We start from the raw sequence: 461,373 nt of genomic DNA, 5'->3' as shown, positions 1-461,373 counted from the left end.
GCGTTCAGGCGCGGGGCGACCTGCTGGCGCTCGGCGGGGTCCATCTTGCCCAGGCCACGCATGACCTCGCTCAGACGGCTCTTCTTCCCCAGGGTGGCGACACGTGCCGCCTCCAGATCGCCAAGATTTGCGGCGTCCGTGATCTGGCCGATCAGGTCGGCCTCAAGCTTCTCGATATCCATTGTTCAACGCTGCTCGCTGTGGGTCCGGCGGGAACAGGCCCGAACCGCATTCAGGTACGGGCCTGTTCCACCAGATCAGTCGAGGCGTCAGCCGCCGGTCGCTTACTCGGCGGCGTACTTTGCCTCGCGGGCGGCCCGGGCCTGATCGACCAGAACCTTGAAGGCGGCGGGATCGCGCACGGCGATGTCGGCCATTACCTTGCGGTCAACTTCGATGCCTGCATGCTTCAGGCCGTCGATAAAGACGCCATAGGTCATGCCATGCTCGCGCACGCCGGCGTTGATGCGCTGGATCCAGAGGGCGCGGAAATTCCGCTTCTTCACCCGCCGGTCGCGATAGGCGTACTGCAGTGACTTCTCGACCCGTTCGCGGGCCATGCGGATGGTGTTGTTGCTGCGGCCGCGGAAACCCTTGGCCTGCTTCATGACTTCCTTGTGGCGCGCCCTGCTGACGACGCCACGCTTTACACGTGCCATTTCTCTGCGTCTCCTTCAGGTCAGCCGTAAGGCATGTATTGCTTGACGATCTTCGCATCGCAGTCGGCCATGATGGTCGTGCCGCGCTGGTTGCGGATCTGCTTCTGGGTTCGTTTGATCATGCCGTGGCGCTTGCCCGCCTGCTGCATGCGCACCTTGCCGGTGGCAGTAAGGCGGAACCGCTTCTTGGCGCCGCTCTTTGTCTTCATCTTGGGCATTTGCTTCCTCTCTCGATGGATGATGCGGGACGGAGCCCCCATCTGCTGAACGGTCAACGCGGCATGCCCTGCCGGAAGACCGGTGAAGCGCGGCTTATAGCGGCTGCCCGCGCCGGTTTCAAGCCTTGCCGCCGCTTCGCCCAAGCCCCCGCACGAATGCGCTGTCGGCAGGCTGCGGATCGTGCTACATTACGTTGCGTAAACCACATGAAGCGGAGGCTATGAAAATGACGCCACCGAACCAGGCAGTGACCTGCTGAACATCCGGTGTCAGGCCCTGACGGGCCAGCAGACACCATTGGTCGAAACTGAGCGTCGCGGGCCGCATCCCCAAGGGGCGGTGCGACGCGAACAGGCCGGAGAAATCACCGGCCAGCCGTACATACGGTAACATCGCTGCCCAGGGTCCGATCCGCAGGGCGCACCCTCCGTCCGGTCATCATCTTTCCCGCCGGTCGCAGTGGCGCGACACCTGGAAGGCCCGCCATTCAGGCTATACAGACGGGCAGCAGCGCAAGACAGACCTCCGTGCCTGGACAGGGCTCCGCCGTTATCCCCAAACCGGCGGGGCCCTGTTATTGTGGCGCCCGTTTCAGCCATGAGCCGGTTTCCCAATGACCAGAATACCCATGCAGATCAGTCGGTTCCGCGCCGATGATGTCACGGCGGTTGCGGCGCTCTACGGGCGCGCGGTGCGTATCGGCGCGCGCCAGGCCTATCCACGCAAGGCCCTGCTTGCCTGGGCCAGACCACGCCTGTCGATGCGGTTCTTCCGCAATCGCATGCTGCCCACCTGGACCTTCGTCGCGACCGTGCCCGGCGGCGGGGCGACGCGACAGCGATTCCCGGGTGCGGGGCAGGGCGGCAGCCTCGGGCACGGCGGGGAGGTCGTGCTGGGCTTCGCGGAGATCATGCAGGACGGCCACGTCCGCATGCTGTTCACCGACCCTGCGGCCACCCGCAGCGGCATCGCCAGCCGCCTGCTGGTCCACGCCCTGGACCACGCCCGCAGCCACGGAATCACCAGTTTCACCACCGATGCCAGCCGCCTCTCCCGCCCCGTCTTCGCCCGCGCCGGTTTCCGCCCCATGGGCCACCGCCTCCGCGCCGTCGCCGGAGCAAGGCTGCTGACCACGCGGATGGTGCTGCGACCGGGGAGGCATGCCGTCTGACGCCTGATTCTGTCGCCTCAGAGAGGCTTCTGCCGAAAGTCTCTCATCATGCTGACCGTGTTTCCGGATACGGAGAGAACCTTCCAGCCCAGATAGGCGTACAGGCTGATGTTGTCCTTCATGGGTTATGGGTATTGAGGTGCATTTCCGTGTAGCCGTTGTTGCGCACCTCGGTGATCGTGTTCGTGGATCGTGCATGCGCAGATTCAATGCATTCCAAGATTGAACCGGTCTCGGAGACGACCTCTGGGCGGATAGTGGCAATCATTCCTGGCATTCCCAAGGGCAGGTTACGGGGAACAGCAACATGAAAGCGGTTGTGGGATGTTGGTGGTGTCTGTCTGGTGGTCGACGTGATGACGCTCTTCGGCGAAGGTGGGCCAGCAGGTTTCGGCCAGCCACAAACTACCTGCTTCCATAATTTTCCATAATATTGATTATACGATATTTACGACGGTCGGCGGAGAGGCGCGAAAACCTCCTGAAACATTCCCCTGTCTGGTCCGCAATACGCCCATGCGCATCTCGCGCCTGTTCCCTCTAATGCACTTGTGTTAAACCGACGCCTGACACATGCAGGACATTGAACCGGAACCGGCACAGAACCGGTCCGCAGGCGGGAGATCACAATCATGGCCGACACAGCAGCGCAGCCATTCAAAATCGAACCCACACCCGGCGGTGTCGGTGCCTTCGTGCAGGGTATCGATCTGGCCAATGATCTGAGCAGCAACACGGTCGGCGCGCTGCGCCAGGCCCTGGGCGATCATTGTGTGCTGTTCTTCCGCGATCAGAAGCTGACACCGGACCAGCATATCGAGGCAGCGGAGAAGTTCGGCGAGATCAACGTCAACCGCTTCTTCTCCCGTGTTCCGACACACGACAAGATTGCCCTGGTCGTCAAGGAACCGGACCAGACGGCCAATATCGGCGGTGCCTGGCACACGGACCATTCCTACGATCAGATCCCCGCCATGGGTTCCATGCTGCTGGCGCGGCAAACGCCGACGCGCGGCGGTGACACGCTGTTCGCCAACATGTACGCGGCCTACGACAGTCTCTCCGACGGTCTGAAGCAGACCCTGAACGGCCTGCGTGCGGTCCATTCCAGCCGACACCGCTTCGGCCCGAACGCCCAGGGGCGTGAAGGCTACAAGGGTCGTCTGGGCAATGCCGAGCTGGCGCAGCAGGATGCCGTGCATCCGGTGGTCATCAGTCACCCGATCAGCGGCCGCAAGGCGCTCTACGTCAACGACGCCTTTACGCTGCAGTTCGAGGGCTGGACGAAGGAAGAGAGCGAGCCGTTGCTGAAGATGCTCTACGCCCATGCGTCCCGGCCCGAGCATACCTACAGGTTCCAGTGGGCACCGGGATCGATCGCATTCTGGGACAACCGGGCAAGCTGGCACTATGCCGTCAACGACTATCACGGCGCCCGGCGGGAGATGCACCGCATCACGCTGGAGGGTGAGGCGCTCGACGCCTGACCGCAGGCCGCCTGCGCCCTTCCTACCAGACCTCGCCAGAGCTTGACCCGGGTGCCGGCAGTGCCGCACGCACGTGGGAGACTGGGCTCGCGGATCAAGTCCGCGAGCATCGTGGGAGGTGGAGAGGGTGAACTGTCCCTGCCCCCCAAGCCACGCTGTACCCGGGCTTGATCCGGGTACCCAGAGTGCCGCGCAGACGTCGGAGCATGGGCTCACGGATCAAGTCCGCGAGCGTCGTCTTTCCGGAAGGGCGAGCAACAACAGACGGTTCCCACGGGAATGTCGCGCACGCCCATTCCACCCCCGTACCCTTGCGCTGCCCCCTGCCCCTGTTCATAGTTTCCCCAACGAAAAAACAGGGAGGGGAAGCCAATGCGCTATCCGGATATTCGCGGTCTCGTGACCGCAGCGGCCCTCGGGGTCGCGGCACTGGCCGGTGCCAGCGCGGCACAGGCCCAGACGACACTCGTCGCGGCAAGCTGCTTTCCGCAGAATTCGTTCTTTTCCAAGCGCTTCGAAAGCGTTGTGAAACAGATAAACGAGCAGGGTGGCCAGACCGTCAAGATCAACTATCTGGGGGGCGCGCCCGCCATTGGCAGCCCCTTCACCATGGTGCAGAAGCAGGCACAGGGCGTCTATGACCTGGTGAACTGCACCGGTGCCTATTACCAGAACGTGGTGCCGGAGGCGGATGCCTGGAAACTGCTGGAACGGACGCCGGACGAGATCCGCGCCAATGGCGGCTGGGCGCTGATGGAGGAGATCCACGGCAACAAGAACCTGAAGCCGCTGGGGCGCATCCACTACGGCACCCCGTTTCACCTCTACCTCGGCAAGGGCAAATCCATCGACAAGCCGGACCTGACCGGCCTGCACCTGCGCGTCGCGCCGATCTACACCAACTTCTTCAAGGCGCTGGGCGCCACCACGCAGAATTCGGACCTGGCACAGATCTACCCGCTGATGGAGAACGGCACGGTCGGCGGCTTTGGCTGGCCGATCACCGGCATGCGTCCGGGCTGGGAAGAAGTCACCGCATCGCGCGTCGATCCCGGTTTCTATGATGCCGACATCAATGTGCTGGTGAACCTGAAGAGCTGGAACGGCCTGAGCGACAAGGCGCGGAAGTTGATCACCACGGTCGTCATGCAGATGGAGAAGAAGGCGGTCGGCGTCGACAAGACCGCCGTCGAGAAGTCCATGGCGAAACAGGCTGAGCAGTACACCATCATCACCTTTACCGGCGATGACCGGGCGAAGTGGCTGGGTACGGCACGTGACGCAGGCTGGGCCGGGCTGGAGGAGACCAGCCCCGCCAATGCGGCGAAGCTGCGTGCGCTGTTCGCGAAGGAATAGTCCACTGGTCGGGGACGCGGGGGATCGTGCCGTGTGGCGCGGTCCCCTGTTTCGTTTCGGAAACCGGATGACATGACCGCCCTCGCCGCCATCGACCGCGCCTTCGGGGTCGCCTACGGGCTGGTCGGCCTGCTGGTCGGGCTGACTGTCGGCGGTTTCGCGCTGTCCATTTCCGTGGACCTGGCGCTGCGCCTGTTCGGCTGGGGCAACCTGTCGGGCCTCAACGAGATCATCGAGTATCTGCTGTTTGCCGGCGTGTTCCTGGGTGCCCCCTGGGTCCTGCGTCAGGGGTCGCACGTGCGCGTCGATCTGCTGGTCGGCAACCTGCCCGCCCCCCTCGCCCGTGGGCTGGAGCGTCTGCTGGATCTCGTCGGATGTGCCGTCTGTCTGGTACTGGTCCACTACGGCTGGGTCAGTCTGGACAGCGCCTGGATGTTCCAGTCGATGCAGCACAAGTATTTCGCCATGCCCGAATGGGTGCTGCTGTCGGTCTTCGTCGCCTGTTTCACCCTGCTGGCCATCGAGTTCCTGTTCCGTCTGCTGCGCGGCGGCGCGGCCCCCGATGCGGAAACCGACCAAGCGAAGGGGTTGTGATGCTGGCTGCGATGGCCCGATACCGCGGTGACCAATCGCCACCGCCGGGATTCCCCCCCACCTCGATCCTCCCCCTCCAGGGGGAAGGAAGGAGCACCGCCGCATCACGGCATTTCCCCTCTTCCCCCCTTGCGGGGGAAGTGGCCGCGAAGCGGTCGATGGGGGGTGCAGCCGAAGGCTACCCCGCCTCGACCACGGCGGACCACCAGTCATGATCATGGAGTGGTACTGGGCGCTGGCCATGATGCTGGGCATCGTCATCGGGCTGATGTTTCTCGGCCTGCCGGTGGTATTTGCCTTCTTCGCCGCCAATATCGTCGGCGTCTATGTCTTCATGCGCGGCGAGATCGGCCTGTCGGTGATGCCGATCGAGTATGTCTTCGCCATCTCCCGCTTCTCCCTCGTCCCGGTGGCGCTGTTCATCCTGATGGGCGAGATCCTGTTCCAGACCGGGGTGGCATTCCGGGCGATCAAGGCCATCGACCGCATGATCGCGCGGATGCCGGGACGGCTGACCGTCGTCTCCATCGCGGGGGGCACCGTCTTCTCCTCCCTCTCCGGCTCGACCATCGCCAATACGGCCATCCTGGGCAGTGTCATGCTGCCCGACATGCTGAAACGCGGCTATCAGCCGAAGCTCGCCATGGGTCCGATCATGGCGGTTGGCGGCATCGCCATGCTGATTCCGCCCTCCGCGCTGGCCGTGCTGCTGGCCAGCCTGGCGGAGCGCTCCATCAAGGATCTGCTGATCGCCGGTATCCTGCCCGGCATCCTGATGGCGATCCTGTTCGTGGTCTATGTCATGGCACGCTGCCGCATGAATCCGTCCCTCGCCCCGGTCGATGACGAGCCGGAGACCGCGCACGGCTGGGAACGCTGGGGCCCGTTCGTGCGCGATGTGCTGCCGCTGTTCACCATCTTCGCGGTGGTGGTGGGCAGCATCTTCTTCCGTGTCGCGGCCCCGGAGGAAGCGGCGGCGCTGGGCTGTGTCGCCGCCCTGGTGGTCTGCGCCTGCTATGGCGAACTGACCTTCGCGCGGCTGAGGAAGGCGCTGACCGAGACGGCCAGGATCAACGTCATGATCCTGTTCATCATCGCCGGTTCCCTCACCTTCTCCCAGGTGCTGCAGATCTCCGGTGCGACCAGCGGCCTGCTGCAGCTTGTGGGCGGTCTGAACCTGACACCGATCACCGCCATGGCGCTGATGATGCTGATCCTGCTGTTCCTCGGCGCCTTCATGGATCAGGTCTCCATGGCGCTGCTGACCCTGCCCTTCTTCCTGCCCATCGCCGACAGCCTGGGCATGAACCCGATCTGGGTCATGGTGATGATGCTGATCGCCATGGAAATCAGCCTGCTGACGCCGCCGTTCGGGCTGCTGCTCTACATCATGAAAGGCGTGGCCCCGCAGGAGATCCGCCTGACCCAGATCTATGCCGCCGCCCTGCCCTTCATCGGACTGGAACTGCTGGTGCTGGTCTTCCTGATGCTGTTCCCGGAGATCGCCGTCTGGCTGCCGGGACAGTTCAGGTAGCCGGCGCGCAAGAAACCTGTTCCGGTCGACAGTTCTGGTCTCTCGACATACGCCGGTTCCCGACAGCTATCGAGGGTCGTGTCTGTTGTCTCGCCATTGGTTATGCGCATAAGATATGCGCAACAGACGAGGAAAATCATGGCGAAAATTCGTACAAACCTGTCTCTGGAAAGCGAACTGGTTGCAGAGGCCAAGGCGCTCAAGGTGAACATGTCACTCGCTGCCGAGTCCGGGGTCCAGGATGCAGTTTGCAAGGCCAGGGAAGAGGCATGGCGGCGTGACAATGCCGCTGCTATCGGTTCGTACAACGAATGGGTGGAGGAAAACGGTATTCCATTGAGTGAATTCCGCCAGTTCTGATGCCACGCTACGATGTCTTTCCCGGGCCGAATGATGACAGCCTTCTGCTTGATGTTCAGGCTGATCTTCTGGACGAAATGAGCACCAGGGTGGTGGTGCCGCTGATGGAAAGATCCGCGGCACCGCAGGCCGCGGACCGGCTGAACCCGGAATTCACCATCAACGGCAAGCAATACGTGATGGTCACCCAGTTGCTGGCAACCGTACCGGCATCATTGCTGCGCCAGCCGGTTTCCAGCCTTTCGCCCGAGTTCGCGAAGATTTCGGGCGCACTGGATTTCCTGTTTCAGGGTTACTGACGAGGCTTCACGCAGACCCGAATCCCCCGCCCCCCGGGCTTTCGATGATGATGGCGTCGCCGGGGTTCAGGTCTGCGATCGACCAGCCGGGGCGCTGTTCGGTGTCGCCGTTGGCGCGGACGACGAAGTTCCTGCCCACGGCCCCGTCTTCACCGCCGTTCAGGCCGAACGGTGCGACCTTGCGATGGCTGGAGAGGAAGGAGGCCGTCATTGCCTCCCGGAACTGGATCCGGCGCACGGTGCCGTCGCCGCCATGGTGTGCGCCCTTGCCGCCTGATCCGGTGCGGACGTGGAAATGCTCCAGGATCACGGGATAGCGGAATTCCAGCACTTCCGGGTCGGTCAGGCGGGTATTGGTCATATGGGTATGGACCGCACTGGTGCCGTCAAAGTCCGGCCCGGCCCCTGCCCCGCCACAGATGGTTTCGTAGTACTGATGGCGTTCATTGCCGAAGGTGAAGTTGTTCATGGTGCCCTGCGCGGCCGCCATGACCCCCAGCGCACCGAACAGGCAGTCGGTAATGCACTGGCTGGTCTCCACGTTCCCGGCCACGACGGCGGCCGGATAGACCGGACGCAGCATGGATTTCTCCGGGATGATGACCTTCAGCGGTTTCAGACAGCCGCCGTTCAGCGGGATCTCCGAATCCACCAGACAGCGGAAGACATAGAGCACCGCCGCATAGGCCACCGCCGTCGGCGCGTTGTAGTTGGTGGGGTGGGTCTCGGAGGTGCCGGTGAAGTCGATCACGGCGGAGCGGTCATCATGGTCGATACTGACCTTCACCTGAATGACGGAACCATCGTCCATCGGATAGCTGAATTCCCCGTCGTGCAGCACGTCGATAACGCGGCGCACGGATTCCTCCGCATTGTCCTGCACATGGCCCATGTAAGCCCGCACCACGTCGAGGCCGAAATCCTCCACCATGCGCCGCAGTTCCCGCGCGCCCTTCTCGCAGGCGGCAATCTGGGCGGCCAGGTCGGCCATGTTCTGGTGCGGATTGCGCGCCGGATACTTGCCGGAGCTCAGCAGATCGATGGTTTCCTGTTCAAGCAGTTTGCCACCATCGACGAGCAACACATTGTCCAGCAACACACCTTCCTCCTCCACATTGGTGGAGTCGGGGGGCATGGAGCCGGGCGTCTTGCCGCCAATGTCGGCGTGATGGCCGCGCGATGCGGTATAGAACAGCACCTCTGCCCCCGCATCGTCATAGACCGGGGCAATGACGGTGACGTCAGGCAGATGCGTGCCGCCGTTGTAGGGCGCGTTCAGCATGTAGACGTCGCCGGGCTTCATCGTCGCCGCGTTCTCCCTGACAACGGTCTTGATGGATTCCGACATGGAGCCGAGATGCACCGGCATGTGCGGCGCATTGGCGATCAGTTCCCCCGCTGCATCAAAGACAGCGCAGGAGAAGTCCAGCCGCTCCTTGATGTTCACCGAATAGGCCGTGCGCTCCAGCACCACGCCCATCTGCTCGGCGATGTTCATGAACAGGTTGTTGAAGATCTCCATCATCACCGGATCGGCTTCGGTGCCGATGGCGCGGGCGTTGCTGCGCGCCTCCACCCGGCGCACGATCAGATGCCGTTTCGCCGTCAGTTCAGCCTGCCAGCCCGGTTCTATGACGGTGGTCGAGGTCGGTTCGCGAATGATCGCCGGACCACTGATCGTGGCGCCCGGCTGCATCGTCTCACGGTCGAAGACACCGGTCCTGTGCTCCTCGCCCGCCATCCATGACGAGACCTCGGCGATGCGGTCCGGTTCGTTGGCGACACCGTCGCTCTCCGGATCGTCGATGACATCACCGGGGGCCATGGCCTCCACCGTTGCCGCTTCGACGATGATTGTCTTCTCGGGGCTGGTGAAGCCGAACTGCTGGCGATGCGCGGTCTCGAAGGCCTGCTTCGTCTCTTCCAGGCTGCCGAAGGCGATGGCCAGCGCGGTATCGGAGCCGTCGTAGCGCACCAGCGCGCCGCGCCGGGTCTCGATCACTTCCGCGGCAATGTCCTGCGCCAGAAGTTCCTTCTCCGCTTCCGTGGCCAGCGCATCATGGACGCGACCGACCTCCGCCACACCGGCGTCGTCCAGCGGCAGTTCAACCGCGCGTTCGCGCAGCGCCCGCGTGTCGGCCAGGCCCATGCCATAGGCGGACAGCACACCGGCATGCGGGTGCAGCAGCACCGTCTCGACGCCCAGCTTGTCGGCCACCAGGCAGGCATGCTGCCCCCCTGCCCCGCCAAAGCAGTTCAGGACGTACTTGGACACGTCGTAGCCACGCTGGATGGAGATCTTCTTGATCGCATTGGCCATGTTCTCGACCGCGATCTCCAGAAAGCCTGCCGCGACCTGCTCCGGGGTCCGGCTGTCGCCGGTCTCCGCCGAGATGCGGGCCGTCAGTTCCTCGAACTTCTGCCGCACGGCCTCGGCGTCCAGCGGTTCATCGCCATTCGGGCCGAAGACATGCGGAAAATGATCCGGCTGCAGCTTGCCCAGCATGACGTTGCAGTCCGTGACCGCCAGTGGTCCGCCCTTGCGATAGCAGGCCGGTCCCGGATTGGCCCCGGCGGAGTCCGGCCCCACCTGATAGCGCCCGTCCTCGAAATGCAGGATCGAGCCACCACCGGCGGCAACCGTGTGGATCAGCATCATCGGCGCGCGCATGCGGACCCCGGCCACATTGGTCTCGAAGGCCCGTTCGAACGTGCCGTCATAGTGGGACACGTCAGTGGAGGTGCCGCCCATGTCGAAGCCGATGACCTTGCCGAAGCCCGCCATCTCTGCGGTGCGGACCATGCCGACGACGCCGCCTGCCGGGCCGGACAGGATCGCATCCTTGCCCTGGAACAGGTTGGCGTCGGTCAGCCCGCCGTTCGACTGCATGAACATCAGCCGCACATCGCCCAGCTCGCTCGCCACCTGATCGACATAGCGGCGCAGGATCGGCGACAGATAGGCATCGACCACGGTGGTGTCGCCCCGGCTGACGATCTTCATCAGCGGGCTGGTCTCGTGGCTGGTGGAAACCTGGGTGAAGCCGATTTCCCGGGCCAGATCGGCCACGGCCTTCTCGTGGGCCGGATAGCGGTAGCCGTGCATGAACACGATGGCCGCAGCCCGGATTCCATCGTCGAACACGGCCTGCAGTTCCTGCCGCGCAGTGTCCAGGTCCAGTGCCTCCAGTTCCTCACCGGCCGCATCGACCCGGCCTGGCACCTCGATCACGCTGTCGTAAAGCATCTCCGGCAGTTCGATATTCAGCGCGAACAGGTTCGGGCGGTTCTGGTAACCGATGCGCAGCACATCGCGGAAGCCGCGATTGGTCACGAACAGGCAACGGTCGCCCTTCCGCTCAAGCAGGGCATTGGTGGCGACGGTGGTCCCCATCTTCACCGCCTCGATCTGGTCGGAGGGGATGGGATCATCCGGGCCGAGACCCAGCAGGTCGCGAATGCCCTGAACGGCGGCATCACGGTACCGCTCCGGGTTCTCCGACAGGACCTTGTGCGTCACCACCGACCCGTCAGGACGACGCCCGACGATATCGGTGAAGGTCCCGCCACGATCGACCCAGAACTGCCACATGGAATTCATCTCCTTCATCATCTCGCCTGCCGTGATTCCCGCGCACATGGTCCCGGACCTTAATAGAACAGTCCGGGCAACCAGAGTGCGATCTCGGGAAAGATCAGCAGCATTGCGATCATTGCAAACATGGTCAGAACAAAGGGAGCCGCACCGATCATGACGTCGGACAGCGGTCCCTTGTCGCGAACGCCCTGCACGACATAAAGGTTGATGCCGATGGGGGGTGTTATCAGTGCCGTTTCCAGCAGCACCATCAGCAGGATGCCGAACCAGACCGGATCAAACCCCAGCGCCACGACGATCGGCGTGATCAGCGGCGCGGTGGTCAGCAGCATCGACAGGGTTTCCATGAAACAGCCGATGACGACCAGAACGGCGATCAGCATCAGCATGGTCTGCATGGGGGTCAGGCCCAGACCGGTGACGAAGTCCGCCAGTGCCTGGGTCAGGCCGATGATCGACAGCACGAAGTTCAGGAACACGGCGGCAAAGATGATCAGCATGATCATCGATGTCGTCCGCATCGTGCCCTCCAGCGCGCTGCGCAGCATCGACAGGGTCAGTGTCCGGTTGGACGCGGCCAGGATCAGTGCGGCAACGACACCCAGCGACGCGGCTTCGGTCGGCGTCGCCAGACCGGCGTAGATGGACCCGACAACCACGATGAAGATCCCGATGGGCGGCAGCAGCGCCGGCAGCGCGGCAATGCGCTCTGCCCAGGTCACGCTGATCGGCTCCCCGCCCCATGAACGGCGATAGAGGCACAGCACGATCACCGTCACCATGAACAGCGCCGCCAGCAGGAAGCCCGGTAGGAAGCCCGCGAGGTAGAGCTCCGGCACCGATGTGTCGGTCAGCAGCCCATAAAGGATCAGGTTGATCGATGGCGGGATCAGGATGCCCAGCGTACCGCCTGCGGCGATGGTGCCGAGGAACAGCCGCTCGTTGTAGCCGCGCCGCTCGATCTGCGGGATCGCGACCGTGCCGATGGTGGCGGCTGTGGCAACGGAGGAACCGGAGGTGGCGGCGAACAGCGCGCAGGAGCCCGTGTTCGCGTGCATCAGGCCGCCCGGCAACCAGCCGAGCCACTTCACGATGCCTTCGTACATGCGTTCCGCGATGCCGGAGCGCAGCAGGATCTCGCCCAGCAGCACGAACATCGGGATGGCCACAAGGATGAAATCCGTGCCGGTCTGCCAGACCATGTCGCCAAGCGCACGATGCAGCGGCATCGGGCTTTCCATGTACTGCAGGGTGAGACCCGGCCAGCCAAGGGCGGCAGCCACCGGCACCGCGAGCGCGATGAGGGCGAGCAGGATGACCAGTGTCTTGGTGAGCATCAGGCTGTCTCGTCTTCGATCTGTTCGTCCAGGGTCTTCACCCCGATCAGACGATCAGCACCGGCGCCGTCGCGCCGCAGCAGGGCGACGATGGCCCCGACGAACAGCAGTACCCCGCACAGGACGAAGAAGATCCAGCCGGCCAGCCAAGGTATCTGGGGAATGGCCAGCGGCGTGCGCATTGGCGTGATGGAGCGCGACCCGTGGGCCAGTGTGTCCGCGACCATGCCCCAGCCCATCCAGGCGATGATGCCCGCGAAGCCGGTCAGCAGGGCCAGGCCAATGAAGTTCAGACCTGTGCGCGCCGGTCCGGGGAGCAGCAGGAAAATGGCATCGACCCGGATATGGGCGCGTTCGAAAAGCGCGAAGGCAAGGCCCAGGCTGGTGGCCACGCCGAAGGCATAGCCGGAAATCTCGTCGGCACCGCCGATACTGACGCCCGCGAACTTGCGGACGAAGATCTCGACCGTGACCAGCAGGGCGGAGAGCAGGATCATCCCGCCGCCGATCCAGACCAGCAGGCGCGAAAAGCGGTGAGTGGCATCTATCAGGCGCAGCATCTGAGGTACCCCGCTGGAGGTGTGGCAGAGAACTCCGGCCATCCCCGGGGAGGAGACAAGGGGATTGCCGGAGTCACGGCAACGAAGGCTGGATCAGTTGGCCTTCGCCGTCAGTCCGAGCAGGCTGCCCACGGTGGCGTTCCAGTTCGATGCACACTCGGCACCGCAACGTTCCGCCCACCGGGCCAGCACCACCTCGTTGGCGACCTTGTCGCGCAGCGCCAGGTCCGCAGCCGACGGTTCCACCAGCACCATCGCGCCGGGTTCGCCGATGTCGCACTTGCCGCCGGTGATGCAGCTGATCGCCACCTCGTCCTCGGTCGCGGTCTCGGCCCACATCTCATCGGTCAGCTTGCCGATCTCGTCGGTCAGCAGTTTCTGCTGCTCGGCCGACAGGGCGTTCCACTTCTTCATGTTCATGGCACCGAAGGCCAGGCCCCAGCCGACACGCAGCGTGTAGGCATGCGTTGCCACTTGGTGCCACTTCGCCTTGTAGGCGGACATGGTGCCGGTGATGCCGCAATCGACGACGCCCTTCTCCAGCGCCGGAATGACCTCGGCGAAGGGCACGGTGACGGAGGTGCCACCCACGCCCTCGACGAAATCACCCAGGGTCGTGGCATAGACCCGGATCTTCTTGCCCTTCAGGTCCTCGATGCCGTTGACCTCGCCATTGCACCACAGCGTCTGGCTGGGGAACGGATAGAGGGTCAGCAGCTTCGCGTTGTAGTACTTGGCAAAGGCTTCCTCCAGGGTCGGGAAATAGGCTTCCGCCACCTTGCGCTGGGTCGCGATGTCCTGGGTCACGGAAGAGAGATCGGCACCTTCGAAGATGGCATTCTCCGCCGCCACATAGCCCGGCAGGCCAAAGGCGAAGTCGAACACGCCGTTCTTCACCAGACGCATGATCTCGAAACCCTTCAGGCCCAGTTCGGTCTGCGGCTTGATCTCGCCAATGATCGAACCACCGGACACGGCGGCGATCCGTTCGTTCCAGAACGGCCCTTCGTGCTTCTGGTAGTTGGTCAGGCTGCCCCAGGTACCAACAGCCTTCACCACGACCGGCCCATCGGCCAGTGCAGCGGTTGCCGTCACCGCGAGGGCGGCGGCGAGAGTTGCGATTCTTTTCATTATCTTGTTCTCCCTGTTTGAGACTTCAGTTGAGGATCGCGTTCGTCTGGTCGTCGATATCGGTGATCAGCATCCGGCCTGGCGTATGGGTGATGCAGATCTCCGGTCGTGCGTTGGTCAGTGCGTTCTGGGGGGTCACACCACAGGCCCAGAACACGGGCACCCCTTCCGGCCCACAGGGTGGGTCGCCCCAGTCCGGCACCTGCAGGTCGGCGATACCGATCTCCGCCGGGTCGCCCTGATGAATGGGGGCACCATGTGCCCATGGAAAGGCCGCAGTCACCTCGATGGCGCGGGCAACCTGGTCCGCCGCGATATAGCGCATGGACACCACCATGCCGCCGCCAAACGGGCCGACCGCCTCGGTCGCGATATTGGTCCGGTACATCGGCACGGTCCGGTCGGCATCGATGTGGTGCATGGGGATACCCGCCGCCATCAGCGCATGCTCGAATGTGAAGGAGCAGCCCAGGGCGAACCCGACGAGATCGTCGCGCCAGAATGCGGAGACGTCGCTGACCGTCTCGGTCAGCCGGCCGTCGCGATAGATGTTGTAGGCTGGCACATCGGTGCGCAGGTCAATGTCACCCAGTGCCGGCAGATTGGGGCTGCCCGGTTCCGTCACACCGACCAGCGGACAGGGACGGGCATTGCGCTCGCAGAACGTCCGGAAGTCACCGGCCATGGCACGCGGCAGGATGGCGAGGTTGGTCTGCAGCTTGCCCGCTGCGAGACCGGCAGTGTGTCCAGTGTATCTGCCGCTGCGTATCGCGGCACGCACCCCCTGGACACCAGCGCCCTTCAGCCCCTCGAACGTTTCCGCCACCGCCATGTCCCCTGTTCCCTTCCGTTACGCAGCACAACGGTAAGGTGCAGGGCTCCATTCGATCAAATTTCAATTTTGGATCAAATTTGATCAGGAATTCTGATCATAGCGCTCCGCGATACGCCGCGCTATCTCGGCAGCCTGTCCGCCCACGGCGCTTTCCGGCGCGCCGAGGTAGGATGCGGTGAAAGCCAGCGGTTCCGGGCTCCAGCCGGGATCGAAACGCTCGATCTCGCCGCTCTTCAGCGCCTGATCGGCGAGCGCCAGGGGCAAGGCACCGACGCCCAGGCCCGATGCAACCAGCCTGAAACAGGCCGAGAGCGAGGAGGACGGGAAGAGCACCACCCCGGGGCCATAGCGTTCCAGCATGACCTCCTTCAGGACGCGGAAGGGCCGGGTATCGCGGGCAAAGGTGATGACCGGCGACGACAGGAATATCTCCTCCGCACTCATGCCTCCGATCCGGCCGGGTGCACAGAACCAGGCGATGGGATAGTCCGGCAGATGCACGTTCTCCACACGGTAGTTGGAGACCGGACCCATCAGGATCGCGAAATCGATGGCACTGGCCAGCAGCCGGTCGCGCAGGTTCTGCGAGATGTCGACGTCGATCTCCACCGACAGCCGGGGAAAGGCCGCTCGCAGCTCGGCAATGAACTCCGGCAGCCATGACTGCACGATGGTCTCCGACACGCCGATGCGGAACAGCTGGTCGATACTGTCGGGGCGCGCCACATCGCGCTGGATCAGGTCGTTCAGCTTCAGGAACTGCTCGGCATAGCCGACCAGGGCGATGCCGTCCTTGGTCAGCGCCATCCCGGCCTTGCGGTCGAACAGGGTGACACCCAGTGCCTCCTCCAGCCCCTTGAGCCTGGCGGTGACGGCCGGTTGCGTCAGATGCAGCGTCTCCGCGGCGCGGCGCACGCCGCCGGCCTGTGCGACGGCCAGAAAGGTCCGTATCTGATCGAACGTGAAGCGCATGAATGACGATCCCTGATCCAGCCTGTCGCCAGGTGCAGTTGTCAGGTGTCAGGCGGCGATTGCGCTTTCCGCCTCGACGATCCAGCCGCCACCCAGCACCCGGTCATCATCGTAGAAGACACAGGCCTGACCTGGCGAGACCCCGAACTCCGGCGCAGCGAACTGCATCGTCGCCATGCCGTTGCCGGCCGGGATCAACCGGCCTGGCACGGCGTCGGCAGTATTGCGGATGCGGGCCATGACCGCCCTGCCCTCGACCGGCAGCGGTTCGTCCCCCAGCCAGTTGAGTTCATTCACCGTCAGGCTGGCGCAGGCCAGCGCCTCCCGCGGGCCGACGACGACCTCCGCCCGTGACGGGTCCAGCCGGACAACGAAGCGCGGTTCCGTATGGCCGCCCGCCTCTCCGCCCAGCCCCAGGCCCTTCCGCTGACCGATGGTGTAGCCGATGATCCCGTCATGCTGTCCCAGTACCGCACCGGACAGGTCGACGATGTTGCCGGGCACACGGGCGTCGGGGCGCAGTTTCTCGATCACCCGGCGATAGTCGCCGTTCGGCACGAAGCAGATGTCCTGGCTGTCCGGCTTCGCGGCCACGGGCAGGTCGAACCGCTCTGCCAGCGCCCGCACTTCGGACTTCGGCAGGTCACCGAGGGGGAAGCGCAGGAATTCAAGCTGCTCAGCCGTGGTGGCGAACAGGAAATAGCTCTGGTCCCGGCTGTCATCGACCGCTGCCCGCAGTTCGGCTCCGCCCTCACCGGTCACGCGGCGGACATAGTGGCCCGTGGCGAGGGCGTCCGCGCCCAGATCCCGCGCGGTCTGCAGCAGATCGCGGAACTTGACGGTCTGGTTGCAGCGGATGCAGGGCACCGGGGTCTCGCCACGCAGATAGCTGTCGGCGAAATCGTCGATCACCGCGTCCCGGAAACGGCTCTCGTAGTCCAGCACATAGTGCGGGATGCCGATCCGTTCCGCCACGCGCTGCGCGTCGAGGATGTCCTGCCCGGCGCAGCAGGCCCCCTTGCGCTCCACGGCGGCACCATGGTCGTAGAGCTGCAGGGTGATCCCGACGGTGTCGTAACCGGCCGCCTTCACCATTGCCGCAGTCACCGAGGAGTCGACGCCCCCGGACATGGCAACCACCACACGGGTTTCCGAACGGGGCCTAGCGATGTTCAGATCCAGCTCCATGGCGCTGCATATAGGCGGTTTCGGCGGTTCGTGAAACCACCGCGGCCATTGTTCCCGGCGAAACCGTCGCGCTTGACTGACCATGCCCCCTCGGGCAAGTCAGCATGACATGCTCACAGCGCCGGAGATCAGGCCATGGCCGCCGTTATGACACCCGATGAACTGACGGACCTGCTGGCGCGGGAGTTCCCGCAATCCAGCCATCTGGGCATGGTGATCGAGCAGGCCGGGGACATGACGGCGCGCCTGCGCATGCCGGTGAATGAAACGCATCTGCGACCCGGCGGCACTGTTTCTGGCCCGACGCTGTTCTGGATGGCGGATGTTGGTCTCTACATTGCGGTCATGGCCATGGTGGGGCCGAAGACCCAGTCGGTCACCACATCGATCACCATGAATTTCCTGCGCCTGCCAACCCCGGCGGACATCATTGCGGAAGTGCGATTGCTGAAACTGGGTCGCCGTCTCGCTGTGGGTGAAGTTTCATTGTTCTCGGACGGCATGGCGGACCCGGTGGCGCATGTGACCGGTACCTATGCGCTGCCACCCGAGTCCTGAAGCACAGAGATGACCCGCCCCCTCGCCCTGACGGGCCTCGGCCTCTCGGCCTTCCTGATCCCCTGGCTGGCGTTCGTGGCCGACCGCGGCATCGCCTGGCTCGCCGGTGGTGCGGCTGTCCTGTCCCTGCCATGGCTGCTCAAGCATCGTGGTGCGGTGGCCAATGCCTTCTCCCACAGGGCCGTCTGGCTGGGGCTTGGCGGACTGGTGGCCATCATGGTGCTCGGCCTGCTGAGCCCGCTCTGGTCGGCACTGCCTGAACAGTCGGACCGGATGCAGGAACTTGCGATCCGAAGCGCCATGGCCGTCGTGCCCGGCATCCCCCTTGTTCTGCTGGCCGCGGCACTGCCCGGTGCGCGCAGGCTGATCGTCAGGGCACTCGTCGCGGGCATCGCCGTCGGTGTCGCCATTGCCCTGTTCGACCTGCTCAGCGATCACCTGCTGCTGCGGATCAGGACCGTCTTCTCGCGCAATCTCGAAACACCGGACGGGCTGCTCGCAACGGCCTGGGCACTGACACCGGACCTGTTCATGGCGCGGTTCAACGATTTCTGGGTCGTGATGACCCTGTCGGTTGCCACGCTGGTCGCGATCACGCGCCCCGGCTGGAAGTTCCCCCTCGCCCTGTTGCTGGTCCTGATCCTGTCCTTCATGACCATCAGCGAGACCTCTCAGCTGATCGGTGTGATCGGCATACTTGTCTATGTGTTCTGCCATCTGACGCGGCAGGCCGGTGTGCTGGTGATGTTCTGCGTGACGGCAGGTTTCATGCTGCTGTCGCCGCTGGCCTTCCCGGCGATCAACGCGGCGCTGCTGGCCAGCCTGGATGGATCCAGTCTGCTTGAGTACAAGTTGCTTGAACGGTTCGAGATCTGGACTGCGGTGGTCGATACGGTGCGCAATCACCCGATTCTGGGTCACGGCCTGGAGTTCGAGCGGCTGAACGCGACCTACTCGGGGCCGGGTGACTACTACAAGATGGATCATCTCTGGCATCCGCACTCGATCTTCGCGCAGATCTGGCAGGATATCGGGCTTCTTGGCGCACTGGCCGCGGTGATGATGATCGCCGCGCTGCACCTGGCGGCCCTGCATCTGCCCAACCGACAGCGCGCGACCGTGACCGCACTGATCGCCATGGGTCTTGGTGCCTTTGGCGCCGCACACTCGATCTGGCTGGGATGGTGGATCTGCATGTTCATTCTGATCGCGACGCTGGTCATTGCCGGTACACGCCATGGCCATCAGGAGGCACGAGCCTGATGATCACGGATATCGGAAAGCTGCTGGTGCGGCCGGAAACACCGGTACGGGAGGCCCTGCAGAGACTGGACGCAGGTGGGCTCGGGTGCCTGCTGATGGCCGATGCGGCAGATCACCTGATCCGGGTCATCACTGACGGAGACATCCGGCGGGCAATCATGGTCAGCGATGACCTGAACCAGACACTCTCGGGACTGGCGCCCGTGACACCCAAGACCGTGCCGGAGGGCACTTCCAGCGCGTCGGCGCGCCAGTTCATGAACTCGGGCGGCCTGATCCACCTGCCGGTCGTTGACGACCAGGGTCGCCCTGTCGGCCTGTTCCATCTTTCGCACATGCAGGCACCGATCCTGCTCTCCGCCCCGCACATGGGGGCGGAGGAACGCGAGCTGGTGGTGGAGGCCTTCGACACCAACTGGATCGCACCTGTCGGCCCGCATGTGGACTCCTTCGAGCGTGAACTGGCCGAACTGGTCGGGGTCGGCGGCGCGGTGGCGCTGAGTTCAGGAACCGCAGCGATCCATCTGGCGCTGCGGCTGCTCGACGTCGGACCGGGAGACACGGTGTTCTGTTCCAGCCTGACCTTCGTCGCGAGCTGCAACCCGATCCTGTATCAGGGTGCAAGACCGGTCTTCATCGACAGCGAGCCGGAAAGCTGGAACATGAGCCCCGACGCGCTGGAGCGGGCCTTGCAGGATGCCGAACGGCAGGGCCGACCGCCGAAGGCCGTCATCTGCGTCAACATCTACGGACAAAGCGCCGATTATGACGCGATTGGCCGGATCTGCGCGGCACACGACGTGGCCCTGATCGAGGATGCGGCCGAGAGCCTCGGCGCGACCTGTCGGGGCAAGCCCAGCGGCACCTTCGCCCGCTTTGGCATCTATTCCTTCAACGGCAACAAGATCATCACGACCTCAGGCGGTGGCGCGCTGGTCAGCAACGATCTGGAGGCCCTGGACCGCGCACGCTGGCTCGCGACCCAGGGACGCGACCCGGCAGCGCATTATCAGCACAGCGAGATGGCCTACAACTACCGCCTCTCCAACGTGCTGGCGGGCATCGGGCGCGGGCAGCTCCGATTGCTGCCGGAGCGGGTGGAGCAGCGCCGCGCCATCTTCGAACGCTATCGCAACGGACTGCATGACGTACCCGGCGTCGACTGGATGCCGGAACCGAACTGGAGCCGCAGCAACCGCTGGCTGTCCGTCTGTACCTTCGAACCCGACTCCATCGGCATGCATCCCTACACCATCATGCGACGGCTGCAGCAGCACGAGATCGAGACCCGACCGGTGTGGAAACCGATGCACATGCAGCCGCTGTTTCAGGACGCGCCCTATTATGCCCACGACGAACACCAGTCGGTCAGTGACCGGCTGTTCCTGACCGGACTCTGTCTGCCGTCCGGGACCGGCATGTCGGAGGCGGATCAGGACCGGGTCATTGCCACCCTGCGCCAGGTGCTCGAAGCATGATGCATCTGATGCTGATCCCGGAATCGCCCGAGATGGCGAAGGCGGCACTTTCCGCAGGTGTCGACCGGCTGTTCCTGGATCTGGAGCGCGCGGGCAAGCAGGCACGCCAGGGCACCGGCACCTGGATCAGCACGCAGTCGACGGACGACATCGCGCGCTACCGTGATGCCTTTCCGGGTGCCCATATCCTTGTCCGGACCGACCCCTGGCCGGATCTGGCCCCGGAGCAGCTTGAGACGGTTCTGGCGGCCGGCGTACAGCAGGTCATGCTGCCGATGATCCGCAGCGCCTCGGATGCCGCCGCCATGTGTCGGGCGATAGCCGGGCGCCTGCCCCTGGTGCCGCTGATCGAGACCGTGGCCTCGGCGGAGGCGCTGAAACAGATCGCGGCACTCGATGGCGTCGAGGCCATCTATATCGGCCTGAACGACCTGCACCTCGACAGGGGCGACAGCTTCATGTTTCAGCCGCTTGCCGATGGCACGGTCGAACGGCTGGCCATGGTGACGAAAGCGGTCGGGAAACCTTTCGGCTTCGGTGGCATGGCACGGCTTGGCCATGGTGATCTGGATGCCGAGATGATCCTGGCGGAGCATATCCGGCTCGGTTCCACATCCGTCATGCTGTCACGCAAGTTCAAGGAACGTGCGACGGGGCCATTCGACTGGCAGGGCGAGATCGGACGTATCAGACGAGCTGTCGAACGCCTGGCCCGGCGCAGCGCGGACGAGGCCGAGAATGACCGGCTGCGTCTAGTGGCGGCGGTGGAGCGGATCGTTCGTCGCAAGGCGACGGACAGGGGGCAGGCCTGATGTGCGGTATCTACGGCTATTTCGACCGATCCGGCGCTGCGCTGCCTGACGCCGACCTGCTTCAGATGGACCGCCTGCTGACCCATCGGGGACCTGATGACAGCGGTCATGTCCGTTTCAGCCATGGCGCAATCGGCAACCGGCGTCTGTCGATCATCGACATCGAGGGCGGCCATCAGCCGATGACGGCAGCGGAGGGCAAGGTCTCCGTCGTGCAGAACGGAGAGATCTTCAACTTCGTCGAGCTGGCGGAGATGCTGCGACGGGATGGCATCGCCCTGCGGACCCATTCCGATACCGAAGTCCTGCTGGCACTCTACCTGCGGGACGGCGTCGACTTCGTGCGGCATCTGAACGGCATGTTCGCCATCGCGGTCCACGACGGGCGCGGGGATCGCCCTGTGCTGCACCTCTATCGCGACCGCATGGGGGTGAAGCCGCTCTACGTGCACGACAACGGCACGCGCCTCACCTTCGCCTCCGAGATCAAGCCGATCTTCGCGACCGGTGTCCGGCCTGTCGCGAGCCGGGAGGCACTGCATCACTTTCTGGTCCTGAATTATGTTCCCCCGCCCCTGACTGCGTTCGAAGGCATTCGGCACATCCCGCCGGGCGGGCGCCTGTCGATCAGTCCGACGGGCACGGTGGAGGACCGCTGGTGGCGGCTGTCGGACATCGAACCGAAACCGATGAAGCTGGCCGATGCCTCTGCCGAACTGCTGGCCCTGCTGGATGATTCGGTCAGGATCAGGCTGCGGGCGGACGTGCCCTTTGGTGCCTTCCTGTCGGGCGGCATCGATTCCAGCACGGTCACGGGGCTGATGGCGATGCACATGTCCCGCCCGGTCGATACCTTCTCCATCGGGTTCGAGGATCAGCGCTTTGACGAGACGCGGCATGCGCACGCTGTCTCCCGTCGCTTCGGCACCAATCACCGCCACGAGATCGTCTCCCCGCGCATGCTGGGGCGCTGGCCGGATGTGCTGCACCATCTGGAGCAACCGCACGGCGACGTCTCCTTCATGCCGACCTTGCGGGTGGCCGAACTGGCGGCCGCAGAGACCAAGATGGTCCTGACCGGTGACGGCAGTGACGAACTGTTCGCGGGCTACGACAAGTATCTGAACTTCTTCGGTCCCGATGCCACATTCGGCGACGACGCCAGCTTTGCACGGACCTATACCGACAGCGCACTGACACTTTTCCCGGAAGCCACGCTGGATGCGGATCTGTATGCCCGCGGCGCGGCGAAGGCCGTTGCCGGTCTGTCGACGCACGATCTGATTGCCGGTCATCTGGCGGATGTCCCGCAATTCGATCACCTGACGCGCGCGCTCTATCTCGATGCCCTGCTGCTGCTGCCCGGCAACAATCTGGTCAAGCCGGACCGGATGGGCATGGCCGTTTCACTGGAGGCGCGGACGCCGTTCCTGGACTATCGGATCGTTGAACTCGCCTTCCGCATGCAGGCAGAGCTGAAACTGAGCCAGGGCCGCACCAAGCACATCCTGAAACACACGGTGCGTCCGCTGCTTGGCAGCGCATTGACCGACCGATCGAAACAGATGTTCACCGTGCCGGTAGGCGAGTGGCTGAAACAGGATCTGGCGGGTCATGCCCGCGAAATGCTGTTGTCGGACCAGTTCAACGATCGCGGACTGTTCCAGCCCGATACAGTCCGCCTACTGCTGGAAAGCCATATCCAGGGTAGCCGCAACAATACCCGTGAAGTCCGCGCGCTCATGGCCCTGGAACACTGGCACCGCCTGTTCATTGACGCGGACGTCTGACAGTCGCGCAGGATCACCCGAGAAGCCTGTCCATCAGCCAGCCGAACGGGCAGGCCAGGCGCAGCGCGTGGCTAGAGCACATCGGGGACACTCCCGGCGGTCAGCCTTCCGGTGATCGTGTTTCCGTGCCAGGTGCCTGCCCCGACCGTCGGGCGTTCCGGCTTCATGAAAAGCGTCGGCACCAGTGCCGCACCGGCAAAATGATCCGCCAGCCGCTCCAGATTGTCCGTCGCGATACGTCGACCGGTTCCGTCGACCAGCAAGGAGAGGACGCTTGCGGAAAGGGCGCGCATTCCTGAGCCCACGGCGCCAAAGGCGCGAAGCAGGATGACTTCATCCGTACTGATCGCCGTGGACCGTCGCAGCTGGATGTCGATATTGCGTCGGGCACATGTAGCAATCGACATCATGAAGCCATCAAAGGCGGTCAGGGCTTCCGGAATGCGATGCGCCAGCAGGCCGGCCTCGATCTCGTGATCGACCTCGATGCTCTGGTTCAGGCCCTGTACCCAGGTCCTGATCATCCAGAGAAACAGGCGATCCGCCTCCCCGAGGTCCGGAATGGCCAGGCGCGTGTGTGGTGGCTGTATGGCCACGATGGTACCCATGGCGGTCCCCTGTCAGTGCGGTCAATATGCAAATAATAATCGTTCGCAATACAGACTGCAACAGGTTCCCGTCGCCGGCCGTCAGCCCGCCACTTCCTGGAACGTGATGGTAATGCTCGTCCCCTGACCCGGCGCACTCACGATGTTCATCCGGGCGTCGTGAAGCCGTACCAGAACAGAGACGATGGACAGGCCCAGGCCCCACCCCGGGCGGGACCGCGTGTCGCTCGATTCGATCTGTTCGAACGGCCGCAGGATCCGCTCCTGCTGCGACAGCGGGATTCCGACGCCGGTATCCTCTATCCGCACGAAGCCCAATCCGGCCGAAGTCCGACCGACGTGGATGTCGATCTGGCCACCCGGATCAGTGAACTTGATGGAGTTCGACGCCAGATTCAGCAGGATCTGCCGCATGGCACGCGTGTCCGCGCGGACGATGACCGGCTCCTCTGCCAGATGCACCTGGATCACCAGCCCAGCCTCCAGCACCTGTGGCACCAGCATGCGAACGGTCTCGTCGGACAGTTTGCCAAGGTCGATCGGTTGAAACCGAAGTTCCTGCGTACCGGCTTCGATCTTCGTGAAATACAGGACTTCGTCGATCAGTGACAGCAGATGCCTGCCACTGGCCCCGATATCCTTGACGTACTCAGTGTACCGGTCGTTGCCGAGGGGGCCGAATATCTGGTGGCTCATCATCTCGGAGAACCCGATCACGGCATTCAGTGGGGTACGAAGTTCATGGCTCATGTTGGCGAGAAACTCGGACTTCGCGCGGCTCGCGTCCTCGGCCTGCTGGCGCGCCGCGAGCAACTGGGCCTCCGCGATGTCGCGACGTCGCAACTCAAGATAATTGAGGCGCTCCGCGCGATTCACCTGCCGGGCCGTGAACAGCCCCAGCATCAGTGCCACACCGCCCCAGACAATCATGCGCAGGACTTCAGGATCGGCCCCGCCCTGCTGGACCAGCAGACTGCCGAAGAAGACGAAGTTGAAACCGAAGATTGCCGGAACCATGATCCGCAGTGACAACGGATAGAAGATCAATCCGAAGACGCTGACCAGTACCTGCTGCAGGAGGATACCCTTCTGATCCTCGCTGTAGACGATGGAATTCATCACCACCTGAACGAGAATCGCGCTGCCGAGCAGGAAGACCGCTGCAATCACCTGTCGGAACCTGACATCCCGGAACGTCACGAACAGGACCAGGGCAGCCATCAGGACCACGACAGACCTGGTCATGGTGATCATGAGCAGTTCGGTTGACCATCCCAGCTTCAGGTAGTCAACGACCTCAAGCGGCCCCACCGCGCACAGCACGGTCAACGCGATGAAGCGCAGCTTCCGCTGCCCCATCGTGCGGCGGGTCTGCAGAAATCGGCTTTCACTGTCACGGTCACGGAACTCGCAATAGAGAGGAGTCAGCGCTGCCCGATCAGACAGGTAGAATGTGCTATCTGGCGTCGAGATTGTCTTTCACCATCCGAAACGAAAGTCTGAAGACTATCGCTATTTCCTTTCCTTTCCCTTGACCGCCGGTGCAAGGCCTGTCGGATCGATCAGCATCCCATGAACCTGCATGTTGTGGCTGTGTGCAACATGATGCAGCGCGAATGCCGTCTGCATGGCATTCTGGCGCCCTGAACAGTCCTGCGCAGCATTGACCGCCTCCTTTGCCAGTTTCAGCGCGAACAGGGGCTTGGCAGCGATCCGTTCAGCCATATCCAGTGCGAAACCGTCCAGCTCCGGGCCTGGAACAACGTGGTTCACCATCCCCAGCGCCCGCGCATCCTCAGCCGAAAGCCAGTCCGCAGTGAACAGCATCTCCTTCGCCTTGCGTGCGCCTACCTCCCAGGGATGACCGAAGTACTCGACCCCGCCGACGCCCATGCCGACCGTATTGTCCAGAAACATGGAGCCTTCAGCGGCGATGATGATGTCGCAGGGCCAGATCAGCATCAATCCCCCGGCAATGACCTTTCCCTGCACGACGGCAATTGTCGGCTTGGGGATATTGCGCCAGCGCTCCGAGAAACCGATGTAGATCTCCCTCTCCCGCGCCATCTGCGCCTCTGCGCCGGCACAGTGCCAGCCGCACCAGGTACCGACCGTCGTATGGTCGTCCATGTTGTCGTAGCTGTTCGCTTCCCGCAGGTCATGGCCGGAGGAGAAATGCGGGCCGTTTCCGGCAAGCATGATCACCTTCACCTCATCATCGCGTGCCGCCTTGTCGAACGCCGCGTTCAGGTCGTAGAGCAACTGCGTGTTCTGGGCATTCCTGGCATCAGGTCTGTTGAGGACAATACGCGCCACATGCTCAGTGGGGCGTTCGTACAGGACGGTTTCGAATTCGGACATGATCGTGGCCCCTCCCCGGGCATTTCTTGCGTTTCACCGAGATAGTATGCCCGCGGAATTGGAGGAGCCATCCCGAACTCGCCTCCGCCGGAATTCCTCAAGTGTCATGCCTGTCATGCGCTTCACCGCACGGCGCAGCGATGCCGCGTCGGAGTAGCCGACGCTGACGGCAATCTCGTCGTTCGAACGTGCCGAGGTACAGGCCAGGCGCACCGCCCGGCTGACACGAATGGATTGCAGGAAATGGTTCGGCGTCATCCCCGCTACCCGTCCCATCCGACGGGCAAATGTGCGCATTCCCAATCCAGAGGCAGCGGCGATCTCGGCTGCACCGAGGGGCCGGCTCATGTTCTGTCGCACAAACAGTTCAGCCTTTCGCAACGCCGGGTCGGCCGCCACCAGCGTCGCGGTCGAGGTATAGGGCATCTGGCTGCTTCGCGCGTCGACGACCAGGTATCGGCGACAGGCATCCGCGATACCTGCTCCCGCCAGACTCTCGACCAGGTGCATCATCAGGTCGACATGCGCCAGTGCGGCGCCTGCAGTAACGATCCTGCCGTCCTGGATCACGAGATCACCTGCCCGAAGCCGGGACTTCGGGAACCGGGCCTGAAGCAGCGGGGCAAGCCACCAGGTTGTCGTTACCTGCCGGCCATCGATCAGCCCGGCCTGCCCGAAAGCGAATACGCCCGTGCAGGATGTCGCGAGAATTGTCTGTGGCCCGCGCAAACAGTTCAGCGCCCGGACGATGGCCACGATCTCGGGGCCTTCAAGGGAATCCTCGACCTCCCTTGCGGTGTCCAGTCCCAATCCGGGCAGCACGACCACGTCCGCGATGTCACCGCCTGTCCTGACATGTTCCACCTTGGTCTGGACCACATCAAACGGCGATGTGATGCCCAGCCCCCTGGCCACCTTGTTTGCCGTCGCCAGCACGTCGCGCGAGAGGGCGAGACTTGTTTCCATGCACATGGGCGGCTCAAGCAATGCCACCCGGATGGGTGCATCAATGGAGTTTGTCATTTTCAGCCTCTTAAATGTCATTTCTGACACTAGGACACTGTCGGTCGACACACCAGACTGCGGCGCATCAGAAACGGAGGCCGACATGACCCTTGAAGGTGGATGCTATTGCGGCGCGCTGCGCTATCAGGCGGTGGGGGAGCCGGTGCTGCGTGCACAGTGTCACTGCCGCGAGTGCCAGTACTTCTCGGGGGGTGGGCCCAACTACTTCATGCTGATGCCCATTGAAGGTTTCCGCTACGTTCTCGGCGCACCGCAGACGTTTCAGCGCGATGACATCCATGCCGCCGTCACGCGGGATTTCTGTGGCACCTGTGGCACCCACATCACCACACGACGCCCTGACATGCGCAGCCTGCTGGTCCTGAAGGCAGGCACGCTGGACGATCCGTCCCTCTATGATCAGCCGCGGCTGGCGATCTTCTGCATTGACCGCCAGCCGTTTCACCAGCTTCCTGACGCCTTGCCGCTGTTCGAGCGCATGCCACCGCCGCGACAATAGACGAATGACCGACCGTCCAATGGCGGTCGTCTTTCAGCCCTGACCGAGGCTCCGCGTCAGGACATAGATGAAACTGGGGCCCGGAATCAGCAGGACGAGCATTGACGCTATGACAAAGGTGATGAGGGTTGGGCTCTCCGGCACCCTCAGTACCCCTCCTGAACAAGGATGATCACGGTCCCGCCGGTTGCCGCGGGCGGGACAAAGACCGATCCGTCTGCCTGATCAGAGAATGCAACGCCATTCGCGGTCAGCACATCCCGCGTCGCGGCACTATCGGAAACGGCGAGCCGCATGGCCAGCATCCGGTCGATGGCAGGAACATCATTTGCCGACAGGCCCGGCAGCATGGCCTGTACCGCGTCATGCCGTGCGATCTCGACGCAATGTGGTCCGACCTGCATCGTGATCCCGGTTGCCGTTTCGTGGATCGCATCAGCGCCCAGCAGCCGCGCCCACGCTGCACCAAGCGCGGCCGGATCAGCCGCAACCGCGACCAGCCCCAGGATGCGGGTGACACCGTTCGCATGGATCAGCCATTCGGGTCGCCGCGTGATTTCCGGGGTGTCGTGGTAGCAGATGAAACCGTTCAGCAGGCGCGTTTCGCCGCCGTCGAACCGGATCAGGCGAAACCGGGGTTCAACCTCGCCCTCCGGCAGTTCGAGCGGGCGGCGCAGGTCGATCGGACCATTCACGTTGAATCCGGCAGCACTCAGGGTCGTGAAGGCGACATCCACATCCTCGACGGCGAAGGCACAGCGGTCCAGCCCCTCCCCCTGTGCCGCCATGCGATCCCGCAGCCCCCGGTCCGGCAGGTCGGGGTCGATGATGCCCATCAGTTCGATGTAGTCATCGGCGAACATGATGCAGTAGTTGCCGGTCGCCATGTCGCGGTGCCGCCCCCGTGGGGTCAGGGTGAAGCCGAGCCTGCGAAAGGCGTCGGCGCAGCCTTCCAGGTCATCGACGGCATGGACCAGGTGGTCGATGCCGCGCAGCACGCCTGAAACGTTCTTCTGCGCACTCATGGACCTATTCGCCCTCGAAGGCACAAAGGGCCATGACACTCAGGCCCATGTCCTGCAGGCGTTTCATGCCGCCAAGGTCGGGCAGATCAACGATGAAGCAGCAGCCGACCACTGTCCCCCCTGCCCGGCGGATCAGCTTCACCGCAGCCTCCGCCGTGCCACCTGTGGCCAGCAGGTCATCGACGACCAGCACGTTCTGCCCTTCACTGATCGCATCATCGTGGATCTCGACCCGGTCGGTGCCGTACTCCAGGTCATAGTCCTCCCCGATCGTCCTGCCGGGCAGCTTGTTCTGCTTCCGGATCGGAATGAAGCCGACCGAAAGCTGGTGCGCGACAGCCCCGCCGATGACGAAGCCGCGGGCTTCGATACCCGCCACCTTGTCGATCCGGACCCCGGCATAGGGCTGGACCAGCAGGTCGATGGCAGTGCGGAAACCACGGGCATCGTTCCAGAGCGTCGTCACGTCGCGGAACATGATCCCGGGCTTCGGATAGTCGGGAATGGTGCGGATACGGTCGCGGATCTCGTTGGTCATGCGCTGTTGCCCCCCGGTCAGGAAAGAACGCGGCCGGCAACCGCATCAAGCCGGCTCACCATGGCATCGTCGCGGGCATCCGGCGGTGTGATCAGGGCGACTTCCAGCGCCCGGTCGCAGCCCGCAGTGCAGGCGGGACGGTGACCGGCAAGCTTCGGCGCGACGGCGGAAATCAGGTTCTGCGCCTTGTCCGCATTCCCGTGCAGGATCGTCAGCACCGCCTCCACATCCACATGGGCGTCACCTTCCCGCCAGCAGTCGTAGTCCGTCACCATGGCGACGGTCGCGTAGCAGAGCTCGGCCTCGCGCGCCAGTTTCGCCTCCGGCATGTTCGTCATGCCGATGACCGAACAACCCCAGTCCCGATAGAGGAAACTCTCGGCGCGGGTGGAGAACTGCGGCCCCTCCATCGCCAGATAGGTCCCGCCCCGCGCATGCTCGATGCCGCACTCGGTCGCCGCCTGTTCGAGCGCGTCGCCAAGGCGGGAGCAGACCGGGTCGGCCATGGAGACATGCGCCACGAGACCGCTGCCGAAGAACGACTTCTCCCGCGCGAAGGTCCGGTCGATGAACTGGTCAACGATGACGAAACTGCCTGGTGCCAGTTCCTCCCGGAAGGAGCCGCAGGCGGAGACGGAGATCACATCGGTGCAGCCCGCGCGTTTCAGCGCGTCGATGTTGGCGCGATAGTTGATTTCGGTCGGACTGATCCGGTGGCCGCGTCCGTGACGCGGCAGAAAGACCATCTGGACGCCGTGCAGGCGACCGAACAGCAGTTCATCCGACGGTGTGCCGAACGGGCTTTCCACACGTCGCCACTCGGTATCCTCCAGGCCGTCCATGCCGTAGACACCGCTGCCTCCAAGGACGCCAATGACAGTCTCACTCTCGGTCATGCATTCACTCCCAGTTCTTGTCTTTGTGTCTGCTGTTGCGGATGGCCATCATTGCCGCGGCGGTAACGGAGCCGGGATCGAATCTGTATCCGTCATCAGCTTCCGGCGCACCCGCTTTGGTACGCCAACAAGCTGCTCGAACGCCAGTGACAGGATGCCGACCGCGATGGTGTAGAGCAGGATGCGGGGCAGGATCGCGAGCACCAGGTCGAGGAACTGCACATCGGTGTTGCTGGCGCCGGACAGCACGGTCTGTGGTGAATCGAACAGGAACGCCAGAATGAAGGCCGGAAGACTGGCCAGCAGATAGGCCAGGACAAGCCGCACACCCTGTCCCCGTGTCGCGGCTGCGGATTGCGAGAAGCTGAACGGCATCCCGATCGCGGCCGCGGGCAGCACCAGAAAGAAGCGCGCGACCAGAAAACCCACGATCAGCGCCACCGCGATCCAGTGAACGCCCGCCTGACCGTAACGTGCGATGACGTCACCGACATCCAGCCCTTCCCGCGCGGCCCAGAGCAACGGGCCACCGAGCAAGGGGCCGTAGATCTGCTCCACCACCAGGCCGATCACGTAGCCGAGGCCATAGAGAAGTGCCGCGCCCTTGAGATAGGCCCATTCCGCGCCGCCGACCCTGTAGTTGACGCGTGCCTCCGGATTGTCGGACCCGAGCAGGATCATCCGGTGCCAGGCGGTGATGACGGGAACCACAACGACCAGGGCCACCAGCGTATAGCCCAGGGTGGCAATATCGACACCGATGACCGGAACCAGCTCGACCGCACCGAATGCGGCAAGCGCGGTCGCGGCAAAGGGACGCCACATCAGCGCCAGGAAGACATCGAGGTTGATCAGGAACAGCCGCCAGGACCGGAGGATCAGGTCCCAGGGGGAGATCAGCGTGACCTCGGAATCCGCGTCTGCAACTGACGAGAACAGCGCGTCCTGGTCCCGGTCCGCATGCAGCGCCTGGTGCATCTCGTGTTTCACAGCCGGCGCGTCAGACAACAGGACCTCCTGCGGTGTCCCGGCGTCGTCCGCCGCGACACCGGGCGTCGATTCGTCGTTCCTGGACCCTTGAGGCGTCATGCGATGACCATGCCACGTGATGCCGTTTCCAGATACAGAAAAGGGGTGACGGTCGGACCGTCACCCCTTTGCCGTTCGTTGATGGCCTCCGGCACAGCGTGCCAGATGCGATCAGTGCAGGCGCGCCCAGATCCGGCGCTTCGCCGCATAGAGCAGGCCGCTCATGATCAGCAGGAAGATGATCACCTTGAAGCCCATGGCCTTGCGCTCTTCCATCTTGGGCTCGGCGGCCCAGGTCATGAACGCGGAGACATCCTTTGCCATCTGATCGACAGTGGCAGGCGTACCGTCCACATACTCGATCAGATCGTCGGCCAGAGGCGCAGGCATCGCCAGGCACCCGCCCGCGAAGTACGGGTTGTTGTAGGTGCCGTTCGGGCACTCGTGCCCGTGGCTGTCCTCGCCGTAGCCGCTCAGCAGCGAATAGAGATAGTCCTCACCACCGACACGGGCCTTGGCCAGCAGCGACAGGTCTGGCGGATAGGCACCGCCATTGGACGCCTTGGCCGCGTTCTGGTTGGGGAACGGTGAAGGGACCTTGTCGGAAAGCCGACCCGGGCGCGTGAACATGTCACCGGCCGCGTCGGGACCATCCTCGATCTCCTTCTCCGCCGCGATGGCCTTTGCCTGCTCCTCGCTGAAGCCGATCTCCATCAGGTTGCGATAGGCGATGTACTTCAGGCCGTGGCAGGCCGCACAGACCTCCGTATAGACCTGGAAGCCACGCTGGACCTGGGCACGGTCATAGGTGCCGAAGGGGCCGGAGTGGTGCCAGTCGACCGACTTCAGTTCCTTGGCGTCACCGGCGGCAAGCGCGCCGCCGGTCATCAGGCCGATGCCGAGCACGGCACCTGCGAGAACCTTGATGCTGCGATTGATCATCATGCGTTCTCCCCGGCTGAAGTGCTTGCCTTGCCTGCCAGCACGGCCTCCGAGATGGAGGTCGGCAATGGTTTGGGTCGTTCGAACCAGCCAAGTACCGGCATCAGGAAGATGAAGTGGAAGAAGTAGTAGAACGTGGCGATCTGGGAAACGACCAGCATCGGACCCTCTGCCGGCTGGCTGCCGGCATAACCCAGCACGATGCAATCCAGCGCGAAGATCCAGAAGAACCACTTGTACTGCGGGCGGAACGCTGCCGACCGGACCCGGCTGCGATCCAGCCAGGGCAGGATGAACAGCACGCCGATGGCCGCGAACATGGCCAGCACACCCAGCAGCTTGTCCGGCACCGACCGCAGGATCGCGTAGAACGGCAGGAAGTACCATTCGGGCACGATGTGCGCGGGCGTCACCAGCGGATCCGCCGGGATGTAGTTGTCCGGATGCCCCAGATAGTTCGGGAACCAGAAGACGAAGACCGCGAACAGCACGCCGAAGGCTGCGAAGCCGAAGAAGTCCTTCACCGTGAAGTAGGGGTGGAAGGAGATATAGTCGGCCGGGCCCTTGATCTCGATACCCAGCGGGTTGGTCGACCCCTTCTGGTGCAGGGCGACCAGGTGCAGGAACACCAGGCCGAAGATCACGAACGGCAGCAGGTAATGCAGGCTGAAGAACCGGTTCAGGGTCGGATTGTCGACCGCGAAGCCACCCCAGAGCCAGGTCACGATGGGATCACCCACCACCGGCAGGGCGCTGAACAGGTTGGTGATGACCGTGGCACCCCAGAAGCTCATCTGACCCCAGGGCAGCACGTAGCCCATGAAGCCCGTGGCCATCATGACCAGCAGGATGACCACACCGATCATCCAGATCATTTCCCGCGGGGCCTTGTACGATCCGTAGTAGAGACCGCGGAACATGTGCAGGTAGACGGCGATGAAGAACATCGAGGCGCCGTTGGCATGCATGTAGCGCAGCAGCCAGCCGTAGTTGACGTCACGCATGATGTGCTCGACCGAGTCGAACGCCATCGACGTGTGCGCCGTGTAGTGCATGGCCAGCACGATGCCGGTGACGATCTGCAGGGTCAGCATGACGCCCAGGATCGACCCGAACTGATAGGCAAAATTCAGGTTACGCGGATATGGATGCTGCACGAAGGTGTGATGCATCACGGAGACCAGCGGCAGACGGTCGTCGAACCACTTGATCAGCTTGTTGTCGGTCTGAAATGACATGTCTGTTCCCTCAACCGATCTTGATCTGGGTGTCGGTCAGGAATTCGTACTCCGGCACCTCCAGGTTGGCGGGCGCCGGACCCTTGCGGATACGTCCGGACGTGTCGTAGTGCGAACCATGGCACGGGCAGAACCAGCCATCGTATTCACCGGCGTAGCCCAGCGGCACACAACCGAGGTGGGTGCAGATACCCAGCACAACCAGCCATTCGGCCTTGCCGGCCTTGTGGCGTTCCTCGTCGGTCTGCGGATCCGGCAGATCGTCCACGTCCACTGCCAGGGCGGCATCGATCTCGGCCTCGGTGCGGCGACGCACGAAGACCGGCTTGCCGCGCCAGCTGATCGTCACGCTCTGGCCAGGCTCGATCCCCGAGATATCGACCTCGGTCGATGACAGGGCCAGCACATCCGCGGACGGATTCATCTGGTCAACGAACGGCCAGACCAGTCCGACGGCACCGACGCCGACAAACGCGCCAGCCGTGATCACCAGGAAGTCACGGCGTTCTCCGCCGTCTCCCCCATGGGAAGCTGCACTCATGGGCTCAAACCCTCTTGTTCATTCAACTGCACACCGGACTCGCACACAGCGATCCCCACCCGATGCCGGAAGTACCGTAACAATCAGGAATGGCGGGCCAAGTCCAGAAGACGGACTCTGTTGCGACAGTGAGCCGCATCGCTGTCGGAGCCCCCGAAACGCAGGGATAAGCCCCTGACCGCAGAAGGATAAACCCATGCGACTGGCCATGTTTCAGCCCGACATTCCGCAGAATCTCGGTGCCGCCATCCGGCTTTGCGTCTGTCTGGGCATCGGCCTCGATGTGATTCGCCCCGCCGCCTTCCCGCTGGATGACCGCGATCTGCGCCGCACGGCAATGGATTACGCCGATGCAGCCGACATCACGCTGCATGCAGGCTGGCAGGCTTTTCGGGCGGCGCGGGCTGACAGCAGACTGATTCTGATGACCACCCGGGCGGCGTCCGACCTGCACGATTTCACGTTTCAGCCCGATGACGTGCTGCTGATGGGGCGGGAAAGCGCCGGTGTCCCCGATGCGGTGCACGACAGTGCCGACGCCCGGATCCGCATCCCGATGGCGACGGGCGCGCGGTCCCTCAATGTGGTGACGGCGGCGGCCATGGCACTGGGTGAGGCCATTCGGCAGATTCGCTGACCGGATCACATCTGACGATTGACCTCGATCAAGGTGCTGGGGTTCATAGCGCGCCAGAAGACGGCTTCGGCAGGTGCCACCTACAGAACGCACAAGGGGGACGGACGGCATGAGTGACAGCACAGAGATCGACCAGCAGCGCAAGGAAACCGCCAGCGCCTGGTTCCGGGAACTGCGGGACCAGATCTGCGCCACCTTCGAGGCCATCGAGGATGAACTGACCGGCCAGATGTCGGACCTGCCGCCGGGCCGGTTCGAGCGCACGGCCTGGGACCGTCCGGGTGGCGGCGGCGGCGTCATGTCGGTGATGCGTGGCCGGGTGTTCGAGAAGGTGGGCGTGAACATCTCCACCGTTGACGGCACCTTCTCCGACGATTTCGTCGGCCAGATCCAGGGTGCGAAGGAATCGGGCGGGCGATTCTGGGCCTCCGGGGTTTCGCTGGTGGCACACATGCGTTCCCCGCGCGTGCCGGCCGTGCACATGAACACCCGCCACATCCGCACCTCGGTCGGCTGGTTCGGCGGCGGCGCCGATCTGACGCCCATGGTGCCGAACGATGTCGACACGGACGCCTTCCATGCCGGAATGAAGGCTGCGTGTGATGCGCATGACCCGGACTACTATCCGAAGTTCAAGAAGTGGTGCGACGAGTACTTCTTCCTGAAGCACCGCAATGAACCGCGCGGTGTCGGCGGCATCTTCTACGATCACCACGACAGCGGCGACTGGGATGCCGACTTCGCCTTCACCCGCGATGTGGGAAAGGCTTTCATCGACACCTATGCCCCGATCGTTCGCGCCCACATGAACGAACCCTGGACGGCGGAGGAGCGTGAACACCAGTTGGTGCGCCGGGGACGTTACGCGGAGTTCAACCTGATCTATGATCGTGGCACGACATTCGGACTGAAGACCGGCGGCAACACCGAAGCCATCCTGATGAGCCTGCCGCCGGAGGTGAAATGGCCCTGATCTCGGGGTGATGCGACACAGGGGAGCAACAGGCGATGCGCAAGGTTCTTGGACGGGTTCTGACGGCGGCGACGATTCTGGTTCCCCTGGTGGTCGCCTCCCCCACCTTGGCCAAGGACCTCAGCATCAAGGCGTTCCAGGGTCTCTGGAAAGGCAGCGCCGTCTCGGAGAACGAGGTCAGTTCCCACTTCCGGGTGACCGCGCGTGACCTGGATGTGGAGATCCGGCCCTTTGCCGTCGGCGGCTTCTCCCTGCGCTGGTCGACCGTGCTGCGCCAGGCCGGCGACCCGAACGCCCCGAAGGAAGAGCTGAAGCAGGCGGTGGTCCAGTTCATCCCCGATCCCACCCGCCCCAATGTCTGGCGGGAGGACAAGACGGTCGATCCGATGAGCGGCGAGGCCCTGCACTGGGCCCGCATCGCCGACCAGACCCTGACCGTCTACAGCCTGGGTGTCCGGGAAGACGGCAAGGCCGACCTGCAGGTCTACGACCGCACCCTCTCCGCCCTCGGCATGAAGCTGAGGTTCACCCGCCTGGTCGACGGCGAACCGGTCCGCTCGGCGTCAGGCCAGTTGGTGAAGCACGCGAACTGACGGCCACAACAGCCTGATATATTTATCTATTCGTCGCCCATCCGCAGTGCGGCGAGGAAGGCTTCCTGCGGGATGTCGACCTTGCCGTAGGTGCGCATCCGCTTCTTGCCTTCCTTCTGCTTCTCCAGCAGCTTCTTCTTGCGGGTGACGTCGCCGCCGTAGCACTTGGCGGTCACGTCCTTGCGCATGGCGGAGATGGTCTCGCGGGCGATGACGGAGCCGCCGATGGCTGCCTGGATCGGAATCTTGAACATCTGGCGCGGGATCAGGTCCTTCAGCCGTTCCACCAGTTGCCGCCCGCGTTCGTAGGCGCGCTTGCGGTGGACCACCATGGCCAGGGCATCGACCGGTTCGGCGTTGACCATGATCGACATCTTCACCAGGTCGCCTTCGCGATATTCGATGATCTCGTAGTCGAAGCTGGCATAACCGCGGCTGACGGACTTCAGCCGGTCGTAGAAGTCGAACACGACCTCCGACAGCGGCAGTTCATATTCCACCATGGCGCGGTTGCCGACATAGGTCAGGTTGGACTGGATGCCGCGCTTTTCCTCGCACAGCTTCAGGATCGACCCGAGATATTCGTCGGGGCACATGACCGTGGCCTTGATCCACGGCTCCTCGATCCTGTCGATCTTCACCGGATCCGGCATGTCGGCCGGGTTGTGCAGTTCCTGCAGCGTGTTGTTCGTCATGTACAGCTTGTAGACCACGCTCGGTGCCGTGGTGATCAGGTCCAGGTTGAATTCCCGTTCCAGCCGTTCCTGCACGATCTCCATGTGCAGCAGTCCCAGGAAACCACAGCGGAAGCCGAACCCGAGTGCTGCGGAGCTCTCCGGCTCGAAATGGAAGCTGGAATCGTTCAGCCGCAGCTTGGCCAGGCTGTCACGCAGGTCCTGATAGTCATTGGCGTCGATCGGGAACAGGCCACAGAACACCACGGGGATGGAGGGCTTGAACCCGGCCAGCGGCTCGGCGGCGGGCTTGCCTTCATCCGTCACCGTGTCACCGACATCGGTCTCCGCCACCGTCTTGATGGAAGCGGTGAAGAAGCCGATCTCCCCCGGCCCCAGTTCCGGCACGGTCGCCATCTTCGGCGTGAAGATGCCCACCCGGTCGATCTGGTGCGTGGCACCGCTCGACATCAGGCGGATCTTCGATCCCTTCTTCATGGCGCCGTCGATGATGCGGACCAGCACGACCACGCCCAGATAGGCGTCGTACCAGCTGTCCACCAGCAGCGCCTTCAGCGGCGCATCACGGTCGCCCTTCGGTGCGGGCAGCCGGGTCACCAGCGCCTCCAGCACGTCCGGGACCCCGAGGCCGGTCTTGGCGGAGATCATGACTGCGTCGGAGGCGTCGATGCCGATCACATCCTCGATCTGCTCCTTCACCCGGTCAGGATCGGCAGCAGGCAGGTCGACCTTGTTCAGCACCGGTACGATGTCGAGATCGTTTTCGATGGCCAGATAGACGTTGGCCAGCGTCTGCGCCTCGACCCCCTGGCTGGCGTCCACCACCAGCAGCGCGCCCTCGCAGGCTGCCAGGCTTCGGCTGACTTCATAGGAGAAGTCGACGTGGCCGGGGGTGTCGATCAGGTTCAGGATGTAGGTCTCGCCGTCCTGCGCCTTGTAGGCCAGGCGAACGGTCTGGGCCTTGATCGTGATGCCGCGTTCCCGCTCCAGATCCATGGAGTCGAGCACCTGCGCCTGCATCTCGCGATTTTCCAGGCCACCAGTCGCCTCGATCAACCGGTCGGCAAGTGTGGACTTGCCGTGGTCGATGTGAGCGACGATCGAGAAATTTCGGATGTTCTTGAGGTCCATGGCGGCGGAGTATTAGGTCTGCCTGCCCATGCTTGCAAGCACGCTGTGAGGCTGAGGCGTGCAGGCTCACCGGCTCAGTCGGAAATGGCCACGTCCAACTGCTCCAGCAGGCGGCGCGCATCCTCCGCCACCGCCGCCGTTTCGTCCTGCGCTATGACGCTCAGCAGGTCCTCCCGCGCGCCACGAATGTCCCCGGCACCTGCGCGGGATCGGGCACGTTCCACCAGAGCTTGCGGCTGGTCGGGCTGCAGCGCCAGCGCGTTGACGATGTCGCTCTCCGCCGCCGCAACCTGCCCCGTCTGGCGGTTGATCATGGCGCGCAGGGCATAGGCTTCCGCCGAAAGGTCGTCGATGGAGAGCACAATGTCCGTTTCCTGCTGGGCTTCATCGAAGCGTTTCAGACCGGCCAGCACATGGGCGCGGTCCAGATGCAGCGCCGCGCTGTTGCCCTGCCATTCCAGTGCCCGGTCCAGCGCCGTCAGCGCCCGCGCATCCTCCCGCGCCAGCACCCACAGCGCCGCTGCCTGGGACATGATGGTGGCCGCCATATCCGGCCGCGCACCGCCGAAGACCTCCGCCAGGTCCTGCATCCGTGTGGCGGCAAGGCGGCTATTGCCGTTCGCCGCCAGCGCCAGTGCCACGCAATGTTCCGCCGCCCTGCCCCCGCCGAGGTCGCGCCATTGCAGGGCCGCCGTCATGCCGGTCTCCGGATCGCGGTCCACGGCCTCCGTACATGCCTGATAGCTCTTCACGGTCGGGATCAGCGCCTGGGCGGCCGCCGTGCCCGCCGACATGGCCCAGCCTGCCAGCAGCAGCGCCAGTGCTTGACGCATGGGGGCGTGCCGGTTCAAGTGCCGCCTCCTGCCAGTATGGACTGACCTGTCATGATCGCCTCGCAACGTCATCTGTTCGAAATTCCGGACGATATCGCCTACCTCAACTGTGCCTACATGTCGCCCCTGATGAAGCCCGTCGTGGCGGCAAGCAGCACCGGTTTGCAGCGCAAGGCACGTCCCTGGACCGTGACACCGCAGGATTTCTTCACCGAGAGCGAGCAGGCACGGGGTCTGTTCGGGCGGCTGATCGGCGCGTCTGCCGACGATGTCGCCATCGTCCCCGCCGCCAGCTACGGCATTGCCACAGCCGCCGCGAACCTGCCGGTGGCTGCGGGACAGGAGATTCTGGTGCTGCGGGACCAGTTTCCCTCCAACGTCTACAGCTGGCGTGATCTGGCCGCGGATTCGGGGGCGGAGCTTCGCACGCTGCAGCGCGAACAGGACGGTGACTGGACCCGTGTCATCCTGGACGCCATCAGCTACCGTACCGCCATTGCTGCCCTGCCCCACAACCACTGGACCGACGGCAGCCTGATCGATCTGGTGGCGGTGGGTCAGAAGCTCCGGTCCGTCGGAGCCGCGCTTGTGCTCGACCTGACGCAGTCGCTCGGCGCCATGCCGTTCTCGGTCGCGGACGTGCAGCCCGATTTCATGGTCAGCGCCTGCTACAAGTGGCTGCTTGGTCCCTATTCGGTCGGCTTCATGTATGTCGCGCCGAAATGGCAGCAGGGCCGTGCGCTGGAACAGGGCTGGATCACCCGTGCCGGGTCGGAGAATTTCGCGCGGCTGCTGGACTATACCGATGCCCTGCAGCCCGGCGCGCGCCGCTTCGACATGGGGGAGCGGTCGAACTTCGCCCTGCTGCCCGGTGCGATCAGTGCCATGGAGCACCTGCTCGACTGGACACCGGAGGCCATCTCCGAGACTCTCGGCGCCCGCACCGGCGACATTGCGGCCAGGGCGGAGAAGCTTGGCCTGCTGGCACCGCCGGAGGGCACGCGGGCACCGCACTTCCTGGGTCTGCGGTTCCCCGACGGCGCACCGGAGACCCTAGTGCAGGACATGGCGGCGCAACAGGTCTACATCAGTCAGCGTGGGGACTCGATGCGCGTGACGCCTCACCTCTACAATACCGACGCGGATACGGATCGCCTGATCCAGGCCCTGTCATCGATCATCTGAAGCCTGCGGGAGGAACAGTCATGAGAATAGCAATTGCAGGTGCCGCCGGACGCATGGGCCGGATGCTGCTGACGGAGGTGCATGAGACCGACGGCGCGAAAATCGCGGGCGGACTTGAGCGGTCCGGTACGGACGGGATCGGCCAGGACCTGGGCAAGCTGATCGGCATCGAACCGGTGGGCGTGGCACTCAGCGATGATCCGGATACCGTCTTCGGAAATGCAGACGTGGTGATCGACTTCACCGTACCGGCAGCAACTGTCGCAAACCTCGGTCATGCCCGACGGCACGGAACGGCCATGGTCATCGGCACCACCGGCATGACGGCGGAGGATGACGCGAAGGTTGACGAGGCCGCGCGCGAGATAGCGGTCATGCAGGCCGGCAACATGTCGCTGGGGGTCAACCTGCTGGTGCAGGTGACCGCGCAGGTCGCCGCAGCGCTGGGCATCGACTGGGATGTGGAGGTGACGGAGATGCATCACCGCTGGAAGGTGGATGCCCCGTCAGGCACGGCATACATGCTCGGCAAGGCGGTGGCGGAAGGTCGGGGACAGGACCATGAAGCGGTCGCGGTCGGCGGTCGCCACGGCATCACTGGGGAGCGCCAGAAGGGCCAGATCGGCTATTCCGCGCTGCGTGGCGGCAATGTGGTGGGGGAGCATTCGGTTGTCTTCGCCAGTGACAACGAACGGGTGGTGCTGAACCACATCGCCAACGACCGGCGCATCTTTGCTGCCGGTGCCGTCCGCGCGGCACTGTGGTGCGCGGGGCGCAAGCCCGGCCGCTACGACATGATCGACGTTCTGGGCCTACGCGGCGCCTGATCCTCCGGATGCCGATCCATCAGAGCCGGCCTGGTCGGAGGCCGCCGCAGCGATCTGGCGCTTCTGCTCCTCGGTGAGCTGGGGCACGGTCTCGTCATCGGAGCCGCCATTGACCCGCACACGTACTTCGCGCCGGGCGAACTGGACGCCGTTCTCGTCGAACAGCTTCTGCACACGGTCGTAGATGAACTTGCGGATGGTGAACTGGGTACCCGGCTTGGCCATGAACTTGCCGCGCACCACGATGCCCACGTCGTCAACTTCCAGCACGCCCTGGCTCTTGAATGTCTGGATCAGATCACCTTCAAATTCAGGGATCTGACTCAGTTCCTTGCCGATCTGCTTGAAGATGTTCTTGACCTTCTTCAGGTCGGTCTCGAAGGGCACCGTGAACTTCAGCTTCATGATCACCCAGTCGCGCGAATAGTTGGTGATCTTCGGCACCGCACCGAACGGGATGGTGTGGATGCTGCCGCGATGATGGCGTAACTGCAGGGACCGGATGGAGATCTTCTCCACGGTTCCAACCGTGCTCTCGATCTCCACATATTCACCGGTCCGGAAGGCGTCATCGATCAGGAAGAAGATGCCCGAGACGATATCCGCCACCAGCTTCTGCGCACCGAAGCCGATGGCCAGACCGACGATACCGGCACCAGCGAGCAGTGGCGTGATGTCGAGGCCCAGGTTCCCGAGCGCCAGCAGCAGCGTGATGGTCACGATTGCCGCCTGCGAGGTCCAGCGCAGCAGGGGAAGCACGGTCGACAGTCGGGAGCCGCCCGCGCCGCCGCCCTCTGCGCCGACCTCCTCGGAGTTCAGGTCGATGCCGAGCGCGGTCTGCTCGTTGGCCAGCTTCCGGTTGATCCAGAGTGTCACCACCTCGTAGACCACGAAACCGACACCCAGCACGACGAGCACCTGGACAATCGATGCCGCCGCCCGTGCACCGAAACCGGCACTCGCCAGATTGCGGAAGTCAATCTGCCAGATCTGCGCGATCAGGATGATGACGATGGCGAAGGTGATGGCCCGGCCGATGCGGACATAGCTGCGCCGCGTTGCGGCAAAGGCCTCCTCCGCCACCACGCCCTCTCCCTTCATCGGTGGCGTCAGGTGCCGCACCAGGCCACGGACCATCGTGTCGAGGGTCGGGCACATGATCAGGATGAAGAGGGTCACATAGGCCTGTCCGTCAGCGACCAGTTCGAACATGCCCTGCCCGGTCAGGATCTCCACCAGCAGCCAGGTCAGGGCGCAGAGCGCGATCACCATGTAGGGGAAGTTGTCGGCCACACGGCGCTCGATCGGCCCCAGTTCCTCGTCACCGCCGCGCATCATCATGCGCAGACCGCGGCGCGCACGCCAGCTTGCCCAGGCAACATAGGACAGCACCCAGAGATTGAGCCAGAAACCGATCCGCGTCTCGCCCACCGGCACCCCGTGGACACGGTTGAACTCGATGATCAGGTACTGGAAGCCGACAATCAGGGCAAAGATGATCTGTCGGCGATGAAGGAAGCGCGCCGTCTCGTCATCCGTGTTCACCAACCGCAGTTCCGGGCGACGTGGTGCGATCAGGAAGCTCACGACCGCAGACATGCCCATTGGCAGCACGATCAGGCTGGTGACGAACAGCCGCGCGATCTCCCGGTCCACGTCGGTCATCAGGATGCCCAGCACGGTGCGCGAGACCAGCGCGAAGACCAGCAGCCCGGCCATGTCCATCAGCAGGCGCAGCCCCAGGATGCGTACGATCTCCTTCAGCCCCTCCCGTCCCGTGGCGGCCTGAATGCGGTCGCGCCAGCGTCCGGCGATGCGATTGGCCAGCCAGGCGGCGGCGAGACCGGCGCCGACCCCAAAGGCAAGCAGCGCGAAGAACCGGAAGACCCCGCCGGCACCGCGTTCCTCCGCAAAGCGTGCGAAGGCACGGGACTGGCTGCGGCCCAGCGTCGGCAAGCGTTCCACCGCGTCGGTCACCGACTCCGCGACATCGCTGGCCGCGCGTCCGAGAAAGTCGATCAGGCTGCCCGATTCAGCATTGCCGCTGCCGGATGCCGCCACCGCATCGAGCCGTTGCAGCAACAGGGCACGGACCTGCTCGTCAGACAGGCGCGATACCATCTCCCGCACCTGTTCGGGTGTCGGATTCTCCGGCAGGGCCGCAGTCTCCGCAGGCTGGGTCCCGCCGGACACGCCGGGGATCTGGGCCTGGACGGAAAGAGCGCCGGACAGCAACAGCGCGGACAGGCCGATCAGCATCAGCAACTTGCGCAAGGCAATTCCCCCATCATTCACCTGCGCCCCCCGACACGGCAAACGGATGATGGCGCAGTGTCTGGTTAACGGGAAGCCCCTTCCTGCCCGCCATGCAAGCTGCCCGCTTTACCTTCGCGCGACTTGTGGTGAACAATGCCCGACGGGACCACTTACTGGGGAGGAAGCTGGCCATGGATCAGGATTGCATCCGTTCGGGCGACAGGCGGCTCGACCGCGAAACGCTGGAAGCAAACGTCGCGAAGGCGGCAGGGGGCTTCAAGGCACTGGGCGTGGGGGAGGATGATGCCGTCTGCCTGATGCTGCGCAATGACTTCGCCTTCTTCGAGGCGTCGATGGGGGCCACCAATGCCGGCGCCTATGCGGTGCCGATCAACTGGCATGGCACGGCGGAGGAAGCCGGCTACATCCTGGATGACTGCGATGCCCGCGCGCTGGTGGTTCATGCCGATCTGTTGCCGGCGATCGAGGGTGGCATCCCCGACGACTGCATCGTGCTGGTGGCGGAGACCCCGCCGGAGGTGATGCAGGCCTATCGTATCTCCCCGGATGAATGTGCCGTTCCCGCCGGCCGGACCAACTGGAACGACTGGCTGCAGCAGCAGGAACCGATGGTTGGGGAGCCTGCGACGACGCGCACCAACATGATCTATACCTCCGGCACCACCGGAAATCCGAAGGGCGTGCGCCGCGAGCCCGCGACGCCGGAGGTGCAGGACAAGATCTACGGCCTGTTCACCCAGGTCTTCGGCATCAGCCCCGACCCGTCGATCCGCACCGTGATCACCGGCCCGATGTATCATTCCGCGCCCAACGCCTACGGGCTGTTCGCCGCCCGCTGCTGCGGCCTTGTGATCCTGCAGCCGCGATTCGATGCGGAGGAACTGCTGGCGCTGATCGAGAAGGAACGGCTGACCCACATCCACATGGTGCCGACCATGTTCGTGCGCCTGCTGAACCTGCCGGAGGAGGTACGCAACCGCTACGACCTGTCATCGCTGAAGTTCGTGGTGCACGCGGCGGCCCCCTGCCCCCCGGACGTGAAGCGGCGGATGATCGAATGGTGGGGACCGGTCATCAACGAATACTACGGCGGAACGGAGACCGGCGCGGTCTTCTTCCACACTTCCGAAGAGGCGCTGCGCAAGCCCGGCACGGTCGGTCGGCCCCTGCCCCATGCCGATGTCCGCATCGTCGATGACAACATGCAGACCCTGGGTCCGGGCGAGATCGGGGAGGTCTACATGAAGCTGATCGGCTGGCCCGACTTCACCTACAACAAGAACCCGGAGAAGCGGAAGGAAGCCGGTCTGGAGCATCTGGTGACCTGCGGCGACGTCGGTTTCATGGACGAGGAAGGCTTCCTGTTCCTCTGTGACCGGAAGAAGGACATGGTCATCTCCGGTGGCGTGAACATCTACCCGGCGGAGATCGAGGCCGTGCTGATCGGCATGCCCGGCGTGCGCGACTGCGCCGTGTTCGGCATTCCCGACGATGAATATGGCGAGTCGCTGGCCGCGCATATCCAGCTCTCGGATACTTCGGTAACGGAGGCGGACGTGCGCAGCTACATCGCCGACCACCTCGCCCGCTTCAAGGTGCCGAAGAAGATCGTCTTCGCGAAGGACCTGCCGCGGGAGGATTCCGGCAAGATCTTCAAGCGCAAGCTCCGCGCGCCCTACTGGGAGGCTGCGGGCCGACAGATCTGATCACCCTACGGAGGGGCGGCAAGCCGTCTGGGCAATCCGGTTCCAGGCAGTGCCGGGAACTGGGCGCGCGGATCAAGTCCGCGAGCGCCGTGGGGAGGTGAACGAAGCTGACCTCAACACTCACGCCGTACCCGGGCTCGACCCGGGTACCCAGGGTGCCGCACGAACGCTGAAAGGTGGGACCGGCGGATCAGGTCCCCATCAACCCGTCGCGGCTCAGCCTTCCAGTTCGCGGATGTAGTAGAGCAGGTCCAGTTCGGGGGCCTTGCCGGTCAGATGCGTGAGGATGCCGTGGGCCTGACCGCGATGATGGGTGTGATGGTTGAAGAAGTGCGCCAGGGTCTCTGACAGGGGCTGGGTGAACCTGTGCCCGGCGATGTTCCGGTAACTGAAGCTGGCCGCGAAATCCGCCTCGCTGCGGGAGGTGATGAAGCCGCTGATACGGTCATCCTCGGCCGCTCTCAGCCTACGCAGTTCGTCAAGGTCATGGGTGATGACCCGGTTCAGTTGACTCTCTTCCGGCCCGTCGCCCAGAAACCGGTGCAGCCACACCCGGTCCGCCACGATCAAGTGATTCAGCGTGCCCGACAGCGAACCGAAGAACGCCCCGACATCGCGGGTCCGGTCTGCCGCCGGGACAGCCGCTGCCGCGTCATAGAGTTTCCCGTTCGCCCAGATGTTGTAGGCGGCAAAACGCGTGAAGTAGGGTTTGAACATGGGCTGGTACTCCCTGCTGACCACATTTCGAACCTAGCGCCCGGTCGCCTGTTGGCAACGCAGTCATGGACATTGCGGAGCCTGAACGCCATTCTCCCGCCGCCGGTGCGGATCGGCGGCTGAAAATTCACTGCACGACAGGAACGGCGGATGCTGCGACGGCTGTATGACTGGACACTGGGGCTGGCCGCCCACCGCCGCGCCACGCCAGCGCTCGGCTTCATCAGTTTCATCGAGAGCAGCGTCTTTCCGATTCCACCGGACGTGATGCTGATTCCGATGATCCTGGCCGACCGCCAGCGTGCCTTTCGCCTGGCCCTGATCGCGACCATCTGCTCGGTACTGGGCGGTGTCGCGGGGTACGCCATCGGCGTCTTCCTGTTCGATCAGATCGCAGAACCGCTGATCCGGTTCTATGGCTATGACCATGCTTTCGCGGACTTCAGCGAGGGCTACAAGGAACAAGGCGGCTGGGTGGTCTTCTTCTTTGGCGTCACGCCATTCCCCTACAAGGTCATCACGATCGCAAGCGGCGTGACACGCCTCGATCTGGTGACCTTCCTGGTTGCCAGCGTCGCCGCACGGGGATTGCGTTTCTTCGTCGTCGCCACCCTGCTCTGGTACTTCGGTGAACCGATCCGTGCCTTCATCGAGAAGTACCTCGGTCCCCTGTTCATCCTGTTCGTGGTCTGTCTGATCGGTGGTTTCGTGGCGGTCCGCTTCCTGCTCTGAGTCCGACGGTCCCCTGCCTACCAGGTCTCCCCGAACGGCCTGACCTCGACCGCGAACGACCAGGCCGAGCGATCCTGATGCGCGACGTGAAACACTTCCTCCGCGATGGCCGACGGCTTGGCGAAGAAGTCGTCCGGCTTGTCGGGAAAGATCATCGGCCGGGTCCATGGCGTGTCGATCGCCGCATCGATGGTGACATAGGCGACATGAACCCCCTTCGGTCCGAAGTCACGCGCCATGGCCTCCGCCAGGATTCTCTGGGACGCCTTGGTCGGTGCGAAATGGGAAAAATGCGGCTTGCCGCGCCAGGCGGCCGTATTGCCGGTGACGACAATCGACCCCTCCCCGGCCGCGATCATGTCCGGCACGGTTTCCTGGGCCAGCACCAGCAGGGCCGTCGTGTTGACGCGGAACATCTTCTCCATCTTCAGGGCGTCGCCTTCCAGCACGAAGCGCGATCCGCCCATTGCCGCATTGTGGATGGCGGCGCGTGGTGCCCCCATCTCCCCCTTCACGCGCGCCAGAACCTCCCGCAGGGCATCCAGATCGCTGACATCACACGGGTAGGCCCGTGATCCGGCAATCTCCGCCTCCAGTTCGGCCAGCCGGTCAGCCGACCGGGCCAGCAGCGCCACGCGATAGCCACCCTGCGCGAAGCGGCGCGCGATGGACGCCCCCGTTCCCGCGCCTGCGCCGGTCAGGACACATACCGGATCCGTCATCGTTCATTCCTCCCCTTACGTTCTGCACCCCGCCAGTATAGACCCCCTTCATGCGTCAGGGGCGCAGTCAGTTGCAGACAGGGTGCACAATGTACGATTGCATCATCATCGGAGCCGGTGCCGCAGGCCTGATGGCGGCGCTGACCGCGGGACAGCGGGGCCGGCGCGTGCTGCTGCTGGATCATGCCGAGAAGGTGGGGAAGAAGATCCTGATCTCCGGCGGCGGGCGCTGCAACTTCACGAATCTCGGCTGCGCACCGGAGAATTTCCTCTCCGCCAACCCGCATTTCGCCAAGTCCGCCCTGGCCCGATACACGCCCCACGACTTCCTGGAGATGGTCGAGCGCCATGGCATCGCCTGGCACGAGAAGACGCTGGGGCAGCTATTCTGCGACGGCTCCGCCAGACAGATCGTGCAGATGCTGCTGGATGAATGCGCGGCGGGCAGCGTCGATATCCGACTGAACTGCACGATCCGGGACGTCAGCCGCGCCGACCATTTCCGGGTCACCACCTCGCTTGGCGATTTCAGCAGTCCGGGCCTGATCCTGGCCACCGGCGGTCTCTCGATCCCGAAGATGGGGGCCACCGGCTTCGCACATGATCTGGCCAGTCGCTTCGGACTGAAATTGCGGGACGTCCGGCCCGGACTGGTGCCGCTGACCTTCCAGGGTGAAACCGGCGCCTGGATGCGCGGTCTGAGCGGCGTGGCCCTGCCCTGCACGGCCACGGCAGGTCAGGCGCAGTTCGCCGAGGCCATGCTGTTCACGCATCGGGGTCTTTCCGGCCCGGCAATCCTGCAGATATCGTCGTACTGGCGGGAAGGCACGGAGATCACCCTCGACATTGCGCCCGGCATGAATGCGGAGCACCTGCTGCTGGACGCCAAGAGAGGGCGCCCGAAGGCGCAGGCCGCAACGGTGCTGGCGGAGCTGCTGCCCGCACGGCTGGCCACCGAACTCGCCGCGCAGCACCTGCCTCCACGCCCGATGGCGGAGATGCCGGATACCGCGCTGAAACACCTGGGCCGACTGCTGAACGGCTGGCGCTTCAGACCGGACGGCTCCGAAGGCTATGCCAAGGCCGAGGTCACGGCGGGCGGCATCGACACGGATGGCCTTTCATCACGCACAATGGAAGCCAAGGCGGTTCCCGGCCTTCATGTCATCGGTGAGGCTGTCGATGTAACCGGCTGGCTTGGCGGATATAATTTCCAGTGGGCCTGGGCCAGCGGGCGGGCGGCGGGTGAGGCTGTCTAGAACGCCTCCTCCAGCGTCGGCCCGGCACCGCGTACCCGCGTCTGGCGCATCAGGCGGCGGTGGCGGTCGGCATCGTAGCCGAGGCCTCGATGCAGCAGGCAGCGGTTGTCCCAGATCACGACTTCACCAGCCTGCCAGCAGTGGGTCAGAATGTTCGCTTCCGCCGTCGCATCCTCGATCAGCCCGTCGATCAGGTCCCGGCTGTCCTTCTCGCTCCAGCTCTCGATCTCCCTGGCGTGGGAACCCATGAACAGGTTCTTCCGTCCGTTTGACGGATTGCGGCGCACGAAGCGCTGCCGGACCGGCGGCAGGGACTTCGCCAGTGCCGGTGACACCGCATCGAGCGACACCTTGGAGCGGGAGAAGACGTAGTCGTGCACCACGACCAGCGGATCGACTTCCGCCCTGCGGGCACCGTCCAGTCTGTCGTAGGCCGCGCGGGCGCTGACGAACTGGGTCTCGCCACCTTCCGACGGCACCTCATAGGCCGAGGTGATGGAGATGAAGGCGGGCACGGGTTTGAAGCTGGCATCCGTGTGCCACATGTTGTTGCCGGTCAGGAAGATCGTCTTCCTGTGGTCATTGCCGAGTGCCGTACCGTCTTCCTGCACGTTGCCGATGGTGCCGAAATAGTCGATCCGCCCTTCCTCCCCCTTCGGCAGGTGGTTGGGTTCCGGTTCACCGATCTCCCGGGTGAAGGCCAGATGGCGGTCGTCGCCCGGCGCCTGATCGGGGAAACAGAGAAACGACCATCGGTCGATGGCATCCAGAAGCGCGCCACGCCGGGCCTCATCAAGCGGCACCGAGAGATCGAAACCGGTGATACGGGCACCGAAATCGGCATGAAGTGGCTGAATTTCCACAGTTATCCCTCCCCAGAAACAAGTGCCTGACGGTCGATCTTGCCCGTTCCCGTCTTCGGCATCTCGGCCACGAACTCCACGATGCGGGGATACTTGAACGGCAGCAAGGCTTCACGCACGTGCTGTTGCAGCAGCCTGACCTCCGCTTCGTCCCCCGCGTGTCCGTCGCGCAGGCAGACGACGGCCCGCAGCGCCATCCGCCGGTCGGGAAGCTGATGCGCCAGCACGGCGCACTCATGGACGTGCGGGTGCTCGTTCAGGCAGCGCTCCACCTCCAGCGGCCAGACCCACTGGCCCGAGACCTTGATCAGGTCATCGGCACGCCCCTGAAACTGATAGTAGCCATCCTGCTCCAGGAAGCGGTCTCCGGTATTGATCCAGTCTCCGCGCATGGTCTCGGCGGTCCTGTCGGGACGATTCCAGTAGCACGGGGCGGAGGACGAACCACGCACCCACATGATCCCCTCCTCCCCGTCCGGTGACGGGTTTCCGTCACGGTCGCGCAGTTCCACCTCGTAGCCTGGCACGCGGCGGCCGGCGGCACCGATACGCTGGTCGGCCTGGGTGTTGGAGAGATAGATATGCAGCACCTCCGTGGACCCCAGCCCCTCGATGGGGCAGAGGCCGGTCAGGTCCCGCCAGGCGTTGAAGATATCCTCCGACAGGGTTTCCGCCGCCGACATGGAGAGCCTCAGCGATGACAGGTCCCGTTCAGCCACGCCCGGTGTCCGGCAGATCGCGGTATAGAGCGTCGGCAGGCCGTAGAGCACCGTTGGCCGGAAGGTTTCGATGCAGTCGAGCACCGCAGCGGGATCGGGCCGCCCCGGCATCAGAACAGTGGTCGCCCCGACAGAGAAGGGAAAGGTGAAGGCATTGCCGAAGCCGTAGGCGAAGAAGATCTTCGGCACCGAGAAGCACAGGTCATCGGGCCGCAGTTGCAGCACCTTCTCCGCGAAGGACTGCTGCGTATAGGCCATGTCGTGATGCAGATGGACGATGCCCTTGGGCCGCCCCGTGGAGCCGGAGGAATACATCCAGAATGCCATGTCGTCAGGACCGGTATCCGCGACCGGCAGTTCGTCTGACTGACCAGCAATGAACGCGCTGGCGTGCTGGCTGTTCGCGGGCAGATCGCCGCTGCCATTGGCGATGACCACGCGCTCCAGCTTCGTGCCCGCCATGGTCCCGGCATTGAAACGGTCGGTGAACTCGGCCTCCGCCACTGCAATCCGGGCGTCGGTATCGGCGAGGAAGAACTGCAGCAGGTCCGGCGTGGTCAGCGTGTTGAGCAGGACCGGCACGAAGCCGGCCCGGACCGCGCCGAAGAATGCCGCCGGATAGGTGGGCGTGTCGTCGAGAAAGAACGCGATGCGCTCGCCACGCTCCAGCCCGAAACCCTTGAAGGCATTGCCCCAGCGCCCCGCCTCCGCACACAGTTCGGCGTATGTCAGGGTACCGGCGGGGCCGGTGACGGCCACCCGGTCGGCATTGGTCGGCAGGTTATCGAACAGGATGGCGCTGCAGTTGGGGTGAGCCGACTTGTCGAAGCCGATCTCCGCAGCCCCCGGAGTTTCACCAACCGGATCGATGATCTGCGTGTTCATGCGCCCTTTCCCCCTGCGGCCTCGTACCGGGTCATGAACTCCGGCGACAGCTTTCGCAGGCGATCCATGTCCACCCGGCCGGAACGGGTGACGTAGTCGAAGGCAAAGTCGAGCGGCGCCAGCGTCATCTTCTCCGGGAACCGGTCGTACCAGGCGGCGGAGGTATTGGCGGCATCGACGATCTTCTTCGCGATGGGCTGACGCGCGGCCTGAAACGCATTCAGGGCAGCCTCCAGGTCACTGTCGGCCTGCAACGCCCGGACCAGCGCAATCGCGTCCTCCATGGCCAGCCGGGTGCCGGAGCCGATGGAGAAATGTGCCGTGTGGGCCGCGTCCCCCAGGATGACCCGGCTTCCGCTGACCCAGTTGCGGCACCACAGGCGCGGAAACTGCCGCCAGAGGGAGCGGTTGCAGATCAGTTTCGCGCCCTGCAGCGGCTCCCGGAAGATCTCCTCGCAGGCCGCCGCGGTTTCCGTCTCGCTCATCCGGTCAAAGCCATGCGCGTGAAATGTCGCCGGATCGCATTCGACGATGAAGGTGCTCATTGCCGGCTGATAGCGGTAATGATGGGCATTCAGCGTGCCCCTGTCGGTGCGGACAAAGCTCTGCGTCAGCGTATCGAAGGGCTGTGTGGTGCCGAACCAGGCGAAGCGGTTCGCGAAGTGCTCCAGCGTCGGGCCGAACCCGTTCTCATCCGATGACCGGACCAGCGAATTCAGCCCGTCCGCACCGATGATCAGGTCGGCATCCAGATCGTCCACAGAGTTGATAACCGTGTCATAGTGCAGCTCGACCCCCTCATCACGCGCCCGTCCCTGCAGGATCTGCAGCAGTTCCAGCCGCCCGATCGCCGCGAAGCCGATCCCGTCCAGGGTGACACGATCCCCGGCATGGGAAAGGGTCATGTTGCGCCACCGCTCCATCCGCGGCGTGATCAGGTCATGTGTTTCAGGATCGTCGGCGCGCAGGAAATCGAGCGCCTGATCGGAGAAGACGACACCGAAGCCGAAGGTCGCGTCCGCCGGATTCTGCTCCGTCACCCGGACGGAGATGCCGGGCCATGCCCGCTTCAGCAGGATGGCCGCATAAAGCCCGGCAGGACCACCCCCCAGAATCTCGACGTGTTTCAACCCTGTCACCTGATCCGCTCCCCCCATCAAGCATCGCCCCGGAGACTGGCACGATCCAATCGGCACGCCCAGACCGGTCAGAGATGAATCTGATCTGGCCGGAATGCGCCTTCAGTTGCAGGCTCAGACACGTTCCTCGAAGCGGTCATTCGCGGGCGGCGGGGCCTTGGAAAGGCCGGAGATCTCTGCCCGCAGATCGGGTGTCATATCCACATCGACACTCTGAAGTGCCGGACGCAGTTGTTCGACATTGCGGGCACCGATGATCGGACTTGTGACCCCTGGATGACCGGCGACCCAGGCGACGGCAAGGCTGACGGGGTGAATCCCTGCATTGTTCGCAAAATCGGTGAACGCGGCAGCGGTCTCGTAGGTCCCTTCGGCACTGTAGCGCTTGGCATACATCTCGTTGGCGACCAGACGGCCCTGCTCGGGCTTCTGCTTCACACCATACTTGCCACTCAAGGCACCACCGCCGACCGGGCTGTAGGGAATGACGCCGAGATTCTCCGACAGGGCCATGGGCAGGATCTCGCTTTCGGCCTGGCGCTTGACCAGCGAGTACATCGGCTGCAGCACGTCGAAACGCGCCCAGCCGCGCCGTTCCGAAATTCCGAGCGCCTTGGCGACCTGCCAGGCTGCATAGTTGCTGGCACCGATGTAGAGAACCTTGCCGGACTGCACGACGTTCTCGAGGCCGCGGAGAACTTCCTCGACGGGGAGGCTTTCGTCGAAATGGTGCATGAACAGCACGTCGATACGGTCGGTATCGAGACGCCTCAGGCTCTCTTCCACCTGACGCACGACATGGCGGCGGCTGCTGCCGCGGGCATTCACGTCCTTCCCCACGACCCCGGTGCATTTGGACGTGATGATCACCTCATCACGTTCGCCGGCGATCAAGCGCCCCAGAATCTCTTCCGAACGTCCGCTGGAATAGACGTTGGCACTGTCGAAGAAGTTGATCCCCGCGTCGCGGCAGGCCGCATACATGCGGCCGGACTCCGCTTCATCCGCATCGCCCCCAAAGGACATGGTGCCGTAGCAAAGCTCCGAAACCCTGACGCCCGTGGCGCCCAGCAGTTTGTATTTCATCGAATTCCCCACCCCTGATCCTGCCTGTTTGCCAGCAACCGTTTGTCGGCCGGTCCCTGTTGTGTCGACAGTGTTGCACAGGGATGGGCTCGCGCTCAAAAATGATGCAGAAAATCCGCAAAGGTGATCCATCGCGGCGTCAAGACGGCATCGGTCGACATGCCTGTCAGAGGCGGTCGTTTCAGGCTTCGATGACCATGCCGTCATAGGCCGGCTCGACCCCGTCAGGCAGTTCAGCCTTCAGGGTGCGGTAGTCGAGATCGACATGCATGTTGGTCAGGATGGCCCGCTCCGGTCCGACCCTCTCGATCCACTCCAGCGCCCGCTCCAGATGGGCGTGGGTCGGATGCGGACGATAGCGGAGCGCATCGACGATCATCACCCGGCTGCCCGCCATCGCCTCGAACGCCGCATCGTCCAGATGGACGACATCATTGGCATATGAGACATCGCCGAACCGGAAGCCCAGCGACGGCATCGTGCCATGGTCCTGCCAGAAGGGCAGGATCGGCAGGTTTCCGATCTGCAGCGGGCCGTCGATAAGATGGTCGTTGACTATAGCCGGATAGGCCGCCGAGGCCTCGTCGGGGAAGCAGTAGCCGAACTTGCGTTTCAGCCGGACAAGCGTCTCCGCATCGCCCCAGACCTCGATCCGGCGGCGGTTGTGGATCGCCAGCACCCGCAGGTCGTCCAGCCCGTGGGTCTGGTCGGCGTGATCATGGGTCCAGATCACCCCCTCCAGATCCGTCACTCCGGCATCCAGCAACTGCTCCCGCAGGTCCGGCGAGGTATCGACGAGCACCCGCGTGCCCTCATGCTCCACCAGGATCGAGCAGCGGCGACGACGGTTCTTCGGTTCGTGTGGATCGCACACGCCCCATTCGCCGCCAATACGCGGCACGCCACCGGAACTGCCACAGCCAAGGATCGTGACACGCATGTTCAGAATTCCGCCCGGGTGAACAGGCTGCGGAAGTTCCGCGTCGTCTGCGCGGCCACCTCTTCCGCGCTCACGCCCTTGATTTCCGCCACCTTCGCCGCCGTGTAGGCGGTCATGGCGGGTTCGTTGCGCTTGCCGCGCTTCGGTACCGGCGTCAGGTAGGGACTGTCGGTTTCGACCAGCAGACGCTCGAGCGGCACGGCCTCCACCGTGCGGCGCAGGTCCTCCGCCGACTTGAAGGTCACGATGCCGGATATGGAGATGTAGAAACCCAGTTCCAGCGACCGGTCGGCAAGCTGGCGCGTGCCACTGAAACAATGGATCACGCCGGTGAAGGCGCCCTTGTCCATCTCGTCGCGCAGGATGTCGATGGTGTCGGCCTCTGCATCCCGGGTGTGGACGATCAGGGGCAGACCGGTTTCACGCGCCGCACAGATGTGCGCCCGGAACAGGCGCCGCTGAACATCGCGCGGGCTGTGGTCATAGTAATAGTCGAGACCGGTTTCACCGATGCCGATGACCTTCGGGTGGCGGGCCAGATCGACAAGCTGTGCGGTGGTCGTGTCCGGCTCGCTCTCCGCCTCGTGCGGGTGGACGCCGACGCTGCAGAACAGATCATCGGCCTGCTCCGCGATACCCCGGACGATGTCGAACTCCCGCAGCTTGGTGGAGATCGTGACCATGGGCGAGACGCCGGCGTTGCGGGCACGGGTCAGCACATCGTCCAGGTCGCCGTCGCGCGCCAGATAGTCCAGGTGGCAATGTGAATCGACCAGCATGCCCCTCACCCCTTCGCGGCGGCGTCTTCGACCACGATGCGCGGGAAGACCGGAACCGGCTTGTCGATGGCGGTGCCACCGGTCAGCGCGTAGGCCGCAGACAGATGCACGAAGGCGCGTGCGTCCGCAGGCACCTTGAGCTGATCCAGCAGGTTTGCCCCCGCATCCGGCATGATGGGCTGAATCAGGATCGCGACCCGACGCACGGTTTCCGCCAGCACGTAGAGCACGGTCTTCATGCGGTCGGGATCGGTCTTCTTCAGCGTCCAGGGAGCCTGGGCATCGACGTAGCGGTTGGCCGCGCCACATACTTCCCAGATCGCCGCCAGTGCCTTGTGCAGCGCCTGCACGTCGATCTCCGCCCGCACCCGGGCCAGAGTCCCGCCAGCCAGGTCCAGCAGGGCATTGTCGTCATCGGTGAACGGTCCCGGCTGCGGCAGCGCGCCCTCACAGTTCTTGAAGACCATGGACAGCACCCGCTGCGCCAGATTGCCGAGATCGTTCGCCAGGTCACCATTGGTGCGGTGGATCATGGCCTCGCGGGAGAAGTCGCCGTCATTGCCGAAGGGCACTTCCCGCAGCAGGAAATAGCGTGTCTGGTCCAGGCCGTAGGTCTCCACCAGTTCCTCGGGCGCGATGGCATTGCCGAGTGACTTCGACATCTTCTCGCCCTCGATGGTCCACCAGCCATGGGCAAACACCCGCTTCGGCGGCTGCAGACCGGCAGACAGCAGGAATGCAGGCCAGTAGACCGTGTGGAAGCGCAGGATGTCCTTGCCCACCATGTGAACGTCCGCAGGCCAGAACTTCGCGAACAGCTCGTTATCGGTATCCGGATAGCCGACAGCCGTCATGTAGTTGGTCAGCGCGTCCAGCCAGACGTACATGATGTGCGCATCATCGCCCGGCACCGGCACACCCCAGCTGAAGCTGGTGCGGGAGATCGAGAGATCGCGCAGCCCGCCCTTCACGAAGCTGACGACCTCGTTGCGGCGCGCCGTCGGCATGATGAAATCCGGGTTCTCGTCATAGAACGCCAGCAGACGCTCGCCCCATGCGGACAGGCGGAAGAAATAGCTCGGCTCCTCCACCCACTCGACTTCCGCGCCGGAGGGGGCGATGCGGGTGCCGTCCGGCTGCTTCGTCAGTTCATCCTCGCCGTAGAAGGCCTCATCGCGCACCGCGTACCAGCCGGAGTAGCTGCCGAGGTAGATGTCCCCCGACTCCTGCAGCCGCCGCCACAGTTCCTGCACGGAACGGACGTGGCGTTCCTCCGTCGTGCGGATGAAGTCATCGTTGGAAACGTTGAGGATCGGCATCATGTCGCGGAAGTTCTGCGCCACCCGGTCGCAGAAATCCTGCGGATCGGTATTGGCGGCTGCGGCCGACTTCTCGACCTTCTGCCCATGCTCGTCCGTGCCGGTCAGGAAATACGTGTCGAAGCCATCCAGCCGCTTGAAGCGCGCGACCACATCGCAGGCAAGCGTAGTGTAGGCATGTCCGATGTGCGGGCGGTCGTTCACATAGTAGATCGGGGTGGTGATATAGAACGGACGGCCCTGGCCCTCGCTCTGCTCTGCCCCGCTGCCCTGCGCTGCAGCGTCGATGGTCATCCGTCTCTCCCGATCGGCGTCGGCTGACGCCCTGTGTGCGCATATTCCGGTCCTGCAACCGCCTGGGCGCTATCTCTCGCCCGTACTGACCCGGGCCGCTTCCTCGAAATCCGAGAGGATCGACAGGGTCACAGCCTTGCGGTTCAGATTGACGGCCCCGGTACGCTCCCTGAGCCGCGCGAGTTTGTCCCATACCTCGAACCATTGATCAAGACTGCCCCGGGTCAGGCGCTGCATCAGTTCCCGCTCCGTCTGGCTGGCCGCCAGATCCTGAAACGGTGCCTGAACCAGACGTTTCAGGAACCCGTCCAGCAGGTCCATCAGCAGTCCGAAGGCAATCTCCCCCTGCCCGGCCTTTGCAACCATGTCGCCCAGCTTCTGCGCCGCTGCGCGGTCCATGCGGGGCGCGGAGACCAGGGCGGCGAGAAGCTGGCGATAGAGCGCCTCTCCACCCGCCGCCTCCAGCCGCAGGGCCAGACCGGGCGAGCCATTGGCGAGTTGCAGCAGCAGCGATGCCGCGGCTTCCCCGATCTCCGGATTCGCATCCGCCATGACCGCCAGCCCCTGCGCCTGCGTCAGATCCCCCAGCGACAGGCGACGGCATCGCGACCGGATGGTCGGCAACAGGCTGCCCGGTGCATGGCAGACCAGGATGAAGATCGTGTCCGCAGGCGGTTCCTCGAGCGGTTTCAGCAAGGCATTGGCCGCATTGCGGTTCATGTCATCCGCCGCATCGATCAGGACAACCCGGCGCGATTTCAGATTGGCCCGCTGCCCCAGAAAGGAGGTCAGGCGGCGCACGTCATCGACGCGGATCTCCGTGTAGTAGCGCTTCCTCTCGTGGTTCCAGGCGCGACGCAGGATCGTGAGGTTCGGATGCGAAGCGCTGGCCACCTGCACGAACAGGGGATCATCCCTGTCCGCATGCAGTGTCGGTGCCGATGCGCCGAACAGGCCGCCACCCGACTCCCCGGACAGCAGGCTGCGGGCAAAATGGTAGGCCAGCGTGGCCTTGCCCGTCCCGGCCATACCGGTGAGCAGCCAGGCGTGATGCAGTCCGTTCCCGGCCGCTGCCTCCGCCAGGGTATCCCAGGCCTCCGCATGGCCGTGAACGCGTGTGGTCAGCGCGGGGTGCAGTGACTCCGAAATCTCGTCCGGTGCGGGGCGCGTCGCCTCTTCGCTCATGGCTGTCCAAGCCTCGAAAGCACCAGGTCGAGAATCCGGGCGGCAATGTCCTGCTGCCGATCGCTCGCGGAGATCACATGACACCGTTCCGGTTCGCGTTCGGCAATGTCGAGGAAACCCTGACGCAGCTTCTCGTGAAACTGCCGCTGGGCGGTCTCGAAGCGATCCGTTGCCGTGGCGCGGGCGGCGGCACGGCCCAGCCCGGTTTCGATCGGGGCATCCAGAATGAGCGTCAGATCAGGCATCCGCCCCTGCATGACCATGCGGTGCAGGTCCATGATCAGGTCCGGTCGCGTCGCGTCATCCAGCCCGCCAGCCGCGCCCTGATAGGCGCGGGTTGAATCGATGAAACGGTCGCAGATGACGATCTCCCCCCGGTCGACCGCAGGCAGTATGACCGCGCGCATGTGGCTGTGCCGGGCGGCGTTCAGCAGCAGGACCTGCTCGACCGCATCGAGGTCCTGGGCGGGATCGAGCAGCAGGTTCCGCAGGGTCTCCGCGGTTGGTGTGCCGCCGGGTTCGCGCGTCGTGACGACGGTATGGCCGCGAGCCCGAAGGCAATCCGCCAGCAGCGCGGTCTGGGTGGACTTGCCGACACCCTCCCCGCCCTCGAACGTGATGAACAGCCCGCGCGCGGCAGATCCCGCTCCGGCGCGATCAGCCACCCGAACCCCAGATGACATGCGCCAGGGCCGCGCCGATGCGGCCCAGCGGTCCCAGCGGCGCCACATCATCTGCCGCCAGCAGCGGGGCAGAGGCAATGCGGGCACCATCAGCCGTCACCACGAGGCGACCGACCTGCTGCCCCTTCGATACCGGGGCCGGTACCGGACCGTCATAGACGGCCTCCACCTTCATGCGGGCACGATCCGCCCTGGCCATGCTGACCAGCAGATCGTCCCCCAGCATAAGGGGTACCTTCGTCGACTGCCCCAGCCATACCTCAGCCTCCGAAACCGTCTCTCCGGCACTTCCAAGCCGGTATGTCGCGAAGGTCCGGAACGCCCAGCTCAGCAGACGCTCCGCCTCGTCACCGCGTTGCCTGGAACTGTCCAGCCCCGCGATCACCATGACCAGGCGCTGATCGCCACGAATGGCAGAGGCCGTCAGCCCGTACCCGGCGTTCTCGGTATGACCGGTCTTCAGGCCGTCCGCGCCAATGTTCCGGTACAGCAGCGGGTTGCGGTTCCGTTGCGTGATATCACTGTAAGTGAATGATTTTTCGGAAAATATCGGATAGAAGTCCGGGAAGTTCCGGATCATGAACATGGCGAGCTTGGCCAGATCGCGCACACTCATCCGATGTTCCGGGTCGGGCCAGCCTGTGGCATTGCGCAGCTCGGTATTCTCCAGCCCCAGTTCCTTCGCGCGGCGGGTCATCTGTTCGGCAAAGGCATCCTCGCTGCCGGCAAGCGCCTCGGCGACGACGATGCTCGCGTCATTGCCCGACTGCACGATGATGCCACGCAGCAGATCCTCCACCCGGACCTGCTTGCCCACCTCCACGAACATCTTGGAGCCGCCCTTCTTCCATGCCTTCTCGCTCACCGGGAAGGTGTCATCCAGGCTGAGCGCACCGCTCTTGATGCGTTCCAGCAGCATGTAGATGGTCATCAGCTTGCTCATCGACGCCGTTGGAATGGGCCGATCCGCATCCTTCTCGAACAGCGTCTGGCCGGATTCGAAGTCGATGACCACGGCATGCCGGGCCCGGGTCTCGAAATCAGCCGCCCGTGACGGCGCGCCGAAGGCGAGTACGGAAAGCAGCAGGATGGACAACAGTCTCAAGGGCATGAGCAAGTGACCTCAGCGCGGTTCGAATGGGAATGAACGATGACGGCGTCAGTCTAGTCGACGATGATCCGCGCGTCATCCGCCCCGGCATTCAGTGCGAGATCCAGAAGCTGGTCTGCCCGTTCAACCGTATCGATCGGACCCAGGCGGACGCGAAAGAAATCCCGCTGATCAACCAGCACATGATCGATGAAGGCCGGCCCGACCGCAGAGAGCCGGGACCTGAGACGGTCGGCGTTCTGGAACTGGGTGAATGATCCGGCCTGCACGAAGAGGGTTGTCGGGGTTGTCGGCACCACCCGAACGTCGTCGATACTGCCCTCCGCCGGTGTCTCGACTGTCAGCGGCTTGCTGGTCACGGGTTTCCGCACCACAGGCTTCGACTGGTTCAGCGCGGCATTGCCGTCTGCGCCGGCCGGCGGCGGCAGGGAGGCGACCTTGACCGACTTCCTGGGGGCCGCCGCCACTGCCTTCTTCTCATTGTTGGGGGTCTTGACCGGGCGCAGGACAAAGCGGTCGTCGTCCGACCCCACGACCTCCACCCGGACACGGGCGATGCCCTGACGCTCGAACCCCAGCAACTGGGCGCCCCGATGGGACATGTCGATGATGCGGTTGTTCACGAAGGGACCGCGATCATTGACCCGCACCGTCAGCACCCGCCCGTTCTCCAGATTGGTGACCCGGACCGTGCTGGGCAGGGGCAGGGTCTTGTGCGCCGCCGTCACGATCCGCTTGTCATAGATCTCACCGCTCGCCGTGGCGCGACCGTGAAACGGGTCGCCGTACCAGGACGCAATGCCGGTCTCGTCGTAGTCGGGCATCTCCGCCGGGTAGTACCAGACACCCTTGATCTGATAGGGACGCAGACTGGCACGTCGTACCTTGGCCGAATCGATCTGCCGCTTGGTAGTGCCGGAAATATCCGATTGCGCAAGCTGTTTCGCACCGTGGATGGCCAGGGTCGTCTCGGCACAGCCCCCGAGAGCGAAAAGTAGGACCGGAACGACGGCGGCAGCGAGCCACCGGATTATCGCTGCCTGGTGGCTTCCCATGATTGTCGCTCCAAAGCTCGCCAGCGTGATTCGCCCAGTCTATCTGCGGCCTATGGCGTCGGCAAGCTGCGAGACGGCGAGCCCGTACAGGTGCGCACAATTGTACCGCAGGATCGACTGATAGTTCCGGTAGACCAGAAAGGCCTTACCGTCCGCACCATCAGGTTCCACCAGCGACGCAGGCAGGTTCCGGGTCGGCAGGTCGGATCCGTCCGCGCGCCGCACGCCAAGCGCCTGCCAGTCAGCCAGACCCATGGCGCCGGACATACTGTCGATGGCCCGGCAGCCAGAGCCCGTGCGTGGCGCGGGTATGGCCGCGCGGAAGGCGGCTCCGGCGGGCAGGGTCACTTCCCTGCCCCAGGTCTGGTCATCGTGCCAGCCATGCTTCGACAGGTAGTTGGCAATGGAGGCGAACACATCGGCCTCGTTGGACCAGATGTCGCGATGGCCATCCCCGTCATGATCACGGGCATAGGCCATGTAGCTGGACGGCATGAACTGCGGCTGCCCCATGGCACCGGCCCATGAACCCAGCATCTCCGAATGGGGGATCAGCCCCTGGTCGATCATCTGGAGGGCCTGGAACAGTTCCCGCCTGAAATAGCTGGACCGCCGCCGGTCATAGGCCAGGGTCGCGACCGCAGGTATGACCGGCATCGTGGGTTTCACCGCGCCGTAGCGGGTCTCCATGCCCCAGATGGCTAGGATGAAGCGCGGCTGCACGCCATATTCCGCCGCGATCTGATCAAGCAGTGCCCGGTGCTTCTCCAGCTTGCCGCGCCCGACGCGGATGTTGGTCGGCGTCAGCAGCCGGTCGTGATAGATCTGGTAGGTCAGCTTGAATTCGGACTGGTTGCGGTCGCGCTGCACCACGCGGCGCACCGGCTCGATACCCGTCAGGGCCACCCGGATCGTCTCCTCGGCGATCCCCTTCTCCCGCGCCTCCTGCCGGACACCATCCAGCCAGGCATCAAAGGGGGGTGGCGCTTCGTCCGCCTTCGCAACGGCCTGAGGCAGAGTCCACATCATGGCAAGACCAAGAAGAACCGCAGACCAACGCATCACTCACCCCTGAACCAGTATGGTGCCATCATCCGGGTCTGCCGATGATTCGGGAAGTCACGCACCGGTGACCGCTGGCGCGCGGCCGCAAACGCTCATCCTGCGAGCAGGCGATCTCCATCGCGCCGCATGTTCTCGGCTGCCTTCGGTCCGTCCAGCATCTCGACCATGCGCACCAGGCCGTAGAAGCCTGCACGGGCGCGCGCCTGCATCTCCGGGTCGGCGGGTGTGTCTGCCAGCCGTCGCATCATTTCGGCTCGCCGACCATCGATGTCCCGACGCAGCCTGTCCCGACGCTGTCTCAGGGGATTGTCGACGCCCAGCGTGTCGATCCGGTCACCCAGCCGGATGACATTGTCGATCTCGCTCTCCAGTTCACGGTAGGTCTCGGCATGTTCCAGCCCGGCGCTCAGTTCGGTTGGCAGCAGTTGCCGGATCTGTTCCTGACGATCCTGCTGCAGGGTTTCCACACTGATCAGTCTTTCGATGCTGCCCAGCGTGTCGGCAATGTCACGTGCGGCCCTGTCCGTCTTCGGGGTTGCTGTCCCGGACGCCTTGATCTGGCCAAGCCTGTCGAGCAAGCGCTCCGCGCGCCGCACGCTTTCCCCGGTTCCTGCCTCACCGACCAAGAGTGCAGCGGCACTTGCGCCGATGCTGCTTTCGATCTCCCCGCGAATGACGCGGATCAGGTTCTGCCGTGTCGCACCAGGCAGGTTCCGGTCTTCCCTTGCCAGCATCTGGATGACACTGGCGGGATTCTCGAGGCGGCGGGTCAGCATGGCCATCAGATAGCGGGCGTGTCCTGTCCGGTCATGCGGCAACCCCCGCAACAGCTTCACCAGCAGTTTCCGCCCGCTGTCGTCCAGCGTATCGACGCGGCCTTCCGGGATTCCCCGTGACAGGCTCACCATCGCCTCGCCGATCTCCAGACACCCGGTGATCAGCCCGAACCGTCGCCGCAGGTCTTCCGGCGAACGCGCGGGTCCACACCGCACTTCGGCCAGCGCGGCCGCGGCCGCCTTCCATACCTCCCGCCCGAGCAGGATCTGTCCGGCACGGTCCTCGGGACGCTGATTCAGATGCAGCAGCCGCTGCTCGAACCGCCGAAGCAGCTCCGGTGCCAGCTTCCGCCGTACAAGCCGCGCGATCGCCGTGCAGGAGCGCCGCATGATCAGCCCGGTGTCGCCCGTCGCCTCGTTGACCAGAAACTCCTCGAACGGCTGACAGAGCAGCCGCGAGAGCGTCAGTGCCCGCACCGGACGCATCCGCACCAGCCTGCGCCTCAGAATCTGCATCTCCGGCTGCACGTTCGCCTTGTTGCCCAGCTTCTCGTAGAGCCGGTAGAGCTCGAGGAACTGTCTCGGTTGCAGGGTGAACAGCCGCTGTTCCAGTTCCTCGGCCGAAACGAGTCCGGTCATCGGTGCTCCTCCCCCTGCCCGGCCGTCTGGCTCTCCGGTCTCGCGCGCATGTCCTCGTCCAGTTCACCACTCAGCCAGTCCTCGAAAACCCGGACGCGGCTGCGGTATTCCCTGAAGAGTTCGACGGAGCGCCGTCCCGCATCGGCATCGACCTCACGGGCCGGAACAATGGGTATGATCCGCCCGATCTCCTTCACGGCGACATCTATCGCCATCCTTTCGGCGACCGCGTCGTCCCAGATACGCAGCACGTAGTCCCAGCCATCCAGCAGCCAGGCGATGCGCAGGAGGTAACCGCGCAGGTTCTTCTGGCTGGAGTCCCAACGGGCCATCAGGCGGATCGGATCGGCCAGAATGCGATCGACCTCGGCAATCGCACGCCCGGCAATCCCGGCGGAATGGTCAGCCGACATGGCGGCAAAGCGTCCGATATGCGCCAGATCGGAGACAGTGGTCCGCCCCCAGTTGTCGATGGCGTGGGAGAATTCCTGCATCCGCGTGTGCAGATGCCGCAGCCTTCCGGGCTCTGGCAATGACCGAAGGCCCAGAGTGCCAAGCAGTTCAGCCAGGTCCTCGATATGCTGGTCAATCGCGACGGCATCGATGCCTGCCCGGGATGCGGCACCACCCAGCATGGTGCGGACCTGCGACCGCCCCTCCGTCGATGCCATCGTGGCAATCAGTTCCTGCCCGATCTCACCGCCCCCGCGGCGCACGGTGTCGAGCAGCAGCATGATCCGGGTGGAGACCTGGACTTCGGCGGCCCGGGCCAGTTCCTCCCGCGCCTGCTCCGCCAGTCCCTGGCCACCGATGCCTGTGGTTGCCAGTTCCAGCCAGCAACGCCGAATGCCTGTTGGCGTGACGACCTTCTCGGTCGCGACGATCTCGGTCAGCGTGCGGTCATGGACAGAAAGTGTCGTGATTTCCGGCAGGCTGGTGAAGGCAGTGACATAGACACCCTTGCTGCCCGAAAACCCGGGCAGGACGACCTCCAGCCTTTCCCGGTCATCAAGCCGCACCCTGCACTGCGCCAGCGCACGGGTCGTGAAGGGGATGACCGTCCCGCGCTCCAGGAAGGTGCTGGGTTCATAGTGACTGCGCCGAGCATGCGCGGCCTTCTGGGCGGCCGTCACCGGCGCAAGCGTACCCGTCCCGTCCTGAACCGCAGCCGCCGATGCCTTCAATTCTGTCGCCACGTCCGTCCTCGCCCGTACTCAACCCGCACAGAATGCGCAGTCGGACGAAGGCTAGGTCGCAATGGCAAAAATTGGCTTAACCGTCAGACCTGGCGGCCAAGCCTTGCACGTATGGCTGCTATCTGCTGGTCCGCATCGATCCGGGTAAGAGCCGTGATCTCCAGTCCCCGATCCTCCAGCACATCCGCGCCGCCCGCCCTCCGCATGCGGTCACGGATCACCGCATCACGGCGGTGCAGCAGTGCCTCGATCTGGGGGCGAAACAGCACCATCAACGCAATGAGCCAGCGATTGACCGGCCACTCGGGCCAGATCAGATCCATCTCGAACCGGTCCAGCATCGCGATCACGTCATGGGCGCTGTAGAGGGTCTCACCCGTGACCCAGCGGTTGGTGCTGAACAGGTGCGTCGGCACACCGAAGGCGTTCATCGACACGGCCACCAGATGCGCCAGCGCGTCATTGCCCGCAGGCCAGGGTTCGTCACGCTCCAGCGGCAGGGGGCGCACGTCCGGCTGCATGCCCCTGGCCCGCAGGAAGGTGTGGAAGTGTCCGTGCTCCCCCGTCGCGCCCCGATGGGCATGGTAATAGTACTGGCTGTGCGTCTCCGGGTCGTAGACGTCGCCCTTCGGATAGTGGTCCCATTCGTAGAACGTCTCGGACTGCTTCAGCAGCAGGCCGACGATATTGTCTTCCGTCTTTGCGATCACGCGGTAGATGTCCAGCAGCTCGTCGGCGGCGGCCAGCATCCGTTCGAGCCGGTGACGATCGCAACCGTCCAGCAGGCGCGCCGGGTCGAGCCTCAGATCGACTTCCGCATCCGCAATCTCCCCCACCCAGTGATCACTGAGCGCAGGACCGGCCCCGGTGAACCTGTCTGCCGCGCTGGCCTGCTTCATCCGCTTCACTCCCGGCCCGTGTTGCTGTTCGATCGACTGTCCGCCCCGCATCATTCCGCATGCGCATGCCGCAGGGGCTCACCTTGTCAGGTAATCTGTCCGTGACGCAGTGTCGAACGGACTCCGGTCAGCATTGTTCAAATTCGCGGGATCAGGGCAAAGCCGCCGGAGCGACACGATGCCCAGAGGGGCGGCTCAGATATCGCCCGGCGGTTCCCCGCGGCAACGGGCACGGGATACGGCATCGGTCCCGGATAATATCCGGCTCAATTGCCTAGTGATTGGGCATGTTGCGCATTTATCAGGCAACAAATCTGCGCAAGATTTTGGCATGATCCGCTAACAATTTGCTTTTATTGAATTTTTCCGCACGATGCGGATGGCATGAGCCATGCTATTCTCTTCTGGCGTAACCGTGTGGTTGCGTGAGGAAACGTACTGCTCACAGGATGCCGAGAAAACATTGATGAAAAAGATCGAGGCAATCATCAAACCCTTCAAGCTGGACGAGGTGAAGGAAGCCCTTCACGAGGTCGGCCTGCAGGGTATCACGGTGACGGAAGCAAAGGGCTTCGGTCGTCAGAAGGGTCACACCGAACTGTATCGCGGCGCCGAGTATGTCGTCGATTTTCTGCCGAAGGTGAAGGTGGAAGTCGTGGTCGAGGACAGCATGGTCGAGCGCGCGCTGGAGGCGATCCAGCAGGCTGCCCACACGGGCCGCATCGGTGATGGCAAGATTTTCGTGTCGGCGGTGGAGGAAGTCATCCGCATCCGCACGGGCGAGAAAGGGGTCGACGCGGTCTGACGCGTCCGAGCCGCAGGTTTGGGGTCCATTGACGGGCCGCAACATATCGACAGGTTGGTTATCCACTTCAGAGGGTGAAAAATGTCTGACGTCAAAAGCGTTATGGAACAGATCAAATCGGGCGAGATCGCCTATGTGGACGTGCGGTTCACCGATCCGCGCGGCAAGTGGCAGCATCTGTCCATGGATGCACAGGACTTCTCCGAGGATTTCTTCGAGGAAGGCATCATGTTCGACGGTTCGTCGATCGCGGGCTGGAAGGCCATCAACGAGTCCGACATGGCGCTGATGCCCGACGCCTCCACCGCGGTGATGGATCCGTTCACGGCTCAGCCGACGCTGATCCTGTTCTGCGACATTCACGAGCCCTCGACGGGCGAAGGCTACGGCCGCGACCCGCGCACCACCGCCAAGCGTGCCGAGGCCTATCTGGCCTACACCGGCATCGGTGACACGGCGTTCTTCGGTCCCGAGGCCGAGTTCTTCATGTTCGACGACGTGCGCATCACCACCGGTTCGCACAACACGTCCTACATCCTGGACGACGTCGAGGCGCCGCACAATTCCGGCGCCGCGCTGGAAGGCGGCAACATGGCCCACCGTCCCCCGGTCAAGGGCGGCTACTTCCCGGTGATGCCGGTCGACTCCGGTCAGGACATCCGTGGCGAAATGCTGACCGTGATGCGCGAGATGGGCCTCGAGACCGAGAAGCACCATCACGAGGTTGCGCCGAGCCAGCACGAGCTGGGCACCCGGTTCAACACCATGGTGAAGACCGCTGACGGCATGCAGATCTACAAGTATGTCATCCATCAGGTCGCCCATCAGTGGGGCAAGACGGCGACGTTCATGCCGAAGCCGGTCTCGGGCGACAATGGCTCGGGGATGCACACGCACATGTCGATCTGGAAGGACGGCAAGCCGACCTTCGCCGGTTCCGGCTATGCAGACCTGTCCGAGACGGCGCTGTACTACATCGGTGGCATCATCAAGCATGCGAAGGCGCTGAATGCCTTCACCAATGCGTCTACCAACTCCTACAAGCGCCTGATCCCGGGCTTCGAGGCTCCTGTGCTGCTGGCCTATTCGGCCCGTAACCGCTCCGCCTCCTGCCGTATCCCGTTCGGTTCCGGTCCGAAGTCGAAGCGCGTCGAGGTCCGTTTCCCCGATCCGACCGCCAATCCGTACCTGGCCTTCGCGGCCATGCTGATGGCTGGCCTGGACGGCATCGAGAACAAGATCCATCCGGGCGATCCGATGGACAAGAACCTCTATGACCTGCCGCCCGAGGAACTGGCCGAGGTGCCGACGGTTGCCGGCTCCCTGCGCGAAGCCCTGCAGGCCCTGGACGCCGACCGCGAGTTCCTGAAGAAGGGCGACGTGTTCACCGACGACCAGATCGACGGCTACATGGAACTGAAGTGGGAAGAGGTCTACCGCTTCGAGCATGCACCGCATCCGGTCGAGTTCGCGATGTACTACTCGGTCTGATCCCGCTTTCAGACAACGGGTACGAATGGGAAGGGGTCGCAGCCAGTCGCTGCGGCCCCTTCTTCGTTGAGGGATCGCGGCCCGGTTCGGATTGGTGTGCGGTCAGGGCTGACGGATGCTCACGATGAGCGACCGAGCCACTGCGGAATCTTGCGCAGGGGCTTGGCGAACAGGGCACGGTCCACAAGCCCGCTGCCCAGGCGCTGGCGGCGGACCTGCAGGCTCTGCATATTGCCACGCAGGAAGGCACGGATGCCGCTGCTGCTGTAGCCGCCGTTGGCCATGTCGACCAGCACATAGGGAACATGCCCTGCCCTGAAATCGTTCAGTTCCATGGCGCGCAGCATCCAGTCGTAGTCGGAGGCACTGGGCCAGGTCAGGTCAAATTCCCCAACCGTTTCCGCGACCGCCCGCCGGACATAGAACCCCGGATGGGCAGGCATCCAGCCAAGACGAAAGCCGCCGGGACGATAGGGCGTGTTGCGCCAGGCACGTACCAGACGCCGTGACTCATGGTCCGCCACGATATCGATGTCACCATAGGCGACGTCGTGACTGGCCAGGGTCTCGGCGATGGCCGTCAGCGCGCCGGGATCGCGATACCTGTCGTCGGAGTTCAGGAACCCCACCGCGTCCCCGCTGAAGCGCTGCAGCCCCTTGTTCATGGCATCATAGATGCCCCTGTCAGGCTCGCTGCTGATCCGGATCGACGGATCGCCGAAGCTCTGCACGATCTTCAGCGTGTCATCGCGGGAGGCCCCGTCGACAATCAGCAGTTCCTTGTCGGCCCACTGCTGCTTCAGGAACGACTCCACCGTCCAGCCGATGGTCGCGGCCGAATTGAAGCAGACCGTCACGACAGAGATCTTCATGCTCGGGCTTTCCGGTCGGCACAGGCATCGCCGGATGACTCACTCCGGCACCATCCAGGGTCCATCAGCGTTCCCGCACGTTCTCGATATTGGCACGGAACCAATTATAGTATCCGGCAAGACCTTCCGACAGACCGATACGCGGCCGCCAGCCAAGTCCCGTCAGTTTCGCGACATCCAGTTGCTTGCGATACATGCCGTCAGGCCGGGTCGCATCGAACACCAGCTCGCCGGCATGTCCGACGGTCTGCTGGATCATCCGGGCGAAGTCGGCGATGGAGATGTCCTCGCCGCAGCCAACATTGACATGATCGTGGTCCGAATAGGTGCGCAGCAGATGGATGCAGGCGTCAGCCATGTCATCGACATGCAGGAACTCCCGCCGGGGACGACCGGTGCCCCAGACCGTCACGGTCTCCACGCCATCACGCCTGGCCTCATGGAAGCGGCGCAGCAGTGCAGCGGCCACATGGCTGTTGTCGGGATGGAAGTTGTCACCCGGGCCGTAGAGATTGGTCGGCATGGCGGAGATGAAGTCGGCGCCATATTGCCTGCGGTAGGCCTGACAGAGACGAATGCCTGCGATCTTGGCGATGGCATAGGGCTCGTTGGTCGGCTCCAGCGGCCCGGTCAGCAGCGCATCCTCCCGGATCGGCTGTGGCGCCTCCCGCGGGTAGATGCAGGAGGAGCCGAGGAACAGCAACTTGGCCACGCCGGTCTCGAATCCGCCGCTGATCAGGCTCGACTGCAGTTCCAGGTTCTCGCTGATGAAATCCGCCGGATAGGTATTGTTGGCATGGATGCCCCCCACCCTTGCTGCTGCGACGACAATCACATCCGGCTTGTTCGCTGCAAGCCAGGTCTTCACTGCCGTGCGGTCCCGCAGGTCCAGACTGGACCGGTCGACTGTCAGGATCTCGCAGTCCTCGCGGGTCAGACGTCGCACGATGGCCTTGCCGACCATGCCCTTGTGACCCGCAACGAAGACCCGTCGCCCCCGCATCTCGAAAGCAGCGGTCATTTCAGTTCTCACGGGCCTTGTGCATGGCGCTGTTGAACTCGTGCTCACGCTTCACGGCAATCAGATCCGCCCGCACCATCTGCGCGACCAGGTCACTGAAACCGGTCTTGTGCGACCAGCCCAGCCGTTCGCGTGCCTTGGTCGGGTCCCCCAGCAGCAGCTCGACCTCGGTCGGGCGGAAATAGCGCGGGTCGACTTCGATCAGCACCTCACCGGTCGCGGCGTCCCTGCCCTGCTCTTCCACACCGCTGCCGGACCAGACGATGCTGCGGTCGACCTCCGCGAACGCGGCCTCGACGAATTCGCGCACGGAATGGGTTTCACCGGTCGCCAGCACATAGTCGTCCGGCTGGTCCTGCTGCAGCATCAGCCACATGCCCTCGACGAAGTCCTTCGCATGGCCCCAGTCGCGCTTGGCATCCAGATTGCCGAGATACAGCTTGTCCTGAAGACCAAGCTGGATCGCTGCGACAGAGCGGGTGATCTTTCGCGTCACGAAGGTCTCACCGCGCAGCGGGCTCTCGTGATTGAACAGGATACCGTTGGAAGCATGCATGCCATAGGCCTCCCGGTAGTTCACGGTGATCCAGTAGGCATAGAGCTTGGCGGCGGCATAGGGGCTGCGTGGCCAGAAGGGTGTGGTTTCACGCTGCGGCGTCTCCTGCACCTTGCCATAGAGTTCGGACGTGGAGGCCTGATAGAAACGGACGGTCTTCTCCAGCCCCAGGATCCGGATCGCCTCAAGCAACCGCAACGTCCCGATCGCGTCGGAATTGGCTGTATATTCAGGGGTTTCGAAACTGACCTGCACATGGCTCTGTGCCGCAAGATTGTAGATCTCGTCAGGCTGGACCTGCTGCACGATCCGCAGCAGGTTGGTGGAATCCGTCAGGTCGCCATAGTGCAGGTGCAACTGCACGTCATCGGCGTGCGGGTCCTGGTACAGGTGTTCCAGCCGCCCCGTATTGAATGACGACGAGCGGCGCTTGATGCCATGGACGACATAGCCCTTCGACAACAGCAATTCAGTCAGATAGGCACCATCCTGGCCAGTCACGCCAGTGACCAGGGCCGTTCTTGCTGATCCCTCAGGTTTCATCGCGCCAGTTACCCTTCTCGTCACGCCACAGAATCCACGCTCATCCCGCGAAGGATCCGCGCTGACGTGGTCCCACGCAACGCACCGAAATTCCCGACTCGATACGCGTGGGCTATTCCCTATCTTCTACCCATGATCTTTTCAATCGGCACAGGAGCGCAGGCATGAGCAGAATCTACGAGAAGAGCGAAGCGGCCATTCAGAGCCTGACACCGGAACAATATGCCGTGACCCAGCAGGACCACACGGAGCCGCCGTTCCGCAACCGGTTCTGGGACCACAAGGAAGCAGGGATCTATGTGGATGTGGTCAGTGGAGAGCCGCTGTTTGCCGCATCCCAGAAGTTCGATTCAGCTTGCGGCTGGCCGAGTTTCTTCAGTCCGCTGGAACCGGACAACATCGTGGAGAAACGTGACGTCAGTCACGGCATGGTTCGCATCGAAGTGCGGTCCCGTCACGGTGACTCGCATCTTGGGCATGTCTTCCCCGACGGGCCGCCGCCTACCGGCATCCGCTATTGCATCAATTCCGCCTCGATGCGTTTCATTCCGCGCGCGGACATGGAAGCGGAAGGATACGGAGAATACCTCGAGCTCGCAGCCATCGATGCGCAGGAGGATTGACCCCGAACGGTCGGCCACACGCGCAATGCGTGGAATGAATTTCGGCATTTGCTAGCAATTGAGCAATTTCGAACAGAATGTGATGGTCTTGGCATCGCGCTTGCTTCATCGGGTGCAGACAGGATGTCGTGGGGCGTTCCTTTCCCAATTTGCCAAATGAAACGCATTCGGCATCGGCGGAATTATGGGTTGCTGCACGTAAAACGGGCTGGAGTTCGGTCGATGCAGGCCATGCGTGTTCTGATCGTTGATGACAGTGACGCCAACAGGAAAGTCGCGCGCGTCTTCCTGGAGCGTGAAGGACACGTTGTGGTTGAAGCCAACGGCGGTGCTGCAGGACTGCGCAAACTGGCCGAGAATGACATCGACATCATCCTGATGGACATCGCGATGCCGGAGATCGACGGGCTGGAAGCCACGCGGCAGATCAGGCGTTTGGGCGGCCGCATTGGACGGATACCCATCGTCGCCTGGACAGCACACGATGTACCAGGCATGCGCCTGCAGTGCACCGCTGCCGGCATGGACGGCTATCTGACCAAGCCGATCCAGCGCACGCCGCTGGTCGAGAACCTGACGGCCATCCTGCAGCGGTCACGCAGCGAGAGGGATCAGGCCGCCGTCGGCTCCTGACCCCTTCTGCCTTCCGCCTACTTGAAGCCCACCGCAAATCCGTCGTCGACACTCACGACCGAACCGTTGACGAACCGCCCACTGGGTCCGGCCAGCACCAGCAGCATCCCGTCAAGGTCCGACGGCTCGCCGACGCGCGGGCGCGGGAAACGGCTCAGGAAAGCCTTGCCCGCCTCCGTCTCCCAGTAATCGGCATTCATCTCCGTCTCGATGTAGCCTGGGCAGAGTGAGTTCGTGTTGATGTCGTACTTGCCCCATTCCAGCGCCATGGCCTTCGTCATCTGGTCCATGGCGATCTTGGACATGCAGTAGATGGAAAGCTGTCCGATCACCCGGTGCGCCAGTGTGGACGAGATATTGACGATCCGGCCGCCCGCCTTTCGTGCCATCAGCCGCTTTGCGACGGACTGCGCGACGAAGAACGCACCTTTCAGGTTCGTGTCCAGAACCTGATCATATTCACCCTCGGAGATCCGGTGCAGCGCATTGGGCACCGTCACGCCGGAGTTGTTGATCAGGATATCGACAGGTCCGAGCGCCTGCTCCACCTGGTCGATGGCAGGGTCGATGGAGGCAATATCCGTTACATCCAGGGAGACCGCAAAGGCGCTGCCGCCGGCTGCCTGGATCTCTGCCACCAGATCCTCCAGCCGTTCGCGCCGACGCGCGGCAATGCCGACCCTGGCCCCCTGCGCCGCGAGCAACCGCGCGAAGTGCGCGCCAAGTCCGGAGCTCGCACCGGTCACGAAAGCCACCTGGCCAGTCAGTTCCTTGTCCATCGTCAAAATCTCTCCTCCGGACCACCATCATTTGAGTGGCCCTGCGCTCGGTGGTGACCTACTCTTGGTCCCATGCTGATTGATATTGTTTCAGATACCATCTGTCCGTGGTGCTTCATAGGCAAGCGCAAGCTGGAAGCTGCCATGCAGAACAGATCCGACGTCCAGCCGGAGATCGGCTGGCGGCCGTTCCAGCTCAACCCGGAGATGCCGCGGGCCGGAATGTCGCGTGACGCCTATCTGTCAGCGAAGTTCGGCGGGGCCGACAGGGCGGCACGCATCTACGAGACCATCCGGGCGGCGGGGGCAGAACTGGGCATCCCGTTCCGTTTCGACCTGATCAAGCGCACACCCTCGACCCTGGATTCGCACCGCCTGATCCGCTGGGCAACCCAGGAAGGCTTGCAGGATCGTATCGTCGAGGCCCTGTTCATCGCCTATTTCACCCAGGGTGCGGACATCGGTGATGCCGATGTGCTGACCCGTATCGCGGTGGAGAACGGCATGGACCCCAAGGTGACCGGGGATCGTCTGCGCAACGACACCGATCTGGATCTGGTGCGTCAGGAAGATGCGATGGCCCGATCCATGGGCATCAACGGTGTTCCCTGCTTCATCATCGACCGCAAGTATGCGGTGTCCGGCGCGCAGGATGTGCCGGTCTTCCACAAGGTCTTCGATCTGGCACTCAATGAAACCGTGCCCGCACCGGAAATGACCGACGCGGACTGAGGTCGCCTCTTCGTCGGTCAGGCTGCTGCTTTCTCCGCTATGCGGGCGAGGCCGCGCACCAGTTGCCGGACACCCTTGACCCGAACCGGAACCTCTTCCCAGTCGCGCAGGAAGACCATGGTGTGGTCCGGGCGCAGCTTCGCCGTGCCTGACTGCCCCGAGATGAAACGGACCAGCCCGGCAGGATCGGGGAAGGAATTGTCGCGGAAATGCACGGTCGCGCCCTTCGGTCCCGCATCCAGCTTGTCGATGTGCGCCGTACGGCACAGGCCCTTGATCGCCACCACGTCGAACAGGTTGTCCACTTCACCGGGAAGTGGCCCGAACCGGTCGATCATCTCCGCCGCGATCTCCTCGATGCCAGTCTCGTCCGGCACATGGGCCAGGCGGCGGTATAGGTCGAGCCGCGCGGAAAGATCGTGGACGTAATATTCCGGAATCAGTACCGGTGCGCCGAGATTGATCGACGGTGACCAGTTCCGGTCATCGGCATCGGTGGCCCCCCGGGCCTCCGCCACCGCTTCCTCCAGCATGGCCTGGTAGAGTTCGACACCGACTTCCTTGATCTGGCCCGACTGCTCCTCACCCAGCAGGTTGCCGGCACCGCGAATGTCCAGGTCATGGCTGGCCAGGGTGAACCCTGCACCCAGCTGATCGAGGGTCTGCAGGACACGCAGCCGCTTGTCGGCGCTGTCCGTCAGGCGTTTCGATGCCGGTACGGTCAGATAGGCATAGGCACGGACCTTGGAGCGGCCGATGCGTCCGCGCAACTGGTAGAGCTGCGCCAGACCGAACATGTCGGAGCGATAGACGATCATCGTGTTGGCGGACGGAACATCCAGACCGGATTCCACGATGTTGGTGGAGATCAGCACGTCGAATGCGCCTTCGTAATAGGCGTGCATGACGTCTTCCAGTTCACGTGCGGGCATCTGGCCGTGCGCGACCGCGAACTTCACCTCCGGCACATGGTTCTTCAGGAAGTCGGAGACTTCCTTCAGGTCACTGACGCGCGGCACCACGAAGAAGCTCTGGCCACCGCGATAGTGTTCCCGCAGCAGTGCCTCCCGCGCCACGATCTCGTCGAACGGCAGCACGAAGGTGCGGACGGCCAGGCGGTCCACCGGCGGTGTGGCGATGATGGAAAGATCACGGATGCCGGTCAGCGCGAGCTGCAGCGTGCGCGGTATCGGTGTCGCGGTCAGCGTCAGCACATGCACGTCGGCCTTCAGTTCCTTCAGCCGCTCCTTGTGCTTCACGCCGAAATGCTGCTCCTCGTCGACGATCAGCAGGCCCAGTCGCTTGAAGTCGATGCTCTTGCTCAGCAGGGCATGGGTGCCGACGACAATGTCCGTGGTGCCGGACTTCAGCCCGTCCTTCACCGCCGTGGCGGCCTTGCCGGTCACCAGGCGGGACAGTTGCTCCACCCGCACCGGGAAACCCCGGAACCGTGCCGTGAAGGTCTCGTAATGCTGCCGGGCCAGCAGCGTCGTCGGCGCGACGATCGCGACCTGCATCCCGTCCATGGCGGCGACAAAGGCGCTGCGCAGTGCAATCTCTGTCTTGCCGAAGCCCACGTCACCGCAGACGAGCCGGTCCATGGGGCGGCCCGAGGCCAGGTCGCCCAGTACATCATTGATCGTCTTCGCCTGGTCATCCGTCTCCTGATAGGGAAAACGGTCACAGAATTCGTTAAACGCGCCTGCAGGGGCCTCCATCACCTGTCCGGTCGCCAGTTCGCGACCGGCGGCGATGCGGATCAGGGCTTCGGCCATGTCCTTCAGGCGCTGCTTCAGCTTTGCCTTGCGGGCCTGCCAGTTCTTGCCGCCCAGGCGATCAAGCACGGTCTCGCCCTCGGAGGACCCGAAACGCGAGAGCAGCTCGATGTTCTCCACCGGCAGGTAGAGCTTGTCGCCCCCCTGGTAGACCAGCAGCAGGCAATCATGCGGCGCGCCCATGACGTCGAGCGCCTGCAGCCCCTCGTAGCGGCCGATGCCGTGATCGACATGCACGACCAGGTCGCCAAGCTGCAGTTCGGTCGCCGTGGCGATGAAATTGTCGGAGCGCCTGGCGGAACGCTTGCGCGACCGCACCAGACGGTCCCCCAGCACGTCCTGTTCGGAGATCAGGATCAGGTCCCTGCTCTCGAACCCGGTCTCCAGCGGCAGGACCGTCAGCCCCACGGTGCCGGCGGGCAGCTTCTCGGCCTCCGTCATGTCCGCGACGTCGCTCAACGCCGCGATTCCGCCGTCGCGCAACATGCCCGACAGGCGCTGACGCGCGCCGTCCGAATAGCTCGCCATCACCGCGCGATGCCCGTCGGCGATCACCTGTTTCAGGTGCGCGATCAGAGCCTCGTAGACATTGGTGCCCGGGGTCGCCCGCTCCGGCGCGAAGTCACGCCCCCGCCGACCGCCCAGATCGAAGGCCTCACCGGGGTTCTCGCTGACGGTGAAGGGCGTCAGCGCCGCAACGGGGTGCCCGCCGAGCGCCTCGGCCCATTCATTGCGGGAGAGGTAAAGCATGTCCGGTGCCAGCGGACGATAGATCGCCCCGGCAACACCGGATGCGCCCGCGTTTGCCTTCAGCGCCTCCTGCCGTGTCTCGTAGTAGTCGTCGATTGCCTGGAACCGCGAATCCGTCGCGTCATCGGCCAGATGGTCCAGCACGATGGGGGCATCCCCCACGTAGTCGAAGACGGTCTCCAGCTTCCGGTGAAAGATCGGCAACCAGTGTTCCATCCCCGGATGGGCTCTCGACTCCGACACCGCCTCGTAGAGCGAGTCACTTTCGGCCCTGATCCCGAACAGCTCCCGGTAGCGGGCACGAAACAGGTTCACTGTCGGCGGCTCCAGGACCAGTTCACCAACCGGTGTCAGTTCGAAACGCCCGATCTTTTCCAGGGTGCGCTGGGTCATCGAATCGAACAGGCGGATGCTTTCCAGCTCCTGCCCGAACAGGTCCAGGCGGACGGGATAGGAATCATTGGGGGGGAAGATGTCGATCAGGCCACCGCGGATGGCGTACTCCCCCGGCTCCATCACCGTGCCCGTGCGCGAATACCCCTGCCCGACCAGAAAGGTCGTCAGCGCGGCCTCGTCGATCCTGTCGCCGATCGCCGCCACGAAGCGTCCGTCCATCACCGTGGCCCTGGCCGGAACACGCTGGGTCACCGCATTGACGGTGGTCAGCAGCACACGGCCGGCCAGCCCGCCCTCCGCCAGCAGACCCAGCGTCCGCATCCGCGCTGCCACAACCTGCCGGTTGGGGGAGGAACGGTCATACGGCAGGCAGTCCCAGGCCGGGAGGGTCAGAACCTGAAGACCGGGCGCAAAGAACTCCAGCATCTCCGCCGTCGCGGCCATGCGCTGGTCATCGCGCGCGATGTGGACCACGCCCTGACGCGCACCGGTGGCGAGGGTGACAAGCAGGCGTGCTTCCAGCCCCTCTGGCGCATTCTGGACGGTGATCCTGCCAGGCGCCGACAGGATGTCGATCAGTGGCTTCAACTGGCTGACTGGTAGAACTTGAACTGCATCAGCATCCGGGTGACGTCATTGTCATACTCCGGCGGGACAGGCTTCCGCCCCATCACCCAGGCCAGGATCTCCGGATCGCCGGCCTCCAGCATCTGCTCGTAGAGGTCCATTTGCCGCTCACCGAAAGTCGGCAGGTTCCGCTCCGCGAACCGGGTCAGCAGGATGTCGGTTTCCTTCGTCCCGGTGTACTGCGAGCGATAGAGCAGCTTCTTGCGCCGCACGGCCAGTCTGTCTTCCTGTTCGGACATGGTGACGGCTCCTTCGGTACCGGGCGCGAGAATGGCCGGTGCAGATTTCATGGGTTGATGAACCGATATAGTACGAAACCCGATGCCGGGAAAGCCGTGCGGCTTGCGTCAGAGGGTCCATGTCAGGATGATCCGCCGATGCGCCCCGAAGTCCTCTTTCCCCTGTTTGCGCCGGTCAACACCCTGAAGGGCGTGGGACCGCGTGTGGCGGCATTGCTGGAGAAGCTGGAGGTCACGCGCATCCTCGACCTGCTCTGGCTGCTGCCGCACAGCCACATCGACCGCAGCCTGCGCCCGAATGTGGAGGACGCGTTGCCCGGCGAGACGGTAACCCTGACCCTCAACATCCTGGAGCATCAGCCGGGACGCACCGACAGGCAGCCCTACAGGATCTTCGCCGGTGACGAGACCGGCGTGATCGGCCTGACCTTCTTCCGCCCGCGCCGCGACTGGCTGGAACGGCAGTTCCCGCCCGGTGAGCGCCGGATCGTCAGCGGCAAGCTGGAACGCTATGGCGACCAGTTCCAGATGGTGCATCCGGAACATGTGGCCGACCCCGACAAGGGGGAGGATGTGCCGTTGCGCGAGCCGGTCTATCCCCTCACCGCCGGACTGGCGCCGAAGTCCCTGCGCAATGCCGTGGTTCAGGCAGTGGAGCGGGCACCGGAGATCAGCGAATGGCAGGACGCGGCATTCCGGGCGAAGAACCGCTTTCCCGACTGGCAATCGGCACTGCGGACGGTTCATTCCGACGGCGCCGCTGCACCGGTGGGGGCCGATACGGACGGTGATCCGGACCTTCTCGCCCGGCGCAGGCTCGCCTATGACGAACTGCTGGCGAACCAGCTTGCACTGGCGCTGGTGCGCCAGCGGATGCGCCGGCAGGGCGGGCGCGGCCTGGCCGTGCACCCCGACGGCCGCATGACGCAGTTGCGCGCGGCCCTCCCCTGGCCGCTCACCGGCGCGCAGGACCGTGTCATCGCGGAGATCATTAAGGACCTGCAGGCCCCGACCCGCATGCTGCGCCTGCTGCAGGGCGACGTGGGCAGTGGCAAGACCGCCGTCGCCCTGCTGGTCGCCACGGCAGTGGTGGAGGCGGGATCACAGGTCGCGCTGATGGTTCCCACCGAAGTGCTCGCGCGCCAGCATGCCCGGACCCTGACGGAGATGGGCGCGGCGATCGGCCTGCGGGTGGAGGCACTGACCGGGCGGGACAAGGGCAAGGCGCGGACGGCGATCCTGCAGCGTCTGGATGCGGGAGAGATCGACCTGGTGGTTGGCACCCATGCCCTGTTTCAGGATGCGATCAGGTTCCGCGACCTTGGCCTCGCGATCATCGACGAACAGCACCGCTTCGGTGTCCATCAGCGGATGCTGCTCTCCGCCAAGGCACGCAGGACCAGTGATGTGCTGGTCATGACCGCGACACCGATTCCCCGCACCCTGGCGATGACGGCCTATGGCGACATGGATGTCTCCCGCCTGGATGAGCGTCCGCCGGGCCGGAAGCCTGTGGATACCCGTGTCCTGCCGACCGACCGCGCAGGCGCAGTCGTGGAGCGTCTGCGCGGGCTGATGGGTCGGGGGGAGCGGGCCTACTGGATCTGCCCGCTGGTGGATGACGAGAGCGAAAGCGAGGCCGCGGCGGCGGAAGCCCGCTTCAGGGAACTGCAGCAACAGTTCGGCGACCGGGTCGGACTGGTGCACGGTCGACTGAAACCGGAGGAAAAGGACGCCGCACTGGTGGCCTTTGCGGACGGGAAGACAAGCCTGCTTGTCGCGACGACGGTCGTCGAGGTCGGTGTCGACGTGCCGGAAGCGACGGTGATCGTGATCGAGGATGCGGAGCGCTTCGGCCTGGCCCAGTTGCACCAGTTGCGCGGCAGGGTCGGTCGTGGTGACAGGCCGGGCCACTGCCTGCTGCTCTACCGCCCGCCGCTGGGTGAAACCGCCAGAAAGCGGCTGGAGGTGCTGCGGGACACGGATGACGGATTCCTGATCGCGGAGGAGGATTTCCGTCTGCGCGGTGGCGGTGACCTGCTGGGCACGCGACAGAGCGGTCTGCCGCCGATGAAGCTGGCGCGGGTGGAACGGGATCAGGATCTTCTGGCCGCCGCCCATGATGATGCGCGGCTGATCGTCAACAATGATCCCGAACTCCAGGGCAAGCGCGGTCCCGACCTGCGGACGCTGCTGTACCTCTTCGAACGCGATGCCGCGATCCGCTACCTCAAGTCAGGCTGAACGCCGCACATCCGGATCGCCGTCAACCGACGCCGGATCATTGGTCGGCAACGGCCGGGCCTTCAGGTCCGGCGGCACCACGACACCGACCGAAACGACATACTTCATGGCCTGTTCGACCGTCATGTCCAGCACCCGCACATCCTCCCGCGGAATGAACAGGATGAATCCGGAAGACGGGTTCGGCGTGGTCGGCACATAGACGCTGACCAGATCAAGCTCCGTCCGCCGCAGCACCTCGCCCTTGGTATCCCCGGCAACGAAACCGATGGTGTAGAGACCGCGGCGCGGGTATTCGACCAGCGCCGCGTGCTGGAACGCCTTGCTGGAATCGGTCAGGACGGTCTCGAAGAGCTGCTTCAGGACATTGTAGATGCCACGCACGATCGGCATCCGGTCCACCAGCCGCTCACCCAGCTTCACCACCGAGCGACCAAGCAGGTTCGCGGTCAGGAATCCGATGACCGTCAGGCCCACCAGAGCCACGACCAGACCAAGGCCCGGAATCTCGAACGGCAGGTCGAATGGCAGTTTCAGCCGTTCGGCAATATGTGGCGGCAGATCGGGAACAAGTGGCAGGAACTGCTCATCGAACCATTCGATGATCGACCAGGTGACATAGATCGTGATCGAAATCGGCGCGGCGACGATGACACCGGTCAGGAAATACGTACGCATCCGCGCCATGAACGGCGATCGGACGGATTTCGGGGTCGGGTTCATCTGGCAGTGTACTCCATGGCCCTGACATAGCACGCCGTCAGCGGCGATCCGAACGTTAAAGAATGTCACCTGCCCTGCAGATTTCAAGGGATTGCTGCACCGCAATCTCGCAATGCGACATGTGCGTTGGGTCACTGGTGCTGTCGAAACACCAATGCGTGACCGGTGTCTGGTCCCCCTGTGCATTGGCGAAAGCGGTCGAACAGTCGTATCCTGCCTCTGCCCGGCAAGATCCTTTGTTCCAGCTACGGGAGCCACCTGTCATGCTAGTTCTGCCCGAACGCAAACGAGCCGGCACTGTCGGTCGTGCCGCCTTTGGTGGCATCGCGACCGCAAATCCGCCTCACGTCCTGAAGCAGTCCGAGGTCGCGCGACGCGCGGGCGAACTCTTCGGCGACAATCTGCCGGTCTTCGAGAGGCTGAAGCCCGTCTACGAGAACGCGGAGATCGAGACGCGCTATTCCAGCGTGCCCATCGAGTGGTACCAGGAAGTCCACGGGTTCGGTTCCCGCAATCGCCAGTATATCGAGACCTCTGTCGACCTGCTGGCGGATGTGGCGTTGCGCGCCGTGGACCAGGCCGGACTCGGACTGGACGAGATCGACGGGATCATCACCGTCTCGACCTCCGGCATCGCGACGCCGAGCCTGGATGCACTGGTCATGGAGCGGCTGAAGCTGCGGCGTGATCTGGAACGCCTGCCGATCTTCGGGCTTGGCTGCGCCGGCGGTGTGGTCGGTCTGGCCCGCGCGGCGCAGATGGCGCGCAGCCGTCCGGGCGCCAACTACCTCTATCTCGTTGTCGAACTCTGCGGCCTGACCTTCCGCAGCCGTGACTTCTCGAAGAGCAACGTGGTCGCGACAGCGCTGTTTGGCGACGGTGCCGCGGGCGCGGTCGTCGGCTCCGACATCGATGGTGCCGAGATTCTGGCCAGTCAGGAGCACACCTGGGAGGATTCCCTCGACATCATGGGCTGGGACGTCACCGACGATGGATTGTCGGTCATCTTCTCGCGGGACATCCCGACCCATGTCCGCAGCAAGATGAACCAGGCACTGCACGGGTTCCTGGAACGTGAGTCACTTGCCCTGACCGATATCGACCACTTCCTGTGCCATCCTGGCGGCGCCAAGGTGCTGGATGCGCTTGAGGACATATTCGGCCTGGACAACGGCGGCCTGAAGCACTCCCGCGAGACCCTGCGCAACTTCGGCAACATGTCCGCCGCAACGGTCATGTTCGTCATTGCGGCTGCCCAGCGCGACAGGCTGAAGGGACGTGCCCTGCTCTCCACACTCGGTCCGGGGTTCACCGCCGGCTTCATGACTGTCGATCTCTGATGAACCTGTTTCATCTGGTTCTTGCCTTCCTGGTGGTGCAGCGGCTGGCGGAGCTTGCGCTGGCGCGGCGCAACACGGCCCGCCTGCTGGCGGCTGGTGCGCAGGAGCATGGCAGCCGCCACTATCCGCTTTTCGTTGTCCTGCACGGCGGGTGGCTTGTGGCGCTGGCCGTGTTCACACCCGCCGACGCGACGATCAATGCGCCACTGTTCATCGTTTTCGTCGCACTGCAACTCGGTCGGGTCTGGGTCATCGCAAGCCTGGGCCGCTACTGGACAACCCGGATCATCACGGTTCCCGACGCGCCACTGGTGAAGCGCGGGCCGTTCCGGTTCGTCCGGCATCCCAACTATATGGTCGTGATCGGAGAGATCGCGGTCGTTCCGCTGATGATCGGTCTTTGGGAAGTCGCCGTCGTCTTCAGTATCCTGAACCTGGCCTTGCTCACCTGGCGCATACGTGCCGAAGAAGAGGCACTGTCACCACGGCGTTCTGGCTAAGACTCCAAGTATCGTGTTAAATTTATTTTCATGAACAAACGTTCAGATGCCGCATGTTGCAGCCGGAACGTTTGAATGGATGAAAGGCGCTGGAGCAATGTCGCCGCGTCGGGGGAAATGAACGCCAATACGCCACCACGGCGGCCTGATGGCAACGGCCAGCAGGCCTTCACGCCTGAGCGTCGCATGGCGGATTTTCTCGAGATCGCCAAGGACTGGTTCTGGGAAACCGACGCGGCGCACAGGTTCATTTTCATTTCCAAGCGTTTTCAGGACCTGACAGGTATCGATGTCGACCTGTTCCTCGGCAATACCCGCGCCGAGATGGCCAGCGATCCGAACGCACCGGAGTTCCTGGCCCATCTGGCCGATCTGGCCGCACACCGTACCTTCAGTGACTATGTCTATGGGGGAGAGACGCCCCGTGAATTTCGCTGGTTCCAGATCAGTGGTCGGCCCGTATTCGGGGACGACGGCTCCTTTCTGGGATATCGGGGTACCGGCAGCGACATCACGCAAGGGGTCGTCGATCGCGGGCGGGCGCGCGACGCGGAAGGTCTTCTGGAAGGCGCGCTTGAATCCATCAATGAGGGATTCGTGCTCTACGGCAGTGACGACTGCATCCGCATGTACAACAAGGTGTTCCAGCAGGCCTTCGACCCGAATGAGGAAAAGCTGCGAATCGGCATTTCCTTCAAGGACTGGATCGGCTGGCTGATCGAAAGCGGCGAGATCGATACTTCGGCATCCGGCGCGACCTACAACATGGAAGAGCGTCACAAGGGGCACCGCAGGGGCCGATACGAAGGCGAAGTGGCGTTCAGGGACGGACGCTGGTACCGGATCTCCGAGAACGAGATCAGCGGCGCGGGCATTGTGGGTGTCTACACCGACATTTCCGCGCGCAAGCATCGCGAACTTGAACGGCAGCGTCAGTCGAAGATGCTCACCTCCGTCTTCGAGAAACTGCACAACGGTGTCTGTGTCGGCGACGCCGACTTCGTCGTGTCGAACGTCAATCAGCGCTTTGTCGAATTGATGGGCCTGCCATCCGAATTCTTCGCGGTGCGCCGGACCATTGCCGACATCCTCGACCATTTTCGCTCAGACCCCGCCTATGGTCAGGTGCTCCCGGAAATGGAACGTCGCTATCAGATGTCGCGAAGCGGCGTGGCTTTCCGCTACCAGCGGACACGACCCGACGGCATTCACCTGGAAATCAGCAGCGATCCCCTGCCCGACGGCGGTCTGCTGTTCTCGGTCAACGACATGACCCCATGGCAGCGCATGAACGAGACGCTGCGGGAACGGGAGGAACGTTACCGCCACCTTGTCGAACGCAGCCCCGACGCGATCCTGGTGCATCACAGGGGTCAGATCCGCTACGCCAATGCCTCGGCCGTCAGCATGTTCCGCGCCCGCAGCCGGGAACACCTGCTTTTCCAGGAAGTCAGTCAGCTGGTTGCGCCACGCGACCTTCCGAAACTAAAGGAGCGTTCCAGGCAGATGCTCGCCGAAGGCGTTGGCTCCGCGCGCGGCGGAATGATCTTCAAGTGCCGACGGCTCGACGGGGAATCGTTCGAGATGGAGATCGAAAGCTCCATCGTACCCTTCGAGGGCCAGCCCATGGCCCAGGTCGTGATCCGGGACGTGACCGAACGTCGGCAGGCAGAACGGGCCCTGCACATGGCCAAGGAACAGGCTGAGATGGCGAACCGGGCAAAGTCCGAGTTTCTGGCCAACATGAGCCATGAACTGCGTACCCCGCTGAATGCCATTATCGGATTCTCGGAGATCATGCGTGACGAGATGTACGGGAACATCGGGAACAAGCAGTACGCCGAGTACATCAGCGACATCCACCACAGCGGCACGCATCTGCTGTCGGTGATCAATGACATCCTGGACCTGTCGAAGGCGGAATCGGGACATCTGGAACTGCGCGAGCAGGAAGTCGACCTGCCCCTTCTGCTCGATTCGGCATTGCGGATCGCACGCACCCGAGACGGCAGCGATGGCCTGACGATCGTCAATCTGGCCGCCGAGCGCGATGTGCCCGAAGTCATGGCTGACAGTCGCCTGATCAAGCAGATCTTCATCAACCTTCTGTCCAACGCCATCAAGTTCACGCAGCCAGGCGGGCAGATCACGATCGACATCAGGCTTGTACCCGATGGCCTGGAACTCACTGTCGCCGACACCGGCATCGGGGTCGCCAGCGATCAGCAGGAACGGGTGTTCGAGCCATTCGTGCAGGGTGAAACCGGGCTCTCGCGCCGGTTCGAGGGAACAGGACTCGGTCTGTCACTCTCGCGTTCCCTGGCTCAGTTGCACGGCGGCACGTTGCGTCTGGAGAGCGTGCCGGGCGTCGGCACGACTGCGGTTCTCTGGTTGCCTGCCGCGCGCATCTGCAAGCTCTAATTGCCCGTAATGAAAGCTGAAAAGCACACTTGGCTATTTGGAATACCCACTGGTATAGTCCTGTTCCAAGAATAAGAAAAAGCTATTTACACGGGGAGGCCTTGAGTGGCGATGCCAGCAGCATCGACAGCCGGGGAGGTGACGCTCAGCGTCAACGGCGTGTCGAAATACTTTGGTGGTGTGCGGGCGGTGGACAATGTTTCCGTCGACATACCCAAGGGCAGTATCTTTTCCATCATCGGACCCAATGGTGCGGGGAAGACATCTCTGGTCAACATGATCAGTGGTTTCTACACCCCCGATACCGGATCGATTGTCTTCCAGGGCGAAGACATCACGGCGCTCCGGCCCAACGAAAGGGCCGAACGCGGGATCGCGCGCACATTCCAGAACATCGCACTGTTCGCCGGCATGAATGTGCTGGAGAACCTGATGCTGGGCCGACACATTCACATGAAGTCCAACCTGCTGAAGGCCTGTCTTTACTGGGGACCGAACCAGCGGGAGGAGATCCGTCACCGTGCCCGGTGCGAGGAGATCATCGATTTCCTGAAACTGAACGACCTGCGCAAGCAATCGACCGGCGCCCTCGCCTACGGTTACCAGAAGCGCGTTGAACTCGGTCGCGCGCTCGCGCTGGAACCGGACCTGCTGCTGCTGGACGAGCCGATGGCCGGCATGAATTCCGAGGAAAAGGAAGACATGGCCCGCTATGTCCTCGACGTGAACGAGGAACTGGGCACGACCATCATCCTCATCGAACATGACATGGGGGTCGTGATGGATATCTCGACCCGTATCGCCGTGCTCGACCAGGGCACGAAGATCGCGGAAGGCACGCCGACAGAGATTCAGGCCGATCCTGCCGTAATCCAGGCCTATCTCGGCACATCACACTAGGGGGTTTTGGAATGACCAATGCAGATACCCTCGGCGCGCTGCTGCTTGAGAATGAGCGTACCCGACCGACGAAGCCCGCGATCCGCGAGAAGGATCTTGGCATCTGGCGCACCTATACCTGGGCCGACTATGCCGGGAACGTCCGTGATTTCGCCATGGGCCTGGCAAAGCTCGGCTTTGGCCCCGGCGACAAGCTCTGTGTCGCCGGCAACAATCGCCCACGCCTCTACTGGGCCGAGATGGCTGCCATCTGCCTCGGCGGCACGGCGGTTCCCGTCTATCAGGACGCCATCGCGACCGAACTGAAGTTCGTGCTCAACAATGCCGAAGTGAAGGTGATCGTGGCCGAGGATCAGGAGCAGGTGGACAAGATCCTGTCCCTGCGCGACGGCCTGACCGGGCTCGAATATCTGGTCTATGACGACTCGCGCGGCATGTCGGAACTGGCCGATGATCCGACCGTCATGAGCTTCGAGGCCGTACAGGCCGAAGGTGTCGAGTACGGGCGGGCCAATCCGGCGGCATTCGAGACGGCGGTTGCCGCGGTGAAGCCGACCGACATCGCGTTCATGGTCTACACCTCCGGCACCACCGGCAATCCCAAGGGTGTCATGCTCTCGCACGCCAACATGGTGGAGACGGCGCGGACCTTCCTGGCCAACGAGGATGTGCGGGAGAGCGACGACATGTTCTCCTACCTGCCCCTCGCCTGGGTCGGTGAAGCCATGTACAGCACCACGGTCAGCCTGATGTCCGGCTGTGCCTGCAACTGCCCCGAAGGCCCGGAGACGTTCCGCCGGGACGGCCGTGAACTCGGCGCGACCGGGTTCGTGGCGGCGCCCCGCAGCCTGGAGATGGTCCTGTCCGAGATCCAGGTGAAGGCCAATGATGCCTCCGGCCTGAAGCGCTGGGTCTTCAATACCTTCCGCGATGTCGCCGTTGATATCGAGAACAGGAAGGCCGAGGGCCTGCCGATCTCCCTTGGCATGAAGCTGAAGCGCGCCATCGGCGAGATCCTGGTCTACGGCCCGATCCGCGACCAGTATGCCTTCCGCAGGGCCCGCTGGGTCTATGTCGGCGGTGCACCGCTGGGACCGGACTCGTTCCGTTTCTTCCGCGCCATGGGCATCAACCTGAAGCAGGTCTATGGCTCGACCGAGGTTTCCGGCCTGGTGACCCTGCAGTCGGACAAGCAGGCATCCCCGGACCATGTCGGCACACCCTGCGCCGGCATCGACGTGAAGATCGCCGACAATGGCGAGGTTCTGATCAAGAGTGCCGGTGTCTTCCAGGGCTACTACAAGAACGAGGAAGCCAGCCGGGAAGCCATCACGGAGGACGGCTGGTTCCGCACCGGTGACGCGGGCATTCTGGAAAGCTCCGGAGAGCTGACGATCATCGACCGCGCGAAGGACGTGGGCAAGCTGGTCGATGGCTCGCCCTTCGCACCACAGTTCGTCGAGAACAAGCTGAAGTTCAGCCCCTACATCTCGGAGGCCGTCTCCTTCGGACACGAGAAGCCATATGTCTGCGCCATGATCGCGATCGACATGAACACGGTGGGCAACTGGGCCGAGAAGCTGGGTCTTGCCTACACCAACTACATGGATCTGACGCACAAGCAGGAAGTCCGCGACCTGATCACGGAGGAGATCAAGCGGATCAATCCTTCGTTGCCGGAAGTAAGCCGAATCAAGCGCTTCCTGCTGCTTGCGAAGGATCTGGATGCAGACGATGCGGAGGTGACACGGACACGCAAGCTGCGCCGCGGCTTCATTGCCGAGAAGTACGCGCCGGTCATCGACGCCTTCTACAACGGGGGCAAGGAGGTCGAGCTGGCCACCGAAGTGACGTTCGAGGACGGGCGCAAGTCGATGCTGGATACGCGCCTGACCATTCTGGAAGCGGCCTGAGGGGGAATTCGAGATGGATATGTTCGCCGTCTGGTACTTCGTGGAAACGACGATCAACGGGGCCCTGATCGGGCTGATGTACGCCCTGATCGCACTGGGTTTCGTGCTGATCTACAAGTCTACTGACGCCATCAACTTCGCCCAGGGCCAGTTTGTCATGATCTCCGGCGTCATGGTCGCGGCACTCTCCGCCGACTACGGGGTTCCCATCGTCCTGGGTGCGATCATCGCGCTTGTCTTCATGATCCTGTTCAACGTGATGCTGGAGCGGATCGTGCTCCGCCCGATGATCGGGCGGCCCGTGGTCGCGATCATCATGGCGACCATCGGTCTCGCGGCATTTCTGGAGGGGCTGTTCCCGATGATCTTCGGGGCCACGACCCGCGCGCTGGACCTCGGCATTCCCAATGATCCAATCATCGTCGGCCAGATCTACCTGACCCCGATCAACGTGGTCGGCGGTGCCGTGGCACTGACCTTCTTCGGGGCGTTCTCGATCTTCTTCATGAAGTCACGCAAGGGCGTTGCACTGCGCGCGGTGGCCGACAACCACCAGGTCTCCATGGCCATGGGGATCAATGTCGAGCGCTACTTCGTGCTGGCCTGGTCCATGGCCGGCGTCGTTGCCGTGCTCGGCGGTCTGCTCTGGGGCAGCGCCATCGGCGTCGACAATACCCTCGCCGTGGTTGGCCTGAAGGTGTTCCCGGTGGTTATCCTGGGCGGCCTCGAGAGCATCATCGGCGCTATCGTCGGCGGCATCATCGTCGGCATCATCGAAGCCTGGGGCGGCACTTATATCGACCCGGCAATGACCCAGCCCTGGTTCCGCGAGTTCTTCCCCTTCGAGGGTGGCGGAACCAAGGACTTCCTTCCCTATCTGCTGATGATCGTGGTGCTGTTCTTCAAGCCCTACGGCCTGTTCGGCAAAGTCCATATCGAAAGGGTCTGAAGCCGTGTTTCATCGCGAAAGTGGATACTACAAGACGACCTACGCCAGCGACTCGGCGCTTTACCCGCTGCCGATCGCCAGGTTCACAGTGGCTGGCTTCGCCATCCTCTTCTTCGTCGTGGCCCCGCTGCTGGTCAGCAGCTACTACCTGACGATCCTGAACCTGGTCGGCATTGCCATCGTCGGCGCGCTGGGCCTGAACATCCTGGTCGGCCTGACCGGTCAGATCTCCATCGGCCATGCCGCCTTCATGTCGGTCGGGGCCTATACGGCGGCGAACCTGGCAACCCGGTTCGACCTGCCGTTCTGGATTACCCTGCCCGCCGGCGGTCTGATGGCCGCTGCAATCGGCATCATCGTCGGCTTCCCATCGGTGCGCATCAAGGGGCTGTATCTCGCCATTTCCACCCTGGCGGCGCAGTTCATCATCGACTGGATCATCGTGCATACGCCCGCCATCTCGGGCGGTTTCCAGGCATCCATCCAGGTCCCCCGGCCGAGTGTCTTCGGCATCGTCCTGGATACGCAGCGGGAACTCTACATGTTCATTCTGGTCACGGCGGTCCTTGCCATCGTCATCGCACTGAACATTGCACGTAGTCGCATCGGCCGGGCCTTCATCGCCATCCGTGACCAGGACATCGCTGCCGAGATTCTCGGCATCGACGTTCGCCGCTACAAGCTGATGGCCTTTGCCATATCTTCATTCTATGCCGGTGTCGCAGGGGTGCTCTATACCTACTACTCGGGGGTGGCGAACAACGAGTTCTTCCCCCTTGTCGTCTCGATCGATTACCTCGCCATGGTCATCATCGGCGGCATGGGGTCGGTCCTGGGCGCCATCTTCGGGGCCACCTTCGTGACCCTGCTTCCGATCGCCATCGATCTGTTCATGACCGCAGTCGGTCCTTACCTGATCGAGGACGCCGGTGCCCTTTCGGGCATCAAGTCCCACATGCGGCTGGTCGTGTTCGGCGGACTGATCATGTTCTTCCTGGTTGTTGAACCAGAGGGCCTGAACCGGCTGTGGCTGAACATCCGGAGTTATTTCCGTGTCTGGCCGTTTTCGTACTAGACTGTCGCCAAGCCCCCGCAAGAACGACGGGGCATGATCCCAAGGGAGGAACCAAGAATGAAACGCATACTGGCATCCATAGCCGTGGCAGGTGGCCTTGCCGCCATGACCGCGGCCCACGCCGGGGAGATCGTCATCGGCCAGATGACGGACCGCACCGGCCCCACAGCCAATGTCGGCAACCCCGTCGGTGACGGCGCGCAGGATTACATCGACCTGATCAATTCCCAGGGTGGAATCAACGGTCATACGATCCGCCTCGTCGAAGTCGACAATCAGTACAAGGTACCGCCGGCGGTTGAAGGCTATCAGCGCTTCAAGTCGGAAGGCGCTGTTCTGGTCGGCCTGTTCGGCACCCCGATCACACAGGCGCTGACCGCTGACCTGCAGAAGGACAAGATCCCGGCGACGACCCCCGGCTTCGGCACCGCTCTGGCGGCTGATGGCAACGCCTTCCCCTACCTGTTCCCGGCAGCAGCCAGTTACTGGTCGCAGGCAGGCGCCGCGGTAGAATATGCCAAGCAGCAGATGGGTGGCCTGAAGGGCAAGAAGATCGCCTACCTGTTCTATGACAATCCAGCAGGTCGTGAAGGCCTTCCGGTGCTGCGCAAGCTCTCCGAACTGGAAGGCTACACCCTGAACGAATTCCCGGTCCCCGCGCCGGGTATCGAGATGGACAACCAGGCCCGTGACATCGCCCGCCGTTTCCGGGCAGACTTCGTCATCAGCCACCTGTTCGGTCGCGCGCCTTCCGTGCAGATCAACGCGCTGAAGCGTGCAGGCTTCCCGCTCGAGAAGGTCGTGTCCTTCGTCTGGGGCGCCTCTGAAGCCGACGTTGCCGCCGCCGGCGGTTTCGAAGCTGCAGAGGGCTATGCCGGTCTGCAGTTCGCCGGTGTCGGTGACGACTTCCAGGTGCGCCGCGACATCAAGGCGATGCTCAAGGCCCAGGGCAAGGAAGCCCGCGAGAGCATGTCATCGACCGTGTTCTACAACCGTGGTCTGCTGATCAGCGCCCTGCATGTCGAAGCGCTCCGCAACGCCGTTGCGGCAAATGGCGGCAAGGCCGACGTGACCGGTACGCAGGTCCGTGATGGCTTCCACGCCATCAAGGACTTCTCGCTGGGCGGTCTGCTTCCGCCGCTGAACCTTGGTGGCGGTGACCATGAAGGTGGTGGCTGGGTCCGCGTCTTCAAGGTGACGAAGACCGGGTTCGAGCCTGCTACCGAATGGTTCAAGGGCTATCGCGATGTCGTCTTCGAACTCATCAAGGAAGAATCGGCCAAGATGAAGAACTGATCCTGGCCTGATCTATTGCCGGGCTGTCCTTGCGGCAGCCCGGCGCTTGATACCTTTTCCAAAGAGGCGAAAATGCTCGCGATCAATAATATTGAAGTGATCTACAACAATGTCGTTCTGGTGCTGAAAGGCATCTCGATCGACGTCAAGCCGCAGTCGATCACGACGATCCTGGGGGCAAACGGCGCGGGCAAGACCACAACGCTGAAGTCCATTTCCGGGCTTCTGAAGCCGGAACGCGGCCAGGTCACGCGCGGTTCCATCGAATTCAACGGCGAACGCATCGACAAGCTGGCGCCGCACGAGACCGTGAAGAAGGGCGTTGTCCAGGTTTTCGAAGGCCGCCGCGTCTTCACTCATCTGAGCATCGAGGACAATCTGCTCGCCGGGGCGCATATCGTCTCCGACATGAAGACCGTCCGCGACATGATCGATCAGGTCTACACCTTCTTCCCGCGCCTGAAGGAACGCCGTACCGGTCAGGCCGGGTACCTGTCGGGTGGTGAGCAACAGATGCTGGCCATCGGACGTGCCCTGATGTCCAACCCGAAGATGATCATGCTGGATGAGCCGTCTCTCGGCCTCGCCCCGATGATCATCGAGGAGATCTTCGGCATCATCCAGCGGATGCGCAAGGAAGCCGGTGTCACCATTCTGCTGGTGGAACAGAACGCCAATCTGGCGCTGTCCATCGCCGACCACGGCTATGTCATGGAAAACGGCTCCATCGTGATGGAGGGTCCGGCCAAGGAACTGCTGGCCAACTCCGACATCCAGGAGTTCTACCTCGGCATCGGCGAAGGCGGCGACAGGAAGTCGTTCCGCGATGTGAAGCACTATCGTCGCCGCAAGCGCTGGCTCGGCTGATCCCGGCCTTCAGGCGGGAAACTGCAGTTCCACCGTCACGGCCTCAGGCCCGCGCACGAAGACCTGCCGGATCGGCAGTCCCGGCACGTCATTCTCCCGGTATCGCAATCCCGCTGCCTTGATGGCCGAGATCTGTGTCGCGTGGTCGCCGCCGCGAAAGGCGAAATGGTCGACCGGTCCCGGAACATTCTCCCCGCCGTCGTCCGTCACGCCGACCAGATGCACGATGGCCTCCCCCGGTTCCGAACCGTAGAGCCAGTAGCCCGGAAAATCGAAGTCCGGCCGCGCGCCCACCTGCAGTCCGACGACCGTCTCGAAGAACCGGCGCATGCCCTCCAGGTCTCGGCAGCGCACGTTGACGTGGTCCAGCCGCATCAGAGCACCTCGGTCTCGACTTCCCTGCCCATCTCCGCCACGACCAGCTTCCCGTCCTGACGCTCAATGCGTGTTATCGAGCAATTGTCGGGGCGGAAGATCGTGACGCGGTCATCGTCCGTCAGCAGACCGACAATTGTGTTGATGGCGACGAAATGGCTGCTGATCACCGTATCAGTCTCGATCTCCTCGATCGCCTTCAGCAGGTCCGCGCGCCAGCCGGCCAGATGCAATGCATCCGTATCGGACCAGCGACCCGCCATGATACCGGTCAGCCACTGCCGACGGGCGCCAAGATCCTCGGTCGGGGACGGCACTTCCGTCACGCGCGGCTCGATCCGTGCCGGGGATCCCCACACGGCCTCCAGCGCGGAAATGGTTTCCCGCGTCCGGCGCATCGGGCTGGTCACCATCGGCAGGGGGCCGAGCGGTCCCAGCGTGTCAGCCATGGCAAGCGCCTGGCGGATGCCGGCCTTGTCCAGCGGCGGATCATGATCCTCGTCGAATGCCGCCGCAGCCTTGCCATGTCGCACCAGATAGATCTTCGTCATCGTTCCCTGCCCCTCCCACGGGCGCCGGTCATTAACCCGTCATTCAGTCGCCTGCAGGCGCAGGCTCGGTGGCCGAAGGCTTGCCGTCCGTGACCGCCGCCTTCTCGGAGTCATGATGATCCGACTCCATCCGGCGCAGGCGGCGCTCGATATGACCCGCGGGCTTCGTGAAACGCGCCAGCAGCATGTAGAACACCGGTACCACGAACAGCGACAGGATCGTGGAGAACCCAATACCGCCGATGATCACGATCCCCAGAACCTCCCGCGTTTCGGCCCCTGCCCCGGTCGCCATGGCCAGAGGCAAGGCACCGAGTGCGGTGGAGATCGTCGTCATCAGGATGGGCCGCAGGCGAATGATCGCGGCCTCCAGCACGGCATCCGTCACGGACTTGCCCTCGTCACGCAACTGGTTGGCGAACTCGACGATCAGGATCGCGTTCTTCGCCGTCAGTCCGATCAGCATGACAATGCCGATCTGGCTGTAGACGTTGATCGAAAGCCCGGCGATGATCAGCGCGCCGAGGGCACCCGTCACCGCCAGTGGCACGGCGGTCAGGATCACGAACGGATGCACGAAACTCTCGAACTGCGCGGCCAGGGCCAGGAAGACGATCACCAGCGCCATGGCGAAGGTGAAGTAGAGCGCGCCGGTCGATGACCGGAACTCCTGACTCTCGCCGGCGAAGGTGATGCGGGCGTCGCCAGGCAGGGTCCGGCGTGCCGCATCTTCCAGGTACGTCAGCGCATCGCCCAGCGTGTACCCTTCGGCCAGCGCCGCCGTGATGGTGATCGACCGCAGCCGGTCGGTGCGTTTCAGGCTTCCCGCCGTCGCCCCTTCCGACATGGTGACGAGGTTGGAGAGCGGAATCAGTTCACCCGTCGTGGCGGACTTCACATACATGTTGCGCAGGTCTTCCGGCGTGGCGCGGTCGCTCTGCTGCGCACGCAGGATCACCGGGTACTGCTTGCCGCCACGTTCCAGATTGGTGACCCGGCGCTCGCCCAGCATGGTCTCCAGCGTCCGCCCGATCTCGTCCACCTGCACGCCAAGGGCGGCGGCACGGTCCCGGTTGATGGCAACGCTGAGTTCCGGGACGGTCTGGTCGAAGTCCTTGTCCGGATTGCGCAGCCCGGGGTTCTTTCGCGCTTCCGCCAGCAGCAGCTCCGCCCAGGCATCAAGTTCCTCGTAGCTAGGACCACCGATCACGACCTGCACCGGCGTCTGGGAGAACCGCTGGCCCAGCGGTGGACGGCCAAACGCGAATGCCTTGATCCCTGGGATGCTGAGCATCTTCGGGAACACCTGGCCAATCACCTGCCCCTGCGTGATCGTCCGCTCCGACCAGTCCTTCAGCCGCACGATCCCGAAGGCGGAATTCACGTCGCCGGGACGGCCGCCGAAACCGGGGGCGAGAATGATCAGCGTACGGTCGGCCTGCCCGCTGTCGACGTAGGGCTGCAGCGCGTCCTCGACCTCCTGCGTATAGCGGTCGGTATACTCCAGACTGCTGCCCTCCGGCGCAGAGACGGAAACGAAGATGATTCCACGGTCCTCCCGCGGGGCAAGCTCGTTGGGCAGCGCCAGCAGCAGCAGATAGGCAAGCGCGGAAACGGCGACAGCCAGTGCAACGATCACCAGCGGAACCGACAGCGCACGACGCAGCACCCAGCCGTACCCGCTGGACATGCTCTTGAAGACACCTTCGGTGGCGCGTCCCAATGGCCCTGCGTTGCTGCTGGGCCGCAGCAGTTTCGAACAGAGCATCGGTGTCAGCGTCAGGGCGACAAAGCTGGAGAAGATGACAGCCGTTGCCACGGCAATGCCGAATTCGCGGAACAATCGGCCGACGTTGCCTTCAAGGAAGGAGATCGGCACGAAGACGGCGACCAGAACGACGGTCGTGGCGATGACCGCGAAGGCAATCTGGCGCGCGCCCCGCGTCGCGGCGAGCAATGGCGGCTCGCCATTCTCGATCCGTCTGTGAATGTTCTCCAGCACGACAATCGCGTCATCCACCACCAGTCCGATGGCCAGAACCAGTGCCAGCATGGTCAGGACGTTGATCGAATAGTCGAGGGAACCGAGGACAATGAAGGCGGAGAGGATCGAGACCGGAATGGCGAGCGCCGGTATCAGCGTCGCCCATATGGATCGCAGGAACACGAAGATGACCAGCACCACCAGCGCCATGGCGATCCCCAGCGCGCGATAGACCTCCCGTATCGACTCCTCGACGAAGACGGCCTGGTCGAAGGACACGACCAGTTCCATGCCGACCGGCAGTCCCGGCGTCACGTTCCTGAGTTCCTCGCGGACTCCCTCCGCGACGGCCAGCGTGTTCGATTTCGATTGCCGGATGATCCCGATGCCGATGGCAGTCCGGCCATTGGCGCGGAACTTGGTCCGTTCATCCTCCGGCCCCAGTTCGACGTCGGCGATCTCGCTCAGGCGGATGAAATAGTCGTTCCGGTCGGCCACGACGATATTGCGGAACTCCTCGACGCTGCGCAGTGCCGTACGTGATTTCACCGCAAACTCGCGCTCGACGGACTCGATGCGCCCCGATGGCAGTTCGATGTTCTGCTGTCTCAGCGCGTTCTCGACATCACTCACCGTCAGCCCACGCGCGGCCAGTTCACCCTTTCGCAGCCAGATGCGCATGGCGTAGCGCTTGCCGCCGCCAGTGCGCACGCGGGCAACACCGTCCACGACGCTGAACCGGTCCATGATCTGGCGTTCGGCATAGTCCGTCAGTTCCAGCGCGTTGAGCCGGTCACTGGTCAGCACCAGCCACATCATGGCGCGGGCGTCGGCTTCGGTCTTGGCGACACGCGGCGGATCAGCCTCGTCCGGCAGGCGGTTGATGGCGCGGCTGACGCGGTCACGCACGTCATTTGCCGCCGCATCGATGTCACGGCTGAGATTGAATTCCACCGAGATGGATGAGGAGCCTTCCTGGCTGGTGGAGCTGATCTTCTGCACACCGCCGATGCCGGCGACCTCATCCTCCAGAACCTGGGTGATCTGGGATTCGATGATCTCCGGCGATGCGCCACGCCAGACGGTGTTGATGGAGACAATCGGCGGATCGATGTCGGGATATTCGCGGATCGTCATGCCCTGATAGGCAAAGATGCCGAAGATCATCAGCACCAGGCTGAGCACCGTCGCGAAGACCGGTCGCTTGATTGCAACGTCCGAGAGGACCATGCCGAACTCCCTGCCTGCTCAGATCACATCAGGCTGATGGTTTCTGAACCGCATCACCAATGTTGCTGCGGATGTTCACCTCCGCGCCGGGACGCACCTTCTGGATGCCGCCCACGATGACAATTTCTCCCGCCGCCAGTCCGGAGGTCACTTCGGCCTGTCCCGGTCTCCGGCGGCCGATCGTGATGGCGCGCCGTTCCGCCTTCCCGTCAACGATCGCGAAGACGAACATGCCGTCATCCACGGCAACGATCGCTTCCTCCGGCACCATCAGTGCGCCGTCCTTGGCGCCATAGGCCAGATCGACCGTCAGGAACATGCCGGGACGCAGCAGTCCCTCCTTGTTCGCCAGCTCGGCGCGTACCGTCACCGCGCGGGTCGCCGGATTGATCCGGGTATTGACAGTGGCGACCACGCCTTCCAGCACCACATCCGGATAGGCGGCGGTGCGGGCGGTGACCAGCAGTCCCGGATGTACGGAGGCCAGTGCGGTCTCCGGCACGTCGAAATCCAGCTTGACGACGGAGATGTCATCCAGGGTCACGATCTCGTCCCCGGGCGTGACCAGCGCGCCCTGACTGACCTTCCGCAGGCCAAGCCGACCCGAGAACGGTGCCTTCAGTTCGTAGTTGCGCAGGCGTGCCTCGATCTGCGCGACAGCGGCATCGGCCTCCGCCAGATCCTGGGCCAGTTCCTCCGTCCGACCTGCCGTCACGGCGCGGGCGTCCCGCAGCTTCACGCCGCGTTCGTAGTTCTGGCGGGCCCTGGTCTGGCGCGCGATGGCTTCATCCCGCTCCGCCAGTATCTCCACGGCATCAAGCCGCAACAGGACCGCGCCCTGGCGGACCGTGTCACCTTCGCGAAAACGGATATCGGCCACGCGCCCGGCGACCTTGCTGGTGATCGTCACCGCCTCGTTGGCGCGGGTGGTGCCGATGGCCTGTATGGTATCTACCAGACGCTCCGACGTGACCGGGGCCACATCAACCAGGACCGCCCCGCCGCCAAATCGCTGACCGCCGCCCGACTCCGCGAAGTACGGGCCGATGATCGGCAGGTCCGCACGCGCCTGCCAGACCAGATAGCCAACGAGCGCAAGCACCGCGATGACAACAAGCTGAATTCCAAGACGCAAGCCGGATACTCCCGTGAATGCCCAGGGACCTTTCAGGCGACCCAGCATTTGACCTTGAGACCGCCCGGCCCCCGCGCGAAGTTAACGTGTCGTGTACCAGTGGCAAATGCTATTTGCAGTACCCCCGGTCACGATCAGGTGCCGGGAAGTAAGCCCGGCAGGCGACGGGAGGCCCGATTGACGACCCTGTTCATGACACATACCGAATGCCTGTTCCACGACACCGGTACCGGACACCCGGAACGGCCTGACCGGCTGCGTGCCGTGTTTCATGCCATCGACGAGACCACCTATCCGGACCTCTTGCGGCAGGAGGCACCTCTGGCCACCGATGCGCAACTGGCGCTGGCCCATTCGGATGCCTACGTGCAGAAGCTCAATGCCGCGATACCGGAGAGCGGGCGGCGCAACCTGGACCCGGATACCGTTGTCTCACCGGGATCGGCCGAGGCCTCCCGGCGGGCAGCAGGAGCCGTGATTGCTGCCATCGATGCGGTCTTTGCCGGGGATGCCGACAATGCCTTCTGCGCGATCCGCCCCCCTGGCCACCACGCGGAGCCGGATCGCCCCATGGGGTTCTGCCTGTTCAACAATGCCGCAATCGGCGCGCTGCATGCGCGGCAGGCACATGGGATACGGCGGGTGGCCGTTCTGGACTTCGACGTGCATCACGGCAATGGCACCCAGGCCCGGTTCCGCGATGATCCCGAGTTGATGTACCTGTCCTCCCACCAGTGGCCGCTCTATCCGGGCACAGGTGCAGCGCACGAGACCGGCATTGCCGACAATCTGGTCAACTTGTGCCTGGAGCCGACGGCGGGATCCGCGGATTTCCGGCGTGCCTGGTCGGAGACCGGGCTGCCGCGCCTGCGGGCCTTCGCGCCGGAACTGGTGATCATCTCCGCCGGGTTCGACGGGCACGAGCGCGATCCGCTGGCCAGCCTGAACCTGACCGACGCCGACTATGGCTGGATCACCGGTGAAATCATGACCATCGCCACGGAATGTTGCGACGGTCGCCTTGTCTCGGTGCTGGAGGGAGGGTACGACCTTGATGCCCTGCAATCGGCGACACGCGTCCATGTCTCAACGCTGCAGGGTGAAACAGCACCGCCGACGGAGGGATCATGACAGACGACACGGCCATGCCTGAGGACATTGCGGCCCTGAGTTTCGAGGCTGCGCTGGCGGAACTTGAAACCATCGTCCAGAAGCTCGAGTCGGGTTCCGTCGATCTGGAGAAATCCATCGACATGTATGCCCGTGGCAGCCTGCTGAAGGCCCATTGCGAAACCAAACTTAAGGCGGCCGAGGCACGGGTGGAGAAGCTGGTGATCAGCCCCGATGGCCGACCGGGTGATGCGGTTCCGTTCGAGACGGATTGACGGCTGATGTCCGAAACACAACTGGCGACCGCCCTGGCAGGTGCGGCACAGGCGGTGGAGGCCGAGATCGACCGGCTGCTGCCCCTGCCCGCCACGCTGGAGGCCCGGGTCCACGCGGCAATGCGCTATGCGCTGTTCGCCGGCGGCAAGCGCCTCCGTCCCTTTCTGGTGATGACCAGCGCCGACCTGCTGGGTGTCCCGAAGGAGAACGCGGTACGCGCCGCCGCGGCGGTCGAGATGGTTCACACCTATTCGCTGATCCATGACGACCTGCCCGCCATGGACGACGATGACCTGCGGCGGGGCAAGCCGACCTGTCACCGGGAATTCGACGAGGCGACGGCGATACTGGCCGGAGACGCGCTGCAGCCGCTCGCCTTCAAGATACTGGCCGGGCCGGAAACCGACCCGGATGCCGAGATCCGCATGGAACTGGTCCGCACGCTGGCCGATGCCATCGGTGCGGACGGCATGGTCGGCGGTCAGATGATCGACCTGCAGGCCGAGACCGAGACCTATGACCTGGCGCAGATCACCCGCCTGCAGGACCTCAAGACCGGTGCGCTGATCTCCTGGTCCGTCGAGGCCGGTGCCATCCTGGGACGCGCGACGAAGACGGAGCGCAGTGCGCTGGCGACCTATGGCCTGGAGATCGGTCTTGCCTTCCAGATCGCGGACGATCTGCTGGATATCGAGGGCGATGTGGCACAGATGGGCAAGGCCGTTGCCAAGGATGCCGATGCCGGCAAGGCCACTTTCATTGGCCTGCTGGGGGTCGAGGGCGCGCGGAATCGCGCAGCCGAACTGGTTGATTCAGCGGTTGCGCGCCTTGATTTGTTTGGCCAAAACGCCTTTCTATTAAAAGACATCGCGCGTTTCATGATCGAACGCCGATCCTGAAGGCCGACCGTCGCGACACTGCCGCCGCGATGGAACGCGCCACAGGGAACAATAATGGGAGGCCATGCTTGGCCGACACATCCAAGACGCCACTGCTCGACACGATCAACTCCCCCGCTGATCTGCGCACGCTGGAGCCATCGAAACTGCGCCAGCTTGCCGATGAACTGCGGACGGAAACCATTGATGCTGTCTCTGTGACCGGCGGCCATCTGGGTGCCGGTCTGGGTGTCGTCGAACTGACCGCCGCCCTGCACTACGTCTTCAACACGCCGGACGACAAGCTGATCTTCGACGTCGGGCACCAGTGCTACCCGCACAAGATCCTGACCGAACGGCGTGACCGGATCCGCACCCTGCGCGCGGCTGGCGGGCTCTCCGGCTTCACCAAGCGGGCGGAGAGTGCCTACGACCCCTTCGGTGCGGCCCATTCATCGACCTCCATCTCCGCCGGGCTCGGTTTCGATGTTGCGCATCAGATGCTGGGCCAGCCGCACCGCGTCATCTCCGTGATCGGTGACGGTTCCATGTCTGCTGGCATGGCCTATGAGGCGATGAACAACGCCGGTGGCATGAAGAGCCGCATGGTGGTCATCCTGAACGACAACGACATGTCGATCGCCCCGCCCGTTGGTGCGATGAGCGCCTATCTCTCCCGCCTGATCTCCGGCAAGCCCTATCTCAGCCTGCGTCAGGTCGGCAAGCAGCTGGCGCAGAGGTTCCCGCGCTCCTTCGAGAAGATGGCGGAGCGGGCGGAGGAATTCGCGCGCGGCATGCTGACCGGCGGCACGATGTTCGAGGAGATGGGCTTCTATTACGTCGGTCCCGTGGACGGTCACAACATGGACCATCTGCTGCCGGTGCTGGAGAATGTGCGCGACGCGAAGCACGGTCCGATCCTGGTGCATGTGGTCACCGAAAAGGGCAAGGGCTACCTGCCTGCGGAGCAGTCGGCGGACAAGTATCACGGCGTTGCGAAGTTCGACGTGGTCACCGGCACCCAGATGAAGGGCAAGTCGAACGCCCCTGCCTATACCAAGGTCTTCGCCAATGCCCTGGTGCAGGAGGCCGAGAAGGATGACCGGATCGTCGCCGTCACCGCCGCCATGCCCTCCGGCACCGGTCTCGACATCTTCGGCAAGGCCTTCCCTGAGCGCACCTTCGACGTCGGCATCGCGGAGCAGCATGCCGTGACATTCTGCGCCGGGATGGCCGCAGGGGGCCTGAAACCCTTCGCCGCGATCTATTCGACCTTCCTGCAGCGCGGCTACGACCAGGTTGTCCATGACGTGGCGATCCAGAGCCTGCCGGTGCGTTTCGCCATCGACCGGGCCGGTCTGGTGGGCGCGGACGGCCCGACCCATGCCGGATCGTTCGATATCACCTACCTCGCCACCCTGCCCGGCTTCGTCGTCATGGCGGCTGGGGACGAGGCCGAGCTGGTTCACATGGTCGCGACTGCGGCGCAGATCGACGACCGCCCCTCTGCCTTCCGCTTTCCACGTGGCGAGGGCGTTGGCGTGGACATGCCGCAGGCGGGCGTGCCGCTGGAGATCGGCAAGGGTCGTATCCTGCGCGAAGGCACCTCGGTCGCGATCCTGTCCTTCGGCGCGCGACTGGCGGAAGTGTTGCAGGCCGCCGATGATCTGGCCGCCATGGGCCTGAGCGCTACCGTCGCCGACGCCCGCTTCGCCAAGCCGCTGGATGAGGATCTGATTGCCCGGCTGGCGCGGGAGCATCCGCTGCTGGTCACCATCGAGGAAGGTGCCGTCGGCGGTTTCGGCAGTCATGTGCTGCAGTTCCTGGCCACCAATGACCTGCTGGACGGGCTGAAGGTCCGTCCGATGGTGCTGCCGGACTGCTTCATCGATCAGGACAAGCCGGAGAAGATGTACGACGTGGCCGGCCTGAACGCGCCGCAGATCGTCACCACGGTGGTCTCCGCCCTGGGCATCGATGCCCATGCCACGGCCCCTGCCCGCGCCTGAGCGCCGAACGTACCGATCCACTCCGCCCCCCTTTCCTTCCGAAAGGGTATGGCGCATATTGGGTATGGATGTTCACGTTGTGGTCCCATGACCTGACCACGGAATTCTTGGCGCAGGATTGATATGGCAACGTCACTGGGCGAGCTCGACAGCACCTTCAAGCATGCCCTGATGGAGGCGGAGGCCCCGATCTGGTTGCCGGAGCGTGCTGACCGTCCGCTGAAGACCGAAGGCGGCAAGGCGCTCAAGATCGTTTCCGACTACGAACCGGCGGGCGACCAACCGCAGGCCATCGCGGAACTGGTATCGGGCGTCCGGGCCGGGGACCGCGATCAGGTGCTGCTGGGCGTCACCGGCTCCGGCAAGACCTTCACCGTCGCCCACCTGATTCAGGAGGTGCAGCGCCCCGCCGTCATCATGGCGCCGAACAAGACCCTGGCAGCGCAGCTCTATGGCGAGATGAAGTCCTTCTTTCCCGACAATGCGGTGGAATACTTCGTTTCCTACTACGACTACTACCAGCCCGAAGCCTATGTTCCCCGGACCGACACCTATATCGAGAAGGACGCGTCCATCAACGAACAGATCGACCGGATGCGCCATTCCGCCACCCGGTCCCTGCTGGAACGCGACGACGTCATCGTCGTGGCCTCGGTCAGTTCGATCTACGGTATCGGCTCCGTCGAGACCTATTCCGACATGACCATGAACATCACCAGGGGGGATCGCGTCGATCAGCGCGCCCTGCTGGGGCGGCTGGTGGAACTGCAGTACAAGCGCAATGACGCCGCCTTCCAGCGTGGCGCCTTTCGCGTGCGCGGTGACACGGTGGAGGTCTTCCCCAGCCATCAGGAAGACCGTGCCTGGCGCTTCTCCCTGTTCGGCGACGAACTGGAGGAGATCGTCGAGTTCGACCCCCTGACCGGGGAGAAGGCGCAGAGCCTGGACAGCGTGAAACTCTACGCCAACAGCCACTACGTGACCCCGCGCCCGACGCTGCAGCAGGCGGTGAAGGAGATCAAGGTGGAGCTGGCCGTTCGGCTGGAGCAGCTCAACGCGGAGGGCAAGCTGCTGGAGGCCCAGCGGCTGGAACAGCGCACCCTGTTCGATATCGAGATGATGATGGCCACCGGGTCCTGCCCCGGCATCGAGAACTATTCCCGCTATCTGACCGGACGTCCGCCCGGTGCGCCGCCCCCCAGCCTGTTCGAATACATTCCTGAAGAAGCCCTGCTGTTCATCGACGAGAGTCATGTGACCGTGCCGCAGGTAGGCGGCATGTTCCGGGGCGACTTCCGCCGCAAGTGGACGCTGGCCGAGTTCGGCTTCCGGCTGCCGTCCTGCGTCGACAACCGCCCGCTGAAGTTCGATGAATGGAATGCAATGCGGCCCCAGACCGTCTTTGTCTCCGCCACCCCCGGCGCCTGGGAACTGGAGCGGACGGAGGGTGTGATCGTCGAACAGGTGATCCGTCCCACCGGTCTGGTCGACCCGGAATGCATCATCCGTCCCGTTGCCACCCAGGTGGACGATCTGATGGCGGAGGCCCGGACCTGCGCGGAGAAGGGCCAGCGGGTGCTGGTCACCACCCTGACCAAGAAGATGGCGGAGGATCTGACCGAATACCTGCACGAGAACGGCGTGAAGGTGCGCTATCTGCACTCCGACATCGACACGCTGGAGCGGATCGAGATCATCCGCGACCTGCGGCTGGGGGTCTTCGACGTGCTGGTGGGTATCAATCTGCTGCGGGAGGGACTGGATATTCCCGAATGCGGCCTGGTCGCCATTCTGGACGCCGACAAGGAAGGCTTCCTGCGCTCCGAGACCTCCCTGATCCAGACCATCGGCCGCGCGGCGCGCAACCTGGATGGCCGCGTGATCCTCTATGCCGACAAGATGACCAACAGCCTGACCCGCGCGCTGGCGGAGACGGAGCGCCGCCGCACCAAGCAGCAGGCCTACAACGAGGCGCATGGCATCACGCCCGTCTCCATCCGCAAGAACATCTCCGACGTGATGCAGTCGGTCTATGCCCGCGACAGCCTGACGGTGGACGTGGATGACGATCAGAAGCTGCTGACCGGCAAGGACCTGAAGGCCCATATCGCCGATCTGGAGACCCGGATGCGGGAAGCCGCCGCGGATCTGGAGTTCGAGGAAGCCGCCCGCCTGCGCGACGCCATCAAGCGGCTGGAAAGCGCCGAACTGGAAATCCTCGCCGACCCGATGGCCCGCCCCAAGGGACTGGCGGAGGCCATGGCCTCCTACGCGCCCGGTGCCACCAAGACCGGCCAGGCCAAGGTCAAGGGCGGCGGCCCCAGCAAGTACGGCCAGGGCCGCACCAAGTCCGGCCGCCCCGGCGCCCGCCCCAGCGTGAAGAGCCGGAAGCGGTAGCCGACACGAACAACATCAACCGGCGTTTGGATGACCCTCCGGCCAGCCGCCGTCATAGGCGGTGCCCTGATCGCCCAGATGGGCCAGGCGGAAGCCGATGGGGCGTTCCAGTTCCTCCAGGCAATGGCCGATCAGGCCTGCCGTGCGGCAGAGGATCGAGATACCCTTCAGCGCGTCGGGCGGGAAATCCAGATCCAGCAGGATCGCGGGAATCGGGCCGTTGGCGTTAAGCACCAGCTTGCGACCATAGATCTCCTCTGCCACCGCACGGGCGGCGCGCAGGAACGCGACGTGATCGCCGGAGGCACCGCGTTCGTCCGCCAGTTCCAGCAGCTTCTCGGCACGCGGATCGACCGGCTTGTGGATCGGATGGCCAAAACCGGGCAGGAACGCCTTCCGGTCCCGCAGGTCCTGCACCATGGCGTGGGCGACAGCATCGACGTCCTCCCCCGCCCGGACGCGCGCGACACCTTCGCCGTAGAACTTGCCCGCGACTTCCGCGGAGCCGAGGATGACCGAACCGCAGCCAAGGATACCGGCCGCAACCGCACCCTGCATTGCGTCAGGCCCGGCCTGCAGAGTCATGCGGGCTGCCTGCGCGGACGGCGTCAGGCCATGTTCCGCCAGTGTCACCAGAACGGCGTTGAGGAAGAAAGACTGGTTCTCCGTTGGCATCTTTCCCGTCAGGTGCAGGAAGAAGAAGTCGGTGAAGTCCACCTTCCCGATCAGTTCCTCGCACAGATCCTTGCCCCGAATCGTGACGCTTGCCGCGTCCGCCTTCGCAATTGCCGACGCGCCTGCGCCCTTGTCACCCATCATGTCGCGGTACTCCCCTCACCACCTTCTGCGCCGTAGAACACGACCCAGGTCTCGAAATCATCCGTGAAATCCTCGAACCGGTGTTCGGCATGCGCCGGTGCGAACAGAACGTCACCGGGTCCGAACGGCACGCGCTCCCCGTTCATGAAGAACATGCCTGTGCCACGCGAGACGATATAGAGCTCGTCCTGATCGTGCGGCGTCTGCGGGTCGGTTCCGAGCGGCGCATAGAACCGCAGCGACATGGTCCCGTGCTGCATCAGCAGCGCCGACGCACGCCCCGGACTGGGTGGCGTTGTCCGTGCCTGTTCCAGTGTCGCGCGAATGTCCATCAGACCCCTCCCCATCGGTCATCACAGCCCTACAGACCGTATCGGTTCCAGTGCAGCCTGTCTTCGATTCCGGCCAGAACCTCTCCGGTCATCTGCCCGGCACTGCTGCTGCCGCCACGCAGCAGGCCGCGCAGGGGGGAGCGGCGCACACCGATGGACCGCAGCCGCACGTCCTTGCCGAAGCGCGCCTTCAGGAACGACGTCGTCTCGGCGATGCCATCGATCAGGCCGAGGCGCTCGGCTTCCTCACCCAGAAAAACATCACCGGAGAATATCTCCTTGTAACGCCTGCGATTCAGCTTGTCGCCGCGACGGCTCTTGACCTGATCCATGAAGGTGTCGTGGATCTGGGACTGGATCTCCTTCAGCCGTTCCACGTCTTCTTCCTGCTCGGCGGAGAACGGGTCGAGGAACGACTTCTTCTCGCCTGCCGAATGGATGCGCCGCTCGATACCGAACCGTTCGATCAGACCCTTGAAACCGAATCCGGCCGAGATGACACCGATGGAGCCGACGATGGATGCCCGGTCGGCATAGAGCTCGTCGCCTGCCGTCATCAGCCAGTAGCCGCCGGACGCCGCCACATCCTCCGCGAAGGCCAGCACGGGTACATTCCTCTCCTCCGCCTTGCGGCGGATGGCGCTGGCGATCAGCGCGGACTGCACCGGGGAACCGCCCGGACTGTTGATGATCAGCGCGACGGCAGCCAGCCGTTTCGGACGGAATGCCTGCTCGATGCGGCTTTCCAGCGCCGCGAGGTTGAGGGCGGCGGGGCGAAAGGGCGCGCTGCCACCGGGGGAAATCACGCCCTGCAAGCGCAGGACCGAGACGACGGGTGTTGCGCGCCACTTCCGGAAGTGGGCAATGGGGCGCTTTAGCAATCCTGGTTTTGTGTTCATGCCCCTGATGTGCGGCAGCAAGCACCGGCTTGCAAGGGCATGAGCGGTCTCACGTCCAGATTATCGGATCTGCATCCCGCATGATGCCATTGGCCAGCGGCGTGTCACGCCCATCCGCCTGATGCAATGCAAGCGCAGGCAGTTCCTGTACCGCGCCATCCGCGCCTGGCCGCAGCCGCAGCAGCACACGCTTCGCCGGACGGCCGGCGCGACTGCCGAGGGGGCGGATGTCCAGCGCGCAGTCGGGCGGCAACGCATCGCGCACCTCTGCCAGCCGTTCACGGCGCAGGATCAGCACCGCGTGGCCGCCGGGCGCGATCAGGCGGATGGCCGTGCCGATCCATCCTGCCAGGGGAACCGCGCCCTCCGATCGCGCCATCTCCCGCGCCGCATCGGGTGAGCGGCGGAAGCGGGCGGCATCGAAATAGGGCGGGTTGGCCAGCACCAGATCGAACGACCGGTCCGCGAAGGGTGCCGCGCCGACATCACCGACACAGACCGCTCCGCGATCCTCAGCGGCATTTGACGAAATATTGATCGCGGCCAGAGCGGCGATACCGGGCTGCACTTCCAGCCCGACAAAACTCACATCGGACCGTCTGGCGGCAAGCGACAGCATCGGCAGACCGGTGCCGCACCCCAGTTCGAGGACGCGCCCGCCCGGTCGCGGATGGCAGGCTGCGGCCAGCATCACCGCATCGGAGCCACTGCGAAAGCCCCTTGCAGGCTGCCGCAGGGCCACGCGGCCACCCAGGATCAGATCGTCGGTAAAGCCTGTCATTCCGGCTCAGATCAGCTCCGCGATGCGCAGCAGGTCCTTCGCTGCAGCCTCGTCATCATCATCCACCATCAGGCGCCGCGGGAAGACTCCGATGGAGCCTTCCATGACACTGATGTTCTGGTCGAAGCGCAGGGAGGCAATCCCCTCCCCCTTCAGCAGGGCCTCGGCAAAGGAAAGCGCAACCAGATCGTTGGTACGAAAGACCTCGACCATGTACCTTTCCGTTCCTGTCAGAGGCGACAACACGTCCCGCGTCCGCAGCTTGACGGACCTTCGTCCCAATCTATTCTCGGTCACTCAAATTCGCCAGTCGCAGCGTGCATGGAGCATACAGCGTGTCAAACGTGGTTCCCCTTAAGGACGAAACGGCCAAGCCCGCGGCCGGGCTGGAGCGACTGCGGTCGCTGGTCGAGCGCGATCTGGACCGGGTCAATCAGGTGATCATGGACAAGATGCAGTCCGAGGTCGCGCTGATCCCACAGCTTGCCAGCCACATCGTCGCCGCCGGGGGCAAGCGTCTGCGCCCGATGCTGACGCTCGCAGCGGCAGACCTGTGCGGTTACCAGGGCGACCGGCAGGTCAGCCTCGCCGCCTGTGTCGAATTCATTCATACGGCGACACTGCTGCATGACGATGTGGTGGATGAAAGCGATCTACGACGGGGAAATGCCACCGCGAACGCGGTCTTCGGCAATCAGGCCAGCGTGCTGGTGGGTGATTTCCTGTTCAGCCGCGCCTTCCAGCTCATGGTCGCGGACGGCTCGCTGGAAGTCCTCGCGATTCTCTCCAAGGCGTCCGCGGTCATCGCGGAGGGTGAGGTGCTGCAGCTCATCACCACCAATGACACCGAAACGACGGAAGACGCCTATCTCGACGTGATTTCCGCCAAGACTGCGGCCCTGTTCTCGGCCGCATGCCGTGTCGGCGCAATCGTCGCGGAGGCCCCGAAGGCCGAGGTCGAAGCGCTTGATTCCTACGGGCGCAACCTCGGGATCGCGTTCCAGCTGATCGATGATGCACTGGACTATTCGGCCCGGCAGGCGACGCTCGGCAAGACCGTCGGTGACGACTTCCGGGAAGGCAAGATCACCCTGCCCATCGTGCTGGCCTTCCGCCGTGGCACACCGGAGGAACGCCAGTTCTGGCGGCGCTGCCTGGAAGACATGGAACAGACCGAGGATGATCTTGACCGCGCGCAGGAACTGATCCAGAGCCACGATGCCCTGGCCGACACCATCGAACGTGCGCGCCACTATGGGGCGCGGGCCCGCGACGCCCTGGCCATCTTCCCGGAAGGCGTCATGAAATCGGCCCTGATCGATGCAGTCGAATTCACCATCGAACGCGCATATTGATCCTTGCCCGCACCGCACCCAGCGGCTATACACCGCTCGCCTCTGCAGTCACATGACTGTGGGACCGGTCGGGGAGTAGCTCAGCCTGGTAGAGCACCGTCTTCGGGAGGCGGGGGCCGGAGGTTCGAATCCTCTCTCCCCGACCAACATTTCTGTCTCCGGGGTCCCGAAGCCCGGAGATACCGGCCTCTGATCCCCGGAGTTTCCGGCCGATCCGGCGCGTCGCGTTCCTGATCTCCTTCAGCAAGCACCTCCGTCATGCAGCATGCGCATGCAGGCGAAGACCGGTCGCCTGAGGCCACGCAAGCCGGTCCCCGCCGGTCCGAATCCCGATGGTTCCGGCAGTCTTCTGCGGCATGCCTTCCATCCCCGGAGCAAGGTGACTTGTCGCGTCGTTCCCAGCTAGCATGCCACCTGCGCCCGCACGCCGGGCTGCAAGGGGAGGATATCTGGATGGACATGCGAACACTGATGGCGCGTTCGGCGCGCTTCTATTCCGATCGCGAAGCGGTGGTCTGGCGCGACCGGCGGCTGACCTTCGCCGAGGCCTGGAATCGGGGCCTCAGATTGGCTAACGCGTTGCTGGCGCTGGGGCTGAAGCCCGGCGACCGCGTTGGCGTTCTGGAGGACAATTCGATCGAGGCGAGCGACATGTTTCTCGGCGCGGCGGCGGCAAATCTCGTGCGCGTGCCGCTCTACCCGCGAAATGCGCGGGAAGCCCACGTGCACATGCTCTCGCATACCGATTGCCGCGTCCTGGTGGTTTCCGGCAACCATGCGGCGGAAGCCGATGGCCTGCTGGACGAGGTGCCGTCTCTGGAACACGTGCTGATCCGCGACGAAGGCTACGAGGACTGGCTGGCCCGGCAGGATGACAGCGATCCGGGCGTCGAAGTCGATGCCGACGACTACTTCGTCATCCGCCATACCGGCGGCACCACCGGCCTGCCCAAGGGCGTCGCCTATACCCACAGGGCCTGGCTCGCCGCCGGCCGCGACTGGCACTTCCTGTTTCCGCCGATCATGCCAGGCGACAAGTGCCTGCACATCGGCCCCATCAGCCACGCGTCGGGCTATTCCTTCGTGCCCGTCTGGCTGAGCGGGGGCTGCAATGTGCTGCTCGACCATTTCGATGCCGGCGACACGCTCGACATCATGGAGCAGGAGGAGATCAGCATCATGTTCGCCGTCCCCACCATGGTGAACACGATGGTCCATCACCCCAGCGTCAGCGGCCGAAAGTTCCCGAAGCTGAAATGCATGCAGATCGGGGCGGCGCCGATCACCGAGACCACGGCGCTGAAGGCCCACGAGATCTTCGGGCACCGTCTCTGGCAGGTCTACGGACAGACCGAGGCCGTGCCGCTGACCGTCATGGGACCGGACCAGTGGTTCGCCGAGGTTGAAGGGTCCAGGCCCCTGCAGGCCTGTGGCATGCCCCTGCCCTTCGCCGACCTCAAGATCTGCGATGCCGACGGCAACGAGGTGCCGCTCGGTGAAGAGGGCGAACTGGTGGCCCGGTGCGACGGGCAGATGACCGGATTCTGGGACGACCCGGCAGCCACCGCCGAACGCATGATCGACGGCTGGGTCCGGACCGGCGACATCGGTCGGATCGACGAGAACGGATATGTCTACATGCTGGATCGGGCGGGCGACATGATCGTCTCCGGCGGCTACAACATCTATCCCGCCGAGATCGAGAACGCCCTGGCGTCCCACCCTGCGGTGATCGAGGCCGCCGTGTTCGGCATCCCCAGCGAACGCTGGGGCGAGAGCCCGATGGGAATCTGTGTCATCGATGGAAAGACGCCAGTGACCGAAGACGAGCTGATCCAGCTCTGCGGGGACCGGCTGGGTTCCTACAAGCGCCCCGCGAAGATCGAACTGCGGACCGATCCTCTGCCCCGGTCGCCGGTCGGCAAGGTGAAGCGAAAGGATCTCCGCGAACCCCACTGGCGCGGCCAGAGCCGACGGGTCGCCGGCAACTGAGGGCAAGGTTCAGGACATGTCGGTCCGGTATTGTGCCAACACCATGAGACCGGACGCGACCGCCGTGCCTCAGACCCGCTCGATCGTTCCCATGCGGCCTGACTGGTAGTCCCGGACAGCGGTCATGATCTCGGCTTCCGTGTTCATCACGAACGGTCCGTAGCGCGCAACGGGCTCGGCAATCGGCGTTCCGGCGAGCAGCAGAAAGCGCCCGCCGCCACCGGGCGCAGCGGCGATCTCGATCTCACTGCCCGGTCCGAGGACGGCGAGCTGGCTGCGCTCGACGGGCGTCCGTTCCGGCCCCAGCGCAACAGAACCGTCGAATACATAGACCGCGGCATTGAAGCCCGGGTCGATGGCAAGGCGCGCTTCGCCGCCGGGCTGAACGTGCCAGTCCTGCAGCCATACCGGTGTGCGCGTACCTATCGCCGCACTGACGCCGAAAGCCGCGCCCGCGACGACGGTCACCTCGATCAGCCCGTCGTCGCTGGTCGCCTTCGGAATGTCGGCAGCCCGAAGATACTGGTAGCCTGGTTCGGCCTGCTTCTCGTCCGCAGGCAGGTTGACCCAGATCTGGAACCCGTGGGCGCGGCCGCCATGCTTCTGCATCGCGGGCGAAGGCATCTCCGAATGCACGATACCCGCGCCGGCGGTCATCCACTGCACGTCACCGGACCCGATCAGCTGTGTCTTGCCGGTCGAATCCTCATGCAGCTTCTCGCCCTCCAAAATGTAGGACACGGTCTCGAAGCCCCGGTGCGGGTGATCCGGAGCCCCGATGGCCTCACCGGGACCGTAGTCGACCGGCCCGACTTCATCGAGCATCAGGAACGGATCAACGAGATCGATGCCATGGGTCGGGAAGGCACGGCGAATGAGGAAACCCGCCCCCTCGCGTTGCTGATGGGCCGTGACGACGCCCGCGACTTGCCTGCTCATGCCTGGCTCCGGAAGAGAATTTCGTTGCGAGGCAGATTATCGAAAGAAGCATGGATGTCACCCGACATGGCAATGCCGCCGTGCCACTGCCCTGCTGCCTGCAACCAGGACCAGCCCGGAATTCATGGGTTGCCTTGAGGATTTGCCGCTACCGTCAGACAATTGGCCAGGTCCGGGACACAACCGGGCAGCGCAGGAGGGGGAACATCCATGATCGAATTCACCGAAATCACGTCGGGCCTCCAGTTCCCGGAAGGGCCCATCTGGATGCCGGATGGCAGCATCATCCTCGTCGAGATTGCCCGCGGCACCCTGAGTCGTGTCGCCCCGGATGGCTGCATAGATGTGGTTGCCGAGACCGGTGGTGGACCCAACGGCGCAGCCATCGGGCCCGATGGCAAATGCTATGTCTGCAACAACGGCGGCTTCTCCTGGGAAAACGAAGGCCCCAACGGCGAGTACGTGCGCCCGACCGGACCTTCCGCCGGTTACAGGAACGGATGGATCGAGCGGGTTGATCTGGATACCGGCGAGGTGGAGGTGCTCTACGAATCCTGCAACGGCAATCCCTTGCATGGCCCCAACGACATCGTCTTCGATACCCACGGCGGCTTCTGGTTCACCGATCTCGGCAAGCGACACCCGCGGCGCCTCGATCTCGGCGGTGTCTATTATGCCAAGGCTGACGGCAGCGAGATCCGGGAGGTTGTTCATCCGCTGGTCACTCCGAACGGAATCGGCCTCTCACCGGACGGCAGCCGGCTCTATGTGGCCGAAACGGAGACTTCCCGCGTGCTTGCCTGGGATGTGACGGCTCCGGGCGAGCTTCGGATGGACCCCTGGCCTGCCCATGGTGGCGCCGAAGTACTTGCCTCGCCGGAAGGCTATCAGCGCTACGACTCGCTTGCGGTTGAGGCGAACGGCAACGTCTGCGTCGCCACCCTGATCCGCGGCGGCATCACCGTCGTCAGCCCCGACGGCAGCTCGGTCGAGCATCTGGCCCTGCCCGATCCGATGACAACCAACATCTGCTTCGGCGGCGCTGATCTGACGACAGCCTTCATCACGCTCTCGGCGACCGGACGCCTGGTGTCCTGCGACTGGCCCCGGCCCGGTACGGCGCTTGCCTTTTGACGCTACACCACCGGCGCGCGGCTCATGCAGACTCCTGCCGCAACGTGTCTGCATAGGTATCCCGCAGCGCGAACTTCTGGATCTTGCCGGACGGAGTCATGGGCCAGTCCGTCACGAATTTCCAGTAGGCGGGCGTCTTCTGGGGCGAGAGGTGCGCGCGGCAATGGGCACGCAGTTCGTCCAGGGGAATCGGATCGCCTGACCGTGTGCGGATGAAACAGGCGACCACCTCCCCCCAGCGGTCATCGGGGATGCCCACCACCGCGACCTCCGCCACGTCGGGGTACTCCAGCAGGATATTCTCGATCTCCACCGGGAACAGGTTCTCCCCGCCCCGGATGATCATCTCCTTCACCCGCCCGGTGACACGGACATAGCCGCGGCTGTCCATCCGGCCGAGATCGCCGGTATGCAGCCAGCCATCCCCGTCGACCGTCGCTGCCGTCGCCTCCGGGTTGGCATTGTATTCCAGCATCAGGCCCCTGCCCCGGGCACAGATCTCGCCGACCGTGTCCAGGGGGCAGACCGTATTGTCCGCCGTGCTGCGGATCGAGAGTTCGATCGCGGGCAGCGCCTGGCCGACAGACTCGCAGGTATCCTCGACATCATCATCGACGTAGGTCTGCGACAGCACGCCGGAACACTCGGTCTGGCCATAGATGTTCTGGAAGTCACAGCCGAATGTCGCGCGCACCTGGCGCACAAGCTCGGGTGGCACCACGGCGCCACCGGAAACGATCCGCTGGACCGAGGAGACATCTCGCGCGCGGCCCGCAAGCTTGTCCAGCATGTCGACCAGCATGGTCGGGACCGCCGTCATCACCTCCGGCCTTTCGCTCTCGATGGCGTCCAGCATGACATTGGAATCGAAGATGCTGGCCAGGATCAGATGCCCGCCCGCCTGGACCGTGCTCAGCACCGCTACGACGCAGCCCCCGACATGGAACATCGGCATCGCGGTCAGGAAGCGGATTCCGTCGTCGACCTGCAGCCGGCGGAAGAAGAGACGGCCATTGCTGGTGATGCCGCCATGGTGCAGCACCGCCCCCTTGGGCTGTCCCGTGGTGCCGGAGGTATAGAGCAGCAGCGCGGGATCGTCCGGCGCGACCTGCGGCAGCGGACCGGGTTCGCGGTCGTGGCGCAAAAGGGCGTCGCGGTCCGTCAGCAGGGTGACCTCGCGCAGCGCCTCGATGCCGGCCGCGGCCTCCGCTGCAATGTCCGCCATCCGGTTGCCGCGATATTCCTCGACCAGGAACAGGCCAACGGCGCCGGACTGCTCCAGCGCGAAGACAAGCTCCCGCACCTTGTAGGCAGGGTTCAGGGTCACCAGCCGCAGCCCGGCCAGCGCGGCGGCGAACTGGAGGATCACCCACTCGGGAATGCTGGGTGCCCAGACAGACACGCTCTCACCGGCGGCGAAACGTGTCGACAGCGCGGTCGCCAGGGACCGGGCCTCGTCATGCAGTGTCCCATAGGTCCAGGTCCGGCCCACTCCCCCTTCAGGCAAGAGTTCGGAAAGGGCCGGCCTGTCCGGATGTGCCGTAGCTGCAGCGGCGAGGACGCCGCCGGTCGTGGTTTCGGCCGGCGACCCGTCGGTCTGGGCGGGAAACAGGGATTCCGAGAGTTCGACCCCGTACATGGCGATCCTCCTTGCCGTTCAGTCGCTGATGATGCAGCGGCCATGGTCGATGACAACAACGTCGCGCTCAACGACCCGGCAACGGAAGGAGACAGTGTCGCCATCGATCCAGATTGCCGTCTCGATGGTCTCTCCCGGATAGACCACTGTCGTGTAGCGGACATCGAACGCCCTGACCCGCGTGTGGTCATAGTCGCATGCCCCGGCCAGCACCTCGCGGCAGGCGATGGCCGAAGTGCAGGCGCCGTGCAGGATGGGACGCGGAAAGCCGACACTGATGGCCAGGTCCGGGTCGACATGCTGCAGGTTTCGGTCGCCGTTCAGACGGTAGAGCAGCGCCTGGTCCGGCCGGGTCTCCGATGTGCGGATCAGGTCCGGCGCGCGTTCCGGCATCGGGTGGGGCGGTGGAACCCTGGCGGTCGAGCCGCCGCAACCGCCGTCGCGGCGCGCAAAGATCCGGCTGGTCCAGTCGAACAGCGGCTCGCCGTCGGTCCGGGTACGGACGCTGCCCTTCATCTCGATGATGCAGCCCTTCTCCGCACCCTTGTCATAGACCTCCGAGACCCAGGCATCCGCCGACAGTTCCCCGGCGGGCGGCAGGGGCCGGTGGAACGTCATCAGCTGCTCGCCATGCAGGAAGCTGCCTACGTCCAGGCCGATGTTCCAGATCAGGTCGTGATCAGTGAGGGTGATCGCCTGCGCGGGCACGGTCCTGGGACCATGCTTCTCGAAGACATACTCCAGTTCCTGCCGGTCCAGCGGATCACGGCCCATCCCGATGCTGACCGCGTAGAGCAGCGAGTCGCGTTCGTCGTAGGTATGAAGGATGTTCTCCTGCCGTCGTGCCATCAGCACCCCATAGTCAACCGCCATCGTTTCCTCCCCTGTCCGGCCCGGCAGACTGCCGGGACTGGCGCGCTCCTGTTTCGTTGAAAGGCGTGTCCTTGTCCGGCCTCGGTTCCTGCGGAAGGCCGAGCACCTGTTCGCCGATGATGTTGCGCTGGATCTCGCTGGCTCCGCCACCGACCCGCAGCGACGGCGAGTCCAGCAGCACCGCCATGAACTGCGAGAGTTCCTCGCTCTCCTCCACCATTGCCCCAGCCGGTCCCTGCAGGTCGAAAGCGAACTGCGCCACCTGCTGGATCAGCTCGTTGGCGACAAGCTTGCCCACCGAATACTCTGGGCCGATCGGGCGACCGTTGGAGAGGTCCGAGATGGAGCGCATCATCGCGTATTTCAGGCCCGTGGACTGCGCCACCCAGCGCGCGATGCTGGCGCGGACACCGGAATCCTCGATCGCCGGCCGCCCGCCCACACTGACCCGGGTGCAGAGGTCTATCAGTTCCGGCACCCCGGTCGAAGGCGTCGAACCAAGCAGCAGCCGCTCGTTCATGAGGGTCGTGAGCGCCACCCGCCAGCCCTGTGATTCCGGGCCGATCCGCGCGCTGTCAGGCAGGGGCACGTCATCGAAATGGACCTGGTTGAAGGTCGAGCGACCGGACATCTGCAGGATCGGCTGCACCGTGATCCCCGGGCTCTTCATGTCCAGGATGAACATGGTCAGTCCCTTGTGCTTCGGCACCGAAGGGTCCGTGCGGGCGATGAGCAGTCCGTAGTCGGCGATCTGGGCATGCGTGGTCCATATCTTGGAACCGTTCAGCCGCCAGTCGCCATCCGCCTGCCGCTCCGCCCGCGTCAGCAACCCGGCAACGTCCGACCCGCCCGACGGTTCCGAGAACATCTGGCACCAGAGATGCTCCCCCGACGCCATAGGGTGAAGGTAGGCGGCCTTCTGCGCATCGGTTCCATGCGCCATGATGGTGGAGCCTGCCATGCCGATGCCGGTGAAGAAGACATGCGACAGGCGGGCATAGATGCCTTCCTCCTGCTCCCAGATCACCCGCTCGATCTGGGAGGCGCCGCGCCCGCCATGCTCCCTTGGCCAGGCGACGCAGGCCCAGCCGGCATCATACTTCCTGCGCTGCCAGTCCTTGCTGGCCTGCAGCGCGTCGACCCCGTCCAGTTCCGGCAGGTGCACGTTGGAGCGGTCGCGGGCGGCGAAGCGGCGCAGTCCCGCCTCCAGTTCCATCGGACGGTTCTCCGCCAGCCAGGCGCGGGCCTCGGCGCGGAAGGCGGCTTCTTCGGGACTGTCGCCAAAGTCCATGCCTCAGCCCTCCCCTGCTATCTGTCGGTCATCCGCGGCCCGGGCGACCAGCCGGTCCTGCCACATGGCCTGGCCGCCGAGCGCCACCGACAGCAGGTGCGCACGCCGGTAGAACAGGTGACAATCCATGTCCCAGGTGAACCCCATCGCGCCATGCACATGGATGTTCTCGGTGGCGCAATGGATGAAGGCTTCCGAGGCGCTGACCCGCGCAGCAGAGGCGGCAAGCCCGAGTTCCGCCGCATCGTTGGACAGCGCCCAGGCTCCGAAATAGGCATTCGACCGTGCCAGGGTGACATCGACGAAAAGGTCCACCAGCTTGTGCTTGATGGCCTGGAAGGATCCGATCGGACGACCGAAGGCCACGCGCTGCCCGGCATAGTCCGTCGCCATCTCCAGCGCCCGTTCGGCACCGCCCACCTGCTCGAAGGCCAGCAGGATCGCCGCACGGTCGAAGGCCCGGTCGAGAAGCCTTCCCGCCTCCCCCTTCACCCCGAGGGGCTCCGCCGGAGCGCCGTCAAACGACAGCCGCGCCAGGCCCCGTGTCGGGTCAATCGAGGTCAGTGCCTCGCGAGAGACCCCTTCCCCCTGGAGATCGACAATGAAGAGGGATGGCATGTCCTCATCCGGACCGGCAGCGGGGACGATCGCCATGTCCGCGATGCCGCCGTCGAGCACCGGGAATTTCTCGCCGGACAGCCTCCCTGCTGCCTGCGTCGTCCGGCAATGGTGCAGATCAGGCTGTCCGACACCTTCAGAGAAGGCGACGCAGACCAGCAGGCTTCCGTCGGCGATCCTGGGCAGCAGCCGTGCCTTCTGGTCCTCGCTGCCCGCCTGCATCAGCAGTTCTGCGGCAAGGTAGACCGAGGAAAGCGCAGGCACGGGGGCGAGTGCGCGCCCGAGTTCGCCGGCAATCGCGCAGAGATCAAGATGACCGGCCCCGGCGCCACCATGGGCCTCCGGTATGGCGGCACCGACGAACCCCATCCCGGCCAGGAATTGCCAGAGCTCCCGGTCGAACGGGCGGCCATCCTCCAGAACGGCACGCACCCGACTGATCGGGCACTCCCTGTCGAGAGCCTTCCGGGCCGCGTCCTTCAGTTGCAGCTGGCTCTCCGAGAACTCGAAGATCATGTCGGGCCCGACGATTGTTCCGGGCCGGAAACCGGAGCCGCCGACACTCGCGCGCCGCCATGCAACCCTGCAGATGCCACAAACATATCGCCCCTCCCCGGCCGATGATGCGTGGACTTCATGCTATGCGAGAAGCGCTCGACATGGAAACAGTGCAGGCGCATGCCGCCCCATCATCCTGCTGCGCAGACACGGAAAGGCCGCCGACCGCTTTCTCCGCGGTCGGCGGCCTGCCCTTCAGTGGTCGCGATGTCGTCTCAGAGGACGGGCAGAGGCGGCAGCTTCTGGCCGAACCACTTCTCGGAGAGGGTGTTGAGCTCTCCGCCGAGGGTCTTGTGCAGGATGAAGACATTCACCCACTGCAGCAGGTCGAAGCTGCCCTTCTTCACGCCGATGAAGCAGGGCGATTCCTTGATGATGAACTTGGTCTCGATCCCCTTTTCCGGGTTCTTCTTTGAGAATCCGGCCGCGACGGTGTTACCGGTCACCAGCACGTCCACCTGGCCCGAGGCATAGGCAGCCAGCGTCGCCGCATTGTCGCCGAAGCGGATGATCTCGGCGGACTCCGGCGCGGTCCGGGTCAGTTCCAGGTCTTCCAGCGTGCCGCCGGTCAGTCCCACCTTCTTGCCGGCCAGGTCGGCAGGAGAGGAAATGGCCATGTCAGCCGTGGCAAACGCACCGGAAAAGAAGGGCGCATAGGCACTGGAGAACCAGATCGACTTGGCGCGGCCCGGATTGGCACCCATGGAGGAGATCACGAGATCGACCCGGTTGGTCTCCAGGTAGGGAATACGCTGCTTCGAGGCGACGGGAACGATCTCCAGTTCGACACCCAGGTCCTTGGCGATCAGCTTTGCCACATCGACGTCATAGCCTTCGTGTTCGCCACTGGCGCCCAGGGAGCCGAACGGCGGGAAGTTCTCCGGCACGGCGATCTTGATGGTGCCGCTGGAAAGGACGTCCGACAGGTCGGCGGCAGCCGGCGAAACGATGCCGACCGCAGCCACTGCGGCGATTGCGAGGTTTCGGAAGAGTTTGAACATGGGTTTCTCCTTTTCCCTGAAAAGTCAGGCGGTTGTCGCCTGCGGGGTCTTGCCGATGGTCCCCAGGCGGTGTTCGAGGTAGAGGGCGAGGCGTGAAAGCGGAAAGCAGAGCGCGAAGTAGATCAGCGCCATCAGCGGGAAGACGATGAAGGGCTCGGTCCCGTCCACCGGTGCATTGGCCCAGCGCCGACCGATGTTCATCAGGTCCTGGAAGCCGATGATGTAGGCAAGCGATGTGCCCTTGATGATCTGCACGCTGAACCCGACCGTCGGTGCCAGGGCCACGCGCAGCGCCTGCGGCAGGATGATGGCGCGCAGGATCGCGAAGAATCGCATGCCCAGCGCGCGACCGGCCTCCCACTGCCCCGATGGAATCGACTGGATCGCGCCGCGCCAGACTTCGGCCAGATAGGCGCTGGCATAGATCGTCAGGGAGGCCATCGCCGAAATCCACGGATCCACGTCCTGGCCCAGCAGCCGCGGCACGCCAAGCCCCGACAGGAACAGCAGCATCAGCAGCGGTACGGACTGAAAGCACCAGATATAGCCGGACGCGAAGCGGCGCAGATGCTTCAGCCCCGAGATCCGCGCCAGCGTGACCAGGCCGCCGATCAGCCCGCCCCCGGCAAAGGCGATCGCGGACAGGTAGATCGTGTACTGCGTCGCACTGAGAAGCTGGAAGAGCATGATGCCCATCGGCTTCCCGAACAGCATGACCAGAAGATCACTCATTGCCGCACCTTCCACGCAAAGAAGTAGCGGTCCACGGCCAGCAGGCAGGCCTTGAATGTCAGCGCGATGGCGACATAGAGCAGGGTCAGGGTGATGAAGACCTCGAACGACCGGAACGTGCGGCTGTCGATGAAGACACCCGCATGGGTCAGATCCTCGACACCGATCTCCGAGATGACGCCGGTGGTCAGGAACAGGAAGATGAACTGGCTGGTCAGGGACGGATAGACACTGGCGATGACCTGGGGCGCGACGATCTTGATGAAGCGCACGTGGCGGCGCAGGCCGAGCGCCTCGGCAGCCTCGATCTGGCCCTTCGGAATGGCCAGCAGGCCGGATCGCAGGATCTCGGCGAAATAGGCCGAGAAGTTCAGCGCCAGCCCGAGCAGCGCGTGTCCCCAGAACGGCCAGGAATAACCCAGCAGCAACGGAAGGCCGAAGGCGACGAAGAACAACTGCACGATCAGGGGCGTGTTGCGGATGAACTCGACATAGCAGGTGGAGAACTGGGCGAGGACGGGGACACGGGCATTGCGCACCACCGCCAGGCCCATGGCGACCAGAAATCCGGCGACGGCCGCTGTCACAGTCAGCGAGACGCTGAGCCAGACACCTTCGGCCAGCCGCCACATGAAATCGGCGTCTCGGTAGATCTCGAAGAACCGCAGCTCAAGCATTGCCCAGAAGCTCCTGCGTCAGCGTTCACGGGGCTTTCAAATGCATCCGGCGCCTGATACCCGTGTTTCAGGCAAACAGTAGATACTGAAATTTTTGTCTCAACAAGCCCATTTTTAAAAACTTGTGTTTCAGAACAGGTCTGCATAGCCTTGACCGGCAACTGAGGAGCTTTCGAACGCGCCATGGTGAAGAATCCGTCTTCGGAGACTGCGGCAGCGGGCGGGCCGTTGGCCCAGGGCCACACGTCGCTGGAAAAGGCCATACGTACCCACTACGCCTCCCTTCCGGAGAGTGAACGCCGGATCGCCGACCAGATTCTCGAATTCCCGGGGGAAGTTGCGGCCTATTCCGCAACCGAGCTGGCAGAAATGGCCAACGGATCGAAGGCGGCAGTGACCCGGCTGATCCAGCGGCTCGGATTCTCGAGCTATGAGGACGCCCGCCGCGCCGCGCGTGATGCGCAGACCTGGGGTTCGCCCGTCTACCTGATGTTCAAGGAAACGGTGGGCCAGGCTTTCAGCACGCGGATCCAGTCGCATGTCGATCAGGACACGCGCAACATCGCCCTGACGATGCAGTCCCTCAATCCGGACCGGGTACGCGCCATCGTCGACGCGATCTGCACGGCGCGCAGGGTCTATTGCATCGGCTGGCGCAACAGTCACTTCCTCGCGGGCTATTTCCAGTGGCAGATCGTGCAGGTCCGCGAGGACGTGCGGCTGCTGCCGGGCCAGGGCACCACACTCGCCGAGGACATTGCCACCATGACCAGTGACGATGTCCTGGTCTGTATCGGCATGCGCCGCCGGGTACCCCAGACCGGGCTGGTCATGGATGAGGCCCACAGGCTGGGCGCGCGCATCCTCTACATCACCGACATGGCCGCGCCGCCGGTCGAAAGCGCAACCTGGAGCATTCCCTGCGCCGTGCGGGGAACAGACCCGTTCGACCGCTACGGATCTGTGCTGTCGCTGCTGCATTTTCTGAGTGTCGCCGTGGTCGAGAAACTGGCGGAGAAGGGCCGGGAACACCTCCAGTCGATCGAGCGCCTTCACGACGCACTCGACGAACTGAGCTAGGCCGAGAGGGGAAATGTGCCCATGGAAGGAAACCTGACCTGATGGAAACCGCCTACCACTCGCCGCCCGGCGGCCTGCCCGGACCGGAAAAGCTGATGACCGGACGGGCCGTTTTCACGAACGCCTACGCAATCATCCCGAAGGGGGTGATGACGGATATCGTCACCAGTCGCCTGCCCTTCTGGCGCGATGCACGCCACTGGGTGCTCTCGAAACCGCTCACGGGCTTCGCCGAGACATTTTCCCAGTACATCGTCGAGATCCAGCCCGGCGGGGGCAGTGATCGCCCCGAGACGGAATCCGGGGTGGAGGCTGTGCTGTTCGTGACCGATGGCACCCTGCGGCTCGTACTGGACGGGACACCGCATGATCTGGAACCCGGCGGTTACGCCTTTCTGGCACCGGATGCGGACTGGCAGGTCGCGAACACGACAGGCACGGCCATCAGGTTCCACTGGATCCGCAAGGCCCACGAGGTGGTGGACGGGCTCGACCTGCCCGACAGCTTCGTGACCCGCGAAGCCGATCACGAACCCCGCGTCATGCCGAACGGTCACGATGGCTGGGCGACCACCCGCTTCGTCGATGGCGATGACCTGCGCCACGACATGCACGTCAACATCGTCACCTTCCAGCCCGGCGCCTCGATCCCGTTCAAGGAGACACATGTCATGGAGCACGGGCTCTACGTGCTGCAGGGCAAGGCGGTCTACCATCTGAACCAGGACTGGGTGGAGGTCGAGGCCGGGGACTACATGTGGCTGCGGGCATTCTGCCCCCAGGGCTGCTACGCCGGAGGTCCCGAGCCGTTCCGCTACCTGCTCTACAAGAACGTCAACCGCCACATGAAGCTGCGGCCCGGATCATGACCGACGCGACCCTTGTTGCCGTACCGCTCACAGCCGCGGCATTCCGGCCCTTCGGCGATGTGGTGCAGGCGACAGGCGCGCCGGACCTGATGATCAACGGGGGCCGCTGTGGGCGCTACAACGATCTGGCGCGGCTGAGCTTCGGCACCGGACAGGCCGGCATCAGCATCTTTCGCTCCGACGCCGTTCCGGTTCCGCACCGCCTGGAGATGATCGAGCGCCATCCCATCGGCAGCCAGGCCTTCATGCCGATGACGGATGCCCCCTATCTGGTGGTGGTGGCGGAGGACGTGGAGGGCCGTCCCGGCCCGCTGCATGCCTTCATGGCCGCACCGTCGCAGGGGGTGAACTATCTGGCCGGCACCTGGCATGCCCCCCTGCTCGCGCTCCGGGACGGTGCGGTCTTCGCCGTTGTCGATCGCATCGGCCCCGGCGACAACCTGCAGGAATTCACCCTTCCCGATCCGGTGACCATCCTGGCACCCGACGGGGCGTGACGTCGGGCCACGGGACCCTGATCCGGATTACGCCGCCCTGCCCGGCAGGACCTCGTAGCCCGGAAAGCCTTCCTCCAGCTCCCTGTAGCAGGCGTCGTTGTAGCGGCTGAAACCACCGCGATAGACCATGTAGCGGCGCGGCTTGCCCGGTATGTTGGCACCATTGTACCAGCTGTCCGTCGTCAGGGCGCCGGGGACACGCTTCGCGTAGCGCAGGGTCTCGTCGCCCCAGAACTCCTGCGATTCGGCGCTGGGATGAAGCCGGGCCCGACCATGATCATCCAGCCACCGGATCGTGTCGAAGATGAAGTCGACCTGCTGTTCGGCCAGTGTCGCCATGTTCGACAGCACGGACGGTGACATGGCGCTGGAGGGCAGGAACAGATTCGGGAAGCCGTGAACCATGGTGCCCAGATAGTTGACCGGCCCATCTGCCCACAGATCGTTCATCGCCACCCCGTCGATACCGGTGATGTTCAGCGCACGTACCGGACCGGAGAGCGCGTCGAAGCCGGTCGCATAGATGATGACATCGAGGTCGAACGTCTCGGCCGAGGTCACGATCCCCTCCGGCACGATCTGCTCGATCGGTGTTTCGCGCAGGGACACCAGCCTGACATGTGGCTGGTTGAAGGTCTGCAGGTAGACATCGCTCTGGCACGGACGCTTGCCGCCGTAAGGATGATCCCAGGGAACGAGCCTGTCTGCCGTCCATGGATCATCGACCACCTCGTGCATGCGCTGGCGGATGAATTCCGAGATGGCGGCATTGGCCTCCGGCAGATGGGAGTCCCAGAACGCCAGCGCGACCTCCTTCTGCTCCCAGGCACGCCACAGCGCCTTCTCGCGACCTTCCTCGTCGAGATCGCTGAAGCGGTCGGGGCCGATATAGAGCGGCTGGTTGCCGCCATAGGTCTTGCGCAGGTCGTTGCGGACGGCCTCCGGATCAGCCCTCAGTTCCGCGACCACCTTGGGGTCCATCGGCCCGGAGAGGGTCGGCGTCACGAAATTTGCCGTGCGCTGGAACACGAAGACCTCCCGCGCGACCTTCGCGACTTCCGGGATGCACTGCACCCCGGATGACCCGGTGCCGATGACACCGACGCGCTTGCCCTTCAGATCCACCTCGCGGTCGCGTGGCCAGCTCGACGTGAACCAGGCATCGCCTGCGAAGCTGTCGACGCCGGGAATGTCGGGGGCCTTCGGTTCCGAGAGCGCGCCCACGGCGAGAACCAGATAGCGGCAGACCACGGTCTCGCCGCCGGAGGTCTCGACCGTCCACAATCCCGCCTCTTCCGACCAGGTCGTCGTCAGGACCCGCGTGTCGAAGGTGATCAGACGGGTGACATCACACTTGTCGGCCACGAAGCTGAGATACTGCTGGATCTCGCCCTGCCGCGAACAGATGTCCGTCCAGTCCCACTCCCGCACCACATCGCTGTTGAAGAAGTAGGCGTAGTTGTAACTGGCCACGTCGCAGCGTGCCCCCGGATAGGCGTTCCAGTACCAGGTGCCACCCACATCCGAGGCACGCTCGAAGCCCCGAACGCTCAGGCCCTGCTGCTCCGCCTTCCAAAGCGCGTAGATACCGGCGAACCCGGCGCCCACCACGACCACATCGCAATCAACCTTCGTCATAGCCATGCCTCCCCGCACAACTCAAAATCTACCCGGAAGCAGTTGAAACCGCCCTGACATCAAGAACCTGCTGCCCCTGGCCCGACATGGCGCTGCAAGGTCCCGATGCCCCGATACTCGGCCCAACCTAGCGTCCGCCGCAACAGCAGTGCAACGCCGACACAGCGCATGGCGGTTGTCACCGCGCGAAATCATGAAAGGTGCCGACGACAATCCGGCGGTCACCTGAGCATCCAAATTGCCCTTGGGGAAACTGCGGTCAACTTACTGCTTTGCATATTTTCCTACGCATGAGTATCGTGTGGCCGTTCGCATCCTGGGGAGGAACGTGGCGTGCTCGACACTTCGCAAGTGTTCCACATCAACATCAATTGCACCAATCTGGATCGGTCGCTGGCATACTATCGCCTGCTGGGATTCCGCGAAGTCATCAACTTCAACGCCGACGGGGGCAGCGAGGAGGTCTCGGATGTCCTGGGTGACCCGGTCCTTGGCCCTGCGCTTGGCCTGCCCAGCAATGCCCGCGCCCGTGCGCGCATGCTGATGCTGGGTGACAATCCGCGCGGCGCCCGGCTTGACCTCATCGAATGGATCGAACCGAAGGCCGAAGGTACGGCCTATCCGCATCTGGCCCATGTCGGGATCGCGCGCATCTGCTTCAGGGTCGGCAATGTGGCCGACGCCTGGCAGCAACTGACGGATGCCGGTGCGGCCCCTTTCACGGAACCGGTGCTGATCGAAATGGGGGGATCACGTCAGAAGTTCTTCTGCGCGAAGGACCCTGACGGTGTGGTTGTCGAGTTCATGGAATTTCTCAAGGACTGACGACATCCTTCTGGTCTTGAACCAGTAATGCTGAAACCGCCCGAACGGGCAAACAGGGAGAAGACATGATGTTTTCAAGAAAGACAGTTCTCGCGGCGGCTGGCGCTGCGATGCTTGCGACGGCAGGTGCCGCGCAGGCCGAGACGCTGAAGCTTGCCGTCGGGTTCCCGACGGGCAGCGCCGCCGTCTACGCACTGGAGAATTTCGCCAAGAACGTCGAGGCGACCAGCGACCTGAAGGTCAAGGTCTTCTCGCTGTCGCTGCTGAACCTGAAGGAAACCCCTCCGGGCATCCGCGACGGTATTGCCGACATGGGCTTCGTGCTGCCTCCGTATTATCCGGCGGAGTTCGCGGAGATCAATCTGGCCGCGAACCTGTCCATGCTGGCCACCACCGGCAAGCAGATCGCCAGCCCCGGCACCGCAATGGGTGCGGCGATGACGGAGTACGTCTTCCTGCACTGCCCGGACTGTCTGACGGAGCAGAAGCGCCAGAACCAGGTCTATCTGGGGACCGGCACCAGCCCGACCTACATCCTGCATTGCACCACGCCGATCCGCACGATGGAGGATCTGAAGGGCAAGAAGTATCGCTCCGGTGCCGCCAACTTCGGTCGCTGGGCTGAGGCTGTCGGTGGCACCAAGGTGTCCGTGCCCGGCAACGACATCTATGAGGCCATGGCACAGGGTGTCGTCGATTGCGGCATGTTCTCCGCCACCGAGCTGACCAACCTGCAGCTCTTCGATGTCACCAAGTACATCACCACCAAGATCCCCGGCGGCGTCTTTGCCGGTGTGGCGACCAACAGCATCAACCGTGATGTGTGGGCCGGTCTGAACGATGCCCAGCGGGAAGCGATCTTCAAGGCTTCCGCCCGGTCCTCCGCCGATGTGACCTGGAAGTACTATGCCGACGCCAAGCGCAACCTGAACGACGCGCCGGGCAAGGGCATCGAGATCATCGAGCCGACGGCCGAGATGGTGAAGATGTCGGAGGACTTCGTGAAGTCCGACCTGGCCGTCATCTCGAAGCAGTTCACCGAGGACTACGGCCTGTCCAACGTCGACGCGAAGATCGCCAAGATCTCGGAGCTGATCGAGAAGTACAAGGGTCTGACCGCCGGCATGGAAGATGATGCCGAGGCGCTGGCCCAGCTCTACTGGGACGAGATCATGTCCAAGGTCGACCTGTCGACCTACGGCCGGGACTGAACCCGTAACTGAAATGTGGCGGCCCCGCGTGCCCCGTCGCGCGGGGCCGCTGCATATCGTTCAGAACTGATCCAATCAGATAGCAGGTTTCGATGGATTTTATTGATCGCTGGCTCGGTCGGGCCGTGAACCTGACCAGTATCATCGGCTCGATCGCCGTTGGGCTGATGATGGTGCACATCACTGTGGACGTTGTGGGAAAGTTCGTCTTCTTCTCCCCCGTGCCAGCAACCATCACGATGGTCTCGAACTACTACATGGTCGTGGTGGCCTTCCTGCCGCTTGCCCTGGCGGAGCGGCGGAACTCGCACATCTCGGTCGAGGTTCTTACCGAACTGTTCCCGAGCCGGATGCAGTATCACATCAACGGCCTCACCTACCTGCTCTCGGGCACGGTCTTCGGACTGCTGGCCTGGCGTGGTTTCAACGATGCCTACAACAAGCAGGACATGGGCTCCTTCATCATGGAACAGAGCACCAAGGTACTGATCTGGCCGGGGCATTACCTGCTGCCGATCGGGGCCACGCTGATGGTGCTGGTGCTGCTGTTCAAGTTCATTTCCTATCTTTCCGGGCGCCCCCAGCCAGGCGCACCGGGCCAGATCGCTGAATAGGAGGCCACCCTGTCCGACGTACAGATAGGTTTCGTGGGTATCGGCATCCTGCTGGCCCTCATCGCTCTGCGTGTGCCCATCGGGGTCTGCCTGATCGGTGTTTCCTTTGCCGGAATCTGGATCCTGGTTGGCGAACGTGCCGCCTGGGGTTCCATCGGCGTCATCCCCTACAGTTTCGCGGCAACATGGCAGCTCAGTTCCGTACCCATGTTCCTGCTGATGGGCTTTCTCTGCTATCACGCGGGCCTGACGAAGGGCATGTTTGACGCGGCCCGCATGTGGATGTCACGCCTGCCCGGTGGTCTCGCCATTGCCACGATCTTCGGTGCGGCGGGCTTTGCCGCCGTCACCGGGTCCTCTGTCGCCTGCGCCGCCGCCATGGGCCGGATCGCGGTGCCGGAGATGATGCGCCACCGGTATGACGCGTCCCTCGCGACGGGTACGGTGGCGGCCGCCGGGACCATCGGTGCCCTGATCCCGCCATCCATCCTGATGATCCTCTACGGCATCATTGCAGAGGTTCCGATCAGCGCGCTCTTCCTGGGCGGCGTCGGGGCCGGTCTGCTGACCACATTCAGCTATGTCGCGGTCGTCATGATCCGGGTGAAGCTGAAGCCCGAGCTTGCGCCCCAGTTGCACGAGGATGTTTCGCTGGCCGACAAGCTGGCGGCGCTGAAGGACACCTGGCCAGTGCTGTTGCTGATGCTGGGCGTCTTCGGTGGTCTCTTCTCGGGCGCATTCACGCCGACGGAGGCCGGTGCGGTCGGTGCCGCCATCGCCACCATCATCGCGGCCCTGAAGGGATCCCTGACCTGGGTCAGCTTCCGGGATGCGCTGTCTGAGACACTACTGACCTCCGCCTCCCTGTTCATCATCGCCATCGGTGCCAGCATGCTGACACGGTTCCTGGCGTTCAGCGGTGCCGGTGACTACCTGTCGGATGCCGTCACGGCGATGGGCGCGGACCCGCTGCTGCTGCTGATCGGCATTTCCCTGATCTACCTGCTGCTCGGCATGTTCCTGGAACCCATCGGGGCCATGCTGCTGACGCTGCCGATCCTGCTGCCGATCATCGATACCGCCGGCTTCAGCCTGATCTGGTTCGGTGTCCTGCTGACCAAGTTCCTGGAGATCGGCATGATCACGCCCCCCATCGGGCTGAATGTGTTCGTGATCAAGGGCGTGGTTGGTGACCTTGCATCAACCGGTGTGATCTTCCGGGGCATTGCCTGGTTCCTGGTCGCCGACCTGATGATCATCATTGCGCTGATCGCCGTGCCGGACATCATTCTCTACCTGCCGAATCTGGTGGGCTGACGCCGGAAACGGGCGCCGGGTGCCGAAGGTGGCCTATCACCTCTGTCACCCGCGCCCGGCTTCCGGGTATGATCCGGTCACCACCCGCCACAGCCGGATGGGGTGAGGACCGGAGGGGAACATGGAGATCTGCAACCTCACGCCTGCCACCGGGACCGAGATCCGCGGTATCGACGTGCGCGCGCTCGATGATGCCGGATTCGCAGTGATCGAGGAGCTCTGGCTGCAGCGCTGCCTGATCGTCATCCGTGACCAGCATCTGACGCCGGCGGAGTTGTGTGCCTTCAGCCGTCGGTTCGGCGAACTGGAACCACCGCCCGCCAGCGAATCCAGAAGACGTGATGAGGAAGCCCCGGAGATGTGGGTGATCTCCAATGTCGTGGAGAACGGGAAGGCCATTGGTGCGCTGGGCAGCGGCGAGGCCGAATGGCACACGGACATGTCCTACATCCCTGCCCCGCCCTCGGCTTCCGTGCTCTATGGACACGAGGTCGTCACCGACGGTGGCCGCACATGGTTCGCCAACATGATGGCGGCTCTCGACGCCATGCCGGCAGGATTGCGGGAGCGGTTGGAGGGGCAGACGATCAACCACGACTCCAGCTACACCTCGGCGGGCGACCTGCGCAAGGGCATGCAGGCGGTCACGGATGTCACGGCAGCCCCCGGTGCGCGCCACCCGGCCATACGCCCGCACTCAGTGACCGGGCGCGAAGCTCTCTTCACCGGTCGCCGTACCAACAGTTGGGTCGTGGGTATGGACGTCGCCGAGAGCGAGGAACTGCTGGACGAGATCTGGGCCTGGTGTACCCGCGCCGAGTTCCTGTACGTGCATGAATGGCGCCCCAATGACCTTCTGGTCTGGGACAATCGCTCGACCATTCATCGCCGGGAAGCCTTTGACGCAAGTGCGCGCAGGGTCATGTGGCGCTGTCAGGTACGGGACGTCGCCTGATCTGCCGCACGTTCCGGTCGCGTCAGCATTGCCGTACCACCATGATCATCAGAGGCGAATGTCGATGCTCGGACGCTGTGTTGCCAGGCCGGGCTGGAGATCAGCGCGGGTGCGCTCCGTGCCGTTCTGGTTCAGGAAGGCCGCGAAGTCGCGTGAGATCGCATCGTCCTCCCTCCGGTCGGATCGTGCCGACCTGTCGGAGATGTCCTGTTCGTATTCATCGCCATAGCCCCCGCGATCAGCTTCATCGCCTTCATCAGCACTGGCCGGACCCAATCCGGGAACTGCCGGTGCCTCCCCTGATCTCTGTCCGGCGGCCCTAGCACTGTCACTCTCACGGACGGCCTCATCACCGGCCTCGGACTTGCCAAGCGATTCCTCCAGCGCCGCCTTCTGCTCTTCAGCCCTGATCGCGTTGAGTTCGCTGCGTGCATCGGCGCGCTTGCTCTCCGCATCGGCCGCGACACTGCGGTCAGCGCCCGACGGTTCGACCGGAGCCAGCGCAGCGCGCTTGACGATCTCCATCTTCGCGATGGTCGCTTCAGGGTCACCGGCAATGGGGCTGGTGCTGATGGAGACATGGCCGCCCACGGCGTAGCTGCGCCCGTCCGGCCCTTTTTTCATCTCGTACTCAGGCGCCCCCGCATACTGGCCCCCGGCGGTCGCATGCGCCTGCTCGTGCGCGCGGACCTCCCGGTCACGCGCCTGGAGCTCCTTGATCTGCTCCCGCTCCTGCTCCGTCAGTTCGGTGCCTGTCGTGGTCGACTGTTTAGGGTCGGTAGCGGGCTTCTCGACTGTCCCGCTCTCTGCGCTGGCGGCAATCTGCGCTGCGATCAGCGTCCCACCGGCAACATTGGAGCCACGCGTCTCGCGAAAGCCTGAGGGCAATGCCGGATCACGCGCAGGTTCCCTCGTCTCGGCAGCCCGGCCTGCGGATTGCTGGGCGCGCGATATCTGAGGGAGACCCTCTGCACGGCTGGTCTGCAGTGCGCCGATCATCCGGTCAGACCTGTCAACGCGGAACGATTCAGTTGCATCGTCGCAGTGAAACAGGTGAATGTTAATCAATCGTCAACATGTGCGTCACAGGCTCATGCGCGACCGGTAACGAAACATGGTTACCGAAAAAACATGATCTTCATCACAATTTGTTCGAATAATTTGCCCGCTACCGGTGTTGCGTTATCGGGACCGAAAATTTTGGCCCCGGTAATGACCACCAATGACCGGGCAAGATATGTTGACTAAGGCACGCGAGCCAGAGATCAGGGACGCGGTGAGTGAAGTCTGCGGGAAGCTTTCCTCGACCGTTACACTCGAGACACTCCGATATTGGGAGTTCATTCGCGGGGAGCGTATCTGGCCGCTCAGACGCGATCTCAATCCGATGGATATCGTGGAGCATCTGCCGAATCTGATGATCCTCGGCGTGGAGCGTAATCCGCTCGATTTCGTCTATCGCCTGACCGGAACGCTGATCGACGAAAACATGCGGGGTCCACTGAAGGGCCGTCGCGTCAGTGAGCTGCCGCATCAGGCAGGCCCCGGAGAATATTGGGAGATGCTGCGTCAGGTCGCTGAACTGGGCCTGCCCTGCACGCGGCCGATGCCCTATATCGGACCGCATCAGGACTTCAAGCGCTGCGAGCTCGTTGCCCTGCCCCTGTCGGCGGAGGGGACCTGCGTGGACCAGATCCTGGTCGCGGCGGATTTCATCACGATCGTGGACGACTAGATCGCCCGGCTGTTCCCCGAAGGGGCGGGTCCTGTCAGACCACGCGCTTGCGTCGGGACGAGATCACGCCCGTATTCACGCCGAACCAGCCAATCTCGCCTGACAGGCGACCGTATTCGATCTTCGGGCAGCGGTTCATCACGACCTTCAGACCCGCAGCCTCCGCCTTTGCTGCCGCCGCATCGTTGCGCACACCAAGCTGCAGCCAGAGTACCTTCGCACCGATGCGGATCGCGTCATCCGCGATGGGCGGAATGGCGTCGGAGTTGCGGAAGCAGTCAACCATGTCGACAGCAACGTCGATGTCGTCAAGCGTGGCCACCGCCGGCTCACCGAGAATGACCGTGCCTGCCGCCGCTTCCTTCGGGTTTACCGGGATCACCCGATAGCCCTTTTCCTGCATGTACTTCGAGGCAAAGTAACTGGGCCGGTTCCAGTTGGCACTCGCCCCGACGACCGCCACGACCTTCACGGTCTGCAGGATGTCCCTGATGTAGGCATCACTGTAGCTGTCGTGCACCACGGCGACGTCATCCGCGCCCGCGGGCGTCATGCTCAGCGGTCCTCCCAGACTGGCGCGCGCTTGTCGATGAAGGCCTGAATGCCCTCATTGGCGTCGCGGGCCACCATGTTCTCCATCATCACGCCGGATGCATAATCATAGGCGGCGTTCAGGTCAGGCGCTTCAAGCTGGCGATAGAAGGCCTGCTTGCCGATCTTCAGCGTATAGGACGATTTCGATGCGATCCGCTCCGCCATCGCGGTGACAGCCGCATCCAGCTCCGCAGCCGGGGCCGTGCGGTTGACCAGCCCGAAACGAACGGCGTCGTCGGCACTCATCAGTTCGCCGGTCAGCAGCATTTCCATGGCGTGCTTGCGGCTGACATTGCGCCCCAGCGCCACCATCGGCGTATGGCAGAACAGGCCGATGTTCACCCCTGGCGTCGCAAACTTCGCGTCATCGGCCGCAATGGCCAGATCGGCGCTGGCGACAAGCTGGCACCCGGCAGCCGTTGCAATGCCGTGCACCCGCGCGATCACCGGTTTCGGGTGATTGACAATGGTCTGCATCATCGTCGAGCACTGCTCCAGCATCGCCTTGATGAAGGGACCATCCTGCTGGTTGCCACGTACCTCGCGCAGGTCATGCCCGGCACAGAAGCCGCGCCCTGCCCCTGCAATGACAATGACACGGCAGTTCGGATCATCCGCCAGGGCATCCAGTTCCTGCTGGATCCGCGTCATCAGCCCCGTCGAAAGGCTGTTGAAGGCGTCAGGCCGGTTCAGTGTCAGCCAGGTCACAGAACCACGGTCGTCCCGCAACAGCAGGTCCTCGTTCGCGGTGACGTCGGTCGAAGCGGCGTTCTCGGCAGTCATCGTGTCATCCTCCCCATGTTGTCGGGTTCGCAGTGGTCAGTTCAGCGCCCGCTGCAGCGACGGACCCATCATGTCAGCAAAATTGCCGGCAAAGAAATGGTCGCGCGTTGCCTCGCTGGCCTGCGCAAGCGATGCCTCGAAGCGGCCCAGCGGGTTCCGCCCCCCCTCCACGTGCGGATAGTCGGAGGAGAACAGGCAGACGGCGTCGCCCGCCTGTGACGCGATCCAGCCCACATCCTCTGTCGGGTAAGGCGTGACCCTGATCTGGCGCTGCACGTATTCCGACGGACGCAGCGACAGCTTCTGCAGGCGCTGTTCGTGCCGCAGGAAGGCGTCATAGGCGCTGTCGAGATAGCGCATCCAGCTCGGCACCCAGCTCGCCCCCTGCTCGATCACGCCGAACTTCAGGCGCGGGAAGCGGTCCATCACGCCGTCCAGGATCATCGTCGCCAGTGTCTGCATCACCGGATTCGGAATCGCCATGTAGTCGATGGAGCGGAAATTCTCCGCCCCGCCATGGAAGTCCTTCTCCATCGGCAGACCATTGTTGAAATAGGTCCGGTCGAAGAAGGTGCCGCCGGAGCCGACATGGAAGACGATGGGCACCCCGGCTTCCTCGGCCTGGGCCCAGACCGCGTCCAGGGCGATGTGGCTGGGGCTGTGGTCCTTCGGGCAGGCTGCGGCGATCATCAGGGCATTCGCACCATCACGGATCAGCGCCTTCGCAACCTGCGGCGCACGCTCCAGATCCATCAGCGGCACATAGGCGGTCGACAGCAGACGCCGGTCGACGCCGCAGAAATCGAACATGCCACGGTTATGCGCGTCGGCCATGCCGTAGGCAAAATCGGCGTCGCGACCATGCTCCGCCTCCTGCATCGGCTTGTTGGTGAAGGTATTGAAGACAAGCTGCGACGCGAAGCCGAGCAGGTCGAGCGCCTTCGGGCGGTCCTGCTTCAGCGTCGCCCCGATGGCGCGCCAGTTCTTGCGGTTCATCAGCTCCGCCTCATCCTCCGCGCGGTAGCTCGCGTCGCTGTGCAGGGCGATATCGTCGTTCACCCGCTCATGCTCACCCGGGGCCAGCGCTCCGGTGAAGATATCCGGCAACCGGTCGCGGAACTTCGGCGCCGCATAGTCGCGCAGCCAGTCCGCCGTCTCCATGATGTGTGCGTCCGCATCGTGATACAGCCGCCCTGTTGCGTATGGCATTGCGCTCTCCCCACCCAGTCTGTCACCTATTCGGCAGATACTATCAGCAATGCGGCAGCGGCTTGAACCTGTTGTCCGATCAATTATCCCATGCAGGGGACGCGTGACGTGACCGAACCGCGACTGTTCATCGAAGCCGACCTGAAACCGGATCAGCCGCTGACACTGACCGGCAACCAGCATCACTATCTGGCCAAGGTCCTGCGGCTTGGGGCCGGTGCGACGGTGAAGCTGTTCAATGGCCGCGACGGCGAATGGCGGGGCATCATTGATCAAATGGGCCGCCGGGAGGCGGAGGTCGTCCCGGGGGAGCAGTTGCGGCCCCAGGTGGCGGAGCCGGACCTCTGGCTGCTGTTTGCACCGATCAAGGGCAAGCGCGTCGATGCCATCGCCGAGAAGGCCGGCGAACTCGGCGTCTCCCGCATCCTGCCGGTGCTGACCCGCCGCACCGTGGTCAGTCGGGTGAATGTGGAGCGGTTGCAGGCCAACGCGCTGGAGGCTGCGGAACAGTGCGAACGCCTGAGCGTTCCGGAAGTGGCCGAACCGCGTGACCTCTCGGCGGTGCTGGAGGACTGGCCAGGCGGTCGCCGTCTTTACCTCGCCGACGAACGTGCGGACGCGACGCCGATTGCCACGGCTCTGGCGGATGAGGCGCGCCGCACCGAGACCATCCCGTCCGCTGCCGTGCTGATCGGGCCAGAGGGCGGCTTCGAGGAGGCGGAGAAGCAGATGGTCCGCGCCCTGCCCGACTGCATACCCGTCAGCCTCGGCCCCCGGTTGCTGCGCGCGGACACGGCCGTCTTCGCCACACTGGCGCTGTGGCAGGCCCACCTGGGCGACTGGCGCGGCGGCGACAATGGCTGGCCCGCCTGACGCGCATGGTCGCTAACTGCTCGCTTGCCCTTCCATCCCCATCCCTCGCGCCCTAAGTTCCCGGAACAAGAAAACGCTTCGGAGTGAATCGCCCATGTCGACCATGCTGGATAGCGAGGAAGCCCGCGCGCACTCGTCAACGATTGTCGAGGATCGCACGCAGCTGATCGACTTCCTCGCCTCCGGCTGCAAGCCGGCTGACCGCTGGCTCATCGGAACGGAGCACGAGAAATTCGGTTTCGATCTGGAGACCCTGAAGCCCATTCCCTATGAAGGTCCCGCCGGGATCAAGGCCCTGTTCAAGGGGCTGGAGCGCTTTGGCTGGGACCCGGTGATCGAGGGCGGTTATGCGGTCGCCATGTACATGGACGGCCAGGCCATCAGCCTGGAACCGGGCGGGCAGCTTGAACTTTCCGGTGCGCCGCTTGCCACGCTGCACCAGACCTGCGGTGAGGTGAACACCCACCTGGATCAGGTGAAGGCAGTCTCCAGCGAACTCGGGATCGGTTTCATCGGACTGGGGCATCATCCGCTGGCCCGTCGGGACGAGATCTCGATGATGCCGAAGGCCCGCTACGAAATCATGACCCGCTACATGCAGACCAAGGGCAACCTCGGCCTCGACATGATGTACCGGACCTGCACCATCCAGGTGAACCTCGACTTCGCGAGTGAAGCCGACATGGTGGAGAAGTTCCGCATCGGCATGGCGCTGCAGCCCATCGCGACGGCCCTGTTCGCCAACTCCCCGTTCCGGGAGGGGCAGCCGACGGGCATGCTCAGCAGCCGCAGCCATGTCTGGACCGACACGGACCCCGACCGCAGCGGAAATCTGCCCTTCATCTTCGACGAGGGATTCGGTTTCGAGCAGTATGCCGACTATGCCCTTGATGTGCCGATGTATTTCGTGTTCCGCGATGGCAAGTACGTGGAGGCGGCAGGTCAGTCGTTTCGCGACTTCCTGGCAGGCAAGCTGCCCGCCCTGCCCGGTGAGAAGCCGACGATCAAGGACTGGGACAATCACCTGACCACCCTGTTCCCGGAAGTGCGCATGAAGCGGTTCCTGGAGATGCGTGGGGCCGATGGCGGCCCGTGGCGCAGCATCTGCGCCCTGCCCGCCTTCTGGGTCGGTCTGCTCTATGATGACGCCGCGCGCGGCGAGGCTTCGGCACTGATCCGAGACTGGACCGCCGATGACGTGGATGCCATGCGCAACGCGGTGCCGACCCACGCGCTTAACGCCCCCGCCCCGGGCGGTCGCAAGGTGCTGGATGTGGCCCGGGACGCGGTCGCCATCGCGGAGCGCGGCCTGATCAATCGCAACCGCGAAGACGGCATGGGTCAGGATGAGCGCCATTTCATCGGCACCCTGAAGCGCATCGTTGAATCCGGCATGACACCGGCGGATGACCTGCTGGCCCGGTTCAACGGCGAATGGAACGGCGACGTGCGGCGGGTGTTCCGCGAATACGCCTACTGACCGGCGGACACCGGACCATGCCGCGCCCCCTGATCGTCGCCGCCTGGATGCTGTTCGGGGCGGTCGGCTTCGCCCTGATCATGGTGATCGTCCGCCATCTGTCGGCAAGTCTTGATCCCTTCGTCTTGAACTTCTGGCGCAGCATCTTCTCCATACTGATGTTCACGCCCTGGATCATGCGGGTCGGCTTCGGCGCGATGCGCACGAAACGCCTGCCGCTGTTCGCGCTGCGCTCGGTCGTCATGGTGGCATCATCGCTCATGCTGCTCTGGTCGGCGGTGCTGATCCCCATCGGGGAAGCCACGGCCATTACCTTCACCGCGCCGCTGTTCACCACCCTGCTCGCAGCGGTGATGCTGAAGGAGAAGGTGGGCCCCCGCCGCGTTGCCGCACTCGCCGTCGGGTTCGTGGGGGTGCTGGTCATGCTGCGGCCGGGGCAGGAAGCCATCAGCCTGGGCGCAATCCTGGCCATCGCCTCCTCGATCCTGTTCGGGTTCGTGGTGATCTTCGGCAAGCGCCTGTCCGCGTCCGAGGGACCGGAACTGGTCATCCTGATGCTGTCGATCTTCAACCTGCCGATCTCGTTCGTTCCCGCCGTGATCTTCTGGCAAGTGCCGCAGGGCGAGGAGTGGCTGTGGATCATCGGTCTCGGCATCGCCGCGAACATGAACATGTACGGCATCCAGCGCGCGATCTCCGCCGGGGATGCCAGTCTGGCGCAGGTCTTCGACTTCGTGCGCCTGCCGCTGTCCGTCGGCCTCGCCTGGTGGGCCTTTGCCGAAGTCCCGGATCCGTGGATGTGGGCCGGCGCGGCGATCATCTTCATCGCCACCGTCTACACGACGCGGCGGGAAGCGCAGTTGGCACGCAAGACCGCCGTTGGAATGACACCACGTACCCGGCCTTGAACTGAATTCGCATATCCGCATAACATTCGATTATGCGAACCAGTGCACTCCATGAAGCGACCGATGGCCCCGCCAGACGCTCCGCGCCCCAATCCATCGGGCGCATGCTGCTGATCCTGGAACGGCTGGTCGCGGCACGCGGTGGCGACAAGGCTGGTGTCAGCCTGGGCGACATTGCCGACGCGACGGGGGCCCCGAAGTCCAGCCTGCTGGGATTGCTGCAGGGTCTGCAGGATGAAGGGTGCATCCAGCGCGGTTCCGACGGCAGCTATTCCCTGGGTGATCGCTTCCTGCGGCTGGCAAGGCATGCGGTCTTCGGTGAGCAGATGGTGGACATCCTGCGACCCGTGCTGGCCGAACTGATGACGGAGACGGGCGAGACCGCCGTGCTGGGTGTCCTGTCTGCCGATCAGCGCATGATCACCTATCTCGACCGGGTCGAGTGCCCGAACCCCATTCGCTACACGGTGAAGGCCGGCGATCAGCGCGAGCTGCACTGCACGGCGGGCGGGAAGCTGCTGCTCGCCTATATGGAGCCTTCACGACGTGAGGCCTGCCTTGATGGCGCCGCACGTGAGCGTTTCACACCGACCACCATTACCGACCGGCGGAAGTTGCTGGCAGAACTGAAGCAGATCCGCGCCGAAGGGCTGTCACGCACGTGCGACGAGCGGATCGCCGGTGCGAGCGGTCTTGCCGTCCCCGTATTCGGGCCTGACGGCAATGTGTCGGCAACCATCCTGATCGCGGGCCCGAGCGAGCGCATGCGGCAGTCGGCGGTGCGACATGAGGCGGCAATGCACCGTGCCGCAGCGCGCTGCCGGGCATTCGGCTTCCGGCCCGGACCGAGAGACGTACCCGAGACAGCCCTGGGGAGGGAGATTTCATGAGCATCGATTTCACACCGGAACAACTGCAGATCCGCGACAGCGTCGAACGGCTGTGCAGCGACTTCGACGACGAATACTGGCTGGCGCGGGACACCGACGGCAGGTTCCCGGAAGACTTCTGCCGCGCCATTGCGGATCAGGGTTTCATGGGCATCGCGATGCCGGAGGAATACGGCGGCTCCGGCCTCGGCATCACGGAGGCGGCGATCCTGATGCAGGCGATCTCCCAGTCCGGTGCAGGAAACGGCGGCGTCTCGTCTGTCAGCCTAGGCATCTTCGGCCTCAATCCCGTGGTCCGCTACGGCACGGAGGAACAGAAGCGGCGGATGCTGCCGCCAGTGATAAAGCGCGACGACATCGCCTGCTTTGGCGTCACGGAGCCGAACACGGGCCTGGATACCACCCGTCTGAAGACGCGGGCCGTGCGGAAGGGTGACCGCTACATCGTGCATGGACAGAAGACCTGGATCAGCACGGCGCAGGTCGCGAACAAGATCATGCTGATCGCCCGCACCACCGATGAGGCCGATACGGAGAAGCCGATCGACGGCCTCAGCCTGTTCTTCACCGACCTCGACCGGTCAAAGGTGGAGATCAGGCAGATCGACAAGATGGGCCGGAAGTGCGTTGATTCAAATCAGGTTTTCATCGACGGGCTGGAGATTCCGGTGGAGAACCGGATCGGGGAAGAGGGCAAGGGCTTCCGCTATCTGCTGCATGGAATCAATCCCGAACGCATCCTGATCGCCGCCGGACTGGTGGGTCTCGGTCGCGCCGCCCTGCGCCGCGCCACCAACTATGCGAAGGAACGGGAGGTCTTCGGTCGCCCCATTGGGATGAACCAGGCGATCCAGCATCCGCTGGCCGAGAACTGGATGGAACTGGAGGCGGCAAACCTGATGGTCTTCCGCGCCGCCCAGCTCTACGACCGGGGCGAGGACAGTGGCGCCTTCGCCAATGCGGCGAAGTATCTGGCCGGTGAAGCAACATTCAAGGCCTGCAACGCCGCGATCCTGACCCATGGCGGCATGGGCTACGCGAAGGAGTATCACGTCGAGCGTTATCTGCGCGAAGCCCTGATCCATCGCATTGCACCGATCACCCCGCACCTGATCCTCTGCTACGTGGCGGAGCGGGTGCTGGGCCTGCCGAAGTCCTACTGAGCCATGGCAGGAAGCACGACGAAGCCGGAGACGGGCCAGCGCCCGCTTGACGGCATCCGGGTGATCGACCTGACGAACATGCTCATGGCGCCCTACACCAGCCAGATCCTGGGCGACATGGGCGCGGACGTGATCAAGGTGGAAGCCCCGGGGGGTGACCCGGTCAGGGGTATCGGGCCGATGCGCAATCCGGGCATGGGCGCGATCTTCCTCAATGTGAACCGCAGCAAGCGCAGCATCGTTCTCGACCTGAAACGGCCTGAAGCCCATGCAGCGATGCTCGATCTGCTGCGTGACGCCGATGTGCTGCTCTACAACCGCCGCCCAAAGGTGATGGCGCGGCTCGGGCTGGGATGGGAGACGGTCAGCGCACTCAATCCGCGCCTGATCTACGCTGGTCTCTTCGGCTATGGCCAGAACGGGCGCAACGCGGCCAAGCCCGCCTTCGATGACCTGATCCAGGGCGGGGTGGCGATCCCTGCCCTGTCCCATCGTGCCAGCGGTCACCCGCCCGCCTACGCCCCGACGGCGCTTGTGGACCGGGGAGTCGGCCTCTGGGCGGTCGGTCAGATCAATGCGGCACTGGTGCACCAACTGCGCACCGGCCGGGGCCAGCGCATCGACATGCCCATGTTCGAGATGATGGCCGGCTTCGTCCTGGGCGACCACATGGGTGGGGCAACCTTCAGTCCCGATCTGGGGCCGAGCGGCTATCCCCGGCTGCTGGTGCCGGACCGCCGTCCCTTCCCCACGAAGGACGGCCATGTCTGCCTGATGCTCTATACCGACCGCCACTGGCGCGACTTCATGCGCGATCAGGGGCGGGAGGAAGCCTTCGACAACGACCCGCGCTATCGTTCCATGACCAGCAGGACCGAGAATATCGGCAGCCTGTACAGTGAGCTGGCTGAGCTGTTGCTGACACGCACGACCGCCGAATGGCTGGAGACCTTCGACCGTCTCGACGTTCCGGCCGGTCCGCTCAACGACCTGGACGGTCTGATCGCGGAGCCGCACCTGGCAGATGTCGGCTTCTTCCAGGAAGTCGAACACCCGAGCGAGGGCACACTGCGGCAGATGGCCTATCCGGCCACCTGGTCCGAAACCCAGCCCGAATCCTCGCGCCCGGCCCCCGGACTGGGCGAGCATGGGCCCGAGATACTCGGTGAACTGGGTTATGACGCCGCGCGCATCAAGGCAGCGCTGGAAAACTGAGCCAATCCATCGAATGATGACCTTCGACCAACATGCAAAGGGGAGGAACACGCTATGTCTGGTTTGTACTACGAGGAATTCGAAGTCGGGATGGAGTTCAAGCATTCCCTGACGCGCACCATCACGGAGATGGACAACGTCATGTTCTGCGCCATGACACACAATCCGCAGCCACTGCACCTGGATGAGGAATTCTCCAAGGGCACCGAGTTCGGGCAGCGCATCGTGAACAGCCTGTTCACGCTGGGCCTGGTGATCGGCGTGACCGTCGGTGACACCACGCTGGGCACGACCATCGCCAACCTGGGCATGACCGACGTGCGTTTCGCCAACCCGGTGTTCCACGGCGATACCGTGCGCGCCGTGACCAAGGTGAAGAGCATGCGGGAGAGCAAGTCCCGCCCCAACGCCGGCATGGTGGTGTTCGAGCACTTCGGCTTCAACCAGCGCGGTGAGGAAGTCGCCTACTGTGTCCGTACCGCCTTCATGAAGAAGCGCCCGGCATGAGGCTGAACCGATCCTGGCTGTTCGTTCCCGGCGACAGCGAGCGCAAGCTCGCCAAGGGGCCGGACAACCCCGCCGATGCGCTGATCCTCGATCTGGAGGATGCCGTGTCCGATGACCGGCAGGAGATCGCGCGGGAGATGACGCGCGACTTCCTGAAGGCCCACCCGGACCGCTCCCGGCAGGAACTCTGGGTGCGGATCAACCCGCTTGATACGCCCCTGTCCCTGCCCGACCTGGTCGCGGTCATGCCCGGTGCGCCGAACGGCATCGTGCTGCCGAAGGTCTATTCGGCGGCGGACGTGAACACGCTCGCCACCATGCTTTCGGCACTGGAAACGCGGGAGGGTCTGGAACTCGGCTCGACCCGCATCCTCTGTGTCGCCACCGAGACCGCCCAGTCCCTGCTGACGTTCCATACCTATCTGGACAATGTGTCGGAGCGGCTGACGGCCCTGACCTGGGGCGGGGAGGATCTGGCGGCGGCCCTGGGAGCCAGTACCAACCGTCATCCCGATACAGGTGACTACGACGCGCCGTTCCAGCTTGCCAAGACGCTCTGCCTGACCACCGCCCGCGCCATCGACGCGCAACCGGTGGGGGTGGTCTACGTCGATTTCCGTGATCTGGAGGGACTGGAGGCGGAATGCCGTCGCGACCAGCGGTCGGGTTTCATCGGCAAGATCGCCATTCACCCGGCGCAGTCGGAGGTCATCAACCGTGCCTTCACCCCGACCGAGGAGGAAGTCACCCACGCCAAACGTGTCATAGCGGCGTTCGAGGACAATCCCGGTCTCGGCACCGTCGGCCTGGACGGCAAGATGCTGGACATGCCGCACCTGAAGCAGGCACGGAACCTGATGGCACTGGTTGCACAGTTCGGTGGCTGAGCCGGTTCACTACAGCCTGACCGACGGCGTGGCGACCCTGCACATGGATGACGGCAAGGCCAATGCCTTCGGTCATGAAATGATGCAGGCGCTCTCCGCCGCACTCGACCGGGCGGCAGGTGAAGCCGATGTGACAGTCATCCGGGGACGCGAGGGCGTGCTTTGCGGCGGATTTGACCTGAAGGTCATTCGCGGCGATCCGTCCGGCGTTCCCGCGCTTGTCAACGCCGGTCAGGATCTGCTGATGAAGGCCTGGCTGCACCCGCAACCGCTGCTGATCGGGGTGACCGGTCATGCGGTGGCCGCGGGAGCGTTGCTGGTGCTGACGGCGGACTGTCGCATCGGCATGGACGGTGACTTCCGCATCGGCCTGAACGAAACGGCCATCGGCCTCACCCTGCCCGCCTTCGCCATAGAACTGGCGGAGGCTCGGCTGGACCGCCGCGCGCTCACCATGGCGACGGTCGGCGCCCGGCTCTATTCCCCCGACGACGCGCTGAACGTCGGCTATCTGGATCAGGTCGCCGTGCCCGGCAATTTCGACGAGGCACTGGCCGCGGCAGCGGAGCAGATGAAGCAACTCGACAAGGCCGCAGTCGCAGGCGTGAAGCAGCGCCTGCGCGGTGCCGCCGCTGCCCGCGTCGCTCTGGGCAACAGCGTCTAGCAAAAATTCCATTGGTGCTCCTTCCTCCACAGGGGGAAGGAGAAGCGAAGTCGGCCCTTCCTGCTTACTCCGGCAGGACCGAGCGACCGGCGTAGAGCGCGTCCGGGCCCAGCATGTCCTCGATGCGGAGAAGCTGGTTGTACTTGGCTGTACGGTCGGAGCGGGCCAGCGAGCCGGTCTTGATCTGCCCGCAATTGGTCGCGACCGCCAGGTCGGCGATGGTCGCATCTTCGGTCTCGCCCGAACGGTGCGACATGACAGCGGTGTAGGAGGCGCGATGGGCCATGTCCACGGCTTCCAGCGTCTCGCTCAGGGTGCCGATCTGGTTGACTTTCACCAGGATGGAGTTGGCGACGCCGCGTGCGATGCCGTCGGCCAGACGCGCCGGGTTGGTGACGAACAGGTCGTCACCGACAAGCTGTACCTTGTCGCCCAGCCGTTCCGTCAGCATGGCCCAGCCTTCCCAGTCATCCTCGGCACATCCATCCTCGATGGAAATGATCGGGAACCGGGCACACAGGTTGGCGTAGTAATCGACGATCTGGCCCTGATCGAGGGACTTGCCTTCGCCCGCCAGCTCGTACTTGCCCTTGTGGAAGAATTCGGTCGAGGCCGCATCCAGTGCCACGAAGACATCCTCGCCCGGCAGGTATCCGGCCTTGGCAATGGCGGCCATGATGAATTCCAGCGCTTCCTCGGCACTGCCCAGCGACGGCGCGAAGCCGCCCTCGTCACCGACATTGGTGTTGTGCCCGGCATCCTGAAGCCGCTTCTTCAGCGCCTGGAAGACTTCCGCACCGCAGCGCAGTGCTTCCGAGAAACTGGACGCGCCGACCGGCATGATCATGAATTCCTGAATGTCGATCGGATTGTCGGCGTGGGCACCACCATTGATGATGTTCATCATCGGAACAGGCAGAGTGCGCGCCGACACGCCACCGACGTAGCGCCACAGTGGCTGGTCCAGCGCGTCCGCCGACGCCTTGGCCGCGGCCAGACTGACACCCAGGATGGCGTTGGCACCCAGGCGTGCCTTGTTTGGCGTGCCGTCCAGTTCGATCAGCATCCGGTCGATGGCGAGCTGGTCACTGGCATCCATGCCCGACAGCGCCTGGAAGATCTCGCCATTCACCGCCTCGACGGCCTGCAGCACGCCCTTGCCGCCATAGCGGTCGTCGTTGTCGCGCTTCTCCACCGCCTCATAGGAACCCGTGGAGGCACCGGACGGAACGGCGGCACGGCCGAAGGCCCCGCTGTCCAGCAGCATGTCGACCTCCACCGTCGGGTTGCCCCGGCTGTCCAGAATTTCACGTCCCACAATGTCGATGATGGCGGTCATCGGCGCCCTCCGTTGCGTTGGTCAGTCTGCTGCTGGCAACAGGTAGACCACAAACGGACAAATCTCAAAGGTGATTCCCCCGCCGCGCCACTTTCGCGCAAGAATTTGACCGGCTCAGACCGCCGCAACGTCCTTCGCAACGGCATCGAACGCCATCAGGCGACGCAGCAGCGCCTCAAGCTCGTTCACCGGTACCATGTTGGGGCCATCGGAAGGGGCATTGTCCGGGTCTTCGTGGGTCTCCATGAAGACAGCGGCGACACCGACGGCGACGGCGGCCCGCGCCAGCACAGGCACGAATTCGCGCTGTCCCCCGCTGCTGCCGCCCTGCCCGCCCGGCTGCTGCACTGAATGGGTGGCATCGAAGACCACCGGGCAGCCGGTCTGTTCCGCCATGATCGGCAGGCCCCGGAAGTCGGTGACCAGCGTGTTGTAGCCAAAACTGGCGCCGCGTTCGCAGACGGAGATGTTGTTGTTGCCGGTGCTGCGCAGCTTGTCGACCACGTTCTTCATGTCCCAGGGGGCGAGGAACTGCCCCTTCTTCACGTTGATGGCACAGCCTGTCTCCCCCGCCGCCAGCAGCAGATCGGTCTGGCGGCAGAGAAATGCCGGTATCTGCATCACATCCACGGCCTCGGCGACGATGGGGCACTGTTCCGCCGTATGCACGTCGGTCAGCACCGGCAGACCGGTCTTTTCCCGCACCTCGGCAAAGACCGCGAGGGACTTCTCCAGCCCCAGGCCACGCTTGCCGCCAACGCTGGTGCGATTGGCCTTGTCGAAGCTGGACTTGTAGATTGCCCGGATGCCGACGCGGTCCGCGATCTCCCGGATCGCGCCCGCCATCTCCAGCGCGTGTTCCCGGCTTTCCATCTGGCAGGGTCCGGCAATCAGCACCAACGGCAGGTCATTGCCGATGCGAATGTCGCCGACGGTCATGACGCCCGGTGCAGCGCCTCTCGCGGTATCGGCCATGTGCAGTACTTTCCTGTCGGGTTCGACCGTCGGAGACGGTCCGTGAAGGCAACTATACCAGACGCGACTGGCGAATGGCGGCCTCGACGAAACTGGCAAACAGGGGATGTGGCTCGAACGGGCGCGATTTCAACTCCGGATGGAACTGCACGCCTATGAACCAGGGATGATCCGTGATCTCCACAATTTCCGGCAGGCGACCGTCCGGTGACACGCCGGAGAAGATCATGCCGGCGGCCTCGAGCTGCTCGCGGTAATTGATATTGACCTCATAGCGATGCCGATGGCGCTCGCTGATCCGTTCCGAGCCGTAGATGTCGGCCACGTGACTGCCGCTCTTCAGTTCGGCCGGATAGGCCCCGAGACGCAGCGTGCCCCCCATGTTGGAGCGATCGCTGCGGACCTCGCGCTGGCCGTCCTCACCCTCCCAGTCCGTCATCAGACCGACCACGGGCTCGCTGCAGTCAGGATTGAACTCCGTGGACCCGGCCCCGTTGAGGCCGATCAGGCTGCGACAGGCCTCGATCACCGCCATCTGCATGCCGAAGCAGATACCGAGATAGGGGATGTTGCGGGTGCGCGCGAAACCGGCCGCGCGAATCTTGCCCTCCGATCCCCGTTCCCCGAATCCGCCGGGCACCAGGATCGCATGCACGTTCTCCAGTCGGTGCAGGGCGCTGCCATCTTCCTCGAAGATCGCGGAATCAACCCAGTCGATATCGACCTTCACATGGTTGGCGATGCCGCCGTGGCGCAGGGCCTCCGCCAGCGACTTGTAGGCGTCGGGCAATTCGATGTACTTGCCGACGATGCCGATGCGGACGGTGCCTTCCGGATTGCGCACCCGTTCCACGATGCGCAGCCAGCGGCTCAGTTCCGGCTCCACCGATACATCAAGGCGGAAGTGGCGCATCACCTCCACATCCAGCCCCTCCGAATGGAACATGATCGGCGCGGCATAGATGCTGTCCACATCAGGGGCCTGGATCACCGCATCAGGGCGGACGTTGCAGAACAGTGCGATCTTCTTGCGCTCGCTCTCCGGCACCGAATGTTCGCAACGGCAGATCAGGATGTCGGGCTGGATACCGATGGAACGCAGTTCCTTCACCGAATGCTGTGTCGGCTTGGTCTTCAGTTCACCGGCGGCGGAAATATAGGGCACCAGGGTCAGATGCATGAACAGGGCATGATCGCGGCCCAGTTCCTGACCCAGCTGCCGGATCGCCTCCAGGAATGGCAGGCTCTCGATGTCGCCGACCGTGCCACCGATCTCCACCAGCACGAAATCATGGCCATCGGTCCCGGCCCGGATGAATTCCTTGATGGCGTCGGTGATGTGCGGGATCACCTGCACGGTCGCGCCCAGATAATCGCCGCGCCGTTCGCGCTCGATCACGGTCTGATAGATGCGGCCCGTGGTGACATTGTCGGCCTTGTTGGCCGCAACCCCGGAGAAGCGTTCGTAGTGGCCCAGGTCGAGGTCTGTTTCCGCCCCGTCCTCCGTCACATAGACCTCACCATGCTGATAGGGACTCATCGTGCCCGGATCGACATTGATGTAGGGGTCAAGCTTGCGCAGGCGAACCTTGTGGCCGCGCGCCTGCAGCAGCGCCGCCAGTGATGCGGATGCCAGGCCCTTGCCAAGTGAGGAGACCACGCCGCCGGTGATGAAGATAAACCGCGTCATGGACCTCCCCTTTAGTCGAAAGCGCGCACGCACAAAAGCGCCGATTTGGATGATCGGCGCTAGGCGTTGATTCTGTTGGGATCAATCCGCCAGAGGAACGACCGGTCCACTCGGTTCAGCGGGTGCTTCCGTCGCCGGAGCGGTAATGATCGATTCGGGCTCGCCATGATTGCCGGTCAGAATCGCCAGCAGGATCGAGGTCGCGAAGAAGGCCACCGCCAGCATCGCCGTCGAACGGCTGAGCAGGTTGCCGGCCCCACGGGTGGACATCACGCCGCCGCCGCCGCCAATGCCGAGCGCGCCGCCTTCGGAACGCTGCATCAGGATCACGCCGGTCAGCGCGATTGCGATCAATACGTGGATGACAAGTACGATGATGATCATGGGTGTTGCCGTTCAGCCCTTCTGAGTGTCGCCGTCTCTTACACGAGCCATCGCCAGAACGAAAGCCCTGTGGCGGCTACAGTCGAATTCCGCAGGCGCCTACCTGATCTGCTCCAGCAGACCGGCGATCTCGCCGCCCCTGCCCCGTCCGTGATCGGCAAGCGCCTTGCGCCCGCCTGCGGCATAGACGGCGACTGCCGCCAGCAGTTCCTTCAGCCGATCCGCACTGGAGGCATCGAAGGGACACCAGGCCCCGCCGGACAGCCGTGCCATCTGCCGGAAGACACCGGTCGCATCCGGGTCGTGACCTTCCTGAAACAGGAACAACGGCACCTTCAGCAGGCCGAGCTGCCCTGCCTGATGGCAGAGTGCATCGGCATCCTCCTCCATACTGTCGCCGACGAAGACGACCGCCTGCACCGGCTTGTCCCGGGTTTCCTTCAGCGCCCGGGACAGCACCCGGCCGATCTGGGTACGCCCGCCAAGACATTGCACCTTCAGCATGGCATTGCGCAGTGCCGTTGCATCGCCGAACCATTTGCTGGCCTTGCATTCGCCGAAGCCGCGGTAGAACACCAGCTGCACATCCAGGCCACCCAGACCACGCGTCGTCTCGAACATCTCCGACTGGATGTGCAGCGCCTGGTCCCAGCTTCGCTGGCGGCTCGCCGTCGCATCCATGCCGAACAGCAGACGCCCCCGCCGCGTGCCGCCTGTCCGAGGCGCAGGCGTGGCCGCGACCTGAGCCAGAAAGGCATCAATGTCGCCCGCGTCACCTGTGTCCTTCTGCAGATCGCGTTTCACGCCGCCCTCGGTCTTCCTCTCCCGGGGACACATGCGCCCGCCGGGCTTTGGGTGCTGGGTACAGTCAGCTTCCTGGCTGCGGCTCGGGTTCCATGCCGCCGCCCTTCGGCTCCTCACCGCCGTGGCCGTCGGTCTCCGGCACGGCAGAGGACGGACCGGCCCCGTCACCACGGCCTTCCGTGTTCTCGTCGGGGCGGTTCAGTTCCTCACCGCGCTTCAGCGCCATGATTTCCTCGCCCGTCAGGGTTTCATACTCAAGCAGCGCCTTGGCCAGCTTGTGCAGCAGGTCGATATTCTCCGTCAGGATCCGCCGTGCGGTTTCCATGGCGTCATCGACCAGTCGACGGATCTCGGCATCGATCAGCTGCGCGGTATTCTCGGAGATGTTCTTCTGCTGCGTCACGGAGTGACCCAGGAAGACCTCTTCCTCGTTCGCGGAATAGCGCACCTGGCCCAGCTTGTCGGAATAGCCCCACTCCGTGATCATCCGCCGCGCCAGATTGGTCGCCTGCGAGATGTCGCTGGCCGCACCGGTGGTGATCTGGTCCTTGCCGAAGATGATCTCCTCAGCGATCCGGCCGCCCATGGCAACGCCGAGATGCGAGATCAGCTGCTCGTAACGCATCGAGAGCTGATCCTTCTCCGGCAGGCGCATGACCATGCCGAGCGCACGACCGCGCGGAATGATCGTTGCCTTGTGAATCGGGTCGGAGGCCGGCATGAACATGGAGACGATGGCATGACCGCCCTCGTGATAGGCCGTCAGCTTCTTCTCGTCCTCGTCCATGACCATGGAGCGCCGCTCGGCACCCATCATGACCTTGTCCTTGGCGTCCTCGAACTCCTGCATGGTCACGAGACGGTTGTTCTTGCGTGCGGCCAGCAGCGCGGCCTCGTTCACCAGATTCTGCAGGTCGGCACCGGAGAAGCCGGGGGTGCCGCGCGCGATCACGCGGGCATCCACGTTCGGGCCCAGGGGCACCTTGCGCATGTGAACCTTCAGGATCTTCTCGCGACCGAGAATGTCGGGCAGTGGCACCACCACCTGCCGGTCGAAACGGCCGGGACGCAGCAACGCCGGATCCAGCACATCGGGGCGGTTGGTGGCAGCGATCAGGATCACGCCCTCGTTCGCCTCGAAGCCGTCCATCTCCACCAGCAACTGGTTCAGCGTCTGCTCACGCTCGTCATTGCCGCCGCCGAGACCGGCACCACGATGGCGACCCACCGCGTCGATCTCGTCGATGAAGATGATGCAAGGCGCATTCTTCTTGCCCTGCTCGAACATGTCACGCACCCGGCTCGCACCGACACCGACGAACATCTCGACGAAGTCGGAACCGGAGATGGTGAAGAAAGGCACATTGGCCTCACCCGCGACAGCACGCGCAATCAGCGTCTTGCCCGTACCGGGGGAGCCGACCAGCAGACAGCCCTTCGGGATACGCCCGCCGAGCCGCTGGAACTTCTGGGGATCGCGCAGGAACTCCACGATCTCGTGCAGTTCCTCCTTGGCCTCATCGACACCGGCCACATCCTCGAACGTCACGCGGCCCTGGCGCTCGGTCATCAGCCGGGCCTTCGACTTGCCGAAGCCCATGGCCTTGCCACCGCCGCCCTGCATCTGCCGCATGAAGAAGATCCAGACGGCAATCAGCAGCAGCATCGGGAACCAGGACACGAAGATCGTGAACAGGCCGTTGCTTTCCTCCTGCGGCTTGGCATCGATATCGACGCCCCGCTCACGCAGGCTCTGGATCAGGTTAGGATCGGACGGCGCATAGGTACGGAACGCCTGTCCGCCGGACAGGTTGCCGGTGATCGAACGCCCCTCGATCGTCACGTTGCGGACGGAGCCCTCATCCACCCGGTTCATGAACTCGGAGTAGCTGAGGCTGGAACCCGACTCCTTCACCGAAGGGGTCTGGAACAGGTTCACCAGCGCAAGCGCCAGAACCACAATGATAATCCAGAACGCGATATTCCTGCCGAAAGGTGCCAACTGTCAGATGTCCTTGAACTCAGGGTGACCTGCTTTAGCAGATACGAAACATGCGAATACGATACCCCTAGCGGCAGGCGACCTCCACTGCAATCAGGACTTCGTACACGTTTCAGATAGTCCGGATTCTGCGGTGCACAAGCCGGGGAAGCGAAACATGTTTCAGCGCGGGGCCACAAAAAGGGGCGTGGCACGCACCAGCACATTGCCCGGCAGCCTGACGGCCTCCCCGAGCGGACAGCCGAGGGCTTCGCGCTGGCGGTAGACACAGGGCAACAGCGACGTATCCGCAACGCCGGGCCCGATGGAGATCGGATCGTTCAGGGGGGCTGATGCTTCGAGGCGGAACCGGCCATCCCAGAGCAGGCTCCGGGCCGCGCCCGGCAGCCAGTCATGAAACGGCAGATTCCGGTGCTCCCGCACCACCCGCACGCGCTTGCGGGACTGGCGAACGAGCGCATGGCCAAGCGTCAGCGTCAGCAGGGAATCGCCCTGTTGCAGGCGCGCGACAGCACGCTCCGCCTTCTCCAGTCCCGGCTGGATTCCTCCGGCCTGAGCCGCCGCCCTGAGCAACAGCCGCAGCCTGATCTCCTCCGGCAAGGCCTGAAACACGGACAGATCGAGGGTGACATCGCCAGCCGCGCCGATGATGGCGGATTCCTTCCAGACCCTGTCCGTCCAGGCCTGCAATGCGTCGGAGGCACGTGCCGCGCGGTCGGCCAGCCGGTTCAGCCGCGCCCGCTGCTGGTCCGAAGCCGGGTGCGCGGCCAGTTCCTCGTCGATCCTGTTGCGTTCATGCCGGGGATCGTCGTTGGTCGGATCATCGACCCAGGCAAGGCCCCTGGCAGCAAGCAGTGCGATCAGTTCCGACTTGGCCACGGAGAGCACCGGGCGGCAGATGCGGACCCCGTCCCGCACCACCATGGGCCGCATGGCGCCAAGTCCGTCGATGCCACTGCCACGCGCGATCCGCATGGTCACGGTTGCTGCCTGATCGTCGGCATGGTGACCGACGAACAGGCTGTCGATACCCTGCCCCCGGCACCAGTCGAGCATCAGCCCATAGCGGGCGTCCCGTGCCCGCGCCTGAAGCCCGGCGGCGGGCTTGGGACCGTCCCAGCGCAGCACCACATTCGGGACAGACGCGGCAGAGAGCCGTTCAGAAACCAGCCCTGCCTCGGCGTCCGACCCGGCCCTGATGCCATGATCGACGATCAGCGCCGTGACATGCCGCCCTTGGGCATGCGCCCAGTCACGCAGCAGAATGGCCAGCGCCATGCTGTCAGGGCCGCCGGAAACGGCAGCGGCAACCGAGCGGCCCGGATCGGGCAGTCCTGCCATCGCCTCCTGAAAGCGCAGCTCGGCTTCGGTCATCGGATCAGGCGCAACCGGCCTTCTGCTTCTCCCGCTGCATCCTGCGCTTGATGCTGCTCGAAGCGGTGGGATAGCGGTCGGTGAGTTCGTTGAAGACGGCACAGGCATCCTGCTTCTGATCCAGCACGACCAGCGTGATGCCCAGCTTCAGCAGGTTGTCCGGTGCCTTGGTGCTGGTGCGGTACTTCTGATAGCCGGTCAGGAAGGCGGAGGCCGCAGCCTCGTAGTCCTGACGCACATAGTGGCTTTCCCCCAGCCAGTACTGGGCGTTGCCCGCCAGCTCATGCTCCGGATGCAGTTCCAGGAAGGCCTTGAAGGCCTGTTCGGATTCGGCAAACCGCTTGGCCTGCAACAGGCCGAAGGCATGGATGTACTGATCCCTCGGCTCACCATCCGGCAGAGCCTGATTGATCGGTGTCCCGCCTGTCGGCGCGGTGCCGACGGCGGGTGCCGCAGCCAGCCGGTTCCCTGACGGTTCAGCCTCCACCTGCACGCCGGTGCCAGCGGGTGCGTTGCCTTGCGGCAGGCGGGCCACTTCCTCTGGCGTCACCTGCCCCAGTACCTGTGTACCCTGGGCCGCCCCCTCGACGGGCTGGGCATTGCCACCCGCCGCCAGATTCGTCGTGGCTGCCGGTGCGGGTGCCGCGGCCATGTTCCGCTCGATGGCGGTCAGCCGGAAATCCACGTCCTCCACCAGCTTGGTCATGCGGCTGTCGATCCGCCGCAGCTTGAAGTCCACTTCCTCGATGCGGTTGGTGAGGTTCTGCATCTCCTCTTCCAGCGCATTGATCTTCAGGATCAGACCTGCAGCGTCAGCCCGTTCGGCGACAGTCGCCGGGCCCGCACCGCCGCTATCCGTCGTCGGGGCGGCAGGCAGGGGCCGCCCGCCCAGCACATGCGCCTTCAGGTCCGTGACGGAGCGTTCCAGCCGCTGGACCCGATCATTCAGGGGGGCAAGATCCTGCGCGACAGAAGTCGTCGCCAGGGGTGCCGCCAGGCCAAGCACGAGAACAAGGGACATGAGTCCCCCGCGACCAGACACCATCATCATCGGATTCTCCTCTTCACGGACAAGAATGACCCGTCATTGACGTGAATGCATCTTCAATGGCGCAGAAATGCGACGAAAATGCGAAACGCGGTCCCGAGACGCAAATCGCCCGCCGTTGCACGCGGCAACGGCGGGCGAGAAACACTTGCTGCCACCCGGAGGTGGCACTTCACGACATCAGTTGGAGATGACCGTGACCGAGCGGCGGTTCTGGGCCCAGGCGCTCTCGTTATGACCCAGGGCGACCGGGCGCTCCTTGCCATAGGAAATCGTCGTCACGCGGGACGGCGCGATGCCCAGGCTGGCGAGATATTCCTTCGCCGCATTGGCACGACGCTCACCAAGACCAAGGTTGTACTCGCGGGTGCCGCGCTCATCGGCATGACCCTCCAGAACGATCCGCTTGGCCGGGAACCGGGCCAGGTAGGCAGCCTGACGGCGGAGCACATCCTGCGCGTCGCGGTTCAGTTCATGGCTGTCGAACGCGAAGAAGACACGGTCGCCGACGTTCAGCACGAAATGCTCCTGCGAACCTTCCTTCGGTCCGGCGGGCTGGGTCACGACCCTGGGTGTGGCCGCAGGTGCCGGTGCGGGGGCCGCAGTCTGCGTCGCGCCGCCCGAACCAGCATCGGAGGCGTCCGTAGCCGGCGGCTCGTCGGAGCAGGCTGCGAGAATAACCAGTGCGGCAACCATGCTGCCCGCCTTGACCAGAAAACCATGAGGCATGATGAATTAAGCTCCCTGCTGCGTCAGGACCATCCCGGTCCCAACGATGATCGAATCACGATGTACGCGGATGTCACAGGCAGGTGCCCCCCGACAACCATTAACCCGCTATTACCATCAAGTACGGTGAATCGGAACCGGACTCTGTGTCATCGGCGTGACCTCGCGACCTGTTTGTCAAGATGTCGCTCCCCCGATACGCCTCTTTCACTCCTCCAGCGGGGTCAGTGGCGACCATGCAGGATCGGAAGCATCGATCGGTGTTGCCACCTCCCGCAGGTTCTGCCCCGTCAGGTCGACCGACCAGAGCCGCACGCTGCCGCCGCGCCCATTGTCGTCCCCCGGTATCTGGCGGAAGAACATCAGCACACGGCCATTGGGCGACCATGTGGGACCTTCATCCAGGAAGCTTTCCGTCAGGATCCGCTCTCCCGTACCGTCAGGACGGATGACACCGATATAGAATCGCCCCTTGAGCAGCTTGGTGAAGGCGATCAGATCGCCGCGTGGCGACCAGACCGGTGTTGCATAACGTCCTTCCCCAAAGCTGATGCGCTGCACATCGGACCCGTCTGCATTCATGGTGTAGATCTGCTGCGTCCCCGACCGGTCGGAATTGAACGTCAGCCGGTCACCGTCCGGCGCAAAGCTGGGGGATGTGTCGATCGCCAGATGCCGTGTCAGCCGCGCCGTCACACGGGTCCGCAGGTCCATGACATAGACATCGGAGTTGCCGTTGCGGGCCATGGAGATCACCACCTTCTCCCCGTCCGGAGAGAAGCGCGGCGCATAGGTCATGCCGGGAAATTCGCCCAGGATCTCCTGCTGTCCCGTATCGATGTCATACAGATAGACCCGCGGCTGGTTGCCGACATAGGACATGTAGGTGACGACCTGCTGCGTCGGGGAGAAACGGGGCGTCAGGACAAGGTTGGCGCCATCCGTCAGGTACCTGTGATTGGCGGAGTCCTGATCCATGATGGCCAGGCGCTTCACCCGCCGGTCCGGCGGGCCGGATTCGGCGACATAGACGATGCGCGTGTCGAAGTAGCCTTCCTCCCCCGTCAGACGCTTGTAGATGGCGTCGGAGATGATGTGGCCGATGCGCCGGGCGTTCTCCGGTGTGGTGCGGAAGACGAGACCGGTGAGCTGGCTGGCACCGAAGACATCCCACAGGCGGAACTCTGTCCGCAGCTGCCCGTCACTCTCGATCCGGACACTGCCGGTGGCCAGCGCCTGCGCATCCAGCGGTCGCCAGTTGGTGAAGTTCGGGCGGACCAGCACATCCTCCGGCGATTCCAGATAGGCGGCCGGATTGATGAGGCGGAAGATGCTGGTGCGGGAAAGGTTCCCCCGGACGACCTCCGCGATCTCGCGGCCGAGTTCACGGGTCGTCGCGGTTTCCCCGTGCAGATCGGTGACCGCCACCGGCAATGGATCGACGGAGGCACTCGTGATGTCGATCCTCAACTGCGCTGTCGCCGGGCTCAGCGTGGCACCCAGGGCACCAAGGCACAGCATGACCAGGGTCGCTGCATTCAGAAGCTTCATTTACCGGATTCTTCCTTCAGGTTGAAACTGATCTCGATGGTGCGCCAGACGTCAAACTGGTCAGCAGGCAGCGAAAAGGGCTGGCTCCTGTCAATCGCTGCACGCACGCTGTCGACATATGCCTGAACTGTGGCGTCACTTTGACCGCCGTCATCCGTGACAGTCACCTCCGGCGTGCCGTTTAGCGTGCCGTCCGGGTTCATCTGCAGCACGGCCGTGACCTGGATCAGTTCGGCATCGCCGAAGACGTCCGGGACGACCCAGTTATCGGTCACATGGCTCTTCAGTGACCTGGCAAGGTCCGCCGGCTCCGCCAGCGCGGCAACGCTCGTAAGGACAGCAACCAGCGACACAGCCAGAAACGCAGTCAACCTGCTCATGGTTCCATTCTCCCCCGTCACTGACCGTAGACTTCCCTGAGCGAGAAGGTGAACACCATCTCCCGCCACTGCTCGAACTTGTCGGGCGGCATGGGCAGAGGCTGTGCCTTGTAGACCGCCCGCACCGCGCTGTCGGTAAAGGCCCGCACGACACGGCTGGCCTGACCGGCATCATCCACGTCAACCAGTTCGGGTTCCCGCGCCAGCGTGCCGTCCTTGTTCAGGAACAGGTGAACGTCGACCCGCATCTCGTGAATCCCCGGCGCGCCATGGTTCGGGCTCCAGTTGCGCGCCATGTGGCTGCGCAGCAGATCGCGTTCGGATACGGTCAGCACGGCATTGATGCGATTGCGTGCGGTCCCCCCCTCCCCGATCCGGATGTTGGCGATCCGGGTCTCGTTCTTCTCCACCGGCGGCGTGGGCTTTTCCTTGTTCAGCCGGTCCAGCTTGGCCGACAGCCGGTCGAACAGGGCCTCCTGCTCGTCCGGAGCCTTCTGCGGTCGTGCCTCGGGCACCGGCGTGGTTGCCTTGGCGACCTGCTCGGGCCGGGGCTTCGGTACTTCCGGCAGGGGTGGCGGCGGTGTCTTCTCCACGGGTTTCGGTTCCGGGATCGGCAGCGGCTCCAGCTTCGCCAGTTTCTCGACCTTCTCCTCGATCTGCTTGCGCGGGGCCAGGGTTCCGTCGGGATCCAGTTCCACCACCGGCCGCGGGGTCGGCGGCGGCGGCGGTGCCTCAGCCTCCGGCTCCGGCAGGGGGGCAGGAACAGGTTCCGGGGCCGGGGCGACCTCGGCCGTTTCGGTCTCCACAGGTGGCGGCGGTGGCGGCGGCGCGGTCTCCGGTGGCGGCTGACGCTCCTGGTCCGGGGCGCTGATCGGCACGTCGGGCGCGGGCTCGTCGGGCTCACCCGCGGTCTTCAGATTGGTTTCCGGTCCGACGGTCTCGTAGGACACCGTCACGATGGTCTCCGCATTCACGGGTTCACTGTCACTGAACGACGGCAGGTCAAGCGCCAGCGCCCCGGCAACAACCAGATGAAAGACAACCGATATGGTGGCGGAGCGGATCACAGCTCTGGGTACCTGTCCTTGTCCGGTTGCGGGCCTGCCCTGGACCCGGTGAGACTATTGGGCGTCGACGCGGCCGGGTGCCTGCGCCACCAGTGCGACACGGGTGAAGCCCGCGGCATTGATGGTGCCCATGACCTCCATCACGCGTCCGTAGTCGATTGTCCGGTCGCCACGCACGAAGATCCTCCGATCCTGCGCAGCGTCGGTGATCGCGGTGAGCTTCGGCACCAGATCACCAAGCTGTACTTCCTTTTCCTGCAGAAAGATCCGACCGTCCTTGTCGATGGTTATCGCAAGAGGTTCATCCAGACCCTGAAGTGTGGGGGCCACAGCCTTCGGCAGTTCGACCGGCACACCGACGGAAAGCAACGGCGCCGCGATCATGAAGACCACAAGCAGGACCAGCATGACATCGACGAATGGTGTCACGTTGATCTGGGACATTGGTTCATAGCGCTTGCGACGGAACCGCCCGCCCTGCATCTGAGCGCCCATCAGTTGCTGTCCCCCTCATCCAGTTGCCGCGACATGATGGCGGAGAACTCGCCCGCAAAGCCTTCCAGCCGTGTGGCGTAGCGCCCGAGATCATTGGAGAACTTGTTGTATGCGATGGTCGCCGGAATGGCGGCGACAAGACCCAGCGCCGTGGCGAACAGCGCCTCCGCGATGCCCGGTGCCACGACGGCAAGGGACGTGTTCTTGGTGGCGGCGATGGACTGGAAACTGCCCATGATGCCCCAGACCGTGCCGAACAGGCCAACGAAGGGTGCCGTCGATCCGACCGTTGCCAGGACCCCCAGGTAACGCTCCAGCCGCTCAACCTCCCGATCGATGCTGATGCGCATGACCTGCCCGATGCGGTCCTGCAGACCGGCACGCAGGTGATCCTTGCCGGTCAGGCCCCGCTCCGCCGTGCGCCGCCATTCACGCATGGCTCCGGCAAACAGCACCGCCATGGGATGATTGGCCTTGGCGCCGATCTCGTCATACAGCGCCTCCAGGCTGCCGCCGGACCAGAACTCCTTCTCGAAGCTGTCCGCCTGACGCCAGACACGGCGATAGCGCACCCACTTTTCGAAAATGATCGACCAGCACCAGATCGAGGCACCAAGCAGCACCAGCATCACAAGTTGCACCACGATGTCCGAACGCAGGAACAGCGCCCACATGGACAGGTCAGCGGCATTGAGCCCCTCGATACCGGCTGCCACAACTTCCTGATTCATTGTTTCTCTTCTCCGCCTCGTGTTGTCAGCGCTGTCAGCCGGTCGCGCACCAGGGCGGGAATCCGCCTCGGTCGCCCGTCCAGCCCGATGAATGCGGCGCGCACCTGCGTTTGCACCAGCATCTCGTCCTGCCGCATCACGTTCTGCGACAGGGACAGTGTTGCCCCCTTCATTTCAGTCAATCGCGTCTCGACCACGAGATCGTCGTCAAGCCGCGCCGGAGCCAGATAGCTGGCCGTGACATCCCTGACAGCAAACATTGCGCCAGAGTCCTGCTCCATCATTGCCCGCTGGTCGATCCCCAGCAAACGCAGCATGTCCGACCGCGCCCGCTCGGTGAACTTCAGGTAGTTCGCGTAATAGACGATGGCACCCGCATCGGTATCTTCCCAATAGACCCGCACGGGCATCAGGTGTGCATCGCCCTGGATACGCCCCCTTGCCCCGGACGGATCAGACTGGGTTGAATCAGTCATCGGCACCATCCGGCAGGTCGAGGGAGGACTGACCGCCATCGTGGCCGGCGGCCGGTGACGGGGCGGTCAGTCCCAGGTGCTGCCAGGCTGCCGCCGTCATCATGCGCCCGCGTGGTGTGCGGACGATCAGGGCAAGCTGCATCAGATAGGGTTCGATGATGTCCTCGATCGCGTCGCGCGGCTCCGACAGGGCCGCCGCCAGATTGTCGACCCCCACCGGCCCCCCGCCATAGGACTGGGCCATGCAGGTGAGATAGCGCCGGTCCATGCCGTCCAGACCCAGACCATCGACCTCCAGCCGTGTCAGGGCCGCATCCGCCTTCACCCGGTCCACCGTTTCTGCCCCCGCCACGGACGCGAAGTCCCGCACCCGGCGCAGCAGGCGGCCCGCCACGCGCGGTGTGCCCCGCGCGCGCTTGGCGATCTCGGCGCAACCGTCTTCGGTCAGGCTCAGCCCCAGCACCTCCGCACCCCGGCGGACAATGCGTTCAAGCTCCGCCGGCTTGTAGAACTCCAGCCGGCAGGGAATGCCGAACCGGTCCCGCAGCGGCGTGGTCAGCAGACCCGACCGTGTGGTGGCGGCGACAAGCGTGAACGGCGGCAGGTCGATCTTCACGGATCGTGCCGCCGGTCCCTCCCCGATGATCAGGTCCAGCTGAAAGTCTTCCATGGCCGGATATAGAATCTCTTCTACGGCAGGATTAAGGCGATGAATCTCGTCGATGAACAGCACATCGCGCTCTTCCAGATTGGTCAGGATCGCGGCGAGATCCCCTGCCCGTGCGATGACCGGTCCGGACGTCGCCCGAAAGTTGACCCCCAGTTCCCGCGCCACGATCTGCGCCAGCGTGGTCTTGCCCAGCCCCGGCGGGCCAAAGAACAGCACATGGTCCATCGCCTCCGACCGGCCCCGGGCGGCGGAGATGAACACGTCCAGGTTCTCGCGGACCTTCTGCTGGCCGATGAAGTCATCCAGGACCTGGGGGCGCATGGTCGCCTCCCCCATGTCCTCATCACGCCGCTCCCCGGTGATCAGCCGTTCCTCGCTCATGTCGCCAGCGCCTTCAGTCCGGCAGTGATGAGGGCTGATACGTCCGCATCCTCACCGACGGCCGCTTTGGCACGGCGCACGGCCACCTCTGCCTCCGCCTTGCGGTAGCCCAGGTTGACCAGCGCCGAGACCGCGTCAGCCGCAGCACCCACCGGTCCGGCGGGCGCTGTCAGCACTGCGCCATCCGCAGCAGGCGCGATACCGCCCATCTTCTCCTTCAGTTCGCTTGTCAGCCTCTGCGCCAGACGCTTGCCGACCCCCTGCGCGCGGGTCAGCAGAGCCACGTCGCCTGAACTGATCGCGTTCTGCACGTCCGTGACGGTCAGGGCCGACAGGATCGCCAGTGCCACCTTCGCGCCGACGCCCTGCACGGTCTGCAGGACCAGGAACAGGTCCCGCTCCGCCAGTTCGGCAAAGCCATAGAGGTGGATGTGATCTTCCCGCACGTGGGTCTCGATCTCCAGCGCCGCGGCGTCGCCGACCTGACCGAGTTGCTGCAGCGTCCGCCCCGAACAGAAGACGAGATAGCCGACACCACCAACGTCGATGATGGCGTGTTCCTCCCCCAGTCGGTCCACCCTGCCCTTCAGCCGCGCGATCATGTCCGCTCCGCCCATTGTTTCGCCTGGGCGCGGGTGCCGACGAATCGTCACCTGCGCACCCTCGCTGAATAGCAGATTTGCCGCAGCCCGGCGCTCCGATATGCTGTTGTCGGCATGACAGGGGAGGACTGGAAATGCTGAGCAAGGCTGACAATGATCTGCTGACCCTGACCGGACCCGGAACGGCGATGGGCAACCTGTTCCGCGAGTTCTGGCATCCGGTGGCGCTGCTTGCGGAAGTCGAGGAAGTGGACGCCGCCCCGAAGCGACTGAAGATCCTGGGCGTGGACATGCTGCTGTTCCGCCAGAGCGACGGTCGCCTGGGCCTCGTGGAGCCGCGCTGTCCCCATCGCGGTGCCGACCTGTTCTGGGGCCGGAACGAGGAATGCGGCCTGCGCTGCATCTATCATGGCTGGAAGTTCGATGTGGACGGCAAGTGCGTTGACATCCCCAACATGGTGCCCGGCAAGTTGCGCGACAATTTCCTGAAGATGGTGCACATCCACAGCTATCCGATCAGGGAATGGGGCGGCATGGTCTGGGCATGGATGGGTGATCCGGCGCAGGCGGTCGATCTGCCCCGTGTCGAATGGGCGTTGGTCCCGGATTCACACCGCTATGTCTCGAAGAAGCTGCAGGAATGCAACTGGGCGCAGGCGCTGGAGGGCGCCATCGATACCGCGCACTTCACCTTCGTCCATCGCAACCTGACCCCGCCCCCGGCACACCTGTCGGTATATGCCGACAAGCGGGCGGCCTGGATCGATGCCGACGGCGCACCCTACTACGAGGTGCTGGAGCATGATGCGGGTCTGGTGCTCGGCGGCGCCCGCCGCGGTGATCCGGGGGAGACCTACTGGCGGATCAGCCAGTACATGGTGCCGAACCATGCAACCGCCCCCAACGCCATGCCGGGGGAGACCTACACCGCCCAGACCTGGGTGCCGGTGGATGACGAGAACTGCTGGATCTTCACCACGGCCTGGAACCCCGACCGTCCGCTGAATGAGGAAGAGCTGTTCCGCTACAACTCAGGCCGCAGCGTGCATGCCGAAGTGGACGAGAACTACGTGCCGCTGCGCCGTCGGGCCAATGACTACATGATCGATCGGGAAGCACAGAAGACCGTGTCCTTCACGGGAATCACCGGACTTTCGGAGCAGGATGCCTGCGTGCAGGACAGCCAGGGGCGTATTGCCGACAGGACGCGCGAGACGCTGACACCCTCCGACGAAGGCGTCGTGCGTTTCCGGAAGCTGATCATGGGACTGGCCAGGAAGCTGGAGATCGGCGAACGGCCTGCCGCCGCCAGCACACCTGGTGCCTACCGGACGCGCAGTGGCGGGGCGATCGCGCCGGAGGGCACCGGCCTCGCGGAAGTGATGCGTGACCGCTTCGGCGACCCGCGCGGGGTCATCTCCGACGCGGCGGACTGAGGGTCAGACAGACAGGCCGACCCTGCCCCCGGGTCCGGAGGCAGGGTCGAACCGGTATCAGCTTGCAGCGCGCTGCGGCTGACGGCGCGGCTTGCGGCTGTCAGGCTTTGCCGCCGGACGGCCACCATCCCGATTGCCGGCCGGGGCGCCATTGCGCCCGCGCTCGTTGCGACCGCCTTCGGCATTGCGCTTCCACGGCCGTGTGGAACTGCTGTTGCCGCCAGGCTTGCGGCCACGACCGCCGCCACCCTTCTTCTGCGGCGCATGGGCCGGCAGGATCACGGGCTCACCATCTTCATCCGTCTTCTTCAGATCCATGGCGATCAGCCGCTCGATATCACGCAGCAGTCCGCGTTCCTCGCTGTCACAGAAGGCGATGGCGACACCGCTCTTGCCCGCGCGGGCCGTCCGCCCGATGCGATGGACATAGGACTCCGGCACGTTCGGCAGTTCGAAGTTGATGACGTGGGTCACCCCATCGATGTCGATGCCACGGGCCGCAACATCCGTCGCCACCATGACGCTCACACGCCCGTCCTTGAACTGGCCCAGGGCACGGTCACGCTGTGACTGGTTCTTGTTGCCATGGATCGCCACGGCATTGATGCCTTCGCGTTCCAGATGCTTCGTGATCTTGTCAGCACCGTGCTTGGTGCGGCTGAAGACGATGGTGCGCTCGGCCTGCTCCGACTTCAGCACATCGACCAGGACACGCTTCTTGTCGCCCGCGGGGATCATCATCACCCTCTGCGAAATCAGCTCGATCGGCTGCGCCACCGGGGCCACGGCGATCTCGACCGGACGGTCGAGGAAATCCTTGGCAAGGGCACGGATCGGCGTCGGCATGGTCGCGGACAGCAGCGCGGTCTGACGCTCCTTCGGCACGGCCTGCATGATGCGGCGGATCGCCGGGATGAAACCGAGATCCAGCATGTGGTCGGCTTCGTCCAGGATCACGGTCTCGACCATGTCCAGCTTGATCGCGCCGGTATTCATGTGGTCGAGCAGCCGCCCCGGCGTGGCGACGACAATGTCGACACCGGGCTTCAGCGCCTTGATCTGCGGGAACGGCTTAACGCCACCGACGACAAGCGCGACGGAGGGGCGGATATGGCGACCGTAGACACGGATGCTGTCGCGGATCTGGGCCGCCAGTTCGCGCGTCGGCGCCAGGATCAGCGCACCGCAATGGCGCTGCGTGCGCGGAACGGGATGGGTGATCAGACGCTGCAGCAGCGGCAGCACGAAGGCGGCAGTCTTGCCGGTGCCGGTCTGGGCCGTGCCCAGCACATCGCGATCATCCAGCATGACCGGAATGACCTTCTGCTGGATCGGGGTCGGGCTGGTATAGCCTTCCCCGTTGAGCGCGCGCAGCAGGGGTTCGGCGAGGCCGAGTTCATCAAATTTTGTCAAGTTCAGTACTTTCCTGTGACCCGACCCTCAGGTCAGGCACATATCAACCGGGAATCACACGTCGGGGGCCATTTGCCCCGGAACGACCCGGTACACATTGTTCGGAAGAGCTTGCGTAGATCAGCCGCCGATGTCTGGCGCACCTGGCGCCGCTTCAAGGCAACGATCTCACGAAGAAAATCGTGCAATCACACACTGCAAGCGAACAGAATCGCCCTCTACGCACAGTGCATCTGCGAACGCTTAGAGCATATTCCTTTCGCATGCGCAAACGAAATGCCGCTCAGCACTCTGCCGGGGGTACAGAATGCCGTGAATTGCACTATGTTCGCGTCCACACATCCCGATGTCGAGGCGAGCGCTATGACGGATACCGAAGATCCCTTCGACCTGTTTCAGACCTGGTTGAAGGAAGCGAGCGAAAGTGAGCCGAACGACCCGAACGCCATGTCCGTGGCCACGGTCGATGAGTCCGGCATGCCCAATGTCCGCATGGTGCTGCTGAAAGGCGCGGATCACCGGGGCTTCACGTTCTACACGAACTTCGAGAGCCAGAAGGGCAAGGAGATCCTGTTCGCGCGCAAGGCCGCGCTGTGTTTCCACTGGAAGTCACTGCGCCGTCAGATACGCGTCCAGGGGCCTGTCGAAGTGGTGGATGACGCGGAGGCGGATGCCTATTTCGCGTCCCGGCCCCGTGACAGCCGCATCGGTGCCTGGGCGTCGGAACAGAGCCGCCCGATGGAAGGGCGCTTCGAATTCGAGAAGAGGATCGCGAAATTCGCGGCGAAACATGCCATTGGCGAGGTTCCCCGCCCGCCGCACTGGTCCGGGTTCCGCGTCGTGCCGACCCGTTTCGAGTTCTGGCGGGACAAGCCGTTCCGCCTGCATGAACGCAATATCTACCGCCGCATCGGCACCGAGGACTGGACCAGGGAAATCCTCTACCCCTGACGGTCGACCAGGAAGCTCACACAGCAGGAAGCCATGACAAGCCAAGCCAGCAATCCCGGACGACTGATGCGTCTGGCGACATACGCCTCCGCCTCAACGGCGGGCGTGCTGATCGTGATCAAGGTCTTCGCCTTCGCGATGACCGGGTCAACGGCAATGCTGGGTTCCCTGCTGGATTCCGCGCTCGACCTCGCTGCCTCCCTGATCAACCTCTTTGCGGTGCGCTACAGCCTGCAGGCCGCCGACGCGGAGCACCGTTTCGGGCACGGCAAGGCCGAGTCCCTCGGCGCACTGGGTCAGGGCGCACTGATCGCGGGTTCCGCCGTCTTCCTGGCCTGGGAGAGCATTGCCAACATAGCCAATCCCGAGCCGGTGACCGCGGGCAATATCGGCATCATCGTCATGCTGGTCTCCATCGCCCTCACCTTTGCCCTCGTCAGCTTTCAGCGTTTCGTTGTGAACCGTTCCGGATCCGTGGCGATCAGCGCGGACCTGCTGCACTATGCAGGCGACCTGGCGATGAACGCCGGAGTCATCGTGGCACTGGTGCTTTCCGGTGTCCTGGGCTGGCATGTCGCGGACCCGATCATCGGTCTGCTGATCGCGGCCTGGCTGCTGCGGGGCGCGTGGCGGATCGCGATGAGCGCATTCGACCAGCTCATGGACCGGGAACTGCCGGTGGATGAGCGGGAGCGGATCCATGCCGCCGCCGTGGCCGTGGACGGCGTTCGCGCGGTGCATGACCTGCGCACGCGGCAGTCGGGCATCGACACATTCGTGCAGATCCACGTGGAGCTGGATGGCGGCATGCGCCTGTTCCACGCCCATGTGATCGCCGATCTGGTCGAGGCCGAGGTTCAGTTGATCCACCCGGGGACCGAGGTCTTCGTTCATCTGGATCCCGCCGGTGTCGAGGATTTCGCCGACACGATGGAACGCGTGACCTCCAGCGAGCTGGCGGGTAGCAGCAATACGCAGGGGGACAGCAATCCGCCCTCCCCCGATGCCGGACAACAGGGTACGATGCGATCATGACAGAACGTGGCAAGACACTCATCCTGACCGGCGCCAGTCGCGGCATCGGCCATGCAACCGTGAAGCGTTTCGGCGCAGCGGGGTGGCGCATCATCACGGTTTCCCGCCACGCGTTCTCGGAGGATTGTCCGTGGGACGGCGGTCTGGAAAACCATGTCCAGCTCGACCTCTCCAACGTGGACGGCATCCGTCAGGGCATCGAGCTGCTGCGGTCGAAGCTGGACAATGGACGCCTCGACGCGCTGATCAACAATGCCGGTATCTCGCCGAAGGCCGAAGACGGCGGGCGCCTCAGCACGCTGAACACGGAAGCTGATGACTGGCATCACGTCTTCAACGTCAACCTGTTCGCGCCGGTGCTGCTGGCACGCGGCCTGTTTCACGAGCTGAAGGCGGCGAAGGGCTGCATCGTCAATGTCACCTCCATCGCCGGCAGCCGGGTTCACCCCTTCGCCGGTTCGGCCTACGCCAGTTCGAAGGCAGCCCTCGCCGCGCTGACGCGGGAGATGGCGGCCGACCTCGGGCCGCACGGTGTCCGTGTGAACGCCATTGCCCCCGGTGAGATCGATACCCCGATCCTGTCACCCGGAACCGAGATGATGCTGGAGGATATCCCCCTGCATCGCCTCGGCACACCGGAAGAGGTGGCCTCGACGATCTATTTCCTCTGCTCCGCCCAGGCGAGCTACGTGACCGGTGCCGAAGTGCACATCAATGGCGGCCAGCACGTCTGACACCCGGCCATCTGTGCAGGATTCGGAGGTTCCCGTTCGGAGATCGCGGACGCGGGTGAGATGATCCATCCGCCACGCATCAGCGAAAGGCCGGAAAGTTTTGCTTATGTTCCCATTCTGGACTTGCATCAGGATGCCCGACTGTCACTAACTCGGGGACACGAGTGAGGTGACTGGCCGTCGAGTCGCGGGCGGTCTGATGCGGGACTGCTTTGCCATGAACCATGTCGACGCGCCCATGGCGCGCAGAATTCTGCTGCAACGACAGCAACTTGCCGACAACCCGAGGACAGCGATTGACCGGGATGGGCTGCTCGGCCTGATCGAACGACTGGGGTTCGTACAGGTCGACAGCATCTCCACGGTCGAACGCGCGCACCACATGATCCTGTTCGCGCGCAACAATACCTATCGCCCGGAAATGCTGCAGCGGATGCTGGAGCGTGATCGCAGCCTGTTCGAGAACTGGACGCATGACGCTTCCGTCATTCCCTCACGTTTCTTCCCCTACTGGCGGCGGCGGTTCCTGCGGGACGGGCCTGCCATCCTGGGCCGCTGGCGCAAGTGGCGGGAGGAGGGTTTCGAGCAGCAGTTTGACGATGTGCTGCGTCATGTGCGGGACAACGGCCCGGTGAAGGCACGCGACATGGCTCCCGGGGGCCGCCCCGCCGGTGGCTGGTGGGACTGGCACCCGTCAAAGACCGCGCTGGAGTTCCATTGGCGCACGGGTGCCCTGTCGGTCTGCCACAGGGAGGGTTTCGAGAAGGTCTATGACCTGACCGAACGGGTCATGCAGGCAGAACACCTCTCCGACCCGCCGGAGGAGGAGGCCTTCATCGACTGGGCCTGCCGCTCGGCGCTGCGCAGGCTCGGGATCGCCACCACGGGCGAGATCGCCGGGTTCTGGGGCATCATTTCCCCGGCGGAGGCCAGGCGCTGGAGCGAAAGTGCGACGGGTGCCGAATTTCCCCGGGTGACAGTGGGCAGCGTGCTGGATCAGCGCCCCCGAACGGCGCTGGCCGATCCCGCCGTGCTTGACCAGAAGCCCGATGACATTGCCCTGCCACCGCGCCTGCGGGTGCTGAGCCCGTTCGACCCTCTGATCCGCGACCGGAAGCGGTGCCAGCGGCTGTTCGGATTCGACTACCGCATCGAGATCTTCACACCGGCCGAGAAGCGTCAGTACGGATATTACGTCTTCCCGCTGCTGGAGGGAGACCGGCTGGTCGGCCGGATCGACATGAAGCGGCAGGCCGACGCGGACGCTCTGGTGGTCCGCAAGCTCTGGTGGGAACCGGGCGTCCGTGCCTCCGCCCAGCGTGACGCACGGCTGGAGGCGGAACTGGAACGTATCCGTCGCTTCGTGAAGGCTGGCTCCGTCCGCTACGCCGATGACTGGCGGACTTGACGCGGCGGCCGGTTGCCAACATATAGCGGCTCAGGTCTCCGGCACCTGCCGCCCGTTTGCGAAAGCATTGGTGAAGCCGGACATTGGAACGTCTGCCATTCAGCACACCCTGAACGGTGGCAATACGGGCTCCCACTCCTTCGATAGAACAGGTGTGCGTGATCGGAGACGAACCATGTCTGAGAAGCTTCAGACCCACGCCGACAATCTGAAACAGCAGGCCAGACGCCTGCGCACCACACTGGCCGGTTCCGGTCAGGCCATCAGCCATGCCCAGGCGCTGGAGGCCGTCGCGAAGCAGCACGGTTTCCGTGACTGGAACACGGCGGCGGCCCATGTGCCGACGCGCGCCCCGCGTCCGAACATCCTGCGTCTGATGCCGGGGGATCGCGTCACGGGCGAGTACCTGGGCCAGCCGTTCCGGGGCGAAGTGCGTTCCGTGAACGTGATCTCGAAGGACCGCCTGACCCGGATCAGCGTCGAATTCGACGAAGCCGTCGATGTCGTGTCCTTCGAGAGCTTCTCGTCCTGGCGGAAGCGGGTCACGAGCCAGATCGGGCCGGACGGGGTCTCCCCCCAGAAACGCTCCGACGGGACACCGCACATGCGGATTGGCCTTGAGGGGTCATTCTGAGTGGATCAGCCGACCCGGACCCCTGCCCCGCCATCGACGGGCAGGATCGCGCCAGTGATGAACCGGGCCTCGTCTGAGGCCAGAAACAGCACCGCGTGGGCAGTGTCCCACGCGGTGCCCATCTGACCCAGCAGGGGAACCTGCCGGTTCCTCTCCTGCCGTACGGTCTCGGTATCCAGTCCACGGGCCGCGGCACCGCCACTGACCGCCATTGGCGTATCCATCAGGCCGGGGGCAATGGCGTTGCAGCGCACGCCATACTTGGCATTTCCGATGGCGACCGAGGTTGTCAGCCGGTTCATTGCGGCCTTCGACATCTCGTAGGCGACCATGTTGCTGCCGCCGAAGGAGGCGAGCGAGGAGATGTTGATGATGCAGCCGCTGCCCTGGTTGCGCATCTCCGGAATGGTGGCGCGGATCATGCGCCAGGCCCCCTTCGTGTTCACGTCGAAGATGCGTTCCACCGCCTCCTCCGACGCCCGGTGGGCCGGGCCGTCACCGCCACCGCCAATGCCGACATTGTTGACCAGAATGTCGATACGGCCCTCCGCGCCCATGGTCTGCTGCACCAGACCGACACAGTCGAAGGTCTGGGTGACATCACAGCGCACGGCTGAGGCATGTCCACCCTCGGCTCCGATCATGGCGACGGTTTCCTCTGCCCTTTCCGGATCACGGTCGGCTGCAACCACGCGCGCGCCGGCACGCGCGAACAGCAGTGCCATGGCGCGTCCATTGCCCGTGGTCTCCCCGGGCGTCTGACCGGCACCGCAGATCAGGGCAACCTTGCCCTCCAGCCGCCCCGCTACACTCATCGTTTCAGGTCCGGATCCAGTTCGAGTCCTTCATCAAGCTGAACCCCGAACGTATTGAGAATCATGGAAACCTGCGTGTACTGACCAACGCTGAAGACAATATCCATGCGCTGCTTGTCGGTCAGGCCCGACAGCGCGTTCCATGTGGCTTCGCTGATGAAGTGGTCGGTCACCAGTTCGTCGGTCGCCTGCAGCATGGCACGGTCGAGATCGCTCCATTCCGGATCTTCCGGACCCCGCTTGATGCGGGCAATCTCGGCGTCCGTCAGTCCGCAATCCTTCCCGATGACGACATGCTGCGCCCACTCGTAGCCGGACTTGCACATGAAGCCCGTGCGCAGGATCACCAGTTCCCGGTCACGCGGGGAAAGGTCGTTGCGTGACGAGAGCACATATCCGCCCCAGAGGTTGAAACGCTTCAGCGCCTTCGGTGCCCGCGCGAGCGTGCGGAAGATGTTGAGCACCCAGCCTTCGCGGATGAAGTAGTCCAGCGCATCGCGCTGTTCCTCGGTGAATTCATTGTCCTGCAGCGGTGCGAAACGCGGCTTCTGAAGTCTCATGGCTCTCTCCCCCAATGTTCACCGCATGACAGCAGGGCAAAGGCGAGCGGTCCAGTGCCAGCTTCGGCATGGGGATCATTCGGGGCCGAAATCAGGCGCCCAGCGAGGGCGCGCGACGCATGTAGACCCCCGCGATCTTCCAGACGCCGTCTTCCTGGCGTTCCATGATGTAGGTGCCGATGGTCGAATCGCCCCCGGTGCCGAGAAACCAGACCTCCTGTACCAGCCGCTCGCCATCGCGTTTCAGTTCCCTGAATTCCACGGCCCTTGGCCGGTAGACATCGGGGTAGCCGGTTCGAACCATGGTCATGAAATTGTCGGCCGTGCCGAACTTGGAACGGATGACCGGCGCGGCGAAGGAGAAGGCACGCTCCCCGTCATCAGCCCGAAACGCCTCGATCTGCTGGTTGATCACGTCGCGGATGGACTCCGCATCGGCGTCGGCATGTGCCTGCATGGGAAGCACCGTGGCCAGCAGCATCACGATCGATAGAGCCAGAGCGCGCATGTCATCCTCCTCCACGAAGCCCTGAATGATAGACGTTCAGGGGCGAAGGGCGGATCACATTTTCCGGGCTGACCGGTCGCGGCGCAGGGATCAGCTGGCGGACGCCAGGTTCGCCTTCGCGTCCTGCAGCAGGGCAACCAGGCGATCCTGATCATCCTTGGCCATGCCGCTGGTCAGCTGGCGATGCACCTCCTTGCCGCGTTCCTGCATCTCCCGGATCAGCGGTTTCACATGCTCCGTCAGATAGACGCGCTTCGCACGGCGGTCGGTCGCGTCGGGACGGCGCTCCACCCAGCCCTTGGCCTCCAGACGGTCCAGCAGACCGCCCAGCGCCACCTTGCCGATATCCAGCACATCCGCCAGCTCGGTCTGATTGTGTCCGTCGTAGCGGATCAGGAAGACCAGTACCCACCACTGCGAGCGGGTGAGGTTCAGGTCCCGTACCTTGCGGTCGTACTCGCGCGTCATCAGGCGCGCGACATCGCTGATCAGGAACTCCAGGTTCCGGCCGAGTGGGGGCTCATCCGCCATGAGCGATCAGGTCCGATTCTGAAAAGTATGCATTGCTGACAATACGCAATACAGATCAGTTCAGGTCCTGTCGCCGCGACCTCACGCCGCCATGTTGAGCAGGGTCATGACATCATCCAGCCCGTTCACCTTGCGCGGGTTGGTATGCAGCCACCGGTCATGCAGGCTGTTCTTCGCCACGACATCGAACTGGTCCGGCCCGACGCCGACCGCCGACAGGCTGCGTGGCAGGCCCAGTCCGTCGATCAGTTCATGCAGCACATCACCCGCCTCCGCGCCGGGCTGCCCAAGTGCTTCGGCGATGATCTTCTGGCGTTCCCGGTTGGTGTCCTCCTCCGCGTTCCAGCGCAGGACCGTGGGCAGCATGATGCAGCTGGTATAGCCGTGCGGCACGTCGCAGGTGCCGCCCAGGATATGGCCGATTGCATGGCTGGCCCCCATGGGCACGCCCGCCGTCACGGCCGTCATCGAAAGCCAGGCCCCCTGCAGGCAATCCAGCCGCCCCTCCATGTCCGACGGATCGGCCTTCACGCGCGCCAGCCCGGAAGACAGCAGCCGCAGGGCATGCAGCGACGCGCCGTCGCAAAAGGCATTGGTCTGCGGGCTGCAGATGGCCTCCACCGCATGATCGACCGCGCGGATGCCCGTGGAGAGCCAGACCCATTCGGGCGTGTGGACGGTCGGCGCCGGGTCCAGGATGACGGACAACGGCACAAGCGAGGGATGGCGGTATCCCTGCTTCACCTTGATGCGCGGGTCCGTGCAGCCGCCCAGCGGGTTGAACTCGCCACCGGAAAGTGTCGTCGGCACCGTGATCTGGCGGACTGTCGCGGGGCGCAGGTCCGGCATCGTCACCTTGCCGTCGTCGGTCGTGCCGATGCAGTAGTCGTCCAGTTCGGCCATGTCGGTGACGCCATGTTCCAGGCAGACCTGCATCACCTTGCCCGCATCGGTGACGGAGCCACCGCCGAAGGTCACCAGCAGGTCGGCACCGGCGTCGCGCGCGGCATTCGCGGCTTCCACCACCTTGTCGCGCGGCGTATGGGGTGGAATACCGGCAAAGCGTCCGGCGTAGCGATCACCGAGTGCAGCGGCGACCCGGTCCACCTCATCGGTCGTGTCGTTCATGGTCTTGCCGACCAGCAGGAAGACCTTCTTCTTGTCCAGCCGCAGCGCCTCCGCCTTCACCGCATCCGCTGCTGCCTGGCCGAAGATGACCTGTTCCATTTCCGAAAACCGGATCACACCACCGCGCATCTGCACCCCTCCCCGGGTCCATGTTTCAATCTGGGCGGCAGTTTGCACAGGGAACAGCGCAACAGCCAGCCCCTACCGGACGGCGGCAGGGAACATTTCCCTTCTCATCCAGGGCAATCACCGCCATATCGGGGCCATGACAAGCTCCACACGCCAACCGATGTTCAATGCGCCGCCATGGTCACTGCGACTGGCGGGGCTGTTGCTGCTGATCCACCTCGCCTTCTTCCTGATGCCGGATGACATGGCGAACGATGTCGGCTCCCTGCTGGTCTTCGTGCCCTCGTTCCTGGATGCCGGCGCGCCCTATTACTGGACCCTGCTGACCTACGCGCTCATCCATGCGGATGTGATTCACGTCGGATTCAATGCCGCCCTGCTGCTGGCGCTGGGCAGCTACGTGGAGCGCGCGGTGGGCGGCGCACTGTTCCTGCTGATCTTCAGCCTCTGTGCCATTGGTGGCGCGCTCGCGTTCTGGGTGCTGAACGGCAATGGCGTGATGCTGGGCGCATCAGGTGGTGTCGATGGTCTGATGGGGACCGCCGCCGTGCTGCTCTACCGGAACCGGGACGTCGATCCGCGGGCGCGGATGATGATGGTCATGGTCTGCATCGTTGTGGTCATGAACCTGCTGATGGCCTTCTCCGGCGGAACCGGCGTGGCGTGGGAGGCTCATCTGGGCGGTTTGTTCTGCGGGCTGCTCTATGGCTACGCGGTGCAGAACCGCGCGCCGAAGGGCATCATCAGGCGCTGAGTCTCCGCACCACCGGTCAGACCAGCATCACCACCAGTTCCCGACGGGCATGATCAGGCTGAGGGCAATCGTCTCCGAACCCGGATTCTGTGTGCCGAGCCCGGCATTGGAGATGTGGTTCAGGCTCAGCCCGAGCCGCGTGCCGCCGTCAAAACGCCAGGCGAACTCGATCTGGGAACGGAACTGCAGCAGGTAACCGAGGTCCTTGCTGTCGCCCTTCATGTAGATGCCCGGCGCGAAGCTCGGCGTGATGACGAAGTTGTCGGACGGGAACCAGTCGATCAGCACACCGGCATAGACGTGCGCTGCGGAACGGTCATTGACCATGAAGCCGCCGAAAGGCTTGAGAATGCTCAATCCCTTGTCATGGCGATACTCCATCCGGGCCTCCAGCCCCTCGTCCTCGCGCTGGATCGCATCGAAGAAACCGATGGAGAGGCTGTAGAGAGGTCCATCCTCGGATGGATCAGCTGCATTTGCAGGACCGGCGAAAAGCGCGACAATCAGCGCGAATGCAACCGACCGAAGCAGTTGAATGCCAGACATGATGATTCCCCTCGTCCACAACGCGTCCGCTGCAAGTCGTAAGGGCAAAGGATGGTTCGCGCAATCCTGGCGACGGTGCCCGGGTCCGGTGGCCGTGATGATGGCAACGCTGATTGCCGGACTGATTGTCCCGCCTGCCGCTCTCGCCGCATCACCGCAGTCCCTGCCGGCAGGCGAACCCGGTATGGTGGTGGAGGTCGTCGATGGCGACACGGTCGTGCTCGACACGGGGGTGGAGGTCCGCATGGTCGGCATCCAGGCGCCAAAGCTGCCGCTTGGCCGCAGGGGCTTCCAGAGCTGGCCGCTGGCCGAGGACGCGAAGGTCACGCTGGAATCGCTGGTGGCGAACCGACGTTTCACACCGCATTTCGGTGGTCGGCAGATGGACCGCCACGGCCGCGCCCTGGCGCATCTGGTCTCGGAGGGTGGCATCTGGCTGCAGGGAGAGATGCTGCGGCTCGGCTTTGCAAGGGTCTACTCCTTCCCTGACAACACGGCTCTGGTGGAGGAGATGCTGGCGCTGGAACAGTCCGCCCGCGCCGCCCGCTTCGGCATCTGGAGCCATCCCTTCTATGCCTTGCGCGAGGCCGATCCGGCGCAGCTTTCCGGCCTCGTCGGCACCTTTCAGCTTGTAGAGGGACGCGTCCTGGACGCGGCGGAGGTGCGCGGCACTGTCTATCTGAACCATGGAAAGGACTGGCGCACCGACTACACGACCATGATTGACCGCCGGTCCATGAAGGCGTTCCGCGCCGCCGGTCTGGACCCGGCAACCTGGTCCGGAACAAAGGTGCGTGTGCGTGGCTGGCTCCGGTCCCGCAACGGACCTATGATAGAGGCAACACATCCGCAGCAGATCGAGCTGCTGGATGAAGCAGTTGAAACCGAACGAGAGTAGTTGCGTGAGAATGCGTATCTGGAAGCCCCTTGCGACATGGCTGCCGATGGCGGTCATGGTCCTCACCGCCGCCTGCACTACAGTCACCAATCCCGCCACCGGCGAAAGCGAACTGACAACCGTCTCGCCCGCGCAGGAGCGTGCGATCGGGGCGCAGGAACACCCCAAGGTCGTCGCCGAATTCGGCGGTGAATATGGCGATGCCCAGTTGAAGGAATACGTCAATTCAATCGGACAACGTCTTGCGAAGAATGCTGAACTTCCTGCTGACACATTCACCTTCACCCTGCTTGATTCACCTGTCGTGAACGCATTCGCGCTGCCGGGTGGCTATGTCTATGTCACCCGTGGCCTGCTGACCCTGCTGAGTGATGAATCGGAACTCGCCGGTGTCATGGGGCACGAAATCGGACATGTCACGGCCCGGCATGGTGCCCGGCGCCAGACCCGGGGAACCATTGCCAATATCCTGGCCGCCGGCGTCGGCATCCTGACCGGAAACCGGCAGGTGGCGCAGCTTGGGCAGGTGGCCGCGCAGGGCTTCATGGCCAGCTACAGCCGCGACAACGAGCGGGAGGCAGACCAGCTTGGTGTCCGCTATCTCGGCCGCACCGGCTACAACACCCTCGGCATGGCGCATTCGCTGGAGGCGATCGGTCGCCACAGTGACCTGCTGGCGAAGGTCAGCGGAGCCGAGGCGCAGGGTTTCAACTTCTTCCAGACCCACCCGCAGACGCCGGAACGCGTCGCCAACACCGTGCAGCTTGCGAAGGTCGGCCCGACGGTCCAGAATCCCGTTACCGGACGCGACCAGTATCTGAACGCCATTTCCGGCATGATCTACGGGGACAGCCCCGCGCAGGGCTTTGCACGCGGCACCCGTTTCGTGCATCCCAACATGCGGTTCGCCTTCGACGTGCCCGACGGTTTCAAGCTGGACAATCTGCCCAACGCCGTCCTGGCTGCCGGTCCTGACGGCACCCGGATCGCCTTTGACCGGGAGACCGATCGCAACGCCGTCGCCCAGTATCGGGACATGGCCGACTACATCAGCCGCAAGTGGGCGCGCGGTGCGCGGGGACGTGATCTGCGCAGCACACGGATCGGCGGGTTCCCGGCCGCCACTGCGACGGTCTTCATGACCGCGCAGAACGGCCAGCAGTTCGAGGCGAAGATCGCCGCGATCCGCTTCTCCGACAGCCAGATCTTCCGCTTTCTGATGGCAGCCCCGACACGGGTTGCCGGGCGCTACGCCAGGGCTTTCGACGATGCGATCCAGAGCTTCCGCTCCCTGAGCCCGAAGCAGGCCGCCGAGTACAGGCCGCTCCGCGTCTATGCCTATACCGTGCGGCGCGGAGACACGGTTTCGGAACTGGCGTCGCGCATGAACATCGACCGCTTCGACGAGGAACGCTTCCGCGCCATCAATGCGCTCGGCCCCGATGAAGGGCTGCAGGCGGGTCAGCGGATCAAGATCATCCGCGAATAGTCACGCAGGCCTGCTTCCGGGCTGATCCGCACGGCAGCCATGTGCTTGACCGGACTGGCCACGCGCCACATGTGAGGCGCTGGCTCAGTCGTCCTGCTGGCTGGTGCCATCCCTCCTGCCCGCCCGCCCCCGGAAGGAAGCTCCATGACCGATATTGCCGCCCGACCGGGCAAGATCGAGGCAACGGCGATGATGATCGCCCTGCTCGCGGCGCTGATGGCACTCGGTCAGTTCGCGACCAATGTCTACCTGCCTTCCCTGCCGACAATCCGGGACCAGTTCGCCTCCAACGACACCATGGCCCAGCTCACCCTGACCGCGTACCTGATCGGGTTTGCGGTCATGCAGCTTTTCTACGGGCCAGTTTCAGATCGGTTTGGCCGTCGCCCGCTGCTGATCTACGGCACCGTCGTCTTCACGCTGGGCTGCCTGGTCTGCGTGCTCGCACCCAGCATGGAGATCCTGATCGCCGGGCGGGTGACGCAGGCGGTTGGCGCTGCCGCCAGCCTGGTGGTGGCGCGAGCGGTTGTGCGTGACAGTTTCGACGGCGACCAGTTGCAGCGTGTCATGGCGCTGGTCAGCATGTTCTTCGCCCTGGTCCCCGGCATGTCGCCCTTCATCGGTGGCCTGATCGAGGAATATGCCGGCTGGCGCTGGATATTCGTCCTGACCGGCATCGCCGGGGGCATCGTGCTCGTATGGATGATGCGCCGCATCCCCGAGACCCTGAAGACGCCCATGCCGCGCCTCGATCTGGCGTCCGTGTTCGTGGGCTACGGCGTGGTGCTGCGTTCCGCCCATTTCCGGCGCTACGCCCTTGCCAATGCCTTCATCTTCGGGGCCATGTTCGCCTTCTTCGGTGGCTCCCCGAAGCTGTATATCGAGATCCTGGGCGTGACACCGAAGGAGTTCGGCTTCTATCCGCCGCTGGCCTCCGTCGGATTCGTCATCGGAGGCATCACGGTCAGCAAGCTGACCGGGCGCGTCAGCAGTGTCACGATCTGCAATCTGGGACTTGCGGTCCTGATCATCGGCACTGCGATCAGCGTCGTGCTGCCCCTGGCCGGGATCGTTCACAAGCATGGCTTCAACCTTGCCATCGTGATCTTCGTTTCCGGTCTCGGCATCTTCCTGCCAACCGCCATGGCCAATGCCCTGCAGTCCTTCCCCGAACGCGCCGGTACGGCATCCGCGATGATGGGTTTCCTGCAGATGGCAGGCGCCGCCGCGGGCAGCGCGCTGGTGGGCCTGTATCAGGAGCAGGCGCCGATCCTGACCTATCCGGTGGTTATGCTGGCCATGACCCTCGCCGCCACCTTCGTGTTCGTCGTCGAGGGTCGACGGCGCGCGCCGACAGGCTGAGGAGAAGGCCCCGGAGTCCGTCGGCTCAACCACCTGTCACGCCTTCGTCCGGACCTCCTGCTGATCCATCCACTGGATCATGTCCTCGATGGCAACAACCGGCATGTCGTGGCGACGGGCGAACTCGGTGATCTCCGGCAGGCGCGCCATGCTGCCGTCCGGATTGGCCAGTTCGCACAGCACCGCGGCGGGCTTGAACCCTGCCAGTTCCGCCAGATCGACGGAGGCTTCCGTGTGACCACGCCGGACGCGGACGCCCCCGTCGGCGGCACGCAGCGGAAAGACATGGCCCGGGCTGGCAAGGTCGGCCGCCCGCGCCTGCGGGGCAATCGCAGCCCGCACGGTGGTGACACGGTCGGCCGCCGAGACACCGGTCGTCACCCCCTCCTTCGCCTCGATGGAGACCGTGAAGGCCGTCCCCATGCGGGAGGTGTTGCGCGTCACCATGGGGGCCAGCCCCAGATGGTCGATCAGATGCCCGCGCATCGGCAGGCAGACGATGCCGCTGCATTCGCGGATCAGCATGGCCATCTGGCGTTCGCTGACCGTCTCCGCCACGAAGACCAGGTCGCCCTCGTTCTCCCGATCCTCGTCGTCGACGATCAGGATGCCGCGCCCCTGCCCCAGCGCCGCAATGGCCGCATCGACGCGCGCGACGGCGGTCCCGAACTGATCCAGCAATGATTGATAACCCAGTGTCTGCACGTTGCCCTCCTCCAGGCGTGACGGCCGGACTCAGGGCAACAGGTCGCGCGGATGCCGCACCCACAACGGGACACGCACACCACCCGGCGACGCACGGTCGATGGTCAGGCACGCGGGCGCGCCTATCCCTCCGACACATGCTGGCTGCATCTCTCCCATCCGGACTGTTACCGTCGGCCCCGGAATCACACCGGGTCTGCTGACCCCGGACCCCGACCGCAGAAGACTGCGGTCCCTGTCCGGGCGCTCGCGGGCTTTGCACCGGTCCATCGCTGGACCCGGCACTTACCGCCGGTCGGGATTTTCACCCTGCCCTGAGATCAAGCCAAATTTTCGACTCACTGCTCCCCCGAAGGAGAACACCCGAACGCTATCAGGCACCGCAGCCCGGTCAATAGGGCACCATGCAAGCCTGTCATGCCGCCGCGATCTCCTGGATGATGCGGATGGTCTCCTCCGGTTGGTCGAGCAGGACGTGGTGATAGGCGTCGGGCATCTCGATGAAGCTGGTACCTGCGGGCGCGACGGAGCGCATGTAGGACATGGTGTCCGGCGTGCACAGCGCGCTGAGCGTGCCCCAGACGACATGCAGCGGCACGGTCAGGCGCGGAAAGCGGTCGCGCTGGTCCTGCCAGTAGCTGTCACCGAAGGCCGGATGCCCGAAAATGTTGGTCCGGGCCTTCCATATCCAGCCGCGCGCGGTCTCCATGATGCCGGTGTCGGCGATGTAGTTCACCGCCCAGGCGTTCACCACAGGCTGTTCCGGGATCAGGCGGAACCGTTCCAGCGCGATCTCCCGCTTCGGATAGCGGCGCGGGGCGATCTTCGGCGGCGCCGGACGTGCCCCGGCGATCTCCGGCGGCGGATAGATCGGTGAATCCATCATCACCAGGGCCCGGATCAGCTCCGGCCGGGTCTCAGCCAGGAACATGGACATGCCGCCACCGAAGCTGTGACCGATCAGCAGTGGCGGGGCATCGAAACCGGCGTCGGCAATGACACTTGCGATGTCCTGGGCAAAGCCTTCCGGCGTTGCGTTGCGCCGCTCCTCCGAATCTCCCATTCCGGCGAAATCCATGGCGGCAACGCGATGGGTCTCCGCGAGGGCCGGGGCGATGAAGTCCCACCAGCCGGAATGCGCCGCATTGCCGTGGCAGAGGACAATGCCCGGTGCCCCTGCCGCGCCGCGCAGCCTGTAATGGATATTCGCGCCGCCGCTTTCGACGAACCGCTGCTCCCATGGGCTATCCACGGCCGCACGAAACCAGTCCGGCGCGGTGTCTCGCCAGTTGCTCATTCTGTCCCTCCCCAAAGGCGCAAGCGCATCCTGGGCGGAATCATAGGCAGGAAAGCGTCAGGCGCCCAAGCGTTTCGGGCGGGGTGCAGGGTCAAGCCCGATGCAGATCAGGCGGCGGCCTGCCGGTTGCGGTTGTTCACGTAGCGTGTCGTGGTCTCGTGCAGCCTCTCCACCAGAATCAGGGAAAGGTTGTGCAGGATGCGCGCTGCGACGGCGGGCATCCTGTCCATCGCCTTCTGCATGGTGTCCTGTGTCAGGATCAGCAGTTCCGACGGTTCGGTCGCGATGACATCGGCGGTCCGGGGGGCCGCGTTCAGATAGGCCATCTCGCCGAAGATCGCGCCGCGACCGAAGGAGGCCAGACGACGTGTGCCGTCGCGCACCTCGACCGCGCCCGAGAGCAGCACATAGAGTTCGTTGCCGACATCGCCCTTGGCAACGATCTTCTGGTCCTCGGCACAGCCCACGACCGTCGCCAGCTTCAGGAAGCTGCAGGCATCACGATATTCCAGCCCGACCAGCAGCGGCACGCCATGATGCGGCACCTGGTTGAGCTTCCGTGTCAGCATGGCCCAGAACGCTTCCTCGTCCATCGCCGCCGGATGGGCGCTGTCGACAGCCTCCGGGAACCTGCGACGGAACCAGCTCACCGCGTCGGCATCATGGTCAAGGGTCCGGGCGATGGACTGATAGGGCGACCTGACCTGTGCCATGTGGCTCAGGTCGCCTGTGGGCAGCACCATGGGTGTCCGCATGCCGCCCGATTCATCCTCGAAACTGCTGCCCAGGCGGCGATAGCCAAGGCGCTCCAGCAATGCGATTTCGGAGGCACTGGCATGGGTGAAATCGAAGACGCTCTTCTTCGCCGTGGCGATCTTGTAGGCGGCGGACATCAGCAGACGCGTCATGCGGCTGTCGGGAACCTCCGGATCGACGACCAGATGTTCGGTCAGGGAGACCGTCGGATTGACGAGTGCCGAGAATTCCCCCATCGGCAGACGTTCTCGCGCCAGGGACGGCATGTCGGCCAGCGGTCCGGCGATGACCCGAACGGCGGCGGCAGTGCGCCCGGAGTGGGTCAGATAGATGTGCAGCGCCCCCCGGTCGTTGGGGTCATCCACCCGCTTCGCCCCCCGGTCGGCAAAGGCAACGTTGCGCCCCATGCCATCGACCAGCACGCGGTAGCGCAATTCCTGAATGTCCCGGACTTCTTCCGCAGTGCGGGCGATCAGGACCTGAAGCTCTGAGGAACTGGACATGGCAGCAGCCTGACACAGAGCAGTTGAGAAGCGGTTAAGGCCATGCATGATCATGGCCGGACACGACACCAGGCACGGTGGCGTGCACGACCGGGGGAACAAGGGAATGCTTGAGCAGGGACTGGCAGCAATTGCGGCAGCACTGGCTGCGGGGGAGACGACGTCGGCCGAACTGGTGGAAACCGGCCTCGATGCGGCCCGCCGCGATCAGGGTCCGACCGCCATCATGACCCTGCATGCGGAGCGTGCGCAGGCAGAGGCGGCGGCCATCGACGCGATGCGCAAGGCGGGTCGGGAGGTGCGTCCCCTCGCGGGTATTCCCTTCACCATCAAGGATCTGTTCAACGAAGAGGGACATGTCACCACCGCAGGCTCCAGGGCGCTGAGCGACACCGCCCCTGCCGCTGCCGATGCGCCGACGGTCGCCCGACTGCGGCGCGCCGGACTGGTGATCATCGGTCGGACCGTGATGACGGAGTTCGCCTATTCAGGCCTGGGCCTGAACCCGCACTATGGAACGCCCCTGTCGCCCTGGGACCGGCAGACAGGCCGGATTCCCGGCGGCTCCACATCCGGTGGCGCGGTCAGTGTCGCGGACGGCATGGCTGCGGCGACGCTGGGCACGGATACCGGCGGTTCCTGCCGCATCCCCGCTGCCTTCTGCGGAGTGACCGGTTTCAAGCCGACGCAGGCACGGGTGCCGCTGACCGGCGCCACACCGCTTTCGCACTCCCTGGACTCCATTGGTCCGCTGGCGCGGAACGTCAATTGTTGCGCGACGCTGGACGACATCCTGGCCGGAGGCGCTGGCAAGCCGGAACTGGCACGCGACCCGCGCAGCATGACGTTCCTGGCCCCCACCAACTACGTGCTCGACGGCATGGACGATACCGTGGCCGCGGCGATGGATGGCGCGCGGCGACGGCTGACCGAAGCTGGCGCGCGCATCATCGACATGCACCTGCCGGAACTCGATGAACTGCCCGGACTCAACGCCGCCGGCGGATTCGCGGCGGCTGACTCCTTCGCCTGGCACCGGAGTCTGATCGAACGGCGTGGCGAAACCTATGACCCGAGGGTCATCGGACGCATCCAGCGCGGTGCCGCGATCAGTGCCGCCGACTACATCGACCTGATGCATGCGCGGCAGGCGATGATGCAGTCCGTGGCGCTGGCCATGCGCGGCTGCGATGCCATCCTGACACCCACGGTACCGATCATCGCCCCGCCCCTGAGCACGTTCGACGGGGACGATGATGCCTATACGACGCTGAACCTGCTTTGCCTGCGAAACCCGAGTGTCGGCAACTTCCTGAACTGCCCTTCAATCAGCCTGCCCTGCCACCGGGAGGGGGAGGCTCCGGTCGGTCTCATGCTGACAGGCATGCACAATCACGACCGGGTCCTGTTTCAGATCGCTGCGGGGGTGGAGGCGGTGCTGCGCGACTGATCCTGCTCCGCACGGCACCCCAGTCCGTTCATGGTATCCCGCAGGGCATCTTCCAGCGGGGTATGGGGCTCCGCGCCGATCAGTTCGCGCAGCCGCGTGTTGTCCAGCGCAATGGAATTCTGCCAGAGATAGCGCATCTCCCGCAGTTCAAGACACAGTGGCACCACCGGAGCAAGCGCGGAAATGAGCCACCAGGGCAGCGGTTTCACCTTCGCGCCGGGAACGCTGCCCGCCTCGGCCACGGCGCGTGCAAAGTCGCTCCCATCGTCGAACCAGTGTCCGGCCATGTGGACCACCTCCATGTCCCGCAACCGTTCCTCTGCCTGCAGCAGACGCAGAACGGTCTCCGCGAAGTCGGGCAGATAGGCCCAGGCGTGACCGGCACCGGCAGTACCGGGATCGCGGACGACCCTGGGGGGCTTGCCCGGCCGGACCATGCCGTTCGACAGCCAGGATGCCGGGGCATGTGGCCCGAAGAAGTCACCGGCACGCAGCACCAGTGCCCGCATACCCTGGTGGCAGGCATCGTCGAGCATCTGCTCCATCTGCCTGCGCACCGCGCCTTTCACGCTGACCGGGTTCTGCGGCGCGTCTTCCCGCAGCACGGGAAATGCATCCGGTCCGAAGTTGTAGATGTTGCCCGGCAGGATCAGGCGCGCACCGACTGCCTGGGCGGCGGCAATGCTGTTCTGCAGCATCTGCGGCGCCGTCTTCGCCCAGTTGCGGTAACCGGGGGGATTGGCACCGTGGAAGATCACGTGAACACCCTGCGCGGCCCGCAGGACATCTGCAGCCTGCATCGCATCGCCCTGAACCCAGCGGATCGCAGAAGTGGCCGGGCGGTCATCGACATGTCTGCGGGTCAGTCCGGTGACCTGCCATCCCTGACCTATGCAGGCTGCAGCCACCGCCGCGCCCGAGCCACCCGTGGCACCGATGATGAGTATGTGTCGGGTCATGAGTCTGGTTTCCCTCTCTTCGCTTCAACCGATGCATGAGAGATGGCGCATCACGCTCCATAAGATAATTGCCTAAAAACACATCTTATCCATACAATATTGTATGGAATTCACCTGGGACACATGCCGCAGCTTTCTCGCCGTCCTGCGCACGGGATCCCTGTCTGCTGCGGCACGGCAGCTTGGCCTGACCCAGCCGACGATCGGACGCCATGTTGACCAGTTGGAGCAGGCCACCGGTGCCGCACTGTTCACCCGGGCGCGGAACGGGCTGACGCCGACAGCGACCGCACTGGCGCTGCGGGCCCATGCCGAGGCCATGGAAGCCGCGGCGGCGGCCATGATCCGCGCCAGCAGTGGCGCGGCCGGTGAAGCCAGGGGCACGGTACGCCTGACGGTGAGCCAGTTCGTCGGGTCGGAAGTCATGCCGCCGATGCTTGCCCGCTTCAGGGACAGTCACCCGGAGATCGATATCGAACTGGTGCTGTCCGATTCGCCCCTGAACCTGCTGACGCGGGAAGCGGATATCGCAATCCGCATGGCACGGCCAAGCCAGACGGGTCTGGTGGCGCGCATGCTCGGATCGGTCGAGGTCGGCCTGTTCGCCCATCGGGACTACCTCGACAGGTTCGGCACGCCGACCAGCTTCGGGGCGCTGAAACAGCACCGGGTGATCGGGTATGACACCACGCCTTACCTGGAACGCGCCATGCGCCACATGGGCCTGGAGGTGGAGCGCGACGACTTCGCGATTCGCGTGGACACCGAATCCGTACAGGTCGCGCTGATACGCTCGGGATTCGGCATTGGCGGCTGCCAGGTCCCGCTGGCCGCGCAGGACCCGGGTCTGGTACGGGTGTTGCCCGACGTGCTGAACTTCCGGCTGGAGGTCTGGCGGGCGATGCATGGGGACATGCGTGACAGCCTGCCGGTGAGGCTGATGGCGGCCCATCTGGACCGGGAATTCAGGGCCTATCTGAGAGGCGCGACACCCCCCGAAACAGGGGTCGGAAACAGGGCGTGAAGCGAGGGTTTCCGCGGGCTTGAGGCCCCTTCCGGATTATGCGACATATCGCCCCTGTGGTGCCGCGTGACTCGGGACTAAGGTCCGGCCCGGCTATAGTTTGCCGTGCTTTTTTGCTGGCTGTCGAACCGCTTGGGGTGGTGCGCAGCCGGTCTGGGATACCGGAAGGGTCGGGGTCCCAATGCCAAATGGATTGAGGGAGCGAAACGCGTGAAACGTTTCTTTCTGACGATGGTGGGTCTGTTCGCGATGACGGGACAGGCCATGGCCGAGATGGGCAAGGCAGCGCCGTGGCAGCTGAACCTGCAGGAAGCCGCATCGCCGCTGATGCACAGCGTGCATGATTTCCACGACATCCTGCTGGTGGTGATCACGCTGATCACCCTGTTCGTGCTGGCGTTGCTGATCTGGGTGATGGTGCGCTTCAACGAGAAGGCGAACCCGGTGCCGTCGAAGACGTCGCACAACACGCTGATCGAAGTCGTCTGGACCGTCGTGCCGGTGCTGATCCTGGTGATCATCGCCATCCCGTCGTTCCAGCTGCTCTACCAGTCCGATGATGTGGCCGAGTCGGAAATGACGCTGAAGGTGACCGGGTACCAGTGGTACTGGGGGTACGAATATCCCGACCATGGCGACATCAGCTTCGAGGCCTACATGAAGGCCGACGACGAACTGCTGCCCGGTGAGCCGCGCCTGCTGACAACCGATACGGCGGTCGTGATTCCGGTGAAGACCAACATCCAGGTCCTCGTGACCTCTGCCGATGTCGGTCATTCATGGGCGCTTCCCGCCAACGGTCACAAGACCGACGCATGGCCTGGCCGCATCAACCACCTGCCCCTTTATATCGAGGAGCCGGGGATGTACTACGGCCAGTGCTCCGAACTCTGCGGTCGCAACCACGGCTTCATGCCGATCATGGTCAAGGCCGTGACCAAGGAAGAATTCGACGCCTGGGTGCAGACCCAGCAGGCGAGCATGGGCATCACGGACAAGTCCGTTGATGTCGCTCATGTCACCACAGACTGATCCGCCGCGAACGGATACCTAGTTAGAGAAAGGGCCGAAAGATGAGCTACATCGGCAAATCCGTCGACAGCCACGGCAATCCGCGCGGTTGGAAGCGGTTCGTCTATTCCACCAACCACAAGGACATCGGCACGATGTACCTGATCTTCGCGATCATCGCGGGGATCATCGGTGGTGGCATGTCCATGGCCATGCGCATGGAACTGCAGGAGCCCGGCAACGGTATCCTTGGTGGTGACCACCACCTGTTCAACGTCCTGATCACGGCCCATGGCCTGATCATGATCTTCTTCATGGTCATGCCGGCGCTGATCGGCGGCTTCGGCAACTGGTTCGTGCCGCTGATGATCGGGGCGCCGGACATGGCCTTCCCGCGCATGAACAACATTTCCTTCTGGCTGCTGCCGGTCGCCCTGGCGTTGCTGGTCATTTCCACCTTCGTGCCGGGTTCGGCGAGTGGTGACGGTGTCGGCGCGGGCTGGGTGATATATCCACCCTTGAGTTCGGGCCTGGGACACCCCGGCCCGGCGATGGATTTTGCCATCCTGGCGCTGCATGTCGCCGGTGCCTCCTCCATCCTGGGTGCGATCAACTTCATCACGACCATCTTCAACATGCGCGCGCCGGGCATGACCCTGCACCGGATGCCGCTGTTCGCCTGGTCGGTGCTGATCACCGCGTTCCTGCTGCTGCTGTCCCTGCCGGTTCTGGCCGGTGCCATCACGATGCTGCTGACCGACCGCAACTTCGGTACCGGCTTCTTCGTGGCGGAGATGGGCGGTGACCCGATCCTGTTCCAGCATCTGTTCTGGTTCTTCGGCCATCCCGAGGTCTACATCCTGATCCTGCCGGGCTTCGGCATCATCAGCCACATCGTCTCGACCTTCTCCAAGAAGCCTGTCTTCGGCTATCTCGGCATGGCCTATGCCATGCTCGCCATCGGCGTGGTCGGGTTCGTCGTCTGGGCGCATCACATGTACACGGTCGGTCTGGACGTGGACACGCGGGCCTACTTCACCGCGGCGACCATGGTCATCGCCGTGCCGACGGGTGTGAAGATCTTCAGCTGGATCGCCACCATGTGGGGCGGTTCCATCTCCTTCCGCACGCCCATGGTCTGGGCCATCGGCTTCATCTTCCTGTTCACGCTTGGCGGTGTGACGGGTGTGGTGCTGGCCAATGCCGGCATCGACAATGCGATGCATGACACCTACTACGTGGTCGCCCACTTCCATTACGTGCTGTCCATGGGTGCCGTGTTCGCGATCTTCGCCGCCTGGTACTACTGGTTCCCGAAGATGACCGGCTACATGTACTCGGAATTCTGGGGCAAGGCCCACTTCTGGGTGACCTTCGTCGGCGTGAACATCCTGTTCTTCCCGCAGCATTTCCTTGGTCTGGCCGGCATGCCGCGCCGTATCCCGGACTATCCGGATGCCTATGCCGGCTGGAACGAGATTTCCTCCTACGGTTCCTATATCGCCGGTGTCGGTGTGCTGGTGTTCCTGTTCGGTGTTGTGGAGGCCTTCATGGCCAAGCGCAAGGTCGGCAACAACCCGTGGGGCGAAGGCGCAACGACTCTGGAGTGGACGCTTCCCTCCCCGCCGCCGTTCCATCAGTACGAGGATCTGCCCGTGGTGCGTGAGCGCCAGCAGGGCTGATCGAACCCCACCAACCGACCAGCTATTGGTAGAGCATGATGAGCGACATCACCTATTCATCCGATGAAGGCAGCCTCGCTGCCTCGCGGCAGGCCAGTGCGGGCGACTATTTCGCCCTGCTGAAGCCGCGGGTGATGTCGCTCGTGCTCTTCACCGGCCTGATCGGTGTGGTGGTGGCGCCGGGCGACATCCATCCGGCAATGGCGGTCATCGCGCTGATCTGCATCGCTGTCGGTGCGGGCGCGTCGGGTGCCATGAACATGTGGTTCGATGCGGACATCGACGCCGTCATGGAGCGGACGCAGCAGCGCCCGATCCCTGAAGGCCGCATCATGCCGCAGGAGGCACTGACGTTCGGCCTGTTCCTGTCCGCGGCCTCCGTCTTCACGATGGGTCTGCTGGTCAATCTGGCCGCTGCGGGCCTGCTTGCCTTCACGATCTTCTTCTATGTCGTCATATACACCATGTGGCTGAAGCGGCTGACGGTGCAGAACATAGTGATCGGTGGTGCCGCCGGCGCATTTCCGCCGGTCATCGGCTGGGCGGCTGTCACCGGCGGCCTCGAACTGCCCGCATGGACCATGTTCCTGCTGATCTTCCTGTGGACGCCGCCGCACTTCTGGGCGCTGGCCCTGTTCCGCAGCGGTGACTATGCCAAGGCCGGGGTGCCCATGCTGCCGGTCGTCCGGGGGGAGAAATCCACCCGTCGCCAGATCGTCGGCTACAGCTTCCTGATGCTCGCCGCCTCCTTCGCGCCGCTGTTCCTGGGTGTCGGCGGCATGGCCTATCTGGTCGGCGCCGCCCTTCTGGGCGCCGCGTTCCTGTTCATTGCCTTCATGCTGCTGCGGGAGCAGGAGGGAACCTATCGCTGGGCGGGACGCCTGTTCGGCTTCTCCATCTTCTACCTGTTCGCGCTGTTCTCACTGCTGCCGTTCGGCCCTGTCCTGATGCAGGCGGGATGAGCGGCATGGCCCTGACCCCTGAAGACGAGAAGCGCCGCCATGGTCGCAATCGCGCCATTGCCCTGGCACTGGCCGCATTCGTCATTCTCATCTTTGTCGGTTCCGTCGTGAAGATGACCAACGGCGTCATCCCGCAGTTGAACGTGGAGATCGGTCGATGAGCGAGCAGGTCACGCGCAACGGCCGGAACAATTGCAAGCTGCTGCTCGCCTGCGCCGGCATGGCCGGCCTGATGCTCGGCGCATCCTATGCGTCGGTCCCCCTGTATGACCTGTTCTGCCGCGTGACCGGATATGGCGGTACCACGCAGGAAGCGGATGTCGGTGCGGACCACCTGGGCAAGCGCATGGTCACCGTGCAGTTCGATGCCAATGTGGCGCGCGGCATGCCCTGGGACTTCAGGCCCGTTCAGCGCGAGCTGAAGCTGCGCACCGGCGAGACCGCCATCGCCTATTACCGTGCGACCAACAACACGGACCGCACCGTGATCGGCACGGCGACTTTCAACGTGACACCGCTGAAGGTCGGGTACTATTTCAACAAGATCGACTGCTTCTGCTTCACCGAACAGGTGCTGGCACCGGGGCAGTCCGTCGACATGCCGGTCCAGTTCTTCGTGGATCCGGAAATGGAAGACGACAGCAACGCGGATGAGGTGAAACTGATCACCCTGTCCTACACATTCTTCGAGCGGCCGCCTGAGCAGGCCGAATCGTCAACGATCCAGGTGAGTGCCGTTCAGGAATGAATGGCGAGGGTTAGGGAGCTGGAAAATGGCAGACGCACACGCCAAGAATCATGACTACCATCTGGTAGATCCAAGTCCGTGGCCGGTTGTGGGGTCGATCTCGGCCTTCATCATGGCCGTCGGTGCCGTCACGTCCATGCACGCGGCAGAGGGCGAGGGGATGGTCGAGGGGATCGTCTTCTGGGTCGGCCTGCTCGGCGTGCTCTACACCATGTTCGCGTGGTGGAAGGACGTGATTTCGGAGGCGGAACACAAGGGCGATCACACGCCGGTCGTGCAGCTGCATCACCGCTACGGCATGGTGCTGTTCATCGCGTCGGAGGTCATGTTCTTCGTCGCCTGGTTCTGGGCCTTCTTCAACGCCAGCCTGTTTCCGACAGACGCCATGGGCGGTCACTGGCCGCCGGAGGGGATCGAGGTCTTTGATCCCTGGCACCTGCCGTTCCTGAACACGGTCATCCTGCTGCTGTCCGGCACCACCGTGACCTGGGCGCATCACGCCCTTGTCTCCGGCGACCGCAAGGGGCTGGTGAACGGCCTGATCTGCACCGTGATCCTGGGTGCCCTCTTCAGCTGCGTGCAGGCCTACGAATATGCGCATGCGCCGTTCAGCTTCACCGGCGGCATCTATGGCTCGACCTTCTACATGGCGACCGGTTTCCACGGTTTCCACGTGCTTGTCGGGACGATCTTCCTGCTGATCTGCCTGATCCGGGCCATGCGCGGGCACTTCAAGACCGACCACCACTTCGGTTTCGAGGCGGCGGCCTGGTACTGGCATTTCGTTGATGCGGTCTGGCTGTTCCTGTTCTTCGCCATCTACTGGTGGGGCGGTTCAGGTGGCGTGGTCTACCACGGCTGATCCGTCATTCTTCTGACGATCAAGGGGGCCGCGTCGACGAAACCGTCGGCGCGGCCCCTTGCCTTTCTGAGCCTTTCCAGACGCCCACCCCAAACCCAGTCCAGCAATCCGAACAGGTCCGGCCATGAATGAATCCTATGTCTCCCCCTTTCGCGCAGGACTGACCGCCCGTTGCCCGCGATGCGGCGAAGGAAAGCTGTTCAGCGGTTACCTGGAGGTTGCCGACGCCTGCGACGTCTGCGAACTGGACTATTCCCACGTGAACTCCGGTGATGGCCCCGCCGTCTTCATCATCCTGATCATGGGCGCGGTCACCGTCACCCTCGCCCTGCTGGTGGAGGTCTGGTTCACGCCGCCGCTCTGGCTTCATGTGGTACTTTGGGGGCCATTCATCCTTGGTGGGTCACTGGCACTGCTGCGTCCCTTCAAGGCAACAATGATCGCGCTGCAGTTCAAGTACGCGGCATCGCAGGATGTCGATGTCGATTAGCCGCCGCCTCGGCGGACTGCCGCTCGTCAGCGTGATCCTGACCATCGCCGCGATCCTTGCCACATCCCTGTTCACCCTGCCGCCGCTGATCGATTACTGGGTCAGTCTGAGCCATGCCGGTTCGCCCGTGCAGGCACTGGTGCTCGACTGGCCGCGCCTCGGGCTGCTGACACTCGTCCCGGTCATGGCGGTCGGATTGCTGTCCTTCGTGCTGCTGACCGGTACGGAGGTCGACCGATGGCTCTATGCCTGTGTCAGTACATCCGTGCTGTCGGTCCTGTTCACCGGGCTGCAACTGGTGCGCCACGGGGAGAGCATGTTCGTCCACTCCGGTATCGCGACACAGCTTGTCTTTCAGGCGGAGGGCTGGCACGGCCTGGGTGTCCTGCTGGCGCTGCCCCTGGGTATCCTGACATCCCTGCTTGGCGTGCCGCGGTTCGCTGCCGCGCCCGGTAGCCGCATCGCCGCCTGGGTGCTGACGTGCTACTGGCTGTTTCTCACCATGCTCTGGCTGGCCGTGCTGCTTTCCTGGCGTGACCTGCAGTCCGCCTGACTCCGACACCGCCACACCGACCACCTGTCACGGAACCCGACAATTGCGATCCTTCCGCCCCTCCATCTGGCTGACCCTGGCCTGGTTCCCGTCCCTGATCATCCTGCTGGGGCTCGGCACCTGGCAGATGGAACGGCGCGCGTGGAAGCTGGACCTGATACACGACATCGACGCCCGGATGCACGACGCCCCCGTGCCCCTGCCCGAGACCATCCAGGACCCGTCCGCCTGGCGTTTCAGGTCGGTCAGCGTCAGTGGCCGCTTCCTGCATGAGGCGGAGGCGCATCGCGTCGCCCAGCCGCGACAGGGCACCAACGGCTACCAGGTCCTCACACCGCTGCTGCGCGAAAATGGCACCGCCGTCGTGGTGGACCGTGGCTGGATCCCGAAGGACCTGAAGGATCCTGCGTCACGCCCCGCCGGACAGGTGGAGGGGGAGGTGACGCTGACCGGCATTGTCCGCCTGAAGGGCGAGCAGACCATGTTCGTGCCTGACAATGATCTGGAGACCAACATCTGGTTCTTCGTCGACCTAGAGGCCATGCAGGCCCGTGCCGGTGTGCCGCTGCAACAGGTCTATCTGGTCCAGAGCAGCAGCGAACTGGCCTGGCCTGACGCGGCACCGCCGTCGTTCAGCCTGCGCAACAACCATCTGGAATATGCCTTCACCTGGTACAGCATGGCCGTGATCATGACCGTCATCTACGCGATGATGGGCTTCGCGCGCGGGCGGGAGAGAAGATCGGAATGACCACCATGCAGACAGACGCCCTGGCCAGCCTGAAGGACCGCTTCCGCCGCCGCAGCCTGATCGAGGATGCGCTGGCCATGCTCTACTGGGACCGCTCCACCCTGATGCCGGACGGTGCCGCGGACGCCCGCACCGACCAGATCGCCGAACTGACCCGCATGGCCCGCGAGATCCTGGTCGCCACCGAGACCTCGGACCTGCTGGATCAGGCAGAACAGGTATCGGCAAGCCTGGCCCCCCTGGATGCGCGCGATCTGCATCTGATGCGACGGGCCTTCCTGCTGGAGACCGCTGTTCCGGCCGATCTTGTGGAAGCCGCCCAGCGTGCCGGCGCGCGCTCTGAAATGGCCTGGCGGCAGAACCGTGCCGCCAATGACTTTGCCGCGCAGCAGCCGTTCCTGCAGGAAGTCATCCGCCTGACGCAGGAAACGGCAAAGGTGCGTGGCGCGGCCATGGGGCTCGCCCCCTACGACGCACAACTGGAACTGTTCGAGCCCGGTCTGCGCGACGCGGACGTCGCGCCGGTCTTCGCTGACCTGAAGAGCTGGCTGCCGGACATGGTGCAGCAGATCCTTGACCGTCAGGCACAGGCTCCGGAGCCGATGCAGCCGAAAGGCCCCTTCCCCGTCGCCATGCAGAAGGAACTGGGAGAGAGCTTCATGCGCGCACTGGGATTCGACTTCACGCGCGGCCGTCTGGACGAGAGCCTGCACCCCTTCACCGGCGGCATTCCCGACGACAGCCGTCTGACCACGCGCTATTCGACCGACGGTTTCGCGGAGGCCATGATGGGCATCCTGCACGAGACCGGACATGCGCTCTACGAACAGGGCCTGCCGGTCGCGCACCGCCATCGCATGGTGGGCCGTTCAGGCGGCATGGCGCTGCACGAGAGCCAGTCCCTGATCATCGAGATGCAGCTCTGCCGGGGACCTGCGTTCCTCGACCACGCCCTGCCCCTGATCCGTCAGACGTTCGGTGACCAGCCCGCGCTGGAGACCGCGAACTTCAACCGGCTGACCACCCGGGTCGAGCGCGGTCTGATCCGGGTCGATGCGGATGAGACAACCTATCCGCTGCACATCATCCTGCGACACGGCATCGAGAAGGCGCTGCTTTCGGGCGATCTCGCGATTGCCGACCTGCCCGGCGCCTGGAATGACGGCATGGCCTGCATCGTGGGGATCAGGCCCGCCGACGACCGCAATGGCTGTCTGCAGGACATCCACTGGATGGACGGGGCCATCGGCTACTTCCCGACCTACACGCTGGGGGCACTGGCCGCGGCGCAACTGATGGCGGCCATGCGTACCGCCCTGCCCGATCTCGACAGTCAGGTGCGCGCAGGCGACTTCTCGCAGTTGCTGGGCTGGCTCCGCGCGCATGTCCACACACGCGGCCTGGACGCCACGACCGGAGAGATCATCAGCGACGCCACGGGCGGTCCACTGGCCACCGATGCCTTCCGGACGCACCTGCAGGCCCGTTACCTGAACTGATCGCGGTTCAGAGCCGGGGCATAATCTGCTCGGCGAACTCGCGAAAGTTCTCCCGCATGAAGGCACGCGGCGGCAACAGCGTGACTTCCTTCAGTCCGGCTGCCTGCAACTGTCCGATCCGCTCCACGATCTCATCCGGCTCCCCGACCAGACCACCGGCAATGCGGATCATGTCCGGCGTGATGAAACGCCGTTCCTCCGGCGGGCAGAAGGCACAGTGGCCACGGTGCAGCATCTGGTGGCGGCGTTCGGCGGGCATGCTGGTCTCGACATAGGTGCGATAATCCTCCCAGACGCCGCGTACCCGCGAGGAGACGAAATCGTCCCGGCCCCATTCCTGATAGAGCTCGTACCAGTAGTGCAGGGTCGAGACGACGGCTGAGTCTACATGGTCGATCACCCGCTCGCTCTCCAGCGTCTCGCCCGGCTTCAGGACGCAGGCGAATGTCAGCGCCGCCACGTGGAAGTCGTCCGTGACCTCACGTCCGGCTTCCGCCGCACCTTCCCGGATGGTATCGAGATTGCGTGCCAGAACCCCCAGCGGTTCATTGCCCGCACAGATGCGGCCATCGCCATAGGCCCCGGCGGCCTTCAGCGCCTTCGGGCCGTTGGCTCCGACATAGATCGGCACCGGATCATCCAGGTTCAGGCATTCCAGTTCCCGGTCGAGAAAGCGGATCGGCCGGGTCTCGCCGTTCAGTTCGTGCTCGACCTCTTCCCCCTGCAGCAGGCCGCGCACGACCCGCAGGTAGTCGCGGAATGCCTTCGCCTTCACGGGACGCGCGCCCATGACCCGCATGGCGGTGTGCCCCGTGCCGATGCCGAGGAACGTCCGCCCCGGTGCGAGCCTGTTGATGGAGGCGATGGAGTGGGCCGTGACGGGGGCCAGGCGCGTACCCGCGATGGCAACTCCGGTCCCCAGCCTGATCCGGCTAGTGTGATGCGCCGCCAGCGCCAGCGTGGCATAGGCATCCGACCAGATCATCTGGCTGTCCGGTGCCCAGCCATGATCGAACCCGAGGTTCTCCATCTCCGGAAATATCTGCCAGTCGTCGATCTTCGTCGCGACCATTCCGCCGATCTTCATGTTTTTCCTCCCTCGCTCCCTTCCCCGACTCTGCGACGGGGCGCTAGTGTCTGGCAATCGTCAGCAAGAGAATTCAGCCATGCCCATCGCCAACGCTCTCACCTTCCCGGCACTCATGCCCGCAGGATATGACCACCTGCCCAGCGAACCGCAGTTCGATGCGGCCCGTCATCTGGCGCTGGAACGGCCCGAGTCCCGGATCGGCCTTGCGGATCTTGGCTACGAGGAGGCAGAGATCGCCACCTGCCCGTCCGACCTCGCCATCACATCGCCGTTCCGGGTGCTGAGCGACGAGGGCGCGGCTTGCCTGCTGGAGGTGGCGCGGCAACTGGCGCCCTTCGCCACCTCGGTGCAACGGATCGAGCGGATGGTCCGGGGCGGCACCTACCGCTCGCGCTTCCTGCGCGACCTCTGCCAGTCGCCGGATGTGAACGCCTTCCTGTCGAAGGTCTTCGGTGCGCCGCTGCTGCCGCACACCATCCCGCACCAGCTTGGCCACCTGAACTTCAACCCGACCCAGGTCGGGCGGAACGTGGACAAGTGGCACACCGACACGTTGCGCATCGACTATGTGATGTTCGTGACCGACCCGCGCGCCGTCCAGGGCGGGGAGTTCCAGTATTTCAACGGCACGAAGCACGAGATGAAGGCGCTGGCGGAGGCCGGGAAACCGATCCCGGCCGGCCGGATCGTCTCCCCCGCCCTGCCCGGCCCCGGCTATGCCGTGCTGCAGCAGGGCAATATGGTGGTGCACCGGGCCAAGGGGCTGCGGGAGGCGGCGGAGCGCATCACCATGGTGAACGGATATGTCCCGGCGGAGATCGGCTTTCCCGACTTCACCCGCTACGACCAGCTCTATCTCGCCGACCCGCACCATGTGGTGACCGAGGAATATGCCCGTCACGTGGCCTGGATGGGACGGGAGATGCTGACCCACCGCATCGACAACCCCGCTTTCGCTGATGACCGGGGCAGCGAGGCGGCGAGGTTCGAGCAACTCGCAGCCCTGTTCTCGGGCGCGGCGGAACAGATCCGCAATGCGGGAACGGCAACGGAAGAGCATTTCGGCGACGGGGAGTAGGGTCGGAAAGGGTCCTGAGGCGGAGGGACGCCCGGTCGTTCCTCTCCGCTACTTCTGTTTCTCTATGTCGCTCGCAGTACCGATTCTCAAGCCAGTTCGCGCACCCCTGAGTGGCACTTCTGGATGCCCGGATCAAGTCCGGGCAAGACGTTGGTGGTGCGGGGTGGCAGTTAGTTCACCTGTACCCATACACTCATTGACGTCGCTCGCGGACTCGATCCGCGAGCCCAGTTGCCCACGCCCGAGCGGCACACCTGGATAACCGGATCGAACCCGAGAACAAGACTCGGTCATGAGTCTGGCAGGATCTTCGCCTTGTGACCCCCAAAGAAAAGAGCCGCGCCCGGTTTCCCGGACGCGGCCCCTTCATGTCGAGACTGAATGGTCCCGGACGGATGATTACATCATGCCGCCCATGCCACCCATGCCGCCCATGTCAGGCATGCCGCCGCCACCGGCGCCGCCCTTGTCTTCCGGCAGATCGGCGACCATGGCTTCGGTCGTGATCAGCAGGCCGGCGATGGAGGCCGCGTCCTGCAGTGCGGTACGGACAACCTTGGTCGGGTCGATGACACCGGCCTTGACCAGGTTCTCGTACTTCTCCGACTGGGCATTGAAGCCGAAGTCGTTGTCGTTCTGGTCCAACAGCTTGCCGGCCACAACGGCACCATCGACACCGGAGTTCTCCGCGATCTGGCGGGCCGGAGCCTGCAGCGCACGGCGGACGATCTCGATACCGACCTTCTGGTCGGCATTGTCGCCTTCCAGGCCTTCGAGGGCACGGACGGAGTACAGCAGGGCGGTACCGCCACCGGGGACGATGCCTTCTTCAACGGCTGCGCGGGTTGCGTGCAGGGCGTCGTCAACGCGATCCTTGCGCTCCTTCACCTCGACTTCGGTCGCACCGCCAACCTTGATCACGGCAACACCGCCGGCCAGCTTGGCCAGGCGTTCCTGCAGCTTCTCACGGTCGTAATCGGAGGTGGTCTCCTCGGTCTGGCGACGGATCTGGCCACAGCGTGCCTGGATGTCGTCCTTGTCACCGGAGCCATCGATGATGGTGGTGTCTTCCTTGTTGATCTGGACCTTGTCGGCCTGACCCAGCATTTCCAGCGTGATGGTCTCGAGCTTGATGCCGAGATCTTCGGAGATCACCTGGCCGCCGGTCAGGATGGCGATGTCTTCCAGCATGGCCTTGCGACGATCGCCGAAGCCCGGTGCCTTGACGGCAGCGATCTTCAGGCCGCCACGCAGCTTGTTGACGACCAGGGTGGCCAGCGCTTCGCCCTCGACATCCTCTGCGATGATCAGCAGCGGACGCTGGGACTGAACGACGGCTTCCAGGATCGGCAGCATCGGCTGCAGGCTGGACAGCTTCTTCTCGTGCAGCAGGATGTAGGGCTTCTCCAGCTCCACGGTCATCTTGTCGGCGTTGGTCACGAAGTACGGCGACAGGTAGCCGCGGTCGAACTGCATGCCTTCGACGACGTCCAGCTCGGTCTCCAGGCCCTTGGCCTCCTCAACCGTGATGACGCCTTCCTTGCCGACCTTCTCCATCGCCTCGGCAATGATGCGGCCGATCTCGGCCTCGCCATTGGCGGAGATGGTGCCGACCTGCGCGACCTGATCGTTGGAGGTCACCGAGGTCGAGCGGGTCTTCAGGTCAGCCACGACAGCGGCAACAGCCGTGTCGACGCCGCGCTTCAGATCCATCGGGTTCATGCCGGCGGCAACCGACTTCAGACCCTCGCGCACGATGGCCTGGGCCAGCACGGTCGCGGTGGTGGTGCCGTCACCGGCTTCGTCGTTGGTCCGGGAAGCCACTTCGCGCACCATCTGCGCGCCCATGTTCTCGAACTTGTCCTTCAGCTCGATTTCCTTCGCAACCGTCACACCGTCCTTGGTGATGCGCGGCGAGCCGAAGGATTTCTCGATGACGACGTTACGACCCTTGGGGCCGAGGGTGACCTTCACCGCATCGGCCAGGATATCGACGCCGCGCAGCATCTTGGCGCGCGCATCGGTACCGAATTTGACGTCCTTGGAAGCCATGTGTTCCTGCTCCTTGTCTCAAGTTGCCGGCTCACCCGTAGGTGCGCCGGCGATCATCCTGTGTGTCGGGGGAGAGCGGCGAGAAGCCGGATCAGCCCTCGATGACACCCATGATGTCGGATTCCTTCATGATCAGCAGCTCTTCGCCGTCGATCTTGACCTCAGTGCCGGACCACTTGCCGAACAGGACGCGATCGCCTGCCTTCAGGTCCAGGGCAACGACTTCGCCCTTGTCGTTGCGCGCGCCATTGCCCACGGAGACGACTTCGCCTTCCATCGGCTTTTCCTTGGCGGTGTCGGGGATGATGATCCCACCAGCGGTCTTCTCTTCTGATTCGAGGCGGCGAACCACCACGCGGTCGTGCAGAGGCCTGAAGCCCATCGTCTGTACCCTCCCTCGGATTGGATACTGTGTGTCCTGAGTGTCGTTAGCACTCACATCGATTGAGTGCTAACAGCAGTGCGGACTTAAGAAGCCCGGGCATTCCTGTCAACGGATTTGGTGAAAAAATTCGCGCACCGTGCAAATTCGCCTGCCCCGGGAACGTGTCTCCAACGTTCGGCCTGTGGTCACATCCCGAACGTGTAGGTGAGGAACAGGCCGCCAGCAAACTGATCGGCAGACCCGCGCTGCTGCACGAGCGATGAACCGGCGGCGTCCCCTGCCAGTCGATCATACCCGGCAAACCATGTGACGGAGAGATCCCGGGTCACCGGATACATGACAGCACCCCCGAGACCATACGAAAGCAGACCGCCTTCCGCATCGAATGGCGTCAGGCCGGAGGCGGCCGACTGGGCGGCATTCACGTCGAAATATGTGCTCATGTAATTCGAGTCGGCGAAGGCCATCTGCGGCCCGAAGGACACGAAGACCGCACTGCGGCCCAGCCTGAAGGGCTTGCTGTAGCGGAGCTCCAGATTTCCGACCAGACCTTCATGACCGCCAATGCCCTGGCGCAGCTCCAGCTTGCCGGAGACATTGCCGACCGAATATTCGACGAAGCCGCCGAGTTCCACCGTCCCGTCGACATCGCCCAGCCCGACAAGGTCGTTGGTCCTGCCGCCCGCGATTCTCAGCGGCTGGTCGCCATCCTCTTCACGTCCGAAGTCGTACTTCGCAACCGGACCAACGCGCCACCCGCCGGATTTGATCAGATTGTATCCAACGCCCTCCCCCAGCGAGGCAAAGAACAGATCCTTGTAGGTCACCCTCACATTCGGAACCGCACTGGCAGCATAGGCGTCGTCGCCGAGATACAGGGGACCGGTGATCACCCCCGCACCAACGGAGATCTGCCAGTCGCTTTCCCCCTCACCCGGATTGCCCTGCTCCTGCGCCCGCACGATCTGTGGAACGGCAACGGCGAGCGCAAGCGCCAATACCACCGGTGTGGTTCGTCTGGTCATCTGGCTATCCGTTTGATGGCGTATCGTAAGGGGGTATCGCTGACTGGCCCGGATATGGGGCATGCCAGGCGATCTGCAAGGCGAAAAACCAGCAAATTCAATGTTGTCCGCTGTTCCGAGCCAGAAAGGCCTGGATGGCCGTATCAGCGGCACCGATGTGCTCCGGTTCCTTCCACTGCTCGATCAGCGTCGCATTCGGGGCAATTTCGGCAATCCGCCGGGAGGTGAATTCCGGGTGGTAGACATCTTTCCCCATCAGCACCAGCAGCGGTATGCGGCACCGCGCGACGTCCGCCTCCGTCTTGTTGAACAGCAGATCCGTACTGCCGAACATCGCGTCGCGAAACCCCGTCCAGACCACGTCACTCACATCAGGCTGTTCCGTCCGCTTCTCCTCCGCCCAGTCACCGAACATGTCGAGGAAGGTCTGGTGGTTGTCGGCGCAGCCGATGGGTTGCAGCATCACGCCGGAGGCCAGACGCTGCGGCACCGCATCCGCCAGCGCCATGATGTAGGAGCCACCGATGCACATGCCGACGGCATGGAACCGGTCCACACCCAGGTGGTCGAGCAGCGCCACCTGATCCGCGGTGTAGGTCTGCCAGCCATCCGCCGCCGTGATCGGAGCGGTCGACTGTCCGGCGTGGCGCTGGTCCATGGCAATGACCTGATAGTGCGGCGACAGGCGCGTGATCGCATCCCATGGCGCCTTGCCCCAATAGGGTATGGACGAGCGCATGCCGCCCGATGCCAGCAGCAGCACGGGAAACCCCACCCCATGCACCTCATAGTAGATTCGGGCATCGTCGCGTTCCAGAAAGGGCATGTCCGATCCTCCTCGGTCTCTTCGTTCAGGCTGCCCGGCGGGGGCGTTTGTCCGGAGCCGCAATATCGTCGGATCGTCCGGTTGCTGGCAAGATCGCAGCAGGGTGGCCCCGACCGCACACGATCAGTTGGCCAGCTTGCCGACGGTGGCACGGCCCGATGTCATGACCAGTGCGACGCCCACCGCCGCCACTGCCATCCCTGCCAGTGCAACCGGGCCAAAGGGCTCGTCGAGAATGATCCAGGCCAGAAGCGCCGCACTGGGCGGCACCAGAAAGAACCAGCCGGTCACCCGCGACGCTTCCCCGCGCTGGATCATCATGGTGAGCAGGATCATGGTGAACAGCGACATGACGACGACGATATAGCCCAGGGAAGCGATGAAGGTTGGCGTCCAGTTGATGGTCCCATCCTCGAACAGCCAACCGATGGGTGTAAGCAGCACCGCCGCGACCAGGAACTGGATAGCGGTGCCGCTGCGCGGATCCATCGTCCGGCAGAACTTCTTCTGGTAGAGCGTGCCGAAGGTAATGCCCAGCAGCCCCAGGAACGCCCAGGCCACACCCTCGGCACTGCCAAGGCCTGCCCCCAGCTTGTGGGAGACCACCAGCCCGACACCGGTCAGGCCCAGCGCGAGCCCCAGCCATTGTCGCGGCGAAACCCGCTCCCCCAGCAGAGGTCCGGCGAGTACGGCGGTGATGACCGGTTGCAGGCAGACAATCAGTGCCGCGGTACCAGCCCCGACCCCTCGCCCGAGGGCCAGCCAGGATCCGGCGAAGTAGATCGCCTGCAACATCACCCCGGCGATCATGACGTGCCCCAGCTCACGCCGGGACCGTGGCCAGGGCGCCCGCATGGCCAGCGCCAGCCCCGCCATCAGGATCGCAACGATCCAGTAGCGCAGGCTGAGGTATGTCAGGGGTTCCGCATCCGCGAGTCCGGCCTTGGCGGCAATGAAGCCACTGCTCCAGAGCAGCACGAACAGTGCAGGCGCGAACCTCAGCATGAGGTCATTGCGGTCGGCGGATGGAGGTTCGTGCATGTCTGCGGGCCGGCCACGTGTCTGGGGACCACATGCTAGCGGGGCCGGGCGGACGGGTAAGCAGAAAATTGCCCCTGCCCCGACGACCCGCGCGGCCCATGCGGCATGGTGTGGCGCGCGCGGGACACGTCGTCAGGACGGGACGAAGCTAGCGCCTGCCGGACGGCCCCGGATTGCCGTCGCGCCAGCTCGAAGTCGACTTGCAGCGACGACAGATGCGTTCTCCGAAGCCCGAACTGTCGAACTTCTCCTGACAGCGCAGGCAGGATCGTGTCTTCGCGACGTCGGCATTGGCGCGTGGCAGGGGCGCGTGGCCCCCGAAAACTTCAGGTTCTTTGCCGGTATGGCGTATCATGCAGTCTCCAGACACTGGTTTCGATAACTTGAGGAAGGGGCGGACGTGAAGGGCCAGTCGTGTCGAACGACCTTGGTGATGTCGGGTGAATTCATCGCGCGCATCAGGGCACCGTAGTTCATCTGGAAACTCACTTCGCTGCCGACGCTCAAAGCGGAATTCACTGCCCGGATGACCAAGTGGTCACTGGTGGCCCCGACAAACGCCACTCCCTCCGGCATTTCGAGTCCTGTCACATCGGTATCCTGCTGCCCGATCGCAAGCAGTGATCGGGGACAATGGTCATTGTCCGGCACCAGACGAAGTCCCCGCCAAGCAGGATCCGCAACGGCAAGCGATCCCGAAGTCGCCTTGACCTTGGACTCGATCACCTCCGCAATCAGCGTGAAGGCGTCGGTGTGGAGTCCATCGATACGGATACCTGAAAGGGGGTCAACGCCAAGAAGGATTGCTTCGCCCAACCGCAGATCATTGACCCGTGACAGTTCGCGACTTGCAAGGGCCCACGGCAGGTTGGCCGAATTGCCGCCGGAAACAGTGTCCAGCTTGCATCCCGTCGCGCCTTCGATGTCCGTTGCGATGGCCGAGAAACGCGCCATCGTGACGGCGTCAGGCGCGACACCACCGAGGCAGGCGAAGTTCGCGCCAATGCCCTTTAGGGAAACACCGGTCGTGGCAAGCACATCCCGGGCGAACGCTGTCAGGTCGGCCGACATGATCCCCTCGCGCATGTCGCCCATCTCGACCATCAGTACGATACCGTGAATCTTTCCCGTCTTGCGCGCAGCCGCAGCAAGGCACATGACGACCTCGATTTCGGTGTTGTAGCTGGTGACACAATCTTGGCTGACCAGCTCGGCCTGACTCTTCATCGGTGTCCGGATCATCGCAATGGGACACGTCATGCCCGCGCCGAGCAACCGCACGACATTGGTGATCCGTGACTCAGCCAATCCGGTGGCGCCCCCGTCCAGCATGGCCCTGGCAACGGCAGGGTGACCGCAGACAGCCTTGGTCACGCCTGTCACCCCGATGCCGTGTGCACGCAACTGTGTGACGATGTGACGTGTGTTGTACTGGATCTTTCCCAATTCGATCTCGATGCGCGGTGCCGTCATGCCATGGCCATGGCGGGCGCAGTGCGCAGTTCCGGAAATGCCGACAGCACCATCTCCGCGAGTTCCATCGCGGGGCGGCTCAACGCATCGGTCACGGGAATGCACAGTTCACTCTGGTAGCTGATGATGGCTGACCCGATATCGCTGTCGGTCATATCCTCGTGATTGATCGTCATGCCGATCACTCTGGTATCGGAGAACGCCTCGATCAGGGCGATCTCGTCACGTGGGTCGGGCATCGGCATCGTCGGAAAGTCACAGCGATGGGCGCGTCGGGGAGCATGCTGCAGGATGACCGCCTGCGGCTGGCTGCCGCGAAGGATGAACGCGGATGTGCAGAAGGCCGGGTGGCTCAACGCGCCCTGGCCCTCGATCAGGATAACGTCCGGCCGCTCGTTGACCGAGGCGGCGACAACTGCCCGCTCCAGTTCTCCGCAACAATATTGTGGCGGCACGGCGTCCAGCGCGACGCCGTAGCGCGCGCCCTGCATCAGACCCGTCTGGCCCGTTCCCACCACCACGGTGCGGATGCCGTGGTCGTTCAGGGCATCGGAGAGGACGGTCGCTGTTGTCCGCTTTCCGATTGCGCAATCCGTGCCCAGCACGGCAATGCGAATAGCCTCAACGTCGCCAACGCTGCCGTCGAACAGACGCATGTCCTTGACCGGGCGCGGCCTGCGGACGTCCCGGATGGCCACGCCATGAGAACGTGCTGCGGTGGCGATCTCGTCATCGTCGCCCAGATACTCGTGCAGACCGCTGACGATGTTCATGCCCCGCGTGATTGCCGCAAGCACCACGGCGCGATCCTTCGGCGACAGCTTTCCGTTGGCCGGTGCCATGCCGTAAATGAAGGTGTCGGGAACCAGTACCTCCTCGCCCAGCGCCGACCCGAGGTCGCGGTGGACCGGGATCTGGTTGGCGAGATGCCCAAGGATCTGACCACTGTCACGCCCGTCGTTATCACTGTCGATCACCGAGACAATGCGATACTTTTCCGAATGCCGGACAAGGCCATTGGCGGTCTTGCCGTCGATCTTCCCGAAATTTCCTTCGCAGTAGACGATTGCCGTGGGTGCTGATCCTGCCGGAACGTCGCTTGCTTGTCCGAGATCGACTGGGCGTTGGGTCTGCATGAGTGGTCCTTCTGGATAACATAATGGGATGGTCCACCGAAACTTTTGGTGACCCTGATGGACCCCTCGCACCTGGGATCCTGCGGTCTGGAGGATGAGGGGAAGTGCACCCGCGCCGATACATCGGGACGTGGCTTCAGAATCACGAATACTCCTGCCCGACAGCGGTCATCGGGCGCGGCGTGCGCGCTCAACGTCCGACGCTCACGTGCGGACCTGCGCGTTTCGCGACAAGCGTCTCGTTCTCCCGACGGCAGGTGCCGTAATTGTGCCTACTGGTGTCCCCGAGATCGGCAGGACCGGCGTCGGACGTGCCTTGCACACGCCCGACGCTGATCGGTCATCGCTATCTCAGGACGCGTCGAGATTCAGGCCTTCGACGCAGGCACGCGCCAGATTGACATCAGGTGAGTCGCTTCCCGGAGGCGTGGCCCAACCAGCTTCCATCACTGCCTTGTACCGGCTGTAGCCGACCGACTGGCTGATGGTCAGCACCTTGGCTTCCCGATCCGGATCGGCAGCAGCCGTATTGTGACAGACCGGCACCAGAGCGGCGACGACCTGGTCAGCGGCCATCGAATGCGCCATCTCGTTCGCCTTGCTGCCGGTCATCCAGCCGCCCGCGGAAAAGCCCACGATGGAGACGATGACACCGCCCACGATTGCGCCGTAGATGCCGGGTTTCGTCCATACGGGAAAATTCACTGTCGTTCCTCCGGCGGGGGAAGCGCCGCCTGCGCTATGATTGATCCTGTTCGAATTCACCTGCGCCCGCGTCCATCCTCATCAGGGTCGGACCGGCCCGCAGGGCACAGTCCCGGCCTGAACCGGCCCCGACACGGCATGGATTCCGCCTCGGTACCTGCAGTCACACGGTCGATTTCGCAGATTTTCGTCCGGCGGGATTCCCGATCACCTGTGAGCGATGGCCCCGCCATTCAGCCAATGTAGATTGCTTGATTTCACACGAACAACTGCACGGCAGATGCTTCTTCTACTTGATATTCATTGAAATGTCATCAGATATTTCGCAGAAGCGGAAGTCAGTGATTTTTCACTATGTTTTTATTATCGGTCCGGCAGGCAATATTTTTCGACGGAATTCAGCATTATTTTCTTTTCCATTTTCCGGATTGAAACAGGAAGTGCCAGGGTCTCACTCTGATTCCGGGAACCGGGCGACATTCACACCCGTTGAATCTGTCGCGATGCCAGGTTCCTACCCTACCTGACCACGATCAGGGATCGGCAGACCGGAACCGGTTTGCCTCCCCCTCACCGCACAAGTCAGTTCACGGCTGCGTCCGGAGCGCAATACCGCCGCATTCTCCCGGCGGTCAGCCCTTCAAGCGTCGCGCCGCCTGCCGCAGCACGTCCCGGTCGCCACGCTGCCAGGTCACCGTCAGGCTGTAGCGGCTGATCCGCCAGCCCTCTGCACGGCGAATCAGGTCGACGTCGTAATAGCCGCCGATCAGATAGTCCGGTTCCCCCCGCGCGCCGGACAGATGGTGCATCGCCTGCAGGTAGGCCGTCAGATGCGCCCGGTCCCCATCGATGCGGTGGACATGGTTGCCGGTCAGATGCTGCGTCGAGGTCAGCCCCCCGACTGTCCCGCGCATGATCTCGATCCAGTCCGCCCGCGCGCCCGACCATGGCTTGCCGCCAAGGGTCGTGAAGTCGCTTTCCACAGTCTCGTCGAAGACCTGCTCCAGCAGCCCCAGATCCTTCATGTCGATCGCCGTCGCATAGCGATGCATCACATCGCTGATCGCGAAACGGTCAGCGATGGTCCTGAGTTCAGTGTCTGTCATGGTGTCCTCCCCAATAGTCCGTACAGACTACAGCCATTTCATGGCGCGGGATCCCCCTGATGGTTCGGGACAGAACTTCACCATGTTGCGGCTCATGCAGGCTTCTCGAGGACGACCAGCTTGGTCATGGCGGGAATGAGGCTTTGCCCGCCGTCGGTCCCGAAGCCGATCTCGCGGCCCTTCGCGATCAGCCAGCCCACGGACAGTGAGCGCGCCTCCGGCGTGAATGCCATGTGCTGGAGCTGCCAGAGCGCCGCCAGGGCCGGGCCGGAGCGGTCTTCCTCCACCATGAAATCATGGATCAGCAGCTTGCCACCGGGTGCCAGCGCGGCATAGGCCTTCTCCAGCAGGGTCGCGACCGCGTCACCCGGAACACCACTCAACAGGTAGGACATCAGGATGGCATCCTGATCGCCCGGCCAGGCGACCTCCACCGCATTGCCCGGGATGTAGCGGACGCGGTCAACCAGATCGGCCTCCGCAATGAAGCGCCAGCCGATCTCCGCCACGTTCGGGAAGTCGATGATGGTCGAGTGCAGGTCCGTGTAGGCCTTGCACAGGCTGATCGTCATGGCCCCGGTGCCGCCGCCGACGTCCAGCAGGCTGGTCGCGCCGGACAGATCCACCAGTCGCGCCAGCGTGCGCCCCGGACCGAGCGAGCCGGCATGCTGGCTCTCGGAATAGACCGACGCCTGCTCCTCATCCGCCATCCAGTGACGGTAGGACGCGATGGCATCGTCCGACAGGTCGTCCTTCATCACCGCGTTCAACTGCAGCAGGAACGGGTACATCTGCTGGTCGATCTGGTAGCGCAGGTAGTCACCGAAATCGTACTTCGAATGTTTCGACAGGAAATTTTCCGCCGCCGGGGAGTTCTGCAGACGCCGGTCGTCAGCCCAGGTCAGGATGCCGATGCTCGCTAGCGCCGTGGTCAGCATGACGATCCTGTTCACGGGTACGCCAGTGGCCCTGGCGAGCTCCTCCGGCGTCCTGGGTTCCCCCGTCAACTCCGTGAAGAGGTCGATGTGCAGCCCTGCGAAGAGAGCCTTGGACGCCATGAAGCTGAAAGCGATGGTCGAAAGTTCTTCGGCGGTTTCCACACATTGTGCGCTCTCCGCTGCCACATCGCTCGCATGCACGGTCATGTCCGAACTCCTACTGATTTTGCTGGTGCGAACAGCATAGTCAGATTGGTTTGCAGTGCAACATACGCCAGATGATAGAAAAACCCGGATAACGGGAATCGTTCGGCAAACATCAATACTTTTGATTGATACTACCACAATTCATTTCAACAGGTCCATTTATTCAAGACAATTCATTACAAATATTATTTTATTGATGTTTATTTTTCATTATTGTTTCTTGATAATTTGCAATATTAATTCAGCAATATTTCATAAAGAAAAATTCTCCGCACAATCAGACGGATTTCACAATTTTCTACTGTTCAAGCAAGATGCAAAGCTCGCCACCGCAGCCTTTCCGGCCCTGCAATCCTCCCATGCAACTGGCATTCATCAAGGCAGCAGAAGCATCTCCGCAGGATTTCCTCCCACATGAGAAAGGCCGCCCGCAGTTTCCTGCGGACGGCCCCTCTCTCGTCCCGGTCCTGACCCGGCTGCCGGGTCAGGCACAACCGATCGCGCGGATCAGTTCTTTGCCTTGTCCACCAGGGCCTTCTCGGAGATCCAGGGCATCATGGCGCGCAGCTTGCCGCCGACTTCCTCGATCGGGTGCGCAGCGTTGCGGGCGCGGGTGGCCTTGAAGGAGGTCTGGCTGACCTTGTTCTCAAGCATCCAGTTGCGGGTGAACTTGCCCGACTGGATGTCGTCCAGGACACGCTTCATTTCCGCCTTGGTCTCGGAGGTCACGATGCGCGGGCCGGTGACATACTCGCCGTACTCCGCCGTGTTGGAGATGGAGTAGTTCATGTTGGCGATGCCGCCCTCGTAGATCAGGTCGACGATCAGCTTCACTTCGTGCAGGCACTCGAAATAGGCCATTTCCGGCGCGTAACCGGCCTCGACCAGGGTTTCGAAACCGGCACGGATCAGCTCGACCAGACCACCGCAGAGGACAACCTGCTCACCGAACAGGTCGGTCTCGCACTCTTCCTGGAACGTGGTCTCGATGACGCCCGCACGACCACCGCCGATGGCGCTGGCATAGGACAGGGCCACTTCCAGCGCATTGCCGGAGGCGTCCTGATGCACGGCGACCAGGCAGGGCACACCGCCGCCACGCTGGTACTCGGAGCGCACGGTATGGCCCGGACCCTTCGGCGCGATCATGAAGACGTCCAGATCGGCGCGCGGCTCGATCAGGTTGAAGTGGATGTTCAGGCCGTGCGCGAAGCAGATCGCGGCACCTTCCTGCATGTTCGGACCCAGGTCATCACGGTAGAGATCACCCTGCAGCTCGTCCGGGGTCAGCACCATGACCACATCGGCCCAGGCGGCACCGGAAGCCGGATCCATCACATCAAAGCCGGCCCCTTCCGCCTTCGGGCGGCTGCCGGAGCCTTCGCGCAGCGCAATGCGAACATTCTTCGCACCGGAGTCGCGCAGGTTCATGGCATGGGCATGGCCCTGGCTGCCGTAGCCAACGACCAGGACGTTCTTCGCCTTGATCAGGTTCACGTCCGCATCACGGTCGTAGTAAACACGCATTGTTCAGGTCCTCCTCAGGGTCTCGGTTCATGGGCGCTGCTGTGCCGCAAGTGCGGCCCTGGCGCAACGCCGTATTTCGCGGGGCGCGCCAGCGCGCGCGGTTGATTCCTCAGATTTCGTCCGGGCCACGGCTGATGGCGGCGACGCCGGTGCGGCTCATGTCCACCAGTCCCAGAGGCCGCATCAGGTCGGCAAAGGCGTCGATCTTGGAGGCGGAGCCGGTGATCTCGAAGACGAAGCTGCGGTCGGTCGCATCGACGGCACGGGCGCGGAAGATGTCGGCGATTCGCAGGGCCTCCACCCGCTTCTCACCGGAGTTGCGCACCTTCAGCAGCGCCAGCTCCCGCTCGATATGCGGTCCCTGCACGGTCAGGTCGGCAACCCGGTGCACCGGCACCAGCCGGTCGAGCTGTGCCTTGATCTGCTCGATGATCATCGGCGTGCCGGTGGTGACGATGTTGATGCGGGAAATCCCGTTGTCGCGATCGACCTCCGACACCGTCAGGCTGTCGATGTTGTAGCCACGACCGGAAAACAGGCCGATGACCCGGGCCAGGACGCCGGACTCATTGTCGACCACGGCGGATATCGTGTGACGTTCTATGGTGTCTTGCATGTCGCTTCACGGTGTGGCGAAGGCGATTACCTGTCCGGCATCCCCTTCGCGCGACCGTCCCTCCTGAGAGATAGAGTTCGTTGCGGTTCCGGCTCAGACGAGTGCCAGTCCCTGATCGGTGGCCTGGGGTGACTCCGCGCCCGCTTCGTTCCCCAGGATCATTTCGTTGTGTGCGGCCCCGGACGGCACCATCGGGTACACGTTCTCGGCCGGATCAACGCGAACATCGGCGATGACGGGCCGGTCCACGGCAATCATCTCGTCGATCAGGCTGTCCATCTCGTCCGGCGTTTCCGCCTTCAGGCCCACCGCACCGAAGCTCTCGGCCAGCTTCACGAAGTCCGGCAGGCTCTCCACGTAGCTCTCCGAATAGCGCTTGCCGTGCATCAGTTCCTGCCACTGGCGGACCATGCCCATCCACTGGTTGTTCAGGATGAAGATCTTCACAGGCAGCTTGTACTGCGCCAGCGTCGACATTTCCTGAATGTTCATCATGATCGAGGCTTCACCGGCGATATCGACCACCAGCTTGTCAGGGTGCGCGATCTGCGCGCCCATCGCCGCCGGCAGGCCGTAGCCCATGGTGCCGAGCCCGCCGGAGGTCATCCAGCGGTTCGGGCTTTCGAACTTGAAGAGCTGTGCCGCCCACATCTGATGCTGACCGACCTCCGTCGTGATGTAGGGGTCGCGGTCCTTGATCTTCTCGTACAGGGCCTCGACCGCACGCTGCGGCTTGATCAGCTTGTCGGTCTGTTCGTAGGCGAAGCTGTTGCGCGCCCGCCAGATGTCGATCTGACGCCACCAGGGCTCGATCCGGGCCGGATCGACCTGACGCGCGCCCGCCTTCCAGATGCGGATCATGTCTTCCAGGATGTGTGCCGCGTCGCCGATGATCGGCAGGTCCACCCGCACGTTCTTGTTGATCGAACTCGGATCGATGTCGATGTGGATCTTCTTCGACTTCGGCGAGAAGGCATCCAGACGCCCGGTCACCCGGTCATCGAAGCGCGCGCCGATGCAGATCATCACGTCACAGTCGTGCATGGCCCAGTTGGCCTCATACGACCCGTGCATGCCCAGCATGCCGAGATACTGCCGGTCCGACGCCGGATAGCCGCCCAGTCCCATCAGCGTGTTGGTGATGGGATAGCCGGTCATGCGCACGAACTGGGTCAGCAGCGCGGATGCCTTCGGCCCCGCATTGATGATGCCGCCGCCGGTATAGAAGATCGGCCGTTCCGCATTGGCGATCATCTCCACGGCTTCCCGGATCTTCTCCAGGTCACCCTTCACCCGCGGACGGTAGGTCTTGTGGCGCACCTTCTCCGGCGCCGTGTAGTCGGCGGTGTTGATCTGCACATCCTTCGGGATGTCGATGACCACCGGGCCGGGACGGCCATTGGTGGCAACGTAGAAGCCTTCATGGACCACCCGCGCCAGATCAGCCGTGTCCCGGACCAGATAGTTGTGCTTGGTGCAGGGGCGGGTGATGCCGGTGGTGTCGCATTCCTGGAACGCGTCGTTGCCGATCATGTGGGTCGCGACCTGCCCGGTCAGGCAGACGACGGGAATGGAATCCATCAGCGCGTCGGTCAGTCCGGTAACCGCATTGGTGGCACCGGGGCCGGAGGTGACGAGAACGACACCCGGCTTCCCCGTGGAGCGGGCATAGCCCTCCGCCGCATGAACCGCGCCGCCTTCCTGACGGACCAGGATGTGGCGAATGGAGTTCTGCTTGAACAGCGCATCGTAAATCGGCAGTACCGCGCCGCCAGGATACCCGAAGATGGTATCTACACCCTGATCGGTCAGTGCCTTGATCAGGATTTCCGCGCCGGTCATTGCGTTGTTCGACATGATACGCCTCGTTGCCTTGTCTGTTCCCCGGACGGGGGAGCAGTTCCTCGTTCCTCAAAATGAACAGCCCGTCACGCGCACGCGTCGCCTGAACTGGCCATTTCAACCCGGAAACGGCGCGACCGGTCAGAGGTCATCTCAGAGGGCCATCAGTTACAGAATACGCGCGGCGAACCGGGCGGCGCGAAACATAGGCAAGGGCTACCCCCCGGTCAACAGAAATTCGCTTATTTTCGGAAAGATTTCCCCGAAAACACTTTCTGTTTGTTTCGTATTCGAGCAAATATCCGCAACGATCTGATGACGGAACCAGGTCCCCTGTCGCTTGGCATAGCGGCGCGTGGCAGTCTGGGCCTGCGTTCGCGCCTCTTCCAGGCTCAGGTCTCCGTCCAGATGGGCAATCAGGGCCGGCACGCCGAGCGCCTTCATCGCGGGCAGATCCGGGTCGAGGCCGCGCGCATGCAGGCGTGCCACCTCCGCCAGTGCCCCCTCCGCCAGCATGGCATCGAAACGTGCGTCACAGCGGGCATAGAGGCCGTCGCGCGGCGGGTCCAGGACAACCGTGAATGTCCGTGCCCGGACGGGTGGAACTCCCGGCATCTGTTGCCAGTCGGTCAGCGATCGTCCGGTCCCGCGCCAGACCTCCCAGGCGCGAACCAGGCGCTGGCTGTCGCCGGCATTCAACCGTTCGGCCGCCACCGGATCGACCGCCATCAATCGCTGCCGCACCCTCTCCCCGCCCTCGCGCGCCAGTATCTCCGTCGCCTCCTGCCGGAACGCAGGAGCGATGTCGGGGATCGGTGCAAGGCCTTGCAGCAATGCCCGGACATACAGGCCGGTCCCGCCACAGAGCACGGGCACCTGCCCTGCCGCGTGACATGCCGCGATCTCTGCTGCCGCGCGCGCGGACCAGAGCGCCGCGGAGCAGGCCTCCGCCGCATCCTGAAAGCCGTAGAGCCGATGCGGGGCCATGGCCTCCAGTTCCGGCTCCGGCCGGGCGGTCAGGATATGCAGGTCACGATAGACCTGCATGGAGTCGCAATTGATCACGACCCCGCCCAGTTCCGCAGCCACGCGGGCAGCCAGCGCCGACTTGCCGCTCGCCGTCGGGCCGAGTATCAGCAACAGGTCGCCAGACGAAACTGGCTGTTCCGGAGGGGTATCGTTCATGGAAATGGTTCTGACGCTGGTGGGCAATGCGCGTCAACCACTGACAGCGGCACAGGTCGCCGCCGTCCGCGCCGCAACGGACGCATCCGCCCCGGTTCACGAACTGGGGCCGGACGCCGTCGAGTTCCCCGTCGAGGTACGGCCCGCCGATGCATCGGAGCTGGAGCAGCGGGCCATTGATGCCCTTGACGGGGCAGCGGTCGATCTGGCTCTCACCGGCACCGGGAACCGGCGCAAGCGCCTGCTGATCGCCGACATGGACTCCACCATCATCACCGTCGAGTGCATTGACGAACTGGCCGACTTCGCAGGTGTGCGGGACGCGGTTTCCGGCATTACCGAACGCGCCATGCGCGGCGAGATCGATTTCGAGGACGCGCTGCTGGAACGTGTCGGACTGATGAAGGGTCTGCCGGAGTCAGTGCTGCAGCAGGCCTTCGACGACCGCGTCCGACTGACAGACGGGGCCGCTGTCCTGACACGGACGATGCGGGCCGGGGGGGGCCATGCGGCACTGGTGTCGGGGGGCTTCACGTTCTTCACCGAACGGGTGGCGCACCTGGCCGGGTTCGACGAACATCACGCCAACACGCTGCTGTTTCAGGACGGCCACCTGACCGGCGATGTCGGTCGCCCGATCCTGGGCCGACAGGCCAAGCTGGACCAGCTCAACCGCATCACGACGGAACTCGGGATCACCAACGAGGACGCGCTGGCGGTGGGCGACGGGGCCAATGACCTGGCCATGATCCAGGCCTCCGGTCTTGGTGTCGCCTTTCATGCAAAGCCGATGACGGCGGCGGCAGCGGGCGCGCGCGTACTGCATGGCGACCTGACGGTGCTGCTCTATTATCAGGGGATTCCATTCAGCGAATGGGCGACCTGACTGGGGGAGACACGGTCAATGACGGACGAGATCGAACGGGTGACCTATGCGGTCACCGACCGGGTGGCGGTGCTGACGATGCAGCATCCGCCGGTCAATGCCGTGGACATGGAACAGATCGGGGCGATCCATGCCGGTCTGAAGCGCGCCGATGCCGACCCGGATGTCGGCGCCATCGTGCTGACCAGCGCCGTCGATGGCTATTTCTGTGCCGGGATGGACCTGAAGATGGTGCAGCGCGGCGGTGTTGCGGCCTTCCGGCGCTTTCTGGAGACATTCTATCTCGAAACCCTGGACATCCAGCACCGTCTGACCAAGCCGACGATCACCGCGATCAATGGCACCGCCCTTGGCGCGGGGATGACACTCTCCATCACCAGCGACGTGCTGATTGCCGCCGATGATGCCCGGCTGGGCTATCCGGAGATCAATGTCGGGGTGCTGCCCGCCATCCACTTTGCCCACCTGCCCCGAATCGCGGGCCGCCACCGGGCCTTCGAATATCTCTTCACCGGGGACATGCTGCCGCCCGAGAGCCTGCGGGAGATCGGCGTGATCAACCATGTCGTTCCGGTCGCCGATGTGCTTCCGAAGGCCATGGAGATCGGGCGCAAGTTCGCCGCCAAGTCGCCCGCCATCATGGCCGTCGGTCGCCGCGCCTTCAGCCGGGCCAACGACCTCGACTACCGCCGCGATGTCGCCAACCAGGTTGAGATGATGTGCGCCCTGCTGGGCACCGAGGATGCGATGGAGGGTCTGACCGCCTTCACGGAGAAGCGCAAGCCGCGCTGGACCGGCAAATAGGCCGGGGGAAAGAGGACTCTCGCAAACGAACAATTCGGTAACCCGAACGGTCTTTGCTCGCTGGACAAGTCCCCGGGCATTTTGCACTCTGGCAAGAGAACTGGAAAACCAGTCATTGTTTGCTGCCTGACAGGGGCAGCCATATGGGAGGATACAAGAGGTGTTCAAACTTAGTTTGGGGCAGCGTTCGCGACGTGTGCTGACTGCCACTGCCGCAATCGCGCTGGCAGCGACGCTCGCCGTCAACAATGTTCACGCAGCATCACACAGCGGCGCGGTGAAGGGCGGCACCCTGATCGTCGGCGTCGAGACCGACTCGCGCGGCTTTGACGCGGTCAAGGGCGGTGTGCTTGGCGTCAGCGCCGGAACGGTCTCTCTGGCAGTCCACGACACGCTGCTGAAGTACAACGAGAAGACCAAGGAATTCGAACCCAATCTGGCAACCGCCTGGGAAGCGTCCGAGGACAACAAGAGCTGGACCGTTACCCTGCGCAAGGGCGTGAAGTTCCATGACGGCTCCGACTTCACCGCCAAGGATGTCGCGGACCATTTCAACCGCATCCTCGATCCGGCGAACAAGTCGCGCAGCCGGTCGTTCATCACGGCGATAACCGGTGTCGAGGCCATCGACGACCACACCGTCAAGTTCAACCTGGCACACCCCTGGCTGCCGCTGCTGGGCAACCTTGCGGCGCCGAGCATGATCGGGCTGATCCCGTCGAGTGCCAATGTCGCCGCCGACAAGCAAAACCGGGAGCCGATCGGTACCGGCCCGTTCATGTTCGACAGCTGGGCCGGTGGTGACCGCATCACCATCAAGCGGAACCCGAACTACTGGAACAAGGACGCGGTGCATCTCGACGAGATCGTCTTCCGTATCCTGCCCGATACCCAGGCCCGCTTTGCCAGCCTGCGTTCCGGCGAGATCGACCTGATCTGGACCGACCGCGGCAGTTCCATCGTGGAGGCGCAGAAAGACCCGAATCTCACCACTGTCGTTCGTGACGGCAAGGGTGCCGCGGTCACCTTCATCAATGCGTCCAAGCCGCCGCTGGATGACGCCCGCGTGCGCCAGGCCATTTCCCACGCCTGGAACCAGACTGCGCTCCTGAAGGTCACCTGGAAGGATACCCGTCCGTTCGCGGAACACCCGCTGGGTACCGAATCCAAGTGTGATGCCGGATATCGCCATTACGATCCGGCAAAGGCCAAGGCCCTGCTGGCTGACTATGGCAAGCCGGTGAAGATCAGCATGATCCACACCACGACCCCGCGCGGCCGTGAGTTTGGCGAGATCTATCAGCAGCTGCTGAAGCAGGTCGGCATCGAACTGGAACTCGTCCCGGTCGATCAGAACACGCTGGTGAAGAAGGTCTTCACCAACGACTACATGATCTCCGGCTGGCGGATTGCCGATGCGGACGATGTGGGTCCGCAGACCTTCGCCCTGTCCTTCTCCAAGAGCTCCTACAACCTCACCCGCCTGATGTTGCCGGAAATGGACAAGGTTGCGCTCGCCATGCGGACGGCGGCTGATCCGGCTGTGCGCGAGAAGTTCCATTGCGATCTGATGCGCATGGTCAATGACCAGGGCAACATGCAGTACCGTGGTGGCAACCGCTACTACGCCTTCCATGGCACCAACACCCACAACATCGGCATCGATGGTCTGGGTGTGGTCAGGGTCTCCGGCGCATGGAAGGACAAGTGATCAGCAGATCATTCATCTGAACAACTGCTGAGACTGCAGACATGCGTTACCTGCTGAAACGGGTACGGCGACTGGTCGTCGTGATCTTCGCCGTCACCCTTTTCACCTTCCTGCTGGTCAACGTCCTGCCGGGTGATGTCGCCTATGACATTGCCGGGCAGGACGCATCGGAGGAGGAGGTACAGGCCATTCGTGCCGACCTGGGCCTCGACCGGCCGGTCATGGTCCGATACGCGGAATGGCTGGGGGACTTCGTTCAGGGTGACTGGGGTCGCTCCTTCCGCACGGACGAACCGGTGGTGGACGCCATCCTGTCCCGCTTTCCGGTCTCTCTCGAACTCATGCTGGTGGCGCAGGTCTTCGCGCTGATCCTGGCTGTTCCGTTCGGCATACTTGCCGCCTATCGCGCCGGACGCACGGTCGACCGGACCATTGCGACGGCGGGCTTCATGTCCTTGTCCGTTCCGTCATTCATGGCGGCAATCCTGCTGATCCTGGTCGTATCCCTCAATCTCGGCTGGCTGCCCACATCCGAATACGAGCCGCTGTCGGCAGGTCTCTGGGCGAACCTGCGGGCTTTCATCCTTCCGGCGCTGGCCATCGCCATGGCCGAATGGGTGGTGCTGATGCGGGTATTGCGGGCCGACATGATCGGCGTGCTGCAACAGGACTACATCTCGCTCGCGCGGGCCAAGGGACTGCCGGTCTGCCACGTCATCCTGCGCCACGCACTGAAGCCGGCTTCCTTCTCGATGATCACGGTCCTGGGCCTGCAGATCGGCAATCTGGTCGGCGGCTCGATCATCATCGAATCCATCTTTGCCCTGCCCGGTGTCGGTCGCCTGCTGATCAACGCGATCTATGCCCGTGACTTCATCGTGGTCCAGGGCGTCGTGGTCTTCATCGCCTTTGCCTACGTGCTGGTGAACTTCATCGTTGACCTGCTCTATGCCGTGCTGGACCCCCGTATCCGGACGGAGCGCGCCGATGGCTGATCCCACAACCAACCGTCCCCTTCATCCGGCACGGCCGACACTTTCACGGTTCCGCCGCATGCGGCCTACGACTGGCAAGTCCGGACAGTTCGGCATTGCCTTCTGGCTGCCCCTCGCCTGGCTGTTCCTGATCAGTTTCACGGCGATCTTCGCGCCCTGGATCGGCATCCAGGATCCGGACTCACTGGATTTCGTCAATCTTCAGACGCCACCGAACGACGCGCACCTGCTCGGCACGGATCACCTGGGTCGCGATGTGCTGGCGCGCGTCGTCTACGGCGCCCGCGTGTCGCTGGTCGTCGGCTTCTGCGCGCCGGTGGTCGGCATGCTGCTGGGCCTGCCCATCGGCATGATCGCAGGCTATTTCGGCGGGCGCATCGACGGTTTCATCGTCGGCTCCATCGATACCTTCCTGGCCGTTCCCGGTCTCGTGCTGCTGTTGCTGTTCTCTCTCATCTTCGGTGGCAGCCTGCTGGTGGTGACCGTCAGTCTGGGACTGCTGTTCATTCCGATCTTCTCCCGCATCAGCCGGGCCGCGACGCTCAGCTTCAAGTCGTCGGAGTTCATCCTTGCGGCACGCACAATCGGCGCGAACGACTTCAACATCCTCGTGCGCGAACTGTTGCCCAATGTCGTGCTGCCGGTGCTGGCGTTCGGCCTGGTCGCCGTGGCCAGCGCCATCGTGGTGGAGGGCGCGCTGAGCTTCCTCGGCCTGTCGGTGCCCGCCCCTCACCCGAGCTGGGGCGGCATGATCGCGGGCGGTCGGGAGCATCTGGAGGAATCCCCCCATATCAGCGTCTTTCCGGCAATCGTCATGTTCCTGACGGTGCTGTCCTTCAACCTGGTGGGTGACACGCTGCGCAGCCGCTTCGCGGATGTGCGGGAGGCGGCGATCTGATCATGTCCAGACCCCTGCTCGAACTCACCAACGTCTCCACCCATTTCCATTCACCTGCCGGTCGCGTGCGGGCCGTTGACGGGGTTTCCGTCTCGCTGGAGGCCGGACAGACACTTGGCCTGGTCGGTGAATCCGGGTCCGGCAAGTCCGTGCTGGCACGCACCATCATGGGTCTGCTGCCGTCCTATGCAGAGATCCCGAAGGGCGGTGCCATCACCTTCGATGGCCAGAACCTGCTGACCATGGATCGCAAGGCCCGTCGCGCCATCTCGGGACCGGGCATCGGCATGATCTTCCAGGACCCCATGACCAGCCTCAATCCGGTGATGAAGATCGGCCAGCAGGTCTATGAGGGGATGCGCCATCATTTCGGCACCAGCAAGGCCACGGGCCGCCAGCGCGCCATCGAGCTGCTGACAGAAGTCGGTATCCCGCAGCCTGATGTCCGCGTCGACCAGTATCCGCACCAGCTTTCCGGCGGGATGCGACAGCGCGTGGCCATCGCCATCGCGCTTGCCTGCGAGCCGAAGCTGCTGATCGCCGATGAACCCACGACGGCGCTGGATGTGACCGTCCAGTCAGGGATCCTCGACCTGCTGCAGCGCGAACAGCGGGACCGCGGCATGACCCTGATCCTGATCACCCATGATCTCGGCGTCGTTGCCGGGCGCTGCGACAAGGTGGCGGTGATGTATGCCGGTGGCATCGTCGAGACCGGCAGCACCCGCAGCCTGTTCGCCCGCACCCGGATGCGCTACACGCAGGCCCTGCTGGATTCCATTCCGCGCCTCGATCGCCCGCCACATGAGCGGCTGAAGTCGATCGGTGGCCGTCCACCGAACCTCATCACACCGCCACCGGGGTGCCGCTTCGCCCCCCGCTGTGCCTTCGCCGATGCGCAGTGCGAAGCCGCGATGCCCCCGATGCAGGCTGACGAGGCCGACCCGGCACACAGCTTCGCCTGCTGGCATCCGCGCGATCCCGAGCAGGTGACGGAGGAGGTGGCATGAGCGACGTGCTGCTGGATGTCCGTGACCTGGTCGTCGAGTTTCCGACGCGCAAGGGCCTGGTGCAGGCCGTCAGTGGTGTGACCTTCGAACTGCGGCGCGGGGAAACGCTGGCGCTGGTTGGCGAATCCGGCTGCGGCAAGTCGACGACGGCGCGGGCGGTGATGCAGTTGCCACGCCCGACCAGCGGCCAGATCGTGCTGGACGGTGACGATCTGGTTGCCGCCGGAAAGCGGGACCTGCGGCGGATGAGACGCCGGTTCCAGATGATCTTCCAGAACCCGATTGCCTCCCTCAACCCGCGCAAGCGCATCAGCGAGATCATCGAGAAGCCGCTGAAGATCGCGGGGCTGCTGGATGCAGAGAAACGCAGGCAGGCGGTCGAGGAACTGCTGGAGACTGTCGGACTCGACCCGGCGGTGGCCATGGACAAGCGACCGCACGAGTTCTCCGGCGGCCAGTGCCAGCGCATCTCCATTGCGCGGGCGCTGATCCTGGAACCGGACCTGCTGATCTGTGATGAACCGGTCTCGGCACTCGATGTTTCCATCCAGGCTCAGATCCTGAACCTGCTGGAGGACATGAAGCAGCGCTATGACCTGACCATGCTGTTCATCAGTCATGACCTCGCCGTGGTCCGCAATGTGGCGGACCGGGTGGCGGTGATGTACCTGGGCCGCTTCTGCGAGGTCGGCAGTTCGGAGATGCTTTTCGACAGTCCGGCGCATCCCTATACCCGCGCCCTGCTCAGCGCCATTCCGGTGCCCGATCCCACCGTGACGCCAAAGCCGATCGAGATGATCCAGGGCGACCTGCCCTCCCCCATCTCACCACCCAGCGGCTGCCGCTTCCGCACCCGCTGCCCCGTTGCCAGCGAACGCTGCGCGGCGGAGGTGCCGGCGATGCGTGAGCTGCCGGACGGGCGCGCGATCGCCTGCCACCATCCGCTGATCGGTGCCTGACGGGCGGCCTTTCCCGATCGGAAACAGTCTTGTGAAGCATCCTGCCATTGCCTCGCCGAAACGGAACGTCATATGGGCGGAACAGGCAGGAGGACCCGATGACCGAACCGCAGAACCCCAGCACCATCCACGGCTATCACGCCCACATCTACTACCGGAACGATGCGGAGCGCGCGGAGGCGGCCGTACTGCGCCGTCAGATCATGACCACTTTCGAGGTCGTGCCGGGCCGCTGGCGCGATCAGCCGGTCGGACCACATCCGCTGCCCATGTACCAGATGGCATTTGCCACTGATGTCTTCCCGACGATGGTGCCCTGGCTGATGCTCAACCGGCGGGGCCTGACCATCCTGGTACATCCGGAAACCGGCGATGATCTGGCCGACCACGACATTCACCCGCTCTGGCTGGGCGAACGCCTGCCGCTGGACATTGCATTCCTGCGCGGCTTTGCCGGACGACCCGGGCGGGCCTGATGCTGCGGCGCTGCCGCCTCAGTACATCCGTCCGCCGTTCGGAATCTGCCGCTCTGGGCCGATCAGGATGACGTTGCCGTCAGCGTCGGGAAACCCGAGCGTCAGACATTCGCTCATGAACTTGCCGATCTGCTTCGGCGGGAAATTGACCACCCCCGCAACCTGCCGGCCCATCAGTTCCTCCCGCGTGTAATTGGTGATCTGGGCCGAGGTCTTGCGGGTCCCGATCTCCTCACCAAAGTCGATCCAGAGTTTCCAGGCCGGGCGTCGCGCCTCGGGGAACGCCTGCACGTCGATGATGGTTCCGACACGAATGTCGACACGCTGGAATTCGTCATAGGTCAGGTCGGTCATGCTCTCGGCTTCCCTGTATCGCGCGGTATCAGGCCTGGCCCGCGTGGGCGCGGGCAGTGCGGGCATGGATCTCCCGCAGCACGGCCAGTTCGGTCGGCTCCGGCACCGGTGTCTCCGTGACACTGTCGGCAAAGCGGATATCCCAGCCGGTCGCGGCCGTGATCTGATCGCGTGTCACGCCCGGATGGATGGTGGTGACGATCAGTTCCCTGGTCTCGGGATCCGGTGCCATCTGGCAGAGATCGCTGATCAGGCGCGTCGGCCCCAGGGTCCTGGCCCCGGCCTCCGCCCGGCTGTTGCCCCCGTTGCCGTGACCGAGCGAGGTGATGAAATCCAGCTTCTCCACGAAGGCACGCGGTGACTGGCGCAGCAGGATGAAGGTCTCCCGCGCGCTGGTCGCGATCTCCGGCGCGCCACCCGCCCCCGGCAGGCGGGTCTTCGGCTTCAGATAGGTGCCGCCGATGACCGTGGTGTTGATGTTGCCGAAGCGGTCCACCTGCGCCGCCCCCAGGAATCCGACATCGATGCGTCCGCCCTGCAGCCAGTAGCGGAACATCTCCGGCACCGAGACATTGGTCAGCGCCGTCTCCGCCAGTTCACCGTCGCCAATGGAGAGCGGCAGCACGTCGGGCCGCGTCTCCAGCGTGCCGGATTCATAGATCAGCACAACGTCCGGCGCATGGGTCTGGCGCGCCAGATTGGCGGCCGCGCTGGGCTGGCCGATACCGACGAAGCAGACCTGACCATTCTGCAATGCCCGGGATGCTGCGACGGTCATCATCTCGTCGGCGGTGTAGCCCCTGTCGCTCATTGCACACCCTCCCCCGCCTTGCGCTGCATGACATGGCTGTCCATCCAGGCGCGGAACGTCTCCCGGTCGCGCGCGATGGGATCCCAGGCCTTGTAGAAGCTGTTGTCACGCGGGTAGTAGCCATGGGCGTAGCTGGGAAAGGCGCCGTCGGGCACGGCTGCGATGGCGCTGATCGTCCACGACGGCAGGATCACCGCGTTGGGACCACCGCCCAGATCGTCAACGATCTCCTCCACCGTCACGATGGAGCGGCTGGCGGCCAGCACCGCCTCCTTCTGCACGCCGATGATGCCTTCCAGCAGCACGTTGCCGCGCCGGTCCGCCTTCTGCGTATGGATCACGGCCACATCGGGGCGCATGGCCGGAATGGCGGCCAGCTTCTCCCCGGTGAACGGGCATTCGACCGACCGGATGCGGTCGTTCACCTTCGGCAGGTCGTTGCCGATATAGCCCCGGAACACCGCACAGGGCAGTCCGGCAGCCCCGGCCTCATAGGCATTGGCCATGGCACCGTGGCTGTGCTCCTCGATCTCCAGGGGCAGCGGCCAGTCGCGTTCGATCGCATCACGCATCCGGTGCAGGGATCCGACACCGGGATTGCCACCCCAGGAGAACACCAGCTTCCGCGCGCAGCCCATGCCGATCATCTGGTCGAAGATGATGTCCGGCGTCATGCGGATCAGCGTCAGGTCCTTGCGGCCCTGGCGGATGATCTCATGGCCGGCGGCATAGGGGATCAGGTGCGTGAAGCCTTCCAGCGACAGGCTGTCGCCGTCCCGGACATTCTCCGCCACTGCCTCTTCCAGGCTGGTGATCACTGCGCGCGGCATGGATGCTCCCCTGTCTCAGAAACCGATGTGGCTGCCACCGTCGATGCTCAGGTGCTGACCGGTGATGTAGCTCGCCCCGGATGACAGCAGGAAGCACACCGGCACGGACACTTCCTCCGGCTTGGAGAAGCGCTCCAGCGGGATCTGGCCCAGATAGCGGTCGCGGAACTTCTCGCCCCGGATGGTCTCCGTCATCGGTGTCTCGACCAGGCCGAAGCAGACCGAATTGACGTTGATGTCGTGGCGGCCCCATTCCCGCGCCGCACTCATGCTGAGGCCCAGCACACCGGATTTCGCCGCACCATAGTTGATCTGGCCGATGGTGCCGCGACGCCCGGCGATGGAGGAGACATTGACGATCCGCCCCGGTGCCGTGTCGCCATCCTTGCGGCGTTCGATGATGTGACGGCCAACGGCCTGCAGGCACAGGAAGACGCCGGTCAGGTTGACGTCGATGACCTGCTGCCAGGTCTGGAACGGCATCTTGTCGATCATCGCCGCCCGGACGATTCCGGCGTTGTTGACCAGCCCGTGCAGTGCCCCGGCCTCGCGCACGATGTCATTCACCATCTTCTCGACCGTACCCGGATCATCGACGGAACCGACATGCTGCAGCGTGTCGTCCCGCCCGACCAGTTCCGCGGTCTCGGCCAGCCCGTCGCCATTGACGTCATTGATCGCGACACGCGCGCCCAGCGACGCCGCCTGACAGGCCACGGCCCGCCCGATTCCCTGTCCCGCACCGGTCACCAGCACGGTCATCCCGTCCAATGTCATTGGATTGGTCATTGTCATCCTCCCCAGGTTCATATCCTCACCGCCCTCATTCAGGCAATGCGGCGACGGGGGGTCAATCAGTTATTGATGGTGTCCGGCAGATCGGGAAGCTCGAAAACCTGTCCGGGATAGATCAGGTTCGGGTCGCGGATGCGGTCGCGATTTGCCTCGTAGATCGTGGTGTAGCTGATGCCGCGTCCGTATGTGCGCCGCGCAATGCGCCAGAGTGAATTGCCGGGCTGCACGATCACCTGGTCCGCCGTGACCTCCACGGAGGCGGGTGCAACGCGCGCGAAGGGCAGCTCGATCCGGGCCAGCACCACCCCGGAACTGTCCACATGATCGACGCGCAGCACATGCAGGCCGGGCGCGATCTCCGTCTCCGGCATGATACGCCACTGCCCCTGCGCATCCGCGCGGGCGCGACCGGCATAGACACCATCGACATACGCACGCAGTTCGGCGTCCGGCGCGCCATTGCCGGACATTTCAAGGTTGCCCTTGTCATCATAGTCGACCTTGCCGAGGTTCAGCCCCTGCGGCATCGCGATGCGATCCGCGCGATCCGGTTCCTGCAGGATACGGGTGCCGGTGCGATTCTTCGGCGTCAGCAGCGCAATCGCCTTCTTGTCGTCGGACAGGTCAGCGCAGTCCGGCACGACCAGCACGACACTCTCAGGCGATTCCGCCCGGCCCGCCGTTGTCTCGGCGGTCAGTGTCAGTTCCACACCACCGGGTTTGAAAGGTTCTGACACCACATGGGCCCAGGAACCATCGTTTTCCGCGCGCAGGGTGGCGATGATTTCCCCGTTGGCGGCAATGCGCACGATGGCCTGCGACGGTGCCCGTCCGGCCATCACCGCCGTGCAGTCAACATCGCTGATCCGCACCACATCGAAGCTTGGCGGTGCAACGGCGCGCTTCGGAATGACAGGAACACCCTTCGTGTTGGTCTCCGGTTCCCGCTTCGGAGCAACCGGCTGCAACGGCTTCGTCGGCTCTTCCGTGACGGCGGCAACAGCCTGGTCCTTCGCCACGTCCAGCTTCTGTTCGACCTTGCGCTCCAGCTTCTCGCGCACGGCATCAGCTTCGGGAACGACCGGGCCGGATACGACGCTCTCGCTTGCAGTTGCCGCCTTTTCAGCAGTCTTGCGCTCATCCGGGTCCGGGCGCGTCGCAGAAGTGGTTACGGTACTGGCAGGCTCCGATGTTCCGGCTTCAGGCGCCGCAGTCGGAGCCGGAGCCGGAGCCGGAGCCTCTGACGCCGATTCAGTCCTTGGCTCGCCGGATTCAGGAACGGCAGGGCTCTCGGCCGGTGCAGTGATGCTCTCGGGCGCACCTGACTTTTTCGCCACAGGCGCGCCTGTGACAGCGGTCGCCACAGGCTTCTTGGCCTCTTCGGGCGTGTCGCTGCCGCCAAGGATGAGGAACCCTGCCGCAGCGAGTGCGGCAACGGCGATCAACAGAAGCAGGATACGGTTCAACGCGACAACGCCCGGGCAATTGTGTCAATTCGGTGATACGTAGTCCGAACCACCCGAAACCGCAACGATTCCCTGCTTTTGTGGCCAGTCAGCAACGTCGTGACGTCAGTCCGGCAGATGGGCGGTCATTGTCGCCCCCGCGAAGCCGTGAACCTTGTCACCGGCCCTCACGGTCACTTCGCGCACTCCCGGCGGAATCTCGATGTCGTGGTAGCGCGTGAAAGGCTGCTCGTTTTCGTGCGGATGATGCAGCACGCGCGTGCCAAGAACCGTCCCGTCCGGGGCCAGCACCTGCCATTGGTCGGCATAGTGTTCCCATCCGGTATCAGCATGACGGACGGTGACACGGAATCGGTATATGTTCGGACCCGACTTCTTCATGTGCAGCACGGTCACGCCGACGACATCGGCACCACCGGCCTGGACGGATACAGGCAAGACAAGCGCCAGTGACAGCATCGCAACCGACAGCAGGCTTCTGAACATGGCAAGAATCTCCACTCTGTGCGTCTATTGCGGCTCCTCCGACCGGGCGCGCCCGGCGTTCCTCGACGCGGCAGAACGGCTCGGCGCCATCCTGGCCAGCAACGGCATGGGCCTGATCTACGGTGGCGGACGCCTGGGGCTGATGGGGCGTGTCGCAGACGGCGTGCTTGCCGGTCAGGGCCGCGTCACCGGAATCATCCCCGAACACCTGCACCGTGTCGAGGTCCGGCACGAGGGTGTCACGGAATTGTTGGTGGTGAGGAGCATGCACGAGCGCAAGGCGGAGATGTTCCGCCGCGCCGATGCCTTCTGCGTGCTGCCCGGCGGCATCGGCACGCTGGATGAGGTCATCGAGATCCTGACCTGGCGACAGCTTGGCCTGCATGACGACCCCATCGTGATCGTCAATCAGGAGGGCTACTTCGATCCGTTCCGCACGATGCTGGAGCATGTGGTAGCGGAGAATTTCGCCGGTCCGGACACGCTGGATTTCCTGACCTGGGTGAATACGGTCGATGACGTGCTTCCCGCGATTGCCGCCCTGCCGGAACCGCAGTTGCCACAGCGTCCCGAGAAGGTTTGACTTGCCTGTCGGCCTTAGCCTTTTGACCACCTTTGACCCGGTGTTATAACGCGCGGGAAATCAAGGCACACGTGGTGGCGCGCTGCCAGTCAGGAAGGGGTCGGGATGAGCAAGATCAAGGTAACGAAACCGGTTGTCGAGCTTGATGGGGACGAGATGACCCGGATCATCTGGGACTTCATCAAGCAGAAGCTGATTCTGCCCTATCTGGACATCGACCTGCACTATTACGACCTGAGCGTCGAGGAGCGGGATCGCACGGACGACCAGGTCACTGTCGATTCCGCCAACGCCATTGCCAAGTACGGTGTCGGCGTGAAGTGCGCGACCATCACCCCCGACGAGGATCGCGTCGAGGAATTCAAGCTGAAGAAGATGTGGCGCAGCCCGAACGGCACCATCCGCAACATCCTGGGCGGCACCATCTTCCGGGAGCCGATTATCTGCCAGAACGTGCCGCGCCTGGTGCCCGGCTGGACCGACCCTATCGTCATCGGCCGTCATGCCTTTGGCGACCAGTACCGCGCCACCGATTTCCTGGTTCCCGGCAAGGGCAAGATGACCCTGAAATGGGAAGGCGAGGACGGTCAGGTGATCGAGCGGGAGATCTTTGACTTCCCGAGCAGCGGCGTCGCCATGTCCATGTACAACCTGGACGATTCCATTCGCGACTTTGCGCGTTCCAGCATGAACTTCGGTCTGGATCGTGGCTGGCCCGTCTACATGTCCACCAAGAACACGATCCTGAAAGCCTATGACGGGCGCTTCAAGGACCTGTTCGAGGAGGTCTACCAGAACGAGTTCAAGGCGGCCTTCGACAAGAAGGGCATCACCTACGAGCACCGCCTGATCGACGATATGGTCGCCTGCGCCATGAAGTGGTCGGGCAAGTACGTCTGGGCCTGCAAGAACTACGATGGCGACGTGCAGTCCGACACCGTGGCACAGGGCTTCGGCTCGCTGGGTCTGATGACCTCCGTGCTGATGACGCCGGACGGAAAGACGGTCGAGGCGGAGGCCGCCCACGGCACCGTCACCCGCCATTACCGCATGCACCAGCAGGGCAAGGAGACCTCGACCAACCCGATCGCGTCGATCTTCGCCTGGACCCGTGGACTGTCCTACCGCGCCAAGATGGACGAGAACGTGGCCCTGGGCGAATTCGCGGAGACGCTGGAGAAGGTCTGCATTTCCACCGTCGAGGCGGGCCAGATGACCAAGGACCTGGCCATCCTGGTCGGCCCCGACCAGCCCTGGATGACCACCAACCAGTTCCTGGACGCGCTGGACCAGAACCTGCAGCAGGCACGGGGCTGACCCGACGCCGAGCGAAGGGGACTGCTTCCCCGTTGCAGAAAACGTCATGAGAGAAGCCCCGGATGTCGTTCCGGGGCTTTTTTCGTATGCGGCTGCGGGGCTATCGTCGGTGGGCATGCATGCGAAGGGGATTCCGGCGTGATCATCGACTGTCCGGTCTGCGGGCCACGGCATCTGGCCGAGTTCAGCTATGGCGGCGAAGCCAGCCGTACCCTGGTCGCTATGGAGAATACCGACCGAGAAGACTGGTCGACCTATGTCTTCGCGCGTCAGAACCCCCGGGGACCGCATGAGGAACACTGGCAGCATTCGGGCGGCTGCCGGTCCTGGCTGCAGGTGCGGCGGGACGTGACCACGCACCGGATCGAGGCCGTGCGCCTGATCGGCCCCTTCGCGGGCGAGACAGGATCGTGAGCGGGATGCGCCTGCCGGACGGCGGCAACAGCATCGACCGGGGGCAGCCGCTGCGCTTCAGCTTCGATGGTCGGCCAATGTCGGGCTTTGCCGGCGACAGCATTGCCTCTGCCCTGCTGGCGAACGGGGTTTCCGTCGTCGGGCGCAGTTTCAAGCTGCATCGCCCGCGCGGAATCTTCGCTGCCGGTACGGATGAACCGAACGCCCTGATGACCCTGCGCGAAGGGGGGCGGCGGGAACCGAACGTGAAGGCGACGGAGGCGGAACTGTTCGACGGCCTGGTCGTGCAGAGCCAGAACCGCTGGCCCGGCCTGGGGTTCGATCTGATGGCCGCGACTGGCCTGGCCGCGCCGGTTCTTTCCGCCGGGTTCTACTACAAGACCTTCATCGGCCCGTCCCAGAAGGCCTGGATGCTGTATGAGCATTTCATCCGGCGCGCCGCCGGGCTGGGTGCGGCATCACTGGAACCCGACCCGGACAGCTATGAGCATGCCTGGGCCTTCACGGATGTGCTGGTGGTTGGCAGCGGTCCTGCAGGCCTGTCCAGCGCCCTGACCCTGGCCCGCAGCGGCGTCCGTGTCCTGCTGCTGGAGCAGGAGGCGGTGATCGGCGGTCATCTGTTGCAGGAACCGGGCACCATCGACGGCAAGCCCGCCGCCCGTTGGGCCGCCGACGCCCGCGCCGAGCTGGAGAGCCTTGGCGCGACAGTCATGCCGCGCACCACGGCCTGGGGCTACTACGACGGCAATGTCATCGCGGCGCTGGAGCGGGTCAGCGATCACCTGCCCACTCCCCTGCCCCATCAGCCGCGCCAGCGACAGTGGAACATCCGCGCAGGCAAGGTCGTGCTGGCCACCGGCGCGTTCGAGCGTCCCATCGCCTTCGCGGGCAACGACCTGCCCGGCGTCATGCTCGCCGGAGCCGCCGAGCGCTATCTTGCCCGCCACGCCGTGGTTCCCGGACAGAAGGTGGCCCTGTTCGCCAGCAATGACCTGGCCTATGGCGCTGCCTTTGCCCTGCATGATGCAGGCATCGCAATCGCTGCGCTGGTCGATCCGCGCGAGACACCGGGCGAGACGGTACTGCAGGGTCTCAGGGCGCGCGGGCTTGAGGTACGGACCGGTCAGGCCATTGTCGCGGCAAAGGGCCGACAGCGGGTCCGCAGCATTCATGTGGCTCCCTTCGACATCGCGCGGGGCGCACTGGTGGGTGGTGAGGACCTGGCGGTCGATACGGTTCTGGTGTCCGGCGGATTCAATCCGGTGATCCATCTGGCCTCACAGGCCGGTGGTCCGGCGCAGTTCGACCGTGCCCTGCAATCCTTCGTGGCCGGCGCGCCGCGGGAGGACTGGCTGGCGACAGGTGCCGTGACCGGTCAACTGACCCTCGCCGGGGCGCTGGGCGACGGCGCCCGGACAGGGGCGGAGATCGCGACCGGACTTGGCCACCGGACCATCGCCAGCGCCGTGCCCACGGTTGCCGATGACCGGGGTCCCGGTGACATGCCCGCGATCTTCGAGATCCGCGACAGGCAGAGGAAGCACGGCAAGGCTTTTGTGGATTTCCAGCATGATGTGACCGTTGACGATATCCGCCTCGCCAACCGCGAAGGATACCGCTCCGTCGAGCATCTGAAACGCTACACCACGCTGGGCATGGGTACCGACCAGGGCAAGTCGTCCAACATCATCGGTCTGGCGCTGATGGCGGATGCGCGCGGAATCTCCATCCCCGACGCAGGCACCACCCGCTATCGCCCCCCCTTCACGCCCGTCAGCATCGGTGCGCTCGCGGGGCCGGAGGTCGGGGCGGAACTGCGCCCGAAGCGGCTGACACCGATGCACGACTGGCACGTCGCCCATGGTGCGGAGATGATGCAGGCGGGTCTGTGGTTTCGCCCGCGCTTCTACCCCGATGGCAATGAACCGCTGGAGGCCGGCTACGTCCGCGAAACCGCCATGGTGCGCGGTGGCGTCGGCATGGTCGATGTCTCGACACTGGGCAAGATCGACGTGCAGGGACCGGATGCGACGGTCTTTCTGGAACGTGTCTATGCCAATGGCTTCGCCAAGCTGCCAGTGGGGCGGGCCCGCTACGGTCTCATGCTGCGCGAGGACGGTTTCCTGTTCGACGACGGCACCACCTGGCGCCTGTCGGAGACGCGCTATCTGATCACGACCACCACCGCCAATGGCGGGCCGGTGATGCAGCATCTGGAATTCCTGCTGGCCGCGCACTGGCCGGGCCTGCGGGTCAAGCTGACGTCCGTCACCGAGCAATGGGCGGGGATGGCCATCGCCGGGCCGAAGTCCCGCGACGTGCTGCGCCGGGCCATCGCCGACATTGATTTCGATGATGCCGCCTTCCCCTTCATGGGCGTGCGCCCCGGCACGCTGAACGGGGTGGAGGTGCTGCTGGCGCGGCTCAGTTTCTCCGGCGAGATGGCCTATGAGGTCTATTGCGGCAGCCACGCCGGTACCGCCGTATGGCAAGCCCTGATGCAGGCCGGACAGCCGGAGGGGATCATTCCCTATGGCATGGAGGCGCTGGGCGCGCTGCGCATCGAGAAGGGACATGTGGCCGGACGGGAACTGGACGGGCGCACCACCGCCGCCGATGTCGGACTGGGACGCATGGTCTCTGCCCGCAAGAACTTCATCGGCAGCACGCTGGCCGCGCGGGAATACCTGCATGGCGAGGATCGGGAGCAACTGGTCGGCCTGTCGTCCGTCAGCGGCACGAAGATCTCCCCCAGCAGTCACCTCATCGAACCCGATGACGCCGGGAGCGGTGAAACCGGTCCAAGCCTGGGCCATGTCACGGCCATGACCTACAGCCCGGAACTCGGCACCTATGTCGCCCTGGCCCTGCTGCAGGGCGGCATGAAACATCTGGGCAAGCGGCTGACCGCGACGGATCCGGTGCGCGGCAAGTCGGTGGAGGTGGAGGTCACCGATCCCTGCTTCATCGACCCGGAAGGGAGCCGGATGCATGGCTGAGAGCATGATCGCCTGGCCCCTGGATGGTCACCTGCCTGCCGGTCGTCACGGCGCGGGCAGCGGTGAAGCCCCCCTCAGCCTGATGGAACTGCGGCCCGGCAGCATCGTCGAGGTCGGCTGCTGGCCCGACACGCTGAACCGGATGCGGATCGTCCTGCCTCAGCTCTCTCGCAATGCGACACTGATGGACCTGGCACCGGGCCGCTGGTGGCTGGTGTCGCCGGGGGCCGGGCTGGCACAGGAGCTGGAACGCGGTATCGACCCTGGACTTGGTGCGGTGGTGGATCTGTCGGACGCTCGCGCGGTCCTGCAGGTCTCCGGCCCGGCCACCCTGGAACTGATGAGCCGACTGGTACCCCTCGACTTCGGCGCGGACCGGCTTTCGCCAGGTTGCACGGCAGAGACCGTTGTCGGCCATATGGGCGTCACCCTGCACCGGACGGCCCCGGATTGCATCGAGATGTACGTGTTTCGCGGCTTCGCGCGGTCGTTCGTTCACAGCGTCCGACAGGCGGCGGCAGCGTTCGGGTATCGGGTCGGATAGATCTCCACCTTCTGCACGCCCGCAATGGACCGCTCGATACGAGACAGCGGCGTATCGTGCCGATAGACTGCGTCCGATTTCAGATCGGGAGGAAACTAGATGAAACTTTACAATTCGATCGGACCGAACCCGCGCATGGTCCGCATCTTCATGCATGAGCTTGGCACCGAGATGCCGATGGAGGACGTGGATATCCGCGGTGGCGTCAACCGCCAGCCGGAGTTCCTGAAGAAGAACGCGGCCGGCCAGTGCCCGGTGCTGGAACTGGATGACGGCACCTGCATCTGCGAGATCACGGCGATCTGCGAATATCTGGCGGACAAGGCAGGCGGATCCAGCCTGATCGGCATGACGCCGGAGGAGCGCGCGGAAACCCGCATGTGGACCCGGCGTGTGGACCTGAACGTCTGCGAAAATCTCGGCAACGGCTTCCGCTATGCGGAGGGGCTGAAGATGTTCGAGAGCCGGTTCCGCTGTATCCCGGAGGCTGCCGACGGCCTGAAGGCGCTGGCGCAGGACAAGCTGACCTGGATCGACGGGGAGCTGGAGGGCAAGCAGTTCCTCTGCGGTGACCGGATCAGCATGGCTGACATCCTGATGTTCGCCTTCGTCGAGTTCGCCGCCATGGTCGGGCAGAAGCTCAATCCCGACAACAAGAACGTCATAGCCTGGTTCGAGCGGATGAAGGCACGGCCGTCCGCCGCTGCCTGATCAAGGCGCAGCATTACATCAGGAAGGTTCCTTATCTTCCTGATCCGAAAATAGATTTCCGGGCAATTCGGGAATGTGTTTCAGGCGATCGAGAACGGCGGCGGTCAGCGAATCAGGCGTGCCGTCGCCGCTCACGCCATCCAGATAGGCGCGCACGTCCTTCTCCAGAATCCCGATGGTATTGCCGGGATCATGGGTTTCGGCGGACCAGTCGATCTGATCCAGATTGTTGCCGAACCAGGTGCCGCCCGAACTGCTGCGCATGACCGACAGCAGCCGGGCCGGGGCCAGCCCCAGTGCCTCCGCCTGCGCCAGCACCGTGCGCACGGCTGTCACCGAATTCGCGGCAACGAAGTTGTTCAGCACCTTGGCCGCCATCCCCGCGCCATAGGAACCGAGGTGATGCACTTCCTCCCCCATCGCCCGGAACATGGGCATCAGTGGCGTGATCTCACGCTCCGGACCACCGAGCATGAATGTCAGCGTGCCCTGCCGTGCCCTGAAGGGGGCACCGGACATGGGCGCATCAATGAGCGCGATTTCGGGGTGCACCACGTCCCGCAACGATGTGACGAAGCGCGGTGACAGGGTCGAGGAGACGATGAAGGTCCGGACGTTGTGCCCCTGCCCCGGCGGTTGGTGCAGGCCCAGCCCGTCAATGACATCGCGGGTCTGCTGGCTGTCGCGCACGACCGAGATGACGGTCTCCGCCTGGCGGCCCAGGTCGCTGATCGCGACCGTCATGTGGCCGGCGAATTTCGCGAATTCGGTGAGCGGGCGGACATCATGACCAATGGCCGCAAAGCCTGCGCGCAACAGCGCCTCGGCCATCGGCTGTCCCATGGCACCACAGCCAACCACACCGATCACGCCATCACCCGCCCACCGGGGTGGCACCCAGTAGCAGGGCGGGATCCAGGCGCTGGTCGAACCAGTTGACGCGCCAGTCGAGATGCGGACCTGTCGAGCGTCCCGTGGAACCGATTGCGCCGATCACCTGTGCGGCGAAGACCTTGTCGCCCACAGCCACGTCGATGCGCTCCAGATGCGAGAAGACGCTGACGATGCCATGTCCGTGGTCGAGCATGATGGTACCGCCGGTGTAGTAGAGATCGTCTTCCGCCATCCGCACGATACCGTCCCGCGCCGCAATGACCGACGTGCCGCGTGGTGCCGCTATGTCGATGCCGTAATGCGGTCGCCGGGGCTTGCCGTTCAGGATGCGCTGACTGCCGTAGATGCCGGTCACCGTGCCGACGGCAGGCCAGAGCCACTTCTCGTCGAACCAGGTCTGCGGGCTGTCGATGCTGCGTATCCGCGCGATCTCCGCATTCTCCCGCCGGATGCGTTTCAGCACATCCGCCGGCGGCGTCACCATCTTCGGCGGCAGGCCATTGATCCGCTGCGTCTCATAGGTGCGCTGGCGGATCTGCAGCATGGTCACATTTGCCTGCCCATCCTCGCCCACGGTGCGCAACATGGCCTGCGGCGGATGATCCCGACCGAATCCGATCACGAAGACACCCGTGGCGGAAACCCGGACCGACCGGTCATCCAGAAAGACCTTCGTCCCCGGCAGGGTGCGCCCGACAACCATGCCGCCCTTTACCAGCTCGCCGTTCAGGATCTGTGCCCGCGCGGGCAGGATCGCGACGACGGCGAACAGCAAGACAAGCAGCCACCGCATCAGAAGAGGTCTCCCTGTTTCGGTTTCACGTCCGACGCCGCACCGCTCGACCGCCGCGCGGGCCGCTGAGTGCTCCCGCTGCTACCGCCACTCCCCGCAATGACTGACAGCCGTCCGTCACCGAACTCGATCTCCAGCGCGTCTCCACCCTTGGCAGCACCAGCGGAGACCATGGCGGCCCCATCCTTGCGGACGACTGCGAACCCCCGTGCGAGGGTCGCGCGGTAGGAAAAGCTCTCCAGCAGGCGCGCGGCGTTGGCCAGCCTGCGCTGACGGTCCTGCAGTCCCCGCGCCATGTCCCGGGCCATTGCCCGTTCGGCGCGCTCCAGCCGCTGCCGACCGTCCCGGATCGGCTGCTGCAGGATGCCGGGCCGCAGACCACCCGCAGCACCGGCCAGCCGCTGGTGTCCATGACCGGCATTGATGCGCAGGGCACGCCCCAGAGCGTCGGCCAGATCATCCAGGCGCTGCTGATGCTGCTGCAGCATCCGGCGCGGGTCCACCAGACCACGCGCCAGCCCCTGCAGGCTGTTCCGCCGCTCCCCCTGCACCCGTTTCAGCGCCGTGAAGCCGCGCCGCATCAGGTCTCCGATCTGCAGCGCCAGGTCGGAACGTACCGGAACCGCCCGCTCCGCCGCCGCCGTCGGCGTCGGCGCGCGGTGGTCGGAGGCATGGTCGATCAGGGTCGTATCGGTTTCATGCCCGACGGCGGAAATCAGCGGAATGTCGCTGTCTGCGGCTGCGCGGACCACCACCTCCTCGTTGAAGGCCCAGAGATCCTCGATCGAGCCGCCACCCCGCGCGACGATCAGCAGGTCAGGCCGCGCCGCCCCCTGCATCGCATTGAAACCCCTGATCGCGGCGGCAACCTCCTCGGCGGCGCCTTCCCCCTGCACCCGGACCGGCCAGATGGTGACGGGGCGCGGGAAACGGTCGGAGAGGCGATGCAGGATATCGCGGATCACCGCCCCCGTCGGGCTGGTGACGATGCCGATGTGGCGCGGCAGGAACGGCAGCGCCCGCTTGCGTTCCTGTGCGAACAGCCCCTCCGCCATCAGCTGGCGGCGGCGCTGCTCCAGCAGGGCCATCAGCGCGCCCTCCCCCGCCGGTTCCATCCTGTCGACGACGATCTGGTACTTGGAGCGTGCGGGGTAGCTGGTCACGCGGCCCGTGCAGACGACTTCCAGCCCGTCCTCCGGCCGGAAACCGAGGCGCGCCGCAGTCCCCTTCCAGACAATGCCGTCGATCAGGGCCTTCTCATCCTTCAGGCCGAAATACATGTGGCCCGAGGCCGCCTGCTTGAAGCCGGAGAGTTCCCCGCGCACGGAGACCCGCCCGAACCGATCCTCCAGCGTGCGTTTCAGTTCCCCCGAGAGGGCGCTGACCGTATAGGCGGGAACGTTCGAACCGGCGGCGCTTTCTTCGGTCAACAGATACTCCCGCTACTTTATGACCAGCTCCGGCCCCATGAAGTACGTCGGCAGGAAGGTGGAGATCGCCGGAATGTAGGTGATCATGATCAGGAAGATCACCAGAATGCCCAGCCATGGCAAGGCCGCCCTTACCACATCCATCATCGGCATACCTGCCACGCCCGATGTGACGAACAGATTCAGGCCAACGGGTGGCGTGATCATGCCGATTTCCATGTTGACCACCATGATGATGCCCAGATGGATCGGATCGATGCCGAGATTGATGGCGATGGGGAAGACCAGCGGCGCCACGATCACGATCAGGCCCGACGGCTCCATGAACTGCCCGCCGATCAGCAGGATCAGATTGACGATCACCAGGAACAGGACCGGGCCGAAGCCGGCGTCCAGCATGGCCCCGGCAATCGACTGCGGAATCTGCTCCTCCGTCAGCACATGCTTCAGGATCAGCGCGTTGGCGATGATGAACATCAGCATCACCGACAGCTTGCCCGCATCCAGCAGCGTCCGGCGCGTATCCTCATGCCAGAGCACGGCCACCGTGTCCCATAGCCGCCGACCCAGGCCGAGCTTCCGGCCCGGCTGTGCGAACGGCCCCATGTCGCGATAGACGAAGTTGGCAATGATGAAGGCGTAGACGGCAGCGACCGCCGCAGCCTCCGTCGGTGTGAAGATGCCGCCATAGATGCCGCCCAGGATGACGACGATCAGGAACAGGCCCCAGCCCGCGTCGCGCGCGGATGCCAGGATCTCACCGAATCCGGCCCAGGGCTGGGCAGGCAGGTTCTTGACCCGCGCCGCGACATAGATGCCGATCATCAGCATCAGCCCGGCCAGAAGGCCCGGAATCACACCCGCCAGGAACATGCGCCCGACCGAGACATCGACGGAGGCGGCATAGACCACCATGACGATGGATGGCGGGATCAGGATGCCCAGCGTGCCCGCGTTGCAGATCACACCGGCGGCGAATTCCTTGGTGTACCCGACCTCCCGCATCCCGGCGATGATGATGGTGCCGATGGCAACCACGGTGGCGGGGGAAGAGCCACTGAGTGCCGCGAACAGCATGCAGGCAAAGACGCCCGCGATGGCCAGCCCGCCACGCAGATGCCCGACACAGGCCACCGCGAAGCGGATGATGCGCCGTGCCACGCCGCCCGTGGACATGAAGGACGAGGCCAGGATGAAGAAGGGGATCGCCAGCAGCGTGTAGTGACCGTCGAAGGCGGAAAACAGCGTCTGCGCGATGGAGGCCAGCGAAGCGTCCGAATAGACCAGCAGAAACAGCACGCTCGAAAGGCCAAGCGAAATGGCAATGGGCACGCCGATCAGCATCAGCGCGATGACGACGACGAAAAGCAACAGTGCGGACATGGTGGTCAGCCCCCGGTTCTGGATGCGCCGGTTTCATCCAGCGTCTGTGCAGCGGCTTTCACATCGTCCTCCGCCTCATGACTGACGATGATCAGGTCCTGTTGTCCGCGGTACACCTTCCAGCCCGCCTGCAGGAAGCGCAGCACCAGCAGCGCCATCGACAGCGGCAGGATGAAATAGGGCACGAACCGCGGCAGCTTCTCATAGAGCTCACCCTCGTTCCGCCAGTCGGCCAGGAACTGCAGGAAGCCTGGCATCGGAATGTCGTTCACTTCCATGAAGGACGCGGTACCGGCGAACTTCCACCAGTAGTTCCAGCCACCGATCAGGATCAGGACGGAGAAGGCGAGACAGGCCACGACGGCCAGCAGGGTCAGGATCCGGCGCAGGGGTGGCGCGAACAGGTTCACCACCGTGTCGACCCCCAGATGGGCGGTGATCTTGACGCAATAGGATGCGCCCAGCAGCACCATCCAGGCGAACAGATAGACCGTCGCCTCCAGCGCCCAGAGAATGTTGTCGTTGAATACGTAACGCGCGACGACATTGGCAAAGGTAATGAGCGTCATCAGGCCGAGGAACAGCGCGATCAGGTTTTCCTCGAGCTTGTCGAACCAGGTGGATGAGCGCGGCTGCATCAGACCGTCCTCCAGTACCCGTATGTCGAAGGTACCGGGGTGTCCGGCGCGGCTGGCGCACCGGACACCCCGATCCAGGGATCGTCAGATCAACTGCCTGCGCCCCGCGCGGCGGCGATCAGGTCTTCACCCACGTCACCCTTGAACTGGTCCCAGACCGGGCTCATGGCCTTGACCCAGGCCGCACGCTGTTCACTGGTCAGGGTCCGGACCGGGCTGCCGGCCTGCATGATCAGCTTCTTGTTCTCCTCGTTGATGGCGGTGGACTCCGCGTTGCGGGCCTCCGTCACCTCGGCCAGGATCGTGGCGAGCTGGTCGCGCACATCACCCGGCAGGCCGTCCCACCACTCCGTGGAAGTCACGACCAGATAGTCGATGATGCCATGGTTGGATTCGGTGACACCGTCCTGAACCTCGAAGAACTTCTGGCCATAGATGTTGGACCAGGTGTTCTCCTGCCCGTCGATGACGCCGGTCTGCAGCGCGCCGTAGACTTCCTTGAAGGACATCTTCTGCGGGTTGGCGCCCAGCGCCTCGAACTGCGCCTGCAGCACGTCGGAAGCCTGGATGCGGAACTTCAGTCCCTTGGCGTCCGACGGATCGACCAGGGGCTTGTTGGCCGAAAGCTGCTTCATGCCGTTGTGCCAGAAGGCCAGGCCCAGCAGGCCACGGCGGCGCATGGAATTCTTCAGCGCCTGACCGGCATCAGAAGCCTGGAAGGCATCGACGGCGGCCACGTCCTTGAACATGAACGGCAGGTCGAAGATGCGGAACTTCTTGGTGAACTTCTCGAACTTCGACAGCGAGGGCGCGGCCATCTGCACGTCACCGAGCAGCATCGACTCCAGCACCTTGTCGTCATCATAGAGCTGGGAGTTCGGGAAGACCTCCATGCAGGCCTTGCCGTTCATCTCCTCGTTCACCCGCTTCTCCAGCAGCGAAGCGGCGATACCCTTCGGATGCTTGTCGGTATTGGTGACGTGGCTGAACTTGATGACGATCTCGCCCGGCTGGCAGGCATCGGATGCCTGTGCCGCACCGGCGGAAAGGGCCAGCGCACCAAGCGCGCAGGCAGTTACGAACAGCTTCTTCATTTCAGATTTTCCTCCATCTGCATGAGCGTCCGCTTTTTTGGCAGCGGATCGCGGTAGGACCGTCTCCCCATCCGCAGCAATCTAGCGGCGTTCCATATGCTACGCCAGCCGCAGAAGGTGTTGATTTCCCCCTCTGCATTGGTTACACCCTCGCCGCGACCGCGGTCCCTTCGTCTAGTGGTTAGGACGCGAGATTTTCATTCTCGAAACAGGGGTTCGATTCCCCTAGGGACTGCCAGTCACCTCCCCCCGCAAATTCCAGTGCATTCGCGCGGTGGATTATCTGCGCCAGCGAGACCACACTCCGGAACACCATATCTGGAGCAAGGGGAGCGACATGGCCGAGAGACTGGGACTGGATGAAGCGCGCATCATCGTGGACACGATGCTGGCCGAGGGAAAGAAGCGGGGGCTGAACTTTGCCGGTGCGGTGACGGATGCCGGGGGCGACCTGATCCATCTGTCGCGCATGGACGATGCGTCGGCGCTGAATGCGCGCATGAGCTTCCACAAGGCCTATACGGCAGTGAAGTGGAAGCGGAATACCCGCGTCATCCAGGACAATCTGTTCGCGATGAGCCTTGGTGACGACCGTCGGGAAATAAGCTGGTTCTGCGACCCGATGTACACGCCGGTCTGGGGCGGCATCCTGCTGAAATCCTCCGCCGGTGCCATCCTCGGTGCGCTCGGCCAGAGTGGCGGCACCAAGGAACAGGATGAGGAGATCGGCCAGATCGCGGCAAAGGTCTTCGCGGAGATGTAAATCCCGGCAGGGCGGGTTCAGCCCTGCCCCAACCATGCCCTGAGTTCCGTCTTCAGCACCTTGCCGTAGTTGTTCTTTGGCAGGGCATCGACGAAGACATAGTCCTTCGGGCGCTTGAATCGGGCGATGTTGTCGAGGCAGAGCCGGTCCAGGGTGGCCTCGTCCGCGGTTTCCGCGCCGTCGCGCACCACGAAGGCCACCACTTCCTCGCCCCAGTCGGCATGGGGCCGGCCCACGACGGAGACCTCGGCCACGCCGGGGTGGCGCAGCAGCACCTCCTCGATCTCGCGGGGATAGATGTTGGTACCGCCGGAGATGATCATGTCCTTGGACCGGTCCTTCAGGGTCAGGAACCCGTCCCGGTCGAAGGCCCCGACGTCGCCGGTATGCAGCCAGCCGTTGCGCAGGGTCTCCGCGCTGGCCTCCGGGTTCTGCCAGTAGCCCTTCATGACCACACGGCCCCGGGCGATGATCTCCCCCGTCTCCCCGACCGGCAGTTCATTGTCGTCTTCATCCACAACCCGCACTTCCACATCCGTGCGCGCGGTCCCGGCGGAGCCAAGGCGTTCCATGTAGCGCGGATGGTCGCGCATGGCGTGCAGGTCGCGGGACAGGCCGGTGATGGTCATCGGCGCCTCCCCCTGCCCGTAGATCTGCACGAACTTGTCGCCCAGCATCTCCATGGCCTGCAGCAGGTCGGCGACATACATCGGGCCACCGCCGTACCAGACGGTCTTCAGGTTCGTGGTGTCGGTGTCGCCGGTGCGCGGATCGTTGATCAGGCGGTGGACCATCGTTGGCGCCAGGAACTGCCCGGTTCCCGGCCAGTCACGGATCAGCCGCAGGTTCTCCGCCGGGTCGAAGCCGCCCGATTCGGGGATCACATGCACCCCGCCGCGTACCGTATGCGGCAGGCCGTAGAGGCCGGAGCCATGGCTGAGGGGTGCACTGTGGATGATGGCGTCACCGGGGCTGACCGTGTCCACATCGACGAAGAAGTTCATCGTCTGCATCAGCAGGTTCAGATGCGTGATCATCGCGCCCTTGGGTCGCCCGGTGGTGCCGGAGGTATAGAACAGCCAGGCGAGGTCATCGTCGGGAACACTGACTGGTCGGGCGATACCCTCCCCGGAAAGCAGACGTTCGTACTCCGTCGATCCGGCCATCAGGACCGTCGGCGACGGCTGCAGACCGGTCACCGCCTCCACCATCACCTGATCCAGATCAGCGCTGGACAGGATCAGCCGTGCACCTGAATTTTCAAGGATATAGGCCAGTTCCTTCGGATGCAGCTTTGCATTGACCGGGACCGCCGCAAGCCCTGCCCACCAGATGCCGTAGAGGCATTCGTGATAGTGGGTGCTGTTCTTCTGCACGATGGCGACCGTATCGCCCCGTACGAGCCCGAGCCGGCCTGTCAGCCCTTCCGCCAGACGTGCGGCGCGGTCGGCCAGGCGGGCATAGTCGTGTGTGACATGGGTGCCGAGGGCGACCGCTGGCAGGTCGCCATGCACCCTGGCGGTGCGCCAGAGATGTTCTGCCTGATTCACCAATGTCCCTCCCCGAACATCCAGATCAGTATCGATACCCCGACCGGCAAACGGGTCCCGAAGGCGGCGTCAGCCGTCCGTCCGCTTGTCGAAGTGCGCATAGTAGCGGCTGCCGACCTGATCCATCGCAACGGTGACGAAGACATCGATCGTACCGAACTGGTCATCGACCACCGCGCCGTCCCCGATCACGCCGCCGAGGCGCAGGTAGGCCTTGATCAGCGGCGGCATCGCCTTCCAGACGCGCCGCGCATCGATCTCGTCCTTCGGCACCATCTCCATGTCCACATGGCGTTCCGGCAGGGCCTTCACCGCATGCTCCGGATCGGCGGCATGGAAATGGCGCAGGTAGCTGAGTGATTCCGCGTGCGCCTGCGGGTCCCGGCCGTGGAAACTGGCGCAACCGAACAGCGTCGTAAGCTCATGTTCCGCCAGATAGGCGGCAATGCCCCGCCAGAGCAGCTGGATCGTCGACTTGGAGCGATGCGTGGCGGCCACGCAGGACCGGCCGAGTTCCAGCAACTGCTCGATGGGCTGCGCCATCAGCGGCGTCAGATCGTATTCGTCGGCGGAATAGAAACCGCCATTGTCCTTGGCGACGCTGCCGCGCAGCAGGCGATAGGCACCGACGATCTGTTCCCCGTCATCCATGCCGCGATCCACCACGATCAGGTGATCGCAGATGTCGTCATAGCGGTCCATGTCCAGCCGCAGCCGACGGGCGACCGGCGACGGGCGCGCGCCCATCTCGTCATAGAACACGGTATAGCGCAGGGCCTGCGCCGCCCGGATCGCATCCCGGTCACGGGTGATATAGACCTCAAGATTGCCGGCGGAGCAGAGCGGCCCGTCGGACGGCAGAACCCAGCGCAGACGCGGCACGGAACGGCGCGCGGTCGCGGCTCCGGCACTGGCCATGGCGGTCACGGAAGGCACCGCCTCCTGAACGTCGGCATTCTGACCGCTGACGATCCCGGCCTTCTTCAGCCGCCGCCGCCGCATCAGCTTGTTGGCGGCAAGCTTCGGCAACACGATGACATTGCGGATGACACCGGTCTTGCTGCCTGGCGGTTTCGGCTGCAGGCCACGTCGCTTGCGCCAGGGCAGTTTTCTCATGGCGCTCAATGCCGTCTCCCCGATTTCAGGTGATGCCGAACGCAAACCGTCTGGCATGATCACATTCTCACGCAGAACAGGCCCTATCGAATTCCGCCCCGAAGGTATAGTGCAGTCCGTGAGGGGTCAATTCACGGCGACCATCGCAATTGGAGCACAGGCAGCATGACCGACGCCTTCGTACCCGCGCTGGTGACATTCTTCGTCATCATCGATCCGATCGGACTGGCCCCCATGTTTGCCAGTCTGACAGAGGGCACGGATGCGGCGCACCGGCGGCGCATGGCGCTGCGGTCGGTCATGATTTCGGCCATGATCATCACCGGTTTCGCCTATGGCGGATCGTTCCTGCTGGGCGCGCTCGGCATCACGCTGGAGGCATTTCGGGCTGCCGGCGGCCTGCTGCTTTTCCTGATCGCGCTGGACATGGTGTTCGAGAAACGCACCGAACGGCGGGAGAAGCGCAACGATCAGATCCTGGAACACCGTGACGATTCGCCAACCGACATCTCCGTCTTCCCGCTGGCGATCCCGCTGATGGCCGGTCCCGGGGCAATCGCGACGATCATGCTCTACATGAAGAGCGCGGGCGACGATGTGGTGGCGCAGCTGACGGTCCTCGGTGCGGCGGGTATCAACCTTCTGGTCTGTCTGGTGATCTTCATTGCCGTTGGCCCCTTGATGCGGGTACTGGGCGAAACCGTTGCCCAGACCATCGGGCGCATCCTGGGCGTGATTCTGGCGGCGCTGGCCGTGCAGCTGATCTTCGACGCCATCTCCAACACGTTCGGCGCCTGAACCGGTCGCCACTGAACCGGTATCCACTGAATCCCTGTCAGCCGCCCCGTGCCACGAAGTAGGGGTTCTCGAATTCCGGCTTGCCGTAGATCAGTGGCTGGCCCACAGCGCCCGCCACGTCGCCACCGGCAATGATGGTGACATTACCGCCTGCCCCGGCGAGCACCGCATGCCCGGCGGCGATATCCCACTCCATGGTCCGGCCGAGACGCGGATACATGTCCGCCGCGCCTTCCGCCAGACGGCAGAGTTTCAGCGACGATCCGGCGGAGACCAGTTCCGCAACCCTGAAATCGGCCAGATAGTCGTCGGTCGCGCTGTCGCGATGAGAGCGGCTGGCAACCACGACCAGCCCGGCCTCCGGCGCCGGCCGCACCGTGATCGGCTTCGCCACAGTGGCCCCATCGCGCCGCCAGGCATCGCCCGGCCCCTTCGACCAGAAGGTCTGGCCAAGTGCAGGCAGGTGAACCACGCCGAGTGTCGGCTGGCCGTCCTCGATCAGGGCGATGTTCACCGTGAACTCGCCGTTGCGGTTGATGAATTCCTTCGTGCCGTCCAGCGGATCGACCAGAAAGAAGGTGCCGCCGGAGATGTCGGGGATCGTTCCCGCCGCGACCGATTCCTCGGCCACCACCGGAATGTCCCCCGCCAGCACGGAGAGGCGTTTCAGGATGATCGCCTCCGCCTTCTCGTCGGCATCGGTCACGGGGGAGCGGTCATCCTTCACCCGCGTGGCAATCTCGCCCTCGTAGATCTCGAGAATGGCCTTTCCGGCCTCGATTGAGACGTCGACCAGCATATCGACCAGCGCCTGACGGTCATGAATGGTCATGGTCTCAGCGCCCCCCGGCCACATCGACAAAGGTCCCGGTGACATAGGACGCACTGTCCGACAGCAGCCACAGCACGGCCTCCGCCACTTCCAGCGCGGTTCCGACACGCTGCATCGGCACAGAGGTCCTGAAACGTTCAACCCGGTCCGCATCGCCGGCCGAAGCGTGAATCTCGGTGTCGATCAGTCCTGGCCGGACCGCGTTGACCCGAATGCCTTCGATCGCCAGTTCCTTGGCCAGACCGATGGTGAAGGTATCCATCGCGCCCTTGGACGCCGCGTAATCGACGAATTCGTTCGGACTGCCAAGCCTTGCCGCCGCCGAGGAGACATTGACGATGGCGCCACCCTGCCCCTCATGTTCCGTCGACATGCGCCGCGCAGCTTCCCGGGCGCAGATGAACGACCCGGTGACATTGACGGCCAGGATGCGGTTGATCCGCTCCGCATTCATGGTGGCGACCTTGCCGCTCTCGTCGATGATCCCGGCATTGTTGACCAGCGCGGTGACGGGGCCCAGTTCCTGGTCCACCAGGCGGAACATGGCCTTCACGTCCGCCTCCTCCGCCACATCCGCATGGGCCATGATGGCTTCCCCGCCCGCATCGCGGATGGAATCGACGACCGCCTGCGCGGCCTTCTTGTTTCGGGCGTAATTGACGCACACCTTGTAGCCGCGCGCGGCACCAAGCTTCGCGACTTCGGCACCGATGCCGCGACTGCCGCCGGTAACCACCAGTACGTGGTCCATCTGTTCCCTCCAGACTGCGAGATCCGGGGCGGAGGTAACCACTCGTCACGGTCACCGGTCAAGCAGGCTTCCGGGCTGGTGATGGACCGGACGATTGGGGCAGACTGCACCCATGACCGAACCTGACAAGACAATGCCCGGCCCCATCCTGCTGCCGAACCCCGATGACACCGCACTGACCCGGCGGATGGACGGCATCGATCAGGACGGCAAGCCCGTGGACACCGCCGTGACGGTGGAACGCGCGCTGACGCTGTTCCTGAACGGGCAGGAGATCGTCACCATGATGACGATCGGCGATTATCCGGACTGCCTCGCGGTCGGCTATCTGACCAACCAGAACATGCTGCGGGCCGATGACACACTCACCGGCGTGACGGTTGATGAGGAAAAGGGTCATATCTTCGTCACCACCGCCCGGCGTACCGACTACGAATGGAAACTGAAACGGCGCACCCTCACATCCGGCTGCGCCCAGGGCACGGCCTTCGGTGACGTGATGGAGCGGTTCGACGAGGTGGTGCTGGACGATACCGCGCGCCTGCGCACGTCCTGGCTCTATGCCCTGTCGCGCCAGATCAATCAGACGCCGTCGCTCTATCTCACCGCCGGTGCGATCCACGGTTGCGTACTCTGCGCGCAGGACAGGCCCCTGATCTACATGGAGGACGTGGGCCGCCACAATGCGGTGGACAAGATCGCAGGCTACATGCGGCTGAACGGGATCTCCCCCGTCGGCAAGTGCTTCTACACCACCGGACGCCTGACATCGGAGATGGTCATCAAGACGGTGCAGATGGAACTGCCGATCCTGATCTCGCGTTCCGGTTTCACCGCCTCCGGGGTCGAGCTGGCGCGGCAGGCCGGGCTGACCCTGATCGGACGCGCCAAGGGCAAGCGTTTCATCTGTCTTTCCGGTGCGGAACGACTGGTCTTCGACCACGACCCGAACACGGTCGCTGACGAGGCCCCCGGACACCGGCGGAAGGGTGCCCGCGATGACTGAAACCCCATCAGTCGCCGGGCTTGTGCTGGCGGGCGGGCTGGCGCGGCGCATGGGTGGTGGCGCGAAGGCGCTGAAACATCTGGCCGGACGGCCCCTGCTGGCCCATGTGCTGGCGCGCATCGCCCCGCAATGCCGGTCCATCGTGCTGAATGCCAATGAAGACCCGGAATCCTACGGGGCGTTTGGCTACCCGGTCCTGCCGGACGTGGTGGCGGGCTTTGCCGGACCGCTGGCAGGTGTCCTGACCGGCCTGGAATGGCTGGACCGGTCAGGTGAAGCCGAATGGCTGCTGACCGTCCCCACCGATGCGCCATTCCTGCCGCCGGACCTGGTGCAGCGGCTGCATTCAGCCGCCGACGAAGATACGGAAACCGTGGTGGCGCGATCAGATGGCCGCACCCACCCCGTGGTGGCACTCTGGCACCGGTCCCTGCTGCAACCGCTGAGGGTTGCGCTGACCGAACAGGACATCCGCAAGATCGACCGCTTCACTGCGGCGCACAAGACGTTACATGTAGACTGGTCAACGGCGGCGGGTGATCCCTTCGTCAATATCAACACACCGGACGAACTGGCAGCGGCAGAGGCCGCCCTTTCGCTCTGCGACGAAAGCCCCGATCCATGACCAGCGATCCTGAGCGGGCCATTCGCCCGCGCCGCAGCTTCATATTCTCCCCCGGCCTGCGCCCGGACATGTATCCGAAGGCCCTGGCGAGCGGCACGGATATCGTGTGCGTCGAGCTGGAAGACGGCATCGCACCGAAGGACAAGTCCGCCGCCCGTGACCTTGGACTTGGCCTGTTCGCGAAACCGCAGGAAGACGATGGCGTGGAACGGATTGTCCGCATCAACTGCCTGCGCACGGCCTTCGGCATCGCCGATGTTCAGGCCGTGCTCGACAGCGATACCCCGCCCCCGGCGCTGATGCTTCCCAAGGTCATGACACCGGATGAGATTGTCTGGCTGGATGACCTGCTGACGGAACGCGGACACGATACCCGTCTGCACATCATCATCGAAACCAACCAGGCGCTGGAACGTGCCGTGGAACTGGCCCACGCCAGCCCGCGCATCGACGCCCTGTTCTTCGGTGGCGTCGACATGGCGGCGGAACTGCGCTGCGTCAATGCGTGGGAACCGCTGCTCTATGCCCGGTCCCGCGTCGTCCATGCCGCCGCCAGCGCCGGGATCGATGCCATCGACGTGCCATGGCTCGACCTGGACGACATGGACGGCATGGCAGAGGAAGCGCGCCGCGCCCGCGACCTGGGTTTCAGTGGCAAGGGCTCGATCCATCCCAAGCAGATCTCCGTGCTGAACGACATCTTCACACCGGACGCCGCACAGGTGGCGCGGGCGCGCCGGATCGTTGCGGCCTTTGCGGAAGCGGACACCGGACTGGTCGTGGTCGATGGCAAGCTGATCGAGAAACCGGTGCTGAGAGAGATGAACCGCATTATTTCCATTGCCGAGCGGGTTGCCGGATAGACCGCCACCGCTTCAGACAGTACGTCCAGATTCCTCCCCCAAAGGATACATAAGTGTCACGTGAAGTTACCGGCCCGGGACGGGTCGAATTCGTCATCATGATCGCCCTGATGACTTCCCTGATGGCCCTGTCCATTGACACCATGCTGCCCGCGCTGGCCGCCATGGGAGCGGACCTGGACGTGACCGACGTGCAGGATACCCAGCTTGTGGTCTCGCTGCTGTTTGCCGGGCTCGCCACCGGGCAGCTGCTCTATGGCCCCCTGTCCGACAGCATCGGCCGGAAGCCCACGATCTACATCGGCATCGCGGTCTTCCTGATCGGTTGCCTGCTGTCGCTGTTCGCCCCGGATTTCGAGACCATGCTGGTCGGACGCACGCTGCAGGGTCTGGGGGCAGCCAGCGCCCGTATCGTGCCGATGGCCCTGGTCCGCGACCAGTTCGAGGGCCGGGCGATGGCGAAGGTCATGTCCTTCATCATGTCGGTCTTCATCCTGGTGCCGGTGCTGGCGCCGATGATCGGCCAGGGCATCCTGTTCGTGGCCGAGTGGCGGGCGATCTTCGTCTTCTTCATCGTGCTCGCCTCGGTCGCGACCCTCTGGTTCGGGCTGCGCCAGCCGGAGACCCTGCCGAAGGGACTGCGGCGCAGGTTCTCCGTGAAGCACATCATTTCCGGCTTCGGTTTCTGCCTGCGGGACCGCATCACGCTCGGCTACACCCTCGCCACCGGCTGCATCTTCGGCCCCTTCATCGGCTATCTCGGCTCCTCGCAGCATGTGTTTCAGGACATCTTCGGCACCGGCGAGATGTTTGCCGTCTGGTTCGGCGTGGGCGCGGTGTCCATCGGCGCGGCATCCGTCGTCAATTCGCAGCTGGTCATGCGGTACGGCATGCGCCGGATCACCCGTGCAGGTCTGGCCGTGACCGTTGTCGCGTCCGTGATCGCAGCCACCATCTTTGCGTCCGCGCCGCCGAACCTGCTGGGCTTCATGATCTGGCTGATGATCGTCTTCTTCGGCACCGGAATCTGCTTCGGCAACATGAATGCGCTTTCGCTGGAGAACATGGGCCACATGGCCGGTGTCGGTGCGGCCTTCGTCGGCTTCACCTCCACCATGGTCGCGGTGCCGCTGGGCATCACCATCGGCAGCCTGCTGGGGGAAAGCGTCCTGCCGCTGGTGATCGGCTTCGCGGTTCTGCCCGGCACCGCACTTGCGCTATCGTTCATCACGGATCGGGGTCGCCCCCCGGGTCCCATCGTCCGGTAGAGGTTTCAATTCCTGGGGAGGAAGTACGACGTGGGCATCACCGAGGAACATCTGCAACGGGTCGCCGCGAAACGGCATGCGGTCTCCGATGCCGGGCGGGAAGCCGCGGTCGCAAAGCAGCGCGCACGCGGAAAGCTGACGGCGCGGGAACGCATCACGGCCATGCTGGACCCCGGCAGCTTCCGGGAACTGGGACAGCTGGTGGAGCCGATGCGCGACACCGAGCTGACCAGCACCCTCGACGCCCCTGCCGATGGTGTCGTCACCGGCACCGGCACGGTGGACGGTCGCCCGGTCTGCATCATCTCCGATGACTTCACGGTGCTGGGCGGCTCGGTCGGCGTGGTCGGCGGCGCCAAGGTGGAGCACCTGCTGACACGGGCGGAGAAATACGGCCTGCCGGTCATCTGGCTGCAGGAAGGCGCGGGTCACCGCATCCAGGACGGCCTCGATTCCCGGCACTTTGCCTCCGCCGGTCCGATCTTCTGGCACATGTCGCGCCTGTCGGGCTGGGTACCCATCGCCACCGCCATCCTGGGTCCGGGCTATGCCGGGCCGACCAACATGGCCGCCTTCGCCGATTTCCGCATCATGCGGCGGGGCCACGCCCAGATGGGCATCGGCGGCCCGGCACTCGTGCGGGCTGCGACGGGGGAGGAGATCGATACCGAGACACTGGGCGGCGCGGCAACGCAGGCGGATGCCCAGGGTGTCGCCGACATGGCACCGGATACGGAGGAAGACTGTTTCGCGGCGATCCGGCGCTATCTGGACTTCCTGCCCCGCAACGCCGGTGAAGCGCCGCCCGTGCGGCCCTGCGATGATCCCGTGGACCGCCGGGCGGAAGCGCTGGCGACCCTGGTGCCCGACAACCCGCGCCGCGCCTACGACATGCGCAAGGCCGTGGAACTGATCTTCGACCAGGGCAGTGTCTTCGAGACCAAGCCGACCCATGCCCGCAACATGGTCACCGCCTTAGCGCGGCTGGAGGGGCGACCGGTCGCCATCATCGGCAACAATCCGATGTTCCTCGCCGGGATGCTGGACGCCAAGGCGGCGGAGAAGGCCGCACGCCACATTGCCATCGCCGACGCCTTCGGCCTGCCGCTGTTCTACTTCATCGACATGCCGGGCATCTTCGTCGGCTCGGGCGCGGAGAAGACCACGCTGGGTCTGCGCTCCGCCAAGATGCTCTACGAACTGGGTGTCGCGACGGTACCGCGCTATTCGGTGATGGTGCGCAAGGGCTACGGGGCCGGGTACTACGCCATGAACGGCGGGCGCGGCTTCAAGGCGGACGGCACCTGGGCCTGGCCGACATCTGAGCTCTGCGCCATGTCGATCGAGACCGCGCTGAACGTCGCCTATGCCCGCGACTGGCAGAATGCGCCCGACCCGGCGGCGCGCAAGGCGGAGCTGGAGGCCGACATCCGCCGCAACCTGACACCGCTGCGCGCGGCGGAACACTTCGGTGTTGATGACGTCATTGATCCGCGCGATACCCGCGCCGTGCTCGCCGACGCGCTGCGCCACGCACCGCTGCGCCCGCATGAGGGCGGGCCACCGAAGAAACGCGCCATCAGCCCCATCTGACCGCTGGACCCTGCCCGTGAAACAGATCACCGAACCCGCCCGCCAGATCGACGTCATCCATGAGACCGATGTTCTGGTCGTCGGCTCCGGGCCCGGTGGTCTCGCCGCCGCGCTGGGGGCGGCGCGGGCGGGCGTCGCGGTGACACTGGTCGAACGCTTCGGCTGCTTCGGGGGCAACATCACGGCGGTCGGGGTCGAGGGCTTCGCCTGGTACCGCCACGAGAAGACCGTCGATACGGAGGGAGTCGGGCGCGAGTTCGAGGCCCGTGCTATCGAGATGGGGGCCGCCACGCCCGAACCCCAGTCCGACAGTCACGCGCTGGATGCCGAAGGCTTCAAGGTCGTTGCCGACCGGCTGGTGGAGGAAGCCGGGATCACCCCGATGCTGCACCGCCAGTTCGTCGCCCCCATCATGGAAGGCACGGCCATCCGGGGCATCATCACGGAGAGCAAGGCCGGGCGGGAGGCCATCTTGGCGAAACGGGTCATCGACGCCACGGGGGACGCCGACGTGGCCCATCGCGCCGGCGCCCCGACGCACAAGGCGGCGCGGGAGGATCTGATGGCAGCTTCCGTCATGTTCTCCATGTCCGGTGTGGACCGGGCGAAGTTCCTGGAGGAGATTCGCGCCAACCCCCTCACCTACCGCGACTGGGACAGCGGCGAATGGACCGTCGAGACCACGGGGAAGGAGGACGGGATGTTCTCCCCCTTTCTCAAGAAACCGTTCCAGCTTGCCATTCAGGAGGGGCTTATCCCACAGAACCTCTCGACCATCGCGGGCACCTGGGGGGCCATCTATGACACCGGCGACCTGACCTATCTGAACCTGGTCCACCTGGACGGCTGCGACGGGACCGACCCCGACGACCTGACCCGGTTCGAGATCGAGGGTCGGCGTCAGGCCATGCTGGCCGTGGAAGCCATGCGCCGCCACCACCCCGGCTGCGAGACCGCGAAGCTGCGCAATTTCGGCATGACGCTGGGCGTGCGCGACACCCGCAAGATCGACGCCCGCTACAACATGACCGAGATGGATGTGCGCGATCAGGGCCGGTTCGAGGACAGTATCGGAATCTTCCCCGAATTCATCGACGGCTACGGCCTGCTGATCCTGCCCACCACGGGCCGCTACTTCCAGGTGCCCTGGCGCACCATCGTGCCGAAGCAGGTCAGCAACCTGCTTGTCGCCGGCCGCGCCACCGGCGGCGACCGCATCAGCCACGCCGCCACCAGAAACATGATGTGCTGCACCGTCACCGGCCAGGCCGCCGGCGTCGGCGCCGCCCTGTCGGTAAAGCAGGACCGGGCGGTGGCGGAGATGGATGTGGTGGATGTGCAGCGGGAGTTGAGGCGGCAGGGGGTGCGGATGGGTTGAGGGTGGGGATTGCGGTGCCCGCCATAGCCAAGTCCAGTCCGATTTCGTCAGGGGAAAGATGCTGACCAGAATCATCTAGGGTCTAAGCCCAATCAACGCATTGAAGTTGCGGGAACGGGCTGTTTCTCTATGTACATGTTTCGCTCTGCAGGATTGGGATGGCCCGACTTTTTTGGCTTGAGGATGCGCAATGGGCGGCGATTGAGCCGCACGTGCCGAAAAGCCAGCCTGGTGCGAGGCGCGTCGATGATCGCCGTGCGATCTCCGGGATCATTCATGTTCTGAAGACGGGTTGCCGCTAGTGTGACTGCCCTGCCGAGTACGGTCCTTCGACGACGATCTACAATCTCTTCGATCATTGGCCACGCCGCCGCTTCTGGACGGACCTGACGGAGGCCCTGGCCGCGACTGGCGCGGTGTCGACTTCGAGCGCCATTATAGCACTTACATCAAGGCGCATCGTTCGGCCCACGGCGGAAAAGGGGGCAAGGTCGCAGGCGATCGGGCCTTCACGAGGTGGTCAGACGACGAAGGTCCACGCGCTCACAGACACAATAGGCCGCCCCTATGCCTTCGAGCTGACGGCTGGAAATGTCTCGGATGCGAAGGCGGCGCGGTTACTCTTCAACAGATTGGCAGGCGCCCGGAGGCTGCTGGCCGACAAGGGCTACGACGCCAACGCGATCCGAAGAGAGCTTCGCCAAAGCGGCGTAATTCCCATCATGCCAGGACGCATCAACAGGAAGCGAAAGATCGTCTATGACAAGCAACGCTACCGAGAGCGCCATCTGATCGAGAATGCCTTCTGCCGCATCAAGGACTTCCGGCGCGTCCACACCCCCTAAGACAAGCTGGCGAGAAACTTCCTCTCCGCTGTCGCCATTGCCGTCCTCGTTGCATTCCGGCTGTGATTGAGTCTCAGCCCTAGATACTAATCCAGCGCGGCCTTTACCCCCCCCTTCACCACCCCAACTGCCGGCTCGCCAGGTCCTTCATGACTTCCGTGCTGCCGCCGCCGATGGTGAGGATCTTGGATTCGCGGAAGATGCGTTCGACCTTGTGGCCGCGCAGCAGGCTGGCGCCGCCGAAGATCTGGGCGGCTTCGGCGGCGATCCATTCGTGGGCCTCGCCGCAATAGACCTTCAGCATGGCGATCTCGGCGATGCAGGGGTCGCCCTGCATCACGCGCCAGATCAGGCTGTCCATCTGGGATTCCATGGCCTGCAGCCGCACCGCCATGTCCACCAGCTTGTGGCGCACCACCTGGAACTCGGCCAGGTGCTTGCCGAAGGTCATGCGTTCGTGGGCGTAGCGCACCGCCTCCCGGTAGGCGCAGCGGCTGACGCCGATCTGGGTGGCAGCGATGCCGAGGCGTTCCAGATTGAAGTTGTTCATGATGCCGCGGAAACCCGCGTTCTCCTGCCCCAGCAGGTTGCCGGCCGGCACCCGTACATCGTCGAAGATGATGTGGCCGGTGTCGGAGGTCCACCAGCCGCTCTTGCGCATGTTGGTGCGGCTGACGCCCGGCGTGTCCCCCGCGATCAGCAGCAGGGAGATGCCGCCCATCCCCTCCCCGCCCGTGCGGACGGCAACGGACAGGTAATCGGCACGGACGCCGTTGGAGATGAAGGCCTTCTCCCCGTTGACGACATAGTGGTCGCCGTCCCGGCGCGCGGTGGTGCGGATGTTGGCGACGTCGGACCCGCCGTTGGGCTCCGAGATGGCGAGGCAGATGATCTTCTCCCCGCTGAGTACCCGGGGCGCGACTCGACGCTTAAGCTCTTCCGAGCCGAGCTTCAGCACCGGCGGCAGGCCGATACCATGCGCCATCAGGCTGACGCGGATGCCGCCGAAGCCTGAGGCCGCCATCTCCTCCCGCGCCAGACAGTAGTAATCGATGCCACCACCGGCACCGCCGTACTCCTCCGGAAAGCCGAGGCCCAGAATGCCGGCCTCGCCGGCCTTCACGTAGAGCTCTCGCGGGAAGGTGCCTTCCTCCTCCCAGCGTTCGCCGTTCGGTTCGATCTCGCGATCGATGAAGCGACGGATCTGGTCGCGGATGACCTCCGTTTCCTCGGTGTACATCGGATGCCTGAGTGTCATCTGCGCCTGCCTCCCCTGGATCGCACCACTGACAGCTAACAGGCTGACGCAGGGGAATCCAATGCGCACGACACATGCCACGCGACGCGGTTGGAATGTCGGGGTGACAGGCAGGACGGCGGAGCCGGGGTTCGCGATTGCCTGCCCTCGCCCCTCCGGGCATCCGTTTCCCCGCACTTCATGGTTCACATGACGAAATGGCAGGCCTGGCATTCGCGCCGGTCCGATTGACAGACATCCATAGTTCGATTAACAGCGAACTATGGATGCTGCGCACATGTCATCCCTTTCCCGCCGGCAGACTGCCTCGGGATCGGGAAGGAGCGCCGGGAAACCCTGCCTCCCTGGGCGTTGCATTCAGGCGGCAGCTGCCCGGCACAAATTTGTTATTGACACTCATTCTCAATTAAGCTTCTTGTTGCGAATGATTATTAGCAAATGTGGTTGGGGAAAGACACCGCATTCTCCGCTGGTTGCCCGAAAGGCCGCCAGCATCCGTTGCCACTTGCTGACTCCAAAGGATTGAACATGTCGACTCTCACGAACAACGCCCGCATCAGGCAGGCAGCCATGGCCACTGCGTTCGGCCTCACGATCATGCCGCTGGCGGCCCTTGCCGAAGATGAAGCCTATCCGAACATCACGGGCGAAGTCGGTTTCGAGGTCCAGAACGACTTCAACTTCGAGTCCGAAGATCCGAATGCCGAACAGAACGAGCTTGGCGGTGTCATCGAGCCGGTCATCAACCTGAACTTCAATCCCAACCTAACCCTGACCACCGGCATGACGCTGGAGGCGGTGCGCGGCCCCGGCCCCCGGGAGGACCGGGTGTTCCAGGATCATGGCATCTTTGTCGACACGCTGGTGCTGACCTGGGCCAACGACGATGTGGAAGTCCATGGCGGCAAGTTCGGCCCCAACTTCTCCATCGGCTATGACGCCGCTGGCGGTGTCTATGGCACCGACCTGCTGGGCGATGATGTGGAACTGTCGGAATTCATCGGCGCGGGCGGTGCCTTCGCCGTCGGTGACTCCATGGTCCTGTCGGGCAGCGTGTTCTTCCAGGATCGCACCTTCCTGAGCGAATCCTTCATCACCAACCGGGGCCGCAACAACCTGGCGGCAGGCGGACCGGGCAATACCGAGTTCCCGGAATCCTTCGCGGTCGCGCTGGACGGTGAGGCCGTGCCGGGCATGGAGGGCATGCGCTATCACGTGGGCTTCGCCCGTCTGGCCGTGAACAACGCCGACGACGAGTTGCGGGCCACCGCCGGTGCCGAATGGTCCTATGATCTGGGTGACGATCTCACTCTGACGCCGATGGCCGAATATGTCCGCTTCTGGAACGCCGGCGGCCTGGGGGCGGAGAGCCGCAACTACTACACGCTGTCACTGGTGGCCGAGACCGGCCCGTGGAACGTGGCGCTGGCCGGTACCGCCAAGGATGTGAACGTGGACGGTGCCAATGGCTCCACCTTCGATCACCAGGTGCAGCTTTCCGCCGGCTATGCCTTCGAGAACGGCTTCACGCTGGACGTCGGCTACAAGCGCGCCACGGCAGCCAACATCAGCACCCAGACCCTGGGCGCCATCGTCACCTACGGCATTGAATTCTGACGACAAGCCGACCGTCACCTGATCCGAGGAGGAACCTCACATGAGACTCACGAGAGCTACCGGACTGCTGTGCGGAATGGCCATGGGCCTGTCCGCCGGCATCGCCAACGCGGATGAGGCACCAACGGCCGAGGCCGTGGTGGGAACCTATGCCGACATCGCGCTCGCCGGCTACAGCGATTCCCTGACCACGGCATAGGCCCTGCGCGCCGCGATCAACGCCCTGATCGCGAAACCGTCGGAGGCTTCGCTCGGGGCGGCACGTGCAGCCTGGGTGGCCGCACGCGCCCCCTATCAGCAGACGGAGGCCTTTCGCTTCGGCAATGCCTCGGTCGATGACTGGGAAGGCAAGGTCAATGCCTGGCCGCTGGATGAGGGGCTGATCGACTATGTCGACACGTCCTATGGCGACGCGGCGGGCGAAAACCGTCTCTACACCAGCAACGTGATCGCCAACCCGATGCTGACCGTCAATGGCCAGCAGGTGGACGCGACCCTGATCACCCCTGCCCTGCTGTCGGATACGCTGCATGAGGCGGAAGAGGTCGAATCCAACGTCGCCACCGGCTATCACGCCATCGAGTTCCTGCTCTGGGGCCAGGACCTGAACGGCACCGGCGCCGGTGCCGGGCAGCGTCCCGCCACGGATTTCGATCTCGCCAACTGCACGGGCGGCAACTGCGACCGGCGGATCGCCTATCTGACGGCGGCGACCGACCTGCTGATCAGCGATCTGCAGGACATGGTGGCAAGCTGGGGTGCCGACGGCGCGTCACGCCAGGCCTTGCTGCAGGATCCGCAGGCAGGCCTTTCGGTCATCCTGACCGGCATGGGATCGCTGTCCTACGGCGAGCTGGCCGGTGAGCGGATGAAGCTCGGCCTGATGCTGCATGACCCGGAGGAGGAGCACGACTGCTTCTCCGACAACACGCACAACTCGCACTACTTCGATCAAATCGGCATCAGGAATGTCTATACCGGGCACTATCGCCGTGTGGACGGCTCAGTGGTCTCCGGCCCGTCCGTGGCGGATGTCGTGGCCCACGTCGCCCCGAAACTGGATGCGGAACTGCGTGCCAGGCTGGACACGACTGTTGCGTCCATGGCGGTCATGAAGGCCCGCGCGGAATCCATCGAGGCCTATGACCAGATGATCGCGGAGGGCAATCCGGTGGGCAACGCCACGGTGCAGGCCGCGATCGACGGCCTGATCGACCAGACCCGGAGCATCGAGCGGATCGTGGCAGCGCTGAAGCTGCAGACCATCCAGTTCGAAGGCTCCGACAGCCTGGATAACCCCGGCGCGGTCTTCCAGTAACCAACCACCCTTGATCGCGATCTGGTTAGCCATGGCCAGAGGCGTTTCCGGATAGAGAAAGGACCAGGGTGACCCTCTGCATCGTTCCCCGTCACGCCCATCACCTGTCGTGACACTCCTCCGATGATGCAGTCCCAGATCCCGATATCCGGTGATACGTTTTCGCGATCACGTGGGCTGGCTTCCCCGAGCCAGCCCACATCTTTCTCACAGGCGACCTTTCCAGGACACGGAAGAAGATCCATGCAACTGCGCCCCTGGTCCCGAACCTCCGGAACGCGCACCGGAGCCATCGCGGCCGCCGTGCTGTCAGGCCTGTTCCTGGGTCTCCCTGCTGCACCGGCCGTCGCCGATTCTCCGGGCCGCAGTGATCTGACACAGAAGGACCTGGCACGTTTCCGGGCGGTGACCGCGCCCCCCGCGAGCTTCACCCAGGCCGAACCGTTCGAGATGATGGCCGGTGGTGCAGCGACATCGCGCAAGACGCCGGATGGCAATGCGTTCTCCCATTCATCCGCCAACCTGGACTTTGAAGGGGAGCGGGACTTCAAGCTGGGCAATGCGCTGTTCCGCAAGCTCTGGGTCTCCTCCCCCTCCTCCACCCAGGCATCCGATGGTCTGGGACCATTGTACAACGCGCGCTCCTGCCAGCGCTGCCACCTGAAGGACGGGCGCGGCCATCCGCCGGAAGCCGGTGAACGCAACGCAACTTCGATGTTCCTGCGCCTGTCGGTTCCGCCGCAGACGGACGCGGAGCGGGCGCTGATCGCCTCCGGTGCCGTGGCCTCCCTGCCCGAACCCACCTACGGCGGCCAGTTGCAGGATTTCGCCGTACCGGGGCTGCCTGCCGAAGGGCGCATGGTCATCCGCTACAGGGAGGAGGCTGTCAGCCTTTCCGGTGGTGAAACGGCGTCCCTGCGGCATCCCACCTACAGTGTCGGCGATCCCGCATTCGGCCCGCTGCACCCGGAGACACTGCTTTCCCCGCGTGTCGCACCGCAGATGATCGGGCTGGGCCTGCTGGAGGCCATTCACCCGGACGACATTCACGCCCTGGCCGACCCCGATGACCGGGACGGTGACGGCATCTCCGGCCGGGTCAGCATCGTGCGGGATGCCGCGACTGGCGGTGAAACACTTGGCCGGTTCGGCTGGAAGGCCGGCAATCCGACCGTGGCGCAGCAGAGCGCCGACGCGCTGGCGGGCGATATCGGTGTTTCAAGCCCCCTCGCCCCGCGCCACCACGGTGACTGCACCCAGGCCGAGTCACCTTGCCTGCAGATGGCCACAGGCGTGCAGGCGCGCCTGGGTGAAACAGAGGCACCGGACCCGGTGCTGCCCCTGATCGCCCACTATGCACGCAACCTCGCGGTTCCGGCCCGGCGCGATGTTTCCGACCCGACGGTGCTGAAGGGCAAGCGGCTGTTTCACGAGACCGGCTGCGCCAGTTGCCATCATCCGAAATTCGTCACGCGGCGCGACGCGCCGGTCGCCGAACACCGGTTTCAGCTCATCTGGCCCTTCACCGACCTGCTGCTGCATGACATGGGCGAAGGACTGGCCGACAACCGACCGGTCGGCAGTGCGTCGGGGCGCGAATGGCGCACCGCCCCGCTGTGGGGCATCGGCCTGACCGAAACGGTGAACGGCCACACATACTTCCTGCACGACGGGCGGGCGCGGAACCTGCTGGAAGCCATCCTGTGGCACGGTGGGGAGGCGGAACAGGCTCGCGAAACAGTGGTCGACATGTCGCCCGAAGACCGCGCCGCCCTGATCCGGTTCCTGGAGTCACTCTGATGCGCCTGCCGTCGGTATTCCTGCTTGCCGGCCTCGCGCTCGCCTGCCTCACGCCCGCACTGGCCGACACGACACCCGCCCAGGCGGCACTTCAGAAACGGCTGGTCGGGACGATACTGGCGGAAACGATACTGCCCGATCACGCAGCCCTGGTGCAGGCAACGGCGGATCAGCAGCGCACCATGCGCGCGGCTTGCGCGACGCCGTCGGCCGATACCCTGTCGGATGCGCAGGCAGCCTTTCGCGATCTGGTCACCGCCTTCTCCCGGGTGGAGATGTATCGCTTCGGTCCGGGGCGGGAAGACAACCGCCTCGCCCGCCTCAACTTCTGGCCCGACAGGCGCGGACTCGGAATGCGGCAGGTACGCCGGATCCTGCAGGAGCAGGACCAGACCGCCACTGATCCCGCAACGCTGAGGGGCAAGAGTGTCGCCGTGCAGGGGCTTTCGGCCCTCGAACAGGTGCTGGCGGAGGCTGACGGTGGGATGATCCCCGATTTCGCCTGCCGCTACGGCACAGCCATTGCCGATGTAACCCATGAAACCGCAGAGGCCCTGCTGAACGGCTGGCGCGACGGTCAGGCAGGTTTGCTGCGCCGGCCTGGACCGGAGAACCCGCTCTACCGCGATCAGGGCGAAGCGCTGAAGACCCTGCTGAAGGCGGCAATGGAACAACTGATCATCGTCGAGCAGCAGAAACTCGGGCGCGTGCTGCGGGATGGCCCTGCAAGTGCCAACCCGCTGTCCGCTCCCTTCCGCCTGTCCGGCATGACGCTGCGCGCCGTGGCCGTGAACATTGCCGCCAGTCGCGCCGTGCTCACCCATCCCGACATGCCTGACCTGGACAACCCTGATCTGCTGAACCTGTTCCGGGAACTGGATTTCGAGCTGGGCCAGTCGGAAGCCGCGATCCGTACCGCGCTCGACTTTCCCGGCGGGATCGCAGCGCGGATCGCCAATCCGGCAACGCACGACCTGCTGCAGTATGCCCGCATCCCGCTGCAGGCCGCCGTCGATCTGCACGACACGCGGCTGCTGCCTGCGCTGGGTCTGGTCAGGGGGTTCAATGCACTCGATGGCGACTGATCGGCGATCGGTACTGCTGGGTCTGTTCTGCACGGCCCTGCCATTGGGCCAGGCCATCGCAGGTGCGCCTGCGCCCCCGGCATTCCTGACCACCGGGCGGCGGGACGGCCGGTTTCATGCGATGGCTCTGGACGGGGCCGGGCACATCCTCGGCGACGTGCCGCTGCCCGGCCGGGGGCACGGTTTCGCCGTCAGCCGCGACGGTCACCACGCCGTGGCCTTTGCCCGCCGTCCTGGCCGTTTCGCCCTTCCCTTCAGCCCGGCCACGATGCAGGCGTCTGCGCCGCTTCCGCTTCCTGCCGACCGTCATTTCTATGGCCACGGCCTGTTCAGCGCGGATGGGAAGCGGCTGTTCGCGACGCAGAATGACTTCGATGCCGGGCGGGGCGTACTGGCCGTGCATGATGTCCGTCAGGACTATCGCCGCATCGGCGAGTTCGCGACACACGGCATCGGCCCGCATGAATGTCTGCTGGCGGATGACGGCAGGTCTGCGGTCATCGCCAACGGCGGCATCCTCACGCACCCGGACTGGCCCCGGCGGAAGCTCAATCTGGACACCATGGTTTCGACGCTGGTGCGGCTGGATCTCGCGTCCGGCGACCTGCTGGCGCGCGCCAGCCTGCCCCCTGCCCTCTATCAACTGTCCATGCGCCACCTGGCGGCGACACCGGATGGTGCCACCTGGTTCTGCTGCCAGCATCAGGGCGCGGCAACCGAGCAACCGCCGCTGATCGGGCGCTGGGACCGGAATGGAGAAATCCGGCTGATCGACCTGCCTGCCACCGTGACCCGGTCGATGCGCAATTACGCAGGCTCCATCGCCGCGACGCCTGACGGTCGGCGCATTGCCGTCACCAGCCCGCGCGGCGGAATCATTGTCGTGCTCGACGGTCGCTCCGGGTCCTTTCTGGAGACCGTCAGCCTGGCCGATACCTGCGGCATTGCCCCGACAGGGGACGGCTTCATGGCAACGGCAGGTACGGGCGAGATCCTGCTTGGCGGCAAGGCCGATGCCTATCCAGACATCAACTGGGACAATCACATGGTGACGCTGAAGTCCTGATTATCCTGGCCTGTTGCGCATGGTGACGGACGCTCACGAAATGCTGTTCCCGTTCTCCGTTCCCGTATGGAACAAAATAAGAACATCTGTTATCGTGCCTGCATGAATGCACGCCATCACACATCTGTCCTGTCGCCTGTTCCGGACCGTCTGCGGCCTCCGAAACCGCACGCCATGGCGCGGGACCGGCAGGATGCGGGGCCGTCCGGAACAGCGGATATGCAGCCGCCACCGCTGCCGGGAAAGCCGCAGCTGGTGGAGGTCTTCGCGGACTCGCGGGATGTCGGCGCGGTGGGCTTCGCCCTGGCACAGATACCGCGCGCGCAGTCGATTCTGTGGGTGCAGGACCGCATGTGCGCGCAGGAGGTGGGGCAACCCCACGGCCGGGCGCTGGCCCGCTTCGGCGGCGACCCGGACAGGCTGATCCTGGCCTGCGCCCGTCATGCGGGGGATGTACTCTGGACAATGGAGGAGGGTCTGGCATGCCCGTCGCTTGGTGCCGTGATCGGAGAGATATGGGGCGAGCCGAAGGCGCTGGACTTCACCGCCACGAAACGCCTGGCAATGCGGTCGGAGCGGGTGGGGATACCTGCCTTCCTGATCCGTTTCGGCGGCGCGGTGGCCAGCGCCTCCGTGGCGCGGCGGCGCTGGCGTGTGGCCTCCGCCGCCTCCGCCCCGCACCCGCACCCGCACGATCCGCGCGCACCGGGGGAGCCACGCTGGCGCACCGAACTGTTCCGCGCCCGCGACGCGCGGCCCGGTACATGGGAGGGGGGATATGACCGCACGGCGCATCGTCTCCATCTGGCTGCCCCACTTCGCGATCCAGCGCTGGCGGCGGCGGCATTACGGCGAGAAGGCGACGGCTGAAACCGAACCGGTCGTGCTGGCCCGCCCCGGCCCCCACGGCCCGGTGATCCATGACATGAATGCCGCCGCCGTGGCGCTGGGCATGACACGCGGCGCGCGGGTCACCGACATGCGCACCCTGGTGCCCGACCTGCGGGTGGAGGAAGCGGAGGAACGGCTGGACCACGCCGATCTGGCCCGCCTGTCCCACTGGTGCCGACGCTGGTGCCCCTGGACCCGGACCGACGGGGCGGACGGGCTGATGCTCGACACCACCGGGGCCGATCACCTGTGGGGTGGGGAGGCGGCGCTGGTCGCCGACATGCGCCGGGCCTTCGCGCAACTGGGTCTGACCGCGCACATCGCCATCGCCCCGACGGTCGGCAGCGCCTGGGCCTTCGCCCGGCACGGGCAGGAGAAGGTGGAGACCTGTCTGCCCGACAGGCTGGCGGCACGGCTGGGTGCCCTGCCGGTGGCGGCGCTGCGGCTGGATGGCCATACGGTGCTGCTGCTGGAACGGCTGGGGCTTCGCACCATCGCGGCGCTGGCCGACATTCCCCGTGCCGCCATGGCCCGGCGGTTCCGCCATGGCACGCCCCTGCCCGCCAATCCGCTGGCGCGGCTGGATCAGGCCATGGGCCGGACCACGGAGCCTCTGGTCGCCGCCGCGATCACGGAACCGCTGCGCAGCCTGCGTACGCTGGCCGAACCGATCACGGAGATCGACAGCTTCAGCCATGTGCTGACCCACCTGATGCAGGATCTGGCCACACAGATGGAGGCACGCAACATCGGCGCCCGCTGCCTGCGTTTCAGCGGATTTCGTGTCGATGGCGGGGTCTCCGCCATCCAGGTCGCCACCAGCCGTCCCAGCCGCGAACCCGAGCATCTGGCAAGGCTGTTCGAGAACAAAATAGAAACATTTGATCCCGGCTTCGGGTTCGAGGTCATGGTGCTGGACGTGATCGATGGCCAGGACCTGGCCCTGACGCAGCCCGACCTGAGCGGTGAAACCGATACCGGCGTGGCCCTGTCACGGCTGATCGACCGGCTGATCGCGCGACTGGGGCGGCAGTCGGTGCTGCGGCCGCTGGGGCACGGCAGCCATGTGCCGGAGCGGGCGGAGATGCTGGTTCCGGCGGATACGGACATGCCACGCCCGGCAGCACGGGCCCTGTCGGCGGAAACATCGGAGTCTCCGCCCCCCCATCGCCCGTTGCGGCTGCTGCCCCGACCGGAGGAGGTGGAGGTGCTGCACGCCATTCCCGACGGTCCCCCGGCGCGTTTCATCTGGCGACGCCAGACCCATCGGGTGGTGCGCAGCGGCGGACCGGAGCGGATTGCACCGGAATGGTGGCGGGAGAAATCCATCGTGCGCCTGCGCGACTACTACAATGTGGAGGACAGCGACGGCCGTCGCTACTGGATCTATCGGGAGGGGGTGGCCGGTGACGGACGCGGCGGCAGCCCGCACTGGTTCATGCATGGGCTGGATGCCTGATGCCGGAAGCCCCGCTGACACCGGAGAAGCGCCGGATCCGCGACCCCGGCACGTTCCGCCCCAACCCGCCCGCAGCCTTCGTGGAGCTGGGCGTGGTCTCCAACTTCTCCTTCCTGCGCGGGGCCTCGGACCCGGTTGATCTGGTGCTGACCGCACACCTGCTGGGCTATGACGCCATGGGCATCGCCGACCGCAACAGCATGGCCGGAACGGTGCGGGTGCATGGGGAGGCGGCAACGGCAGGCCTGCGCCCGGTCATCGGCTGTCGTCTGGACCTGCTGGATGCGCCGTCCCTGCTGGCCTATCCGAAGGACCGGGCAGGCTATGGGCGCCTCTGTGCCCTGCTCTCCGCCGGCAAGATGCAGGACGCGGCGGGGGAATGGCAGCGCAAGGGTGTCTGCGACCTGTCACTGGCCATGGTGGCGGAGGCTCTGGGCACCGAACCGGCACAGGTGGTGCTGATCGCCATGCCGGGGGCGGACGTGGACCGCTTCGCCGCCGAGCTGCCGCGTCTGGTGCAGCATCTGCCCGGTCTCAGCCACATTGCGGCGACATATCTCTATCGCGGTGACGACCGGGCGCGGATCAACCATCTGGCACGGCTGGCCAGGGCACATGACCTGCGCCTGCTGGCCACCAACGACGTGCATTACCACACGCCTGCCCGCCGCCCGCTGCAGGACGTGATGACCTGCATCCGGGAGAAGGTGACGATCCGAAGTGCCGGGCATCTGCTGCATCCGAACGCGGAACGGCACCTGAAGTCCCCCGCCGAGATGCAGCGCCTGTTCGCCGACTGGCCGGAAGCGATCAGTGAAAGCCGACGCATCGCCGATGCCTGCCGCTTCTCCCTGTCGGAGCTGCGCTACGAATATCCGGAGGAGACGGTGCCGCATGGCCGGACCCCGGATGAGCAGCTTGCACGGCTGACCCGTGAGGGCGCGGCGGAACGCTATCCGGACGGTGTGCCGGACGATGTGCAGCAGACCCTGGACAAGGAACTCGCGCTGATCTCGAAAATGAATATTGCCCGCTATTTCCTTACGATAAAGGACATAATTAATTTTGCACGCGGCGAAGAAATCCTCTGTCAGGGGCGTGGATCGGCGGCCAACAGTGCCGTCTGCTATTGCCTGAAGATCACCTCCGTCGATCCGGCGCAGCACCAGTTGCTGTTCGAACGCTTCATCTCCGAGGAGCGCAAGGAACCGCCCGACATCGACGTGGATTTCGAGCATGAGCGGCGGGAGGAGGTGATCCAGCACATCTATGCCCGCTATGGCCGCGACCGGGCCGGGCTGTGCGCCACCGTCATCCACTACCGCCCGCGCATGGCGATCCGGGAGGTGGGGAAGGTCATGGGCCTGTCGGAGGATGTGACCACCGCGCTGGCCCGCACCGTCTGGGGATCCTGGGGCGCATCGGTGGAGGACGGCATGGTGACGGAGGCCGGGCTGGACCTGTCGGACCCGCACCTGAAGCGCACCATCGCCCTGACGCATGAGCTGATCGGCATGCCCCGGCACCTGTCACAGCATGTCGGCGGCTTCATCCTGACCCAGCACCCGCTGGTGCAGACCGTGCCCGTCGGCAATGGCGCGATGGCCGACCGCAGCTTCATCGAATGGGACAAGGACGACATCGACACGCTGGGCATCCTGAAGGTCGATGTGCTGGCGCTGGGCATGCTGACCTGTATCCGCAAGGGCTTCGACATGCTGCGCGCGCACCATGGCCTGGACCTGTCGCTGGCCACCGTGCCGCAGGAGGATCCGGCGGTCTACGACATGCTCTGCAAGGGCGACTCGGTGGGCGTGTTCCAGGTGGAGAGCCGGGCGCAGATGAACATGCTGCCGCGTCTGAAACCGCGCACCTTCTACGATCTGGTGATCGAGGTGGCGATTGTCCGCCCCGGTCCGATCCAGGGCGACATGGTGCATCCCTACCTGCGCCGCCGCCAGGGCAAGGAGCCGGAGGTCTATCCCTCCCCCGGTCCCGAGCATGATCCGGACGAGCTGAAGAACATCCTGAAGCGGACGCTCGGGGTGCCGATCTTTCAGGAGCAGGCGATGAAGATCGCCATGGTTGCCGCCTGCTTCTCCCCCGTGGAGGCCAACCAGTTGCGCAAGGCCATGGCCACCTTCCGCTCGAAGGGACTGGTCAGCGAACACAGGGAGAAGATGGTCGGGCGCATGGTGGAACGCGGCTATGATCCGGAATTCGCGGAGCGCTGCTTCAGCCAGATCGAAGGCTTTGGCGAATACGGCTTTCCCGAGAGCCATGCCGCCAGCTTCGCCCATCTGGTCTATGTGTCGAGCTGGATGAAGTGCCACTATCCGGCGGTCTTCGCGGCGGCGCTGCTGAATTCCCAGCCCATGGGCTTCTATGCCCCCGCCCAGATCGTGCGCGACGCCCGGGAGCATGGCGTCACCGTGCGGGGCGTCGATGTGAACTACAGCGACTGGGACAATACGCTGGAGCCACTGCACCCCGGATTCCCGGATCAGGCCCCGGAGCGCCGGAGGGAAGGTGGAACAGGCACACCAGACCGTCCATCTTCCCCCCTTGCGGGGGAAGTGACCGCGCAGCGGTCGATGGGGGGTGAAGCCGCAGGCTGCAGCACAAGCATTCAACGCCATGTCGGCTTCGCCGATTCACCCCCATCCCGACCTTCCCCCGTCGAGGGGGAAGGCGCATCCGAGCCTGTCAGACCAATCGGCACCCATATGCAATCGCCCTCCCCCGACCAGCCGCAGACCTGCGCCCTGCGGCTGGGGTTGCGCCAGGTCACCGGCCTGTCGAAGGAGGATGCGGCCCGGCTGCTGCGCCATCGCGGCCGGCCCTATGACGGGGTAGAGGAATTGCGCAGCCGCGCCGGCATGTCGGCGCGGGGTATCCAGACCCTGGCGGCGGCGGATGCCTTCCGTTCCCTCGGGCGGGACCGGCGCGGGGCACTGTGGGATGCGCGCACGGTCAAGAACGCGCCCGACCTGCCCCTGTTCACCTGGCAGGAAACCCATGACGAGGGGCCGGACACCGATGTGCTGCTGCCCGCCATGCCCCTGAGCGAACATGTGGTCGCCGACTATCAGACGCTGCGTCTGTCGCTGAAGGCGCATCCGATGGAATTCCTGCGGGAGAAATACAGGGCGGAGGGCTTCACCACCGCCGACCGGCTGCGCGCCCTGGGCAATGGCCGCGCCGTCTCGATGGCCGGGATCGTGCTGATCCGCCAGCGCCCGGGCAGTGCGGCGGGAGTCGTCTTCATCACGCTGGAGGACGAGACCGGAGTCGCCAACCTGGTGGTCTGGCCCGATACCCTGAAACAGTACCGCCGCACCATCATGGGGGCGCGGCTGATGGCGGTGCATGGCATGGTGCAGATGGACGACGACGTGATCCACATCATCGCGAAGCGGCTGGTGGATGAAACCGGGCAACTGATCCATCTGTCCGACGACCTGATGCGGTCACCCATCGCCCGCGCCGATCATGTGACCAGCCCCCTGCCCGGTCACACGGCCCGCCACCCGCGCAACGTCCGCGTCATCCCGAAGTCGAGGGACTTTCACTGACGCGCGCGTTCAGTTGCCCGATCTTCCCGCACCGGCGCGGCCCTTCCGGGCTGCCGGATCAGTCCGTCAGGTCGGACCAGAATTCCTTCACCTTGTCGAAGAAGCCGTCCGTCTGGGGATGGTTGCGCTTGCCCCGGCCGTCCTTGCTCTCGGAGGCGAACTCTTCCAGCAGTTCCTTCTGGCGCCGTGACAGGTTCACCGGCACCTCGATCTCCGCCTGGATGTAGAGGTCGCCATAGGAGCCGCCGCGCAGTTGCGGCATCCCCTTGGCGCGCAGGCGGAACTGCTTGCCGGTCTGGGTGCCGGCGGGGATCGTCACCTTGGCGCGCCCGCCGTCGATGGTCGGCACCTCGACATCACCGCCAAGCGCCGCCGTGGTCATCGGGATCGGGACGGAGCAGAACAGGTTCATGCCCTCCCGCTCGAAGATCGGATGCGGGTTCATCGACAGGAAGATGTAAAGATCGCCCGGCGGTCCGCCGCGTGCGCCCGCCGTGCCCTCGCCCGAAAGGCGAATGCGCGTACCGTCCTCGACGCCCGCAGGCACATTGACCGACAGCGTCTTCTCCCGCTGCACCTGGCCATTGCCGTTGCAGTCGATGCAGGGATCGCTGATCACCTGGCCCTGGCCGCCACAGGCCGGGCACGTCCGCTCGATGGTGAAGAAACCCTGCTGCGCGCGCACCTTGCCCATGCCGTTGCAGGTACCGCAGCCTGTGGGCTCGGTCCCCGGCGTCGCACCGGAGCCCTTGCAGGTCTCGCAATTGACGGCGGTCGGGATCGTGACCTGCACCTGCTTGCCGATGAAGGCATCTTCCAGGTCGATCTGCAGGTTGTAGCGCAGGTCGTCACCACGGGCCGGGCCACCGCGACGTCCGCCGCGTGCACCGCCCATGAACTCGCCAAAGAGGTCCTCGAAGATATCGGAGAAGGAATTGGCGAAGTCGGGGCCGGATGCGCCGCCGCGTCCACCGCCGAAACCGCCGTTCTCGAACGCCGCATGGCCGAAACGGTCATAGGCCGCGCGCTTCTCGGCATCGCGCAGCACGTCGTAGGCTTCGGAAAGTTCCTTGAAGGTCTGTTCGGCCTGCGCATCCCCGGGATTGCGGTCGGGGTGATACTGCATCGCCTTCTTGCGATAGGCCTTCTTCAGGGTCGCGCCATCCACGTCGCGCGAAACCCCCAGCATCTCGTAATAGTCGGTCTTTGCCATCAGTCTCCGCCCCTCCAGTCAGCCGGAACGAACGGCACTGGCCCTGAACAAATGCTCCGGACCAGTGCCGCCGTCAACGCTCCGTTGCCTGTCAGGCAGACTTCTTCTTGTCGTCGTCGACTTCCTCGAAGTCGGCATCGACAATGTCGTCATCCGCAGACTTGGCGCCGCCTTCGGCACCGCCCTCGCCGGCGTCGCCGTCACCGGCCTCCGCCTGCTGGGCGTACAGCTGCTCACCCAGCTTCATGGAAAGCTGTGCCAGCGCTTCGGTCTTCTGCTTGATGGCGTCGCCGTCGTCGCCTTCCATGGCCGACTGAAGATCCGTCATCGCCGCTTCGATACTGCTGCGGGTCTCGGCATCGACCTTGTCGCCCAGTTCGGACAGGCTCTTCTCCGTGGTGTGGATCAGACCCTCGGCCTGGTTGCGGGCCTCGACCGCGTTGCGCCGCTTCTCGTCCTCGGCCTTGTTGGCTTCCGCCTCCTTGACCATGTTCTCGATGTCGGCGTCGGACAGGCCACCCGAGGCCTGGATGCGGATCGACTGTTCCTTGTTCGTGGCCTTGTCCTTGGCCTGAACATTGACGATGCCGTTGGCATCGATGTCGAACGTCACCTCGATCTGCGGCACGCCACGCGGTGCGCCCGGAATGCCGACGAGGTCGAAGTTGCCCAGCAGCTTGTTGTCAGCCGCCATCTCGCGCTCACCCTGGAAAACCCGGATGGTCACGGCGGACTGATTGTCCTCTGCCGTGGAGAACACCTGGGACTTCTTGGTCGGGATCGTCGTGTTGCGGTCGATCAGGCGGGTGAAGACACCACCCAGCGTCTCGATACCCAGCGACAGCGGCGTCACGTCCAGCAGCAGCACGTCCTTGACGTCGCCCTGCAGCACGCCCGCCTGGATCGCGGCACCGATGGCCACGACCTCATCGGGGTTCACACCACGGTGCGGTTCCTTGCCGAAGAATTCCTTCACGGTCTCGATGACCTTGGGCATGCGGGTCATGCCGCCGACCAGAACGACTTCGTCGATCTCCGCCGCCGTCAGACCGGCGTCCTTCAGGGCCGCCTTGCAGGGGGCAACGGTGCGCTGCACCAGGTCACCGACCAGGCTCTCGAACTTGGAGCGGCTGAGCTTCAGCGTCAGATGCTTCGGACCCGAGGCATCGGCGGTGATGTAGGGCAGGTTGATGTCCGTCTGCGTCGCCGAGGACAGTTCCACCTTCGCCTTTTCGGCGGCTTCCTTCAGACGCTGCAGGGCCAGCTTGTCATTGCGCAGATCGACCGAGTTCTCCTTCTTGAACTCGTCCGCGAAATAATTGACCAGCACCATGTCGAAGTCTTCGCCACCCAGGTAGGTATCGCCGTTGGTGGAGCGCACTTCAAACACGCCGTCGCCGATCTCCAGCACGGAGATGTCGAAGGTACCGCCGCCCAGGTCATAGACCGCGATGATCTTGTTCTCGCCGGACTTGTCCAGGCCATAGGCCAGGGCCGCAGCCGTCGGCTCGTTGATGATGCGCAGCACTTCCAGACCGGCGATCTTGCCGGCGTCCTTGGTGGCCTGACGCTGTGAATCGTTGAAGTAGGCAGGAACCGTGATCACGGCCTTGTCCACCGTCTCGCCCAGATAGGCTTCGGCGGTTTCCTTCATCTTCTGCAGGATGAAGGCGGAGATCTGCGACGGCGCGTACTTCTCGCCATTGGCCTCGACCCAGGCGTCACCATTGTCCGCCTTGACGATCTCGAAGGGGGCTGTCTTGGCGATCTCGTTCGCCACATCGTCGCCGTAGGGGCGGCCGATCAGGCGCTTGATCGCAAACAGGGTATTGGTCGGATTGGTCACTGCCTGACGCTTGGCGGCCTGTCCGACAAGGCGCTCACCATCGGGGCTGAAGGCAACCATGGACGGCGTGGTACGCGCGCCCTCGGCATTCTCGACGACCCTGGCATTGGTGCCATCCATAACGGCCACACACGAATTCGTGGTGCCCAGATCGATCCCGATCACTTTCGACATCTGCTTCCTCTTCTATTGTGGCCGACGCGGTTGGCCCTTGCAGGCACCGCCCGCGCCCCCTTGCAGTTCGGTTCGTGTTCGCACCGGCGGTTCCGGGAACCGTTGCAACGACTGTCACAATCATGCCGACGCGAACTGCTATATAGGGGGGTGCCCCATGGCCCGCAACCCAAGCACCCCTGCGATTTCCGACATGTTCCGAATTGCCACTTTCAACATTGGCCTCGCCCGGCTGCACCTGCTGGGACAGACCCTGCGCGAGGGCGTGCCCCACCAGACCGCGCGCCTGCCCGCGATCTGCGCCTGGCTCAACCGCAATGAGGAACAGGTCGATGCGTGGCTGCTGCAGGAGGCCTATGGCAGGGATGTTGTCGCGCAATTGGCCCGATCCACCGGATTCCGGGTGGTTGCCGCACGGGAGATCGGCCCCGATACCGGACTGGTCATGCTGATCCGCCGGGATCTCAGAATCGGACAGCCGGCCACCCGGCAGTTTCCCCCTGTCGATTGGGTGGAGCGTTTCATCGCCCGCAAGGGCATGCAGTTCGTCGATCTGGAGGTGGCGGGCCAGCGATTCCGGCTTGGCAACATGCACACCAGCTATGACGGTCGCGGGCGACAGAAGATCGCCGCGATGGCACCGGATTTCCGCTGGCGCCAGGTCAGCATGGCGCTGGATGCGATGGCGGAGGCACCCGGAGACCACACACTGGTGCTCGGCGGTGACTTCAACGCCGCGGCTGCCTTCGAACCGGAGACCTTTGGTCTCGGTGCCTCCCGGGGCTGGAAGGACGCGCGCGTGGATGCGGTCGAATGGGACGATGCCGGGGTGACAAGCTGGTCGAATGCGAACCCGATCATCAATGGCGACAGCCCGGATCAGGACATCGACCACATATGGGTCCGGCCAGCGGGTCCCGACCTGGCCCTGCGCAGCCGACATGTCGCGACCCGGCATACGGTGCCCCTGCCCGACGGACAGATGATCCCGCTCTCCGACCACTATGGTCTGGCCGTCGGGATCGACACGGCGCTACCCTGACCGGCGGAGACTCAGGGGAGAACATCATCCATGACCACCGGGACCGACGATCTGCTGAACAGCCCGCCCGCCCGGGCACAGGCCCCGACCGAGGAGGCTTGGCGTGCGGCCTGGGACGCGGCCGGCCTGTCCAGGGCCACGCCTGTCGTGCAGGCCGTGAGTGGCGGACTGCGGGCCGACCATCTCGACTGGGTCTTCGCCAGCGGCTACCAGGCCGCCATGCGCCACTGCTTCCCGGAACTGCCTGCCGGTGGCTGGGCCGCCCTCGCCGCCAGCGAGGACCGGCATGAGCCGGAGAAGCATCCCGGTGTCATGCTGACGCGCGACGGGGATACATGGCGGGTGAACGGGTTCAAGTCCTGGGTGGCGCAGTCGCGGCATCTGGATCACCTGATCATCACCGCGCGTGCGGCGGGCGAGGAACAGGAAAAGCCGCGCCACGCGATCCTGCTGGACAGCCAGGCGCCGGGGGTCACCCTTTCGCATCGCGACAAGGCAGGTTTCCTGCCCCGCATGAGCCAGGGTTTTGCCGCCATGGACAATGTGGCGGTGCCGGAGGCCGGACGGCTCGGCGACAACCGGCTGCGTCCCTTCGTGCGTGCGGAATCGGCCTATGTCCTGCTCGCCGGGGCTGCGTTTCTCTGGGCGCATGTCGCGTCATCACACGCTGAACTGGCGGACCGGCTGCGGCAGATCGTGACCGGTCTGGACACCTGCTGTCAGGACCCGATGCAGCACCCGAAGGAGATTGCACGGCTGGATCTCCAGATTCAGGAAATTGTGAAGAACGTCACGCAAATACCTGAAATCATGCAAATACCTGACTGGAAATCGGACCAGAAGGTGCTGAGCATCTACAGCGAAGGCCTGCAACGCCGCGCCGCGCGTTCCTGACGCCGTTGGCATGAACGAAGCATCGACCGGCTTTGACCTGATTGCCGTGGTGGACTGGTCCGCCGCCGCCAGCCCCGGCCCCGCGCGTCCGACAGAGGATCGTGTCTGGCTGGCATGGGGCACGGCCGATGAACGGCCATCACCGGTCTATTGCCGCACACGAAACGACTGTCTGGATCATCTGGAGGAACTGGTCCGGCGGACGGGCGGCAATGCCCTGATCGCCTGGGATTTCCCCTTCGGCTATCCGGCGGAGAGCGGGCTTGGCGGTGGGCGGGACATTGCCACCCGACTGGCCAGGCTGATTGAGGATGGTCCCAGGGACCGCAACAATCGCTTCGCCGTGGCCAATGATCTCAACCGCGCCCTCGGCTCCGGTTCCGGCCCCTTCTGGGCCAGACCCGCAGGGGTTGCCGCGGATACGGTCCCGGAGAAGAAACCCGACTTCACGCGCTTCCCCTTCCCCGAGTGGCGCATCGTCGAGCGTCACACACGCCAGCTCGGATTCCCCACGATCCAGAGCGTCTGGAAGCTCTATACCACCGGCTCCGTCGGCTCCCAGGCGCTCATGGGTCTCGCGGCGATCCAGCGGCTGAATGACCGGCTGGCGGATCATGTCACGGCCCGCTGGTGGCCCTTCGAGACCGGCTGGTCAGCAAGGCTGGACGGGCTTGTGCATGTGGAATGCTGGCCCAGTCTGTTCGATATTTCCGCCGCCCCCTGGCCGATACGGGATCAGGCACAGGTCGCGGTCACGCGGGATGCAATCATGGCTTGGCAGCGGGATGGCATGCTCGCTTCCCGGCTGTCCGCACCGGACTGGCTGACCGGCGACGACCACGACAAGGTCAGCCGGTCGGAGGGGTGGATCCTGGGTCTGCCAGATCCCTGACTTCCTCCGCCAGCCATGCCAGGCATTGCGCCCGGTCGGCCCTGAAGTCATCCGCGATCCAGCGCGCCTCCAGCCTGTGCAGCAGTTCGCCCATCTCCGGCCCCGGTCGGACGTTCGCTGTCATCAGGTCGCGGCCCCGCAGGGGAAACGCGGGGATCGGCCAGTCTGCGATCAGCGCCTGCACGTCCCTGTCCACCACCTCTCCCCGCGCCGTGGCGAGAACGCTGCGGTCCATCATGGCCTGCCTGCCATCGTGATAGAGCGCGATACGGGTGGCTGCCGGGCTGGTGAGCGAATCCGCAGGATGCCGGACCGCCAGTACCAGCCGTCGTGCATCGGCCTTCGGGAGCTTCCAGCGTCCGGAGATCGCGCTGGCTGCCGCCTGATCCGGGATCATCGCCGCGAGCCGCAGGATCGCGTCACGCGTGACCGGAAGGCCCCGGGCCAGGTCCAGTTCAGCGGCTATCGCGGCGAGAATGCCGGTATCCGCCATCTCGGCCAGCATGGGTGCCGGGTCCGGCGCGGCCAGAAGCTTCCCCATTTCCAGCCAGATTCTCTCGACCGACAGGCGCTGCAGGCCACCCAGATGCGCCGCACAGGCCTCCGCGCCCGACCTGTCACGGATCGGCCAGCCCAGCATGGCGTGAAACCGGAAGAAGCGGAGAATGCGCAAATAGTCTTCCCGGATACGCTCCGACGCCGAACCGATGAAGCGGATCACCTGCGCCTTCAGGTCCGCACGTCCCTGCCCCAGCGGATCGTGCAGTGCGCCGTCCGGGTCCAGGTAGAGCGCGTTGATCGTGAAATCGCGCCGCATGGCGTCCCGTGCCCAGTCGGTCGTGAAACTGACCACCGCACGGCGGCCATCGGTTTCCACGTCGGCGCGCAGGGTGGTGATCTCGAACGGCCTGCCCCCGGCGATCACCGTGATCGTGCCATGTTCGATACCGGTTGGTATGGACTTCAGGCCCGCCGCCGCGGCGGCGGCCATGACAGCCTCCGGCAGCAGGGATGTCGCCATGTCGATATCTCCGACAGGCCGTTGCAGCAGGCAATCGCGAACCGCCCCGCCGACCACACGCACCTGCCCGCCCGCCGCGCTGATCGCGGCAACGACGGCGGTGAAGGCCGGATCGTCCTGCCATGGCGTGTCGATCCTGATGGTGGGTTCCTCCGGGTTGCGGTGCGCCCTGACGCAGGGCGAGAATGCAGATAGCACTCCACCGCCAAGGGAGCACGATCCGTGTCGGAAAATGAAGCCCATCTGAAGGATGTCTATGCCGCAGGCGGCGACGCCTCCGCCCTGAGCCGCAGCTATGATGGCTGGGCACAGGCCTACGATGCGGACATGAGCGGCTGGGGCTACCGTCATCCGGCGATCATTGCGGGCATGGTCGGGCGACATGCGCCCTCGCCGCAGACGGTAATTCTGGATGCGGGATGCGGCACGGGTGTGCTGGGGGAAACGCTGGCCGTGCTGGGGTACACGGCAATCGACGGGATCGACCTGTCGGAAGGCATGCTGCGGGTGGCGGGCAGCAAGGGCTGCTATCGCGACCTGAAACAGCAGATGCTGGGCGAGGTGCTGGATTTCGCCACCGGATCATACGACGCCATCGTCAGCTCCGGCGTCATGACACCGGGTCACGCACCCGCGACCTGCCTGCACGAACTGGCGCGCATCCTGAAGCCGGGTGGCCACATGATCCTGACCATCACCGAACAGGCCTGGGCCGACAGCTACGGGGCTGCCGTCAGCGGTCTGGTGGCAGACGGCACCCTCTCAGGGGCGGACGAGAGCCAGCGCTATGTCAGCCTGCCCGGCGCGCCGGAGGCGGAACGCCTGCCGGCGCGGGTGCACGTGCTGCGCCGGACCTGAGCACGGCGGCAGCACGTTGCCCGATGCCCGGTGCCCGATTACTCGGCGGGCGCGGCTTCCAGACGCTGTTCGATCTGACGCCAGGTCTGCGACAGTTCCGGCTTGCCCAGGCGGCCAAGGTGATCGGCCCAGGAACCGGCGATGTCTGCCGCAATACCACCCAGCGCGAGGCTGAGGTGATGGGCTGCCCAGTCGATCTGGTGCTTTTCGATTGCCATGCTCGTTGACATGATATTTCTCCATCTGTTTCACGTTCGCTGTTGCATCTCCGGTGCCACGAATTAGTTCAGTGAAATCAGATGGTTGGAAATTCGTGATGGTGAACCGTGCAGGGATTGCCGGGTCATGTCTGCCGGGGGAGGCAAGGAATGACGTTTACAACGACGGAGATCGCGGCACGCGGGATGCGTTTCACCGCCGATATGGCAGGCGATGAAACGTCAGCCGAGGCGGTGATCTTCCTGCATGGGTTCCCGAACTCCCGCCACAGCTGGACCGAGCTGCTGCAGGCTGTGGCAGGGGCAGGCTATCGTGGCATTGCCCCGGATCAGCGCGGCTATTCACCCGGTGCGCGGCCTGAAGGGATTCAGGCCTATCAGGTAAGCGAGATCGTGGCCGACGTGGTGGCCATCGCGGATTCGCTGGGCCTTGGCAGGTTTCACCTCGTCGGCCATGACTGGGGCGGGCAGATCGCCTGGGCGACCGCCGCCGCACACCCCGAGCGGCTGCTGAGCCTGACCGTGCTCTCCCGCCCGCATCCGGCAGCCTTTGCCGCCGCCTTCCGCAACGACCCGGCCCAGGCCAACCGGTCCCGCCACCACAAGGCGTTTCAGGATCCGGAGATGGCGGACCGGCTGTTGCAGGATGATGCGCAGGCGCTGCGCAACACGCTCTGCTTCGAGAATGCGTCCGGGCTGTTCGGCGCCGATGATGCCAGCGCGCCACCGGCAAAGCGGCGCATGTCCGACGAACTGGCGTCGCGTCACCTCTCCGTCCTGGGCAACAGGGATGCGCTGGATGCCGCACTCAACTGGTACCGGGCGGCCTTCTCGGGTGAGTCGACACTGGCCAGGGACGACTTTCCCGGCATCAATGTGCCCACGCTTTACATCTGGGGGCGGGAGGACATGAGTGTCGGCGAACGCGCCGCCATCACGACGCAGGATCATGTCAGCGCCGCCTGTACCTTCGAGGCGCTGAAGGGTGTCGGACATTTCGTGGCGGAGGAAGTACCGGAGGAGACGGCACGTCACCTGCTGGCGCACCTGCGCCTGAACCGAGCCGGAGGAAAATCCCGTGGCTGATCCGATCGCGTTTCACTTCGACTTCATCTCCCCCTACGCCTGGCCCGGCGCGGTGGGGATCGAGGCACTGGCGGCGCAGCATGGCCGCACGGTCGACTGGCATCCGATGCTGCTGGGCGTCTCCGTCATGAAGACCATGGGCCTGCCGCCGCTGATGGATACACCGCTGAAGGGCGACTACATCCGCATGGACGTGCCCCGGATCTACCGGTTTCACGGGCTGGACTACCGCCCTGCCGTGCCGGATTTCGTGACCTCCCCCTTTGCGCCTGCGCGGCTGTTCTGCTGGATGCTGGCGCAGGACCGGACGCGGGCGACGGATGCCGCGCGGGACATGCTGCGCGCGCACTGGTCGGAAGGCATTGATGTTTCACAGAAGGACAATGCGGTCGCCATCGCCGCCCGGCATGGCTTCGACAGGGACGCCGCCAGCGCCGCCCCCGATGATCCCGAGGTGAAGGAGATGCTGAAGGATGCCTGCAACCGCTCCGTCGCCGCAGGCGTGTTTGGCAGCCCGAGCTTCATCGTCGATGGCGAATTGTTCTGGGGCACCGACCGGCTGCCGCAGATCGCCTGGACGCTGGAGCAGGCTTCAGCGTGATGGCTGGGGCGGCCCCGCCACCGGCGCGATCTGCACCCGCTCCCGCCGTCGGCCCCAGTCGCCCGGCGGGCCGCTGAACCGGCCGGGCAGCGGCGTGCCGCACCAGACGCAGCCACCATGATCGTCCAGGTGCCAGTCTGAAAGCTGGTGCCAGTCGCGACCGATCAGCATCCCGCCGCAGCCCGCGCACCAGGTGGACTGGGCCTGCTTGTGATGGATATTGCCGACATAGGCATGCCGGACCCCGGCCCTGAGCGCGATGTTGCGCGCCCGGAACAGGGTCTCCGGCGGGGTCCGTTCCCTGTCCAGCATCCGGAAGTCCGGGTGGAAGGCGGTGAAGTGCATCGGCACGTCCGGCCCCAGCCGCTCCACGACCCAGGCCGTCATGGCCTCCAGCTCCGCATCCGAGTCGTTCTCGCCGGGAATCAGCAGGGTGGTGATCTCCACCCAGACATCCGTTTCACGCACCAGATACTCCAGCGTCTCCTTGACGGGACCGAGTTGCGAACCCGTGACACGGCGGTAGAAATCCTCGCTGAACGCCTTCAGGTCCACATTCGCCGCATCCATGTGGGCGTAGAACTCCGCGCGCGGTTCGGCGCAGATGTAGCCCGCCGTGACGGCCACGTTCTTCACCCCGACCTCGTGACAGGCGATGGCCGTATCGACGGCATACTCCAGGAAGATCACCGGGTCGTTGTAGGTATAGGCGACGGAGGTGCAGCCCAGCCGGACCGCCGTCTCCGCCAGTGCCGCGGGCGGCGCGGCATCGGCCAGCGTGTCCATCTGGCGGCTCTTCGACATGTCGTGATTCTGGCAGAAGTGGCAGGTCAGGTTGCAGCCCGCGGTGCCGAACGACAGCACCGGGGTGCCGGGATGGAAATGGTTCAGCGGCTTCTTCTCGATGGGGTCGATGCAGAACCCGGAGGAGCGCCCGTAGGAGGTCAGCACGATCTCGTCGCCCTGCCGCGCCCGCACGAAGCACAGCCCCCGCTGCCCGTCGTTCAGACGGCAGTAGCGCGGACAGACCTCGCAGCGGATGCGTCCATCATCCTGCCGGGAGTAGTAGCGCCCGGAAACGGTGCCGACATGGGTGTTCATGCCGCCATGGTGCCGCAAGTCGCGGCCCTTGTCACAGCAGCGTCCGGACGGCGGGCAGCAGCGGGTCGTCGGCGGGGGGCATGGCATAGGTTTCAAGCTCGGCCGCCGTCGCCCAGGCAAGCCGCTGCCCCTCCTGCCCCGTCGGTTCGCCCTGCCAGTCGCGGCAGGCATAGAGTGGCATCAGCAGGTGGAAATCTTCGTAGGTGTGGCTGGCGAAGGTGAGCGGTTGCAGGTCCTCCGCGCGCAGGGTGATGCCCAGTTCCTCCGCGCATTCGCGCACCAGGCAGGCTTCGGGTGTTTCGCCAGCCTCCACCTTGCCGCCCGGAAACTCCCAGAGGCCAGCGAGGTTCTTGCCCTTCGGCCGTTCCGCGAACAGGACCCGGCTGTCGCGGACCAGCGCGATGGCGGCGACGAGGACCAGTTTCATGGCCTGACCGAAGGAATAGCAGTCCCACCCCCACACACGCCGTGCCCGGGCTTGACCCGGGCACCCAGGGTGCCGCGCAGACGTCGGCGCATGGGCTCGCGGATCAAGTCCGCGAGCGTCGTGAGAGATGGAGAGGGTGTTTTGACAGTCCCACCCCCACTCACGCCGTGCCCGGGCTTGACCCGGGCATCCAGGGTGCCGCGCAGACGTCGGAGCCTAGGCTCGCGGATCAGGTCCGCGAGCGTCGTGGGTGTTGGAGAGAAGGTGGTCGGAGTCACGAACGGTAGTCGGCGTTGATGTCGATGTAGCCGTGGGTCAGGTCGCAGGTCCAGATGCGGGCAGCGCCGTCGCCGATGCCGAGTTCAACCTCGATATGGATCTCCTGCCCCTTCATGTGCGGGATGATGTCGGCCTCACGATAGTCCGGGGACAGGCCGCCGTTCTCGGCAATCGTGACCCCGCCGAAGCGGACGCCCAGCCGGGAACGCTCGACCGGCTCGCCGGACTTGCCGATGGCCATGACGACACGGCCCCAGTTGGCGTCCTCCCCCGCGATGGCGGTCTTCACCAGCGGCGAGTTGGCGATGCAGAGCGCGATGGTCCGGGCGGAGGCGGCGCTGGTGGCACCGGTGACATCGACCGTGACCAGCTTGGTCGCCCCCTCCCCGTCGCGGGCGATCAGGACCGACAGGTCGCGCAGCACATCCTCCAGAGCCGCCCTGAAGTCATCCAGCGCCGGATCTTCGGCCGAGCTGATGGCGGGCTGTCCCACCGCCTTGCCGGTGGCGAACAGCAGACACATGTCGGAAGTCGACATGTCACCGTCCACCGTCACGCAGTTGAAGGTGCGGTCGGTGATTGCGGGCAGCAGCGCCTGCAGCACCGACGCGGGCAGCGCGGCATCGGTCACCACATAGGCCAGCATGGTCGCCATGTTCGGCGCGATCATGCCCGAACCCTTGGCGATGCCGTTGATGGTCACGGACGCGCCGCCGATGTTCACGGTCGCGGTCGCGCGTTTCTCGAAGGTATCGGTGGTCAGGATGCCTGCCGCCGCCCCGGCCCAGCCATTGGCGCTGATGCTCGCCATGGCCTGCGGCAGGGCCGCCGTCAGCTTCGCGACCGGCAGCAGTTCACCGATCACCCCGGTGGAAGCCGCCAGCACCTCATCGGCGCTGCATCCGACCAGCTCGGCAGCAGCCCTGGCCGTGGCCTCCACGTCGGCCTCGCCCTTCGCGCCAGTGAAGACATTGGCATTGCCCGCGTTCACCACCAGCGCCCGCGCCAAGCCCTTGCCCAGGTGGCGCGCGTTCCAGACCACCGGCGCCCCGGCAGTCGTGGAGGTCGTCTGCACCCCGGCAACGGTCGTCCCCGGTGCAAAGCGGAAGAACGTCAGGTCCGGCCGGCCCTTGTAGCGCAGACCGGCGGAGATGCTGCCCAGCTCGCAGCCGTCGATCGGCGGCAGATCGGGCTGTGACTTGGGCGCAAGGGGGGAGACGGGCAAGGCAGCGGCCATGGGGATCGTCCTGAAAGAGGTGTGAACTGGCAGGCGAAAGTGCGTCAGAGGCTGGGGCGCGCACCGGCGACGGTTGTCCGGTGCAGCCTGCGACGGAATCCGTCGTAGTCATTCATCGCGTTGTGCTGGACACAGCGGTTGTCCCACATGGTCAGCGTTCCGGGCTGCCAGCGCACGCGGCAGGTGAACTCCGCACGGGTCGAATGGGCATTGAGGAAATCAAGGATGGGGCGGCTCTCCGCCTCCGTCATGTCCTCGAACCGGATCGAATAGACCGGATTGATGAACAATGCCTTCCGGCCCGTCTCCGGGATCGTGCGCACTGCCGGATGGCAGAGTTCCGCGTGCGCCTCTTCCGTGTTGATGATGGTCATGGCCCGCCTGGCCGTGCCGAACAGCTTGTTGTCGACACCATAGGGACGCCGCGCGGAGTGGACGACCCGCATCCCCTCCAGCATTCGCTGCATGCCCCTGGAGAGGGTTTCGAACGCCATGTACATGTTGGCGAACATGGTATCCCCACCGAAGGGCGGCACTTCCTTGGCATGCAGGATCGTGGCGCGCGGCGGTGCCTCCTGAAAGCTCCAGTCGGAGTGCCAGCTACCACCGAAGTTCTTCACGCCGATCTCGCTGGCTTCCTTGATCACCTCAATGACTTCAGGATGTTCCGGCATTGTCTTCACATATGGCTCGACACCGAATTCGCCGAACAGACGCGTGAAACGCTTCTGGTCTTCAGGCTCCAGATGCTGGTTGCGGAATATGATGACGCTATGATCGGCAAAGGCCTGCTCGATCTCCGCCACCACGGCATCACTGAGGCCGGAGGTCAGATCGACACCATCGATCTCGGCCCCCATGACGCCGGTCAGCGGCGTGACACCGATATGGCTGTAGTCGTTGTCCGCAAGTGCGCTCATGTGCGTATCCTCCCGTCCCCATGCTCCGTGCGGGGGCTTTTCGTGGATTGTCCCGCCCCGGAAGGTACAAGGCAAGGCCCCTGACGGGCCAGGGTCACGCGCCCTTCTCCCAGCCCCGCTCCCCCTGTTTCCAGTAGGTCACGCTGTGACCAGCCGAACGCGCCATGCGCCAGCGGTCGCGGGCTCCGGCCACCGCGTCCTCATCCCGTCCGTCGAAAAGGTCGAGACAACGGTCGTAGCCTTCCAGGTCCGCCGCAGCCACGCCATCGACCAGCAGCAGCACGGTCGCCCCGGCGGGATTGTCCGCGCCTGAGGTCAGCCAGACAGGCTGCGACGCGCCATGACCATCCTCCGCACAGCCATGCGGCAGGAAGGCATCCTTGCGATAGATCCAGAGCAGGTCGTTGAGCGCCTTGACCCGCCCGTCGTCCCCTGCCCGCACCACAGCCTTCATGCCGCGCTCCACCACCTTCTCAAGCAGTTCCGGAAGCGCTGTTTCCAGCGGCTTCCGGGTCAGGTGATAGAAGGCGACATCGGCCATGCTTGTCCGGATCAGCTCTCGTAGTAGCGCCTGACGAGCTCGTCCAGCAGCCGCACGCCATAGCCCGTGCCGCCCTTCGGCGCGGTGGCGGAGGCCTTCTGCGACCAGGCGACACCGGCGATGTCCAGATGCGCCCAAGGCACATCATTGACATAGCGCTGCAGGAACTGTGCTGCGGTGATCGAACCCGCACCACGTCCCGTGCCGATGTTGCGCATGTCGGCGATCTGCGACTTCAGGTCGGCATCGTAGTTCTTGTGCAGCGGGAAGCGCCAGAGCTTCTCCTCCACCGCCTTGCCGGCCTCCTGCAGGCGCTCCGACAGCTCGTCATTGTTGGAGAACAGGCCGGCATGCTCCGATCCCAGCGCCACGATGATGGCACCGGTCAGAGTGGCGAGATTGACCATGAACTGCGGCTTGAAACGGTCCTGCGTGTACCAGAGCGCATCTGCCAGGACCAGCCGTCCCTCCGCGTCCGTGTTCAGAACCTCGATGGTCTGACCGGACATGGAAGTGACCACGTCACCGGGGCGCTGCGCATTGCCGTCGGGCATGTTCTCGACCAGGCCGACAACACCCACAGCGTTCACCTTGGCACCGCGCCCGGCAAGCGCCGCCATGGCACCGATCACGGCGGCGGAACCACCCATGTCCCACTTCATGTCCTCCATGCCGGCAGCGGGCTTCAGGGAGATGCCGCCGGTATCGAAGGTCACGCCCTTGCCGATGAAGGCGACCGGGGCACTGTTCTTGCGGCCACCGTTCCACTGCATCACCACCAGGCGGCTCTCCCGGACGGACCCCTGCCCGACACCCAGCAGCGCGCCCATGCCAAGATTCTTCATCTGGGCCTCGCCCAGCACCTCGACCTTCACGCCCAGCTTCGTCAGTTCCTGGCAACGGTCAGCCAGGGTCTGCGGGTAGAGGATGTTGGGCGGCTCCGACACCAGATCGCGGGTCAGGAACACACCTTCGGCGACGCGTTCCAGTGACGCGAAGGCATCCCGCGCGGCAGCGGCCGACCGGGCACCGATGGTCAGCGTCTCCAGCGTCGGCTTGTCCTCGTCCTTCAGTTTCGTGTGGTACTTGTCGAAACGATAGCTGGCGAGGCGCGCACCAACGGCGATATGCGCCTGGATCGCGCCCTTGGTCAGCTTGGTCTTCGACGCCAGTCCATCCGAATCGATGACGATCTTGCCCTGCTTCACGCCGGAATTGGCCCAGGTCGCGTAGGTCTTGCCGCCCAGGGCCTCCAGATCATTCTGGGTCATGTCGGCGGGATCGCCGACGCCAAGCAGCAGGATCCGGTCCAGCCGGGTACCGCGCGGGGCCAGGATCTCGGCCTGCTGTCCCTTGTTGCCGGAGAAGCGGGAGGCACGCAGCACCTGCTTGATCGCGCCCTCCGTGGTCTTGTCCAGTTCGGTTGCAGCGGGCGACAGCTTGCCCCCCTTGCCGATGGCAACAGCGATCGCGCCGCGCCCCGGAATGGCTCCACCCTTGATCTCGATTTCCATCTGTTTCCGCCCGCTCCCGATTGATTCCTGCCGGACACCGGACCGGTGCCCCTTTCATGTCGCATATATTGCAGCGTTTGGCGGGGTGCGCAAACGCCGCGAATTGTGAGCGCTGCCCCATCTTTAACATGACGCCATGAAGGCTATACTCCGCGGCCATGCGCGCCCTCAGTCGATACATGATCCGCACGGCCATCGGTCCGTTCCTGTTTGTCACGTCGGTGCTGACCGGCGTGATCTGGATCGTGCAGGCGCTGCGCTTCGTCGACGAGATCATCAATTACGACATGACGGCCAGCGCATTCGCCTACATCTCGCTGCTGCTGCTGCCGCAACTGTTGCCTGTCACGATGCCGATCGGCCTGTTCTGCGGCATGCTCTACGCCTACTGGCGACTGTCCACGGACAGTGAACTGGTGGTGATGCGTGCGGCGGGTCTCAGCCGGATGCGACTGGCGCGGCCCGGCATCATCCTCGGCTGTGCCTGTGCCGCCGTTGTCGCCTCCATGACCTTCTACTTCATGCCGCTGGCCAACACGACGATGCGCGATACCCGCTTCGCCTGGCATTACATCTATTCGACGCTGGTGCTGCGCGAACAGCAGTTCACACCGCTGCAGAGCAAGCTGACGGTATACGTCCGCGAACGTCATCCAGGGGGTGAACTGCGCGGGTTGCTGATCCAGGACGACCGGGACAAGAACAAGACCGTCACGATGATGGCGGAAAAGGGCACCATCATCCGCAGCGACGATGGCCCGAAGATCCTGCTGCTCAGCGGCAACCGCCAGGAACGGGACACCAACAGCGGCGACGTCAGCCTGCTGTTCTTCGACAGCTATACGCTGGAAGTGAACATGTTCGGCAGTTCCGTACCCGTCCGGCCCAAGAAGCTGGAGGAACTGAGCATCCTTACCCTGCTGGAAACCGGCGCCGGGCTGACGGGCGATGCCTACTGGCGGCAGCAGGCGGAGGCGCACAAGCGGGTCGCCCTGCCGCTGCTGGCGCTCACCTTCAGCCTGATCGCCATCGCCGCGATCCTGTCGGGCGAATTCGACCGCCGCGGACAGGGACGGCGCATCCTTGTTGCCTGCATCGCTGCGGGACTGGTCCAGGGCGCCGCACTGGCCCTGGTACAGGCCGGCGGCAGTTCACCGTTCGCTCTCGTGCTGCTCTACCTCCTGATCGCCAGCGGCATCGGGGTCAGTCTCTACATGATCAGGCCCGGTGCAGGTGGCGGCGCTGCAGCGACCGCGCCGCCGCCTCCTGATTTCTCCTCCGCCCGAACCGCGGGAGGGGATTGAGAATGCTTCAGACGCTGGGCGTCTACATCGGCCGGCAATTCCTGATCGGCGCCGGTATCGTGCTTGGCCTGCTGGTGGTGGTCATGTTCACGGTCGAGGTCATCGAACACCTGCGCAAGGCAGGTGACCGTCCGGATGTCACGATATTCGCCGTCATGCAGCTTTCCCTGATGAAGCTGCCTGCCACGATCCAGAAGCTCTGGCCCTTCGTTTTCCTGTTCGGCGCCATGCTGGCGCTTACCCGTCTGGCGAATTCCAGCGAGCTTGTCGTGGCCAGGGCGGCAGGAGTCTCGATATGGCAGATCCTGACGCCTCTGCTGCTGGTCTCAGCAATCGCCGGCGCGATCCTGGTGACCGTGGTCAATCCTGTCGGCGCGGCGCTGAGCGGGCGATATGACCAGCTGAGCAACCGGTACTTCAAGGGCGAGAGCAGCCTGATCAGCGTGTCGGTACGCACGGGGCTCTGGTTGCGTGAAGTCAACAGGACGGGGCATCAGGTGATCCATGCGAACAGTGTCTCGGGTGACGGGGAAATCCTGAACGACGTGACGATCTTCACCTATGGCCTGAACGACACGTTCGACAGCCGAACGGACGCGGAGCGCGCGAGACTGGTCGAGGGTGCCTGGCTGCTGGAGAACGCGCGCATCACCTCGCCGAACGGTCCGCGCCAGTTGCTGCCACGGACCAGCATCCCGACGACCCTCACGTTCGCCCAGATCGTGGACAGCCTTGCCGCGCCGGAAACCCTGTCGTTCTGGGAACTGCCGAGCTTCATCGGCTTGCTGGAACATTCCGGGTTCAATGCGCTGTCGCATCGCCTGTACTGGAACTCCCTGCTGGCGCTGCCGCTGCTGCTGTCGGCCATGGTGCTGCTGGCAGCTACCTTCTGCATCCGCCTCAGCCGCCGCAAGGGCGGCACCGGCTGGGTCTTCTTCTCCGGTGCCATGGCCGGCTTCAGCGTCTTCTTCATCACCGATCTGGTGGAAGCATTCGGCTCCGCGGGCAAGCTGCCCATCATTCTCGCCGCCTGGACGCCCGCTGCTGTCACGACCATGTCAGCGGTCGCGGCCATGTTCCATCTGGAAGACGGATGAGGGCACGTCGCGCCGAAATCGCGGGGCTGCTGGCCCTGTTGCTGCTGACCATCGCCCTGTTGATACCGGGCGCGGTGCATGCGCAGTCGGACGACCCGGCATTGCCGACCGAGCTTGAAGCCGACGAGATGATCTACGAACGCGATCTGGGCATCGTCACGGCGCGCGGCAATGTCGAGATCACCCAAGGTGAACGGATCCTGTTCGCCGACGTCGTCACCTACAACGAGCGCGACGACATTGTCACCGCAACCGGGAACGTCATGCTGCGGGAGCCGAGCGGCGATGTCGCCTTCGCCGAGTACGTCGAGCTGTCTGACGGCTTCAAGCAGGGCATCATTCGCGAGATCCGGGTCCAGCGCGCCGACCGCAGCCGCCTCTCGGCCCGCGTGGCCAGGCGTGAGGGCGAGGACCGTACCGTGCTGGAACGCGCCGTGTTCACCCGCTGCGAGTCCTGTGCCGAACATCCCGACCGGCCACCGATCTGGCAGATCAAGTCCGGCAAGGTAACCCGTGACGTAGCGACGGAGATCGTCGAGTACGAGGACGCCATGTTCGAGATGTTCGGCGTACCGGTCTTCTATACGCCGTACTTCTACCACCCCGACCCGACCATCGACCGCAAGAGCGGCATCCTGACCCCGATCATCGGATCATCGACGGAACTGGGCGGCCAGCTGACCCTGCCCCTCTATGTGGTGCTGGATGACACCAGTGACCTCACCTTCAGTCCACGCATCACCACCAAGGAAGGTGCGGTCTTTGGCGGTGAATACCGCAAGCGTTTCGACAACGGCACATTCGATACCACTGGCTCCATCACCTATGTGGACGAGGTCGACATCGGCAACCGCAAGACCGGTGCGGAGGAATTTCGCGGCCATATCCAGTCCGCAGGCCGGTTCGACGTCGGCCGGGGTTTCGAATCCGGTTTCGACCTGAACCGGGCCAGCGACGATACCTATCTGCAACGCTACGATATAAGTTCTGCCGACGTGCTGACCTCCGACCTCTATCTCCGGGGCATTCGTGGCCGTCATGCCGCGTCGGTCGAGTTCTTCGCCTTCCAGAGCCTGCGGCAGAACGACAAGGACGGGGACACCCCCTTCGTGCTGCCACTGGCGAGTTATTCCACGAGTACGGAGCCATCCGTCGGCGGGCGGCTGGACGGCACACTCAGCGCCGTCGCCCTGCAACGTACCAGCGGACGTGATACGCGCAGGCTGTCGCTGGAGGGTGACTGGGCCGCCGATCACATTGGCCAGTTCGGTGATCTGATGACATTCGGCCTGCACCTTCGCGGTGACGGCTACATGATCTCGGAGGCCCAGAGTACCGACATCACGGCGGTGAACGACGACGAGGTCACCGGTCGGATCTGGCCCATGGCCAGCCTGATGTGGCGGTTGCCGATGGTGAAACAGGAAGGCCGCCTGATGCAGACCGTCGAGCCGGTGGTGCAGGTCATCGCCTCCCCGGGCGGCGGCAATCCCGATGCCATTCCGAACGAGGACTCGCAGAGCTTCGAGTTCTCCGAAGCCAATCTTTTCGAACGCAATCGCTTTGTCGGCTTCGACCGGATCGAAAGCGGCAGCAGGGTGAACTATGGCCTGCGGCTCGGCCTGCACGGAGAGGGCGGCGGGCGGACGGACCTGATCATCGGGCAGTCGATCCGCCTCAACCAGACAAGCTCCGCCAATGTCGGCACGGGTCTGGAGGACCGCTTCTCCGACTTCGTCGGACGCCTGAGCATCGCACCGTCGGATCTGGTCAATTATTCGCTGCGGTTCCGCTTTGATGCGGACGGACCGACCGTGGAACGCCATGAGCATCAGATCGAGGCAGGCGACGAACGCTATCGCCTGAAGCTCGGTTATGTTTCACAGGCCGCAATCGGCGGCGGCGTCGCCATCGGCAATGTGGAGGAACTGAACATGGAGGCATCGGCCGCCGTGGCTGACTCCTGGAAGATGTTCGGCGCCTACCGCCACGACCTGACCCGCTCCGGCGGTTCCCTGCGTGCCGAGATCGGTCTGCAGTACCTCGACGAATGCTTCGACTTCCAGATCGGTGCCGTGCGTGACTTCACCAGTGACAGGGATATCGAGGCGTCAACGTCCGTGTTCGTCCGGGTCCAGTTGCTCGGCCTGAACTGACGCCGCGCCGGAAGCGGCCTCATCACGGGCCCTCGGAAATCCGCTGGAACCTGCACTCAGCCGATGGCGCCCAGTTCGCCGGCCTGATGCGCGGCGACGACTGCCGCCAGTTCCTCTGCATTGCGCATGGCAAACGGTCCCTTCTGGATGAATGGCTCACGCAGCGGCATGCCGCTGAGCAGTACCGCCTGTCCCCCGGCCACGCTCGACAGGCCAATGACACGGGCATTGCGGACGGCAAGAGCCTGTTGGCCGCTGATCAGGTGCGTTTCGCCGTCGAGATCAACCATCACCTCCCCGCGGATGGCGTGAATCCAGGCGGCATTGTCGGGGGCGACGGTGTGCGCGAAACGCCCTCCCTGCTGCAGAGTGATGTCCAGGATGGCAAGCGGCAGCGCTGGCGGTGCAGCACCGGTCACGCCGTTGCTCTCACCGGTGATCACCCGCACCCGGTAACCCGGGTCCTCCAGCACCGGTATCTGTCCGGCAGGCACATGCAGTGAGGCCGGGGCCTGCTTCCTGTCGGCATCGGGCAGATTGACGAAGATCTGCAGGCCGTGGGTCGCTGACCCCGGTGTCGGGGCTTCGTCATGTACGGCACCCCGCGCTGCCTTGAGCCAGTAGAGGTCGCCGGGGCCAAGCCCGATATCGTTGCCCAGCGAGTCCCTGTTGCGGAAGGTTCCGGTACTGTCTTCGAACAGGACGCTGACCGCCGAGAGACCGGCATGGGCATGGGGGCCGAAAGTCGGCTCGGTCATCGTGAAGTGATCGACCATGATCAGCGGGTCCATCAGCCCGTCGAGCTGGCGGTGAGTGAAGCTGAGAGCCTCGAATCCAGTGCCACGGGACATGGCCTCCCCCTGCTGGATCGCGGTAATCGCCCTGTTGCACCGGGGTGAGTGGGCCTTGTGCTGAATGGTCATGCTTGCCTCCTATTGGATGGAAACGAACCTAATGTCGGGACAGTTAGAGAGAAATCCGTTGAAATCAGGACATTTCGTTCCAAAAATAGAACGCCTGTGACACCAGATGGACCGCCGCGCATGAACCTCAATCACGCCTTTTATTTCGTGAAAGTCATCGAGAAGCAGGGATTCTCCGCCGCCTCCCGGGCACTCGGCATTCCCAAGTCACGACTCAGCCGCCATGTCAGGCAACTGGAGGAAACACTGGATACGCGGCTGCTGCACCGGAATTCGCGACAGCTTTCCCTGACCGAAGCGGGAAAGGCCTATCTTCAGCACGCCAGCGCTGCACTGGACTGCATGGCCACCGCAGAGGCGGCAGTCCGGCGCAGGCACGACATCCTCGAGGGTCCGGTCACCCTGTCCTGTTCGGTCGGCGTGGCGCAATTCGCCGTCAGCAGCATCCTGCCCCGCTACCTCGCCGAGAACCCGAGGGTCGTGGTGCGTCAGCAGGTAACCAACGCGTTCACCGACCTGATCGGGGACGGGGTCGATCTTGCCATTCGGGGCCATGTCGGGCTGCTGCCGGATTCCCGACTGATCCAGCGTCGGCTGGCGGTGGTGCCATGGCATCTCTTTGCCTCACCAGACTATCTGGAAAGCCATGGAACCCCCGAGACGCCACGGGACCTGGAGGACCGCGCGGCCCTGGTCCTGGGCTGGCGTCCTGACAATGATTCCTGGTCACTGCAGGACACCGGAGGCAAAGCCGCATCCGTTCCCTGCCAGGTGCGCCTGCGCAGCGACGACATGGCGACCCTGAAGCAGGCGGCGGCCGGAGGGCTCGGCATCGTGGCCCTGCCACACTATGTCTGCCGCGCGGAGGTTGCCGCAGGGCAGCTCTGTCGGCTGCTGCCGGACTGGACCGCCGGCCTTCCGGAACTGAGCCTGCTCATGCCCTCCCGACAGGGCGTGCCGCCCCAGGTGGAGGCAATGGCTGCGTTCCTGCGCAAGGAGCTGCCGAATGTCGTGGAGGACAGGCCGCTTGCCTAGTCTTCCCGGATCCGACTCCCCCAGGGAAGCATCGGAAACATGACGTTCATTCATCGGCGTTGCGGAGCCGGTTGGAATGCGTCCGGCAATCCGGTAGAGCATGTCTTACACACGGAACGCTTTGTGGAGCAGACATGCGCGCTTTCCTGATCGCCCTCACCGGGCTGCTGATCCTGACCGGCCATCCTGACGCGGGACGGGCCCAGCAGGTGTTCGGCATTGCCGCAGTGGTGAATGACGAAGTGATCTCCGCCTTTGATCTGGAGGAACGCATTGATCTGGTGGTGGTCAGCGCCAATCTGCCCCGAACACAGGACACCCGGCGCCGCATCCGATCACAGGTGCTGCGCAACCTGACTGACGAAAGCCTGCAGATGCAGGCCGCGCGCAAGATCGGCGTCGAGGTCACGAACGAGCAGATCGACGAAGAGATTGCCCGCCTCGCCGAGCGCAACAATCTGAGCGTGACCGGCCTCACCAGTCGGCTGCAGGGTGCGGGCGTCGACCTTTCCACCCTGCGCCGCCAGTACCTGGCGAGTATCGCCTGGGAGCAGTATGTCAGTGCACGACTGCTGCGCACGGTCGATGTCTCGGATGAGGAAATCGACGAGGCGATCCGCCAGCAGGAAGCCAGTCGTGGACAGGCCGTCTTCAATATCCGGGAGATCATCCTGGGTGTCGACCGGCCACAGGATGAGCCGGAGGCCCGCGCGGCGGCCGAACGGCTGGTCAGGCAGATCCGTTCCGGGGCCGACTTCGCCGCTCTGGCCCGCCAGTTTTCCGTCGGTGCGGATGCGGAAGATGGCGGCACGGTCGGATGGGTACGCCCGGCCCAGCTGAGTGAGGAAATCGCCGCCGCCCTGGCCAACCTGTCCGTCGGCCAGGTATCCGATCCGATAAGGACACCGCTCGGGTTCGTGATCGTCTCGGTCGATGGACGTCGCATCCTGGGTGAGGAAGCCGTGGATTCGATCGAGGTCGAACTGGCGCAATTGCTGATCCCGCTGGGCCGCGCGGCCAGTGAGACCGCAGTAACGGCCGCGCAGGCCGACGCGGAGGCCGCCCGCAGCCGCATTCGCAGTTGCGCAGGTATCGATCAGGTCGCCGAGACGATCGAGAATGCCCAGTCCGCCCAGTTGGGCACACTGAAGATCGGGGACCTGCCGGACGAATTCGGCAAGGCCATCGCAAAGCTCAGTGTCGGGGACAGCAGCGAACCCCTGCGGACAGCGGCCGGGTTTCATGTACTGGTGATCTGCAATCGTTCCCAGCCCGTTGATGCCGCGCCGGACCGCAATCAGGTCCGTAACAACCTGATCCTGGCCAAGCTGAACCAGCGGGCACGCAGTGCGCTGCGTGACCTGCGGCGTGACGCCATCATCGATCTGCGCTGACATGGCTTCGCGCCCCCTGCTGCTGTCCATGGGTGAACCCGCAGGGGTCTGCGGCGAGATCACCGTGGCGGCATGGCGGGCCCGCAGGCTGGAGAACCTGCCGGCCTTTGCCCTGGTCGGCGATCCCGGGTTCCTGCGCGCGGTCAGTGACGTGCCGATTGTCGAGATCGGCAGTCCGGCGGAGGCCGCAGCTCGGTTCGATTCCGCCCTGCCCGTCCTTCCGCTCTCCGGCACGGTCAATGCCAGTGCGGGCAGTCCCGACCGCAGGGATGCGCCACTGGTGGTCGAGAGTATCGAGCGTGCCGTCGCCGCCTGCATGTCAGGCGAGGCATCCGGCATCGTCACCAACCCGATCAACAAGGCCCTGCTCTATGAAGCCGGGTTCCGGCATCCGGGGCATACCGAGTTCATCGCCGAGCTGTCGGGCGCGGACCTGCCCGTGATGATGATTGCCGGGCCGAGTCTGCGCGTCGTGCCGGCGACCATTCATCTGCCGCTGTCTGCGGTGCCCGCCGCACTCTCCACGGACGGGCTGGTCGCAGTCGGTCGCATCGTTCTGAATGCCCTGGAACAGGACTTCGGCTGCCGGCCGCCCCGGGTCGCCTTCGCAGGACTGAACCCGCACGCAGGCGAAGGCGGGGCGCTTGGGCAGGAAGATGACTCCATCATCCGCCCTGCCGTCGACCAGTTGCGCCAGGAAGGCCATGACGTCGTCGGCCCCCTGCCCGCAGACACCATGTTCCATGCCAGCGCCCGCGCCCGCTATGACGCGGCGATCTGCATGTATCACGATCAGGCACTGGTGCCGGTCAAGACATTGGATTTCGACCTCGGCGTGAACGTCACCCTGGGGCTGCCCATCGTGCGCACATCCCCCGACCACGGCACGGCCTTCGACATCGCAGGCAAGGGCATTGCCCGCGCCGACAGCCTGATCCAGGCCATCCGGCTGGCTGGCGAGATCGCGGATCGGCGTGCCGCGCCATGACCGGCCTGCATGACCTGCCGCCCCTGCGTGACGTGATCCGCACGCACGGACTGGAAGCACGCAAGGGCCTCGGGCAGCATTTCCTGCTCGACCTCAACCTGACGGGCCGTATCGCGCGGGAAGCCGGCGACCTGACCGACTGTGACGTTCTGGAGGTTGGCCCCGGTCCCGGCGGCCTGACCCGGGGTCTGCTGGCGGCCGGTGCCCGCCGGGTTGTCGCCGTGGAGAAGGACCGGCGCTGCCTGGCGGCGCTGGAGGAGATCCGCGCCGTCAGCGACGGTCGGCTGGAGATCATCGAAGGCGACGCCCTCGACTTCGATGCCACCGCCCAACTGGCACCCGGCGCCCGCGTGGTCGCGAACCTGCCCTACAATGTCGGCACGCCGCTGCTGTTCGGCTGGCTGGAGCACCTTGAACATTTCGCCGGCCTGACCCTGATGTTCCAGCGGGAAGTGGCGGAGCGCATCGTGGCCCGCCCCGGGGACAAGGCCTACGGCAGGCTCGCTGTCATGTGCGGCTGGGCCGCCGACTGCCACATCGTCATGGACCTGCCCGCCCGCGCCTTCACGCCGCCGCCGAAGGTCGCGTCCGCAGTGGTCAACCTTCTGCCCCTTCCGAAGCCGCGCGCCGACGCCGACATGGCCACCCTGTCACGGGTGGTCGCCGCCGCCTTCAACCAGCGCCGCAAGATGCTGCGCCAGAGCCTGAAGGCGCTGGGCGGAGACACGGGTGCCCTGCTGGACAGTGCGGACATCGATCCGACCAGACGGGCAGAGACTCTTTCGATCGAGGAATTTGCCGCGCTGGCCCGGAACCTTCAGGTCGCGGGCGGATAGCCACCGCTCAGTCCCTCGACGAAATCGGCGAGGTCAGGCAGACGGTCGCTGCGCACCCGCTCCGCATGCAGGATCGCACGTACGTCACCCAGGCAGCGGCTGACATCATCATTCACCACCACATAGTCATACTCGGCGTAGTGGCTCATCTCGGTTGCGGCCTTGGCCATGCGCTGACGGACCACATCATCCGGATCACGGCCACGCGTGGTCAGTCGCCGTTCCAGTTCTTCCGCACTCGGCGGCAGGATGAAGACGGAGACAATGTCGGACTTCCGCCGCTGGCGCATCTGCTGTGCACCCTGCCAGTCCACGTCGAACAGCACGTCCTTGCCCGCAGCCAGTGCCGCATCGACAGGTGCAACCGGGGTGCCGTAGCTGTTGCCGAAGACCGTTGCATGTTCCAGCAGGCCACCCGCGCTGACGGTTGCATCAAAGCTGGCCTGATCGACAAAGAAATAGTCGCGCCCCTCTTCTTCCCCCATGCGTTGCGGGCGGGTGGTCATGGAGACGGACATCGACAGTTCCGGCTCCTGCTCCAGCAATTGCCGCGCAATGGTCGTCTTGCCTGCACCGGAGGGCGAGGAAATCACGAACATCAGTCCCTTGCGTGACATGCCTGCGGGCATCCGTCTCTCCTCACTCACTCGACGTTCTGGACCTGCTCCCGCAGGCGATCGATCGTGGCCTTCATGGCCATGCCCACCCGTGTCAGGGTCACGTCGCCCGACTTGGAGCAAAGGGTATTGGCCTCACGATTGAATTCCTGGGACAGGAAGTCCAGCCGTCGACCGACAGGCTCCCCTGAGACCAGCAGGTCACGCGCCTGCGCGATATGGGCCGAGAGCCTGTCCAGTTCCTCCCGGATATCACTACGGGTCGCCTGCAAAGCCAGTTCCTGCGCCAGCCGTTCCTCGGTTGCGGGGGGATCCATATCCAGCAGTTCCTGCAGGACAGCGCGCAACCGGACAGCTCGCTGTTCGGGGCGGGCCGCCTCTGCGGTTGCGGCCTCCGCGACCTGCGCCTCGATCTCGTCAACCAGTCCGGCGATGATGGCCTGCAACCTGGCGCCTTCATCCTGCCGCGCCTTCACGAGGTCGGCCAGCACCCCGTCATGATCCGCCAGGATTGCCTTGTCGCGCTGCGCCAGTTCGTCCTCGTCAGGCTGCTGTTCCGCCACCTCGACAACCCCGCGGACGGCGAGCAACCCTGCGATATCCACCGGCGCGTCACCGGAAAGCCTGACGGCTTCCTGATGCAATGACTGCAGCCAGTCGCGATTGATCGTCAGACTGCCTTCCGTGGGCCTGTCATGATCAACATGCAGGGAAATGCTGACATTGCCGCGGGACAGCAGCGCCTGCGCCCTGCGCTTCAGGTCGGAGTCGGGCGTGTCGAAGCCAGAGGGCAGCCTGTAGCGCACATCCAGCCCCTTGCCGTTGACCGAGCGCGCTTCCCACACCCACTTCCAGGAATCGGCAACGCCTTCACGGCGGGCGAAGCCGGTCATGCTGGTGATGGCCATGTCGGTTTCCTTCGAATCGCAGGTCGGTATTCAGGCAGTCTTTCCTGCGCCATGCAGCTCCGCAAGCGGCAGGGTGCCCTGGTCGACGATCCGCTCGGCCGGGAACCACAGGCTGACGGACGTTCCCCTGCCCTTCTCGCTGACGACCTCAAGTGATCCGCCGTGCAGCTCCACCAGGGAGTTGACGATGGGAAGGCCCAGGCCGGTCCCCTTTTCCTCCGCCACCATCTGGTTCGCGATCTGACCAAATGGCCTCAGCACGGTTTCCAGATCCTTCTTGGCAATACCTATGCCGTCGTCATGCACGGTGATCCCGATGTGACCCGGCTTCCGATTGCCCTCAATGGTCACGCTGCCGCCCGCCTGATTGAACTTCAGACCGTTGGAAACCAGATTCACCAGCATCTGTTTCACCAGGCGTGGATCGACATTCATCACCGGCAGGGCTTCCATTTCCCGGACATCGATGGCGATCTCTGACTTGTTCGAGATCGGCTGCATCAGTTCCACCACTTCCGCCACGATGCTTGCCAGGGCGATCGGGACTTCCTGCAGCACGACCGCACCGGCCTCGACCTTGGCGAGGTCCAGCAGGTCATTGATCAGGTCAAGCAGATGGCGACCGCTGGAAAGGATGTCATCCGCATACCCCAGGTAGCGATCACTGCCGAGCGGCCCGAAGATCTGCGTCTTGAATATCTCGGAGAAGCCGATGATCGCATTCAGCGGTGTCCGAAGCTCATGGCTCATCTTGGCGAGGAACTGCGATTTCGCCTGATTGGCCCGTTCGGCCTCCTCCTTGGCGGCGATCAGTTCCCGCTGTACCCGCAACCGGCTGGTGATGTCACGGACGGTGCCCTGATAGTAAAGCGTCTCACCATGCGCATCCCGCACCACGAACGCGTTCTCCGAAATCCAGATGCGTTCCCGATTGCGATGGCGATAGACCTCGGAGACAAAATCCGTCACCCGCCCGTCGCGCTCCATCAGTTCGATGAACTCGTCACGACGCCCCGGTTCCACGTACCATTCGGCAGAAATATCGCGGACAGCCGCCAGCATCTCGGGCTCGTTGTCATAGCCGTTCAGGGCAACCAGTGCCGGATTGGCGCGCAGCTGCCTGCCATCCGGGGTGGAGCGATAGATGCCTTCGGTCGCATGCTCGAAGATGTTGCGATATTCATCCTCCGCCCGCATCCGCTCATCAATATCGATGATCGCGACCTGCAGCGCAGGCTCTCCCTCCCAGTCGGTGACGGAAACGAACTGCTCGCCCCAGAAGACCGAACCGTCGGCACGCATGAACCTGATCTCGAACCGGTTCGGGTGCTCGCCGCCCCTGACGCGCGAATCGGCAATCGCCATGATCCGCTCCCTGTCGTCCGGGGCAATCAGGGTACTGATATCCTCCAGGGCGAGTGTTGCCTCCATGGAGGGCAAACGGAACAGCTCCACGAACGCGGGATTGGCGAACAGGATGCGATGATCGCGGTGAATGATGATGCCCTGGATCGATCCTTCGACGAGCTGTCGCAACTGGTGCTCGCTCTGCTTCAGACGGCGTTCAGCCAGCACCCGCTTCTCGATCACCTCTTCCAGTTCGGCCTTGGCCAGTGCCAGGGAGGCTGTGCGTGCCCGCACCCGCTCCTCCAGATGATCGCGGGAATGGCGCAATTCCTCCTCGCGCGCCCGCTGTCCCGTAATGTCCGTCAAGATAATCAGCATCGCCCCTTCCGGCGTGCTCTGCTCCCGAATCTGGAACCAGCGTTCACCAATCTTCTGCTGAAAGGAGCTCGCCGAGGTATCCACTGTCGGATCAATGCGCGTCCGCATCGCCTCCCGGACATTGTTCACCGGGGTCGTGTTCACGGGGGAACGGTAGACTGCGATCAGCCTGTCCAGTGACAGTCCGTGCTCCAGGCGGATCCCACTGTCCTTCAGAATTTGCTCCAGCGAGGCATTCCACATCGACAGCTCGTTCTTCTCATCGAACATGGCGTAGCCCTGCTCGGTATTCTCGATCGCCAGCTTCAGGTACCGCTCGGCCGCCCGCGCCCGCTCGTCGGCCCGTATCATTGCCGTCTCGTCGAGGCCCGTGCCGCGATAGCCGACAAATCCGCCATCCCTGTCGAACATCGGAACGCCGCTGATCCGCACATGCCGCTTTTCCCCGGCATGATCGAGGAAACTATAACGGAAATCCCGGAACGCCTGATGCCGCCACATGGTTTCCCGATGCGCGTGCCACTTGGGATCCTCGTCCGGATCGATGCCCAGCGCATCCCATCGGGTCTTGCCGAGAAAGCTGGCGACATAGCTCCCGATACCGATGCCCGCGCTGGCATCCGGTGTCACGAAGCGGAGATCCGCATCCTGCTGCCAGACCCAGTCTGCCGTCGCGGCAGCGAAATCCCTGAGTGCCTTCTCCTGCTGTTCGGCCTGCAGCGCGGCGTTCTTCTCGGCTGTCACATCGGAAACAATGGACAGAATGCCGTCGCCAAACGCCTGGTTCATGAACCGCACCCAGCGACCGTCCTGGGCCAGGCGATCAAAGGGGGTGTCGAATGTCAGATGCTGGCCAAGGGCATATTCGATCCACGCGTCCCGGCCCAGCCGCACTTCCAGTGGCACCACGCCACCATCCCAGGCCATGCCAAGCAGTTCCGCGTATGTGCAGCCGACATGGATACGTGTCGACAACTCGTCCCACATGTTCCTGTAGGTCTGGTTGAATGCCGTCAGCCTGTCCTCGGCATCGAACAGGGCAGCGCCCTCGCCCACCATGTCCAGCGCCCTGAGCAGCGATTCCTCTCCGGCCCGAACCGCAGGTTCGGACACGGCATCAGCAATACCGCCGTCAGTCGTTCTGTCGCCTGAGCTCTCGCCAGCGCCGGACATTGCGGTTGTGCTCCTTGAGGGTGCGGGAAAACGCGTGGCCACCTGTACCGTCTGCGACAAAGTATAGGTCATTGGTATCAGCAGGGTTAAGTACAGCTTCGATCGATGCCCGACCGGGGTTGGCAATCGGTCCCGGCGGCAGACCACCGTTCCTGTATGTGTTGTAAGGCGATTCGAGGTTCAGGTCGGCGCGGGAGATCGGCCGATCCAGCGTCGTCTTGCCCCCGGTGACCGCGTAGATCACCGTCGGGTCCGACTGCAGCCGCATGCCCTTGCGCAGCCTGTTGATGAAGACGGCAGCCACGCGCGCGCGCTCCGACGCAACGCCTGTCTCCTTTTCCACGATCGAGGCAAGGATCACGGCCTCCTCCGGTGTTTCGAGCGGCAGGTCCTTCTGCCGCTGTGGCCAGAGCTCCTGCAGCGCATCACGCATCGCGATCCGGGATCGCCGAATGATCTGCTGTCGCGGATCACCGAGCTGGAAATGATAGGTCTCCGGCAGCATCGAGCCTTCCGGCGCCACATGGGCCTTGCCGGTCATGCCCTCGATTCCGTTGAGAAGTTCCGCGACCTCGACGGAGGTCAGCCCCTCCGGCAGTGTCAGCCGTCGGACCACCGTGCGTCCGGCAACGATCTGCTCGATGACGGCATTCATGCTCTGACCGGCTTCAAAGCCGAACTCGCCCGCTTTCAGCCGTGTCCCCTGGTCACGCACCCTGAGGACGGCGAGAAACAGCAACCGGTCCTCAATGACACCGTTCAGCACCAGCGTATCGGCGATTGCGCGGGGGCCCGTGCCGCGTTCAATCACGACGGTCCGCGATTGCGTCAGCGGACCGGGCGCGTCAGCACCCTGCCACCAGTTCCATGCAAAGAGTGCAGCGGTTCCGGCCCCCAGAACGACGACGAGCAGCAGCAGCCGCAACGCCGACCGCATGGCGGATCAATCCAGCCGACGGAAGATCAGACTTGCATTGGTGCCGCCGAAACCGAACGAATTCGACAGGGCGACATCGATCCTGCGCTCCGTCGGCTGCAACGGCGAAAGGTCCATGCCGACAGATGACTCGTCCGGGTTTTCCAGGTTCAGCGTCGGCGGTGCCACACCATCGCGCATCGCCATCAGGCAGAAGATTGCCTCCACACTGCCCGCAGCCCCCAGCAGGTGACCGATGGACGACTTGGTCGAGGACATGGTCACACCGGACGCGTCCTCCCCCAGCAACCGCCGGATCGCCTTCAGTTCGATCTCGTCACCACGCGGCGTCGAGGTGCCATGGGCGTTGATGTAGTCGATCTCGTCACTGTTGATACCGGCCCGCTTCAGCGCCGCAGCCATGCAGCGATAGGCCCCGGAGCCATCTTCCGACGGCGCGGTGATGTGATAGGCATCGCCGGACATGCCGTAGCCGATGACCTCGCCATAGATCTTCGCGCCGCGGGCCCGTGCGTGCTCCAGTTCCTCCAGCACCACGATTCCAGCGCCTTCGCCCATGACGAAGCCGTCCCGTCCCTGGTCCCAGGGGCGGCTGGCGGCTTCCGGGTTGTCCTTGAAGTTGCTGGAAAGCGCCTTGGCCGCCGCGAATCCGGCAATACCGAGACGGCTGAGGGCCGCTTCGGCGCCACCGGCGACCATGACATCCGCATCGTCCAGGGCAATGATGCGTGCGGCATCGCCGATGGCATGGGCACCCGTCGAACAGGCCGTGACCACAGCGTGGTTGGGGCCCTTGAACTGGTTCTCGATCGAGATGTGGCCGGAAAGCAGGTTGATCAGGCGTCCGGGGATGAAGAACGGCGACAGGCGTCGCGGTCCCTTCTCCGCCAGGATCCTGGCTCCCTCCTCGATACCCTGCAGACCGCCGATCCCGGAGCCGACGAGAACGCCGGAGCGAAACTGCTGCTCCTCCGTTTCGGCGACATACCCGGAATCCGCCAGTGCCTGCTTGGCGGCAGCGAGACCATAGACGATGAAGCCATCAACGCGGCGCTGATCCTTCGGCTCCACCCATTCGTCAGGGTTGAAACCGTCCGGAAACTCCTCCGACTTGGGCTTGATCTCGCACGCGTAGTTCGTGGCGAGATCCGCTGTCTCGAACTTTCGGATGGTGGCGGCGCTCGATTCGCTCTTCAGCAATCGGGCCCACGTCTCCTCGGCTCCGGTCGCCAGGGGCGTCACTGCCCCCAGTCCGGTCACGACTACACGACGCATCATATGCTTTCCTGGCCGAACTGAGCGATCAGGCGTTGGCTGAGATGTAGTCGATGGCGTCCTTCACCGTCTGGATCTTCTCAGCGGCGTCATCGGGGATCTCGATACCGAATTCTTCCTCGAAGGCCATGACCAGCTCAACCGTGTCCAGGCTGTCCGCGCCCAGATCGTCGATGAAATGCGCGTTGTCCTTCACCTTGTCTTCCTCAACGCCGAGATGCTCCACGACGATCTTCTTCACGCGGTCTGCTGTATCGCTCATGTCCAGTTTCCTTTGTCCCTGAAATCTCACTCAGTGATGTTGACCACATGCCGGGACACCTGCCCCGGAACACGGCCTCGATGATCTTCAATTGGCGTCCCGGTCGACAGGACCAGGGCGAAACGGGCGGCTCTTAACACACTTTATATGGCTGGGAAAGCGAACGGAACCACCCGAAATCCGCCACTTTCAGCGTTCAGATCATGGCCATCCCGCCATTGATGTGCAGGGTCTGACCGGTCACATACGCCGCCTCGTCAGAGGCCAGATAAACCACCCCGGCGGCAATGTCATCCCCGACGCCCATACGACCGGCAGGAATGGACTGCAACAACGCTGCTTTCTGGTCATCGCCAAGCGCATCCGTCATGGCCGTCTCGATGAACCCGGGCGCGAGGCAATTGACCGTGATTCCGCGGCTCGCCACCTCCTGCGCCAGAGACTTGGTCCAGCCAACCGTGCCTGCCTTCGCCGCGGCATAATTCGTCTGACCGCCATTGCCGGTCGTCCCGACAATGGAGGTGATGGAGATGATCCGGCCATGGCGCCGCTTCATCATCCCGCGCATCAGGGCCTTTGCGAGCTGGAATCCGGCGCTGAGATTGACGTTGATCACCGCGTCCCAGTCCTCTTCCTTCAGGCGCATGGCGAGGTTGTCGCGGGTGATTCCCGCATTGTTGACCAGGATATCGACACTGCCCATCGCCGCCTCGGCCGCCTTGGCAAGCTCAGCCGGCTGCCCGGCCTCCCCCAGATTCGCCACCAGCACATGCGCCCGGTCCCCCAGCGCGGCCTGTACTTCCTCCAGCACCGCCTGACGCGTGCCATGCAGCCCGACGGTCGCGCCCGCCGCATGCAGACATTCCGCGATGGCCCTGCCGATTCCCCCGGACGCGCCGGTCACCAGTGCTGTCTTGCCAGTCAGATCGAACATCGTCTCTCTCCCTCTGGTCCGGTTCCGGCAGCCTCCGGGGAGACCTGAACCTTATCAACCGCTCAAAGCGTGCCCAGGAACGCCTCGATATCATCCGGCGTGTTGACCGCCCTGGCCGACACGGAACGGTCAATGCGCCGGGTCATTGTCGCCAGCACCTTGCCGGAACCGATCTCCGCCAGTTCCCCGATACCATTGTCACGCATGTAGAGCACTGATTCGCGCCAGCGCACCATGGATGTCACCTGCTGCACCAGCAGGGCACGGATACGCTCGGGATCATCAACCGCCGATGCCGTGACATTCGCGATCAGCGGTACCTTCGGCGCTGAAATCGTCACGTTGCCCAGCGCCTCGGCCATCTCGTCGGCGGCGGGCTGCATCAGCGGACAGTGGAACGGGGCGGAGACCTGCAGCCGCATGGCCTTCTTCGCGCCCTTCTCCCTCGCGATCTCCACCGCACGGTCAATCGCGGCGGATGAACCGGAGACCACCACCTGGCCCTCGGCATTGTCGTTTGCGGCACGGCAGACTTCACCCTGCGCCGCGGCCTCGGCCACCGCCGCCGCATCCTCCAGGCTGAGGCCCAGCAGCGCGGCCATCGCACCCTGCCCCACCGGGACCGCGCGCTGCATGGCCTGACCGCGCAGTTTCAGCAGACGCGCCGTATCGGAAAGGCCGATCGATCCGGCAGCGGCAAGAGCGGAATATTCGCCGAGGGAATGACCGGCCACAAAGCGGGCGCTCCTGGCCAGGTCAAAACCGCCTTCGCGTTCCATCACCCGCATGACGGCCATGGAAACCGCCATCAGCGCAGGCTGTGCGTTCTCCGTCAGCACCAGATCACCCTCCGGCCCCTCCTTCATCAGGCGAAAGAGTGGTTGCGAAATGGCGTCATCCACTTCCTCGAAGACCTCCCGCGCGGCAGCGGATGCCTCCGCCAGGGCCACGCCCATGCCGACCGCCTGGGACCCCTGTCCCGGAAAAACCAGAGCCCGTGCCATCTGTTCCTCCCTGCCACACCGTCAGATGCGACTGATACCCTTGAATGGCGCCGTTCTATCGCGCGCGCTTGGTCTGTCAAGCTGACTGCCATCCGCGCCATGGGTCAACGCCCAAGATCGCTTGACAGCGGCCGGCAGCGGCCCTAGGACAAGCGCGCTCCGCGGCACCAACGGTCCCTGACCTTTCCGGTGCCGCAATGGTGGGGGCGATTAGCTCAGTTGGTAGAGCACAGTGTTCACATCGCTGGGGTCACTGGTTCGAATCCAGTATCGCCCACCATCCTTTCTCCCGCGAACCTGCGTCCCCACCGTGTCCCGGCGGAGACCCGCGCTTTCCGCGGCCTTGCGGGCATGGAGGCGGTGAATGGCATGCCGGGAGACGCCGTTCAGGAGACGATTTCCGGCTGAATGCGGCCCGAGTCTCTTATGGCCGAATTCGACCTCCCCACCATCATTTTGGGTTGGCTTTCGGGGTCAGGCGTTGAAGCCGAGCACCAGGCGTTGCTCGGACCAGTCCAGCGGAAGCGATGACATGCGGCCGAGACCGTAGACCGTGAGCGCCGGCGGTTGCCGTCCATCCAGAATGGCCTCAACGATGTCCGGCGCCAGGTACGCGAGGTTCAGTATCCGCCCGATGTCGCTTCGGTCGAGTTGTTCCCGGTCAGACAGTTCGCGGAGCGATGCGACGCTCCCCTCGGCCAGCATCCGGTTCCAGCGATACGCGTTAGCGACCAGTTGAGCGAGCTTCGGGTCGGGTCCGTTGGTTGCCTGATCGCCGCAGCCCAGGACGATGCGGCTGCCATTGGCGCGGCGCGACAGTTGAACCGACAGCTCGACGACCACGGTTTCGGTCCAATCACCATCGCCCGGGAGTCCGGTCCCCGGGCCACCAGGGTGAGACCCTCCATCGATGGCGGACGGTCGAAGGCGGAGAACGATGCCGCTCTCCCGGAGCTGAACACGTTCAAGCAGGCCATCAAGCATGCACCGGCGCTCAATACCGTCCGCGCTGGCCAGGATATCCGCTGCACGGTTGGCCGTATCAATTGTCCGTGTCACTGCGTTGCTGGCGTCCTGGTCGTGCGCCAGCAAGTCCATCACCTGCAGCGGGTCACGCAGCAGGGCCACCAGTTGATCGATGATCAGCTGGTCCAGTGCCGGCGCGGGAAGCCGCCAGCCGCTGCTGCTGTCCGCCTTGCATGTCACGAGATGCTTTGACGTGTAGTAGAAGTATCGCTGTCCCTGCTTGCTGGCCTGGGTGGCATAGAGCGGCTCGCCCGCCTCGTCGAACAGTCGGCCTGTCAGCAGGTGCGAGGATGACGGGATGTTGAACGGCGCCTGCCGGTCAATCGCATGGCCGTCGAGCATCTCCTGGACCGCCACCCATATTGCGTCGTCGATGATCGGCTCGTGCTGGCCTTCGAATGTCTGGCCGTGATGCTTCACGCGCCCGATGTAGATCGGGTTCCTCAGGAGCCAGTAGATATGCCCGCGGCTGAAGCCGGCGCCACCCGTCTTGCGCCCCGAGCGGCTGGTGCGGGTGGCTGTGACGATGCCTTTCCCGTCACATGCGTCCTTCACGTCCCTGACCGACCCGAGGTTCAGGTAGAGCTCGAAGATGCACCGGACCGTCGCCGCGGCTTCCGGATCGATCACCAGCTTGCGGTCCTCGACCCGGTAGCCGATTGGCACCACGCCACCCATCCACATGCCCTTCTTCTTTGATGCAGCGATCTTGTCGCGGATGCGCTCCGCTGTGACCTCGCGCTCGAACTGGGCGAAGGAGAGCAGCACGTTCAAGGTCAGCCGTCCCATGGACGTGGTGGTGTTGAACTGCTGGGTCACCGAGACGAAGGAGACGCCCTGCCCCTCGAACAGCTCGACGATCTTCGCGAAGTCCGCGAGCGACCGGGTCAGTCGGTCGACCTTGTAGACAACGACCGTGTCGATGCGGCCCGACCGGATGTCATCCAGCAGCGATGCCAGGGCAGGACGATCCATCGAGCCGCCGGAGAAGCCGCCGTCGTCGTATCGGGTGGGTAGTTCCGTCCAGCCCTCGTGCTGCTGGCTACGGATATAGGCGGCACAGGCTTCGCGCTGCGCATCAAGCGAGTTGAAGGCCTGCTCCAGCCCCTCCTCGGTGGACTTCCGGGTATAGATGGCGCAGCGGACAGAACGGCGGCCTCCAACGGTCCGCGATGAGTCGCCAAGGGCACTGCGGTGGTTGATTGATCCGTTGCTCCCTCGCCGTCCGCGCTCAGTCATCGTGGTCGCCCTCGTCCATCGTGGCGGAAGGACCTCCCTTCTGGTCTGATCGTTGCGCCCCTCTGTTCCTGGTCGCTTTCCTTTCCGGCGCGGGGGCATTCAGACCGAAGAAGCGGGGACCGGACCAACGTGCGCCGGTGATCTCGCGGGCGATGGCCGTGAGCGAGGTGTATGACCGCCCCTCGTAGGTGAACCCGCCATCGATGACTTCCACCACGTGGCTGCGGCCCTGCCACTGTCGGACCAGGCGACTGCCTGGGCGCAGCTTGCGGCGTGGCGTCGTCCGGTCGATTTTGCCGGGCTGTTGTCGGTCATCCTCTGCACAATCTCTGCTACTCCGGCGCGCGCCCGCGAGCGCGTCAAGGCGACGTCGGGTGGCCGCGGCGAGCCCGCCATGCGCTTCGGCCTGTATCAGCCATGCCGCGCTGCATTCCAGCAGCCGGCGGCTGATCCCCTTCGGCGGCGGGCGCCGCCAGCGCCGCTGCCAGGATACGGCAAGCTCATCACGGGACATGGCCCGGACGCGGGTGTCGACGGCATTGCGGGCGGCGACGTCGCCGTCGCCGCCCGTGCGCATAGTGTTCTGACTTAGCATCGTCAGGGCGCCGTCAGGCGGCCATGCCATCAGCGCTGGCGGGCGGCGCGGCGCGGTAAACGCTGACACCGTTGCCTTCCTTCGTGCGGCTCACCTCGATCCCGCGCTTGCGGAAGCCCGTCAGCACCGCCCGGACGCTGTGCGGCTGCCAGCCGGTGAACTGCACCATCTCGTCGATGTCGGCCCCCTCACCCCGCCGCAGCAGGTCGAGCAGCTGCGCCTGCCGCGTGCCCGGGCGGAACAGCGGCGTCGAACCGGTATCGACCTCGTCCGGTTCCGGCTTTGCGGCCTGCGATGCCTCGTTCCTGTCTTTGCTCTCGTCGACCTCAGCCCTGCCCTGCCCGGCAACTGCCGCGCGGCCGGTCTTGGTGATGACCCATGCGTCGTCCACCGAGCGCTCAGCCAGGCCACGGCGTTCCAGGGCGCGGAGCATGGCCGCCAGCCCTCCCCCCTTCAGCTGCATGCCGTCCGGCAGCGGCAGAAGCTGGCCGTCGCTAAGGCGCGCGGCGTGGTCGAGAACTGCGATCTGTCTTGTGTTGAGTTTCTGCATGGTCTGTCTCCGTGGTGCTTGTTCCACGCCGGCCCGATGCCGGCGCTGTCACCACGTGAAGCCCGGACCGCGATACGGAGGCCGGGCGGGGACCGGCAGGACGCGCATGTTCGCGTCGCCGGTCCCGACAGCATGCATGCTTCCCCCGCCACCGAAGTCCAATGCAATGTGCAAGTCGTCGGCTGACTCTTGCTCGTTCCCCCTGCCGTGATGGCAGTGCTGTCCCGTCCCTCTGATCATTCGGGCTGATGGCCCCGCTTACCAGCGGTGATGACCCAACAGGCTGTTTATCGGGTTCGGGATCGTCTCCACTATTGCGTTCAGGGGTATATCGTCAGGTCGTTTCCGCTCCCAGTTGAGGAACTGCGAGACGCTGTCGACCTGGTCGTCGTGGCGGCCGTTCGGGAAGGCCAGGAGCTCGTGAAGGAACGTATCCAGCCAGGGCGCTTCGTCGGGCAGCAGCACTTCGCCGGCTTCGATGCGGGCAGATGCCGCTGCCATGCGGTCGGCCTTGTCGCCCCGGGGCTCAATTCCGATGGGGCGGGGCAAATCGTCCGGCCTCTCGCGCTGGAGATCCTGGACCAGGTTGAGCCCCAGGCCGGCCTTCTCGATCAGGATGGTCTGCGCGGCGTGCTGTCGCCTGAGAGCGATCACCTTGCGCCACAGGTCGGGGTACTCGAGCCGGCCCCGCCAGGCGTCGAGGAGATAGCAGTTGCGGCCATCAACCAGCCAGGTCGTGCAGACAGAGTAGTCGCGCCGCTCGCCGGTCGTGCCCGCGATATCCCAACTCTGGACGATGCGGCAGCGTCCGCCCGACTCGGGCCTTTGCTGATACCGACGGAACCATTGGCGGCGCACGAGGTTGCCCTCCAGGGGAACCGGGCGCTGCTGATACTGGGCCGAGAAGGCGAGACTGCCGAGTTCAACACGCAGTCGCTCCAGGGTTTCCCCGGGCTCCCGCTCGGGGTGGAGGAGGTCGCCCTCGCCTCTGTACTTGATATCATCCGGCGCTGGCCCGATCGGGATCTGCTGATCCTCGATGGCGATGGCCGGCAGGTCCAGATGGCGCCAGCCACCACCTTCGAGCACGTAGCCCGCGAGGTCATCCTCGTGAAGCCTCTGCATCACTAGGATGATCGATCCCTTGCGCTTGTCGTTGAGGCGTGTGGAGAGGGTTTCGGCGTACCAGCTGTTGACCTTCCGGCGGGCAGCCTCCGACTGCGCATCGTTTGCCTTCATCGGATCGTCGATGATGATGATGTCAGCGCCGCGGCCGGTGAGTGTGCCGCCGACCGACGTGGCGAGGCGCCCACCGCCCTTCGTCGTCACATACTCCGTTGCGGTCGCCCGCGAGAACTTCATGGCCGGGAACAGGCGCCGGTACCAGTCGCTGTCGACAATCAGGCGGAACTGCCGCGCGAGTTCCTCCGCCAGTTCGTTGCTGTAACTGACACAGATGAACCGCAGCGCCGGGTTGTGGCCAAGCGCCCAGGCCACGAAGGCGACCGAGGTGCAGATCGACTTCAGCGACCGCGGCGGCTGGGTGATGACTAGCCGGTTGCCGTCCAGTTGGAAGCATCGCCCGAGTTCGTACGTGATGGCCTCGATGTGCCAGTTGGCCATGAACGGCGTCCCGGGCGAGATGGTATGGAAGCACTTGTGGACGAAGGCGTTCAGGTCCTTTCGGAGCAAGGCCTCCAGGACATGGCGCCTATTCATTTTCACTCTCCTCGTCCGGACCGATTTGGCCCTCTTTGTCTTCCGCTGTCGCTGCATTGCCCCGCGCCTGCGACCGACTTGAGCTCAGGTACTGTTCGAGGATTGCCTGATCGTCTTCGGCGAGCCCGGCGTCACTGTCATGGACCAGCGCCTCGCCGTTGAATCGCGCAGCAAGATCGAGCAGGCGGTTCAGCGAACGGGCATCGCCGTTCAGCGCCTTCTCGCGCAGCCGGTACAGCGCCGCCTGCTGGGATGTGAGCGTTCGGGCTTCACCCCTCTCCTTCACCCGGACGGCCGCATTCAGAATCTCCAGGACGTCCGTCTGGAAGTTCCGCTGGCCCTTCGGCCGGCCTTTCGGGTTGCCGGACTGACCGGGCCTGAAGCGCGAGCCTTTCGGCGGGCGGCCGTAGCCGACCTTGTCGTCATCGTCCTTGTCGCTCATTTGCCTTCCTCCTCTGCCTGCTCGGCCAGCCGTTCCTCGAAGGACTGCCCGCTCTCCGCATCCGTGATCGCCGCCCCGAAGGCGTTCCGGCACCGTCGGAGAGCCACGTCGACATAGGCCGGGTCGAGTTCCATCGCGGCGCCGCGCCGACCCGTGCGCTCGGCGGCCACCAGTGTCGTGCCGGCCCCGGCAAACGGGTCGAGCACGAGATCACCCCTGTTCGAACAATCCAGGATGGCGTCGGCGACCAGTCCGACGGGCTTGACCGTGGGATGCATGGCAAGCGCAGCGTTGCGGCCAGCGCCGAAGCTGTTGGCACCGGCGTGATCCCAGACATTGGTGCGGTAGCGACCCTGGGCGCCGAGCGCGACATTGTTGATATGCGCTGCGGTGCCGACCTTGAAGACGGCGACCAGCTCGTACTTGGAACGGTAGAGCGCGCCCATGCCGCCATTCGTCTTGTTCCAGACGCAGAGATTCTTGAGCTCGCTGTAGACGTCCCGGCCCACGCTCAGCAGAGCATGGACGTGGCGCCAGTCCATGCAGACGAAGTGGATGGCGCCGTCGGCGCTGACCCGGGCGCAGTTGCCGAGGGTGGTTTGCAGGAAGGCCACAAACTCGGCTTCCGACATCTCGCCACTCGCCATGGCAAACTCGCGGTGGCGATGACGACCGAGGCCCGAGACGTGCCCGCCGATCGCAACATTGTAGGGCGGATCGGTGAAGCACAGGACAGCGTGTTCGCCATCAAGCAGCTGTTCATATGCACCCGGTTCACGGGCATCGCCGCAGAGCAGGCGGTGACGACCGCCGATCAGCCACAGGTCGCCCGGGCGGGTGACGACCGATGCGTCTGCCCCTGCGTCCGGGATGTCGTCGTCGCCGTCAAGGGCGGGGCCGTCTTCACCTTCCTGGAGCAGCAGGTCGATCTCGCCCATCTCGAAGCCGGTGACCGTCAACTCCAGGTCCGCATCGACCAGGCTCTCGATTTCCAGGGCAAGGAGTTCACTGTCCCAGCCTGCGTTCTCGGCGATCCTGTTGTCGGCCAGGGCAAGCGCGGTCTTCTGCGCCGCTGTCAGCCCGGCGAGCCGGATGATCGGGACAGTGGGCATTCCCAGCAACCTCGCCGCCTCCATGCGTCCGTGGCCGGCGATGATCCGATCCTGCTCATCTGCCAGCACAGGATTACAGAACCCGAACGCGCGGATGCTGGCTGCGATCTGCCCGATCTGTTTCGCCGAATGCGTCTTTGGATTACGCGGGTTCGGCTTGAGCCGGTCGAGGTCAGCCTCGGTGACCTCGAGGTCTCGTACCAGCCGGCTCGGCGTAAAGTTCCGGCATTTCGCAGGAGCCGCATGGCTCCTTCTCTTTCTCTGATTCACCATCGAGTTTCTCCTTCTCGGGTTTTCGAGAACGGAAGCTAGACAACTGATCCAGGAGAAAAAATTGGTCCGGTTCACTCCGGACAGGTTTACAAGGCTCGGGTGTGGCTACTGCTTTCTCGGCCGGCCGGGCGGGCGAAGACCCTGCAATTGTCCAGCCATAGCCTCTATCGGTGGCAGCCAGCCCTCCCCCGGCCACTGCTCATAGGGAAGAGGTGCCAGCCAGTCTGCGGGCGCAGCCCACATATTCGGCCCGAACACTGGCTCAGCCATGGCGCGCTCCGGAACAAAACCCTGGCCCCATAACCGGATACGCTCGGCCTCGCAGATGAAGCGCTGAAAATCGACCGCCAGGCTGTTGCCACTCAATTCGTCGGCAGCGAACCGGCCCCCTCGAAGCTGCCAAGCGGCCCACAAGTGGGAGACGGAGCCGAATTGCCGTCGATAGTTCATCAGAGCTGAGCGACCGGTCCCGCGAGCCGACCCCGTTTCTTGTTCGACAATGGAGGTCGCGCTCTTCCAGGATGCCAAGGCCGGATCGGAATTATGGAGAGCAATCAGTACCTTGGTGATCTCGCCCGTGGCCTGACCCGCCCACCAGCGATCCTGAAGGTCGTCAATCAGGGCACCGCCCGAAGTAATGATCCGGCGTAGCTGATCTTCGCTCAGCCGCCCGCCACGGCGATAATACTCTTCGAGAGGCTGGGCCAAGTATCCACTTGTGAAAGTGGCGGCTTTCCGGCGCTCGGATTCACCCGTCCCCGGATAAAGCATCGTCCCCATCGTTGCCGCAAAGGGCTCTGGATGGTCGAGAGGTAGTTGCAGCACGGCTTGACTCCGACGCGGTCGCTGGTTCGGCTCGTCGAGGCCAACCCTGTTGCAGTTTGAAAAAGCCGCGTCGGACGGCTTTTTCACTGAGCTCCCTTTATAGCGGATCTTGCGAGCGAGCGCCAAGCGATGCATCATCCGAAAAAGTCGGGAGCGCACCCAGCCGCTTGCCTATGGGCTCGTTGCGGCATTGCCAACTCAGCCTCCTTCAACAAACCAATAATGTGCTCTTCCGACAACCTCATTCTCTTCATCTCGTCCGTCCTTCTGTCAGGGCCGGACTCTAATCGAGAATGGAGAAAAATAAGGGGGGGGCACGTCACCGCGACCACATCATATTTGCTATGACAATGCCTGATTTATTAGCCTCTGACCGAAGATACAAGTAGCCTAGAATTGGCATAGGGGACAAAATGACAGAGAAGCCAGATTTCTTGATACAAGGTGAACCTGCGCGGCTGTTTCCGATCGTCGCAGATACCAGCCGTGAGAACCGCATTGCATCGATTTTTTTATCGCTTCTTCCACAAATCCCATCACTTGCCCAAGCGGTTTTGGACACAGCGGGATTGCGGGTTGGCAAGCGAACAAGAATCGAGACCTTTACTGAAGTGGTTCTGGTAAAGGGCCCCAAACCGCAGAGCAGGCCAGACGGCCTGCTGATCGTATCCACGGGGAAGACCTCCTGGTCCGCCCTGATCGAGGCCAAGGTAGGAAAGGCTAAACTCGATCAAGAGCAGGTACAGCGCTACGTGGATATGGCCAAGGCGAACGGAATCGATGCCGTAATTACGATTTCCAACGAGTTCGTGGCCAGAGCAGATCATTCGCCTGTCACGATCCCCAGCAAGTTACTTCGGAAAACGAGTCTTTTCCATTGGTCATGGACGTGGATAGCGACCCAATGCGAAATTCTGGCTGTCCAGGACGTGGTCGAACGACAGGAGCAAGCTGCTCTGCTCAATGAGTTTCTCCGATTCCTCAACCATCCTGGTACTGGCGTAGAGCGCTTCTCCCAGATGGGCCCTAACTGGAAGGATCTCGTGCAGGCCGTGACCAACAATGGCACTCTGAATAAATCTGCACCGGAAGTTGAAGAGGGTGTCGGATGCTGGTTTGAAGAAGGTCGCGACCTCAGCCTTCAATTGTCGCGACATGTCGGCCAATCTGTCGAATCGGTCATTGAGCGGAAGTTACGGGATGATCCTGCCGCACGCCTCAGGGCCGGCGTCGCCGAGTTCGTCGAGGACCATTGTTTGAACTCTACCTATCGGATTCCTGACAGCGCAGCAGATATTGAAGTCAGAGCCGACCTGACCCGCAAGACCGTTTCGGCCGCTATGAAAATCAAAGCACCTCTCGACCGAAAATCTACAACGGCTCGGGTGAACTGGTTAATCCGCATGCTTAAACATGACGATCCGCGTATCATCGTGCGCGCTCATTGGCCTGGCAAGACTCCAGCCACCCAGAGACCAATCTCAGTGCTTCGGGAAAGCCCGAACGCACTTCAGACGGAGAACAAGAACGCGACGCCACACTCATTTGAAATCCTGCTGATCGAAAGTCTCGGCAAGCGATTCGCCGGGCGACGTACCTTTATCGAAGATGTCGAACGCATCGTGCCGGACTTCTATGACCTTGTGGGTCAGAACCTCCGCGCTTGGCAGGCTGCGCCACCAAAGCCCGTAAAATCACGCACAAACACCGACGAAGATGATCTAAAGACCGAAAGCGTGGAACAGCTAGAATGATCAGCTTCCATGGAAAGGCATTGTCGGGACGTACCAGTCCGGTGCTCTGAGAGGGACCAGGCTAGTGGACTTCATCAGGGCCAGCGGTCATTTGTACCGCGTACAGAGGTGGCCCGGCAAATCTGAACAGTTGAGTTAGGTGGATTTTCTGCTCCCAATCCGGCAGCGTTGCCGGGACGAAGGAGCGAAGATGACAAGACGACCCAGGCGGAACCACAGCCCTGCCTTCAAAGCGAAAGTCGCATTGGCGGCGCTGAAGGGCGACAGGACGATGAGCGAGCTGGCGACGCAGTTCGACCTGCATCCCAATCAGATCAAGCAGTGGAAGGATCAGCTGCTTGAGGGCGTAACGGGTGTCTTCGATGACACGCCAAAGGCCGCGAAAGAGCCGCAGATCGACGTAAAGTCCCTGCACGCGAAGATTGGCCAGCTGGCGCTGGAAAACGATTTTTTAGAGGGCGCGCTCGACAAGGCCGGTCTGTTGCCGAGCGCAAGGAAATGACGGGCCCGGACCACAGGCTGAGCCTGACACGGCAAGCCCGGCTTCTCGGGATCAGCCGGGGCAGCCTGTATTACGCGCCGCGCCCGACCAGTGCGGCGGACCTCAAGCTTATGCGCAGAATTGACGAGTTGCACATGGACTACCCGTTCGCGGGCAGCCGTATGATGAAAGGGTTGCTGCGGCAGGAAGGCTTCACGGCCGGGCGGCTGCACGTGGCAACCTGCATGAAAACGATGGGCATTGAGGCGCTCTATCGCAGACCGAACACCAGCAAGCCTGCGCCCGGTCACAGGATCTATCCCTACCTGCTGCGCAAGCTGGCCGTGACGCAGCCCAATCAGGTCTGGGCCATGGATATTACCTACATTCCCATGGCCCGAGGGTTCGTCTATCTGGTCGCCGTTCTGGACTGGTTCAGCCGCAAGGTTCTGGCCTGGCGGCTGTCGGTGACGCTGGAAACAGCGCCGTGTCTGGAGGCCTTGAATGATGCCCTGCGCAGATATGGCAAGCCGGAGATCATGAACTCGGACCAAGGATCACAGTTCACGTCCATTGACTTCATCAAGGCGCTGAAGGACGCCGACATCCAGATCAGCATGGATGGCAAGGGCGCTTGGCGCGATAACGTGTTTGTCGAACGGCTCTGGCGCAGCGTCAAATACGAGGAGGTCTATCTGCACGCCTATGAAAGCGTGTCAGCCGCCCGACAGGGCATCGACCGATACCTGACATTCTACAACACCAGAAGACCGCATTCATCGCTGGAAGGGCAAACGCCCGATCAGGCATATCACATCAAGTTGCAACCAATCCCGGTCGCGGCATAACCAAGCGGAAAATCCACCTAAGAAACGGCTCGAAACTGTTCAAACGAACCGAACCACCTCTGTTCATACATGCTCCCCTTAGAGTCTGCAGTTACAGGTTAGCCCTGTTCCACCACGGTACCGTGATCAGATTCCGCAATCCCGCATTGTGCAAGATAGTAAGCAATGCCGTCATAGGCCTCTGGTGGCCGCGTCGCGTCGCTCCCGTCACCTTGGGGAACAAAGACCACCATGCCCTGTCGAGCTCGCGTGAGCAGCACTCGGTATGCGTTCTTCAGAAATAGCTTTCGATCTGCTTTCCCGACGCGCTGCCAACGCGTGCCCACAAATTTGTGGGCGGCCCAGGCCTTATCTCGGCGCAGATCCAAATCCCAACAGACGCACGTCCAGTCCAGCTCTAGTCCCTGTATGTCGAACTCGGTAGCGACCTCTTCAAGCGCATAGGCCGAGCGAACATCATCTCGGGAGTTCAGAAACCAATTGGGCGGATCGATCTTCTGCCGTGGATTGATGCCTTCTGGCCGGAGGCGATAACCGCCCGAGGAAGCGACCAGGCCATATCGCTCAGTGCCACGGGCATGAGTCTTCAACCATGCTCGAGCCTCATCAAGGTCTCGCGTTATCCTGATTGGATATGTGGTCTTGATGGTCTGGTATAAGTCGTGAGCATCTTCGGGCCGGTTTTTCAGCACATGACCAATAAACTCAGAAACCGCCTCGGAACGAAATGAGCGAAGAGAAACCCCAAGGTGCAGTGCCTCTGCAATGGTCACCTGCGTTCGCTGAAGGGCTTGTCGCGCCTGCGGTGTCCAGATGTAATCTGGATCATCAAGTCGGTGGGACACATAGACGGACCATTCGGGGAAACTCCCTTGAAGCGCCTCCACCCACTCGGATAGCCCAGCTTCCCCGGTGTTGATCTCCTGCCCTCCCCCGACGAGACAGACGATCACGCTCCAGTCCTTGTGCCGGTCCATCACGCTGATGAGGAATTCAGGCTCGGACATGTCAAAGTCTTGGACTTGCCGTTTGTCGCGCATGAACCGGCTGGCCTGATCTCGGGTCCAGGCGCGCTGTGCTTCATCAAAGATCACGATCCGCTCATGGGGCGGGCTTTCGTCGCGAATGGAGTCGTCGCGAAAGTGATGAATGTTCTGAACGAAGCTGGCAACGCGTCTTCTCGATTCACCTATCCGGATCCCGTTTCGGCTTGCCTGATCCCGTGCGAGAGCCTCCCGAAGAATGTCGACCAATGGCCCATTGCCGGAGAGGAACACTGCAGCCTCCTGCCCTTCGGCTTCGGCGCGTTGTGTCGCGATGTTGAGCCCTGCAAGCGTCTTGCCGGCACCCGGTACGCCTGTAACAAAGCAGATCGCATGTTCGTTATTCTGTTGAGCGCGTTTCACAACATCGTTGATGAAGTCCGTTGTGGACGACAAGTTCGTGGCACCTGCATCAGACCGGGAGATTTCCTGGACGTCGTGATCCCGATATAGGGCTTGAGCAGCTTCCACGATGGTCGGCGTCGGCCGATACCCCGACTGAAGCCAGGCGGCAGGATCCAAACTTGGCTCGCTATGTTGCAGGAGCAGTTCGGCAATCGCCTGCCTTAACCCCTGCCCTCCCACACGCAGCGGTTCGGCCACCCTGTCGTCCGCGAGCGACAAATAGCGTTCAGATTGTTCAGGTGCCTCGGTAGCGATCAGGATTGGTATCAAGAGCCGGTTATGACTTCCAAGGTGGAAGTTCTTCAGATCGAGACTGTAGTCGTGGACCTGGTCGATCCCAGCTCGATCGAAGCTAGTCGACCCAACCTTGAACTCAATGACGAAGACGATGCCTTCCAAAAGCAGCACAGCGTCAGCACGTTTCCCCATCCGTGGGATGGCGAACTCCAGGAACAATGTTGCATCAGGAAACCCTGCGAGCTCTCGCTTCAGCATGTCAATCTGGCCGAGCCAGGCATCTCTCTGGGCAAGGTCTACATCAAAGCCATGAGCACGAGCCAAACGCCCCAGAATATGGTCCGGGTTGATATCAATGAACTCGCGGATGGTGCTCTCAAAATACGCGTGCTTAAGCATCTCTATCCAATGTCATCTGGGTTGGCTTTGGCAAGAGACGCATATTCTTCGTCCGGGTTTCCGGTGGGCAACGCCCAATCTCAATCAGGAAGTCATCGCAGACGGTCATAACGCGAGGTACGCTCTAACTACTCCGCCGAGGAACAGCACGGCGGAGAAGATTGCCAGTGCAACCGCCGTGCGCATTTGCCAATCCGCTCGTTTCCAATTCAAATCGATTTTCGATTGAACCTCGGCGAGACGCTCCTTCATCTTCTCCTTGGTTGCCTCGTCGGCAACGCGATCCGCGCCATTTGAAATGTCGATCTTCTCGCCGCCGAGCGTGCCTATGGTTTGCAATCGATGTCCTTGAAAGTACCCAGCCATCGCGGCCCCCAAAGCCAGCATCAGGCCACCGATCAGATAGATCATCGCCGCCAGGATACCCAGCTCGTCTGCAAAGTTGCGATCCGGCGATGTGTAGAGCGCGGCAAGGGTAATCAACGCGCCCGAATTTAGCACCATCAAGCCTTTTAGAACGAAGATACCCATCGTGATGGCCGCATCAAACCCGGCTTTGACGCGCTCACGCTCGTCGGTGCGGCGGGCTTCGCGATCTCGCAGCCATCGCTCGTTGTAAAACGACTGCTCAAGCCGAATATCTTCCGGCGTCCAATTTCGCTTGTCACTCACGCTGGAACCCTTAAATCAAAATGAACCGCCCCGGGATTGCCGCAGGCTGTTTCATTTGGGTCATGCGACCATATCGAGGGTCTCTCGGGCGGCATAGTAGTTTGCTTCTGCCTCGGCGGGCGGGATGTGCCCGATGGGACCGAACAGGCGGTGGTTGTTGAACCAGTCGACTGACATGACCCCCTGATTTTCCTCCAGTCTTGATTAGAATCCGGCCCTGACTGCTCCGCTCCCCAAGTCTGGACCACCAGCATATGGAATTTTCCGGCATTGTCAGAGCAATCTGACCCCGGCGCAGCAGAGCCATATCTGGGTGAGGTCAGATCGCCAACTGTCGCCATTCAGCAAGCGCCGCATCGCGGCGCTGCCTGAAGTCGGTCCGACGGGTGAGATAACGATCGAGGTTGAAGTGGTTGTGGATGGCGGCGTGGACGGAGACAAACTTCTGTAGCGTCGCCGGACTTCGGAATCGCTGCATGGATCGTTCCCGTCGTCGGAACGGCTGATGGGAATTTTCCGCCCGGTTGTTCAACCATCTCGCCGTATCCTGGCGGCCAGCGATGCCGAGGTCCGAAAGCGCCGCGCGGTAGGAACGAAGGCGGTCGGTGACGATACTTCGAGGTGAGCCGAACCGCTTCAACGCGCGCTTCAGGAAATCCAGCGCAGCCCTGCGATCCCGCGTCTTCGTGACATGGACTTCCAGTACCTCACCTTCATGATCCACGGCCCGCCAGAGATAGCGTCGCTCGCCGTTGACCCAGACGAAAACCTCATCCATGTGCCACCGCCACTGGATGTGCTGACGAGCCGTTCTCCGCTGCTTATTGCGAAGCTCGGCCGCGAACACCGGCCCGAAGCGGTTCCACCAGAACCGGACGGTCTCATGGCTGATGTCGATGCCCCTTTCGTGCAGAAGGTCTTCGACCTGGCGCAGCGACAGCGGGAACCGGATGTAGAGCAGGACCGCAGTGCGGATCACCGCTGGCGAGCTGTTGAAATAACGGAAAGGATTACGCATCCTGAAAGCCTACCGCGACCACATCAGATTTGCTCTGACAATGCCTATATTTGATAACATTATTATCTGGAAAAATAGGGGGGGGGGGGAACTTTGTCGGTTACATCAAGCAACCGAAAGCTCGCAAAGAAACTAAGAAAGTGTCTGGCCAAACTGGCAAAAGATACCGGAGGAAAATACCAAGAGCAGACAGCGTCAGGTGGACGGATGATTTCGAAATGCGTTTGGGATACCGTATATGGTTTGAAGTCCTTTTCTGTAATTTGGCATAGCAGTGTCTCAGACCGAAACTATGCAAAGAAAATTACTGGCGAAATTCGTAAAAAAATTCACGAGATACCCGGACTAAGTTTTGATGCACAGCCCAAGTCTAATCTTGGAAAGATTAACGTTGATACTGATGTAGTTCATTCAGGACGTTTCTATCTAGTCGTCTCGGCAGAGTTTCGTATCACAAGCGCCTACACATTGTATATGTCTCGCCTTAGTGAAGCCGCTTTAGAACAAAATATCATTAAGCGATGGTTCATTAGGTTAGATGCTTGGACAAATTGGTACGGCACGCGACGATTTTATAAAAATGGTAAGCTCGGATGGACTGCAAGAGAACTCGAAATAATGCAAGCTAGGCGAAGTCAGGAGGAGGATCGCAATGAAGATCAGTGCAATGTCGGCAATTGCAAAGATTTATACTGACGTGACCCCCTGATTTTCCTCCAGTCTTGATTAGAGTCCGGGCCTGACAGAAGGACGGACGAGATGAAGAGAACGAGGTTTTCGGAAGAGCAGATTATTGGTGTGCTGAAGGAGGCTGAGGCTGGTGCGAAGACCGCCGACCTGGCCCGACAGCACGGGGTGTCGGAAGCGACGATTTATAACTGGAAGTCGAAGTATGGCGGGCTTGATGTGTCCGATGCCCGGCGGCTGAGGTCTCTGCAGGATGAGAACGCCAGGCTGAAGAAGATGCTGGCAGAGCAGATGCTGGACAACGCAGCGCTGAAGGATCTGCTTTCGAAAAAATGGTGACGCCTGCCGCGAAGCGGGAAGCTGGACACCCGCAAAATCCTGGCCGATTTTGCGGCGGTCTGATTCACTACCTCCCTGATGGTACGGGAGGATCGGATGCGTCAGCGGGGACTGTTTGGACTATCGGAGCATCTGGAAGCATTGAGCCGGGACGGCGATCCACTGGAGGTGCTTGATGCGACGGTCGATTTCGAGCATTTCCGGCGCTGGCTGGTTGAAGGGTTGGGCTATGGCGATGGTCGCAAAGGCGGTCGCCCGCCATTTGATCCGGTATCGATGTTCAAGGTTCTGATCCTGCAGGCGCAGCACAATCTGAGCGACGCGCGGATGGAGTTCATGATCCGGGACCGTCTGTCCTGGATGCGCTTTCTCGGCTTCGATCTCGGTGCGCCGACGCCGGATGAGAACACCATCCGGCTGTTCCGCAACAAGTTGACAGAGACCGGCACGCTGCAGCGGGTGATGAAGGCGTTTGACTGGCAACTGCACAAGAAGGGCTATATCCCGATGTCAGGCCAGATCGTGGATGCGAGCCTGGTCCCGGCACCGAAGCAGCGCAATACCGACCCCGAGAAGGAGGCGGTGAAGGCTGGCCGCACTGCGTCCGAGATCTGGCCCGACGAACCGAACAGGGCGGCGCAGAAGGATACCGACGCGCGCTGGACGCTGAAGGTGGGCGGCAAGGTCCGCACCCGGCCCGACGGCGTGCCCTTGCCGATGATCGCGTTGCCGGTCTTCGGCTACAAGTCGCACATCAGCATCGACCGGCGGTTCGGCTTCATCCGCGGCCAGGCCGTGACCTCGGCCTCGGCGCCGGATGGCCGACAGTTACAGACCGTGGTCTGCACAGACAACACGTCCGGCGAGGTCTGGGCCGACAGCGCCTACCGCTCGCGGCGCAACGAGAAGTGGCTGGCAAGCCGGATGCTGGTCAGCCGCATCCACCGGCGCAAGCCCGCAGGCAAGCCGATGCCGAAGGCCACGGCCCGCGCCAATGCGAAGAAGTCCTCGATCCGCGCCCGCGTCGAGCATGTCTTCGCCCACCAGAAGAACCGCTACGGCCTGTTCATCCGGACCATCGGGATCAAGCGGGCCGAAGCCAAACTGACCCTGGCCAACCTCGCCTACAACTTCGACCGTCTGATCTTCCATGAACGCAGAGCCGCCACAGGATGAGTCCGTCCAGAACGCCGGTCACCCACCAGCCCGACGCCAGATCAGGCCGTCGGAACCGGAAACCACCGGTTCAGAACATCCGGGTGCAGGCCGTGTCTTCCACTCGGCGAAATCATCGGGTTAATGCGGGTGTCCAGCTTCAACGGTCGCATGCGCGACGAACTGCTCAACGAGACGCTGTTCCTCAGCCTCGCGCATGCCCGCGTCGAGATCACTGCGTGGGTGGAAGACTACAACCGGGAACGGCCGCACTCGTCGCTTGGATACGAAACACCGGCGGCATTCGCCGAGGAACTGGACAGGCAATGGCCTGCTTCGCTACGCCCTGCGGGCTCCGCTACGAAGGCCATTGCCACAACCGCGCTCATGCGCAACAAAACCGCCTGACTCTAACTCCAGCCGGGGGAAAGCTGGGGGTCACGTCACACCTAACTCAACTGTCCAGATTTGCCGGGCCACCTCTCTCCTCACCGGCCAGGAAAATATGAGCGAAAAACTTGAACCAAAAACGATTCGGTTTTTAGGTGAGTCGCAGATCACTTCCTCATGTTGACGTGCGGAACGGCAAGCTACATATTGGACAACGGATTTTGCCACTACGTCCGGAAGGCACTTTTAGCTGAGAGCTGCAGTTCGGGCATCTTATGACTACTTTTGGTGCCGTTTGCGAGGCGTCAGAAGAAACCTTTTCGTTCCACTTGAGCTTTGGTTTTCGAATACGTTCATGTGCGGGTCTCGCTCCGCTGAGGTTCTGTAGAGTTGTTTTGACGTCAGCGTATTTTGTTCTCTAAAGTCTCATCAATATCTCATGAGTTGGATGAGAAATGTTGTAATCCGCTTCGAGCCGCTCAAATATTTTTAGAAGCAACCCTGCCGTCATCTCCGCATCCGAACGCGCTCTGTGGAATTGTCCTGAATGTGAAATGCCCAAGACATTCACCAAGGTTCCTAATTTGTGATTGGGCGAATTAGGGAATAGTCGACGTGCGACGAGCATTGAACATGCAAAATGTTTTGGCAGCTGTCGACCAGACAAACGGCATTCATGTTCGTAAAATTTTTTATCGAAACTTGCGTTGTGAGCGACAATCTGAAGAGGGCCAACGAAATCGCACAGCTCTCTCATCACTTCTTTTGATGAAGGTGCTGATTGAACCATAGCATTCGAGATGCCAGTTAAGTCAGTAATGAATGCCGGTACGTGTACGCCCGCATTCATCAAACTTTGATAACGAGATAAAATTTTTCCGTCTTGCACGATGACGGCAGCGACTTCAGTCACTCTTGCCCCTTCATCTGGGGAGAGACCGGTGGTTTCGAAGTCAAATACTACCATAGGCTTCATATTTTACGCTCCGACTTTCCCGCATTCAAAATAAATTACCGTGCGTATTCAAAAATTCCGATCCTATCAAGTTATTCGGCTTCATTGGCTACCTATTTCAGGTTTCGCCATTTAACTTCCGGATTCGTTTCGGCATCAGGTGAGGGCTCTAACGGTTCGGGTTCATGGCTTTGCTGGTCTCCCGACCTTTGTGGGACGAAACCAATAGTTTTGTAAAAGTAGAGCCCTGTTCCGGGGATGCCAAAAGATATCCACTTTCGGCCAGCGCCGGACACACCAATCCGAATGCCAGGAATTCCCCAGCTCCAACCAATTCCGCTTCTCGTGACATTTGCATTTACCCCCCCGCCAAGGCGGAAACGTTTGAACCACCGCCAAGACACTATAAGGCTTCCCGAACCAATATGGAGGGTAGTTCGGCTGAGTCTCTTCCAACGAACCACTTTTCCTCGTGCCGTATTGGATCGACTACCAAACCGAGACTGTAGGGATGGTAAAACACAGCTGCCTGATTTTGTCGGTCTGTTCCGCTAAAAAATGCGCCGAGGTTTGGATGGCTATGATACCAACCAACAACGATCTGCTTTTCTTTGACAAATGTTTTCGCTCGATCCCATATTTCTGTGTCCATCCGTAGCGAGACGCCTGTGCTCTGATAACTGCGGCTCTCGATGGAGCTCGTAATCTGAACCAACATGGGAGGCTTGGCTGGATCTGCACCGGCTGTAAATGCTGATCCGAACAACAATCCACCAAGTTCAGTGGAATTGCTAGAAAGGTGCTTAATGATTGTTTCGCGGACGTGTTGCGGGAAGACGACAATGGGTCGGGGATTTTCCGCGAGAACTGCCCTGCAGACTTCAGACACTGTGAACCTGTAGTCGCAATCTTCAAGCGATAGGCATCTAGCGTCTGGGGGAGCAGGCGTCCACTTCATCATGTCGCCGCCTCAAACGGTATTTTGCACGATGGGCATTTGATAGTGCCCTTTTTCCCTGCTGGCACTCTGAGTTGGCCGCTGCAATTAGGGCAATGGATTACGGCCTTTCTGTCTGCGCTCGGGTTCTCTCCTGATGATTTATCATTCCAGCTTATCTTGGGTTTGCCTTGAGCGCTGTTGAACGAGACAGATTGGGTAGGAAACGCACCTGGGTGTTTTTGTTTGGCTTTTCTGTACCAAGAGAGAGCATCACCATTTGCAGGAGAGCTCTCATTTAAGATCGATTGGTCAAACGTGATGATTTGAACGATCCGTTTGACGAGTAAATCTAGACCTTCGGTAGGAAGCCACTTCGTCCCGAAACAGATTTTTCCAGATGAATAGACATTCGGGTGAAAGACTTTCGTTTTGAACACAGCATTTGGCTCTTGAAATGGATATTTAGCGGTCAATTCAATCTGCACTTTTGTCGTTGTGCACACATTCCCCGGGTACCCTTTATCAGAGGCCGTCTTGTATCCCAGCTCAATCGATAGCTGATTGACAGGACGGCCTTTGATGTCAGTGATCTTTATTAATCCATTTGAGATGCGGGCAAGATCTTCAATCTTCTTAATATCTTGCTCACGCCGTTGATTGAACGCACCGGAAGACATCTGGTTATCCTGCTACGAGCACGGGTTGAACTTCTAAAATGTCGCCCTCTTTGACGGTTCCTTCGCCAAGAGCCTGATCTGGCAGGATCGACTTGCCATTCGTCGAATTCACCAGCGCATAGTCGGTGTCTCCGGGCAATGACCAGTTGTCAACCGCTGCCTGAATAACGTCGCCGCCGGTATGTTCCCGGGCCATTGTCACCTCTGCCTTTCGAGTCTGGTCGGCTGTTCGAATAATGATATTTACTTCAGACATCTTTGGTCCCTCCGAAATCTAAAACTAGTGTCGATGTAGCATTTCCAACAACAGCAAATCGCCCTGGCAACCGCAAATTCGAAAAATGACTTTCAAGCTCCGCCAAATCAAACTGGTCTCGGATATCAATCAAAATATCGTCAGGCTTGTCCGAAACAGTCTTGGCGAACCGATCGTCAAAATTTGAGGCAACCTCAAAAACAGAATGAAATTGCTCGCTGGACCCGCCTGACATATCCGTATACCCAGCGAGTATAGGCTCCGCTGTCCAGACCATAACCTCTGATATTTCGTCCGGTAGCGTTGTTTCAAAGCGATCACGAATATCTGAAGATGCCGGAATTACAGCAAGCGGTATGGAGTGAATGCCACAACATGGACATAGCTCTTTTTTTGTTAACATCGAACGTTGAGAATGACCGCTGATCGTGTCTATGAGGATCCGAATTGCCTGGGTCGGTTCGTTGCCAGTCTTTCCCAACCTCAACCCCAAAGAAGTTGCGATGCTGGCACCCACGCTAGAAGTAACAATTGTCGTTGGAATTTTCTTTTCAATGAAAGAGACCTTTTTCAGCCAGCCACACGAATACCTTTCGGATATTCGTGTGTAAACTGAGTCAGGAATAGCACACTCATAGCATGTCGTCTCAGGCTTAGCCTTGAACGGATATACTTCGACGCTAGAAAATCTGCTATCGATGCCGACATTCACAAGATCAGTAGAAGTCAAATAGCACAGCCTATTCAGCTTGAGCCGCGCCTCAAAGTTATCAACACAGCAAAATACGACATCAAATCTCTGGAAATCTATTGGGCCTAAGAGCTCCCAAAAATCGCCCAGATATGGACGGATGTTTAAGTTCGGGTCTAATTTTCTTGCACGTTCGGCGACGACCTCTGCCTTTGCCCGTCCAATATCATTCTCGCGAAAGAGGACACTCCGCGTTAAGTTGTGACGTTCAATGGTGTCGAAATCGAATACATCAATATTTCCGACGCCTAGAAGAGCGAGGTTTTTTACAATCTCATTTCCAACTGCTCCAGCGCCGACAACGCATACATTTAATGCGTTGATCTCCTCCTGCGAGAACCATTCAATTAACGAGTGGCGTTGGTAACGGTCGCTTTCCATCAACCTAGCTCTTCCATAAGTTTTTCATAAGCTGCGTTGATAATCAGAGAGTATCTATTTGCATACTCCTTCATGAACGCGTCATTCTTATCTGGGTGATGAACTTTGAGCTTACGTAAATATGCAGCACGGATTTCCTCTTTCAATGCATCATCGCTGACTTCTAACAGTTCGCGTGGAGACAGGCTCTCAAGCTGTTCAATTCTACTCTTGTAGGCACTTTTAATTTCGCGCCATTTCATCTGCGGGCACTCAAAATCATTGATTTCTCAGAGACGATAATCTCATACCCAAAAGTATCATGGTTGATTAATAGTCCTCGCACTCGAACCGTCTTTCCTTTTAGGCCGTTTATGTACGTTGAGCCACCAACCTTTTGAACAGCGCCACGGAAAAAGACTAGTTTGAAGCCCTTGGTCCAACTCTTGTTCTCAAACATGATGGCGTAATCTTTTCCACGGCGGCTCTTGAGGACATTGTGGACGTGCCCTTCGAACACGATGACCCGGCCCACATGAGATCGGAAATTATCAAGAGTGATAACATTGGGGTTGTGATCGCGACCGCTTGTACCTTTAGCCGATTCACCTGTAAGAGCAACGATGTTCGTTGATGAGCACGCGACGCACTGGCCTCGGTTTTCTTCCCTAAGAACCTCATAGCTCTCTGTATGATAGTAGACTTTACAAGAGCTACATTGGTAGAGTCCTAAGACGAGATCAAGCGGTTCCCCGGTGAAAGCATCATGTAAGTCCTTCAAATCTTGCGCGGATGGCGGCTTTATGGTTGTCGGAGTGGCGCCGGTATCATTGAACTGTATCTTGGGACGTGTGGAAGATGACTGGCGTGGCCGATATACGCGAGGGTCCTTTGCTGCTGGCCTCCGTGTTGTCGTTTGTGAGCTTGCGCGTGATGACGGCGTGTAGGTTTGGGATCTGCTAGAGCTGGTGTCGCGTCGGCTATATAGCCAATACACGAACCATATTCCTCCAACAATTAACAGAAACTCCATCCCAGAACCTCACACCTCACCCGGCCCTAATATCCGATTACGGATCACAAGGACCTCCGAATATACCCCCCCCCCAAAGTTGTCATCAATGTTTTCCAATTCTCCCTATGGCATTGTCAGGGTAATCTGACCCCGCCGCAGCAGAACTGTAGCTGGGTGATGTCAGATCGCCAACTGTCGCCATTCAGCAAGCGCCGCATCGCGGCGCTGCCTGAAGTCGGTCCGACGGGTGAGATGGCGATCGAGGTTGAAGTGATTATGGATGGCAGCGTGAATGGAGACGAATTTCTGAAGCGTGACATCGCTTCGGAAACGTTGCATGGATCGATCCCGTCGTCCGAACGGCTGATGGGAATTTTCCGCCCGGTTGTTCAACCACCTCGCCGTGTCCTGGCGGGCAGCGATGCCGAGGTCCGAAAGCGCCGCGCGGTAGGAACGAAGGCGGTCGGTGACGATACTTCGAGGTGAGCCGAACCGCTTCAACGCGCGCTTCAGGAAATCCAGCGCAGCCCTGCGATCCCGCGTCTTCGTGACATGGACTTCCAGTACCTCACCTTCATGATCCACGGCCCGCCAGAGATAGCGTCGCTCGCCGTTGACCCAGACGAAAACCTCATCCATGTGCCACCGCCACTGGATGTGCTGACGAGCCGTTCTCCGCTGCTTATTGCGAAGCTCGGCCGCGAACACCGGCCCGAAGCGGTTCCACCAGAACCGGACGGTCTCATGGCTGATGTCGATGCCCCTTTCGTGCAGAAGGTCTTCGACCTGGCGCAGCGACAGCGGGAACCGGATGTAGAGCAGGACCGCAGTGCGGATCACCGCTGGCGAGCTGTTGAAATAACGGAAAGGATTACGCATCCTGAAAGCCTACCGCGACCACATCAGATTTGCTCTGACAATGCCCTGCGGAATGCTCATCGTATGTACCTCACCAAACGTGCCATACGGCCTGGGCAAATACCCAAGACGCCTGGGGCAGCTCGTCGCCTATGTGTGGCCTCATTCTGAAGCCATGTCATTCATACCCCAGGATCCACCTGTTACGCAGCCCTGTGTCTGTAGCGATCCGACGGGCCCGCTCAATCTCCCAGGCGGTTGCAGGGTGGTTGATATGCCATTGCCAGACGATGGATAGCGGCAGGCGTATGTCAGCCCCATAGGTCGACGACATGTAGAGCATTGCACGCGCCAATGTTCCGCGGGCTGGGCCAGACGGTGGCTCGGCAATCTTGCCGACCGGTGCACGGCCCATCTCGAAATCGCAGGCCCCGTAGATGCGCTCCTCACCGAGGACTTCGCCATAGGGATAGTTGGACCGGTCCCCGTTCACCTCGCCAGATGACGGGAACAGGTTGTTCGGGTCATTGTGCGCCAGCGTGAACTCGGCGTTCACACGCTGGCAGCAGTCTCTGCCCGACCGACCATCGCATTCCGGATAGGCTTCTTCCTTCAGGATCCAGCAGGCGCGGGTCTGGCCAAACCAGCTTGCAGGGACAACATGCTCCCATTCAACCCGATCACTGCGTGCATCGTTCTTCCTGGCCGTCAGTCCACAAGCTTCGCGGTCGACATTGCCGCCTGATCCCGTGGTCCGCTCGTACGGACAGCCGCAATAGATCGTCTCCAGATGACCGATGCTTTCGTGGAGATCAGCCAGGTACTTCTTCGCCGACTGGAAGGTGCGTGGCGGCTCCTGCGCCGCGGTAGGCATCCAGATGAGGACTGCTAGCAAGGTGATAGTGATCGATCGCAGCATCACCGTATGCTCCTTTACTGGACAGGCAATGGCCTGCTTCACCACGCGTGCGGGCTCCGCTACGAAGGTCATTGCCACAACCGCGCTCATGCGCAACAAAATCGCCTGACTCTAACTCCAGCTGGGGGAAAGCTGGGGGTCAGGTCACCCGGATTACAAGATCACCAAGGTTGACGACCTCTTACCCTGGAACCACAAGAACCGCCGCACCATGAAAGACGCCGCATGAGCATCATCGAGATCAAGGTTACCCTGGAAGGCATCGAGCCCGCCGTCACCCGCACCCTGCAGACGCCTGCCGACATCCGGCTGGACCGGCTGCACCTGACACTGCAGGCCGCAATGGGCTGGACCAACTCACACCTCTACATGTTCGAAGCAGATCGCGCCACATGGGGCATCCCGGACCCCGATTTTGGCGGCGAAGACCTGCCCGCCGACAAAACCACCCTGGGCGAGGTCATCGAGGACACTGGCAAAAAGACCATCACCTACATCTATGATTTTGGAGACAGCTGGGAACACAAAATCAAAATCGGCAGGATCACCGATCCCGTCCCTGGCGAGCTCTATCCCAGACTGACTGAGGTCACCGGAAAATGCCCCCCCGAAGACATCGGTGGCTTCCCAGGTTACTATGAATTCCTTGATGCCATGGCCGATCCCAACCACCCGGAGCACGATCACCTCAAAGACTGGTACGGCGACACCTTCGACCCCAACCAGCCCCAGACTGACGAACTCAAACTCGAAGTCCTCAAACTCGCAAAACGCTGGAAGCCCAGAAAACCAAGGAAATAGGGCTGTCAGACTGGACGCTTACTGTAGCCATAGACCTTGCCGCTCTCCTTCCAGGCCTTCCGGATGAGGTCGGTCTGACGAGTGTCTTCCTTCACCCGCTTGCTCAACGGGTTCTTCAGCCAGGCATAAAAGCCGCTCAGGTGGATGCGCAGACACGGACACATCGCCCGCACCGAAAACAGGGGTCGATGCTCGGCCACGAACGCGTATCTCACTTGTTCGGCGTGGCCCCCGAACCGATGGCGGGCTCACGCCTCACTCCTGGCGAAATACGCGGTGGCCTTTTTTGGAATGTCGCGCTCCTCGGCCCCCATTGCCAGCTCGCGCTTCAATCGACGGATCTCACTATCCTTGTCATCGCTGCCGGTGGGCTTTGCGAACTTCCGTTTCCACGCATAGAGCGAATGCGACTGACACCCAGCCGCTGCGAGACCTCCGCAACCGGATAGCCCCGCTCGGTGATCTGAGCCACCGCATCACGCTTGAAATCGTCGCTGAAATTGATTTTGCCCATCATGGCCTCCTCGCCTCAAAATCAGGAAAGAAGGCGTCTACGAAACTCGGTGGTCATTTGCTGCTGCCGTTCGAACTCGACGGGCGACAGCATTCCGTTCCTGATGCTCTGCCCCCTTGAAACTCAATCGTGTGAAATTGGCGTTTTTGGCTTCGACCAAGAGGCCTCCGTTGACGGCAACCTCATAGTGGAAGAAGTCATCCGCTGGCATGGTAACCGCTCAGCCATCCCCCTGCCCCGATCAGATCCTGCACCACCCTTCAAACCGACCGCAGCCTCCCTGAAGCCCGACAAACTTATATGTACGGACTCAGAGTGAGCCAGGTCACTGTGACTGCGCCAAGCGCCGCTTGTTTGCACTGCCATCTTGTCAGATGCATTTTCGTGTACTATATATGACACATGACGCATTTTGGTCAGTATGTTCGGGAACGACGCGAAGAACTCCGCAAAGGGGATCGGCAGTACTCGTTACGCCAGGTGGCGGGACGGGTTGGGATCGAACCGGCATACCTCTCGAAGGTCGAGCGGGGTGAGGTGCCACCCCCGGGGGAAGCCACGACGGTCCGGCTCGCCGAAGAACTGGGCGAGGACACCGACGTCATGCTTGCGCTGGCCGGAAAGGTGTCAGGGGAACTGCAGGAGATCATCCGCAAGCGGCCGAAGCTTTTTGCACGGCTGCTGCGGGAGCTGAAATCCGCTCCCGACCACGCGATCCTCAGCGTCGTTCGCGAGGTCCGAGACGGCAAATGGTAGGAGACAGAGCCGATGATGAATCTTGACCCAAACCGACTTTTCTTCCGGTTCCCCGACGTTCACGAGGACGCGGTATGCGAGATCGATTTCCAGCGAACGCTGCGCCTTCCCGATGATGATCAGGATCATTTTCTTCCGCCCGGCCTCGGCTCCTTCCCGCTCCGCCATGTTGATGACTTCGCGGACCGGCTGCCCCCCAACTGGCGTGAGCGCGGCGGGGTGTTTCTTCCCATCCATCAAGCGGAAGCCATGTGGATCGATTTCTCCAGCCATGACTATCCGTTCGCCGTGAAGGTTGCTGCGGGAAAGATCAACGCGGTAACCGGCGAGCCGTGGGTGCCTTCCCTGAACAGGGATCCACAGGACTACGTTGCCCTGCCCCGTCAGCCCTGGCTCGACGGCTTCTGTGTCGAGGAAGGAACCGTACGTCAGTTCGTTGCGGCTCATCTTGGGGAAGGCGCAACGGCGGAAGAGCAAATCACTGGGGCCGCCGAAACCGGTGGTCTGCAGGTGATGGTCTACCCTATGAAAGCTGAACGTTACGAGGAGATGCGGAAGAAGCGGGGCAGGTTCGAGCAATCCCTGTCGGAACATTCAGAAATGATGTTCTCCGTGAGCTGCGCGAGCAGCGCCCCTGATATGGGAATGGCTCCTGGCGGCCGCATGCGCCAGGAGATCTACGACGACGAATATGGCCTCGATGCATGGGACCAACGCCACGGTCAGCGCTGTTTCGTTGCGATGGCGGATGCGCTTCTTTGGGAAGCGATTACCGGTGAGCCTCCCCGGACCCGGCCGCCGGGTGTCAGGGAATATGACAGGGCCGGTCTCCCCTGGTTTGACTATTATGACGACAGCACGGCAGCACTTCGCGGAGCAGAGAAACTGCGACGACTGAAGTCGATCAGGGAAACGATCCTTCGTGGCAGACAGGAGCCAGGCGATCAGGTTCGCCACATTGGCCCGGCGCAGCGCCCTCGCGTCTGACCCGGGTCGAGGATCCAGTGTAGTGCCAGTTTATCCCGATGCGGATGAACGCCATCCAGGCCAGGTGTGTCCGCGAGTTGCGTGACAGGGCGTCGGACTTTCCCGCGTGGCGGCCACTGCCAGTCCCATCTCTTGCAACGCCAGGGCAGGAAAACCCGGCGCAAAATCCCAGTACCAGACGATCCGACTTCCGGAGGCACAACACAGCTGGTGGAAAGCTGGGGAGCCCCTCACACGTCACCAACACTCAAGCCCCTCATCTGCAAGTGATGCCCCACCCTCGATCCAGGTGGAAATGATCATGATGTGCGGCGTTATAAGCTGGAGTTAGCGCAGACCTGAAATATCGACATGTGCCATCAGCAATCGAATGAAGGAATCTTGCCCTGTCATCCTTCCCCTTCCAATGTCTGCGTACGCTCAGGTTTGAACCATCGCTTGTTGCAAATGCTGCAACATCGATGGCCGCAGCTTTGGCATGAACGCTTCTCCAGGGCGTTCCGGCTATGTTGCGGCACGCATAGGTTCCGAAGTGAGTGATCTTGCGTACAGTCGTCGAAAGCGTCTCCCTCGCAGCGGGCGCAACTACCTTGGTCAACCAAAGGGCCATAGCGGCAGCGGTCCCACAATCAATCGGTGAGGCGTTCACCTCAATGTTGTCCACTGCATTCAGACGGATAGCATTTGCCCAACCGCACCCCTCTCGTTCCGGCATCGCACTAACCCTTTCCGCCGATACCAAAGGCGAAGAGATCACCACGCGCTCGCATAGAGCCGGATCCTGGCTGATTGCGGCTAACTGCCAATCAACGAACAGGCCATCAGGCTCGGAAAGGTTCAACGGTGGGATCAAACCGTAGGGTGGCGGCACAATCGCAAACTGGATCAGCAGAGCCCATACAGAAACACCGCTGGCGGCAAGCGCACAGCCATAAACCAGCCAAAGCCATAGGGGCCTCTTCATTGGCGCTGAGTCTTTCCTGACATGTTCCAGGTTGTCTCCGTCAATCACGTGTCCAGGATCATCCACGTTGTGTCTGACAAGGATCTTGCGGAAAACGGGCGAGAATTGGACGGTAAGTGGCTTATTGCTGCCTGAATTCGCAGGGAGCCTTGCCCCGTGGGAACCCGACCTCATGAATTTGGAGTTTTTCAGCTCTGATCACGAGGGTGCCGTTGACGGCAACCGCATAGCGGAAGCTGTCGTCCGCCGGCAGGGTAACCGTTCAGCCATGTCCCCTGCCCCAAACAGGTCCAGTACTAACCTGCAAAGCGGCCGCTGCTTTCCTGAAACCCGATAAATATTCCCGGCTTTGTCAGAGCAATCTGACCCCGGCGCGGCAGGGCTGTATCTGGGTGAGGACAGATCGCCAACTGCCGCCATTCAGCGAGCGCCGCATCGCGGCGCTGCCTGCAGTCGGTCCGACGGGTGAGATGGCGATCGAGGATGGAAGTGATTATGAATGGTAGCGTGAATGGAGACAAATTTCTGGAGCGTGGCACCGCTTCGGAAACGTTGCATGGACTGCTCTCGTCGCCGAAACGGATGATGGGAGTTTTCCGCCCGGTTGTTCAACCATCTCGCCGTGTCCTGGCGATCGGCTATGCCGAGGTCCAAGAGTGCCGCGCGGTAAGAACGAAGCCAGTCTGTCACGATGGTGGGTGGTGAGTCGAACCGCTTCAACGCCCGCTTCAGGAAATTCAGCGCAGCCCTGCGATCGCGCGTCTTCGTGACATAGACTTCCAGTATTTCTCTTTCGTGATCGACGGCCCGCCAGAGATAGCGTGTCTCACCGTTGACCCGGACGAAAACCTCATCCAGGTGCCACCGCCACTGGACATGCTACCGAGCGACCTTCTGCTGCCAGTTGCGAAGCTCAGCTACAATGATGGGTCCGAAGCGGTTCCACCAGAACCGGACGGTCTCGTGGCTGATGTCGATCCCACGCTCATGCAGCAGATCTTCGACCTGGCGCAGCCGCTGCGGGAACCGCACGCAGAGCAGGACCGCAGGGCGGATCACCGCCGGCGAGCTATTGAAATAGCCAAGAGGGTTAAGCATCCCGATGGCCTACGTCGCCCGCAGCAGAATTTCTCAAAAAATGCCTTTCATGAGATTCAGTTATTCTTAAGTGTAAGTCGAGGAATGGAGGTCATAATTGAATACATATTCTCAGAACGTTCAGCCGCTTGATCCATGTCGCGTCGCAATAATCGAGCAATTCGGCGGAAAGATCGTTCCACTCGAGCCGCTGGGTGCTCAGGTGCAGGGCATTGATCTGGCAACCAGAGTGATGCCGCCAGGCGAACTCATCGAAGCACTTGAACACGAGATGGCTCACCGTGGGTTCATTGTCTTCAAGAACGAAAAGCAGCTGGAAGTCGATGACTTCCTCCGTGCCAGCTGTTGGTGGGGCGGCAGGCAATTGCACAGCACCCACGGCGTTCATCCGGCGACTCCGGGTGGAAATCGACATATCTTCCGCCTTTCGAACGACGAACGTCACGGGATTCCGGGTGTGGGTCCCCAGTGGCACAATGATGGCAGTTTCGTCCCGGACACCTTTTCCCATGCGGGCTATCACATCATCCGTCCAGCCGAGAACGGAGGAGGTACCTGTTTCGTCCATCAGGGTGCCGCACATGACGCCCTGCCGAAGGAGACCAGGGAATTCTGGAATCGCCTCTCCTCGGTGAATTCCGCATCAGGCGTCGTGCACCCGGTGGTTCATGTACACCCCATATCCGGACGCAGATCGATCTGGCTGCATCTGGGGATGACAGGAGCGGTCATCGAGAAATCTGCCACAGATGGGGGTTTCCGCCTGCTGGATGCCGCCGAACTGAAGCAGCTTTGCAACCAGTACAAGGACATTCTGGATGCCGGCCTGGACAACGGATACGCCATCTCCTTTGAATATGAAGAGAGGGATTGCGTCTTCGTCGATAACCTCGCGGTCGCGCACCGCGCTTCTCCCGACGCCCATCTGCCAGCTGAACAACAGGGGTTGAGGATCCTGCACCGGAGCACTGTCCGAGCCGCTCGGAACTTCGGTCCCGACAATGGACTGCCACTCCAACTCGACATCTACGGGCCCAGCCCACTCGGCGAAGGGGTCTGGCAAGGTGGTGGTGTTGGCTTCCGTTGGGATGAGACCGTTCCCATGCAGAACTAGTTCGTTCAATGTTTGCTCTGACAATGCCAGAGGCGGAGACTGACGTCTCTGGCAGACCAAATCTCAGGCAGGTCCGAATGGGCTCCCGAAGGGGTCGTCTACACATGACAGCGCCTCCCGGCGCAACATGTTGTCGGCCATTGGGACCTGCATGAAATTCAGAATGTCTTTCAGCGCGCGTCTCCAGAGACAGGCGGCCAGCCAAGCGTGCCCTCGGGTTTCGGTCGGCGGCGAAGCCACCACGACCAGTCCTCAGGCATGAGTGCGAGAGGATCTTCATGTCCCAACTCCCTGGCCGCCCAGAAAGGCCAGTGCGGGTTTGCCAACGCCGGGCGACCAAGGAACACAACATCAATCAGTCCCTGGGCGATCACTCGGTTGGCCTCACTTGGTATACCAAGATTCCAGCTCACGCCGACTGGGATATCTACCTCTCGGCGCACGCGTGCAGCCCGTTCCACCATGAAACCAACATCGTCGAACGGAACATCTCGCATCGCATCGGTATTGAGTCCGAGGCTGATATCCGCGAAGTCCAGCCCATGCTCCTTGAGCGCCGAAATCGCCGAGATTGCGTCATCGAACTGTATTCCGTCCTCGTTGAAATCGTCGGACCCAAGCCTGACGGTCAGCGGAAGCCTTTCGGGCCAGACCGCACGCACGGAGTCCATCGCCTCGCGATGGAAGCGGAGCCTGTTCTCCAGGTTGCCGCCGTACTGATCGGTGCGCTGATTGGCCAGCGGCGAGAAGAAGCTGGCGCCCAGATAGCCGTGTGCGAAATGCATCTCGAGCCACTCGAACCCGCAATCGAGAGCACGCCGGGCGGCGTCAGCGTAGGCCCTGGAAATCCCCTTGATCTCGTCCACGCCGAGTTCGTGAACGGGGTATGTATACTTGCCGCCATAGGGAATGGCCGAGGGGCCGCGAACCTGCCAGCCACCCGGATCGTCGGACGGAAGCTGGATCTTGCCTTCCCAGGGCTTGTTCTCGCTGCCCCTGCGGCCAGTGTGGCCGAGTTGAATGGCCGGGACAGCTCCCATGTCCTTGATGATTCCGGCAACCCGGCTCAAGCTTTCCATCTGCGCATCATCGTAGATGCCCGCGCAGCTTGTGCTCGTCCGTCCATCAGGGGTAATTGCGATCTGTTCGGGAAAGACCAGGCCGAAGCCGCCGGCCGCGCGCGACCCCATGAGCATGACGTGGAAGTCTGTCATCCGACCATCGACCGACCGGTACATCGTCATTGGCGACATCGCGATGCGATTTCGCAGCGTGACGTCCTTCAGGGTGAAAGGGGTAAATAAACTGCTCACGTAGTTCGTCCATTACGATTGAAAACGCCATCATGGGCGAGTTTACATAAGATTGCTCATGGTCAAAGATAACGCCTGCCTCCGACCCTGGAAACTGGATCGTTTGAGTCTGGCGCTTACCGGCGTTGTGCTCTGCCCCCCGAGAACTAGACCGTAAGAGATCGGAGTTTTCCGGCTCTTGCTTCGCTCTGCCACTGTTGGATTCACCGTGCCCGCTTCCCGACGCGTTACCCGACCTTCCGAGATATTTTCGATCTGAGCAGGTCGATAGCTTCGGATCCGGGACCTGTCTCCAACCTTACGCAATCAAGGGTGCGGCCCCCAGGGAGCTGCAAGCATCAGCTGGTTCTCCTGACTTTGGACGAGTGGCCGGAATTTCTGCGCGAACTGCATGAACGCTTCATCGCCGAACAGAGTACTCCAGAACTTTCTGCGGTCGGCGTCGTCATCGAATTTCCAGATATGAGTCAGCTTGTTCATTGCGCCCACATCCCCTGTGAAATACCCGACCAGCTTGTCCTGGTATTTCTCCAGCACCGGCCAGCCGATGTTTCTGTAAAGGTCGACGGCTTCCGCCATCTTGCCGGTATAAAGGGTGTAGGTGCGGAGTTCATATACAGTCATCTGAGCATACCTTTCCAAAGTTCCATGACGGCACGATTGTGAATCACACAGAATGCAGCCAATGAAGCGCCGTTGGAGCCATCATGACATTTTGGGCGGGCGATCGCGCAGCATAGTGCGCGAAGCTGATCGAAACGGGCAGGAGTTCTGAGGCAAGTCCGGAAAAAGCTGAAGCTCCAAGAATGCGGTAGAGTGGGATTGATGCTGGGAATACTGGAACTCTTTGGCGCTTCGCGACCCGTTCAACGGCTTGATCGTGCATTGCGTGCTGTCGGCGTTCATCCCCGTCTGGTGCCGGGTGCGGTGAAAATCGCCACCATCCGCCAGCTCGAGTCGAGGCCTCGACAGGGCGGTGCCGACGAAACGGCCTGCGCACATGCTGCCGCACTGCTCGGATATCTGATGCACGGCCAGCAGATCTTCACCGAAGACAACGGTGCATTGGCTGCTGCAGGGGCGGAGGACCGCATCATGGCAGCAATTGGCGCCGGAACCGGTCCGGACGCCCGCCTCGTCCTGCTCGCCCTGCACGCGGGTATCGTCGCGCAGGAGGTGATCGATGACTATCGGCTGGAGGTTGATTGAACCGCATCCAGCTGCCGGTTGTCGAACAACTCCGGCAGCTCGCATGCTGCCCTCGGATACTACAAGGGGCGGCAGCGGCCGAGCTCATTTGCTCTGACAACAAGGGAATATTGATCGATGATTGCCATCACGATGCAAGTCGACGTGGCGCGGAACGATCTGGGAGTGACCCATGAAGAATGACCTGACCATTCCGGTCGATCCGGAAACGACGCACTGGGGCTATTTCGATCCGGCGCGGCCCGCTGTCACCTGGATCGAACCGGGCGATAACGTGCGCATCGAGACGGTCTCCGGCGGTGAGACGATGCTCCCCCCGACTCCGATGACCACGCTGCCGTCCCATCGGGAAGTGATCGCGAAAGTCACGCGTCGGATGGAGCCAGGACATATTCTGACGGGCCCTGTCGGCATCAACGGAGCATCACCTGGCGACGTCCTGTCGGTTCATGTGCACGAGATCGAGTTGCTGAGCGACTGGGGCTGGAATCTGATCCGACCGCTCTCGGGCGTATTGCCCGAAGACTTCGACAGCACGCGCGTCCTGCACATTCCGATCGATGGAGTCGCGCGCACGGCGGCGCTGCCCTGGGGCGTGACATTGCCGCTCAATCCCTTTTTCGGCGTCATGGGCGTCGCACCGCCCGATCACTGGGGCGTCCAGTCGTCCATTGTCCCGCGTGCTTTCGGTGGCAACATCGACTGCAAACTGCTGGGATCGGGTGCCACGCTGCATCTGCCCGTTTTCCAACCCGGAGGGCTATTCTCCTGCGGCGACGGCCACGCCAATCAGGGTGACGGCGAGGTCTGTCTGACCGCCATCGAGACCTGCATGGCCGGCGTGTTCTCCTTCGAGGTCCTCGCTGGCGCAGCAAGCGACATGCCAGGGCCGTGGATGCCATGGGCGGAAACAGCGGATTTATTCATCACCTTTGGTATCGATGTGGTTCTTGATGCCGCGGCGAAACAGGCACTGCGCGCCATGATCCGTCTGATCACATCCCGATCAAATCTGACCAGGGAAGACGCCTACACTCTCTGTTCGATTGCGGCGGATATGCGCGTCACCCAGTTGGTAAACCAACACAAGGGCATCCATGTTGTCTTGCCGAAATCGACCTTCGACCCAAATCCCTGATGCCTGAACAGACTCCCTGATACGCGTTCAGAATTCCCTGTTCGGTTCATAAAATTCCCTGTTCTGGTTTGCAGGGAATTTTTCACCCAATGTGCTGATAATACGTGCGGAAATCGCGATCCTACAGGATCGGTTCCCTGTAAATTTGAAAAATTCCCTGTATTTGGCACCGTATCAGGGAAATTGATGCACGAGACCGGTTCGGCGGAGACTGCGGACACCACCATCCATTCTCCCGCGAACCCACGACCCCACCTTGTCCTGGCGGAGACCCGCGGTTTCCGCGGCATTGCGGCAGATGAGGCACTGAAGGGCATGCCGAGAGACGCCGTTCAGGAGACGATTTCCGGCTGAATGCGGCCCGAGTCTCTTATGGCCGAATTCGACCTCCCCACCATCATTCTGGGCTGGCTTTCGGGGTCAGGCGTTGAAGCCGAGCACCCGGCGTTGCTCGGACCAGTCCAGCGGAAGCGATGACATGCGGCCGAGACCGTAAACCGTAAGCGCCGGCGGCTGCCGTCCGTCGAGTATGGCCTCGACGATGTCCGGCGCCAGGTAGGCGAGGTTCAGTATCCGCCCGATGTCGCTTCGGTCGAGTTGTTCCCGGTCAGACAGTTCGCGGAGCGATGCGACGGTCCCCTCGGCCAGCATCCTGTTCCAGCGATACGCGTTAGCGACCAGTTGAACGAGCTTCGGGTCGGGTCCGCCGGTTGCCTGTTCGCCGCCGCCCAAGACGATGCGGCTGCCATTGGCGCGGCGCGACAGTTGAACCGACAGCTCGACGACCACGGTATCGGTCCAATCACCATCGCCCGGGAGTCCGGTCCCCGGGCCACCAGGGTGAGACCCTCCATCGATGGCGGACGGTCGAAGGCGGAGAACGATGCCGCTCTCCCGGAGCTGAACACGTTCAAGCAGGCCATCAAGCATGCACCGGCGCTCAATACCGTCCGCGCTGGCCAGGATATCCGCTGCACGGTTGGCCGTATCAATTGTCCGTGTCACTGCGTTGCTGGCGTCCTGGTCGTGCGCCAGCAAGTCCATCACCTGCAGCGGGTCACGCAGCAGGGCCACCAGTTGATCGATGATCAGCTGGTCCAGTGCCGGCGCGGGAAGCCGCCAGCCGCTGCTGCTGTCCGCCTTGCATGTCACGAGATGCTTTGACGTGTAGTAGAAGTATCGCTGTCCCTGCTTGCTGGCCTGGGTGGCATAGAGCGGCTCGCCCGCCTCGTCGAACAGTCGGCCTGTCAGCAGGTGCGAGGATGACGGGATGTTGAACGGCGCCTGCCGGTCAATCGCATGGCCGTCGAGCATCTCCTGGACCGCCACCCATATTGCGTCGTCGATGATCGGCTCGTGCTGGCCTTCGAATGTCTGGCCGTGATGCTTCACGCGCCCGATGTAGATCGGGTTCCTCAGGAGCCAGTAGATATGCCCGCGGCTGAAGCCGGCGCCACCCGTCTTGCGCCCCGAGCGGCTGGTGCGGGTGGCTGTGACGATGCCTTTCCCGTCACATGCGTCCTTCACGTCCCTGACCGACCCGAGGTTCAGGTAGAGCTCGAAGATGCACCGGACCGTCGCCGCGGCTTCCGGATCGATCACCAGCTTGCGGTCCTCGACCCGGTAGCCGATTGGCACCACGCCACCCATCCACATGCCCTTCTTCTTTGATGCAGCGATCTTGTCGCGGATGCGCTCCGCTGTGACCTCGCGCTCGAACTGGGCGAAGGAGAGCAGCACGTTCAAGGTCAGCCGTCCCATGGACGTGGTGGTGTTGAACTGCTGGGTCACCGAGACGAAGGAGACGCCCTGCCCCTCGAACAGCTCGACGATCTTCGCGAAGTCCGCGAGCGACCGGGTCAGTCGGTCGACCTTGTAGACAACGACCGTGTCGATGCGGCCCGACCGGATGTCATCCAGCAGCGATGCCAGGGCAGGACGATCCATCGAGCCGCCGGAGAAGCCGCCGTCGTCGTATCGGGTGGGTAGTTCCGTCCAGCCCTCGTGCTGCTGGCTACGGATATAGGCGGCACAGGCTTCGCGCTGCGCATCAAGCGAGTTGAAGGCCTGCTCCAGCCCCTCCTCGGTGGACTTCCGGGTATAGATGGCGCAGCGGACAGAACGGCGGCCTCCAACGGTCCGCGATGAGTCGCCAAGGGCACTGCGGTGGTTGATTGATCCGTTGCTCCCTCGCCGTCCGCGCTCAGTCATCGTGGTCGCCCTCGTCCATCGTGGCGGAAGGACCTCCCTTCTGGTCTGATCGTTGCGCCCCTCTGTTCCTGGTCGCTTTCCTTTCCGGCGCGGGGGCATTCAGACCGAAGAAGCGGGGACCGGACCAACGTGCGCCGGTGATCTCGCGGGCGATGGCCGTGAGCGAGGTGTATGACCGCCCCTCGTAGGTGAACCCGCCATCGATGACTTCCACCACGTGGCTGCGGCCCTGCCACTGTCGGACCAGGCGACTGCCTGGGCGCAGCTTGCGGCGTGGCGTCGTCCGGTCGATTTTGCCGGGCTGTTGTCGGTCATCCTCTGCACAATCTCTGCTACTCCGGCGCGCGCCCGCGAGCGCGTCAAGGCGACGTCGGGTGGCCGCGGCGAGCCCGCCATGCGCTTCGGCCTGTATCAGCCATGCCGCGCTGCATTCCAGCAGCCGGCGGCTGATCCCCTTCGGCGGCGGGCGCCGCCAGCGCCGCTGCCAGGATACGGCAAGCTCATCACGGGACATGGCCCGGACGCGGGTGTCGACGGCATTGCGGGCGGCGACGTCGCCGTCGCCGCCCGTGCGCATAGTGTTCTGACTTAGCATCGTCAGGGCGCCGTCAGGCGGCCATGCCATCAGCGCTGGCGGGCGGCGCGGCGCGGTAAACGCTGACACCGTTGCCTTCCTTCGTGCGGCTCACCTCGATCCCGCGCTTGCGGAAGCCCGTCAGCACCGCCCGGACGCTGTGCGGCTGCCAGCCGGTGAACTGCACCATCTCGTCGATGTCGGCCCCCTCACCCCGCCGCAGCAGGTCGAGCAGCTGCGCCTGCCGCGTGCCCGGGCGGAACAGCGGCGTCGAACCGGTATCGACCTCGTCCGGTTCCGGCTTTGCGGCCTGCGATGCCTCGTTCCTGTCTTTGCTCTCGTCGACCTCAGCCCTGCCCTGCCCGGCAACTGCCGCGCGGCCGGTCTTGGTGATGACCCATGCGTCGTCCACCGAGCGCTCAGCCAGGCCACGGCGTTCCAGGGCGCGGAGCATGGCCGCCAGCCCTCCCCCCTTCAGCTGCATGCCGTCCGGCAGCGGCAGAAGCTGGCCGTCGCTAAGGCGCGCGGCGTGGTCGAGAACTGCGATCTGTCTTGTGTTGAGTTTCTGCATGGTCTGTCTCCGTGGTGCTTGTTCCACGCCGGCCCGATGCCGGCGCTGTCACCACGTGAAGCCCGGACCGCGATACGGAGGCCGGGCGGGGACCGGCAGGACGCGCATGTTCGCGTCGCCGGTCCCGACAGCATGCATGCTTCCCCCGCCACCGAAGTCCAATGCAATGTGCAAGTCGTCGGCTGACTCTTGCTCGTTCCCCCTGCCGTGATGGCAGTGCTGTCCCGTCCCTCTGGTCATTCGGGCTGATGGCCCGGTTTACCAGCGGTGATGACCCAACAGGCTGTTTATCGGGTTCGGGATCGTCTCTACTATTGCGTTCAGGGGTATATCGTCAGGTGGCATTGTCAGAGCAATCTGACCCCGGCGCAGCAGAGCTGTATCTGGGTGAGGTCAGATCGCCAACTGTCGCCATTCAGCAAGCGCCGCATCGCGGCGCTGCCTGAAGTCGGTCCGACTGGTGAGATGACGATCGAGGTTGAAATGGTTGTGGATGGCGGCGTGGACGGAGACAAACTTCTGTAGCGTCGCCGGACTTCGGAATCGCTGCATGGATCGTTCCCGTCGTCGGAACGGCTGATAAGAATTTTCCGCCCGGTTGTTCAACCATCTGGTGGTGTCCTGGCGACCGGCGATGCCCAGGTCCGAGAGTGCCGCGCGATAAGAACGAAGGCGGTCGGTTACGATGCTGCGTGGTGAGCTGAATCGCTTCAATGCGCGCTTCAGGAAATCCAGCGCAGCCCTGCGATCCCGCGTCTTCGTGACATAGACTTCCAGTACCTCACCTTCATGATCCACGGCCCGCCAGAGATAGCGTCGCTCGCCGTTGACCCGGACGAAAACCTCATCCATGTGCCACCGCCACTGGATGTGCTGACGAGCCGTTCTCCGCTGCCGTTTTCGAAGATCGGCGGCGAAGATGGGTCCGAAGCGGTTCCACCAGAACCGGACGGTCTCATGGCTGATGTCGATGCCCCTTTCGTGCAGCAGGTCTTCGACCTGGCGCAGCGACAGCGGAAACCGGATGTAAAGCAGGACCGCAGTGCAGATCACCGCCGGCGAGCTGTTGAAATAGCGGAAAGGATTACGCATCCCGACAGCCTACCGAAGGCTGTTCAAAGCGACCTCAGAATTTGGTCTGACAATGCCCCTTTCATGCTTATCCACTCCTTCACCCCATCCAGGATTCAGGCGGAAAACTCTAACTCAAAAAGATCCAGTTTCCGGAGGACAGAGCAGCTCCAATAATATGTGAGACGTGACAATACTGAATACCGCTCTATTTCAATAATATTAATCGACGAATACGAAATACAGAAAATGACCTAATTGAACCGCGCTTGTGACAAAATCCATGGAGAACGGTTTTTTCATTTGATTTTGCGTAACCTGTATCCGCCTTATCAATTCTGTGAGGCGTCACCCGCCGCCTGATTTTTTTTCCATCAAATCGAAAATAGATAAATCGCACATCGTTTCCATCATCTATCGCCTGAAGTAGTTTCTCAATGTTTTTTTCATACTTGGTTGAAGAAGCACTTTGAGGACTTCGATTATGCCTATCTCCCCAGAACTCGGACGTCCCATGGGCGTGAAGGTGGCAGTCTCGGCAAAGAATTTGAAGGTTTTCGCTCTTGTGGGAGCCCCCTGACCGGAGCGGTCGGCGATGGTGAATCTGTACAACGAGACCCGATCCACAATTCTCACAGTGAGCGCCGCGTTCATGGAGGATTGCTTCGCGCCGTTCTTGCCAATCTGGAGGATAGTCCGGCCAATGATCGTAGACTTTTACTATTCCCCTTTGGAGCTTGGCGATCCGGGCATTGAGGTGCGTTGGATCGTCTGCATATTGCGATTCCGGTGTGGAATGGCGGAAAAAAGTGCGTGTTATCTTTCTCAGGCCTTCAAGCACGGGTAGCGCCGACATCTCCTGTGCCTGCTCGCTCAAATCATCGACACGCAAGATTGCCTTATCTAGACACCGAGTATGAATGGATCGTCCGTCGGTGAGGTGGCGCAATCCAATTCTGCCGGCCTCCCCGCATATGAGACAGCGTCCGGTCATGCTTGACATGGCACTGTCAGTGCAATCTGCATCGGGCACATGAGGTGAAAATTGGAATGGGCGTAGCGAAGTGAGCGGGGCATGTCAATTTCGTTCCATCATCGCTGTTCTCTTAATCACGAAGATTGAACCGCGCCGGGTTTGCCGGAAGCTCCAACCTATGAGAATGAGGAGCTGTGACGTGCTCTGTCCTCTGGAACCTGGACCACATAAAGGCTTGGTCTCGTTCCAGCCTGCAACCGTAATCAAATTCCGCAATCCCGCATTGTGCAAGATAATCAGCAATGTTGTCATAGGCCTCTGGTGGGCATTGTCAGAGCAATCTGACCCCGGCGCAGCAGATCTGTATCTGTGTGAGGTCAGATTGCCAACTGTCGCCATTCAGCAAGCGCCGCATCGCGGCGCTGCCTGAAGTCGGTCCGACGGGTGAGATGACGATCGATGTTGAAGTGATTTTGGATGGCAGCGTGAATGGAGACGAATTTCTGAAGCGTGACATCACTTCGGAAACGTTGCATGGATCGCTCTCGTCGTCGGAACGGCTGATAGGAATTTTCCGCCCGGTTGTTCAGCCATCTGGTGGTGTCCTGGCGACCGGCGATGCCCAGGTCCGAGAGTGCCGCGCGATAAGAACGAAACCGGTCGGTGATGATACTTCGAGGTGAGCCGAATCGCTTCAATGCGCGCTTCAGGAAATCCAGCGCAGCCCTGCGATCCCGCGTCTTCGTGACGTAGACTTCCACTACCTCACCTTCATGATCCACGGCCCGCCAGGGATAGCACCTCTCGCCGTTGACCCGGACGAAAACCTCATCCAGGTGCCACCGCCACTGGATGTGCTGGCGAGCCGTTCTCCGCTGCCGTTTTCGAAGTTCGGCGGCGACGATGGGTCCGAAGCGGTTCCACCGGAACCGGACGGTCTCATGGCTGATGTCGATGCCCCTTTCGTGCAGCAGGTCTTCGACCTGGCGCAGCGACAGCGGAAACCGAATGTAGAGCAGGACCGCAGTGCGGATCACCGCCGGCGAGCTGTTGAAATAGCGGAAAGGATTACGCATCCCGACAGCTTACCGCAACCACAACAGATTTGCTCTGACAATGCCGAACTGAATGTCGGGTACTTTTTGACGTCAGGGTTTGTGGGATGGATCAGCGGGTATTTGTAATGGAGGATTCTGGCTGGCCGTAGTGACCGAAGGGAACGCAGATGAGACAGAAATCGGACGCATCGAAGGTCGGGGCAGAGCAGACGGTCTGGGTTATCCGCCGCCGCACCCATGAGCAGTATTCCGCCGAAGGGAATATCCGGATCGTGCTGGCCGGTCTGCGCGGCGAGGACAGCATCTTCTTCAGCTTAGCGTTCTCCGCATCAAGCGCCTAGAGGCGCTTGCATCTTGACGTCAAAATTCTTCTACTGATTGCGCCTCAGACAACTGGAGGAGTCGATCAGTTACTCGAATGCGATAGAGCTTCTTCGCCTCGCAGATCTCGCAGCGTCACGCTACTCGGGTGTGACATTGAATGAGGTCATCGAGGAGTTCGGGGTGTCCGAGCGCACGGCGCAACGAATGTTGCGCGCGATGACCGAAGCGTTTCCTCACTCCGTCCGGATTTGTGACGGCGATGATCGAAAGCGAAGGTGGTCGATTGAAGAGGTGCCCCTCGCTCGCCTTCGGCTCGCCGGCGCCGACGAACTGGAGGCGATAGAATCCGCAATTGTTGCGCTCAGGGACAGAGGTGATGTGAGGCAGGGCAGGGCACTGTCGGATCTACGAAACCGACTCCTCGCGGCGCTGCCGCCGAGCGCTGCTCGGGCCGCGGAGGCAGATGCGGACGCAATGCTGGAAGCACACGGCGTCGCCGCACGGCCTGGCCCGGTCGTCCAGATCGAACAGGTGATTTCGGAGAGGGTCGCCGCGGCCGTGAGAGGACCGTACCGCATGCTCTTTTCTTACGCAGGCGAGCGGCGTGAAGTCGAACCTTATGGGATCCTTATCGGGACTCGTCGCTACCTCGTCGCCCGCCAACCCCAGAAAGGGCCGCAGTATCGCCACTTCCGGCTCGACCGGATCACCGATGCGACAGTGACTGACACCTGGTTCGTTCGCGATCCCGACTTCAACATCGCCGAACATGCAGCCAGAGCATTTGGCACCTATCAGAACGAGGGCGAATACGGCGAGGTTATCTGGCGCTTCTCTGCCAAGGCGGCCGATCGGGCGGCTGAGTGGCGCTTCCATCCATCTCAAACGATGGAACGCCTTCCCGATGGGCGCCTTGAGGTACACTTCTTCGCATCAGGCTGGCTCGAAATGGCTTGGCATCTTTACTGCTGGGGCAACTCTGTCGAGGTTGTTGCACCCAAAGAACTGAAAGCGCTGATCGAGGGTACCAAGAAGAGTTTTGGTGTATTTCCATGATATGTTCGCTATATGTACGCATTCAATTAAACAAATTGCTACTTGCGGGGTCGGCCGACAAAAACTGACACCCTCACCGCATAGATTGCACCTCAGTCGCGCGGGGCGGCAGCACGCGCAGGTCTTTCAGGAGGCGACTACGTGAGTTCCTTTCGATTTATCCATTCCTCAGATCTGCATCTTGGACGGCGCTATGCGAATATTCCTCAACCGCCGGACGGCAATATCCGCGGGCGCATAATGGAGGCGCGGCACGGCGCAATCAGCCGCATTGCCGGGGCGGCGCTTGATCGAGCGGCCGGGCACGTGCTTCTGGCGGGGGACACCTTCGATACGGCAACCCCTTCCCACAGTGTTGTCCGACAAGCACTGACCGCAATGGGCGAGAATGAGAGCGTGCAGTGGTGGCTCCTGCCAGGAAACCACGACAATCTCCAGGAAGCCGAGCCACTGTGGGCTTCGATCCGGCGCGATGCACCGCCCAACGTCCACGTTGTAAGCGAAAATTCCCCAGTGTCACTAGAGGTGGTTCGGTTCGTTTGAACAGTTTCGAGCCGTTTCTTAGGTGGATTTTCCGCTTGGTTATGCCGCCACCGGGATTGGTTGCAACTTGATGTGATATGCCTGATCGGGCGTTTGCCCTTCCAGCGATGAATGCGGTCTCCTTGTGTTGTAGAAGGCCAGGTATCGGTCGATGCCCTGTCGGGCGGCTGACACGCTTTCATAGGCGTGCAGATAGACCTCCTCGTATTTGACGCTGCGCCAGAGCCGTTCGACAAACACGTTATCGCGCCAAGCGCCCTTGCCATCCATGCTGATCTGGATGTCGGCGTCCTTCAGCGCCTTGATGAAGTCAATGGACGTGAACTGTGATCCTTGGTCCGAGTTCATGATCTCCGGCTTGCCATATCTGCGCAGGGCATCATTCAAGGCCTCCAGACACGGCGCTGTTTCCAGCGTCACCGACAGCCGCCAGGCCAGAACCTTGCGGCTGAACCAGTCCAGAACGGCGACCAGATAGACGAACCCTCGGGCCATGGGAATGTAGGTAATATCCATGGCCCAGACCTGATTGGGCTGCGTCACGGCCAGCTTGCGCAGCAGGTAGGGATAGATCCTGTGACCGGGCGCAGGCTTGCTGGTGTTCGGTCTGCGATAGAGCGCCTCAATGCCCATCGTTTTCATGCAGGTTGCCACGTGCAGCCGCCCGGCCGTGAAGCCTTCCTGCCGCAGCAACCCTTTCATCATACGGCTGCCCGCGAACGGGTAGTCCATGTGCAACTCGTCAATTCTGCGCATAAGCTTGAGGTCCGCCGCACTGGTCGGGCGCGGCGCGTAATACAGGCTGCCCCGGCTGATCCCGAGAAGCCGGGCTTGCCGTGTCAGGCTCAGCCTGTGGTCCGGGCCCGTCATTTCCTTGCGCTCGGCAACAGACCGGCCTTGTCGAGCGCGCCCTCTAAAAAATCGTTTTCCAGCGCCAGCTGGCCAATCTTCGCGTGCAGGGACTTTACGTCGATCTGCGGCTCTTTCGCGGCCTTTGGCGTGTCATCGAAGACACCCGTTACGCCCTCAAGCAGCTGATCCTTCCACTGCTTGATCTGATTGGGATGCAGGTCGAACTGCGTCGCCAGCTCGCTCATCGTCCTGTCGCCCTTCAGCGCCGCCAATGCGACTTTCGCTTTGAAGGCAGGGCTGTGGTTCCGCCTGGGTCGTCTTGTCATCTTCGCTCCTTCGTCCCGGCAACGCTGCCGGATTGGGAGCAGAAAATCCACCTAACTCAACTGTCCAGATTTGTCGGGCCACCTCTTACGGACCCTGCTTGCCTCGAGCAGGAGCACTCCCTCGGGCAGCGTCCAAACCTCCAGTTCAACGTCTCGAAGACGCTCGTGGCCCAATCCAATGCCCTGGTAGGCATCGTCATATTTTCGAAGCTCCATCAGCTTCATATAAACGCCGTTCGGATTCCGAAATTTCTCGTTGCCCTTTAGGCCCAACACGGCCGCTGCCGCCCGTATCTCATCGGCCAAGTTGATCAGCGCGCGACTATGTTGCCCTGGAATTCTGGGGGCATGTTGAAGGTAGAATTCTGTCGCAAGGATCAGCTCATCTCGTGACCAATCCGGGTTACGGGTGGGCACAGGGTCTTTCTCCACCTCAAATCCGAGATGCTCAACTACGCGGACTGTTTGTTGCAAACCGCCAGAGAACTCTTTGGCCTCGAGCGCTGTGTAGCCTGGCCCAAGGTGCCCGTGCGCAGCGCCAATGATCGCCTTTGAATCATAGTACCTGCCATCGTGGTGCAGCCTGTATGTTCGCGAGGCGCCGAAGCCGTATTTTTGGAGAAACGCTGTTCTTCCAAGCTCATCAAACTCTTTGCAGGCCGCGAGCACGGCCTCAACGGTAATGTCTGATATCCCCATTCAGGCAGCATGACAAAAAAACGAGGCAACTCAAGGCCTCCATCGTACCGTGTTGAAGTTCAGTGAATTTCCCTAGGAGATTGTTTTCGCGAACCTGAGAAAAATTCCTGTACGTTGGCTGCACTGCTGCTCCGAAATATCTGTGATGGGAGCTCCTAGAGTTCGGTCTTGGTCTGGATCGCTTTCGCCAAGCTGATTGAGCAATGAATGCGAACGCGAATGGGAAGCATGTAATGAATAGAGCGCTAATTGTCGTGTTCGTGATGATCACAGGGGTCACTGTGGGCGCTTCCGCGCAGTCTCGCTCGCTCAACGGAACCGCAAGGGTTGTCGATGGGGACACCATCGAAGTTTCTGGTGAAAAGGTCAGGCTGCACGGTATCGACGCTCCAGAGATCAACCAAGGTTGCCTCTTGCCATCTGGCCAGGCTTATCGATGCGGCGAGGATGCAAAGGTAGTCCTGGAGACGATCATCGGTGGCGCGAGGGTCGCTTGCGAGGTTCTGGACACAGATCGGTATCAGCGTTCAATTGGTCGATGTTTCGCGGGCCATGTCGATGTCGGGGAAGAGAGAGGTGGCCCGACAAATCTGGACAGTTGAGTTAGGTGGATTTTCTGCTCCCAATCCGGCAGCGTTGCCGGGACGAAGGAGCGAAGATGACAAGACGACCCAGGCGGAACCACAGCCCTGCCTTCAAAGCGAAAGTCGCATTGGCGGCGCTGAAGGGCGACAGGACGATGAGCGAGCTGGCGACGCAGTTCGACCTGCATCCCAATCAGATCAAGCAGTGGAAGGATCAGCTGCTTGAGGGCGTAACGGGTGTCTTCGATGACACGCCAAAGGCCGCGAAAGAGCCGCAGATCGACGTAAAGTCCCTGCACGCGAAGATTGGCCAGCTGGCGCTGGAAAACGATTTTTTAGAGGGCGCGCTCGACAAGGCCGGTCTGTTGCCGAGCGCAAGGAAATGACGGGCCCGGACCACAGGCTGAGCCTGACACGGCAAGCCCGGCTTCTCGGGATCAGCCGGGGCAGCCTGTATTACGCGCCGCGCCCGACCAGTGCGGCGGACCTCAAGCTTATGCGCAGAATTGACGAGTTGCACATGGACTACCCGTTCGCGGGCAGCCGTATGATGAAAGGGTTGCTGCGGCAGGAAGGCTTCACGGCCGGGCGGCTGCACGTGGCAACCTGCATGAAAACGATGGGCATTGAGGCGCTCTATCGCAGACCGAACACCAGCAAGCCTGCGCCCGGTCACAGGATCTATCCCTACCTGCTGCGCAAGCTGGCCGTGACGCAGCCCAATCAGGTCTGGGCCATGGATATTACCTACATTCCCATGGCCCGAGGGTTCGTCTATCTGGTCGCCGTTCTGGACTGGTTCAGCCGCAAGGTTCTGGCCTGGCGGCTGTCGGTGACGCTGGAAACAGCGCCGTGTCTGGAGGCCTTGAATGATGCCCTGCGCAGATATGGCAAGCCGGAGATCATGAACTCGGACCAAGGATCACAGTTCACGTCCATTGACTTCATCAAGGCGCTGAAGGACGCCGACATCCAGATCAGCATGGATGGCAAGGGCGCTTGGCGCGATAACGTGTTTGTCGAACGGCTCTGGCGCAGCGTCAAATACGAGGAGGTCTATCTGCACGCCTATGAAAGCGTGTCAGCCGCCCGACAGGGCATCGACCGATACCTGGCCTTCTACAACACAAGGAGACCGCATTCATCGCTGGAAGGGCAAACGCCCGATCAGGCATATCACATCAAGTTGCAACCAATCCCGGTGGCGGCATAACCAAGCGGAAAATCCACCTAAGAAACGGCTCGAAACTGTTCAAACGAACCGAACCACCTCTGAGTTGTCAGGCCGAGAGCCAAAACGACCTCGTGCCAGTTGAGATTTGGGATAGAGAATATTTTCCCCGATCACCCATGTCCCATTGAGATCATTTCCGAAAATGTAGGGTTCTCATTCTCTAACGAGTTCTCCGAGAACACAATTGAAGACCGGTTTTTCGGAGAAAACCGGCTGATCGGGGTCTGGAAACCGTGGTTCAACGTCGATTCGGAACGTTAGGTGTTCGGTCCCGGTGCTCTGCCCCCTGGAAACTCGCCCGTATGAAATTGGAGTTTTCCGGCTCCGATCACGATGGCGCCGTTGACGGCAACCTTATGGCGGAAGAAGTCATCCGACGGCATGGCAACCACACAGCCAGATCCCCTTCCCAATCAGATCCGGTACTACCCTGCAAACCGGCCGCAGCTTCCCTGAAACCCGATAAATGTTCCCTGATGCAGGTCCCCAAATTCCCTGTTCCTGTGAGCAGGGAATTTGGGGCGCGAACCCGCGGAAACGCTGGGCTGCAGGCGCGGCTGATAGGCTAATCAGGCCCAGAATCAGGAATTTTCCCTGTAAATTCCCTGTATATCAGGGGCAGGATGCAAGAGACCGGTTCGGCGGGGACTGCGGACACCACCATCCCTTCTCCCGCGAACCCACGGCCCCACTGCGTGCCGACATGACCTCGGGCGACCGGTGGATCGGATTTTCCAAGGCTGCGTCACGCCAGCCTGGCTGTGGGCTGGAGGTCCGGGGGATCCTGCAATCCTGCCGGTCCACTCGGGCATCTGGCTTCAGAAGCCGGCCAGCAGCCACACGCCCCAGGCCGTCAGGCCCAGACCCAGCGCCTGGCCGAACCAGCGCCCGACCGGGATCGTCTTCTCCACCAGCACAAGCAGTGTCAGCCCGGCAATCCAGTAGATGTTCATCACGCCGCCGACGAACAGCAGGGCCATCAGAAACCAGCAGCAGCCGACGCAGTAGGCGCCATGCTCGAGCCCCATGCGCCAGGCACCGCCCAGACCGTTTCGCCAACGGCCCAGCACGAACTGCAGCGGCGAGCGGCAGTGGCGCAGGCACATGTGCTTCAGCGGCGTAAGCTGGTAGAGCCCGGCAGCAACGAGGATCGCACCGCTCAGCACACCGCTCGTGCTCTTCAGCATGGGCGAGATCAGGCCGCTGGCCTCCAGGCCCCATTGCAGGGCAACCGCCACGACACTGAAGACCGCCCATGCCACGGCATAGGCGAGCGTGAAGAGCACGACCGGCAGGGCTGGCAACGCGCCGTGTTCAGGCCGCCGACTGATCTTCGCGAACATCATGATCATGGGCGCGGCGGAAGGCAGCATCATTGCCACCATCATGAGCCACCACATCATGAACATCAGTCCGGCATAGGCAGCATCCCAGTCGGCACGCATGCCCATCTGCATGCCCGCCCCCGCCAGCAGATAGGCCCAGCAAAGCAGAGAGATCAGCGCGATGGCACTAAGCAGGTAGATTCGCTCGCCAGTCCGCATACGGACCGAGCCAGCGTCCCGCGATGGTTCCGGACCGGGTTGATTCATCTATGCGGCCCTTCGGCTAGCCTTGCCAGGAGACCGGCATGATTTCGGCGCTGCGGTCGTCGAAGTTCCAGATCCTGCCGAAGGCTCGCACGCGCCCGCGTTTCGCCTGGGCCACGGTGATCTCCGGGCCGGGCCAGTACTCGGAGTTCGTGATGGTGACGGGCCGGTCCAAATCGTTGCCGGCAATGGGCTCGACATCGCCCCATATGTGCTGCCCGACCTGAATATGCCGTGCGGCGCCATCGGCGACATAGGTGATCGGCGCCCGCTCAAAGCCCAGATTTGTGCTGACCAGCACATCGAAGACAACCAGTGGACCGCCTGCCTGGCCCGTGAAGAGCTGTGTCAGCGCTTCGAATGCGTCGTCGTCGGCCTGCTCGTCGATATAGCCGGCCAGCGTGTAGTTCCCGCGTGACATCAGGCCTGGAATGTCGAGCAGCAGTCCCACCTTCAGGCCCGAAAGATCGGTCTTCCCGAAATGACCCTTGTCGATGTTCAGGCCGAACCAGGCCTGGCAGTAGCCTTCCGTTGGGGGATGCTGACCGAGAGAGATGACGCAGGGACAGAAGACCGCGCAGTTGCAGTTCACCACAAGTTCGCCTTCGATCATCCAGCCCATCGCGATGCCCCCCTTATCCGCAATCCCTCTGGAGCATATAAAGGTTGCAGTGCCTGTGAAAGGGCGCTGCCGCCCCCTGGCAGCCTGACGCGACCACATCAGATCTGCTCCGGCAATGCCCGCATCATTCAGACCGTTGACACTGTTGACGTTGCATCGGTCCCTGGCTGATGCAACGCTCCGGATACCGAAGACGAACCTCAACGGGCAAAAGGTCGTTTCATGTTCACGGTCCTGAGCGGCGTCTGGGCTCTCCTTCTGGGTATCGTGCTGATCATGCTCGGCAACGGCATGCACTTCACGCTCATCGGTCTGCGGGGCGGGATAGAGGGGTTCACCTCGCCGGAACTGGCGATTGTCACGTCCGGGTACTTTCTCGGCTTTCTGCTGGGCGCACAGCTGACGCCATCGCTGATCCGGCGGGTTGGCCATGTGCGCGTCTTCGCCGCGCTGGGCAGCTTCATGTCCGCCGGACTGATCGCGTTCACGCTGTTGGCCGAACCATGGGCCTGGGTGCTGCTGCGGTTGCTTGTCGGGTTCTGCATGTCAGGCATATATGTCGCGGCAGAGAGCTGGCTGAACGACGCGGCGACCAACGAGAACCGCGGAAAAGTGCTGTCGGCCTACATGATTGCACAGACGCTGGGCATCATCGGAGCACAGGGGTTGCTGACCCTTGGAGATGCGGGAACCGCCGGGCTCTTCATCGTCGCGTCGATCCTTGTCTCGATCTCATTTGCACCAATACTGCTGTCCGTCAGTCCGGCACCGGTGACCGAGGTTGCCCGTCCCATGTCATTGCGCAAGCTGTTCGCGCGTTCGCCGCTCGGTACCGTCGGGATATTCCTGCTTGGCAGCGTCTATGCCACCCAATCGGGCATGGGCCCGGTCTTCGGCACGAAGATCGGACTGACCGCATCACAGATCTCGCTTTTCGTTGCGATGCTGTTCGGCGGGGCGCTGCTGCTTCAGTATCCTATTGGCTGGCTTTCTGATCGAATGGATCGCCGCAAGCTGATCTTTGGTGCAGCCGCCCTCGGTGCCGCAACCTGCATGCTGAGTTGGGTCGTTGGAGGAAACCTCTGGCTTCTGATGGCCGCTGCCTTCTTTGCGGGTGGTGTGACAACGCCGCTCTATGCGCTGTTCCTGGCATATACCAACGATTTCCTGTCGGCCGAAGACATGCCATCCGCATCCGGAGGTCTCATACTGACCTTCGGTGTTGGTGCCATTCTGGGACCATTGATCACCGGCTGGGCGATGCAACAGATCGGGCCCTCCGCTTTCTGGCTCGTCCTCGGCACAACCTTCGGGTCCATCGCCCTTTACGCGCTCTTCCGCATGACGAGACGCCCGCCGGTTCCGGTGGCGGACACCGAGAGCTATCTGGGTGTGCTGCCTACCGCCTCGCCTGTTGCCGTGGAGTCAGCGGGTGCCTGGGCGACAGAGCAGTCCGACGCGAAGAGCGAGGACGGAACCACTCCCTGACGGACAATCGGCCGCCATCCGCCAGTGCAGACCGGTTTCCGTTCGAACGCGACACGTCCGGTCGAAACGGTGACGGAACAATGTTCGGGAGCCCTGCGCATTCAGCATGGCCAGGCAGCCACCACGCGCGCTATCGATGGGAGAGGAGGGCCGCGACGATGGACGAACCTGCCGACGTATTCCTGTCGCCTGAATCATGAGCACGCCGCGATCCAGCGGGGCGGGCCAGCCGACCCATCATTTTCGGGCAGAACCGACGCCGCGCGAGAATCTGCTGGGAATTGCGTTCATGCTCATGGCGAGCCTGACGCTGCCGGCGATGAATGCCGGCGTTAAGTACCTCAACGACTTCTACCCCAGCGGCCAGATCGTCTGGGCCCGCTATGCCGGGCATCTCCTGGTCATGATCGTCGCCTTCATGCCGTTCCACGGCATCGTCCTGTTGCGCAGCAAGCGAACGGGCATCCAGCTCGTGCGCTCGCTGCTGCTGTTCATCTCGACGGCATTCTTCGTCTACGCGCTGCGCTACCTCGAACTTGCGGTGGCCATGGCGATCGTCTTCACGACGCCCATCGTCGTTACCGCACTCTCCGTGCCTTTCCTCGGAGAGAAGGTCGGCCCGAGGCGTTGGGCGGCCGTCGCGGTCGGCTTCGTGGGGGCACTGATCATCATCCAGCCGGGTGGCGCGGGCTATCACTGGGCGATGCTTCTCGTCGTGGCCAACATGATCATGTTCTCTGTCTACCAGATACTTACGCGGAAGATCGCCGCGGATGACACACCTGAAACGACCATCACCTACACGGCAATGGTCGGCGCCGTCGCCGCCGGTCTCTTCTTCCTGGTCGAGCCCGGAGTCTGGCCCATCTCGGTCTGGCACTGGCTCCTGTACTTCCTGATCGGTGTGCTCGGTGGCTTCGGACAGTACTTCGTGGTCAAGGCCTTCCAGTACAGCCTCGCGTCGGTGGTGGCGCCCATCACCTACATTCAGCTCGTCGTTTCCGGGCTCTTCGGCTACCTGATCTTCACTGAAATTCCCGACCTCTGGACCTGGATTGGTTCAGCAGTCGTGGTCGCTTCGGGGCTCTACATCACCTATCGCGAGCGGCACCGGAAGCCGTATCCGAACCGCTGAACAGCCCCGGAGTGGTCCTGACACCGCGCGGCTCTTCTTCCGCCGCGTTTCGAGCTCGACAGTTGGCAGCATCGAGGTGAATCACCCCGCTCCCTTCGCAAGCTGCCCCAGGATGCTGGTGTAGTTCTCGACCCCCTGCGCGCCCGTCACCAGATGCTTGCGGTCGAGGACGACGGCGGGGACGCCGCGGATGCCTTGCTGGAGCCAGAAGTTCTCGATCTGGCGGACGTCCGTCGCGAAGCGCTGGTCGGCCAGAACCGCCAGGGCCTCGGCCCGGTCGAGACCGGTCTCGCTCGCCACGTCGGCCAGCACGGCGTCGTCGGAGAGATCGCGGCCATCGGTGAAATGGGCGGTGAACAGTGCCAGCTTGAGGTCGTGCTTGCGACCCTGGGTGTCCGCCCAGTGCAGCAACTGGTGGGCATTGAACGTGTTGTGCATCCGCATGTCGTCGGTGTAGCGGAAGTCGAAGCCGAGATCCGCGCCGATGGCGGTCATCTGCTTGCGGCTCTTGTCGGACTGTTCCGGTGTCGAGCCATATTTCTCGGCAATGTGCTCCCGGACGTTCTGCCCTTCCGGGGGCATGTCGGGGTTCAGTTCGAACGGGTGCCAGTGGATGTCGTGCGCGGTGCCCGTGGCGTCCAGCGCCTCCGCCAGCTGGCGGTAGCCGATGATGCACCAGGGACACATCACGTCGGACACGATATCGATGCGAAGTGGCTGGGTCATCTGGTCATCCTCTCGATCATGTCCGCGCGCGCCGCATATCGGCAGGCGCCTGTGCCCGACAATAGTCCATGCTGGCGACGGCGCGAAAGATGGCCGGTTCGACGCTTCGCCTTGCGACCCCTCTCCGGTACGCCGAGTTTCGCACGTCAGACCGCGACCACATCAGATCTGCGCTGACCCTACCCTGCCCCGCCCGTACACTGAGGCGCTGTTAGACGCCGGTTGCGGCAAGCTGCTATAGCGTTCATCCCGACACCGTTCCACACTGGGACACACGGTATGGCGCATCCGGGGAGGGAGACGCATGACCGCATCGAAGGCGCTTGACGAACCGGCGTTCGTCGAACGGCTGGCCAGAGCCTCGCGCCGACGCTTCGGCACGCGCGCCGACGTCGTGCCTGTTGGCGAACCAAGCATGGGCGGCATCAATCATACCGCCATCTTCGAGGTGACCGAAACCAACGGTGTGGCCCGACGGCTGGTGCTTCGCCGTGAGACCTACGAGGGGGTGGGAAATCCGTTCCTGCCGTCGCACAAGCAGTACCAGCTGCTGGAGCTGGCGCACGCACGTGGCCTGCCGGTACCGGAACCTGTCTTCGAACTGGATTCCGCGGATGACCTCGGCCGAGGGTTCGTCATGGGGTTCGTCGAGGGTGAGACCCTGCCACGACGGATCAACAGTGATCCGCAATTTGACGCAATCCGCCCGGGACTGGCGGCGCGCTGCGGTGAGCTGCTTGCGGCAATCCACGATTTCGGCCTCGGGGCCACCGGCTTCCTGGCCGATGTACCCGATACTGCTGACCCGCTGGCGGCGCAGCGCGAACGGCTGGACCTCTACCGGGAGCCGCATCCGGCGCTGGAACTCGGTCTGCGCTGGCTGGAGCTGAACCGCCCGATCGGCGGCGAGACGGTGTCACTGCACGGCGATTTCCGGAACGGAAACTTCATCGTCAACGAGACAGGAATCGTTGCCATCCTCGACTGGGAATGCAGCCATCACGGTCGCCCCTTGGAGGATCTCGGCTGGCTCTGCGTTCCGTCCTGGCGGTTCGGCAATCTGGCCCGGCCTGTCGGTGGCTTCGGCGCGCGCAAGGACCTCTATGCGGCCTACGAGGCCGCGAGCGGACGGAAGGTCGACGACGACGAAGTCCGCTACTGGGAGATCTTCGGCATGGTCCGCTGGGCCATCCTGAACGTCATGCAGGGCTTCGGCCACGTTCACGAGGGCCGTCGCTCCATGGTCTGGGCCGCCTGCGGTCGCAATGTCGCCATGGTCGAGCACGAACTGATGCAGGCACTGAGCGGGAGGGCTCCAGAATGAACCAGGATCAGCCAGCCGCTCATGATCTGGTCAGTACGGTGCGGGAATACCTGGAGGGTCTTGCCGGGACGCTGAGTGAGGAACATCGGTTCGATCTGCGGGTCGCGATCCACTTGCTCGGCATCGCCGAGCGGGAGATCCGTGACCGGCCGGACCTTGGTGACGAAGAACGTGTGGCGCTGCGGGGCCTGACGGGCGCCGGAGAGGACGAAGACGAAATCGATGCGCTCTGCCGGGCGCTGCGCGCTGGCGATCTGGATGATCGCTGGGACGCCGCGTTTGCGGCGGTGCTGCGCACCGTGGAACTGAAGATGGAGGTCGTGCGGCCCTCGGCGCTGAAACGACCCGAAAACCGAGAGGTCAGCCGATGAACTTCGAGTTTCCCGAGAAGGTGATGCAATTGAGTGCGCGGGTCAGCGCCTTCATGGACGAGCATGTCTATCCGCTGGAGCATGAATACGACCGTCACGTGGCCGAGGCAGGCGGATGGACCACGCCGCCTGTGCTGGACGATCTGAAGGAACGTGCCAAGGAGGCCGGACTCTGGAACCTGTTCATGCCTGACGCGCGTTACGGTGCCGGGCTGACCAACCTGGAATATGCGCCGCTTGCCGAGATCATGGGTCGCGTCGAATGGGCTTCCGAGGTCTTCAATTGCTCGGCCCCGGATTCGGGCAACATGGAGACGCTTGCCCGCTACGCCGACGATGACCAGAAGCGTGCATGGCTGGAGCCGCTGCTGGCTGGCGAAATCCGCTCCTGCTTCTCCATGACCGAGCCTGCAGTCGCTTCCTCGGACGCGACCAATATCGAATGCCGGATCACCCGTGACGGCGATGACTACGTCATCAACGGCCGAAAATGGTTCTCGTCGGGATTTGCCAATGAGCGCTGCAAGCTGGTGATCGTCATGGGGAAGACCGATCCGGATCACCCGGACCGCCACCGACAGCAGTCGATGGTTCTGGTACCGAGGGACACGCCCGGCCTGCGTCAGGAGCGTAACCCCACCACCTTCGGCTATTCCGGCGCGCCTGGCGGTCATCCTGAGATTGTGTTCGAGAATGTCCGCGTGCCTGTCTCGAACATGCTTCTGGGTGAAGGCCGGGGCTTCGAGATCGCGCAGGGCCGTCTGGGACCGGGTCGCATCCATCACTGCATGCGCTTCATCGGTTCTGCGCAGCGCGCGCTGGAACTGATGTGCAGGCGCGCCGAAAGCCGGACAGCCTTCGGCATGAAGCTTTCCGAACACGGTTCGTTGCGTGAGGATATCGCACGGTCTTTCTGTGAGATCGAGCAGGCGCGACTGCTGACGCTCAAGGCAGCCGACAAGATGGACCGCGAGGGCAACAAGGCTGCCCGCGACCTGATTGCCGCCGCCAAGATCGTTGTGCCGAAGATGGCGACCAAGGTCATAGATCGTGCCATGCAGGTGCACGGCGCCAAGGGCTTCACGGAGGATACTTTCCTGCCCAAGGCCTGGACCTGGGCGCGCTACATCCGCGTGGGTGACGGGCCCGACCAGGTCCACATGTCATCACTCGCCCGACAGTTGCTGAAGCGGTACGCCGGGTGAGGAACACCGGCAGCCTGCGTCCGCCTGGAACACGTGCGCTTTCCAGAACGCCCATCGCTTCCCTGAAACCCGCTCGGGGTTCCCCGACGCGGCTTTTCATCGGTGAGCCGCTGAAATCGCGGCAAGCATTGCGCATCCCGAAAGCCTGCCGCGCCCACATCTGATTTGCGCTGCCAATACCCGCCGGTATCCTGACCGGGGAGAAATCGCATTCGGGGAGGCAGGGAATGCGCGAGAAGACGATCACCGGTTACTGCAATCCATTCTCGGCAACGCCGGGCGAGACTGTCGGTTTCATGGTCTCGACCTACGCACCCGGCGACTACGAGGCCGAACTGGTAAGGGTGCGTGCCGGCGACGATTTCAGCGACGAGAGCGTGGGGGTGATCGAGGATGTGGTCCCGGCGGATTTCGCCGGTCGCTATCCTGGCCGGCATCAGCCGCTCCGGCCCGGCTCCTGTGGTGTGATCGGGGACGGCGACCGCATCGGCGCGCTTGGTGCCCTGACCGTTGCAGCCTGGATCTGGCCAACGCTGCCCGGTGGCCGGACGCAGACGATCATCGGCTGCTGGGACACGGACCGCCGGGCCGGGTTCCGCCTGCTGCTCGACGCCGACGGCGCGCTGGCGCTGGAAATCGGCGACGGCAAGGGCGGTACTGCAATCGCTTCCACCGGATCGCCCCTGGTCCAGCGCCAGTGGTATCGCGTTTCCGCCAGCTACGACGCGGAGACCGGTGAGATCTGCCTGAGCCAGCAGCCCGACGTCCTGTCGCCGGGCCAGAGCGTGGCCACTGGCGCTGCCGAGGTGCACGCGACGCTGGAACAGGGACTCCGACCGGACCCGGGCCATGCCCCGATCATGTTCGCCGCCAGCACCGGCGCCGAGGGTCCCACGGATCACTACAACGGAAAGATCGACCGGCCACGCATCGCTGCACGCGCCCTCGACCAGGCGGGTGTGGAGCAGTTGATGGCCGCCGGGCCTGACGAATCACTGGGCGGCGACCTGATCGGCTGCTGGGATTTCGGCTGCGACATTGTCACGGACCATGTCACCGACCTCGGCCCGGCGGGGCGGCATGGCAGGCTGGTCAACCTGCCGGCGCGGGCGTCAACCGGCTTCAACTGGACAGGTGAAGCCCATGACTGGCGGGAGAAGCCGGAGCACTATGGCGCCGTGCACTTTCACGACGACGACCTCTACGATGCGGGCTGGGAGCAGGATTTCACCTTCACCATCCCGGCGGAACTGCCCAGCGGGCTCTATGCGGTTCGTCTGCGCCACGGTGCCGATGTTGACCGCATTCCCTTCGTTGTCCGCCCGCCGCTCGGCAAGGCGACAGCACCGGCAGTGTTCCTGATGCCGACGGCATCCTATCTTGCCTACGCAAACTGCAAGCAGCGCCTGAAGGCCAACCCGCTGTTCGGTGACGGGCGACCGACGTGCGTCAATGACGCTTTCCTGAGCGCCCATCCGGAACTGGGCAGTTCGACCTACGATCTCCACAGCGACCGCTCCGGCATTCAGTACTCGTCCAGACTCAGGCCGGTGACCAATATGAAGCCCGCTGACAACTGCCCCTGGGGAATGCCGGCCGACTGCAACATCCTCGCCTGGCTCGACCATATCGGCGAGCCCTTCGACATCGTCACCGACGAGGATCTGCACCAGCATGGTTCGGCTCTGCTTGCGCCCTACCGCTGCGTGATCACAGGCTCGCATCCTGAGTATCACTCGACCGCAATGCTGGACGCGCTGGAGACCTTCACCGGCCAGGGTGGGCGGCTGATGTACATGGGCGGCAACGGCTTCTACTGGCGCGTCGCCTTCCGTGACGATCTGCCGGGCGTGCTGGAGGTGCGTCGCGCCGAGGACGGGACCCGCGCCTGGATCGCCGAACCCGGTGAGTACTATCACGCCTTCAACGGCGAGTATGGCGGCCTGTGGCGACGGCAGGGAAGGCCACCGAACCGGCTGGTGGGCGTCGGCTTTGCCGCCCAGGGTTTCGACCGGAGCAGCTATTACCGCCGCCGTCCGGAGGCCGACGATCCGCGCGCCGCCTTCATCATGGAAGGTGTCACTGAGGAGATCATCGGCGATTTCGGTACGATAGGCGGCGGCGCGGCAGGTGAGGAGATCGATCGCCACGACGTCCACCTCGGCTCGCCGCGTCACGCCCTGGTGGTCGCGACTTCCGAGGATCATGGAGAGCTGATGCTGCGCACCAAGGAGGAGTTCCTGTCGATCATTCCATGGTTCGACGACCCCAAGGTGCGCGCCGACCTCACCTTCTTCGAATGTCCCAACGGCGGTGCGGTGTTCTCCACCGGGTCGATCAGCTGGGCGGGAAGCCTGAGCCATGAGAACTGGGACAACAATGTGTCCCGGATCACCACGAACGTGCTGCGCCGCTTCATCGATCCGCAGCCCTTCGAACTGCCCGGCGAGACCGCCGCAGGAGGCCGCAAGTGAGTCAGCGCAGTTCCTTCTGGTTCGCCCATCCGTTCCGCGTCCGCTACGCCGAGATCGACGGTCAGGGCATCGTCTTCAACGCCCATTATCTAACCTACTACGACACCGCGATTACCGAGTATCTGCGCCACCTGGGCTATGACTACGAAGCTGAGGTCAAAGAGACCGGCGACGATTTCCACCTCGTCAAGTCGATCGTGGAATACAAGGCTCCGATCCGCTTCGACGAGGAAATCGAGGTCGGCGTCCGCGTGCCCCGCATCGGCAGTTCGTCGCTGATCTTCGAACTCGGCATCTTCGGCAAGGGCGAGGGCCAGCCCCGCGCCACAGGCGAGAACATCTGGGTCAACACGAACCAGTCGACCCACAGGCCGGTACCGGTTCCCGACCAGCTTGTCGAACTGATCCGCGGTCTGGAAGGCGCGGCGCTGGAGCTGGCACGACCTGGATGAGGGCGGGCGGCACCAGGGCCATCTCCCGTGGACCAAGGTGCCGAACCCTATTCGTTGTGTGGCTGGAATCTTCGATGGGTATGCGCAGCGGCGTGGCTGATGCCGGGCAGTCAATCCGGCGGCTTGTGCCCGGGATCAGCAACTTCCCCTGCGAACAGGGCGCTGGATGCATGTGACCGGTTCGGCGGGGTTTTGCGGATACCCCCCTTCCCCCGCAGTCCGGCCCCGCGACGGGACCGCCTCCGTTCAGGTCGTGTGCCAGTCCTGCAGGTCGGCCTTGCCGAAGGTTTCATAGGCTTCCACGACATCGATCTCCCTCGCGATGACGCCCTCGTCCGAGACCATTCGGGAGGGATGAAGCAGCCTGCGACCCAGCGGTCGCCCGTCAGCAGGATCGAACGTCGATTTCTCGAACCCTCGTGCATTGCAGTTGAAGATCAGGGCGGGAGCGTCCTTGCCTGCAGAGAACCAGTGGGCATTGCGCGCCCATTCGTGGGCCAGAAGACGGCTGCCGACGGGCAGTTGGCCGCTCGACAATGGTTTCAACAGAACATGATTGCCGTCGATCCGGCGCACACGCTCATACTCACGGCCCGAGATCCGTCCCTCCAGTATCACCTGCACCGAAGTCACATTGTGATGGTGATGCGGCGGATGCACCTCACCAGGCTGCAGGTGGATGATGCTGATGGTGATATCGCGTCCGCCGAAGTCCTTGCGCCAGATCGTGACATCCGCGCCCTTGCTCCGCGCCTGATCGGCGGCAGCGGCGACCGTCTGCTGAACGTCATCGCGTTCCAGCGCGGCAATCACGCCTCGCTGGAAACCGGCACCGTCGATTTTTCCCTCCTCGAAGTCCGATAGCAGCGGATCAAGCTGCGTGCGAAAGGGGCCATCGTGATCGACGTCCGGCCTTGCCTCACCCATGCGGCTGTTGTTGGGAACAGATGAGACGGTCATTGCAGGTCGGCCTCATAGCTTCTGAGGCCCTTGCGGATGTGTTCCCGCCGTTCCGCGCCGATCATGTCATCGCCGCTGCGGTAGATGTCGGCCACCCGCTTTGCCATATCAGAGATGGTCTGGCTGTCCTCACTGTTCGAACGCCTGACCCGCAGCACCGTATCGCCGCCATAGGTCGGTATCGGCGATGTGACCCTGTCGGTCGGCAGCATCGGATCCTCACCCTTGCCGTGGTTCTTGATCGCGTTCCTGAGCCGACGGCGGTAGAGGCTGACACCCCGGTCGGTGGCACCCAGCCGCTCACGCTTGTGCACCGTGCGCGGGCCCTGGCTCGACCAGGCCTCGTAGTCGCCGGGGTCGCGCTGCATCTCCTCGTACGACCGCTGGTCGGTCTGGCCATAGAAGTCGACGCTGTTATAGCCGCAGAGATCCTTCCGTCCCCGCCCGTGAGGATCGGTCTCCTCGTTGAAATGTCGCCAGGCGATGGTGATGGAGTTCTCGTCATCCACAGGCACCACCCACCGGGTCAGCCCCGTCCGCACGAAGTAGGTCGACTTGTCGCCATCGACATGCATCCCCCCGTTCTGGGAGAAGTTCGGCAGCATGTGGTCGTGAATGCGGAACCAGAGGAAATCCTCCACCCGACGCGTGGAGGTATAGAAGATGCCGTTGCCCGCCGCCCGCTCGTGATAGTCGACGGTCGGCAGGTTCACCAGATTGGCCTGGAACTGCACCCGGTTCATCAGCGAATGCAGGAAGGACACATGATAGGGATCGATGCCGTTCTCGAACATCTGCACCCAGTTCGCGGGTGATGGCACCAGATAGGGCACCATCTCGTCATCCGGCAGATCCATGGTGTCGAAGTAGGGGAACGCGGGCATCAGCTCGGGCGGTCCCATGTAGGCGAAGATCATGCCCTTGAACTCGACGACCGGATAGGCGCCGTGGCACGTCCGCCCCGCAATCTTGCTGGTGGCCGGTTCGCCGGGGGTTTCCAGGATCGTTCCGTCGGTCCCGAACAGCCAGCCATGGTAGCAGCAGCGCAGCCCCCGATCCGTCACGATGCCATACTCCAGCGAGGCATTGCGGTGACTGCAGAGCAGGTGCAGCAGGCCATATTCGCCGGTCTTGCCACGGAACAGGACCAGGTCCTCGCCCAGCCGCCGGATACGCAGCGGCAGTTCACCGACCATCGACGCCATGGCGATCGGATGCCAGTAGCGGCGCAGGTATTCGCCACACGGCTCGCCGGGGCCGACCTTCGTAAGCTCGTCATCAGGCGCCAGCGATTGCAGGTTGTTGCGTTCATAGCCCTTGAAAGCGCCGGTTGGCAGTTCGGGTATCGAAGTCATGCGATTTTCCTGTGGTCTTGTGCCATGGTGCAGTGCACCATGATCGTCTGAACCGGAGGTGGTCCAATGCGGGATGAGGCTGGCAGAGAGCCGTCGGCAGGTGCGAACTGGCTGGCGGCAGACATGCAGGGAGTAACCATCACGCCCGGAGAACTGACCGGTGTCGAACGGACAGCCCTTCGGTTGAATGAGGTGACGCGCGACTTTGCGGACGCGGAACCCTTCATCTGCGACCCGTTTGCCTTCGGCGCCGCGCTGCGCCAGGCATCGGACGGCTCGTGATGGGCGAGGTTGCACAGCTCTCCGAGAAGATGGTCCGGGGTGAGGCCACAAGCGTGGCGCTTGCCGAGGAGCGGCTTGCCGGCATCGCCGGGACTGCGGTCAACCTCAACTGCTTCATTCATGTCGCTGCGGAGAGCGCCCTGACAGCCGCCGGAAATGCCGACCGTGAGCGTGGCGCGGGACGCACGCGCGGTCCCCTGCACGGCATTCCCATGGCCTGGAAGGATGTGCTGGTCACGGCGGAGCGGCGACCGACCGGCGGCGCGATTCCGTCGCAGGAATCCGGGGGACCGCAATCGACCATCGCGGACCGCCTGCTCGCGGCGGGCGCGGTCCCGCTGGGGGCGCTCAACATGGATGAATTCGCAGCCGGCGGAACCGGGGCCAACGCGCACTTCGGGCGCTGCACCAACCCCTGGGACACGCGCCGCATCACCGGCGGTTCGTCCGGCGGATCCGCCGCTGCGGTCGCCGCCGGGCTGGTGCCTTTCTCCATCGGGTCCGACGCGGGAGGATCGACCCGCCTGCCCGCTGCCATGTGCAGCGTCACGGGCCTGAAGCCGACCTATGGACGGATCAGCCGCAGCGGTGCGCTCGCCAGAAGCTGGTCCATGGACTGTCTTGGCCCCGTGGCCCGCTCCGCAGAAGATTGCGCCACGGTGTTCCAGGTGATCGCCGGACCTGACCCGGCGGACCCGACCACGCTCGGCGCGCCCGCTGTCGCGCCCTTGCCACAGACGCTGGACGGCGTCCGGGTCGGCGTTGCGCTGTCCGACGCGGACGAAGGCATCGCGGACTGGACGCGCCAGGCACTCACGGAAGCGGTGGCGGTGTTCGCGGACCTCGGCTTCGCGCCGTTTCCGGTAGAGTTGCAGCATGTGGCTGCCTGCAACGACCTGCAGCAGATACTCGTCAAATGCGAGGCCGCGACAATGCACGGCAGACGTCTGCGCGAAGCCCCGGAAACCATCGGGATCGAGGCGCGCAGCGTCATTCGCGAAGGGCTTCTGATCCCGGCGACACGCTACATCGAGGCGCTTTCCCTGCGTCAGCCGATGCTTGAGCGTTTCGTGTCGGCGGCCTTCGCCAGCGCCGATGTCATCCTGGCGCCGGTCTATCCCGATGAGGCGCCGGAGGCGGATGCCGGGGACCGCGATCCCCGTTCGATCGAGGCCGCCTTCACCGCCTCCGCGCGACATACCCGCTACGCCAATTATCTCGGATTGCCCGCACTGAGCGTGCCCGCGGGCTTCGGCCCGAACGGCATGCCGCTGGCGTTCCAGCTGATCGGACGTCCGTTCTCGGAGAGCCTGCTGCTGGCCACCGCCATGCGGTTCCAGAGCGTCACATCCTTCCATCTGCGACGGCCGCCGGTCCATCTTCAGACCGCATAGTCCGGGCAGACATCCTTCGCGAGCTTCGTCAGAGCGGTCCAGTCGCGTCCATTCTCATCGACGGGGCCGCGCGCAGCCATCTGGCCGGCGGCATGTGCGACGGTCTTCTCGTCGGGCCAGACAAGGTGCTCGATACCGCCGACGCTCATGGCCGCGACCTGCGCCCGGCAGGCCATTTCGAGATAGTGATGCCGGAAGAATGCCTCCGCGACCGTGCGGCCGGTGACGAGCACACCATGATTGCGCAGGATCATCACGTCGTTCCCGGCCAGGTCACGCACCAGCAGGCGCCGCATCTCCGGCTCGAACTCGAACCCGTGAAAGTCGTGGTAGCTCAGCTTGTCGTGAAAGATCAGCGCATGCTGCGACAGAGGCAGCAGACCGCATTTCTGCGCGCCGATGGCCATGTTGGCCGGACTGTGCGTGTGAAACACCGCATTCACGTCGGGACGCGCATCCAGGATACCACCGTGAATGACCAGTCCGCCCGGGCTGACCCGCCCTGCGGGAGAGCTCGGGTCATCACCATGAAAACCGGAACTCAGCAGGCTGGAGGCGGTCACCTGCTCGAACATCTCGTCTTCGCGCTTGATCAGGAAATGGTCGGGCCGATCCGGAATCCGCACTGACAGGTGGTTGTAGGTCAGGTCATCGAAACCGGATCGCTGGATCATGCGGTGGGCCAGCGCGAGGTGCTGGCGCTGCCGCCATTCCGCGGCGGTGAACCGGGCGTCCTGCCCGGAGTCTTTCGTGCTTGCTTGCATTCTGTCAGTCCTCCAGCAGAAAGCCGCTTTCCGGTTGCCAGACAACGCCCACCTCGGCGCCGGCCGTCAGTCCGGCGACAGCGCTCGGGTGCATGTCCACGACGAATGTCTGCGCCATGCCGATGCCCACCTCGATCTTGATGACGTTGCCGACGAACCGGGTCGACATGATCTGACCATCCAGCCGGTTGGCACCGTTGACGGCGGTTTCCTTGGGCACGATCGTCAGTTGCTCGGGGCGGACACCAAGTACCGCCGAACCCGTGGGCACCCGCCGCTCCGCAGGCATGACCACCTTGATCTCGCTGCCATTGAAGCCTGCAACCGCATGATCGGAACGCTGCTCCGCGCCGGTTACGGGCAACAGGTTGATCTGGCCGATGAAGTCCGCAACGAACTTGGTCTTCGGCGTGTCGTAGAGTTCCTCCGCCGACCCGATCTGTTCCAGCACGCCCTCGTTCATGACCGCGATGCGGTCGGACATGTTCATGGCTTCGATCTGGTCATGCGTGACGTAGATTGTCGTGATACCGAGGCTCTTCTGGATATTGCGCAGCTCGATCTGCATCGATTCCCGCAACTTCAGGTCCAGCGCGCCCAGCGGCTCGTCCATCAGCAGCACCCGTGGCGTATGTGCCACCGCGCGGGCGACAGCGACCCGCTGCTGCTGGCCGCCGCTCAGTTCCGTCGGATAGCGGTCCTTCACCCCTGGCAACTCGACCAGCTGCAGCAGGTCCCAGACCCGTGTCTTGATCTCGCCCGCTGACGCACCGCGTTCCTTCAGGGCAAAACCGATGTTTTCTTCGATCGTCATGTGCGGGAACAGGGCATAGTCCTGAAAGACCATGCCGATGCCGCGCTTCTGCGGCGGTTTCCCCGTCACGTCCTCGTCGCCGATATAGACAGACCCTTCTGTCGGTTGGATGAAGCCGGCCACCAGTCGGAGGGTGGTGGTCTTGCCACATCCGGACGGGCCGAGAAGCGTCAGGAACTCACCCTCCCGAATATCAAGATCCAGAGGCTGCAGCGCCGTGAAGTTGCCATAGCGCTTTACGGCCTTGCGGAAAGTAACCTTGGACATCTGCAGTACTGCTCCTGATGTTCGAGAGGGTGAGGAGTCTGATCGTGATGGTGCGCCCTACTGGGTGGACACCATCCGATTCCACTGGTCGATCCAGTCGCTGGTATCGACCTTGGAGTAATCGACGCGCAGGGCCTTCGCGATCATTGCAGGATCGAGTTCCAGCATCTCGGACAGCACCGGATCTTCGCCAAGCCTGGCGATCACTTCCTGGTTGACCGGCATGACGCCGTTCTTGGTGGCCGCCCGGTACTGGAAGTCGCTGCCGACATACTCGTTGATGAACCAGACAGCGGCTTCCTTGTGCTCACTGGACTTCATGACGCCGAGCCAGCCTTCCTTGGCAACACCCTTGATCTTGTCGTTGATCACGGGATGCACGCTGGTCACCGGATAACCGGCATTCTTGGCGCGCACGCACCAGCCGGCATGGACCACGGCGGCATAGATGTCGCCGCTGCCGAACTGCGTGATGGTCTCGCCGCCGCGCGACCAGAACTTCAGCGCCTTCAGGCTCTTGATGAGTTCGATGCCGGGTTCGACATTGACCTCGTCACCACCCGCCGCATAGGCGAAGCCGCCAAAGTTGGCCAGACCGCCGCCCGACGTGATGTCCGGGATGGAGATACGGCCTTCCAGCGCGGGGATCGCCAGATCCGAATAGGTGGTCGGCCGCGCGACACCAAGCTCCGCGAACTTGTCCTTGTCGTAACAGATGGTTTCCTGCGTATTCCAGGACGCGACCATCATGTCGTTGTACTGGAAGTCGGCCAGGTACTTGGTGTTGGGGACCTTCGACAGGTCGATCTTGGCAAGGAAGTCCGTTGCCGCGAAGTCAGGGACCTGCGCGTCCAGGATCTCCATCACGTCGAACGGCGCCCGTCCGCGCCCGGCGATCAGTTTCGCGAGGTTTGCCTGCGGGCTGCCGGTCACATATTCGATCTTGCCGCCCAGGGCCTCGAACTTCGGGGTGATGGTCGCGTCGAGGCTTTCCTTCCACGATCCGCCAAAGGTGGCGACCCGCAGTGTCACACCGTCGAACTTGCCGTCCGCCGCGGCGGGCAGCGCCAGTGCGCTCACGATACCGGCAACCGCCAGTCCCGTCGTCAGCCGTGTCATCGATTTCATGCTCATTGTCTGGTTCCTTCTTATCCGGTGGGGACAGGGGCGCTGCGGCACCGGGACCGGCACCGCAGCGCGGGCAGTCAGTTCGTCACGATGGCCCGGGTCCACTGATCGACCCAGTCACTGATGTTGACCTGCGAGTAGTCGATGCGGAGCTGCTTCCCGAGCTTCGCGGGATCGAGTTCAAGCATCTGCTTGAGCACGGGATCGGAACCCAGCTTCGCGACAACTTCCTTGTTGGTCGGGAAGACGCCCGTCTGCGTGGCAAGGGTGAACTGATTGTCGATGCCAACGAACTCGTTCACGTACCAGAGCGCCGCATCGTAGTTCTTGGATGACTTCATGATCCCGAGGCGGCCGTACTTCTGCACCCCGACAATGTCGTCCTTGATGACCGGATGAACGGTCTGCACGGGACTGCCGGCATTCTTGGCACGCACGCACCAGCCTGCGTGAACCACGGCGGCATAGATGTCGCCGGTCTGGAACTGGGTCACGGTCTCACCGCCGCGCGACCAGAACTTCAGCACGTTCATGTCCTGGATCAGGTCGATGCCGGGCTTGACGTTCTTCAGGTCACCACCCGCCGCGATACTGATTGCCGCGAAGTTGGCAAGGCCACCGCCGGAGGTGATGTCGGGGATCGAGATCCGGCCCTTCAGTTCCGGGGTCACCAGATCGCGATAGGTTGTCGGCGCAGGCAGACCCAGTTCGGCGTACTTCTCGGTGTTGTAGCAGATGGTTTCCTGCGTCAGCCAGGACGCCATGCCCATCTCGTTGTACGACCAGGATTCCAGGTACTTGGTGTTCGGCACCTTCGAGAGGTCGATCTTCGCCAGATAGTCGGTCTGGGCGAAGTCGGGAAGCTGCGCGTCCAGGATCTCCATCACGTCGAACGGGGCGCGTCCGCGCGCTGCAATCAGCTTGGCGAAGTTCGCCTGCGGACTGCCGGTGACAAATTCGATCTTGCCGCCCAGCGCCTCGAACTTCGGGACGATCGATTGCTCGATCGCGGCCTTGTTGGAGCCACCCCATGTCGCGATGCGCAGCGTGACCCCATCGAACTTGCCATCCGCCATGGCCATGGGACTGAGAGCGATTGAAGCTGTCAGCGCCGAAAGCACCGTCAGTGTCCTTGCAATTCCGTGTCTCACCACTTGGTCTCCTCTGTTGCTATCCCTTTCGGGAAGGGGCCTCCCAATTTCGGCACGGGGATCTATCGTCCCTTTCCTGTGCCGCCGATCTTCAGAAGTGCGTCCAGTCCGACGACCCGCTGCACCACGATCATCACGACCAGGCAGAACAGGATGACGAGCGTGCCGGAGGCCAGGATCGACGGATCGAAGTCGTTCTCCAGCGCCGAGAACAGCTCGACCGGATAGGTCACGTAGCCTGGTGCGGTAAGGAAGATGGACAGCGGAACGTCGCCGAACGACACCATGAAGGCGTAGAGCGCGCCCGCGTAGACACCGGGCATGATGACGGGCAGCGTGACCCGCCTGAAGGTACGCCAGGGGCTGGCGCCAAGGCTCAGGGCGGCCTCTTCCAGACGGTGATCGAACCGCTGCAGCACAGCCACGACCGTGCCGACGACATAGGGGATGGCAATGAAGATGTGGCCGATGGCCAGACCGATGAAGCTGCCCTGCGCGAAGAAGCCGGTGGCGTCGCCGACCAGATAGTACATCTGCAGGAAGGCGATGCCGCTGACCACGGCGGGGATCTGCAGCGGCGACCGGAAGACGACCCCGATCAGCGTCTTGCCGGGCAGGTTGGAGCGTACAAGGCCCAGGGCTGCCGGCACGCCGATGATGACGGCAGAGAGTGATGCAAGGCTGGCCAGGGCAAAGCTCAGTCCCAGAGCCTCGAACTGCTGCATCGGGATCTCGAAATACCATTCGATCGATGGCGATGCGGGCGGGAACTCGATCGCCGCATACTCGCCACCGCCATTGAAGGAGGCACCGATGACCACGATCAGCGGCGCATGCAGGAAGACATAGGCCAGCACCACCATGACCCACTTGAGCCAGAAATTGACGGCCTGGCGGCTGCGCCAGCGCATTGCCTTTCCGGCGGCCACCGCACGTGTGTCCGGTGTCGCGCGCACCGCGTCTGCGGCGATCAGACCATCCTCACGGGCGCTCATGCCAGCACCCCGCGTGCGAAGTGCATCCGGCGTATCAGAATGATCGACAGCACGTTGATCAGGATGACCGCGACCAGCAGTACGGCGGCGAGCGTCCCGGCCATCGAATATTTCACTTCCATCATGATCGTGCGCTGGATCAGGACCGGCAGCGTGAAGACCTTGCCCCCGCCCAGCAGCGCGGCCGATGTGAAGGCCCCCATGCACATGTTGAAGACCATCAGCCCGCCCGCGACCAGCCCCGGCATCGCCAGCGGCAGGATCACGCGACGGAACATCCGGGGGCGGCTCGCCCCATGGATCTCGGCAGCCTCCTCCAGCGATGTCGGGATCGTCTGCACGACGCTGTAGAGCGTCAGCACACCGAACCCCAGCGTGAAGTACATCAGCCCGATGACGACACCTTCCTGGGTGCCGATGATCGAATAGGGTTCGGTCGTGATCCCGGTCGACATCAGGAACTGGTTCAGCCAGCCGTCCGCCGAGAAGATGATGATGATCCCGAAGACCTTGATCACGATGGTGATGAAGGTCGACACGACGATGCCCGACAGCAGGATCATGCCCCAGCTCGAGCGCATCCGGGCGATCACGTAGGCAACCGGGAAGCTGAACACCAGCGTGCAGATGGTGGCGAGCGCCGAGACCTTGACCGTGATCCAGAGGGTCGTGAGATAGAAGCCGTCGGTGAAAACCCGGACGTAGTTCACGAGGTCGAGGGTATCGCCCGTCCTGCCCAGCCCCAGATCCTTGTAGAAGCTGCCTTCCAGAAACAGTGTCTGGGAGACGGACAAAAGGATGAAGGTGAACAGGAAGGAAGGAATCAGAAGCAGATCCCAGCGAACGGTCACGCGCGTGTCTCCGTCAGCAGTTCAGGCTTGCGCTCGGGGGAAGGTCGTTCGATCTCGTTCAGCAGGGGCGCACCAGTGCTGAAGCGTTTCGCGTTCTCGAGGATCAGCTCCGCGAGCGTGGCCAGCCGGCGGGGATCACCGAAGCCGCCGACATGCGGCGTCAGGATGACATTGTCGAAGGACCAGAGCGGGCTGTCGGAGGGCAATGGCTCGACCTCGAAGACATCCAGTCCGGCCCCGCCGAGCCGCTTCTGCGAGAGCGCATCGATCAGGGCTTTCTCGTCAACGACGCCGCCCCGGGAGATGTTGACCAGCAAGGCCGTCGGCCTCATCCGGTCGAGGAAGGCGGCATCGATCAGCCGCTCGGTTGCGGCATTCAGCGGTACCGCAGGCACCACGATGTCCACATCGTCAAGCTGGCCGAGAAGTCCCGCCATGTCGGTGACCACGCGGGCCTGCTGGCGCACCCCGGGTGCGACGGTCTCAGGGTCGCGGACAACGGCAATGATGTCCGCGCCGAACGCTGCGATCCGGGTGGCGATGGCCTGCCCGATGGCGCCCATTCCGATGATCGCAACCCGGGTCCCCTCCAGGACCGTCACGGATTCGCGGATCCTCTCCCGGTCCCAATGGCCCTCGGCCTTCTGTGCTTCCGCCAGTGGCAGCCGACGCAGCAGACCCAGGATCAGTGCCAGCGCATGTTCGGCAACCGTCCCGGCCCAGAGCGCGCCTGCCGTGGAGATCCGGACACCATCCGGAATGCCGAAGTGAAGCAACCGGTCATAGCCGGTCGATCCCGCCTGCACCCAGGCCAGGTCCCGTGACCGGTCGAAGCATTCGGCCAGACGGTCATTGTAGGACCCGCTGTAGAGCGCGGCGGCTGTCGCGCCGGGCAACTGCCGCGCAAAGGTGCCCTCGTCACCCGCCAGGACAAGGTCGATGTCCGATGCACCGGCGAAGGCGGATGTCAGTTCCGGCTGCATGTCGGGCAGGAAGGCGACCAGTCTCATCTGTCACCTCCACTGCGGGAGGGTGCGGGATATTCCGTCATCCAGTGCCGGGCGATGTCGATCCGGCGGGTGATCCACAAGTCATCGCGCGCCGCCATCTCGTCGAGGAACGATGCCAGAGCCCGCGCCCGTGCAGGATGGCCGATGACGCGGGCGTGCAGTCCGACGGACATCATCTTCGGATGGGTTGCCCCCTCCTCCACCAGCATCTCCACACTGTCGCGCAGGAATGTCGTGAACTGTTCGCCGATGGACATGCCGCCGCGGACGAACTTGGTATCGTTCGTGGTCAGCGAATAGGGAACCACCAGATGGGATGCCCCCTGAACCTGCTTCCAGAACGGCAGTTCGTCCGCATAGGAATCACTGTCATAGGTGAAGCCACCATGTTCGACGATCAGCCGCCGGGTGTTCAGTCCCGGTGAGTAGCGGCAGTACCAGCCGCCGGGTGCCGTGCCCGTCAGCCGCTCGATGATCGTGTAGGCCTCGGCGATCTGGTGGCGCTCTTCCGCCTCATCCAGGTCGGTGTGCTTGATCCAGCGCAATCCGTGCGCGCAGATGTCATAGCCCCCGTCCACGATGGCATCGACCACCGCCGGATTGCGTTCCATCGCCCGCGCACAGGCGAAGACGGTCAACGGCAAGCCCCGTTCGCGGAAGAGCCTGAGCAGCCGCCAGACGCCGACGCGGGCGCCATATTCGAACATGGATTCCGCCGCGAGGTCGCGACCGGACACACCGGAGGCGGCGGTACCAAGCTCGGTCAGACCCGAGTCGGACACGCCGTCCCCGTCCAGGTGGCTGGGTTCCGAGCCTTCCTCGTAGTTCAGGACGAAATTGAGTGCCAGACGCGCACCGCCGGGCCATCTGGGGTCCGGTGGGGTCGGGCCGTAGCCGACGAGATCGCGATCCAGTTCTACAGGCATGCGCGCACCAGCCCATTGATCGAAGCCGCGTCTTCCAGATGATCGATCGCCTCGATGATGGCGTTCTGTCTGCCCCGGTCATGGCGCGCCGCGCCAAGCCGGAACTTGCCGATCATTTCCGACGACGGCATCGGATTGGTCCGGCTGCCGCGATTGACCGGCTCGACATGGCGATGCACGACCCCGTCAGACATCGTGACCTCCAGCACCCCCCGGAACCCGGCAGGTGCCTTGACGGTGTCGGTCGCGTAGGTGAAGCGCTCCGCCAGTGACAGGACAGTCCGGTCGCCGATCACCTCTTCCGAGTAGTCATCCGGCCCAAGCGCACCACGATGCAGCGCGACGGAGACCGCGTATGGCAGGCTGGCGCGCGCGTGGGTCGGTGTCAGCGGAACGCGCTTGGCATCCATGGGTTCGCAGATCAGGGGCTGGTATGTCGTCCCGACCAGCGCCCGGATTGCCGTGACATCGGCTGTGCCGCCTTCGATCTTGCCATGGATCGCCAGTGCCGCATCGACGAACGGATGGATCGCATGGGCACAGGGATACGGCTTGAACGAACAGTCCAGCATCGTCCAGCGCGTGCCCAGTCCGTCAGTCACCGTGTCCAGATCGAACGGGTAATCCGCGTCCTGGACGTGCGAGCGGTAGAGACCGAAACGGCCTTCCAGGATGGATGCAGGACCCGTGAAACCGGCCTTCGCCAGGCTTGCTGCGGCCATGCCGGCATGGCAGGCCCAGCCCGGGTGCAGCGTCTTGGACCATGTGCCGTCGGCGAAGGCTTCCATCAGTCCCGCGGCCTGGCTGCCCGCGATGCCTGCCGCATGAACGGCCTGAGCGGCCGTGCCGCCGGTCAGGACCGTGGCCGTGATCGCAACCGCAAGCGTGCCGACCACACTGGTCGGGTGAAACCCGTGCCGGTGAAAGCCGCCCGGCGCACCGGATCCGATCCGGCAGTTGATCTCGTTGCCGATCGCGATTGCGTGCAGGACCTCCAGCCCCGTCAGTTTCCGCGCCTGCCCCAACGCCAGCGCCATGGGCACGATGGCCGCACTGGGGTGAACAACGGAAAGGTCGTGCGTGTCATCGAAATCGGCGGCATGGGCCAGCGTGCCGTCGATCAGTGCCGCCAGCCCTGCGGGCAGACAGTCGCCGGTTCCGAGGGAGAACGCGTCCGAGCCGCTCCCCATCTCCAGCGCTGCAGTACGCACGGCGCGACCGATGGGCGTGTCCGCCGCTCCCAGGATCAGGCCCAGGGTGTCCAGCAGCCGCAGCTTGGTATCCGCCAGCACCTCGTGCGGCAGGTCCTCGGCGCGGCTTTGCGCGCACCATTCCGACAGTTGCGTCGTCAGGCCCAGCGGCGCGGTCGCGGCATCCGGTGTCATGTTGCGGGCTTCAGACAACACGCTTCACCAGTTTCTCGCGCATATGTTCGCCAGCCATGATCGGCGGATAGGCAGCGGGGTGACTTGCGGTGACACAGCCGGGCAATGCCTCGACCATGCTGTCGTAGTTGGGGTGCAGGAAGTAGGCCATGGACTGACGGTCCGGCTGCGTGCCATCGACAGTGGGTGGATTGGCCACGCGATGCAGCGTCGAACGCCACTGGTCGTTGGTCCAGCGGGCCATCATGTCGCCGATATTGACGACCAGCGTCCCCGGTATGTCCGGCACATCATACCAGTCGCCATCGTCGCCCTGGACCTGCAGACCGCCGACCGTTTCCGACCGCAGGAGCAGGGTCAGACTGCCGAAATCGGTGTGCATTCCGGTGCGGAGCTGTCCCTCCTCGGGGGCTGTCTGAAGTGCCGGATAGAGATTTGTCGTCCCGGTGCTGAAATGCCGGTCGATCCGACTGGCGAAATAGTCTTCCGGCAGGCCCAAGCCCAGTGCGAAGGCGGTCATGAGGTCGCTGCCCAGCCGTTCGAAGGCCCGGTAGAGCTCTGTCATCGTCTCGCGAAAGCCATCCGGCGCTTCCGGCCAGATATTGGTCGCGTAGAACCTTTCGGCATCCGGATAGGCCGCCACCAGATCACTGTGGTCCTCGGGCGGGCCCATGAAGAACTGCTCCCGCAGGTCCGGCGGGGTGTCGATCCCCAGCGTGGCCGCCAGCCGCTTGGAGGCAAATGCCTGATACCCTCTGGGAATCGTCTTGTCGGGCGGCGCGGCCTGCATCTTCGTGTCGGTGCTCTGGGCGAAGAACGTGCGCGATATGGCAAATGCCCGGTCAATCAGTTCCTGCGGAATTCCGTGGCCGCCAATCACCAGAAAACCGATCGACCGGCAGGCGCGGTCGATCTCGTCGGCAGTGCGCCGCCGCGCAATCTCACCGCCTTCGCGGAAGGGGGCGAAATCGATGACGGGGACGATGTCCTCATCCATGGTGGTCTGCGTCAGCCGGATCATGCAGCGTCCTTCCCGGCGGCCTGAATGGCGCGCCAGACTGCGTATGGTGTTGCGGGCATGTCGATGTGGGTGACACCCAGCGGTGCCAGCGCGTCCATGATCGCGATCATGATGGCCGGCGGCGCACAGATGGCACCAGCCTCGCCGCAGCCCTTCAGGCCCAGCGGGTTGTTCAGGCAGGGCGTCGGCGACCTGGACAGCACCATCTCGGGAAAATCGGCAGCGCGCGGCATGGTGTAGTCAAGGAACGTGCCCGTCATGAGCTGCCCGCTGTCAGGGTCGTGGATGACCTGTTCCATCAGCGCCTGCCCGGCCCCCTGCCCCACACCGCCATGCACCTGGCCATCGACCAGCATCGGATTGATCTCGTTGCCGAAGTCATCGACTGCCGCATATCCGGCCAGACGGACGGTGCCCGTTTCGGGATCGATCTCGACCTCGGCGGTATGCATGCCGTTCGGATAGGTCGGCTCTACCGGCTGGAAAGCGCCATCGGAGGACGGATCACACGCGATCCCCCCAGGCAGGCGGTCCGCATGGGCCAGCCGCGCCAGTTCCGTGATCGCGACGCTGCGATCCGTTCCACTGATGGTGAAAGCGCCCTTCCCGAATGCGATGTCCGCTTCCGCGCACTCCAGCACTGCTGCCGCGACCGGGGTCAGCTTCTCGACCAGCGTATCGACCGCCCGGTGCAGTGCCGAACCGCCCACCGCCAGCGACCGCGACCCGAACGTCCCGACACCCCGGGAGACCTGATCGGTATCGCCCTGATGAAACCTGATCCTGGAAGGATCAAGCGCCAGGCGCTGCGATACCAGCTGCACATGTGCGGTGGCATGGCCCTGTCCCGCTGTCATGCTGCCGACCATCACGTCAGCGCCACCGGAATCATCCAGTTCGATACGCGCGCCTTCCTCCGCACCGCCAGCGGCGCGCTCGACATAGGCTGCGGCGCCAAACCCGCGCAGCAGGCCCCTTGCTTCGCTTTCCGACTTCCGTGACGGGAACCCGTCAAATCCCGAGACCTGTTCCGCAGCCGACAGCACCGCGTCGAAATCACCTGAGTCATAGGTCGCGCCCATCACCGTCCGGAACGGGATCGCGCTCGTCGGGATCAGGTTGCGGCGCCTGAGTTCGAAACCCGAAAGCCCGATCTGCCTTGCCGCCTTGCCGATCAGACATTCCAGCGCATAGATCGCCTCGGGACGGCCGGCACCGCGGTAGGCATCCACCGGCGTCGTATGCGTGAAGTAGCCAGCCGAGCGGATATCGACGGTGGGGATCGTGTAGACCCCGCCGAGTGCGGCCAGACCGACATTGGCCGGCACAGCACCGAACAGGGACTGATAGGCACCCAGGTTGGCCTTCACGTTGGCCCGCAGTCCCAGGAACCGGCCCTCCTGATCCAGCGCCAGTTCCAGGTTCCAGATCATGTCGCGACCGGCGGCATCCGACTGGAAGCTCTCGTTGCGGCTGGCGACCCATTTCACCGGTGCATTCAGACGTCGTGCAGCCCAGAGCACCAGGGCCTGCTCCCGGTAGATCGGCGCCTTGGTTCCGAACCCGCCACCCGTATCCGGGGTGATGACCCGGAGTTCATCGGGCGGAATTCCGAACATGTCGCGTGCCAGCACGTCGCGCGTCAGATGCGGCGCCTGCGTGCCCGTTGTGACGGCGTATCTGCCCGACACGGGGAAAGCGATCGCGCTGCGTGTCTCCATGGGGGCAGCCGCAACCCGCTGATTGACCAGACGGATGGTGACCCTGTGCGCGGCCTTCTCGAACGCGGCATCGGTCTCGGCCGTGTCGCCATGGTGCAGGCTGTAACCGGGCTCGGCAGCCTCATCCATCGGAGAGAGCGCGAACGGCAGGGCGTCATACTCGACGTCGATCAGGTCCAGGGCGGCCTGGGCCGTCGCAAGGTCCTCGGCGACGATCAGGCCGATCGGCTCCCCGACATATCGAACGGTCTCGTGCGGCAGGATGCGGACATCCGGCCCATCGACGGCCAGCGGCACACCCTTCAAAGTCGGAACATTGTTGGGCGGGATCGTTCCGAGATCATCGGCCAGCGCGTCCTTGCCGGTGAGGATCGCGGCGACTCCGTCAAGTTCGCATGCGGCTGAAACATCGAACCGGGTGATCCTGCCATGCGGGCAATCGGACCGGATCACCAGTGCAACAAGCGCTCCGGTATGATCCAGATCTTCGAGGTAGGCGCCCCTGCCGCGCAGGAAGCGTTCGTCTTCAAGGCGGCGCGGCGCGCCACCAAACCGAAAATCCGACGAAGGTGCATGCTCATACCCCATCAGAACGGCCGGTCCCCCTGCGTCTGGGTCCGGAACATCAGGCGGATCTCGCTGGAGTCGTCGTAGCTCGTCGCGCAATGCATCAGGCAGCGATTGTCCCAGACCGCCAGGTCCCCCTGCTGCCAGGCGTGCCTGTAGACGAAACGCGCGTCCTCGATATGGGCGAACAGGAAGGTGAGCAGTTCGGCGCTCTCCTCATCACTGACCCCGAGAATGCGGGTCACGGAGTCCGGATCGACGAACAGCGACTTGCGACCGGTTTCAGGATGGGTCCGGACCACCGGATGAGTGACGTCCGGATTGTCGGCCTTCTCCTGAGCACTCAGTTTCCGTGCACGTATGTAATTGCGCTCGTAGCTGGCGACAAAGCTGTGAACCGCCTTCAAAGGCAGCAGTCACGCCTGCATCTCCTCGGACAGCGCCTCGAAGGCCGCATACATGTCGGAGAAGAGCGTATCGCCCCCGGTCCTGGCAGGCGTCTCGACACCGTAGAGCAGCGTTGCCAGCATCGGCTGTTCACGGAATATCTGATCGGAATGCCAGTAGATGCCATTGTTGGGCGCACCAAGCGGCTTGCCGTCCACCGTATTGTTGGACAGCCGCATGATCTGCGGAAAGTCCGCATCAAGGTACTCGCCAACATGATGCACGACGGGTTCGCCAAACAGGTGACTGACCTGTACCAGCGCCGCCTCGTGCAGTTTCTGCTGCGGAAAGACGATCAGCCTGTGCTCAAGGAAGGCTTCACGGATCACGCCTGCCGCTTCGGCGGAAGGCATCTGCGAGAGGTCGATCTGGTCGACGACACAGCCGAGCGGGGCATCGATCGGCGTGACCCTCGGAAGCTTGCCTGCGCCCGCATGAGCTGCGGCCGGAGCCGGTTCGCTGGTGGCGGATAGGGTCAACGTGGAGCCTCCTGAAGCTGGGTCGGTCAGCCCTTCGGCGGGGCTTTCCTTGCCTCAAATGCTCCGTTGCCATGCCGCACTGCACAAATTCATTTTTCATATCGGGGCATAGAGACGAGCTATGCGCCCGGCCACGTCGTGGAGTGGCGCAGAAAGGGAAGGAGGCGGGACGCCGGGGCCCCGCCTCCTGTGATTTGCGGATCTGACTGCTGGATGAGAAATGCGTCTCTTCGTGTCCTCAGGCGGCCGGATTGTAGGCCTGGCCCTGAAACACCTTCCCCGCCGCGCTGACCCGCCCCCGACAGGTGCGCAGCACATCGTCATCGACCTTGTCTACCGGGTGCAGGCCGGAATGCGGCCCCTCCTTGAAGGGCAGATTGGACAGCGCATTGAAGACCGTGATCAGCGCCCAGCGCCGACGTTCCGAGCGGTTGGCGCTGGAACGATGCAGCGTATTGCAATGGAAGAACACGGCATCGCCGGCATCAAGCTCGCAGGGGATGACCGGCAGTTTCTCCTCGGCGACGGCTACCCGATCCTGGTCCGCACAGTACTGCTTGCCGACAAAGGCATGATCGATACGCCCCAGACGATGCGAGCCCGCCATCATCTCGATGCAGCCGTTTTCCCGCGTGGAGGGATCAAGGGAGATGAAACAGGTCGCCATCCTGGGTGCCAGCACGCCATAGCCATAGGCATAGCCATAGTCCTGATGCCACTCCCAGCTGCCGCCGACCTTCGGTTCCTTGGCATTGAGCTTGGAATTGTAATGGCAGATCGGCTCCCCGATCAGCTGCTCGACCGCGTCGGCGACGCGACGGCTGCGCATGGCGATACTGTAGATATCGTCACCCATCTCGTCCCATACCGTCATGCGGGTCTCGTTGCCCTCCCGGTCCGTGCGGGAATAGGCCGCCTGGGTCAGTTTTTCATCGGCCAGGGCGGCCTCGAGAATCAGTTCGATCTCATCCTTGGTAAACAGTCCTGGGACGGTCACGAATCCTTCGGTTTCATAGTGCTCAACCTGTTCCCGGCTCAGTGGCGTCGACATTCTGATCTCTCCTCGACTTGAGGTGCGTTGATGCATACTCGCAGAACTGACTGTTTTTCAGGCACGCACAAGAATTCGACAGTCATTGCACAAACCCAAGGCAGCAACACGCTGGTGCAGTTCCAGACCACTCGGGGCAAATACCGGATTTCCTTTTTGTTACAGTCTCTTGTGCTGCCGTTGCATCGCTCGCTTCGGTTAGGCACAGGTCTTGCGCGTCATGACATGGTCTGGAGTGACAGGCCTGTGGCGAACGCAGAATTCGCCCGAACGCAACGCTACGCAAATCCGAATACTCTATATTCCCAATAGGGTGAGGCTATGACACCAACACAGGCAAGGGCATTCCACGCAGTAGGCAAGGCAGGCAGCTTCACGGGCGCGGCGCGCGACCTCAACGTCAGCCAGCCGACAATCACCACGCAGGTTCGCGAGCTTGAGAAGACCTATGGCGTGGAGCTGTTTCTTCGGTCGGCATCCGGCGCCAGACTGACCGAGACAGGCAACACTCTCTTCCTGATGGTCGACGAATGGCAAAACATGCAGCGCGAATGCCGGGAGTTCCTTTCAGGCGCGCGTGCGCTCCGTAACGGTCGCATCACCATCGGCACCTATGGTCCCTACGACGCCATCGACCTGACCGCGGCCATGCGGGAGAGCTATCCCGGCATCGATGTCAGCATCATGTTCTCCAACTCGAACAGCCTGAAGGACCACCTCCTGTCGCATGAGATCGATGTCGCGATCATGTCGGGCATGAACTACGAGGACACCTATCAGTGTCTCAAGTTCCGGAAGCGGCGGCTGGTGGTTCTGCTGCCGAAGCAGCACGGCTGGACAGGTCGCCATTCGGTCACGCTGGCAGAACTGGCACAGGAACCCCTGATCTGCCGCGAAAGCGGTTCGGCGGTGCGCGCCTGCCTGGAGCATGCCGCCCGCCGCGACGGGCTGCATCTGAAATGGTCGGCACAGATCGGCAGCCGTGAAGGTATCGTTGCCGCGGTTCAGCGCAATCTCGGGATCGGCGTCATCTTCGAGGAGGGCCACATTCCCACCGACTCGATCGACGTGCTGCCGATCCGGGATCTGGAGTGCGATGCGACCGTCGATGTCGTCTGCCTGGCCGAGCGTGCCTCCAACCGGATCATCAAGTGCTTCACGGATCTGGCTGCGCGCGAGGCGCTTGCCCGAAGTCAGCCCCAGCCGGTGCCTGCCTGAATTCCGGACCCTGTGCGCGCGCCGCCCGGACACTGCGATCCGGCCCGGCCCAGGCCCCTCCCATTGAGGCAGCCTATAGATAGGGCGAATGCGGCCATTCAGAATTTGGATTTGCTGCACTGCGGCATGACCTGAACACTTTCAGGCATCGAGGAGCCTGATCGGCCCGCATCCCGAAGACTTGTCGCCCGGTCCATGGCTTCGCCAAACAGGTGAGGTAACCCGAGATGCTCAAGAAGCTGCTTCGACAGAACCGTGCACTGGCTGCCATTCTGATTGCCACATCGGTCGGTATGGCCGGGTCTTCGGCCCTGGCCGAGAAGATCACCATTACCGCCGGTTCTCCCGGTGGTGGCTACTTCAAGGCCGCCGCTGCCTTTGCCGAATACATCAAGTCCGACATTCCCGACGCCAACACGACCGTCATTCCGGGTGGCGGCTGGGCCAACGTCGAACGGCTTCAGCCCGGTTCCAGCCTCGCCGATGTGGCCGTGCTGGAGAATGCTCTGGCCACCATGGCCTATCGCGGCGAAGGCCCCGGCGGCACGAAATACGACTTCCGCATGCTGGCCGCCGTGCGCGGCCCCAGCGCAGCGCAGGCGGTAGCCACGGTCGAGAGCGGCGTGACGTCCTTCGAGCAGATCCTGAAGGACGAGATCCCTGTGCGGATCGCCATGTTCGAGCGGACGCAGCTCGCCACGGCCCAGGCGCTGGCCATTCTCGACGCCTATGGGCTGACCCGGGAAAAGGTCGAGTCCTTTGGCGGCAAGATCATCTTCACCTCGCATTCCGACGGCGTGCAGATGGTGATGGATGGCCAGGCGGACATGTGGTTCACCGGCGGCTCCTACTACCCGCATCACCAGTACATCAAGATCGGCGCGAAGCAGCCCTTCACGCTGGTGCCGATCAGCAAGGCCGTGGCCCAGACCGTCGCCGACAAGTTCGGCCAGAGCGTGATGGAAGTCCCTGCCGGCATCTATGACGGCAACAACGGCACCAATGAAGCCTACTGGACCCCGGTCACCGTGGTGGGTTTCGGAGTGCGCACCGCCATGTCCGATGATCTGGTCTATGCCATGACCAAGGCACTCGCCGAGAACAAGGACAAGTTCCACGCCGTGCACCCGCAGCACATGTTCTACGAGCCGAACGTGGCCTGGAAGAACGTGGGCGCGGTCCCGCTGCATCCGGGTGCCGAGCGCTACTACAAGGAAATGGGTTTCATCGACTGATCCGGCTTCCCGCAGCTCCATCCAGCAGATTGGCAGAAGATGACCGCTCCAACCCAGGCTTCCATGGCAGACCGCGTGACCGACATGATCCGTCGCGAGACATCTGCCCTCATGGAAACGGGCTGGGGCGGGCTCTGCCGTCTGCTGGTCGCCACCCTCGGGGTGGTGCTTGCCGGCTTCCATCTCTTCACGGCCTTTGACGGCACCTACTATCCCTTCACCCAGCGCGCCTTCCCCCTGATGGTCGGTCTGGCGCTGGTCTTCCTCGTCATCCCGGCAGGCGGCATGGCCACAGCCGAGGGGGATACGCCACGCTCGATCCCCTGGTACGACTGGCTGCTTGCCCTGCTGTGCGTGCCGGCATTCGGCTACATCGCGTTCTCCCCCGACTATCTGGCCAATCGCTGGCCACTGACAGCGGCCTTTGCCCCGACGACGCTGGAGCTCATCCTGTCGTTCGTTGGTATCGCGCTGGTGCTGGAGGCGACGCGGCGGCTGACAGGCTGGGTGCTGGTGATCGGTACGCTCGTGGCGCTGGCCTATGCCTATCTCGGTGAGTTCCTGCCCGACGGCATGATCTCCCACCGCGGCTTCTCGATCATTCAGATCACCGACTTCATGTATCTCACCGTGGATGGCATCTGGGGCACGGCCCTTGGCGTCGCGGCAACCTACATCGTCGTCTTCATCATCTTCGGCGCGTTCATGGAGCGTGCCGGTGCAGCCGATTTCTTCGTCGAGTTCGTATCCGCCATTGCCGGGCACACGCGCGGCGGTCCGGGCAAGGTCGGCGTACTGGCCTCCGCGATGGTCGGATCGGTCACCGGCTCTTCGGTCGCGAATGTCTATACGACAGGGCAGTTCACGATCCCGATGATGGCCCGACTGGGGTATCGGCGCGCCACTGCGGGCGCGATCGAGGCCCTGGCATCCAATGGCGGACAACTGATGCCGCCCGTGCTGGGTGCGGCTGCATTCATTGTCGCCGCCTACGCCGGTGTGTCCTATCCAACCATTGTCGTGGCAAGCATTCTGCCCGCCGCGCTGTTCTTCTCCAGCCTGCTCTGGTTCATCCATCTCGAAGCGGTGAAGACAGGCATGAAGGGCATGCCCCTGGACGAGAAGCCGAAACTGGTTCCGGTCCTGAAGCGCCGGGGCCACCTGATGATCCCGATGATCGCGCTGATTGCGCTGCTGACCGCCGGCGTTTCACCACTGCGTGCGGCCTTCTTCGCCGTCTGTCTGATCGTGGCGGTAAGCTGGATACGCGCCGAGACGCGACTGGGTCCGAAGGAGATCGTTTCGGCGCTGATCCTCGGCGCACGGAACTCGCTGATGATCCTGGCCACCTGCGCCGCCGTCGGCCTGATCATCGGCACCTTCACGATGACGGGGCTCGCCCTGAACGCGAGCAGCGCGATCATCGCCCTGGCAGGTGGTCAGTATGCACTGGTGCTGATCTGCATCGTCATGGCCTGCCTCATACTCGGCATGGGCATGAACACGGTCGCCGCCTTCATGCTGGTCTCCGTCATCGGGGTGCCTGCACTGATCGAGATCGGCATCGACCGGCTGTCCGCGCACATGTTCGTCTTCTATGCCGCCCTGCTGTCCCACATCACACCGCCGGTCTGCCTGGCTGTATTTGCCGCCGCACAGATCGCGGGCGCCAATATCTGGGCCACTGCATTCACGGCCATGAAGATGGGCCTGATCGCCTATCTGATGCCGTTCCTGATCGTCGGTTCGCCCAGTCTGCTGCTGGGTGAAGGGGAAATCTTCAACATCTGGGCGGTGATCGCCTCCTTTGCCGGCGCCATGCTGATCGCATCGGGGGTCCAGGGCTGGATGTTCGCCCGGCTGAACCTGATCGAACGCGGCCTGTTCGGCGCAGCGGGCGTCCTGCTGATCGTGCCATCCACCGACCTGCGCATGCTGGGCCTCGGCCTGCTCGTGCTCGGCGCGCTGCTCAGCATCTTCATCTGGCGAGACGCGCTCATCGGCGCGATGCGCCCCACCAAGTCCGAATCCTGAACCGTATCCCGGGGAGAACAATGCCGATGTATGCCCATGACGATCTGCAGACCATGGTCAAACCAGACCGGGTTCACAGGCGGCTGTACGTGGATCCGGACATCTTCGAGATGGAGATGGATCGCATCTTCGGGCGCATGTGGGTCTTCGTGGCGCACGAGAGCCAGGTGCCAGATCCCAACGACTACATCACCACCCGCATCGGCCGACAGCCGCTTCTGATCACCCGGGACCGCAATGGCGAGGTCCATGTGATGTTCAACCGCTGCGGCCATCGCGGGGTGAAGCTGTGCGCCACCGCGGAAGGCAACAGCCCCGGTTTCCGCTGCCCCTATCATGGCTGGAACTACCGCGCGAACGGCAAACTGGCAGGTATCCCCTACAAGGACGGCTACAGCGACGAATTCATGAAGGACCCGTCGCTTGATCTCGGCCGCCCGCCACGGGTGGACAGCTATCGCGGGTTCATCTTCGTGTCTCTCAGTCCCGACGGAATGTCGCTGGACGATCATCTTGGCCCGATCAAGGGCAGCATCGACGACCTGTGTGATCGCGCACCGGACGGCGAGATCCTGGCCCAGGCCGGGTGCAACCGATACATCGTGCGCGCCAACTGGAAGCTGCAGATGGACAATGGCGTCGATCTGTATCACGCCCCGTTCGCCCATCATTCGACACTGGATGAGGACGGACGCCAGTTCTCCAGGCATGGCGGCGGCCCCAGCTTCTACAAGCCCGGCACCAGGAGCCCGGTCGATTTCGATCCCATGGGTGTCCACGGCTTCGCCAACGGTCACGGCTACCAGGGTGCCGTGCCCCAGGTTCCCGATCCGGACGGCATGGCGTTCAAGGAACTGAAGGCGATGCTGGTCGAGCGGCATGGTGAGGAACGCACGCGCGAGATACTGACCTACGACCGCTTCAATTCGATGATCTATCCCAACCTGACGTTCCAGGCGATGGGGCAGCATTTCCGCATGGTGATGCCCATCGATGTGAACCGGACCGAAGTCCGCATCTATCCGATCCTGTTCAAGGGCGCGCCGGACGCATGGAACCGATACGCGGTCCGTTCGGTCGCGGCGACGCACTCCCCGGCCTCGATGATCCAGACCGACGACGTCGCGGTGTTCGAACGCGCGCAGGAGGGTCTGCATGCACAGGGCTCGGACTGGGTGATGTTCGCGCGTCACATGGGTGCCGAAACCCCGAACAACTACGGCGGGCTTGGCGCGCCGGGATCCAGCGAGTTCGTGCTGCGGCAGCAGTACAACGACGTCTGGCTGAAATACATGAGCGCCTGAGAGGGATGACGATGACCGCCACACTGGCCAAGACCCAAGCAGCCGACCTGCCCGCCCGCGACGTGATCGAACAGTTCCTCTACGCCGAGGCACGCATGCTGGACGAGAAGCGCTGGGAAGACTGGATGGACCTGTTCACCGACGACGGCGTCTACTGGGTGCCGACAGCCGACGATCAGACCGATCCCGATACGCGCGCCTCCATCATGTACGACGACAGGACGATGATGAAGATGCGTGTGCGCCGTCTGCGCCACCCGGAGGTCCACGCCCAGACACCGCCGTCCCGGACGACGCATCTGGTCACCAACGTGATGGTCGGGCCGTCGCCTGATACGGACGGCGACATCGAGGCAAGCGCCTGCTTCCTGATGCTGGAGTACCGCGTCGAGGAACAGACGGTCTATGGCGGACGCTACCTGTATCGCCTGACGGAAACCGCCGACGGTCTGGCGATCCGCAGCAAGACCGTCCGCATGGTCAATTGCGATGCCGCCCATCAGCTTATGGCGATCTATCTCTGAGCCAAGGACGACACCCCGATGATTGATCCCGTCCCCAGAAGCCGGAAGCGCATCGCGCCCTTCCGGCTGCACAGGCCCGGAACCATAGACGAAGCGGTGACCGCGCGTGCCGCGTTGCCCAACTCCGCCTTCATGGGCGGAGGCATCGACCTCCTGAATGGCATGAAGACCGGTGTCGAATGGACCGATATCGTTCTGCTGCGCGACATTGCGGAGCTTCGCACGATCACGGTCGGCGAGGGATACATCAGCATCGGCTCGGGTGTCCGTCTGAACGAACTGGGACGGAACGGCCTGGTGCTTGACGCCCTGCCCGACGTCGCGGCGGCCTGGGCACCGATCGCCAATGTCCGCATTCGCCATCAGGGCACGGTCGGCGGCAATCTGATGGCCCGCAAGGCGCACTACGACATTCTGCCGGTACTGATGGCGACCGGCGCGACGGTCGTCTTCGCAACCGTCGACGGACCCATCGAACTGCCGGCCGCCTGGCTTTCGAGTTCCACCAAGCCGGCTGCCTTCGGCGCATTGCTGACCGAAGTGCGCATCCCTGCCGGTGCGCGGGTCCTGAAGCATGACCGCAGTCACCTGCCCGGGTTCCTGGTCACTGTCGGACACAATGGCGACGGTGCCTGGCACGCGGCGGTGGCGGGCGCGCACGACCTGCCCCGGGTGGCACGGCTTGACCTGCCGGCGGGTGCTGACCTGCCGCTGTCACCGGCACTAGCGCGCCGCGTTGCGGAAGACTGGTGCAACGGTCTGCCGATCATGCGGGAACGCGTCAATATCTCGGGCGTCTGGCGTCGGCGCGCCGTCCCCGTGGTGCTGTCGCGACTGCTTGTGGGCACTGCAACATCCAGAAAGGCGAGCGCCGCATGAGTGATCTGATCGCCCTGAAGTTCCGGCTGAATGGTGTCGGGCGTACCGCCGCCGTCGAGCCGCAGGTCATGCTGGCCGACCTGCTGCGCGAGCAGTTGGGTGAGATCGACGTCCGCGTCAGTTGCGATCAGGGTGTCTGCGGCGTCTGCACCGTGCTGGTGGACGGCATCCCGACAACATCCTGTCTGACACCTGCCTTTCTGGTCGCGGACCGGGAGGTGACCACCGTGAAGGGCCTGTCCGGGAACGCCACCGGGCTGACCGACGTGCAACAGGCCTTCATCGCGTGTTCCGCCTTCCAGTGCGGCTATTGCACACCCGGCATGGTGGTGTCGGCGACGGCCCTGCTGGCGGAGCATCCGTCACCCGACCGCCAGACCATCCGCGACTGGCTGGACGCCAACGTCTGCCGTTGCACCGGCTATCAGACCATCATCGAAGCCATCGAGATGGTGGCCGCGCAACGCCAGGCACAAGCACAGACAACCACGGCGGAGGCTGCGGACTGATGCCCGATACACTCCGCCAGAACCTCAAGCTGAGCGACACTGCCCGTCAGGATGCACGTGACAAGGTAAGCGGCGAAGGACCATTTGCAGGGGACATCACCCTGCCCGGCATGCTCGAAGCCCGATTGCTGCGCAGCCCGCATGCGCACGCACGGATCATCGCCATCGACACGTCCAGGGCAGAGGCCGTCGAAGGCGTGCGCCTGGTAGCGACGGGCCGTGACCTGGGCCTGCTGAAACAGACCACTTACGGCAACTGGGTCCACGATCAGCCCGTCATCTGCACCGACCGCGTGCGGTTCGAGGGGGATGTCGTTGCCGCAGTCGTTGCCGTCGACGAGACCACGGCCTTCCGTGCGATGGAACTGATCCATGTCTCGTATCAGCTACTGCCGCCCGTCATGGACATTCATGAGGCACGATCGGACGCTGCGCCCGAGCTGTTCGACCAGAAGCATCCCAACGTCCCGATGAAGCTCGGACGGGATACGCGGACGGCGAACGAACCCGCCAAGAACGTGCTGTTCTCCTATGACTTCGAGGATGGCGACATCGACGCCGTCGAGGCAGGTGCGGCCCATGTCTTCACCGACCGCTTCCACTTCTCGCGGATCGGGCATTTCTACATGGAGCCCTGGATCTGCGTTGCCCAGCAGCTGACCGACCGCATCGAGCTCTGGTCGTGCAATCAGGACCCCTTCGTCCTGCGCCAGGACCTTTCGGAACTGTTCGGTCTGCCGGAAGGCCATTTCCGCGTGCGCACCGCCTATGTCGGCGGCGGGTTCGGCGGCAAGAGCTACTGCAAGCACGAACCGCTGGCCGTGTTGCTGACGATGCTGGCCAATGCGCCGGTGCGCCTGCTGATGACCCTGGACGAGTCGATGCTGACCCTCAGCCAGCACGATGGCGATCTGGTGCTGACGACCTCTGTCGACGCGCAGGGCAAACTGCTTTCCAGACGCACGGAGATCGACCTGAACGGCGGTGCCTATGCCGATGCCAGCGCACAGGTCTGCGCACGCGCGGCCTACCGGTCGTCCGGCCCCTACCGCTGGCAGGCCTACCACGCCCATTCGCGCGTGATCCGGACCACGACGATACCGGCCGGTTCCTATCGGGGAATGGGTGGCACCCAGGCCAGTTACGCCTCAGAGAGCCAGATCGACATGATCGCCCGACGGATCGGGATGGATCCGATTGCCTTCCGGCGGCTCAATCTGATCCCGCCGGGCGAGCCCTTCAAGGACGGCGACAGCAAGGTCGATGCCGATTTCGCGGAGGGTCTCGACCGTGTTGTCAGTGATCTCCGGCATGTCGATGTGCCGACCGACGGACCCTGGGCGCACGGCAAGGGCTTCGCCATCGGACTGAAGGACGGGGGAAGTTTCGGACGCCTTGGCAAGGCCACGGTGAAGGTGACAACCGACGGCCGTGTACTGGTGCTCTGTGGCGCGATCGAGATCGGTCAGGGCGCAACCACCGTCATCAGCGGGCTGGTTGCCGACGTTCTGAAGGTGCCTCGCGAATGGGTCCGTTACGCCGCTATCGACACGGATGTGACGCCGTTCGACCAGGGCACCCACGCAAGCTGTGCGACAACGCTGACCGGCAACGCGGTCTGGCGCGCCGCGCAGAAGCTGAGGGGCGAGATACTGGAACTGGCGGCGGGCGAACTGGACTGTGCGGCCGCGGATCTGGATCTGCGCGAGTGGAAGGTAACGGGCAAGGGCCTGTCGCTCGATCTGAAGGAGCTAGTCCGGAAGAAGTTCGGCCGTTTCGGCTTCGAACTGAGTGCAGACGGGTTCGTCCAGTATCCCAAGGAAGCCGATGCCCCCTTCGGCGCAAAGCATCTCTACTGGATGCCCCACTGGGTCGGTGTGTCGCTCAGCGTCGACCGGGAGACCGGAGAGATCCACATCAACGATCTGGTGACGGGTGTGGATGCGGGACACACGCTGCACCCCGGCGGTGTCCGCGGACAGGATGAGGGCGGCACCCTGGTGGCCCTTGCCCAGACGCTGTTCGAGGAGATCACCTACAACGAGGAAGACGAGCTGGCCGTCCCCACGCCACTGGACTATCGCGTGGCCCGTGCCAGCGACCTGCCCGACCGTTATCAGTCCTTCATTCTGGAACAGGGTATGGGTCCGGGTCCGATGGGGGCCAAGGGCGTCGGCGAGGCCGGAATGCTGGGCGTCTCGGCCGCCGTCGCGAACGCCATCGAGGATGCGACCGGCGTGCGCCTGACCAGCCTGCCCTTCACCCCGGAGAAAGTGCTGGCCGCGCTCGATGCAGCCGCCGAATGATCATGGAGACTGACAGATGACAAACCCGCTGCGCCTGGGGATGCTGACGCCATCCTCCAACACGATACTGGAACCGGTGACCAGCGCCATGCTGGCCGGAATGCCCGAGGCAACCGCGCACTTCGGACGCTTCAGGGTCACCGAGATATCACTCAGCGACCAGGCGCTTGCGCAGTTCGATCTGGAGCCGATGCTGACCGCCGCAGACCTGCTGGCAGACGCACATTGCGATGCCCTCTGCTGGAATGGCACGTCAGCCGGATGGCTGGGCTTCGACAAGGACGTCGCCCTGTGTGAGGCAATCGAGGCGCGTACGGGAATCAAGGCCTCGTCCTCGGTGCTGGCGCTTTCGGAGATCTTCAAGCTGGCAGGGGTACGGACCTTTGGTCTGGTCACCCCCTACATCGACGACGTCCAGACCGGAATCATCGAGAACTTCAGATCGGAAGGCTACGACTGCGTCGCCGAGCGTCATCTCGGTGTGAAGGTCAATTTCGACTTCGCCCTGACAACCCCGGACCAGTTGCGGGAGATGATCCGGGATGTCGCGCAGGCCAAGCCCGACGGAATTGTCATCCTCTGCACCAACCTGGCCGGGGCCGCGCTGGCGGAGGAAATGGAGCCGGAAATCGGCATCCCGATCTATGACAGCATTTCGACTGCCGTGTGGGGCGCGTTGCGCGCCGCCGGCGTACCGCCCCGTCATATCGAGGGCTGGGGCCGACTGTTCACCGATCTCGGCGATCTTTGAGGGAGCGGACCATGGCTGACTTCGATCTCGTGATACGCGGCGGTACCGTCGGCACTGCTTCGGAAAGTTTCCGCGCCGATGTCGGCGTCACGGACGGCATCATCACGGCCCTCGGGTCGAATCTGGGATCCGGCACGCGAGAGATCGACGCGACAGGCAGGCTTGTGCTGCCCGGTGGCATCGACGCGCACTGTCATCTTGACCAGCCATCCGGTGACGGCAGCATCTGCGCCGACGGGTTCGAGAGCGGCAGCCGTTCCGCCGCGGCTGGCGGCACGACAACGATCCTGCCGTTTGCACTGCAGATGAAGGGCGGATCGCTGACCGAGGCCGTCAAGGACTATCACGAACGCGCGGATGGCAAGGCAGTGGTCGACTATGCCTTCCACCTGATCGTCACCGACCCGACCGCGCACGTGATCGGACAGGAACTCCCGAGCCTGATCGCGCGTGGATACACGTCCTTCAAGATCTACATGACCTATGACGACCTGAAGCTGAATGACCGGCAGATCCTGGAGGTGCTGGCCCTTTCGCGGCGGGAGGGGGCCATGGTCATGGTCCATGCGGAAAACAGTGACGTCATCAGCTGGCTGACTGATCGGCTGGAACAGGCGGGACTGACCACGCCGATCTACCACGCGGTCTCCCGCCCCATGCCGGTGGAACGGGAAGCCACGCATCGTGCCATCAGCCTGTCGGAGATCGTCGATGTGCCGGTGCTGATCGTCCATGTTTCGGGCCGGGAGGCCGTGCAGCAGATTCACACGGCACAGGGTCGCGGCCTGCGGGTCTATGCGGAAACCTGTCCGCAGTATCTCTATCTGACTGAAGACGATCTGGCGAAGCCCGGCTTCGAGGGGGCGAAATGCCTGTGCAGCCCGCCGCCGCGCGACAAGGCCAATCAGGAAGTCATCTGGTCGGGCCTTCGGAACGGCACCTTCCAGGTATTCTCATCGGACCACGCACCGTTCCGGTTCGAGGATCCGGCCGGAAAGATGCTGCATGGCACCGACGCGTCCTTCCGCTATGTCCCGAACGGCGTGCCGGGCCTGGAAACGCGGCTGCCCCTGCTGTTCAACGGCATTTCGGAGGGCCGGATCGATCTGCCGACCTTCGTGCGGGTCACGGCCACGCAACCGGCGCAGATCTATGGACTGAGTCCACGCAAAGGCAGCATCGCCATCGGATCGGATGCGGACATCGCGATCTGGGATCCGGAGCGGAAGGTCACGATCGCCAACGCCGATCTGCATCACGCCGTCGACTATACTCCTTATGAGGGGATCGAGGTCACCGGCTGGCCGGTCACGACGCTCGTGCGCGGACAGGTTGTCAGTCAGGAAGGAGAGACGCTCCAGTCCCCCGGATACGGGACATTCCTGCCCTGCGAACGGCCGAACCCGCCCCTGCCGGAGCCTTCACTGGCCGTCAGATGAGGTTGCTGAGCTCGATCAGATTGTTGTCCGGGTCGCGAAAGTAGACCGACATGATGGGGCCTGTCGCCCCGATCCGCTCCCCCGGTCCCGCTTCGATGGCGACGTCGTGCGCCCCGAGATGGGCCACGATCTCGTCCATCGGCACATCGGTCAGAATGCAGTAGTTCCCGCTGCCCGGCACGCTGCCCCTGGCAATCGGCGGGGCATTGTTCGCGTCGTTCAGGCTGATCTTGTTGCTGCCGAAATGCAGTGACCATTTCCCCGGCGCTTCCTCACGCGGCTCCATGCCCAGCACACTGCTGTAGAAGTCGATGATCGCATCGACATCCGTGGCGTTGAGGACGATATGGTCGAGGCTGGTGATTTTCATGAGACGTCCAGACGGGGCGTTGATCGGATACAGGAAAACTGAATTGCCACCTCACCTTAAGTACCAGTCCTCCGGATTTCTGACAAATTCAAACCGTCAGGATTCAACCGACATTCTCTGCTGCAGGCGGTCCTTCATACCGTCCGTCCGGGGAACCGGTGCGGAGCGGCAAAGATAGGTCGCGGGGTGTGCCTGATGACCCGCTACTGCGCAGTCCAGCCACCGTCGATCGTGACCGCTCCCATTTCTGACCATTCGTCCACAATCACACAGCATACCCGCCGTCGAAGTGCAGACCGTGGCCGGTAGTGAAGCCGCCGACGGCGTCGCAACGCTCCCCCAGATGCTGCCACGCCGGATCAAATCCCTGGAAAGGGCTCCGCCTTTCTCAAGCTTCCGGTTCGGCGGCCACGGTTCCACGGATGACATCCGCCGCAGTCAGCGCCCGGATCCTTTCCGGATCGTAGTTCAGCCACTCCCGCAGGACCTCCTCGGAATGCTCGCCAAGCATCGGGATGCGAGGTGTCCCAGCTGGCGGACTGTCCGAGTAGCGGATGGCCGGTCCCGCGACCGGGACACGACCCTGCAGCGGATGCTCTACCTCCACGAAATGTCCCCGGTGCTGCAGTTGCGGATTGACCGCGACCTCGTCCAGCGTGGCCACGCGCGCTGCAGGCAGGTTGACCACCATCAGGCGGCGTTCGACCTCGGCCGCATCGAAACACTTCATCCAGTCGGCAATGATGGTCTCGATCGCGGTATCGTTGGCAATCCGGCTTTCCATGTCGGCAAAGCGCGGATCGGTGGTCAGTCCCGGCATCTCCATCGCCTGTGCCAGTTTCGCGAACTCGCTGTCCGTCCATGCCGTGATGTGGACGTGACGCCCATCGCCGCACTCGAAACAGTGGGAAGGGACCGAGACGGGGTTCTTGTTGCCGCGACGCGTCCGCGTGACGCCCTGCATCAGATACTCCGGAATGGCCGACAGCAGCAGACTGGTCGCGGCATCCAGCATGGAGACATCGACCCATTGTCCCCTGCCCGTCCGCTGTCGCCCCTGAAGCGCCGATACCGCGCCAATGACGGCATGCAGTCCGGCCAGATAGTCGGTGATGACGGTGCCGCACACGGTTGGCGGTCCATCCGCCGAGCCGGTGAGCGACTGGATTCCGCTGATCGCCTGGATGACCGGGTCATAGGACGCGCGCTCCGCCCAGGGGCCATCCTGGCCGAACCCCGAGATCCGGACCAGGATCAGGCGCGGATTGATTTCCTGCAGCACGTCCCAGCCGAAGCCCATCTTCTCCAGGACACCGGGCCGGAAGTTCTCGACCAGGATATCGGCCTCCCGCAGCAGATCGCGCAGAACGGCCTGGCCCTCCTCGTTGCGAAGGTCGATGGCCAGACTGCGCTTGGCCCGGCTGATGGTCATGAAGAGCAGGCTGTCAGGCTTGCCCAGCTTTGTATCGGCCATGCGCATGCCGTCGCCGGCAAAGCCCTCGATCTTGACCACATCAGCGCCGGAATCGCCCATCATCTGCGTTGCATGCGGCCCCGACACGTAGCGCGTCAGGTCCAGAACACGGATGCCGTCCAGCGGCCCGCTTGCTGTTCCACTATCGTCAGGCATGTCTTGTCCTCCCCAGAACACAGGTATCCTGAGGAAGAACATGCGGACCCGCAAGGGGTGGCCCGTCCCGCAAGACTGTGGCTGCCGACCCCGGTCAACAGAGTCTAGAGCGAGATGAAGTCCCGTACCCTGTCGCAGAAGCCGTCCAGGCGGTCATGCTGTACCCAGTGGCCAGCCCCCTCGAAGGAAACGACTTCCGCCGTGTTGAAATGCTTCAGGCGGCCATCCTCTTCCGGGTTCGAGGCCCAGCTCTCGGAGCCGTAGACCAGCAGTGTCGGGCAGGTGATCATGGACCAGAGCTCCTGGATGGCGCGACCCGGCATGTCATAGGGCGGCCAGGTGCGCACGTAGTTGTCGAACTTCCAGCAATAGGTGCCGTCCTCGTTCTGGATGACACCCTGCACGGTCAGGTGACGCGCCTGCTCGGGCGAGAGGTGCTTGTTCTCCTCCTGCATCCGGCGGAACGCATCCTCGATGGAGGCATAGCGCCGGGGCATCCGGCCTGACAGCTTGCGCTGTTCATCGACCCAGTCGCGCATGCGGTCGGCGAATGGTGTCTCCCCCCGCTCCTGCAGGATCTTCGGTGACGGACCCAGCCCTTCGATAGCGACAAGCCGGCGGACGCTTTCCGGGTAGATGCCCGTGTAGCGCAGCGCGATGTTGCCGCCCAGGGAGTGCGCCACGATGGTCACCGGCGCCAGTTCCTGCTGGTGGATGAGCTGGGCCAGGTCATAGACATAGCTGCTCATGGGATAATTGCCGTCCGCCGACCACTGGCTGTCGCCATGACCACGCAGGTCCGGCGCGATGACATGCCAGTCATCGCGGAAACGCTCGGCCACCCAGTCCCAGTTGCGGCAGTGATCCCGGCCGCCATGGACAAGCAGCAGCGGCGGCGCCTCCGGATTGCCCCAGTCGACATAATGCAGCCGCAGGCGCTGGGAGAAATAGGTCCGGGATGTCGGGCCGGTGCTGGACAAGGTCATTTCCTGGAACCCCCTCGGTGAGACTCATGCCCCGATCATCCCGCATTCCCCAGGTAACTTGGTGATTTCGCTGTCCTGAACTCGACATTGCTTATATAAATCATAGTGTTGATTGCGGCGAGGGGCGTGTTTGATGGATCACCCAGAGGGTGCGGGCTCGCAGCGGGCAGATCGGGTCGATTTCGACCGCCGTGTGCGGCTGGAGTTCCGTGGTGCGCAGATCAGTTCGGACGGTGGTCTGCTGGTGATGCGCGAGCTGGATGACGCGCTCGGGCTGTCCGTTCTGGCGGCAACAGCATTGTGCGACACCCGACGCGGCAAAAACACGCTCCACCGGCTTGACGGGTTGTTCCGGCAATCGGTGTTCGGACGACTGGCCGGATACGAGGACGTGAACGACGCCGATCGCCTAGCCCTCGATCCTGTGATGCGTCAGGTCGTTGGCGGCAGGGCCGTGGAGGCGCAAGCGGCGTCGGCCTCGCAGATGGGGCGGTTTGAGACAGAGACGCTGGCACTGGCCGAGAACCGGGAAGCGCTGGCCGACCTGAACGGCCAATGGATCGACCGGTTTCACGACCGCAACGGGCTGAAGTATATCGTGTTGGATATGGACAGCTCGGTCAGCCCCACCCATGGCGATCAGGAAGGCGCTGCCTGGAACGGGCATTTCGACTGCACCTGCTACCACCCCAACTTTCTGTTCAACCAGTTCGGCATGCTGGAACGCTGCGCCCTGCGCAACGGCAACGTCCACAGTGCGGATGGCTGGCGGGATGTCCTCGATCCGGTGATCGCCCGCTACGCCGGGCGCGACCTTGGCGGCCGCTTCTTTCGGGCCGATGCCGCATACGCAATCCCCGCGATCTATCAGCGGCTGGAAGAAGCGAAGTACTTCTACGCCATCCGGTTGCCTGCCAACGCTGTTCTGCGCGAGAAGATCGCGCATCGGTTCACACGGCCCGTGGGACGACCATCGCAGACCAAGGTGAAGCGCTTCTACGAAGACTTCGAGTATCAGGCGTCATCCTGGGACAAGCCGCGCCGGGTGATCGCCAAGATCGAATGGCATCCGGGCGAGCTGTTCCCGCGTGTCGGCTTCATCGTCACCAACCTGCCGATGGACCCAGACTGGGTGGTGCGGTTCTACAACCAGCGCGGCACCGCCGAGCAGCACATCAAGGAAGGCAAACACGCCTTTCGCTGGACGCGACTGTCATGCCGGAAGTTCCGCGACAACGAGGTGCGGCTGCAACTGCACGCCCTAGCCTACAATCTAGCGACCTTCCTGCGCTGCATCGAGCTGCCTGAGGCCATGGCGGACTGGTCATTGACCAGCCTGCAACTGAAGCTGATCAAGATCGGGGCGCGTGTCGTCCGTCACGCCCGCGCCATCACCTTCCAACTGGCCGAGGTGGCCATCACCGGCCCGATGGTCCGCGCCATCCTCGCCGCGATCCGCCGCCTTCGAGCGCCACCGCTATGCACATGACAGCTATCCAAGCCGAAACCGAACGAAACCGGCTCGACAGGTCTGCCCGCTGCGCTGAAAAACATCACCGTCGAGCCAGAACACGGCGACTTCGTGGTCTGATCCGCTCTGTTTCAGCAGCCGGCCCGGCAGCAGGCGCCGCTCAGGACGGAAAATGCTTGTCCAGCAGGCAAAATTCGGCAACTTTCACGTCAGGCAGCATGCCACTTGGGGAACATCGGATGACCTTTATCAAAACGCTTTGTATTCTTACTGCCTTCGTACTCATTTCAAACTCCACAAGTGCCCAGACACTGGAGAAGGTATTTGGCAAGGGAGATTGGGAGTTTCACTTCGACTCAAGTCATGTTTGCGTTGCGGCTACTGCATCTGGCAGGTCGACGTTGATGGTGTATACCGACAAAGAAAACTCACAAATTAACTACCTGATTTTTTCCGGAACTGATGCGCTGCAAAGCGCAACACTGTTTATCGACGATAAAAAATATGACTTAAGTGTCTCTGACAACATAGCGGTTTCATTGGACGAAAGACGTCCAGAGATTTTTTCTGACATGCGCGCTGGGAGCAACGCAGTCGTGGTTGCAACAAATGAAGTCGGCGAGGAGCGCGAACTTGCGTTTTCACTAATGGGCTTTACGGCTAGCGTCCTGAAGATGGATGATTATTGCGATGTCTCAATCGATTTTGAACCGCGCTCCAAGGCTCCTTCTGTGCAATTCACGGGACAAAGCGAAGTAGGCGCAGTAGATCGAAATCTTGGCCAGAGTGAAATCAAAACCACAGATTGGGGTTTCTGGTTAACGAACACCAATGAAAATCACTTTGATAAAGTGATGTGGAATAAGTGGTATGAGTACGCATCAGCTTTTGATGTGGTGGAGCGTTATATTAACACCTACCGCAGCGATGTCGACTCAGAACTCCTGCGTGAGGGGCGTGAAGCCTTTCGAAAATACCCGGATAACTTCCAGTGCGATTATAACGGAAGGCGAATAACCCTTGGCCCAACAACATTGCCGGGCGCACTCAATGAGGATTGCACTGGCGGCATCTTATACATGAAATTTCCAAAAATCACCTTCGACGATTTTGAGTGCATTTGGGCGGAAGGCGATTATTACTACGATGCATGCTATTTTCAGTGGATCCATCAGGAAGATAGGGCCTCTGGTAGGCCTGAGGAGGCAATAAGAGTTCGTGTCACTTTTCCAGCGCTCAAAGATCGGAGCCTTTTTCCTGGTGATCGCGTTCTTGTTTCAGGTGAAATCTCTAAAATGGAGCGCTTTCAACCGAGCATTGGGATCACCAAGTTAACAAAATTTTCGAGGATAGAGGAGATGCCGGTAAAACTCATAGATCTTCATGATGATAAGATTTACTTCGAAGGAGAGGAGTGGGTTGTTCAAGTATCCATAGAAGAATTGATGGGAAATTTAACAGGCGTCAAGAAAACACAACATTATTTACAGGGTTTTTTCTATCATAGAGATTTTGAAGGTAGGTTCGCTGCTGCCTTTAGCGAAAAGGCAAACAGGATGATCCCCCCACCTCCTACTGTGTCTAGGGAGGAATATGTGAGAGATGTATTGGTAAAGTACAACATAGCAATAGCATGTGCTGATTTTGGGCGGTTGGGAGAGTTTACTTCATCCTACTTGAAGAGTCGTTTTTCTGGATCACCCAAGAACGACCTAAGCCCGAGAGAACTCGACCAGCTAAGCGAGCTTGAAATTATAAAAATTCGGACCTTGGCTAATGATGAAGAGACTTGTGGCGCTATGCTGCTTGGTTTGATGTTCGATCCGAGCGGCGGTGCGGACATGTTCTTCTCTAAGGACTAGAGGGCGCTGGAACATATTCTCGCATGGTCCATGCGATATGCGGGGATAAATGCCTGGAAAAGTATGCAGCGCTGAATTGGGGAAATACTCTTGGCGTAGGTAGCATTGTAACTTTTGTCACATTTGCCGCTTCATTTTCAGCTCAGGCGGCAAGTTTTGATTGCACAGGTGTGTTAACTGAAGCTGAAGCCACTGTATGTGGCGATGACGAGCTGCGCGCTTTCGATCGAATTATGGGTATCCTTTGGGGGGAACAAAGCGCTCCTTCGGCGGCCATGTTAGCAAGACAACATGAATGGCTTGAGAGTCGTGATTTATGTGGTTGAACACCTTTAAGTAGAGCGAAATAGGTCAAAAAAACTAAAGTCTGGCAAAGGAAGTGATTGATATGAATTTGGACGGCTAACCCTGACGATTTTTGCAGGATGAAGAGTTCGTCGAGGGCCGACAGCCGATGACCGGCGCGGACGATGGCGAGGACACATCCACGGTCGGATTCCGTCTGGAGACGGTGCCCGGCATTTTCAGGCGCATCGCGAAACGCGCGGAGACCAGCCGTGGGCATGCATCCGACGAGGAATCGATACGTGTTGAAGGCCGCCAAGTCTTCAAGATGTCGATCGGCGAGGCGAACAATCCAGAAGACGCTCATCTCTTCGAGGAGGCTATCGAGGGCGGCTACGCCCTCCTTGGCTTCCAGGACATCGACTGGTCGGACGACAAGTTCGCGGACCGCGAAGCCATCATCGAAGCCTGCAAGGCGCAGGGCGACCACAACGCCAACGTGGATGCCCGGTCGGGCATGGTGCAGATGCCGTTCATTTTCCGGAACTGGATCCAAGAGGGTGACATCGTCATCGTATCGAAGGGCAATCGCCTGTTTCGGGCAATCGGGGATCATAAGCCTTCCGGCGTCAGGCTGCGAATACCCATGCCTTTGCAATACCGTTCCCCCACCATGACACGATCCCTGGTTCCCTTCCGAAACCCGGTTGGCTACCGTCAGCAGTAATTGCGGTAGTCATCCGGGGAGGGACAGTCCATGAAAGCACAGCAGATCATCGAATGGGGTGAGCCGCTCCAGGAACGGGAGTGCGACACACCCGAGCCGACAGGCAGCGAGATCCTGATCCGCGTCACCTCCTGCGGCGTCTGTCACAGCGACCTGCACCTGCACGAGGGCGGCTTCAACATGGGCCAGGGCAATTTCGCCCGCCTGGCCGACATGGGTGTCGAACTGCCGATGACCATGGGCCCCGAGATCGGCGGCGTGGTGGAGGCCGTCGGCCCGGATGTCGAGGGCATCGAACCCGGCAAGTCCTATGTCGTCTACCCCTGGATCGGCTGCGGTGAATGCGAGCACTGCGCGACCGGGCGCGACATCGACTGCCTGACGACGCGGCCGCTGGGCACGCGGCGCGACGGCGGCTATGCCACCCACGTGATCTGCCCCGACAAGCGCTACCTGTTCGAACATGGCGATACGCCGGTGGATCTGGCCTGCACCTATGCCTGTTCGGGTCTGACCGCCTACAGCGCGCTGAAGAAGCATGCCCGCCTGACGGCGAAGGACCACCTCGTCATTGTCGGTGCCGGCGGTGTGGGCCTGTCGGCGGTCATGCTGGCGAAACATGTGACAGATGCCAAGGTCATCGTGGCCGATGTCGATCCGGAAAAGCGCTCCGTCGCCCGGCAGGCCGGTGCGGACGAGACCTTTGACAACAGCCAGCCGCAGGCAGCCGAGAAACTGAAGGAGATGCTGGGCGGCGGCGTCCGGGGCGTGATCGACTTCGTTGGCCGGCCCGAGACCGCATCCTTCGGCCTCGACTGCCTCGCCAAGACCGGCAAGCTGGTGATCGTCGGCCTGTATGGCGAGGCGTTGCCGCTGGCCCTGCCCCGGATGCCGATCTTCCAGCTCACCATCGAGGGATCCTATGTCGGCGACCTGCAGGACATGACGGAACTGATGGAGCTTGTCCGTGCCGGAAAGGTGCCGCCGATTCCGGTCAGCACGCGCCCGCTGGCGGAAGCCAACGCCGCGCTGCAGGATCTGGTCGACGGCAAGGTCAGCGGACGGCAGGTTCTCAAGCCCTGAAACCCCGATCGCGGCGACACAGTAGCCAGAACAGAATGACTGCGTGACCGGTTGACCCCGCCACCTGAATGACCTACGAAATGAACTGTTGTTGTTCGACAACCAATAATCGGGTGGGAGGATTTCCGATGTTCTCGATTGAATCGACGGGTCAGGCGTGCGGCGCATTCGTGACGGGCATCGATCTGCGCCAGCCGCAGGATTCAGGCACCGTCGCCGATCTGCGCGCGGCGTGGCTGGAGCACCATGTGCTGATCTTCCCCGATCAGGAACTTGATGACGCACAGCTTGAAGGCTTTGCCGAGAGCATCGGCCCCATTGGCGACGATCCCTTCATCAGGGCAATGGAGGGCAAGAAGCGCATTGCCGCCATCCAGCGTCGTGCGGATGAAACCGGTCGCATCTTTGCCGATGTCTGGCATTCGGACTGGAGTTTCCAGGAAACGCCCCCTGCCGGGACCTGCCTGCTGAGTGTCGTTGTCCCGCCTGTCGGCGGTGACACCCTGTTCTCCAACCAGCACAAGGCCCTGGACGATATGCCTGCGGACATGCGGCAGCGGTTCGAGGGGCAGACAGCCCTGCATTCCGCCCGCTCGGCCTATGGCGACGATGGCTTCTATTCGGAAGAGGGCAACAAGGGCAGCATGGCGATCACCACGTCCGAGGCCGCGCGGAACATCCGACGTCACCCGCTGGTCCGCAGGCACCCGGAATCCGGTCGCGCCGGTCTCTTCGGCGGCGCCTACGTGATCGGTTTCGATGGGGTGGAGGAAGCCGAGTCGCAGGAAATGGTGAAGGAACTCTATCGCTGGCAGAGCAGGCCCGAATTCACCTACACCCATGAATGGCAACCGAACATGCTCGTGCTCTGGGACAACCGCTCGGTCCTGCACAAGGCAACCGGCGGCTACGAGGGCCATGATCGCCTGCTGCATCGCCTGACAATCGCCGACGACAGATCGTTCCATGGCTGAGCCCACGCCCATGCTCATGCGAGGCCTTCCGCAAGCCGGAACGTGATCCAGTACCAAGGTGGTCGCAGGCCTGGAGCGGCTCGACGGCCCCGCGCATAGCGAAGCCTTCGCCGCGTTCCGGGGGGAGCGCAAGCCGACCTGTCACCGGGATACGCTGAAGTATCCGGCCGGGATCGGGCGAACTGCGTCCGTTGCCGAAAGGTCACGATGCATATTCCAGTCTCCGACTTAACCGAAAATTATTGGATACAGTAGAGAATCATACCCAGATTGGGGTGGGGTCAGTTAACTGGTGACGCGTGAAGGAGTTCACCATGTCCAGCCTTGAAGTGCAGACGAGCCAGGATGAGCAATCCGGCAGATATCGTCTGGCAACTGCTGAAATCGTCTACCACATGCCCGATCAGCCCCAGCATCTTCAGACATTTGTCTGGCAGACACTTGACCTCGCACCGGAGTTTCCGCGTGTGATGCAGTTCATCGCCAACTGGCGGGACGCCATCAAGGCGAACCTTCACTCCGTGCGAATCTCGACCCGCGACACGGTCACGCCCGTCATCATCGATCGCGCAAAGTTCGGTGTGACGATGCATTGACGCCTGCGTCAGGGATCAGGCGTAGGACATAGCGATCCGCGGTAGCGCACCATCAACTGCCGGGTAAGCGGCAGATGCAGCGCCACATCGAAATGAAACGCCCCGTCGCGAACCGACTCGCGGGACTCGCTGTACGGCAGCAGGAATCCCGGCAAAGCCAGCCCGAGAAACCGGCCGGCCACGACGGGGAAATCCAGCGCCCCGTCAGATACACCAAGCGCGATGAGAAAGCTGAAGGGGCCAAAGCGCTCCCAGACCCGTCCCGCGCCGCCGGGCCGCAGGTGCGACCGGAAACGCCTGTCACCAAACTGCCGGACCCATGTTTCCGTGTCGTCCAGACGCCGCATGGTGACCTGGACCGGTACGTCCCTGGCTGCCGGGGGAAACCCGAAGAAGGCGGCGGCGAGTTGCGGCAACCACCCGCGCCCCCGTGTCACCTGCGCTGTACCCGAGAATGCCTCGCCATCCCGGAAGCCATGCAGCCGCCTGATTTCCGGCGACAGGCGCGACCAGTCCGCCCCCAGAGCGGCCTCGAACAGACAGGGGACAGACCGGGCCTCACGATGAAATCGGATCTCCAGATCAGCCATTGCTGCCTCCGCTTCCGCGAGGGTGAACTCGGCCAGGCATGGTCGCGCGCCGGGAACACACCTGTCGAACTGCCGCAGCAGCACCCGCGCCGGAATGGTCGGGACATAGGGTCCCTCGCCCGCCTCCGCGATCAGGGTCCAGCGACGGTGCAGGTCCGATCCGTCCGTGCGTCCGACCACATTGACCACCATGCCCCCACGGTCCGACCCAAACGCTTCCAGCAAGCGCGCGAACAGCAGTGCGCCGCTGACCTGCCATCTTCTGATCCTGCGGATGCAACCGAGACGCCGCAGCAGCCCGAGACCGACCAGGCCCAGATTCAGCAGGGGCAGTTCCATCCCCGCACGGAAAATCACCGACCTCGCGCCCGACCAGGCCGGCAGCAGGACGGTATCCGGGACGCGGAGCATCCAGCCGCGCCGAACCATGTCGTCGGCCAGATGAATGGATCGGCTCTCCGACCAGTTGCGTGTCTCGACCCAGTCGCCGCCGCGCCAGACCTCCAGCGGGGTCCCGGCCTGTCGCATGATCGCCTCCACGACCGACCGGCCGCGCGGCGCGCGGTTGCCGGGCAGAATGGCAGTGTCCACCAGTTCCAGGTCCAGCATGCCCTCGCGCAGGGCCTGCACGGCGGCCGACGACAGGGCGGGCACGCTGGAGACACCGGAAAGCACGACACAGCCCGCCGCCCGTGCCACATCATCCAGCGCGCCGATCCCTGCCGTGAAATCGGCGTCGTCGGAGAGATCGAGATAGTGCAGCCCGTGCGCGATGCAGAACCGTGGCACCCGCCACGGGTCATCCAGCGATGCCCGCATGGCCTGAAACGGGCCGGAAGCATCAACCACAACCTCCACCCCGGCGCTCAGGACAGGCGTCAGGTCGCCGTCCCGATCAAGCTTCAGCCGCGCCATGGCATCCATCGGCGCCGCCAGTTCCGCCCGTTCGGCGGAACGACCGGCCAGCGTGACCTCATGACCATCGCGATGCAGCAACTCCGCCAGCCTGCTGCCGAAGACCCCTGTACCGCCGATGATCAGCACCTTCATGTCAGCAACCTTCGGCGGAGCTTCTCATCCGGCGCGGCACACATGTCGGTGCGCCCGAACATGGCATAGCGGTTCCGGGCGATCCGCCGGTACAGCCAGTCCTGAGCGCCACCCGGCAGCAGGGCCAGGGGTGCGAGCAGATGCCCCAACCCGCCAATGTCACGGCCAAGCAGGATGATCGCGGCCAGCGACGTATGAGCCACCCCATCCCGCAGGTAGACCCAGGTTTCCGTGTCATTCGGATCAAGGCCGAGGTGGGCCAGCATGGCCTGGCCCAGGGGGCTGTTCACGGGGCAGACCCGAATGCCGAGACGGTGGTCCAGCCGCGCGATCATGCGTGCGCCGCGGGTGCAGAGCACGCATTCCCCATCCATGAAGGCGACGGGCCACGCATCATCGAAGTCCGGCACCAGCGGATCATCGCGATAGCTGTAGGCACGGTTCGGAACAGTCATGGGCATGGCACACGCTTCTTGCCGCGACGGGGTGCCAGCGTGGACCCCGCAGGGCCTGACGTGAACCGACCGATTGTCGCGGTCCGGGCCGGTCTGCACGGGCCGCATCGCCCGCAGGCGGCTTCCCGGACTGGCGTGTGGAACGGAACTGCGGTACTTCCGCCCGGCAAGAGATACTGATCGAGAGTGACCATGACCGACACCGACCTGCTGCCGACCCTGACCCGCATCGCGGAAGCACTGGAACGGCTGGCGCCGCCTGCCGCCGCCCAGCCGGACACCGACGCGGCCAGCGCCTTCGTCTGGCATGCCAATCCCGACAGGCTGGACCCGGTACCGGATGTCAATCACGTAGGCATGGCCCTGTTGCAGGGCATTGACCGGGTCCGGGACATCCTGACCGACAATACCCGGCGCTTCGCCACCGGCCTGCCAGCCAACAATGCGCTGCTGTGGGGCGCGCGGGGCATGGGCAAGAGTTCCCTGGTCAAGGCGGCGCATGCGGAGGTCAGCCGCGAGACCGGCGGCAAGCTGATCCTGATCGAGATCCATCGGGAGGACATCGACTCCCTGCCCCGGCTGCTGCATGTGCTGCGCGAGCGCCAGGATCAGCGTTTCATCCTGTTCTGCGACGACCTGTCGTTCGACACCGACGACACCAGCTACAAGTCGCTGAAGGCGGTACTGGAGGGCGGACTGGAAGGACGCCCGTCCAACGTCATCTTCTACGCCACCTCCAACCGTCGCCACCTGATGCCGCGGGACATGATCGAGAACGAGCGTTCCACGGCCATCAACCCGGCCGAAGCGGTGGAGGAGAAGATCTCCCTGTCCGACCGTTTCGGGCTCTGGCTCGGCTTCCATACCTGCAGCCAGCGGGAATATCTCGCCATGGTGAACGGCTATTGCGCCGCCTACGGGCTGGAGATGGACCCGGAGACCCTGCGCCTGGAATCGGTCGAATGGGCCACCACCCGTGGTTCCCGGTCAGGCCGCGTGGCGTGGCAGTACATCCAGGATCTCGCCGGGCGTCTCGGCAAGCCACTTGGCTAGGCAAGCTCTCTGCGTGAGGGCGGCGCCGGTCGGGGCCATGATCTGACGTCGCGCGTCTGAGACTTCACGACACGAGGCACTGATTTCAGTTCGATTGCCATCCTGAAGGTTCCACAACCTTCAGGAGCATGCATGATGAACGTCGATCCCTTCTGGCTGAATGACCGGATTGTCCCCTCTGACGCCAATGATCCGAAGGAGGTCACCCGGCTTGGCCAGGCCCTGAGTGACGTCGGCGAGGATGTGGCTGACCGCTCCCGCCCCGCCGTCACGGAGGCCGTGCGCCGGTTCCAGGACTCCCGCGGCCTGCGGGTTGATGGGGAGGCACAGGTCAATGGCCCCACCGCCCAACGCCTTGCGGCGGAGCGGCATGAGCGCCAGACCGCAGCCCGCCCATCGGCGCAGCAGCGGATCCTGGGTGAGCAGCATTCCGTGCCCGTGCGGGACGCCGTCGGCACCGGCGGGCGCAATCGGCCCGAGGACCGGCGGAGCGTCATGCAGGCGCTGGCCATCGGCAACTATCTCTCCCGCTATGCGGCCCTGAACCCGGTGGACCTGCCGCCCGGTGCCCCCGATCCGGAACTGGAGACCGCCCTCGCCCGTTTCCGTCGCAAGCAGGGCGTCCGGGAGACCGGCCCCCTCGCCCCGGGCAGCCTGACCCTGCGGCTGCTCAACCAGATTACCGCCCCGCGCCTGCATCAGCTCATCGGTGATGACGTGGCCAGCCCACGGGACATGTCACCGGCGGAGGACCCGGCGGTGGTGCGCGACAGTCCCGACAGCCCCACCGCCCGCGCCGTGCCCTTCCGCGACGAGGGTCAGGTGGCCCACGAAACGGCGCAGGATCAGGAGATCGCACGGCGGCAGGCCGACCGCATCCGTCAGGAGATGGCGGCGGTCGATCGCGGCGAGGCCGCACCGGTCCCCGGCACCGATCCGTCCCTGCAGGCGTTGCACGACGATCCGGAACTCAAGGACCTGACCGCCCGCCAGATCGACCGTATCCGGGAGATCGCGACTGAATCAGCCCTGGATCTGGAACAGCCGGAGACGCGGGCACGCCTTGGCGCCTACATGCGCGAAAAGGAGCCGGACTTCCTGACCGCGCTGCAGGAGAAGTACGAGGCCGGCAAGCTCGACGCCCGGAAGCTGGAACGGCTGACCGAGAACTGGGCGCGTCAGGTCTCCACTCATGGCGCCAGCCCCATCTCGGTGGCACGGCTGAAGGCTGGCACGGAAGTTTTGCGGCAGGCCCTTCAGGACGAGGGCGCGAGCGCAGCCGACACGGTCGCCAAGATCGAGAAACTGATGGCGGGCGCCGGGCAGGGCGAGCCGGAGGTGCCATTGCTGTTCGAGTTCTTCCCCGGCCTCGGCGAAGCCCTCTCCGCCGCCGACGCCGCGAAATACCTCGCGCAGGCACAGGCCGCGGACGCCGCCGGCAACACCGCCGAGGCCAACGCCGCCTGGAACGCCTTCGCCCTCGCCGCCGCAGGCGCCGTCCCCTTCGTCGGCAAGGCCGTGAAACTCCTCCGCCACGTCAAGGTGGTAAGGAAGGCCGAGGAGGCCATCACCAGTGCCGCCGCCCCCGTCCTGAACGCCATCACCGAACAGGCGCGCAAGACCAAGGTCGTCCAGAAGGCCGAAGAGCTTGTCGACGCCCAGCGCGCTCGTCGCAAACTGCTCAAGGCCGAAGAGGATTTCGAGACAGAGTTCGAAGGCATGTCGGCTCAGGAACTGGTTGGTGCCGCAGATTGGTCGAAGCTTGACGAGAAGACGCAGCATGCGATCAGTAGCAGCTTTACGCATGGTAAGCGTCGGGCCAGCGAAGGCCAACTGGCGACTGACCTTGATGTGGCTGGAGCCAAACGTCCGCTGGACGGTCCGAAACACGATCATCTGTACATGGTGAGAACGGATGACGGAGAGTGGTTGCCAAGGAAGTTCGACTCGGTCGCATATGGCTGGTTCAGGCCAACCTTGATGGGACTATGGGTTCGCAAGATTGATGAGGGAAAGGCGTTCGCGATCGAACTGAAATCCGGGTCTTCCAAACTCACTAAAGACCAGGCGCGTGCTGACAAAGCAATCGCCGACGGGAGAGATTCCTTTCCGACCCTTTCCAAGAATGGAGGGCAGAATGGGTATACGCTTCCGGAAATCGAGAAGGATATCAAACATCTCCGGATACCACTGTGGGCGATCCCTCAGGACATGTTGAACGAGGATCTTCGAAAATCCCTCACAAACAAGGGCACACCTGAGAGGGTGAGAGGTGGCCCGACAAATCTGGACAGTTGAGTTAGGTGGATTTTCTGCTCCCAATCCGGCAGCGTTGCCGGGACGAAGGAGCGAAGATGACAAGACGACCCAGGCGGAACCACAGCCCTGCCTTCAAAGCGAAAGTCGCATTGGCGGCGCTGAAGGGCGACAGGACGATGAGCGAGCTGGCGACGCAGTTCGACCTGCATCCCAATCAGATCAAGCAGTGGAAGGATCAGCTGCTTGAGGGCGTAACGGGTGTCTTCGATGACACGCCAAAGGCCGCGAAAGAGCCGCAGATCGACGTAAAGTCCCTGCACGCGAAGATTGGCCAGCTGGCGCTGGAAAACGATTTTTTAGAGGGCGCGCTCGACAAGGCCGGTCTGTTGCCGAGCGCAAGGAAATGACGGGCCCGGACCACAGGCTGAGCCTGACACGGCAAGCCCGGCTTCTCGGGATCAGCCGGGGCAGCCTGTATTACGCGCCGCGCCCGACCAGTGCGGCGGACCTCAAGCTTATGCGCAGAATTGACGAGTTGCACATGGACTACCCGTTCGCGGGCAGCCGTATGATGAAAGGGTTGCTGCGGCAGGAAGGCTTCACGGCCGGGCGGCTGCACGTGGCAACCTGCATGAAAACGATGGGCATTGAGGCGCTCTATCGCAGACCGAACACCAGCAAGCCTGCGCCCGGTCACAGGATCTATCCCTACCTGCTGCGCAAGCTGGCCGTGACGCAGCCCAATCAGGTCTGGGCCATGGATATTACCTACATTCCCATGGCCCGAGGGTTCGTCTATCTGGTCGCCGTTCTGGACTGGTTCAGCCGCAAGGTTCTGGCCTGGCGGCTGTCGGTGACGCTGGAAACAGCGCCGTGTCTGGAGGCCTTGAATGATGCCCTGCGCAGATATGGCAAGCCGGAGATCATGAACTCGGACCAAGGATCACAGTTCACGTCCATTGACTTCATCAAGGCGCTGAAGGACGCCGACATCCAGATCAGCATGGATGGCAAGGGCGCTTGGCGCGATAACGTGTTTGTCGAACGGCTCTGGCGCAGCGTCAAATACGAGGAGGTCTATCTGCACGCCTATGAAAGCGTGTCAGCCGCCCGACAGGGCATCGACCGATACCTGGCCTTCTACAACACAAGGAGACCGCATTCATCGCTGGAAGGGCAAACGCCCGATCAGGCATATCACATCAAGTTGCAACCAATCCCGGTGGCGGCATAACCAAGCGGAAAATCCACCTAAGAAACGGCTCGAAACTGTTCAAACGAACCGAACCACCTCTGTGATCACGAAATTTCTTGAGAAACTTGACAAAAAATACAAACACGCAGATCAACTCCTAAAGAAAGGAGATACAGATATTGCATCCACGATTACCATCGGCGCCGTATTTACCGCACTGAGCCAGATCGAATTTGAGAACGATGGCACCTAAAATCTGATTGTGCGGCGAGCGAGCAGCAAATTCGTTGCTGCTCGCTCGTTCTCAAAATCGCATCGGACCCACAATCCAAGGATGTTCTATTTGATCAACAATCTCTTTCGGGATTGCTATATTCATTGTCTCCACCATAGCAATGACTGTCACAATTGGCATCAATCTTGATTCATATTTGTTCCTGACAATTGTCTCTGGCGCAACTTCACCTGTTCTGACGCGCTCGCTATCAAAATCACCATCAGCGCTGCATTTCTCCCAGATTTCTGCAAAGCTCGTACGGGACTCGGCGAAGGCTATTCTGGCCATTTCGTCTATCCAAGATTGGTCTCGGGCCAGTTTGGCTGCGGCGAAGACTTCAGCGTCATAGTGATGCCAGGTCGATTTGTTCGGGGCCTGCCGACCCCAGAGTCGCGGATACAGTTGGTCAAAATCCAGCCGCTCCTGAATCCAGGGCAGGGTTATCCGGTTCCAGCAATCGATGAGAAGTTCCGTGACCTTCTTGATATCGTCCTGGTTCTTCATGATGAAGGCCATTTCGTTCGTGTACTCACCTGCCCTGCCTAGGAAAGGAATCTCTGAATAGTCAATTTTGGGTGGTTTCGGGACCGGGTCCATCAAGTCCTTCCAAATCCCCTTCCAGCCTGATCTGTTTTTATATTCATTTCCCCACTTGCTCTCCCAGGGAGCAAAGTCCTTTTGTCTCTCCTCCTCCATCAGGTCACCCGCCAGCGTTCCCCCGGTGTGCATGGGTGCACTCGTGCCCTCCATCCGTTCCTGCGAGCGTTTCGGGTTGTAGAGCTTCACCAGTTCGTCAATTTCCTTCACGAAGCCGCCGTAGGAGGCCCGGAACGAGCCCGGCGTGCCCGCGTATCCCTTTGTCAGCGCCACGCGCCAGGCAATGCGATCGCCGTCGCGGCGCCACATGGTGCGGCCCACCTTGCGAAAGCCGCAGTCCTCCATCGCCGCGCCGAAACCGGCGTCTGCGACGAGGTGCCAGGGCTTGATACCGGGGTCCCAGTCAATCATCACTCAACCATAGCATGCAGCACGTTCACGCCAAGAACTGTCTCCAGATCCGGAATGAACTGCCTGAAAGCGCGACGTTGGTCAGTGCACCTGGCATGTCGAACGAGATCACCGCCCCGCGCCTTGGCCTTCCGCGACGAGGGTCAGGCGGCCCATGAAACGGTGCCGGATCAGGAGATCGAACGGCGGCAGTCGGACCGCATCCGTCAGGAGATGGCGGCGGTCGATCGCGGCGAGGCCGCCGCCTCAGGGAATATGTCATTGAAGGGATTCGACAGGCACTGGAAGCAGACTGAAATCCACATCGCATTCAGGAATGTCGATGGACAAAGCTTCGGCAATCGCCATGGCCTTCACCGCACTCGAAAATTTGTCGATCAGCCGGTTTCTTACAATTGTCTCGGGCTTGACCTCACCGGAACGTACATGCGGCTGATCAAAGAGATATCTCTTGCGGCATTCCTTCCAGACCTCGTCAATGCTCTTCGGCGCCCGTGCGAAGGCCCGGCGGGCCATTTCGTTGATCCATGCCTGGTCACCGGCAATCTTTGCAGCCGCGTAGAATTCCGGATTCTCGAAACAGAAGTAACGCGTGCCCGGACTGTCCGGGCCCCATGTTCTGGGATAGGCGTGCTCGAAATCAAGCCGATCCTCGATCCAGGGCATGGCTGCCTGATGCCATATCCGGATCAGCTGTTGTGCAATCTCGCTGACCTGCGCTTCCGTCCTGACCACGAACGCCCAATCGAGGCTGGAAGGCCCCGCATTTTCCAGAAACGGGACCTCGGAGAAATCCACGTCCGGTGACGGCGGGATCGGTTTGATGAAATCCTTCAGAATCCCCCACAGGCCGGTCCTGTTGATCCGTTCGGCTTGCCACTTCCGCCGCCAGGGCTCGAATTCCTTTTCGCGCAGTTCGCTGATCAGGTCATCCGAGAGGGCACTGCCAAGATGCATGGGAACGCTCGTACCTTCCATGCGCTCCAGAGAGCGTTTGGGGTTGTAGAGTTTCACCAGTTCATCGACTTCCTTCGCGAAGCCTCCGTAGCCGTCTCGAAATGAACCCGGCGTGCCCGCGTATCCCTTTGTCAGCGCCACGCGCCAGGCAATGCGGTCGCCGTCGCGGCGCCACATGCTGCGGCCCACCTTGCGAAAGCCACAGTCCTCCATCGCCGCGCCGAAACCGGCGTCGGCGACCAGGTGCCAGGGCTTGATACCGGAGTCCCAGTCGATCATCACGCAACCATAGCATGCAGTGCGCAGGCCTGAAACACGGCTTGCTCAGCCCAGGTTGCGTGGCGGGCTGCTGCCGAGTTTGCTCACCGGGTCAATGGCCTTCCGACCCTTTCTGATCTCGAAGTGCAACTGCGCGGGATCGACACCGCCGGTGCTTCCGACGGTGGCTATGGCCTGACCCCGCCTGATCCGGTCACCGCGCTGCACATCGATCCGGTCCAGATGGGCGTAGGCCGTGGTCAGGCCGCCCGAGTGGCGGATCAGGACCAGGTTGCCGAAGCCGCGCAATTCGTTGCCGGCATAGACAACCTCCCCGCCTGTCATCGCACGTACCGGTGTGCCGCGCGGGGCGCGGATGTTGATCCCGTCATTGTGCAGCCCCCCGGCCTTCGGACCGAAGCGGGAAACCACCTTTCCGGCGATGGGCCAGACGAGACCGCTTGCCGTGGTTGCGACGGCGGCGGGCGCAGGTGCGGCTACTGTCGGCGCGGGCGTCGGTGCGGATGCCTGCGTGGGCGCAGGTGCTGCCGGTGCTTTCTGCGCCGTGACTGGCGCAGCGGGTCTGCTGGTCCCGCCCGCGCGCGCAACCCGTCCCGGTGGTCTCGGCGGCGGTAGCGGCACGACCTCCGCGCCCGCTGTAACGCGGGTGATGCGGGTCGGTTCCGTCCGCGACCCGCCACCCGGAATCCTGAGGATCTGTCCGGGGTGCAGACGGAATGGCGAAACCAGTCCGTTCAATTGCACGATCTCCCGCCGTCCCACGCCATAGCGTTCGGAAACCGTTGTCAGGCTTTCGCCCCGGCGCACCCGGTGCAGCCGCAACTGCGGCACCCGAAGCTGTTGCCCGATGGCGAGCGTATAGGGGGCCCGCAGCCCGTTGGCCTGGATCAGGTCGCGCACCGGCACACCGCTGCGGCGGGCGATGGCATAGGCCGTGTCACCGGGGCGGACGATCACCGTGCCACCGGTGAAAGCGCTGTGGTCCTCCACGGGCGCAGGCGTGCCGCGCGGCCCGCAGGCGACGAGCAGCAAGGCCAGCGTCAGGAGGATCGCGCGCGGGTGAAACATGCGGCCAGAGTATGAATCCGGGCGACGGGCGGCAAGGGAATGCGGCTGAGCCGCGCCAGCCGTCAGCCCTCCCCGCGCTGTTCGTTCGGCACCCCGTCCAGCAGCGGCACGAATCGCACCGGCAGCAGGTTCTCCCGCGTCGTGCTGCCATCCGCCTGCCGGGTCACGCGCACCAGCATCTGGTCTGCGCCGCTGCGCCCGACGGGCACGATCAGGATACCGCCGGTCGAAAGCTGCTCGACCAGGGCAGCCGGCACTTCCCCGAAGGCCGCGGCCGTGACGATGATCCGGTCAAAGGGAGCCTGAGCGGGCCAGCCGCGGGTGCCGTCCCCCAGATGGGCGATGATGTTGTTGATGCCCAGCCTGCTGAACAGCGCCGTGGCGTCGCGGTACAGTGTCCGGTGCCGCTCGACCGTGTAGATGCGGCGGCACAGCATTGCCAGCACCGCCGCCTGGTAGCCGGAGCCGGTCCCGATCTCCAGCACCTTGGCGCGCGGAAACAGGCGCAGCGCCTCCGTCATGAAGGCGACCACATAGGGCTGACTGATGGTCTGCCCCTGCTTGATCGGCAGCGGCATGTTCTCATAGGCCTGATGGCGGAAATTGGCATCGACGAACTGTTCGCGCGGCACTCGCTCGATGGCGCCAAGCACCTGGGAATCGGTGATGCCCTCCCGACGCAACTGCATCAGCAGCCGGATCTTTCGTACATCATCCGTCATGCGCTGCCTCAGTCCTGAAAGACGCGCCCGAGCGGATCAAGCGCATCCCGGTCGGTCAGGTTGAGGCTGATCGGCGTCACCGAGATCCCGCCACGCCAGATGGTGCCGATGTCCGTGCCCGGTGGCGGCATCGCCTTCTGTCGGCGCAGCCCGATCCAGTAATAGGGAATGTTGCGCCCGTCCTGGCGCGCGTCCACCGTCACGTCAGCCTGGTCACGCCGTCCGTGAGGCACCACATGAACCCCGTTAACCTCATCCGGTTCGACATCCGGATAGTTGATGTTGATCAGCACATCCTTCGGCCAGCCGTTCTCCAGCAGGCGGCGCACGATGCCCGGCGCATGCTGCTCCGCGGTCTGCCAGCGGATGACCTGGTCGGCGAAACCGATCTGGCTCATGGCGATCGACGGGATGCCCAGCAGCGTCCCCTCCATGGCCGCCGCGACCGTGCCGGAATAGGTGATATCCTCGGCGATGTTGGCACCCCGATTGACACCCGACAGGATCAGGTCGGGCCGTCCGTCCAGCACCTGCCGCACCGCCATCATCACGCAGTCGGTGGGCGTGCCGCCGACGGCAAAGCGCTGTTCCCCCAGTTTGTGCAGGCGCAGGGGGTTGGTCAGGCTGAGCGAGCGGCCCGCCCCGCTCTGTTCCTGCTGCGGCGCGACGATCCAGACGTCGTCGCTCAGTTCGCGCGCGATCCGCTCCATGGCCTTGAGACCGGGAGCATCGATGCCGTCATCGTTCGTCAGCAGGATACGCATGTCGTTCAGCCCTTCACGGCTTCGATGACGGTCTGCCCGCCCATGTAGGGTCGCAGGACATCCGGCACGATGATGGAGCCGTCAGCCTGCTGGTAATTCTCGATCACGGCAATCATCGCCCGGCCAACGGCCAGCCCCGATCCGTTCAGGGTATGGACGAAGCGGGTCTTCTTCTCGCCCTCGGGCCGATAGCGGGCATTCATGCGACGCGCCTGGAAGTCCAGGGTGTTGGAGCAGGAGGAAATCTCCCGGTAGCGCTGCTGTCCCGGCAGCCAGACCTCCAGATCATAGGTCTTGGTGGCGGTGAACCCCATGTCGCCGCTGCTGAGCTTCATGACCTGATAGGCCAGCCCGAGCCGCTGCAGCAGGGTCTCCGCGCAGTTCGTCATGCGCTCCAGTTCCGCCTCCGACTGGTCATCGGCGGTGATGACCACCATCTCCACCTTCATGAACTGGTGCTGACGGATCATGCCCCGCGTGTCCCGCCCGGCCGAACCCGCTTCCGACCGGAAACACGGCGTCAGCGCCGTCAGGCGCATCGGCAGGCTGGCGGCATCGACGATCTGTTCGCGCACCATGTTGGTCAGCGGCACCTCCGACGTGGGTACCAGCCAGAAGCCATTGTCGGTGTGAAACAGATCTTCCGAGAACTTCGGCAACTGGCCGGTACCGAATACCGCCTCGTCCCGCACCAGCAGGGGCGGATTGACTTCCTCGAACCCGAACTCACCGGTCTGCACGTCCAGGAACCAGTTCCCCAGCGCGCGCTCCAGCCGGGCCAGCGCGCCGCGCAGGACGACGAAACGGGCGCCCGACATGGCCGCCGCCCGGTCGAAATCCATCAGGCCGAGCGCCTCCCCCAGTTCGAAGTGTTCCTTCGGCGCGAAGTCGAATGACGGCACCTCGCCGACCTGGCGCACCAGCTCGTTGGCGTCCTCATCCGCGCCAACCGGCACGTCGGCGGCCGGAACATTGGGAATACCGGCAAGCTCCAGCGTCAACGCCGCCTCACGCTCCCGGTCCTCTTCCTCCAGCCGCTGCACGTCGGCCTTCAGGTCGGCGGTTGCCTGCATCAGGCGCTGTGCCTCCGCCTCGTCACCGCTGCCCTTGGCCTTGCCAATGGCCTTGGCGGTCGCATTGCGCTCCGACTGCTTCCGCTGCATCTCGTTCTGGATGGACAGCCGTGCCTCGTACATCTCCACGAGTGAGGCCGCGCGGGCGGCGTGGCCGCGCGCGGTCATGGCTTGGTCGAAGGCATCCCGGTTCTCCCGGATCCAGCGAATATCGTGCATGGGATCAATTCCAGACTGAGTCTCAAGTGAAGTGCCCGCGCCTTATAGTGCACTTTGCAGGGCGATTGAATCCTTCTCATGACCTGAACCTGTGCCACCATGGGAGATCAGACATGCATGACCGCCGGGGAGACGAACCATGAGCAGCATTCTCGACCGTATCCAGTTCCGGACCGTCGCCACCAACGGCGTCGAACTGCGCGTTGCGGTCACCGGAGAAGGTCCGCTGGTGGTCATGGTCCATGGCTGGCCGGAAAGCTGGTATTCCTGGCGGCACCAGATGGGACCCATCGCCGACGCGGGCTATCAGGTGGCGGCAATCGACGTGCGCGGCTATGGCGGCAGCAGCAAGCCGCACGCGGTGGAGGCCTATGACATGGAGAGCCTGACCGGCGATGTGGCCGGGCTGATCCCGGCGCTGGGCCACGACAGCGCCATCCTGATCGGCCATGACTGGGGTGCCCCGATCGTATGGAACACCGCCCTGCTGCATCCCGACCGGGTCAGCGCCGTTTCAGGGCTTTCGGTTCCCTATCTCGGCCCCGGCCCTGCGCCCTTCATCGATATCGTGAAGCAGGTCTTCACGGCCAACGGACGCTTCTTCTATCAGGTCTATTTCCAGGATGAGGGCGTAGGCGAAGCCGAACTGGAAGCCGACATTCGCGGTGGCCTGCGGCGGGTCTACTACGCCATCTCCGGCGATGCCCCGGACGGCACATGGCCGACCGACAAGCCGCATGGCGCGACCCTGCTGGAACGGCTGCCCGACCCCGACCCGTTTCCGGCCTGGCTGACGGAGACCGACATCGACTATTTCGTTGGTGAGTTCGAACGGTCAGGCTTCCGCGGGCCGCTGAACCGGTACCGAAATCACCACCGCGATTTCGAGCTGCTGAATGCCCTGCCTGACAGGCGTATCCATCAGCCCGCGCTCTATATCGGCGGCACGCGCGACCTGGTCCTCAAGATGCTGCCGGGCAAGGACATGGTGGCATCCATGAAGCAGCTGATACCGAACCTGTCAGACGCCGTGCTGCTGGAAGGTATCGGTCACTGGACACAGCAGGAAGCGCCGGAACAGGTCACGACCCTGCTGCTGGACTGGATAAATTCCATGAAGAAAATGTGACAAGCATTTCCAGAGGCTGGAAAATTTCACTCCATGCCTCCGGAAATTCCTGCGGTCAGCTGCTCTTCGCGAGACCACGATCGAAGATCGGAATCCACTCGGCAGCCAGTTCCTTGCCCTGCTTCAACTGCTTCTCCGTGATGTCCTGGGACAGTTCCTTCAGTTCGGGCTTCGCGGCGCCGACACCACGATCAATGGCAAGCTGCAGCCATTTCACGGCCTCGACCGGATCGGGTTCGACGCCCAGACCCTGTGCAAATGCAGCACCGACATAGGCCTGGGAGCGCGGGTGATCCGCCTCCGCTGCCCTGAACAGCCAGTAGAAGCCACGTTCGTGGTCGACCGGATGGTTCGCCTTGCCAGTGAAGAACATCCGACCGGCGAGGAACTGGCCGGCGCGGTCACCGGCGGTCGCGGCAGCTTCATAGAGCTTCCCGGCCCGGACAACATCGCGATCCACACCAACCCCGATGACGAGGATGTTCGCGAGCTTCTTGTGCGCATCAATATCGCCGGCCTTGACCAGAGGCTCCAGCAGAGCGGCCGCGGTACCATACCAGAGCGCCGCCAGTTCCAGATCTTCCGGTGTACCAAATGCCTTGTGGTGCATCTTGGCCAACTGGATCTGCATCTGGATATCGCCGCCACGCGCCAGTGCGGCCACCTGCGGCAGCGCCCGGGCGTAGAAGTCGTCGGAGAGGGCAATGTTCTCCTCCACGCCCCTGCCCCGACGATGGAACTCCGCCATGCGCAGGAGACCGCAGAGTGCGTCCTGCTCGGCGGCCTTGCCGAACCACTTGGCAGCGACCTTCAGCCCACGCTGTGCTTCCTTGCCCCGGACGATCAGCTCGCCGAGGTCACACATTGCGGTTGAACTGCCCTCCTTCGCCGCGACAAGCGTCTCTTCCCAGAGCAGCTTCTCGTCCTGGCTCCGCTCGTCATCTTCTTCCTGCGCCTGCACCTGCGCCGCGCCAAGCATGATCGTGCCGATCATGGCACCACAGACCATTGTCCGCCGTGCCCCCTTTGCAAAAAGCCTCATCATTCCCCTCCATTTGTGAGCGGCATGCATGTTGGCCGCTTCGATGGAGCTGACAGGCAAACCATGTGCCAAGCATGGTTCAGTGCCGGGGCGACTGGTTGCTTCCCGTGAATTCGCTAGCTGTCCTGCCGCCTCGGCGGCATGGGAACACCGCCACCGCCGCCGCGGAAACAGGGGACTGCATCATCAGGGGTGTAATATTCACCGGCGCCGTCGGTGAAGATGTGGGCTGCCAGTCCCAGCCCGTGACCGGGGTCCAGAGCGCCCGCCGAAATGGAAGTCCTGCCCGCGCCTTCGGTCGCGAAGAACAACATGGATCCGCATTTGCGACAGAACCCGCGCTGGCTGTCGGCACTGGAGCGGTACCAGGACAGTGACTCCTCCCCCGTGAGGCTCAGATCATCGTCCCACGCCGCGGTGAAGGCCAGAAAGTGACTGGTCTGCCGCCGGCACATGGTGCAGTGACAACCGATGATCTCTCTCATCGGACCATTGACCTCGAATGCCACCGCACCACACAGACATCTGCCGCGTACCGGTCCTGAAGCAACCATGACATTGTTCCTTTTATGTTCTCATTTCCGCGATAGAAGCAGAAGGCGACACATGAGACAAGCACTCCTGCGGATGCCGGGACCATGACCGGCAAGGCCAATCTGCTGATCGGACTGGAGACGCGCCTGGGCGCCCATGGCCTTGTGCTGCTCGGCGGCATTGTCGAGGGCGGGCAGACCCGTGTCATGGTCGGCAATGCCGGGTCACAGATGGTTTCGCATGTACCGGGCCTGCCCGAAGCCGACCCGCGCAGCGATCCCGTCAACCGCTGGACCCGGCAGGTCATGGAACCGGTCGCGGAGGAGTTCGGTGCCACCGTCAGCTATCCCTTCGATGGTCCGCCCTGGCAGCCGTTCGTGACCTGGATGCTGGCGACGGGCGAGGCCTTCGTTTCCCCGCTCGGCCTGGCGATCCATCCGCGCTACGGCCTCTGGTTTGCCCTGCGCGCGGCCCTGCTGTTCGACCGGGTGCTGGCGCTGGACCCGCCTGATGCGACGTCCCCCTGCGAGAGCTGCCGGGACCGTCCCTGCCTGTCGGCCTGTCCGGTCGATGCCTTCACGGGCACGGCCTACGACGCGGAGGGATGCCGCGACCATCTGGCGAAGCCAGCGGGCGATGACTGCATGACCCAGGGCTGTCGCGCACGGCGGGCCTGCCCGGTTGGCACGGCCTGGCGCTACACACCTGCCCATGCGGGGTTTCACATGCGTGCCTTCGCCCGCTGATCCGTGCCGTTCCTACGTCTCTGGTGGCCCGCCCCGAGATTCGGTAGAAATGGTGTGTTCAGACCGGGAGGAAGACATGCCTGAATATCGTTCGCATCGCACCACGCAGGGCAAGGGCCAGGCGGCAGCCCGCGCCCTCTGGCGCGCTACGGGTACCGCGGATCAGGACATGGCCAAGCCCATCGTGGCCATCGCCAACTCCTTCACCCAGTTCGTGCCCGGGCATGTGCATCTGAAGGATCTGGGCCAGCTTGTGGCGGGAGAGATCCAGAAGGCCGGTGCGGTGGCGAAGGAATTCAACACCATCGCCGTCGATGACGGCATCGCGATGGGGCATGAGGGCATGCTCTACAGCCTGCCCAGCCGGGAGATCATCGCCGACTCCATCGAGTACATGGTCAACGCCCATTGCGCCGACGCGCTGGTCTGCATCTCCAATTGCGACAAGATCACCCCCGGAATGCTGATGGCCGCCATGCGGCTGAACCTCCCCACCATCTTCGTGTCCGGCGGTCCGATGGAAGCCGGCAAGGCCGTCATCGCGGGGCGGGAGCAGATCGTCGATGCCGTGGATGCACTGGTCGCGGGCAACAACCCGAACCTGCCCGACGAACATGTGCAGGCCATCGAGGATATCGCCTGCCCGACCTGCGGATCGTGCGCCGGCATGTTCACGGCCAATTCGATGAACTGCCTGGTGGAGGCCCTGGGCCTCGGCCTGCCCGGCAACGGCAGCATTCTCGCCACCCACGCCCTGCGGCGCGGTCTGTTCGAGAAGGCCGGTCGCCAGATCGTGGAACTGACCCGCCGCTACTACGAGCTGGACGACATGGAGGTTCTGCCGCGGTCCATCGCCAACCGGACCTCTTTCGAGAACGCCATGTCGCTCGACATCGCCATGGGCGGATCGACCAACACGGTGCTGCATCTGCTGGCTGCCGCGTTCGAGGGGGAAATCCCCTTCACCATGGAGGACATCGACCGCCTGTCGCGCAAGGTGCCGAACCTGTGCAAGGTCTCCCCTTCCGTCCCCGAATATCACATGGAGGATGTGCACCGCGCGGGCGGCATCATGGCGATCCTGGGTGAGATGGCGCGCGGCGGACTGCTTGACACCTCCACCACCGATGTCCTCGGCCTGACGCTGGCGGAGAAGCTGTCGCTGTATGACGTGCGTGTCACGAAGGACGAGGTGATCCGCCATTTCTACCGCGCCGCGCCGGGCCGCCGCCGCATGCTGGAGGCCTTCGGGCAGGACAGCTATTACGAGACCCTCGACACCGACCGGGCGGCTGGCTGCATCCGCGACGTTGAACATGCCTATTCGCAGGATGGCGGCCTGGCCGTGCTGAGCGGCAACCTGGCCGAGGACGGCTGCATCGTGAAGACCGCCGGGGTCGATCCGTCGATCCTGAAGTTCGAAGGCCCCGCCAAGGTCTTCCATTCGGAGAACGCCGCCTCCGCCGGGATCATGGGCGGGGAAGTGGTCGAGGGCGATGTCGTCGTCATCATCTACGAAGGCCCGCGCGGCGGCCCCGGCATGCAGGAAATGCTGATGCCCACGTCGATGCTGAAGGCGATGGGGCTGGCCACCACCTGCGCGCTGCTGACCGACGGACGCTTCTCCGGCGCCACATCGGGCCTGTCCATCGGCCATGCCTCACCGGAGGCGGCGGAAAAGGGCACCATCGGGCTGGTGGAAACCGGCGACCGCATCCGTATCGACATTCCGGCCCGCAGCATCGAACTGCTGGTGGACGATGAAACCCTTGCCGCCCGTCGCGACGCCATGAACAACCGCGGCGACGGCGGCTGGCAGGCCGTCGGTCGCAACCGCAAGGTCTCCCGCGCCCTGCAGGCCTACGCCGCCCTCACCCGCTCCGCCGCCCACGGCGCCGTGCGCGATCCGGCGGTGCTGTCGGAGATGAAGTGAGGCTGTCGCTGCGGGGGCCGCGCGCCGGTCCCGCAGCGCCGACAGCCCTGCGCCCTCGCTGATCATTGATTCGCGCCGATCGCCGCAGCCAGCCATTGCCAGCAACCCGGCGCCGGAGTACGAATCGCAGACATGTTTCATGTCCTGTCGAGGAGCCACCTGCTGTGCGACGTTCCCTGATCTCCCTGGTGGCTGCTGCCACCCTTCTGCCCGCCGCGGTTCAGGCCGAGAGTGAACTGAATTTCTACAACTGGTCCGACTACATCGGCGAGACGACACTGGCCGATTTCACGGCGGCGACCGGCACCAAGGTGAACTACGACGTCTATGATTCCAATGACGTGCTGGAGGCCAAGCTGCTGGCCGGCAGTTCCGGTTATGACCTGGTCGTCCCGACCGCCATGCCGACGCTGGGCCGCCTGATCAAGGCGGGCGCGGTGCAGAAGCTGGACAAGTCGAAGATCCCCAACCTCGCCAACCTCGATCCCGTGCTGATGGACCGGGTCCGCACCGTCGATCCCGACCTGGAATATGGCGCCATCTGGCAGTGGGGCACCAACGGCATTGGTGTCAATGTGAAGAAGGTTCGGGAGCGGCTGGGCGACGTGCCGCTGGATACCTTCGATCTACTGTTCGACCCGGAGACGGTGGCCAAGCTGGCCGACTGCGGCGTAACGCTGGTGGACTCGGCGGAGGAGATCATTCCCCTGGTGATCAACTATCTGGGTGGCGACCAGGCGGCCGAGGACATGGACTGGCTCCAGAAGGCGGAGGATCACCTGCTGAAGATCCGCCAGCACTACCGCTACTTCCATTCTTCCCGCTACATCAATGACCTGGCCAACGGTGAGATCTGCGTCGCCGCCGGGTTCTCGGGCGACATCTTCATTGCCGCTGCGCGTGCCGCCGAGTCCGGCAACGGCGTCGAGATCGAATACAAGATCCCGCGTGAAGGCACCTTCATCTGGTTCGACATGATGGCCATTCCCACCGGCGCACCGCATCTGGATGCCGCCCATGCCTTCATCAATTTCGCGCTGGAGCCAAAGAACATCGCTGGCGTGACCAACTATGTCTTTTATGCCAATGCAGTAACCGAATCACTTCCCATGGTGGATGAGCAGATTCGCAGCAATCCGTCCATCTTTCCCAGCGACGCGGTGAAGGAGAAGCTGTTCGCCGCAGTGCTGAAATCGCCCCGCTTCACCCGCGCCGTCAACCGGTCGTGGACCAAGGTCCGTACGGGCGAGTAAAGGCACTTGGCCGCCGCCGACAGCACAGACACCCTGGTCAGCATCCAGGGCGTCACCAAGGACTTCGGCGGCACGCTGGCCGTTGATGGTATCGATCTGGAGATCCGGCGTGGGGAGTACTTCTCCCTGCTGGGCGGTTCGGGTTGTGGCAAGACAACCCTGCTGCGCATGCTGGGCGGCTTCGAGACGCCGACCAGTGGCCGTATCATGATCGACGGGCAGGACATGGCGGACGTCCCCGCCTATCGCCGCCCGGTGAACATGATGTTCCAGTCCTATGCCCTGTTTCCGCACATGAGCGTGGCGCAGAACGTGGCCTTCGGCCTGGAGCAGGAGAATGTCGTGAAGTCGGAACGCGACGACAGGGTCGCGGAGGCGCTGGAGATGGTGCAACTCGGCGAATACGGCCGCCGCAAGCCGCATCAGCTCTCCGGTGGCCAGCGCCAGCGCGTCGCCCTGGCCCGCGCCCTGGTGAAGCGTCCCAAGCTGCTGCTGCTGGATGAACCCCTGGCGGCGCTGGACAAGAAGCTGCGGGAGAAGACGCAGTTCGAACTGGCCAATATCCAGGTCAAGGTCGGCATCACCTTCATCATGGTCACCCATGACCAGGAAGAGGCGATGACACTCTCCGACCGGCTCGCGGTCATGAACGCCGGCAGGATCGTGCAGGTCGGAACCCCGGGCGACATCTACGAGTTCCCCGCCAACCGGATGGTCGGAGAGTTCATCGGCACCATCAATGTCTTCGAGGGCAAGGCGGATCCGGAGAACAGTGCCGTTCACTGCCCTGCCCTGCCCTGTCCCATCGTGATGGAGGACAGGGTGGCTGCGGAATCCGGCAGCCAGATCGCCATCGGCATCCGCCCGGAGAAGATGCGCATCCGCAAGGCCGGGCCTGCCCCCGCCGAAGCGGCTCCGGCCAGCAACTTCCTGGCCGGAAAGGTGGAGGACATCGCCTATCTCGGTGACCTGTCGATCTTCCATGTGCGACTGGCAGACGGGCGCATCGTCCAGGTCTCCCGCACCAACATCACCCGCCGACGCGACGAGCCGCTGACCTGGGAGGATGCCGTGGAAGTGGAGTGGGATCCCCAGGCACCGGTGGTGCTGCATCAATGACCGACGCGGCGGCAGATCGGGTGGCGGACAGTCCCGCGCTCAGCACCAGCCGCGGACGCCTGATCGGCATCCTGATCCCGACCGCCTGGCTGCTGCTGTTCTTCGCCATCCCGTTCCTGTTCGTCATCAAGATCTCCCTGTCGGAGGCCGCCTATTCCGTCCCCCCGGTCAGTGACTTCCTGATCTGGCAGGACGGCTGGCCGGTGCTGCAGGCGACCTGGGCCAATTTCGCCCTGATCCTGGACGACCCGCTGTATCTGCAGGCCCTGCTGGGCTCCCTCCGGATCGCCGCGATCTCCACACTGCTGACCCTGCTGATCGGCTATCCCATGGCCTATGCCATTGCGCGGGCGGAGCCGGGCATGCGCACCCCGCTGCTGTTGCTGGTGATCCTGCCGTTCTGGACCTCGTTCCTGATCCGGGTCTACGCCTGGTCCACGCTGTTGCAGGATCAGGGGATGATCAACAGCGCCCTGATGTGGCTGGGGGTCATCGATGATCCCATGCGAATGCTGAACACGGAGTTCGCAGTACAGCTCGGCATTGTCTATTCCTACCTGCCGTTCATGATCCTGCCGCTCTACGCCACGCTGGAGCGGCTGGACGGCAGTCTGCTGGAGGCAGCGGCAGACCTCGGCGCGCGCCCCGCGACGACCTTCTGGCGGGTCACCCTGCCCCTGTCCCTGCCCGGCATGGCTGCGGGCTGCCTGCTGGTCTTCATTCCGGCTGCAGGGGAGTTCGTCATCCCGGAACTGCTCGGCGGACCGGACACGCTGATGATCGGCAAGATCATGTGGCAGGAATTCTTCAACAACCGCGACTGGCCCGTGGCCTCCGCACTCGCCACCATCCTGCTGCTGCTGCTGATCGTGCCTATCCTGCTGCTGGATCGCACCCAGTCACGGGCGGAACAGGGATGAGGCGCGGCAGCTTTCTCACCCTCTGCCTCTGGGCCGGGTTCGCGTTTCTCTACCTGCCGATCCTGGTGCTGATCGTCTATTCCTTCAACGCCTCGCGGCTGGTGGCGGTCTGGGGCGGATGGTCGGTGAAGTGGTACGGGGAGCTGTTCCGGGATCCGCAGGTGCTCGGTGCCGCCTCCATGTCCCTGCAGATCGCGGCCATCAGCGCCACCGTGGCGGTGGTGATCGGCGGACTGGCTGGCTATGCGCTTTCCCGCTTCGGACGGTTTCGCGGACGCACCGGTTTCTCGACCATGCTGACCGCGCCGCTGGTGATGCCGGAGGTGATCACCGGCCTGTCGCTGCTGATGCTGTTCATCGCCATGGAACAGATCGTCGGCTGGCCTGCCGGTCGCGGGATGACGACTGTGATCATCGCCCATATCACCTTCGCCGCCGCCTATGTCGCGGTCGTGGTGCGCTCCCGCGTCGCCGGTCTCGACCGGGCGCTGGAGGAGGCAGCGATGGATCTCGGCGCGCGGCCCTTCACCGTGCTGCGCCGCATCACCCTGCCGATGCTGATGCCCGGCCTGCTGTCGGGCTGGCTGCTGGCCTTCACCCTGTCGCTGGATGACCTGGTCATCGCCAGCTTCGTCACGGGCCCCGGTGCCACGACCCTGCCGATGCTGATCTTCTCCAAGGTCCGGCTGGGGGTCAGCCCCGACATCAATGCACTTGCAACCCTGATCGTCGCCGTGGTCGCATCCGGCGTCCTGCTCTCGGGCTGGATCATGCTGCGCACGGAACGGCGTCACGCCAGACAGGTGCGGGCTGCATTCCGTCGCGAAGGCGCCATGGACGGGAACTGATCTCGAAACCGATGACACCACTTGCCGAGAACCTGCGCGGCGCCGGCCTGATGATGGCCGCGATGGCCGCCTTCGTGCTGAACGACACGCTGATGAAGCTCGTCTCCACCAACCTGAACCTGTTTCAGGCGGTCTTCCTGCGCGGCGTCGGTACCACGACGCTGATCCTGCTGATCGCCTGGTGGCAGGGCGCGTTGCGCTTCCGGCCCGCCGGCCGGGACCGGCGGATCATGGTCTGGCGGACGCTGGGTGACATGGGGCAGATGATCTGCTTCCTGACCGCCTTGTTCCACATGCCCATCGCCAATGTCTCGGCGATCCTGCAGTCCCTGCCGCTGGCCATGACGCTGGCTGCGGCACTGTTCCTGAAGGAGCCGGTGGGCTGGCGGCGCTACAGTGCCATCGCGGCCGGTTTCATCGGCGTGCTGCTGATCGTCCGGCCGGGATCGGAAGGCTTCAACGTCTATTCCCTGGTTGCCCTGACCACAGTCATCTTCGTGGTCCTGCGTGACCTGAGCACCCGCCAGCTCGACCGCGCCGTGCCCAACATCTTCGTCACACTGGTGACATCGCTCGCCGTCACCGGCATGTCGGGTATTGCCTCGGTGGTGCAGGGCTGGAACCCGGTTGCCCCCCACGACCTGCTGCGGCTGGGTGGCGCGGCCTTCTTCGTCAGCTTCGGCTATATCTTCATCACCATGGCGATGCGGGTGGGGGACATCGGTTTCGTCTCCCCCTTCCGCTACACCATGCTGGTCTGGGCGCTGCTGATCGGCATGTTCGTGTTCGGCGATGTGCCGCGACCGCTCACCCTGCTGGGTGCCGCCATCATCGTCTGCAGCGGCATCTATACCTTCTATCGCGAACGCAAGGTGGCACGCGGCCTTGTCGCCACCGCCTCGTCACCCCGCCCGGGCAAGATCACGTAGCTTGAACTTCTGGATCTTGCCGGTCGACGTCTTCGGCACTTCGCCGAAGACGATCTCCCGCGGGCACTTGTAGCCAGCCAGATGCTCCCTGATGAATGCGATCATCTCCTCCGCCGTGGCTGACTTGCCGGGCTTCAGCTCGATGAAGGCGACAGGCGTCTCCCCCCACTTCTCGCTGGGCTTGGCCACGACACCGCAGGCCGCAACGGCCTCATGCCGATACAGCGTGTCCTCCACCTCGATGGAGGAGATGTTCTCGCCGCCGGAGATGATGATGTCCTTCGACCGGTCCTTCAGCTCGATATAGCCATCCGGATGCCAGACCCCCAGGTCGCCGGAATGGAACCAGCCGCCCTTGAAGGCGTCGTCGGTGGCCTTCGGGTTCTTCAGATAGCCGCACATGATGGCATTGCCGCGCATCATCACCTCGCCCATGGTCTGGCCGTCCATCGGCACCGGTTCCATGGTTTCCGGGTCGGCCACCATCAGCGCCTCCTGCATGATGGAGGTGACGCCCTGACGGGCCTTCATCCGCGCCTTCTCGTCGGCGCTCAGGTCGTCCCACTCGTCCTTCCAGGCACAGACCACGCAGGGGCCGTAGCTCTCCGTCAGGCCATAGACATGCGTCACCTCGAAGCCCTGACGCGCCATCTCGGCCAGCACGGCGGCGGGCGGCGGGGCGGCGGCGACCATCATGTTGACCTTCTGGTCGAAGGGCTTCTTCTGCTCCTCACTGGCGCCGGTGATGAACTGCATGATGATCGGCGCGCCACACAGATGCGTGACGTTGTGGGTGGCGATGGCGTCATAGATCGTGCCCGAATCCACCCGGCGCAGACAGATGCTCACTCCGGCCACCGCAGCCAGCGTCCAGGGGAAGCACCAGCCGTTGCAATGGAACATCGGCAGGGTCCAGAGGTAGCGCGTGTGTGTCGGCATCTCCCAGGTCAGCGCATTGTTGATGGAGTTCAGATAGGCCCCGCGATGGCTGAACACGACACCCTTCGGGTTGCCCGTCGTGCCAGAGGTATAGTTGAGGGCGATCTTGTGCCACTCATCCTCCGGCATCGACCATTCCATTTCGGCATCGCCCTCGCCGAGGAAGTCGTAATACTCGATCTCGCCCAGACGCTCACCGCCCGGCCCCTGCGGATCGGCAATGTCGATCACCAGCATGTCGCGACCGATGATCTGCAGTGCCTCCTTGATGATCGGGGCAAACTCGGTGTCGGTGATCAGCGCCTTCGCCTCGCCATGGTCCAGGATGAAGGCGATCTCCGGCGCGGTCAGGCGATAGTTCAGGGCGTTGAGCACGGCACCGATCATGGGAACACCGAAATGCGCCTCGTACATCGGCGGCGTGTTCGGGCACATGATGGCGACGGTATCCAGTTCGCCGATGCCCCGGCCCTTCAGCGCCGAAGCCAGCCGGACACAGTTGGCATAGGTCTCCGACCAGCTCTGTGTCACGTCACCGTGCACCAGTGCCGGCTTGTCGGGATAGACCGCCGCCGACCGCCGGATCAGGCTGAGCGGCGACAGCACCGTGCTGTTCGCAAGGTTCATGTCGAGATTGTTGGCGTAGGCTTCCCGGCTCATGGAACGTCTCTCCCTGGTGCTGGTCCCTGCTTGCGGTCAGTCGTGCAGGCGTCGGGACTCGACTGATGGCGCTGCGCACGGTTGACTCTGGACCTGATTCAGGGGCCATAAAAGCCGATGGTTCACGGGCGATCAACAACGCCGGTGCAGGATAGCGGTTATCGGGGGCGGGAATGGCTTCAGGCCAGAATTCAGCGGCAGACACCGGCGGCACACAGGAACGCGCAAGACGGAGCGGTATCCTGCCCGGTCAGGCCCTGCGGCGGCTGGTGGAAGAGGGTCGGATCTCCGCCGATGGCGGGGTACCTGAGGAGCTGATCCAGCCCGCCAGCCTGGACCTGCGGCTCGGTCGCCGGGCCTGGCGGGTCAGGACAAGTTTCCTGCCCGGCGCGGCCTCCACCGTGAAGCAGAAGCTCGACCGCCTGACGATGCACGAGATCGATCTCGGCACACCAACGGTGCTGGAGCGGGGCTGCGTCTATATCGTCGAGCTGCAGGAACGGGTGCGCCTGTCCCGCGACCTGTCGGCCAAGACCAACCCGAAGAGTTCCACGGGCCGGCTGGACGTGTTCACCCGCCTGGTCACCGACTACTGCGAGAGCTTCGAGAGCGTCGCGGCAGGCTACGAGGGGCCGCTGTATCTCGAGATCGCGCCGCGCACCTTCTCCGTGCTGGTCAGCGCCGGGCTGCGTCTGAACCAGTTGCGCGTCTGGCGTGGCAAGTCACGCCCCTCCGACAGTCTGCACCGGGAACTGCATCAGCGCAGCGCGCTGGTGAGCCCGGAGAGCCTGGACGGCGCCGAACCGACCATCCGCGACGGGCTCTGGGTCTCCGTCGATCTTTCGGGCGAGAGCCATGACGGGCTGATCGGATACCGCGCCCGGCATCATGCCCCGCTGATCGACCTGAACCGCATCGACCATTACCCGGTGGAGGAGTTCTGGGAGCCGGTACATGCCAATGCCGACAGGACACTGATCCTGGACCCGAACCAGTTCTACATCCTGGTCAGCCGGGAAAGGGTCGCGGTGCCGCCCGACTCGGCGGCGGAGATGGTGGCCTATGACACGTCGTTCGGCGAGTTCCGCATTCACTATGCGGGCTTCTTCGATCCGGGCTTCGGCTACGGGGCCGCGTCCGGTGGCGGGACACCCGCCGTTCTGGAGGTCCGCAGCCACGAGGTTCCCTTCGAACTGGCCCACGGCCAGCGCGTCTGCCGCCTGGTCTACGAACGGCTGAGCGAGACACCCGAAACCCTGTACGGCGCGGAGATCGGCAGCCACTATCAGGGACAGGGCCTGAAGCTGTCGAAGCACTTTCGCAAGGGCTGATCCGAACGGGGGAGAGAACGGGATGGTGATCGGGCGAGACATCTATGACGCCTTTCCGCGCTACCCCTTCACACCGCCCCCCGAGCTGGACGGCAGGGGCGGTCGCGTTCCGGTCATCATCGTTGGCGGTGGCCCCATCGGCCTGACCCTGGCGCTGGGCCTCGCCTGTCATGGCGTACCCTGCACGGTGATCGAGCCGCGCGACAGCGCCAGTTTCGGCAGTCGTGCCACCTGCACCTCCCGCCGCTCACTGGAGATCTGGGAACGCTTCGGGGCAGCACAGCCCGCGCTCGACATGGGTCTCGCCTGGACCGGCGGCAGCAGCTTCTGGCACGACCACACCGTCTTCTCGCTGGCCATGCATGACGATGCGGACCAGAAACATCCGCCAATGATCAACATCCAGCAGTGCTTTGCCGAGCAGTTCCTGATCGATGCCGCGCTGCAACATCCCGATATCGACCTGCGCTGGTCCAGCACCGTGACCGGTCTGAAACATGATGCGGACGGGGCGACGGTGACCGTGGAAACGGCGTCAGGTACCTATGAACTCGCGTCGGACTGGCTGGTCGCCTGCGACGGGGCCCACAGCTTCGTGCGCCAGTCACTGGGGCTGAAGATGAAGGGCACGTCCTACGAGGGGCGATACCTGATCGCGGACATCCGTCATGCATCGAAGCATCCGACGGAGCGGCGGGCCTGGTTCGATCCGGTCTCCAACCCGCGTGCCACGGTGCTGATGCACAGGCAGCCGAAGGACATCTGGCGGGTCGACTACCAGTTGCGGGACGAGGATGACGCGGAGGAGGAACTGAAGGAGGAACGGGTGCGCAGCCGCATCTCCGCCCATCTGGAGATGATCGGGGAGGATCCGGACTACGAGCTGGTCTGGATGAGCCTCTACAAGGCCCATTGCCTGACCCTGGAAAGCTATCGCCACGGTCGGGTGCTGTTCGCCGGTGACGCCGCCCATCTGGTGCCGATATTCGGCGTGCGCGGCCTGAATTCAGGCATCGACGACGCGGGCAACCTGGCCTGGAAGCTGGCGGCGGTGATCCAGGGCACCGGCGGCGACCGACTGCTGGACAGCTACAGCCAGGAACGGGTCTTCGCGGCGCACGAGAACATCAGCCAGGCGCGCAAGAGCACCCTGTTCATGACACCGCCGTCACGCGGTCACACCCTGTTGCGCGACGCGGCACTGAGCCTTGCGGTGAGCCACGAGTTCGCCAGGCCCCTGGTCAATCCGCGCCAGACCACGGCGATTGTCTTCCCCGCCTCCATCATCAACACCCCGACCGACCCGAACCTGCCCGGACCACCCGCCGGGGCAACCCTGCCCACCTGCCCGGTGGAATGGCGGGACGGGAATGGGAGCGGCAAGGGCTTCCTGCTGGACCATGTGAAGCTGCGCCCCACCCTGATCCAGTTCGGCAACCACCGGTCCCTGCTGGCGGAGACGTCCGCCGGGCATGAGGTTGATGTCGTGACGGTGCTGGACCGACCCGACCCGGCGTTCGACGGCTTCTGCCTGGTGGACTCCGAGGGCCGGGCACGTGCTGTTCTGGGGGCGGCAACCCCGGACGCAGGCTGCCTGGTCAGGCCGGACGGACACATCGCGGCCCGCTGGGACACGCCTGACCCGGCGTTCATCCGCAGGGCCCTGCTCCGTTCCCTGGGGCTGGAGGCAGCGGCATGACCGGCACACCGATGGACACCGAAGCCCTGGAAGTCTGGTGGGAGGCGCTGGCCCATGCCGTCGACCGCGCCGGACCCGAACATGAAACCATGTTTCTCGCCAAGCTTGCCCTGCTGCTAGGGCGGGAGACCGGCGACCCGGAACTCTGCCAACGCCTGATGGAACAGGCGCTGGAGGATCTGACCTGAAACCGGACGCGGACATCATCCGTCCGACTGTCCATGCCCGGCACCGGCTCGCCCGACTGGGGTATCGCGGGCTCTATTCCACTTACCGGGTCGGCAGCGTGCTGTTCCGACCGAAGCTGCGCGGGGCACTGGCGCTTGTCAGGGTCGGCGAGGAGTTTCTGCTGGTCCGCAACAGCTACAATCGCTGGCATACCCTGCCCGGCGGCCGCGTAGACCGGGGCGAGACATTCAGGAGCGGCGCGGCGCGGGAACTGCTGGAGGAGACCGGAATCAGCATTCCCGAAACGGCCTTCACCTGCGTCCACGCCGAGACCCATCGCTGGCAACAGCGCACGGAACGGATCGAGATCCATGCGACGGACCTGGAGGCACGACCGACCGTCCATCTGGACCCGGTCGAGATTGCGGAGGCGCGCTGGCTGACAGCGTCAGCCGCCCTGGAACTGCGCCTCTATCCGCCGCTGCGCCACTATCTGGAGGCGGCGCGAGACCTGTAGCCGGATCGGGACACGGGCTTCACGTGCCCGACAGCTGCGCGACCAGAACCGACGACGGAATGCCCCCGGCGGTGACCCGGCTCCGGTGCGTGGGCTGCCAGACCTGCGGATCCAGCCGACGCTCCAGCTGTATGGGCCGGCAGCCGCCGACCAGGCGCGGCGCCACGCGCTGCACCATGGTCCAGACCGTCATGGTCAGTCCGGCGTGGCTGAAGGTGCCGGGTGCCAGACCGGCGACGGCCAGTTGACCACCGGGCTTCAGGACGCGTGAGGCATCCTCCAGGAACCGGGCGATGGCGGCGGGCGAGAGCAGATCCAGGACATAGGTCGCGACAACAAGATCGGTTGAAGCGTCCGACAATGCCAGCCGGCCATCACCCGCACAATCATCCAGCCGGACCTGGTCCCCGAAAGCGGCAAGCCGTTCCTCCGCCAGTTCGCGCATCCTGGGGCTGATATCCAGCCCCAGCCACGTCGTGTCGGGACCCAGATGATCACGCAACAGCCGCGCGGCCAGCATCCCTGTCCCCGGTCCGAGTTCCACGACCGATCGGACAGCAGAAAACTCCACGGCGCCGATCAGGCGGGAGAAGGCCGCCTCCGCATAGCGCATCTCCCTGTCCTGACCCTGACCGAGCGCATCGTAATGCGCCCGTGCCGCCTCGACTGAAAGAACCGTATCCATCAGGCCGGCCAGCGGCCCTTTGCCATGTCGCGCCAGGCATCCCGCAGGCTGTCGCGGAAATCCGGTCCCGCGATCTCGATCAGTGCGGCGGGGCGATGATGCACCGGCAGGTTCCGCAGGTTCGCCACGCCATGTTCCGTCACCACATGATCGATATCGGTGCGCAGTCCGGTGACCACGCTGCCCGGATCGATGGTCGGGACGATGCGGCTGATCTTTCCCCCTGCCGCAGTCGCCGTCATGGCAACGATGGAGCGCCCGCCGCGGCTGCGTGCGGCACCGCGCATGAAGTCCACCGATCCACCGGTGCCGGAGACCTGCCTGCCCTTCAGCGTCTCCGCATTCAACTGGCCGAACAGGTCGATCTCCAGTCCCGAATTGATCGAGACGAAATTGTCGATCTGCCCGATCAGCGCCGAGTCGTGGGTATAGCTGATGGGCTTGTAGACAATGTCCTGCCGCCCGACGGTCCAGTCATAGAGTGCCTGCGAGCCCATGCTGACGCCGCCAAGCATGATGCCGGTGTCGATGGTCTTGCGGCGGCCATTCATGTTGCCGCCGTCGATCAATTCGGGCATGCCGTCGGCCAGCATGCCCGAATGGACCCCCAGATCGTTCTTGGTCACAAGCCCGCGCAGGACCGCGATCGGCAGGGTGCCGATACCGATCTGGATGCAGTCGCCGTCATGGATCAGCGACGTGACATGGTCCGCGACATTCTGGACATCCTCTGTCACATCGCCCACCCGCAGCTCCAGTGCCGGGTGATCCACCTCCACCGCAATGTCGATCCGGCTGGCGGGAACCGGCGTCGCGCTACCGCCGACCGGCATCGCGCGATTGACCTCCGCGATCACCAGCTTCGCCTTGTCCAGCACGGCAGGCTGGCTGTCCACGCCCAGACCATGCGGATAGCTGCCATCGGCGCGCGCTGGCCCGACCTGGATGACCGCCACATCGACGTCCAGATCCTGCTCCAGATAGCGGTAGAGGCCGTGGTACTGCTTCGGAATCAGGGACATGCGTCCGCTCAGAAGCGAATCAGCCGTCTGCGGCGTCCCGAAGAAGCCGATGCCACGGGCATTCCCGTGCAACTGGCTGTAGTCCGTGCGGTTCACCCCCGGCACGCAGACCGACACGAAGGTGCAGCCATTGCCACAGTCCGCGTCCGCCGCCATGGCCGCGACCAGGTCCGTCGGCTCCCCCGGTCCACCCTGGACATAGACTGTGCTGCCCGCCGGTATCCGGCGCACTGCATCGCTGCCATTCAGCCATTCGGTCATTGAATCCCTCCCCATAAGAGCGTCGGGAGGTTACATTCGTCGCAGTGGGAGGACAACGCGATGAAATTCGGCATTTTCTACGAGCATCAGATTCCGCGCCCCTGGGATGACAGGAGCGAGCAGCGGACAATCAATGAATCCCTCGATCAGATCGAGTTGGCGGACAGCCTGGGCTATGACCACGCCTGGGTCGTGGAGCATCATTTCCTCGAGGAATATTCGCACGCCTCCGCGCCCGAAGTGTTCCTGGGTGCCGCGAGCCAGCGCACGAAGAACATTCGCCTCGGCCACGGCATCGTCCAGATCACCACGAACCAGCCGCATCGGGTGGCGGAGAAGGTCTCGACCCTGGACCTGCTGACCAACGGTCGCGTCGAACTGGGTCTGGGCGAAGGCGCGGGCCCGGCGGAGTTGCATCCCTTCGGCGTTCAGGTCCGGTCCAAGCGTGACCGGTGGGAGGAGGCCGTGCAGGCCATCATCCCCATGTTCACGAAGACCGACTGGTCGTTCGAGGGCGAGTTCTTCAAGTTCCCGGCCCGCAATGTGGTGCCGAAGCCGATCCAGAAGCCGCATCCGCCGCTGTGGGTGGCCTGTTCCAACATCCAGACCATCGGCAAGGCCGGTGAATGGGGCATGGGGGCGCTGGGCTTCAGCTTCGTCAATGCGGACGCGGCGCAGGCTTGGGTGCATCGCTATTACAACAACCTGCTGCACCGGCAGCAGAAGCTGACCGACTATCCCATCAACCCCAATGTGGCGGTCGCCAACGGTTTCTTCTGTGCGGAAACGGATGAGGAAGCCATCGAGAAGGCGTCAGGCTGGACCTTCTTCATCTTCGCCCTGTCCTACTATGGGCGCATGGGTGTCGATGCGCCGGGCAAGAGCGACCTCTGGGCCGCCTACCAGGACTGGCGTGAAACCGACAAGGCGAAGGAAGCACTGGCCAATGCGCTGGTCGGCAGCCCCGCCACCCTGCGCAAGAAGTTGCGCATGTTCGCGGATGCCCATGTCGACCAGATCATCCTGGTGGCACAGGCGGGCCGGACCAGTCACGAGGACATCTGCAGGAGCTACGAGCTGTTCGCGCGGGAGGTCATGCCCGAGTTCCATGCGGAGCGGGAGGCGCAGGAAGCCTGGAAGCAGGACGTGCTTGCCGGCCGCATCGTGCTGGAGGAACTGACCACCGACGGCTACGACATCTACAGCCATCAGAACGAGGACATTGTCCGCCTGACGCCGGAACAGCTCAAGGCACAGATGGCGGAGAAGGAAGCCGCAAAGAGGGCTGCTGCCGGGGACGACTGACGGCGCCGTCGGTCGGGCCCTGTATCCTGCTGACGGACCGGCTCCTTGCTGAACGGAAGGGAGCCACGGTCGCAGGCGATCGGGTTTCTGCGCGCACCGGCTACGCATTCCGTGAAGATGTCCTGGACTTGCAGGACCGCACCATCAAAGGGGAGGAAACTGATGGAGCCCGTGAAATATGTCGACCGCCTGAACGAGAAGTACCAATCTCTCGGCTTTCCGCCGTATCAGTGGACGATCAACGAGGACGCGCCGATCACGAAGCTGACTAGGCCGCTGTCGGACTGCTGCGTCTCGATGCTGACGACTTCGGGCGCGTCGTGCCGCGGGGTGCCGGGCTTCGATCCCGATGCGCGCAACGATCTCCGGCTGGACGAGATTGCCAGCGACTGGCCCGAAGACGGTTTCGAGATCAACGACAACTATTACGACCACACCGACGCCAGCGCCGACATCAACTGCCAGTTCCCGATCCAGCGCCTGCGCGAGCTCGCTGCCGACGGGGTGATCGGTCGCGTCGCGCCGCGGCTCTGGAGCGGCTTCATGGGCCGCATCTACAAGCGCACCGCGACACTGGAGAAGGCCGCCGAGCTCATCGCCGAGCTGAAGGCCGATGGCGTCGATCTGCTGGTCCTGGTACCGGCCTGCCCGCTGGATCACCAGACCGCCGGGCTGGTCGCCCGCGCTGTCGAGGAGGCCGGGATTCCCACCGTGCTGGTATCGACCGGCCGCGACCTCTCGGCCCAGGTGAAGCCACCGCGCACGGTGTTCGTGAACTTCCCCATGGGCAACGCCTTCGGCCGCCCCGAGGACGCGGCCCAGCAGCGCCGCATCCTGGAAGACGCGCTCAGCCTCGCCGCCACCGGTACGACAGCGGGCGAACTGGTCGACCTGCCCTATGTCTGGGGGGAGGAAGTCACAGTCTTCTTCAAGCAGACCACGCGGGAGTATCAGCTGCGGAAGTAGAGGCGGGCGTCCGTGACCGGCCCCGGGAACCCATGGTACCGCTCCCGCGCCTGAGCATGGGCGCGCGGTGCCTCAATCCGTGTGGAAGGTCATGAAGCCGTCCACCGGCTCCCGCTCCGTCCGCAGCGTGTTCTCGACCAGACCGGTATCCTCGTATCCCAGCGCAATACCGCAGACCACGGTCTGGTCCTCCGGGATGCCGAGCTGTTCCTTGACCACGGAGTGATAGGTCGGCCAGGCCGCCTGCGGGCAGGTGTGTAGCCCATATTGCCGGGCGATGGTCATGATGTTCTGCAGGAACATGCCGTAGTCGAGCCAGCTGCCGATCTCCAGCCGCTTGTCGATGGTGAACATCATCCCGACAGGCGCATCGAAGAACAGGTAATTGCGGCCCGACTGCTCCCGCATCTTCGCCGTATCGCCCTTGGCGACGCCGGCCAGCTTGTAGAGGTCCAGCCCGACCTTGCGCCGCCGCCCCAGATAGGGCTCGAAAAAGGCATCGGGGTAGTACTTGTACTCCTTCTCGTGCCCCTCGGGGCTGTTGAAGTGGGCATCGCGCACGGCATCACACAGCGCCTTCAGCTTCGCGCCCACCATCACATGCCCCTGCCAGGGCTGCATGTTCGTCCCCGAAGGCGCCCGCGCCGAGACCTCAAGGATATGCCGCACCAGTTCCATCGGCACCGGATCAGGCAGGAACCCGCGCACAGAGCGGCGGGAAACGATCGCCTCCTCCGGTGTGTGAGAGACATCAGCGGCGGTGTGATTGATCACCGCTTCAAAGGCATTGGCTACATTCATTCTGGATCTCCCTCCCCAGGGTTTTCGGCATCGGTCGCCGCAACTTCATCGGTATCGCTGTGCGGCACAGGCTGGCTGCGGACCATATGGGTCGCGACAGCAACGGGCAACACGGTGATCAACAGCACCGAGACCGGATACAGGATCAGATCCGCACCCATCACCCGCGTGACGGCCAGGGCAAGTGCTGCATCAGCAAGCAGCAATGCGAGAAAGACACGAAAGAAGCGGTTTCGGACACTGCCATAGTAATGATCGAACCCATGAGTCTGACGCTTCCATGCCTCGCGGAAACCGACACCATGATGGCGCGCGATTATGGGTATCAGCGCAAAGCGGGAGACTCCGAAGGCCAATGCGATCAGCGACAGCAGGTGCTGAAGAAAGCCGATCAGCACCAGTGTGGAGAACAGGCTGTCCGCATCATCTCCAGCGCCAGTCCGAACCGCCGCCGAGGCCAGGAAAACCGACAGGAAGGAGGAGAGCAACCACGAAAGCAGCAGGACGATCAGCAGGCTGAAGAAGCCCGAGACCAGCAATGCCCAGGCCACATCCGGCTTGAATGCCAGTTGCATCCGGACATCCTTGCCCGAACGCCGGTCCGCCCCGACAGCGGCGATCTCGATCATGAAGAGTGTCAGCAGAAACGCGATGACGACCGGCGTCAGCCAGCTCAGGATCAATGCCAGGGCGGGCAACGAAAGCCCGGCAAAGCCAGATGCCCCCTCTGCCAGCAGACTCCCTGTCAGGGAATCAAAGGCCAGGTCAACGCCGGTACCGAACAGGACAAACACGGCCACTGCGACGAGAACGGCGCGTGTGATCGACAGACCACCGCAAAGGTCGGCAAGGAACCGGCTCACTCCCCGGAAGACCCGGTCGCCCCACCCTGCTGGCTCATGGCGCTGTCATAGAGCACCGCGGCGGCGACGGAGATCGGCAGGGCTAGGCCGATGATCCAGTCGGCGAGCCCCCCCAGCAGCACGCCCGGCGGTCCGCCAATGACCCTGCCCGCGCCGAAGCTCATCAGGAACGACAGGCCAAGCAGAACCAGAAAGGCCCGGAACAGGCGCCAGCGCAGGCCCATGAAACGTTCCGCGTGGCGCTTTCGGGCTTCGCCGAAGTCGAGCTGCCAGGCGATGGAGATCACCGGCACCATGGCAAATCGGGAGGCCGCGAATGCCAGAACGGTCACCGTCCCGGCCACCATGAATGCCACGCTGGTCGGGTTGGCCAGCAACTGCTCCAGAAAACTGCCGAACATCGCCTCCATCTCCTCCGCCGACTGTGCCGGTTCGGCAGGCAGGGGCGGGGCGGCGACCATCAGGAAGACCAGCGAGAACGGCAGCAGGGTCACCATGAAGATGACGAAGATCAGCAGTCCGGAAACCAGCGTCGACAGCAGTTGCGGCGCCTTCGGCCGCCAGTCGATGGCCCGGAAGGCGGTCACGCCGAGACAGACTTCTGTCGCCAGCACGATCAGCATGTAGGCCCCGAATACCGTCACCACGAAGGGTCCCAGCATCAGGTAGCCGCCAAGGGCCAGCATGGTCTCCACCAGCGCGCCGACCACACAGATCCCGAGGAAGGCGGCAGGCGCGCGGGCCATCAGGCCAACGCCGGCAGAGATATCGCTTATGACAGACACGTGGGAAATTCCGTTCAGACGAGGGCGGCAGGTGCGCCAGCAGGTTGCAACAGGGCCGGATTGTGGCCGAAGATCAGGGCAGAAACAATCGGTGCGGGCCAAACCCGCGCGACCAGTCATCCCCGGGGAGAGCAATATGCCGGATCAGGCGCAACAGCAACGGCGGGAAGGATTCTATGACGAGATCCGCCCCCTCAACATGGCGCCCCTGTGGGAGGTGCTGCACGACCTGATCACGAAGGAGCCGAAGAGCCGGGTCCGCCCTGCCCTCTGGCGCTATGACGAGATCCGCCCGCACATCATGGCCTCCGGCGACCTGATCACGGCGAAGGAGGCGGAACGCCGTGTCCTGATCCTGGAGAATCCCGGCATGCCGGGTGAGGCGAAGATCACCACCTCCCTCTACGCCGGTCTGCAACTCATCCTGCCGGGCGAGGTCGCGCCCGCCCACCGCCATACCCAGTCGGCCCTGCGCTTCGTGGTGGAGGGCAATGGTGCCTATACCGCTGTCGATGGCGAGAAGGCCCTGATGCAGCCCGGTGATTTCGTCATCACGCCAAGCTGGACGTGGCACGACCATGGCAATGATTCCGCCGAACCCATGGTCTGGCTGGATGGGCTCGACATTCCGATGATCACCATGTTCGACGCCAGCTTCGTGGAGAAATGGGGGCAGGACCGCCAGCCCATCGCCCGGCCCGTGGGTGATTCACTGGCCCGCTATGGCCAGGGCATGCTGCCCGACGGCTATACCGCGCCGACCCACACCTCCCCCGTCTTCAGCTATCCCTACAGCCGTACCCGGGACGCACTGGAGACCATGCGCCGGACAGAGGAATGGGATCCGGCCCAGGGTCTGAAGCTGCGCTACGTCAACCCGGTGAACGGCGACCACGCCATCCCGACCATGGCGACCTTCATGCAGTTGCTGCCGAGGGATTTCGCCGGTGTCCCCTATCGCGCCACGGATGCCATGGTGTTCTCGGTCGTCGAGGGGACGGGCACCGTCACCATCGCCGACGAGACCTTCAGCTTCGGCCCCCGCGACCATTTCGTGGTGCCGTCATGGGCCTGGTACAGCCTGAACGCGGCAACCGACGCCGTCCTCTTCAGCTTCTCCGACCGTCCGGTCCAGGAAAAGCTCGACCTCTGGCGCGAACAGCGCGGGAACGGGTGAGAGCAGTTCTCAGTAGTTCGCCTTGAAGGGAACCGACCGTCCCTGCGCTACAGCATTGTCTGCAAGGGCTTGCAAGAGTGCGCGCTTCGACGCGGTACGGCGCGACCCGTCATTGCGATACGCATCGGGGTCAATGACGATCCCCAACTCCTGCTTTCGCTTGGCGAGTTGTTCCTGATAAGCGTCAAATTCCATGGTCTGCATTGCTTTCTCGCCACACAAAAAAAATTCTTCGCAATTCATTGCATGTTACTCAATTTTTATCTTTAATACAGACCATATCGACCATATCATAGGAATACCCTCTGCTAATTCGAGCAATGAAAAATGTTCGGGAGAAGATGAAGATATTTTCAATGAAAAAAATGCACTGATTGAAAACATGTTGATTGCACACAAACGACTTTAAATGTGTCAAATGAATGGTGATATCGAAGAAGGGCTGATCGCGCGCGGTTCCGGAAAGTGGTCACTCGCAGGTGTTCCACAGCGAGGCTGGGCATGCAACGGGATCGATGACCTTGGGGCCCCAAATGCTACTTGCGAGATGTGCGAGGTGCAGTCCATACGCTATGTCCATTACATGACGCATCAAGAGTATCCTGATGAGCTAGCCGTGGGTTGCGTTTGCGCTGGCCATATGGAGCAGGACTATGATGCAGCACGCAACCGAGAACGTGTCCTCAGGAATGCTTCGCGGCGCCGACGTAACTGGTTGTTGCGGAAATGGCGAATTTCGCGAAACGGCAATCCGTATATCAACACAGACGGATTCAATATTACGGTATTCCAGAAGGGGCGAGTCTGGAGTGCGCGGATTGTCGAGAAGGAGAGCGACGCGCCCTACTTTGCCAAGAGACAGTACGACACAGAGGACGAAGCGAAGCTGGCTGCATTTGCCGCCATGCTTTTTTTTGAAGCAGCGGAAGAACTAGTTTCCAGTGAGGCAAGATTGGTATTTGGCACCGACCCTCATATTGAGCGTGCCCGGGCGCATCTAGCTAGCGGCGACCATCACCGGCTTCTCTACGCATGTCTGGAATTGCGATATGCCTTGGAGCGTATTGCATACCAGAAGCTGCAGCTTCGCCTCGAGAAAGTGACAATAGACGAAATTGCTGCTTGGCAGCCGCGTCGCGCATTGGAACGCCTAATGGAACTGGTGGATGCGCACTTGGCTAGGGGTTCGACGCTCAGGGTAGCGTCGGATTCCGAGCCTGGTACGCCTGCGAAAGACAATTTCGTGACAGTTGGTCAAACTACTGGTGTATCGCCCCGCGAAATCGGTCGGCATTGGCAAAAGCTGGGATCTTAGAGGTGGCCCGACAAATCTGGACAGTTGAGTTAGGTGGATTTTCTGCTCCCAATCCGGCAGCGTTGCCGGGACGAAGGAGCGAAGATGACAAGACGACCCAGGCGGAACCACAGCCCTGCCTTCAAAGCGAAAGTCGCATTGGCGGCGCTGAAGGGCGACAGGACGATGAGCGAGCTGGCGACGCAGTTCGACCTGCATCCCAATCAGATCAAGCAGTGGAAGGATCAGCTGCTTGAGGGCGTAACGGGTGTCTTCGATGACACGCCAAAGGCCGCGAAAGAGCCGCAGATCGACGTAAAGTCCCTGCACGCGAAGATTGGCCAGCTGGCGCTGGAAAACGATTTTTTAGAGGGCGCGCTCGACAAGGCCGGTCTGTTGCCGAGCGCAAGGAAATGACGGGCCCGGACCACAGGCTGAGCCTGACACGGCAAGCCCGGCTTCTCGGGATCAGCCGGGGCAGCCTGTATTACGCGCCGCGCCCGACCAGTGCGGCGGACCTCAAGCTTATGCGCAGAATTGACGAGTTGCACATGGACTACCCGTTCGCGGGCAGCCGTATGATGAAAGGGTTGCTGCGGCAGGAAGGCTTCACGGCCGGGCGGCTGCACGTGGCAACCTGCATGAAAACGATGGGCATTGAGGCGCTCTATCGCAGACCGAACACCAGCAAGCCTGCGCCCGGTCACAGGATCTATCCCTACCTGCTGCGCAAGCTGGCCGTGACGCAGCCCAATCAGGTCTGGGCCATGGATATTACCTACATTCCCATGGCCCGAGGGTTCGTCTATCTGGTCGCCGTTCTGGACTGGTTCAGCCGCAAGGTTCTGGCCTGGCGGCTGTCGGTGACGCTGGAAACAGCGCCGTGTCTGGAGGCCTTGAATGATGCCCTGCGCAGATATGGCAAGCCGGAGATCATGAACTCGGACCAAGGATCACAGTTCACGTCCATTGACTTCATCAAGGCGCTGAAGGACGCCGACATCCAGATCAGCATGGATGGCAAGGGCGCTTGGCGCGATAACGTGTTTGTCGAACGGCTCTGGCGCAGCGTCAAATACGAGGAGGTCTATCTGCACGCCTATGAAAGCGTGTCAGCCGCCCGACAGGGCATCGACCGATACCTGGCCTTCTACAACACAAGGAGACCGCATTCATCGCTGGAAGGGCAAACGCCCGATCAGGCATATCACATCAAGTTGCAACCAATCCCGGTGGCGGCATAACCAAGCGGAAAATCCACCTAAGAAACGGCTCGAAACTGTTCAAACGAACCGAACCACCTCTCTTACCTGCATATCCGGATGCCAAGAAAAAAAGGCCAACATCCCCAAGAATTCGATGAACCAAAATTACGCACTTTCCTTGAGGACGTAATTGAGTACGTCGAATTAATAGCCAGCACCAAATTTGACGCCTATTTCTCCTACACGGCGACCTTTTCATGCGAAAAATGCGGCCATAGCATTGTTCGCAATAGCGAATTGCTCGACGAGGAGACCATTGTCGAATGCCAAAACGAGCAGTGCAATGCCTCGTATATCACGCATTTCGATAACGATGCTTTCAGGTTCGAGCCCTATTTCATCACTCTCGATTGCAAGAATTGTGACCAGAGGGCGCAATTCGATGCCAACACATTTCTGAAGTTGAAGACGAATGAAACCACGACATTTGCCTGCAACGGGTGCGATACGCGGTATCTCGTACGTTGGACATTAGAATATGGCCCAGAGTCGGATGCGCTGGGGCAAGAAAAGTAAGCTAACGCTGTCAAAGAATTAGGCCATACGCTCTAGCGGCGAAATTACCCCCTCCCCACCCAGTCCCCCAGCTTCGCCACGGCGGCGTCCAGAAGGCTGTCCTGCTTGGAGAGGCAGAAGCGGACGAAGTTGGTGCGGGCGCCCTCCGATGCGTAGAAGGCGCTGACGGGGACGGTGGTGACGCCGGCGTTCAGGGTGATCTCCCGGCAGAAGTCCACGTCGCTGCCCTCGAACCCCACGGAGCGGATGTCGGCGTTCAGGAAATAGGTGCCCTGGCAGAGCGCCGGTTCGAAGCCGATGGCCGTGAGGCCGTCACGGATCCGGTCGCGCTTCGCCTGCATGTCGGCGGTCAGGCCGGTGAAATAGCTGTCATCCTTCGCCAGTCCGAAGGCCACGGCCCGCTGCAGGTTCGGCGCGGTGGTGAAGGTGAGGAACTGGTGCGCCTTGGCAACACGCTGCAGCAGCGCCGGGCAGGCGGTCATGTATCCCACCTTCCAGCCGGTCAGGGAGAAGGTCTTGCCCGCCGAGCCGATCTTGATGCACCTGTCGCGCATGCCGTCCAGGCTGATCAGCGGCGTGTGCTGCAGGCCGTCGAACAGGATGTGCTCATAGACCTCGTCACAGACGGCGTAGGTGTCATGCTCCAGCACCAGATCGGCGATGATCTGCAGTTCGGCACGGCTGAAGGCCTTGGCCGCCGGATTCAGCGGGTTGTTCAGCAGGATGAACTTGGTCTTCGGCCCGAAGGCGGCGCGCAGCCGGTCTTCCGGCAGGGTCCAGTCCGGCGGGTCGAGCCGCACCAGCTTCGGGATACCGCCCGCACGGCGGATCATGGGCAGGTAGCAGTCGTAGAGCGGCTCGAAGCAGACCACCTCGTCCCCCGGCTCGATCAGGGCCAGGAAGCAGGCCGCGAGCGACTCCGTGGCACCGGAGGTAACCATGGTCTCCGTCTGCCAGTCGACATCCAGCCCGTAGAACCGCTTGCCATGCGCGGCCACAGCCTGCCGCAGATCGGGAACCCCCAGCATCGGCGGATACTGATTCGGCTGGTCCTCCAGCGCCGCCGCCGCGACGGCGCGCACGTCGTCGGGCCCATTGTCGTCGGGAAAGCCCTGCCCGAGGTTGATAGAGCCATGTTCGATGGCCAGACGACTCATGACCTCGAAGACGGTCACGCCATATTCGGCCAGTATTCCGTTGCCATCCTTCATGGCGCGCTCCCCCTCTGTTCGTCGCGTTCAATGCCAGACAGAGGCAGCCGCAATCAAGTGGCCTGATCGGTCAGGATGCGCGTTGCAATATCCGCTTGCCCGCAGGCTCCCGATCCAGCGCCTCGCAAAGCAGCAGATAGAGCTTGCCCACGTCGGCACTGAGGAACACGGCACTCAACATGCCCTGCTGGTCGGCCCGCTCCACATTTAGCATCAGCGACTCGAATTCGTTGAGGTACAGGTCCACGAAGCGACGGAAGTCATCACCGTCCCGATAGAGCGTCGCGATCTGTTTCGCCTCGCTGCGGGCCACCAGCCGCCGGGCAAAGAAGCCACGGTCGCCGCGATAGAACTTGCGCCATTCCGACTCGGTTGCATCGCGATCCAGCAGGCGGTGCAGGTCCAGCGAGAGGGAATTCAGCCCCTCCGCCACGAAGGCCGCAGACTGCAGGAACCGCTTGTCGCGATTGTCCGCCGTCCGGTCGCGCAATTCGACAGCCGCCCTTGCCGCGCCCTTGGATGCCCTCTGCAACTGACCGACCTGAACCTCGAACGCCTTCGCGGCCAGCCCGGACTGCATGGTCGCGGCCTTGGAGGTGGAGGCCATGGCACCCACCTGCGCGCTCAGGGTCCGCTCCGCCTCGGCCAGGGCCTTCTGCGCTTCGGCCATCGCCTCTTCGCAGGCCCTGCGCTGCCGTTCCAGAGCAGCGGTCGAGGCCGTCGCTGCCGCATCCACATCCGCAGACTCTGCGCGTGTGGTGGCCAGCGCCGCCTGCAAGTTTGCCACCGCATCGGCCACCACCTGCGCGGCGCCCTCACCCGCGCTGCCCGCTTCGCGCAGCGACCGGCCGAGCGCCGTGGCTTCGCCCTGCAAGCGTGTGGCAGCCGCGCTTGCCCCCTGCTCGACCGCGGTCGTTCCATCCTGAAGACGTCCAAGCGCGTCGGTCAGCCCCTTCTCGGCCTGTTCCGTACTGTCCTGCAGCCGACCGAAGGCAGCACCGAAACCCTGTTCCAGCGCCGCCGAGTCGGCCTGCAATCGTGCAATGGCCTCGGTGATGCCCCGCTCCATCTCAGCGGCGTGATCGCGCGCTGTCGCCGTCATCCGCTCAAGCTGCTGCTGATGACCCGTCAGGTCTTCGGAGACGGCACCAGCCGCCTGTCTGGCCTTGTCACCGGCGTGCGAAAGCGCGTCGATGCGGGCCGCCAGCAAGGCATCGATATCCGTACCCGTTGCCTTCAGGTCGATGGACATCTGCTGCACCATCGAGACACGGGCGCCAAGCGCATCCACGACCTCTTCCGCCTCGGCTCTTGCCCGGCTCTCCGCATCGGTGAAGCGCTGGGTTTCCTGGCGGGCGTTGGCCAGGGCCGTGGCCAGCCGTGCCGCGCCACCGGCCGCTGCCTCGACCAGGCTGCGGGTCTGGTCGGTCAGCTGCGCGCTTTCCTGCGCCAGCGCGCGGGACTGCGCCAGACTCTCGTCAGCCGCGGCACCGATCCGGTTGCGGGATTCCTCCGCCACGCTGGCCAGACGCCCGGCGGCGAGTTCCATGTCACCGGTACGGCCAAGCCCGGCGTCGATCGCCGATACGGCCTCACCGATCGCAGCGGTTGCAGCCCGTGCCGCCGCCGTGCTGCGCCCGCTGGCATCCTCGATCCGCTGGCCGGACTGGCTCATGCGGCTCTCGCTCTCATCGACGCGCGTGGCAAGCGTGCTGATATGGGTCGCCAGCGCCTCCGCCTGGGCAAGCGTCTCGTTGCCGATGCGCGCGCCCAGCGCACCAAGGGATTCTGCACGCAGTTCGATCTCCCCGGCGGCACCGATGACGCGCGTGGTAACCGCATCCGCCGCGGTATCCAGCCCCTTCACACGCACATCCAGGTCGCTGGTCAGCGCGGCCAGACGGTCACGCACCTGCTCCGCCTCCACCAGCATTGCGCCGCTTCCCGCCTCCAGCGACTCCGCCATCATCCGTGCCAGTTCGCTGGCATCCCGGACGCGGGTGGCCATGCGGTCCAGCGCAGGCGAGATTGTCGTCTCGGTCGCGCCGACACTGTCCTTCAGCGACTGGATCAGATCGCCAATCCGCTGCCCGTCGTCTGCCAGCGCGCCAATGGCGGCGTTGAAGCTGTCCAGCAGGGCCTGATTGCGCGCGGACACCGCTTCGGCACTGCCCTTCAGCGTGTCGCCTGTGTGCAGCGCCATGCTGCCGAGGGAGCGGACCTCCGACACCATGCGCACAGTGCCCTCGTTGATCTCCGCCAGCACGCTGTCCAGACCGGACCGGACATCGCTGATCGAGGTTTCCGCCTGTCCGGCGGCGGCACCCAGATCGCCCACCATCAGGGCCAGTTCGGCTGTCTTCTCCGCCATCCGCGCGGCCGCACCATCGGCGGCCTGCGCTGCCTCCGCCAGCCGCTCATCGACATGGGCGATGGAAACATCGATGCGACCGGCGACCTCACCGCCCACCACTTCAACCCGCGTTGCCTGCTGCGCCAGCGCGGTCGTCGTCAGACGTGTACTGGCCATCGCGTCCTCCAGCGTGGCCGCAAGTCCTTCCAGTCTGGCCCGCACGTCGCTGTCCGCATCGACCGCAGCGTCGGAAAGACGGGATACCAGCGTGGCGAGTGCCTCCGTGCGATCCGCCATCAGATCGGAAATACTGTCCAGATGCAGGGCGGCATTGCCGGCCTGACCGCCCAGTTCGACCGCAGCTGTACCCAACGCACCGACACCGGCTTCCAGACCCTCGACCGCCCCGCGGGCACGGTCCTCGACCTCGCTCACGCGCGCGCCCGTATCCGCGACCGTGCGCTCGATATCCCGCAGCAGCAGTGTCAGCTCCGCCACGCGTTCATCCACCTGGCTGGTGGTCTCCGACGTTGCCATGTTGGCATTGGCCACGCTGGTGCTGATCCGGTCGGTGCGCGCGCTCATCTCGTCCAGCAGCTCGCGTACGGCCACCGTCGCGTGTCCGACGGTCAGGCTGGCGTCACCCGCCATCTTCTCCAGCAGGGTCGCCGCCGCTTCCGTGCGGGCGGTAACGTCGGTCTCCGCCTTCTCCACCGTCGCCTCGACACGCAGTCCAAGCCGCTCCAGCGCATCGGAGCGCAGGGCAAATGCCCGCTCCATCCGTTCCATGCCACCAAGCACGCGGGTACTCAGTTCATCGATCTGCTCCCCGTGCTCGGCGAGCAGGCCGACACTGCGCGTGGTGCGCTGGTCCATGTCATCCATGGCCTGGCCAACATCGCCAAGGCCATGCCGCACCGCCGCCAGGGCACTCTCCGTGCGGCTGACGACACCGCTCAGCGTCGTGTCCCCCTGCGCCACGGCGGCATCGATGGAGGAGATGATGTCCGAAAGCTCGACCGCGCGCGCGCCCAGTGCCTCGACCTGCGCGTCGCCCCGACCTGCAACCGCGATGGCCCGGCTCTCGACAGTGCCGATGTAATCCGAAAGTTCAGCAATGGAGGCACGCAGCCGGTCGGCAACCGCGATCACGCGCTCCTCCGACCGTTCCGACGATGCGACAGCCATGGAGGCTGCGGCCTTCAGGCGTTCCTCCACATTGTCGATCATCTGCGCCGCCGTGCCCTGCATCTCGGCCACGCTTGCCGCCAGGTCATCACGGGATTCCTCCATGCGCCCCGTATTCGCAGCGAGGCGCTGTTCGATCTCGGCCAGATCCCCCGTCAGACGACCGATTCGCCCTGCCATGTCCTCGGCCTGGTCCGAAACCGCGCTGCCGCGTTCGCCCAGGGTCTCGATCTCCGTGGCGAAGCGCTGGGTCGCAGCCCAGGTCCGGTCAGCCGTCGATTGCAGCGCCTGCTCCGCCTCAGCCGTGACGATGCCGATGTCATCCAGCACCCTGGCGAGACTGGCATTCCTGGCCGCAATGGCCTCCGCACTCTGCCCGGCGCTCTCGGCGCTGCGACCGGTGATCTCTTCCAGGTCAACAAGCTGCTGGCGACTCTCGGCAATCACGGTGGTCATGGTCGACTGCACATTGCCCAGACCGTCACGCAGACGCGCGATCTGGTCATCCACGCCCTCCCGCAAGCCATCCGCCTGGTCCATGGTGCGCGCGATGACCTGTGACAGGGCCTCCATGCGGCTGCGCAGGTCCTGGCTGACACCGGAGACCCGACGGACGGTGCTGTCTGCCTCCTCCCGCAGGCGCGCCATGGGCTGTTCCAGCATGGTGTTGATCTGACCGGCACGCTTGGCGACCTGTTCGACGGTATCGTCAGCCGCAACCAGCTGGGTACGCAGCGACGCCTCGATTTCCGCCGTGCGCCGCCCGGCCTCCGCCACTGCCTGACCAAGCGCCTGCCCCTGGCGTTCGCCAAGGGTCCTGATCTCGGAATCCAGCGCGCGCACGTCGCCCAGCAGTGTCCTTTGCGCTTCCGCCCGGTCCATGATTGCCTGACCCAGGTGATCCGACTGTTCCGCTGCGTGCCGTGCCGCCGCCGACAGGGCTTCCGTGCCCTTGCCGATGCGTTCGTCCAGCCGCTCGACACGTGTCAGGGCATTGGTCGTCTCGCTCTCCAGCGCCTGACTGAGGCGCCGCAGCGACAGGGTCATGGCATTCAGCCGCGCCTCCGCCTCCGGGTCCGGAAAGGCCATGTCCTTCAGCACCGCGTGCAGGGCGGAGCGGCTGTGGCGGGAATCGACACTGCGCCAGTACCAGAACCCGGCCAGCCAGATGAATGCGGGCGGCACGAAAGCGGCAATCACGACCAGCGCCACCTCATGCGGCAGCATCAGGCTGATGGCGGACAGTCCCGCCGACTGCATGAACCACGCCCCCACCAGCACCAGCCAGAGTACGGTCAGTCCCAGCAGCAGTGCCGCAGTCCCGCGACGAATGCGGTCCAGCGACTCCACGGTCAGTGGCGTGCGGCCACTTTCCGGGTCACCGGCGTTCTCGGGTCCAGGGTTTGGCCATTTCAACAGCATGGCATTCCGGCCTCTTCAATCATTGCAGGTGCTGGACAGGCAATCCGACCAGCGAAAGTCGGGCGAAGGCGGCTTCAGGTCTGGTGTTCCGCATTCAGCTCCGCATCCAGTGCGTCACGCGTTGCCCGCATGACCTGCTGAAGGTACGCCAAGGACTGCGCGGTGTCAGGTACTCCCTGCCCCTTCTCCAGCGACCCGGCTGCTTCCGCCAGGTCGTCGAAACCAAGGTTGAGCGCGGCCCCCTTGATCGCATGCGCCAACTGCCCTTGCGCGGCAGCATCCAGATCGGGCAGTTCGCTCGCCCAGCCTTCCAGATCCTGCACGAAGTGCTGCATCAGCGCCCGCGAAGTCTCCGGGTCGAGCCGGCGGTTCAGCCGATCCCGTATCGGTTGGGCCGGTGCAGCATCTTCGGACCTGTCCCCACCGGCGGCCTCCGCCGCACACCTGCGCAGGATCTGCAGCAGTTCCTCCGCATCCAGCGGCTTTGCGAGATAGCCGTTCATTCCGGCCTGGACACAGCGATCCAGATACTCGTCGCCTGGATGTGCCGTCATGGCAATAATCGGGATACGGCCGACGGCACCGGGCAGCTTTCGCACGGCGCGGGTGGCGTCGAGGCCATCCATGTCGGGCATTTCCACATCCATCAGCACCAGGTCGTAGGGCAGCGACCGTAGGGCCTGAAGTGCCTCCCGTCCCCCACCTGCGGCAACCGCATCATGTCCGGCACTCTCGACGATCGACGACGCGAGCTTCTGGTTCACCGCCACATCATCGACAATCAGCACCCGCAGCCGATGCCCGCTTTCCGACGGAGGTGTCTCGGTCACGCCCGGCTGATCACCGCTTTCCAGCGGCGCCCCCGCCAGCGCCCGATGGTAGATGCCGCGCCGCAACGGTTGCAGGATCCTGGCGTCGAACAGGGCATCCTCATCCTCGGCCTGTGCCTCGACAACACCCACAGGAACGGTGAGGATCAGACGTGTAGCGGCAATTGTCTCATCGCCACGGACCTGGCGTGCAAAGGATCCCGCGCCGCCCCGGATCCGCCAGTCGACGACGCAGGCATCCACTCTCTCCGACTCGCGCAGGATGTTGAGTGCATCGGCAGGCGATGCCGTTTCCCGGACGCGTGCCTGCCAGTCACGGGCGTAGCGGACTGCAACCTCCCGCGTCTTCCCCTCCGAAGCCACGACGAGAACCGACGTCCGTTCCAGACCGCTGAACGGTCGCACGGTCCGGCCATTGCGGACCGGAAGGTCCACCGTGAAGACCGATCCCTGCCCCTCGATGCTGACAAGGCGGATGTCGCCGCCCATGGCATTCACGAGCCGGCGCGAGATGGCGAGCCCTAGGCCGGTGCCACCGAACCGCCGCGAAATGCCGCCCCCCTGGCTGAACGGACGGAACAGCCGTGGCTGCACGTCCGCCGGGATGCCGATACCGGTATCCGACACCTCGAACCGCAATACCGCGCTCTGGCCCGGCGCCGGGGCAACCGCCAGGGTGACATGTCCGGTTTCGGTGAACTTGATCGCATTGCTGACCAGATTGAGCAGGATCTGGCGCAAGCGCCCCGCATCGGCAGTCATGATCTCGGGGCTGTCCGGCCCGATGTAGCTCACGACCTCCAGCCCCTTTGCCTGCGCCCGTGCTGCCATCAGCCCGACGACACTCTCGACCGTGCGCGCCACCTCGAACGGGGCGTCGTCCAGTTCGACCCGTCCCGCCTCCAGCTTGGTCAGGTCAAGGATGTCGTTGATCAGGTTCAACAGTGCGTCCGCCGACTCCCGCACGATCTCCGCATAGGATCGCTGCTGCGTGGTCAGGCGGGTGCCCTGCAGCAGGTTGGTCATGCCGATGATCCCGTTCATCGGCGTGCGCAGTTCATGGCTGATCGTCGCCAGAAACTCGGACTTCGCGCGATCCCCTGCCTCCGCCTGCAGGCGAGCGGCCTCCGCACTGCGGTGGGCCGTCTCCAGCCGCTCGATCAGGTCCGTATTCTCGAACCGCAGGGCGATGGACTCTCGATAGCGCCGGTTCAGGCCACGCAGCCAGCCGAACAGCATGATCAGGGTAATGATCCCCACCCCGGCAGTCGCCAGTGCCAACCGGCTGCCGTCCAGCAGCAGCATGATCACAATGGGCAGGCTGGTCGGCACGGCGAAGGCAATGAAGGCCGGCGGATAGAGCGCCCGATGCACCACCGCCGCCACCAGCGAGCCAAAGACCAGCAGTGCCAGAAAGGCCTGGTACGGATAGGACGTCGCATCGAAATAGCTGGCCAGGCATGGCCCCCAGACCAGGCCGATGGCAGCGGACAGGGCCGTATAGCGCAGGCCCCAGGCCTCCGCCGTGCCGGTCTTCGCCGGTTCCGCCTCGAACGCACGACGCAGCCGCCCCGCGGCAAACATCATGGCAAGTACGCCGACCGCCAGGATCGCGGCAGGCCAGATCGCCGCGCGCTCCAGAAATACCGTGACCAGAATGCCGACGACCATGAAGGGAATGATCCGCAGACCTCCGGATTCCCGGATCAGTTCGGCAATCATTTCCGCGCGAATGCGCTGGTCGCGGTCGAGAGAGGGCGAATCGCTGGTCCCGTCGAATTCCCTGCGGACCCCGGCGCCGGATGGTTCCCCGTCCCGGGCGTCGGCCCCTGACGGTCTGTCTGACAACGCGTCGGCGCTGCTCATCGGCGCAGGCCCTCTCCACGGGACGTCACAACGACAGTCCCCATCCCCTCAAGGTCTCACGTCGGATACGGGCAATGCAACGGCGAAGGCCGTGACCGGGACGTCACCAGGCGGTGTAACCGCCATCGACGACGATCTCGGTTCCCGTGACGAATTTCGTCTCGTCGGAGGCGAGATAGACCACGGCGTTCGCGATATCCTCCGGCTCACCCAGATGACCGACCGGATGGCGCGCCCGGATCATCGCGACAACCTTCTCGGGCTCCGCCTGATTGGCAACATTGTCCATGACCATCGGTGTGCCGATGTAGCCCGGATGGATCGAGTTGACGCGAATGCCCAGGCCGGTCTGCGCCGCCTCCACCGCTGCCGACTTGCTGAACAGCCGCACCCCGCCTTTCGACGCGCTGTAGGCGGATGTTCCCGTATTGCCGACGATACCCAGCACCGAGGAGATATTGATGATGGAGCCCCCCGGAGCCATGCGGCGAAAGCCGGTCCGGGTGCCAAGAAAGACGGCATCCAGATTGACCGACTGGATCCTGCGCCAGAACGCGAGATCCGTGTCTGCCAGCGCACGGCTGGCCCCGACACCGGCATTGTTCACCAGTACCTGAAAGCCGCCAAAGCGGGTCTCCGCCTCGTCGGCGATGGCGTCCCAGCGTGCCTCGTCAGTGACATCCTGGGCCATGGCGGTCGCCTGACCGCCCAGCCCCTCGATCTCCGTCACCACCGCTGCGGGTGCTTCGAGGTCGGTGGCGAGGACCGTTGCCCCCTCCGCGGCGCAGGCGAGCGCTGACGCCCGCCCGAGCCCGGAGGCTGCACCGGTGATCCACACCACCTTGCCGTCAAGGCGTCCCACGGGACCGTCTGCCCTCAGGAGACCGCGCCGGAGGCACGCAGACGCGCAACCTCGTCGGCGTCGAAGCCCCAGTCGGACAGCGCCTCGTCGGTGTCATGTCCCGGATCGGGTGCCACCGTGGGCTTGCCGGCCGGAGTGCCGGAGAAACGCGGCGCGACGTTGGGCTGGGTCACACCGTCGACTTCGATGAAGGTCTCGCGCGCGACATTGTGGGGATGGGCCGGAGCCTCATCCATGTCCAGCACCGGCGCGAAGCAGACGTCGGAGCCTTCCATCACGTCACACCACTCATCGCGGGTCTTCGTGGCGATGACCGCAGCGATCTCGGCGCGATATTCGTCCCATTTGGCAGGATTCATCTGCTCCGGCATCGCATCGGGCGCCATGCCAAGCTTCTCCTTCAGTTCCGCGTAGAACTTGCCCTCGATGGAGCCGATGGAGACATGCTTGCCGTCACTGGTCTCGTAGACGTCATAGAAGTGCGAGCCGGTGTCGAGAATGTTGGTTCCCCGCTCCTGCTTCCAGCGACCGGCGGCCTTCATGCCGTAGATCGCCGTCATCAGGTTGGACGCACCATCAATCATTGCCGCATCGACGACCTGACCCTTGCCGGACCGCTGCGCCTCGATGTAGGCGGCGAGGCAGCCGAACGCGAGGTAGAGCGCACCGCCGCCGAAGTCGCCAACCAGGTTCAGGGGCGGCACCGGCCCGCTGTCCTTCGTGCCGATGGCATGCAGCGCACCGGTCAGGGCGATGTAGTTCATGTCATGGCCGGCCGCATGCGCGATCGGGCCGGTCTGGCCCCAGCCGGTAACACGACCATAGACCAGTGCCGGATTGCGCTTGAAACATTCATCCGGGCCAAGACCCAGCCGCTCCGTGACGCCGGGGCGCATACCCTCGATCAGGATATCGGCCTTCTCGACGAGTTTCAGGACCGTCTCGACACCTTCCGCAACCTTCAGGTTGGCGGCCACCGAACGCTTGGAACGATTGAGCAGATCCCATTTGTTGCTGCCCCGGTCGATGCCGAGATCAGCAGCCGTCTGACGGTCGATGCGGACCACATCGGCCCCGAGATCGCCCAGCAGCATCGCCCCCATCGGACCCGGGCCAATACCCGCCAGCTCGACGACCTTCACTCCACTCAATGGTCCCTGACCACGCATCGCAACTTTCCTCCCCGGAAATATGTGTGTGGCGCCATTGTGCGAGACCCGCAACGACTTGTCATCCCGGACGATGCGCAACCCCAACCCGCTCGACAGACAGACGACACAGGGCAAGCAACGCCAGCAGCAGCGCAAACAGGGATGCCGCAGTACGGAGATGATTCGCCCCGGTCCAGGTGGCCGACCACTCCAGCCAGTTGGCCATGCCCGAAAGCGATCCCTCCGCCAGCGCCCGGTTCATCGGCACATTCAGGGAGGCGGTGAGCGCCACCACACCCGCCGCATAGAAAGCGAAGGACACAAGCAGGAGCACACCGGGCCACCGGCGTCCGGTGAACAGGCAGGCCCCTGCCAGCAGGAACCCCAGAACCGGTGTCAGCGCGAAGGTGGCGAAGAAGACCGGATTGCGTACCGCGACATTGATCCCGCGCATGGCGTCCATCGCCGCGTCGCCTGTCAGCAGATCCAGCCCCGGCATGACCGTGAAGGAGAAGGCATAGAAGAAGCCCGCCATCAGCCCCAGAAGCAGGCTGAGAAGAATGACCCCGAACCTCAAACCGGTGCTCATCACGACTTGCCTCCCCCGATTGTATGGCAGGCAACAAGCCGCGCACGCTGCGGTGACTGGTCCTGCGTGCGTTCGGGCGGTGTGACAACCGATTGGCCGCGCATTCGAATTCTCCATATCCGTATCAATGTGTACGCCTTTGACAGAACCGTACATATCTATACGATCCGGTCAATCTGAATCTGTGGGAGAGGTCGAACATCAATGCTCCGACCGGTGAACGGATCAGCGATCAGGGAAACAGGGAGGCCGCAGGCATGAGAGCGGAACGGCAGCAGGCACGTCACAGGCAGATTGCCGACGCGGCCTACGCGTTGCTGCAGTCAGAGGGATATCGCGCCACGTCCATGCTCGCCATCGCGCGGCAGGCCGGTGCCTCCAACGAGACGCTCTATCGCTGGTATGGCAACAAGCAGGGACTCTTCCGGACGCTGGTCGAAGACAATGCCGCTGAGGTGCGTGACCTCCTGCAGGCGCGACTGGCGGAGGATGCCCCGCCGCTGGCGGCCCTGTCGGAGATGGCGCCGCTGCTGCTGCAACTGGTGACGGGACCGAAAGCCGTGGCACTCAATCGGGCGGCGGCGGCGGATGTGAATGATACCGCGACACTGGGGCAGACGATCGCGGCGTCAGGACGCGAAACCGTGGTGCCGCTGATCGGTGCACAGATTGCCAGACTGCAACAGTCGGGGGACCTGGTCGGTGCACCCGTGGCCGAGATGGCTGAGACTTTTGTCGGGTTGCTGATCGGGGACTTGCAGATCAGGCGGGTGATCGGTGTGATCGACCCGCCCGACGATGCCGAATGCGAACGGCGCGCCGGGCGGGCAATCTCACAACTTCTCAGGCTCTATGGCCCGGATCACTCAGCGGCGACGGGCGCCGCCGCGATAGCGCCGGACTGATGGTCCTGCGCGCCAACCACCGCCGCAGCGGTCATGTTGACGATGCCGCGCGTGGTGATGGCCGGGGTCACCACATGCGCTGACTTCTGCATGCCGATCAGGATCGGGCCAACGGACATCCCCTCGGTCGTCTCCTTGACCAGGTTGAAGGCAATGTTGGCTGCATCCATGTTCGGCGCGATCAGCACACTGGCGTTCCGGGTCAGGGTCGAGTTCGGGTTGATGCGCTTGCGCACCGACTCGTTCAGGGCCGTGTCGCCCTTCATCTCGCCATCGATCTCCAGATCAGGGGCCATCTTGCGCACCAGTTCCAGTGCCTTGCGCATCTTCCTTGACGACGGATCGTCATTGTCGCCGAAGTTGGAGTGCGCCAGCAGCGCCACATGCGGCTCGATCCCGAAACGATCCACGACTTCAGCAACCATGATCGCCATTTCGGCAATCTGCTCCGCAGTCGGGTCGTCGGTCACATGGGTGTCCGCAATCGCCATCGTGCCCCGATCCATGACGACGAGTTCGATTGCCGACGGCTCGGAAACGCCCGGACGCAGACCCACGATGTCCTGCACGAACTTGATGTGGCGGTCATAGCGCCCCACCAGACCACACAGCATGCCATCCACATCGCCACGGTCGAGCAGCAGGGAGGCAATGACGGTGGTGTTCGTCCGGATCAGGTAACGGGCCTCGTCCGGCGTCACGCCCTTGCGGCCCATGCGTTCCATCAGTGCGGTGGTCAGCGTCGCGATACCGGCGTCATCGCCCGGATCGAAGACATCCAGATCGGTACCGACCTTCATGCGCAGGCCGAAACGCCCGATCCGGCGTTCGATCACTTCCTTGCGTCCGATCAGCAGCGGACGGGCAAGACCATCGTCGATGATGACCTGGGCAGCGCGCAGCACGCGTTCCTGCTCACCATCGGCATAGGCGATCTTCTTCGGATCCGCCTTGGCGCGGTCGAAGACGGGCTTCATTGCGAAGCCGGTCTTGTAGACATGCTCGTTCAGCTTGGCGCGATAGGCGTCCATGTCCTCGATCGGACGCACGGCAACACCGGAATCCATGGCGGCCTGGGCCACGGCGGAGGAAACCTCCACCATCAGGCGCGGGTCGAACGGCTTCGGGATGATGTAGTCCGGGCCGAACTCCAGGCTGTCGACGCCATAGGCCTTGGCCACCACGTCGGAGACTTCCTGCTTCGCCAGATCGGCAATGGCCTTGGTGGCCGCGACCTTCATTTCCTCGTTGATGGTCGTGGCACCGCAGTCGAGCGCGCCCCGGAACAGGAACGGGAAGCAGAGCACGTTGTTGACCTGGTTCGGATAGTCCGAACGGCCGGTGGCGATGATCGCGTCGGGGCTGGCGGCACGCGCCTCCTCCGGCAGGATCTCCGGGTTCGGGTTGGCCAGCGCCATGATGATCGGCGTCTTGGCCATGGTCTTCACCATGTCGCCGGTCAGGGTGCCGGGGCCGGACACGCCGACGAACACGTCGGCGCCCTTCACCGCCTCACCGATGGAGCGGGCTTCGGTCTCGACGGCCCAGTACTCCTTGTACTTGTCCATCTTTTCCTTGCGGCCCTTGTAGATCGGTCCGGAACGGTCGCAGACGGTGATGTTTTCCTTGGCGACGCCCAGGGACACGATCAGTGCCATGCACGCCTGCGCCGCCGCACCCGCGCCGGAACAGACGACCTTGATCTTGTCCAGGTCCTTGCCGACGACGCGGCAGGCGTTGTAGATCGCGGCGCCGACGCAGATGGCGGTACCGTGCTGGTCATCATGGAAGACGGGGATGTTCATCCGCTCCCGACACAGCCGCTCGATCTCGAAACAGGCCGGTGCGCCGATGTCTTCCAGATTGATGCCACCGAAGGTCGGCTCCAGGGCCGCCACGACCTCCACGGTCTCCTCGATACCCATCTGGTTGATCTCGATGTCGAAGACGTCGATGCCGGCGAACTTCTTGAACAGGACGGCCTTGCCCTCCATCACCGGCTTGGACGCCAGCGGGCCGATGTTGCCCAGACCCAGCACCGCGGTCCCGTTCGACACGACGGCGACCAGATTGCCGCGCGCGGTCATGTTGGCGGCCTCGAGCGGGTCCTCGTGAATCAGGGAGCAGGCCGCGGCCACACCCGGGCTGTACGCCAGCGAGAGGTCGCGCTGGTTGGCCAGTTTCGTGGTCGGCATGATCGCCAGCTTGCCCGGCGTCGGATAGCGGTGATAGTCCAGCGCCATCTTGTTGAGTTCGTCGCTCATCGGTATCCCCTCGATACGTGAAAGTCCCCTTCGGTCACTATCCGCCATGTCGGGGGAAAAATAAACGACCAAGGCCACGGGACGCGACGTAACCCGTGCCGGATGCGAAGTGGATCACATCACGGGTTGCAGGACCGGCCTGACGCTATCGATCAATGCCCGGCCAGCGCCGGACGCAGACCCGGCAGCGCAGGGATCCCGGCAATCGGGCTCAGCCTCATGTCACCCGACATGCCACATGACCCGGTCATTCAGGAATGAGATGGCCTTTCTCGTCGCGGATTTCCGGCCCGCGCACCCGCGCGCGACCGTCGCCGAAGTTCTGGTCCCGTGTCTGCAGCGCAGCCTTCAGCCCTTCCGACCTGGCCACCTGCCGGAATTTCTGCGTTCCGGGGGCCAGATGCGCCCGTGCGTCATTCTCGGCGGAAAGCCGCTGCAGGGTCCGCCCCCCCATCAGCTCGATACCCAGATTGACGATGCGCTTGTTCGCCGCCAGCAGATCAGGGTCGATACCGGCCATGCGACTGGCCAGTCCCTCGACCTCCGCTTCCAGCAGGTCGCCCGGTACCGACTTCAGCACCAGTCCGATCAGCGCCGCTTCCTCCCCCGTCACCGTGTCACCGGTGAGAAGCAGGCGTTTCGCCCACTGCGGTCCGCAGTTGTAGAGCCACATCTGGTTCGGCAGGGAGCCCAGGTCCCGCGCGGGCGGAAAGCCGATCACCGCATCATCCGCCGCGATCACCATGTCGCACAGCAGTGCCACATCCGTTCCACCTGCCAGACAGTGGCCGTGCACCTGCGCAATCACCGGCTTGTGCATGTCGAACAGCGCCATGCGCAGACGCTGGCCATACTCCAGCCGCCAGATGTCATCGTCGATCGTCGGGTCGGCATAGATCCCGCCATCGCGATAGTTCCGGTTTCCACTGCCGCTGGTCTGGGTGCTGTTGAGACCCGGCGTCAGATCATATCCGGCGGAGAAGCAGGGTCCCGCACCGCGCAGGATGACACTGTGGACAGCCTTGTCATTGTCGGCTTCCCAGAGTGCCTCGTTCAGTTCCCGCAGCAGATCGACCGAGAGGGCATTGCGCTTCTCCGGCCTGTTCAGCGTGATCCGCGCGCGACCGTCGGCCACCTCGTACAGGATATGCTCCGGCAGTTTCATCTCGATCCCTCCCCAGGGTCAGTAGATCGTCCTGGCCATATGCTCCGGATAGTCGTTGTCATAGCTCTCGGCGTCGAAGTCACCGCTGACGGTGGCCTTCAGCATTGCGCCCGCCGTGGGCACTTCGTCACGCGCGGCGAATGCTGCCGGATCCCAGAGACGTGACCGGTGCAGGGCCTTCTGGCACTGATAGTAGATGCGGTCGACCGTCACCGAGATCACGCTGCGCGGCGCATTGCCCTCAATAGCGAAGGACTGGCAAAGGTCATGGTCGGTCAGCAGGACCGCATTGCCGTTGATCCGCAGGGTCTCCCCGATACCCGGGATCATGAACAGGAGCGAGATCTGCGGATCGCGCACGATGTTACGCAGACTGTCGATCCGGTTGTTGCCGCGCCGGTCCGGCAGCAGCACCCGCCGCTTGTCGACGACGCGGACGAAGCCCGGTGGATCGCCGCGTGGCGAGCAGTCCAGCCCTTCCGGTCCCGATGTCGCCAGCACGACGAACGGCGACCGCTCGATGAACTGGCGATAGAGATCGGAAATATGCCCCAGTTCCTTGTCCAGGGAACGCTGCATGGGCGCACCGTAATGCGCCTCCAGCGCCTCAATGCTGTCGAGACGGTCGTACTTCTCGCTCATCCGGCTTCCTTGTTCAGGTCGGGGCCTGCATGCGGGCCAATCACGGGCGCATTGACACCGCCTTCCTTCAGCGCCGCCGCCGCGCGCGGATTGTCCATGATCTTGCTCAGGATGGCCTTCTGCGCCTGCTCGAAGGTTTCCCGGTTCTCGACCACGAACTGGCGGGAGTCGCGATAGGCATCCAGCAGTCCGTTGACCTCCGGAATGACGTAGCGCGCGACCAGATCCCAGCTCTTCGACGTGTTCGCCCGGCTGGCCCAGTCGTGGACGAAGCCGATCACTGCGCCGATGCCACCGGTCAGTTGCACCAGGTCACGGATACGCTTCACCAGATCGTCGGGCGTGCCGATGACAGCCGTCGCACCATCGGCCAGTGCCGTGGTTTCAACCGCCTCATGGGCGGTCTTGAATGCCTCCACACCGGGGCGCATCAGCGTGCCGACGTTATATTCATTGTGCCAGCGCAGCAGGCCATCCTTGGCCTCGGCAATCGCCTGTTCCCGTGTTTCGGCGATGTGCCACATCATGACGATGCGCCAGTCCCTGCGGTTGACCGTATTGCCGTGCTTTGCCGCCGATTCCTCGGCGAAGCTCCATTGCGTCGCCAGCGACTGCAGTCCGGCGGACGACATGGAACCGATCGACAGCACGCCGGTGCCGTGCTTGCCCGCCAGTGTCATGCCGGACGGGCTGATCATCGACGCCACCGCGAACGGCAGATCTTCCTGCAGCGGCATCAGTTGCAGCTTCGCGTCGCGCATCTCGAACCAGTCGGACTTGTAGTCGAACCGTTCCTCCCCCCGCAGCAGGCGGCGGATGACACCGATCGCCTCGTCTTGACGGTCACGCTGGGTCATGGGATCGATGCCCAGCGTGTGCGCATCCGAAGGCAGGGCACCGGGACCGGACCCGAAGATCGCCCGCCCGCCGGTCATGTGGTCAAGCTGCACCATCCGCTGTGCCACGATGAAGGGATGGTGATACGGCAGGGAAACGACACCCGTGCCGAGGCGGATGCGATGCGAACGCTCACCGGCGGCTGCCAGGAACATCTCCGGCGATGCAATGATCTCCCAGCCTGTGGAATGGTGCTCACCACACCAGAATTCGTCATAGCCAAGCCGGTCAAGCTGGCTGACCAGGTCCAGATCGGACCGGAACTGGAGCATCGGATGCTCGCCGATCGGATGATGTGGCGCCAGAAATGCCCCGAAACGCAAACGATCCATGTCTTTCTCTCCCCCCGTTCAGTCCATCAGGCCGTGTCCGCAACATTAGTACAGGGCCATGGGGTTTTGGGAGGATAAGTTGACCCCGCACGAAGAAACCCCCGCGGCCGGATCAGGCCACGGGGGTTGGGTCGGTTCAGGCGCGCCCGGCGGGTTCAGCGGGCTCTTGTGATGTCGCTCCGGTGCATGGCGATGGATGTCAGCTCGGACCGACTCAGTCCGATGTCGTGCAGGGTCGCATCGCTCAGGGCTTCCAGTTCCCGCAGCCGCTTCGCGTTCTGCCGTGCGACGGTCAGGTCGGTGAAGCGATCCTGCACCCAGGCAGCCGCACGGGCCAGCAGTCCACTGTCAGAATGCGTCAGGTCATAGGACTGTACGGTCATGGTCTCTCTCCTTGTACTGGCTGGCCTTTTCAGGTCCAGCCGTTGAACTTCGGTGTCTTCGATAGGACAGAGATGGGGCGAAGTGTGCACTGCAACAAACGACGAATTCTTGGCTTTCGGGAAAGGAAATCTATATCAGGCAGAAGCTGAAACATCGGGAACCCGCACATGCGACGCAGACTGCCCCCGCTGAACGCCCTCCGCGCCTTCGAGGCTGCGGCCCGGCACGAGAGTTTCAAGGCGGCTGCGGACGAGCTGTCCGTCACGCCTGCGGCGGTCGGGCACCAGATCCGCACACTGGAGGACTTTCTGGGGGTGGAACTGTTTCACCGCCTGAACCGGGCCGTTGAACCGACCGATGCGGCGCGGCGTCTGCAGCCCGATCTCACCCGCGCGTTCGACCTGATGGTCGATGCCCTGTCGACGCTGGATGAAGACGACGGGGAGAACGTGATCTCGGTCTCGACGGTGCCGTCATTTGCCGTGAAATGGCTCATCCCCAGGCTTGAGCGCTTCAACCGGGCGCATCCGGAACTGGATGTCCGCATTTCGGCGAGCATGGAGATGACGGATTTCAGCACGGGCGGCTTCGATTGCGCCATCCGCTTCGGATCCGGCAACTACCCGGATCTGAAGGCCTGGAAGATTCTGGATGACACGGTCCTGCCCGCCGCAAGCCCGACCTTGCTGGCGAGCGTCGGCGGCGTCACGAAGCCGTCGGACCTGTCGCGCCTGCCGCTGATCCATGACGACTCGCTGCGCTATGATCCGATGACGCCGGACTGGCGGGCGTGGCTGATGGCGGTCGGCGCCGAGGACAAGGTGGACTGGCGGCGCGGCACCCATTTCTCCTATGCCGACCATGCGGTTCAGGCTGCGATAGATGGCATGGGCGTGGTGCTGACCCGCCGCTCCCTTGCCGCGCATGACCTGGCGACGGGACGGCTGGTGACGCCCTTCCAGGGGGAACAACCGCTGTCCATGTCCTACTGGTTCGTCTGCCCGCCGCGGAACGCGACGCGCCTGCGCATCAGCGCCTTCCGAGACTGGATCCTGTCCGAAGCCTCAAGGACGCCGTTCGACGAAGACGAACCCGCGGCTATTCAAGCTCCAGAATGACATCATCCACGGCCAGGCTGTCGCCCGGCCCGGCATTGATGGACGCCACCACACCGTCGGCTTCGGCGCGCAGCACGTTCTCCATCTTCATGGCCTCGACAACGGCGAGCGCCTGACCGGTCTTCACCTCGTCGCCCACTTCCACGTGGATCTGCATGATCATGCCCGGCATGGGGCAGAGCAGCAGCTTCGAGAGGTCCGGCGCTTCCTTGACCGGCATCAGTTCCGCCAGTTCGGCCGCCGCCGGGGTGCGGACGCAATAATCATCGGTCGCACCGTTGAAGGTCAGGGCAAAACCCTCGACCGTGGAGCGGACCTGGACCTGCATCCGCTGCCCGCCAACGATGCCGTTGAAGACCGGCTTGCCGGGGCGCCAATCGCTCTCGACCACCAGATGCTCGCCCTCGACATGCACGTCCGTGGCGCGGTCGCCCGCAGTGGCACGGACACCGAAGTCCTGTTCGCCCACAGACACACGCCAGTCCTGACCGATGCGCGGACGGAAATGCGGCACCTGGCCGGAAATGCCCGTGGCACGGATCCGGTCACGCAGATGCACGACGACAGCAACCGCCACCAGTCGGCGCCGGGTCACCTCGTCGATCTCCGCGCCCAGGAATCCGTCCGGATATTCCTCGGCAATGAAGTTGGTCGAAAGACGGCCCTCGCGGAACCGCGGGTGATTGCAGACGGCATTGACGAAGTTGATGTTGTGGCTGATGCCCTCCAGCCGGAACCCGTTCAGCGCACCGACCATGTTGTCGATGGCCGTCTTCCGGTCGGGACCATAGCTGCACAGCTTGGCGATCATCGGATCGTAGAACATCGTGATCTCCGACCCCTCGACCACACCGGTATCGACACGCACGGTGGCGCTCTCCGGCGGCGGCGAGAAACGCGAAAGCCGACCGATCGACGGCAGGAAGCCGCGATAGGGGTCTTCGGCATAGATGCGGCTTTCCACCGCCCAGCCGTTCAGCTTGATGTCGTCCTGCGCCAGCGTCAGCTTCTCGCCGTTGGCGATGCGGATCATCCACTCGACCAGATCGATGCCGGTGATCAGTTCCGTCACCGGGTGCTCCACCTGCAGGCGGGTATTCATCTCCAGGAAATAGAAGTTCCGGTCCTTGTCGACGATGAACTCGACGGTCCCGGCGGAGCGATATTCCACGGCATTGGCCAGGGTGCAGGCCTGTTCGCCCATCGCCTTGCGTGTTGCCTCGTCCAGGAACGGGCTCGGCGCTTCCTCGATCACCTTTTGGTGGCGGCGCTGGATGGAGCATTCGCGCTCCCCCAGGTACAGGCAGGTCCCCTGCCCGTCAGCCAGCACCTGAATCTCGATGTGGCGCGGTTCCTCGATGAACTTCTCGATGAAGACCCGGTCGTCGGCAAAGCTCGACGCGGCCTCCGACTTGGCGGACTTGAAGCCATCGCGTGCTTCCTCGTCGTTCCAGGCCACGCGCATGCCCTTGCCGCCGCCGCCCGCCGAAGCCTTGATCATCACCGGATAGCCGATGTCAGCGGCAATCTTCACGGCGTCCTCGACCTCGTCGATGACATCCGTATGGCCGGGAACCGTGTTCACACCGGCGCCCATCGCGAGCTTCTTGGATTCGATCTTGTCGCCCATGGCGGCAATGGCACGGATGCCGGGACCGATGAAGGCGATGCCTTCCTTTTCCAGCCGCTTCGCGAAGCCCTGGTTCTCCGACAGGAAGCCATAGCCCGGATGCACCGCCTCTGCCCCCGTCTGCTTGCAGGCGTCGATGATCCGGTCCGCAAGCAGATAGCTTTCCGACGCAGCGGGCGGGCCGATGAAGATGGCCTCATCCGCCATGCGCATGTGCAATGCGCCATCATCCGCCTCCGAATAGACCGCGACCGTGGCGATCCCCATCTTCCGGGCGCTCTTGATGACGCGGCAGGCGATTTCGCCCCGGTTAGCTATCAGTATCTTCTTGAACATTGCTGGCCCCACCCGATCCGTCCGGCGATTCATCCGCACTAATGGCGTTGTTGTAGCGCCGCCTTGTGCAGGTCACAACGGCCCAGCATTGCCGTTGAACGCAGAGCAGCCATCAACCGCACTTCGAATAGCCGCATGAATAGCAGGTGTCGCACCCCTCCTGCTTCGCCAGACCCGCGTCTCCGCACCGCGGACATTGCCGCAGCACGCCCGCAGGACGGTTGCCGGAGCCTGCGGCGACCTTCTGCGCCTCGATCTCCTGAGTCCGGGCCTTCGGGTCAGCCAGAAAGCCGGTGGCGATCATGTGCTGCTCGATCACTTCCCCGATCGCGGCAAGAATCGAGGGGACATAGCGCCCGCCGACCCATGCCCCGCCACGTGGATCGAACACGGCCTTCAGCTCCTCCACGATGAAGCTGACATCGCCGCCCCGCCGGAACACGGCCGAGATCATGCGGGTCAGGGCCACAGTCCAGGCGAAATGCTCGACGTTCTTGGAATTGATGAAGATCTCGAAGGGTCGGCGGCGCCCGTCCTGGATGACGTCGTTCAGGGTGATGTAGATGGCGTGATCGCTCTCCGGCCATTTCAGCTTGTAGGTCTGGCCGGGCAGGACACCGGGACGGTCCAGCGGCTGCGTCATGTAGACGACGCCGCCGCTCTCGTAGGGGTCCTTCGGCTTCGCGGCCATTGCGGCAGGCGGGGCGGAGAGCGGCAGTTCCGCCTGCACGTCCACCGTGTCGGCTGCCGGCTGAGCCTCCGGTTTCTTCACATGCAGCACCGACCCCGTGATCTCGTTCGGTCTGTAGGTAGTGCACCCCTTGCAGCCGGTTTCATAGGCCATCATGTAGACTTCCCGGAAATCCTCGAAGGAGATGTCTTCCGGGCAGTTGATGGTCTTGGAGATCGAGGCATCGACGTACTTCTGCACCGCCGCCTGCATCCGCACATGGTCGGCGGGTGAAAGGGACTGGGCATCGACGAAATAGTCGGGCAGCGGCTGGTTGCCGTGGCTGTGCTTCCAGCGCCGTACTGCGTGGTCGGAGACTTCCTCCTCCCGCCGCGACCCGTCGGGCATCAGCACCGAACGGGTGTAGGAAAAGCTGAAGACCGGTTCCAGCCCCGACGACACATTGTCCGCGAACAGGGAGATCGTGCCCGTCGGCGCGATGGAGGTCACCAGCGCGTTGCGGATGCCATGTTCGGCAATTCCCGCCCGGACCTCGGGTTCGAGATCCTGGATAGCGGTTCCGGACAGGTAGGCATCGCGGTCGAACAGGGGAAACGGCCCCTTCTCCCGCGCGAGATCGACGGATGCCAGATAGGCCCGGTGGCGGATGGCCGCCATCCACTTCTCCGTCAGGGCCACGGCCTCTGCCGTGCCATAGCGCGCCCGGCACATGATCAGGGCATCCGCAAGACCTGTGACGCCGAGTCCGATGCGGCGCTTCGCCTGCGCCTCCCTGCGCTGTTCCTCCAGCGGGAAGTTCGACACGTCCGTCACATTGTCCATCATCCGCACGGCCAGCGGGATGATCCCGTCAAGCGCGTCCAGGTCCAGCTCGGCCTCCGCCGTGAACGGTTCCCGGACCAGCGCCGCCAGATTGACGGACCCCAGCAGACAGGCGCCATAGGGCGGCAGGGGCTGCTCTCCGCAGGGGTTGGTGGCGGAAATGGTCTCGCAATAGTGCAGGTTGTTCTGCTTGTTGATCCGGTCGATGAAGATCACGCCGGGTTCCGCATAGGCAAAGGTCGCGCGCATGATGCGGTCCCACAGGTCGCGGGCACGGACACTGCCATAGGTCCGCCCCTCGAACGTCAGTTCCCAGCTGCTGTCGGTCTTCACCGCCTCCATGAACGGATCGGTGATCAGGACCGACAGGTTGAACATGCGCAGCCGCCCGGCATCCTCCTTCGCGGCGATGAAGGCCTCGATATCCGGATGGTCGCAGCGCATGGTCGCCATCATCGCGCCGCGCCTGTGCCCGGCACTCATGATGGTGCGGCACATGGCATCCCAGACATCCATGAAGGTCAGCGGTCCCGAAGCATCGGCCCCGACCCCCTTCACGGGTGCCCCCTTGGGCCGCAGCGTGGAGAAGTCATAGCCGATGCCGCCGCCCTGCTGCATCGTCAGGGCCGCTTCCTTCAGATTCTCGAAGATCGCGGCCATGTCGTCGGGAATGGTTCCCATGACGAAGCAGTTGAACAGGGTCACACGCCGGGCCGTCCCTGCCCCGGCGATGATGCGACCGGCGGGCAGGAAGCGGAATCCCTCCAGCGCGCCGTAGAACCGCTCCTCCCAGACCTCCGGCTCCGTCTCCACCGAAGCCAGGGCGCGGGCCACCCTTCGCCAGGTATCCTCCAGCGTCGCATCGACGACGGCGCCATCGGGGCCCTTCAGGCGGTACTTCATGTCCCAGATCTGCTGGGAAATCGGTGAGAGGGCCGTCATGCCGGTCAGCTCCGTTTTCTGCGGAAGGCGTCCTGTTTCATCGGGCGCGCATGATACGTCACCAGAGGTGGGGCGGCAATTGCAATGTTCCCGTTATGTTTACATGAACAATCCACGGCTGGGTCCACCCGTGCGGCCCGGCCACCGGACCCCGGCGCAATTCATCCACAGCCGGTGTATTGTTTCATCCCCTTGGAGAATGCGGCTCAATGCGGCTACCTTCACCGTGACCGGACAGACAGACGAAACGGAAATGACGCCCCATGAGCACGCGTGAAACATATGGATTTGAAACCCAGGCCATCCATGCCGGGGCATCCCCGGATCCGGTGACCGGCGCGCGCATCACGCCGATCTACCAGACATCGTCCTATGTGTTCGAGGACGTGGACCAGGCCGCCAGCCTGTTCAACCTGCAGTCCTTCGGCAACATGTACTCCCGCCTCACCAATCCCACCGTCTCGGTGCTGGAGGAGCGGGTCGCGACGCTGGAAGGGGGCGCCGCCGGGCTGGCCGTTGCCTCGGGTCACGCCGCGCAGATGGTGCTGATGTTCGCCCTGATGGAATCCGGCGACGACTTCGTTGCCTCGACCAAACTCTACGGCGGGTCAATCACCCAGTTCGGCGTCAGTTTCCAGAAGATGGGCTGGTCCTGCAGCTTCTGCGATCCGGACGACCCGGAGAGCTTCCGCGCCGCGATAAACGAACGGACCAAGGCCATCTTCATCGAAAGCCTGTCCAATCCGGGCGGTGTCGTCGCCGACATTGAGGCCTTCGCCAGGATTGCGGAGCAGGCAGGCATCCCCCTGATCGTGGACAATACCTGTGCGACCCCCTGGGGCTGTCGGCCTTTCGAGTGGGGCGCGGATGTCGTCGTGCATTCGGCGACCAAGTTCCTCGGCGGTCATGGCAATTCCCTCGGCGGCGTGATCGTCGAGAGCGGGGAGTTCGACTGGTCGATCGACGGCCGTTTCCCGGCGGTCGCGGCCCCCTGCCCCGCCTATCACGGGCTGAACTTCTACGAGACCTTCGGGCGGTTTGCGCTGACAGCCTACGGGCGCGCGGTGGCCCTGCGCGACCTTGGCCCCTCACTTTCGCCGTTCAACGCCTTCATGATCCTGACCGGCGCGGAAACCCTGCCGCTGCGGATGGAGCGCCATACGGCGAACGCGCTGGCCGTCGCGCGTTTCCTGGACCAGCATCCCGCAGTGACCTGGGTTTCCCATTCCGGGCTGGAGGGCAATCGCTATCACGCGCTGCAGCAGAAGTACCTGCCGAAGGGTGCGGGTGCGGTCTTCACCTTCGGTGTGCGTGGCGGCTTCGATTCCGGTGTGAAGGTGGTGGAGGGTGTGAACATCCTCTCTCACCTCGCCAACATCGGTGATACGCGCAGTCTCATTCTGCACCCCGCATCCACAACGCACCGTCAATTGACGGTCGAGCAGCAGATCGCGGCAGGTGCGGGACCTGATGTGGTAAGACTGTCCATCGGCATCGAGACGGTCGATGACATCATCGCGGACCTTGCGCAGGCGCTCGACAAGATATAATTGCCTGTCATTCAAGGATAATCGGCCAACCGCCCGGGTGGCGTCAGCCTTCTGACGTGTCGGCGTTCGCGCGGTTCCCGTACCTGCTGGCAGGAAGCTTGCTCTCGTCCCGCAGCAGGAATGAATAATCAGGCCGACCGAATTGTTGGCCCGGAAGCAGGCGGGGGAATGCTTCATGGCAATAACTGTTGCGGTGTCGAACCAGAAGGGCGGCGTCGGCAAGACAACCACTGCGCTGCATCTGGCGGTCGCGACGGCGCTGGCCGGTCGGCGCGTGCTCCTGATCGATCTCGACTCCCAGGCCAATGCAACAACCGCCCTCGGGATACCCGAAGCAACAGCGGAACTGCCGGGCAGTTATCACGCGCTGGTCAACAGCGACGATGTTTCTCCGCGCTGGGCACAGGCGACGGCGTGTCCAAATCTCTCGGTCCTGGCCTCCTCTCTCGAAATGGCGGGTGTGGAGCTGGAACTTTCCGGGGAGACCGACCGCCTGCACCGGCTGCGTCCGGTCATCGCCGCTCTGGCAGACAGCTTCGACTGGATATTCCTGGACTGTCCCCCGTCACTCGGCATCCTCTCCGTCAATGCTCTCATTGCTGCGGACACGGTCCTTGTACCGGTACCGCCCGAGCAGTACGCCCTGGACGGCATGGCGCGCCTGACGTCAACCATCGAGCGGCTGAACGATGCCGGTCAGACACGCATCGACAGATCGATGATCCTGATCACCATGGCCGAGAACTGGGCGCCTGCAAAAATGAAACGCGCACTGGAGATGCGCCGGACCCACGGCGATGCCGTGCTGGTGGCCGAAATCCCGCATTCGAATGCAATCGACGAAGCCAGCGGCGAGCGGACTGCGGTCTACTTCACCCGTCCCAATGCCGACGCCAGCGAGAACTACCTTCGCGCGACCGCGGAACTGATCATGCGCAACGAACCGGGTCTGGACCCGACTCCGGAGAAGGTTGAAGCCATGGTTGCGGAAATGCGCGCACAGATGAAACCGCTGGAAAGGCAACGGGAGATCGCCCCCCTGCTGACAGAACCGCCCGCGAAGCATCACGGTCGCCGACGCTCCCGCAGCCGCTCCGGCGGCGACGGTCCGAAGATCTACCGGTCACGCCGCAGGCTGAAGCAGGCTATTGGCGCAAGCCTGCTGATCATCCTTTCGCTGTTCATCACCGTCCTGGTGATCGACGCCTAGACCCTTCGCCCCTTACAACGGGTACCGCAGTCCGGTCACGGATCGACCTACAAGGCCGCGCACATCCCGCCATCGATGTTGATCGCGGTCCCGGTGATGTAGCTGGAACGCTCCGAGGCCAGGAAGGCGACCAGGTCCGCATATTCCTCTGCCTCACCCACCCGTCCGAGCGGGATGCGCGACGCCAGGTTCTCGTACAGCGTCTCGACAGGCGTCTCGGCAGTGGCCCGGCGGTCCCACTGGGCACTCTTCAGCAAGCCGATGCAGATCGCGTTGACGCGGATGTTGTCGCCGGCCAGTTCATCCGACAGCGACTTCGTCAGGTTCAGACCGGCCGCACGCGACAGCGATGTCGGCAGTTGTCCGGCCCGGGGCGTCTTGCCGCCGCCGATGGAGGCATTGATGATGGAGCCTGCGCCCCGCGCCCTGATATGCGGAATCGCCAGCCGGCACATACGCACCGCCCCCATGATCTTCAGGTCGAAATCCGCCTGCCAGGCCGCGTCATCCAGATCCTGAAGCCTGTGGGCCGCTGACGCGCCCGCATTGTTGACCAGGATGTCGATGCCACCAAAGGCCTCGACCGTGCGGGAAACCAGCGTCTCGCAGTCAGCCAGCCGGGTCACGTCGGCCTGTACGCCAAGCACCGGGCCGCCGCCTTGCGCCGAGAGTTCCTTCGCCACTGCTTCCACATGATCCTTGCGGCGGCCACAGATGACCACTTTCGCCCCTTCCGCCGCCAGCAGCGCCGCGCTGGCACGGCCGAGCCCGTCACTGCCGCCGGTGATGATCGCAACCTTGTCTTCCAGTCCGAGCCTGAACATGCCCAGCCCTCCCCATGCTTCTCTGTTGGTCCTGTCTATTCTGCCCAGGCGCGGGCCTTGCCCTCGTCCATGCCGACCTGAACGGCGGCCTGCACCATCTCCTCCCAGGTCGTGTCATCGACGGGCACGCCGTTCGCCAGGCGCTCGGCCATCGACTTGCGCTCCGGATCGCCCGGGATCATGACTTCCTCGACACCCGGTGCGGGGGGCGACTGCTTCACGTAGCTGATGAAACCGTCGAGTTCGCTCATCAGCGCGCTCCGATCTGTCAGCCGGTCCGGGTCGACCAGGATGGTCAGCATGTTGTTGATGATGGAATGCCCGTCGGAGCGCTCCGGCAGGAAGGAACCACCGCCCGAAAGCGCTCCGGCCAGCACTTCGCAGACCAGCGCCAGGCCATAGCCCTTGTGCTCCCCCATCGCCAGCAACGCGCCGCGCGGTTCGTCGAACATGACAGACGGGTTCAGCGTGCGGTTGCCCTCGGGGTCGATCAGGCAGTCAGGTGGCATCTCCACACCCTTGTTATGCGCCACACGCACCTTGCCCATCGCGACCTTCGTCGTCGCCATGTCCAGCACCATGCGCGGGTGACCGGGTGTGGCGGGCACCGCCGTGCAATAGGGATTGGTGGTGAAGCGGGCGTCGGAGCCGCCGTGCGGTGCAACCAGCGGCATCCGCGTGATGGCGTTCACCCAGTGAATCGAGATCAGTCCCGCGTCGGTTGCCTGTTCGCCCCAAGCACCGATGCGACCAAGGTGATGGCTGTTGCGCAGGCTCATGAGGCAGAGCCCCTGCGCCTTGGCGACGGCAATACCCATCTCCATCGCCTCTTCACCGATGACCTGCCCGTAACCGGCATTGCCATCCAGTTGCAGGATCGCGCCATCATCCCGGACGACGCTGACATGCTGATTGGCTTTCAGCTTGCCGAACTGCAATGCGTTGACATAGGCAGGCATCATGCCGATGCCGTGGCTGTCATGACCACGCAGATTGGCACCGACAAGCTGGTGACCGATCTTGCCCGCCTCCACGTCGCCGGACCCGCCCGCACGGGCGATCTCGGCCACAAATCCCTCAAGCTTCTCAGCCGCGATTGTCGGCATCCGTCTTCCTCCCCATTTTCCTGCTTGTCTCAGTCTTGCAGCAATGCGGAGAGACGAAAAGCCATTCGAACTTCTGACAGGGTCACCCTCCGGAAAGGGTGCGACCGGTCACTCAGGTTCAACGACGCGAAATTCCGTGGAGGTCTTGTCCGCGGTCGGCTCCTCGAGATCAACCGCAGCGAGGCCGCGACGGATCAGCTCCCGGATCGCGGCAGCACGCGACGGCATGCGATGGCGGAACCGCCAGTCATCGATCGCCTCCATCTCAAGGTCGTCCAGCATCAGCTGCAGTTTCTCGGTGCGCTTCGGCGGCATGTTCTCGGGCATTCATCGGACCTCCATTGAAGCATCAACATACGCCACTTACTCCAACCACTCCAATGACCAATTCCACTACACCAACGGAAGTAATTGAGTTGCCCTAGTTCATGTATCCTGAGCAGGTTATTGACAATACATCGCCACACCAACCGACACATACGAAAAAATTTGAATTCCTCTCGGCAATCATCATTTTAACGACAACACAAAACGAGGGAGATTTTCTCATGCCGCTTCTTCTATCACTTGTGACAGAAGATGACATATTGGAGGAATCGAACGACAATTATTTGGGAAAATCAGATAAAGCGTCGAGATTAACTCTCGAAGATCCCAAAGCACGCAGAAGTTTACAGGCTGCGATGCAGGGCAAGACCCTGCTGCAGCGCATCACCGAGGAGAAGAAACATGACTGACATCCTGAAACGTCTGAGCCTGATTGGTGTCCTTGCCGTGATGATCGGTGGCCTGGCGGCCTGTGACAACACGATCCGCGGCATCGGTGCGGACATCAACGACAGCGCCGAGGCCGTCGAAGACTCGACCGAGTAACGGTTCCCTCCCACTTCGCGATAGTTGAACGACGAGAGGAACTGAACAAATGGAAGTCACTGGCATTCTCGGCCTGATCATCCTGATCGCGGATATCTGGGCCATCGTGAAGATCTTCGGCAGCGGAGCGGGCACAGGCGCCAAGGTCATATGGATCGTGGTCATCCTGTTGCTGCCGGTACTCGGCCTGATCCTGTGGCTGCTCTTCGGCCCCAAGACCCCGGCCGTCGGACGGGTCTGACGCCGACCGTCAGTCCACTGAAGTCCGAAGCGGCGTCAAGAACCGCGCAACCCGGACCATATCTTTTGCAGACCAGTCGCCCGGCGGGCGGCTGGTCTTCCTTCGTTCAGCCTCAGAACAGGCCTGATGCGGGATCGAAGCTGACCTCGTCGAGGTCCAGAGTGTGC

426 protein-coding genes, 3 tRNA genes, 6 pseudogenes and 1 riboswitch (2 of these 436 running past the window's edge) are annotated in these 461,373 nt (G+C 63.5%); of the genes and pseudogenes, 201 read left to right on the top strand and 234 right to left on the bottom strand.

What is annotated here, in order from left to right; translation table 11 throughout:
• The 3 genes from pheS to rpmI all read right to left on the bottom strand — a co-directional run.
• Positions 1-182: the beginning of a phenylalanine--tRNA ligase subunit alpha gene (gene pheS / locus QGV54_RS08655; protein WP_281017246.1), read on the bottom strand. Its footprint begins 892 nt before the window's first position; the window shows 182 of its 1,074 coding nt (coding positions 1-182); it begins with the start codon at positions 180-182; the stop codon falls past the left edge of the window.
• 102 nt (positions 183-284) lie between these two features.
• On the bottom strand, positions 285-659 hold the full coding sequence (gene rplT, locus QGV54_RS08650; RefSeq protein WP_281017247.1) for a 50S ribosomal protein L20: 375 nt from the start codon (positions 657-659) through the stop codon (positions 285-287).
• Positions 660-679: 20 nt separating this feature from the next.
• Entirely contained in the window at positions 680-877 is a 198-nt protein-coding gene (rpmI, locus tag QGV54_RS08645) for a 50S ribosomal protein L35 (protein ID WP_281019876.1), read from the bottom strand.
• Positions 878-1,491: 614 nt separating this feature from the next.
• Here rpmI and QGV54_RS08640 point away from each other — a divergent pair.
• From QGV54_RS08640 to QGV54_RS08610, 7 genes are all read left to right on the top strand, one after another.
• On the top strand, positions 1,492-2,049 hold the full coding sequence (locus QGV54_RS08640; RefSeq protein WP_281017248.1) for a GNAT family N-acetyltransferase: 558 nt from the start codon (positions 1,492-1,494) through the stop codon (positions 2,047-2,049).
• Between the two features lie 632 nt (positions 2,050-2,681).
• Positions 2,682-3,536, top strand: coding sequence for a TauD/TfdA family dioxygenase (locus tag QGV54_RS08635; protein WP_281017249.1), 855 nt, complete (start codon positions 2,682-2,684; stop codon positions 3,534-3,536).
• A 372-nt stretch (positions 3,537-3,908) separates the two neighbouring features.
• Positions 3,909-4,892 (top strand): hypothetical protein, encoded by a 984-nt coding sequence (locus QGV54_RS08630; RefSeq protein WP_281017250.1) that lies wholly within the window; start codon positions 3,909-3,911, stop codon positions 4,890-4,892.
• 72 nt (positions 4,893-4,964) lie between these two features.
• The gene (locus QGV54_RS08625) at positions 4,965-5,486 is read left to right on the top strand and encodes a TRAP transporter small permease (RefSeq protein ID WP_281017251.1); all 522 of its coding nucleotides are present in this window, start codon (positions 4,965-4,967) and stop codon (positions 5,484-5,486) included.
• Between the two features lie 211 nt (positions 5,487-5,697).
• Positions 5,698-7,020, top strand: coding sequence for a TRAP transporter large permease subunit (locus QGV54_RS08620; protein WP_281017252.1), 1,323 nt, complete (start codon positions 5,698-5,700; stop codon positions 7,018-7,020).
• 138 nt (positions 7,021-7,158) lie between these two features.
• Positions 7,159-7,380 carry a type II toxin-antitoxin system CcdA family antitoxin gene (locus tag QGV54_RS08615; RefSeq protein ID WP_281017253.1) on the top strand — a complete coding sequence of 74 codons (222 nt, stop codon included), beginning with the start codon at positions 7,159-7,161 and terminating at the stop codon, positions 7,378-7,380.
• On the top strand, positions 7,380-7,679 hold the full coding sequence (locus QGV54_RS08610) for a CcdB family protein (protein ID WP_281017254.1): 300 nt from the start codon (positions 7,380-7,382) through the stop codon (positions 7,677-7,679). Before QGV54_RS08615 ends, QGV54_RS08610 begins: the two co-directional genes overlap by 1 nt.
• Positions 7,680-7,686: 7 nt before the next feature.
• Here the strand turns inward: QGV54_RS08610 and QGV54_RS08605 are convergent, their stop codons facing one another.
• The 7 genes from QGV54_RS08605 to mnmA all read right to left on the bottom strand — a co-directional run bounded on the left by QGV54_RS08605 (position 7,687) and on the right by mnmA (position 17,300).
• Positions 7,687-11,289, bottom strand: coding sequence for a hydantoinase B/oxoprolinase family protein (locus QGV54_RS08605; RefSeq protein WP_281017255.1), 3,603 nt, complete (start codon positions 11,287-11,289; stop codon positions 7,687-7,689).
• A 41-nt stretch (positions 11,290-11,330) separates the two neighbouring features.
• Positions 11,331-12,614 carry a TRAP transporter large permease gene (locus QGV54_RS08600; protein ID WP_281020135.1) on the bottom strand — a complete coding sequence of 428 codons (1,284 nt, stop codon included), beginning with the start codon at positions 12,612-12,614 and terminating at the stop codon, positions 11,331-11,333.
• A complete protein-coding gene (locus QGV54_RS08595; RefSeq protein ID WP_281017257.1) occupies positions 12,614-13,174 on the bottom strand; it encodes a TRAP transporter small permease in 561 nt (186 codons plus the stop codon). The genes QGV54_RS08600 and QGV54_RS08595 overlap by 1 nt, the downstream gene beginning before the upstream one ends.
• Before the next feature lie 93 nt (positions 13,175-13,267).
• Positions 13,268-14,305, bottom strand: coding sequence for a TRAP transporter substrate-binding protein (locus QGV54_RS08590; RefSeq protein ID WP_281017258.1), 1,038 nt, complete (start codon positions 14,303-14,305; stop codon positions 13,268-13,270).
• A 25-nt stretch (positions 14,306-14,330) separates the two neighbouring features.
• On the bottom strand, positions 14,331-15,137 hold the full coding sequence (locus tag QGV54_RS08585; RefSeq protein WP_281017259.1) for a putative hydro-lyase: 807 nt from the start codon (positions 15,135-15,137) through the stop codon (positions 14,331-14,333).
• An 84-nt stretch (positions 15,138-15,221) separates the two neighbouring features.
• Entirely contained in the window at positions 15,222-16,112 is an 891-nt protein-coding gene (locus tag QGV54_RS08580; RefSeq protein WP_281017260.1) for a LysR family transcriptional regulator, read from the bottom strand.
• Positions 16,113-16,160: 48 nt separating this feature from the next.
• Complete coding sequence (gene mnmA, locus QGV54_RS08575; RefSeq protein WP_281017261.1) at positions 16,161-17,300, bottom strand: tRNA 2-thiouridine(34) synthase MnmA; 1,140 nt, start codon at positions 17,298-17,300, stop codon at positions 16,161-16,163.
• Between the two features lie 135 nt (positions 17,301-17,435).
• Between mnmA and QGV54_RS08570 the strand changes: the two genes are divergently transcribed.
• Genes QGV54_RS08570 through asnB form a run of 5 tightly spaced genes read left to right on the top strand, consistent with a single transcriptional unit; the run spans position 17,436 to position 23,201 of the window.
• Positions 17,436-17,858, top strand: a complete 423-nt coding sequence (locus QGV54_RS08570) for a PaaI family thioesterase (protein ID WP_281017262.1) — start codon at positions 17,436-17,438, stop codon at positions 17,856-17,858.
• A 9-nt stretch (positions 17,859-17,867) separates the two neighbouring features.
• A complete protein-coding gene (locus QGV54_RS08565) occupies positions 17,868-19,121 on the top strand; it encodes an O-antigen ligase family protein (RefSeq protein WP_281017263.1) in 1,254 nt (417 codons plus the stop codon).
• Positions 19,121-20,599: an aminotransferase class I/II-fold pyridoxal phosphate-dependent enzyme gene (locus tag QGV54_RS08560; protein ID WP_281017264.1), complete on the top strand. Its 1,479-nt coding sequence runs from the start codon at positions 19,121-19,123 to the stop codon at positions 20,597-20,599. Before QGV54_RS08565 ends, QGV54_RS08560 begins: the two co-directional genes overlap by 1 nt.
• On the top strand, positions 20,596-21,411 hold the full coding sequence (locus tag QGV54_RS08555) for an aldolase/citrate lyase family protein (RefSeq protein WP_281017265.1): 816 nt from the start codon (positions 20,596-20,598) through the stop codon (positions 21,409-21,411). The genes QGV54_RS08560 and QGV54_RS08555 overlap by 4 nt, the downstream gene beginning before the upstream one ends.
• Positions 21,411-23,201, top strand: coding sequence for an asparagine synthase (glutamine-hydrolyzing) (gene asnB, locus QGV54_RS08550; protein ID WP_281017266.1), 1,791 nt, complete (start codon positions 21,411-21,413; stop codon positions 23,199-23,201). The genes QGV54_RS08555 and asnB overlap by 1 nt, the downstream gene beginning before the upstream one ends.
• A 71-nt stretch (positions 23,202-23,272) precedes the next feature.
• Here the strand turns inward: asnB and QGV54_RS08545 are convergent, their stop codons facing one another.
• From QGV54_RS08545 to QGV54_RS08530, 4 genes are all read right to left on the bottom strand, one after another.
• Complete coding sequence (locus QGV54_RS08545; RefSeq protein WP_281017267.1) at positions 23,273-23,809, bottom strand: hypothetical protein; 537 nt, start codon at positions 23,807-23,809, stop codon at positions 23,273-23,275.
• Between the two features lie 81 nt (positions 23,810-23,890).
• On the bottom strand, positions 23,891-25,168 hold the full coding sequence (locus tag QGV54_RS08540) for a HAMP domain-containing sensor histidine kinase (RefSeq protein WP_281017268.1): 1,278 nt from the start codon (positions 25,166-25,168) through the stop codon (positions 23,891-23,893).
• Positions 25,169-25,321: 153 nt separating this feature from the next.
• Positions 25,322-26,170 carry an enoyl-CoA hydratase gene (locus QGV54_RS08535; protein WP_281017269.1) on the bottom strand — a complete coding sequence of 283 codons (849 nt, stop codon included), beginning with the start codon at positions 26,168-26,170 and terminating at the stop codon, positions 25,322-25,324.
• A 33-nt stretch (positions 26,171-26,203) separates the two neighbouring features.
• Positions 26,204-27,280, bottom strand: coding sequence for a helix-turn-helix domain-containing protein (locus QGV54_RS08530; RefSeq protein ID WP_281017270.1), 1,077 nt, complete (start codon positions 27,278-27,280; stop codon positions 26,204-26,206).
• Here QGV54_RS08530 and QGV54_RS08525 point away from each other — a divergent pair.
• Complete coding sequence (locus QGV54_RS08525) at positions 27,279-27,695, top strand: GFA family protein (protein WP_281017271.1); 417 nt, start codon at positions 27,279-27,281, stop codon at positions 27,693-27,695. The two genes, QGV54_RS08530 and QGV54_RS08525, sit on opposite strands and share 2 nt — an antisense overlap.
• Before the next feature lie 146 nt (positions 27,696-27,841).
• Here QGV54_RS08525 and QGV54_RS08520 read toward each other — a convergent pair whose 3' ends face one another.
• The 7 genes from QGV54_RS08520 to petA form a co-directional block, all read right to left on the bottom strand.
• Positions 27,842-28,720, bottom strand: coding sequence for a VOC family protein (locus QGV54_RS08520; protein WP_281017272.1), 879 nt, complete (start codon positions 28,718-28,720; stop codon positions 27,842-27,844).
• 4 nt (positions 28,721-28,724) lie between these two features.
• Complete coding sequence (locus QGV54_RS08515) at positions 28,725-29,258, bottom strand: adenine phosphoribosyltransferase (RefSeq protein ID WP_281017273.1); 534 nt, start codon at positions 29,256-29,258, stop codon at positions 28,725-28,727.
• A gap of 17 nt (positions 29,259-29,275) precedes the next feature.
• Positions 29,276-30,154 (bottom strand): S-methyl-5'-thioadenosine phosphorylase, encoded by an 879-nt coding sequence (locus QGV54_RS08510; RefSeq protein WP_281017274.1) that lies wholly within the window; start codon positions 30,152-30,154, stop codon positions 29,276-29,278.
• A gap of 48 nt (positions 30,155-30,202) precedes the next feature.
• Positions 30,203-31,162: a hypothetical protein gene (locus tag QGV54_RS08505; RefSeq protein WP_281017275.1), complete on the bottom strand. Its 960-nt coding sequence runs from the start codon at positions 31,160-31,162 to the stop codon at positions 30,203-30,205.
• A 192-nt stretch (positions 31,163-31,354) separates the two neighbouring features.
• Positions 31,355-32,125, bottom strand: a complete 771-nt coding sequence (locus tag QGV54_RS08500) for a cytochrome c1 (protein WP_281017276.1) — start codon at positions 32,123-32,125, stop codon at positions 31,355-31,357.
• On the bottom strand, positions 32,125-33,363 hold the full coding sequence (locus QGV54_RS08495) for a cytochrome b N-terminal domain-containing protein (RefSeq protein WP_281017277.1): 1,239 nt from the start codon (positions 33,361-33,363) through the stop codon (positions 32,125-32,127). Before QGV54_RS08495 ends, QGV54_RS08500 begins: the two co-directional genes overlap by 1 nt.
• A gap of 10 nt (positions 33,364-33,373) precedes the next feature.
• On the bottom strand, positions 33,374-33,904 hold the full coding sequence (gene petA / locus QGV54_RS08490) for a ubiquinol-cytochrome c reductase iron-sulfur subunit (RefSeq protein ID WP_281017278.1): 531 nt from the start codon (positions 33,902-33,904) through the stop codon (positions 33,374-33,376).
• A gap of 196 nt (positions 33,905-34,100) precedes the next feature.
• On the opposite strand from petA, the gene QGV54_RS08485 reads away from it, so the two are divergent.
• The 3 genes from QGV54_RS08485 (at position 34,101) to QGV54_RS08475 (ending at position 36,107) form a co-directional block, all read left to right on the top strand.
• Complete coding sequence (locus QGV54_RS08485) at positions 34,101-34,541, top strand: tRNA (cytidine(34)-2'-O)-methyltransferase (RefSeq protein WP_281017279.1); 441 nt, start codon at positions 34,101-34,103, stop codon at positions 34,539-34,541.
• Between the two features lie 109 nt (positions 34,542-34,650).
• Positions 34,651-35,514: an oxygen-dependent coproporphyrinogen oxidase gene (hemF, locus tag QGV54_RS08480; protein ID WP_281017280.1), complete on the top strand. Its 864-nt coding sequence runs from the start codon at positions 34,651-34,653 to the stop codon at positions 35,512-35,514.
• A 35-nt stretch (positions 35,515-35,549) separates the two neighbouring features.
• Entirely contained in the window at positions 35,550-36,107 is a 558-nt protein-coding gene (locus QGV54_RS08475; protein ID WP_281017281.1) for a hypothetical protein, read from the top strand.
• A 26-nt stretch (positions 36,108-36,133) separates the two neighbouring features.
• Here QGV54_RS08475 and lepA read toward each other — a convergent pair whose 3' ends face one another.
• Complete coding sequence (gene lepA / locus QGV54_RS08470; protein ID WP_281017282.1) at positions 36,134-37,933, bottom strand: translation elongation factor 4; 1,800 nt, start codon at positions 37,931-37,933, stop codon at positions 36,134-36,136.
• A gap of 74 nt (positions 37,934-38,007) precedes the next feature.
• Entirely contained in the window at positions 38,008-38,766 is a 759-nt protein-coding gene (locus tag QGV54_RS08465) for a hypothetical protein (protein WP_281017283.1), read from the bottom strand.
• Positions 38,767-38,817: 51 nt separating this feature from the next.
• On the opposite strand from QGV54_RS08465, the gene QGV54_RS08460 reads away from it, so the two are divergent.
• Entirely contained in the window at positions 38,818-39,951 is a 1,134-nt protein-coding gene (locus QGV54_RS08460; RefSeq protein WP_281017284.1) for an aminotransferase class V-fold PLP-dependent enzyme, read from the top strand.
• A gap of 20 nt (positions 39,952-39,971) precedes the next feature.
• On the top strand, positions 39,972-40,778 hold the full coding sequence (gene dapB / locus QGV54_RS08455; protein ID WP_281017285.1) for a 4-hydroxy-tetrahydrodipicolinate reductase: 807 nt from the start codon (positions 39,972-39,974) through the stop codon (positions 40,776-40,778).
• Here the strand turns inward: dapB and QGV54_RS08450 are convergent.
• On the bottom strand, positions 40,764-43,073 hold the full coding sequence (locus QGV54_RS08450; protein ID WP_281017286.1) for a mechanosensitive ion channel family protein: 2,310 nt from the start codon (positions 43,071-43,073) through the stop codon (positions 40,764-40,766). The genes dapB and QGV54_RS08450 overlap by 15 nt on opposite strands.
• Before the next feature lie 152 nt (positions 43,074-43,225).
• On the opposite strand from QGV54_RS08450, the gene QGV54_RS08445 reads away from it, so the two are divergent.
• Positions 43,226-44,761, top strand: coding sequence for an acyl-CoA synthetase (locus QGV54_RS08445; RefSeq protein WP_281017287.1), 1,536 nt, complete (start codon positions 43,226-43,228; stop codon positions 44,759-44,761).
• Between the two features lie 216 nt (positions 44,762-44,977).
• Here the strand turns inward: QGV54_RS08445 and QGV54_RS08440 are convergent, their stop codons facing one another.
• On the bottom strand, positions 44,978-45,478 hold the full coding sequence (locus QGV54_RS08440; RefSeq protein ID WP_281017288.1) for a DinB family protein: 501 nt from the start codon (positions 45,476-45,478) through the stop codon (positions 44,978-44,980).
• Between the two features lie 150 nt (positions 45,479-45,628).
• Here QGV54_RS08440 and QGV54_RS08435 point away from each other — a divergent pair, with 150 nt between their 5' ends.
• Positions 45,629-46,210: a YqaA family protein gene (locus tag QGV54_RS08435; protein ID WP_281017289.1), complete on the top strand. Its 582-nt coding sequence runs from the start codon at positions 45,629-45,631 to the stop codon at positions 46,208-46,210.
• Positions 46,211-46,227: 17 nt separating this feature from the next.
• Here the strand turns inward: QGV54_RS08435 and QGV54_RS08430 are convergent, their stop codons facing one another.
• Positions 46,228-46,932 (bottom strand): SDR family NAD(P)-dependent oxidoreductase, encoded by a 705-nt coding sequence (locus QGV54_RS08430; RefSeq protein ID WP_281017290.1) that lies wholly within the window; start codon positions 46,930-46,932, stop codon positions 46,228-46,230.
• Between the two features lie 89 nt (positions 46,933-47,021).
• Between QGV54_RS08430 and QGV54_RS08425 the strand changes: the two genes are divergently transcribed.
• Positions 47,022-48,191: an NAD(P)/FAD-dependent oxidoreductase gene (locus QGV54_RS08425; RefSeq protein ID WP_281017291.1), complete on the top strand. Its 1,170-nt coding sequence runs from the start codon at positions 47,022-47,024 to the stop codon at positions 48,189-48,191.
• On the opposite strand, the gene QGV54_RS08420 is transcribed toward QGV54_RS08425, so the two are convergent.
• From QGV54_RS08420 to QGV54_RS08350, 15 genes are all read right to left on the bottom strand, one after another.
• Positions 48,188-49,054: a TauD/TfdA family dioxygenase gene (locus QGV54_RS08420; protein ID WP_281017292.1), complete on the bottom strand. Its 867-nt coding sequence runs from the start codon at positions 49,052-49,054 to the stop codon at positions 48,188-48,190. The two genes, QGV54_RS08425 and QGV54_RS08420, sit on opposite strands and share 4 nt — an antisense overlap.
• 2 nt (positions 49,055-49,056) lie before the next feature.
• Positions 49,057-50,658 carry a benzoate-CoA ligase family protein gene (locus tag QGV54_RS08415; protein WP_281017293.1) on the bottom strand — a complete coding sequence of 534 codons (1,602 nt, stop codon included), beginning with the start codon at positions 50,656-50,658 and terminating at the stop codon, positions 49,057-49,059.
• A complete protein-coding gene (locus tag QGV54_RS08410; protein WP_281017294.1) occupies positions 50,655-51,797 on the bottom strand; it encodes an FAD-dependent monooxygenase in 1,143 nt (380 codons plus the stop codon). Before QGV54_RS08410 ends, QGV54_RS08415 begins: the two co-directional genes overlap by 4 nt.
• Before the next feature lie 114 nt (positions 51,798-51,911).
• Positions 51,912-52,883: an aldo/keto reductase gene (locus QGV54_RS08405; protein WP_281020134.1), complete on the bottom strand. Its 972-nt coding sequence runs from the start codon at positions 52,881-52,883 to the stop codon at positions 51,912-51,914.
• 181 nt (positions 52,884-53,064) lie between these two features.
• Positions 53,065-53,823, bottom strand: a complete 759-nt coding sequence (locus QGV54_RS08400; protein WP_281017296.1) for an MBL fold metallo-hydrolase — start codon at positions 53,821-53,823, stop codon at positions 53,065-53,067.
• Between the two features lie 2 nt (positions 53,824-53,825).
• On the bottom strand, positions 53,826-54,602 hold the full coding sequence (locus tag QGV54_RS08395; RefSeq protein WP_281017297.1) for a TatD family hydrolase: 777 nt from the start codon (positions 54,600-54,602) through the stop codon (positions 53,826-53,828).
• A 5-nt stretch (positions 54,603-54,607) separates the two neighbouring features.
• Positions 54,608-56,215: a methionine--tRNA ligase gene (gene metG, locus QGV54_RS08390; RefSeq protein ID WP_281017298.1), complete on the bottom strand. Its 1,608-nt coding sequence runs from the start codon at positions 56,213-56,215 to the stop codon at positions 54,608-54,610.
• Between the two features lie 69 nt (positions 56,216-56,284).
• Positions 56,285-57,400: a DNA polymerase III subunit delta' gene (locus QGV54_RS08385; RefSeq protein WP_281017299.1), complete on the bottom strand. Its 1,116-nt coding sequence runs from the start codon at positions 57,398-57,400 to the stop codon at positions 56,285-56,287.
• Entirely contained in the window at positions 57,397-58,065 is a 669-nt protein-coding gene (gene tmk, locus QGV54_RS08380; RefSeq protein ID WP_281017300.1) for a dTMP kinase, read from the bottom strand. The genes QGV54_RS08385 and tmk overlap by 4 nt, the downstream gene beginning before the upstream one ends.
• Positions 58,058-59,194 (bottom strand): D-alanyl-D-alanine carboxypeptidase family protein, encoded by a 1,137-nt coding sequence (locus tag QGV54_RS08375; RefSeq protein WP_281020133.1) that lies wholly within the window; start codon positions 59,192-59,194, stop codon positions 58,058-58,060. Before QGV54_RS08375 ends, tmk begins: the two co-directional genes overlap by 8 nt.
• Before the next feature lie 53 nt (positions 59,195-59,247).
• Positions 59,248-60,249: a septal ring lytic transglycosylase RlpA family protein gene (locus QGV54_RS08370; protein WP_281017302.1), complete on the bottom strand. Its 1,002-nt coding sequence runs from the start codon at positions 60,247-60,249 to the stop codon at positions 59,248-59,250.
• A 39-nt stretch (positions 60,250-60,288) separates the two neighbouring features.
• On the bottom strand, positions 60,289-61,278 hold the full coding sequence (locus tag QGV54_RS08365) for a lytic murein transglycosylase (protein ID WP_281017303.1): 990 nt from the start codon (positions 61,276-61,278) through the stop codon (positions 60,289-60,291).
• 128 nt (positions 61,279-61,406) lie between these two features.
• A complete protein-coding gene (locus tag QGV54_RS08360; RefSeq protein ID WP_281017304.1) occupies positions 61,407-62,729 on the bottom strand; it encodes a hypothetical protein in 1,323 nt (440 codons plus the stop codon).
• Positions 62,726-63,925, bottom strand: coding sequence for a hypothetical protein (locus QGV54_RS08355; protein WP_281017305.1), 1,200 nt, complete (start codon positions 63,923-63,925; stop codon positions 62,726-62,728). Before QGV54_RS08355 ends, QGV54_RS08360 begins: the two co-directional genes overlap by 4 nt.
• Before the next feature lie 83 nt (positions 63,926-64,008).
• Positions 64,009-64,824 (bottom strand): hypothetical protein, encoded by an 816-nt coding sequence (locus QGV54_RS08350; RefSeq protein ID WP_281017306.1) that lies wholly within the window; start codon positions 64,822-64,824, stop codon positions 64,009-64,011.
• 466 nt (positions 64,825-65,290) lie between these two features.
• On the opposite strand from QGV54_RS08350, the gene QGV54_RS08345 reads away from it, so the two are divergent.
• Together QGV54_RS08345 and glnA are read left to right on the top strand one after the other, a co-directional pair.
• Positions 65,291-65,629: a P-II family nitrogen regulator gene (locus QGV54_RS08345; protein ID WP_281017307.1), complete on the top strand. Its 339-nt coding sequence runs from the start codon at positions 65,291-65,293 to the stop codon at positions 65,627-65,629.
• Between the two features lie 81 nt (positions 65,630-65,710).
• The gene (glnA, locus tag QGV54_RS08340; RefSeq protein ID WP_348637623.1) at positions 65,711-67,120 is read left to right on the top strand and encodes a type I glutamate--ammonia ligase; all 1,410 of its coding nucleotides are present in this window, start codon (positions 65,711-65,713) and stop codon (positions 67,118-67,120) included.
• Positions 67,121-67,239: 119 nt separating this feature from the next.
• Here the strand turns inward: glnA and QGV54_RS08335 are convergent, their stop codons facing one another.
• The 3 genes from QGV54_RS08335 to gmd form a co-directional block, all read right to left on the bottom strand.
• Positions 67,240-67,992: a glycosyltransferase family 2 protein gene (locus QGV54_RS08335; protein ID WP_281017309.1), complete on the bottom strand. Its 753-nt coding sequence runs from the start codon at positions 67,990-67,992 to the stop codon at positions 67,240-67,242.
• A gap of 64 nt (positions 67,993-68,056) precedes the next feature.
• A complete protein-coding gene (locus QGV54_RS08330) occupies positions 68,057-69,013 on the bottom strand; it encodes a GDP-L-fucose synthase (protein WP_281017310.1) in 957 nt (318 codons plus the stop codon).
• A 1-nt stretch (position 69,014) separates the two neighbouring features.
• A complete protein-coding gene (gmd, locus tag QGV54_RS08325) occupies positions 69,015-70,112 on the bottom strand; it encodes a GDP-mannose 4,6-dehydratase (RefSeq protein ID WP_281017311.1) in 1,098 nt (365 codons plus the stop codon).
• Between the two features lie 164 nt (positions 70,113-70,276).
• Between gmd and msrB the strand changes: the two genes are divergently transcribed.
• Positions 70,277-70,735 (top strand): peptide-methionine (R)-S-oxide reductase MsrB, encoded by a 459-nt coding sequence (gene msrB, locus QGV54_RS08320; protein ID WP_281017312.1) that lies wholly within the window; start codon positions 70,277-70,279, stop codon positions 70,733-70,735.
• A gap of 222 nt (positions 70,736-70,957) precedes the next feature.
• The gene (locus tag QGV54_RS08315) at positions 70,958-71,368 is read left to right on the top strand and encodes a response regulator (protein ID WP_281017313.1); all 411 of its coding nucleotides are present in this window, start codon (positions 70,958-70,960) and stop codon (positions 71,366-71,368) included.
• 17 nt (positions 71,369-71,385) lie between these two features.
• Here the strand turns inward: QGV54_RS08315 and QGV54_RS08310 are convergent, their stop codons facing one another.
• The gene (locus QGV54_RS08310) at positions 71,386-72,147 is read right to left on the bottom strand and encodes an SDR family NAD(P)-dependent oxidoreductase (protein ID WP_281017315.1); all 762 of its coding nucleotides are present in this window, start codon (positions 72,145-72,147) and stop codon (positions 71,386-71,388) included.
• 72 nt (positions 72,148-72,219) lie between these two features.
• On the opposite strand from QGV54_RS08310, the gene QGV54_RS08305 reads away from it, so the two are divergent.
• Positions 72,220-72,879, top strand: a complete 660-nt coding sequence (locus QGV54_RS08305) for a DsbA family oxidoreductase (protein WP_281017316.1) — start codon at positions 72,220-72,222, stop codon at positions 72,877-72,879.
• 17 nt (positions 72,880-72,896) lie between these two features.
• Here the strand turns inward: QGV54_RS08305 and mfd are convergent, their stop codons facing one another.
• Positions 72,897-76,388, bottom strand: a complete 3,492-nt coding sequence (mfd, locus tag QGV54_RS08300) for a transcription-repair coupling factor (protein ID WP_281017317.1) — start codon at positions 76,386-76,388, stop codon at positions 72,897-72,899.
• The gene (locus tag QGV54_RS08295) at positions 76,385-76,666 is read right to left on the bottom strand and encodes a succinate dehydrogenase assembly factor 2 (protein WP_281017318.1); all 282 of its coding nucleotides are present in this window, start codon (positions 76,664-76,666) and stop codon (positions 76,385-76,387) included. Before QGV54_RS08295 ends, mfd begins: the two co-directional genes overlap by 4 nt.
• 138 nt (positions 76,667-76,804) lie before the next feature.
• Between QGV54_RS08295 and recG the strand changes: the two genes are divergently transcribed.
• Positions 76,805-78,910, top strand: coding sequence for an ATP-dependent DNA helicase RecG (gene recG / locus QGV54_RS08290; RefSeq protein ID WP_281020132.1), 2,106 nt, complete (start codon positions 76,805-76,807; stop codon positions 78,908-78,910).
• Here the strand turns inward: recG and QGV54_RS08285 are convergent.
• The gene (locus QGV54_RS08285; protein WP_281017320.1) at positions 78,902-79,588 is read right to left on the bottom strand and encodes a DUF502 domain-containing protein; all 687 of its coding nucleotides are present in this window, start codon (positions 79,586-79,588) and stop codon (positions 78,902-78,904) included. The genes recG and QGV54_RS08285 overlap by 9 nt on opposite strands.
• 308 nt (positions 79,589-79,896) lie before the next feature.
• On the opposite strand from QGV54_RS08285, the gene QGV54_RS08280 reads away from it, so the two are divergent.
• The 9 genes from QGV54_RS08280 (at position 79,897) to QGV54_RS08240 (ending at position 90,894) form a co-directional block, all read left to right on the top strand.
• Positions 79,897-80,973: a 3-oxoacyl-[acyl-carrier-protein] synthase III C-terminal domain-containing protein gene (locus QGV54_RS08280; protein WP_281017321.1), complete on the top strand. Its 1,077-nt coding sequence runs from the start codon at positions 79,897-79,899 to the stop codon at positions 80,971-80,973.
• Positions 80,973-81,473 carry an isoprenylcysteine carboxylmethyltransferase family protein gene (locus tag QGV54_RS08275; RefSeq protein WP_281017322.1) on the top strand — a complete coding sequence of 167 codons (501 nt, stop codon included), beginning with the start codon at positions 80,973-80,975 and terminating at the stop codon, positions 81,471-81,473. The genes QGV54_RS08280 and QGV54_RS08275 overlap by 1 nt, the downstream gene beginning before the upstream one ends.
• Before the next feature lie 75 nt (positions 81,474-81,548).
• Positions 81,549-83,894, top strand: a complete 2,346-nt coding sequence (locus tag QGV54_RS08270) for a PAS-domain containing protein (protein ID WP_281020131.1) — start codon at positions 81,549-81,551, stop codon at positions 83,892-83,894.
• Positions 83,895-84,005: 111 nt separating this feature from the next.
• A complete protein-coding gene (locus QGV54_RS08265) occupies positions 84,006-84,794 on the top strand; it encodes an ABC transporter ATP-binding protein (RefSeq protein WP_281019877.1) in 789 nt (262 codons plus the stop codon).
• Positions 84,795-84,805: 11 nt separating this feature from the next.
• Positions 84,806-86,707, top strand: coding sequence for an AMP-binding protein (locus tag QGV54_RS08260; protein ID WP_281017324.1), 1,902 nt, complete (start codon positions 84,806-84,808; stop codon positions 86,705-86,707).
• Between the two features lie 13 nt (positions 86,708-86,720).
• Complete coding sequence (locus QGV54_RS08255; protein WP_281017325.1) at positions 86,721-87,656, top strand: branched-chain amino acid ABC transporter permease; 936 nt, start codon at positions 86,721-86,723, stop codon at positions 87,654-87,656.
• A gap of 4 nt (positions 87,657-87,660) precedes the next feature.
• Positions 87,661-88,731, top strand: a complete 1,071-nt coding sequence (locus QGV54_RS08250) for a branched-chain amino acid ABC transporter permease (protein WP_281017326.1) — start codon at positions 87,661-87,663, stop codon at positions 88,729-88,731.
• Between the two features lie 57 nt (positions 88,732-88,788).
• Entirely contained in the window at positions 88,789-90,027 is a 1,239-nt protein-coding gene (locus QGV54_RS08245) for an ABC transporter substrate-binding protein (RefSeq protein WP_281017327.1), read from the top strand.
• Between the two features lie 72 nt (positions 90,028-90,099).
• Positions 90,100-90,894, top strand: a complete 795-nt coding sequence (locus QGV54_RS08240; protein ID WP_281017328.1) for an ABC transporter ATP-binding protein — start codon at positions 90,100-90,102, stop codon at positions 90,892-90,894.
• A gap of 9 nt (positions 90,895-90,903) precedes the next feature.
• On the opposite strand, the gene QGV54_RS08235 is transcribed toward QGV54_RS08240, so the two are convergent.
• From QGV54_RS08235 to QGV54_RS08220, 4 genes are read right to left on the bottom strand one after another with little or no spacing between them, the layout of a single operon-like run.
• Positions 90,904-91,269, bottom strand: coding sequence for a VOC family protein (locus QGV54_RS08235; protein ID WP_281017329.1), 366 nt, complete (start codon positions 91,267-91,269; stop codon positions 90,904-90,906).
• Positions 91,269-91,820, bottom strand: a complete 552-nt coding sequence (locus QGV54_RS08230; RefSeq protein WP_281017330.1) for a histidine phosphatase family protein — start codon at positions 91,818-91,820, stop codon at positions 91,269-91,271. Before QGV54_RS08230 ends, QGV54_RS08235 begins: the two co-directional genes overlap by 1 nt.
• Positions 91,821-91,863: 43 nt before the next feature.
• Positions 91,864-95,034: an efflux RND transporter permease subunit gene (locus QGV54_RS08225; RefSeq protein WP_281017331.1), complete on the bottom strand. Its 3,171-nt coding sequence runs from the start codon at positions 95,032-95,034 to the stop codon at positions 91,864-91,866.
• A 28-nt stretch (positions 95,035-95,062) separates the two neighbouring features.
• Positions 95,063-96,169 carry an efflux RND transporter periplasmic adaptor subunit gene (locus tag QGV54_RS08220; RefSeq protein WP_281017332.1) on the bottom strand — a complete coding sequence of 369 codons (1,107 nt, stop codon included), beginning with the start codon at positions 96,167-96,169 and terminating at the stop codon, positions 95,063-95,065.
• A gap of 177 nt (positions 96,170-96,346) precedes the next feature.
• Here QGV54_RS08220 and QGV54_RS08215 point away from each other — a divergent pair, with 177 nt between their 5' ends.
• The 5 genes from QGV54_RS08215 to uvrB all read left to right on the top strand — a co-directional run bounded on the left by QGV54_RS08215 (position 96,347) and on the right by uvrB (position 102,839).
• Positions 96,347-97,300 carry a histone deacetylase family protein gene (locus QGV54_RS08215; RefSeq protein WP_281017333.1) on the top strand — a complete coding sequence of 318 codons (954 nt, stop codon included), beginning with the start codon at positions 96,347-96,349 and terminating at the stop codon, positions 97,298-97,300.
• The gene (locus tag QGV54_RS08210) at positions 97,297-97,554 is read left to right on the top strand and encodes an exodeoxyribonuclease VII small subunit (protein WP_281017334.1); all 258 of its coding nucleotides are present in this window, start codon (positions 97,297-97,299) and stop codon (positions 97,552-97,554) included. Before QGV54_RS08215 ends, QGV54_RS08210 begins: the two co-directional genes overlap by 4 nt.
• A gap of 6 nt (positions 97,555-97,560) precedes the next feature.
• A complete protein-coding gene (locus QGV54_RS08205) occupies positions 97,561-98,454 on the top strand; it encodes a polyprenyl synthetase family protein (protein ID WP_281017335.1) in 894 nt (297 codons plus the stop codon).
• A gap of 68 nt (positions 98,455-98,522) precedes the next feature.
• On the top strand, positions 98,523-100,442 hold the full coding sequence (gene dxs / locus QGV54_RS08200; RefSeq protein WP_281017336.1) for a 1-deoxy-D-xylulose-5-phosphate synthase: 1,920 nt from the start codon (positions 98,523-98,525) through the stop codon (positions 100,440-100,442).
• A gap of 171 nt (positions 100,443-100,613) precedes the next feature.
• Positions 100,614-102,839 (top strand): excinuclease ABC subunit UvrB, encoded by a 2,226-nt coding sequence (uvrB, locus tag QGV54_RS08195; protein WP_348637711.1) that lies wholly within the window; start codon positions 100,614-100,616, stop codon positions 102,837-102,839.
• Positions 102,840-102,854: 15 nt separating this feature from the next.
• Here the strand turns inward: uvrB and QGV54_RS08190 are convergent, their stop codons facing one another.
• The 5 genes from QGV54_RS08190 to QGV54_RS08170 are packed head-to-tail and all read right to left on the bottom strand — an operon-like array spanning position 102,855 to position 105,883.
• Positions 102,855-103,658: a citryl-CoA lyase gene (locus tag QGV54_RS08190; RefSeq protein WP_281017338.1), complete on the bottom strand. Its 804-nt coding sequence runs from the start codon at positions 103,656-103,658 to the stop codon at positions 102,855-102,857.
• A complete protein-coding gene (locus QGV54_RS08185) occupies positions 103,655-103,990 on the bottom strand; it encodes a cupin domain-containing protein (RefSeq protein WP_281017339.1) in 336 nt (111 codons plus the stop codon). The genes QGV54_RS08190 and QGV54_RS08185 overlap by 4 nt, the downstream gene beginning before the upstream one ends.
• A 29-nt stretch (positions 103,991-104,019) precedes the next feature.
• Complete coding sequence (locus QGV54_RS08180) at positions 104,020-104,889, bottom strand: S49 family peptidase (RefSeq protein WP_281017340.1); 870 nt, start codon at positions 104,887-104,889, stop codon at positions 104,020-104,022.
• Between the two features lie 49 nt (positions 104,890-104,938).
• Complete coding sequence (locus QGV54_RS08175; protein WP_281017341.1) at positions 104,939-105,670, bottom strand: methyltransferase domain-containing protein; 732 nt, start codon at positions 105,668-105,670, stop codon at positions 104,939-104,941.
• A 6-nt stretch (positions 105,671-105,676) separates the two neighbouring features.
• Positions 105,677-105,883: a DUF2007 domain-containing protein gene (locus tag QGV54_RS08170; RefSeq protein ID WP_281017342.1), complete on the bottom strand. Its 207-nt coding sequence runs from the start codon at positions 105,881-105,883 to the stop codon at positions 105,677-105,679.
• 122 nt (positions 105,884-106,005) lie between these two features.
• Here QGV54_RS08170 and QGV54_RS08165 point away from each other — a divergent pair, with 122 nt between their 5' ends.
• The 3 genes from QGV54_RS08165 (at position 106,006) to QGV54_RS08155 (ending at position 109,017) form a co-directional block, all read left to right on the top strand.
• Complete coding sequence (locus QGV54_RS08165; RefSeq protein WP_281017343.1) at positions 106,006-107,025, top strand: polyprenyl synthetase family protein; 1,020 nt, start codon at positions 106,006-106,008, stop codon at positions 107,023-107,025.
• 69 nt (positions 107,026-107,094) lie between these two features.
• A tRNA-Pro gene (locus QGV54_RS08160) sits at positions 107,095-107,171 on the top strand.
• 307 nt (positions 107,172-107,478) lie between these two features.
• Positions 107,479-109,017 carry an AMP-binding protein gene (locus tag QGV54_RS08155; RefSeq protein ID WP_281017344.1) on the top strand — a complete coding sequence of 513 codons (1,539 nt, stop codon included), beginning with the start codon at positions 107,479-107,481 and terminating at the stop codon, positions 109,015-109,017.
• Between the two features lie 69 nt (positions 109,018-109,086).
• Here QGV54_RS08155 and QGV54_RS08150 read toward each other — a convergent pair whose 3' ends face one another.
• Positions 109,087-109,956 carry a pirin family protein gene (locus QGV54_RS08150; RefSeq protein ID WP_281017345.1) on the bottom strand — a complete coding sequence of 290 codons (870 nt, stop codon included), beginning with the start codon at positions 109,954-109,956 and terminating at the stop codon, positions 109,087-109,089.
• Positions 109,957-110,166: 210 nt separating this feature from the next.
• Here QGV54_RS08150 and QGV54_RS08145 point away from each other — a divergent pair, with 210 nt between their 5' ends.
• Positions 110,167-111,090, top strand: a complete 924-nt coding sequence (locus tag QGV54_RS08145) for an SMP-30/gluconolactonase/LRE family protein (protein WP_281017346.1) — start codon at positions 110,167-110,169, stop codon at positions 111,088-111,090.
• A 22-nt stretch (positions 111,091-111,112) separates the two neighbouring features.
• Here the strand turns inward: QGV54_RS08145 and QGV54_RS08140 are convergent, their stop codons facing one another.
• The 7 genes from QGV54_RS08140 to QGV54_RS08110 all read right to left on the bottom strand — a co-directional run bounded on the left by QGV54_RS08140 (position 111,113) and on the right by QGV54_RS08110 (position 118,479).
• Positions 111,113-112,729: a class I adenylate-forming enzyme family protein gene (locus tag QGV54_RS08140; RefSeq protein WP_281017347.1), complete on the bottom strand. Its 1,617-nt coding sequence runs from the start codon at positions 112,727-112,729 to the stop codon at positions 111,113-111,115.
• 18 nt (positions 112,730-112,747) lie between these two features.
• Positions 112,748-113,602 carry a MaoC/PaaZ C-terminal domain-containing protein gene (locus QGV54_RS08135; protein ID WP_281017348.1) on the bottom strand — a complete coding sequence of 285 codons (855 nt, stop codon included), beginning with the start codon at positions 113,600-113,602 and terminating at the stop codon, positions 112,748-112,750.
• A complete protein-coding gene (locus QGV54_RS08130; protein ID WP_281017349.1) occupies positions 113,592-114,893 on the bottom strand; it encodes an acyl-CoA dehydrogenase family protein in 1,302 nt (433 codons plus the stop codon). Before QGV54_RS08130 ends, QGV54_RS08135 begins: the two co-directional genes overlap by 11 nt.
• 3 nt (positions 114,894-114,896) lie before the next feature.
• On the bottom strand, positions 114,897-116,027 hold the full coding sequence (locus tag QGV54_RS08125) for an acyl-CoA dehydrogenase family protein (RefSeq protein WP_281017350.1): 1,131 nt from the start codon (positions 116,025-116,027) through the stop codon (positions 114,897-114,899).
• Positions 116,028-116,284: 257 nt separating this feature from the next.
• Positions 116,285-117,070, bottom strand: a complete 786-nt coding sequence (locus QGV54_RS08120; protein ID WP_281017351.1) for a transporter substrate-binding domain-containing protein — start codon at positions 117,068-117,070, stop codon at positions 116,285-116,287.
• Between the two features lie 24 nt (positions 117,071-117,094).
• The gene (locus tag QGV54_RS08115; RefSeq protein ID WP_281017352.1) at positions 117,095-117,802 is read right to left on the bottom strand and encodes an amino acid ABC transporter permease; all 708 of its coding nucleotides are present in this window, start codon (positions 117,800-117,802) and stop codon (positions 117,095-117,097) included.
• Positions 117,799-118,479, bottom strand: coding sequence for an amino acid ABC transporter permease (locus tag QGV54_RS08110; protein WP_281017353.1), 681 nt, complete (start codon positions 118,477-118,479; stop codon positions 117,799-117,801). The genes QGV54_RS08115 and QGV54_RS08110 overlap by 4 nt, the downstream gene beginning before the upstream one ends.
• 183 nt (positions 118,480-118,662) lie before the next feature.
• Here QGV54_RS08110 and QGV54_RS08105 point away from each other — a divergent pair, with 183 nt between their 5' ends.
• From QGV54_RS08105 to QGV54_RS08095, 3 genes are read left to right on the top strand one after another with little or no spacing between them, the layout of a single operon-like run.
• Positions 118,663-119,559 carry a MurR/RpiR family transcriptional regulator gene (locus tag QGV54_RS08105; RefSeq protein WP_281017354.1) on the top strand — a complete coding sequence of 299 codons (897 nt, stop codon included), beginning with the start codon at positions 118,663-118,665 and terminating at the stop codon, positions 119,557-119,559.
• A gap of 38 nt (positions 119,560-119,597) precedes the next feature.
• A complete protein-coding gene (locus tag QGV54_RS08100) occupies positions 119,598-120,428 on the top strand; it encodes a bifunctional allantoicase/(S)-ureidoglycine aminohydrolase (protein ID WP_348637712.1) in 831 nt (276 codons plus the stop codon).
• Complete coding sequence (locus QGV54_RS08095) at positions 120,425-120,925, top strand: ureidoglycolate lyase (RefSeq protein ID WP_281017356.1); 501 nt, start codon at positions 120,425-120,427, stop codon at positions 120,923-120,925. Before QGV54_RS08100 ends, QGV54_RS08095 begins: the two co-directional genes overlap by 4 nt.
• 27 nt (positions 120,926-120,952) lie before the next feature.
• Here the strand turns inward: QGV54_RS08095 and QGV54_RS08090 are convergent, their stop codons facing one another.
• On the bottom strand, positions 120,953-122,563 hold the full coding sequence (locus QGV54_RS08090; protein WP_281017357.1) for an NAD(P)/FAD-dependent oxidoreductase: 1,611 nt from the start codon (positions 122,561-122,563) through the stop codon (positions 120,953-120,955).
• Positions 122,564-122,896: 333 nt separating this feature from the next.
• On the opposite strand from QGV54_RS08090, the gene QGV54_RS08085 reads away from it, so the two are divergent.
• From QGV54_RS08085 to QGV54_RS08065, 5 genes are all read left to right on the top strand, one after another.
• Positions 122,897-123,388, top strand: coding sequence for a VOC family protein (locus QGV54_RS08085; protein ID WP_281017358.1), 492 nt, complete (start codon positions 122,897-122,899; stop codon positions 123,386-123,388).
• Between the two features lie 65 nt (positions 123,389-123,453).
• Positions 123,454-124,599: a C4-dicarboxylate TRAP transporter substrate-binding protein gene (locus tag QGV54_RS08080; RefSeq protein WP_281017359.1), complete on the top strand. Its 1,146-nt coding sequence runs from the start codon at positions 123,454-123,456 to the stop codon at positions 124,597-124,599.
• A gap of 92 nt (positions 124,600-124,691) precedes the next feature.
• Positions 124,692-125,213, top strand: a complete 522-nt coding sequence (locus tag QGV54_RS08075) for a TRAP transporter small permease (protein ID WP_281017360.1) — start codon at positions 124,692-124,694, stop codon at positions 125,211-125,213.
• Positions 125,214-125,222: 9 nt separating this feature from the next.
• Positions 125,223-126,530, top strand: a complete 1,308-nt coding sequence (locus QGV54_RS08070) for a TRAP transporter large permease (RefSeq protein ID WP_348637713.1) — start codon at positions 125,223-125,225, stop codon at positions 126,528-126,530.
• Between the two features lie 121 nt (positions 126,531-126,651).
• Entirely contained in the window at positions 126,652-127,485 is an 834-nt protein-coding gene (locus tag QGV54_RS08065; RefSeq protein ID WP_281017362.1) for a TauD/TfdA family dioxygenase, read from the top strand.
• Between the two features lie 48 nt (positions 127,486-127,533).
• Here the strand turns inward: QGV54_RS08065 and QGV54_RS08060 are convergent, their stop codons facing one another.
• Entirely contained in the window at positions 127,534-128,373 is an 840-nt protein-coding gene (locus QGV54_RS08060; RefSeq protein WP_281017363.1) for a putative metalloprotease CJM1_0395 family protein, read from the bottom strand.
• A gap of 334 nt (positions 128,374-128,707) precedes the next feature.
• Between QGV54_RS08060 and QGV54_RS08055 the strand changes: the two genes are divergently transcribed.
• Entirely contained in the window at positions 128,708-129,220 is a 513-nt protein-coding gene (locus QGV54_RS08055; protein WP_348638774.1) for a PAS domain-containing protein, read from the top strand.
• A gap of 34 nt (positions 129,221-129,254) precedes the next feature.
• Here the strand turns inward: QGV54_RS08055 and QGV54_RS08050 are convergent, their stop codons facing one another.
• The 3 genes from QGV54_RS08050 to QGV54_RS08040 are packed head-to-tail and all read right to left on the bottom strand — an operon-like array spanning position 129,255 to position 131,806.
• On the bottom strand, positions 129,255-129,773 hold the full coding sequence (locus QGV54_RS08050; RefSeq protein ID WP_281017365.1) for a CoA-binding protein: 519 nt from the start codon (positions 129,771-129,773) through the stop codon (positions 129,255-129,257).
• A gap of 2 nt (positions 129,774-129,775) precedes the next feature.
• Positions 129,776-130,597, bottom strand: a complete 822-nt coding sequence (locus QGV54_RS08045; protein WP_281017366.1) for an enoyl-CoA hydratase — start codon at positions 130,595-130,597, stop codon at positions 129,776-129,778.
• Positions 130,598-130,633: 36 nt separating this feature from the next.
• Positions 130,634-131,806 carry an amidohydrolase family protein gene (locus QGV54_RS08040; RefSeq protein ID WP_281017367.1) on the bottom strand — a complete coding sequence of 391 codons (1,173 nt, stop codon included), beginning with the start codon at positions 131,804-131,806 and terminating at the stop codon, positions 130,634-130,636.
• Between the two features lie 108 nt (positions 131,807-131,914).
• Between QGV54_RS08040 and QGV54_RS08035 the strand changes: the two genes are divergently transcribed.
• The 9 genes from QGV54_RS08035 (at position 131,915) to QGV54_RS07995 (ending at position 140,393) form a co-directional block, all read left to right on the top strand.
• Positions 131,915-132,679 (top strand): 16S rRNA (uracil(1498)-N(3))-methyltransferase, encoded by a 765-nt coding sequence (locus tag QGV54_RS08035; protein WP_281017368.1) that lies wholly within the window; start codon positions 131,915-131,917, stop codon positions 132,677-132,679.
• Between the two features lie 103 nt (positions 132,680-132,782).
• A complete protein-coding gene (locus QGV54_RS08030; RefSeq protein WP_348637714.1) occupies positions 132,783-134,159 on the top strand; it encodes a glutamate--cysteine ligase in 1,377 nt (458 codons plus the stop codon).
• A 17-nt stretch (positions 134,160-134,176) separates the two neighbouring features.
• Complete coding sequence (locus tag QGV54_RS08025) at positions 134,177-135,067, top strand: DMT family transporter (protein WP_281017370.1); 891 nt, start codon at positions 134,177-134,179, stop codon at positions 135,065-135,067.
• Positions 135,068-135,171: 104 nt separating this feature from the next.
• Positions 135,172-135,957: an IclR family transcriptional regulator gene (locus tag QGV54_RS08020; protein ID WP_281017371.1), complete on the top strand. Its 786-nt coding sequence runs from the start codon at positions 135,172-135,174 to the stop codon at positions 135,955-135,957.
• Positions 135,954-137,120, top strand: coding sequence for an acyl-CoA dehydrogenase family protein (locus QGV54_RS08015; RefSeq protein ID WP_281017372.1), 1,167 nt, complete (start codon positions 135,954-135,956; stop codon positions 137,118-137,120). Before QGV54_RS08020 ends, QGV54_RS08015 begins: the two co-directional genes overlap by 4 nt.
• 3 nt (positions 137,121-137,123) lie before the next feature.
• Positions 137,124-138,335, top strand: coding sequence for a CoA transferase (locus tag QGV54_RS08010; protein WP_281017373.1), 1,212 nt, complete (start codon positions 137,124-137,126; stop codon positions 138,333-138,335).
• Between the two features lie 54 nt (positions 138,336-138,389).
• A complete protein-coding gene (locus QGV54_RS08005; protein WP_281017374.1) occupies positions 138,390-138,842 on the top strand; it encodes a MaoC family dehydratase in 453 nt (150 codons plus the stop codon).
• Positions 138,839-139,729, top strand: coding sequence for a CoA ester lyase (locus QGV54_RS08000; RefSeq protein WP_281017375.1), 891 nt, complete (start codon positions 138,839-138,841; stop codon positions 139,727-139,729). The genes QGV54_RS08005 and QGV54_RS08000 overlap by 4 nt, the downstream gene beginning before the upstream one ends.
• On the top strand, positions 139,722-140,393 hold the full coding sequence (locus QGV54_RS07995; protein WP_281017376.1) for a crotonase/enoyl-CoA hydratase family protein: 672 nt from the start codon (positions 139,722-139,724) through the stop codon (positions 140,391-140,393). The genes QGV54_RS08000 and QGV54_RS07995 overlap by 8 nt, the downstream gene beginning before the upstream one ends.
• Positions 140,394-140,457: 64 nt before the next feature.
• Here the strand turns inward: QGV54_RS07995 and eno are convergent, their stop codons facing one another.
• From eno to ruvA, 17 genes are all read right to left on the bottom strand, one after another.
• Positions 140,458-141,732 carry a phosphopyruvate hydratase gene (eno, locus tag QGV54_RS07990; protein ID WP_281017377.1) on the bottom strand — a complete coding sequence of 425 codons (1,275 nt, stop codon included), beginning with the start codon at positions 141,730-141,732 and terminating at the stop codon, positions 140,458-140,460.
• 114 nt (positions 141,733-141,846) lie between these two features.
• Positions 141,847-142,707: a 3-deoxy-8-phosphooctulonate synthase gene (gene kdsA / locus QGV54_RS07985; RefSeq protein WP_281017378.1), complete on the bottom strand. Its 861-nt coding sequence runs from the start codon at positions 142,705-142,707 to the stop codon at positions 141,847-141,849.
• A 52-nt stretch (positions 142,708-142,759) separates the two neighbouring features.
• On the bottom strand, positions 142,760-144,397 hold the full coding sequence (locus tag QGV54_RS07980) for a CTP synthase (RefSeq protein ID WP_281017379.1): 1,638 nt from the start codon (positions 144,395-144,397) through the stop codon (positions 142,760-142,762).
• An 81-nt stretch (positions 144,398-144,478) separates the two neighbouring features.
• A complete protein-coding gene (gene secG / locus QGV54_RS07975; protein WP_281017380.1) occupies positions 144,479-144,781 on the bottom strand; it encodes a preprotein translocase subunit SecG in 303 nt (100 codons plus the stop codon).
• A 99-nt stretch (positions 144,782-144,880) separates the two neighbouring features.
• Positions 144,881-145,585 (bottom strand): hypothetical protein, encoded by a 705-nt coding sequence (locus QGV54_RS07970; protein WP_281017381.1) that lies wholly within the window; start codon positions 145,583-145,585, stop codon positions 144,881-144,883.
• Positions 145,586-145,649: 64 nt separating this feature from the next.
• Positions 145,650-147,587, bottom strand: coding sequence for an ATP-dependent zinc metalloprotease FtsH (ftsH, locus tag QGV54_RS07965; protein WP_281017382.1), 1,938 nt, complete (start codon positions 147,585-147,587; stop codon positions 145,650-145,652).
• 162 nt (positions 147,588-147,749) lie between these two features.
• Positions 147,750-148,961, bottom strand: a complete 1,212-nt coding sequence (gene tilS, locus QGV54_RS07960) for a tRNA lysidine(34) synthetase TilS (RefSeq protein ID WP_281017383.1) — start codon at positions 148,959-148,961, stop codon at positions 147,750-147,752.
• Between the two features lie 4 nt (positions 148,962-148,965).
• Complete coding sequence (ybgF, locus tag QGV54_RS07955) at positions 148,966-150,012, bottom strand: tol-pal system protein YbgF (RefSeq protein ID WP_281017384.1); 1,047 nt, start codon at positions 150,010-150,012, stop codon at positions 148,966-148,968.
• A gap of 177 nt (positions 150,013-150,189) precedes the next feature.
• On the bottom strand, positions 150,190-150,738 hold the full coding sequence (gene pal / locus QGV54_RS07950; protein ID WP_281017385.1) for a peptidoglycan-associated lipoprotein Pal: 549 nt from the start codon (positions 150,736-150,738) through the stop codon (positions 150,190-150,192).
• Positions 150,739-150,945: 207 nt separating this feature from the next.
• A complete protein-coding gene (gene tolB, locus QGV54_RS07945; RefSeq protein WP_281017386.1) occupies positions 150,946-152,289 on the bottom strand; it encodes a Tol-Pal system beta propeller repeat protein TolB in 1,344 nt (447 codons plus the stop codon).
• Complete coding sequence (locus QGV54_RS07940; protein ID WP_281017388.1) at positions 152,286-152,660, bottom strand: hypothetical protein; 375 nt, start codon at positions 152,658-152,660, stop codon at positions 152,286-152,288. The genes tolB and QGV54_RS07940 overlap by 4 nt, the downstream gene beginning before the upstream one ends.
• 26 nt (positions 152,661-152,686) lie before the next feature.
• Entirely contained in the window at positions 152,687-153,736 is a 1,050-nt protein-coding gene (locus tag QGV54_RS07935; protein ID WP_281017389.1) for a hypothetical protein, read from the bottom strand.
• Positions 153,737-153,790: 54 nt separating this feature from the next.
• Positions 153,791-154,231: a protein TolR gene (gene tolR / locus QGV54_RS07930; RefSeq protein ID WP_281017390.1), complete on the bottom strand. Its 441-nt coding sequence runs from the start codon at positions 154,229-154,231 to the stop codon at positions 153,791-153,793.
• Positions 154,231-154,962 carry a protein TolQ gene (gene tolQ / locus QGV54_RS07925; protein WP_281017391.1) on the bottom strand — a complete coding sequence of 244 codons (732 nt, stop codon included), beginning with the start codon at positions 154,960-154,962 and terminating at the stop codon, positions 154,231-154,233. The genes tolR and tolQ overlap by 1 nt, the downstream gene beginning before the upstream one ends.
• Complete coding sequence (gene ybgC / locus QGV54_RS07920) at positions 154,959-155,372, bottom strand: tol-pal system-associated acyl-CoA thioesterase (RefSeq protein ID WP_281017392.1); 414 nt, start codon at positions 155,370-155,372, stop codon at positions 154,959-154,961. Before ybgC ends, tolQ begins: the two co-directional genes overlap by 4 nt.
• A 58-nt stretch (positions 155,373-155,430) precedes the next feature.
• A complete protein-coding gene (ruvB, locus tag QGV54_RS07915; protein WP_281017393.1) occupies positions 155,431-156,489 on the bottom strand; it encodes a Holliday junction branch migration DNA helicase RuvB in 1,059 nt (352 codons plus the stop codon).
• Positions 156,486-157,106, bottom strand: a complete 621-nt coding sequence (gene ruvA, locus QGV54_RS07910) for a Holliday junction branch migration protein RuvA (RefSeq protein WP_281017394.1) — start codon at positions 157,104-157,106, stop codon at positions 156,486-156,488. Before ruvA ends, ruvB begins: the two co-directional genes overlap by 4 nt.
• A 119-nt stretch (positions 157,107-157,225) precedes the next feature.
• Between ruvA and QGV54_RS07905 the strand changes: the two genes are divergently transcribed.
• Complete coding sequence (locus QGV54_RS07905) at positions 157,226-158,527, top strand: Rieske 2Fe-2S domain-containing protein (protein WP_281017395.1); 1,302 nt, start codon at positions 157,226-157,228, stop codon at positions 158,525-158,527.
• Positions 158,528-158,584: 57 nt separating this feature from the next.
• On the opposite strand, the gene QGV54_RS07900 is transcribed toward QGV54_RS07905, so the two are convergent.
• Complete coding sequence (locus QGV54_RS07900; protein ID WP_281017396.1) at positions 158,585-159,940, bottom strand: DEAD/DEAH box helicase; 1,356 nt, start codon at positions 159,938-159,940, stop codon at positions 158,585-158,587.
• Between the two features lie 363 nt (positions 159,941-160,303).
• Here QGV54_RS07900 and pdxH point away from each other — a divergent pair, with 363 nt between their 5' ends.
• From pdxH to QGV54_RS07875, 5 genes are all read left to right on the top strand, one after another.
• Positions 160,304-160,891, top strand: a complete 588-nt coding sequence (pdxH, locus tag QGV54_RS07895) for a pyridoxamine 5'-phosphate oxidase (RefSeq protein WP_281017397.1) — start codon at positions 160,304-160,306, stop codon at positions 160,889-160,891.
• A 33-nt stretch (positions 160,892-160,924) separates the two neighbouring features.
• The gene (locus tag QGV54_RS07890; protein WP_281017398.1) at positions 160,925-161,926 is read left to right on the top strand and encodes a cation diffusion facilitator family transporter; all 1,002 of its coding nucleotides are present in this window, start codon (positions 160,925-160,927) and stop codon (positions 161,924-161,926) included.
• Positions 161,923-162,660, top strand: a complete 738-nt coding sequence (locus QGV54_RS07885; RefSeq protein ID WP_281017399.1) for an SDR family oxidoreductase — start codon at positions 161,923-161,925, stop codon at positions 162,658-162,660. The genes QGV54_RS07890 and QGV54_RS07885 overlap by 4 nt, the downstream gene beginning before the upstream one ends.
• A gap of 217 nt (positions 162,661-162,877) precedes the next feature.
• A complete protein-coding gene (locus QGV54_RS07880; RefSeq protein WP_348637715.1) occupies positions 162,878-164,068 on the top strand; it encodes a crosslink repair DNA glycosylase YcaQ family protein in 1,191 nt (396 codons plus the stop codon).
• 175 nt (positions 164,069-164,243) lie between these two features.
• Positions 164,244-164,702, top strand: a complete 459-nt coding sequence (locus QGV54_RS07875; protein WP_281017401.1) for a glyoxalase superfamily protein — start codon at positions 164,244-164,246, stop codon at positions 164,700-164,702.
• Positions 164,703-164,707: 5 nt separating this feature from the next.
• Here QGV54_RS07875 and QGV54_RS07870 read toward each other — a convergent pair whose 3' ends face one another.
• The 5 genes from QGV54_RS07870 to QGV54_RS07850 form a co-directional block, all read right to left on the bottom strand.
• Positions 164,708-165,517: an SDR family oxidoreductase gene (locus tag QGV54_RS07870; RefSeq protein WP_281017402.1), complete on the bottom strand. Its 810-nt coding sequence runs from the start codon at positions 165,515-165,517 to the stop codon at positions 164,708-164,710.
• Entirely contained in the window at positions 165,514-166,077 is a 564-nt protein-coding gene (locus tag QGV54_RS07865) for a carboxymuconolactone decarboxylase family protein (protein ID WP_281017403.1), read from the bottom strand. Before QGV54_RS07865 ends, QGV54_RS07870 begins: the two co-directional genes overlap by 4 nt.
• Positions 166,078-166,168: 91 nt before the next feature.
• Positions 166,169-166,585: a DUF4864 domain-containing protein gene (locus QGV54_RS07860; protein WP_281017404.1), complete on the bottom strand. Its 417-nt coding sequence runs from the start codon at positions 166,583-166,585 to the stop codon at positions 166,169-166,171.
• A 90-nt stretch (positions 166,586-166,675) separates the two neighbouring features.
• Positions 166,676-167,116: a MarR family transcriptional regulator gene (locus QGV54_RS07855; RefSeq protein ID WP_281017406.1), complete on the bottom strand. Its 441-nt coding sequence runs from the start codon at positions 167,114-167,116 to the stop codon at positions 166,676-166,678.
• 81 nt (positions 167,117-167,197) lie between these two features.
• Positions 167,198-168,373 carry an iron-containing alcohol dehydrogenase gene (locus QGV54_RS07850; protein WP_281017407.1) on the bottom strand — a complete coding sequence of 392 codons (1,176 nt, stop codon included), beginning with the start codon at positions 168,371-168,373 and terminating at the stop codon, positions 167,198-167,200.
• Positions 168,374-168,509: 136 nt separating this feature from the next.
• On the opposite strand from QGV54_RS07850, the gene QGV54_RS07845 reads away from it, so the two are divergent.
• Positions 168,510-169,127: a rhomboid family intramembrane serine protease gene (locus tag QGV54_RS07845; protein ID WP_281017408.1), complete on the top strand. Its 618-nt coding sequence runs from the start codon at positions 168,510-168,512 to the stop codon at positions 169,125-169,127.
• A gap of 27 nt (positions 169,128-169,154) precedes the next feature.
• Here the strand turns inward: QGV54_RS07845 and QGV54_RS07840 are convergent, their stop codons facing one another.
• On the bottom strand, positions 169,155-169,673 hold the full coding sequence (locus QGV54_RS07840) for an acyloxyacyl hydrolase (RefSeq protein ID WP_281017409.1): 519 nt from the start codon (positions 169,671-169,673) through the stop codon (positions 169,155-169,157).
• A 97-nt stretch (positions 169,674-169,770) separates the two neighbouring features.
• Here QGV54_RS07840 and QGV54_RS07835 point away from each other — a divergent pair, with 97 nt between their 5' ends.
• The 3 genes from QGV54_RS07835 (at position 169,771) to QGV54_RS07825 (ending at position 173,422) form a co-directional block, all read left to right on the top strand.
• A complete protein-coding gene (locus QGV54_RS07835; RefSeq protein WP_281017410.1) occupies positions 169,771-170,571 on the top strand; it encodes a thermonuclease family protein in 801 nt (266 codons plus the stop codon).
• 10 nt (positions 170,572-170,581) lie between these two features.
• Positions 170,582-172,060 carry a M48 family metalloprotease gene (locus QGV54_RS07830; protein WP_281019878.1) on the top strand — a complete coding sequence of 493 codons (1,479 nt, stop codon included), beginning with the start codon at positions 170,582-170,584 and terminating at the stop codon, positions 172,058-172,060.
• 144 nt (positions 172,061-172,204) lie between these two features.
• Positions 172,205-173,422 (top strand): multidrug effflux MFS transporter, encoded by a 1,218-nt coding sequence (locus QGV54_RS07825; RefSeq protein WP_281017411.1) that lies wholly within the window; start codon positions 172,205-172,207, stop codon positions 173,420-173,422.
• Positions 173,423-173,458: 36 nt separating this feature from the next.
• Here the strand turns inward: QGV54_RS07825 and ribB are convergent, their stop codons facing one another.
• The 3 genes from ribB to QGV54_RS07810 all read right to left on the bottom strand — a co-directional run bounded on the left by ribB (position 173,459) and on the right by QGV54_RS07810 (position 176,683).
• Positions 173,459-174,118 carry a 3,4-dihydroxy-2-butanone-4-phosphate synthase gene (ribB, locus tag QGV54_RS07820; protein WP_348637716.1) on the bottom strand — a complete coding sequence of 220 codons (660 nt, stop codon included), beginning with the start codon at positions 174,116-174,118 and terminating at the stop codon, positions 173,459-173,461.
• 152 nt (positions 174,119-174,270) lie between these two features.
• Positions 174,271-174,453: riboswitch (FMN riboswitch) on the bottom strand.
• A gap of 89 nt (positions 174,454-174,542) precedes the next feature.
• Positions 174,543-175,424, bottom strand: a complete 882-nt coding sequence (locus QGV54_RS07815) for an alpha/beta hydrolase (RefSeq protein ID WP_281017413.1) — start codon at positions 175,422-175,424, stop codon at positions 174,543-174,545.
• A 107-nt stretch (positions 175,425-175,531) separates the two neighbouring features.
• Positions 175,532-176,683: a cyclic nucleotide-binding domain-containing protein gene (locus QGV54_RS07810; RefSeq protein ID WP_281017414.1), complete on the bottom strand. Its 1,152-nt coding sequence runs from the start codon at positions 176,681-176,683 to the stop codon at positions 175,532-175,534.
• Positions 176,684-176,789: 106 nt separating this feature from the next.
• Between QGV54_RS07810 and QGV54_RS07805 the strand changes: the two genes are divergently transcribed.
• A complete protein-coding gene (locus QGV54_RS07805) occupies positions 176,790-178,133 on the top strand; it encodes an amidase (protein ID WP_281017415.1) in 1,344 nt (447 codons plus the stop codon).
• Here the strand turns inward: QGV54_RS07805 and QGV54_RS07800 are convergent.
• On the bottom strand, positions 178,094-179,092 hold the full coding sequence (locus tag QGV54_RS07800) for an NAD-dependent epimerase/dehydratase family protein (RefSeq protein WP_281017416.1): 999 nt from the start codon (positions 179,090-179,092) through the stop codon (positions 178,094-178,096). The genes QGV54_RS07805 and QGV54_RS07800 overlap by 40 nt on opposite strands.
• Positions 179,093-179,195: 103 nt before the next feature.
• Between QGV54_RS07800 and QGV54_RS07795 the strand changes: the two genes are divergently transcribed.
• The 11 genes from QGV54_RS07795 to QGV54_RS07745 all read left to right on the top strand — a co-directional run bounded on the left by QGV54_RS07795 (position 179,196) and on the right by QGV54_RS07745 (position 188,674).
• On the top strand, positions 179,196-180,116 hold the full coding sequence (locus QGV54_RS07795; RefSeq protein ID WP_281017417.1) for a LysR family transcriptional regulator: 921 nt from the start codon (positions 179,196-179,198) through the stop codon (positions 180,114-180,116).
• Between the two features lie 210 nt (positions 180,117-180,326).
• Positions 180,327-181,148 carry a cytochrome c oxidase subunit II gene (gene coxB / locus QGV54_RS07790; RefSeq protein WP_281017418.1) on the top strand — a complete coding sequence of 274 codons (822 nt, stop codon included), beginning with the start codon at positions 180,327-180,329 and terminating at the stop codon, positions 181,146-181,148.
• 41 nt (positions 181,149-181,189) lie between these two features.
• Entirely contained in the window at positions 181,190-182,809 is a 1,620-nt protein-coding gene (ctaD, locus tag QGV54_RS07785) for a cytochrome c oxidase subunit I (RefSeq protein ID WP_281017419.1), read from the top strand.
• 38 nt (positions 182,810-182,847) lie between these two features.
• Positions 182,848-183,771 (top strand): heme o synthase, encoded by a 924-nt coding sequence (locus tag QGV54_RS07780; protein ID WP_281017420.1) that lies wholly within the window; start codon positions 182,848-182,850, stop codon positions 183,769-183,771.
• A gap of 5 nt (positions 183,772-183,776) precedes the next feature.
• Complete coding sequence (locus tag QGV54_RS07775) at positions 183,777-183,932, top strand: hypothetical protein (RefSeq protein ID WP_281017421.1); 156 nt, start codon at positions 183,777-183,779, stop codon at positions 183,930-183,932.
• A complete protein-coding gene (locus tag QGV54_RS07770; RefSeq protein WP_281017422.1) occupies positions 183,929-184,519 on the top strand; it encodes a cytochrome c oxidase assembly protein in 591 nt (196 codons plus the stop codon). Before QGV54_RS07775 ends, QGV54_RS07770 begins: the two co-directional genes overlap by 4 nt.
• A gap of 25 nt (positions 184,520-184,544) precedes the next feature.
• Entirely contained in the window at positions 184,545-185,381 is an 837-nt protein-coding gene (locus tag QGV54_RS07765) for a cytochrome c oxidase subunit 3 (RefSeq protein WP_281017423.1), read from the top strand.
• Between the two features lie 124 nt (positions 185,382-185,505).
• Positions 185,506-185,871 (top strand): DUF983 domain-containing protein, encoded by a 366-nt coding sequence (locus tag QGV54_RS07760; protein ID WP_281017424.1) that lies wholly within the window; start codon positions 185,506-185,508, stop codon positions 185,869-185,871.
• Positions 185,855-186,424, top strand: coding sequence for a hypothetical protein (locus QGV54_RS07755; protein WP_281017426.1), 570 nt, complete (start codon positions 185,855-185,857; stop codon positions 186,422-186,424). The genes QGV54_RS07760 and QGV54_RS07755 overlap by 17 nt, the downstream gene beginning before the upstream one ends.
• A gap of 43 nt (positions 186,425-186,467) precedes the next feature.
• Positions 186,468-187,175, top strand: a complete 708-nt coding sequence (locus QGV54_RS07750; protein WP_281017427.1) for an SURF1 family protein — start codon at positions 186,468-186,470, stop codon at positions 187,173-187,175.
• The gene (locus QGV54_RS07745) at positions 187,172-188,674 is read left to right on the top strand and encodes a carboxypeptidase M32 (protein WP_281017428.1); all 1,503 of its coding nucleotides are present in this window, start codon (positions 187,172-187,174) and stop codon (positions 188,672-188,674) included. Before QGV54_RS07750 ends, QGV54_RS07745 begins: the two co-directional genes overlap by 4 nt.
• Before the next feature lie 7 nt (positions 188,675-188,681).
• On the opposite strand, the gene QGV54_RS07740 is transcribed toward QGV54_RS07745, so the two are convergent.
• Positions 188,682-189,761: an LLM class flavin-dependent oxidoreductase gene (locus QGV54_RS07740; RefSeq protein ID WP_281017429.1), complete on the bottom strand. Its 1,080-nt coding sequence runs from the start codon at positions 189,759-189,761 to the stop codon at positions 188,682-188,684.
• A 79-nt stretch (positions 189,762-189,840) separates the two neighbouring features.
• On the opposite strand from QGV54_RS07740, the gene QGV54_RS07735 reads away from it, so the two are divergent.
• A complete protein-coding gene (locus QGV54_RS07735; RefSeq protein WP_281017430.1) occupies positions 189,841-190,842 on the top strand; it encodes a hypothetical protein in 1,002 nt (333 codons plus the stop codon).
• A 399-nt stretch (positions 190,843-191,241) separates the two neighbouring features.
• On the opposite strand, the gene groL is transcribed toward QGV54_RS07735, so the two are convergent.
• From groL to miaA, 14 genes are all read right to left on the bottom strand, one after another.
• Positions 191,242-192,894 carry a chaperonin GroEL gene (groL, locus tag QGV54_RS07730; protein ID WP_281017431.1) on the bottom strand — a complete coding sequence of 551 codons (1,653 nt, stop codon included), beginning with the start codon at positions 192,892-192,894 and terminating at the stop codon, positions 191,242-191,244.
• Positions 192,895-192,985: 91 nt separating this feature from the next.
• On the bottom strand, positions 192,986-193,276 hold the full coding sequence (gene groES / locus QGV54_RS07725; protein ID WP_281017432.1) for a co-chaperone GroES: 291 nt from the start codon (positions 193,274-193,276) through the stop codon (positions 192,986-192,988).
• A gap of 188 nt (positions 193,277-193,464) precedes the next feature.
• Complete coding sequence (locus tag QGV54_RS07720; RefSeq protein ID WP_281017433.1) at positions 193,465-194,304, bottom strand: MipA/OmpV family protein; 840 nt, start codon at positions 194,302-194,304, stop codon at positions 193,465-193,467.
• 97 nt (positions 194,305-194,401) lie between these two features.
• On the bottom strand, positions 194,402-195,130 hold the full coding sequence (locus tag QGV54_RS07715; protein WP_281017434.1) for an alpha/beta hydrolase: 729 nt from the start codon (positions 195,128-195,130) through the stop codon (positions 194,402-194,404).
• 123 nt (positions 195,131-195,253) lie between these two features.
• Positions 195,254-196,171 (bottom strand): DMT family transporter, encoded by a 918-nt coding sequence (locus QGV54_RS07710; RefSeq protein WP_281017435.1) that lies wholly within the window; start codon positions 196,169-196,171, stop codon positions 195,254-195,256.
• 351 nt (positions 196,172-196,522) lie between these two features.
• Positions 196,523-197,644: an alanine/ornithine racemase family PLP-dependent enzyme gene (locus QGV54_RS07705; protein ID WP_281017436.1), complete on the bottom strand. Its 1,122-nt coding sequence runs from the start codon at positions 197,642-197,644 to the stop codon at positions 196,523-196,525.
• Complete coding sequence (locus QGV54_RS07700) at positions 197,641-198,780, bottom strand: DUF1611 domain-containing protein (RefSeq protein WP_281017438.1); 1,140 nt, start codon at positions 198,778-198,780, stop codon at positions 197,641-197,643. The genes QGV54_RS07705 and QGV54_RS07700 overlap by 4 nt, the downstream gene beginning before the upstream one ends.
• Positions 198,781-199,131: 351 nt before the next feature.
• Entirely contained in the window at positions 199,132-199,485 is a 354-nt protein-coding gene (locus QGV54_RS07695; RefSeq protein WP_281017439.1) for a hypothetical protein, read from the bottom strand.
• 632 nt (positions 199,486-200,117) lie between these two features.
• A complete protein-coding gene (locus QGV54_RS07690) occupies positions 200,118-200,591 on the bottom strand; it encodes a nuclear transport factor 2 family protein (RefSeq protein WP_281017440.1) in 474 nt (157 codons plus the stop codon).
• A gap of 92 nt (positions 200,592-200,683) precedes the next feature.
• On the bottom strand, positions 200,684-201,736 hold the full coding sequence (locus QGV54_RS07685; protein WP_281017441.1) for a methyltransferase: 1,053 nt from the start codon (positions 201,734-201,736) through the stop codon (positions 200,684-200,686).
• A gap of 507 nt (positions 201,737-202,243) precedes the next feature.
• A complete protein-coding gene (ilvC, locus tag QGV54_RS07680) occupies positions 202,244-203,263 on the bottom strand; it encodes a ketol-acid reductoisomerase (RefSeq protein ID WP_281017442.1) in 1,020 nt (339 codons plus the stop codon).
• Positions 203,264-203,372: 109 nt separating this feature from the next.
• Positions 203,373-203,879: an acetolactate synthase small subunit gene (gene ilvN / locus QGV54_RS07675; protein WP_281017443.1), complete on the bottom strand. Its 507-nt coding sequence runs from the start codon at positions 203,877-203,879 to the stop codon at positions 203,373-203,375.
• Positions 203,880-203,972: 93 nt separating this feature from the next.
• Complete coding sequence (locus tag QGV54_RS07670) at positions 203,973-205,736, bottom strand: acetolactate synthase 3 large subunit (RefSeq protein WP_281017444.1); 1,764 nt, start codon at positions 205,734-205,736, stop codon at positions 203,973-203,975.
• Between the two features lie 201 nt (positions 205,737-205,937).
• Entirely contained in the window at positions 205,938-206,906 is a 969-nt protein-coding gene (gene miaA, locus QGV54_RS07665; RefSeq protein ID WP_281017445.1) for a tRNA (adenosine(37)-N6)-dimethylallyltransferase MiaA, read from the bottom strand.
• Here miaA and serB point away from each other — a divergent pair.
• From serB to QGV54_RS07625, 8 genes are all read left to right on the top strand, one after another.
• Positions 206,905-207,792, top strand: coding sequence for a phosphoserine phosphatase SerB (serB, locus tag QGV54_RS07660; RefSeq protein ID WP_281017446.1), 888 nt, complete (start codon positions 206,905-206,907; stop codon positions 207,790-207,792). The genes miaA and serB overlap by 2 nt on opposite strands.
• A gap of 18 nt (positions 207,793-207,810) precedes the next feature.
• The gene (locus QGV54_RS07655; protein WP_281017447.1) at positions 207,811-208,596 is read left to right on the top strand and encodes an enoyl-CoA hydratase/isomerase family protein; all 786 of its coding nucleotides are present in this window, start codon (positions 207,811-207,813) and stop codon (positions 208,594-208,596) included.
• A gap of 160 nt (positions 208,597-208,756) precedes the next feature.
• Positions 208,757-210,307 carry an ABC transporter substrate-binding protein gene (locus tag QGV54_RS07650; protein WP_281017448.1) on the top strand — a complete coding sequence of 517 codons (1,551 nt, stop codon included), beginning with the start codon at positions 208,757-208,759 and terminating at the stop codon, positions 210,305-210,307.
• A gap of 41 nt (positions 210,308-210,348) precedes the next feature.
• A complete protein-coding gene (locus tag QGV54_RS07645; RefSeq protein WP_281017449.1) occupies positions 210,349-211,302 on the top strand; it encodes an ABC transporter permease in 954 nt (317 codons plus the stop codon).
• Positions 211,295-212,200: an ABC transporter permease gene (locus QGV54_RS07640; RefSeq protein ID WP_281020130.1), complete on the top strand. Its 906-nt coding sequence runs from the start codon at positions 211,295-211,297 to the stop codon at positions 212,198-212,200. Before QGV54_RS07645 ends, QGV54_RS07640 begins: the two co-directional genes overlap by 8 nt.
• Positions 212,201-212,202: 2 nt before the next feature.
• Positions 212,203-213,210: an ABC transporter ATP-binding protein gene (locus QGV54_RS07635; RefSeq protein WP_281017451.1), complete on the top strand. Its 1,008-nt coding sequence runs from the start codon at positions 212,203-212,205 to the stop codon at positions 213,208-213,210.
• Positions 213,207-214,169, top strand: coding sequence for an oligopeptide/dipeptide ABC transporter ATP-binding protein (locus tag QGV54_RS07630; RefSeq protein ID WP_281017452.1), 963 nt, complete (start codon positions 213,207-213,209; stop codon positions 214,167-214,169). The genes QGV54_RS07635 and QGV54_RS07630 overlap by 4 nt, the downstream gene beginning before the upstream one ends.
• Positions 214,170-214,267: 98 nt before the next feature.
• The gene (locus QGV54_RS07625; RefSeq protein ID WP_281017453.1) at positions 214,268-214,645 is read left to right on the top strand and encodes a DOPA 4,5-dioxygenase family protein; all 378 of its coding nucleotides are present in this window, start codon (positions 214,268-214,270) and stop codon (positions 214,643-214,645) included.
• Positions 214,646-214,663: 18 nt separating this feature from the next.
• Here QGV54_RS07625 and QGV54_RS07620 read toward each other — a convergent pair whose 3' ends face one another.
• The 6 genes from QGV54_RS07620 to QGV54_RS07595 form a co-directional block, all read right to left on the bottom strand.
• Positions 214,664-214,999, bottom strand: a complete 336-nt coding sequence (locus QGV54_RS07620) for a tRNA-binding protein (protein ID WP_281017454.1) — start codon at positions 214,997-214,999, stop codon at positions 214,664-214,666.
• A gap of 28 nt (positions 215,000-215,027) precedes the next feature.
• The gene (locus tag QGV54_RS07615; RefSeq protein ID WP_281017455.1) at positions 215,028-215,810 is read right to left on the bottom strand and encodes a CoA-transferase subunit beta; all 783 of its coding nucleotides are present in this window, start codon (positions 215,808-215,810) and stop codon (positions 215,028-215,030) included.
• Entirely contained in the window at positions 215,807-216,640 is an 834-nt protein-coding gene (locus QGV54_RS07610) for a CoA transferase subunit A (RefSeq protein WP_281017456.1), read from the bottom strand. Before QGV54_RS07610 ends, QGV54_RS07615 begins: the two co-directional genes overlap by 4 nt.
• 15 nt (positions 216,641-216,655) lie before the next feature.
• Complete coding sequence (locus QGV54_RS07605) at positions 216,656-217,429, bottom strand: SDR family NAD(P)-dependent oxidoreductase (protein ID WP_281017457.1); 774 nt, start codon at positions 217,427-217,429, stop codon at positions 216,656-216,658.
• Positions 217,430-217,494: 65 nt separating this feature from the next.
• The gene (locus tag QGV54_RS07600) at positions 217,495-218,496 is read right to left on the bottom strand and encodes a LysM peptidoglycan-binding domain-containing protein (RefSeq protein WP_281017458.1); all 1,002 of its coding nucleotides are present in this window, start codon (positions 218,494-218,496) and stop codon (positions 217,495-217,497) included.
• Positions 218,497-219,006: 510 nt separating this feature from the next.
• Entirely contained in the window at positions 219,007-219,387 is a 381-nt protein-coding gene (locus tag QGV54_RS07595) for a hypothetical protein (protein WP_281017459.1), read from the bottom strand.
• Between QGV54_RS07595 and QGV54_RS07590 the strand changes: the two genes are divergently transcribed.
• The 6 genes from QGV54_RS07590 to QGV54_RS07565 all read left to right on the top strand — a co-directional run bounded on the left by QGV54_RS07590 (position 219,386) and on the right by QGV54_RS07565 (position 225,955).
• The gene (locus tag QGV54_RS07590; protein WP_281017460.1) at positions 219,386-219,970 is read left to right on the top strand and encodes a TIGR00730 family Rossman fold protein; all 585 of its coding nucleotides are present in this window, start codon (positions 219,386-219,388) and stop codon (positions 219,968-219,970) included. The two genes, QGV54_RS07595 and QGV54_RS07590, sit on opposite strands and share 2 nt — an antisense overlap.
• Positions 219,971-220,075: 105 nt before the next feature.
• Positions 220,076-221,287 (top strand): NADP-dependent isocitrate dehydrogenase, encoded by a 1,212-nt coding sequence (locus QGV54_RS07585; RefSeq protein ID WP_281017461.1) that lies wholly within the window; start codon positions 220,076-220,078, stop codon positions 221,285-221,287.
• Between the two features lie 138 nt (positions 221,288-221,425).
• Positions 221,426-221,701, top strand: a complete 276-nt coding sequence (locus tag QGV54_RS07580) for a sarcosine oxidase subunit delta (RefSeq protein WP_281017462.1) — start codon at positions 221,426-221,428, stop codon at positions 221,699-221,701.
• A 5-nt stretch (positions 221,702-221,706) separates the two neighbouring features.
• On the top strand, positions 221,707-224,700 hold the full coding sequence (locus QGV54_RS07575; RefSeq protein ID WP_281019879.1) for a sarcosine oxidase subunit alpha family protein: 2,994 nt from the start codon (positions 221,707-221,709) through the stop codon (positions 224,698-224,700).
• A complete protein-coding gene (locus QGV54_RS07570; RefSeq protein WP_281017463.1) occupies positions 224,693-225,244 on the top strand; it encodes a sarcosine oxidase subunit gamma family protein in 552 nt (183 codons plus the stop codon). The genes QGV54_RS07575 and QGV54_RS07570 overlap by 8 nt, the downstream gene beginning before the upstream one ends.
• A gap of 99 nt (positions 225,245-225,343) precedes the next feature.
• Positions 225,344-225,955 (top strand): glutathione S-transferase family protein, encoded by a 612-nt coding sequence (locus QGV54_RS07565; protein ID WP_281017464.1) that lies wholly within the window; start codon positions 225,344-225,346, stop codon positions 225,953-225,955.
• 18 nt (positions 225,956-225,973) lie between these two features.
• On the opposite strand, the gene QGV54_RS07560 is transcribed toward QGV54_RS07565, so the two are convergent.
• The 6 genes from QGV54_RS07560 to QGV54_RS07535 form a co-directional block, all read right to left on the bottom strand.
• On the bottom strand, positions 225,974-226,825 hold the full coding sequence (locus QGV54_RS07560; protein ID WP_281017465.1) for an NAD(P)-dependent oxidoreductase: 852 nt from the start codon (positions 226,823-226,825) through the stop codon (positions 225,974-225,976).
• Between the two features lie 4 nt (positions 226,826-226,829).
• The gene (locus QGV54_RS07555; protein WP_281017466.1) at positions 226,830-227,642 is read right to left on the bottom strand and encodes a M23 family metallopeptidase; all 813 of its coding nucleotides are present in this window, start codon (positions 227,640-227,642) and stop codon (positions 226,830-226,832) included.
• Entirely contained in the window at positions 227,642-229,072 is a 1,431-nt protein-coding gene (gene xseA / locus QGV54_RS07550; protein ID WP_281017467.1) for an exodeoxyribonuclease VII large subunit, read from the bottom strand. The genes QGV54_RS07555 and xseA overlap by 1 nt, the downstream gene beginning before the upstream one ends.
• 12 nt (positions 229,073-229,084) lie before the next feature.
• Positions 229,085-230,455, bottom strand: coding sequence for a TRAP transporter large permease subunit (locus QGV54_RS07545; protein WP_281017468.1), 1,371 nt, complete (start codon positions 230,453-230,455; stop codon positions 229,085-229,087).
• A gap of 5 nt (positions 230,456-230,460) precedes the next feature.
• The gene (locus tag QGV54_RS07540; RefSeq protein ID WP_281017469.1) at positions 230,461-231,093 is read right to left on the bottom strand and encodes a TRAP transporter small permease; all 633 of its coding nucleotides are present in this window, start codon (positions 231,091-231,093) and stop codon (positions 230,461-230,463) included.
• An 89-nt stretch (positions 231,094-231,182) separates the two neighbouring features.
• Positions 231,183-232,178: a TRAP transporter substrate-binding protein gene (locus QGV54_RS07535; RefSeq protein WP_348637717.1), complete on the bottom strand. Its 996-nt coding sequence runs from the start codon at positions 232,176-232,178 to the stop codon at positions 231,183-231,185.
• 172 nt (positions 232,179-232,350) lie between these two features.
• Between QGV54_RS07535 and QGV54_RS07530 the strand changes: the two genes are divergently transcribed.
• Positions 232,351-232,425: transfer RNA gene (locus QGV54_RS07530), tRNA-Glu, on the top strand.
• Between the two features lie 99 nt (positions 232,426-232,524).
• On the top strand, positions 232,525-232,950 hold the full coding sequence (locus QGV54_RS07525; RefSeq protein WP_281017471.1) for a heme-binding protein: 426 nt from the start codon (positions 232,525-232,527) through the stop codon (positions 232,948-232,950).
• Between the two features lie 17 nt (positions 232,951-232,967).
• Here QGV54_RS07525 and QGV54_RS07520 read toward each other — a convergent pair whose 3' ends face one another.
• Entirely contained in the window at positions 232,968-234,500 is a 1,533-nt protein-coding gene (locus QGV54_RS07520) for a long-chain fatty acid--CoA ligase (RefSeq protein ID WP_281017472.1), read from the bottom strand.
• Positions 234,501-234,569: 69 nt separating this feature from the next.
• Complete coding sequence (locus tag QGV54_RS07515; protein WP_281019880.1) at positions 234,570-235,616, bottom strand: GNAT family N-acyltransferase; 1,047 nt, start codon at positions 235,614-235,616, stop codon at positions 234,570-234,572.
• Between the two features lie 165 nt (positions 235,617-235,781).
• On the opposite strand from QGV54_RS07515, the gene QGV54_RS07510 reads away from it, so the two are divergent.
• Complete coding sequence (locus tag QGV54_RS07510) at positions 235,782-236,414, top strand: MarC family protein (protein WP_281017473.1); 633 nt, start codon at positions 235,782-235,784, stop codon at positions 236,412-236,414.
• 37 nt (positions 236,415-236,451) lie between these two features.
• Here QGV54_RS07510 and cysQ read toward each other — a convergent pair whose 3' ends face one another.
• Positions 236,452-237,246 (bottom strand): 3'(2'),5'-bisphosphate nucleotidase CysQ, encoded by a 795-nt coding sequence (gene cysQ / locus QGV54_RS07505; RefSeq protein WP_281017475.1) that lies wholly within the window; start codon positions 237,244-237,246, stop codon positions 236,452-236,454.
• A 4-nt stretch (positions 237,247-237,250) separates the two neighbouring features.
• Positions 237,251-237,997, bottom strand: a complete 747-nt coding sequence (locus QGV54_RS07500; RefSeq protein ID WP_281017477.1) for an SDR family oxidoreductase — start codon at positions 237,995-237,997, stop codon at positions 237,251-237,253.
• A 112-nt stretch (positions 237,998-238,109) separates the two neighbouring features.
• Between QGV54_RS07500 and QGV54_RS07495 the strand changes: the two genes are divergently transcribed.
• From QGV54_RS07495 to QGV54_RS07460, 7 genes are all read left to right on the top strand, one after another.
• Positions 238,110-239,003 (top strand): formate dehydrogenase accessory sulfurtransferase FdhD, encoded by an 894-nt coding sequence (locus tag QGV54_RS07495; protein ID WP_281017478.1) that lies wholly within the window; start codon positions 238,110-238,112, stop codon positions 239,001-239,003.
• Positions 238,996-239,628 carry a molybdenum cofactor guanylyltransferase MobA gene (gene mobA, locus QGV54_RS07490; RefSeq protein ID WP_281017479.1) on the top strand — a complete coding sequence of 211 codons (633 nt, stop codon included), beginning with the start codon at positions 238,996-238,998 and terminating at the stop codon, positions 239,626-239,628. Before QGV54_RS07495 ends, mobA begins: the two co-directional genes overlap by 8 nt.
• Entirely contained in the window at positions 239,625-240,491 is an 867-nt protein-coding gene (locus QGV54_RS07485; RefSeq protein WP_281017480.1) for a CoA ester lyase, read from the top strand. The genes mobA and QGV54_RS07485 overlap by 4 nt, the downstream gene beginning before the upstream one ends.
• Positions 240,492-240,544: 53 nt before the next feature.
• Entirely contained in the window at positions 240,545-241,759 is a 1,215-nt protein-coding gene (locus QGV54_RS07480; protein WP_281017481.1) for a multidrug effflux MFS transporter, read from the top strand.
• Between the two features lie 30 nt (positions 241,760-241,789).
• Positions 241,790-243,352: a carboxyl transferase domain-containing protein gene (locus tag QGV54_RS07475; protein ID WP_281017482.1), complete on the top strand. Its 1,563-nt coding sequence runs from the start codon at positions 241,790-241,792 to the stop codon at positions 243,350-243,352.
• A gap of 16 nt (positions 243,353-243,368) precedes the next feature.
• Positions 243,369-244,730, top strand: a complete 1,362-nt coding sequence (locus QGV54_RS07470) for an FAD-dependent oxidoreductase (RefSeq protein WP_281017483.1) — start codon at positions 243,369-243,371, stop codon at positions 244,728-244,730.
• Positions 244,731-245,068: 338 nt separating this feature from the next.
• On the top strand, positions 245,069-245,575 hold the full coding sequence (locus QGV54_RS07460) for an IS5 family transposase (RefSeq protein WP_348638783.1): 507 nt from the start codon (positions 245,069-245,071) through the stop codon (positions 245,573-245,575).
• Between the two features lie 115 nt (positions 245,576-245,690).
• Here QGV54_RS07460 and QGV54_RS07455 read toward each other — a convergent pair whose 3' ends face one another.
• Complete coding sequence (locus QGV54_RS07455) at positions 245,691-246,833, bottom strand: acyl-CoA dehydrogenase family protein (protein WP_281017485.1); 1,143 nt, start codon at positions 246,831-246,833, stop codon at positions 245,691-245,693.
• Positions 246,834-247,361: 528 nt separating this feature from the next.
• Here QGV54_RS07455 and QGV54_RS07450 point away from each other — a divergent pair.
• The 8 genes and pseudogenes from QGV54_RS07450 to QGV54_RS07410 all read left to right on the top strand — a co-directional run bounded on the left by QGV54_RS07450 (position 247,362) and on the right by QGV54_RS07410 (position 259,644).
• Positions 247,362-248,450, top strand: coding sequence for a hypothetical protein (locus QGV54_RS07450; RefSeq protein WP_281017486.1), 1,089 nt, complete (start codon positions 247,362-247,364; stop codon positions 248,448-248,450).
• A gap of 76 nt (positions 248,451-248,526) precedes the next feature.
• Positions 248,527-249,768 (top strand): annotated as a pseudogene (locus QGV54_RS07440) (imelysin family protein).
• Positions 249,769-250,011: 243 nt separating this feature from the next.
• On the top strand, positions 250,012-251,568 hold the full coding sequence (locus tag QGV54_RS07435) for a di-heme oxidoredictase family protein (protein ID WP_281017489.1): 1,557 nt from the start codon (positions 250,012-250,014) through the stop codon (positions 251,566-251,568).
• Entirely contained in the window at positions 251,568-252,653 is a 1,086-nt protein-coding gene (locus QGV54_RS07430; RefSeq protein ID WP_281017490.1) for an imelysin family protein, read from the top strand. Before QGV54_RS07435 ends, QGV54_RS07430 begins: the two co-directional genes overlap by 1 nt.
• Positions 252,643-253,719 carry a DUF1513 domain-containing protein gene (locus tag QGV54_RS07425; protein WP_281017491.1) on the top strand — a complete coding sequence of 359 codons (1,077 nt, stop codon included), beginning with the start codon at positions 252,643-252,645 and terminating at the stop codon, positions 253,717-253,719. Before QGV54_RS07430 ends, QGV54_RS07425 begins: the two co-directional genes overlap by 11 nt.
• A gap of 219 nt (positions 253,720-253,938) precedes the next feature.
• Positions 253,939-254,589 carry a hypothetical protein gene (locus QGV54_RS07420; RefSeq protein ID WP_281017492.1) on the top strand — a complete coding sequence of 217 codons (651 nt, stop codon included), beginning with the start codon at positions 253,939-253,941 and terminating at the stop codon, positions 254,587-254,589.
• Positions 254,498-256,069: a DNA polymerase Y family protein gene (locus QGV54_RS07415; protein ID WP_281017493.1), complete on the top strand. Its 1,572-nt coding sequence runs from the start codon at positions 254,498-254,500 to the stop codon at positions 256,067-256,069. The genes QGV54_RS07420 and QGV54_RS07415 overlap by 92 nt, the downstream gene beginning before the upstream one ends.
• On the top strand, positions 256,069-259,644 hold the full coding sequence (locus QGV54_RS07410) for an error-prone DNA polymerase (protein WP_281020129.1): 3,576 nt from the start codon (positions 256,069-256,071) through the stop codon (positions 259,642-259,644). The genes QGV54_RS07415 and QGV54_RS07410 overlap by 1 nt, the downstream gene beginning before the upstream one ends.
• A 58-nt stretch (positions 259,645-259,702) precedes the next feature.
• On the opposite strand, the gene dnaJ is transcribed toward QGV54_RS07410, so the two are convergent.
• Entirely contained in the window at positions 259,703-260,857 is a 1,155-nt protein-coding gene (gene dnaJ, locus QGV54_RS07405; RefSeq protein WP_281017495.1) for a molecular chaperone DnaJ, read from the bottom strand.
• Positions 260,858-260,948: 91 nt separating this feature from the next.
• Positions 260,949-262,877 carry a molecular chaperone DnaK gene (gene dnaK / locus QGV54_RS07400; RefSeq protein ID WP_281017496.1) on the bottom strand — a complete coding sequence of 643 codons (1,929 nt, stop codon included), beginning with the start codon at positions 262,875-262,877 and terminating at the stop codon, positions 260,949-260,951.
• Positions 262,878-263,034: 157 nt separating this feature from the next.
• Between dnaK and QGV54_RS07395 the strand changes: the two genes are divergently transcribed.
• From QGV54_RS07395 to QGV54_RS07385, 3 genes are read left to right on the top strand one after another with little or no spacing between them, the layout of a single operon-like run.
• Positions 263,035-263,919 carry an endonuclease/exonuclease/phosphatase family protein gene (locus QGV54_RS07395; RefSeq protein ID WP_281017497.1) on the top strand — a complete coding sequence of 295 codons (885 nt, stop codon included), beginning with the start codon at positions 263,035-263,037 and terminating at the stop codon, positions 263,917-263,919.
• Positions 263,920-263,949: 30 nt separating this feature from the next.
• Entirely contained in the window at positions 263,950-264,813 is an 864-nt protein-coding gene (locus QGV54_RS07390) for an acyl-CoA dehydrogenase family protein (protein ID WP_281017498.1), read from the top strand.
• A gap of 10 nt (positions 264,814-264,823) precedes the next feature.
• A complete protein-coding gene (locus tag QGV54_RS07385) occupies positions 264,824-265,705 on the top strand; it encodes a hypothetical protein (protein ID WP_281017499.1) in 882 nt (293 codons plus the stop codon).
• On the opposite strand, the gene QGV54_RS07380 is transcribed toward QGV54_RS07385, so the two are convergent.
• Entirely contained in the window at positions 265,662-266,924 is a 1,263-nt protein-coding gene (locus QGV54_RS07380; protein ID WP_281017500.1) for a CCA tRNA nucleotidyltransferase, read from the bottom strand. The genes QGV54_RS07385 and QGV54_RS07380 overlap by 44 nt on opposite strands.
• A 24-nt stretch (positions 266,925-266,948) precedes the next feature.
• Between QGV54_RS07380 and QGV54_RS07375 the strand changes: the two genes are divergently transcribed.
• Positions 266,949-267,584 carry a class I SAM-dependent methyltransferase gene (locus tag QGV54_RS07375; protein WP_281017501.1) on the top strand — a complete coding sequence of 212 codons (636 nt, stop codon included), beginning with the start codon at positions 266,949-266,951 and terminating at the stop codon, positions 267,582-267,584.
• A gap of 38 nt (positions 267,585-267,622) precedes the next feature.
• Here QGV54_RS07375 and QGV54_RS07370 read toward each other — a convergent pair whose 3' ends face one another.
• On the bottom strand, positions 267,623-267,814 hold the full coding sequence (locus QGV54_RS07370; RefSeq protein ID WP_281017502.1) for a hypothetical protein: 192 nt from the start codon (positions 267,812-267,814) through the stop codon (positions 267,623-267,625).
• A gap of 138 nt (positions 267,815-267,952) precedes the next feature.
• Here QGV54_RS07370 and QGV54_RS07365 point away from each other — a divergent pair, with 138 nt between their 5' ends.
• Together QGV54_RS07365 and QGV54_RS07360 are read left to right on the top strand one after the other, a co-directional pair.
• A complete protein-coding gene (locus tag QGV54_RS07365) occupies positions 267,953-268,888 on the top strand; it encodes an alpha/beta hydrolase (RefSeq protein ID WP_281017503.1) in 936 nt (311 codons plus the stop codon).
• Positions 268,881-269,489 carry a 2-hydroxychromene-2-carboxylate isomerase gene (locus QGV54_RS07360; protein WP_281017504.1) on the top strand — a complete coding sequence of 203 codons (609 nt, stop codon included), beginning with the start codon at positions 268,881-268,883 and terminating at the stop codon, positions 269,487-269,489. The genes QGV54_RS07365 and QGV54_RS07360 overlap by 8 nt, the downstream gene beginning before the upstream one ends.
• Here QGV54_RS07360 and amrS read toward each other — a convergent pair.
• From amrS to QGV54_RS07330, 6 genes are all read right to left on the bottom strand, one after another.
• A complete protein-coding gene (gene amrS, locus QGV54_RS07355; protein ID WP_281017505.1) occupies positions 269,481-270,590 on the bottom strand; it encodes an AmmeMemoRadiSam system radical SAM enzyme in 1,110 nt (369 codons plus the stop codon). The genes QGV54_RS07360 and amrS overlap by 9 nt on opposite strands.
• 31 nt (positions 270,591-270,621) lie before the next feature.
• Positions 270,622-271,017 (bottom strand): (deoxy)nucleoside triphosphate pyrophosphohydrolase, encoded by a 396-nt coding sequence (locus QGV54_RS07350; RefSeq protein ID WP_281020128.1) that lies wholly within the window; start codon positions 271,015-271,017, stop codon positions 270,622-270,624.
• Positions 271,018-271,291: 274 nt separating this feature from the next.
• Positions 271,292-272,533, bottom strand: a complete 1,242-nt coding sequence (argJ, locus tag QGV54_RS07345) for a bifunctional glutamate N-acetyltransferase/amino-acid acetyltransferase ArgJ (protein ID WP_281017507.1) — start codon at positions 272,531-272,533, stop codon at positions 271,292-271,294.
• Positions 272,534-272,577: 44 nt separating this feature from the next.
• Positions 272,578-273,453, bottom strand: coding sequence for a TauD/TfdA family dioxygenase (locus QGV54_RS07340; protein WP_281017508.1), 876 nt, complete (start codon positions 273,451-273,453; stop codon positions 272,578-272,580).
• Between the two features lie 94 nt (positions 273,454-273,547).
• Complete coding sequence (locus QGV54_RS07335) at positions 273,548-273,994, bottom strand: DNA polymerase III subunit chi (protein WP_281017509.1); 447 nt, start codon at positions 273,992-273,994, stop codon at positions 273,548-273,550.
• Positions 273,995-274,005: 11 nt separating this feature from the next.
• Positions 274,006-275,508 carry a leucyl aminopeptidase gene (locus QGV54_RS07330; RefSeq protein WP_281017510.1) on the bottom strand — a complete coding sequence of 501 codons (1,503 nt, stop codon included), beginning with the start codon at positions 275,506-275,508 and terminating at the stop codon, positions 274,006-274,008.
• 179 nt (positions 275,509-275,687) lie between these two features.
• Between QGV54_RS07330 and QGV54_RS07325 the strand changes: the two genes are divergently transcribed.
• The 3 genes from QGV54_RS07325 to lptD are packed head-to-tail and all read left to right on the top strand — an operon-like array spanning position 275,688 to position 280,065.
• Positions 275,688-276,812 carry an LptF/LptG family permease gene (locus QGV54_RS07325; protein WP_281017511.1) on the top strand — a complete coding sequence of 375 codons (1,125 nt, stop codon included), beginning with the start codon at positions 275,688-275,690 and terminating at the stop codon, positions 276,810-276,812.
• 2 nt (positions 276,813-276,814) lie between these two features.
• A complete protein-coding gene (gene lptG / locus QGV54_RS07320; protein ID WP_281017512.1) occupies positions 276,815-277,909 on the top strand; it encodes an LPS export ABC transporter permease LptG in 1,095 nt (364 codons plus the stop codon).
• Positions 277,906-280,065, top strand: coding sequence for an LPS assembly protein LptD (gene lptD / locus QGV54_RS07315; RefSeq protein WP_281017513.1), 2,160 nt, complete (start codon positions 277,906-277,908; stop codon positions 280,063-280,065). Before lptG ends, lptD begins: the two co-directional genes overlap by 4 nt.
• Before the next feature lie 56 nt (positions 280,066-280,121).
• On the opposite strand, the gene QGV54_RS07310 is transcribed toward lptD, so the two are convergent.
• Entirely contained in the window at positions 280,122-280,988 is an 867-nt protein-coding gene (locus QGV54_RS07310) for a pirin family protein (protein WP_281017514.1), read from the bottom strand.
• Positions 280,989-281,108: 120 nt separating this feature from the next.
• On the opposite strand from QGV54_RS07310, the gene QGV54_RS07305 reads away from it, so the two are divergent.
• The 4 genes from QGV54_RS07305 to rsmA all read left to right on the top strand — a co-directional run bounded on the left by QGV54_RS07305 (position 281,109) and on the right by rsmA (position 285,241).
• Positions 281,109-282,023 carry a LysR substrate-binding domain-containing protein gene (locus tag QGV54_RS07305; RefSeq protein ID WP_281017515.1) on the top strand — a complete coding sequence of 305 codons (915 nt, stop codon included), beginning with the start codon at positions 281,109-281,111 and terminating at the stop codon, positions 282,021-282,023.
• A 134-nt stretch (positions 282,024-282,157) separates the two neighbouring features.
• On the top strand, positions 282,158-283,417 hold the full coding sequence (locus QGV54_RS07300; RefSeq protein ID WP_281017516.1) for a peptidylprolyl isomerase: 1,260 nt from the start codon (positions 282,158-282,160) through the stop codon (positions 283,415-283,417).
• 1 nt (position 283,418) lies between these two features.
• The gene (pdxA, locus tag QGV54_RS07295) at positions 283,419-284,405 is read left to right on the top strand and encodes a 4-hydroxythreonine-4-phosphate dehydrogenase PdxA (protein ID WP_281017517.1); all 987 of its coding nucleotides are present in this window, start codon (positions 283,419-283,421) and stop codon (positions 284,403-284,405) included.
• Positions 284,402-285,241, top strand: a complete 840-nt coding sequence (gene rsmA / locus QGV54_RS07290; protein ID WP_281017518.1) for a 16S rRNA (adenine(1518)-N(6)/adenine(1519)-N(6))-dimethyltransferase RsmA — start codon at positions 284,402-284,404, stop codon at positions 285,239-285,241. The genes pdxA and rsmA overlap by 4 nt, the downstream gene beginning before the upstream one ends.
• Here the strand turns inward: rsmA and gmk are convergent.
• The 8 genes from gmk to fabD form a co-directional block, all read right to left on the bottom strand.
• Positions 285,223-285,870, bottom strand: coding sequence for a guanylate kinase (gene gmk / locus QGV54_RS07285; RefSeq protein ID WP_281017519.1), 648 nt, complete (start codon positions 285,868-285,870; stop codon positions 285,223-285,225). The genes rsmA and gmk overlap by 19 nt on opposite strands.
• Positions 285,871-285,884: 14 nt before the next feature.
• Positions 285,885-286,766: a YicC/YloC family endoribonuclease gene (locus tag QGV54_RS07280; protein WP_281017520.1), complete on the bottom strand. Its 882-nt coding sequence runs from the start codon at positions 286,764-286,766 to the stop codon at positions 285,885-285,887.
• A 30-nt stretch (positions 286,767-286,796) separates the two neighbouring features.
• On the bottom strand, positions 286,797-289,664 hold the full coding sequence (locus tag QGV54_RS07275) for a PAS domain S-box protein (protein WP_281017521.1): 2,868 nt from the start codon (positions 289,662-289,664) through the stop codon (positions 286,797-286,799).
• Positions 289,624-290,601 (bottom strand): endolytic transglycosylase MltG, encoded by a 978-nt coding sequence (gene mltG / locus QGV54_RS07270; protein WP_281017522.1) that lies wholly within the window; start codon positions 290,599-290,601, stop codon positions 289,624-289,626. Before mltG ends, QGV54_RS07275 begins: the two co-directional genes overlap by 41 nt.
• Positions 290,602-290,607: 6 nt before the next feature.
• Positions 290,608-291,876, bottom strand: coding sequence for a beta-ketoacyl-ACP synthase II (gene fabF, locus QGV54_RS07265; protein ID WP_281017523.1), 1,269 nt, complete (start codon positions 291,874-291,876; stop codon positions 290,608-290,610).
• Between the two features lie 28 nt (positions 291,877-291,904).
• Positions 291,905-292,138, bottom strand: a complete 234-nt coding sequence (locus QGV54_RS07260) for an acyl carrier protein (RefSeq protein ID WP_281017524.1) — start codon at positions 292,136-292,138, stop codon at positions 291,905-291,907.
• Between the two features lie 196 nt (positions 292,139-292,334).
• Positions 292,335-293,072: a 3-oxoacyl-[acyl-carrier-protein] reductase gene (gene fabG / locus QGV54_RS07255; protein ID WP_281017525.1), complete on the bottom strand. Its 738-nt coding sequence runs from the start codon at positions 293,070-293,072 to the stop codon at positions 292,335-292,337.
• Positions 293,073-293,134: 62 nt separating this feature from the next.
• Positions 293,135-294,076, bottom strand: coding sequence for an ACP S-malonyltransferase (gene fabD / locus QGV54_RS07250; protein ID WP_281017527.1), 942 nt, complete (start codon positions 294,074-294,076; stop codon positions 293,135-293,137).
• Between the two features lie 204 nt (positions 294,077-294,280).
• Between fabD and QGV54_RS07245 the strand changes: the two genes are divergently transcribed.
• Positions 294,281-294,356: transfer RNA gene (locus tag QGV54_RS07245), tRNA-Val, on the top strand.
• 194 nt (positions 294,357-294,550) lie between these two features.
• Here QGV54_RS07245 and QGV54_RS07240 read toward each other — a convergent pair.
• From QGV54_RS07240 to QGV54_RS07210, 7 genes are all read right to left on the bottom strand, one after another.
• The gene (locus QGV54_RS07240) at positions 294,551-296,341 is read right to left on the bottom strand and encodes a recombinase family protein (protein ID WP_281020127.1); all 1,791 of its coding nucleotides are present in this window, start codon (positions 296,339-296,341) and stop codon (positions 294,551-294,553) included.
• A complete protein-coding gene (locus tag QGV54_RS07235; protein ID WP_281020100.1) occupies positions 296,334-296,936 on the bottom strand; it encodes a DUF2924 domain-containing protein in 603 nt (200 codons plus the stop codon). Before QGV54_RS07235 ends, QGV54_RS07240 begins: the two co-directional genes overlap by 8 nt.
• A 13-nt stretch (positions 296,937-296,949) precedes the next feature.
• Positions 296,950-297,486 carry a DUF3489 domain-containing protein gene (locus QGV54_RS07230; protein ID WP_281020099.1) on the bottom strand — a complete coding sequence of 179 codons (537 nt, stop codon included), beginning with the start codon at positions 297,484-297,486 and terminating at the stop codon, positions 296,950-296,952.
• 258 nt (positions 297,487-297,744) lie between these two features.
• The gene (gene terL / locus QGV54_RS07225) at positions 297,745-299,109 is read right to left on the bottom strand and encodes a phage terminase large subunit (protein WP_281020126.1); all 1,365 of its coding nucleotides are present in this window, start codon (positions 299,107-299,109) and stop codon (positions 297,745-297,747) included.
• A gap of 88 nt (positions 299,110-299,197) precedes the next feature.
• Positions 299,198-299,647 (bottom strand): DUF5681 domain-containing protein, encoded by a 450-nt coding sequence (locus QGV54_RS07220; RefSeq protein WP_281020125.1) that lies wholly within the window; start codon positions 299,645-299,647, stop codon positions 299,198-299,200.
• Positions 299,644-301,032, bottom strand: a complete 1,389-nt coding sequence (locus QGV54_RS07215; protein WP_281020124.1) for a DNA methyltransferase — start codon at positions 301,030-301,032, stop codon at positions 299,644-299,646. Before QGV54_RS07215 ends, QGV54_RS07220 begins: the two co-directional genes overlap by 4 nt.
• A gap of 105 nt (positions 301,033-301,137) precedes the next feature.
• Positions 301,138-301,983: a hypothetical protein gene (locus tag QGV54_RS07210; RefSeq protein WP_281020123.1), complete on the bottom strand. Its 846-nt coding sequence runs from the start codon at positions 301,981-301,983 to the stop codon at positions 301,138-301,140.
• A 287-nt stretch (positions 301,984-302,270) separates the two neighbouring features.
• On the opposite strand from QGV54_RS07210, the gene QGV54_RS07205 reads away from it, so the two are divergent.
• Together QGV54_RS07205 and QGV54_RS07200 are read left to right on the top strand one after the other, a co-directional pair.
• The gene (locus QGV54_RS07205) at positions 302,271-303,611 is read left to right on the top strand and encodes a hypothetical protein (protein WP_281020122.1); all 1,341 of its coding nucleotides are present in this window, start codon (positions 302,271-302,273) and stop codon (positions 303,609-303,611) included.
• A gap of 190 nt (positions 303,612-303,801) precedes the next feature.
• Positions 303,802-304,940, top strand: a protein-coding gene (locus QGV54_RS07200; RefSeq protein WP_281020121.1) for an IS3 family transposase whose coding sequence is annotated in 2 segments (ribosomal slippage) — positions 303,802-304,066 and positions 304,066-304,940 — 1,140 coding nt in all. Because the reading frame shifts where the segments join, the coding sequence is not laid out codon by codon here.
• Positions 304,941-305,038: 98 nt separating this feature from the next.
• Here QGV54_RS07200 and QGV54_RS07195 read toward each other — a convergent pair.
• From QGV54_RS07195 to QGV54_RS07185, 3 genes are all read right to left on the bottom strand, one after another.
• Positions 305,039-307,024 (bottom strand): DUF2075 domain-containing protein, encoded by a 1,986-nt coding sequence (locus tag QGV54_RS07195; RefSeq protein WP_281020120.1) that lies wholly within the window; start codon positions 307,022-307,024, stop codon positions 305,039-305,041.
• A gap of 105 nt (positions 307,025-307,129) precedes the next feature.
• Positions 307,130-307,696, bottom strand: coding sequence for a hypothetical protein (locus QGV54_RS07190; RefSeq protein ID WP_281020119.1), 567 nt, complete (start codon positions 307,694-307,696; stop codon positions 307,130-307,132).
• A 319-nt stretch (positions 307,697-308,015) separates the two neighbouring features.
• A complete protein-coding gene (locus QGV54_RS07185; protein WP_281020118.1) occupies positions 308,016-308,714 on the bottom strand; it encodes an IS6 family transposase in 699 nt (232 codons plus the stop codon).
• Positions 308,715-308,807: 93 nt separating this feature from the next.
• On the opposite strand from QGV54_RS07185, the gene QGV54_RS07180 reads away from it, so the two are divergent.
• From QGV54_RS07180 to QGV54_RS07165, 4 genes and pseudogenes are all read left to right on the top strand, one after another.
• A complete protein-coding gene (locus tag QGV54_RS07180; RefSeq protein WP_281020117.1) occupies positions 308,808-309,410 on the top strand; it encodes a hypothetical protein in 603 nt (200 codons plus the stop codon).
• A gap of 63 nt (positions 309,411-309,473) precedes the next feature.
• Positions 309,474-309,760 (top strand): annotated as a pseudogene (locus QGV54_RS07175) (transposase); the annotation flags it as partial.
• A 76-nt stretch (positions 309,761-309,836) separates the two neighbouring features.
• Entirely contained in the window at positions 309,837-310,916 is a 1,080-nt protein-coding gene (locus QGV54_RS07170) for an IS5 family transposase (RefSeq protein ID WP_281017739.1), read from the top strand.
• A 129-nt stretch (positions 310,917-311,045) separates the two neighbouring features.
• Positions 311,046-311,303, top strand: a pseudogene (locus tag QGV54_RS07165) (transposase); the annotation flags it as partial.
• A 400-nt stretch (positions 311,304-311,703) separates the two neighbouring features.
• Here QGV54_RS07165 and QGV54_RS07160 read toward each other — a convergent pair.
• From QGV54_RS07160 to QGV54_RS07130, 7 genes are all read right to left on the bottom strand, one after another.
• Positions 311,704-312,261: a 3'-5' exonuclease gene (locus tag QGV54_RS07160; RefSeq protein WP_281020116.1), complete on the bottom strand. Its 558-nt coding sequence runs from the start codon at positions 312,259-312,261 to the stop codon at positions 311,704-311,706.
• A 936-nt stretch (positions 312,262-313,197) separates the two neighbouring features.
• Positions 313,198-313,857 (bottom strand): ubiquitin-conjugating enzyme E2, encoded by a 660-nt coding sequence (locus QGV54_RS07155; RefSeq protein ID WP_281020115.1) that lies wholly within the window; start codon positions 313,855-313,857, stop codon positions 313,198-313,200.
• A 4-nt stretch (positions 313,858-313,861) separates the two neighbouring features.
• The gene (locus QGV54_RS07150) at positions 313,862-314,113 is read right to left on the bottom strand and encodes a hypothetical protein (protein WP_281020114.1); all 252 of its coding nucleotides are present in this window, start codon (positions 314,111-314,113) and stop codon (positions 313,862-313,864) included.
• Positions 314,106-315,245 carry a ThiF family adenylyltransferase gene (locus QGV54_RS07145; RefSeq protein ID WP_281020113.1) on the bottom strand — a complete coding sequence of 380 codons (1,140 nt, stop codon included), beginning with the start codon at positions 315,243-315,245 and terminating at the stop codon, positions 314,106-314,108. Before QGV54_RS07145 ends, QGV54_RS07150 begins: the two co-directional genes overlap by 8 nt.
• On the bottom strand, positions 315,245-315,487 hold the full coding sequence (locus QGV54_RS07140) for a J domain-containing protein (protein ID WP_281020112.1): 243 nt from the start codon (positions 315,485-315,487) through the stop codon (positions 315,245-315,247). Before QGV54_RS07140 ends, QGV54_RS07145 begins: the two co-directional genes overlap by 1 nt.
• Before the next feature lie 932 nt (positions 315,488-316,419).
• Positions 316,420-317,118 carry an IS6 family transposase gene (locus QGV54_RS07135; protein WP_281020111.1) on the bottom strand — a complete coding sequence of 233 codons (699 nt, stop codon included), beginning with the start codon at positions 317,116-317,118 and terminating at the stop codon, positions 316,420-316,422.
• 157 nt (positions 317,119-317,275) lie between these two features.
• Positions 317,276-318,106, bottom strand: a complete 831-nt coding sequence (locus QGV54_RS07130) for an endonuclease (protein WP_281020110.1) — start codon at positions 318,104-318,106, stop codon at positions 317,276-317,278.
• A 135-nt stretch (positions 318,107-318,241) separates the two neighbouring features.
• Here QGV54_RS07130 and QGV54_RS07125 point away from each other — a divergent pair, with 135 nt between their 5' ends.
• Positions 318,242-318,817 carry a plasmid pRiA4b ORF-3 family protein gene (locus QGV54_RS07125; RefSeq protein WP_281020109.1) on the top strand — a complete coding sequence of 192 codons (576 nt, stop codon included), beginning with the start codon at positions 318,242-318,244 and terminating at the stop codon, positions 318,815-318,817.
• A 17-nt stretch (positions 318,818-318,834) separates the two neighbouring features.
• Here QGV54_RS07125 and QGV54_RS07120 read toward each other — a convergent pair.
• Positions 318,835-319,331 (bottom strand): annotated as a pseudogene (locus QGV54_RS07120) (transposase); the annotation flags it as partial.
• A 402-nt stretch (positions 319,332-319,733) separates the two neighbouring features.
• Between QGV54_RS07120 and QGV54_RS07115 the strand changes: the two are divergent.
• Complete coding sequence (locus QGV54_RS07115; RefSeq protein ID WP_281020108.1) at positions 319,734-320,087, top strand: helix-turn-helix transcriptional regulator; 354 nt, start codon at positions 319,734-319,736, stop codon at positions 320,085-320,087.
• A 12-nt stretch (positions 320,088-320,099) separates the two neighbouring features.
• A complete protein-coding gene (locus QGV54_RS07110) occupies positions 320,100-321,074 on the top strand; it encodes a hypothetical protein (protein ID WP_281020107.1) in 975 nt (324 codons plus the stop codon).
• A gap of 256 nt (positions 321,075-321,330) precedes the next feature.
• On the opposite strand, the gene QGV54_RS07105 is transcribed toward QGV54_RS07110, so the two are convergent.
• A complete protein-coding gene (locus QGV54_RS07105; RefSeq protein ID WP_281020106.1) occupies positions 321,331-322,104 on the bottom strand; it encodes an extensin family protein in 774 nt (257 codons plus the stop codon).
• A gap of 347 nt (positions 322,105-322,451) precedes the next feature.
• Positions 322,452-323,136: pseudogene (locus QGV54_RS07100) on the bottom strand (IS6 family transposase); the annotation flags it as partial.
• 97 nt (positions 323,137-323,233) lie between these two features.
• Here QGV54_RS07100 and QGV54_RS07095 point away from each other — a divergent pair.
• On the top strand, positions 323,234-324,250 hold the full coding sequence (locus tag QGV54_RS07095) for a TauD/TfdA family dioxygenase (protein ID WP_281020105.1): 1,017 nt from the start codon (positions 323,234-323,236) through the stop codon (positions 324,248-324,250).
• A 170-nt stretch (positions 324,251-324,420) separates the two neighbouring features.
• Here the strand turns inward: QGV54_RS07095 and QGV54_RS07090 are convergent, their stop codons facing one another.
• A complete protein-coding gene (locus QGV54_RS07090) occupies positions 324,421-325,563 on the bottom strand; it encodes a hypothetical protein (protein ID WP_281020104.1) in 1,143 nt (380 codons plus the stop codon).
• 306 nt (positions 325,564-325,869) lie between these two features.
• Entirely contained in the window at positions 325,870-326,187 is a 318-nt protein-coding gene (locus QGV54_RS07085) for an NIPSNAP family protein (protein ID WP_281020103.1), read from the bottom strand.
• A gap of 201 nt (positions 326,188-326,388) precedes the next feature.
• Here QGV54_RS07085 and QGV54_RS07080 point away from each other — a divergent pair, with 201 nt between their 5' ends.
• On the top strand, positions 326,389-326,772 hold the full coding sequence (locus QGV54_RS07080) for a hypothetical protein (RefSeq protein WP_281017553.1): 384 nt from the start codon (positions 326,389-326,391) through the stop codon (positions 326,770-326,772).
• Between the two features lie 172 nt (positions 326,773-326,944).
• On the top strand, positions 326,945-327,910 hold the full coding sequence (locus tag QGV54_RS07075) for an acetamidase/formamidase family protein (protein ID WP_281020102.1): 966 nt from the start codon (positions 326,945-326,947) through the stop codon (positions 327,908-327,910).
• Between the two features lie 420 nt (positions 327,911-328,330).
• Here QGV54_RS07075 and QGV54_RS07070 read toward each other — a convergent pair whose 3' ends face one another.
• From QGV54_RS07070 to QGV54_RS07045, 6 genes are all read right to left on the bottom strand, one after another.
• A complete protein-coding gene (locus QGV54_RS07070; protein WP_281020101.1) occupies positions 328,331-330,121 on the bottom strand; it encodes a recombinase family protein in 1,791 nt (596 codons plus the stop codon).
• Positions 330,114-330,716, bottom strand: coding sequence for a DUF2924 domain-containing protein (locus QGV54_RS07065; protein WP_281020100.1), 603 nt, complete (start codon positions 330,714-330,716; stop codon positions 330,114-330,116). The genes QGV54_RS07070 and QGV54_RS07065 overlap by 8 nt, the downstream gene beginning before the upstream one ends.
• A gap of 13 nt (positions 330,717-330,729) precedes the next feature.
• Positions 330,730-331,266, bottom strand: coding sequence for a DUF3489 domain-containing protein (locus QGV54_RS07060; protein ID WP_281020099.1), 537 nt, complete (start codon positions 331,264-331,266; stop codon positions 330,730-330,732).
• Positions 331,267-331,659: 393 nt separating this feature from the next.
• Positions 331,660-332,358: an IS6 family transposase gene (locus tag QGV54_RS07055; protein ID WP_281020098.1), complete on the bottom strand. Its 699-nt coding sequence runs from the start codon at positions 332,356-332,358 to the stop codon at positions 331,660-331,662.
• Positions 332,359-332,545: 187 nt separating this feature from the next.
• The gene (locus tag QGV54_RS07050) at positions 332,546-333,229 is read right to left on the bottom strand and encodes an HNH endonuclease (RefSeq protein ID WP_281020097.1); all 684 of its coding nucleotides are present in this window, start codon (positions 333,227-333,229) and stop codon (positions 332,546-332,548) included.
• A gap of 461 nt (positions 333,230-333,690) precedes the next feature.
• Positions 333,691-334,389, bottom strand: a complete 699-nt coding sequence (locus QGV54_RS07045; RefSeq protein WP_281020096.1) for an IS6 family transposase — start codon at positions 334,387-334,389, stop codon at positions 333,691-333,693.
• Positions 334,390-334,538: 149 nt separating this feature from the next.
• Between QGV54_RS07045 and QGV54_RS07040 the strand changes: the two genes are divergently transcribed.
• The 3 genes from QGV54_RS07040 (at position 334,539) to QGV54_RS07030 (ending at position 336,294) form a co-directional block, all read left to right on the top strand.
• Positions 334,539-334,712, top strand: a complete 174-nt coding sequence (locus QGV54_RS07040; RefSeq protein WP_281020095.1) for a hypothetical protein — start codon at positions 334,539-334,541, stop codon at positions 334,710-334,712.
• Positions 334,713-334,848: 136 nt separating this feature from the next.
• The gene (locus tag QGV54_RS07035) at positions 334,849-335,751 is read left to right on the top strand and encodes a WYL domain-containing protein (RefSeq protein ID WP_281020094.1); all 903 of its coding nucleotides are present in this window, start codon (positions 334,849-334,851) and stop codon (positions 335,749-335,751) included.
• A 141-nt stretch (positions 335,752-335,892) separates the two neighbouring features.
• Positions 335,893-336,294, top strand: a complete 402-nt coding sequence (locus QGV54_RS07030) for a metallophosphoesterase (protein ID WP_281020093.1) — start codon at positions 335,893-335,895, stop codon at positions 336,292-336,294.
• 39 nt (positions 336,295-336,333) lie between these two features.
• On the opposite strand, the gene QGV54_RS07025 is transcribed toward QGV54_RS07030, so the two are convergent.
• A protein-coding gene (locus tag QGV54_RS07025) for an IS3 family transposase (RefSeq protein ID WP_281015974.1) occupies positions 336,334-337,472 on the bottom strand; the annotation gives its coding sequence in 2 pieces (ribosomal slippage) (positions 336,334-337,208 and positions 337,208-337,472; 1,140 coding nt in all).
• Positions 337,473-337,523: 51 nt separating this feature from the next.
• Positions 337,524-338,171 (bottom strand): hypothetical protein, encoded by a 648-nt coding sequence (locus tag QGV54_RS07020; protein WP_281020092.1) that lies wholly within the window; start codon positions 338,169-338,171, stop codon positions 337,524-337,526.
• A 658-nt stretch (positions 338,172-338,829) separates the two neighbouring features.
• Here QGV54_RS07020 and QGV54_RS07015 point away from each other — a divergent pair.
• A protein-coding gene (locus QGV54_RS07015; protein WP_281015974.1) for an IS3 family transposase occupies positions 338,830-339,968 on the top strand; the annotation gives its coding sequence in 2 pieces (ribosomal slippage) (positions 338,830-339,094 and positions 339,094-339,968; 1,140 coding nt in all).
• A gap of 839 nt (positions 339,969-340,807) precedes the next feature.
• On the opposite strand, the gene QGV54_RS07010 is transcribed toward QGV54_RS07015, so the two are convergent.
• Both QGV54_RS07010 and QGV54_RS19825 read right to left on the bottom strand, forming a co-directional pair.
• Positions 340,808-341,533, bottom strand: a complete 726-nt coding sequence (locus QGV54_RS07010; protein ID WP_281017555.1) for a DUF2182 domain-containing protein — start codon at positions 341,531-341,533, stop codon at positions 340,808-340,810.
• A gap of 64 nt (positions 341,534-341,597) precedes the next feature.
• Complete coding sequence (locus QGV54_RS19825) at positions 341,598-342,191, bottom strand: DUF1326 domain-containing protein (protein ID WP_348638782.1); 594 nt, start codon at positions 342,189-342,191, stop codon at positions 341,598-341,600.
• A gap of 231 nt (positions 342,192-342,422) precedes the next feature.
• Here QGV54_RS19825 and QGV54_RS07000 point away from each other — a divergent pair, with 231 nt between their 5' ends.
• Together QGV54_RS07000 and QGV54_RS06995 are read left to right on the top strand one after the other, a co-directional pair.
• Complete coding sequence (locus tag QGV54_RS07000) at positions 342,423-343,688, top strand: MFS transporter (protein ID WP_348637626.1); 1,266 nt, start codon at positions 342,423-342,425, stop codon at positions 343,686-343,688.
• A gap of 196 nt (positions 343,689-343,884) precedes the next feature.
• Complete coding sequence (locus tag QGV54_RS06995; protein WP_281017557.1) at positions 343,885-344,823, top strand: DMT family transporter; 939 nt, start codon at positions 343,885-343,887, stop codon at positions 344,821-344,823.
• Positions 344,824-344,904: 81 nt separating this feature from the next.
• Here the strand turns inward: QGV54_RS06995 and QGV54_RS06990 are convergent, their stop codons facing one another.
• Positions 344,905-345,549 (bottom strand): DsbA family oxidoreductase, encoded by a 645-nt coding sequence (locus tag QGV54_RS06990; RefSeq protein ID WP_281017558.1) that lies wholly within the window; start codon positions 345,547-345,549, stop codon positions 344,905-344,907.
• A gap of 304 nt (positions 345,550-345,853) precedes the next feature.
• On the opposite strand from QGV54_RS06990, the gene QGV54_RS06985 reads away from it, so the two are divergent.
• The 5 genes from QGV54_RS06985 (at position 345,854) to QGV54_RS06965 (ending at position 351,375) form a co-directional block, all read left to right on the top strand.
• The gene (locus tag QGV54_RS06985) at positions 345,854-346,873 is read left to right on the top strand and encodes a phosphotransferase family protein (protein ID WP_281017559.1); all 1,020 of its coding nucleotides are present in this window, start codon (positions 345,854-345,856) and stop codon (positions 346,871-346,873) included.
• Entirely contained in the window at positions 346,870-347,244 is a 375-nt protein-coding gene (locus QGV54_RS06980; protein WP_281017560.1) for a DUF6285 domain-containing protein, read from the top strand. Before QGV54_RS06985 ends, QGV54_RS06980 begins: the two co-directional genes overlap by 4 nt.
• Complete coding sequence (locus QGV54_RS06975) at positions 347,241-348,449, top strand: acyl-CoA dehydrogenase family protein (protein ID WP_281017561.1); 1,209 nt, start codon at positions 347,241-347,243, stop codon at positions 348,447-348,449. The genes QGV54_RS06980 and QGV54_RS06975 overlap by 4 nt, the downstream gene beginning before the upstream one ends.
• A gap of 227 nt (positions 348,450-348,676) precedes the next feature.
• Positions 348,677-350,923, top strand: a complete 2,247-nt coding sequence (locus QGV54_RS06970) for a N,N-dimethylformamidase beta subunit family domain-containing protein (RefSeq protein WP_281017562.1) — start codon at positions 348,677-348,679, stop codon at positions 350,921-350,923.
• Positions 350,920-351,375: a thioesterase family protein gene (locus QGV54_RS06965; RefSeq protein ID WP_281017563.1), complete on the top strand. Its 456-nt coding sequence runs from the start codon at positions 350,920-350,922 to the stop codon at positions 351,373-351,375. The genes QGV54_RS06970 and QGV54_RS06965 overlap by 4 nt, the downstream gene beginning before the upstream one ends.
• 246 nt (positions 351,376-351,621) lie before the next feature.
• On the opposite strand, the gene QGV54_RS06960 is transcribed toward QGV54_RS06965, so the two are convergent.
• The gene (locus QGV54_RS06960; protein WP_281017564.1) at positions 351,622-352,335 is read right to left on the bottom strand and encodes a hypothetical protein; all 714 of its coding nucleotides are present in this window, start codon (positions 352,333-352,335) and stop codon (positions 351,622-351,624) included.
• On the bottom strand, positions 352,332-353,690 hold the full coding sequence (locus QGV54_RS06955) for an aromatic ring-hydroxylating dioxygenase subunit alpha (protein ID WP_281017565.1): 1,359 nt from the start codon (positions 353,688-353,690) through the stop codon (positions 352,332-352,334). The genes QGV54_RS06960 and QGV54_RS06955 overlap by 4 nt, the downstream gene beginning before the upstream one ends.
• A gap of 66 nt (positions 353,691-353,756) precedes the next feature.
• Between QGV54_RS06955 and QGV54_RS06950 the strand changes: the two genes are divergently transcribed.
• Both QGV54_RS06950 and QGV54_RS06945 read left to right on the top strand, forming a co-directional pair.
• A complete protein-coding gene (locus QGV54_RS06950; RefSeq protein ID WP_281017566.1) occupies positions 353,757-353,972 on the top strand; it encodes a hypothetical protein in 216 nt (71 codons plus the stop codon).
• Positions 353,972-355,366 (top strand): amidase, encoded by a 1,395-nt coding sequence (locus QGV54_RS06945; RefSeq protein ID WP_281017567.1) that lies wholly within the window; start codon positions 353,972-353,974, stop codon positions 355,364-355,366. Before QGV54_RS06950 ends, QGV54_RS06945 begins: the two co-directional genes overlap by 1 nt.
• Here QGV54_RS06945 and QGV54_RS06940 read toward each other — a convergent pair.
• From QGV54_RS06940 to QGV54_RS06880, 13 genes and pseudogenes are all read right to left on the bottom strand, one after another.
• Positions 355,354-356,130, bottom strand: a complete 777-nt coding sequence (locus QGV54_RS06940; RefSeq protein WP_281017568.1) for a class II aldolase/adducin family protein — start codon at positions 356,128-356,130, stop codon at positions 355,354-355,356. The genes QGV54_RS06945 and QGV54_RS06940 overlap by 13 nt on opposite strands.
• 4 nt (positions 356,131-356,134) lie before the next feature.
• On the bottom strand, positions 356,135-357,211 hold the full coding sequence (locus QGV54_RS06935; protein ID WP_281017569.1) for an ABC transporter ATP-binding protein: 1,077 nt from the start codon (positions 357,209-357,211) through the stop codon (positions 356,135-356,137).
• Positions 357,212-357,268: 57 nt separating this feature from the next.
• Positions 357,269-358,345: an extracellular solute-binding protein gene (locus tag QGV54_RS06930; RefSeq protein WP_281017570.1), complete on the bottom strand. Its 1,077-nt coding sequence runs from the start codon at positions 358,343-358,345 to the stop codon at positions 357,269-357,271.
• A gap of 71 nt (positions 358,346-358,416) precedes the next feature.
• Positions 358,417-359,490, bottom strand: coding sequence for an extracellular solute-binding protein (locus QGV54_RS06925; RefSeq protein WP_281017571.1), 1,074 nt, complete (start codon positions 359,488-359,490; stop codon positions 358,417-358,419).
• 62 nt (positions 359,491-359,552) lie between these two features.
• The gene (locus QGV54_RS06920; protein WP_281017572.1) at positions 359,553-360,485 is read right to left on the bottom strand and encodes an ABC transporter permease; all 933 of its coding nucleotides are present in this window, start codon (positions 360,483-360,485) and stop codon (positions 359,553-359,555) included.
• Entirely contained in the window at positions 360,482-361,336 is an 855-nt protein-coding gene (locus QGV54_RS06915; protein ID WP_281017573.1) for an ABC transporter permease, read from the bottom strand. Before QGV54_RS06915 ends, QGV54_RS06920 begins: the two co-directional genes overlap by 4 nt.
• A complete protein-coding gene (locus QGV54_RS06910) occupies positions 361,333-362,346 on the bottom strand; it encodes a D-2-hydroxyacid dehydrogenase (RefSeq protein WP_281017574.1) in 1,014 nt (337 codons plus the stop codon). Before QGV54_RS06910 ends, QGV54_RS06915 begins: the two co-directional genes overlap by 4 nt.
• Entirely contained in the window at positions 362,343-363,272 is a 930-nt protein-coding gene (locus tag QGV54_RS06905) for a polysaccharide deacetylase family protein (RefSeq protein ID WP_281017575.1), read from the bottom strand. The genes QGV54_RS06910 and QGV54_RS06905 overlap by 4 nt, the downstream gene beginning before the upstream one ends.
• Complete coding sequence (locus tag QGV54_RS06900) at positions 363,263-364,675, bottom strand: MmgE/PrpD family protein (RefSeq protein ID WP_281017576.1); 1,413 nt, start codon at positions 364,673-364,675, stop codon at positions 363,263-363,265. The genes QGV54_RS06905 and QGV54_RS06900 overlap by 10 nt, the downstream gene beginning before the upstream one ends.
• Positions 364,668-365,678, bottom strand: a complete 1,011-nt coding sequence (locus QGV54_RS06895) for a 2-oxoglutarate and iron-dependent oxygenase domain-containing protein (RefSeq protein ID WP_281017577.1) — start codon at positions 365,676-365,678, stop codon at positions 364,668-364,670. The genes QGV54_RS06900 and QGV54_RS06895 overlap by 8 nt, the downstream gene beginning before the upstream one ends.
• Positions 365,675-367,987: a xanthine dehydrogenase family protein molybdopterin-binding subunit gene (locus QGV54_RS06890; protein ID WP_281017578.1), complete on the bottom strand. Its 2,313-nt coding sequence runs from the start codon at positions 367,985-367,987 to the stop codon at positions 365,675-365,677. Before QGV54_RS06890 ends, QGV54_RS06895 begins: the two co-directional genes overlap by 4 nt.
• Positions 367,987-368,766, bottom strand: a pseudogene (locus tag QGV54_RS06885) (TauD/TfdA family dioxygenase). Before QGV54_RS06885 ends, QGV54_RS06890 begins: the two are co-directional and overlap by 1 nt.
• A gap of 364 nt (positions 368,767-369,130) precedes the next feature.
• Positions 369,131-369,943, bottom strand: a complete 813-nt coding sequence (locus tag QGV54_RS06880; protein WP_281017580.1) for a phytanoyl-CoA dioxygenase family protein — start codon at positions 369,941-369,943, stop codon at positions 369,131-369,133.
• 321 nt (positions 369,944-370,264) lie between these two features.
• On the opposite strand from QGV54_RS06880, the gene QGV54_RS06875 reads away from it, so the two are divergent.
• The 10 genes from QGV54_RS06875 to hydA all read left to right on the top strand — a co-directional run bounded on the left by QGV54_RS06875 (position 370,265) and on the right by hydA (position 382,142).
• A complete protein-coding gene (locus tag QGV54_RS06875) occupies positions 370,265-371,161 on the top strand; it encodes a LysR substrate-binding domain-containing protein (protein ID WP_281017581.1) in 897 nt (298 codons plus the stop codon).
• Between the two features lie 227 nt (positions 371,162-371,388).
• On the top strand, positions 371,389-372,396 hold the full coding sequence (locus QGV54_RS06870; RefSeq protein ID WP_281017582.1) for a TAXI family TRAP transporter solute-binding subunit: 1,008 nt from the start codon (positions 371,389-371,391) through the stop codon (positions 372,394-372,396).
• Positions 372,397-372,435: 39 nt separating this feature from the next.
• Positions 372,436-374,430, top strand: coding sequence for a TRAP transporter fused permease subunit (locus QGV54_RS06865; RefSeq protein WP_281017583.1), 1,995 nt, complete (start codon positions 372,436-372,438; stop codon positions 374,428-374,430).
• A 26-nt stretch (positions 374,431-374,456) separates the two neighbouring features.
• The gene (locus QGV54_RS06860; protein ID WP_281017584.1) at positions 374,457-375,734 is read left to right on the top strand and encodes a Rieske 2Fe-2S domain-containing protein; all 1,278 of its coding nucleotides are present in this window, start codon (positions 374,457-374,459) and stop codon (positions 375,732-375,734) included.
• Between the two features lie 11 nt (positions 375,735-375,745).
• Entirely contained in the window at positions 375,746-376,258 is a 513-nt protein-coding gene (locus QGV54_RS06855) for an aromatic-ring-hydroxylating dioxygenase subunit beta (RefSeq protein ID WP_281017585.1), read from the top strand.
• An 18-nt stretch (positions 376,259-376,276) separates the two neighbouring features.
• Positions 376,277-377,137 carry an FAD binding domain-containing protein gene (locus QGV54_RS06850; protein ID WP_281017586.1) on the top strand — a complete coding sequence of 287 codons (861 nt, stop codon included), beginning with the start codon at positions 376,277-376,279 and terminating at the stop codon, positions 377,135-377,137.
• Entirely contained in the window at positions 377,134-377,646 is a 513-nt protein-coding gene (locus tag QGV54_RS06845) for a (2Fe-2S)-binding protein (RefSeq protein WP_281017587.1), read from the top strand. Before QGV54_RS06850 ends, QGV54_RS06845 begins: the two co-directional genes overlap by 4 nt.
• Positions 377,646-379,952, top strand: coding sequence for a xanthine dehydrogenase family protein molybdopterin-binding subunit (locus QGV54_RS06840; protein ID WP_281017588.1), 2,307 nt, complete (start codon positions 377,646-377,648; stop codon positions 379,950-379,952). Before QGV54_RS06845 ends, QGV54_RS06840 begins: the two co-directional genes overlap by 1 nt.
• Before the next feature lie 16 nt (positions 379,953-379,968).
• Complete coding sequence (locus QGV54_RS06835; protein ID WP_281017589.1) at positions 379,969-380,703, top strand: aspartate/glutamate racemase family protein; 735 nt, start codon at positions 379,969-379,971, stop codon at positions 380,701-380,703.
• Positions 380,704-380,714: 11 nt separating this feature from the next.
• Positions 380,715-382,142: a dihydropyrimidinase gene (hydA, locus tag QGV54_RS06830; protein ID WP_281017590.1), complete on the top strand. Its 1,428-nt coding sequence runs from the start codon at positions 380,715-380,717 to the stop codon at positions 382,140-382,142.
• Here hydA and QGV54_RS06825 read toward each other — a convergent pair.
• From QGV54_RS06825 to QGV54_RS06815, 3 genes are all read right to left on the bottom strand, one after another.
• Positions 382,135-382,512 (bottom strand): VOC family protein, encoded by a 378-nt coding sequence (locus tag QGV54_RS06825; RefSeq protein WP_281017591.1) that lies wholly within the window; start codon positions 382,510-382,512, stop codon positions 382,135-382,137. The genes hydA and QGV54_RS06825 overlap by 8 nt on opposite strands.
• Positions 382,513-382,900: 388 nt before the next feature.
• Positions 382,901-384,142, bottom strand: a complete 1,242-nt coding sequence (locus QGV54_RS06820) for a CoA transferase (protein WP_281017592.1) — start codon at positions 384,140-384,142, stop codon at positions 382,901-382,903.
• 104 nt (positions 384,143-384,246) lie between these two features.
• A complete protein-coding gene (locus QGV54_RS06815) occupies positions 384,247-385,128 on the bottom strand; it encodes an alpha/beta hydrolase (RefSeq protein ID WP_281017593.1) in 882 nt (293 codons plus the stop codon).
• 133 nt (positions 385,129-385,261) lie between these two features.
• Here QGV54_RS06815 and QGV54_RS06810 point away from each other — a divergent pair, with 133 nt between their 5' ends.
• The 7 genes from QGV54_RS06810 (at position 385,262) to QGV54_RS06780 (ending at position 392,126) form a co-directional block, all read left to right on the top strand.
• Positions 385,262-386,617 carry an IS1380 family transposase gene (locus tag QGV54_RS06810; protein WP_281019885.1) on the top strand — a complete coding sequence of 452 codons (1,356 nt, stop codon included), beginning with the start codon at positions 385,262-385,264 and terminating at the stop codon, positions 386,615-386,617.
• Complete coding sequence (locus tag QGV54_RS06805) at positions 386,608-388,461, top strand: hypothetical protein (protein ID WP_281017594.1); 1,854 nt, start codon at positions 386,608-386,610, stop codon at positions 388,459-388,461. The genes QGV54_RS06810 and QGV54_RS06805 overlap by 10 nt, the downstream gene beginning before the upstream one ends.
• Positions 388,462-388,484: 23 nt before the next feature.
• Positions 388,485-388,787, top strand: coding sequence for a hypothetical protein (locus QGV54_RS06800; protein ID WP_281017595.1), 303 nt, complete (start codon positions 388,485-388,487; stop codon positions 388,785-388,787).
• A gap of 128 nt (positions 388,788-388,915) precedes the next feature.
• Entirely contained in the window at positions 388,916-389,473 is a 558-nt protein-coding gene (locus QGV54_RS06795; protein WP_281017596.1) for a hypothetical protein, read from the top strand.
• 30 nt (positions 389,474-389,503) lie between these two features.
• Positions 389,504-390,556 (top strand): alcohol dehydrogenase, encoded by a 1,053-nt coding sequence (locus QGV54_RS06790; protein WP_281020091.1) that lies wholly within the window; start codon positions 389,504-389,506, stop codon positions 390,554-390,556.
• A 128-nt stretch (positions 390,557-390,684) separates the two neighbouring features.
• Complete coding sequence (locus QGV54_RS06785) at positions 390,685-391,530, top strand: TauD/TfdA family dioxygenase (protein ID WP_281017598.1); 846 nt, start codon at positions 390,685-390,687, stop codon at positions 391,528-391,530.
• A 314-nt stretch (positions 391,531-391,844) separates the two neighbouring features.
• On the top strand, positions 391,845-392,126 hold the full coding sequence (locus QGV54_RS06780; RefSeq protein WP_281017599.1) for a hypothetical protein: 282 nt from the start codon (positions 391,845-391,847) through the stop codon (positions 392,124-392,126).
• Between the two features lie 8 nt (positions 392,127-392,134).
• Here the strand turns inward: QGV54_RS06780 and QGV54_RS06775 are convergent, their stop codons facing one another.
• Both QGV54_RS06775 and QGV54_RS06770 read right to left on the bottom strand, forming a co-directional pair.
• Positions 392,135-393,766 carry an SDR family oxidoreductase gene (locus QGV54_RS06775; protein ID WP_281017600.1) on the bottom strand — a complete coding sequence of 544 codons (1,632 nt, stop codon included), beginning with the start codon at positions 393,764-393,766 and terminating at the stop codon, positions 392,135-392,137.
• Positions 393,763-394,227, bottom strand: coding sequence for a DUF393 domain-containing protein (locus tag QGV54_RS06770; protein WP_281017601.1), 465 nt, complete (start codon positions 394,225-394,227; stop codon positions 393,763-393,765). Before QGV54_RS06770 ends, QGV54_RS06775 begins: the two co-directional genes overlap by 4 nt.
• A 186-nt stretch (positions 394,228-394,413) precedes the next feature.
• On the opposite strand from QGV54_RS06770, the gene QGV54_RS06765 reads away from it, so the two are divergent.
• The 3 genes from QGV54_RS06765 to QGV54_RS06755 all read left to right on the top strand — a co-directional run bounded on the left by QGV54_RS06765 (position 394,414) and on the right by QGV54_RS06755 (position 398,767).
• A complete protein-coding gene (locus tag QGV54_RS06765; RefSeq protein WP_281017602.1) occupies positions 394,414-395,274 on the top strand; it encodes an ATP-binding protein in 861 nt (286 codons plus the stop codon).
• A 132-nt stretch (positions 395,275-395,406) separates the two neighbouring features.
• Entirely contained in the window at positions 395,407-397,572 is a 2,166-nt protein-coding gene (locus QGV54_RS06760) for a hypothetical protein (RefSeq protein ID WP_281020090.1), read from the top strand.
• 56 nt (positions 397,573-397,628) lie between these two features.
• Positions 397,629-398,767 (top strand): IS3 family transposase gene (locus QGV54_RS06755; RefSeq protein WP_281015974.1). Its coding sequence is split into 2 segments (ribosomal slippage): positions 397,629-397,893 and positions 397,893-398,767, totalling 1,140 coding nucleotides; the frame shifts between segments, so codons are not numbered across the junction.
• 265 nt (positions 398,768-399,032) lie between these two features.
• On the opposite strand, the gene QGV54_RS06750 is transcribed toward QGV54_RS06755, so the two are convergent.
• From QGV54_RS06750 to serS, 6 genes are all read right to left on the bottom strand, one after another.
• Positions 399,033-400,013 carry a hypothetical protein gene (locus QGV54_RS06750; protein ID WP_281017604.1) on the bottom strand — a complete coding sequence of 327 codons (981 nt, stop codon included), beginning with the start codon at positions 400,011-400,013 and terminating at the stop codon, positions 399,033-399,035.
• A gap of 258 nt (positions 400,014-400,271) precedes the next feature.
• Positions 400,272-401,249 (bottom strand): hypothetical protein, encoded by a 978-nt coding sequence (locus QGV54_RS06745; protein ID WP_281017605.1) that lies wholly within the window; start codon positions 401,247-401,249, stop codon positions 400,272-400,274.
• 45 nt (positions 401,250-401,294) lie between these two features.
• Complete coding sequence (locus QGV54_RS06740) at positions 401,295-402,317, bottom strand: peptidoglycan DD-metalloendopeptidase family protein (protein ID WP_281017606.1); 1,023 nt, start codon at positions 402,315-402,317, stop codon at positions 401,295-401,297.
• A 62-nt stretch (positions 402,318-402,379) separates the two neighbouring features.
• Positions 402,380-403,039 (bottom strand): protein-L-isoaspartate(D-aspartate) O-methyltransferase, encoded by a 660-nt coding sequence (locus QGV54_RS06735; protein WP_281017607.1) that lies wholly within the window; start codon positions 403,037-403,039, stop codon positions 402,380-402,382.
• Between the two features lie 8 nt (positions 403,040-403,047).
• Positions 403,048-403,803 carry a 5'/3'-nucleotidase SurE gene (gene surE / locus QGV54_RS06730; protein ID WP_281017608.1) on the bottom strand — a complete coding sequence of 252 codons (756 nt, stop codon included), beginning with the start codon at positions 403,801-403,803 and terminating at the stop codon, positions 403,048-403,050.
• Between the two features lie 5 nt (positions 403,804-403,808).
• Positions 403,809-405,095, bottom strand: coding sequence for a serine--tRNA ligase (gene serS / locus QGV54_RS06725; RefSeq protein ID WP_281017609.1), 1,287 nt, complete (start codon positions 405,093-405,095; stop codon positions 403,809-403,811).
• 139 nt (positions 405,096-405,234) lie between these two features.
• Here serS and QGV54_RS06720 point away from each other — a divergent pair, with 139 nt between their 5' ends.
• Positions 405,235-406,224: an alpha/beta hydrolase gene (locus QGV54_RS06720; RefSeq protein ID WP_281017610.1), complete on the top strand. Its 990-nt coding sequence runs from the start codon at positions 405,235-405,237 to the stop codon at positions 406,222-406,224.
• A gap of 55 nt (positions 406,225-406,279) precedes the next feature.
• Here the strand turns inward: QGV54_RS06720 and QGV54_RS06715 are convergent, their stop codons facing one another.
• The gene (locus QGV54_RS06715) at positions 406,280-407,266 is read right to left on the bottom strand and encodes a tetratricopeptide repeat protein (RefSeq protein ID WP_281017611.1); all 987 of its coding nucleotides are present in this window, start codon (positions 407,264-407,266) and stop codon (positions 406,280-406,282) included.
• A gap of 116 nt (positions 407,267-407,382) precedes the next feature.
• On the bottom strand, positions 407,383-407,751 hold the full coding sequence (locus QGV54_RS06710; RefSeq protein ID WP_281017612.1) for a GFA family protein: 369 nt from the start codon (positions 407,749-407,751) through the stop codon (positions 407,383-407,385).
• Positions 407,752-407,904: 153 nt separating this feature from the next.
• Here QGV54_RS06710 and QGV54_RS06705 point away from each other — a divergent pair, with 153 nt between their 5' ends.
• From QGV54_RS06705 to QGV54_RS06675, 7 genes are all read left to right on the top strand, one after another.
• On the top strand, positions 407,905-408,546 hold the full coding sequence (locus QGV54_RS06705) for a hypothetical protein (RefSeq protein WP_281017613.1): 642 nt from the start codon (positions 407,905-407,907) through the stop codon (positions 408,544-408,546).
• Between the two features lie 76 nt (positions 408,547-408,622).
• A complete protein-coding gene (gene ilvD / locus QGV54_RS06700; protein ID WP_281017614.1) occupies positions 408,623-410,479 on the top strand; it encodes a dihydroxy-acid dehydratase in 1,857 nt (618 codons plus the stop codon).
• A 164-nt stretch (positions 410,480-410,643) separates the two neighbouring features.
• Positions 410,644-411,732 (top strand): polyamine ABC transporter substrate-binding protein, encoded by a 1,089-nt coding sequence (locus tag QGV54_RS06695; protein WP_281017615.1) that lies wholly within the window; start codon positions 410,644-410,646, stop codon positions 411,730-411,732.
• Between the two features lie 6 nt (positions 411,733-411,738).
• A complete protein-coding gene (locus QGV54_RS06690) occupies positions 411,739-412,851 on the top strand; it encodes an ABC transporter ATP-binding protein (protein WP_281017616.1) in 1,113 nt (370 codons plus the stop codon).
• Positions 412,848-413,771, top strand: a complete 924-nt coding sequence (locus tag QGV54_RS06685; protein WP_281017617.1) for an ABC transporter permease subunit — start codon at positions 412,848-412,850, stop codon at positions 413,769-413,771. The genes QGV54_RS06690 and QGV54_RS06685 overlap by 4 nt, the downstream gene beginning before the upstream one ends.
• Positions 413,768-414,619: an ABC transporter permease subunit gene (locus tag QGV54_RS06680; protein ID WP_281017618.1), complete on the top strand. Its 852-nt coding sequence runs from the start codon at positions 413,768-413,770 to the stop codon at positions 414,617-414,619. Before QGV54_RS06685 ends, QGV54_RS06680 begins: the two co-directional genes overlap by 4 nt.
• A gap of 11 nt (positions 414,620-414,630) precedes the next feature.
• Entirely contained in the window at positions 414,631-415,548 is a 918-nt protein-coding gene (locus tag QGV54_RS06675; RefSeq protein WP_281017619.1) for a DMT family transporter, read from the top strand.
• On the opposite strand, the gene QGV54_RS06670 is transcribed toward QGV54_RS06675, so the two are convergent.
• Positions 415,522-417,147 carry an acyl-CoA synthetase gene (locus QGV54_RS06670; protein ID WP_281017620.1) on the bottom strand — a complete coding sequence of 542 codons (1,626 nt, stop codon included), beginning with the start codon at positions 417,145-417,147 and terminating at the stop codon, positions 415,522-415,524. The two genes, QGV54_RS06675 and QGV54_RS06670, sit on opposite strands and share 27 nt — an antisense overlap.
• Before the next feature lie 173 nt (positions 417,148-417,320).
• On the opposite strand from QGV54_RS06670, the gene QGV54_RS06665 reads away from it, so the two are divergent.
• From QGV54_RS06665 to QGV54_RS06650, 4 genes are all read left to right on the top strand, one after another.
• Positions 417,321-418,478, top strand: coding sequence for a 2'-deoxycytidine 5'-triphosphate deaminase (locus QGV54_RS06665; RefSeq protein WP_281017621.1), 1,158 nt, complete (start codon positions 417,321-417,323; stop codon positions 418,476-418,478).
• Between the two features lie 22 nt (positions 418,479-418,500).
• Entirely contained in the window at positions 418,501-420,177 is a 1,677-nt protein-coding gene (locus QGV54_RS06660; RefSeq protein ID WP_281017622.1) for an FAD-dependent monooxygenase, read from the top strand.
• On the top strand, positions 420,174-420,365 hold the full coding sequence (locus QGV54_RS06655) for a hypothetical protein (protein ID WP_281017623.1): 192 nt from the start codon (positions 420,174-420,176) through the stop codon (positions 420,363-420,365). Before QGV54_RS06660 ends, QGV54_RS06655 begins: the two co-directional genes overlap by 4 nt.
• Before the next feature lie 98 nt (positions 420,366-420,463).
• Positions 420,464-420,862 carry an NUDIX hydrolase gene (locus QGV54_RS06650; RefSeq protein ID WP_281017624.1) on the top strand — a complete coding sequence of 133 codons (399 nt, stop codon included), beginning with the start codon at positions 420,464-420,466 and terminating at the stop codon, positions 420,860-420,862.
• A 19-nt stretch (positions 420,863-420,881) separates the two neighbouring features.
• Here QGV54_RS06650 and QGV54_RS06645 read toward each other — a convergent pair whose 3' ends face one another.
• Both QGV54_RS06645 and QGV54_RS06640 read right to left on the bottom strand, forming a co-directional pair.
• Positions 420,882-421,547 (bottom strand): class I SAM-dependent methyltransferase, encoded by a 666-nt coding sequence (locus QGV54_RS06645; RefSeq protein WP_281017625.1) that lies wholly within the window; start codon positions 421,545-421,547, stop codon positions 420,882-420,884.
• On the bottom strand, positions 421,547-422,830 hold the full coding sequence (locus QGV54_RS06640; protein WP_281017626.1) for an acetyl-CoA hydrolase/transferase C-terminal domain-containing protein: 1,284 nt from the start codon (positions 422,828-422,830) through the stop codon (positions 421,547-421,549). Before QGV54_RS06640 ends, QGV54_RS06645 begins: the two co-directional genes overlap by 1 nt.
• 60 nt (positions 422,831-422,890) lie before the next feature.
• On the opposite strand from QGV54_RS06640, the gene QGV54_RS06635 reads away from it, so the two are divergent.
• A complete protein-coding gene (locus tag QGV54_RS06635; RefSeq protein WP_281017627.1) occupies positions 422,891-424,135 on the top strand; it encodes an LLM class flavin-dependent oxidoreductase in 1,245 nt (414 codons plus the stop codon).
• A gap of 162 nt (positions 424,136-424,297) precedes the next feature.
• Positions 424,298-425,101, top strand: a complete 804-nt coding sequence (locus QGV54_RS06630) for a glycine/sarcosine/betaine reductase selenoprotein B family protein (RefSeq protein ID WP_281017628.1) — start codon at positions 424,298-424,300, stop codon at positions 425,099-425,101.
• A gap of 72 nt (positions 425,102-425,173) precedes the next feature.
• Here the strand turns inward: QGV54_RS06630 and QGV54_RS06625 are convergent, their stop codons facing one another.
• The 3 genes from QGV54_RS06625 to QGV54_RS06615 form a co-directional block, all read right to left on the bottom strand.
• Entirely contained in the window at positions 425,174-425,902 is a 729-nt protein-coding gene (locus tag QGV54_RS06625; protein ID WP_281017629.1) for a nitroreductase, read from the bottom strand.
• Positions 425,899-426,531 carry a hypothetical protein gene (locus QGV54_RS06620; RefSeq protein ID WP_281017630.1) on the bottom strand — a complete coding sequence of 211 codons (633 nt, stop codon included), beginning with the start codon at positions 426,529-426,531 and terminating at the stop codon, positions 425,899-425,901. Before QGV54_RS06620 ends, QGV54_RS06625 begins: the two co-directional genes overlap by 4 nt.
• Before the next feature lie 230 nt (positions 426,532-426,761).
• Positions 426,762-427,550, bottom strand: a complete 789-nt coding sequence (locus QGV54_RS06615) for a hypothetical protein (RefSeq protein WP_281017631.1) — start codon at positions 427,548-427,550, stop codon at positions 426,762-426,764.
• Positions 427,551-427,686: 136 nt separating this feature from the next.
• On the opposite strand from QGV54_RS06615, the gene gtdA reads away from it, so the two are divergent.
• Positions 427,687-428,727 (top strand): gentisate 1,2-dioxygenase, encoded by a 1,041-nt coding sequence (gtdA, locus tag QGV54_RS06610; protein ID WP_281017632.1) that lies wholly within the window; start codon positions 427,687-427,689, stop codon positions 428,725-428,727.
• A 9-nt stretch (positions 428,728-428,736) separates the two neighbouring features.
• Here gtdA and QGV54_RS06605 read toward each other — a convergent pair whose 3' ends face one another.
• Positions 428,737-428,931 (bottom strand): hypothetical protein, encoded by a 195-nt coding sequence (locus QGV54_RS06605; protein WP_281017633.1) that lies wholly within the window; start codon positions 428,929-428,931, stop codon positions 428,737-428,739.
• Between the two features lie 352 nt (positions 428,932-429,283).
• On the opposite strand from QGV54_RS06605, the gene QGV54_RS06600 reads away from it, so the two are divergent.
• Both QGV54_RS06600 and QGV54_RS06595 read left to right on the top strand, forming a co-directional pair.
• Positions 429,284-430,042, top strand: coding sequence for a hypothetical protein (locus tag QGV54_RS06600; protein ID WP_281020089.1), 759 nt, complete (start codon positions 429,284-429,286; stop codon positions 430,040-430,042).
• Positions 430,043-430,126: 84 nt separating this feature from the next.
• Positions 430,127-431,265, top strand: a protein-coding gene (locus QGV54_RS06595) for an IS3 family transposase (RefSeq protein WP_281015974.1) whose coding sequence is annotated in 2 segments (ribosomal slippage) — positions 430,127-430,391 and positions 430,391-431,265 — 1,140 coding nt in all. Because the reading frame shifts where the segments join, the coding sequence is not laid out codon by codon here.
• Positions 431,266-431,846: 581 nt separating this feature from the next.
• Here the strand turns inward: QGV54_RS06595 and QGV54_RS06590 are convergent.
• The 6 genes from QGV54_RS06590 to QGV54_RS06565 form a co-directional block, all read right to left on the bottom strand.
• Positions 431,847-433,013 carry an aminotransferase gene (locus tag QGV54_RS06590; protein WP_281017635.1) on the bottom strand — a complete coding sequence of 389 codons (1,167 nt, stop codon included), beginning with the start codon at positions 433,011-433,013 and terminating at the stop codon, positions 431,847-431,849.
• 70 nt (positions 433,014-433,083) lie between these two features.
• Complete coding sequence (locus tag QGV54_RS06585; protein WP_281017636.1) at positions 433,084-437,970, bottom strand: hypothetical protein; 4,887 nt, start codon at positions 437,968-437,970, stop codon at positions 433,084-433,086.
• Positions 437,971-438,050: 80 nt separating this feature from the next.
• Complete coding sequence (locus QGV54_RS06580) at positions 438,051-440,672, bottom strand: response regulator (protein WP_281017637.1); 2,622 nt, start codon at positions 440,670-440,672, stop codon at positions 438,051-438,053.
• A 103-nt stretch (positions 440,673-440,775) separates the two neighbouring features.
• Positions 440,776-441,534 carry an SDR family oxidoreductase gene (locus QGV54_RS06575; RefSeq protein WP_281017638.1) on the bottom strand — a complete coding sequence of 253 codons (759 nt, stop codon included), beginning with the start codon at positions 441,532-441,534 and terminating at the stop codon, positions 440,776-440,778.
• Between the two features lie 14 nt (positions 441,535-441,548).
• The gene (locus QGV54_RS06570) at positions 441,549-442,703 is read right to left on the bottom strand and encodes a CaiB/BaiF CoA-transferase family protein (RefSeq protein WP_281017639.1); all 1,155 of its coding nucleotides are present in this window, start codon (positions 442,701-442,703) and stop codon (positions 441,549-441,551) included.
• Positions 442,704-442,764: 61 nt separating this feature from the next.
• Positions 442,765-443,274 (bottom strand): anthrone oxygenase family protein, encoded by a 510-nt coding sequence (locus tag QGV54_RS06565; protein WP_281017640.1) that lies wholly within the window; start codon positions 443,272-443,274, stop codon positions 442,765-442,767.
• Positions 443,275-443,531: 257 nt separating this feature from the next.
• On the opposite strand from QGV54_RS06565, the gene QGV54_RS06560 reads away from it, so the two are divergent.
• Positions 443,532-444,179 carry a TetR/AcrR family transcriptional regulator gene (locus QGV54_RS06560; RefSeq protein ID WP_281017641.1) on the top strand — a complete coding sequence of 216 codons (648 nt, stop codon included), beginning with the start codon at positions 443,532-443,534 and terminating at the stop codon, positions 444,177-444,179.
• On the opposite strand, the gene QGV54_RS06555 is transcribed toward QGV54_RS06560, so the two are convergent.
• The 5 genes from QGV54_RS06555 to QGV54_RS06535 all read right to left on the bottom strand — a co-directional run bounded on the left by QGV54_RS06555 (position 444,137) and on the right by QGV54_RS06535 (position 449,862).
• On the bottom strand, positions 444,137-446,443 hold the full coding sequence (locus tag QGV54_RS06555) for an NADP-dependent malic enzyme (protein WP_281017642.1): 2,307 nt from the start codon (positions 446,441-446,443) through the stop codon (positions 444,137-444,139). The genes QGV54_RS06560 and QGV54_RS06555 overlap by 43 nt on opposite strands.
• Positions 446,444-446,690: 247 nt before the next feature.
• Positions 446,691-447,608 (bottom strand): crotonase/enoyl-CoA hydratase family protein, encoded by a 918-nt coding sequence (locus tag QGV54_RS06550; protein ID WP_281017643.1) that lies wholly within the window; start codon positions 447,606-447,608, stop codon positions 446,691-446,693.
• Between the two features lie 18 nt (positions 447,609-447,626).
• Positions 447,627-448,250, bottom strand: coding sequence for a pyridoxamine 5'-phosphate oxidase family protein (locus QGV54_RS06545; protein WP_281017644.1), 624 nt, complete (start codon positions 448,248-448,250; stop codon positions 447,627-447,629).
• Positions 448,247-449,479, bottom strand: a complete 1,233-nt coding sequence (locus tag QGV54_RS06540) for an LLM class flavin-dependent oxidoreductase (RefSeq protein WP_281017645.1) — start codon at positions 449,477-449,479, stop codon at positions 448,247-448,249. The genes QGV54_RS06545 and QGV54_RS06540 overlap by 4 nt, the downstream gene beginning before the upstream one ends.
• A 155-nt stretch (positions 449,480-449,634) precedes the next feature.
• Complete coding sequence (locus QGV54_RS06535; protein ID WP_281017646.1) at positions 449,635-449,862, bottom strand: DUF1127 domain-containing protein; 228 nt, start codon at positions 449,860-449,862, stop codon at positions 449,635-449,637.
• A 168-nt stretch (positions 449,863-450,030) separates the two neighbouring features.
• Between QGV54_RS06535 and QGV54_RS06530 the strand changes: the two genes are divergently transcribed.
• Positions 450,031-450,981 (top strand): transcriptional regulator GcvA, encoded by a 951-nt coding sequence (locus QGV54_RS06530; RefSeq protein WP_281017647.1) that lies wholly within the window; start codon positions 450,031-450,033, stop codon positions 450,979-450,981.
• Here the strand turns inward: QGV54_RS06530 and QGV54_RS06525 are convergent.
• Both QGV54_RS06525 and QGV54_RS06520 read right to left on the bottom strand, forming a co-directional pair.
• Positions 450,962-452,947: an acetyl/propionyl/methylcrotonyl-CoA carboxylase subunit alpha gene (locus QGV54_RS06525; RefSeq protein WP_281017648.1), complete on the bottom strand. Its 1,986-nt coding sequence runs from the start codon at positions 452,945-452,947 to the stop codon at positions 450,962-450,964. The two genes, QGV54_RS06530 and QGV54_RS06525, sit on opposite strands and share 20 nt — an antisense overlap.
• Before the next feature lie 112 nt (positions 452,948-453,059).
• On the bottom strand, positions 453,060-455,402 hold the full coding sequence (locus QGV54_RS06520) for an adenosylcobalamin-dependent ribonucleoside-diphosphate reductase (RefSeq protein WP_281017649.1): 2,343 nt from the start codon (positions 455,400-455,402) through the stop codon (positions 453,060-453,062).
• A 263-nt stretch (positions 455,403-455,665) separates the two neighbouring features.
• Between QGV54_RS06520 and QGV54_RS06515 the strand changes: the two genes are divergently transcribed.
• The gene (locus tag QGV54_RS06515) at positions 455,666-456,952 is read left to right on the top strand and encodes an O-acetylhomoserine aminocarboxypropyltransferase (RefSeq protein ID WP_281017650.1); all 1,287 of its coding nucleotides are present in this window, start codon (positions 455,666-455,668) and stop codon (positions 456,950-456,952) included.
• A gap of 175 nt (positions 456,953-457,127) precedes the next feature.
• A complete protein-coding gene (locus QGV54_RS06510; RefSeq protein WP_281020088.1) occupies positions 457,128-458,162 on the top strand; it encodes a ParA family protein in 1,035 nt (344 codons plus the stop codon).
• Positions 458,163-458,209: 47 nt separating this feature from the next.
• Here the strand turns inward: QGV54_RS06510 and QGV54_RS06505 are convergent, their stop codons facing one another.
• The 3 genes from QGV54_RS06505 to QGV54_RS06495 all read right to left on the bottom strand — a co-directional run bounded on the left by QGV54_RS06505 (position 458,210) and on the right by QGV54_RS06495 (position 460,419).
• Positions 458,210-458,986, bottom strand: coding sequence for an SDR family oxidoreductase (locus QGV54_RS06505; RefSeq protein ID WP_281017652.1), 777 nt, complete (start codon positions 458,984-458,986; stop codon positions 458,210-458,212).
• 35 nt (positions 458,987-459,021) lie between these two features.
• Positions 459,022-460,092 (bottom strand): malate/lactate/ureidoglycolate dehydrogenase, encoded by a 1,071-nt coding sequence (locus QGV54_RS06500; protein ID WP_281017653.1) that lies wholly within the window; start codon positions 460,090-460,092, stop codon positions 459,022-459,024.
• 108 nt (positions 460,093-460,200) lie between these two features.
• Positions 460,201-460,419, bottom strand: coding sequence for a hypothetical protein (locus tag QGV54_RS06495; protein WP_281017654.1), 219 nt, complete (start codon positions 460,417-460,419; stop codon positions 460,201-460,203).
• A gap of 101 nt (positions 460,420-460,520) precedes the next feature.
• On the opposite strand from QGV54_RS06495, the gene QGV54_RS06490 reads away from it, so the two are divergent.
• The 3 genes from QGV54_RS06490 to QGV54_RS06480 are packed head-to-tail and all read left to right on the top strand — an operon-like array spanning position 460,521 to position 461,206.
• Positions 460,521-460,829 (top strand): hypothetical protein, encoded by a 309-nt coding sequence (locus tag QGV54_RS06490; RefSeq protein WP_281017655.1) that lies wholly within the window; start codon positions 460,521-460,523, stop codon positions 460,827-460,829.
• On the top strand, positions 460,822-460,965 hold the full coding sequence (locus tag QGV54_RS06485) for a hypothetical protein (protein ID WP_281017656.1): 144 nt from the start codon (positions 460,822-460,824) through the stop codon (positions 460,963-460,965). The genes QGV54_RS06490 and QGV54_RS06485 overlap by 8 nt, the downstream gene beginning before the upstream one ends.
• A gap of 49 nt (positions 460,966-461,014) precedes the next feature.
• Positions 461,015-461,206 (top strand): PLDc N-terminal domain-containing protein, encoded by a 192-nt coding sequence (locus tag QGV54_RS06480; protein WP_281017657.1) that lies wholly within the window; start codon positions 461,015-461,017, stop codon positions 461,204-461,206.
• Between the two features lie 112 nt (positions 461,207-461,318).
• Here the strand turns inward: QGV54_RS06480 and QGV54_RS06475 are convergent, their stop codons facing one another.
• Positions 461,319-461,373 carry the 3' portion of a calcium-binding protein gene (locus tag QGV54_RS06475; protein WP_281017658.1) on the bottom strand. The gene runs 1,511 nt beyond the window's last position, so 55 of the gene's 1,566 nt are visible here — the last part of the coding sequence; its start codon lies beyond the right edge, outside the window; the stop codon is at positions 461,319-461,321.

The sequence above is a fragment of the Minwuia sp. IMCC3060 genome, from assembly GCF_029909435.1.
Taxonomy (GTDB): Bacteria; Pseudomonadota; Alphaproteobacteria; order Minwuiales; family Minwuiaceae; genus Minwuia.
This window is presented reverse-complemented; position numbering and strand designations above follow the sequence as displayed.

Bases quoted from the DNA above. Each gene is read 5' to 3' on its own strand.
- QGV54_RS08030 (WP_348637714.1), top strand. From the start codon at position 132,783: ATGCTGGATAGCGAGGAAGCCCGCGCGCACTCGTCAACGATTGTCGAG.
- amrS (WP_281017505.1), bottom strand. From the start codon at position 270,590: ATGAACACCCATGTCGGCACCGTTTCCGGGCGCTACTACTCCCGGCAG.
- QGV54_RS08105 (WP_281017354.1), top strand. From the start codon at position 118,663: ATGGTGAAGAATCCGTCTTCGGAGACTGCGGCAGCGGGCGGGCCGTTG.
- QGV54_RS07585 (WP_281017461.1), top strand. From the start codon at position 220,076: ATGAGCAAGATCAAGGTAACGAAACCGGTTGTCGAGCTTGATGGGGAC.
- QGV54_RS07635 (WP_281017451.1), top strand. From the start codon at position 212,203: ATGTCCAGACCCCTGCTCGAACTCACCAACGTCTCCACCCATTTCCAT.
- QGV54_RS08570 (WP_281017262.1), top strand. From the start codon at position 17,436: ATGGCCGCCGTTATGACACCCGATGAACTGACGGACCTGCTGGCGCGG.
- lepA (WP_281017282.1), bottom strand. From the start codon at position 37,933: ATGGACCTCAAGAACATCCGAAATTTCTCGATCGTCGCTCACATCGAC.
- QGV54_RS07495 (WP_281017478.1), top strand. From the start codon at position 238,110: ATGACCGAACCTGACAAGACAATGCCCGGCCCCATCCTGCTGCCGAAC.
- QGV54_RS06705 (WP_281017613.1), top strand. From the start codon at position 407,905: ATGACCGGCAAGGCCAATCTGCTGATCGGACTGGAGACGCGCCTGGGC.
- QGV54_RS07770 (WP_281017422.1), top strand. From the start codon at position 183,929: ATGAGCGAGCAGGTCACGCGCAACGGCCGGAACAATTGCAAGCTGCTG.
- QGV54_RS08610 (WP_281017254.1), top strand. From the start codon at position 7,380: ATGCCACGCTACGATGTCTTTCCCGGGCCGAATGATGACAGCCTTCTG.
- QGV54_RS07000 (WP_348637626.1), top strand. From the start codon at position 342,423: ATGTTCACGGTCCTGAGCGGCGTCTGGGCTCTCCTTCTGGGTATCGTG.
- QGV54_RS08295 (WP_281017318.1), bottom strand. From the start codon at position 76,666: ATGTCCGAACAGGAAGACAGACTGGCCGTGCGGCGCAAGAAGCTGCTC.
- QGV54_RS08525 (WP_281017271.1), top strand. From the start codon at position 27,279: ATGACCCTTGAAGGTGGATGCTATTGCGGCGCGCTGCGCTATCAGGCG.
- gtdA (WP_281017632.1), top strand. From the start codon at position 427,687: ATGCCGGATCAGGCGCAACAGCAACGGCGGGAAGGATTCTATGACGAG.
- QGV54_RS06710 (WP_281017612.1), bottom strand. From the start codon at position 407,751: ATGAGAGAGATCATCGGTTGTCACTGCACCATGTGCCGGCGGCAGACC.
- QGV54_RS08620 (WP_281017252.1), top strand. From the start codon at position 5,698: ATGATCATGGAGTGGTACTGGGCGCTGGCCATGATGCTGGGCATCGTC.
- QGV54_RS08180 (WP_281017340.1), bottom strand. From the start codon at position 104,889: ATGAACACAAAACCAGGATTGCTAAAGCGCCCCATTGCCCACTTCCGG.
- ybgC (WP_281017392.1), bottom strand. From the start codon at position 155,372: ATGCCCGTGCGGGTCTATTGGGAAGATACCGATGCGGGTGCCATCGTC.
- QGV54_RS08405 (WP_281020134.1), bottom strand. From the start codon at position 52,883: ATGAAATACAAACTGCTGGGCGCCACGGGCGTCAGGGTTTCGGAGCTT.
- QGV54_RS06910 (WP_281017574.1), bottom strand. From the start codon at position 362,346: ATGAGACTGGTCGCCTTCCTGCCCGACATGCAGCCGGAACTGACATCC.
- lptD (WP_281017513.1), top strand. From the start codon at position 277,906: ATGAGGGCACGTCGCGCCGAAATCGCGGGGCTGCTGGCCCTGTTGCTG.
- QGV54_RS06805 (WP_281017594.1), top strand. From the start codon at position 386,608: ATGCACATGACAGCTATCCAAGCCGAAACCGAACGAAACCGGCTCGAC.
- QGV54_RS07215 (WP_281020124.1), bottom strand. From the start codon at position 301,032: ATGGTGAATCAGAGAAAGAGAAGGAGCCATGCGGCTCCTGCGAAATGC.
- ilvC (WP_281017442.1), bottom strand. From the start codon at position 203,263: ATGCGTGTTTACTACGACCGTGATGCGGACGTGAACCTGATCAAGGCG.
- QGV54_RS07125 (WP_281020109.1), top strand. From the start codon at position 318,242: ATGAGCATCATCGAGATCAAGGTTACCCTGGAAGGCATCGAGCCCGCC.
- QGV54_RS08475 (WP_281017281.1), top strand. From the start codon at position 35,550: ATGCGCAAGGTTCTTGGACGGGTTCTGACGGCGGCGACGATTCTGGTT.
- QGV54_RS08040 (WP_281017367.1), bottom strand. From the start codon at position 131,806: ATGCCATACGCAACAGGGCGGCTGTATCACGATGCGGACGCACACATC.
- QGV54_RS06555 (WP_281017642.1), bottom strand. From the start codon at position 446,443: ATGAGCGACGAACTCAACAAGATGGCGCTGGACTATCACCGCTATCCG.
- QGV54_RS07455 (WP_281017485.1), bottom strand. From the start codon at position 246,833: ATGACACTCAGGCATCCGATGTACACCGAGGAAACGGAGGTCATCCGC.
- QGV54_RS06995 (WP_281017557.1), top strand. From the start codon at position 343,885: ATGAGCACGCCGCGATCCAGCGGGGCGGGCCAGCCGACCCATCATTTT.
- QGV54_RS07740 (WP_281017429.1), bottom strand. From the start codon at position 189,761: ATGAAGATCGGCGGAATGGTCGCGACGAAGATCGACGACTGGCAGATA.
- QGV54_RS07545 (WP_281017468.1), bottom strand. From the start codon at position 230,455: ATGTCCGCACTGTTGCTTTTCGTCGTCGTCATCGCGCTGATGCTGATC.
- QGV54_RS07700 (WP_281017438.1), bottom strand. From the start codon at position 198,780: ATGCAGACCCAACGCCCAGTCGATCTCGGACAAGCAAGCGACGTTCCG.
- ruvA (WP_281017394.1), bottom strand. From the start codon at position 157,106: ATGGGCGGAGCGGACATGATCGCGCGGCTGAAGGGCAGGGTGGACCGA.
- QGV54_RS07595 (WP_281017459.1), bottom strand. From the start codon at position 219,387: ATGTTCAGAAGCCTGCTGTCGGTTGCGATGCTGTCACTGGCGCTTGTC.
- QGV54_RS08375 (WP_281020133.1), bottom strand. From the start codon at position 59,194: ATGCCCTTGAGACTGTTGTCCATCCTGCTGCTTTCCGTACTCGCCTTC.
- QGV54_RS08285 (WP_281017320.1), bottom strand. From the start codon at position 79,588: ATGCGTACGTATTTCCTGACCGGTGTCATCGTCGCCGCGCCGATTTCG.
- QGV54_RS07525 (WP_281017471.1), top strand. From the start codon at position 232,525: ATGGCCGAGAGACTGGGACTGGATGAAGCGCGCATCATCGTGGACACG.
- QGV54_RS07150 (WP_281020114.1), bottom strand. From the start codon at position 314,113: ATGTCTGAAGTAAATATCATTATTCGAACAGCCGACCAGACTCGAAAG.
- QGV54_RS06735 (WP_281017607.1), bottom strand. From the start codon at position 403,039: ATGACGGATGATGTACGAAAGATCCGGCTGCTGATGCAGTTGCGTCGG.
- QGV54_RS06515 (WP_281017650.1), top strand. From the start codon at position 455,666: ATGAGCACGCGTGAAACATATGGATTTGAAACCCAGGCCATCCATGCC.
- QGV54_RS06685 (WP_281017617.1), top strand. From the start codon at position 412,848: ATGACCGACGCGGCGGCAGATCGGGTGGCGGACAGTCCCGCGCTCAGC.
- QGV54_RS06990 (WP_281017558.1), bottom strand. From the start codon at position 345,549: ATGACCCAGCCACTTCGCATCGATATCGTGTCCGACGTGATGTGTCCC.
- QGV54_RS07230 (WP_281020099.1), bottom strand. From the start codon at position 297,486: ATGCAGAAACTCAACACAAGACAGATCGCAGTTCTCGACCACGCCGCG.
- QGV54_RS06895 (WP_281017577.1), bottom strand. From the start codon at position 365,678: ATGATCCGGCTGACGCAGACCACCATGGATGAGGACATCGTCCCCGTC.
- QGV54_RS06625 (WP_281017629.1), bottom strand. From the start codon at position 425,902: ATGAATGTAGCCAATGCCTTTGAAGCGGTGATCAATCACACCGCCGCT.
- QGV54_RS07070 (WP_281020101.1), bottom strand. From the start codon at position 330,121: ATGACTGAGCGCGGACGGCGAGGGAGCAACGGATCAATCAACCACCGC.
- QGV54_RS06975 (WP_281017561.1), top strand. From the start codon at position 347,241: ATGAACTTCGAGTTTCCCGAGAAGGTGATGCAATTGAGTGCGCGGGTC.
- QGV54_RS06775 (WP_281017600.1), bottom strand. From the start codon at position 393,766: ATGAAGGTGCTGATCATCGGCGGTACAGGGGTCTTCGGCAGCAGGCTG.
- QGV54_RS07430 (WP_281017490.1), top strand. From the start codon at position 251,568: ATGCGCCTGCCGTCGGTATTCCTGCTTGCCGGCCTCGCGCTCGCCTGC.
- QGV54_RS08235 (WP_281017329.1), bottom strand. From the start codon at position 91,269: ATGCGGCTGGACCACGTCAACGTGCGCTGCCGAGACCTGGAGGGCATG.
- QGV54_RS08185 (WP_281017339.1), bottom strand. From the start codon at position 103,990: ATGGACATTCGCGCGACACTGGAACAGGCACGGACAACGCCACCCAGT.
- QGV54_RS08560 (WP_281017264.1), top strand. From the start codon at position 19,121: ATGATCACGGATATCGGAAAGCTGCTGGTGCGGCCGGAAACACCGGTA.
- QGV54_RS07570 (WP_281017463.1), top strand. From the start codon at position 224,693: ATGGCTGAGAGCATGATCGCCTGGCCCCTGGATGGTCACCTGCCTGCC.
- QGV54_RS07735 (WP_281017430.1), top strand. From the start codon at position 189,841: ATGCCCATCGCCAACGCTCTCACCTTCCCGGCACTCATGCCCGCAGGA.
- QGV54_RS07640 (WP_281020130.1), top strand. From the start codon at position 211,295: ATGGCTGATCCCACAACCAACCGTCCCCTTCATCCGGCACGGCCGACA.
- QGV54_RS08225 (WP_281017331.1), bottom strand. From the start codon at position 95,034: ATGGTCCTCTCGGACGTTGCAATCAAGCGACCGGTCTTCGCGACGGTG.
- fabF (WP_281017523.1), bottom strand. From the start codon at position 291,876: ATGCGTCGTGTAGTCGTGACCGGACTGGGGGCAGTGACGCCCCTGGCG.
- QGV54_RS08175 (WP_281017341.1), bottom strand. From the start codon at position 105,670: ATGACAGGCTTTACCGACGATCTGATCCTGGGTGGCCGCGTGGCCCTG.
- QGV54_RS07135 (WP_281020111.1), bottom strand. From the start codon at position 317,118: ATGCGTAATCCTTTCCGTTATTTCAACAGCTCGCCAGCGGTGATCCGC.
- QGV54_RS07780 (WP_281017420.1), top strand. From the start codon at position 182,848: ATGAGCGACATCACCTATTCATCCGATGAAGGCAGCCTCGCTGCCTCG.
- QGV54_RS08600 (WP_281020135.1), bottom strand. From the start codon at position 12,614: ATGCTCACCAAGACACTGGTCATCCTGCTCGCCCTCATCGCGCTCGCG.
- QGV54_RS07840 (WP_281017409.1), bottom strand. From the start codon at position 169,673: ATGTCTGGCATTCAACTGCTTCGGTCGGTTGCATTCGCGCTGATTGTC.
- QGV54_RS08275 (WP_281017322.1), top strand. From the start codon at position 80,973: ATGAACCTGTTTCATCTGGTTCTTGCCTTCCTGGTGGTGCAGCGGCTG.
- QGV54_RS07310 (WP_281017514.1), bottom strand. From the start codon at position 280,988: ATGACCATTCAGCACAAGGCCCACTCACCCCGGTGCAACAGGGCGATT.
- QGV54_RS06640 (WP_281017626.1), bottom strand. From the start codon at position 422,830: ATGACCGAATGGCTGAATGGCAGCGATGCAGTGCGCCGGATACCGGCG.
- tolB (WP_281017386.1), bottom strand. From the start codon at position 152,289: ATGAAGCTTCTGAATGCAGCGACCCTGGTCATGCTGTGCCTTGGTGCC.
- QGV54_RS07685 (WP_281017441.1), bottom strand. From the start codon at position 201,736: ATGACCGTGCATGCGAGCGATGTGGCAGCGGAGAGCGCACAATGTGTG.
- QGV54_RS06945 (WP_281017567.1), top strand. From the start codon at position 353,972: ATGGGCGAGGTTGCACAGCTCTCCGAGAAGATGGTCCGGGGTGAGGCC.
- QGV54_RS07825 (WP_281017411.1), top strand. From the start codon at position 172,205: ATGACCGATATTGCCGCCCGACCGGGCAAGATCGAGGCAACGGCGATG.
- tolQ (WP_281017391.1), bottom strand. From the start codon at position 154,962: ATGAATCAGGAAGTTGTGGCAGCCGGTATCGAGGGGCTCAATGCCGCT.
- QGV54_RS07810 (WP_281017414.1), bottom strand. From the start codon at position 176,683: ATGTCCAGTTCCTCAGAGCTTCAGGTCCTGATCGCCCGCACTGCGGAA.
- QGV54_RS06855 (WP_281017585.1), top strand. From the start codon at position 375,746: ATGACCGCCACACTGGCCAAGACCCAAGCAGCCGACCTGCCCGCCCGC.
- QGV54_RS08515 (WP_281017273.1), bottom strand. From the start codon at position 29,258: ATGACCAACGAGATCCGCGACCGTATCCGCACCATTCCCGACTATCCG.
- tilS (WP_281017383.1), bottom strand. From the start codon at position 148,961: ATGACCGAAGCCGAGCTGCGCTTTCAGGAGGCGATGGCAGGACTGCCC.
- QGV54_RS08065 (WP_281017362.1), top strand. From the start codon at position 126,652: ATGGAGATCTGCAACCTCACGCCTGCCACCGGGACCGAGATCCGCGGT.
- QGV54_RS07045 (WP_281020096.1), bottom strand. From the start codon at position 334,389: ATGCGTAATCCTTTCCGCTATTTCAACAGCTCGCCGGCGGTGATCCGC.
- QGV54_RS07085 (WP_281020103.1), bottom strand. From the start codon at position 326,187: ATGACTGTATATGAACTCCGCACCTACACCCTTTATACCGGCAAGATG.
- QGV54_RS07060 (WP_281020099.1), bottom strand. From the start codon at position 331,266: ATGCAGAAACTCAACACAAGACAGATCGCAGTTCTCGACCACGCCGCG.
- QGV54_RS08385 (WP_281017299.1), bottom strand. From the start codon at position 57,400: ATGAGCGAAGAGGCGACGCGCCCCGCACCGGACGAGATTTCGGAGTCA.
- QGV54_RS08135 (WP_281017348.1), bottom strand. From the start codon at position 113,602: ATGGCGGTTGACTATGGGGTGCTGATGGCACGACGGCAGGAGAACATC.
- QGV54_RS08050 (WP_281017365.1), bottom strand. From the start codon at position 129,773: ATGACGCCCGCGGGCGCGGATGACGTCGCCGTGGTGCACGACAGCTAC.
- QGV54_RS06930 (WP_281017570.1), bottom strand. From the start codon at position 358,345: ATGAGCATGAAATCGATGACACGGCTGACGACGGGACTGGCGGTTGCC.
- ybgF (WP_281017384.1), bottom strand. From the start codon at position 150,012: ATGATGATGGTGTCTGGTCGCGGGGGACTCATGTCCCTTGTTCTCGTG.
- QGV54_RS07620 (WP_281017454.1), bottom strand. From the start codon at position 214,999: ATGACCGACCTGACCTATGACGAATTCCAGCGTGTCGACATTCGTGTC.
- QGV54_RS06530 (WP_281017647.1), top strand. From the start codon at position 450,031: ATGCGACGCAGACTGCCCCCGCTGAACGCCCTCCGCGCCTTCGAGGCT.
- tolR (WP_281017390.1), bottom strand. From the start codon at position 154,231: ATGGGCGCTCAGATGCAGGGCGGGCGGTTCCGTCGCAAGCGCTATGAA.
- QGV54_RS06580 (WP_281017637.1), bottom strand. From the start codon at position 440,672: ATGAGCAGCGCCGACGCGTTGTCAGACAGACCGTCAGGGGCCGACGCC.
- QGV54_RS06785 (WP_281017598.1), top strand. From the start codon at position 390,685: ATGTTCTCGATTGAATCGACGGGTCAGGCGTGCGGCGCATTCGTGACG.
- QGV54_RS07305 (WP_281017515.1), top strand. From the start codon at position 281,109: ATGAACCTCAATCACGCCTTTTATTTCGTGAAAGTCATCGAGAAGCAG.
- fabG (WP_281017525.1), bottom strand. From the start codon at position 293,072: ATGTTCGATCTGACTGGCAAGACAGCACTGGTGACCGGCGCGTCCGGG.
- QGV54_RS06765 (WP_281017602.1), top strand. From the start codon at position 394,414: ATGACCGACACCGACCTGCTGCCGACCCTGACCCGCATCGCGGAAGCA.
- QGV54_RS06570 (WP_281017639.1), bottom strand. From the start codon at position 442,703: ATGCGTGGTCAGGGACCATTGAGTGGAGTGAAGGTCGTCGAGCTGGCG.
- QGV54_RS08595 (WP_281017257.1), bottom strand. From the start codon at position 13,174: ATGCTGCGCCTGATAGATGCCACTCACCGCTTTTCGCGCCTGCTGGTC.
- QGV54_RS06950 (WP_281017566.1), top strand. From the start codon at position 353,757: ATGCGGGATGAGGCTGGCAGAGAGCCGTCGGCAGGTGCGAACTGGCTG.
- QGV54_RS08080 (WP_281017359.1), top strand. From the start codon at position 123,454: ATGATGTTTTCAAGAAAGACAGTTCTCGCGGCGGCTGGCGCTGCGATG.
- QGV54_RS06970 (WP_281017562.1), top strand. From the start codon at position 348,677: ATGCGCGAGAAGACGATCACCGGTTACTGCAATCCATTCTCGGCAACG.
- QGV54_RS06920 (WP_281017572.1), bottom strand. From the start codon at position 360,485: ATGAGCGCCCGTGAGGATGGTCTGATCGCCGCAGACGCGGTGCGCGCG.
- QGV54_RS07885 (WP_281017399.1), top strand. From the start codon at position 161,923: ATGACAGAACGTGGCAAGACACTCATCCTGACCGGCGCCAGTCGCGGC.
- QGV54_RS07155 (WP_281020115.1), bottom strand. From the start codon at position 313,857: ATGTCTTCCGGTGCGTTCAATCAACGGCGTGAGCAAGATATTAAGAAG.
- QGV54_RS08260 (WP_281017324.1), top strand. From the start codon at position 84,806: ATGACCAATGCAGATACCCTCGGCGCGCTGCTGCTTGAGAATGAGCGT.
- QGV54_RS06675 (WP_281017619.1), top strand. From the start codon at position 414,631: ATGACACCACTTGCCGAGAACCTGCGCGGCGCCGGCCTGATGATGGCC.
- QGV54_RS08330 (WP_281017310.1), bottom strand. From the start codon at position 69,013: ATGACCGCTGCTTTCGAGATGCGGGGGCGACGGGTCTTCGTTGCGGGT.
- rplT (WP_281017247.1), bottom strand. From the start codon at position 659: ATGGCACGTGTAAAGCGTGGCGTCGTCAGCAGGGCGCGCCACAAGGAA.
- QGV54_RS08485 (WP_281017279.1), top strand. From the start codon at position 34,101: ATGCGACTGGCCATGTTTCAGCCCGACATTCCGCAGAATCTCGGTGCC.
- QGV54_RS07040 (WP_281020095.1), top strand. From the start codon at position 334,539: ATGAGACAGAAATCGGACGCATCGAAGGTCGGGGCAGAGCAGACGGTC.
- QGV54_RS07590 (WP_281017460.1), top strand. From the start codon at position 219,386: ATGGCAAGAATCTCCACTCTGTGCGTCTATTGCGGCTCCTCCGACCGG.
- terL (WP_281020126.1), bottom strand. From the start codon at position 299,109: ATGGCCAACTGGCACATCGAGGCCATCACGTACGAACTCGGGCGATGC.
- QGV54_RS07605 (WP_281017457.1), bottom strand. From the start codon at position 217,429: ATGACCAATCCAATGACATTGGACGGGATGACCGTGCTGGTGACCGGT.
- QGV54_RS07020 (WP_281020092.1), bottom strand. From the start codon at position 338,171: ATGGGGATATCAGACATTACCGTTGAGGCCGTGCTCGCGGCCTGCAAA.
- QGV54_RS07425 (WP_281017491.1), top strand. From the start codon at position 252,643: ATGGCGACTGATCGGCGATCGGTACTGCTGGGTCTGTTCTGCACGGCC.
- QGV54_RS06500 (WP_281017653.1), bottom strand. From the start codon at position 460,092: ATGCCGACAATCGCGGCTGAGAAGCTTGAGGGATTTGTGGCCGAGATC.
- QGV54_RS08230 (WP_281017330.1), bottom strand. From the start codon at position 91,820: ATGACGAAGATCTATCTGGTGCGACATGGCAAGGCTGCGGCGGCATTC.
- QGV54_RS06835 (WP_281017589.1), top strand. From the start codon at position 379,969: ATGACAAACCCGCTGCGCCTGGGGATGCTGACGCCATCCTCCAACACG.
- QGV54_RS06620 (WP_281017630.1), bottom strand. From the start codon at position 426,531: ATGATCGAGATCGCCGCTGTCGGGGCGGACCGGCGTTCGGGCAAGGAT.
- msrB (WP_281017312.1), top strand. From the start codon at position 70,277: ATGAGCAGAATCTACGAGAAGAGCGAAGCGGCCATTCAGAGCCTGACA.
- QGV54_RS08155 (WP_281017344.1), top strand. From the start codon at position 107,479: ATGGACATGCGAACACTGATGGCGCGTTCGGCGCGCTTCTATTCCGAT.
- QGV54_RS08095 (WP_281017356.1), top strand. From the start codon at position 120,425: ATGACCGACGCGACCCTTGTTGCCGTACCGCTCACAGCCGCGGCATTC.
- serS (WP_281017609.1), bottom strand. From the start codon at position 405,095: ATGCACGATATTCGCTGGATCCGGGAGAACCGGGATGCCTTCGACCAA.
- gmd (WP_281017311.1), bottom strand. From the start codon at position 70,112: ATGAAACCTGAGGGATCAGCAAGAACGGCCCTGGTCACTGGCGTGACT.
- QGV54_RS06715 (WP_281017611.1), bottom strand. From the start codon at position 407,266: ATGAGGCTTTTTGCAAAGGGGGCACGGCGGACAATGGTCTGTGGTGCC.
- QGV54_RS07160 (WP_281020116.1), bottom strand. From the start codon at position 312,261: ATGAAGCCTATGGTAGTATTTGACTTCGAAACCACCGGTCTCTCCCCA.
- QGV54_RS07260 (WP_281017524.1), bottom strand. From the start codon at position 292,138: ATGAGCGATACAGCAGACCGCGTGAAGAAGATCGTCGTGGAGCATCTC.
- QGV54_RS08110 (WP_281017353.1), bottom strand. From the start codon at position 118,479: ATGCTTGAGCTGCGGTTCTTCGAGATCTACCGAGACGCCGATTTCATG.
- hemF (WP_281017280.1), top strand. From the start codon at position 34,651: ATGAGTGACAGCACAGAGATCGACCAGCAGCGCAAGGAAACCGCCAGC.
- QGV54_RS07610 (WP_281017456.1), bottom strand. From the start codon at position 216,640: ATGCCGCGCGCAGTGATCACCAGCCTGGAAGAGGCAGTGGCGGAGAAT.
- QGV54_RS07880 (WP_348637715.1), top strand. From the start codon at position 162,878: ATGAACCATGTCGACGCGCCCATGGCGCGCAGAATTCTGCTGCAACGA.
- QGV54_RS07830 (WP_281019878.1), top strand. From the start codon at position 170,582: ATGCGTATCTGGAAGCCCCTTGCGACATGGCTGCCGATGGCGGTCATG.
- QGV54_RS07865 (WP_281017403.1), bottom strand. From the start codon at position 166,077: ATGAGACTTCAGAAGCCGCGTTTCGCACCGCTGCAGGACAATGAATTC.
- QGV54_RS07220 (WP_281020125.1), bottom strand. From the start codon at position 299,647: ATGAGCGACAAGGACGATGACGACAAGGTCGGCTACGGCCGCCCGCCG.
- QGV54_RS08270 (WP_281020131.1), top strand. From the start codon at position 81,549: ATGGATGAAAGGCGCTGGAGCAATGTCGCCGCGTCGGGGGAAATGAAC.
- rsmA (WP_281017518.1), top strand. From the start codon at position 284,402: ATGACCGGCCTGCATGACCTGCCGCCCCTGCGTGACGTGATCCGCACG.
- QGV54_RS08460 (WP_281017284.1), top strand. From the start codon at position 38,818: ATGATCGCCTCGCAACGTCATCTGTTCGAAATTCCGGACGATATCGCC.
- QGV54_RS07625 (WP_281017453.1), top strand. From the start codon at position 214,268: ATGACCGAACCGCAGAACCCCAGCACCATCCACGGCTATCACGCCCAC.
- QGV54_RS07540 (WP_281017469.1), bottom strand. From the start codon at position 231,093: ATGCAGCCGCGCTCATCCACCTGGTTCGACAAGCTCGAGGAAAACCTG.
- QGV54_RS08510 (WP_281017274.1), bottom strand. From the start codon at position 30,154: ATGACCGAGAGTGAGACTGTCATTGGCGTCCTTGGAGGCAGCGGTGTC.
- mnmA (WP_281017261.1), bottom strand. From the start codon at position 17,300: ATGGAGCTGGATCTGAACATCGCTAGGCCCCGTTCGGAAACCCGTGTG.
- QGV54_RS06720 (WP_281017610.1), top strand. From the start codon at position 405,235: ATGAGCAGCATTCTCGACCGTATCCAGTTCCGGACCGTCGCCACCAAC.
- QGV54_RS07110 (WP_281020107.1), top strand. From the start codon at position 320,100: ATGATGAATCTTGACCCAAACCGACTTTTCTTCCGGTTCCCCGACGTT.
- QGV54_RS07055 (WP_281020098.1), bottom strand. From the start codon at position 332,358: ATGCGTAATCCTTTCCGCTATTTCAACAGCTCGCCGGCGGTGATCTGC.
- QGV54_RS08255 (WP_281017325.1), top strand. From the start codon at position 86,721: ATGGATATGTTCGCCGTCTGGTACTTCGTGGAAACGACGATCAACGGG.
- QGV54_RS08625 (WP_281017251.1), top strand. From the start codon at position 4,965: ATGACCGCCCTCGCCGCCATCGACCGCGCCTTCGGGGTCGCCTACGGG.
- QGV54_RS07690 (WP_281017440.1), bottom strand. From the start codon at position 200,591: ATGACAGACACTGAACTCAGGACCATCGCTGACCGTTTCGCGATCAGC.
- QGV54_RS07395 (WP_281017497.1), top strand. From the start codon at position 263,035: ATGGCCCGCAACCCAAGCACCCCTGCGATTTCCGACATGTTCCGAATT.
- ilvN (WP_281017443.1), bottom strand. From the start codon at position 203,879: ATGCAAGACACCATAGAACGTCACACGATATCCGCCGTGGTCGACAAT.
- cysQ (WP_281017475.1), bottom strand. From the start codon at position 237,246: ATGACCATTCATGACCGTCAGGCGCTGGTCGATATGCTGGTCGACGTC.
- QGV54_RS08365 (WP_281017303.1), bottom strand. From the start codon at position 61,278: ATGATGTGGACTCTGCCTCAGGCCGTTGCGAAGGCGGACGAAGCGCCA.
- QGV54_RS07715 (WP_281017434.1), bottom strand. From the start codon at position 195,130: ATGCCCTTTCTGGAACGCGACGATGCCCGAATCTACTATGAGGTGCAT.
- QGV54_RS06815 (WP_281017593.1), bottom strand. From the start codon at position 385,128: ATGACCTTGTCCAGCACCGGCCCGACATCCCGGACCTATTTCTCCCAG.
- QGV54_RS07325 (WP_281017511.1), top strand. From the start codon at position 275,688: ATGATCCGCACGGCCATCGGTCCGTTCCTGTTTGTCACGTCGGTGCTG.
- QGV54_RS07745 (WP_281017428.1), top strand. From the start codon at position 187,172: ATGACCACCATGCAGACAGACGCCCTGGCCAGCCTGAAGGACCGCTTC.
- QGV54_RS08315 (WP_281017313.1), top strand. From the start codon at position 70,958: ATGCAGGCCATGCGTGTTCTGATCGTTGATGACAGTGACGCCAACAGG.
- QGV54_RS08210 (WP_281017334.1), top strand. From the start codon at position 97,297: ATGACAGACGACACGGCCATGCCTGAGGACATTGCGGCCCTGAGTTTC.
- QGV54_RS08565 (WP_281017263.1), top strand. From the start codon at position 17,868: ATGACCCGCCCCCTCGCCCTGACGGGCCTCGGCCTCTCGGCCTTCCTG.
- groES (WP_281017432.1), bottom strand. From the start codon at position 193,276: ATGGGCTTCAGGCCTCTGCACGACCGCGTGGTGGTTCGCCGCCTCGAA.
- rpmI (WP_281019876.1), bottom strand. From the start codon at position 877: ATGCCCAAGATGAAGACAAAGAGCGGCGCCAAGAAGCGGTTCCGCCTT.
- QGV54_RS07575 (WP_281019879.1), top strand. From the start codon at position 221,707: ATGCGCCTGCCGGACGGCGGCAACAGCATCGACCGGGGGCAGCCGCTG.
- mobA (WP_281017479.1), top strand. From the start codon at position 238,996: ATGACTGAAACCCCATCAGTCGCCGGGCTTGTGCTGGCGGGCGGGCTG.
- QGV54_RS08245 (WP_281017327.1), top strand. From the start codon at position 88,789: ATGAAACGCATACTGGCATCCATAGCCGTGGCAGGTGGCCTTGCCGCC.
- QGV54_RS06630 (WP_281017628.1), top strand. From the start codon at position 424,298: ATGGAGCCCGTGAAATATGTCGACCGCCTGAACGAGAAGTACCAATCT.
- QGV54_RS07195 (WP_281020120.1), bottom strand. From the start codon at position 307,024: ATGCTTAAGCACGCGTATTTTGAGAGCACCATCCGCGAGTTCATTGAT.
- QGV54_RS07065 (WP_281020100.1), bottom strand. From the start codon at position 330,716: ATGCTAAGTCAGAACACTATGCGCACGGGCGGCGACGGCGACGTCGCC.
- QGV54_RS08190 (WP_281017338.1), bottom strand. From the start codon at position 103,658: ATGATGGGTGACAAGGGCGCAGGCGCGTCGGCAATTGCGAAGGCGGAC.
- QGV54_RS06510 (WP_281020088.1), top strand. From the start codon at position 457,128: ATGGCAATAACTGTTGCGGTGTCGAACCAGAAGGGCGGCGTCGGCAAG.
- QGV54_RS07390 (WP_281017498.1), top strand. From the start codon at position 263,950: ATGACCACCGGGACCGACGATCTGCTGAACAGCCCGCCCGCCCGGGCA.
- pdxA (WP_281017517.1), top strand. From the start codon at position 283,419: ATGGCTTCGCGCCCCCTGCTGCTGTCCATGGGTGAACCCGCAGGGGTC.
- recG (WP_281020132.1), top strand. From the start codon at position 76,805: ATGCGCCCCGAAGTCCTCTTTCCCCTGTTTGCGCCGGTCAACACCCTG.
- QGV54_RS06565 (WP_281017640.1), bottom strand. From the start codon at position 443,274: ATGAGCACCGGTTTGAGGTTCGGGGTCATTCTTCTCAGCCTGCTTCTG.
- QGV54_RS07860 (WP_281017404.1), bottom strand. From the start codon at position 166,585: ATGCGCGCTCTGGCTCTATCGATCGTGATGCTGCTGGCCACGGTGCTT.
- QGV54_RS07855 (WP_281017406.1), bottom strand. From the start codon at position 167,116: ATGGCGGATGAGCCCCCACTCGGCCGGAACCTGGAGTTCCTGATCAGC.
- gmk (WP_281017519.1), bottom strand. From the start codon at position 285,870: ATGCCCGCAGGCATGTCACGCAAGGGACTGATGTTCGTGATTTCCTCG.
- mltG (WP_281017522.1), bottom strand. From the start codon at position 290,601: ATGCGGTCGGCGTTGCGGCTGCTGCTGCTCGTCGTCGTTCTGGGGGCC.
- fabD (WP_281017527.1), bottom strand. From the start codon at position 294,076: ATGGCACGGGCTCTGGTTTTTCCGGGACAGGGGTCCCAGGCGGTCGGC.
- QGV54_RS08125 (WP_281017350.1), bottom strand. From the start codon at position 116,027: ATGATCTTCGAGTTCTCGGAGAGCCAGCTGCAACTGAAGGACGCGGCC.
- QGV54_RS06905 (WP_281017575.1), bottom strand. From the start codon at position 363,272: ATGCCTGTAGAACTGGATCGCGATCTCGTCGGCTACGGCCCGACCCCA.
- QGV54_RS06520 (WP_281017649.1), bottom strand. From the start codon at position 455,402: ATGACGGCCCTCTCACCGATTTCCCAGCAGATCTGGGACATGAAGTAC.
- QGV54_RS07630 (WP_281017452.1), top strand. From the start codon at position 213,207: ATGAGCGACGTGCTGCTGGATGTCCGTGACCTGGTCGTCGAGTTTCCG.
- QGV54_RS06545 (WP_281017644.1), bottom strand. From the start codon at position 448,250: ATGAGCGAGAAGTACGACCGTCTCGACAGCATTGAGGCGCTGGAGGCG.
- QGV54_RS08640 (WP_281017248.1), top strand. From the start codon at position 1,492: ATGACCAGAATACCCATGCAGATCAGTCGGTTCCGCGCCGATGATGTC.
- QGV54_RS07760 (WP_281017424.1), top strand. From the start codon at position 185,506: ATGAATGAATCCTATGTCTCCCCCTTTCGCGCAGGACTGACCGCCCGT.
- QGV54_RS07185 (WP_281020118.1), bottom strand. From the start codon at position 308,714: ATGCGTAATCCTTTCCGTTATTTCAACAGCTCGCCAGCGGTGATCCGC.
- QGV54_RS07280 (WP_281017520.1), bottom strand. From the start codon at position 286,766: ATGGCCATCACCAGCATGACCGGCTTCGCCCGCCGTGAAGGCGTTGCC.
- QGV54_RS07615 (WP_281017455.1), bottom strand. From the start codon at position 215,810: ATGAGCGACAGGGGCTACACCGCCGACGAGATGATGACCGTCGCAGCA.
- ctaD (WP_281017419.1), top strand. From the start codon at position 181,190: ATGAGCTACATCGGCAAATCCGTCGACAGCCACGGCAATCCGCGCGGT.
- QGV54_RS06890 (WP_281017578.1), bottom strand. From the start codon at position 367,987: ATGGGGTATGAGCATGCACCTTCGTCGGATTTTCGGTTTGGTGGCGCG.
- QGV54_RS08145 (WP_281017346.1), top strand. From the start codon at position 110,167: ATGATCGAATTCACCGAAATCACGTCGGGCCTCCAGTTCCCGGAAGGG.
- QGV54_RS08335 (WP_281017309.1), bottom strand. From the start codon at position 67,992: ATGAAGATCTCTGTCGTGACGGTCTGCTTCAATTCGGCCGCGACCATC.
- QGV54_RS08635 (WP_281017249.1), top strand. From the start codon at position 2,682: ATGGCCGACACAGCAGCGCAGCCATTCAAAATCGAACCCACACCCGGC.
- QGV54_RS06505 (WP_281017652.1), bottom strand. From the start codon at position 458,986: ATGTTCAGGCTCGGACTGGAAGACAAGGTTGCGATCATCACCGGCGGC.
- QGV54_RS07080 (WP_281017553.1), top strand. From the start codon at position 326,389: ATGCTGGGAATACTGGAACTCTTTGGCGCTTCGCGACCCGTTCAACGG.
- QGV54_RS08435 (WP_281017289.1), top strand. From the start codon at position 45,629: ATGCTGCGACGGCTGTATGACTGGACACTGGGGCTGGCCGCCCACCGC.
- QGV54_RS06845 (WP_281017587.1), top strand. From the start codon at position 377,134: ATGAGTGATCTGATCGCCCTGAAGTTCCGGCTGAATGGTGTCGGGCGT.
- QGV54_RS08350 (WP_281017306.1), bottom strand. From the start codon at position 64,824: ATGAAGCAGGCCAGCGCGGCAGACAGGTTCACCGGGGCCGGTCCTGCG.
- QGV54_RS08395 (WP_281017297.1), bottom strand. From the start codon at position 54,602: ATGCTGGTCGATTCACATTGCCACCTGGACTATCTGGCGCGCGACGGC.
- QGV54_RS08140 (WP_281017347.1), bottom strand. From the start codon at position 112,729: ATGTACGGGGTCGAACTCTCGGAATCCCTGTTTCCCGCCCAGACCGAC.
- QGV54_RS08425 (WP_281017291.1), top strand. From the start codon at position 47,022: ATGTACGATTGCATCATCATCGGAGCCGGTGCCGCAGGCCTGATGGCG.
- QGV54_RS07410 (WP_281020129.1), top strand. From the start codon at position 256,069: ATGCCGGAAGCCCCGCTGACACCGGAGAAGCGCCGGATCCGCGACCCC.
- QGV54_RS08305 (WP_281017316.1), top strand. From the start codon at position 72,220: ATGCTGATTGATATTGTTTCAGATACCATCTGTCCGTGGTGCTTCATA.
- QGV54_RS07515 (WP_281019880.1), bottom strand. From the start codon at position 235,616: ATGAGAAAACTGCCCTGGCGCAAGCGACGTGGCCTGCAGCCGAAACCG.
- QGV54_RS08590 (WP_281017258.1), bottom strand. From the start codon at position 14,305: ATGAAAAGAATCGCAACTCTCGCCGCCGCCCTCGCGGTGACGGCAACC.
- QGV54_RS08630 (WP_281017250.1), top strand. From the start codon at position 3,909: ATGCGCTATCCGGATATTCGCGGTCTCGTGACCGCAGCGGCCCTCGGG.
- QGV54_RS06780 (WP_281017599.1), top strand. From the start codon at position 391,845: ATGTCCAGCCTTGAAGTGCAGACGAGCCAGGATGAGCAATCCGGCAGA.
- QGV54_RS06550 (WP_281017643.1), bottom strand. From the start codon at position 447,608: ATGAAACTGCCGGAGCATATCCTGTACGAGGTGGCCGACGGTCGCGCG.
- QGV54_RS06865 (WP_281017583.1), top strand. From the start codon at position 372,436: ATGACCGCTCCAACCCAGGCTTCCATGGCAGACCGCGTGACCGACATG.
- QGV54_RS06645 (WP_281017625.1), bottom strand. From the start codon at position 421,547: ATGGATACGGTTCTTTCAGTCGAGGCGGCACGGGCGCATTACGATGCG.
- QGV54_RS07850 (WP_281017407.1), bottom strand. From the start codon at position 168,373: ATGCGCGGTGGTGTGATCCGGTTTTCGGAAATGGAACAGGTCATCTTC.
- QGV54_RS07905 (WP_281017395.1), top strand. From the start codon at position 157,226: ATGCTGAGCAAGGCTGACAATGATCTGCTGACCCTGACCGGACCCGGA.
- dapB (WP_281017285.1), top strand. From the start codon at position 39,972: ATGAGAATAGCAATTGCAGGTGCCGCCGGACGCATGGGCCGGATGCTG.
- QGV54_RS07890 (WP_281017398.1), top strand. From the start codon at position 160,925: ATGACAAGCCAAGCCAGCAATCCCGGACGACTGATGCGTCTGGCGACA.
- QGV54_RS06980 (WP_281017560.1), top strand. From the start codon at position 346,870: ATGAACCAGGATCAGCCAGCCGCTCATGATCTGGTCAGTACGGTGCGG.
- pdxH (WP_281017397.1), top strand. From the start codon at position 160,304: ATGACGGATACCGAAGATCCCTTCGACCTGTTTCAGACCTGGTTGAAG.
- dnaJ (WP_281017495.1), bottom strand. From the start codon at position 260,857: ATGGCAAAGACCGACTATTACGAGATGCTGGGGGTTTCGCGCGACGTG.
- QGV54_RS07350 (WP_281020128.1), bottom strand. From the start codon at position 271,017: ATGAAACTGGTCCTCGTCGCCGCCATCGCGCTGGTCCGCGACAGCCGG.
- QGV54_RS06590 (WP_281017635.1), bottom strand. From the start codon at position 433,013: ATGAAGGATGGCAACGGAATACTGGCCGAATATGGCGTGACCGTCTTC.
- QGV54_RS08115 (WP_281017352.1), bottom strand. From the start codon at position 117,802: ATGAGTGATCTTCTGGTCATGCTGTTCGGGAAGCCGATGGGCATCATG.
- QGV54_RS08530 (WP_281017270.1), bottom strand. From the start codon at position 27,280: ATGTCGGCCTCCGTTTCTGATGCGCCGCAGTCTGGTGTGTCGACCGAC.
- QGV54_RS08580 (WP_281017260.1), bottom strand. From the start codon at position 16,112: ATGCGCTTCACGTTCGATCAGATACGGACCTTTCTGGCCGTCGCACAG.
- QGV54_RS08310 (WP_281017315.1), bottom strand. From the start codon at position 72,147: ATGGACAAGGAACTGACTGGCCAGGTGGCTTTCGTGACCGGTGCGAGC.
- asnB (WP_281017266.1), top strand. From the start codon at position 21,411: ATGTGCGGTATCTACGGCTATTTCGACCGATCCGGCGCTGCGCTGCCT.
- QGV54_RS07500 (WP_281017477.1), bottom strand. From the start codon at position 237,997: ATGGACCACGTACTGGTGGTTACCGGCGGCAGTCGCGGCATCGGTGCC.
- QGV54_RS07340 (WP_281017508.1), bottom strand. From the start codon at position 273,453: ATGAGCGCACTTGCGGACAACGACTACAGCCATATCGGTGTCACGCCG.
- QGV54_RS07145 (WP_281020113.1), bottom strand. From the start codon at position 315,245: ATGGAAAGCGACCGTTACCAACGCCACTCGTTAATTGAATGGTTCTCG.
- QGV54_RS06605 (WP_281017633.1), bottom strand. From the start codon at position 428,931: ATGCAGACCATGGAATTTGACGCTTATCAGGAACAACTCGCCAAGCGA.
- QGV54_RS06820 (WP_281017592.1), bottom strand. From the start codon at position 384,142: ATGCCTGACGATAGTGGAACAGCAAGCGGGCCGCTGGACGGCATCCGT.
- QGV54_RS08015 (WP_281017372.1), top strand. From the start codon at position 135,954: ATGAGCATCGATTTCACACCGGAACAACTGCAGATCCGCGACAGCGTC.
- QGV54_RS06860 (WP_281017584.1), top strand. From the start codon at position 374,457: ATGTATGCCCATGACGATCTGCAGACCATGGTCAAACCAGACCGGGTT.
- QGV54_RS06790 (WP_281020091.1), top strand. From the start codon at position 389,504: ATGAAAGCACAGCAGATCATCGAATGGGGTGAGCCGCTCCAGGAACGG.
- QGV54_RS08005 (WP_281017374.1), top strand. From the start codon at position 138,390: ATGTCTGGTTTGTACTACGAGGAATTCGAAGTCGGGATGGAGTTCAAG.
- QGV54_RS06665 (WP_281017621.1), top strand. From the start codon at position 417,321: ATGGCTTCAGGCCAGAATTCAGCGGCAGACACCGGCGGCACACAGGAA.
- miaA (WP_281017445.1), bottom strand. From the start codon at position 206,906: ATGAACGATACCCCTCCGGAACAGCCAGTTTCGTCTGGCGACCTGTTG.
- kdsA (WP_281017378.1), bottom strand. From the start codon at position 142,707: ATGGCCGATACCGCGAGAGGCGCTGCACCGGGCGTCATGACCGTCGGC.
- QGV54_RS06760 (WP_281020090.1), top strand. From the start codon at position 395,407: ATGATGAACGTCGATCCCTTCTGGCTGAATGACCGGATTGTCCCCTCT.
- QGV54_RS07415 (WP_281017493.1), top strand. From the start codon at position 254,498: ATGACCGCACGGCGCATCGTCTCCATCTGGCTGCCCCACTTCGCGATC.
- QGV54_RS08615 (WP_281017253.1), top strand. From the start codon at position 7,159: ATGGCGAAAATTCGTACAAACCTGTCTCTGGAAAGCGAACTGGTTGCA.
- ilvD (WP_281017614.1), top strand. From the start codon at position 408,623: ATGCCTGAATATCGTTCGCATCGCACCACGCAGGGCAAGGGCCAGGCG.
- QGV54_RS06745 (WP_281017605.1), bottom strand. From the start codon at position 401,249: ATGATCGACTGGGACTCCGGTATCAAGCCCTGGCACCTGGTCGCCGAC.
- QGV54_RS07815 (WP_281017413.1), bottom strand. From the start codon at position 175,424: ATGAGCAACTGGCGAGACACCGCGCCGGACTGGTTTCGTGCGGCCGTG.
- QGV54_RS08500 (WP_281017276.1), bottom strand. From the start codon at position 32,125: ATGATCAATCGCAGCATCAAGGTTCTCGCAGGTGCCGTGCTCGGCATC.
- QGV54_RS08430 (WP_281017290.1), bottom strand. From the start codon at position 46,932: ATGACGGATCCGGTATGTGTCCTGACCGGCGCAGGCGCGGGAACGGGG.
- QGV54_RS06655 (WP_281017623.1), top strand. From the start codon at position 420,174: ATGACCGGCACACCGATGGACACCGAAGCCCTGGAAGTCTGGTGGGAG.
- QGV54_RS07420 (WP_281017492.1), top strand. From the start codon at position 253,939: ATGCAGCCGCCACCGCTGCCGGGAAAGCCGCAGCTGGTGGAGGTCTTC.
- QGV54_RS07645 (WP_281017449.1), top strand. From the start codon at position 210,349: ATGCGTTACCTGCTGAAACGGGTACGGCGACTGGTCGTCGTGATCTTC.
- QGV54_RS07710 (WP_281017435.1), bottom strand. From the start codon at position 196,171: ATGCACGAACCTCCATCCGCCGACCGCAATGACCTCATGCTGAGGTTC.
- QGV54_RS06560 (WP_281017641.1), top strand. From the start codon at position 443,532: ATGAGAGCGGAACGGCAGCAGGCACGTCACAGGCAGATTGCCGACGCG.
- QGV54_RS07335 (WP_281017509.1), bottom strand. From the start codon at position 273,994: ATGGCCGATGTCGCCTTCTATCACCTGACCCGGAAGCCGCTGGAAACA.
- QGV54_RS07795 (WP_281017417.1), top strand. From the start codon at position 179,196: ATGGAATTCACCTGGGACACATGCCGCAGCTTTCTCGCCGTCCTGCGC.
- QGV54_RS08240 (WP_281017328.1), top strand. From the start codon at position 90,100: ATGCTCGCGATCAATAATATTGAAGTGATCTACAACAATGTCGTTCTG.
- QGV54_RS07385 (WP_281017499.1), top strand. From the start codon at position 264,824: ATGAACGAAGCATCGACCGGCTTTGACCTGATTGCCGTGGTGGACTGG.
- QGV54_RS08345 (WP_281017307.1), top strand. From the start codon at position 65,291: ATGAAAAAGATCGAGGCAATCATCAAACCCTTCAAGCTGGACGAGGTG.
- QGV54_RS06660 (WP_281017622.1), top strand. From the start codon at position 418,501: ATGGTGATCGGGCGAGACATCTATGACGCCTTTCCGCGCTACCCCTTC.
- QGV54_RS08265 (WP_281019877.1), top strand. From the start codon at position 84,006: ATGCCAGCAGCATCGACAGCCGGGGAGGTGACGCTCAGCGTCAACGGC.
- dnaK (WP_281017496.1), bottom strand. From the start codon at position 262,877: ATGTCGAAAGTGATCGGGATCGATCTGGGCACCACGAATTCGTGTGTG.
- QGV54_RS08360 (WP_281017304.1), bottom strand. From the start codon at position 62,729: ATGACCGGACTCGTTTCGGCCGAGGAACTGGAACAGCGGCTGTTCACC.
- glnA (WP_348637623.1), top strand. From the start codon at position 65,711: ATGTCTGACGTCAAAAGCGTTATGGAACAGATCAAATCGGGCGAGATC.
- QGV54_RS07805 (WP_281017415.1), top strand. From the start codon at position 176,790: ATGCTTGAGCAGGGACTGGCAGCAATTGCGGCAGCACTGGCTGCGGGG.
- QGV54_RS08415 (WP_281017293.1), bottom strand. From the start codon at position 50,658: ATGAACACGCAGATCATCGATCCGGTTGGTGAAACTCCGGGGGCTGCG.
- QGV54_RS08535 (WP_281017269.1), bottom strand. From the start codon at position 26,170: ATGTCCGAATTCGAAACCGTCCTGTACGAACGCCCCACTGAGCATGTG.
- QGV54_RS07140 (WP_281020112.1), bottom strand. From the start codon at position 315,487: ATGAAATGGCGCGAAATTAAAAGTGCCTACAAGAGTAGAATTGAACAG.
- QGV54_RS06985 (WP_281017559.1), top strand. From the start codon at position 345,854: ATGACCGCATCGAAGGCGCTTGACGAACCGGCGTTCGTCGAACGGCTG.
- QGV54_RS08440 (WP_281017288.1), bottom strand. From the start codon at position 45,478: ATGTTCAAACCCTACTTCACGCGTTTTGCCGCCTACAACATCTGGGCG.
- metG (WP_281017298.1), bottom strand. From the start codon at position 56,215: ATGACCATCGACGCTGCAGCGCAGGGCAGCGGGGCAGAGCAGAGCGAG.
- QGV54_RS08205 (WP_281017335.1), top strand. From the start codon at position 97,561: ATGTCCGAAACACAACTGGCGACCGCCCTGGCAGGTGCGGCACAGGCG.
- QGV54_RS07075 (WP_281020102.1), top strand. From the start codon at position 326,945: ATGAAGAATGACCTGACCATTCCGGTCGATCCGGAAACGACGCACTGG.
- petA (WP_281017278.1), bottom strand. From the start codon at position 33,904: ATGAGTGCAGCTTCCCATGGGGGAGACGGCGGAGAACGCCGTGACTTC.
- QGV54_RS07775 (WP_281017421.1), top strand. From the start codon at position 183,777: ATGGCCCTGACCCCTGAAGACGAGAAGCGCCGCCATGGTCGCAATCGC.
- QGV54_RS08370 (WP_281017302.1), bottom strand. From the start codon at position 60,249: ATGGGAAGCCACCAGGCAGCGATAATCCGGTGGCTCGCTGCCGCCGTC.
- QGV54_RS08495 (WP_281017277.1), bottom strand. From the start codon at position 33,363: ATGTCATTTCAGACCGACAACAAGCTGATCAAGTGGTTCGACGACCGT.
- QGV54_RS06810 (WP_281019885.1), top strand. From the start codon at position 385,262: ATGGATCACCCAGAGGGTGCGGGCTCGCAGCGGGCAGATCGGGTCGAT.
- QGV54_RS06485 (WP_281017656.1), top strand. From the start codon at position 460,822: ATGACTGACATCCTGAAACGTCTGAGCCTGATTGGTGTCCTTGCCGTG.
- QGV54_RS08555 (WP_281017265.1), top strand. From the start codon at position 20,596: ATGATGCATCTGATGCTGATCCCGGAATCGCCCGAGATGGCGAAGGCG.
- groL (WP_281017431.1), bottom strand. From the start codon at position 192,894: ATGGCTTCCAAGGACGTCAAATTCGGTACCGATGCGCGCGCCAAGATG.
- QGV54_RS08585 (WP_281017259.1), bottom strand. From the start codon at position 15,137: ATGGCGGTGGCGGAAACGTTCGAGGGGCTGAAGGGCGCTGGTGTCCAG.
- uvrB (WP_348637711.1), top strand. From the start codon at position 100,614: ATGGAGGCGGAGGCCCCGATCTGGTTGCCGGAGCGTGCTGACCGTCCG.
- QGV54_RS08075 (WP_281017360.1), top strand. From the start codon at position 124,692: ATGGATTTTATTGATCGCTGGCTCGGTCGGGCCGTGAACCTGACCAGT.
- QGV54_RS07235 (WP_281020100.1), bottom strand. From the start codon at position 296,936: ATGCTAAGTCAGAACACTATGCGCACGGGCGGCGACGGCGACGTCGCC.
- QGV54_RS07720 (WP_281017433.1), bottom strand. From the start codon at position 194,304: ATGACCAGACGAACCACACCGGTGGTATTGGCGCTTGCGCTCGCCGTT.
- QGV54_RS06770 (WP_281017601.1), bottom strand. From the start codon at position 394,227: ATGCCCATGACTGTTCCGAACCGTGCCTACAGCTATCGCGATGATCCG.
- QGV54_RS06670 (WP_281017620.1), bottom strand. From the start codon at position 417,147: ATGAGCCGGGAAGCCTACGCCAACAATCTCGACATGAACCTTGCGAAC.
- QGV54_RS07010 (WP_281017555.1), bottom strand. From the start codon at position 341,533: ATGCGGACTGGCGAGCGAATCTACCTGCTTAGTGCCATCGCGCTGATC.
- serB (WP_281017446.1), top strand. From the start codon at position 206,905: ATGGAAATGGTTCTGACGCTGGTGGGCAATGCGCGTCAACCACTGACA.
- QGV54_RS06825 (WP_281017591.1), bottom strand. From the start codon at position 382,512: ATGAAAATCACCAGCCTCGACCATATCGTCCTCAACGCCACGGATGTC.
- QGV54_RS08545 (WP_281017267.1), bottom strand. From the start codon at position 23,809: ATGGGTACCATCGTGGCCATACAGCCACCACACACGCGCCTGGCCATT.
- ruvB (WP_281017393.1), bottom strand. From the start codon at position 156,489: ATGAGCGAGGAACGGCTGATCACCGGGGAGCGGCGTGATGAGGACATG.
- QGV54_RS07765 (WP_281017423.1), top strand. From the start codon at position 184,545: ATGGCAGACGCACACGCCAAGAATCATGACTACCATCTGGTAGATCCA.
- QGV54_RS06795 (WP_281017596.1), top strand. From the start codon at position 388,916: ATGACCGGCGCGGACGATGGCGAGGACACATCCACGGTCGGATTCCGT.
- QGV54_RS06960 (WP_281017564.1), bottom strand. From the start codon at position 352,335: ATGACCGTCTCATCTGTTCCCAACAACAGCCGCATGGGTGAGGCAAGG.
- QGV54_RS07435 (WP_281017489.1), top strand. From the start codon at position 250,012: ATGCAACTGCGCCCCTGGTCCCGAACCTCCGGAACGCGCACCGGAGCC.
- QGV54_RS07370 (WP_281017502.1), bottom strand. From the start codon at position 267,814: ATGTCAACGAGCATGGCAATCGAAAAGCACCAGATCGACTGGGCAGCC.
- QGV54_RS06940 (WP_281017568.1), bottom strand. From the start codon at position 356,130: ATGCAAGCAAGCACGAAAGACTCCGGGCAGGACGCCCGGTTCACCGCC.
- QGV54_RS06955 (WP_281017565.1), bottom strand. From the start codon at position 353,690: ATGACTTCGATACCCGAACTGCCAACCGGCGCTTTCAAGGGCTATGAA.
- QGV54_RS08170 (WP_281017342.1), bottom strand. From the start codon at position 105,883: ATGGTCGAGGTCTTTCGTACCAACGATCTGGTTGCGCTTTCCTTTGCC.
- argJ (WP_281017507.1), bottom strand. From the start codon at position 272,533: ATGGCCGCTGCCTTGCCCGTCTCCCCCCTTGCGCCCAAGTCACAGCCC.
- QGV54_RS07870 (WP_281017402.1), bottom strand. From the start codon at position 165,517: ATGAGTGTAGCGGGGCGGCTGGAGGGCAAGGTTGCCCTGATCTGCGGT.
- QGV54_RS07130 (WP_281020110.1), bottom strand. From the start codon at position 318,106: ATGAGCGCGGTTGTGGCAATGACCTTCGTAGCGGAGCCCGCACGCGTG.
- lptG (WP_281017512.1), top strand. From the start codon at position 276,815: ATGCTTCAGACGCTGGGCGTCTACATCGGCCGGCAATTCCTGATCGGC.
- QGV54_RS06635 (WP_281017627.1), top strand. From the start codon at position 422,891: ATGAAATTCGGCATTTTCTACGAGCATCAGATTCCGCGCCCCTGGGAT.
- QGV54_RS07365 (WP_281017503.1), top strand. From the start codon at position 267,953: ATGACGTTTACAACGACGGAGATCGCGGCACGCGGGATGCGTTTCACC.
- QGV54_RS08130 (WP_281017349.1), bottom strand. From the start codon at position 114,893: ATGGACTTTGGCGACAGTCCCGAAGAAGCCGCCTTCCGCGCCGAGGCC.
- QGV54_RS07845 (WP_281017408.1), top strand. From the start codon at position 168,510: ATGACAAGCTCCACACGCCAACCGATGTTCAATGCGCCGCCATGGTCA.
- QGV54_RS06540 (WP_281017645.1), bottom strand. From the start codon at position 449,479: ATGGATCGTTTGCGTTTCGGGGCATTTCTGGCGCCACATCATCCGATC.
- QGV54_RS07485 (WP_281017480.1), top strand. From the start codon at position 239,625: ATGACCAGCGATCCTGAGCGGGCCATTCGCCCGCGCCGCAGCTTCATA.
- secG (WP_281017380.1), bottom strand. From the start codon at position 144,781: ATGATCATCATCGTACTTGTCATCCACGTATTGATCGCAATCGCGCTG.
- pal (WP_281017385.1), bottom strand. From the start codon at position 150,738: ATGCCTCATGGTTTTCTGGTCAAGGCGGGCAGCATGGTTGCCGCACTG.
- QGV54_RS19825 (WP_348638782.1), bottom strand. From the start codon at position 342,191: ATGATCGAAGGCGAACTTGTGGTGAACTGCAACTGCGCGGTCTTCTGT.
- QGV54_RS07875 (WP_281017401.1), top strand. From the start codon at position 164,244: ATGTCTGAGAAGCTTCAGACCCACGCCGACAATCTGAAACAGCAGGCC.
- QGV54_RS07170 (WP_281017739.1), top strand. From the start codon at position 309,837: ATGCGTCAGCGGGGACTGTTTGGACTATCGGAGCATCTGGAAGCATTG.
- QGV54_RS07755 (WP_281017426.1), top strand. From the start codon at position 185,855: ATGTCGATGTCGATTAGCCGCCGCCTCGGCGGACTGCCGCTCGTCAGC.
- QGV54_RS08000 (WP_281017375.1), top strand. From the start codon at position 138,839: ATGAGGCTGAACCGATCCTGGCTGTTCGTTCCCGGCGACAGCGAGCGC.
- QGV54_RS07205 (WP_281020122.1), top strand. From the start codon at position 302,271: ATGACAGAGAAGCCAGATTTCTTGATACAAGGTGAACCTGCGCGGCTG.
- QGV54_RS08520 (WP_281017272.1), bottom strand. From the start codon at position 28,720: ATGAGTGCGCAGAAGAACGTTTCAGGCGTGCTGCGCGGCATCGACCAC.
- QGV54_RS07555 (WP_281017466.1), bottom strand. From the start codon at position 227,642: ATGCGGTGGCTGCTTGTCTTGCTGTTCGCCGTCGTCGCGATCCTGCCC.
- QGV54_RS07835 (WP_281017410.1), top strand. From the start codon at position 169,771: ATGATGGCAACGCTGATTGCCGGACTGATTGTCCCGCCTGCCGCTCTC.
- QGV54_RS08400 (WP_281017296.1), bottom strand. From the start codon at position 53,823: ATGCGTGTCACGATCCTTGGCTGTGGCAGTTCCGGTGGCGTGCCGCGT.
- QGV54_RS08445 (WP_281017287.1), top strand. From the start codon at position 43,226: ATGGATCAGGATTGCATCCGTTCGGGCGACAGGCGGCTCGACCGCGAA.
- QGV54_RS08020 (WP_281017371.1), top strand. From the start codon at position 135,172: ATGCTGCTGATCCTGGAACGGCTGGTCGCGGCACGCGGTGGCGACAAG.
- QGV54_RS08540 (WP_281017268.1), bottom strand. From the start codon at position 25,168: ATGGGGCAGCGGAAGCTGCGCTTCATCGCGTTGACCGTGCTGTGCGCG.
- QGV54_RS08090 (WP_281017357.1), bottom strand. From the start codon at position 122,563: ATGACGAAGGTTGATTGCGATGTGGTCGTGGTGGGCGCCGGGTTCGCC.
- QGV54_RS07300 (WP_281017516.1), top strand. From the start codon at position 282,158: ATGCGCGCTTTCCTGATCGCCCTCACCGGGCTGCTGATCCTGACCGGC.
- QGV54_RS07800 (WP_281017416.1), bottom strand. From the start codon at position 179,092: ATGACCCGACACATACTCATCATCGGTGCCACGGGTGGCTCGGGCGCG.
- QGV54_RS08605 (WP_281017255.1), bottom strand. From the start codon at position 11,289: ATGAAGGAGATGAATTCCATGTGGCAGTTCTGGGTCGATCGTGGCGGG.
- QGV54_RS06535 (WP_281017646.1), bottom strand. From the start codon at position 449,862: ATGACCGTACAGTCCTATGACCTGACGCATTCTGACAGTGGACTGCTG.
- QGV54_RS06800 (WP_281017595.1), top strand. From the start codon at position 388,485: ATGGTCCATGCGATATGCGGGGATAAATGCCTGGAAAAGTATGCAGCG.
- QGV54_RS06525 (WP_281017648.1), bottom strand. From the start codon at position 452,947: ATGTTCAAGAAGATACTGATAGCTAACCGGGGCGAAATCGCCTGCCGC.
- eno (WP_281017377.1), bottom strand. From the start codon at position 141,732: ATGACCGCCATCATCGACATTGTGGGACGTGAAATTCTGGACAGCCGG.
- QGV54_RS07275 (WP_281017521.1), bottom strand. From the start codon at position 289,664: ATGTCCGGCGCTGGCGAGAGCTCAGGCGACAGAACGACTGACGGCGGT.
- QGV54_RS07655 (WP_281017447.1), top strand. From the start codon at position 207,811: ATGACGGACGAGATCGAACGGGTGACCTATGCGGTCACCGACCGGGTG.
- QGV54_RS08465 (WP_281017283.1), bottom strand. From the start codon at position 38,766: ATGCGTCAAGCACTGGCGCTGCTGCTGGCAGGCTGGGCCATGTCGGCG.
- QGV54_RS08280 (WP_281017321.1), top strand. From the start codon at position 79,897: ATGCTAGTTCTGCCCGAACGCAAACGAGCCGGCACTGTCGGTCGTGCC.
- QGV54_RS08120 (WP_281017351.1), bottom strand. From the start codon at position 117,070: ATGTTCAAACTCTTCCGAAACCTCGCAATCGCCGCAGTGGCTGCGGTC.
- QGV54_RS08055 (WP_348638774.1), top strand. From the start codon at position 128,708: ATGACCGGGCAAGATATGTTGACTAAGGCACGCGAGCCAGAGATCAGG.
- QGV54_RS06495 (WP_281017654.1), bottom strand. From the start codon at position 460,419: ATGCCCGAGAACATGCCGCCGAAGCGCACCGAGAAACTGCAGCTGATG.
- QGV54_RS08025 (WP_281017370.1), top strand. From the start codon at position 134,177: ATGCCGCGCCCCCTGATCGTCGCCGCCTGGATGCTGTTCGGGGCGGTC.
- QGV54_RS07450 (WP_281017486.1), top strand. From the start codon at position 247,362: ATGTCGACTCTCACGAACAACGCCCGCATCAGGCAGGCAGCCATGGCC.
- QGV54_RS07115 (WP_281020108.1), top strand. From the start codon at position 319,734: ATGACGCATTTTGGTCAGTATGTTCGGGAACGACGCGAAGAACTCCGC.
- QGV54_RS08010 (WP_281017373.1), top strand. From the start codon at position 137,124: ATGGCAGGAAGCACGACGAAGCCGGAGACGGGCCAGCGCCCGCTTGAC.
- QGV54_RS07705 (WP_281017436.1), bottom strand. From the start codon at position 197,644: ATGACGGCACCGCGCATCGAGATCGAATTGGGAAAGATCCAGTACAAC.
- QGV54_RS06840 (WP_281017588.1), top strand. From the start codon at position 377,646: ATGCCCGATACACTCCGCCAGAACCTCAAGCTGAGCGACACTGCCCGT.
- QGV54_RS06740 (WP_281017606.1), bottom strand. From the start codon at position 402,317: ATGTTTCACCCGCGCGCGATCCTCCTGACGCTGGCCTTGCTGCTCGTC.
- QGV54_RS07670 (WP_281017444.1), bottom strand. From the start codon at position 205,736: ATGTCGAACAACGCAATGACCGGCGCGGAAATCCTGATCAAGGCACTG.
- QGV54_RS08045 (WP_281017366.1), bottom strand. From the start codon at position 130,597: ATGACTGCCGAGAACGCCGCTTCGACCGACGTCACCGCGAACGAGGAC.
- QGV54_RS07565 (WP_281017464.1), top strand. From the start codon at position 225,344: ATGAAACTTTACAATTCGATCGGACCGAACCCGCGCATGGTCCGCATC.
- hydA (WP_281017590.1), top strand. From the start codon at position 380,715: ATGGCTGACTTCGATCTCGTGATACGCGGCGGTACCGTCGGCACTGCT.
- QGV54_RS08150 (WP_281017345.1), bottom strand. From the start codon at position 109,956: ATGAGCAGGCAAGTCGCGGGCGTCGTCACGGCCCATCAGCAACGCGAG.
- QGV54_RS06490 (WP_281017655.1), top strand. From the start codon at position 460,521: ATGTATCCTGAGCAGGTTATTGACAATACATCGCCACACCAACCGACA.
- QGV54_RS06850 (WP_281017586.1), top strand. From the start codon at position 376,277: ATGATTGATCCCGTCCCCAGAAGCCGGAAGCGCATCGCGCCCTTCCGG.
- QGV54_RS07240 (WP_281020127.1), bottom strand. From the start codon at position 296,341: ATGACTGAGCGCGGACGGCGAGGGAGCAACGGATCAATCAACCACCGC.
- QGV54_RS06750 (WP_281017604.1), bottom strand. From the start codon at position 400,013: ATGATTGACTGGGACCCCGGTATCAAGCCCTGGCACCTCGTCGCAGAC.
- QGV54_RS07980 (WP_281017379.1), bottom strand. From the start codon at position 144,397: ATGACGCGGTTTATCTTCATCACCGGCGGCGTGGTCTCCTCACTTGGC.
- QGV54_RS06480 (WP_281017657.1), top strand. From the start codon at position 461,015: ATGGAAGTCACTGGCATTCTCGGCCTGATCATCCTGATCGCGGATATC.
- QGV54_RS07330 (WP_281017510.1), bottom strand. From the start codon at position 275,508: ATGGAAATCGAGATCAAGGGTGGAGCCATTCCGGGGCGCGGCGCGATC.
- QGV54_RS06680 (WP_281017618.1), top strand. From the start codon at position 413,768: ATGAGGCGCGGCAGCTTTCTCACCCTCTGCCTCTGGGCCGGGTTCGCG.
- QGV54_RS06870 (WP_281017582.1), top strand. From the start codon at position 371,389: ATGCTCAAGAAGCTGCTTCGACAGAACCGTGCACTGGCTGCCATTCTG.
- QGV54_RS07510 (WP_281017473.1), top strand. From the start codon at position 235,782: ATGACCGACGCCTTCGTACCCGCGCTGGTGACATTCTTCGTCATCATC.
- QGV54_RS06880 (WP_281017580.1), bottom strand. From the start codon at position 369,943: ATGTCGACGCCACTGAGCCGGGAACAGGTTGAGCACTATGAAACCGAA.
- QGV54_RS06875 (WP_281017581.1), top strand. From the start codon at position 370,265: ATGACACCAACACAGGCAAGGGCATTCCACGCAGTAGGCAAGGCAGGC.
- surE (WP_281017608.1), bottom strand. From the start codon at position 403,803: ATGCGTATCCTGCTGACGAACGATGACGGCATCGATGCTCCCGGTCTC.
- QGV54_RS06935 (WP_281017569.1), bottom strand. From the start codon at position 357,211: ATGTCCAAGGTTACTTTCCGCAAGGCCGTAAAGCGCTATGGCAACTTC.